We start from the raw sequence: 453747 nt of genomic DNA, 5'->3' as shown, positions 1-453747 counted from the left end.
CAACGTGATCGCCGCGCCCGCGCGCAGCCCGATCAGCATCACGGTGCCCTCGGCGACCAGCTCGTGGGCCCACAGGCCGCCGCCGAGGACCGCCCCGCTCGCCGCGATCGCCGTGCCGCCCGGCTCCGGCGCGTGCGCGGTGCACTGGGCGAGGTTGAGGTCGCCCGCGATGCGCGCGCCGTCGAGGCGGACGCCGCACGCGTACGACGATCCGTGCCCGAGCCGGGCGTCGCCCTCGACCACGGCCCGCTGCAGGTTGACCGCCCCGCCGAAGGACGTGCCGGACAGGTCCAGCGCCCCGTCGACGCGCACGTGGTGCAGCCAGGCCTCGCCCGCCACGGTCGCGCCGCGCATCCCGAACCAGCGCCGCACCCGCAGCGACTCGGCGTCGAGCGACGGCAGCGTCCCGCCGTCGAGGTTCACCGAGCCCAGCTCGGCGTGATCGAGCACGATCGGCTGCTCGAACGTGCAGTCGCGCAGCCGCAGCGGCGCGCCGACACGCGCCCCGGTCAGATCCAGCCGTCCGGTGACGCGCGCGCCGGACAGGTCGACCCGGGCCGTGCGCCCGGCGCGGGCCGGCGGCCCGTCGAGCAGCAGCTCGGCGATGAGCGCGGCCGGCACCGCGGCGCCGCGGGCGTCGAAGGGCAGGCCGGCACGGAAGGCGGCGCGGACGAGGCGGCTCACTCTCACGAGGGAGCCGGACCGCTCTTGTCGGCGATGCGGCCACCCGGGCCGCGGCGACAGCATCGACGCATGTCCAAGACCATACTGGCGATCGCCGTCTGGGCCGTCGTCGTGGGGCTCGGCCCCGGCTTCGGCGGCCTCGCCGTGCCGGTGCTCGTCGCCGCGGGCTCGTCCCTCCACAGTGGACCGCGAGCCGCCGGTAGCATTGCCCGGGTGATCGACCTGGACCACGATGCGCCCCGAAGACCGGGGCAGCTGCGACGGCCTTTGCCGCGGCTGGCGATCGTGGTCGCGACGGCCCTGCTCGCGGCGTCGCCCGCGGCGCCGGCGCGCTCGCCGGCGTTCGCCCGCACCGTGCCGAACCGCTGCGCCGTCGACACCTATCACGTGTTCGGCACCTGCACATCGTGACATTTGCCGCGAACGTGGGCGAGACCGGACCCGGCGGCGGCCGGGCCCGCACGATGTCAGGCGGAGAGCAGGCCGCCGTCGACGATCACGGACTGTCCCGTCAGGTAGGCCGAGCCCGGACCGAGCAGGTACACGATGAGGGCGGCCACCTCCTCCGGATCGCCCTGCCGGCCCAGGGGCACGCGCGCGACGATGCCGTTCAGGGCGGCCTCGGTGTCGGCCTGCGCGTGCCAGTACGGATCGTTGAACGGGGTGTCGATCCACCCCGGGCACACGCTGTTGACGCGAATGCCGCGGCCCGCGAGCTCGACCGCCAGCGACCGGGTCAGGCTGACGAGGGCGCCCTTGGACGCGGCATAGGCGAACGTGCCGGGGCTGCCGCGGTGGGCCGCGGTCGAGCCCGTGAACACGATGCTGCCGCGGGTCTCCGCCAGCGCCCCCACGGCTGCCTGGGCCAGCAGGTACGGGGCCCGCACGTTCACCGCCATCGTCGCCTCCCACGCCTCGAACGCGAAGTCCTCCAAGGGGGCGACGACGTGCAGGCCGGCGGTCACGACCACGTGGTCGAGCCGCTCGAAGGCCGCCAGGGCGGCGTCCACGGCGGCCTTCGGCGCGTGCCGGTCGGTCAGGTCGTGGTGCCCCACGGCGATCCGCCCCGGGGCCTCCTGCGCCGCCACCTCCCGCGCCGCCGGGTCGTTGACGTCGGCCAGGTAGACGTCGGTCCCGGCGGCGCGCAGAGCCCGGACGGTCGCCCGTCCGATGCCGGTGGCGCCGCCGGCGACCAGCGCGACGGTCACTCGCCCGCCACCGCGTAGGCCCGGTAGTTGGCCGATCCCGGCCCCGCCGCCCGGTTCTTCACCACGGCCGCCGCGCGGTAGACCGCCGAGCTCGGCGTGGCGTCGCGGACGGCGGCCGGGACGTCGCCGCCCTTCGCGTCCGCGGCGGCCAGGGCGTCGAGGATCCGGGCGAGGAACTGGGGCAGGTCGTTGGGCAGCTGGGCGGTGATGAGGCTGCCGTCGACCACGACCGCCTCGTTGCGCCAGTCGCCGCCGGCGTGGATGACGTCGTCCTTGATGACGGGGACCGACGTGACGGCCCGCCCCCGCACGATGTCCGCCGTCGCCAGCAGCCAGCCCGCGTGGCAGATCGCCGCGACCGGGGCGGCCCGCTCGTGCAGGGCACGGACGAACGCGACGAACCTCGGCTCCCGGCGCAGGTACTCGGGGGAGAAGCCGCCGGGCACGATCACCGCGTCGAAGTCGTCGGGCGACACGTCCGCGATGCCGACCTCGGCCACCGCCGGGTAGCCCAGCTTGCTGGCGTACACCTCGCCGGCGCGGGCGCCGACGATCGTGACCCTCACGCCGGCCTCGCGCAGCCGCAGGACCGGGTACCACAGCTCCAGCTCCTGGTACAGGTTCTCGGCCAGGACGGCGACTCGAGCCTTCTGCAGTTCCATCCAGGTCCTCCGTCAGACCGCGATCGACAGGATGCGTCGGGGGTTGTGAATCATGATCTGGTCGAGCTGTTCGTCGGTGACGCCCTTGGACTTCAGGCGCGGGACCCAGCTGGTGAACATGTAGTTCAGGTTGACCTTTTCGTTCTCCAGCTGCGGGTCGGACTCGGTGACCGTCGCCCGGGGGTTGAAGAACCAGCGGTCGAACGACAGGACGATGCGATCCAGGTAGCCGTCCCCGATGAGCTCGACGAGGGCGTCGGCCATCGCCTCGTCCAGCTCCTCCGCGCTGCTGACGCGCCAGGGAATGCCGATGTGGTCCAGCTGGACGTTCGCGCCCATCTCGAGGATCTCGCGCATCATGGCGACCTGGGGCGGCACGAAGGCGTGGCCGATGATCACCTTGGACAGGTCCATGCCGACCTCGTCGAGGATCTCCAGCTGCTCGCGGCCGGGGTTCGTGACCTCGAAGTCCATGGGGTCGATGTGGGTGTTGATGCCGCAGCCGGTCGCCATGGCCGCCTTGCCGGCCGCCCGGATCACGCGGTCCTCCACCTCGTGGACGTGGCGGCCGTACGCGCCGACCGGGCTCGGCTTGGGAAAGACGCTCTCCTGGCCGGTGGCGATCTTGATGGCGCCGGCCTTGTAGGGCGTCTGCTGCCAGGCGAACACCATGCCCTCGGTGAGGTCGCGCACGAAGAACTCGGTGAGCTCCTCGACGGTCTGCCGGCGCCAGTAGTACGGCACGCCCATGCGCTCCGGGAAGAACCCGGTGATCGCCACGACGTTGATGCCGGTGCGCCGGGCGACGTCCACCATGAACTGCGGGTGGCGGCCGACCTCGGGCGGGGTCATGTCGATGAGCGTGCGGTACCCGTTGGGCAGCATGCCGTCGACGATCTGGCCGCTGACCCGCTCGACGGCGGCGGGGTGGTCGAACACGGTCCGGTGGTCAAGCTCGGCCCCGGGGTAGCCGTAGAGCAGGTGCTCGTGGGTGAGGATGCGGCCCGACTCCTCGGCCGGGACGTCACCGAGCACGGTACGGAAGATCTGCATGACGAACGCTCCTTCGACGTCGACGAGCGGCGGCTCAGCCGGCCAGCTCGGTCCGCAGCCGGGTGAACAGGGATGGAAGGGCGTCGGCGTCCGCCGCGACGCGGTCGGGATCGACGTCGAGGACGAGCTCCCGGACCAGGTGGGCGCCGGAGCCGCTCGCGAAGACGGGCACCTCCGCCGCGCGCAGCCGCCGCAGGAGCGCCACCTGCTCGTCGCTGACCGCGGGGCGGCCGGTCACGGTTCCCGGCACGACCAGGGCGTCCACGTCCCCGGCCACGACCTCGTCCGGGGCGGTGTCCCCGAGGACCGGGTAGCCCAGGTGGCTCTCGCACGGACCCGCTCCGGGACCGACGACCTTGACCTGCGCCCCCTCCTCCCGGGCGCGCAGGACCGGGTACCAGAACTCGAGCTCCTGGTAGTCGTCGAAGGCGAAGACGACGATCGAACGGTTGGACAACGTCATGAGGGAGTGACCTGGCCTCTCGAGAGAACTGGTCTACTAAAAGAACCAGTTGCAGTTTGCCACACGGTGGATCGGCGGGGAAGGTCGTCAGGAGTCCGGCCGCGCCCCGGTGAACCGGCCGAGTGCGTAGGACGCGGCTCCGAGCAGTGCCGCGTCCTCGTCGTCGCCGACGTGGTGCAGCTGCGTCCGGGCCCAGTGCGGCCGGGCGCGGTCCCAGTGCGTGCGCACCGCCCGGCCGAACCACGTGTCCGGGGCCAGGGGCGCGCCGGCCAGGACGATGTGGTGCGGATCATGCGTCGCGACGATCGTGCGCAGGCCGGCGGCCAGGGCGGCCGCGGAACGGTCGAGCACGCCGGCCGCCCGGTCGTCGCCGTGCTCGGCGGCGTCGCGCAGGTCCCCGGCGTGCAGCACGCGTCCGCCGCGGGCGCGGGCGGCGAGCAGGGGGCTCGACCCATGCTCCGCGAGCGCGTTCGCGGCCTCGGCCAGGACCCGCCCGGAGACCAGCGCCTCGAGGCAGCCCGTGCCGCCGCAGGGGCAGCGGGGGCCGCCGGCGTCGATCACCATGTGGCCGAAGTCGCCGGCTCCGCCGAGCCCGGTCTCCAGCGAGCCGTCCCTGATCACCGCGCCGCCGATGCCGGTGCCCATGGTCAGGACGCAGGTCGTCCCGTGCGGCCAGCGCGCGGCCACGCCCAGCGCCGTGGCCTGCGCGTCGTTGAGCAGGTAGGTGGGCAGCGGCAGGTGCGGGCGCAGGGCGGCCGCGACGTCGGTGCCGTCGGTGAAGCCGAGGTTGAGGGCGGTGCCGACGACGCCGTCCTGGACCACGCCCGCGAGGCCCACGCCCACCGCGGCCGGCGCCTGGGCGAGCCCCGAGGTGGTGCGCAGGACCATGCCGGCGACGGTGGTGTACTGCTCGGCCAGTCTCGGCGGCTTGGCGCGACGGTCCTTGCGCACGACGCGCCCGGCCGACACCGCCGCCACCCTGATCCAGGTCCCGCCCCAGTCGACGGCGGCCACGAGGGTGTCGCGGCCGCCGCCGGCCGCGGTGTCAGGCAACGCTGCCCGGCCGGTACTCGCCGGCCACCGAGAACAGGCACGAGGCCGGCTCGTGGCTCATGTTGTAGAACGAGTGCCGCGTGCCGGCCGGAATGCGCAGCCCGTCCCAGGGGTCCAGCTCGACCCACTTCTTCGTGCCGGTCAGCTCGACGTGCAGGTTGCCCGACTCGACGAAGATCACCTTGTCGGCGCCGTGGCTGTACACGTCGCTGCGCTGGCCGCCCAGGAACGACATCTTCCCGGCGGTGAGGTGCTCGGTGCTGGCCAGGATGCCCACGAGGATCTCGCGGCCCCGGGTGGAGCCCTCCATGCGCCAGAGGATGTCGGCCTCCCGGATCATCCAGGTCGTCCGCTCGCGCGGGGTGTCGCGGGCCATCGGCCAGTTGCCGAGCAGCTCGTCCTGGCCCTGCTTCGGCGGGCCGTCGAGCGGCGGCTGGGCCCGCGCGTAGGCGCCGCCCGTGCCCGCCTTGGGCGCCGGCTGGAAGAACTCGAGCATCCGCAGCTGCACGTCGCTGTGGTTCCACTGGTAGTGCCAGGTGTCCTTGCGGAAGAAGATGGCCTCGCCCGGATTGACGACGAAGACCTCGCCGGTGACCGGGTTGCTCTGGACCATGCGCCCCTCGAGCACGTAGAAGAGCTCGTCCGCGCCGAAGACGGTCGGGTGCTCGGGCGAGGAGATCGCGGAACCGTTCGGTGGCATGCCGACGATGTTGAGGTTCATCGTCGCGTCGTCGGCGTAGAACCAGTCGCACAGCCGTCCGGTGGTCTCATCGCCCCACGTGCGCCGCTCGAGGTCCCGGTACCGGAGGATCTGCGGCTCACGGATGCTCTCGTCTGTCATGTCGCCCTCTCGTGAGGCTAACTGGTCTATATTCTAGACCAGTTTGGAGGATCGGTCCGGACGTGTCAATCGATTCGGCCCGCGCGGCGAGGGCGTTAGGATGCAGCGCACACGAACGAACCAAGGAGTGGCTGCCGTGGTGAAGGCGCTCGACCTCAAGGTCTCCCCGGCCCGGGTGGAGGGCCGCAACAACGCGGTCGAGGCCTACCGGGTCCTCCAGGAAGCGCTGACCGTCGGGCAGTTCCCGGCCGGCACCCGGCTGCCCGGCGAACGCACCCTGGCCGCCGAGCTGGGGGTCAGCCGGGTGACGCTGCGGCAGGTGCTCAGCGCCCTGGCCGACGCCGGACGGATCGTGCCGTCGCCGCAGCGCGGCTGGTTCGTCGCCGAGAACCGGCTCGTGCACGAGCCCAACCGGCTGCGCGGGCTCAGCGAGGTCGCCCGCGAGCGCGGCATGGCCGTGTCGGCCCGGGTCCTGCGGGTCACGGTTCGCCCGGCCACCCTGGCCGAGGCGGAGGTCCTGGGCATCGGCTCCGCCCAGCCGGTGGTGGACCTGCGCCGGGTCAGGTTCCTGGACGGGTCGCCGCTCAGCGTCGACCACTCCTGCCTCGACGCCGCGAGGGTCCCCGGCCTCGAGGACGTCGACTTCACCGGCCAGTCGCTCTACGACGTGCTGCGCGACCGGTACGACATCACGGCCAGCCGGTGCGACTACGAGCTCGCGGCGGAGGCGGTCAAGGCGCGCGAGGCCAAGCTGCTCGGCCTCGCGCCCGGCGATCCGGTGCTGGTCGGCTACCAGAAGACCTTCGACCAGCACGACCGGTGCTTCGATGTGGGCCGCCAGCTGTACCGCGGGGACGCCTACCGGTTCCAGGCATCCCTGTTCCGCTTCTAGCCCGTCATCCTCTACCCCTTCATCGCGCCCGAGGCCATGCCCTGCATGAGCCGCTTCTGCACCACGAGGAAGAAGATCACCACGGGGATCGTGAAGATCACGCTCGCCGCCATCACGCCGCCCCAGTCGGTGTAGTAGCTGGAGAAGTACTGCTGCAGGGCGACCGGGAGCGTCTCGATCGCGGGCCGCTGCATGAACGTCGCCGAGAACATCAGCTCGTTCCACGACGTGATGAACGCGTAGACGGAGCTCGCGGCCAGCCCCGGCCACGCCAGCGGGAACACGATCGACCACACGGCGCGCAGCCGGCTCGCCCCATCGACCAGCGCGGCCTCCTCGAGCTCGAACGGGATCTCCACCACGAACGAGCGCAGCATGAAGGTGCACAGGCCCACGGTCAGGGCCAGGTGGCTCAGGGTCAGCCCCTGGAACGTGTTGAGCAGGCCGGCGTTGCGGAACAGCGTGAACAGCGGGATGACGAGGATCGTCTGCGGCAGCAGCTGCGTGACGAGGATGACGACGGTGAGGATGTGCCGGGTCCGCAGCCGGTAGCGGGCCAGCGCGTACCCCGCCAGCAGGGCGATCAGGCCGGTCAGCACCGTCGTGGCCACGGCGACGACGAGGGAGTTGCGGAACTGGGTCGGGATGTTGCCGTCGAGCAGGTGCGTGTACCGCTGCACGGTCGGTGACGTGACGATGAACCGGGGGCTGCGGGTGAACAGCTGGCTGTCGGGCTTGACCGACGTGACCAGCATCCAGAAGAACGGAAACAGGCTGCTCACCACGATCACCGCGACGAGCAGGAACAGCGCGCCGCGGCGCAGCAGAGACGTCATCGGGCGTCCTCCCGGTTGAGCCGGACGTACAGCACGCTCACCGCGGCCAGCATGAGGAACAGGACCACGGCCATGGCCGCGGCGGAACCCTGGTCGAGCTGGGCGAAGGCCTCGAGCCAGGTCAGCAGGGACAGCACCTCGGTCGAGTGGTCCGGGCCGCCGGGCGGTGTGGTCATCACCAGGAAGTGGTCGAAGGACTGGTACGCCCAGATGGTCGAGATCGTGGTCATCACGACGAGCAGGGGCCGGATCATCGGCAGCCGGATGCGGCGCAGGATCTGCCAGGCGCTGGCGCCGTCGACCCGGGCCGCCTCCACCACCTCGCCGTGGGTGCCGCGGAGCCCGGCGAACAGGGAGACCGCCACGAAGGGCACCGAGTGCCAGACCACGGCGACCGTGATGGCGACCATCGCCGGCGTGCCGGTGCTGAACCACGAGTAGCCGTCGAACGAGTCGAGGCCGAACCAGTGCACCAGCAGCCAGTTGACCACGCCGTACTGGTCGTCGAACATCCACTTCCAGACGATGCCCGACGCGACCCGCGGCATGGCCCACGGCAGCAGCACGATGACGCTGAGCACCCTGGCCGCGCGGGGTGCGGCGTCCAGGACCAGGGCGATGGCCAGGCTCAGCAGGATCGTGGTCGCGACCACCGCGACCGCGAACAGGGTGGTGCGCAGCAGGGCGGCCGTGTAGTTCGGGTCGGCGAAGATGTCGCGGTAGTTGCGCAGCCCGACGAACGGCCCGCTCTGCAGGTACTCGCCGTCGTGGAACGAGAGCCAGATCGTGCGGACGACCGGGTATCCGACCGCGCCGGCGATCACCGCCAGCAGCGGTGTCAGGAAACCCCACGGCAGGAATCGCCGCTCGAAGCCCCGCGGCCCGCGTGGTGAGCGCCGCTCGCGCGGCGCCCCCCGGGTGGCCGGGGACGCCGCGCGGCGGACTGTGGTCTTCACGTTCTCAGCCAATGGCCTGGTTCACCTGATTCGCGAGTTCCTGCATGGCGGCGTCGGCCGTCTTCTTGCCGCTCATGATCGATTGCATGGCGTTGACGATGGAGTTGGCCCCCTCGACCTTGCCCCAGCTGGCCACCGGCGGGATGGAGCGGGTGTGATCGGCCTGGTCGGCGTACGCCTTGAACAGCGGCGCGGAGAACGATCCGGTGGCCTTCTCCTGGGCCAGCGCGTCGTTCGTCGCCGGGAGCAGGCCCAGGTTCGAGGTGACCGGCACGAGGTTGTCCTTGCTCATCATGAACTTCACGAAGTCCTTCGCCACGGCCTTGTTGCCGCACTCGCGGAACACCGCGAGGTTGCTGCCGCCGGCGAACGTGTCGTTGTTGCCGCCCGGGCCCTTGGGCAGCACGGCCGTGCCCAGCTTGCCCTCCAGATCGGGGCTCTGCTTGAGGATGGTCCGCAGGTCCCACGAGCCGCCAACCATCATCGCCGTCTGGCCCAGCCCCATGGACTTGTCGACGTCGGCCGCGGTCCAGGCTGAGGCGCCGGCGGGCGACAGGTGATCCTTGGTCAGCAGGTCGGCGTAGAACTGGAACGCCTGGACGGACTGTGCCGATCCGGCCTCGGAGACCCATTTGTCACCGCTCTGCTTGGCGATCTCCCCGCCCCAGTTCCAGATCAGCGGCAGGTAGTACCAGTGCGCGCCGCCGATGATGCCGAACCCGTTGACGCCCTGCTGCTTCGCCTGGATGGCCAGGGCGTCCTCGCGCAGTTCGTCCCAGGTGGCGGGGGCCGAGGTCTTGCCGATCGCCTCGAGCATGTCCTTGCGGTAGATCAGGGCGCGCACGCCGGTGTCGTAGGGGACCGCGTAGGACTTGCCCTTGAAGATGGTCGACTCGATCATGCCGGGCACGTAGGTGCCCTGCAGCGTCTTGGGGTCGTCGGCGAACACGTCGAGGGCGTTGAGCGCCGCGAACTCGGGGGTCCAGGTGTTGCCGATCAGCGCGACGCAGGGAACGCTGCCGCCGGCGATCGAGGTGAGGTACGTCTGGTGTGCGTCCTTGCCGAGGAACCGGAGGTTCACCTTGGTCCCCGGATGGGCGGCGGCGTAGTCGTCCGCCAGCTTCTGCATGATCGGCTGCTGGGCGTCGCCGATGGGGTCGCCCATCCAGAAGTCGATGGTCCCCTTGATCTCGCCCGAGCTGTTCGCGCCCGAGTCGCTTGCCCCACCGCAGGCCGCGAGGGCGAGGGCCCCGGCCAGCCCGATGGCCACGGCGACACGGCCGCGCCAAACGTTCCTTGCACGCATCGCTGCTCTCCTCTGCTGGGGACCGAAGACCTGCCAGGCGCGAGGTACGCGGTGCCTCCGGACCTGTCGACCTGCCCGGCTGTCTGACAGCCCTATAGGTTGCCCCTCAGGGTGCACCGCGGTCGGGTGGATCGCAAGGGCCTCCGCTCGGTTCGTTACGAAGTCTCCTTGCGCCCGGGGCCCATGGTTTGGTACACACGCGGGAGTATTCGATCTCAGATTGTGCTGGTCAGCGGCTCGGAAGGGCAGAAGTTGTAGTAACACGACGCAGTATCTTGACCTTGTGCTGGAAGGTCAAGGATGGTTTGGTCTCACGCATGTTCCTGCGGTTCACGTCGCGGACCAACGCCGACGGCGCGGTGGTGCGCTATGTCGCCCTGGCCCACAACCGGCGGGTGGACGGGCGGGTCAAGCCGGACGTCCTGATGAGCCTGGGCCGGGTCGACCAGCTCGACGTGGCCGGGCTGCGGCGGCTGGCCGCGTCGATCGGCAAACACTTCGGCGTCGAGCAGCCGGCCGGCGCCGCGCCGGCCGAGGTCGTCGACGTCCGGACCGTCGGGACGACCTGGCTGCTCGACGGGGTGTGGCGCCGCCTCGACGTGGGCGCGGCCGTGCGCGCGGCCGTCGGCGCGCGGCGGTTCAGCACCGGCCTGGAACGGGTGCTGTTCGCGCTCGTCGCCCACCGGGCGGTGGTCCCGCCGGGCGGGCCCCCGGCCGCCGAATGGGTGCGCGAGGAGGCCGTCGTGCCCGGACTGTCCACGATGGACGATGGGCGGGTGCGCCGGGTGCTGGACCTGCTCGCCGACGCGGGCACGCTGGCGCGGGTGCAGGAGTCGCTACTGCCCGCCGTGGCCGAGCGGTCCGGCCCGTTGTTCGTCCACACCGTCCGGGCCGAGTGCGACGATGGGGAGCACGTCGTCATCGGCCTGGCCCTGACCCGGGACGGCATCCCGGTCCGCTGCTGGGGCCGCCCGGCCGGCGCCGGCGACGACACCGTGGCGGCCGCGGTCCGCGACGACCTGCTGCGCCGGCATCCGGGCCCGGTCGTCACCGTGGTCGAGCGCGCCTTCTCCGGCGCGGACGACCTGGCCGGACTGCGCCGCGACGGCGGACACTACATCGCCGGGATGCGGATGCGCGCCGGCGACCGCCTCGTCGAGGCGGCCTTGTCCCGCCCCGGCCGTCACCGGTCCGTCCGCGGCGACCTGCGCGTGCGGGAGATCCGCCTCGACAGTCAGGACGCCCGGTTCGTCGTCTGCCGCGACCCGGCGCAGGCCAGGGCCGAGGCCGGCGCCGGGTACCTCATCGCCACCTCCGACCCGCACCTCAGCGCCGAGGACGTCGCCCTGGGCTACCTGCACCTGCGCAACGGCCGGGACCCCGGGACCCGGCCGCTGCCCGGACCGGCCGCCCGCGCGCACGTGCCGGTCTGGTGGCTGGCCCTGCTCCTGACCCGGATCGCCGAGCACGCCAGCGGCCGGACCTGGCCAGCCATCGACCGGCAGCTCCGGCGGGTCGCCCAGGTGACCCTCGCCGGCCCGGGCGGCACCGTCACCCAGACCACGCCGCTGCGCCCCGAGCAGGCGGCCATCTACCAGGCGCTGTCCGTCCAGCCGCCGGCCCGGGTCACCGCGTCCGCTCCCGGTCCCCGAGCAGCTCGCGGGCGTTCCCGCTGAGCACGGCCGACCGCCGCGTGTCGCCGAGGTACTCGCCCAGGAGGGCGAAACGCCCGGCCACCTCGTCGAGCGACGAGAACGGGAAGTCGGTGCCGAGCACGATGCGCGTGTCGTCGATGAAGGACAGCAGTGCGCCGAGGTCGGCCGCGGTGTGGGACAGGGCGGTGTCGTAGCGGAACGCCGCCAGTGCGCCCAGGACACCCCGCCCGGCGACGGCCGCGAGCTCCGGCATGCCCTCGGCGAGCACCATGCGCGGGGCGACGGCCGGCATCGCGCCGCCGCAGTGCGAGAAGACCCACCGGATTCGCGGGAACCGGCGCGGCACGTCGGTGAGGAGCAGGTTCGTGATGAGGCGCGTCGAGTCGAAGAGGTACTCCAGGACCGACGGCCGGAGGGGGATCTCACCCTCCGGCCACCAGGCCGGCAGCACCGGATGGACGTGGACGAGCGCGCCGCGGTCGTCCAGGGCCTGCAGCAGGCCGTCGAACCTGGGATGGCCGACGTACGACCCGGCGTAGCTGGTGAGCAGGCCGACGCCGACGAACTCCGGCCGGTCGAACACCCGCTCGACCTCGGCGAGCGCCGCGTCGACCGAGGGCAGCGGCAGGCAGGCGACCGCCGCGAAGCGACCGCCGCCGTCGCGGACCACGTCGGTCAGCTCGTCGTTGGTGTCCCGGCACAGGGCCGTGGTGAACGGCTGGTCGCCGAAGTAGAAGCCGGGTGAGGCGACGGACAGCACGGCCAGGTCGATGCCCAGCCGATCCATCATCCGCACCGAGTCCGCCGGTTCCCACACCGGGAACGGGGCGCCCGGCTGCGCCTGGATGCCCAGCGCCGTCAACCGGCTGACGTAGGACGCCAGCGGCGCGTGATGGTGAAAGTCGACGATGGTCATGACACCAGCTCTCGGACGGCGCGAATGGTTCGCAGGAGGTCTTCGGGCCCGCCCGCCTCATGGCCGTTGAACTGCCACACGGTCATCTCCTTGGGCCCGGCAAAGGCATTGTATGCGGCGAAAACGGTGGAAGGCGGGCTCACCACGTCGTGCAGGGCGACGCAGAAGCGGCCCGGACAGGCGGCTCGCCGGGCGAAGGACACGGCGTCGAAGTAGGCGAGCGTCGCGAAGGCGCGCTCCTGCGAGCCGCGGTGGGTGGCCAGCCACTTGACGATCTCCCCGTGTGGGCTGTGGTCGGTCACCTCCACCGCGCGCCGGAAGGCCGACAGGAACGGCACGTGCGGCATCGCCAGGCGGACGTCGTCGCGCAGGCCGGCGGCCACGAGCGCGAGGGCGCCACCCTGGCTGCGCCCCGTCACGGCGATCCGGTCGCGGGCCACAGCCTCGTGGGTGGCCACGGCATCGACGAACCGGTACGCGTCGGTGAACAGGCGGCGGTAGTAGTACCGCTCGGGGTCGAGGATGTCCCGCGTCAGGAACCCGGGCGCGGACGGGCCCGCCCCGTGCGGGTCCGCGGTGTGGCCGGCCCGCACGGCGCTGCCCTGGCCGCGGGAGTCCATGACGGCGTGCGCGAAGCCGGCGCTGGCGTAGGCGAGCGACTCGACCGGGTGCCCGCGCCCGCTGCCGTAGCCCAGGTACTCCACCACCAGCGGCAGGGGGCCGGTGCGCTCGTGCGGCAGCAGCAGCCACCCGCGCACCTCGTCCCCGGCGTACCCGCGGAAGGTGACGTCGTGCACGTCGACGGTCCGAACCAGGGCGTCCACCGGCTCGAACCGCGGATCGAGGGGGTGGACGCCCTGTTCGCGCAGGGTCCGGCTCCAGAAGGCGTCGAAGTCCCCGGGCTCGGGGTGCGGGTACTCGTACCGCACCAGTTGATCGAGGGGTAGGTCAACCCGCATTGCGCGACTCCTGTCCGACAGCCTGACAGGAGTCTACGCGGGGACGCCCTGCCGGGGAAGGACAACCTGTCATGCAACCTGATAGCCTGCTGACCGGGCGAAGGCAGGACATCCAAGTGGAGGTGCGGGCATGGCGCGGACAGTCGCCTCCGGGTACGACATCGTGACCGTCACGGGCGACCCGGAAGCGCGGGGATACCAGTACGGGATCGCCGCCAGGACCCGGATCGAGCACGCGTTGCGGACCTACGCCGACGTGTTCCGGCATTACGCGTCGTGGGACTGGGCGACCGTGCGCCGGCACGGACTGCGGTTCGCCGGCCCCATCGAGGACTTCTCGCCGGCGTCCGCGCGCGAGATCCGGGGCATCGCGCGCGGGGCCGGTGTCGAGGTGGCCGACATCCTGGCCCTGAACACCCGTAGCGAGATCATGTTCGCCGCCCCCGGACGGGCCCGGGCCGTGGCGTCCACCGAGTGCACGTCGTTCGCGCTGACCCCCGCCCGCACGGTCTCCGGCACCGTGCTCATGGGCCAGAACTGGGACTGGATCGAGGGGGCCCGGCACACCGCGATCGTGCTCCGGGTGCTGCGCGACGACGGCCCCGGCTTCGTCACCGTCGTTGAGGCCGGGATGCTCGCGAAGGTCGGCGTCAACGCCAGCGGGGTCGGCCTGTGCACCAACACCCTCATCTCGGACGGCGACGAAGGCCGGTTCGGCGTCCCGTACCACGTGCTGCTGCGCTCGGTGCTCGACAGCGACAGCGGCGCGGAGGCCGCCCAGCGGGTCCAGTCCGCGTCGCGGGCGAACTCCGCGAACTACCTCATCGCCGACGCGGGCGGGTTCTGCGCGGACGTGGAGACCGGGCCGGGCGACGGCCCGTGCGGCGTGATCACGCCCGTCGACGGCGCGGTCACGCACGCCAACCACTTCCTGGTCGACGGCCTCACGGGGGTGGACCGCTACCTCGAACGCAAGGCCCACACGCGCAACCGGCTGCACCACCTGACCGAGCGCGTGCGGCAACACGAACGACACACGGTCGGGAGCCTGCAGGAGGCGCTGGCCGACCACGCGGACGCGCCGTACAGCGTGTGCCAGCACCCGGACGCGGCCCAGCCAACCGCCGAGCGCACCTGCACCATTGCCGGCATCGTGATGGATCTCGGCGCCCGCTCGCTGGTGTACGCCGCCGGCAACCCGTGCGAGTCGGCCTGGGCGCCGGTGCGTATCGATGCCTAGTTCTGACCGGCCGGCTGCCAGACAGGCTGTTAACCTGGCAGCCGTGAAGGTGATCCCCGTCGCGCAGCGCACCGCCGCGGACCACGTGCGATCGCAGCTCATCGAACTCATCGAGTCGGGTGAGTTCGCGGTGGGCCAGCGGCTGCCTTCCGAGGCCGAGCTGTCCAAGTCGTTCGCGGTCAGCCGTTCGGTGATCCGGGAGGCGCTGCACAGCGTGAACGCGCTCGGCCTCACCCGGTCCTACGCCGGCAAGGGCACCTTCGTCGACGCCCAGTTCGCGCCGTCGCAGCTGCTGACCGGCAAGTACCTTCCCCGCGACCTGCACGAGGTCCGCCGGACGCTGGAGGTGCCCCTGGCCGCCCTCGCGGCAGAGCGCCGCTCGCGGACCGACCTCAAGGCGATGACCGCGCTGCTCGTGCGCTTCCGGGAGGAGCAGGACCCCTCCATCCGGGTCGGCATCGACGCCGACTTCCACGTGGCCATCGCCACCGCGACCGCCAACCCGCTGTTCCCCCGGCTGGTCTCGGAGCTCCGCTCGGTGCTGCAGGAGCAGGCCATCGCCGCGGCCGCCGTGCCGGGCCGGGCGAGCCAGGCGGCCGATGAGCACGACGCGATCCTCGCCGCCATTTCCAAGCGCGACGCCACCGCGGCGGCCGACGCGATGAAGCTGCACCTGGCCGCCGTGGAGGACACCGTGACCGGGCCCGCCCGCCGCAGATAGCCGCCGCCGGCGGCCGGGAGACGCCGCGGGCGCGCCGCCCGCCGCGCGGCCGACCCCTACCACGTCCTCGGCGCCTGCCGGCACGGACCAGGATCGCGGTGCACGGGGAGTACGGCATCGGGATCCACGACGAGATCGAGCTGGCGGCGCCCGCGAGCATCCGCCCCGGCGCCATGCACGACATCCCGGCGGTGCAGGCCCTGCTCGACACGGCGACGGCGTGGCTGGTCGCGCGGGGCCGCACCGGCCAGTGGGGCACCGAGCCGCACTCGACGAACCCGCGCCGCCTGGCCTCGCTGGCGGCCTGGGTCCCGCAGGGCCAGCTGCACATCGCGGAGCTGGACGGCCGCCCGGTGGGCGCCCTGGCGGCCGGCGCCGCGCCGGACTCCGTGCCGGCGGCAGCGGGCCTCGAGCTGTACCCGGGCCCGGCCGGGGCGCTACATCAGGCCGTAGCGGCGGCCGATCGCCTCGACGTCGTCCTTGGCCTCCTTCAGGCCGACGCCGGTCGCCTCCCGGTACGCCTTGATCGCCTGGATCTTCCGCCCCTGCTGCAGTTCCTGCAGCACCATCGGGTTCACGTCCGGCACCGGCTCCTGAATGCCCAGGTTCTCCATGATCAGGTCCAGCTTGCGCTCGATCGCGGCCAGGCGCCGCTCCGTGGACGGGTCGGGGCCGCCGCGGCGCAGGGTCAGGGCGAGCAGCAGGACCACGAAGAAGCCCAGCGGCACTATCCACTCCATCCCGTCATTCAACCCCACCGCCGCTATTTCAGGCTTGACTTATATAAGCGGGCGGTGACACCCTTGGTCCGTGCACGCGTTCGACGTCCTGGGTGACCCGGTCCGCCGGCGGATTCTGGAGCTGCTCGCCGCCGGTGAACAGCCCGCCGGGGCGGTCAGCGAGACCGTCCGGGCCGAGTTCGGCATCTCCCAGCCGGCCGTCTCCCAGCACCTCAAGGTGCTGCGCGAGTCGGGCTTCGCCACCGTGCGCGCGGACGGCACCCGCCGCCTGTACGCCGTGGACGCCGCCCCGCTGCGGGAGGTCGACGCCTGGCTCGAGCAGTTCCGCGGCTTCTGGAGCCAGCGGCTCGACGCCCTGGCCACGGAGCTGGCCCGCGGCAGACGACAACGCGACCGAGACGAGGAGCATCCGTGATCGACCTTGTGCACCAGATCAACGCCACCCACCGCGAGCTCGGCACCGCCGGGCTGTCCGGCGGCGGCGCCGGGCGTTCGCTGCTGCTGCGCCGCACCTACGACGCGGCCGTCGAGGACGTCTGGGACGCCTGCACCGACCCGGCGCGCCTGGCCCGCTGGCTCGCGCCGGTGGAGGGCGACCTGCGCCTCGGCGGGAAGTACCAGCTGCGGGGCAACGCCGGCGGCGAGATCCTGCGCTGCGAGGCGCCGAGCCTGCTGCGCGTCACGTGGACGATGGGCGAGGGCATGGCGACCGAGGTGGAGCTGCGCCTGGGCCCGGCGGACGGCGACCGGACGCTGCTCGAGCTCGAGCACGCCTCGCCGGGCGAGATCGTCGACGAGCTGGTGCGCCAGTACGGGCCCGGCATGACCATCGGCATCGGCGAGGGCTGGGACCTGGCGCTCGTCGGGCTCCACCTGCACCTCACCGGCGCCGAGTACGACCCGGCGGCGTGGGCGGGCCGCCCCGAGGTGCAGGCGTTCGCGGCGCGCAGCTGCGAGGCGTGGGGCGCGGCGGTCCAGGCCGCGTGGGGGACGAGCGACGACGACCTGGCCGCGGCGGTGGCGTTCGCGAAGGGCACCCTCGCACCGCAGGGCTAGCCCGCCCAGGCGCGGATCGCCGCGAAGTCCGCCGGCGTCAGCCCCGACCGGCCGTCGACGCGGTGCAGCAGGGCCGGGCCCGCGTGGTGCCGGGCGACCCAGCGCCGGTCGGCGGCGGTGATCTCGGGTCGACGCGTTCGAGCAGCGGGTTGCCGAAGCGCCCGGCCGCGGCCCCGGCGGCCGGGTGCGGTGCGCGACCGCGCCGGGCGAGGGGGACGATCGGGCCGTCGACGTCGAGGAACACCAGCGGCCGGGCGCGCCCGGCCGCCGGGTCCTCGGTGCTGGCGGGGTTCAGGGCCGCTCGCGTTCCGCGGCGGCGCCGAGGGCGGCGAGGCGCATGGTCTCGTCGCGGCGGCGCGCCCACTGGGCGCCGAGGAGGAACGCGAGCAGCGGCAGCAGGACGAGCGCGGCCCACTGCCCGGTGACGAGCGGGATGTTGTGTCCCATGTGGACGGTGGAGACCGCCCAGCCGTTGAAGGTGAAGTTCACGAGCGCCGCCATGGTGAGGACCGGCGCGGCGGCCACGAGCAGGCGGCGCCGGATCGGCCCGGGCAGCCGCACGGCCGCGACGAGCCCGGCGAGCAGGGCGACCGCGACCGCGAGCAGCATGAGGTCCAGCTCGGCGGCGTTGGGCGCCTCGAGGCCGGTGTAGCTGGTCACGTACGTCTCGGGGCGGAACATGTCCTCGAGGTAGAACGCGCTGAAGCCGGCGTCCCCGGCGACGAGCATCCCGGAGCCGAGGACCCCGACCGCGCCGACGACGAGCGGCGCCGCCACGAGCACGGCGAACCGGCGCGTCCCGGCCACGGCCCACGGGCGGCGCGGCCCGGCGGCCGTGAGCGCCACGGCGGCGACGAGCGCGAGGACGGACCACCACAGGCCGTACACCACCGGGACCGGATCGGACGTGAACTGCCGCACGGGCGGCGCCACCTCGGCGAGCAGCGCGACCCAGCCGAGCGCGGCCGCGCCGCGGCGCAGTCCGGCGAACGCGGCCACGGCCACGAGCGCCCAGGCGGCCGTCTGCAGCAGCGGCGCGGAGCCGGGATGCGGCCCGCGCAGCACGGAGGTGAGCCGGAAGGTGAGCAGCGCGACCACGGCGAGCGGGCCGATCAGCGCGCACGCGTCGGCCCAGCCCCCGCCGAGCAGCCCGCCGCCGGAGCGCCGCGACAGCCGCAGCCGCAGGCCGTGCAGCACGATGTCGGCGGCGTCGCCGGGCCGCGGCCAGCGCTGCCCGTCCCCGGCGTCGGCGAGCATCGTGGTGAGCATGTCCTCGCCGTGTGCCCGGCGGAACGCGGCCGGGTACACCCGCAGCAGCCGCTCGTAGCGGCCCTCGAGCGGTGTCGTCATGCCGCACCTCCGCCGGCGAGCAGGCCACTGGTGCGCAGCCGGCGCCCCGCGGTGTCGGCCGCGGCGCGGCGCCGGTCGGCCTCGGTGGCGAGCTGTCGTGCCCCGGGCGCCGTGAGCCGGTAGTTGCGCCGCAGCCGCGACTGCACGACCTCCTCGCTGTCGACCTCGATGAGGCCGCCGTCGACCAGTTCGGCGAGGACCGCGTAGAGGGTGCCGGGGCGCAGCCGCACCGCCCCGGCGGACTGCTGCTCGACGTCTTTCATGATCCCGTAGCCGTGCGTGGGCTCGGCCGCGAGCGCCGAGAGGATGAGGAACGCCGACTCCTTGAGAGGCATGCCTCGAGCATATAACGGAATCCGGTATATAACTAGGTCAGCGGGAGCTGATCGGCTCCACGCGCGGGGCGGCGAGGCGGGTGTAGTCCTCGGTGTTCAGGGCGAGGGAGCGGTCGAGGCGGGCGGCGTTGAAGTACAGCTCCGGGTGTCGCAGCAGCTCCGGGTCGGCCACCAGGGTGAGGTCGGGGTGGAAGCTGAACGGCAGGATCGTCCCGCTCACGCTCCCCGCGAGCGCCTCCGCCCGGTCGGTGGACGCGAACGACACGTAGGTGCCGCCGGCGAGGGCCTTGAGCGCCTGCAGGTCGACCCGGGCGTCGCCGGGGACCACGGCCAGGAACCAGCGGGTCTCGCGCTTGCCGATCTTCACCATCACCACGAGGCACTTGGCGGCGCACGCGGGGGAGTGGCCCCGCAGGGCGCTCACCTCGTCGGTGCGGCCCTCCGGGGCGTGGTCGATGACGCGGTACCGCGCCCCGCCCTCGTCCAGCCGTGCCATGAGTGTCTCGTACACGCCGATCACCAGCCCTCGCCGAGCATGCGTTGGACCGCCGCGATGCGCTCCTCGTCGCGGCGGTAGAAGGTCCACTGCTTGATCCGCCTGGACCGCAGCAGGCCGGTCGCGGTCAGCAGTCGCAGGTGCTCGCTCGCGGTGGGCGCGCTCACGCCCAGCTTGTCCGCGATGAAGACGGAGCACACCCCGTCCTCGACGAGGTCGCCGTCGCGCTGCGGGGGGAAGTGGGCCCGCGGGTCCGCGAGCCACGCGAGCACGGCGAGCCGCTTCTCGTTCCCCAGCGCCTTGAGCACCTCGACGTCGAGCACGGTTAGGGAGTTTGCCAACTCCCTAACCGTGCTGTCAAAGCGTGGTCAGCGCGTGTCGCCGACCTTGTCCACGATGACGGCCTGGGTGTAGATCACCTGGCGGAAGACCGCCCCCGCCGGCGTGAAGTCGTCGTCGCCGTGCTCGTCGGTGTTGTGGTGGTCGGCGATGGCGACCTCGCGCTCGCCGATCAGCCGGTACGTGCCCGGGTCGAACAGCAGCTCCTGCGCGAGGTACCCCTCGATGACCCGCCCGAGCCCGATCGCCGGCCGCCCGTCGAGGTTCACCGCGTCCGGGTTGAGCCGCACGCCCTCGCCCCGCGCGAGCGCGCCGTAGAAGGCGGCCTCGACCCGCGGCGGGAGCACGTACTGCCCGATCAGCCGGTCCAGTTCGATGCCGAAGTTCTTCGGCGCCCGGTCCCAGGCGATCACCTTGTCGGGCGTGTCGAGCCGCTTGAGCTGGTCGTAGTCGAGCTGCCCCCAGGTGACCTGGCCGCCCTGCTCGTAGACCTCGAGCCGGCCGTCGCGCATGGTGCCCATCACCTTGCCGTCGATGCGCTTCCACTCCTGCACCGTGATGGTGCGGGTGTGGCCGGGCACGATCGGGTCGTTCGGGTGCTGCTGCTCGTAGGTGCGCTCGTTGCGCAGCTCGCGGCTCTCGTTGTACATGAACTGGTCCGGGCGCGGGTCGGTCCACGGCTTGCGGGTCGCGGCCCAGGCCGCGTTCGTGAGCACCTCGGCGGCGCTCGCGGGCCGGGGGAAGGGCAGGCCGGTGGTGCTGTAGCCCGTCCCGCTGTCGTCCACGGTGCCGATGTTCTCCACCGCCACGACGCCGATCACCGCCGCGGCCGCGGCCGCCGCCGTGAGCGCCACGCGCAGCGGCCACCGGCGCCTCGCGCGAGCCGCGGACGCAGCGGCCACCGGGGCCGGCTCCGGTGCGCGTTCCATGTGCCGCAGCAGGGCCGCGCGGGCCCGGTCACGCGTGTACGGGCCGGGCCGCGGGCCGGGCCCGAACGCCTCCCGCAGCGCGGTCATCTCATCCATCACGACGACTCCTCCGAATCGGTGTCCAGGGCCTTGCGCATCTCCTGCCGGGCCCGGTGCAGCCGGGAGCGCGCGGTGCCGGGCGGGATGCCCAGGGCCGCGGCCGCCTCCTGCTGGGTGAGCCCGGCCCACGCGACGAGCAGCAGCACGTCGCGGTCGGCCAGTGACAGCCGGTTGAGGGCGGCGGCGAGCCGGGGCCGGGCCCCGCCCGCGTCGACCCGGCCCGGCACCAGCTCCGCCTCGTCCGGCCCCGCGTCCGGCTCGGCGCTGCGGGCGAGGGCCTTGTAGCGGCGCGCCTCCGCCCGGGAGTGGCGCATGATCAGGTTGGATGCGATGCCGTACAGCCACGGGCGCACGTCGCCGCGCGCCGGATCGAACCCGGCCCGGCGGTCGTAGGCGACCAGGAACGTCTCCGACGCCACGTCCTCGGCGAGATCGGGGCCGAGACGGCGCGCGGCGTAGGCGTAGATGTGCTCGTAGTGGCGGTCGAAGACCTCCGCGAACCGGTCCTGGAGCAGGTCGGCGTCGGTCTCCGGCGGTGCCAAGTCCGTCTCCCTCACATCACTGGTTCGCCGGAGCCGGCAAAAGTGTTCGCGCGTGGCCCCGGCGGCAGTGGCACGTTTCCGGGATTCGACGGCCGCCGGGACTCCGTAACGTATTCCTCAACAGCGACAACGACTTCCAGGGGAGAGCACGATGAGCGACTACGACATGGGCGACACGGGTCACGGCGACGTCGACTACGGCCACTACGACGCCGGTCAGGAGCACGGCCAGCTGGACCAGCTGCACCAGGCGCAGGGTTCGGAGGCCGACTACAACAACCAGTACGGCGTGTACGAGCAGGACCACCACGACGCGGAGTCGACGGACTTCTCGCAGGGTCACCACGTCGAGTACGACGCGCCGGCGGCCGTGCACTACGAGTCGGACGACTACACGAACTACTCGCACGACGCGACCTCGGACGACCACGTCTTCGCCGCCGAGGGCAGCGAGAACGCCCACCAGGCCAGCTTCGGCGAGCTCGACCAGCTCGAGCAGAGCTTCGGCAAGTCGTTCGTCGACGGCACGGAGTTCCACGCCGGTGGCGGCCAGTTCGGCGTCGCGGCCAACTGAGCACGACAAGGGCTACCCCTGGCTCAAGGCCGGTCACCACTGGTGGCCGGCCTTCGCCGTGCCAGGAGCAGGAAGACCACCACGCCGGCGAGGGAGGCGGCGGCGATGAGCAGGCCCGTGGCCGTGGCGGCCGGGCTGACCTCGTTGACCGTCCCGCCGTTGCGCGTCGCGGGCACGGTGTCGCCGGGCGACCGCGCGAAACTCTCGGCGAACTCGGCCTCGTGGGGCGCGCCGCCGCCGGCCGCGGTGAACGTGCCCGTGCAGTCGTAGCTGACCTTCCGCGCGCCGTGGTCGGCGGTGCACGCCCGGACCGTGATCGTGCCGCGCTCGCCCGTCGCGTAGTGCACCAGGTCCGTCGCGGCCGCGCCGCCCGCGCACAGGGACAGGAGGGCCAGCAGGCCCGCCATCGTCAGCTGTGCCCGCCGCCGGGTCACTTCTTCATGCCCGCCACGGACTTCGTGAACGTCGCCCTCGCGGCGGAGATGACCCGGTCGCGCACGTCGTTCTTCTCCTTCTGCGTCCAGGCCGCCCCGTCGCCGCGGCTGCCGATGAAGTACACCTGGAGGCGCACGTTGCTGTCGCGCACGCCGAGCGTCATCGTCAACCGGCTCACCTGGTCGCCGGTGCCCGGGGTCTCGTAGAAGATCGCCTCCTCGCCGAGGTTCGGGACCTCCGAGTTCGGCCCGGCGAGCCGTGCCGTGGAGGCCTCCTGGTTCTGCATGTTCTGCGCCAGGGAGACGTCGTTGGCCGCGAAGACGGTGAACGAGATGCTCGCCGTGCGCTGCTGCTTGGAGTCGGTGAGGGCGTGCGCGCGGGTATAGCCGCAGGTGCTGGAGTTGATCGTCGCGTTCGGGTTGCGGTTCGGCATCGGCTTGGAGAGCTCGGTCTCGAACAGGTCGTTGAACATGCTCGCGTCCGACGCCTGGCACAAGTCCTCGGGCACGTTGTCGAGGTTGTACCGGCCGGGGCCGCTCGCGGCCTTGGCCGCGCCTGAAGTGGCGCCCGTGGCCGCCGGACCGTTGCCATTTGGCTTGTCTTTTGTGAGGTACATGGCGCCGGTGATGCCCCCGCCGACGAGCAGCACGGCGGCGAGCACGATCGCGACGAGGGCCGCGGGCGACAGGCCGCGCCGGGCCGGGGCCGGTGGCGGCTGGACCGGCGGGCCCATCCGGGGCGGCATCGGCACCGGCTGCTGGACCGCCGGCGACACGGGCGCGGGGGCGTAGGCCGGGGCCGAGACCTGGCCGGCCGCGAACGCGCCGGTCTGCTGCTGGTAGGGCATCCCGGACGACGGCACGGCCGAGACCGGGGCGGCCATGCTCGCCGTCGCGGGCGCCGAGTTGGGCATCCGGTTCCCGTACAGCGACCCCTCGGCGACCACCAGCTCCGGCTGCTCGGCGACGACGGGCGCGATGCCGAGGGTCTCGTGCAGCATCGTGGCGACGAGCGGGATGCGGCTGGAGCCGCCGACCAGGAACAGGCCCGCGATCGCGGCGGTGCCGACGCCGGCCTCGTGGACCAGCGCGCGGGTCATCGCGATCGTGGAGCGCAGCACCGGCCGGGCCAGCCCCTCCAGCTGCTCGCGGCCGAGCGGCACCTCGCGGCCCAGCGCGGGCACGCCGATGACGGTGCCGCTGGCGCGCGAGAGCATCTCCTTGGCCGAGCGCACGTCGTCCCACAGCTGCCGCCGCTGGGCCGGGTCCCTCCACAGCTCGCCGTAGGTCGCCTGGAGGAACGCGATGATCGCGGCGTCGACGTCGAGCCCGCCGACGTCGTTGAGCCCGTCGGAGGCGACCTGCTCGAAGCCGGTCTGGGTGCGCCGCAGGAGCGTGACGTCGCAGGTGCCGGCGCCGAGGTCGTACACGAGCACGCACGCGCCGAGCGGGAACGCCCCGCCACGGGTGTGCGCGAAGTACGTGGCCGCCGCGGTGGGCTCGCCGACCAGCTCGATGTTCACGAACCCGGCGTGCCGGGCGGCGTCGACCAGCATCGAGCGCCGGTTCTGCCCCCAGCTCGCCGGGTGGGTGAGCGCCACGTCCCGCACCGGCCCGGCGACCCGCGCGGCCTCCCGCGCCACCCGGCCGAGCACCGCGACGATCAGGTCGCGCACGCCCACCTCGCGGTCGCCGAGCAGCACCGCGGTGTCGTCGATGCGGCGCTTCGGGTTCGGCTCCAGCCGTTCGGGCGCGCTGCGGGCCAGGTGGGCGGCGTCGCGGCCGGTGTGCAGCTGGCCGTCGGGGCCGAGCAGGACGGCGGAGGACAGCAGCGGCGAACCGTCGAAGAGCAGCGGCTGCACGCGGGCGTCGGCCCGCTGGAGCATCGCGATGGTGGTGGAGGTGCCGAAGTCGACTCCGAGGCGCAGACGCGCAGCTGTCATGGTCGGCGAGGATAACAGTCCGTCACCTGGCTGATTGCCGGGAATCGGCCGCTGCCCTGGCCGAAGTGGAGCAACACCTCCGCTACCGGCCGCCGAGGACGGCCGGATCGATGGCGCCGCGAGCTAGCGTGGCCTGATGCGTGTCGTGTCGCTGCTGCCCTCGGCCACCGAGATCGTCTACGCCCTCGGCCTCGAGGCCCAGCTGGTCGGCGTCACCTTCGAGTGCGACGAGCCGCCCTCCGCCCGCGTCGACAAGACCGTCGTGGTGGGCGGGCGCGACACGTCGGACCTGACCCCGGGCGAGATCGACGCGTACGTGCGCGCCCAGTTCGCGGCCGGCGCCGACCTCTACACCCTGCACGCGGGCGCCCTCGCCGCGCTGGCCCCCGACCTGATCCTGACCCAGGACCTCTGCCGGGTCTGCGCCCTGCCGTCCGGCCACGTCGAGGACGCCCTGGACCACCTGGGCTGCCGCGCCGACGTGGTGTCGCTGGACCCGCACACGCTCGAGGACGTGCTCGCCACGATCCTCACGGTCGGCGACCGCGCCGGGGTGCCGTCCCGCGCCACCGCCCTCGTGGCCCGCCTGCGCTCGCGGCTCGGCGCCGTGGCGGAGCGGGTCGCCGGCCGTCCCCGCCTCCGGGTCGCCGTCGTCGAGTGGGTCGACCCGCCGTTCACGGCCGGCCACTGGGTGCCGGACCTCGTCACCGCGGCGGGCGGCGAACCGGTGGCCGCCCGGCCCGGCCTCCGCTCGGTCCAGGTCGGCTGGCCGGACCTGACCGCCGCCGAGCCGGACGTCGTGGTGGTCTCCCCGTGCGGCTACCATCTCGAGGGCGCCGCCGAGCAGGCGGCGCTGGTGGCCCCGAGGTTCCCGGACGCCGAGGTGTGGGCGATCGACGCCGACGGCATCGTGGTGCGCCCCGGCCCCCGCCTGGTCGACGGCGTCGAGGCCCTGGCCGCGATCCTCCACCCCGGCGCGGCCGCCCCGGCCCTGCCCGGCGCCGTCCGCCGGGTCGCCTGACCTACCCGCCAGCCCAGCCTCGCCTCGCTTGTCCGGCGGCGAAGACCACTACGGGTAAGGCCGCAGCACCGCCGCCCGGCTCCCGCGGACGGCAGTGTCGTGATCGGGCCGGCTCAGTCTCATCGCGCTGCGTCGTAGGCGTGACGGGCCTGCTCCACCGTTTCGAGGTGGTCGTCGGCCCAGGTGGCCAGGTGGGCGAAGATCGGACCGAGGCTGGCGCCCAGTTCGGTGATCTCGTATTCGACTCGGGGTGGCACCTCGGCGTGGTAGGTGCGGGCCACCAGCCCGTCGCGTTCGAGTTGGCGTAGCCGCTGGGTGAGCACCTTCGGCGTGATGCTGGTCAGCCGGCGCTCGAGCTCCACGAATCGCTGCCGGCCGTACTCGTGAAGAGCCCAGAGGATAGGCGTGGTCCATCGACTGAACACGACATCGACGACCGGCGCGACTGGACACGCCAGCTCGGGGTTCGCTGATCGCTCCACGTGTCCTCCGTCATAACTCCATTACTATCCCCTAGGTACCTACTATACCCACGCCACTAACGTCACCTTCAGCCGCGCGAGCGACGCGGCTGAACTGGAGAGACGAACATGTTTGTCGTGACAGGCGCCACCGGGAATGTCGGCCGGACGCTGGTGTCGGTCCTTGCGGCATCGGGCGCCGCGGTGACGGCGGTGTCCCGTGGACGACGCCACCACGTCGTGCCCGGCGGGGTTCGCCACCATCTCGCGGACCTTGCCCAGCCGGAGACCCTTCGTCCAGCGTTCGCTGGCGCAGAAGCGGTCTTCCTGCTGGTCGAGGGGGCCGGAGCGCACCTCGACATGCCCGAAGTCCTGCGGGTCGCCGCGGCCGCCGGTGTGAAACGCATCGTGCTGCAATCCTCGCAAGCGGTCGGCACAAGGCCGGGGGCGGCGTCACACGCGCCTCTGCACGCCATCGAGGATCTCGTGCGCCGGTCCGGTCTCGGCTGGACAATCCTGCGTCCCGGCGGCTTCGCCTCCAACTCCTTCGCGTGGGCCGAGCCGATCCGGGCCAGCCGGACGGTGACCGCACCATTCGGCGACGTCGGCCTGCCCGTGGTCGACCCGGACGACATCGCCGAGGTGGCCGCCGCCGCGCTCCGCGACAGCGCGCACGACGGACGCACGTACGAGCTGACCGGTCCGGTGCTGAGCACACCACGTGAGCGGGTTGCTGATCTCGCCGCCGCGCTCGGCGAGCCCATCCGCTTCATCGAGCAAACGCCCGACCAGGCTCGTGAACAGATGCTGCGGTACATGCCACCACCCGTTGTCGAGGGCACGCTCGCGATCCTCGGCACGCCGAGCGCACGAGAGCAGCGGATCAGCCCGGACGTGGCGGAGGTCCTTCGCCGACCAGCACGCCCCTTCACCGCATGGGCCGCACGCAATATCGACGCATTTAGTTAGATTTTATGGGCTGGGGGAACCGCCCTTTCGCCGGCATGTCGGCGAGCTGGGCGATCCTCAAGTCCTGACGTTGCGTAAGCGGATATCCGTTCAAGCGGTAGCCGGTGCTCCCTGCTGATCCAGCCGAGTCGTTGCGCCGATCGTGTTCAGGCGACTTGCGAGTCGGCGCATCTCGGCTGGTGTACCGCTGACACCCGAGCCGGTCAGGCGTGTGCAGGTCTCACTCGCCTCGCCGAGGGTGGCGCCGTATCGCCTCAGCACCTGCCTGACTCCGGGTCGACACGGAGCCGGGCAGTGCCGTCGCGGTCCAGCAACACCCGGCGCAGGTCGCCGGGCAGCTGATCCCACCCACAGCTCACCGACTGGAACTCGCACCCGGCTACAGGGCAGGAAGTCTGGCCTCGCAGTGCTGGTTGCTCACTGTGATGTGCGCCAGCCGGCCGCCGCGCACCAACGGCGGCATGAGCGTGCGCCGTACTCGGTTGGTTCTAGCGTGACCAAGCACCATATGAACGGCATGGAAGTCGTTTGAGCGGAGGCGATGATGGACGTGTTGCACTGGCCGGGTGGCCGGAACGTGCGCGACCTGGGTGGTCGAGCGTTGCGCGTCGGCGGCTGCACGCCGTTCGGGAAGGTGTTCCGTTCGGCGGCGCCAGAGCACCTGACCGATGAAGGGTGGGCTGCGGCGAAGGCGGCGGGTGTGCGCACGGTGGTAGATCTGCGCAACGCACCGGCCGAGACGCAGCGTCGAGCAGAACATCCGGTCATCAGCGCCGAGTCGCTGCAGGGCCTGGTCTTCGTGCCGGCGCCGACCGAAGACCCTGATGACACCGAGTTCCTCCGGGTCTGCGGGCCGTTCCTGGATCATCCGCGCTGCTGGGCCGACAATGCCCGGCTTGCCCCCGACCGCATCTCCGCCGCTCTGCGCGTGGTCGCCCGGGCAGACGGGGCAGTGCTCGTGCACTGCGCGGGAGGCCGGGACCGCACCGGCATGATCTCTGCGATGCTGTTGCACATCGCCGGCGCGACGGACCACGCCATCATCGATGACTACGCGGCCGGGTGGCGTGGCGCAGCGGCGTATGCCGGGCACGCCTGGGTCTATGACCCCGACCAGGGCAACTGGCGCGAGCACCAGCAGGAGCCGACAGTCGCGGAGGACGTGGAACGTCAGCTGGCGGACAGGACGCCCGCTCTCCGCGAGTGGATCGCAACGTTCGACGCGACCGACCTGCTGCCACCCGCCGACCTGCGCGCGATCAGAGCGCTGCTGACTCCTGCTGCTCCGTAGGCGTCGCACGGCATACAAGCAAGATTGCCACCCGTGTACCGTGCGATCGCCACGCGGCCAGCAACAGCGCACGAGTGCAAAGATCGGATGCCCGCTCATCGGCTACTTCGCTCGCCCGATCACGGTTACTCGGTCCCGGGTGGAGCATCCTTGAAGCCGATGCGGCGCGCGTCGAACGCGAATCAACTCGACCCCTTCAGCCGAATCTCGTTTCGCCCACGGATCGCGGCTCCGGGCGTGCACCTGCGAGGCGCGTCTCCGATACGGTTGCGGGATGCGGCGGGTCACCGATGAAGCGGTTCTGGCAGTCGGCAGGCTGACGTTGGCCGCGACAGAGCTCGAGTATGTCCTGGCGTGGATCGGAGCTGATCAGGCGGGCGGCGACCAGGCGGCGGTGTTCGCTGTTGCCGGGGAGCCGTTGCGAGCCGCGTGCGGGTCGGTCCAGTTCGCGCCACCGCAGAACAGGGACGAGTTCATCGGACTGGTCGACGCCGCGGGATCGTACTTGGCGCAGAGTCAGGCCGCGGTGCGCGCGATGTGGTTCGACAACAGCACGGTCAACGCGGCGACCTTCGATGAGATCGCCGGGCTGTTGCTGCGCTGCCGGGATCGGCTGCAGGTGCTCCTCGACGAAGCGGGGCGCGCGTCCACCGTGTAGGTCATGGCACGGAAACGCGGTCGGGCAGCCGCGCCTCGCAGACGCACGGACATCGGCAGGACAGGAAGTCCTGACCTCGCCGTGCTGGTTCCTCGCGGTGAGGTGCACGGGCTGGCCGCCGCGCACCAACGCGGCATGAGCGCGCACGGTTCGCGGCCGCCGCACTGCCTTATGACCGGCTGACTCAGGATTGCTCGGGAACCACGTAGGGAGCCGGTGGTCGATCGTATTCACCCAGGGCGTACCGCAGCCGGTGATTGAGATCGTTGATGGCTTGCCGGAGGTCTCGTTCGGTTCCACCGGGCGGCAACAATCGTGCGCGCTCGAGGCGCTCCCGAAGGTTACCGGCCAACTGCGAGCTGGCGTGGCCGGCCATGAGCTCGCCCTCAATGACGGCGAGAACTCCGATCAACGCCGACAGATCCTGAGCCTCGCAACTTCGCGGAGCTGGACACGCTGCCGAACCTGCACTCATACCCCGCACCCTAGCGAAGGGCGTGGCCAGTAGGAGCGAATCGCAAGCGCCTACGCGTCCCGACAGCGCCTGATCAGGACGTCGGGCGCTGAGCCGGCCACTCGTGCCAGCAGCGATCACAATCCGGCATAGTGCAGTGCATCCAGCCGCCGCAGATCTCATCCGGCCCCCACAGCACGTGCTCGCTGATCGGGTGCGGGCACTGGTCACACACCACCGGCGGCGGGAACCGCTCAGGTCCGCGATCGATCACCTCCACATTGTCACCCGCGAAGGCCATCAGCAGAGGTCGACCAACTCGGCCAATGCCGGACGCCCGAAGCGGCAGATCGCCGGGCCGGTCACCACGCACCAGCGGCGGCAAATCCGGACACGTGGTCAAGAGGTTCGGTCCCTCCTGGCGAGGTACGACTCGCTGAAAGCGTTCGTGACCTGGTGTAGGTCGGTTGGCGTCAGTTCTCCGCCTGGCCTGCGGTAGCTATGTGAGCCGAGACAGATCACGGTGTCGTCGACGGTGGTCCATGCACAGTCGCGGGTCCAGTATCGGGTGCTGCTGAGCAGTTCGTCGGCGGTTCTGTCGAGGTGAGCCGTGGCGCCGAGGGCGATGAGGGCATCCGCCACGGTTTGGGCGGCGTCGGCGGGACGGGCTCGGTCTGCGCAGGCCGGCAGCAGCAGGAGGAGCCGTTGCGCTGGTGTGTGCTCAGGGTCCGGTTGCCGAGCGGCGATGATCAGTTCGGGCCAGCTGAGGGCCGGCCCTCGGAAATGTCCTTCCATGGCGGCAAGCGGGATCGCGTCGCCGCCCGTCCCGGGTTCAAGAACGTAGTCGACGCCGCCTTCGTCCGGGAAGTTGCGCATGACGACGTAGAGGCGACTGACATCGGCGAGGCGCAGCGAGAACACCGGCCAAGCGTGTTCGTCCAGGAACGCGTCGATCACACCGCCGAGGTCGGCCGAATCAATATCGAAGGCGTGCGGCGCCGCCTCGGCCTCGCCAGCCAGTCGCGTTCCGCGACGATCAATGGCGAGCGGCCGCGCACCGTCTGCGGCTGATGTGCGTGCAGCTGGCGTTGGTTCTCGCAACCGCGCGAGCAGGTGATAGGTGATCCCGGCCGGGGTGCTTGTTCGGCTGTTGCTGGCTATGGGTGCGTTCGGCGTGGTCGTGTCGATGCGCGGTGTACGGCTGTCGCGGTGAGCAGGGCGGCGGCGGTGACGCCGAGCAGCCGGGCTGAGAGGACTGCCGGGCGGGGCAGCGGTGGTAGAAACGGCACGATCCGTTCGCGGGTGGCCGGGGCGAGCACCGCGGCGGCGGTACCGGTCACGGCGGCCGCGGCGGCCGTACCCCAGAATTGGGCCGGCCTCGGTGGGACCGTGGGCGCCGCGCCGTGCCAGGCGCGGATTCGCCGGCGTTGGCCGATTCGGGCCGACAGGGCCACCCAGCCCGCCGCGCCCGCGGCGCTGGAGGCCAGGTGCAGCGGCATCCACCACGGCACCCCGGGCAGGACCTCGCGGCGCAGCGCGGGCAGGCCGACCCGGGTGCCGGGCACGCTGGTGTGCGTGACATGGTCCCACGCGATGTGGCTGGCTGCCCCGAGCAGCGCCGATCCGGCGGTGACCCACCAGGGGTGGCGCGCACCGCCGAGTGCGCCGTAGTCGCGGGCGGCGAATGGGCCCAGGGCCGGTAGGTGCGCCGCGACGGTGGGCGCCGCCCAGCGTACGAGCCGGGTGGCCGCAACGGTGGCCGGTACGGAAAGGAGCGCGCCCCACCAGGTGTGTCCGTACGTGTACGGCGGCCGGCATCCGCCGGCGGCGTACGGCAGATCCGGTGCCGCGGCGCCGATCACCAGCGCGACGCCGTCGAACAGGTCCGGACGCCACAGTTTCAGCGGCAGTACGGCGGCGGCGTGCGACGGGAACGTGGCCGGCATGACGGCGACTGTAGCGGCAGGCCCGACAGGGGTCACACGTCGGCGCTGTTTGGTTTCGCATCGGCGCGCGATACCCGGGTGCTCTCACCTGGTGCGGCCGACGTCGGCCCAGCTTCTGGGGAACTTGACGATGCGTAGTGGCCGGACAGCGGCATGTCCGCGAGCTGGGCAACTCAACGTGCCGTGTCGTTCCGTAGCGAGCGATCGCAGCAGATCCGCGCAGCTGGTCATGGCTGGGCTGATCCCCTCGAGTCCGGTGCCGTCCAGTGCGTACATGGAGGCGTCGCGTGATCGGCCGGTACGCTTCTCACGGTGGGCGACTGGTTTCAGACGATCGCGGACCTCGACGCGACCGCCGAGGAGGCGCCCGGCCTGGCCGACGTTGTTGTGGCGGACTTGGTGGCTGACGGCATCGTGAGCGCCGAGCGCACCGACTGCTCACCCTGGGCTGGAACGGCCTGTTCGCGTGGTGGGGCCGCTCGGTAGTTGACACTGGCCAGGGAGGCGGCGAGGTCGGCTGCCCCACTGCGACGCCATCGAGTCCTACCACGAGCCGCTCGGCGCCGCGTTCATCGAGGCGATCGACGCCTGGTACGCCCAGCGGCCGAGCGACACAGTCTGCCGGCACTGCAGCCGGACCATTGGAATCAACGACTGGCGGTGGACAGACGGCGTCTGGGCCTTCGCCAATCTGGGCCTGACGTTCTGGAACTGGCCACCGCTGCGCAACGACTTCGTCGCCGGCATCGGCCGCCGGCTGGGCCACCGGGTGCGGCTCGTCGCCGGCAAACTCTGAGCGCGCACTCGATCGAGCGACGACCGGCCAGCATGCGCGATCGGCGGCAGATCCGCGTGGCTCACGAAGTCTTTCAACACGTGCCGTTTCCGTTCCCGGGCGGCAGGTTCCCGGCCGAACTCGGTGCCACGGTGCAGCGGACGGTAGCCGACGGTGAGCTGCCCGCGCTCACGGTGATTCACACCGCCGACAATTCGTGGATCGTCCTCGACGGGGTCAACGACCCGAATCTCGACGGGGCTTGCGTGATCGACGCGATGATCCACCTGGTGGAGGATGACCCATCCAGGCAACCGTCACCGTGATGCTCGCTCCCGCCAGGCAGACACCGAGGATCTCAGCGCTCGCCCAGCCGCCGAGCGCGACACGATCGCGGTCCCGCTCGACGTCGAGTCCTTCGAGGACGTCGATGCGGCATTGCGGTTGGAACGGGATGGAACACCTTCTGGGACATGAGCACCTTGCGCACGAGCGGCGCCGCCGCACTGACCGCCCTGACCACGATCGGCACCCTCCTGGTGAGCACCGGGCCGGCCCACGCCGACATCACCGTCGACTCAGCCGTCTGCCTGCAGAACGCGACCGGCGCCCTGACGTCGTCGAACCCGGTCGTCGCGGCGCCCGGGCATCCCACCTTCCAGTGGACCGCGTCGCTGCCGTACACGCAGTGCGCCCAGTCCAACGGCCACCTGTACCTGGTCGACAACGGCGTGGCGACGCTGTTGCCGGCCAACTCCGGCAACGGTGTCGAAGGCGGCCCCGGGCGGCACGTGCTGATCCTGCGCGTGAAGACGTCGCTGGGCCAGCGGGACCTGTCGTCGGTCACGTTGACCACGGTGTAGCGAATCGCGGCGGAGGGCGGCCGGTCAACGGGGCCGCCCTCCGCCAGTCCGTCGGTGGCGACACCGGTGCCCGGGCCGGCCTAGTGATCTTCCCAGCGTCAACTCCTCCGAGCTGGACGCGATGAGCTCGGCGTTCGCCGCGATCGCCTCGGCGAGCCGGCCGTGCTGCACGAGCTGTACGACCACGTTCCGCCAGGTCTCGGCGTCGACGGTGTCGTGTCCCGCGGTGCCACCGGCGCGTGCGGCGACACCGACGGCGGCCACCACGGCAACGAGTCGCGTCCGAGGACTCGCCGAGCGGCGTCCAAACTTTCTTGCTGTTCTCCCCAAATCCCGGCGACCGAACCGCACCGCGGTGACGCCACGAACACGAGCGTCGCAGGACGCCGACGCGGGCGCGGGCGGTCATACCCCGTGCCGCGCCGGGCTCACGGCAGGGCGCCGGCCAGCCGTCGGGCCTCCGTGACCAGGCGGGACGATCCCTTCCGGGCGGCCAGTTCGCGCAGGCCCTCGATCCGCGTCCCCGCCGGAGCCGCCGCGGCGGTCTCGGCGGCCAGGGTCAGCAGGTCCGGCGTGCCCCGCGGCGGCGGCTCGGTCGCCAGGAGCGCCGGCAGGGCCGTGGCCAGGAGCCGGAACACGGTGCGCGGGGCTCCCGCGGCGGCCGCGTCGCGCAGCGGCTGGACGGCCCGGTTCACGGTTATCGCGCCGCCCGCCGACAGCAGACCGAGGTGGTGCCCGGCCATCTCGGCGTCGAAGGCGTCGCCGGCGGCCAGGAGCAGCAGGGCGTCCACGGCGGCCAGGCGGTCGGACTCGTGCCGGGCGGCGAGGGCGTAGGCGACGGCGATCGCGAGCGCCGGGCCACCGTCGCCCTCGGTCTCGGCCAGCAGGGGCAGGGTCACGGCGCCGCCGCGCTCGTCCATGTCGGCGGCCGCGGCCGTGGCGGGCAGGGCGAAGACGGCGACCAGGCCCCGGTGGCGGGGCAGGACGCCGGGCCAGAGCACGTGCCAGCCCTGGCCGCCGGGCACGATCGGGGGCGGGGGCGCGCCGAGCAGGCCGAACGTCTCGCCGCCGCCCTCGGCCTCGGCCGGCGACGTCGTGACCTCGACGCGCAGGGCGGGGAAGCCGGCGTGCGAGTGGTCGTATTTGTGCTTCTGGGGCGGGCGGGGGCGCACGTCGACCCGCCACTGCGGTGCCGGCAGGCCGCCGCCGCGCAGCCACGCCGCGAGGCGGGCGCCGGCCGGGGTGCCGAGGGCCTCGGCCCGGGCGGCCGCGGCCGGGTCGGGGCCGGGCGGCAGGCGCAGCATCGCCTGGGCGAGGTCCCAGGGCCACGGGTCGCGGCCGGGGGACTCCCGGTCCGGCGGCTCGTGGGCGGCGCGGGCGGCGAGGCGGTCGAGGAGCACGGCGGTGTCCAGGGCGCCGCCGGCCCACCCCGGGGCGCTCAGCAGGCCGTTGCCCGGGAGGGTCTGCGCGTTGAGGTGCAGGCCGATCTCGGCCAGCCGGGCGCGCAGGAGGCGCTGCGGCGGCGGGATGCGGCGGTCCGGCGGCGCCTCGCCCAGCGACAGGAACCGGCGGGCGGCGGTCAGGATCGCGGCCCAGCCGGAGCGGGCCGTCGGCTCCGCGTGCGGGTCCACGGCGGCCTGGAGGACTCCGGTGAAGGCGCCGCACAGGCAGTTGGGGTCCCAGCGGTGCTCGCCCATGCCCTCGCGGTGGCGCTCCAGCACCGGCCGCAGGGCGGCGGCGAGGGCCGGGCGGTCGGCGGCGGCCAGGCGGACGGTGCCGTCGAGGATGCGCTCCATCGGCAGCAGCGCGCTGAAGGGGCGGCCGCTGTAGAAGGCGGCCACCTCCTCGGCCAGCTCGTCGGGGTCGGTGATGGGCGGCGGGGCGGGGACCGGCGGTGGCGGCGGCGGGAGGTCGTCGCCCCGGGCGGGCAGGGCGGCCGGGTGGGCGGGCGACGCGGCCGGGGCCGCCGCCGAGGCGTGCTTGGCCAGCAGCGCGGCGGCTCGCTCGCGCAGGTCGATGGCCGGGTGGTCCAGGGCCTCGGCCAGGGCCGCGGCGATGTCGGCCCCGCGGTCCGGGTGGCGGCGGATCAGCTGCTCCAGCCACGTCAGCTGGGTGCGGACCAGGGTCTTGTCGGGGCGGCGCAGGACGGCCCGGGAGGACTCCAGGACCGCGTCGAGGTCCAGGTCGCCGGCGGCGCGCAGGGACTTCTGGGCGGCCGTCGCCACCGGGACCGGGGCGTCGGACAGCAGGCGCAGGTAGTCGCCCGCGTGGCCGGTCACCTCCGGCGGGGTCGGGGCCAGCGCGGTCAGCAGGGCCAGGTAGGCGCGGGTGGCCGGGCGGCGGTCGGTGCCGCGCAGGAGCCGCGAGAGGGTCGCCGTCAGCAGGAGGGCGCGGTCCAGGCGGCCCTCCGACGCCAGTTCGGCCAGGGCCTCGACGAGCGCCAGGGCGCCGCCGGGCCGGCCCCGCACCTCCCACACCAGCAGGCGCTCGCCGGCGCCGTCGGCGGTGAACAGGCGCGGGACGACGTCGTCCAGGAAGGGGTCGGCGCGCAGGCGCTCGGCGATCGGGACCGAACGCAGGCGGCCCTCCCTCGGGTGGCCGACGTCCATCAGCCAGCCGAGCACGAACCAGTCGTCGGGCGGGGCGGGGGTGCCGGTGGCGGTCAGCAGCGCGGCGACGAAGTCCCACGTGTTGTCCCACAGGTTGTCGTCGGGGCGGTCGCTCAGGCGGACGGCGAGGTCGGGCAGCCAGGTGATGCCACGGTCCCGGGCCGTGGCCACGACCGCGGCGGCGGTCGTCGGGATGGGGAAGAAGTCGCGGCGGCGCAGGATGCGGGCGGCGGCCGCGGCCGACGGGGCGGTGCCGACCGCGGCCACGGCCACGGCGGTATACGCGGGGCCGCGCCAGGGGGCGCGGGAGCGGCTCTTGACGTGCGCCTCCAGGGCCTTGAAGGCGGCCGGGCGGCCGGACTCGTCGAGCGCCGCGACGGCCGCGGCCACGTCCTCGACCTTGCCGTCGGCGATCAGGTCGAGGTCGATCACGCCGTGCTCCCCGTGCTGCTCCCGGCGATGGTGACGGCGAGGGCGTGCTTGCAGGGGCCGCGGGTGCCGCGGTGCTTGCCCCACCAGGGGCAGGTGCAGGTCATGGTGCCGTCGCGCAGGACGCGGACGCGGTAGGTCTCGGCGCCGCTGCGCACCGTCGCGGCCGTGACGCCCTCGGCGGAAGCCGGGCCGTCGAAGGTGACGGCGCCGGACTCGGCCAGCGTGCGGGCGCCGACCAGGCGCGGGTTGTCGCGCTCGGCCCGGGCCGCGTCGTAGGGCATCACGCGGTGGAAATACGCGGCCTCGGTGACGTCGTAGCCGACCCGCCCCGCGGTGCCGAGCTGGGCCAGGGCGGCCCGGACGCGACCGGGGTCCAGGGCGGCGGCGTCGGCCAGGGCGGCCACGTCGATGGCCGGGTCCCAGGCGAGGAGGGCGCCGACCAGCTCGGCGTCGTCGGTGACCTCGTCCGCGGCCAGGGACGTCAGGGCGGCGCCCTCGCCGGAGAAGCCGCGGTGGACCTCCGGGGAGAGGGTGAGGGTCAGGCGCAGCGCGCTCGTGCACAGCTCCCAGGCGCTCGCCACCGGCGGGGAGCCGGCCGCGACCGGCGGGCCGTAGACGCGCAGGCTGTGGCCGTGGCGCAGCAGCGGCCGCAACGCGGCGAGCCGTCCGGCGCCGGCCAGGCAGACCGCGCCCGGGACCGGGCGGGAGGTCAGGCGCAGCGAGCGGCCGGCCGGGACCGCCCACAGCGCCGAGCGGTCACCGGCGGCGGGCAGGCGGCGCAGGAACGCGGCCGCCTCGGCCGCGGGCAGCTCCGCGCGCAGGTCGAAGCCGGCCGAGAGCACGTGGACCTCGGCGAAGCCGCGCAGCCAGCGGGCCGGGAGCGGCACCTTCTTCTCCACGACGGTGCCGTCGAGGGTCGAGGCGGTGAGGGAGTCGGGGCCGACGGACAGGTGCAGGGGGTCGAGGCCGGCGATGCGGGCGAGGGCCTCGCGCAGCGGCGGGTTGACGTCGACGTTGGTGGTGCCGTGGCCGAGGACCTCACCGTCGAGGCCGGGCGGGAGGATGTCGAGGCGGGCGTAGACGCCGCAGCAGCCGGAGAACGACTCGAAGCGCAGCCGGTCGTCGCTGCCGGTGACGACCGGGTCGAGGCTGGCCGGGTCGCGGGGCTGGTAGTAGCGGGTGCGGGCGACGTCGGCGACGGCGATCAGCCCGGCGGCGGCCGCGGGGGGCGTGGTCAGGAAGCCGGAGAAGAAGCGTGGGTTGGCCGCCGGGCCGCCGCTGGTCTGCAGGGCCACCCCATCGGCGCCCGCGGTCGAGGGGGCGAGATACCGGAACTGCTGCACGACGCTCACGTGGCCGACCCTAGCCGCCGGGTGTGACAATTTTTCCCGATGACCGACTTCGGATGCTTGCGTGACAGCCTGGACGGGCTGAGTGTGGGAGACGCCCTTGGGGCACAGTTCTTCGTTCCCGGTACGACCTTCGACGACCTCCTCGACGGCACGGCCCCCGCGGGATCGTGGCCGTGGACCGACGACACCGAGATGGCGAGCGTGCTCGCGGCGCAGCTGATCCAGGACGGCGCCGTCGACCAGGACCGCCTGGCGCGGGCCTTCGCGGACCGGTTCGAGCCCTACCGCGGCTACGGCGGCGGCGCCGTGGTGATCCTGCGCCGCATCCGCGAGGGCGAGCCGTGGCGGGACGTGGCCAGGGACGCGTTCGGCGGGCAGGGCTCGATGGGCAACGGGGCGGCGATGCGGGTCGCGCCGCTCGGGGCGTTGCACGCCGGGGACGCGCGCACGGCGGCGCTGGAGGCGATGCGCTCGGCCGAGGTCACGCACGCGCACGCCGAGGGGATACTCGGCGCGGTCGCCGTCGCCGTCGCGGCCGCCGAGGCGGGATGGGCCCGGCTCGTGCGCAACCGGCCCGAGCCGCGGGAGCTGCTCGACGCCGTGGCCGGGTACCTCGTCGACGGCGCCGTCCTCACCGGCGTGCGCCGGGCCCGGCGGCTGCTCGGGGCGAGCGTGGCCGAGGCGGCCTACGAGCTCGGCAACGGCTCGCAGGTGCTCGCGCAGGACACGGTGCCGTTCGCGCTGTGGGTGGCCGCGACCCGGCTCGACGACTACCCGGCGGCGATCCGGGCGTGCGTCGAGGCCGGCGGCGACGTCGACACCACGGGCGCGATCGTCGGCGGGATCGTGGCCGCGTACACGGGCCGGGCCGGGATTCCGCCGCTGTGGCTGGCCCAGCGCGAGCCGCTGCCGCACATCGAGAATGCGGCCTGACCGTCAGACCATCGACTCCATCTCCCGGGCGATCGCCGCGACGGTACCGGGTGCGAAACAGGCCGTGTCCACGTCGAAGAGCAGCCGCACGGCCCCGGGCACGCTGTCCACGTGCAGGAACAGGGGCTCGGTCGGGCCCGGAGGAGCCGCGGACGGCGGGTCGGTGAGCGCGAGCGCGCGACGGTCGTTGAAGCAGGGGGTCGGCGGGGACGGCACCCGGTCCGGGTCGTAGTAGGCGTACTTGCGGGCCGGGAGGGCGGCCCGGGCCACCGCGGCCACCGCGTCCGGGAACGACGGGGGCACCTCCAGCGCGTACAGGCCGAACTGGGTCAGCGGCGTGACCACATCGGACAGTCCACTGCGGAACCGGTTGGACACCACCTGCCGGACCGCGATCGTCGCGCGGCCCGTCACCCGGGCCAGGGCCGCGAAGTACGCCGCGAGCAGCACCGTCGACTCGTCGGTGCCCAGCCGGGCGGCGGCCCCGGGCAGGCGGGCCGACAGGCGGGCGGAGTCGTGCAGGCATCGCTGGTACCGCTGCAGCATCGCGCGGCTCGTGAACGGCACCAGGCCGTCGGCGTGGCGGTCCCAGTGGCGCCGGGCCGCCGCGTGCTGTCGTTCGCCCGGCGGCGACGCCTGCCAGGCCGCGATGTCCAGCGGCTGCGGGCCCGCCGGCGGCGACGCGACGCGGCGGGCCGACTCGCCGAGCATGACGGCCGCGCCCAGCCCGTCCGTGACCAGGTGCGGCATCACCGCGACCAGGTGCGCCGGCCGGCCCCGGTCGCAGATCACCGCCATGCGCAGGGGCCAGTCGGCGGCGAGGTCGGGCGCGGCCGCGCGGTACCCGGCCTCGACGGCCGCGGCGGCCTCCACTCCGCCGTCGGGGAAGACCTCGAGCACGGCGACCCCGTCCGCGGCGACCTGCTGGCGGCCGCCGTCGATGCGGGTGCGCATCGACGTCCAGCGTTCCATCGTGTACCGCAGCTGCGCCACCACGTCCGCGACGGTCGTACCGGCCGCGACGGGCCGGTGCCCGCCCATCGGCAGCCACGAGCGCTCCCGTGCCATGGCCTGCAGCATGGCCCGCTGCCCCCAGGTCAGGGCGGACGAACCGGATCCGGCGCCCGAGAACGGCACCGCGATGCGAGAAGACATCCGCACAGGGTCGGCACCGTGGACCCTCGCGACAAGCCTTGCGGCGAGCGAATTCGGTCGATACGTTCGAGGGTTCTCAGGTGGCCGGGCGCACCAGGCCGGACTCGTAGGCGAGGACCACGCCGCGGTGGAGCGCGCTCGGCTGACGGTTCGCCTTCGGCCCGACATGCACCGCCACGCCCGGTCAATGCGACAGGGTCGCCATAAGAGGCGGAACGCACGGCATCTGCGTTACCCGCCTGAGGCATTCTTCCGAGCCTGGCCACGCCGATTTTCGGCAAGTCGGACGAAATGCCGTGCGTGGACTCGCACCCTTTCTCGAAAAGCCGTGGCACCTGGCTTTTCGCCATCCGGCCATTTCCCAATGCTGGGTCCTGGAAACAATTCCGTGCCCTTCGGTAATCGTTCCGTAGCATCGGTGGCGGCATTCTGGAACACCGCATTCGTACGTTCCTCCGCGCACTGACGCATTTCAGTGCGTGAAGGAGAGCGCATATGTTTCGTTTCGCCCCGTCACCGGGTCGACGCCGACTGGCGGCCGCGGTCCCGGTCGCGATCCTCGCCGGCTGCATCGCCGCATCCGGTCTCATGGTCACGCCCGCCGGCGCCGAACCCGGCGACGAGACCGTGAACAGCAACGGCTTCACCGTCGAGAATCTCGCGGACGGCGGCGCACGGGTGTCGCTGCACCTCGCCGAGCCGCTGCCGGTCCGCGACGCGGTGCCGGAGCTCGCCGTCGACGGACGCGTCATCGGTGCCGCCAAGGAGTCCGCCGACGGTCTCACCATCACCGTGGAGACCACCGACAGCAGCGTGGCCGGCGCCAAGCGTGTCGACGTCGCCTGGAACGGCGTGGTGCCCGGCTCCCAGGCGGCGCCGCCGAAGTCCGCCGCCGCGCCCACCACCCCGAAGGGGCTGGCCCGCAAGCAGCTGTACACCGACCCCGCCCAGCCGGGGCCGTTCCAGGTAGAGCGGCTCGACTACGACCTCGGCGACACCGCCACGACCCTGTCCGGCCTCAGTGACCTGCCCGTCGAGCTCCGCGCCGCGGTCTACGCGCCGGCCGGGGCGAAGGGCGCCCGTCCGGTCGTGATCTTCCTGCACGGCCGGCACTCGGCGTGCTACAACCCGGCCACCCGGCAGACCAACAACACCAACTGGCCGTGCGCGACGGGCTTCCAGCCCATCGACAGTTACCTCGGCTACACGGAGACCGCGCAGGCCCTGGCGACGCACGGGTACGTCGTCGTGTCCGTCAGCGCAGACGGCATCAACGCCAAGGACGCGAGCTTCACCGACGACAACGGCGCCCTGGCCCGCGGTCAGCTGGTCATGGACCACCTCGACCTGCTCGCGAAATGGAACGCCGAAACCGGCCCGGCCAAGCACCCGCTGGCCGGTCGGCTGGACCTGACCAACGTCGGCCTGATGGGGCACTCGCGGGGCGGTGAGGGCGTGGTCGAGGCCGCGCTGCTCAACGCCGACCGGGCGCACCCCTACGGCATCCGCGCCGTCCTGCCGCTCGCCCCGGTCGACTTCGGCCGCCCGACGCTGCCCGACGTGCCGATGCTGGTGATGCTGCCGTACTGCGACGGCGACGTCTCCAACCAGCAGGGGCAGCACTTCTACGACGACACCCGCTACTCGGTGCGGGACGACGTGCTGCGCTCCTCCCTCATGGTCATGGGAGCCGACCACAACTTCTTCAACACCGAGTGGACGCCGGGCGTTTCCGTCGCGCCTTCGAGCGACGATTGGTCGGCCTCCGCCGACGGGGTCTGCGGCAGCAGCGCCCCGACCCGGCTGACGAGCGCCGAGCAGCGCGCCGTCGGCACCGCGTACATGGCCGGCTTCTTCCGGCTCGTGCAGGGCGGGGAGACGGCGTTCCTGCCGCTCTTCGACGGCACGAACGGCACCGTCCCCTCGACCGGTCGCGCCGTGGTGTACGCGCAGGCGCAGCAGCCCGGTTCGCGCCGGCTGGACCTCGCCCCGCTGGAGCGCGCGGCCGGCAACGTCTCGATCTCCGGCTTCGACCTGGGCGCGTACTGCTACAGCGTGGCGGCGCGCGTGCGGCCCGGCGACACGCCGTGCTCGTCGACCACCGCGACGTCCAAGGTCCCGCACTGGACGCCGGCGACGTTCGCCCCGTCGGTGCCGATCAGCCCGCTGCTGCGGCTGCAGTGGAGCGCGTCCTCGGTGAACCCCGAGGTGCGGGTGGCCCTCGGGCCGGCCGAGGCGAACATCACGAAGTACGACGCGCTGACCTTCCGGGTCGCCCGCGACGACTCGGCGGACGGCGACGTCGACCTCGACGTCACGCTGGTGGACCGCGACGGCGGCTCGGCGACCGTGCGCGTCGGGGACGTCAGCCCGGCGCTCACCCGCTTCCCGTCGTCGACGAACACCACGAACGGCATCAACCTGCTGGGCAAGACCTGGTTGCGTACCGTCCGGGTGCCGCTCGCCTCGCTGTCCGGCGTGAACCTGCGCAACGTCCGCTCCCTCAGCGTGCGCCCGGCCACCGCGACGGGTGGCGCGTACCTGTCCGACGTCGCGTTCGACACGCCCGGCGTCGGCGGCGGCGTCGCCACCCCGGCCGTGCAGGTCAGCATCGCCGACGCGACGGTACGGGAGGGCAACGGCCCGGGCGTCGCGACGATGCGGCTGACCCTGAGCGGCAAGCTCAAGCAGGACGCGACGATCCAGGTGCAGACGGCGGCGAGCGGGTCCGCCACGGCGGGGCAGGTGGCGCTCGGGTCGTTCCCGGTCACGCTGCCCAAGGGCGCGACCGCCGCGACGGTCGAGGTGCCGATCGTCGGCAACACGGTCGTCAACACCGCATCGCTGCGGTACAAGATCACCATCTCGGCACCCACCGGCGCCGTGATCGGTGACGGCTTCGCGTGGCTGACGGTGCTGGACGACGACACCGCCTGAACCACACGAGGGGGCGTGGCCGGCGACACCGCCGGTCGCGCCCCCGTCCGTGGCTGGCTCAGGCAACCACGCAGACGCGTGCGTGGTTTGACGATTCAGGGCTCGCGTTTTTCGAAGCGAGTCCACCCGGTCCAACCACGCTCGGCGATGAGTTCCCGCAGCCGCGCGACGACGGGGTGGGCACGATCGGCGAAGGAGTCCATCAGGCGGATGAACGCCTCGTCGAGCATGAGATCGCCCTGCCGATCGAGCTGCCCGCTGATCCTCGCCTTCTCGTTGAGCTCGCTCACAAGGTCGGCTGCTTCGCGCAGGAGTTCCTCGTCCTGCCAGTTCTCGGCGATGCGACCGATGAGCCGGTAGAGCCGGATGCTGTTCGGATCGGCAAGTTGGGCCACCTTGTGAGCCATGACCGCCGGGATCGTTTCGGGGTAGCGCGCCGCCATCAGGATCCAGGCGTCTCGCTCGCCGTCGATGGCCGCGTCCGGCGCTCCGATGGCACGCAGGCGGTCCAGGTAGTCGACCACCTCTTGCGGAACGGCCAACGAATCACCGGAGCCCAGCTGCGCGATTCGCCGGCGGTGCTCCCGCAGGGCGCGGATCTGCGCACGCAGCTGCCGGTCGATCTCGGTGATTGCGGCGGCGAATGTCTCCGGGTCGGCGTCGAGCAGTCCGCGGACCCGGGCCAGCGGGACGCCCGCCTGGGCCAGGGTGCGGATCCGGATGAGCCGCACGACCGCGGCAGCGTCGTACGTGCGGTACCCGGAGGGATCGCGGTCCGGTTCTGGGAGCAGTCCGATCTGGTGGTAGTGCCGCACCGCGCGGATGGTCACCCCGGCGTAGGCCGCCAGCTGTCCGATCGTCAGCATTGCTTCAGCCTGCCCGATGGTGACGCTCCCTCAACTGATCTTGCGGCGGTAGATGGCTATGGCGAGGGCGTACGCGACGCTGAGCAGGCCGACACACCAGGCGAGCGCCGTCCAGAGCTGGCCGCTGATCTGCTGTTGAGCGAACAGGTCGCGGATCGTGTTGACGATGGATGTCACCGGCTGGTGCTCGGCGAAGGCACGCACCGGGCCGGGCATGCTGTCGGTCGGTACGAAGGCGGAGCTGATGAACGGCAGGAAGACGAGCGGGTAGGAGAACGCGCTCGCGCCGTCCACGGAGTTCGCGGTCAGGCCGGGAATGACGGCGAGCCAGGTCAGGGCGAGCGTGAACAGCACCAGGATGCCGGCGACCGCGAGCCAGGCCAGCGCGCCGGCCGGTGAGCGGAAGCCGATGAGGAGGGCGACCAGCACAACGACTGCGAGCGAGACCACGTTGGCGACCAGTGAGGTCAGTACGTGCGCCCACAGCACGGACGAGCGTGCGATCGGCAGGGACTGGAACCGCTCGAAGATGCCGCCCTTCATGTCGAGGAAGAGCCGGAACGCGGTGTAGGAGACACCCGAGGCGACCGTGATGAGCAGGATGCCGGGCAGCAGGTAGTTCACGTACCTGCCCGATCCGGTCTGGATCGCGCCGCCGAACACGTAGACGAACAGCAGCATGAACGCGATCGGCATGAACGCGGTCGTGATGATGGTATCCGGGCTGCGGCTGATGTGGCGCAGGGACCGCCCCAGCAGGATGGCGGTGTCGCCGAACCAATGCTTGGTCATCGTGAGTCCTCAGCTGTTCGTGCCGGCCGCGCCGGCCTTGCTGCCGATGCCCTTGTCACCGACGATGGCGAGGAAGACGTCCTCGAGGCTCGGTTGTTGTTCGACGTACTCGACCTTGGCGGGCGGGAGCAGCCGCCTCAGCTCGACGAGGGTGCCGTTCGCGATGATGCGTCCCTTGTGGAGGATCGCGATCCGGTCGGCGAGCTGTTCGGCCTCATCCAGGTGCTGGGTGGTGAGTAGCACCGTCGTACCCTGTCCGGCGAGCGTCTTGACGCTGTTCCACACCTCGGCCCGACCTTGCGGGTCGAGCCCCGTGGTCGGTTCATCGAGGAAGATCACCGGCGGGTTCCCGATGAGGCTCATGGCGATGTCCAGGCGGCGACGCATGCCACCGGAGTAGGTCGACACCTTGCGCTCGGACGCGTCGGTCAGCCCGAAGCGGGCCAGCAGAGCATCCGCGATCCGAGCGGGGTCCTTCAGGTGCCGCAACCGGGCGATGAGCACCAGGTTCTCCCGCCCGGTGAGGATCTCGTCGACGGCCGCGAACTGCCCCGTCAGGCTCATGGACGCACGCACGTTCGCCGCTTGCGTGACGACATCGAAGCCGTTGACATTGGCCGTCCCCGCGTCTGCCTTCACCAACGTGGACAGGATCCTGACCACCGTGGTCTTACCCGCCCCGTTGGAGCCGAGCAGGGCGAAGATGTGACCCCGGGCCACGTCGAAGTCCACACCGCGCAGCACCTGCAGTTCCCTGTACGACTTCTCAAGACCCCGCACGTGGATCGCGGGTCCGCGGACCTGCTCGGTTGTCATCTGGGAATCTCTGGACATGGCGCCAGCATGCAGGGTTGACGCTGCGTCAAGGTCAAGCCCTCGGGAGTGGGCAGTCTGGTCACGCTCCCGGAGGCGGCGTCAATGTGCGGGGCTCGGCGTCAGCCTGGCCCTTCCTGCGCGCAGCTCAGCCGGCCGTGGGGCGGGGGAACAGGCGCAGGAAGGCCGCCGCCGTGGAGGGGTCGCCGCGCACCTCGTCGTCGTCGAGCGCGGCGCCGGTGAAGAGCGCCGCGCGCAGCCGCGAGGCCGTGCTGCTGATCGCCGCGTCGGCTTCCGCAGCGGTACGCCGAGCGATCGTCAGCCGCCCGCCGCGGACCTCGGCGGTGAGCTCGTCGCCGTCGATGGTGAGGACGATCGTGAGGTCGCCGTCGTGGCCGGCGAACGTGCTGCGCATCGCCATGACGAGTGCGTCGACGCTGAGCTCCTCGTCCGACGTCAGCGGGCGGCGGCTGCCCCAGCTCGACAGGGCGAGCAGGACCGGGTCCAGCGCCCGGCCCTGCTCGGTCAGCTCGTAGACGGCCGCGCCCACCGGCGGGCCGAGCCGCCGCCGGGTCAGCACGCCGGCCTCCTCGAGCTCGCCGAGCCGCTGCGTGAGCACGCTCTGGCTGGCCCCGGGCAGGCCACGGCGCAGGTCGGTGAAGCGCTTCGGGCCGAGCATCAGCTCTCGCACGACGAGCAGCGCCCAGCGTTCGCCGACCAGGTTGAGCGCGCGGGCGATGCCGCACGGATCGTCGTAGACGCGTCGCATGCCGACCATCATACGGTAGTAAAGCCGCACTACATGGTGCTAAATTCACACCATGAGCACTTACGCGCTGATCCCGGGGGCTGGCGGCGACGCCTGGTACTGGCATCGCGTCCAGCCCATCCTCGAGGCGGCCGGGCACCGGGCCGTCGCGGTCGAGATCCCCGGCGACGACCCGGCGGCCGGCTGGGAGGAGTACGCGAAGGCCGTCATCGACACGCTCCCGCCCGACCCCGGCGAGCTGGTGGTCGTCGGCCAGTCGATGGGCGGCTTCACCGCGCCGGTCGTGGCCCAGCGCCTCGGCGCCCGGCACATCGTCCTGGTCAACGCGATGGTCCCGCGGCCCGGCGAGACCGGCGGCGCCTGGTGGGACAACGTCGGCCAGGGCGACGCGGCCCGCGCCTACGCGATGGAGCAGGGCCGTGACCCCGACGCCGAGTTCGACCTGCGGGAGATCTTCTTGCACGACGTGCCCGCGGACGTCACCGAGCAGGCCATGAGCGGCGGCAAGGAGCAGGCCGACACCCCGTTCGGCCAGCCCTGGCTGCTGAACGCCTGGCCGGACGTCCCGACCACGGTGCTCGCCGGCGCCGACGACCGCCTGTTCCCCGCCGACCTGCAGGTGCGGGTGGCCCGCGAGCGGCTGGACCTGCCGGTGACCGTGCTGCCGGGCGGGCACCTGATCGCCCTGGCCCACCCCGAAACCGTGGCCGCCGCACTTCTCGCGGTCTAGCACGGGCAATTCGCGCCCGGGTAGCGCGGCCACGGAGGGGCTGCGGGAAGCAGCCCCTCCGTGTGTGTCAGTGCGGTGTCACCGGAGTTTGAACAGGGCGGTGATGCTCGACCCGTCCCGGGCCGTGGCGGTCACCGCGTAGCAGGCGCCGGGGGTGGCCGGGGTCTTCCAGTTGTACTGGAACTGGCCGTCGGCGTAGTGCAGCGTCGTGGCACCGGTGGCGAGCGTCTCGATCTCGGCCGTCGGCGCGCCGTCGTCGCAGGTCACCTTCCGGGCGCTCATCGTGACCATGGCCGGGTCGGTCAGCTCGGTGGTGCCGGAGTACACCTGGAACTTCATCGGCACCGTGCTGCCGCCCTTGACCGTGTTGGCCACGCCGCCCATCTCGACCGGGCGGTAGAAGCCCCGCACCGTCCACGGCAGCACCGTGTACGTGTGCTCGATCGCGGTCACGTTGCCCGCCAGGTCGGTCGCCGTCGCGGTCAGGGTGTGCGTGCCGACGGCGGTGCTGTAGCCGGTGACGGCGCAGCCGGCCGGGCCGGAGGCGCGGTCGATCGCGGTGCACACCGGGGCGGCCGGGACCGCGCCGAAGTACACCTCGCCGATGGTGGCGGAGAACATCACCGCCGGCGCGACCGTGTCGACCTTGACCGTGGCCGACTTCGTCGCCTCGACGTTGCCCGCGGTGTCGGTCGAGCGGTAGTCGACCTGATGGGTCCCCTGGACGTCGATCGTGACCGGCGAGCCCGGGTAGGCCGTCCAGTCGCCGCCGTCGATCCGGTACTGCGTGCCGGCCGTGGCGACGTCGTCCTTGGCGTCGAGCGTGAAGGACGGGGCCGTCGTGAACCAGCCGTCGTTGCCGTTCGGCTGCCCGGGCGACCAGGCCAGAGCGGTCGTCGGGGGCACCTCGTCCTTCGAGACCGGGGTCACCGTCCACCGATCGAAGTCGTAGACGACGCCTTCGCCGCCCACCGACGCGGTGAAGGTGGCGCCCAGCTTGTCCTGCTGCAGCCACGGAGTGTCGAACAGCTTGAACGAGTCGTAACCGATCGGGGTGCCGTTGATCAGGTGCGTGGCCCCCGGGGCCTGGGCGGGGCTGTCGTAAGTGATGTCGAGCGTGCCGCCGTGGATGCCGTGGTACACCAGGCGCGGATTTTCGTCGCCGACATGGCTGGTGTCCAGGCTCGTCTTCGTGGTGACCGCGGTCGCGAAGGCGTCGAGGTCGGCGTACTCGGACTTGTCCGCGGTATCCAGCACCCAGCCGTTGCGGTCGGCCTGGCTGCGCAGGATGTCGTAGCTGTAGGTGAGCGTCGCCGTCGGGTGGTTCTGCGCCGTCGTCTTCACCTTGTTCGACGGGTCGCTCGGCGTCTGGTGGTACCAGGTCCCGGGCTGCGCCATCTTGAAGGCGAAGTAGGAGGTCCCGGTGTTGACGATCGACCACCCGCCGATGTCGCGCCGCTCGACGATCGAGCCGGTGTCGGGGAACAGCGCGTTGAGGTAGTTCTCGGTCGGGTCCCCGGCCGACTTGAAGACGCCCACGGCCGCGGGACCGTCCTGCATCACCCGGTGCTGGGCCGGATCGTCGTAGGTCCCGATCGGGGCGTTGCCCACGTCGATCGACACGCGGAACACCGACTGCGGGGCGCCGGAGTGCCAGCGCAGCACCATCGGCATGTCTTCGAGCCAGTTGTCGACCCTGCGGTACTGCACCTCGGTGCCCAGCCCCCAGGTGGGGCGGACGTAGGTCGTCCGGTAGATGTCCATCGCGCGACCGCTCGAGTTCTGCAGGTTCGCCTTGTACGAGGTGTAGGACTTGCCGGTCGTCTGGCCGAGCTGCACGGCCAGCGGCGGCGGCGTGTACTTCATCCCCGGCCAGGCCACCAGGCCGGTGTACTCCAGATCCGGGCGGTAGGCCGACGGAGCCAGGTTGTCCGACTCGCCGACGCCCTGCTGCGCCCGGAAGGCGCCGAAGTACGTCCAGGCGAGGGTCGAATGGCTGGCGGCGCGCCAGGTCGGGTCGTCGGCGAGGGTCGAGTCGCCCTTGGCCCGGCTCTCCGTGGAGACCCGGTAGCCGTCGATCCAGTCGTTGGCCCACTCGAACCACATGACGTCCATGGCCATCTTGGCCTTCTGCACCAGCTCGGGGTCGTCGGCCCACTGGTAGACGGCGTTGAGCCCGAAGTACGTCATGAAGGTGTACTCGCTGCTCTCGTACTCTGCCCAGCCACGGTGCACGCCGGCGTCGATCATCGCGAGGATGGCGGCCTTGTTGATGGACTTCAGCTGGTCGCCGGAGTTGCCCTTGAGATCGGACACGTCGGGGAGGTACTGGCCGACGAGGTATCCGGTGACGTAGTTGCTCATCCGCAGGTTCTCGGTCTGCGGGAGCGGCCCGTAGGCGTACTGGGCGAAGTAGCTCCGTACATGGGTGACCATCGTCGGGCTGTACTGGTCGCCGACCATGAGATACCCGTACATCTTTGACAGGGTCTTGTACTGCTCGGCGTCGTAGAGCTGGTACAGCCTGTCGAGCTTGCCGAGGTTCGTGGCCACGTTCTCGTGGTCCCCGAGCTGCGCCACGTACGACGCGGTGTTGATGGCTCCTTCCTCCTCCAACATCGCCTTCGTCTTGTCCCACAGCCACTGCGACCGGCTCCGCTGGTCGCCGGGGTACGGTGCGGGCGCGGTGGGTACGTGCGGGCTGGTGGTCATGGCCAGCGGGGCGCTGGGCGCGCTGACATTCCCGCTGGCGTCCCTGGCCCGCACCGTGAACTGATAGGTCGTGGACGGCACGAGGTTGCCGACGACCGCCAGCGTGGTGGCACCTGTGGTGGACGTGACCAGGTAGCCGTCGCGGTAGACGTCGTAGCCCGTCACGCCGAAGTTGTCGGTTGACGGCGTCCACGTCAAGGAGGCGCTGGTTTCGGACACCTGCCCCTTGGCCAGCCCGGTCGGTACGGTCGGCGGCTGATCGTCGATGACCGGATCGGGCAGTTCGACGACCGAGGGGTTGTCGACCACGATCGCCTCGTCGGTGCCGGTGGTGTTGACCCGGACCTGCCAGCCGAGCTCGACCGTGGTGATGAGACGCTGCCCCCCGTTGGGCACAACGGTGAACGTGTACTGCGGGATGTCGGCGTCGCTGACCCGGGACAAGGCACCGGAGGTGTTCTTGTACGCGGCGGTGGTGGTGAGGGTCAGCTGCGGCGGCACCGGGAACCGGGGCACCAGCTTGTTGTCATAGTTGCCGAACGCGATCTGCGCGAAGATGTCCTTCGCGACCGGCTGGTCGCTTGCCGCACTGCGCTTGAGGTCGAACGACAGGCTGAACTGCCTGGCGGGACTGCCGACCGGCTGCTTGTACACGGCGTTGACCGCGTCGATGAGCGCACCGGTGGAGAAGCGGCGGTAGAAGTAGCTGGGGTTTGCCGCCCCCAGCGCTGAGTCACGCAGCTCGAGGGCGCTGTTGCCGTTGACGCTGACGATCTGCTGCCCGGCTCCGCTGGTCGCGCTGGCGATCGAGAGCGGGCTGGTCGGGCCGTTGAACTCGGTGTCCATGTCGCCCGCGAGGAGATTGGCGGGCTGGGCATCGATTGCGGGTGATGCGAACGCGACGCAGGCCGGTGCCGCGAGTACCAGCGCGGCGGCACACAGGGACGACACCATCCCTCTCAGGATGTTCATGGCTCATCCTTCTCTTTGGGGTGTGCGCATGTGCGGGGGAGTGCTACTTGACCGCCCCCGTGGCCAGTCCTTTGCTCCAGAACGACTGCAGCGACAGGAACATGGCGACGACCGGAATCACCGAGACGAGCGCGCCGGTGACGACGGTGGTGTAGCTGATCGGATAGCCCTGCAGTTCACGCCAGCTGACGAGCCCAACCGTCACCGGTTGCAGCGAGGTGTCGGCCAGCATGAGCGAGGGCAGCAGGAAGTTCGTCCAGATCGCGACGAACTGGAACAGGAAGATCGTGACCATCGCCGGTGCCATCAGCCGCACGCCGATCGTGAAGATGCGAAACTCGCCGGCGCCGTCGAGGCGGCCGGCCTCGATCAGCTGGTCGGGTACCGACGATGCGGCGTAGATCCGGCTGAGATACACGCCGAAGGGGCTGACGATGCTGGGGATGAAGACGGACCAGAAGGTGTTGACGGTTCCGGTGTAGCTGAATACGAGATACAGCGGGATGGCCAGGACGGGCGCGGGCAGCAGGACCGCGGCGAGCACGGTGCCGAAGACCGCCTCGCGCCCCGGGAACGAGAACTTGGCCAGCGCGTACCCGCACATGGACGCCAGCAGCGTGGAGACGATGCCACCGCCGACGGCGTACAGCAGCGAGTTGAGCAGCCAGCGCGAGTAGATGCCACCCTGGGCCCGGAACAGCGTCTGGACGTTGTCCACCAGCGCGAAGTGGCCGCCGAACCAGAAGCCGTTGCCGGAGAACAGTTCGCCCTGGCCCTTGGTGGCCGAGACGACCAGCCACCAGACGGGGACCAGGAAGTAGACGGCGAACAGCGACATGATCAGCAGCACCAGCAGGCGCGTGGCGGGGTTGACCGTCGTGAGTGGACTCGTCCGGGGCCGTCGCCGCCGCGTTGCTGTGACGACGGGCTCGGTGGGTGCCGGGGTCTGCAGGGTGGTGGTCATGAGTCGACGCTCCGGGCCGATGCGCGGAAGACGAGCACGGACAGCACGCAGATGACGGCGCCGAGCACCACGGACTGCGCGGCCGCGTAGTTGAAGTCGTTGGCCGACAGGGACCGCAGCGCGGCCATGATGGGGGTATAGGTGGACGGCAGGTTCGGCGCCACGGCCTTCATGGTCACCGGCTCGTTGTAGAGCTGGGCCGTGCCGATGATGGAGAAGACCAGTGTCAGCAGCAGGGCCGGCCGGATCAGCGGGACCTTGATCAGCAGCGCGGCCTTCCAGCCGGAGCAGCCGTCGAGGGCGGCGGCCTCCATCGTCTCCTCGGGGATGGCCTGCAGGGCAGAGAAGATCAGGATCGTGTTGTATCCGGTCCAGGCCCAGGTCAGGATGTTCGCGATCGAGAACGGCAGGGCGCCGTCGGTGACGAAGCTGACGTGGATGCCCATCGAGGCGAACAGCCGGGCGACGGGGCTCAGCGTGGGGGCGTACAGGAACGACCACACCAGGGCCGCGATCACGCCGGGCAGCCCGTACGGCAGGAAGTAGGCGACCCGGAAGAACTTGCGCCCCGTGGACACCGAGGAGTCGATGAGCAGGGCCAGGATGAGCGCGATGCCGAGCATCACGGGCACCTGGATGACGCCGATGAAGGCCACTCGCCCCAGGGAGCCGAGGAACTCCCCGTCGCCGAACACCCGCGTGTAGTTGTCGAGGCCCGCGAAGACGGTCTCGGCACCGCCGAGGCCGAGGCCCGAGCGTTTCACCGCGAAGAAGCTCTGCGCGATGGAGTAGCCGGCGGGTATCAGGTACACCACCACGAAGAGCACCAGGAACGGCAGGACGAACGGCGCGGCTCGCCGCAGCTCGCGCGCGCGGCCGCGCCGCCGAATCGTCACGTGGGACACGATCAGCCTATCTGTGAAGGACCGGAGATGCGGGTCGCGGGGACGCCGGGGCGGCGCCCCCGCGAGGCGCTACTTACTGACGGAGAACCCCTGCGCCTGCAGCGCGGAGAGCGTGGACTTCTGCGCCCCGCTCAGCGCGTCCTGGTAGGTGCCGCCCTTGGTGGGCACCTTGCCGAGACCGTCGCCCAGCGACGCCGCCGTGGCGCTCATGACCGGGCCCCACTGCCAGTTGGGATTCACCTTGGGGGCCTCGTCCCGGAACAGCTGGTAGATGGCCTGGCCGCCGTAGTAGCTCTCCGGCTTGTCGAGTGCGGCGTTGGCGAGGCCGGACTTCGAGGCCGGAAGGATGGCCGCGGAGGCGATCAGGTTGGACACGGACTGGTCGTTGGTCGACATCCACAGGGCGAACTCGGTGGCCTGCTTCGGATACTTGCAGCCCTTCATGACGGCCGTGGACGACCCGCCCGAGTTGCCGACGGCGTCGGTGGTGCCCCAGCGGGGCATGGGCGCGACGGCCCACTTGCCCGCGGAGTCGCCGGCGTTGTCGCGGATGAGCGAGGCCGACCAGACCGGGCCGACCTCGGACCAGACCTCGCCCTTGCTCCACGCGGAGTAGAGCGCCGCGTCGAAGGCCGGGTAGGAGGCGACGAGACCCTGGGTGAAGAGTCCCTGCCAGTACTGGCCGACCTCGGCGTTGGCCGCGCTGTCGATGGAGACGGTCCACGAGTCGCCCTTGACCCCGAACCAGGCGGCGCCGTGCTGCCAGGCGAATCCGGAGTACAGGTAGGGGTCGGTGGGCAGGTTCATGATGCGCGCCTGCGGGTTGGCGGCCTTCACCGCCGCGGCGGCGGTGGCGAACTCGTCCCAGGTCTTCGGGATCGCGATGTTCGCGTTCTTGAACAGGTCGGCCCGGTAGAACATGGCCATCGGCGCGGTGTCGACGGGCACGCCGTACGCGGCGCCGTTGACGCCGACGTTGTTCCACACCCAGTCGGGGAACTCGGCCCGCTGCGGCTTGACGTACTGGCTGACGTCCTGCAGCACGCCGGCGGCGAGGAAGGTCGAGAACGTCTCGTAGCCGACCTGGGCCAGGCACGGGGCCGTGCCCGCCTTCGCGGCCGTGAGCATCTTGTCGTAGCCGGTCTGCCCGCCGCTGGGCAGGGCCTCGTACTTCACGTGGATGTCGGGGTGGGACTCGTTCCACAGCGCGACGGACTTGTCGTATCCCGCGGCCCAGCCCCAGAAGGTGACGTCCACCGGGCCGCTGGCCTGCGTCCCTGTGTCGCCGCTGCCGCATCCAGCCAGGGCAACGCCGGCGGCGACCGCGGCCGCGATGAGTCTCGCCGTTCGCTTCACCATGTGTCTCTCGATTCCTATGTGGTCCTGTGTGGACAGTTGAGCGTCACGCCGGGCCGCCCGGGGGTGTCCGAAGGGGACGGCCTGCACGCGTGCACGGCTGTTCGCGCCGGATGCGCGTGCCCCCTGAGGCACGGCTTCCCGCGAGGCGTGGGATCTGCTGAGGGTCCGGGCGGCGCTCGGTGAACGTCCCGGGTGTCAGGTGGTTTCCAGGATCGGAGCCGACGCCGAACCGATGTGCGGGCCGGCGGGCACGTGTCGTTTCCCATCTACGTCGATCACGTTAACGTTCGGATACTTGCATACAAGTACACTGGCATGCAACGATCAATTTCATGAGCCCCCGACCCGCACTCGCCCCCGAGCCGGCACCCGCCCCGATCGGCCCGGCGTTGTCGCCGGTCGTCCGCGAGCGTGTGTCGGCCCGGACGTCCGATCGCGTCTACGACGAGTTGGTTTCCGCGATCCGTGAGCTCCGGCTCGCCCCGGGCACGTCGCTGTCCGAGACCGAGCTCGCCGAGCGGCTGCACGTCAGCCGCACGCCGGTGCGCGAGGCGATCGCCCGCCTGACCGACGCGGGGCTCGTGCGCGTCGTGCCGCAGGTCGGCACCCGGGTCGGACTGATCAGCCTGCGCGAGGTGGAAGAGGCGCGTTTCGTCCGCGAGAGCCTGGAGGTCTCGGCGTTCGAGGCCGCCTGCGCGGGCCTCGCGCCGGACGTCAGCGGGCTGCGCGAACTGCTGGAGCAGCAGGAGCGCAGCTACCGCGCCGAGGACTACAACGCGTTCTTCGCCGCAGATGAGGCGCTACATGCCGGGATCTTCGCGCTCAGTGGCTATCCCGGTGCCTGGCAGGTCGTGCAGCGCACGAAGCTCCAGCTGGACCGGCTGCGGCGGCTCACCCTGCCGGACAAGGCCGGCGTGCGGGTGCTGATCGATGAGCATCGCGCAATTGTGGACGTCCTGGAGAAGGCCGACGTCGCGGCCGGGCGGGCACTGATCAGCCGGCACGCCCGGCGCGCCATGGAGCTCGCCCCGTCGTTGCGCGACAAGCACCCGGACTACTTCACCGAGTGACCCGACGACCGCCGCCGGGCCGTGGCCGGCGCGCCACGGCCCGCGCTGGCGTGCGGCTTGAAAGGAATGCCGGCAACGTGATGCGATTCGATGGAAAGACGGTCCTGGTGACCGGGGCGGGCTCCGGGATCGGCCGCGAGATGGCGCGCCGTTTTCTCGCCGAAGGTGCGGCGGTGTACGCGGCGGACCTGGACCCCGCGGATGTGCCGCAGGGCGCCGTCCCGCTCGTGGTCGACGTGACCGATCACGGCTCGGTCGCCGCGGCGGTCTCCCGGGCGGTGGCCGAGACCGGCGCGCTGCATGTCCTGTGCAACAACGCGGGGGCGTCCTCGACCACCGACCCGGTCGCGTGCACCGTCGAGGACTGGGACCGTACCTTCGCGGTCAACAGCCGCGGCGTGTTCCTCGGCACCAAGTTCGCGCTGCCGCACATGCTCGCCCAGCGGTACGGTGCCATCGTCAACACCGCGTCCGTGGCCGGTCTGGTCGGGCTGCCCGACCGCGCCGCCTACTGTGCGAGCAAGGGTGCGGTCATCGCCTTCACCCGCCAGGTCGCGGTGCAGTACGCGGGGACCGGGGTCCGGTGCAACAGCATCTGCCCCGGCACGGTCGACTCACCGTGGGTGGGGCGGCTGCTCGCGGCGGCCGGCGATCCGGACCGCGCCCGCGACCAACTCGTCGCCCGGCAGCCGATGGGCCGGCTCGGCACGCCGGAGGAAGTCGCAGCGGCCGCGCTCTACCTCGCCTCCGACGATGCCGCGTTCGTTACCGGCACTGAACTTGTCCTCGACGGCGGGCTCCTCGCCGGCTGAAAACCGCTACCAACGAACGGAAACGGGCAGGATGGCCATCCGCATCAGCCTTGGTCACATCGACAAATACGACTCGAACATCGCGACATTCGCCCACCAGCTCGGGCTGAGCAGCATCCAGTTGCACACACCCGATCTGCTGCCCGGCGTCGACGGCCACTGGAGCCTGCCGGAGTTGCGGGCACTGCGGGACCGCTGCGACGCCGACGGGCTGGCGATCGACGGCCTGGAGAACGTCCCGCTGGAGCACTTCTGGAAGATCCAGCGCGGGCTGCCCGGCCGGGACGAGCAGATCGAGAACTACCACAAGACCATCCGCAACCTCGCCGCGGTCGGCATTGACCTGCTGGGCTACAACTTTCTCGGCACGTACGTCTGGCGCACCGACATGGCCGCGCGCGGACGCGGCGGCGCCAAGGTCACCGCGTTCGACCTGGCCGACGTGCCCGCCGGCAACGCCCTCGCCGGGCACCGGCTCACGCCTGACCGGCCCGTCGGCGAGCCGATCACTGCCGAGCAGATGTGGGCCAACCACCAGTACTTCCTCGATGCGGTGCTGCCGGTGGCCGAGGAGGTGGGGGTGCGGCTGGCCCTGCACCCCGACGACCCGCCCGTCGACGAGCCGCTGGGCGGCATAGCCCGGATCTTCACGTCCCCGGCCGCCCTCGGCAAGGCGCTCGAGCAGGCCGGCGGCAGCCCGTCATGGGGGCTGAACCTGTGCCTCGGGACGGTGTCGGAAATGGACGGCGAGCGCAGCGTCAACGAGGTCATCGACCTGCTGGGACCGGCCATCCTCTACGTGCATTTCCGGGACGTCCGCGGCACCGTGCCCCGCTTCACCGAGTGTTTCATCGGTGAGGGTAACTACAACCCGGCCCGCGTGCTGCGGCGCCTGCACGACGCCGGATTCGACGGGTTCCTCATCGACGACCACGTCCCGGCGATGATCGGCGACGTGGACACCTGGGGCGACATCTCGTCCGAGGCGTACTGCAGCCGGGGCCGGGCGCACGCGATCGGTTACCTGCAGGGCGTCCTGAACGGGATGGGGCTCGACGAGCGAGACGGCACACGCGCATGACGGCGCAATGGATTCGGTGGCCCGCCAACGTCGTCGCCCGGTTCGGCGGCCAGCCGGTGGCTTTCGGCGGCGACTACAACCCCGAGCAGTGGGACGACAGCGTGTGGCCGCAGGACGTGCGGCTGATGCGCGAGGCCGGCGTCAACCTCGTGACGGTCGGCGTCTTCTCCTGGTCGGTGCTGCAGCCGTCGCCCAGCCGCTGGAACTTCGGCTGGCTGGATCGGGTGCTCGATCTGCTGCACGCCGGCGACATCGCGGTCGATCTCGCCACTGCCACCGCGTCGCCGCCACCGTGGCTCACCACACGGTTTCCGGAGGTGCTGCCCGTCGACCGGCACGGCCGGGTGATGGCGCAGGGCGGCCGCCAGGCCTGGTCGCCGTCGTCGCCGGTCTACCGCGAACATTCGCTCGCGCTGGTGGAGAAGATGGCCGAGCGCTACGGCGCGCACCCGGCCCTTGCCCTGTGGCACGTCTCCAACGAACTCGGCGGCCACAACTCCCGGTCCTACGACGGTGCCACCGCCGTAGCGTTCCGGGCCTGGCTCAGGCACCGGTACGCGGACTCGCTCGACGAGCTCAACGCCGCATGGAGCACTGCCGCCTGGAGCCAGGCCTACTCGGCATGGGAGGAGGTCCAGCCGCCGCGGCTGACCTTCACCGACTCGAACCCGACGCAGCTGCTGGACTTCGACCGGTTCAGTTCGGACCAGCTGCGCGAGCAGTTGCGGGCGGAGCTCGCCGTGCTGCGGCGGGTCACCCCGGACATGCCGGTGACCACGAACCTGGTGCTGTTCGACGCCGGCAAGAACATGGACTACAGCTCGTGGACCGCCGACCTGGATCTCGTCGCGAGCGACCACTACCTGCGCCCGACGCCCGACGCCCAGTCCGAGCTGTCGTTCTCGGCCGACCGGGCCCGCGGCCTGGCGGCGGGCAAGCCGTGGCTGCTCATGGAGACGGCCACCGGAGCCACGAGCTGGCGTGCGGTCAATCCCGCGAAGCGCCCCGGGCAACTCCAGCGCGACGTGTTCGCGCACGTCGCGCGCGGAGCCGACGGCATCTGCTTCTTCCAGTGGCGCGCCGCCCAGGCCGGGGCCGAACGGTTCCACTCCGCGATGCTCCCGCACGCCGGGTCCGGCAGCCGCAAGTTCCGGGAGGTCGCGGCGCTCGGCGCGCAGCTGGCGGCCTGCGCCGAGGTGCTCGGCACCCGAGTGGTCGCGGACTGCGCGCTGGTGTTCTCGGAGGAGTCGTGGTGGGCCGCCGACCGCGAAGGGCACCCGCACAACGGTCTGTCCTACATGGAGAACGCGCTGCGGTGGTATCGGAGCCTGCGCGACGCGGGCATCACCGTCGACGTCGTGCCACCGTCGGCCGACCTGTCCGGCTACCGGCTGATCGTCGTACCCATGCTCTACCTGGTCTCGGACCGCGACGCGGCCGCCATCGCGGAAGCCGCGTACGCGGGCGCGACCGTGCTGGTCACCTACTTCTCGGGCATCGTCGACCCGCTCGACCGGGTGCGGCTCGGCGGCTACCCCGGGGCGTTCCGGGACCTGCTCGGCGTGCGCGTGGAGGAGTTCGCGCCGCTGCCGGAGGCGGACCGCGTGGACATCGACGGGGTCACCGGAGCCACCGCGGTCTCGACTTGGCACGAGGAGATCGACCTCACGGACGCGGTGGCCGAGGCGTGGTACGTCGGCGGCGACTTCGCGGGCGCGCCGGCGGTCACCCGCGCCGTCCGCGGAGCCGGGGAGGCATGGTACGCGGGAGTCGAGCTGGACGACGACGCCCGCGCCCGCCTGGTGGCGGCGCTCGCCGATCGCTCGGCCGTGACGTCGGCCGGCACGCCAGACGGGCTCGAGGTCGTCGTGCGCCGGTCCGCCGAGCACGAGTACACCTTCCTGATCAACCATGGCGTCACCGCGACGAGGGTGGCGGGGTCCGGAACCGACCTGCTGGACGGATCCGTCCACAGCGCAGAGATCATGGTGCCGGCGGGCCGGGTGCGGATCGTCAAGGCGGGACGGGCACCTCGTCAGGGAGGACATCGGGAGCCCACGGAAGCGATGCGAGCCCGATGAACCTTCGGGTCGACCACGCCCTCGGCCGGTCGGTGACCATCCGCACCGGCGGCGTCGCGCTGCTCAGCTACGTGTACCGCCCGGACACCCCGCGGCTGGAGTCGCCCAAGCCCTATCTGCATCCGATCCGGACGCTGGCCGGTGATCTGGTGTCCGTGTTCCGTCCGCACGACCACGTCTGGCACAAGGGTCTCGCCTGGTCGCTGCCGCACGTCGCGGAGCACAACTTCTGGGGCGGCCCTACGTACGTCCGCGGCAGCGGCTACGTCCAGCTGGACAACAACGGCAGCGCCGTGCACCGGTCCATGAACCACCTGTCCGCCGACGGCGACACCGCATCCCTGGCCCACGAGCTCGACTGGATCTCCCGGCCGGGCGACATGGTGCTCGACGAGCACCGGACGCTGACCGCCGCCCTGGTCGACGACCAGACCTGGACGCTGGTCTTCGACACAGCCACGACCAACGTCTCCGACGGCACCCTCACCTTCGGCTCGCCCGCCACCGAAGGCCGCGAGAACGCCGGCTACGGCGGTCTCTTCTGGCGCGGCCCCCGCTCGTTCACGGGCGGCATCGTCCAATCACCGGACGGCGTCGGCGGTGACGACCTTCGCGGGGCCCGTGCCGAGTGGTTCGCCTTCCGCGGCAGGCACGACGAAACCGGCCGCTCGTCGACGATCGTCATCGTCGACGACGCCGGAAACCCCCGGCACCCGCCGCAGTGGTTCGCCCGCAGCGAAGCGTTCGCCTGCCTCAACCCGGCGCCGTTCTTCAGTGCGGAACTCGAACTGGCCCCTGGTGCCACGGTCGGCTTCCGGTACGCCCTCGTCATCACCGCCGGCGATCACGGCGACGAGGGCACCGCCGCGCTCGCGGACCACGGCCGGGCCGCGCTGGCCCGGCCGGGGGTGGTCTAGGTGACCGACCAGGGCGGACGCCTCCCCGCGGTACGGCGCCGGGCCATCCTCGATCTGCTCGCCGAACAGGAGTTCGTCACGATCGAGCAAGTGCAGGCGGCCACGGGCACCTCCAGCTCCACCGTGCAGCGAGACCTCGGAGCGCTCGCCGCCGCGGGCGCCTTGTCGCGGATTCGGGGCGGAGCCAGGAGGCGATCGCCCGACATCGCCGCACTACGTTCGGCGCTCAACCAGTTACGTCGCACGCTCGACAGCGGCGACCTCCACGCGGTCGAACGCACGATGCGCTGGGCGCTCAGTCTCTGTGAGGGAGTTCGGTACCGCGAGCGCCGGCCGGACGTCGACAACGGGCCTGGCGCATGACGGCACCGTCGCCGGCGTCACAGCCACCTGGACGTGCCCGGACAGCTCCGCCGGCCATGGAGCGCCCGGATACCTGGCTGTCGGCGCCGGTCGAGCCAACTGTCCATAGTGGAACGCCGGGCGGGCGGCGCCACACGCTACTAGCGGCCGCAGACAACGTTGTCTAAACTCTGTTCCGCGCAGCTGATCAAGAACCGTCGTGGCACGACAGCTGCAGCGACAGTTCCCCAGCGCGGCTGGCCCCCGCGCCGCGCGCTGCGGGGCCCGCGAACGGCAGCAAGGAGTCCATTGTGGAGTTCGACGGCAAGGTCGCCATCGTCACCGGCGGACTGAGCGGCATCGGCCGCGCGACCGCCGAGGTGCTCTCGGCGCGCGGCGCGACCGTCGTCGCTGTCGGCCTGCCACCGGCGGCCGGGGTCGAGGCCGAGCTTCCCGGCGTTGAGTACGCCGAACTCTCCGTGACCGACGAGGCGGCCACGGCCCGGCTCATCGCTCGCGTCGCGGCCGACCACGGCGGACTGGACATCGTGGTCGCCGCGGCCGGGATCCAGCGCTACGGCACGGCGGCGGACACCACGGCCGACGCGTGGAACGAGGTGCTCGCCGTCAACGTGACCGGCGCGTTCCACACGGTCAAGCACGCGCTGCCGCACCTGCGCGCCCGCGGGTCGGGCTCGATCGTGCTCGTCTCCTCCGTCCAGTCCTTCATCACCCAGAGCGCGGTCGCGGCGTACACCACCAGCAAGGGCGCGCTCAACGCCTTCGCCCGGTCGCTCGCCATCGACGAGGCGAAGCACGGGATCAGGGCCAACACCGTCTGCCCCGCCTCGGTGGACACGCCGATGCTGCGCACCTCCGCGCGCATGTTCTCCGACGGCACCGACGAAGGCACCCAGGCCCTCGTCGAATCCTGGGGGCGCAGCCACCCACTGGGACGGGTGGCGCGGCCGGAGGAGGTCGCCGAGGCGATCGCCTTCCTCGCCGGCGACCGCGCCAGCTTCATCACCGGCGTCGCGCTGCCCGTCGACGGCGGACTGCTCGCCAACGCCGCCGTGGTGCTCCCCGAATGACGCCGGCGACAACGCCCGGGGTCGCGGTCGCCGGCCGGGCCCGGGTCGGCGAGGGTCCGGTATGGGATGCGCCCAGCGGCCGCCTGCACTGGGTGGACATCCCGGCCGGGCACATCCACACCAGCGACCCGACGACCGGGCAGACCAGCACGCTGACACTTCCGACGCAGGTCGGCGCGGCGGTACCCCGCCGCAGCGGGGGCTTCGTCGCCGCGGTGGCCGAGGGCTTCGCCAGCGTCGAGGCCGGCATGACCGTCCGGTGCGCGATCCTGCCGGAGGGGGAGCGCATGAACGACGCGAAGTGCGACCGGCACGGGCGGCTCTGGGCCGGCAGCACCACGATGGATTTCCAGCCGGGCCGGGGCGCCCTGCACGTGCTCAGCCCCGACTGGACGACTCGCGTGGTCCTGGAGGGACTGACGCTGCCCAACGGGCTCGACTGGAGTCCCGACGGGCGCACCTTCTACCTCGCCGACACCATGGCGGGCGAGATCTCGGCCTTCGACGCCGACCTGGAGCGTGCCACGATCGGCCGCCGGCGCACGTTCGCCCGGTTCCCCCAGGACAGGGGCATGCCGGACGGGCTCACCGTCGACGCCACCGGCTGTCTCTGGGTGGCGATGTGGGGCGGCGACCGGGTGGTGCGCCTCTCACCGGACGCCGACCTGCTCGGCGAGCTGCCCATGCCCGTGCACCAGCCCTCCTCCTGCGCCTTCGGCGGCCCCGCCCTCGACGTTCTGTACATCACGTCGGCCCGCGAGGGTCTGGACCTGGCCGACGACGACCCCACGGGATCGGTGTTCGCGGTCAACGGGCTGGGCGTGGCGGGAACGCCGGCCACGATGTTCGCGGGGTGAGCATGCCGATGAGCACCGAGAACCCCGCCGGCCCGCCCCGGCTCGCCCCCATCGACGACGAGTTGCTGGGCGCGCTGGAGCGGGCCGCACCCGGCGCGACCCGGGCCCGCGCCAGCGATCGGCTCGGCATGGCCCATGACGCCTCGCACTACCTGCTCACGCCCCAGGCGGTACTCGTACCACGCGACGCCGGGCAGGTGGCGGCGCTCATGCGCGCCGCCGCCGGGCTGCGACTTGGTGTCACGTTCCGCTCCGGTGGCACCAGCCTCAGCGGGCAGGCCGGCACCGAGCATCTGCTCGTCGACGTCCGCCGGCACTTCCGCACCGTCGAGGTCCTCGACGGCGGCGCCCGGGTCCGGGTGCAGCCCGGCGCGGTGCTGCGCCAGGTCAACGCCCGCCTCGCGCCGTACGGCCGCCGGCTCGGCCCGGACCCGGCCAGCGAGTCGGCGTGCACGATCGGCGGCGTCATCGCCAACAACTCCAGCGGCATGACCTGCGGAACGCACGCCAACACCTACCAGACCCTGGAGTCGATGACGCTAGTGCTGCCCAGCGGCACCGTCGTCGACACCGCCGCACCCGACGCCGACGCGCGGCTGCGCGCCCACGAGCCGGCCCTGACCGGCGCCATCGAGCGGCTGCGCGACCGGGTCCGCGGCAACCCGGACTCGGTGCGGCGCATCACGGCGCAGTTCGCGATGAAGAACACCATGGGCTACGGCCTCAACAGCTTCCTCGACCACACCACGCCCGCGCAGATCCTCGCCCACCTCGTCATCGGCAGCGAGGGCACCCTCGGCTTCGTCGCCGAGGCCGTCCTGCGGACCGTCCCGGTCCACCCCGCGGTCTCGACCGGGCTGGTGGTCTTTCCCACGCTGCGCGAGGCGATGGCGGTCATGCCGGAGCTGGTGGCGGCCGCACCCGCGGCGGTCGAACTGCTCGACGCCGAGTCCCTTCGGGTCGCCCGTGCGCAGGACGCCTCGGCCCTCGATCTGGTCGTCGACCGTCACGCCGCGCTGCTGGTCGAGTGGCAGGAGCCGGACGCCGAACGCCTCACCGAGCGCGAACGGCGGGCCGGACAGCTCTTCGCCGGATGGAACCTCGCCGTCCCGGCCAAGCTGAGCCGGGACGCGACCGCACGCGCCGGACTGTGGCACATCCGCAAGGGGCTGTACGCCGCGGTCGCCGGGGCCCGGCCGTCCGGCACCGTCGCGCTGCTGGAGGACGTGGCCGTCCCGGTGCCCGCCCTCGCCGACCTGTGCGACGACCTCGCCGGCCTGTTCGACCGGCACCGGTACGAGCGCAGCGTCATCTTCGGCCACGCCAAGGACGGCAACCTGCACTTCATGCTCAACGAGAAGTTCGGCGCCGGCGACGACGTGCAGCGCTACGCGGACTTCACCGAGGAGATGATCGACGCCGTCCTGGGCCGCGGCGGCACGCTCAAGGCCGAGCACGGCACCGGCCGGGTCATGGCCCCGTTCGTCGGGCGGCAGTACGGTGACGAGCTCTTCGACATCATGCTCGAGGTCAAGCGGCACTGCGACCCGGCCGGCACCCTGAACCCCGGGGTGCTGCTCACCGACGATCCGCGGGCGCACCTGCGTCACCTCAAGCCGGTCGTCACCGTCGAGCCCGAGGTCGACCGGTGCGTCGAGTGCGGCTACTGCGAGCCGGTGTGCCCCAGCCGCGACCTCACCACCACCCCGCGGCAGCGCATCGTCCTGCGCCGGGAGATCACCGCCGCCGTGGCCGGTGGCGACACCGCGCTCGCCCGGCAGCTGGAGCGGGAGTACCGCTACGACGCCGTCGACACCTGCGCCGTCGACGGCATGTGCGCCACCGCCTGCCCCGTGCTCATCAACACCGGCGATCTCACCAAGCGGCTGCGCGCCGGGCACCACGGCCGCGCTGCCCGGCAGGCGTGGAGCGCGGCCGCGAAGCACTGGGACACGGCGACCCGGGCCATGAACCTCGCCCTGGACCTGGCGGCGGCGGTGCCGCCCGGCGTCGCCGAGGCCACCACCCGGGCCGCCCGCCGCATCGGCAACCCCGATGTCGTGCCGGCCTGGAGCCGCGACCTGCCGCGCGGCGGCATCCGGCGCCGCGCGGCACCCGATCCGGCCGCCGGTGCCGTCTACCTGCCCTCGTGCCTGAACACCATGTTCGCCCCGGCCCGCGGCGGCGACGGCGTCATGGCCGCGGTGCGCAGGCTTGCCGACCGGGCCGGCGTCCGGCTGCACATCCCCGCGGGGGTGGGCGACCTGTGCTGCGGCACCCCATGGTCGTCCAAGGGCCTGACGGACGGGTACGAGATCATGCGGCACCGCGTCCGCGACGTCCTCGCCGCCGCGACGGACAACGGCCGGCTCCCGGTCGTCACCGACGCCGCCTCCTGCACGGAGGGTCTCCACCGCCTGCTCGCCGAGGTCACCCCGGCCGTCGAGGTCGTCGACGCCGTGACCTTCGTGGCCGAGCACGTGCTGCCACGGCTGCCCGCCGGCCGGCGCCTGCCCTCGCTGGCGCTGCATCCCACCTGCTCCTCCACCCGTCTCGGCCTCGACGCCGCGATCGCTCGCATCGCCGGCGCGGTGGCCGAGCGCGTCGTCGTCCCGGAGGACTGGCAGTGCTGCGCCTTCGCCGGGGACCGCGGCCTGCTGCACCCGCAGCTCACCGCCTCCGCCACCCGCGGCGAGGCGGAGGCCGTCGGGCGCGGCGGATGCGCCGCCCACGCCTCGGTCAACCGCACCTGCGAGATCGGGATGAGCCGGGCCACCGGCCACACGTACCACCATCTGCTGGAACTGCTCGACCGGATCACCGCATCCGACTGACGCGAAGGCTCGGTGCAATGCCGCTGCACATGATCGTCCTGCCCGGCGGCGGGTATGAGCACCACGCAACGCACGAGGCCGAACCCGTGGCCGAGTGGCTCGGGTCGCTTGGCCTCGAGGCCGGCGTGCTGCGCTACCCGGTGGCGACCCGCCACCCCGGACCGTTGCTGGCGGTGCGGGCGGAGATCGCCGGGCTGCGACGGCGCGGCGTGCGGCGGATCGGCGTGATCGGCTTCTCCGCCGGCGGCCACCTCGCCGGCCATGCGGCCCTGGCGCCGGACGTGCGGCCGGACGAGCGGCCGGACCTGGCGGTGCTGTGCTACCCGGTCGTCTCGATGCTCCCCGAGCACCACGCCGGCTCGCGGGAGCAGCTCCTCGGCGCGGACGCGACGGCGGCGCAGCGCCGGGAGGCGTCCCTGGAGGAGCTGGTGACACCGCAGGCGCCCCCGTTCTTCCTCTGGCACAGCTCGGACGACGCGGTCGTCCCGGTCGAGCACAGCTACCGGCTGGCTCGCGCGCTGGCAGCGCACGACGTGCCGCACGAGCTGCACGTCTTCCCGCACGGCCGGCACGGGCTCGGGCTGGCCGAGGACGACGAGCCGGCCGGGCAGTGGACGCGGCTGTGCGCGCGGTGGCTCGCCGGGGTGGGCGCCGCCGCGCCGGCCGCGCAGGGCACGGCCGGCGCTCGGTAGCCGGGTCACCCGAGCGGCATGGTGCAGAACCCGCCGCCGACCAGACGGTTGCGGGGCGCGGCGGGGTCGGCGTCGCCGCCGGCCAGCGCCTGGGCGGCGTACCGTTCGGCGTCGTCGCGCGGGTGGTACCCGATGGCCTCCGCCTCGGCCAGCGACCACCACCGGCGGGTGTTGGCCGAGATGCCCCACAGGACGCGGAATCCGGCCGGCTCGGCCCGCAGGCACGCCTCGACCAGCCGGACCGCGTCCCCGGGCGAGAGCCACCTGGCCAAGTCCTCGGGGACCGCCGGAAACGGCCGGAACGCGCCGATGCGCAGGCACGTCACGTCGATGCCGAACCGCGAGTGGTAGAGGCTGCCCAGCGCCTCGACCGCGGCCTTGCTCACCCCGTAGAAGGTGTCCGGACGGGCCGAGCTGTCCGCCGGCAGCGGGCCGTGCACCGCCTCGTCGCGGGTGCGGAACCCGGCGGCGTGAATGCTTCCGGCGAGGACCACCCGCCGTACCCCGGCCTCGACCGCCGCCGCCAGCACCTGTTGCGTGCCGTCGATGTTGACGGCACGGATCGTCTCCCAGGGCGCCTCGCCGGCGCACCCGCCGAGGTGGACCACCGTGTCGACGCCCTCGCAGGCGGCGCGGATCGCGTCCGGGCCGGTGAAGGACGCCGTGTGGATCTCCACCCGTTCGCCCGGGGCCGCCGGCGGCTGCGGTTGGACGTCCAGCACCCGCAGCACCCGGCCCGGGCGGGCGAGTCCGGGCCGCAGCACGGTGCCGATCCGCCCGGCGGCGCCGGTGAGCAGGATCCGCTCGGACATCTGTGAACCCCCTGCGGTTACGGGCCGGCGATGGCCGGCGGTTCGGACGGCGCGTGGTACTCCCGCGGAGCCGTCCCCGCGGGCAGGTAGGGCGGCTCGTGGTACGTGTGTGTCCGGCGGAAGGTCAGCGGGACCGGTGGGCGCCAGTGCCGCCAACCACCAGGATCGGCCGGCACCGGCGCACTCGGCGGGCCGACGCCGTTGCCGTTCTCCGCGGCCACCGCGTACTCGTCGCCGGCGGCCGGCGCACGGTCGACGTAGGAGAACGCGAGCCCGGCGAAGATCTCGCGGTACCCGGCCTCGCCGCGGCGGCGGCGCAGCAGCCGATAGCCGCTCGCGCCGAGCACCTCACCCCAGCTCAGCTCCACGCCGTCCGGGCCCGGCAGCGGAGCCAGCCCGTCCGGCGGGGCGGGCGGGGCGTCGGTGACGTACAGCGGGTAGTCCGCGCCCGGCGGGGCATGGTGCCGGGAGTTCGCGGCGACGACCCGAACGTGCAGCTTGCGGCCGTCGGCCAGGCCGGTCAGCCGGCACGGGCTGTTGCGGGCGGTCGCGGCGGTGCGCCACGTGTCGCCGCCGTCGTCGCTGAGCTGGACCAGGTACCGTTCGGCCGCCGGCACCGGCGCGAAGTGCACCTCGGCGGCGCCGGCGGCGGCCACGGTGCGGCGCACCTCGGCGGGCGCCGGTCGGGGTGCGTGTGCGGTCAGCTCCCACCGGTGCCGGCCCGCCGGCAGCGCCACGGTCACCTCGTCGGGGGTCTCGCGCAGTGGCCGCACGAGCGCGCCGTCGACGTGGAAGGCCGCGCCGCGCCGGCCGGCCGGCACGCGCAGGGTCAGCGAACTGCCGGCCGCGGCGCGGTACGTGCCGTGGCACTCGTGCGCGTCCGCCCGGTAGCGCAGACTGATGCCCAGGTCCCGGTCGTCGGTGGTGAGCACCACGTCGCCGGTGCCGATCGCGGTGCCGTGGAAGAGCACCAGCCGCCGCTCGCCGTCGCGCCGCAGCCGGATCACCCCGGCTGTGCCCCGGAAGCGCAGCCCGGCCGTTGCGGCGTCGGAGGTGCCGTCGAGCGTGACGTCGAGCGCCCCCGGTTCGTGATGGGCGGCCCGCTCGTGGCGGAACACGTAGTCCACGCTGTCCGGGCCGGTGATCCGGGCGCCCCAGGGCGTGCGGTGCTGCGGGTCGATCGTGAGGTCGTCGCGGTGGCTGACGATCGCCAGCGTGCTGCCGGTGGTGGCGTCGGGCGGACCCTCCAGGCGTACCCCCTGGGAGACCGGGGTGCGGAACTCGCCGCCGCCCGCGCCGTCGGTGCGCACGCCGCGCACCACGTGGATGAAGGGCATCCGGTCGGTGAGGTGGTCGATGCTGTTGGCGTCGTCCCCGGTGGGCCGGGTCAGCGTGGCCCACGTCCAGACCATCCGCTGGGTGGCCGCCACGGCGTCGTAGACGACGAGGTAGTCGCGGCCGACGAGGATGACGCTGCGGCCGAGATAGTGGCCGTGCACCGGGCTGCCGGGGGCGGGGGTGATCTCGGCGTACTGCGCGGTGTCCAGGTCGTAGTGCGGGCGGTCCAGCGTGTTGGGGCCGAGTGACCGGATCGCCCCGCCGCGCCAGATGCCGCACGAGCTGACGAAGGTGGCATCCGGCGCGCGCCGGTCTCCGGCGTCCTCCCGGCCGTGCCCGCTGTAGGCGCGCCCGCCGGCGTAGTAGTACAGGTGCCCGCTGCCGTTGTCGTCCGCGATGCCCCACCGGTAGTTGGGGCCGCGGTCGGTCTGCTGCAGGTGGACCGACACCTCGGTGGGCTCGCCGACGCCGGCGCGCAGCGTGATCCCGTACCCGGTGTACTTGGTGCTGCCCAGGCGAGGGTTGGTACCCCGGTCACCGGGCGGGGGATGCAGCACCCGCCACGGGTCGGCGGCGCCGCGCGGCTGGTCCAGGCGATGTCCCGCGGCGTCGCAGCCCCACAGCAGGTGTTCGGCGACGAGCGGACGGTAGCGGCGCAGTTGCTCGCCGAGCAGCCGCATCTCGATGGGTGGCCGGCGCGGCCAGCTTGCGTGCGCGCCCTGCGGCGGGTGCATGCGCAGCGCGCCGGGCGCGGTGGCCGAGACGTCCCGGTCCGGCGCGGCGGCGGTCATCACCGGGGCGCTCAGCGCGTCGACCAGCCAGTCGCCCAGGGCCGCGTACTGCGGCGTGCAGAGCCGGTTGCGGCCGTCGGCGCGGATGCCCAGCGCGTTGCCGAGCGTGGCCGGGCGCAGGAACGCCCACACGTACGTGGCGAGGCTCTCCGTCCATCGGCCGGGCCTGGCCTGCCGGTCGGGCAGTGCCGGCCGGGTGTTGAACGCCCCGGCCAGCCGCAGGAACGTCTCGAACTGGTCGAGCCAGTCGCCGGCCGCGGGATGCTCGGGGTACAACCAGGACAGGCAGGCCAGCGCCGCCTTGCCGTCGGACATGAAATTGGGGTGGCCGCCGAACATCCGCCGCATCGGCCCGATCTCCTCGCCGGCGCTGACGTAGGCGGTCAGCAGCAGCAGCGCGTCGACCCGGGCGGCGTCCTGCGGCGTCAGCTCGCCGCGCAGCCGGTCGTAGCCGTCCAGCAGCCGGTCGTACAGCGGCCGCTGGCCGATGTTGAGGTAGCCGGCGACCTCGTTCACGCCGTGCGCGATCAGCCGCGGGCCCTCGGCGCCGGCGAACAGCGCGGTGCGCAGTTCCCGCCCGGTGCGGATCTCGCCGGTGGCGCACAGCCGGCCCGGGCGCCGCCCGTCGTAGGTGAGCACCCAGTCCTTGACGCGGTCGAGGTCCAGGGTGCTGTGCCAGTGGTACAGCTGCCGGACGTGGGTGGACTGGTAGCAGGCGGCTCGCCGGGCCGCTTCGGCTTCGATGCCGTACCGCGCCGACAGCGCGTGCGCGTTCTCGTGCTGCGAGCGCAGTACGTCTCGGTCGCGTTCGTGGTCGTAGAAGGCGACCCCGGTGCGCCGGGTGCCGGTGCGCAGCGGCCACCGCCAGTGCAACTCCCCGTCGCGGTGCCGGAAATGGAGCTGCAGGTCCCGGGCCGAGGCCCAGGAGGCGTAGCGGCCGTCGTCCCACCGGCCCGGGTCGCGGACGAACACCCCGGCGGCGTCGCCGGTGCGCACGTTCCAGAACGTCGCATGTGGACGGATGTCCCAGGCGTACGCGGGCGCGTACGGTGCGACGGTGAAGGCCATGTCCGCCCGCGGATCCTCGGGCCGGCCCGGTCCGGAGAAGGCCGGATCCTCGCCGCTGTCGGCGACCAGCAGCGGCTCGTCGATGCCCGGCCACCGGTAGGTCTCCGGCGAGCCGGGGTCGAGGTGATCGGTGGCGTCCTGCGAGTACGGCCAGGTCGAGGAGAATCGGTGGGTGGGTGAGAAGCCGTCCCAGCGCAGCTCCCACCTGGGGGCGGGGCCGTCGATGCCGCGCATCCGCTCGCTCAGCTCCACGAAGTCGTATCCGTGCACGCAGCGCACGGTTGCGGTGTACCGGCCGCCGCCGGCGAGCCGGTACCCGACTTCGTAGGCGACGACCAGCGGCCCGGCCTGCGTCTCGCGCACGTCGATCCGCTCCACCTGGGCCCGCACACCCTCGAGTGCGGATCGGCCCACCCAGCCGTGCCCGCGGTCCAGCGCGAGGATCGGGCCGGGCACCGGCGGGGCCTCGGGTCCGGCGCCGGGCCGGTGGGATCGGGGCAGCCGCACCCGGATCGGTCCGGCGTCCACCACGATGCCGTCGTCGTCGTGCACGGCCGTCACCGGGTGGGCGACGCTCGCCAGCGGGATCGACTCGTCGGCACACAGCGTGTACTCGTGGGACTGCCCGGGCGCCAGGGCGGTGAGGAAGCCGACCACCGCGCTGCGCAGCCGTCCCTCGTCGTCGGTGCGCACCTCGGACAGCTGGAACGGCACCGGCGTGCCCGCGGTGTCGACCAGCCGCAGCCGCCGGGCCGGCAGGGCAGGCTCGGGCCAGCGCACCGGCCAGTGCAGCAGCGTCCGCGGCCACGCGAACTCGGGATGGTCGATCGGGTCGTGCAGCCGGAACGTGACGCTCGCCCGGCCCGGCTCCCACCGGGTGGTGTGCCGGTCGAGCCGGGCCGGGCCGCTCATTCGGTCCCGCCGGTCCGCTCGCCGGCCGCCGCCTGCGTCGGCGCGATGCCCTGGCTGCCCAGGCCCGCCCCGCCCGCTACGCCCTCGACGAGGTAGCGCTGCAGCAGGATGAACAGCACGAGGATCGGCGCCGCCACGATGAAGGTGGCCGCGGCCACGACCGGCCAGTTCTGGGTGTGCTCGCCGAAGAACGAGTAGAGGCCGCGGGTGACCGGCCACAGCGCGTCGTCGGAGAGCATGACCAGCGGCAGGATCAGGCTGTTCCAGGAGGCGACGAACCCGAAGATGCCGAAGGTGGCCAGCGCCGGCTTCATCTGCGGGATGATGAAGGTGAGGATGAACCGGATGTACCCGCAGCCGTCCAGCACGGCCGCCTCGTCGATCTCGCGGGGAATGCCCTTGATGTACCCGACGAAGAAGAAGAACCCGGCGCCGGACAGGCTGGTCATCACCAGATAGCCGGGCATGCTGTTGTACAGGTGCAGCGCACGGGCCTCGATGAACAGCGGGATCAGGCCGCCGGGCAGGAAGCCGGAGAAGATGAAGAACGTGTAGAGCGCGTTGGAGTGCTTGAAGTACCCGCGGGAAATGGGGAAGGCGAGGAAGACCCCGAGCACGAGGGTGATCGCCGTCGGGAACACCGAATAGACCAGGCTGTTGATCATCTGGCGGCCGAAGTCGCCCTCTTCCCACGCCTCGGCGAAGTTCTGCAGCGTCCATTCCCGCGGCAGGCCGGTCGGGTGCTGCAGGAATTCCGGGTAGGACTTGAACGCCTGCAGCAGCAGGTAGAACAGCGGCAGCGCGAACAGCAGTACCGAGATGAGCAAACACACCACGTTCGTGCGCGCGCCGCGAAGCAGCGCCCCGGTGCCGCGCCGGCGCCGGGGCGGCGTCGCGGCCTGGCTCCGGGTGCGCTCAGGCAGTACCGCCGAGGTCGTCACAGCGCCACCTCCCGCCGCCGCAGGGTCCACAGGATGCCGCCACCGACGAGCAAGGTGAGGAAGAACTGCAGCATCGCCAGCATCGAGCCGAACCCGAGCTGGCTGTTGCCGCTGAGGAACGCCGAGTTGAACATGTACATGCCCAGCGTCTTGGTGCCGAAGTTGCCCCCGGTGAGCACGAGGATGAGCGCGTACTCGCCGAGCGCGCCCACCACGGCCAGGAACATGTTCACCGTGAAGGCGGGCGCCAGCAGCGGGAAGGTCATGCTGCGGAACATGCGCCAACGCCCGGCGCCGTCCATCGACGCCGCCTCGTACACGTCCGACGGGATGTTGCGCAGCCCGGCGATGTAGATGAGCATCGAGTACCCGGAGAACATCCAGACGTTGACCAGCATCACGAGGGGCAGCGCCAGCTGGTTGGAGCCGAGGAAGGTGCTGGTGACCCCGAAGGCGCCCTGCAGGATCTTCTCGGCCGGGCCGGAGAACGGGTCGAAGATCAGCGAGAAGATCGCCCCCACGACTGCGACCGAGAAGATCTGCGGCATGAAGATGAGCGCCCGGTACACGGCGTAGGACCGGCCCCGCCGGTTGAGCAGCAGGGCCAGCCCGATGCCGATCGCGTTCTGCACGATCGCCACGCCCACCACGTAGATGAGCGTGACGCGCACCGCGCCCCACACCTCCGAGGAGAGCGCGGTGAACGCGCTGGAGTAGTTGCACAGGCCGCAGAGGTTGAGCGGCGTACCCGGCAGGCCGGAGTATTGCGTGAACGAGTACCCGATGGTCGCCAGCGACGGGTACAGCCCGAACACCAGCCACCCGAGTCCCGGTATCGCAATGCTCGCCCATGGAATGAACCGTCGGGTCCGTGGGGTGCCGAACAAGCAGCGTGACACGCCGCCCTCCCTTCTACCGTGGGGTACGGACTAGCCGAGGGCCTTCTGGTAGGCGCCGGCGGAGCGGGCGAGGATGGTGTCCACGCTGTCGTTGCCGATCGGCGCCATCTTGTACAGGTCGGGACCGGCCGCGTCCGTGGAGGCACCGGCGGGCGCCCACGGGACGGTCAGCGCCACGAACGAGTCGCTCATGTGCGAGTTCAGCCAGTCCATCCACGGCAGTCCGGTGTTCTGCAGCGCCGGCTGGGTGGAGATCGAGCCGGTCGCCTCCAGCCACTTCTTGTAGTTGTCCGGCTGGGAGAAGAACTCCAGCCACTGCATCGCGAGATCCTTGTGCGGCGCGCTGGTCGGCACCACCCAGGTCAGGTCCGGCTTGATGACCACCCGGTTGGCGGCGGGGTCGTTCGTGCCGGGCAGCATGAAGAAGCCCAGGTTCAGCTTCGGGCCGGCCTGCTGGATTGTCGCGCCGTCCCACGAGCCGTCCAGCAGGAACGGGAAGTCGTCCGGCTTGCTGGCCCACGCGCCCGGAGCGGTCTGCTGCGCGACGCCCGCCGCGGCCGGCTCGAGGTACACCATCGCCTTCTGGTACTGCTCGGAGATGTCTTTGTAGACCGGGTCGGCCCAGGACTGCGTCTTCTGCCAGAACGCGGTGGCCCGGTCGGTGGACACCTTCACCGAGTCCGCGCCGGGGTGGCCCGCCATCAGCGTCTGGTTCATGATGCCGTGCCAGACGCCGGCGTGCATGCCGTCCTTGCCCGCGGCGAAGATCGGGGTGATCCCCTTGGCCTTCAGCGCCGCGCAGTCGTCGAGGAACTCCTGGTACGTCTTCGGTACCTGCATGTTGTACTTGGCGAGCAGGTCCTTCTTGTACCAGACGGAGCCGGCGGAAACGTACTGCGCCGCCATCACGCCGTAGATCCCGCCGTTGTACCCGACGGCGGCCTGCTGCACGGTCGGGTCGTAGTTCTTCATGAACGGCTGGTCCTTGAGGTCGACCAGCTGGCCCGCGGCGACCAGTGCCGCCGCTCCGCCGGGCTTCAGGTTGGTGTAGGACGGCGCGAAGCCCTGCTGGGTGGGCGCGAACTGGGCGAGCACGTCCACCGACTTGGACTGCAGCATGCTGCTGGTCAGCTGCTGCCACGCCCCGTTGGCCGTCGGCGCCTGCTGCAGCTTGACCGTCACGCCGGGGTGCGCCTTCTCGAATGCGGCGTTGAGCTGTTTGGTGAACTCGATCGCCCCCGGGTTGGTCCACTGGCCGATGGTCAGGGTGACCTTCTCGGCGGAGCCGGAGTCCGAGCCGCCGCTGCAGGCGGTCAGGCCGGTGACGAGGCAGGCGCCGGCCGCGACGGCGGCGACCAGCGGCACCGCTGGGGTGCGCCGGCGGGCCGCGGCGGCCCGCGGGTTGGTTGGGGTGTCCACGGTGTTGCTCCTTCGAGGATCGGGGTGTCGGAACGGGTTACGGGCGTTGCAGGGCGCCGTCGGCCCGGCGGGGCGGCGCCCAGGCGTGGCCGAGGCGCCGAGGCGGGAATCGCATCGCCAGGTTCTCGTCGAAGTCGATGCCGAGGCCGGGCCGGTCGCTCGGCCACAGGTGGCCGTCGCGGATCTCGGGGCAGCCGGGGAACACCTCGCGCAGCTGCGGCGCGAACAGGTGCTGCTCCTGGATGCCGAAGTTGGGGCTCGCGAGGTCCAGTGCGAGGTTCGCCGCGTGCCCGATGGGCGAGACGTCGCCCGGCCCGTGCCAGGCGGTGCGGATCCCGTACACCTCGCAGGCATTGGCCAGCCGCCAGGCCGGCGTGATGCCGCCGATCGCCGAGACGTGCACGCGGATGAAGTCGCACAGCCCGTCGGCGAGCAGCGGGCGGTACTCGGCGGGGTTGGTGAACAGCTCGCCGATGGCGATCGGCGTGCTGCACTGGCCGCGCAGCCGGCGCAGCCAGTCGATGTCCTCCGGGGCCACCGGGTCCTCGAGGTAGAACAGGCGGAACGGTTCGAGGTCCTTGGCCAGCCCGACGGCGTCGGTCGGGTGGACCCGCTCGTGCACGTCGTGGATGAGTTCGATCTCCTCGCCCAGCTCGGCGCGCAGGTGCGCCAGGAGCGAGACGACGGTGCGCCGGTACGCCGGCGGATCCCAGGCGTTGGCGGTCAGCGGCGGGCGGCTGCCGGCCGGCGCCGCGGCACTGGGCGCCCCGTACGTGCCGGCTCCCGGCACGGCGACCTGGCACCGCACGTACCGGTAGCCCTCGGCCATCATCTGCCTGACCTCATCGGCGACCTCGTGCGCGTCCCGGCCGGAGGCGTGGCCGTACAGCGGCACTGCGGTGCGGCATCGCCCGCCGAGCAGCTGCCACACCGGCAGCCCGGCCTGCTTGCCCTTGATGTCCCACAGCGCCATGTCCACTCCGGACAGTGCGTTGTTGAGTACAGGGCCGGAGCGCCAGTAGCCGCTGACGTGCAGCGTGCCGGCGATGTCGGTGATGTCGGCCGGGTCCCGGCCGATCAGCTGAGGCGCCAGGTACTCGTTGACCGCGGTGGCCACCGCCGCCGCGCGCTGGGTGAACGTCGCGCAGCCCAGGCCGTACAGGCCCGGTTCGCTGGTGTCCACGCGGACCACCACGAGCGTGGTGCCGGCGGGGGCGGTCAGCACCGCCCTCACGCCGGTGATGCGGATGGCCGGCGAGTCCGCCCACGGGGGCGCGGAGGGGGTACCGTCGACGCTGGTCACGGCTGGGTTTCCTTCTCTGCTCGGGCTCTGGTCGGGCTAGGGCTGACGATGGGGGCCCGCCGCGGGTCGCTCACCCCGCGGCCGGGCGGTTGTGCGGCGCCGGTTCAGCGGCCGAGGCCCCAGCGCGTGTCGACGCGGCCGCCGCTGAACTGCGCGCCGGTGCCCCAGAACGCCGCGAAGTTGTAGCCGGACGACTGGGGCGCCCCGAACTGTGCGGTGGAGTAGGTCATGCCGTGCCCGCCGGTTCCCGCGTCGGCGACGGCGAACGCGAACGCCATCGTGGCGTGGCCGCCCGCCGCGCCGGGCAGCGTCGCCTTGAGCTCGGGCAGCTGGTTCCAGGCGATGGCCACCTCGTAGACGGTCACCTTGGCGACGGCGTCGCGGGTGATGAGGATCCGGCCCTCGCGCCCGCCGGTGGCCGTGGCGTCCATCGGGCCCAGCGGGGTCGGCAGGGCGGCGTTGGTGGGGTAGTAGGTCTGGTAGTTGGTGCCGGGCGCGCACTGGCGGTGCAGCTGGGCGAAGGCGTTCTGGCTGGCGTGGTCGGGGGTGGCGCTGGCCAGCGTGGCGACGTAGAGGTGGGAGAGCGAGACCAGGCACTTCTCGTAGTGCCGGTCGCCGGCCAGCAGGTCGTCCGGCTTGTTGCCGGTGTCGAAGCCGAGCTGGATGCTGTCGGCCTGGAACGGGAACAGGTACGGATTGGCCGCGAACGCCACGTTGAAGGACGCGATGCCGTCCTGGATCTCGGCGCGGAAGTACAGGTAGTCGTCGTCCCAGGCGCCGCGCATCGCGTACTTCTTGGTGTCGCCGGTCGCGCTGACGCTGGTGAGCGTCACCGGGATGACGTCGCTCCACTGGTCCGCGCCGCCGCCCACGGTCATCGACCGGCAGGGCAGATAGGCGACCCGCACGGTCTGCGACCCGCTCGGCGTGACGTCGTTGCGCCCGGGCAGCTTGATCGTCCAGTCCACGCGGTACTCGTTGTCCGGGCTCACCTGGTAGCCGGTGATCGGCAGGCTGACCACGTGCTGCTCGCCGGGCGCCAGCTCGTGCAGCGCGACGTTGGTGCGCTCCAGCGTCCATCCCGGCGGCGCGGCGACCCGCAGGATCGCCTTGAGCGCACCGGGCGACACGTTCTCCACCCGCACCTGCAGCTCGCTGCCCGCGCTCAGCGGCTTGACCAGCGCCAGCGGGGTGACCAGCAGTGGCGTGTCGTACTCGAAGGAGGCCCTGCTGGTCAGCACCTCGCGCAGTTCCTCGGCGCTGCGGTCGGTGTCGAAGTAAAGCACCTCCCACGGGTTCAGCGGCAGCTTCACCAGGTTCGACGACCCGTCGGCCAGCTGCCGGCCGAGGTAGTCGTAGACCCGCACGCCGTGGGCGTCGCGCAGTTGCAGGGTGCCGTGGTACCCGGCGGCGGGCGACTCGTCGCTGCCCTTGTAGATCTGGTCGGCGTAGATCGCGGCCCGGCCCTTGCCGTCCTCGGTGCGGAACAGGAAGCCCCAGGTGGACTTGGCGTCGGGGTACAGCTCGGTCTGCAGGGTCGCGTCCTCCAGGATGCTGGTCATCGTGGTGTAGGCGACCACCGCCGGCAGCGGCGTCTTCGTGCCGCTGTCGTAGATGTTGAACTCCTGGCCCGAGTAGGGCTTGTCGTAGCACAGCGAGAACCAGAAGATCCGGATCGGCGAGTCCGCCTCGGCCCCGGCGAGCATGTGCAACAGGTAGGTCGGGGCCAGGGTGCGGGCCACGCCGTAGATGGCCTGCTCGACGGGCAGGCTGGGGAAGGAGTTGACCACCGAGGTGCCGCACTCGGTCTGCCACTGCCCGCCCCGCCCGCCCGAACGCGACCAGCGCCTGTCCATCTCGACCTGCGTCTTGGCCATCGCGTACTGGGTGGCGTCGGGGTATCCGTAGGCGTGGTTCACCGAGCCGTCGATGTACCCGGTGTCGGTGGAGCCCTTGGCGTACACCGCGTCGCGGTTGTAGCTGACCGAGCCGCCGCCGACCAGGTTGACGTCGGGGAAGTCGGGCTTGACCCGGTCCCAGATCAGCTTGCTCATGTCGCGGTAGTCCTGCGAGTCGCCCGTGGACCAGTACCGGCCGTGCACCCACGGCTCGTTCCACAGCTCCCAGTTCTGCACCAGGTCCTGCAGCGGGGCGATGGCGTGGTACACCATGTCCGCGTGCGCCACCATGTCCTTGGGCCGGTTGCGGTACGTGGGCAGCGGCCGGCCGTTCGCGTCGGGCTGCACGTTCCAGGACATGTTGTAGTTGATGCCGCCCATCGGGGAGATGCCGTAGCTCAGCCACTCGGCCACCTCGGCCCGGGCCTTGTCGATATCGGCCTGGCCCCAGAACGTGTTCGGCGCCGGGCTGACCGTGTCCGGCTGCACCGAGGCGAGGCCCCGGGTCCACTTGACGCCCATCAGCTGCGCGATCCGCTTGGTGACGGCCGGGTTGCCCTCCGAGCGGATGCCCAGGCCGAACGCCGAGCCGGGGCGCACCCCGGACACGGTCGGGCGCAGCACGCCCAGCCCCAGTGTCTTCGCCAGCAGCTGCGCACCTCCCGCGTCGGTGACGGTGACCGAGACCCGGTAGTAGTCGGGATCCAGTGCGCCGAGCGGGATGGTGGTGGTCTGCGGCGTGCCCGCGCCGGCGGTGAAGCTCGCGGTTGCGGTGCGGACGGTCTGCGTGCTGCGGGCCTTGACCGCCCAGGCCACCGTGCCGCTCAGCGGGTCCTGGGCGGTGACCGTGACGAGCAGCTCGGGGGTGGCCCGGCCGGAGACGTCGATGGGGAACAGCGCGGTCGGGTCGTCGAAGCGCAGGTCGATCGACGGCGCGGTGGCCGCCTGCGCCGCCGGGCCCGTGCTCATGACGCCGGCCAGCGCAGCGCCGGCCGTGCCGGCGGCACCGTAGGCCAGGGCCCGGCGCCGGGTGATGCCCCGGGCGTCGGTGCCCGGGCTCGTGGTGCTGGGGTCAGGGGTGTCGGACATGCACAAACCTCCGAGGGTGTGTCGCGAGGACCGTCGGTGCGCAGTTGCGATGCGGGGGTCAGGCGGGGGAGAGCCGGCACAGGCCGGCCGGCGGCACCGGCAGGCGGTGCAGACCGGGGCCGAGCTCCCGGATGTGGACGCCGGCCGGTCGGCCGCAGGCGTCGGTGACCTCCAGGCGGACCCGGGCGATGTCGGCGAGGTCGAGCACGAGGTGGTCGGCGGTGGTCGAGTTGATCAGAGCGACGTCGGTGAACCGTCCTGGTTCCAGCGGCACCACCCGGTGCTCGCCGAACACCGTGATGACGGCCCGGTCGCCGTTCCAGGCGGTGACGGTGGCGTCGCGTTCGTCCGGCCGGCCGGCGCGGCGTTCGCCGTCGATCAGCACGTCGCGGTACCGCCGCCACAGCCCCAGCCACCACGCCGTCATCGCGCGGTGCTCGGCGGACAGCTCCGCGAGCCGCACCGAGACCTGCGGGACCGCGTAGAGGGCGGAGTGCAGCTGCCGGGCGGCCGCCTCGACGCCGGCGCGGGGGTCCCACATGAGCATGTCGCAGTGCACCGCCGCGCCTGGGGCGAGCCGGGCGATGTCCAGCGTGCGCACCCGGTTGGCGGTCGCGTCCGCCGGGCAGTCGCTGGCCCGCAGCAGGTTGCCGAAGCGGCGCATGCCCGGCCCGGCGTAGGGCTGGCGCAGCTCGATGAGCAGGTCCTCGCCGCGCAGCGCGCGCAGCCGGGTGAACAGCTCGTCGAGCAGGGTGCGCATCGCCTCGCTCACGTCGGCGGCCCGGTCATCGTCGCCGGTGCCGTAGACCATGGCCGTCTCCAGGAAGTCGAGCTTCAGCCCGTCGAGCCCGTAGCGCTCCACGAGCTCGGCACAGCGCTCGACGACGAAGGCGCGCACCTTGTCCTGCCGGGGGTCGAGCACCTGGCACGCCAGGCGCGGCACCCGGTGGGGGGCGAGGCCTTCGAGCGCGCCGTGGGCGAGGCTGCGCTCGCCGAGCAGCAGCGGCGCGATCCAGGCGACGTAGGAGAGCCCCATCTGCCGTACCCGGCGTACGTGCGCTGCGAAGTCCGGGAACTTCGCCGGATCGGGCGTCCAGTCGCCGCAGCCGGAGTACTTGCGGCTGCCGGCGTGTGCCTGCCAGCCGTCGTCGAGCAGTAGCAGCCCGCATCCGAGTTCGGCCGCGACGGCGGCCTCCGCCTCCACCGCGGCGGCGCTGACGTCGCGGTGCATCGAGTACCAGGTCGAGTACGCCGGGGTGCGGCCGGCCTCGGGAGTGCGCAGGGCGTCGCCGGTGCCTGGCATCCACCGGGCCAGGGCGCGCAAGGCGTCGTCGGCGGGGCGCCCCGGCGCCTCGATGCGTAACCGGCACTCCTCGCCGGCCCGCATCGGCATGGCAAGCCATACGCCGAAGCGGGCCGTGTCCTCCGAGACGCCGAACCGGATCAGGGTCGTCGCGTCGCTTCGGTCGCCGGCGAAGGCGAGCAGCGACCGGCCGGCGCCGTCGTACAGGCAGCCCGCGACGGCCGAGTCAATGAGCCCGACCCGCTGCCAGTCGCCCTCCCAGTCCGCCGGCAGCGGGCGCTTCCAGTCGGCCGCGGGGTGCCAGTAGCCGACTCCGTCGCCGAGTGGGACGTCGAGTCGTACCAACGTTGTCCCAGAGTTGGTGCTGAAGATCTGCACCACGGTGGCGTCGGCCCGTGCATCGGCCTGCACCCGCACGCCGTCCGTCAATGTGGTGACGGCAATGTTGCCTACATAAAGGACATTTCCATCGATCCAGAGGTGCGAGTTGTCCGTTACGTCCATCAAAGTTGCCCTTCCGGCCCTAGCGGGGGCTTAGCGCGGGGGAACCGTAACCCGCGTGAGACAACGTTGTCCAGACATCGGCCCGGGGCAACTCCGGAACCGGGGCGACTTCGAGGTGGCTGAGCACGGGCCGGCGGACCGGCCCCCGCCGAGGGCGAGGCTGCCGGGATGGGCTGATTTCCCTTGGTAAAGGTGCGTCCGCGGGCACTCGCCGGGCCCCGGTCGGCACGGGGCGGTGGGGGAGATCGCGGACCGGTGCGACGGCCGGCCCCGCCGGAGCGGGAGCGGCGGTGCGGTCGAACGTTGTCTCACACGGTTGCCGGGCGGCGTGACCCGGCCGGGCGCCGGTCAGCCCTTGCTGCGCTCCACCAGCGTGGTCGGGATGACGATCGTCTGGGGCCGTGAGCGGTCTCCCGCGATTCGCTGGAACAGCAGTTCCGCGGCGACGCGGCCCATCTCGCGGGCGTCGGTGGAGACGACCGTCAGCGGGTGCGGCACCAGCTCGGCGGCCTCGAAGTCGTCGAAGCCCACGATCGCCACGTCGCTGCGCTGGCGGCCCAGCACGCTGAGCGCGGCGAGGGTGAGCCGGTTGGTGAGCGTGAACAGGGCGGTGGGCGGCTCCGGCGACTCCAGCATCCGCTCCACCGCCGCCTGCGTGTCGGGGACCGAGTGCAGCCCGTCCCGGATCAGATCTGGCCGGTACGGCAGCCCCGCACGCTCCATCGCGGCCTCGGCCGCCGTCAGCCGCTCGCGCATCGTGTAGATCGTCAGCCGGTCCGCGAGCACCCCGATGCGTTCGTGGCCCAGCGCCACCAGGTATTCGATGGCGCTGCGCGCGCCCTGTTCGTTGTCGATGAGCACGGTGTCGGCCCGCACGCTGGTGGGCGGGCGGTCGAGGAAGACCACGGGCGTGCCCACCGCCATCTCGGCGCGCAGGTGGTTCTGGTCGCCCCCGGCCGGCACCACGAGCAGCCCGGCGACCCGCCGCTCACACATTTCCAGCACCAGGCCGCGTTCGCGCTCGCTGTCCTCCGCCGAGCTGGCCGTGATGAGCATGGCGTCGTGATCGAGCGCGCCTTGCGCGGCCCCGGCGGCCAGGCTGGAGTAGAACGGGTTGGCCAGGTCCTCGTCGATGACCAGCCCGATGGTGCCCGACGTGCTGCGCGAGCGGAGGCTGCGCGCCATGTCGTTGCGCCGGAACCCCAGCTCCGAGACCGCGGCCAGCACCCGCTCGGCCAGCGCGGGGTCGACCGTCGGCACCTGGTTGACCACCCGCGACACGGTCTTGAGACTGACCCCGGCCAGCCGGGCGACGTCGGCCATGGTCGGGCGGTAGGGGCCCGTACCGGTCATGGGCGGTGTGGTCATCGGACTCGTGGCTCCTGAGGCCTGCGCGGACGAGGATCTCACGGTACCGACGTTATCCCGCGCCACCAATCCGACCGGCTGGCGCGGACAAAGTCCGTGGCGGCCGATGGCGTCGCGCTCGACCAAATGCAACGAGATCCAACCAGAACCAACGGCACCCCGCATCCGATGGATCAGGCCGGGATTGCCTGGCCAGCGGCTTGGTGCCGGTCACAGCTCGACAGCACGTCTACCAAGCCGGGGGCCACCTCCGCGTCTCGAGAACAAAACCGCACACCACGATCCGACGAAATTCCAGAAGCGACGCTACTGTTCCAGCCGCAACGAGAAGGACAGCGCGAACGGTCCGGCCGCCAGCACGTCGCCAGGTCCCGGGCCGGGGCCGCAGGCCGCGCTGCCCAGGCCCTGCTGGGCGACGTCCAGGTTGACCACGACCCGCTCGCCCGGCACCAGGTCGGTGGTGTGCCGGGCCCGGTCCAGCTGCTCGCTGCTCCACCGCCGCGCGCTGAACTCCACCGTCGGATGACCGATGATCCGCAGGCCGGAGCCGTCCGGCGCGCGCAGCCGGGCCCAGCGCACCGCGGTCCGGTTGCCGTTCTCCTGCGGGTACACGTAGGGCGTCTGCAGCTCGTCGACGGTCGCGGTGAACCGGTCGACGCGGACGGCGGCGCGGGAGTCGGCGTACGCCTCGCCGGGTCCGCCGCCGAACCACTCGACCTCGCCCAACCGGCCCGGCACCGCCAGGCGCATTCCGGCCCGCGGCAGCGGCACGCTCCACTCGCCCTGCGGGACGACCGAGGCGGTCAGTCCCACCGTGTCGGAGTCGGCGGACCAGCGGCAGGTGACCAGCAGGGCCACGTCGGAGCCGGCCGGCGCGACCCGGGTCACGGTGACCAGCTCGTCGCCGTCGATGGCCAGCTCCCGCAGCCGATGGGTCATCCGGTCCAGCCCGAGTGCCCGCCAACGGCGCTCCAGCGGATCGGGACCGAGCCGGTCATTGTCGATCGGTGCCCGCCAGACGTCCAGCCGCGGGCCGGCCACCTCCAGCTCGCCGATCCGGACCAGCCGGCCGTACCGCGGCTCGAACACCGCCGGACCCAGGCGGAGCAGCCCGTCCGTTTCGCGGCGCACCCGCGCGCCGGCCGGCCGGGGCACCGGCAGCGCCGGCCGCAGCCGGGTCTGGGCCCGGCCCAGGACACTGCCGGCCGGCAGCCCCGGCCGGTCCGCCATCGTGGTCGCGGTGACGGTCAACCAGGTCTCCGCCGGCGGCAGTCCGGACAGCGGCGGCAACGGCACGCTCGTCGCCGTCCCGGCCACGAGCTCGGGCACCGCCAGGACGCCGTGCGCGACCGGCTCGCCCTCGGCCGCGCACTGCCAGGTGAAGCGCACCCCGGCCAGGTCGCGCAGCGCGTACCGGTTGCTCACGCGCAGCAGGCCGTCCCCGGTCAGCTCCAGGCGCACCGGCGCGTAGACCGCGGCGAGCTCGTCCAGCGCCGGCGACGGCGTGCGGTCGGGGAAGACCAGCCCGTCGATGACGAAGTTGCCGTCGTGCAGCGGCTCGCCGAAGTCGCCGCCGTAGGCGAAGTACTCCCGGCCGTCGGCCGTGCGCCGCCGGATGCCGTGATCGATCCACTCCCAGACGAAGCCGCCCTGGCAGCGCGGGTACGTGTCGAACAGCCGCTCGTACTCGGCCAGCCGGCCCGGCCCGTTGCCCATCGCGTGCGCGTACTCGCACAGGATGAACGGCAGCGCCCGCCGGGCCTGGTCGGGGTCCTCGCCGCGCCCGATCGCCTCGACCTCCTCCGGCGAGGCGTACATCCGGCTGTACACATCGACGTAGCGGCAGTCGCCGTCGCCCTCGTAGTGGATCGGGCGGCCCGGGTCGCGCGAGCGTGCCCAATCGGCCATCGCGGCGAGGTTGACCCCAGTGCCGGCCTCGTTGCCCAGCGACCACAGGATGACGCACGGGTGGTTCTTGTCGCGCTCCACCATGCGCCGCATCCGGTCCAGGCAGGCGTCGTGCCAGCGCGGGTCGTCCGTCGGGTTGCCGCGCCAGCCGACCTCCGAGAAGCCGTGGGTCTCCAGGTCGCACTCGTCGATCAGCCAGAATCCCAGCTCGTCCGCGAGCTCGAGCACCAGTGGGTGCGGCGGGTAATGGCTGGTGCGGATCGCGTTGACGTGGTGGCGTTTCATCAGCTCCAGTTCGGCGCGCACCACCTCGGCCGGCACGACCCGGCCCAGATCCGGGTGGAACTCGTGCCGGTTGACGCCGCGCAGCTGGATGCGCCGGCCGTTGACGGTGAGGATGCCGCCGACGATGGCCACGGTGCGGAAGCCGACCCGCAGCCGGGCGGTCTCCGTCGCCGTGCTGACCGCGAGGTCGTAGAGGGCGGGGCTCTCCGCGCTCCACGGTCGCACGCCCGGGATCGCGTGCGGGCGGTCCGCCGGCGCGTCGCGGAGGCCGAGCTCGGGCGCCGTGAGCCGGGCACCGGGCGGGGCCTGCACCCGCAGCGTCCCGGTGCCGGTGCGGTCGTCGAAGTCGGCGTGCACGAACACGTCGTCGATGCCACCGGCCGGGCGCAGCTGGAGGGTGACCGGCCGGAAGATCCCCGGCAGCCACCACATGTCCTGGTCCTCCAGGTAGCTGCCGGCCGACCACTGGTGCACGCGCACCGCGAGCACGTTGCGCTCGCCCGGGCGCAGTGCCGTGGTCGCGTCGAACTCCACCGGCAGCCGGCTGCCCTGGGTGACGCCGAGCTCGACGCCGTTGAGCCAGACCCGGCCGCACGAGTCGACGCCGTCGAAGCGCAGCACCGCCCGCCGGCCTGCCCACTGTGCCGGCACCTGGAAGGCGACGCGGTGGTCCCCGATCGGGTTTTCCGCCGGCGGGTACGGCGGGTCGACGGGGAACGGGTAGCGGATGTTGGTGTAGGCGGGGGCGCCGTGGCCGTGCATCGGCCAGCTCGACGGCACCGGCAGCCGCGCCCAGTGCCCGTCGTCGAAGTCCGGCGCCCAGAAGCCGTCCGGTGCCCGGGTGGGGTCCGGGGAGAGCAGGAAGCGCCAGGTGCCGGTCAGGTCGAGGGTCGGCGCGTCGGTGCGGACCGCGGCGCGCGGGGGCAGGGCACCCACGCAACGGCCGAAGTCCGTGAGGTAGGCGGGGGTGCCGTCCATCGGAGTCGTCATGCTCGGAGGTCCTTGTCGACTGGGCAGGCGGGGCGTACTACGGTGATCACCGTAGCGGGAAAGCGCTTGCCTGTACGAATCGCGGTGACTGGAGGATCGAGGACGTGATGGCTCGTCTGCCCGGATCGGGGCCGCCGCGGGTCGCGCTGGTGGGCACCGGTGGGTACGGGGCGGTGCACTTCGACAACATCGAGCGCCTCGCCGGCGCGGGGCGGCTGCGCTTCGCCGGCTGCACCGATCTGCGCCCGCCCGGGCCCGGCCTGCTCCAGCGGGTCGCCGGGCTGGGCGGCACCTTCTTTGCGGACTACGAGACCCTGCTCCGGGCGGGGCCCGACGTCGTCGTGGTTGCCACGCCGCCGCACCGGCATCGCGAGATGGTCTGCGCCGCGCTCGCCGCCGGCGCGCACGTGCTGGTTGAGAAGCCACCCGCGGTCGAGCTGGCAGATCTGGACGCCATGACCGCCGCCGCGACGGCCGCCGGCCGGCTCTGCCAGGTGGGCTTCCAGAGCCTCGGCTCGGCGGCGCCGGCCCGGCTGCGGGAGCTGATGGACGGCGGCGATCTCGGCGAGATCACGGGCATCGGCGCGACCGGCTGCTGGACCCGCGCCGACGGGTACTACGCGCGGGCGCCCTGGGCCGGGCGCCGGCGGCTCGACGGCGCCGCGGTCAACGACGGCGCCCTGTCCAACCCGTTCGCCCACGCCGTGATGAACTGCGTGGCGCTGGCCGGCCTCGGCGCGGCCGATCGGCCGCGGGCGGAGGCCGAGCTGTACCGGACCCGGCCGATCGAGGTTGAGGACACCGGCTGCCTGCGCCTGGCCGCCCCGGGCCGGCCCCCGATCACGATCGCCGTCACCCTGTGCGCCGAGCGCCCGCGTCCGCCCTACGTGCTGGTGCACGGTGAGCGGGGGAGCGCGCGGTGGTGGTACGAGACCGACGCGCTGGAGGTCGCGCCGGCCGACCGGCCCGCGATCACCGAGCGACACACCCGCGTCGACCTGCTCGAGGACCTGCTCCGGGAGGTACGCGACCCGGGCGCCGGACTGGCGTGCCCGATCGAGGACACCCGGCCGTTCGTCGGCGTCGTCGAGTGGCTGGCCGGCCGGCCCGTCCGGCTCGTACCGCCAGGGGCCCGCCGCCGCCACGACGACGAACTCGGGCCGAGAAACAGCATCGCCGGGGTCGAGGAGGACATTGAGCGCGCCGTCGCCCAGTCGCGGCTGTTCTCCGAGCTCCGTCCGCGGCCCGGCTGGCTGTAGCCCGAGACGGCTGCCGTCCGCTCGCCGCTTCCGGTGGGCCGCGGCGCCGTATTGCGCACGGCGGTCCGATGGCGCAGTGTTAGCAGCCGGACGGTACGGGAGGCCATGTGGAACCGGTGAGCCCCGCGACGTTGGCCGAGATGGCGAGGATGGCCGGCACGTCGGTCGCGACGACCTCGCGTGACTTCACCGGCGGCCCGGGACGCCCCGCACCGGAGCTGCTGCGAGGACTCTCCTACCTGCCCAACGCCGCGGCGCTGGCGGCCGGGCGTGGCCACACCAACGTCGTCGGCCTGATCGTCCACGACATCAACGACCCGTACTTCTCCTCGATCGCCGCCGGGGTCACGGGGGCGGCCGACGAGCAGGACATGATCGTCACCCTGGCCGACACCCGGCGCCGGCCGGAGCGGGAGTCGAAGTATTTGGCGTCGCTGAGGCAGCTGCGCTGCCGGGCGGTCATCCTCGCCGGCAGCCGCAGCGCCGACCAGGCCTCGGAGGCGCGGCTGCGGCGGGAGATCGACTCGTTCACCGGCGGCGGGGGCCGGGTGGCGATGATCAGCCAGCAGCTGCCCGGGGTGGACACGGTGCTGGTGGAGAACAGCGCGGGCGCCCGCGACCTCGCCCACGACCTGTTCGATCTGGGGCACCGGTCGTTCGTGGTCCTCGCCGGCCCGGCGTCGCTGCGCACGTCCCGCGACCGGGTCTCCGGGTTTCGCCAGGGGCTGGCCGACCGGGGACTGCGGCTGGACCCCGGGCACGTGATGCACGCCGACTTCACGCGCGAGGGCGGGTTCGCCGCCGCGATGCGCTGGCGCAGCTCCGGCATCGAGGCGACCTGCCTGTTCGCGGCGAACGACGTGATGGCGGTGGGCGCCATGGCCGCGCTCCGGCAGCTCGGCCTGTCGGTGCCGGAGGACATCTCGATCGCCGGGTTCGACGACATCCTCCCGCTCCGCGACATCTCGCCGGCGGTGACGACGGTCCACATCCCGCTGGAGACCCTGGGGAAAGAGGCGATGGGCCTGGTGCTCGCCCCGGACGGCGCCCTCGGGCCGCGGATCAGGCGCATCCGGTGCACCGTCCGGCTGCGGGAGAGCACCCGCCACGTCCCGTGAGGTCCGGCCGCGACCGGCCTGTGGCTGGATGGCTCCGCCTGGGACGAAGCCGCCGGTCGCCACGCGGAACCGCAGGCGGCTTGCGCACCGGCCATGTGTCAGCTGGCTGAGGTGCCGTATCCGCCGCCGCCGGGTGTCTCGACGACCAGCACGTCGCCTGGCTGGACGTCGACGCAGCCGCAGCCGGCGAGGGGGACGGAGCTGCCGTCGGCGCGCTCCACCCGGTTGGCCCCGAGCGCGCCGGGGGAGCCGCCGGCCAGGCCGTACGGCGGCACTCGCCGGTGGCCCGACAGGGTGCTGACGGTCATCGGCTCGCGGAACCGGATGCGGCGCACCGCGCCGTCGCCGCCCCGCCATCGGCCGGCGCCGCCGCTGCCGTGCCGGACGGCGAACTCGTCCAGGAGCACCGGGAAGCGCCATTCGAGGACTTCGGGGTCGGTCAGCCGGGAGTTCGTCATGTGGGTCTGCACCACCGAGGCTCCGTCGAACCCGTCGCCGGCGCCTGAACCGGAGGCGACGGTCTCGTAGTACTGGTGCCGGTCGTTGCCGAAGCTGACGTTGTTCATCGTCCCGGACCCTTCGGCCTGGACGCCGAGCGCGGCGTAGAGCGCGCCGACGATCGCCTGCGACGTCTCCACGTTTCCGGCGACAACGGCTGCGGGGTAGGTGGGTGCGAGCATCGAACCGGCGGGCACCACGATGCGCAGCGGGCGCAGGCAGCCGTCGTTGAGCGGGATCTCGTCGGTGACGAGCGTCCGGAAGACGTACAGCACCGCTGCGGTGACGACCGACGAGGGCGCGTTGAAGTTCGTTGCCAGCTGCGGCGACGTGCCGCTGAAGTCGATCGTCGCGGCGCGGCCGGCGCGGTCCACCGTGATCCGTACCGCGATCGTCGCCCCCGAGTCCATCTCGTAGCGGTACTCGCCGTCGCCGAGGGCGTCGATGACGCGCCGCACCGCCTCCTCGGCGTTGTCCTGGACGTGCCGCATGTACGCCTGCACCACGTCGAGGCCGAAATGGCCGATCATCCGTCCGACCTCTTCGACACCCTTGGCGTTCGCGGCGATCTGGGCGCGCAGGTCGGCGAGGTTGGTCGCCGGGTTCCGGGACGGGTACGGCGCCTCCGTGAGCAGCCGGAGCGTCTCCTCCTCGCGGAACCGGCCGTCCTCGACCAGCGGCCAGGTGTCGAACAGCACGCCCTCCTCGTGGACGTCGCGGCTGGTCGCGGGCATGGAACCGGGCGTGAGCCCGCCGATCTCCGCGTGGTGGCCCCGGGAGGCCACGTAGAACAGCACCTCGGACCGGTCGGCGCCGAAGACGGGGGTGACGACGGTGATGTCGGGCAGATGGGTGCCGCCGTGGTACGGGTCGTTGATCGCGTACACGTGGCCGGGCCGCATGCCGGGGCAGCGGCGGATGACCTCCTTGACGCTGGCGCCCATCGAGCCGAGGTGCACGGGGATGTGCGGCGCGTTGGCGATGAGATTGCCGTCCGGGTCGAACAGCGCGCACGAGAAGTCCAGCCGCTCCCGGATGTTCACCGACTGCGCGGTCGACTCCAGCCGGGCGCCCATCTGCTCGGCGATCGACATGAAGAGGTTGTTGAAGATCTCCAGCAGTACCGGGTCGACCCGGGTGGTCGCCCCGGATGCCCCGTCGCCTGGCCGCATCCGTTCCAGGAGCAGGTGGCCGAACTTCGTCACCGCCGCCCGCCAGCCGTCGTCGACCACCGTGGTCGCGTCCGCCTCGGCCACGATGGCCGGGCCGCCGACGGTGTCGCCGGGGCGCAGGCGTTCCCGTTCGTACAGCGGCACGTCTCGCCACGCTGCGCCGGTGTACAGGCGGGCGGTGGTGAGCGGTCGTGCGGCGGCGCGTGCCGGCGGGCCGGCGGGCTCACCCGTGCGGGAGAGGTCCGGGGGTTCGGTCAGCCCGACGGCCTCGAGCGAGACCGCCTCGACGATCAGCGGGCGGTCCATGAGGAACGCGTACATGCGCCGGTATGCGGTCCGGAAGGACGCCACCATCGCGTCGAGCCCGGCGAGCTCGACCGGCAGCGCGGTGTCGGTGCCCTCGAAGCGCAGGTGCACGCGCCGGTGCACCCGGATTCGCCGGGCCGGCACGTCCTCGTCCAGCAGCTGCGAGCGGGCCGCGGCCTCCAGCGCGTCCGCGACATCGGTCAGGCGTTGCATGACCGCGGGCTCCAGGCGGCTCTCCACCGACTGTTCGCGCATCGCGGTGGTGTCGGCGAGGCCGATGCCGAGCGCGGACAGCACGCCGGCCATCGGCGGCACGAGCACGGTGCGGATGCCCAGCGAATCGGCCACCGAGCACGCGTGCTGACCGCCGGCGCCGCCGAACGTCGTGAGCACATACCCGGTGACGTCGCGGCCCTGCTGTACCGAGATCCGTTTCACCGCGTTGGCCATGTTCGCGACCGCGATCTGCCGGTACCCCTCGGCGACCTGCTCCGGCGTGCGCTCGTCGCCGGTCTGCCTGGCGATGGCCGCGGTCAGGTCGGCGAAGCGCTGTCGGACCACGCCGGCATCCAGCGGCTGATCGCCGCCCGGGCCGAAGACCTGGGGAAACGTCGCGGGCTGGATGCGGCCGAGCATCACGTTGGCGTCGGTGATGGTGAGCGGGCCGCCGCCGCGGTAGCAGGCCGGTCCCGGGTCGGCACCCGCGGAGTCCGGGCCGACGCGGTAGCGGGCGCCGTCGAAGTGCAGGACCGACCCGCCTCCCGCCGCGACGGTGTGAATGTCGATCATGGGGGCGCGCAGCCGTACCCCCGCGATCCGGGTGTGGAAGACCCGCTCGTACTGGCCGGCGTAGTGCGACACGTCCGTGGAGGTGCCGCCCATGTCGAAGCCGATCACCTGGTCGAAGCCGGCTAGCTGCGACATGCGCGCCATGCCGACGATGCCGCCGGCCGGACCGGACAGGATCGCGTCCTTGCCGCGGAAGTGCCCCGCCTCGGCCAGGCCCCCGTTGGACTGCATGAACATCAGTCGTACGCCGTGCAGCTGCCTCGCCACCGCTTCGACGTACCGGCGCAGCACCGGCGACAGGTACGCATCGACGATCGTGGTGTCGCCCCGCGGCACCAGCTTCATCAACGGGCTCACTTCGCTGGAGCACGAGACCTGATCGAAGCCGATCCGCTCCGCCAGCATCCCGATGTTCCGTTCGTGGGCCGGGTACAGGTGGCTGTGCAGGCAGACCACCGCGGCCGCGCGGACGCCGCTGTCGTGCGCACGCCGCAGGTCGGCGGCCAGCCGGTCGACATCCGGCGAGCGCAGGACGGTGCCGTCGGCTGCCATCCGTTCGTCCACCTCGACCACGCGCTCGTACAGCATGTCCGGTGGCACGATGTGCCGGTCGAAGATGCGTGGCCGGTCCTGGTAGCCGATCCGCAGCGCGTCGCCGAAGCCTTCGGTGATGACGAGCACGGTGCGCTCGCCCCGGCGCTCCAGCAGTGCGTTCGTGGCGACCGTGGTTCCCATCCGCACCGCCTCGATCCGGTCGACCGGGATCGGCGCCGTATCGGCAACACCGAGCAGCGCCCGGATTCCGGCGACCGCCGCGTCCGCATAGTGTGCCGGATTGTCCGACAACAGCTTGCGTGTCACCAGCCGGTCGTCCGGCGTCCGGGCGACGATGTCGGTGAACGTGCCACCACGGTCGACCCAGAACTGCCACCGTCCACCTGCCACCGCGGATTCCCCCTCCCTCGGTGCCGGTGCCGCATCCCAGCGGGCCGCGGACGGGGTACCGTACCCCGTATCAGCGGGGAGGCGACATCCCGATGACACACGAAACGGCCGGTGTCCACAGCGAGACCGCACCCGGCGAACGGCGCGTGGCGGTCGTGCCCGCGGCCGTCCGACCCATTCGCGACCTCGGGCTCACGGTCGCCGTCGAAACCGGGGCCGGGCGCGAGGCCATCCTCGACCAGATCTCACCGGCGGGTCTGACCTGCGTCCGCGACCAGGATCACGTGCCGAGCCATGGACACCGCGAGCTCAGCACAGCGTGCGTAGTACCGGCACGCCAATGAGGTGTCCAGCGCGGCATCCACATCGACCGGAGCCGGGTCGTGCAGCAGCAGTCGGCAGAGCCGCTGTCGCAGCCGTCGCACCTCGGCGTCGGCCGCTTCGATCCGCGTCTCCGTATCGGCCCGCGGCAACCTCGCGGCGCTGCCCGCCGTGGCCATCATGTCGGTACAGAGCCGACCCATGCGGCACACGACGGCCCGCACGTCGCCCGGCACCGCCGGCCGCGCGGGCCGTGACCCGGCGATCTCAGCCAGCCGCCTCGCCAGTCCCTCGACGCACTCCGCGTCGGCGTTGACCTGCGCGGCGACGACGATCGTGCGCACAGTGGCCGCAGGCGATGCGACCCGGGTCTCATCGATCGCCAACGCGTGATCCTCGACGGCTTGGTGCAGCGCGTGCAGGGCCTTGTCGGCATCAGGCAGAGCGCCCGCGGCGGAAGGACCGGAGTCGCACAGAGCCCTGGTGACGTGTTCCAGCGCGATTCTTGAGCGCTCGATCACCCCGAGCAGGTGACCGCTCAGTTCGCCTGAACGCTGATGATTCCACACTCCAGCCTCCTGCTGGATGGTCGCGCCAAAGCGTATCGCGCTGACGCGGGCCCTGGACGTCATCGCGGTGAGGTACCACCTCGGGCGCCGGGGATGAATCACCCGCGGCCTGGCTCGACAGCGCTGCCGCGCAACGGCCCGGTCGTCGCCGGCGTCGACGGACCGTCCGCTTCCGCGCTCGCGCTGGCGTTCGAGGACCGTACCGGCGCATCGGTGTGGGTCGAGGTTTGTGACGTCTCGTCTGGCTGCGACCGACACCGCAACGGCAGTCACTCAGGGATGGATCCCCGTCCGCCGGGCCGCCGGCTCGACTCAGAAGCGGAACTGCGACACGAGCTGCTGCAGGTGGGCCGCCGTGCGGGCCAGTTCCTGGCTGGCGGCCTGGGTCTCGGTGATGCTGGCCGCGGCCGTCTGGGAGGCCTCGGCGACGCCGTTGATGTTGTCGGCGATCTCGTTGGTGCCGGTCGCGGCCAAGGTGACGTTCCGGCTCATCTCGCCCGTCGTGGCGGTCTGCTCCTCCACGGCGGCGGCGATGGTCGACTGGTACTGGTTGACCCGCTCGATGACCTCCGCGATCCCGTTGATGGACACCCTGGCGGCCTGCGCGTCGGTCTGGATCGCGGCGACCCGGGCCGAGATGTCCTCGGTCGCCTTCGCCGTCTCCTGGGCCAGGTCCTTGACCTCGCTGGCCACCACCGCGAAGCCCTTGCCCGCGTCGCCGGCCCGGGCCGCCTCGATGGTGGCGTTCAAGGCCAGCAGGTTGGTCTGCTCCGCGATCGAGGTGATCAGGTTCAGCACGTTGCCGATCTCCGTCGAGGAGGAGCCCAGCTTTCCCACGGTCTCGTTGGCGTTGCGGGCGTCGCGTACGGCCTGCCCGGCGACCGCGGCGGCCTCGGCGGCGCTGTGCGCGATCTCCTTGATGGAGGCGGCCATCTGCTCGGCGCCGGTCACCACGCTCTGCACGTTGCCGGACACATGCGTCGCCGACGCGGCCACCACGCCCGCCTGGGCGCTGGTCTCCTCCGCGGTCGCGGCGATCTGGTCGCTGGTGACCGACAGCTCCTCCGACGACGCGGCGACGCTGCCCGCCGTCTCGGCGACCCCCGCGATCACCTGCCGGGTGCGGCCGGTCGCGGCGTCGAGGGCCTTCGCCATCTGGCCCACCTCGTCGCCCGAGTCCACCTCGGCCACGCGGGTCAGATCGCCCGCGGCCACCGCCGACAGCACCTCGCTCACCCGCCGCAGCGGCCTGGTGATCATGCGGGTGACCCACCAGGCCAGCAGCACCGCGAGCACGATGCCGGCGCCCAGCACGGCGTACAGGACCGTCCGGCTCTGCTGGTAGGTGGAGCGGGCGGCAGCGACGGTGCCCTCGGCCTGGCTTGCCTCCGCCTTGGTCGCGGTGTCCAGCTCGGTCATGGCCTGCGCGGAAAGCGGCGACGTCACCTGCGAGCTGACCTTGACGAAGGTGACGAAGTCGTTCGCCCGGGCCGCCGGCAGCAGCTGATTGTTCAGGGCGTCGCGGTACTGTCTCCACACCTCGATGAACCGCCGAACGGCCGCCGGGTCGGCCGCGTACGGCAGGTACGCCTGGATGTTCGTGTCCACCGCGGCGTCGGCGGTGCGCATCCGCTGCTCGGCCGCGCTCACCGCCGCCGGGTCCGAGGTGAGCGCCACGTCGCGGACGGCGATGCGCACCGTGTTGGCCTGCACCCGGGCCTCGGCCAGGCGCATCGACGGGAGGAGGTTCTGCTCGTTGATGTCCTGCCCGCGCTGGTACGTGCGCGACAGGGCGACGGTGGCGACGACGCCGCCCGCCACCGCGGCGACGACGACGGCCGCGACGGCCGTGTAGATCTTCGTGCCGACCTTGCGGTCGGCGAACCACCGGACCGGCCCAGCGGAACCTGCCATGGACGTACCCTTCGCACGTGTGCCGGGGACGTCACGCTTGCCGCAGGGTGGGCCGTAACGCCTGTGCACCTAGCGGTCCCCGCCGGTGGGCGCCGGCGACGAACCGCGACATCGGAGAACCCCGCATCGACCGTTGCGTTGGGGGCGTGATCATGACGATACGACGGCGGGTGACCCGGCGGGGTCGATTCGCGCAAGGCCGATCCGCGGCTCGGGGCGTCACTGCACATTGGGGTACCGCCCACCGCCGCCCGGCCGACGCCAGGCGGTCAGCCCGTTGACGACGGACCGGGCCCGACCAACAAGCGACGCCGCCGCAGCGAGCCCGCGTTCCCGCACCGTGGCAACGGGTCGCTACGGTCGATGGCCGGTACTTCCCACGGAGAGGCGCAGACCGCATGAGCGATGGGCATCGAGAGCTGGCCGAACAGCTGAGCCAGGCCGCGCAGACCCGGTCGGTGACGTTGCGCGACGTCGGGCTGGAGCCCGACTCGTACGATCTGCTGCGCACCGACACCCGGTTCGCCGGCGTGGAGCGGCTCGCGCTGCACCACAACCGGCTCGGCGACAGCGGGACCGCGGCATTGGCGGCCAACCCCGCATTGACCGCCGTGACGCACCTGGAGCTGGTCGGCAACGCGGTCGGCCACGACGGCATCCGCGCACTCACCAACAGCCCGCTGCGCACCACCGTGACCCGGCTCGACCTCAGCGGCAACCCGGTGACGCCGGAAGGCTTCGACGCACTGGCCGACGCGTCGATGCCCGCCCTGCGGGAACTGGTACTGCGCAACGTACGCTGCGGCGGGCTGGGCGCACTGTTGCGCGCGGCGGCCCTCGACAGGCTCACCCTGCTCGACCTGTCCGAGAACGACATCGCCGACCACGACCGGGAGTACGCCGACTGGGGCGGCCCGGCGGTCTACACGATCCCGGCCGACGAGGTGTGCGTGGAACTGCGCCTGCGGCTGGGGTACCGCCTGGATCTGTGACGCCGGCGCCTACTCGGCGCAACCGGACGCCTCGGCAAGGACACGCAGCGCGTTGCGGCGCCCCAGGTCGGTGGGTTCGGCGGCGGCCCGCTCCCGCAGGAGGTCCACTGTGGATGGATCGGCGGGCCACCGGCGGACCAGTGCCTCCCACGCGCCGATCCGCACGGAACAGTCCGGGTCGGCGACGGCCCGCTCGCGCAGCATCGAGCGCACTCGCGGGTCGGCCGTCCAACCGGCGGCGAGGGTCTCCAGGCACGCGCGGCGCACCAGCGGCGACGGATCGTCGAGCGCGCGCTCGCGAAGCAGCGCCAGCACGCCGAGTTGGTCACGCCACAGGCCGGGACGGTACTCGTACGGCGGCGAATGCGGGGCCGACCCGGCAAGCACGTCGATCGCGCACCGGCGGACCTCCGCGGCCGGGTCCGCGACGGCGCACCGGCGCAGCACCGCTTCGGTGCCGGGCGCGTCGGGCCAGCCGTGGGCCAGCCAGTACGCCGCCTCGTACCGCACCGCGCCGTGCCCGTCCTCGCGCACGCGCCCGCGCACGTGCGCGCCCGCCCGCGGATGGCCCGGCCACAGCCGGGCCAGCGAGTTGACCACCTGCCGGCGCACGTTGTGGTCGGGGTCGGCCACGCCGCGCTCCAGCAGCCACGCAACGGTGCCCGGTTCGTCGCGCCAGCCGCTCGCGTACGCGGCGACGGCCTGGCGGCGAACGTAACCCTCCGGGTCGTCGACCGCCCGGACCCGCACCAGGGGCCGGACCCTCGGATCGGCGGGACGCAGCTGCGCGAGCTGGACGAGCGCGGTACGCCGGAGCCGCCGCTCATCGGCACCGGTCGCGAGCGCGAACAGCCACTCGACCGTCTCCGGCTCCGCACGACCGCGGTGGGCGATGGTTTCGAGCATCGCGTCGCGGACGTCCCCGTCCGGATCGCCAAGGGCGCACTCGCGCAGCAACTCGCGGACGTCGGGGTCGGCGAGCCAGTCGCGAGCCAGGATGCTCAGCGCCCGATGGCGATCCCACGGCTCCTCGGCCAGGAACGCCTCTTCGAGCAGGGCATCCCGCCGCGCGTGCGCGGCCTCGTCCGCATCGCCCACGTCCATGAGGGTAATGGCCGCGCCACAGCCGCGAACCGCTTGACCATTGGACGTCGAACCGACTTCGGCCACCGAAAGGACATGCCGCACAGCAACGCCCCGCAGGAGGCCCGCCGCCTCGGGATGACCGACGGGCTGTCACCCGGGCACGACGCCGGCGGCGACGGCGTGGAACGGGACCTTCGCGTCGACCGCGGGCCCGGGGTTGACGAGCCGTGCCAGCATGGCCCGGGTGCGAACCGAAGACGAGCTGATGACCATCGCCCGCGAGCACCTGCCCGCCGGCGTCGCCGAGGGGTGGCTGGCCCTGCGGCTCCCCGCCGTGCAGCTCGTGCCGGTACCGGTCGGTGACGTGCTCACACCGGTCGTCGGGCAGCTCGGCGGGGAGCCGGAGCTTCCGGACGACGTGCCGTGGCCGGTCGCTGGCGACGGCCGCCCGCTCTACCACGTCGCGACCGTCGACTGCGGTGCGCTGCCCGCGGCGGGCGCCGGGCTGCCGGACGGTGGGCGCTTGGTGTTCTTCGTCGACGAGGCGCTGTTCGAGGACGACGTCGACCCGGACGAGCCGCCCCCGTCCGGCGCGGCTCGCCTCGTGCACGTGCCGGCCGGGCAGGCGGTGCGGCGCCGCGCCACCCCGGCGCGCGGCAACGCCTACGACCGGACCCGCCTGGGCGCGCGTCCGTGCGTCACGGTCCCGGCCGGCGACGATCCGGCCGTGTCGCAGGCGCTCGGCGACGCGGTGACCGACCCCGGGCATCCGCTGCGAGCCCTGCGCCTCGCCGCGGCGCTCGCCGGCCAGGAGCCCGACCATCGCCTCGGCGGCCACCCGCGGTCGCTGCGCCACTGCGTGGAGCTCGACGCCGCGACCGCCGCGCTCGGCGGTGCCGCGAACCGGCGCGACCCGGCGGTGCGGAAGGAGGCGCTGCGGTGGCGCCTGCTGGCCCAGTTCGACCGCAGTGACCCGGACATCGCCTGGCACGGTGACGACGCGGTACTGCTGCACTGGCTCATCCGCGCCGACGACCTCGCCGCCGGCCGCCTCGACCGCGTGTTCTTCACCCTGAGCCGCCCATACGGCGACGGCGAATAGCGACGTTTGGCCCGCGTCACATGGACCCCGCCCGGCCGCTGGAATATCGTGGCCGAGCTCGCGCGGGGTCAGCGCGGCGAGGCGGCGATCCGGCTCGGCCGGGCCGCGGCGGCGCAGCACGTCGGCGATGAGGCGCCGGGTGACCGTCGGGGCCAGCAGCGACGCGCCGGACGCGACCGCGCGCACCGTGCAGCGCGTCGGACACGTACTCGTCCAGGTCGAACGTGGTGAGCACGAGCACCCGTCGCGGCCGCCACCGCCGCGGCGATGAGCAGGTCGATGGCCCGGACGCGCATGCCGTCATTGTGCCGTGGGGGTCCCTGGCGGAGCCTCCCTCGCAGGAGCCGGATCCGGGTACGGTCGGCTCATGGCACGCAAAATCGCGACGAACGACACCGTCGACCGGGCCGCGCTCGTCGAGTTCCTGAGCCCGCGCCACCACGCGGTCGTCATCACCACCCGCGCCGACGGCCGCCCGCAGGCCTCGCCGGTGACGTGCGGGGTGGACACGCAGGGGCGCATCGTCGTCTCGACGTATCCGGAGCGGGCCAAGGCGGCGAACCTGCGCCGCGACCCGCGGGTGTCGGTGCTGGTCCTGTCCGACGAGTGGAACGACGCCTGGGTCCAGGTCGACGGCACCGCCGAGGTCATCGACATGCCGGAGGCGCTGGAGCCGCTGGTCGACTACTTCCGCTGCATCTCCGGCGAGCACCCGGACTGGGACGAGTACCGCCAGGCCATGCGCGACCAGGGCAAGTCCCTCATCCGCATCACGGTCGACCGCTGGGGCCCGGTGGCCACCGGCGGGTTCCCGGCCCGCCTGGCCTGAGGTCGCGAGCCGGTGCCCTGGTACCGCGGCGACTGCCACGTCCACTCCGCGCGCAGCACCGGGGGCGAGCTGACGCCGGAGCAGGTGGTCGCCGAGGCGCGCGCCGCCGGGCTCGACTTCATCGCCGTCACCGAGCACAACACGAGCGACACGTACGAGCGGTTCCTGGCCGTCGCCGGGGACCTGCTCGTGCTGCGCGGCGTGGAGCACACCACCCCGGACGGGCACTGGCTGGAGATCGAGGGCGGGCTGCGCATCGCGGCGCACCCGTTCGCGCCGTACCCGACCGGCACCATGCGCCGGCCCTGGGAGGAGTTCGACTGCGTCGAGGTCTGGAACGGGCTGTGGGCCTCCGACCGGCCCTGGAACGCCGACAACGAGGCCGCCCTCGCCGAGTGGAAGCGGCGCCTCGACGCCGGGTGGCGCCAGCCCGCCATCGGCGGCAGCGACGCCCACCTCGCCGGGCAGCTCGGCACGCCGCACACCGTCGTGCGGGCCGAGGCGCTGACCTCCGCGGCGATCGTCGCCGGGCTGCGCGCCGGGCACAGCTGGATCGCCGGCGAACCCGGCCTGGAGCTGGACCCGTGTGGTTCGCCGCTCGAGGTGCGCCACCCCGACGGCTCCATGGCCGCGCTGCGCAATCCACTCAACCTTTCCTAGGTCCGGGCCCGGCGGCCGGGTGACGGCTACCGAGAGGACCATGGATGCGGGCGGACGCAGCGGGCCGGGATGCCGAGGGCCGGGTGGCCGGGGGCGAGGACGGGCTCGGTCGACGGCGACGCCCTCGTGGTCGGCAACACGCCGGGCGCGACCACGCGCCGGGTCGCCGCCAACGGCGCGGTCGACGAACTGCGCGGCCCCGGCGGCGAGGTCGCGTGGGCGTTCGCGATGAACGCGGACGGCCGGACGATCGCGGGGGTGATCGCGACCGATTCCGCGACCGCCGAGTTCAAGGTGGTGCGGTGCTGCTGACCGGCGCGGTGTCCCGGGCGCGACCGCCGCGCCCGGGACCGTTCTCCCAGGTTCAGGGGATCAGGACGACCTTGCCGGCGACGGTGCCGGACTCGGCCAGGCGCACCGCCTCGGCGGCCTCGCGCAGGGGGACGCGGGCGGCGACCTGGGCGGTCAGCGACCCCGCGGCGAGCAGGGCGAAGACGTTCGTGAGGTCCTCGCGCAGCCGCGCCTGGAACGCGGCCCGCCGGCGGCGGCCGGCCCACAGGTTGTAGAAGCCGGCCCGGCGCCCGTTCGGCGTGAGGTTCCACCACAGCAACCGCCCGAACAGGGCCAGGACGGGCAGCCTCGAGCTGCCGGCGACGTCGCGGGTGGCGGCCGTGCCGTAGGACACCAGCGCCCCGCCCCGCCGCACGAGCCGCCAGGACTCGAGGATCCCCGGCCCGCCCACGTGGTCGAAGACGCCGTCGTAGCCGTCCGGGGCCAGGGCGCGGGCCTTCGCGTAGAGCTGCGGGTCCCGGTAGTCGATCGGCTCGGCCCCGAGCGCGCGCACGGCGGCGTGGTGGCGCGGCGAGGCGGTGCCGATCACCCGGATCCCGGCGTGCCGGGCGAGCTGGACCAGGGTGGAGCCGACCCCGCCGTTGGCCCCGAGGACCAGGATCGTGCCGCCGCGGGGCACCCGGGCCATCCGGTGCAGCATCTGCCAGGCGGTGACCCCGTTGACCACGACCGTCTCGGCGTCGGCGGGGTCGACGCTGTCCGGCACCGGCACCAGGTCACCGGCGTCGACGAGCGCCGCGGTGGCCCAGCCGCCGGTCTTCGTGACGGCCGCGACCCGGGTGCCGGCGAGCGCGCCGTCGACGCCGGGCCCGACCCGCTCGACCCGGCCGACCAGGTCGTAGCCGGGCACGAAGGGGAACGTGGGCTGGTCGTAGTACTTGCCGCGGCGCATCTGCTGCTCGGCGAACGACACCCCGCTCGCCTCGACGCGGACGAGGGCCTGGCCGGCGCCCGGGGCGGGGAGCTGCCGGTCGCGGACCTGGAGGCCGGCGGGGTCGACGATGCCGGGCAGGACGATCTCGGTGGCGTGCATGGCGTTCCTCCGAAGTAAGTATGTGTGCACTGACTGACAAAAGCGGGCAGCAAAAGGCGCGCTACGGCACGTGCCGCATGCCGAACGTGAGGGCGTGCGCCCAGGACTCGTCCACGTCGTCGAGCCCGGTGGTGACGATGAGGTGGCACAGCTGGCCGTAGGCGACGAACTGCTGGATCTGCTGGTCGTCCGCGCCCTGGACGCGCAGGAAGTCGACCAGGCGCCGGTAGCCGGCCCGGACCGCGGCCCCGACCTCCGGCACGTCGCTGACGCTCTGCGCGTGGACCTGCAGCATGAGCAGGTCCTTGTCGGCGATGAGCTCGGCGTAGGTGTCGCCGAGGTATTCGAGCACCAGCGCGGGACTCTTGCCGGCCATCTCCTCGGCCGCCGTCTCCAGGGTGGCGAGGATGCGCTCGTAGCACGCCTCGACGGCGGCCACGAACAGCCCGAGCTTGCCGGAGAAGAGCCGCAGCGCGTAGGCCTCCGAGATCCCCGCCGCCGCCGCGACGGCCGTGACCGGCGTGGCGTGGTAGCCGTTGCGCGCGAAGACGGCAACGGCGCGGTCGAGGAGGACGGCCCGGCGGGCCTCGGCGGTGCTGCGCATGTAAGTCAGTACACACAAACAAACTTCACGTGTCAAGGCCGGACGGAGGTGCGGCCGTCACGGGGCAGCGTGGGGTCCAGCACCCAGTGCTCGTCGACGACCGCCCGGTACAACCGGAACGGCCCGCCCTCGGCGATCTTGTCGGACGTGAAGGCCTCCGCGCCCTTGGCCAGGCAGCCGCGGTTGTAGGCGTCGAGCCCGTCGGTCACGATCCCCGCCGTGCCGCTCATGTAGACGGCCTTGGCCCCGCCGATCGGCACCGTGGAGTCGTACACGACCAGGCTCAGCCGCGGGCGCACCAGCAGGTTCCGCGAATGTCTGGTCTGCGGGTCGGAGAGCCAATAGACGGTGTCGTACCCGTCCAGGGCGTAGAACACCGGCGACACCCACGGCTCCCCGCGCTCGTCCGCGGTGCCCAGCACCAGGTAGCGGTTCTCGTCGAGCATCTCCCGGGCGTAAGCCTCGAGATCCATCAGGGCTCCTCCGTGGCAGCGGCCCGGGCCGCGAGCAGCTCGGGCAGGTGGGCGTCGCTCCACGCGCGGAACGCCGCGATGACGGGCAGCAGGCTGGCGCCGAGCGGGGTCAGGGCGTACTCCACCCGCGGCGGGTTCTCGTCGTGCGCGGTCCGCGTGACGAGCCCGTCGCGGCCCATCGCGCGCAGGGTGGCCGCGAGGACCTTCGGCGTCACCGCCCGCAGCGGCACCCGCAGCTCGGTGAACCGGCGCGGCCCGCCGCTCAGGCACAGCAGGACCATCCCGGTCCACTTGTCCCCGACCTGGAACGGCAGCACGCCGGACGGGCACATCGGGTCGAACAGGTCCGGGTCCAGCGGCTCCCGGGGCTCGGCCATCGTCCGAGCGTAGCGCCCGTATCGTTGCGGAAACCGGCCGCCCCGGCCCTAGGTTCGCGGCCATGAGAATCGCTGTGTTCGGAGGAAGTGGTCGGGTCGGGCGGGCCGTCGTCGCGGAGGCGGCGCGCCGCGGGCATGCGCCCGTCGCGCTCGGGCGGCCCGTCGAGGTCACCGACGCGGAGCGGGTGCGCGGGGCCGTGGCCGGCTGCGACGCGGTCGTCAGCGCGGTCACGCCCGCGTCCGGGCCGGCTGAGCTGGCGCGGCTCGGCGACGCCTTCGACGGGCGGTTCTTCGCCCGCGCCGCCGACGCCCTGCTCGCCGCCCGCCCGCCCCGGCTCGTGGTCGTCGGGCTGTTCGCGACGCTGCGCACCGCGGCCGGCGGCCTGGTGCTCGACGACCCCGCGGCCTTCCCGGCCGCCCTGCGCCCGTTCGCGCTGGCCCACCTCGCGGGCCTCGGCCGGCTGCGCGCGGACGCCACCGGGGTCGACTGGGCCGTGCTCACCCCGACCGCCGGGCTCACCGCGGAGGGGCCGCGCACCGGGCGGTACACCCTGGGCGGCGAGACCGTCCCCGACCCGGACCCCACGCTGTCCCACGCCGACCTGGCGGTCGCGGTGCTCGACGAGATCGAAGATCCGGGTGTTCGCAGGGGCCGCGTCAGCGTCCACGGGAGATAGGCTGGTCTCGATCACGGGGAGGAATGCGCATGGGATACGTGGAAGTCGCGGCCAGGCTCCTGGTCGCGACCGTGTTCGTGGTGGCGCTCGCCGGGAAGGTCGGCTCCCGCAGGGCCTACACCGCGTTCGCGGACTCGCTGCGGCAGATGCGCGTCGTGCCCCCGCGGCTCGTCGCGCCGGCCGCCGCCGGGTCGGTCGCGGCCGAGGTCGCCGTCGTCGCGCTGCTGCTCGTGCCGGCCCGCTGGGCCGCCGTCGCCGGGTTCGTGATCGCCGCCGGGCTGCTCGCCGTGTTCGCCGGCGCCATCGCGCTCAGCCTCCGCACCGGCAGCCGGGCGCCCTGCCGGTGCTTCGGCGCCTCCACCACCCCGCTGGGCCGGGGGCACATCGTGCGCAACGCCGTGCTCGTCGCGATCGCCCTCGCCGGCCTCGCGGCCGCGGCCGGGGGCAGCGCCATCGCCGTGCCGGGCGCGATCGTCGCCGGCGGCGCCGGGCTGGTCGTCGGGATCGTGGTCACCGCCTACGACGACATCGCCGCGCTGTTCCGATAGCCGCCCCGCACCGCAAACCCGAAGCCGCCCGGCCGACGCGTCATGGCATCGACGGCTATCGTACGGCTACGAAGGGGCTACGACGCGCACACGGGGAGGTAGCGTGCGGTACCGGATGCTCGGCCCGCTGGAGATCGGCGAGGGCGACACGGTCTGGCGGCCGCGGGGCCGGCGCGAGCGGGCCATGCTCAGCGTCCTGCTCCTGCGCCCGGCCCGGCCCGTCGGGCTGGCCGAGCTCATCGACGCGACCTGGGACACCGCCCCGGCGACCGCCCGCCAGCAGGTGCACAGCACCGTCCACCGGCTGCGGACCATCCTCGGCGACGAGGCCGTGCGGACCGTCTCGTCCGGCTACCTGCTCGCCGCCGACCCCACCGAGATCGACCTCGGCGTGTTCACCGGCCTCGCCGCCGACGCCCGCCGGGCCGCCGCCGACGGGCGCGTCGAGGACGCCGTCGCGCTGTACCGCCGCGCCGCCGGCCTGTGGCGCGGCCCGGCCCTCGCCGACCTCGACACCCCGCCGCTGGCCGTCGAGGGGGCGCGCCTGGCCGAGCTGCGCCTGGCCGTGCTCGCCGAGCGCTTCGACGCCGAGCTCGCCGTCGGCGGGGACCCGCTGCCCGAGCTGGCCGCCCTGGTCGCCGAGCACCCCTACGCCGAGCGCCTCCGCGCCCAGCTCATGACCGCCCTGCACCGCACCGGCCGGCGGGCCGAGGCGCTCGCCGTCTACCGCGCCGGCCACCGCCGCCTCGTCGAGGACCTCGGCATCGAGCCCGGCCCGCAGCTGCGCGAGCTGCAGCAGAGCATCCTGCTCGACGCCGAGGCCGACACCGGCATCGGGCCCGAGCCGCCGCCGGAGCGGGACGCGCCCTGCCTGCTGCCGCCGCCCCCGCGCCTGCTCGTCGGCCGCGAGGACGCCGTCGACTGGCTGCTGCGCCGGCTCGACGGCGACGGCGAGGAGACCCGCATCCTGGCCGTGTGCGGCGCGGCCGGGATCGGCAAGAGCGCGCTCGTGGTCGCGGTCGCGCACCGCGTCCGGTCCCGCTTCCCCGGCGGCCAGCTGCACGTGCGCCTCGGCGTGCCCGGGGGCGCGTGGGAGGCGCTCGCCTCGGTCCTCATCGCGCTCGGCGTCCCGCCCGCGGCCATCCCGGCCGGCGCGGGGGAGCGGGAGGCCCTCTACCGCGCCCGCCTCGCCGGCCGTCGCGTGCTGCTGGTGCTGGACGACGCGCCGGACGCGGCGACGGTACGCGCCCTGAGCCCCGGCACCGGCGGCGTCGTGCTCGTGACGAGCCGCCCGCGCCTGCTCGGGCTCACCGAGGCCGAGCACCTGGAGCTGGGGCTGCTCGGGCCGGGGCCGAGCCGGGCCCTGCTCGACCAGATCGTGGGCGCGGGCCGCACCGGGGCGGAGCCGGCCGCGACCGGGGACGTCATCCGGTACTGCGGCGGCCTGCCCCTGGCCCTGTGCGTCGCCGGCGCCCGCCTCGCCGGCCGGGCCGAGCTGCCCGTGGCCGCCTACTCGCAGCGTCTCGCCGACGAGCGCCGCCGCCTCGCCGCGCTGTCCACGCCGGACGGAGGGGTCGGGGCGAGCCTGCTGGTGTCGTACGTCGGCCTCGGCGCCCCGGCCCGCACCGCCCTGCGCCGCCTGGGCGCCCTGGCCACCCGCCCCTTCCCGGCGTGGACGGTCGCCGCCGCGGTCGGCGACGAGCCGGGGCCCGTCGACGCGGACGAGGTCGTCGACGAGCTCGCCGACGCGCAGCTGGTGCAGAGCGTCGGCACCTCCCGCTACCACCTGCACGACCTGGTGCGCATCTTCGCCGCGCAGCGCTGCTCGGAGGAGGACGACCCGGCCGCGGTGCGCGCCGCGGCCACGCGCATCTTCACCGGCTGGCTGTCCGCGGCCCTGGCCGCGGTCGAGCGCTTCAGCGGCGACCGCCCGGCCCGGGCCTGGGGCGTGGCCGAGCTCGCCGACGTCACCGACTGGTCCGTGCTCACCGACCCCCTCGCCTGGCTGGATGCCGAGGTCGGCTCCGTCGCGGCGGCCGTGCACCAGGCCCACGCCCACGGCCTCGACCAGCTGTGCTGGCGCCTGGCCTGGGTGCTGCGCACCTACCTGGAGACCCGCGGCCACTGGCAGCTGTGGGAGCAGACCACGCGGGCCGGGCTGCACGCGGCCCGCCGCACCGGCGACCGGGTCGGCGAGGCCTGCATGCTCGTCTCCCTCGCCCAGCGGGTGGCGTCGGAGGGCGGCAGCGTCGACGACGGGGACGCCGTGGCCGCCTACGAGATCTTCGACGCGGCCGGGCACGCCGTCGGCCGTTCGGTGGCGCTGTTCGCGATGGCCGAGATCGCCGAGTGGCGCCACGACGGCGACGACGTGCGCCGCCACTTCCGGCGCGCGATCGCCGCGGCGCGGGAGGGCGGGGACGAGTACATGGCCGTCAACGCCGAGGCCAAGCTCGTGCGCTGGGAGCACGAGGACGATCCCGACGCCCCCGCGGTCGCCGACGCCTACCGCGACTGCCGCGACCGGCTGCGCGGCATCGGCGCCGTGCGGCAGGCGGCGATGATGGAGCGGCGGCTCGGCATGTGGTACGAGGCCCACGCCCGCCACCCCGAGGCCCTCGCATGCTTCCGGCGCAGCCTGCGCGACGCCCAGCAGCTGCGGGACGAGACGGGGGTGGCGTACCTGAGCCTCGACCTCGGCCGCCTCGACGCCGCCGACGGCCGCGGGCCGGCCGCCGCCGAGCGCTTCACCCAGGCGCTGAGCATGTTCGCCCGCCACGGCGACGAGACCGGCGCGGCCCGGGCCCGCCTCGAGCTCGGCCGGCTGCGGGTCGCCGAGGGCCGCGTCGAGGAGGCCCGCACCCTGCTGCGCACCGCCCACGACCGCTTCGCCGAGCTCGGCCACGCCCACTGGTGCGAACACGCCGCCCTCGCCCTGTCCACCCTCGGCCAGGCCGTGTCCTAGCCGGTCCTAGCCGGTCCTAGCCGGTCCTAGCCGAGGACCGGCAGCACGACCGCGACCGGCCACGCGACGGTCAGGGCGCCGGCCAGAACTGTCCGCCACCACGGCCGGCCGGCCCCCGCGCACACCGCGACGTGCAGCCCGATCAGCGCCATGACCAGCGGCGAGATGAGGGCCAGGAACCCCGGCGCGACGCCGGCCAGCGACGCCACCGGCATCGGCAGGCACAGGGCGACGACCGCGGCGTAGCTCCACGGCGTCCCGAGCAGCGCGTGCGCCCCGGCGAGCAGGGCCGCCACGGCCAGGGCGAGCAGCGCGACGACCCACCAGTCCGGCCCGTGCGGCGCGACGTCGGTCAGGCCGAGGTGCACCGGCACGACGACGGCGGCGAACGCGGCGGCCGCGAGCAGACCGGCCCGCGCGAGCGCCGCGGCGGACGGCCGCGCGGGCCGGGCAAGCCGGGCGGCAGGGCGGCGCAGGAGCAGCGCGGCGGCGACGAGCGCGGCCCCGCACCCCGCGAAGTAGCCGGTGAGGTAGCCGGTCACGGTGTTGGGCAGCGCGTGGGCCAGCGCCACCCCGGCCAGCTCGCCCGGGATCGGCGCCACCAGCACCGCCCCGATGCGCAGGCCGAGGCGCTCGCGGTCCGGCGGCGTCGCCGCGGCACCGGTCCGCCGCGACAGCAGCGCGCCGAGCAGGATCAGCAGCCCGCCGGCCAGGCTCAGGCCGCCCGGGACCAGCCGGCCCTTGGCGGCGATGACGGGCCGGTCCGGGTGGTGGCCCAGCGCCCGGTCGAGCCACCGGGCCGTCTCGTGGTGGGTGCGGTCGGCGAACAGGACGCCGATGTGCTCGACCAGCGGCACCCGCACCACCCGCTCGGCGCCGGTCGCGTCGGTGGTCGAGCCGATCCCGGACGGTTCGAACGCGCCGTACATCGCCAGCAGGTGCCGCGGCCCCGGCCGGATCGCCGCCGCCGCGTCGTCGCCGATCGAGATGGCCACGGTGGCCGCGATCGACCGGTCGGCGGCGCCGGCCCGCACCACGGCGGCCGCGCCCATCGAGTGCCCGACCAGCGCGACCCGGGCCGGGTCGGCGTCGGGCAGCCCGCGCACGTAGCGCACCACCGCGGCCAGGTCCCGGTCGAGCGCGGCCTCGGTGAGCCGCTCCGGGTTGGCGCCGTGGCCGGCCAGGTCGGGCAGGGCCACGACGTAGCCCCGCCGGGCGAGGGTGTCGGCGAACGGGCGCATGAGGCGGCCGGATCCGGCGTATCCGTGCACGACCACCACGACCGGCCGCGCCGCCCCGCCCGCCGCGGCGCCGCCGGAACGGACCAGTTCCACCGGCACCGCGCCGACGTGGACGGAGGTCGTGCGCAGCCCGCGGTCCGCGGTCGCGAACCCGGCGACGCCGGCGGCGAGGAGCACGAGTCCGAGCACCAGCGTCAGGCGCGCCCTAAGCATGCGCCCGTTGTATCAGCTCCTCGCCGAGCCCCGCGGGGTGACGGGGGTCACCCCGGCCGCCGGCCGCGCCGGTCACCTCCCCGGACCCGGTCCCGGCCCAGCGCCGCGGGTCCCGGGAATTGCGGGACCTCCGGCCCTGACGGGCGCGCTTCGTTACGGTCACCCTAGAAGTGGAGGCCGCGAGGGAAACGGGAGAGGTCATGACACAGCGCCTGCGTGCTGAGCTCGACGAGACCGAGATCGCACAGCTGGATGCGTGGTGGAGGGCGAACAACTACCTCACGATCGGGCAGATCTACCTGCAAGCCAATCCGCTGCTGCGACGGCCGCTGGAGGCCGCGGACATCAAGCCGCGGCTGCTCGGGCACTGGGGCACCAGCCCCGGGCTGTCGTTCATCTACGCGCACCTGTCCCGGCTCATCAAGCAGACCGGGCAGCACGCCATCTACCTCGCCGGTCCCGGGCACGGCGGGCCGGCGCTCGTCGCCGCCGGCTACCTCGAGGGCACCTACTCCGAGGTGTACCCGGCCGTGACCCAGGACGAGCCCGGGATGCTCCAGCTGTTCCGGCAGTTCTCGGCGCCGGGCGGCATCCCCAGCCACGTGTCGGTCACGACCCCCGGCTCCATCCACGAGGGCGGCGAGCTCGGCTACGTGCTCGTGCACGCCTTCGGTGCCGTCATGGACAACCCCGGGCTGCTCGCCGTCGCCGTCGTCGGCGACGGGGAGGCCGAGACCGGGCCGCTGGAGGGCTCCTGGAAGGGCGTCTCCTTCATCAACCCGGCCCGCGACGGGGCCGTGCTGCCGATCCTGCACCTCAACGGGGCCAAGATCGCCGGTCCGACGGTGCTCGGGCGCAAGGACCCCGCGGAGGTACGGTCGCTGCTCGAGGGCCACGGCTACGACGTCCTCGAGGTCGAGGGCGCCGACCTGCCCGGCATGCACCACCGCTTCGCCGCCGTGCTCGCCGACGCCTACGAGCGCATCACGGCCATCCAGGACGCCGCCCGCGACGGGAGCTGGGACGGCACCCGGCCGCGCTGGCCGCTCATCGTGCTCCGCTCGCCCAAGGGCTGGACCGGGCCCGAGGAGGTCGACGGCGTCCAGGTCACCGGGACGTGGCGCTCGCACCAGGTACCGCTGTCCGGCGTCAAGGAGAACCCCGAGCACCTGCGGCTGCTCGAGGAGTGGCTGAAGTCCTACCGGCCGGAGGAGCTGTTCGAGGCCGACGGCTCGCCCGTCGCCGCCGTGCGGGCCCTCGCGCCCGACGGTGCCCTGCGGATGAGCGCCAGCCCGCACGCGAACGGCGGCGTGCTCACCGAGGACCTCGACCTGCCCGACTTCCGCAAGTACGCGATCGACGTCGACCGGCCCGGCACCGGCCACGCCGAGTCCACCCGGCGCCTCGGCGAGCTGCTGCGCGACGTGTACCGCGACAACCCCGACCGCTTCCGGCTCTTCTGCCCCGACGAGACCAACAGCAACCGGCTCGGCGCCGTGTTCGACGTGTCCGACCGGGCGTTCATGGAGCACGTCACCGACGCGGACGTGGCCATCGGCCGCGACGGGCGGGTCATGGAGGTGCTCTCGGAGCACAACTGTCACGGCTGGCTCGAGGGCTACAACCTCACCGGGCGCCACGGCATGTTCGCCACCTACGAGGCGTTCGCGATGGTGTCGGCGTCGCAGACGGTACAGCACGGAAAATGGCTCCAGGAGGCCAAACGGCTGCCGTGGCGGGCGAAGGTGCCCAGCCTCAACGTGCTGCTCACCTCGACCGCGTGGCGCAACGACCACAACGGCTTCAGCCACCAGGGCCCCGGGCTCATCCAGGTCGTGCTGACCCAGCGCGGCGACGTGGCCCGCGTCTACCTGCCGCCGGACGCGAACTGCCTGCTCTCCGTGGCCGACCACTGCCTGCGGTCCCGCTCCTACATCAACCTCATCGTCATCGACAAGCAGCCGCAGCTGCAGTGGCTGCCGATGGAGGCCGCGGCCGAGCACTGCGCCCGCGGCGCCGGGATCTGGGACTGGGCCGGCACCGACGACGCCACCATGGACCCCGACATCGTGCTCGCCTGCGCCGGTGACGTGGTCACCATGGAGACCGTCGCGGCCGCGCAGATCCTGCGCGAGAGGCTGCCGAAGTTCCGCGTCCGGGTCGTCAACGTCGTGGACCTCATGACCCTGCCGCGGCCGAAGGACCACCCGCACGGGATGAGCCAGACCCAGTTCACGGAGCTGTTCACCGACACCGTCGACGTGGTCTTCGCCTTCCACGGCTACCCGGGCGCCATCCATCAGCTGGTGCACGGCCGCCCCGACGCCGACCGGTTCCGGGTCCGCGGCTTCGTGGAGGAGGGCACCACCACGACCCCGTTCGACATGACGGTGCGCAACCGCGTGTCGCGGTACCACCTCGTCATGGACGCCATCAACAACGCCAAGCGGCTCCCGCCCGGCGCCACCGAGCTCAAGGCGTGGTGCGAGCGGAAGCTGTCCGAGCACGGGACGTACGTCGTCGAGCACCTCGAGGACATGCCCGACGTGCGGGACTGGAGCCTGTCATGACCACCGCATCCGACGCGCTGGCCGCGGCGGCGGACGCCGCCCGGCTCGCGCCCTCCGTGCACAACACCCAGCCGTGGCGCTGGGTGGTGCGCGGCGACACACTGGACCTGCACGCCGTGCCCGAGCGGCAGCTGCGCGAGCAGGACGCCGAGGGCCGGCTCATGGTGCTCAGCTGCGGCGCGGCGCTGCACCACGCGCTCGTGGCGCTGGCGGCCGAGGGCTGGCGGTGCGAGGTCGAACGCCCGGCCGGCGACCCGCTCGCCGTCGTCCGGGCCGTCGAGCACACGCCCGCCGACCCGCACGACATGCACCGGCTGCAGCTGCTGCGGGTGCGGCGCACCGACCGGCGCGCGGTCACCGAGGAGCCGGTGACGCCCGAGGTCCTGGAGGCCCTCGCGGCCGGCGCCCGCCGCGGCGGGGCCCGCCTGCACGTGCTCGACCGCGACCAGGTGCTCCAGCTCGCGGTGATGATCGAGCACTCCGGCGAGGCCCAGCGCCGCGACGAGCGGATGCGGGCCGAGACCGCGGGCTGGGTCGGCGGGGAGCGTCCCGGCGGCACCGGCGTCCCGGCCAGCGCCCTGCCGGTGGAGAACCCGCGCACCACGGTCGCCGAGCGCGACTTCGGCGTGGCGGGCACCCTCGCCGCCGGCGAGGGGCACGACAACGCGGCGAACTACGCGATCCTGTACGGCGACGGCGACGAGCGCCCCGACTGGCTGGCCGCCGGCGAGGCCCTCGGCGAGCTGTGGCTGACCGCGACCGGGCGCGGCGCCGCCGTCCTGCCGCTGAGCAGCCCGGTCGAGCTCGACTTCACCCGTGCGGCGCTGCGGCGGATGCTCGGCGACGTCGGCTGGCCCTACCTCGTGCTGCGCCTCGGCGTCGCCGACCCGGAGCACGCGGGCCCGCCGCACACCCCGCGGCTCACCTCCGAGGAAGTGATCACCGTCGAGGAGTAGCGGGCGCGTCGAGTGGCAGGTGCTCCGTGGGGCCCGGATTCGTCCGGGCCCCACCGGCGTCCTCAGTGGACGATCAGCACCGGGCAGTCGGCGTGGTGCATGAGCTGCTGGCCGACCGAGCCGAGCAGCAGGCCCGAGAAGCCGCCGTGGCCGCGGCTGCCGACCACCACCAGGGTCGCGGTGCGCGAGGCGTCCACCAGGACCTCGGCGGGGCGCCCGGCGGCGACCAGCTTGGCCACGGGCACGTCCGGGAACTTGGCGGACCAGGTGGCCAGCGACTCCTCCAGCCCGGCCCGCTCGTGGGAGTCGTCGCCGATGCCGGGGGCGTAGGCGCGCACCGCGACGAGGGCCCGGCCGCGGGCCTGGGCCGCCTCGAAGGCGAAGCCGAGGGCGTGGTCGCCGGACACGGAGCCGTCCACGCCGACGACCACCGGGCCGAAGGACGGGTCCGACCGGCCGCGCACCACGGCCACCGGCACCTTCGCGTGGGTCGCCACCTGCTGGCTCACCGAGCCGAGCAGGAGGTTGGCCAGCCCGCCGGCGCCGCGGTTGCCCACGACGAGCATGCGGGCGCCGGCGTCGCCCAGGCCGAGCAGCGTCGCCGCGGCCGAGGACGGCGCGCACACGCCGAACACGTCGACCGTGGTCGAGCGCTCGCGCATCTCGGCGGTGATGTCGGCGAGGATCGACTCGGCCGCCTGGCGGGCCGCGTCGACCTGCTCGGCGATGGCGGCGTAGTAGGCGCCGGGCCAGGCGATCTCGTACGTGGTGACGATTTGCAGGCGGCTGCCGGTCCGCCCGGCCTCGGCCGCGGCCCACTCGACGGCGCGCCGCGCCTCGGGCGAGCCGTCGTAGCCGACCACGATCCCCTGCGGGTCCGCGTGTGTGCTCATCGGTTCCTCCTCACGCTGGTTTCCCGCCTTCCAGCGTGCGCCCGCGGCGGCGCCGTGCGCAGGGCCGGAGGGCCCGGTCGGCGCGGGTATTGTCGCGGGCGTGGCCCGCGCCCGGCTCATCCGCCCGATCGCCCTCGGCATCGCGCTGCTGGTCGGCGGATCGCTCGTGGTCGCCGGCCCGCCCGGCCCGTCGGTGCCGGCCGTCTCCGCCCCGCCGCAGCGCACCCTGCGCCAGGCCTGGCCCGCGGCCGTCGTCGCCGAGGCGGACGGCACGCTGGCCGACGGCACGCGCTACGCGCCGGGGATCTACCTCGACGCGACCACCTCGGTCGGCGTCGCCCCGACCCCCGACGGCACGGCCCAGCGCGTCCTGCTGCGCACCGGGGCCGGGGTCCGCGAGCTGGCCCGCGTCGCGCGGGACCGATACCCGCGGTTCACGAGCTTCACCGCCGACGCCGGGGCCGTCTACTGGGTCGAGTCGACGGCCACCACCACCCAGCCGCTGCGGCACCGCATCTGGCGCGCCCCGGTGGACGGCGACGCGGAAGGTGTACCGCTGACCGCCGACACCGGCGACGGCGAGTTCCCCGGCGGCGAGCACGACCTCGTGGTCCGCGACGGCCGGGTGTCCTGGGCCGCGGCGCAGGGCCCGGACACCGCGATCCGCTCGGTCCCGGTCACCGGCGGCGCGGTGAGCGCGACGACGGTCGACGGCGCCTACGAGCTGTCGGCCTGGCCGTGGCTGCAGACCGCGACGGCCGCGCGGCAGAGCGGCCGGCAGGAGCTGCGCAACCTGGAGACCGGCGCGCGCGTCACGATCGTGCGATCCGCGGCGGAGACGGTGGACTGCGGGCCGGTCTGGTGCCGCTCGATCGTGTCCGCGGGCTCCGGCGGGGACACGAGCTACGCCGTGCTGCACCCTGACGGCACCGGCCGCCGTCGCGTCGGCGGCGTCGACACGTTCCCGGCCACCGGCGCGGTCGCCCTGCTCGACCGCTTCGAGCCGGTGCTGCAGACCGGCACGCGCAGCGCGTACGACTCCTCGCACCGGCTCTCGCTGTACGACCTGCGCCACGATCGGCTCGTGACCCTCGCGGACGACGCCGACGAGGTGCTCGCCCGCGGCCACGTCGTCTGGTGGCGGCAGGGCACCACGTGGCGCGCCCTCGACCTCGGCCGGTTGCCGTAGGCGGGCCGGTAAGGTCGGCGGCATGAGGCTGCGCGAGGACGAGGTCGTGGTGCCGGGGCCGGGCGGTGCGATCCGCACCCGGATCGTGGCGCCGGTGGGGGACGGGCCCCGGTGGCCGGGTCTGCTGCTGTACACCGACATCTTCCAGCTCACCGAGTCGACCCTGCGCACCGCCCGGCGCCTCGCGGCCGAGGGGTTCCTCGTGGCCGTGCCCGAGATCTACCCGCACGGCGACCTGGCCGGGGTGGCGCTGGAGTTCGACGACGCCGGCAAGGCCCGCGGGCTGGCCGGCGCCGCGGCGACCACGACCGCCGGGTTCGACGCCGACCGGGCCGCGGTCCTGGACCACCTGGCGGCCCGGCCCGACGTGACGACGCTGTCCGCGGCCGGCTTCTGCATCGGCGGCCACCTCGCCTTCCGGGCCGCGCTGGACCCGCGGGTGGCCGCGACCGTCTGCTTCTACCCGACCGGCCTGCACGACGGGAAGCTCGGCGCCGACGAGGCCGACTCGCTCGCGCGGGCCGCGGAGATCCGGGGCCGGCTGATGGTCGTCTTCGGCGCGCGGGACCCGCACGTCCCGGCCGCCGCGCGGGTGCGGATCCTGGCCGAGCTGTACGCCGCCGGCCACGACGACCTCGAGCTGCACGTGTACGCGGGCGGCGAGCACGCGTTCATGCGCGACGTGGGCGCGCGCTACGACCCCAGGCTCACGGACCTGGGGCTGGCCGAGGCCGTCTCCTTCCTGCGCGGCCGCTGACCGTCGAGGCCGAGCACGCGCACGAGGTCGTCCGCGGGCATGGGGCGGTGGAAGTGGTACCCCTGCGCGTAGCGGTAGCCCAGGGAGTACAGCTGCCGCGCCTGTTCCGGGGTCTCGACCCCCTCGGCGACCGCCCGCAGGCGCAGCCCGTCCGCGATCTGCAGCAGCGCCGTGGCGATGACGGCCGGTGAGCCGCCCGCGCCGATCTCGTCGACGAAGCTCTTGTCGACCTTGAGGACGTCGACCGGGCAGATCTGCAGCAGCCCCAGCGACGAGTGCCCGGTGCCGAAGTCGTCCAGGGCGATGCGCAGCCCCATCTCGCGCAGGGTGCGCACGGAGGCGAGGGCCAGTTCGTCGTCGAACACGGCGGTCTCGGTGACCTCGACGGTGAGGCGGTCCGGGTCGGCGCCGGTCTCGCCCATGATGCGCCGGACGGTGGCCGGGAAGTCGGGGTCGCGCAGCTGCCGGGCGGAGACGTTCACCGTGATGCGGACCGGGCCCTCGGGCCGGTCGTCCATCCCGAGGTCGCGCAGGCGCACGGCCTGGGCGCACGCCTCGGCGAGGATCCACTCGCCGAGCGGCGCGATGAGACCGGTGCGCTCCGCGACCGGGATGAACACCGACGGCGGCACGAACCCCCGCTCCGGGTGCGTCCAGCGGATGAGCGACTCGGCCGCCTCGATGACGCCGTCCGGGAGCCGCACGATGGGTTGGTACACCATGTGCAGTTCCCCGGCGTCGATGGCCCGGCGCAGCTCGGCGGCGATCCGCGCGTCCTCGGTCGCCACGGCGTCCAGGTCGCGGGTGTAGCGGGCGATGCGGTGCTTGCCGCGGTCCTTGGCGGCGTACATGGCGACGTCCGCGCGGCGCAGCAGCTCGCGCGAGTCGGCCGAGCCCTCGGAGCCCTCGGAGCCCTCGGCGTCGGTCAGGCCGATGCTCGCGCGCACCATGAGCTCGACGGTCCCGGCCGTGAGCGGCTGCTGCAGCGCGTCGGCGAGCCGGGCCGCGAGGGCGTCGGCCGCGAGCGGCTCCGCGTCGGCGAGGATCGCGAACTCGTCGCCGCCGAGGCGGACCACGGTTCCCGCGGCCCCGACGACGCCCGTGAGCCGTACCGCCACCGCCCGCAGCAGCTCGTCCCCGATGTTGTGCCCGAGCCGGTCGTTGACCTGCTTGAAGTCGTCGAGGTCGATGATCGCCAGGTGCAGGCGGTGCGGGGGCGTGCCGCTCATCTCCCCCATCCGCCGGGCCAGCAGGCGGCGGTTGCCCAGGCCGGTGAGCGCGTCCTGCGCGGCCTGGCTGGCGAGCTGGTCGCGGGCCTCGCGCAGCTGGGCGACGGTGCGGTCGACGGTCGCGAGCAGCCGCGCGTTGTCCCGGAACGCGTGGATCTGGCGGGCCACGACGACGAGCGTGAGCAGCACGGCGCCGGCGGTGAGCACCCGGCCGTCGGGGCCCTGGCCGGCGACGAGCAGCAGCCCGTTGGCCGCGGCCACGGCGAGGTACGGCAGGACGCTCCAGCGCCGGGCGGGCAGCGGCGGGGGCGGCGGCAGGTCGGCGGCGCGGCGCTGGCGGTCGGCCGCGAAGGCGATGAAGACGGACGCGAGCGCGGTCGTGACGTGCCCGTCGCTGATCGCGGGGAACGCGGCGTAGGCGGGCGCCATGGCCCCGGCGGCGGCCGCGACCCCGGTGGCGACGGCGAGGATGCGCAGCGCACCGCGCTCGATCGCGCCGATGCCGGTCGAGGCCAGCTTCACGAAGACGGCGATCGAGGCGCAGCCGGCCACGACGGCGACGACGGCCGGCCACACCGACCCGGACACCTTGGCCCACGCCTCGCCGTGGCGGAACGAGAAGTGCCAGGCCACCAGCGCGACGGTGATCATCACGGTGCCGCTGTCGAGCAGGAGCTGCAGGGAGCCGCCGCGCTGGGCCCGCGCGCCGGGCAGCCGCAGCAGGCCGAACTGGGTGATCACGGAGGCGCCGATGAACAGGCCCAGCGTCAGGGGGCTCAGCTTCTGCGAGGGCGCGCCGGGGCCGTGCAGGGCGTCGTAGGCGTTGCTGATCGCGCCGAGGCCGAGCATCGCCGAGGAGATGGCGACGTACCGCCAGAAGTTCCGCGCCGGGATCGTCAGCCCGCGCGCGCCGGAGGCCCGCCACGACTCGGCGGCCGCGACCGCCGCGAGCACCGGCAGCATCGCCCAGCCGGCCAGGGGCGCCTCCCAGGCCCGCGCGAAGACGCCCGTCAGCCACGTCGCCAGCACGACCGCGGCGACCGCCAGGACCAGCAGCCCCGTGGTGAGCCGGAACGGCCGGACCACGCGGTCGTCACCACCCACCGGACCCATCCTCCCGTCGACCGTGCGCCCTGGTCATCGGCGACCGGCCCGGCAAGCTGAGCGGTTAGCGGATCCCGCCGGACGGGTAATCATCGGACATGGCACTCAGCGATGACGACATCACCACCACCAGCTCCCACACCTCGCACTCGGAGCACCACTCCCACTCGGAGCACACGTCGGTGGTCAACGGCGTGGCCTCGCACGAGGAGCACGACGAGCACCACGTGTCCGGCGAAGGGCCGAACGACGGCGGCGCCGACCCCCACGGCACCGACGGCGGCGCGGATGGTGGCGCACAGCTCTGACCTTCGCAAACGTGAGGCCGGCCCCGGAACGGGGTCGGCCTTTTTGCGGTTAGACGTTGACGAATGGATGGTTGTCTGCAACCTTTAAGGCCCCGTCCGCAAGAAGTTGGCAACGATCTGCAACTTCACGGCAATTCCCACACCCCAACACCGGCCCGGACCTGGGCGGGCATCCGCCGATGTGCTCGTTCCGTGAGTACGGCTCGCCAGGTCCCCGGGCCGCGCTGTCGTCTGAACGGAGCAGAGGACAACCATGCCCAGAAGAAGACTCACCGCCGGTGCCCTGACGGTCCTGCTGGCCGTCGCCGGCGCCGTCGGGCTCACCGCGGCCCAGCCCGCCGTCGCCGCCGGCGGGCCGAACCTCGCCCAGGGCAAGACCGCCACCGCCAGCAGCTTCACCGACGTCTACGGGGCCGGCAACGTCACCGACGGCAACCAGGGCAGCTACTGGGAGAGCGCCAACAACGCGTTCCCGCAGTGGATCCAGGTCGACCTCGGCTCCGCGGTCAGCATCGACCAGGTCAAGCTCAAGCTGCCCACCGGCAGCTGGGGCGCCCGCACCCAGACCCTGGCCCTGACCGGCAGCACCGACGGCCAGAACTTCGGCACGACCCTGTCCGCGTCGGCCGGCCGCGTCTTCGACCCGGCGAGCGCGAACACGGTGACCATCGGGTTCACCGCGGCCACGGTCCGCTACGTGCGCGCCACCATCACGGCGAACACCGGCTGGCCGGCCGGGCAGCTGTCCGAGTTCGAGGTCTACGGCTCGGCCGTGCAGCCGCCGAACCCGCCGACCGCGCCCGGGAACCTCGCGTTCACCGAGCCCGGCTCCGGGCAGATCAAGCTGACCTGGACCGCGTCCACGTCGTCGCTGGGCATCGGCGGGTACACCGTCTACGCCAACGGCACCGCGCGCGCCACGGTCGGCTCGGGCGTGCTCACGTACACCGACACCCAGCCCGCCGGCACGACGGTGACGTACTGGGTCCGCGCCCGCGACACCGCCGGCACCGAGAGCGCCGACAGCAACCACGTCACCCGCAACGGCAGCACCCCGCCGCCGGGCGGCACCAACCTCTCGCAGGGCAAGCCGGTCGACGCGAACTCGTCGGTCTTCTCGTTCGTCGCGGCCAACGCGGTCGACGGCAACGTGGGCACCTACTGGGAGTCCAGCGGCTACCCGGGCACGCTCACCGTGCACCTGGGCGCCAACGCCGACGTCACCTCGCTCGTCGTCAAGCTCAACCCCGACACGGCGTGGGGCCCGCGCACCCAGAGCCTGGCCGTGCTCGGCCGCGAGCAGTCCGCGACCGGCTTCACCACGCTCGTCCCGCGCGCCGACTACGCGTTCGCGCCGGGCGGCACCCAGAACAGCATCACCATCCCGGTCACGGCCCGGGTCGCGGACGTGCAGCTGCAGTTCTTCGCCAACACCGGTGCGCCCGGCGGCCAGGTCGCCGAGTTCCAGGTGTTCGGCACGATGGCGCCCAACCCGGACCTCGTGGTCACCGCCGCGTCCTGGTCCCCGACGGCGGTGAACGAGACGACCGCGATCACCCTGTCGGCCACGGTGCGCAACAGCGGTACCGCCGCCGCCCCCGCCACCACCGTCAACTTCTCGCTCGGCGGGTCGGTCGCGGGCTCCGCGAACGTCCCCGCGCTGGCCGCCGGCGCGTCGGCCACCGTCACCTTCAACGCCGGCACCCGCCCGATCGGCAGCTACCCGCTGACCGCGACGGTCGACCCGGCCAACACGGTCGTGGAGCAGAACGACACCAACAACAGCTTCACCACCGCGAGCCCGCTCGTGGTGACCCAGGCGCCCGGCCCGGACCTGCAGGTGACCGCGGTCGCCTCGAACCCGGCCAGCCCGGCGGCCGGCGCGGCCGTCTCCTTCACGGTGTCGGTCGCCAACACCGGTACCACCGCCGTCACCGCGACGACGGTGACCCGGGTGGTCGTGGGCACCACGACGCTCAACGCGAACACCGGCACCATCAACGCCGGCCAGACGGTCACCGTGGCCGTCCCCGGCACCTGGACCGCGGTCACGGGCGGGGCGACGATCACCGCCACGGCCGACGCGACGAACGTGGTCGCGGAGACCCGCGAGGACAACAACTCGCTGTCGCGCTCCATCGTGGTCGGGCGCGGCGCCGCGGTGCCGTACACCGAGTACGAGGCCGAGGCCGCGAACTACACCGGCACCCTGGTGACCGCCGACTCGCTGCGCACGTTCGGGCACACGAACTTCGGCACCGAGAGCTCGGGCCGGGCGTCGGTGAAGCTGTCCAGCCAGGGGCAGTACGTCGAGTTCACCTCCACCAACCAGGCGAACTCGATCGTGGTGCGCAACTCGGTGCCGGACTCGCCCTCCGGCGGCGGCCAGGACTACACGCTCAGCCTCTACGCCAACAACGTCTTCGTGCAGAAGCTGACCCTCTCGTCGCACTTCAGCTGGCTGTACGGCACCAGTGACGACACCGAGTCGCTGTCCAACAGCCCCGGGGGCGACGCGCGCCGGCTCTTCGACGAGTCCCACGCGCTGCTGTCGTCGAGCTACCCCGCGGGCACCAAGTTCAAGCTCCAGCGCGACAGCGGCGACAACGCGTCGTTCTACTACATCGACCTCGTCGACCTCGAGCAGGTCGCCCCGGCGCTGTCGCAGCCGGCGGGGTGCACGTCGATCACGCAGTACGGCGCCGTGCCCAACGACGGCATCGACGACACGGCCGCCATCCAGCGCGCCGTGATGGACGACCAGAACGGCGTCATCAGCTGCGTGTGGATTCCGGCCGGGCAGTGGCGGCAGGAGCAGAAGATCCTGACCCCGGACCCGACGCGGGGCCAGTGGAACCAGAAGGGCATCCGCAACGTCGTCATCAAGGGCGCCGGGATGTGGTACTCCCAGCTCTACACCACCACCGAGCCGCAGAACGTGACCGGCAACATCAACCACCCGCACGAGGGCAACGTCGGCTTCGACATCGACGACAACGTCCAGCTCTCCGACATCGCCATCTTCGGCGGCACGACCAACCGCAAGGACCGCGGCCACGGGCTCAACGGCCGCTTCGGCAAGAACACGAAGATCGCCAACGTGTGGATCGAGCACACCAACGTCGGCGCCTGGGTCGGCCGCGACTACAGCGACACCCCGGCGTACTGGAACCCGGGCGACGGCCTCGAGTTCTCCGGCATGCGCATCCGCGACACCTACGCCGACGGCATCAACTTCTCCAACGGCACGCGCAACTCCAAGGTGTTCAACTCCTCGTTCCGCACCACCGGCGACGACTCGCTCGCGGTCTGGTCCAGCACCTACGTCAAGGACCAGTCGGTCGACGTCGGCCACGACAACCACTTCACGAACAACACCATCCAGCTGCCGTGGCGGGCCAACGGCATCGCGATCTACGGCGGCTACGGCAACGCGATCGAGAACAACCTCATCTCCGACACGATGAACTACCCGGGCATCATGCTGGCGACGGACCACTCGCCGATCGCGTTCTCGGGCACGACGACGATCGCCAACAACGGGCTCTACCGCTGTGGCGGCGTGTTCTGGGGTGAGCAGCAGAAGTTCGGCGCCATCACCCTGTTCGCCCCGTCGAGCGACATCCCCGGCGTCACCATCCGCGACACCGACGTCATCGACTCCACCTACGACGGCATCCAGTTCAAGGCGGGCAGCGGCCAGTACCCGAACGTGGCCATCACCAACGTCCGCATCGACAAGTCCAACAACGGCGCGGGCATCCTGGCCATGGGCAGCGCCCGCGGCAGCGCGACGCTGACCAACGTGACCATCACCAACTCGGCCACGGGCAGCGTCGTGAAGGAGCCGGGCTCGCAGTTCGTCTTCAACGGCACGCCCAACTAGTTGCCTTGAACGCTATTGGTTGAGAGGCAGGCTTTCGACGAGCCGTCGGAGGCCTGCCTCGAACGCCTCGCCGTCGCGGCCCAGTGCGCACCCGCGCACGAAGGCCGCGGCGGTGAGCGCGACCTGCGGCGCCGCGACCGCGGTGTGCGCGGCCACGTGCGGGCTGATCTGGGGCTGCTTGAAGGAGACGGTCACCGCGAGCCAGGGATGGCGGCGGTACATCTCCCACTGCAGCCGGCACAACGCCTCCAGCCGCTCCCGGTCGCTGCCGCCCGACGCCGGCGGCGGATACCCGGCGAAGATCGCGTCGGACATGAGCACCTGCAGTTGCGCCTTGTCCCGCAGATACGTCAGCAGCCACACGTTGGCCTGATCGAAGCGCTGCGCGAGCCGCCGCATGGACAGCGCGCCCAGCCCCTCGGCGTCGGCGATCTCGATCGCGGCCCGCACCAGCTCGGCCCGCGTCCCGGCCTCCTCGGCCGGCAGCCGCGGCAGCTGCGGCGGCTCGGCGACGGCGTCGGCGGCCCGCGCGGCGACGACGGCCCCCCGCCCGCTGGGCGCCGCCTCGGCGAGCCCGTCCTGGCGCAGGATGGTGAGCGCCCGGTACGCCGGACCCATCGAGACGCCCCACTCCGCCATGATCGCTTTCGCGGCCGGCAGCGGGGCGCCCGGAGCGAGCTCACCCGCGACGATCCGCCGACGCAGCTCCGCGACGATCGCTTCCGCCTTGCGCGCCACGCGGCCTCCCCCTGGCAGTACCGGAAAGCCGAATTCTAGTGCCCGCCCCCGCGCCCAACTCGGTCCGCTCCGCACGGCGGTCGGTTGCGGCGTTCGCGGCGTTCGCCCGGTCGACGTCGGCCGGCGATCGCGTTCACCGGCTCGCCCAGGGCGGCGCGGTGCCCGTGCAGTTCGCTGTCGGCCTCGTTGACGTGCTCGTGGGGCGGCTGCGCGGCGGTGAGCCGGCTACGGCCGCCGGAGCACACCATCCGGCGGCCTTGTTGACGTGCTTGTGGGTCGATTGCGTGGTCGTGCGCGGCTATTGCCGCTGGAGCGCGTCACCCGGCGGCGTCGCCAGGGTGAAGATGGTGCCGATGTCGCCCTCGTAGCCGAAGTCGACGCTGCGGAGTCGGACCTGCTCGGGACTGGCCTCGACGATCTCCACCGCGACCGGCTCGGCGCGGCCGGGGATGGTGAGCAGCCAGCGGTCGGCGAGGTAGCTGAGCCCGATCGCGTCGAGCACGCGTTCGGCGTCGAACTCGTCGCCGGCCTCCCCGAGCGGGTGCCCGAACACGGTCACCGGCACGAACCGGTCCGGCTCGCCCGGCACGGGCCGCAGGTAGCCGAGCAGCTCGTCGTCCTCGTCACGGCGGTACTCCCGCCAGGCCCCGTCGATCACGATCATCGACCCTATGCGATCGCGCCGCCTCGCGTCGCACCGTTTTCGCCCGGCCGCCGCCTCGCGTCGCACCGTTTCGCCCGGCGCCGCCTCGCGTCGCACCGTTTCGCCCGGGCGCCGGCCTGCGTCGCACCGTTTCGCCCGGCCGCTGGCCTGCGTCGCACCGTTTCGCCCGGGCGCCGGCCCGCGTCGCACCGATATCGCCCCGGGCGCCGCACTGATGGCGCCGCTCTTGCCGCCATGGTGTCGCCATGCGTCGCACCGGTGTGTCGCTTTGTGTCGCAATGGCGTCGGACCGTCTCGTCGCGTCGCCCCGGTGTCGTTTCGTGTCGCCTCGCGTTCTCTTGTGTCGCGCCGCGTCGGCATCGTTCGGTCGCGGCGGTTGCGTCACCCGGGTTCGGTGGTCGCGTCGGCCGAATCCGGGGCCGGCTCGGGCAGCGCCGGAGCGTCGGTGGGGTAGAGGCCGGCGGCGAACCCGTAGACCTGGTCGCCGGCCCGCGGAATCTGCGCGAACCGCTGCGCGAGTGCCTGCACTTCGGCCCAGAAGTTGCGCACTTCGTCACGCGGAATGCGCGCATGCACAAGCGTGCAGCGCAGGTCGTCGACGGCGTGCGCGGCGGCGGACTCGGCGGCCGCGGTCGCCAGGCCGTTGATGCCCGCCGCGATGCGCTGCTCCTCCGGGCTCGAGAGCACGCCGACGTACAGCGTGCGCGCGACCCGCCCGTAGTAGCGCTCCTCGATCGCGCGGACCCGGCGGGTGCGCACGACCTTGAACAGCCCGATGGCGAGGAGGTGGCTCACGTGGTAGGCGACCGTGCCCTTCGGCCGCCCGACCGCCTCGGCCAGCTCGGACACGGTCGCGGCGCGCTCCAGCACCAGCTCCAGCAGCGTCGATCGCAGCGGGTCGGCGAGCGCGCGCAGCTGCTCGGGGGCGGTCACCACGAGCATGTCGCCGAGCTCGTAGTCGGGGATGGAGTGATTGACCGGCATAGTCCGATCATTCTAGGGTGTTCAAACGTCCGAAATTTTTCGACCAATGATCGGGGGCCCGGCGATGGCCGAGGTTGTGCTCTTCCACCACCTGCTTGGGCTGACCGACGGAGTGCGCGCGTTCGCTGACGTTTTGCGCGCGAATGGACACACGGTGCACACGCCCGACCTGTTCGGCGGCGTGCGACCGGCCACGCTGGAGGAGGGCGCGGCCCTGGCGGCGACGCTGGAGCAGGGTCCGGCCACGCCCACGACCAAGGCCACGCCGCAGGACGGTGCTACGCCCACGACCACGACCGCGCCGCAGGACGGTGCTACGGCCACGCCCACGACCACGACCGCGCCGCAGGACGGTGCTACGCCCACGACCACGACCGCGCCGCAGGACGGTGCTACGGCCACGCCCGCGACCAAGGCCACGCCGCAGGACGGTGGCTCGGTCCCGGCCGTGCCGCTGGGGGAGCGGACCTGGGAGGAGTACGACGGCATGGTGTTCGCCGGCATCTCCTGGGGCGTGATGACCGCTCAGCGACTGGCCCAGACGCGCCCGGGTGCGAGGGGCGCGCTGCTGTTCGAGGCCTGCCTGCCCGTGACCGGCGACTGGGCGATCGGCCCCTGGCCGGACGGCGTCCCGGTGCAGATCCACGGCATGAACGCCGACCCCTTCTTCGCCGGCGAGGGCGACATCGACGCCGCGCGCGAGCTGGTCGAACGCGCCGGCGACAAACTCGCGCACCTCTACTTGTACGAAGGCGGCAACCACCTCTTCACGGACTCCTCCCTCCCGTCGTACGACGCCGCCGCGACCGACCTGGTGCTCGAACGCGCACTGATCTTCCTGGCCGACCTCTGACCCCGGGCCCCACCGCGATCAGATCGACAGCACGCCTCAGCAGACAGCGAATCCAAGCTGCTCGCCTCCAAGCGCTTCATGGGCACGCAGGCTCCACGCACCCGCATAGAGCTTGCCCGCCGGATGAAGTCCCAACGACTTCGCGAATGAGCGTTCTGCGTTGACTCGCCAGGTGGCAGGACGGGCACCCAGCTCGTGGTGCAGGGCTGCAATGGCGGCGAATGCCAGAAAATCACCTACAGCATCGGCCGGGACCTGCGGCGTGACGGTTCAGCACGTGTCGGTGGTGCAGCGAATGCGATGTTCGTGGCCGTGCCTGCTGGTTCTCGACCGGCATGGGCCGTTGTGGACGGTCGACTCCCGGAATGGGTAAGCCGTTCGGCTCCGGTGCTTCGCGCTCTGGTTACTGCGGGCGATGGAACGGCTGGGCTGACGTGTACGGCAACCACCGCGGACAAGCCGTGGCGGTTACGGCAGGCGCAATTGTGGGTCGGCGCAGAACGCCGACGGGGAGGCCGCAACGTGCGGTCGTCGACGGCGTTGGCAGGCCGACGGCGTCGTCGATACGGGAGCTCCCGATCGGGTGGTGCCGAGGCTCATGTGGCGGGAAGCGTTGGCGGTAGCCGCGTCGTGTTAACGCTAACGTGTCGAAGCTGGCTGAAGTGCGCGACGTGCAAATTCGCTGTTAGGGTCAGGCGAGAAATGGTTGTCCGGCGGGCTTGGTCGCGGCCGGGAAACGGCTTGCGCCGGCAGCGCCGACCGACTGGAGGTCTTGACAACGCGTTGTCCATATGCCGAGATTGATACCGGCGCCCTCGACGCCGGCGGCCCCGCCGGTCGTCGTGCAAACCCGGGAGCTGATCAACGGGCCGGGTGATAGTACGTGCGAACGACGAAGAATGACCAGGCGTCGCTGGTCGCGGCGGCAAAGGCTGGAGACGAACGAGCGCTGGGCGAACTCGCCGCGGCACACCTGCCGCTGGTGTATACGATCGTGCGCCGTGCCCTCGCTGGATATCCCGGCTCGGTCGACGACGTCGTCCAGGACACGATGCTGCGCGCATTGCGGCGGCTGTCGTCGTTGCGGGAACCGGAAAGCTTCCGCGTGTGGCTGGCCGCGATCGCCGTGCGTCAGGCCGGCACCTACCTGCAGCGTCAACAGCTCACCACCGGGCGGACGGCGTCGCTGGATGCGCTGGTCGACGCGCCGGACGCCGCCGACTTCGAAAGTCTCACGATGCTGCGGGTGGAGCTGTCCGGGCAGCGCCGCGAGGTCGGGCGCGCGGTCGGCTGGCTGGACCGCGAGGACCGATTGCTGTGGTCCTTGTGGTGGCTGGAGATCAGCGAGGAACTGACGCGCGCCGAGCTTGCCGCCGCCCTCGGGGTGAGCGTGGCGCACGCCGGGGTCCGGGTGCAACGGATGCGCCATCATCTCGAGCAGGCCCGCTTGCTGGTCGCCGCGCTGGACGCCCGGCCACGCTGCCCTTGGTTGGACGACGTTGTCGCAGAGTGGGATGGCATCCCCGGCCCGCTGTGGCGCAAGAGAATCGGCCGGCACACGCGAACGTGTGTGTCGTGCGCCCGCGCCGCCGAAGGTGTGATCGACACTGAGCGGTTGCTGACCGGGTTCGCGCTGCTTCCGGTGCCGGCGGTCCTCATCACCGCCTTCGCCGCCCATGAGCCGGTAACGTCCGCCGCCATCGGCGTCAGCGGCGCATCCTCTGTGCCCGGCGCCGGCGGCGCATCCACTGCGCCCGGCGTCAGCGGCGCATCCTCTGTGGCCTGTGCTGGCGGCGCATCCACTGCGCCCGGCGCCGGCGGCGCATCCTCTGTGGCCGGTGCCGGCGTCGGTGGCGCCGCGAAGGCCGGCTGGCTGGCCGGGCTGCCGGTGGCGAAGCTCGCCGTCGGTACGCTCGTGCTCGGCGTTGCCGCCACCGCGCTGGCCTGGCCGAGCGGCGGGCGAGCGCCGAAGACCTCGTCGGCGCCCGCAGTGCCCGCCGCGTCGGCATCGCCTCCCGCGACCGGGCCCTCTCCCGCGGCGCCGTTGATACGGCCCGGGCGGCTGTCTCTTGAGTTCGGTGCCGTCCCCGGCCGTTACCTGGGCACGGACACCGACGGTCCGGTCGGTGTCGTCGTTGCGGGTGACACCCCGCAGTCCCGCCAGCGCGCGACGTTCGAGGCGGTGCCGGGGCTGGCCGACTCGGCCTGCTACTCGTTGCGAGCGCCCGACGGGCAGTACCTTCGCCACGCGTCCTGGCGGCTTCGCCTGAGCCGTGACGAGGGGACCCGGCTGTTCCGCAGTGACGCCACCTTCTGCCCTGTCGACGCGGGTGCCGGGATGGTGCTGCTGGAGTCGTCGAACTACCGCGGGTACTTCATCCACCCGGAGGACGGCAAAATCTGGGTCCAGCAGTCGGATGGCTCCACGGCATTTCGCATCGACAGTGCGTTTTATGTACGGCCGCCGTTGTTGTGACCGACGACCACTGCGGCGGGCGTGACCGTCCGGCCGGTGAGTTCATAGCCAAATTCGGATAGCGAGCCAATCGAAATTGCTGGCTCGAATAAATGGCCTCCGCTCCTGTGCCGATGCGGCAATCTGGCAACCTCGTCCAAATATGCGTCTTGATGGCGCGGTGCATGTCGTCGACCGTTAGCGCTCACATTCCGCACCGGCGCCCTCCTTGACGAGCGTGCTCGCGTAGCCACCTGTTGGTCGGACGACCCGACGCCTACCTACCGCCCGCGTAATCTTCACCGCGTCGATGCTGAGTTTCCGAGGCGGCGTCACGGTGCCCGGTTTCGTCGCCGCCAGGTCCGGCATCGCCGGACTGACCAGAGCCCTGACCAACGAGTGGGCAGGCCGCGGCGTGAACGTCAACGCCATCGCCCCCGGCTGCATTGCTACCGACAACACCGAGGCGCTGCGGGAGGACTGCCCTCGACGAGGCGCCGTCCACAAAGGACGTTGGCCTTCGTTGAGCATGTTGCCAGGGACTCGAAGAGACGCTGCCCGCGGCTATGTGCGGGGGGCCGTGCTGTTCCGAACGATCAGGGTCGGCGCCACGGCTGGTGCCGGACCGGGACGGTGCGGTCGCTCGGGCGAACCCGCATCGATGATTCGCAACAAGGTGGCGATACACCGCCGGCCAATCTCGTCGAAGTCCTGCCGGACCGTCGTGAGTGGCGGGCAGAGGTACATCGCCTCGGGGATGTCGTCGAATCCTACGACACTGACGTCGTCCGGAACCCGGATGCCCCGCTCGTTGAAGGCGCGCAGCACGCCGAGCGCCATCTGGTCGTTACCTGCAAACACCGCGGTCGCGTCTTCCCGCGCTGCGAGTTCGAGCCCGGCGGTATAGCCAGAACGTGCGCTCCAGTCACCGGTCATCACCTCGGGTGCCCGAAGACCCGCGCTTTCCAGTGCTGCGCGCCAGCCTTGGATGCGCCCCTGGGTCTCCAGCCAATCGGGCGGACCGGCCAGATGCCACACCGTGCGATGGCCGAGCTGAATCAAATGCTCCACGGCCATTCGGGCACCGGCCGCCTGGTCGACCGAGACAGTCGGAATCGCGCCGTCCATGTCGGCCTCCACGGCCACGGCCGGCATCCCTGACGGCAGGCTGTGCAATGCCCGGGCGACGGCGCCCTGCGGCGCGATGACGACGACGCCGGCGACCGACTGATCCACCAGCGCCCCCAGCGCCGAAAGAACGCCGCTGTGGTCGATTCGCTCCAGTGTCGAGATGCTGACGCCGTAGCCTTCGGCGAGCGCAGCCCGCTCGATACCCCGCAACGTCGCGGCTGGGCCGTGCAGAATGGTCGCCAGCGTGACTACCCCGACCACGTGCGACCGCCGGCCGGCCAAGCCGCGAGCCATGGCGTTGCGGCGGTAGTCGAGCTGGCGAACGGCATCGAGAACCCGATCCCGGGTGACATTGCTGACGTTGGGGTGGTCATTCAGCACTCGCGACACCGTCTGGTGGGAGACCCCCGCGAGCCGCGCGACATCCGTGATCACCGCTGCGCGGCCACGCATCATCAGCCGCATCTCCTTCATGTCGCCGATGTCGGCAGTGCGAAAGCTGTTGCCGCCGTGCCGTTCGCCCGGCCTGCGAGATTTGGAATCGGTACTGTATCAGTCGGAAATGAGTCCGTGAGCAGTGGCGTGCGACCTCGGCGGCGCATCACCCGTAACCATTATTGCGGGGAATTCGCAGCCGCCGTCGGCAGTTGTCATTGCCGATCGACCGCATTCCATGAATGGCTATTCGGTGGGGCTCGCCGTCATCGCCGGCGTGCCGGCGGAGCTGGGTTCTGGTGCCCGCCGTCCACGGCGGGCACCAGAATCCCGGGTCGATCAGATCACTTGATGTTGGCCGCGCCCGGCGTGGGCACGGTGGTGGTGACGAAATCGTGGCAGAGGCTGTCGGCATCGCTGCCGTTTGGCCAGCGAGCGTTGCTCCTGCCCGCGCCGGCGCCCGAGCCGGCCACTACCGCGATGCAGCCGCCGCCGCCCTGATCGGCCTCCATGACGGCGATTTCAGGGCTTGTGATGGTTCCGTTGCCGCTCGAACTGCTCTGCTGGGAGCCGTAGACGATCGCATCGACAACGACTGCCCCGGTGGCGTCACGCAGCGCGATGGATCCGGCGCTGGTGGAGAGGGCGCCGCCGAACCACTGGTCGGGTGCCGGTGCGCCCTGGTAGCCCGCGGTCGTGACGAGGGGGTTGACCACGGCTGCGCCGGTCGGGTGGCCGTGAGCCAGGGGGCTGTCGAGCGCGATGCCGCTGCCCAGGGCCTGCACCGAGGCGCCGCTCACGTGCGGCAGGCTCGTCGCCGGCGAGAAACTGATCCCGGTGCCCGGATCGGACACGTCGACGCCCGAAGCGTGAGCGAAGCGCAGCGGGGCGGCCAGGTCGACTCCCGTGCCGTTCGCGCCGGCGGTGCCGACCGCGGTGACCGTGACGACCTCCTTGCTCGCTCCGGTGTCCACCGTCAGACTGTCGCCGACGGTCATGTTGGAGTCGGCCGCGACCTTGATGTTGGTCGCGCCGGCGGGCGCCGCTGCCGACAGGACCGTCTGCGTGGCCGCCGTGCCGACCTTGGTGACCGTGGCCTGTTCGTAGCTGCTACCGGCGTCGACGCCGATCTGCTGGCCCACCGCGAAGCCGGTGGTGCTGGTGACGGGCACGTTGGTCGAGCCGGCCGGGATCGTGATCCACGGCCCGGTGGAGACGGGTATGAACAGCGTCGTCGCCGTGCTGGCCGCTGTCCCGACGCCGACGATTGTGCGAGTCTCCGCGGCGGAGCCGGTGTTGATGGACACCTGCTGGCCGACCCCGAAGCCGGTGGTGCTCCGTACATTGATGTTGGCCGCGCCGGGGGTCGCCGGGGCCGCCAGCCCCGAGCTGGAGAGGCCGAGCAGGTAGTAGGCGCCGCCGGCGAGCCTCGTACCTGCCGGGATTGTCGCGAGCGTGACGGGGGCCGACTGGCTCGGGGTGTTGGTCAGGGTCCAGCTGGACAGGTCGACCTCACTGGCGGAGGCGTTGTAGAGCTCGATGAACTGGTCGGTGGCGTTGCTGCTGGTGCGATAGCGGACCTCATTGATCTTGATCGGGAGGACGTCCCGTACCGCCTGGGTGGTTGCTGTCGACTGTCTTCCGCCGAACGTGGGGTTGGTCCATTCCGCCTTACCGGACACGAAGCCGGCTCCGGTGGTCGCCGCCGCGGTGACCGTGAACGTGGCGCTCACGCTCTCGCCGGGTGCGACCGGCTGCTCGAACGTCGTGGACTTATCGGCGGTGCCCTTGACCAACGCGGTCCACCCCGCGGGCGCGGACAGGCTCAACTTGACGCCCACCGCTGCCGATCCGGTGGTATTCGTGAACGTCTCGGTTACGTCCTGCGTCGAGCCGGGCGTAAATGTCGTGAGACGCGACAATCTGAGCCGCTGCACGTCGTACTTGGCAGCTACGACATTGGCCTGCACCGCGTCGGTGGTGGCCTCCGAGGGGTACCCGGACGTCATCACGCCTTCATAGAAGGTACCGGACGAGCCGTTTCCGTTGTCGCCGCCGGTGCCCAGGAGGATGGCTCCCTTTTTGTGCATGGGGTAGTAGTTGCTGTTGGTCAGTGAGCCGGGTCGGATTCCACTGTAGAAGGTCGTCAGAGGGCCGTGCTGCGCGTTGCCGCCGCGCAGATCCCACTTGTTCCCGCCGCCGCCGTCGACGACTGCGGTCAGGAACCGCCACGAGTCGACGGTCGGGTCGGCGTCGTTCTGCTTCGGGTCGTACCCGGAGAACAGGCCGGCCTCCATGTCGGACATGATCCACGGGCCGGGGCCGCTGCCCCGACCCCAGGCGGTGGCGGTGCCGAAGTACGTGGTTTCCATGGTGCCGGTACCCACTGCACGGCCGTTCGTCGAGGAGTTGCCGTAGTCGAAGCAGCAGCCGCTGTCATAGTGCGTGCCGTCGATGACGTAGTAGATGCCTTCCGGCTCGTCGTCCTTGGCCAGGCCGGTGGCGTTGTTGTTGCGGAACCCCATGCCCGGCATGATGTAGGCGCCGTAGGCCTTGTGGCCGCTGATCGTGATCGGCGCCATGTCCGCGATCGGGAGTGTGTCGAACCCGCCCACCGCTGGGCCCCGGAAGGTTCCGGGGGGCGCCTGGTAGAGGTGGTTGCCCTTGCCGGACTGGTCGTAGAGGGTGGTGATCAAGCAGATGGTGTTGGCGCAGAACTCATCCTGCGCGGCGGCGTCGGCGTACCCGCCGGCGTCGGCGAACGGCTTGGCGACGGGCTGCACGACGCCGATGTCCTTGACGGCGTTGTCCGACACACGCCTTACCTGGTACAGCGGGCCGTTGTAGGTGGCGTACAGCGCCCGAGTGGTGCTGTGCGCGGCCACGCAGGGGGTGCCACCGGCGGCGTAGATGTCGCACGCGCCCTGCGGTCTGGCCGGCGCCGCGGGCGGAGCCGCCTGCGCTGACGGTGCGATCGTGAGCGTGGCGCCGATCAGCGTGAGGGCAACGGCCGTACGAGCGGCGGGGCTCCTCCGGCGTCTGCGCCGGACGGGATGCATGAGCATGGTTTCTTCAACTCCTATGCGTGTCCGGCTCGACTGCGTCGAGCGCTCAGCATGCGCGAGCGCGCCGCGGTCGTATCCGGCTGCTGAACATATCGGCCGTCGCTTCCGGTGCCCACGCCCACAGCTCGGGCACCGGAAGCAACGAACCGAAGGCGGCGCCGAAAGCGTGCTCTGCGCCGTGTTGTCGGGGCCGGCGGGCGCTGTGGGTCAGCGCCCGCCGGCTGGTTGCCTTACGGTGCCGGGGTCCAGGGCGTCGCCGCCGACCAGCTCGAGTCGGCCGCCCACGAGGTGGTGGTGTCGAAGGCGTTGGTGCCGCCGTTGCTGGCGATGTAGATGCCGTTGTTGTAGGTGCGCAGGTATCGGGTCGGGTAGTTCACGGACTGGAAGGAGACGCCCTGTCCGCTGTTGCTAGTGGTCTGGCAGAACGTGGCGTCCTGGGCGAACAGTGAGCTGCCGTCGTTGGCCTGCAGGTGGAGCTGGAAGCTCTGGTGGCGCAGGAAGAGACCCGGCCGGTTGACCGACTCGAACGAGGAGCAGCTGGGGTTGGCCAGGCCGGCCGTCTGCACCCACGTCGCGTCGCCCTTGACGGTCGACGAGCTGCCCGCCGTGACCGGTGCGAGAACGACGCCGTCGTCGGTGTCGTTGTGCTTGATGTAGTTGCCGGTGGTGCCGTTCGTGGCCTGCAGCGAGACCCGCGGGCCGGGGGAGAGCGTTGCGTTGCCGTTGGGTGCGCCCGGCGTGGGGGTGGTCGACCTGATGAAGTCGGCGCAGTTGCTGTCGGTGTCGTAGCCGTCGGGCACGCGGCCCGCGCTGGCGCCGGCGCCGGCGGCCGAACCGGGCGCGGTCACCCGGCAGCCGCTCTGTCCCGATCCGGAGGTGGCCTGGTAGCCCTCGGCGAGCCACGGGTCGACGAGGAGTCCGTAGTTGAGGCTGTCGACCACCAGGTTCTTGGGGTCCCGCAGCGCGATGCTGCCGGCGCTGGAGGACGGGGCCGGGCCGCCGAACCACTGGTTGGGGGCCGGCGCGGGCTGGTAGCCGGCGTTCGTGACCTGGGCGTCCCGGACGACGGCGTTGATCGGGTGGCCGTTGTCGAGGGGCTTGTCCAGGGTGATACCGGTGCCCAGCGGCTGCACGGGCTCGTTGCTGGAGTGCGCGGAGCTCGTCGCGGGGGTGAAGCTGATCCCGGTGCCCCGGACGCTGTAGGGCATGTTGTTGGCGTGCTCGAACCGCAGCGGGGCGGCGATGGTGATGCCCGTGCCGTTCGCGCCGGTGGTGCCGACGGCGGTGACCGTGACGTTCTCGATGCCGTGGCCGGGGCTGTCGATGTCCAGCCGGATCACGTCACCGACCGAGATGTTGGTGGTCGAGGACATCTTGATGGTGGTGTCGCCTGCGTGCGCGGTGGCCGACAGGCGGCCCTGCGTCCCCGGCTTGCCGACCGCGGTGACGGTGGCCACGTCGTAGTTGGCGCCGTAGCCCAGGCTGAGCTTCTGGCCGACCGCGAAGCCGGTGGTGCTGGTGACGGGCACGTTGGTCGAGCCGGCCGGGATCGTGATCGGGCCGTCGGGCTGGGGCTGCCACAGGGTCGTGTTGGCGGTGGCCGCCGTCCCGACGCCGGTGATGGTGCGGGTCTCCACGCCGGAGCCGGTGTCGATGTCGATCTGGTGGCCGGTGACCATCCCGGTGGTGCTTCTGACGTAGACGGTGGAGTCGCCCTTGCCGGCGGGAGCCGCCAGCCCCGAGTTGGACAGCCCGAGCAGGTAGAAGCCGTGGCCCGGGATCGTCGTGCCGGGCGGGACGGTCACCGTGGAGAAGACGGCTTGCTGGGTCGGGTGCTCCGTGACGGTCCAGTTGGAGATGTCGACGTCGGCCGCGCCGGCGTTGTACAGCTCGATGTAGGCGTTGGTCGAGTTGGTGCTCGTGCCGGTGCGGAACTCGTTGACCTTGATCGGGCTGACGTTGCGGACCTTCTCGGCCGTCGTCTCGGACTGCCGGCCACCGAAGGTCGGGTTGGTCCACGACGCGTTGCCGACCAGGTCGCCGTTGAACGGCGCTGGCCCGGCGGTCACCTTGAAGGTTGCGCTGACGCTTTGGCCGGGGGCGACCGAGTCGAACGTCACCGACGTGTCCGTGCTGCCCGGCACGACCGAGGTCCACTGCTTGTCCGGCGGGGTGATGTTCAGCTTCACGCCCACCGCGCGCGAGCCCGTGGTGTTCGTGAACGTCACGGTGGTGTCCTGCGACGTCCCAGGCGCGAACGTCTGCAGCCCGGGCGGCGCGTCGGTCGCCGAGGCCGGGGCCAGGCTCAGCCGCTGCACGTCGTACTTGGCCGCCACGACGTTGGCCTGGATCTGCTGGTCCGCGTCGTTGGACGGGTACCCGGTCGTCATGACGCCCTCGTAGAACGTGCCCTGCGAACCGACGCTGTTGTCGCCGCCGTTGCCCAGCAGGATGGCGCCCTGCTTGCGCATCGGGTCGTAGCTGGCGTCGATGCGCGGCCCGTCGAACATCGTCTTGAGCTGGCCCGTCTGCGCGTCGCCGCCCATCGAGGCCCAGTGGTGCGGCTCGCCCTTGGCCATCGCGGTCACAAACCGCCAGTCGATGCTCGGCAGGTCGTTGCAGACCTTGGAGGTGCTGCCCTGGTTGACGCAGCCAACCAGGTTGTTCTCCTGGTCCGTCATGATCCATGGACCGGGGCCGCTGCCGCGGTACCAGGCGGTGGCGTTGCCGTAGTACGTGGTCTCCATGGTGCCGTTGCCGTCGTCGCGGCTGTCCGTCTCGGCGTTGCCGTAGTCGAAGCAGCAACCGCTGTTGTAGTGCCGGCCGTTGATGACCCAGTACTGCCCCTCCGGCTGGTCGTCGACCGCGGTACCCGAGGGGTTGTTGTTGCGCAGGCCCATGCCCGGCTCGATGAAGACGCCGTACGCCTTGTGGCCGCTGATCGTGATCGGCGCCATGTCGGCGATCGGGTAGTTGTTGAACCCGCCCATGGCCGGGCCGCTGAAGCCGCCGCGTGGCGCCTGGGTGAGGTCGTTGTGCTTCGGCGACTGGTCGTACAGCACGGTGATCAGGCACGTCGTATCGGCGCAGAACGCGTCCTGCGCGGCGGCATCGGCGTACCCGCCGGCATCGGCGAACGGCTTGGCGACGGGCTGCACGACGCCGATGTCCTTGACCGCGTTGTCCGACAGGCGCTGGACCCGGTAAAGCGGGCCGTCGTAGCCGGCGTACAGCGCCCGCGTGGTGCTGTGCGCCGCCACACACGGGGTGCCGGTGGCGGCGTAGATGTCACACGGGCCCTGCGGCCTGGCCGGTGCTGTCGGCGGTGCGGCCAGCGCCGAAGGCGCCAGCGCAAACGACGCGCCGATCAGCATGAGGGCGCCCGCAGTGCGAGCCGCGAAGGTGCTCCGGCCTATGGGCCGGACCGGGGATCTGAACATATCTGGATGAGCTCCGATCGTTCGTCTGCTGACGAGCTCGGCTGAGCCGAGAAGCTGGTGGACGACGTTGGCCGGCGCCGGTGGATGCGGGGTTCGCCGCCGGCGTCGTTGACCGCGCTGAGCGGCCTGACCACGGAATTGGTCGACGGGGTGCAAGAGGGACCGGCGTGGGCTGACGCCGGCCGGCGACTGACGGCGGTCCGCGGGTTGCGGGTCTGCCCCGGGGGCGGCGGTGCGCGTGTCCGCTGCGTTGTCGCCGGATGCCGCGCCAGCGCAGGTTCGCGCAGGTCGCTCCGCTTCCGTGGACCCGATGATGACTGCCGGGCTGCTCGGCGACAGCGTGCGTGGTTGAGCTGGGTCATTCCTGGACCACTCTCCTCGATGGCGGGCAAGCGAGAGTCCGGGTGTTAGCGCTAACATTCGAGGGGTGAGTCTGCGCCGAGCGCGCAGGCAATGGCTCGCAGTGTCATCCGTCTCGCACGTGTGGCGTGCGGCTGAGGGCCCTCTGGCGGTCGGAGCGGCCGCGGATGTTAACGATAACAACTGGCAACGCGATCAATGAAACACCGCGGACACATCACTGTCAACGGTTGATGCCGCTCGAATGGTGGCCCTGCCGCATGCGACCGCAAGAATCCAATGCGCGCAGCTGCGGCCGTGTATGCGTCGATTTCGGGCGGAACGCGAAAGGGCGGCGTTGGAAACGCTCCCAACGTTACGCCACGGGTCGATGTGAAGGCGAACGTGGCGATTTCCCCAGTAGGGGCCGCACTTCCCGCACGGCCGACCGGCGATGGGAGCCCTCCCATAGGGCTGCCCGGCGCCGGCCGAGAACATGAAAGCAATTCATCGCAGTGAGGCCGAATGACGAAATAGGCATCTGCCGATCCGGCCGACCGAGGCGAGTCGGCCAGATGGCGATCTGCCGTACGGCGGCGACCGATCCGGCCGGGCGTCGATGCCGACGACGCGGCGCGACGTGCCGACCATGTGGTGCGCTCCGCGATAACACTTCTGCGCTGTGATTTTTGCGATTCACCCGGGTAGTTTCGCAATCATCGATGTAGCGATCATCAAATGTGACGGCAGGTGACTGTCACAATCGTTCGGTCGTCACGTCCCGCAGTCTTCCCCGTAGTGCGCGCCACGCGTGCTCAGGCGTTACCGGGCGGCGTCGAATAGCCAGGCCGAATGGACGCAATGGGAGCGCTTCCAGGGAAGTGTAACTGCTTTATGACGGTTTTAACTGGCCCTGAACACAGTCTTGACACGAGATGTTAGCGGTCACACGATGGGCCTCCCCGTCACTTTTGCGTCTGGAGCTCGCCATGCACGCGTCCGCCAGCCCCCACGATTCTGTGCCCCCGCATAGGTCTATGCGCGCCCGCATTGCTGCCGTTTCGCTGATCGTCGCCGCACTACCGAAACGCGTCGCAGCGGCGCTGCTGCCCGCCGCGCCGCGGGGATCACGGAAGGTCTCGCTCGTCATGGCCGGCGTGCTCGTCTGTGCCGGCCTCGTGTCCTCGGGCGCTGCGGCGCACGCCGCGGAGGGCTGGTCGCCCCGGTCGTCCTACACGTCGACTGACAAGGGCGACGGCCGGTACTCCGTGCCGCTGCTCAATGCCGACGTACCGGACATCAGCGTGGAGCGCGTCCCGGCCGCCCAGAACCGCGAGGGCCGGGACGTTTACTACATGATCAGCACGACGATGCATCTGAGCCCGGGTGCGCCGATCATGAAGTCCTACGACCTCGTCAACTGGGAGATCGTCAACTACGTCTTCGACCGGGCGAGCATCGACGACGGCTTCTCGCTGCGCAACGGCCAGAACTCCTACGGCCAGGGTCAGTGGGCGTCGTCGCTGCGCTACCACGACGGCACGTTCTACGTCGTGTTCAACACGAACAACCTGGGCGGCGCGTACCTCTACCGCACCAACGACATCGAGAACGGCACGTGGCAGCGCACGCCGCTCGGCCGTGCCCTGCACGACCCGTCGCTGTTCTTCGACGTCGACGGCACGCCGTACATCTTCTACGGCTCCGGCGGCACAAGCGCTGTGCGCCTCAATGCCGACCTGACCGCCATCGCGCAGGACTACCCGAGCATCTTCACGGCGAGCAACTACGCCGGCCAGTCGTTCATCGGCGGGCTGTTCGAGGGCGCCCAGATGTATTACATCGACGGCTACTACTACGCGGTCATCATCACGTGGCCGTCCGGGCAGGGCCGCCAGGTCGCCATGTTCCGCTCGCGGCAACTGCTCGGGCGCTACACCGCGCCGGGCGGCGCGAACACCTACGAGGCCCTAGGGGTACTCAACTCCAACGGCTTCGCCCAGGGCAGCCTGGTGCCGATCTCACGCCCGGGTGGCGCCACCGACTGGTACGGCATGTTCTTCCGGGACAACTTCCCGATCGGGCGCACCCCCGCGCTCATCCCCGCCACCTGGCAGGACGGGTGGCCGACCTTCGGCAACAACGGCGTCGTTCCCGTCGACGGCCTGTTCAACAAGCCGATCACGCTCGACCCGGCTCAGGAGACGTTCGAGCGGCAGAAGGCTCTCGTCGCCTCCGACGATTTCAGCAACGACGCTCCTCGCAAGGGCTACACGGACGAGCAGTGGACGATCCCGCAGCCGCCCCAGTACGACTCGTCACTCATCGGCGTCGAGCTCCTGCAGAACCCCGGTTTCGAGTCCGGGTCGGTCTCGCCGTGGGCCGCGCAGTTCGGCGCGACGCTCGCCCTGGACACGAGCGGCCCGGCCGCGGGCTCGGCGGCGCTGAAGGTGAGCAACCGCACGCTCAACGGCTCCGGCCCGAACCAGTATCTCAACGGCAAGATGCAGGCCGGTGTGACCTACAAGGTGACGGCGAAGATCAAGTACGCGTCCGGACCGGCCACCATCACATTCAACCTCGCCGCGGACTGGGGCTCGGGCGTGCAGGTGATGGCATCCGGCAGCGTGCCGGCCGGCCAGTGGACGACGGTGTCGGGCCAGTACACCGTCCCGTCGACGGCCAACCTGAACAACTTCAAGTTCGCGGTGGAGACGCCGTGGGCCAACCCGCAGCCGGCGTCGTCGAGCGTGGAGTACCTCATCGACGACGTCTCGATCGTCGGGCAGCCGGTGACGACCGAGTACCCGACGGCGGCGGAGATCGCGCCCAACGGGTCGCGGCTGGACATGGCGTGGGAGTGGAACCACGCACCCGACAACCGGTACTGGTCGCTCACCGACCGCGACGGCTGGCTGCGGCTGACCAACGGCAAGGTGGTCACCGGTAGATACGTCTACACGAAGCTGTCCAACCGGCCCGAGCTCGCCTGGTTCGAAGAGGCCCGCAACACGCTCTCGCAGCGCACGTTCGGGCCACGGCAGTCGGTCGAGACCAAGATGGACATCTCCGGCATGAAGGACGGCGACGTCGCAGGCCTCGCCGCCTACAACCGCGGCTTCTCGTACGTGGCGGTCAAGCGCACCGGCGGCCAGAACACGCTGGGCGTGGTCAACCGGGGCCAGCCGTTCGCGGTGGACCTCGACCAGGCCACGCTGGAGAACTTCGTGCCGGGCAGCACGGTCGCGCTGGGCAGTGCGACCCAGGTGTACGTGAAGGCAGACCTGGACCTCGCCTCGCCCGCCGGGCAACTGTGGACGACGTTCTACTACAGCCTCGACGGCCGGCAGTGGAGCAAGCTGGGCGACCGTGTCGGCCCGCAGACGCTGGACGGCACCCTCGCGCACTTCATGGGGCACCGGGTCGGCCTGTTCAACTACGCCACGCAGGCCACGGGCGGGCACGTCGACTTCGACTCCTTCCTGCTCAGCGACACGCTGACCGCGCAGGGCCGGCCACTGGACACGAGCGCCCTCGACGCGGCCATCGCCTACGCGGCGACGCTCGACCAGCGCTTCTACCCGCAGGACGCGTGGGCGGCGACGCAGGCCGCGCTGGCCGCGGCGAAGCAGGCCCGGGCCGGCACCTTCGGCACCCAGAACCAGATCGACGCGCCGGAACGGGCGCTCAGCTACCAACTGGCCCGCCTCGGCGTGCTCAAGACCGATCCGAAGCTGCCGGTCACGGTCACCGCGCAGGTGAAGTGCCTGGCGGGCAAGGGGTACGTGGCTGTGCAGGCGCGTAACGACCACGACGCGCCGGTGAGCATCGCTCTGGAGACCGTGTACGGCGAGCGTTCCTTCGCCGGTGTGGCGCCGGGGGCGAACGCCTACCAGTCCTTCACCACGCGGGTGAGTGCGGTCCCGGCCGGTACGGCGACGGTCCGGGTCACGGGCACGGTCGGCGGCAAGGACGTCACGACCGCCGTCACCGCCCAGTACTCCGCCGCCAGCTGCGCCTGACCCAGACCCTCTCCAGGAATCCGACCCGCCCCCGGGGCCGGCTGCCGCTGACCCCGGGGGTGCCTGAAAACACCCCACATCGAAGGAGCATGCTTGTGCAAGACCGCTTGCGAAGAGCGGCCCGCCGTCGGATCGCCGCGATCGCGGCCGTCGGCGCCATGCTGGCCGCTGGAATCGTCGCCCCGGCCTCGCCCGCTGGGGCCGCGGACCCGAACAACATCATCGTCAACGGTGGGTTCGAGGACGGCCTCGCCGGCTGGTTCGTGAACAACGGCAACGCGTCCGACAGCGCCACGCTGTCGCTCACCCCGGACGCCTACGCCGGCTCCAGCGCCGTGCTCGTCACCAACCGGACGACGACCGGCGCCGGCCCGATGCAGGACCTCTCCGGCAAGGTGCAGGCCGGCAAGGCCTACACGGTCACGGCCCGGGTGAAGTACGAGAACCCGAGCAGCCCGGCGACCAAGCAGTTCTTCGTCACCATGCACTACGGCGGCTCGACCTACACCAACCTCGGCACGGTGACCGTGCCGCGCGGGCAGTGGGGGCTCATCCAGAGCACGTTCACCATCCCCTCGACGCAGAGCGTCACGACCGCGCGGCTGTTCCTCGAGACGCCGTGGACGTCGAACCCGCAGAGCGCGCCGGATACCCACCTGATGGACTTCAAGGTGGACGACGTGACCCTGCAGGAGGGCGCGCCGACGACCACCCATCCGCCGGGAAACGCCCAGCCGGCCAAGACGGTCGGCAACGCCAACCCGCTGATGGACTACCAGTACGGCGCCGACCCGTGGGCGATGGTCTACAACGGGCGCGTCTACGAGTACATGACCTCGGACGGGGAGCAGTACGACGCCGGCGGCAACGTCGTGCAGACCTATGAGTACGACGGCAGCGGCAACATCAAGGACAACTCCTACGGCCAGATCAAGACGCTCACCGTCATCTCCTCCGCGGACCTGGCGAACTGGACCAACGAGGGCCAGGTCAAGGTTGCCGGGTCGTTCGGCGCCGCGAAGTGGGCGTCCAACTCGTGGGCGCCGGCGGCCACCCACCGCACGATCGGCGGCAAGGAGAAGTTCTTCCTGTACTTCGCCAACAGCGCCGGTGGCATCGGCGTGCTGACGTCCGACTCGCCGGTCGGGCCTTGGGTCGACCCGCTCGGCAAGGCCCTGATCACCAACTCGACGCCCGGTGTCGCCGGCGTGGTGTGGCTGTTCGACCCGGCGGTCCTGATCGACGACGACGGCGTGGCGTACCTCTACTTCGGCGGCGGGTTGCCCAGCGGGCAGAACGACCACCCGAAGACCGCTCGCGTCATCAAGCTCGGCGACGACATGATCAGCACCGTCGGCACGGCCGCGACGATCGACGCGCCGGCGCTGTTCGAGGACTCCGGCATCAACAAGATCAACGGCAAGTACTACTACAGCTACTGCACGAACTTCAGCCACTCCAGCGTGATCGACGGCAACACCATCGGCTCCGGAAACATCGCCTACATGGTGTCGGACAATCCGATGGGGCCCTTCACCTACCAGGGCCAGATCCTGAACAACCCGGGCACGTTCTTCGGCGTGGGCGGCAACAACCACCACGCGATGTTCGAGTTCAAGAACCAGATGTACATCACCTACCACGCCCAGACGGTCCAGTCGGCGCTCGTCGCCGGCGGATCCCTCACCGCCGCTCGCGGCTACCGTTCCACCCACATCGACAAGGTGACGGTCGACCCCGACGGCCGGATCGCGCCGATCACCGCCACCTACAAGGGTGTCGCCCAGCAGGGCACGCTCGATCCGCGTCAGCGGATCGAGGCCGAGACGATCGCCTGGGACTCCGGTATCCAGGACGCCTACGTCGACTCGTCCGGCGTGCGCGTGCTGCCGGTGGGGACGGACAGCACCGGAGAGCAGAAGCTCACCAACATCAACAACGGTGAGTGGACAGCGCTGGCGAATGTCGACTTCGGCAGCGGGGCCACCGGGCTCACCGCCGATGTACTGCCGAAGGCCGGCGGCCAGGTCGAGATCCGTCTCGACAGCCCGAACACGGCAAGCGCCGCCAACCTGGTCGGCACGCTGACGATCCCCGCATCGACGGCCGGTACCTGGACGACGGTCAGCACCGATCTGACCACGAAGGTGACCGGCGTCCACAACGTCTTCTTCGTCTTCAAGGGCGCCGGCAGCGGTGAGCTCTTCGACGTCGACGACTGGCGGTTCACGTTCGACCCTGACCTGCCGGTCACGGTCACCGCGCAGGTGAAGTGCCTGGCGGGCAAGGGGTACGTGGCTGTGCAGGCGCGTAACGACCACGACGCGCCGGTGAGCATCGCTCTGGAGACCGTGTACGGCGAGCGTTCCTTCGCCGGTGTGGCGCCGGGGGCGAACGCCTACCAGTCCTTCACCACGCGGGTGAGTGCGGTCCCGGCCGGTACGGCGACGGTCCGGGTCACGGGCACGGTCGGCGGCAAGGACGTCACGACCGCCGTCACCGCGCAGTACTCCGCCCTCGCCTGCGCCTGACCTTTCGACACCCCCTCGTAACGACAACGGAGCTTCGCATGAACGCATGGAATCGCAAGCAGTTGTTCGCGGCCGGAGCCGCCGGCGCCGTGCTGGCCGGGGCGATGGCGCTGCCCGCACCGGCCGTGGCCGGTGACGGTGACGGCGCCGACGTGCACGTGACGGTCGACATCCAGAAGATCAAGGAACCCGGTGTGCTGGCCTTGTCGGTCGCCGGTAACTCGGTCGTGCTGGCCGAGGACGGTTCGACCCTGCTGGTCCGGCAGTTCGTCGGCACGCTGCCGACGGTGACCGTCACCGACACCCGCACCACGGACGAGGTGCCCGCCGGTGCCGCGTGGGCCGTGCTGGGCAGCGCCAGCGACTTCGTCGGCAACGCCGGCCAGGCGCCGATCAGCGCCGGGCACCTCGGCTGGAAGCCGCGCCTGCTCAACGGCGGCAGCACCGGCCTGGTCAGCGAGGGCGAGGAGGTCGTGACCGTCCTGGACGACCCGACCCAGCCCGGCAACAACGTCGGCCTGGTCGACCAGGAGCTGCTGGTCTCCACCTATGACTCGGCGGCCGTCACCGGCAACGCGTACTCCGTCAACGCCGACCTGTACCTGCGCACCCCGGCCGACGTCGCCGCCGGCTCGTACGCATCGACCCTGACCCTGTCCCTCTTCGAATAGTGCACGGGTGGGGGTCGCTGCGCAGCGGCCCCCACCACACCCCTCCGCCAGAAGGACTCTCGTCATGATCCGACTCTTGCCGCGGTTCCTCGCGGTCCTGGCCGCGGTGCTGCTGGCCGTGCCGATCTCGCCCGCAGGTTCCTGGGCGGATCCTGGCGCCCCGACGCTGACCTGGGCGGTCCAGCCGGCCAACCAGCAGGGCCCGGACGGCCGCCGGTGGATCGAGGTCACCCTCGATCCGGGTCAGGTCATGACCGAGCACTTGGCGGTGCGGAACTTCAGCGATACCGCTGTGGTCTTCTCGCTGAAGGCCGCTGACGGCTACCTCACCGACAAGGGCCGCTTCAACATGCTCGCGTCCGGAAGTCCGTCGGTGGACGGCGGCCGGTGGATCGAGGTGCAGGAGAAGGTCAGCGTCGGGGCCAAGGAGACCAAGGTGGTCCCGTTCACCATCAACGCGCCCCGGGACGCCGCCCCGGGCGACCACCCGGCCGGTATCGCGGCGACACTCATGACCGCCGGTGGCACGGTCAACGTCGAGAGCCGGGTCGGATTCCGGGTCATGATGCGGGCCACCGGAACGCTCACCGCGGCACTGGCGGTCAGCGATCTGACCGCCAGGTACAAGCGCTCGTGGAACCCGTTGTCGGCCGGTGCCGTCCAGGTCAGCTACACGGTCAAGAACGCCGGCAACGTCACGGTCACCGGCACCGGCCATGTCACGGTCGACGAGTTGTTCGGCCTGGCCGGGCACGATGCCTCGGGCGGGGTTGAGGAGATCCTTCCAGGCGGCAGCCGACCTGCCGAGGCCCGCGTCGGCGGCGTGTGGGGGCTGGGAGCGTTACGCACGACTGTCCGTGTGACGCCGGCCGTCCAGGGCGGCGACTCGAGCGGCGCTGAGATCCGGTCGGCGTCGGCCAGCGTGACGGTCTGGACGCTGCCCTGGCCCCAACTGGCTCTTGTGGTCGCCCTCGCCGTGCTCCTCCTCGCGGCTCGGACTGCTGTCCGGCGCCGCCGGCGACGGCTTGCGCAATTGCTCGCCCGTGCCCGGGCGGAGGGTCGCGCCGAGGGGCAGTCGGGGGGCCGGGAATCCACCCTTACCGGCAGTGCGCAGCCGGTTCGGACGCCCGGCGGATCGGAACGCTCGTGAGCGTTGCCGGTTTCCGTGATGAGCACGCGCGTGTGTGTACGGCGATGCCCATTTACGAGATTATCAGGGTGTCTGGGGATGGAATTCTGCCTGATGCGATTTCCTGGACGACGGTTCGGGGCGGCGGTTCATAACGCTTTTTTTCAGAGAACTTTCGCGCATTTTCTGCCGGGCCGACTAGGGCAGGAGTGCTGGTCGCGGCGCTGCAGGGTTGCGCCGGAAGGCTGCTTGAGCCGTGCCGTGACGGATCGCGGTTTGCGTGATCAAATTGCGAGGATTGCGATTCCATCTCGGCTCGATATGCAGACTTGACGCGACAATTGAGAACGGTAACATTTGCGAACGCCGCGCACTGCCGTCCGCGATCGTGAGCAATTCACCGGACATTGGCGCAGCGCCTCGCACTCGCATCGCGATGCAACGCGGACGGGCTCCTGCTCGTCCCCCGCACGTTTCGCATCACACCCCAACGTTCGTGGAGGAAACACAATGTTGAAGAGATGGACCGCCGCTGTGCTCGGTGGCGTGCTCCTTGTCGGCGCGCTCGGTGCGTGCGGCGGGGAGAAGAGCGACGATGCCGGCAGCGGCAGCGCGCCCAAGGGCGACAAGAAGATCGTGATGGGCTTCGCGCAGGTCGGCGCCGAGAGTGGGTGGCGCACGGCGAACACCAAGTCGATCCAGGAAGCCGCCGCGGCCGCGGGCATCGATCTGAAGTTCTCCGACGCGCAGCAGAAGCAGGAGAACCAGATCAAGGCCATCCGCAGCTACATCGCGCAGAAGGTCGACGTCATCGCGTTCTCGCCGGTCGTGGAGTCCGGCTGGGACACGGTGCTCAAGGAGGCCAAGGACGCGAAGATCCCGGTCATCCTGACCGACCGCGCGGTGGACTCCAAGGACACCTCGCTGTACAAGACGTTCCTGGGCTCGGACTTCGTCGTCGAGGGCAAGAAGGCCGGCGACTGGCTGGTCAAGGAGTACCAGGGCAAGACCGACCCGGTGAACATCGTCGAGCTGCAGGGCACGACGGGCTCGGCCCCGGCCAACGACCGCAAGGCGGGCTTCGCCGACGCGATCAAGGCGGCGCCGAACATGAAGATCATCGCGTCGCAGACCGGTGACTTCACCCGGGCCAAGGGCAAGGAGGTCATGGAGGCCTTCCTGAAGGCCAACCCGAAGATCGACGTGCTGTACGCCCACAACGACGACATGGCCCTGGGTGCCATCGAGGCGATCGAGGCGGCCGGCAAGAAGCCCGGCACCGACATCAAGATCATCTCGGTCGACGCGGTGAAGGACGGCATGACCGCCCTGGCCGCCGGGAAGATCAACCACATCGTCGAGTGCTCCCCGCTGCTCGGCCCTCAGCTCATGGACCTCGCCAAGAAGGTCGTCAACGGCGAGACCGTCGAGCCGCGCATCCTCACGGTGGAGACCGAGTTCACGCCCGAGCAGGCCAAGGCCGCTCTCCCCGACCGCAAGTACTGAGCAAAAGAGCGCTGACTGAACCATGCTGACCATGACCGGCATCACCAAGCAGTTCCCGGGTGTCATGGCCCTACAGGACGTGGACTTCCGCCTGTTGCCAGGCGAGGTCCACGCCCTCATGGGCGAGAACGGCGCCGGGAAGTCCACCCTGATCAAGGTGCTCACGGGCGGGCCCTGCAGGCCGCGCGTGGCTGGTCCCGTCCGCTGTCCCGGCAGCGCCAGGATGAGCTGGTCGACGAGAAGGTGCAGGTCAGCGCATGACCACAGTGGACACCCCGGACGCTCGATCGGCCGGGTCGCGGGGAACTGGCTGCGCAAACCGGTGATGGCCACCGGAATCCTGCTGGTGCTGATGTACAGCGTGGGTGTGGTGCGCTACGACGGGTTCGACGACACCCAGATCGTGCTCAACGTCTTCATCGACAACGCGTTCCTGCTCGTCGTCGCGGTCGGCATGACGTTCGTGATCCTCACCGGCGGCATCGACCTGTCCGTCGGCGCCGTCGTCGCCCTCACCACGATGATCGCCGCGTCGATCGTCATCGGCGCGCTGCTCTTCGTCTTCATCGTGCTGCAGCGGACGGTGACCAGGAAACAGAGCGCGCGGAGAACCACATGACCCAATACGTAGTCGGCGTCGACTTCGGCACCCTGTCCGGACGCGCCGTCGTCGTGCGGGCCGAGGACGCGGCGGAGCTCGGCACGGCCGTCCACGAATAGGCCCACGGCTCCGTCGAGCGCACCCTGCCGGGGCCGGCCCTGCCGTCGGTCGTCGGCGGCCCCCGGAGGCGGACTCGGACCGGCGATGCCGGCCGGTGCCTCCCGCAGCGTCGGCCTCACCGGCGCCCGGCGTTGTCGAGCTGACCCTCCCGCCGGACGGACGCCGCTGTGAGCAGCGGATTCAAGCTTCCTGCAAGATTCGCGCAGGGCCCGAGGGACACCCTTGGCCGGGCATCGGCGCTCATCCGGCCACCGCGGACGGGGCTGGACGGGCGACCGGTGTCATGGTCCGGCCAACGTCTGGAGGCGCCTGTGTCGGTCGATGCGAGCGCGGCCGGGCAGCGTCTTGCCGGTGCGCCGTGACGGGGGAACGGTACGACGTCGTGGTCGTCGGGGCTCGCTGCGCCGGGGCTTCGACCGCCCTGCTGCTGGCCCGTCGCGGCTATCGTGTGCTGCTGCTGGACCGGGCGAGCCTGCCGAGCGACACGTTGTCGACGCACTACATCCACCCGGGCGGGCTGGCGCTGCTGGCCCGGTGGGGGCTCCTGGACGCGTTGACGGCCACCGGCTGTCCCCCGATCCAGCGGATCTCGCACCAGGTCGGCGACGTGCGGCTCGAGGCGATGGCGCCGGCGGTGGACGGGGTCGGCTTCAGCTGCGCGCCGCGCCGCCAGGTGCTCGACGCGGTACTGGCGGATGCCGCGGTCGCCGCGGGCGCCCAACTGCGCGACGGGTGCGAGGTGCTCGACGTGACCTTCGACCGAGGACGGGCGACCGGCGTCACCTACCGCACCCGCGCCGGCGCCCGGGACACGGTCGCCGCCGGGCTCGTCGTCGGCGCGGACGGCATGCGCTCGACCGTGGCGGACCTGGTCGGCGCACCCGCCGAGTCCGAGGACGCGCGGCTGACCTGCATCTACTACACGTACTGGACGGGTATCGAAGCGGACTTCGAGCTCTATGAGCAGCCGCGCCGGCTCGTCGGCGCGATGCCCACGCACGGCGACCAGACACTGGTCTGCACCTACTTCCCCAGCGCCGAGTTCGCACACGTCCGCGGGCGCGCCTGGGACTCCTACCTGAACAACATCCGCGCCACCGCGCCCGGCCTGTTCGAACGGGTTGCCGCCGGTACCCGTACCGAACGGTTGCGCGGGACCAACGACCAGCGGAACTTCTTTCGTCAGGCCTGTGGACCGGGCTGGGTTCTCGTCGGCGACGCCAGCCACCACAAGGACTCCATCACCGCACGCGGTATCACCGACGCGTTCGAACAGGCCGCGATGCTCGCCGACTGCGTGGCTGACGGTCTGCACGACGAGGTGCGGTTACGTGCCGGGCTGCACCGGTTCGCCGAGCAACGCAGGGCCCGCTTCACCCCGCTGTACAAGATGGCGCTGCTCGCCGGATCGCTGGACGTGTCGCCGTACCGGCTGGAGGTGCTGCGGTTCCTGAGCACCCGGCCGGAACTCGTCGAACGCTACTTCGCGGTGGGCGCCGGCATCATCGAGTCCGAGCAACTGTTCAACCGGCAGCTGTTCGCGGAGATGTCGGCCTTCCGGGCGGGTGCACCGGGGTGAGTCAGGCCGTCCCCCCGTGCGCCCGGCCGGCCCGCGCGCCGAGGAGCCTGTCCGCCACGTTCGCGGCCTGGCGGGCGCGGTGCTGCAGGTCGTAGAGAGCCAGCGCCTCCTGCCAGGCGCCCACGGCGTCGGCGGTGCGGCCGACGGCACGGTACACGTCGCCGAGGTGGACCAGGGTATCCGCCTCCTCGTACGTGTCGCCCAGTTCGCGGCGCAGCGCCAGGGCACGCAGATAGTGCCGCAGTGCGGGCGCATGCCGCCCGCTGTGGTGGGCGATGTAGCCGAGGCTGTCGGAGGTATAGGCCTCGCCCTCGCGGAACCCCTGCTCGCGGCAGAGGGCGAGAGCCCGGTGGCAGTAGCGGGCGGCCTCTTCGTAGTCCTGGACGCGGGCGTGGTACCAGCCGAGCGCGTTGAGTGCCTCGGCCTCGCGGGCGGGGTTGCCGAGGGTGGACCGGATGCGCAGGTTCGCGGCCGCATGGACGAGGGCCTGCTGGTAGTCGCCGACGTGTTCGCATGCGAGGGCGAGGTTCAGTTGGGTCTGTGCCTGGCCGTCGGCATCGCCGGCCTCCTCGTATCCGGCCGCCGCCTGCCGGAGATGGTGCAGCGCGCGTGCGTGCCGGCCGAGTGGGACGTAGGCGCGACCCAGCAGCCGGTGGTTGAGGGCGAGGTCCGTCGGGTTTGCGAGCGTCTGGGTGGTGGCGATCGTGGCCTGGAGCATGGCGACGCGGACGTGGAGGTACCCGCGCCGCCACTGGAACGTGTCGAGTGCCCAGGCCAGCTGCCACGCCTGGGCGTGCCAGCCGTGCTCCACGGCGTCCTGGTGCACGGCCAGCAGGCACTCGTGTTCCGCCTCGAACCAGGCCATCGCCGTGGCGGCGTCGGCGAGCGGGCCGAACGGCGGTGCCGGCGCGAGGGCCGGCGCGATCGGTGTCCGCCGCGGCGACAACAGCCGGTCGGCGGCGAGGGCGGTGCTGGTGTAGAACGACGTCAGCCGCTGTCGCGCGGCTTCCGCGGCGGCGGCCTGATCGGATGCGCAACGCTCGGCGGCGTACAGATGCACGAGGTCGTGCATCCGGTAGCGGCCCGCGGTGTGCTCCTGCAGCAGATACGCCGCCGCCAGCCTGCGCAGCGCAACCCGCGTCCGGGCGGCGGACCGGCCCGTCAGGGCCGCGGCGGCGCAGAGGCTGATGTCCGGTCCCGGCGCGGCGCCGAGCAGCCCGAACGTTCGCGCCAGGTCGGGATCGAGAGCCTGGTACGAGGCGGAGAACACCGCCCGCAGGTCTGCGTTGAGGTCGTCGGCGTCCAGGGCGTCGAGCCGCGCCGAGCGGTCGGCGAGCTCCTCGGCCAGCGCGGCCAGCGGGAGGCCGGATTGGATGCGCGCCCGGGCCGCCACGATGCTCGTGGCCAGCGGCAGCCCCGCGCAGTGCGCCACGAGCGCAGCGACAGCCTGGGGCTCGCGCGTCGCCCGATGCCGGCCGAGGTGGTGCACGAGCAGTTGCTGCCCCTCGTGCCTGGGCAGCGTGTCCAGGGCCAGCGGCCGGGCGCCGTACGCGGTGACCAGCCCGGCGAACTGCCGGCGCCCGGTGACCAGGACCATGCAGGCCGGGCTGCCGGGCAGCAGCGGCTCGACCTGCGCCGTGCTGTGGGCGTTGTCGAGCAGGATCAGCATCCGCTGATCCACGACGAGGCTGCGGTACAGCGCTGTCCGGCTCGGCAGGTCCGCCGGGATCTCGGCCGGCGCGATCCCCAGCGCCTCGAGGAAGCCGTGGAGGGCGACCGGCGCGGGCACCGGGTTCCCGGCCGGATCGAAGCCGCGGAGGTCGACGTACAGCTGCCCGGCAGGGAAGCGGTCGATGTTGCGGTGCGCCCAGTGCAGCGCGAGCGACGTCTTGCCGATCCCGCCGGTGCCGCCGATGACCGCGATTCCCATGACGTCACCGGTGCCGGCGACCCGGTCCAGCTCGGCGATCTCCCCGGCCCGGCCGACGAAGACGGCGGGTGGCGCCGGCAGCTGACGCGGGGTCTGCACCTGGCGCCGGGCCTGCGCCGCCGGCGCGTTCGCCGCATCGAGCGCCGGGTCGGCGGCGATGATCCGCTCGTGCAGCTGCTGCAGTGCCGTGCCCGGGTCGCTGCCCAGCTCCTCCTGCAGCCGCTGCCGAGTCAGCCGGTAGTGGGCCAGCGCGTCGGCGACGCGGCCGCTGCGGAACAACGCGAGCATGAACTGGCCGGCCGCTCGCTCGTCCAACGGGTACGCCTCGGTCTTGGTGAACAGCTCGGCCAGCAGCTCACCGTGGTGCCCCAGCCGCAGCCGGATGTCGCAACGGTCCAGTTCGGCGGCGAGCCGCTCCTGGTCGGTGGCGTCGCGCTGCAGGTTGAAGTACGGGGTGTCGAGGCCGGCGAAGGCGTCGCCGCGCCAGAGGCCGAGCGCCTCGCCGAGCAGGGCCGAGGCCGTATCGTCGTCGGGCGCGGAGCGGGCCTGCGTGCACAGGTGCCGGAACAGATGCAGGTCAACGGTCAGCCGGTCGATCTCGAGCAGGTAACCGCCGGAGCGGCGGTGCAGCAACGGCCGGCCGGACGCTGCGGTCAGGGTACGGCGCAGACGCGACAGGTAGCTGTACAGCGTGGGCTGCGCCCGCTGCGGCGGCCGGGCCCCCCACACCCGCTCGACGAGCTGGTCGGCCCGCACGATCTCGCCGGCGTCGACCAGCAGCGCCGCCAGCACCCCGCGCTGCCGGGCATGTCCAACCTCGATCGGCGTTGCGCCCCTGTGTGCCTCGATACTGCCGAGCAACCGGAACTCCAACGTCTCGTCGATCCTCCTTCGTCCGTTGCTGCCGGTGCGGGTGCCGCACCGGCTGCATCCCTGCTGCCGTACAGCTCGAACCGGGGTTGACTCCCAAGAGCGTAGGCCCGAGCCCGTCATGGCCGCCGCCCCTTGCCTGCCCACCTGCGGCAACACACGGGGTGAGAGCAACAGCGACGGCGCGACCAGGCTTCAGGCCGGACGCGATCCGCAGCGGCTACCAGCCTCCGCAACACGTCACCATCGACAGCGAAACCAGCGCCACCCGCCCGAAAGACGGCCGGCAAGCGATCGTCACCGTCTCCCACGACCTCGCCACCACCCGGACCGCCGACCACATCACCCTGGGTGACCTTGGCCCGGCGGGACCCCGGATGGCGGGCGGGTGTCGAGAACGGCCGGCCGGCTCCGTCCCCGGGGTACGAGCCGCCGACGAAGGAGCGACCACCATGCAACCGTCCGAGATCACCGAGGTCCTGAACCGGCCGATCAGCCGCGAGCTGCTGGCCCGCGACCTGACCCGCCTGGCCTACGTCGCCAAGGACGGCACGCCGCGCAGCATCCCGATCGCCTTCACCTGGAACGGCTCGCAGATCGTCATGTGCACCACGAAGAACGCCCCGAAACTGCCGTCCCTGCGCGCGAACCCGGTGGTCGCCCTGACCATCGACACCGAGGTCCACCCGCCGCGGATCCTGCTCATCCGCGGCCGCGCCGAGCTCGATGTCGTCGACGGCATCCCGGAGGAGTACCTGCGGATGAACGGCACCTACGAGATGACGCCCGAGCAGCGCGTCGCGTGGGAGGCCGAGATCCGCTCGCTCTACGACGGCATGGTCCGCATCGTCGTCACCCCGACCTGGGCGAAGCTCATCGACTTCGAGACCACGCTGCCCACCGCGATCGAGGAGCTGGCCCGGCAGCGCGCCGAACGGCAGGCCGCCTGAGATCGGTTAATCGCTGGACGGACGGCGGGCGGCGGCGGTAGCGTGCCGTCGACCGTGGTCCGGCCCGAGGAGGTGAGCACTGTGCGCGTTGTAGCGATGTGGGTGCTCCCCATTCCCGTCACGGTCGGGCGACTGCGGTAGGTGCCGCCCGGGAGCGTCCCCTTGGGATCTCCCGAAAGGTGACACCGATGAACACACTCGTCATCACGCGCCTCGCCGAGCGGCAGTGGCATGCCCTCGACGACGACCTCGTGGTCGGCCGCGGCGACGTTTCGCCCCGCCCGGACGGCCGCCTCTTCCTCAGCGTCGACGCCTGGCACGACGACGTCTTCGCCCGGCTCGCCGAGGCCATGCTGGCCGCCCTGCCGCGGCCGCTCTACACCGTCGTGGACGAGGCCGACGCCGACCTGCGAACCCGGTGGGTGCAGGCCGGCCTGACCACCCGCCGCCGCGAGTGGGAGTACGTCATGCCGAGCGGCGGCCGCGGTGCGGTACCGCCGCCGGGTCTGACGCTTCTGCCCGTCGGCACCGCCGAACTGGACCCGCTGCGCCGCCTGGACCGCGCGGTCCGCGCCGAGATCGAGGCCACGATCGGCTGGGATCACATGCCGGCGGCGGTACTGTCCCGGCCGCTCGACCCCGCCCACTACGCGGTCGCCGCCGAGCTCGGCGGCTACGTGGGCCTGGCCCGCCTGGCGCTGCTGCCGAGGCACACCAGGATCGGCCTCATCGCGGTGCGCTCCGGCCATCGCCGCCGCGGCATCGCCTCCGCCCTGCTCGCGCGGATCCTCGCGGCCACCGCGGCCCGCGGCGTCGCGACGGTCTCCGCGGACGTGCACGAGGCCAACACCGCGGCCATCGCCCTCTTCGAGGCCGCCGGCGCGCGCCGCACCGGCAGCAACCTCGAGCTGGTGATCCGCTGATGCCCAGGGCAACCGACGGCATCCAGCTCGAGGGCACCGTGCTGGAGTGCCTGCGCGACGCCAAGTTCCGCGTCGAGCTCGCGAACGGCCACATCGTCCTGGCCCACATCAGCGGCAAGATCCGCAAGAACTACATCAAGATCCTGCCGTTCGACCGCGTGCTGGTCGAGCTCAGCCAGTACGACCTCACGAGGGGCCGGATCCTGTTCCGGTACCGCAACTAAGCGGACACGACGGGGTGGCCGTACTCGGCGGCGAGACGGCTCAGGTCCGGCTCGCCGTACTCGGCGACCATCGCCTTGAACGCCGCGGCCTTGTCCTCGCCGAAGCGGGCGACGGCCACCGTGTACGCCGCGGCCGACACGAAATGCGGGGGCGTGGACTTGCTGTGGAACTTGTCGGCGTACATCACCAGCCGCTCCTCGCCCGTCTCCGCCACGTAGTCGTCGACCGGCAGGGGAAGGCCCTGCCGGTCGACGTCCTCGCGGGTCAGGCCGACGCCGGTGTGGTGCGAGCAGAACCGGCTCAGGGTCTCGGGGAACCCGAGCCCGGCCAGCGCCTCGTGGCCGAGCACGCCGTGGCGGATGTACGCCTCGCCCGCGCCGAGCCGGTACACGCCGATGTCGTGCAGCAGGCACCCGGCGCGCACGAGGGCCGGGTCCACGCCGGGGGCGGCGAGCTGCGAGGCGATCCGGGCGACGATCTCGCAGTGGGTGTACACCAGCGCGAAGGCCTGCGGGGTCGGCGCGAGGCGTTCGTGCAGCGCACGGATCTCGGCGTCGTCGGGGATCCTCATGAGGAGCAATACTGCCCCACAGCCCGGTGCGGCGGCGCGCTAGAGGCCGAAGGCACCGCCGTCGACGAGGATGAGCACGCCGATGCCGACGAGCACGACGGGCAGCAGGACGTGCCCCCAGCGGCTGAGCGCCCGGGCGATGACCGGGCGGGTGGCGAAGTACCGGCCGGCGGCGATCCAGACGGCGAGCAGGACGAGGAACACGACGACGGAGACGGTCATGCCACCGGGCCCGGCGGTGGCGAAGACGGGAACGTAGACGCCGATGTTGTCGCCGCCGTTGGCGAACGTCACCGCGGCGACCTCGAGCATCCGCGGGCCGCCCGGCCCGCTCTCGGGGTCCTGCTCCTCGTCGCCGCCGCGGCCACGGTGCCGCCACGCCTGGACGGCGGCCTTGAGGCCGAGGCCGAGCGGGAGGAGGCCGAGGTACGGTATGGCCGCCTCGGGCAGGAAGGTGGCGCCGAACGCGGCGGCCACGGCGACGGCGAGGATCGCGGCGAAGCCGAGGTACTGGCCGGCGGCGATGGTCCGGCCCGCGTGCCGGTGGCCGGCCCCCTGGGCGAAGAACAAGGCGAGGACGACGATGTCGTCGATGTTGGTGACGGCGAACAGGCCGGCCGCCTGGCCGATGATGCCGGGGTTCACCGCCGAGCCGCCGCAGCGCCTCGGACCGGCGCGGCATCGGCGCCGGGTCCGTTCGCGGGGGCGGTCACGCGGGCAGGTACTGCCGCACGGCCGAGCGCACCGACGTGCGGTTCGCGCCGAGGGTGCGCAGGTCCGCGACCTTCAGCGCCGCCCCGCCGAGCACGACCCGGTGGCGCCAGTCGGGATGGGCGGCCAGGGCGTTGCCAGGCCGGGGCACGATGAGCAGGTTCGGCCGCAGGAAGAAGCCGCGCGTGCGCACCTCGGCCCGCTCCAGCTCGCCCCACGGCACGTGCACCGGGCGGCCGCGCACCGTGATCGTCAGGCCGTGCTCGTCGACGAGCAGGCGCTGGGGCTCGCCCGGGGCCCGGACCATGCGGGCGATCGAGCTGCCGAGCCAGATCAGGATGTACACCCAGATCAGCAGGGCCGCGATGACCGCCAGATCGTCGTTGTTGGTCGGCTCGTAGATGGCGCCGAAGGCCAGGATGCTGCCGAGGAAGAACGGCAGGGTCCACAGCATGCGGGCCGCCGCCCGGCCGACGATCGCGCCGGTGCTGGTGCGGAACTCGGCCGGCATCCGGCCCCCGGCGGGGAAGAACGGGCGCAGCGGCTCCGGCTGCGGCGGCACGGGCCGCACGGGCGGCGCCGAGACGGCCTGCTGGGCGATGATCGGGCGCTGGGGCACGATCGGGCCCGTCGCGGCGAACGGCGGCGACACGGGCCGGGGCGAGATCGGCATCGCGGACACGGGCATCGGCGGTGGCGGGGACGAGACCGGTGCCGGGGCCGGGATCGGGGACTGGACCGGGATCGGGGCCGGGATCGGGGCCGGTTGCGCCGGCACGTCGGTGACCAGCGCGCCCTCGGCGACCACGAGCTCGGGCTGGTCCAGGACCGTCGGGGCGATGCCCAGCGCCCGGTGCAGCTCGGTCGCGACCAGCGGCATCCGGGTCGAGCCGCCGACCAGGAACAGGCCCGCGACCTGCTCGCGCGGCACCCCGGACGCGGTGAGCGTCGCCGCCGTCACCGCGACCGTCTGGGCGATGAGCGGCCGGGCCCGCTGCTCCAGCTCCCCGCGGGTCACGTGCAGGTCGCGGTCGAGAATCGGCACGAGCAGGCCGGCCGAGGACTCGCGGGAGAGGCGCTCCTTGAGCATCCGGGCGTCCTCGCGCAGGGTCCGGGCGGCGCGGCGGTCCGGGGCGGTCCGCGGGTGGGACAGCCGTGCCCACGCCCCGGGATCGCTCGCGCCGGCGACGGCCCCGATCTCCTGCACGACGAGCTCGTCGAGGTCGACGCCGCCGACGTCGTCGAGGCCGCGGTACGCCAGCGTCTCGAACCCGTTCGCCGTGCGCCGGACCACGGAGGCGTCGAACGTGCCCGCGCCCAGGTCGTAGACGAGGACGCTCGACCCGGGCGGGACCCGCTGGCCGAGCACGGCGGTGAAGTAGAGCCCGGCCGCGACCGGCTCCGGCACCAGCCGCGGCGGCGGGAAGCCGGCCCGGCTCGCGGCCTGCGTCAGCACCGCCCGGCGCGCCGACCCCCACTCGGCCGGATAGGTCATGACGAGATCGTCGACCGGCCGCCCGGCCACCTGCCGCGCCTCGTCCGCGACCCTGGCGAGCGTGGCGGCGACGGCGGCGATCAGCGGTACCGTCGCATCGCCCAGCAGCAGGTCCGGCTCGTCGACGTGGCGCTTCGGATTCGGCTCGAACCGCACCGGGTCGAGCTTCGCGCTGTTGATCGCGTCGCGGCCGGTCGCGAGGTGCCCGTCGGTCATCGCGTACACGGCGGAGGGCAGCAGCGGGGAGCCGTCGAACAGCAGCGGCCGCGTCTTGCCGTCGGGCCAGCGCAGGATGGCCACGGTGTTGGACGTGCCATAGTCGACCGCCAGCGCGAACAGGCTCACCACGGTGACCCTACGCGACGCCGTCCAGACCGGCCGCTGGCGAGGTCGGGTCGGCGGCCCGGCCGGTCGGCACGGTACGGTGTTGCGCGTGCGAGTCGTGGTGGCCGAGGACCTTGCCCTGCTGCGCGACGGGCTGATCCGGCTGCTGGAGGCGCACGGCTTCGAGGTCGTGTCCGCCGTCGACAACGGGCCCGACCTGCAGCGGGCCCTCATCGAGCAGCGCCCCGACGTGGCCGTGGTCGACGTGCGGCTCCCGCCGACGCTCACCGACGAGGGCCTGCGCGCCGCCCTCGCCGCCCGCGCCGAGGTGCCCGGGCTGCCGGTGCTCGTGCTGTCGCAGTACGTCGAGCGCCTCTACGCCCGCGAGCTGCTCGCCGACGGCCGGGGCGGCATCGGGTACCTGCTGAAGGACCGCGTCTCCGACGTCGACGAGTTCGTGGCCTCGGTCCGGCGGGTCGCGGCCGGCGGCACCGCGCTGGACCCGACCGTGGTCGCCCGGCTCCTCGACAGCCGCGAGCGCACCCTCCCGCTGGACCGGCTCACCGCCCGCGAGCGCGAGGTCCTCGCGCACATGGCCCAGGGCCGCTCCAACGCCGCGATCGGCGCCGCGCTGTTCATCACCGAGAAGGCCGTCGCGAAGCACACGAACAACATCTTCGCCAAGCTGGACCTGCAGGCGTCGGAGGACGACAACCGCCGGGTGCTCGCCGTGCTGGCCTACCTGGAACAGGGGTAGCAGTACCCCCACCGGTCGGGGTCGCACTGTCCTCGATACCGGGCCGCGCGAGGACGAGGCTCATGGGCATGACACAGACAGTCCTCGAACCCGGGCCCGTCAAGCGGTCCGAGCGGGCCCTCGCCCCCGACCTCGCCCGCGGCGCCATGCTGCTGTTCATCGCCCTCGCCAACGCGGCCAACTTCGCGTTCGCCGGGCAGCCCGGCCTCGACCCGCACCCGAGCGGCCCGGCCCGGGTCGTCAACTTCGTCATGGCCACCTTCGTCGACAGCCGCGCGTACCCGGTCTTCGCCGTCATGTTCGGCTACGGCCTCGTCCAGCTGGCCCGGCGCAACGCCGACCGGGTGCTGCTGCGCCGCAACGCGCTGCTGCTGGGCTTCGGGGCCGTGCACGCGACGCTGCTGTACTTCGGCGACTTCCTCGGCGCCTACGGCATCGTCGGCATCGTGGCGACCCTGCTGCTGGTGCGCCGCGGCGACCGCTTCCACCGGGCGATCCTCTGGCTCTGGGGACTCCAGACGGTGTACGCGCTCGTCTCCTCGGTCATCGCGCTCGCCGGCGCCCACGGCGGGACGGCCGGCATCACGAACACCCCGAACCCGTCGCTCGCGGCCCCGACCTACCTGCGGTCGATGGCCGACCGGCTCGCCGAGTGGCCCGTGCACACCTCCACCGTGCTGCCCTTCATCGTCATCGTCTGGCTCGGCATCTGGGCCGCGCGCAAGCGGGTGCTCGAGGACCCGGCGGCGCACCGCACCCTGCTGCGCCGCACCGCGGTCGTGTCGCTGGGCATCTCGACGCTGGGCGCGCTGCCCTACGCGCTCATGTGCGCCGGCGTGCTGCACGCCGCACCCGGTACCGTCGAGGCCATGGCCCGCATGCACGCGATCACCGGCGAGTACGGCGGCCCCGGCTACGTGGCCCTCTTCGGCCTCGTCGCGCTGCGGCTGGCCGGCCGCACCCCGCGCGCCCTGGAGCCCGTGGTGGCGCTCGGGCAGCGGTCGCTGAGCGGGTACCTCCTGCAGTCGCTGTGCTGGGTCGCGTTGTTCAGTCCCTTCGCCCTGCACCTCGGGGGAACCTGGGCCGCCGCCGGGTGCGCGGTCGCGGTGTGGGCGGTGTCGTGCCTGGGCGCGAAGGCCCTCGCCGACCGCGGCCACCGCGGCCCGGCCGAGACCCTGCTGCGCAAGTTCGCCTACCGATGACCCGGACCGTCGCCTGGACGCGCCTGGCCGCCGACCTGCGGGTCGCGGCCGGGCGCCGGCCGTTGCGGACCGCCGCGACGGCCGGTGTCGTGATGGCGGTCGTGGACCTGACGGTGTGGGTGTCCACGGGTGGCGGGTACTTCTGGCCGGCCTGGACGATGCTCGGCCTGGCCCTGCTGTTCGGCGCCGTCGCCTGGGTGCAGCGGCGGGAGTCGGCGCTGGCCGGGCGGGTGAGCGCCCTGACCCGCTCCCGCCGCGGCGCGGTGGACCGGCAGGCGGCCGAGCTCAAGCGCGTCGAGCGCGACCTGCACGACGGCGCCCAGGCCCGGCTCGTCTCCCTGTCGCTGACCCTGGGCCTGGCCGGCAGCCTGGTCCGCCTCGACCCGGACGGCGCCGCCAAGCTCATGGAGGAGGCCCGCACGACCGCGGTCGCGGCCCTGGACGACCTGCGCGCGGTGATGCACAGCATCCACCCGGCGGTGCTGGCCGACCGCGGCCTGCTCGACGCGGCCAGGGCCCTGGCCCTGAACCTGGCCGTGCCGGTCACGGTGACCGGCGACGTCCCGGGGGAGCTGTCCGCGGCGGCGGAGACGGCCGCCTACTTCGCCGTGTCGGAGTGCCTGGCGAACGTGGTGAAGCACAGCGACGCGACGGCCGCGACCGTGACCTTCGCGGCGACCCCGGCGGCCCTGCGCATCACCGTGCGGGACGACGGCCGCGGCGGCGCCGACCTGGCGGCCGGCACGGGCCTGCGCGGCATCGCGGACCGCCTGGACGCGGTGGACGGCACCCTGCGCCTGCACAGCCCGCCGGGCGGCCCGACCACGGCCACGATCACCATCCTACTCGACCGCTGAGCCCGACCCGCTGAGCCCGGCTCAGGCCGGGGCCGTCTCGTCGGCGCGGGCGCTCAGGGCCTCGGGGACGGTCGCGGCGCGGCGCAGCCGGGTGGCGCCGTTGCCCTCGTCGTGCAGGCGCGCGAGGCCCGCGTGCACGAGGTCCAGGTCGCCGTGGGCGTCCAGGGCCGGCGTGATCTCGTCCAGCAGATCGCCGACCAGGTCCCACGCGGGGCGCGCGGCGCCGTGGCGCAGGTCGGTCAGCGTGTGGCGCAGGCCCGAACGGCAGGCGTTCCAGTGCGCGGCCCGCAGCAGGTGCTCCGGCACCACCGGCAGCGGCGCACCCGCGGCGAGCGCGGCGGCCAGGGTGGCGACCAGGCCGCGGACCAGGGCCGCGAGGAGCACCGCATCGGTGGCCGTCGGGGCCACGTCGGCGATGCGGACCTCGACCGTCGGGTAGTGCAGCGACGGGCGGGCGTGCCACCAGACCAGCTCGGGCTCGTACATGGAGCCGGACGCGACCAGCTGCGCCACCGCGCGCTCGTAGTCGGCGAAGGACTCCAGCGGCGGCGTCGGGCCGAGGCCCGGCCAGCGTTCGACGGCGATGCCGCGCCAGCTGTCGTGGCCGGTGTCCCCGCCCTCGTGGAACGGGGAGTTCGCGAACATCGCCTGCAGCACCGGCAGCCACGGGCGCAGGGCGGTGCACACGCGCACGGCCAGGTCGCGGTCGGCGACGCCGACGTGCACGTGGCAGCCGCACAGGGCCGGGTCGCGGGCGATCGGGCCGTAGTGCCGCGCGATCGCGCGGTACCGCGGCGAGTGGGCCACGCTGCGGTCCGGCTCGGCGACCGGCGTGGCCGCGACGGCGACGAGCCGCACCCCGGCCCGCGCGGCGGCCCCGGCGGCGGCGCGGCGGTTCGCGGCCAGGTGCTCGTGCAGCTCGGGCAGCGTCGTGCAGACCGGCGTGACCATCTCCAGGGTGCTGCGCCGGAACTCGTGCCGGCTGCGCTCGCGGGCCTCCGGCGCCAGCGCGGCCCGCGCCGCGGCCACGAGCGGGAGGCTGTGCCACGAGTCGGGGTCGAGCAGCAGGAACTCCTCCTCGACCCCGACCGTCATCGACACGCGTCCAACCTAGCTCAGGCCGGCACCCGGGCCTCGGGGGCGGCGAGCGCTTCGGCCTTGCGGGCGGTCTTGATGCGGTACATCTCCGCGTCGGCGTCCCGCAGGAGCGCGTCGAGCCCGGCCGGGGTGCCGGTGGCCACGCCGACGCTGGCGCCGACGCGAGCCTCGGTGCCGCTGAGCGCGTACGGCTCGCTGAGCGCCTCGGTCAGGGCCCGCGCCAGGCGCCGGGCCACGTCCGCGTCCGTGTCCGGCAGGACCACCGCGAACTCGTCGCCGCCGAGCCGGACGGCGAGATCGTCGGCGCGCACGCGCGCGGTCAGCCGGCGGGCCGCGGCCACCAGCAGCTCGTCGCCGGTGTGGTGGCCGTGGCGGTCGTTGACCTGCTTGAAGCCGTCGAGGTCGAGCACCAGGATGCTCAGGCTCGCGGCCGGCGCCAGCGCGGCCAGGCGCTCGGCCAGCAGCGCCCGGTTGGCCAGGCCGGTCAGCGCGTCGTGGGTCGCCCGGTGGCGCAGCTCCCCGTGCAGCTGCCGCAGCTCGAGCATGCTGCGGTCGAGGTCGGTGAGCAGCCGGTCGTTGTCGTGGAAGGCGACGACCTGGCGGCTGAGCACCAGGCCGGTGATGACCAGCACCCCGGCGGCCACGCCCCACAGCCGCGGGTCGGCGCCCCGGCCGGCCAGCGCGAACACGAGCAGCAGCTCGGTCACGCCGACGGCGACGTACGGCATGAGGCTGAACCGCCGCCGGCGCACCCGGGCGTCCTCGCGCGGGTTGCGGGTCTGCACCTCCTGCATGCGCACGCTGGCCACCGTCAGGATGCACGACAGCAGCGACGCGACGGCCTCCACGCGCGGGTCCGGCCCGCCGGTGACGATGATGCCCGCGGCCGAGCCGAGCGCGGAACCGGCCACCCCGGCGCACCCGGCCACGCCGGCGAGGCGGGTGAACGGCGCCGTGCCGCTCAGGATGAGCTTGAGCGCGCCGAGCACGATGACGAGCATGACGACCGAGGACGCCGCCGAGGCGAGCCGGTCGGCCAGGCGCGGGTTGCCGAGCTGGGCGCCGATGGAGAAGTACCACAGCAGCACGGCGACCCCGGCGAGCACGGTGGCCGCGTCCAGCCACAGGCGCAGCCGCAGCCGCCCGGTGTCCCCGAGCGGGTGGCGCAGCATCAGCACCACCATCTCGGACATCGCGAGCACGACGCACAACGACTGCACGATGCTGGTCGGGGTGCCGGGCCCGCCCGCGATCACGAGGGCGGTCTGCAGCCCGTCGCCCAGCGCGCACAGCAGCCCGGCGGCCGCGAGCCCGAGCCAGAACCGGCGGGCGGGGCGGTCGCCGGCGGTGAGCCGGGCCAGGCGCCACGAGAAGAACAGGATGCCGAGGTCGAGGCCGGTCTGGATGCCCCAGGACAGCGCGGGCCCGCCGGGCCCGGCGAGGAACCAGATCGGCACGGCGAGCGCGAGGGCGCCCATGCCGAGCAGCACGGGGTCACGCGCGAGCCCGCCGCTCGGCGACCGTGGCGCCATGACACCTCCCCGAATCCGCTCTTCGGGGAAAGCGTTCGGCCGCCGCGGGGGACACCTGAGCGGGCCGGGCGGATGCAACCGCCCGGCAACCACAGTGCTCGGCTGCGGATCGGGTCAGCTCGCGGCGATGTGGCCGATCCGCACGCGCTGGGGGTGGTCGCCGACGGGGACGCTGACGACCTTCTGCCCGGTGGCGAAGCTGATCGCGGTCACCTGGTCGGCGCCGGACTCGGAGATGACGCAGTCGCGGCCGTCGCCGCTGACCGTGGCCCAGTAGGGCTTGCTCGCCGGGATCAGCGCGCCCTCCCGCAGCGTGGCCCGGTCCACCACGGTCGCGTAGTCGTCCATGGTGCCCGCCACGCACAGGTGCGCGCCGTCCGGGCTCATCGACAGGCCGTGGTGGCGGGAGTCGTTGACCCAGGTGGTGCGGTCCGGGCTGGTCGCCGGGTTCTCGGGCAGCTCCCGGATGCGGGTGATCCGGTCGGAGGCGACGTCGTACTCCACGAAGCCGTTGAAGAAGGAGAGCTGGAAGTACAGCGTCCGCTCGTCCGGGGTGAAGACGGCCGGGCGGACGGCGTCGGAGAGGTCGCCGCGGCCGAACGCGTCCAGCCGCTGCCGCATGTCGATGGTCCGGACCACCTGGAACGTGCGCGTGTCGGCGATCGTGATGTGCCGGTCGCCCTTGGTCCAGTCCAGCCACGGGTCGTCCAGGTCGGTGTTGACCTCGCCGATGGACATGTTCCACAGGTAGCGGCCGCCGTCGGTGTAGATGTTCTCGTGCGGCTTGTCGCCGGCGGTGAACGAGCCCAGCTGCCGACCGGTGGTGATGTCGAGCACGTGCACGGTGTTCGACGTGGAGGCGGAGACGGCGACCCGGGTGCCGTCGGGGGAGACGGCCATGTGGTCGGCCCGGAAGCCCGAGACCGGGAAGCGCCAGCGCAGCGCGCCCGTGCGCAGGTCGATGGCGACGACGTCGGCGAAGCTGGGCCGGGACACGACCAGGGCGCTGCCGTCCGGGGTCGTGTACATGTCGTCGACGAGCTGGTCGTGGCCCTCGCCCGGCCCCTGCTGGACGCCGAGGTAGAAGGCGAGCCGGACCGGGTTGAGGTAGATCTCCCAGAGCCGCCGGTCGCGGTCGGGCACGACGTTGATCCGGCGGAGCTTCTCGTAGGTGCCGCTGGAGCCGATCACGTCGACCGTGCCGTCCCAGTTGTTGCCGACGAACATCACCTCCCGCAGCGCGGGCGCCGCGGCGGCGGGCGCTGACGCGGACGCGAGGGGCACGAGCGCGCTCGCGAGCAGGGCGAGACCGGCGAGCACGGCGCGACGGCGGGGAACGGGACTGGCGGACACGCGGCCTCCCTGGGCTTTGTCGTTACTGTGCGGTAACGTCCAGGAAATCGCCGATCGGTGGCGGTCGATAGGTCTCGGCGCACAACGCCGCGCCCGGCGATTGTGCCGAACGCACAACGCGAACCCACGACAGCGAGGCCGATGTGTCCACCCCGCTCGCGCCGCTGCTGGCCGCCCTGGCCGGCGACGAGGGGCTGGTCGACGAGCTCGTCGCCGCCGCCCGGTCCGCCTCGCCGGACGTGGCGCGGCTGCCCGCGCACGAGAGCCGGCGGCACGTGGCCCTGCTCCTCGCGGCCGGCCTCGCCGCGTTCCAGGGCGGGGAGCCGGAGTTCGACGAGGCCGCGCGGCTGGGGGCCGACCGGGCCGCGCAGGGCGTGCCGTGTGCCGGGTTGTTGTGTGCGGTACGGGCGGCCCGGACCCGGGTCCTGGAGGTCGCCGTCGTGCGCGGGCGGGCCGCGGGGATCCCGGACGAGGTGCTGCTGAGCGCGGCGCTGGACTTCGACCGGTACGTCGGCGCGCTCGAGGGCCACGTCGTCGAGGGCTATCGCGAGGCCGAGCGGGCCCGGGCCCGGGGCCGGCGGGACCAGCGCGACGCGGTGCTGCGGGCGCTGCTGCTCGGCGGCCGGGCGGACGATGCCGCGGCGGTGGGGCTTCGGGGCGGCGTGCGGTACCGCTGCGTCGTGCTGAACGTGACCGACCCGGCCCGGGCGGAGGCGCTGGAGCCGCGGCTCGCCGCGTGCGGCGGGGTCTTCGGCACCGTGGAGGGCCGCCTCGCCGGGCTGACCCCGCGCTCCCCGGCGGCCGCCGGCCCGGACGTCACGGCGGTCGTCGGGCCGCCGCTGCCGCTCGAGCGGGCGGCCGAGGGCTACCGGCTGTGCCTCGCCGCGCTGACGGGGGCCGTGCGCTTCGCCCGCACCGGCGTGCACCGGGTGGTCGACCTCGCCGCGGAGACGGCCCTGGCCGCCCAGCCGGAGCTCGGCACGGCGCTGGGCGAGGCGCTGCTCGCGCGGCTCGACCCGGCCGACGCGTTCCACCGCGAGCTGGTCGGGACCGCCCTGGCGTACCTCGACCACGGCCGCCGTCTCGACCGCACCGCCGCGGCGCTGCACGTGCACCCGAACACGGTCCGGTACCGGCTGCGCGCCCTGCACGAGCGCACCGGCCTGCCCGTCGACGACGACGGCGCCCCGGTGCTCACGACCCTGCGCTGCTGGTGGGCGTTCGAGACGTGGCAACGCGGCCGGTGCGGCCCACGAGCGGCGCCGTGACGCAGCCGCGTCAGCCCGAGGCCGCGCCGCGGTTCGTGTGGATCTCGATGACCGCGGCCGGGCACCGGGTCGCCGCCTCGTACGCCGCCTCCCGCAGCCCGGCCGGCGGGTACTCGTCGAGCAGGATCACCACCCCGTCGTCGTCGCGCTGGTCGAACAGGTCCGGGGCGACGAGCGCGCACACGCCCGAGCCGATGCACTTGTCCCGGTGGACCTGGACCCACATCAGTCGCCGTCCTCGTCCCCGGCGGGGAACGCCGGCAGCACCTCGTCCCAGAGCACCGGCACCGCGACCGGCCCGCCCACCGCGGTCCGCGTCTTGAAGCGGATGTCCTCGACCGGCACCGCCAGCCGCAGCGACGGGATCCGCCGGGGCAGCGTCGCCAGCACGGCGGTCAGCTCGAGCCGGGCCAGCTGCTGCCCGACGCACTGGTGCGGCCCGTGCCCGAAGCCGACGTGCGGGCCGGGCGCGCGGCCGACGTCGAACCGGTCGGCGTCGGCGAAGAGCGCGGTGTCGCGGTTGGCGGACTGGATCGCCAGCACGATGAGGTCGCCCGCCCGCATCGGCTGCCCGCCGACCTCGCAGTCCTCGAGGACCTCGCGCATGAGGCCGGTGCCGACGCCGAGGTACCGCACCAGCTCCTCGGCCCCGCCGGCCGCGAGCCCGGGACGCTCCCGCAGCCGGGCCAGCTCCGCGGGGTGCTCCAGCAGTGCCAGCATCCCGTGGGCGATCACGCTCGCGGTGGTGTCGTAGCCGGCCATGAGCAGGCCCGCGGCCATCGACACCAGCTCGGTGTCGGTGAACGGCCGGTCGGTCTGGTCGCTGCGCACGATCATGCGGCTGAGCACGTCGTCGCCCGGGTTCGCGCGGCGGGCGAGGACGGTGCCGAAGAGGTACTCCAGCAGCGGGCGCATCGCCGCCCCGTAGTCCTCGGCGCTGGAGCCGCCCGAGAACAGCGCGTCGGCCGCCCGCTGGAACAGCGCCCGGTCGGACTCCGGCACGCTGAGCAGCTCGGCGATGACGGCGGTGGTCACCGGCTTGGCGAAGGCCGCGTAGAGGTCCGCCGGCGGGGCGGTGCCGGCCAAGACGTCCAGGTGCTCGTCGACGATGCGCCGCACGAGCGGGCGCAGCTGCGCGATCCGCTTCATGTTCGACACCTCGGGCGCCATGTGCCGGCGGAAGCGCAGGTGCTCCGGGCCGTCCATGCGGGCGAAGTCGCCCTCGCCGGGCGGCTCGCTGTTGTAGCCGGCGAGGATGTGCGCGGCCGTGCCCGGGCGGGTGGTGAAGCGCCGCGGGTCGCTCAGCACCTCGCGCACGTCGGCGTAGCGCGTCACGAGCCACGCGTCGATCCCCGTCGGGCAGGCCACGCGGATGACCGGGCTGGTCGCGCGGAGCTCGGCGTACTCGGGCGGCGGGCCGAACGGGCAGCCCTTCTCGGCGGGCAGCGGAAGCTCACGCACAGCAGTCATGGGTACCCCCGATTGCGACAGTGCGTTCATCTTGGTCGATGAATGCCCGACACGCCAGGACTAATCCCCAACATGTCCGCTCCAAGTGCTCAACCCGTCTTATGCAGCTATTTCGCGACATAAACCCCCGGGCAAGATGGATCATGTAAAGAGCTGGTAACAGGTGAAAGTCGGTTGTCGACAATCAGCCGTCGACCGTTAAGGTTCTCGCATGCCCCAGCCCGCGGTGCTCATCGCCACCTACCTGGAGCCCGAGCACGTCGGCCGCATCGCGGCGGCGGCCCCGGGCGTCGAGGTCCTGTACGAGCCGGAACTCCTGCCGATCCCGCGGTACCGCTGCGACCACACCGGCACCCCGCGCACCCTCGGCGCGGCCGGGAACGCCCGCTGGGAGCGGATGCTGGCGGGGGCCGACATCGCCTTCGACTTCGACTGGCAGGACCCGGCCCGGCTGGCGCAGCGCGCGCCGAAGCTGCGCTGGGTGCAGGCCACCAGCGCCGGCATCGGCGGCTTCGTGCAGCGCACCGGCCTGGAGCGGACCGGCATCACGTTCACGACCGCGGCCGGCATCCACGCCGTGCCGCTGGCCGAGTTCGCGGTCACCGGCGCGCTGTACTTCGTCAAGGGCGTCCCCGAGCTGCGCCGCCGCCAGGCCGCCCACCGCTGGGAGCGCTACACCACCGCCCAGCTCGCCGGCCGCACGGTCACCGTCGTCGGCCTCGGCGGCATGGGGCGGCAGGTCGCCCGCTCCTTCGAGGCCCTCGGCTGCACCGTCGTCGGCCTCGGCCGCGACCGCATCGCCGAGCTGGACGAGGTGCTGCCCTCCACCGACGTCCTGGTGCTGTGCTGCCCGCTCACCCCGCAGACCGAGGGGCTGATCGGCGCGAAGCAGCTCGAGCGGCTGCCCGAGGGCGCGATCCTCGTGAACATCTCGCGCGGCCCGGTCCTCGACGAGCCCGCGCTGATCGAGGCGCTGGCCGGCGACCGGCTCGCCGGGGCCGCGCTGGACGTGTTCGCGACCGAGCCGCTGCCGGCCGAGTCGCCGCTGTGGGGCCTGGACAACGTGCTCGTCTCCCCGCACTCCGCGTCCACGGTCGCGACCGAGAACGCGGCCATCACCGACCTGTTCTGCGACAACCTGCGCCGTTACCTGGCCGGGGAGCCGCTGCGCAACCTCTACCACCGCGACCGCGGCTACTGAAGGAGCGGCATGCTCAGGGGAACCTGGTACATCAGCCCGACGCCGTTCACCGGGGCGGGCGACGTCGACACCGAGAGCCTCGGGCGGATCGTCGCCGCCGCGGCGAGCTGGGGCGTCGACGGCATCACGATCCTCGGCGTCATGGGCGAGGCGGCCGACCTCACCGCCGCCGAGCGCGAGACCGTGCTGAGCACCGTCGCCGAGGCGGCCCGGGGCACGGTGCCGTTCGCCGTCGGCTGCTCGGCGCCGTCCGCGGCCGTCGTCGCGGGCAACGCGCGGCGCGCGGTCGCGGCGGGCGCGGCCGCGGTGATGATCTCCGCGCCGCCGCTGCTCAAGGACACCGACCAGATCGCCGCCTTCTACAAGGCCGCCACCGCGAACCTGACCGTGCCGGTGATCGTGCAGGACGAGCCGGCCGCGACCGGCGTGACGCTGCCCGTCTCCGCGCTGCTGGCCGCGCTGGACGCGAGCGGCAGCACCGTGGTGAAGCTCGAGGACCCGCCGACCCCGCCGAAGATCGGCCGGCTGCTGGCCCAGCGGCCCGGGCTCACCGTGTTCGGCGGGCTCGGGGGCGTCAGCGCGTACTCCGAGCTGCGCCGCGGCGCCGCCGGCACGATGACCGGATTCGCGTACCCCGAGATCCTGCGCGCGATCCGGCTCGCCTTCGAGGCCGGGGACACCGCGGCCGCGGCCCGGATCAACGACCGGTTCCTGCCGTACCTCGTCTTCGAGGGCCAGGTCCGCGTCGGCCTCGCCATCCGCAAGGAGGTGCTGCGCCGCCGGGGCGTCCTCGCGACCGCCCGCACCCGCGCGCTGAACCCGCTGCCGGACGAGGCCACCCTGGCCGAGCTCGACGACGTCCTCGCCCGCGTCGGCCTGACGCCCTCGATCGACCCGTTCGAGGTGACCGCGTGACGGCCGTCGTCGGCGGGGCGAGCTCCGGCCTCGGCGCGGCCATCGCCCACGAGCTCGCCCGGCGCGGCCACGACCTGCTGCTGTGGTCCCGCGGCAAGGAGCGCCTCGACCTCGTCGCCGCCGAGCTGCGCGCCCGGCACGGCGTCGCCGCGCACACGCTCAGCGCCGACGCCGGCGACCCGGCCGCCGCGCAGGCCGTCGCCGCGGCCGCCCTCGACCGGCTCGGCCACGTCGACGTGCTCGTGCTCAACGCCGGCGGCCCGCCGCCCGCGCCCGCCGACGCCACCGACGCCGACGGCTGGCGGGCCGCGCTGCAGCTGCTCACCGTGACGCCGATCGACCTCGCCACCCGGCTCCTGCCCGGCATGCGCGAGCGCGGGTCCGGGCGCGTCGTCGCCGTGCTGTCGTCAGGGGTCCGGGAGCCGCTGCCCGACCTGTCCTACTCCAACGGCGGCCGGGCCGCGCTGACGGCCTGGCTCAAGACCGTCGGGCGGCTCGTGGCCGGCGACGGCGTCACCGTCAACGGGGTCGTCCCCGGCCGCATCGACACCGAGCGGGTCGCGGCCATCGACGCGGCCCGGGCGAGGCGCACCGGCGCCGACGCCGCCGACGTGCGGGCGGCGGCGATGGCCGACATCCCGGCCAGGCGCTACGGGCGGCCGGAGGAGTTCGCGGCCGTCGTCGGCTTCCTGTCGTCCCCGGAGGCGTCGTACGTCACCGCGAGCCTGCTGTCCTGCGACGGCGGGCTGATGCGGAGCCTGACGTGATCGCGGCGGAGGTCGCGGGCACCGCGGCGTCGGGCATCCGGGCCATCGCGAACGCCGCCTGGGCCGTCCCCGGCGCGATCCGCCTCGAGCTCGGCGAGCCCGACTTCGCCACCCCGGAGCACATCGTCGCGGCCGCGCACGCCGCCGCGCTCGCCGGGCACGCCCGCTACGGCCCGAGCGCCGGGCTGCCCGTGCTGCGCGAGGCGGTCGTGGCCAAGCTCGCCCGGGACAACGCCCTCGACGGCGTGACCCCGGACCGGGTCGTGGTCGGCGCGGGCGGCGTGGGCGCACTCTTCGCCGCCTACCGCACCCTGCTCGGCGCCGGCGACGAGATCCTGGTGCCGGACCCGGGCTGGACCAACTTCTCGACCCTGGCCACCATGCTCGGCGCGGTCCCGCGCGGCTACCGGCTCGACCCGGCGGCCGGGCACACGCCCGACTACGAGCACCTCGACGCCCTGTGCGGGCCGCGCACCCGCGCGATCCTCGTCAACTCCCCGTCCAACCCGGTCGGCTACCAGTGGGACGCGCAGCAGCTGGCGGCGGTGGGGCAGTGGGCCGCGCGGCGCGGGCTGGTCGTCGTCTCCGACGAGTGCTACGACCAGCTGTGGCTGGACCGGCCGGCGGTCACCTTCGCCGCGGCCGCGCCCGAGGTGCCCTCCATCACCGTGTACTCGCTGTCGAAGAGCTACGCGATGACCGGGTGGCGGGTCGGGTACGCGGTCACCACGCCCGAGCTCGCGGCCGGCCTGGCCCGGGTGCAGGAGGCGACCGCGTCCTGCGTCAACACCGTGGCCCAGCACGCGGCGGTGGCCGCCCTGACCGGCGACCAGACGCCGGTGGCGGCCATGCGCAACGCCTACCGCGAACGCCGCGACACCGCGCTGCGCACCGCACAGGACCTGGGGCTGTCCGCCACCCGCCCGGCGGGCGCCTTCTACCTGTGGCTCAAGACCGACGTCTCCCCAGTGGACCTCCTGCACCGGACCGGCACCGCGGTTGCGCCCGGCACCGCGTTCGGCGCGCAGGGAGCCGGCCACGTCCGGCTCTCCCTCGCGGCGGCTCCGGACGACATCGTCCGTGGCCTGACGAACATCGCAGCATCCCCATCCCCCCAGAAATCCCCCCAGAAGTAGACGAAGGAGGCTCGGATGCCTTCCACACGGAGAATCGTCCTGGCGGCGCTCACGGCCGGCGCGGTCGCGCTGACCGCGGCCTGCGGCGGCGACGCCGCCACGAACGCCACCCCCGGCGCCGGCGGCAGCGAGCAGGCCCGCTACGGCGGCACCATGACCGTGGCCTACCAGAGCGACCCCAAGACCTTCGACCCGGCGGTGTGCTACGACGCCACCTGCTGGAACAACATGCGCATGCTGTACGACCGGCTCTACGACTACGTCGGCGACACCATGAACATCGAGCCGCAGGCCGCGACCGCGCTGCCCGAGGTGAGCGCGGACGGGCTGACGTACAGCATCAAGATCCGTCCCGGCATGACCTTCAGCGACGGCAAGCCGGTCACGGCCAAGGACTTCGCCTACTCCTTCACCCGGATCCTCGACCCGGCCACCAAGTCGCCGGTGCAGAGCTTCTGGACCGGGGTCGCCGGCGCCGCGGACTACGCGAAGAACCCCAGCGGCACGTTCGCGGGCATCACCGCGACCGACGACACCACGCTGCAGATCAAGCTCACCGCGCCGAACAGCTCGTTCAAGTACGTCCTGGCGATGCCGCACGCGTCGGTCATCGAGACCGGCAGCGCGGGCAAGCCGGTCGGCTCCGGCCCGTTCGTGATGGACCACTTCACGCCCGGCCAGGAGATCGTGGTCAACCGCAACCCGAAGTACTGGGACGCGCCGAAGCCCTACGTCGACAAGGTCGTGGAGAAGCTCGGCGTCGACCCGCACGTGCAGCTGCTGTCGCTGCAGAAGGGCTCCATCGACCTGATGGGCGACCCGATCCCGGCCGCGGACTACCTGAGCGTCTCCAACGACGCCGCGCTCAAGCCGCAGATCAAGACGATCGTGAAGCCCTCGACGTACTACGTCACCATGAACACGCAGATGGCGCCGTTCGACAACCCGAAGGTGCGCGAGGCGGTCTCCTACGCCTTCGACCGCAGCTTCCTGCTCAAGCTCGTCGCCGGCCAGGGCACCGTGGCCAACGAGTACCTGCCGCCGGGCATCACCGGCTACACCAAGGAGAAGCTCGTCCACGACCAGGACATCGCCAAGGCCAAGCAGCTGCTGGCCGAGGCCGGGTTCCCAAACGGCTTCTCGACCACGATGTACTCCTGGAACACCTCGCCCTGGACCGCGCTGCTGCCCCAGCTGCAGCAGGACCTCGGCAAGATCGGCATCACCGTCGACGCCAAGCCGATCCAGCAGAGCGCCTTCTTCGACCTCGCCGGCACGCCGGGCAAGGCGCCGATGACGCTCACCTTCTGGGTCGCCGACTACCCCGACGCCAGCGACTTCTACCAGGCGCTGCTGTCCTGCGCGGCGGCGATCCCGAACGGGCAGAACTACCCGTTCTACTGCAACAAGAACGTCGACGACCTGGTCAACCAGGCGCTCGCGGCCAAGGACACCGACTCGGCCAACGCGATCTACGCCCAGGCCACCAAGGCGATGCTCGCCGACAACCCGGTCGTGCCGCTCTACTACGGCTCCAAGACCGAGGTCTTCGGCAAGACCGTGGGCGGCTACCACTCGCAGCCGATCTGGGGCTGGGACATGACCAACTACTGGAAGACGACGGGCACGGCCAGCCGCTGACGCGGTGCTCCCGCCCGGGGGCTCGCACGAGCCGCCGGGCGGGACCTAGCTGAGGACATTGATGTGACGACACTGCTTGAGGTCGACGACCTGACCGTCGACTTCGAACGCGACGGGGAGCGCTCCGCCGCCGTGCGCGGCGTCTCGTTCGCCGTGGAAGCGGGCGAGCGGGTCGGCATCGTCGGCGAGTCCGGCTCCGGCAAGTCCGTGACCGCGCAGGCGGTGATGCGGCTGCTGCCCCAGACCGCCGGCGTCGGCGGGCGGATCGCCTTCGACGGCCACGACGTGCTCGCCTTCGACGCCAAGCGGCTCGCGAGCTGGCGCGGGGCCGACATCGCCATGGTCTTCCAGGACCCGATGTCGAGCCTCAACCCGCTGCTGCGGGTCGGCACCCAGCTCGCCGAGGGGCTGCGTCACCACCGGGGGCTGGGCAAGGCGGCCGCGCGGGACGAGGCGGCCCGGCTGCTGCGCACCGTGGGCATCGGCGACGCCGAGCGGCGGCTGCGGGAGTACCCGCACGCGTTCAGCGGCGGCATGCGCCAGCGCGTGTGCATCGCCATCGCGGCCGCGTGCACGCCGCGGCTGATCGTCGCCGACGAGCCGACCACCGCGCTCGACGTCACCGTGCAGGCCCAGGTGCTCGACCTGCTCGACGAGCTCACCGACCGCCACGGCACGGCGACCATCCTCATCAGCCACGACCTCGGCGTCGTGTCGGGCTTCTGCGACCGGATCCTCATCATGTACGCCGGGCGCGTCGTCGAGTCCGGCCCGACCGACGAGATCGTGGCCCGCCCGACCCACCCCTACACGCGGGCGCTGCTGGAGTCCATCCCGCGGCTGCGCGGCCCGCTGCCCCGGCGGCTGCCCACGATTCCCGGCGCCCCGCCGTTCGGCGACGTGCCGGCCGGGTCGTGCGCGTTCGCCGACCGCTGCCCGCGCGTGCAGGACCTGTGCCGCACCACGGATCCCGCCCTGCGGCCGACCGGCCCGGGCGTCACCGCCGCGTGTCACTTTCCGCTGGAGGGTGAGCATGTCTGAACCCGCCGTGGACGTCCGCGACCTGACCGTCGCCTATCGCAAGCGGGGAACCGGCTGGCGCCCGGAGCACCTGCTCGCGGTCGACGCCGTCAGCTTCGCCATCGCACCGGGGCGCACCCTCGGCCTGGCCGGGGAGTCCGGCTCCGGCAAGAGCAGCGTCGCCCGGGCCCTCATGCGGGTCGTCGAGCCGAGCGCCGGCTCGGTGCGCATCGGCGGCCAGGAGGTCACCAAGCTGCGCGGCACCGCGCTGCGCCGGTTCCGCCGGCACATGCAGATGGTGTTCCAGGACCCCTACGACTCGCTCAACCCGCGGCTCACCGTCGGCGAGAACGTCGCCGAGGCCCTGACCGCCGCGGGCGTCGCCCGCCCCGACCACACCGCCCGCGTCCGCGAGCTGTTCGGGCGGGTCGGGCTGCCGTCCGGGTTCACCGGCCGCTACCCGCACCAGCTCTCCGGCGGTCAGCGGCAGCGGGTCTCCATCGCCCGCGCGCTCGCGGTCGGCCCGCAGGTGCTGGTCTGCGACGAGGCGGTGTCGGCCCTGGACGTCTCGGTCCGGGCCCAGATCCTCAACCTGCTCAAGGACCTGCAGGAGGCCGACGGGCTGGCCTACCTGTTCATCTCGCACGACATGTCGACGCTGCGGTTCATGGCCGACGACATCGCGATCATGCGGGGCGGCCGGATCGTGGAGACCGGCGCGAGCGAGGCCGTCTTCGCCGATCCGTCGCACGAGTACACCCGCGCGCTGATCGCCGCGATCCCCGAGCCCGGCTCCGGAAGGAGGCAACGCCGTGACCGTACCCGTTGAAGTCGGCACCGAGGTCGCCGCGCCCGGGTTCTGGCGGCGGGCCCGGCGCAGCCTGCGCCACGACTGGCCGGCGCTGGTCTCGATCACGCTGCTCGTCCTGCTCGCCCTGGCCGCGATCCTGGCGCCGCTGCTGGCCCCGCACCCGCCGCTGGCCACCTACCCGGAGGGGCTCGAGGTCACCGGCGCGCCGGTCGGCCCCGGCGGCGGCTTCCCGCTCGGCGCCGACCCCAACGGCCGCGACGTGCTGTCCCGGCTGCTCTACGGCGCCCGGGTCTCGCTCGTCATCGGCATCCTCGCCAATGGCCTCGCGACCGTCCTCGGTGTGCTCGTCGGGCTGATCGCCGGCTACCTCGGCGGCTGGGCCGAGACCGTGCTCATGCGGATCACCGACGTCGTGATGTCGTTCCCGATCCTGCTGTTCTGCATCGCGCTGATCTCGGTGACGGGCCCCAGCGCCCGCAACGTCGTCGTGGTCATCGCGCTCATCTACTGGACCGCGCTGGCCCGCATCATCCGCAGCCTCGTGCTGTCGCTCAAGGAACGCGAGTTCGTCGTGGCCGCGCGGACCCTGGGCCTGTCGCACTGGAGGATCATGCGCAAGCACCTCTTCCCGCACCTCGTGCCGACGATCATCGTCTACGCCACCCTCGGCGTGGCCTCGTCGATCCTCATCGAGGCGTCGCTGTCGTTCCTCGGCGTCGGCGTGCCCGTGCCCGACCCCTCCTGGGGCCAGATGATCGAGCAGGGCAAGGAGTACTTCCAGATCGCGCCCTGGCTGCTCTTCGCCCCCGGCGTGTGCCTGCTGCTGACCGTCCTGTCGTTCAACCTCGCCGGCGACTGGCTGCGCGACCTGCTCGACCCGACCGCACCGGAGCGTCGCTGACATGAGTGGTTCGAAGCGAAGCGGAGAGGCCGCTCATCAATGTTGCGGCGTGGGGCTCAGGCCGGCGCCGGAGCCTGCGGAGGTGCCGGCATGAGCCGCTTCCTGCTGCGCCGCCTGCCCCAGGCGATCGTCGTGCTCTTCGGCGTCGTCACCCTGGCCTTCTTCATGACCCACGTGGTGCCCGGCGACCCGGCCCGGCTCATCGCCGGCCCCAACGCCAGCCCCGCCACCGTCGCCTCCATCCACGCCCAGCTCGGCCTGGACCGCGGCCTCGGCTACCAGTACTGGACGTATCTGCGCCAGGTGCTGCACGGCGACCTCGGCGTCAGCTACGCCCTGCAGGGCACGTCCGTCGGCGACGCCATCTGGCGGGCGCTGCCGGTCAGCGCGGCCGTGGCCCTGCTCGGCGTGCTGTTCGAGGTGCTGCTCGGCGTCCCCGCCGGGATCGTGGCCGCCTACCGGCCCAAGGGCCTGCTGGACCGCGCGGTGACGCTCGCGTCGCTGGTCGGGCTGTCCGCCCCGCCGTTCTGGCTCGGGCTGCTGCTGCTCTACGCCCTCGCCTACAAGTCCAGCGTCTTCCCGCTGAGCGGGTACGAGTCGCCGTACCTCAACTACCTGATCCTGCCCGCCTTCACCCTCGGGCTCGGCGGCGCGGCCTGGTACGCCCGCCTCACCCGCACCAACATGCTGGAGGCGCTGCGCAGCCCCTACGTGCAGACGGCCCGGGCCAAGGGCATGCCGGAGCGGGTCGTGCTGCTGCGCCACTGCCTGCGCAACGTCCTCAGCCCGCTGCTGACCATGCTCGGCATGGACCTCGGCTACTTCCTCGGCGGCGTCGTCGTCATCGAGTCCGTCTTCGGCCTGCCGGGCATCGGCAAGCTCACCTTCGACGCCATCGGCACCCTCGACATCCCGATGATCACCGGCGCGGTCCTCTTCGCCGCGTTCTTCATCGTCGTCATGAACCTGCTCGTCGACCTCGCCTACGCCGCCATCGACCCCCGCGTCCGGCGCTAGTACAACCCCCTGGAAAGGACCACCCCATGAGCGACAAGCTCCGCGTCGCCGTCGTCGGCTCGGGCCGCTGGGCCCAGCGCGCGCACATCCCCGGCTGGCAGCGCGACCCGCGCGCCGAGGTCGTCGCGATCGCCGACACCGACCCGGCGACCGTGGCCGAGGCCGGCGAGAGGTTCGGCGTGGCCAAGCGCGTCACCGACTACCGCGAGCTGCTCGACGACCCGGGCATCGACGTGATCGACGTGGCCACCGCCAACCGGGCCCACTTCGAGATCTCCGCCGCGGCGCTGGACGCCGGCAAGCACGTGCTGTGCGAGAAGCCGGTGCACCACGACTACCGCCAGACCCGGGCGCTGTCGGAGCTGGCCCGCGCCAAGGGGCTCAAGACCAAGCTGGGCTTCACGTTCCGCTACGCGCCGGCGATCCAGTACGCCAAGCACCTCATCGACACCGGCTTCGTCGGGCAGCCGTACGTCTTCAACGGCTACGAGCAGAACAGCCAGTGGATCGACCCGGCCACCCCGATGCGCCAGGTCGACCCCGACGCCGACCCGGCCGTCATCGCCACCTCGTCGATCGAGGGCTACGGCGCCCCGATCATCGACATCATGCACTGGTGGGCCGGCACCGACCTGCAGTCGGTCGTCGGCACCATGCGCAACTTCGTGCCCGAGCGCATGGTCCGCGACACCGGCCTCATGCAGCGGCTCAACATCGACGACGGCGACATGTGGATCGCCGAGTTCGGGGGCGGGCTGCTCGCCTCGATCCAGTCCTCGTACGTGACCGTCGGCAACTTCCCCGGCATCGAGGCGCGCATCTACGGCTCCGAGGGCGCCATCATCGTGCGGCTGGTCGAGGAGTTCGGCATCTGCCAGACCATCAAGACCGCGACCCGGCACGAGGTCGAGTTCGTCGAGCGGGAGATCCCGCAGGAGTTCTTCCCCGAGGGCGGGCACTCCCGCGAGGACTGGGACTTCCTGTTCTACTCGAACCTCTGCGCCGACTTCACCACCGAGATCCTCTCCGGCGGCCCGCGCAACCAGGGCGACTTCGGCCAGGGCGCGCTCGTGCAGGAGACCATCAACGCGTTCGAGCGCTCCTTCCGCACCCGCTCCTGGGTGAACCTGCCGCTGACTGAGGACGCGGCATGAGCTGGGGTTCCCTCGGCGACGACGCCGTCGCCGCCCGCGTGCTCGACTCGGCCCTGGCCGCCGTGTCCGGCCGCGTCCAGTTCGCCGACGCCCGCCTCATCGAGGCCGAGGAGCTGCGGTCGTACGTCCAGAAGGGCTCCGACCCCGACGAGCGGATCGAGCAGAACATCGGCATCGGGGTCCGCGTGCTCGTGGACGGGCAGTGGGGGTTCGCCGCCCGTCCCCTCGCCGAGGAGTCCGACGCGGCCGCGGCCGCGGCCCAGGCCCACCGGGTCGCCGTCGCCCTGGCCGGCAGCGGCAAGCCGACCGACCTGCCGCCGCGGGAGCCGGCCGGCGGCCGCTACGAGACCGTCGTCGAGCAGGACCCGTTCGCGGTCTCGTCCGCCCAGCGCCAGGAGCTCCTCGCCGCCTGGCTGGCCGCCGCGACGGCGCCCGCCGAGGTGGCCGCGGCCCAGGCCGGGATCAACGCCAAGCGGCAGCACCGGCACTACGCCGACACCGAGGGCTCCCGCCAGCACCAGCACTTCACCGAGACCGGCGCGATGCTCATGGTCACCGCGAGCGGCCACGGCGACGTGCAGCGGCGCAGCTACCCGAACTCGTTCCACGGCAACACCGCGGCGGGCGGGTGGGAGTACCTCGCCTCGCTGCGCATGCTCGACAACGCCGCCCGGGTCGGGGAGGAGGCCGTCGCCCTGCTCACCGCGCCGGTCGCCCCCGCCGGGCACGCCGACGTCGTCATCGGCGCCCAGCAGGTCTCGCTGCAGATCCACGAGTCGTGCGGGCACGCGCTCGAGCTCGACCGGATGCTCGGCGACGAGGCCAACTACGCCGGCACCTCGTTCATCAAGCCGGGCGACGTGGGCTCGCTGCGGTACGGCTCCCCGGCCGTCACCATCACGTCCGACCCGACGGTGCCGGGCACCCGCGGCAGCTTCGCCTTCGACGACGAGGGCACCCCGGCCCGGGCCAGCCACCTGATCGAGGCCGGCATCGTGCGCAACACGCTGTCGAACCGCGACTCGGCCGCCCGCGCCGGGCTCGCCCTCACCGGCGCCGCCCGCTCCGACGGCTGGGCCTACCTGCCGGTCTGCTTCGCCACCCACGTGTTCCTGCAGCCCGGCGACGGCGGCAGCCTCGACGAGCTGCTGGCGCGCATGGGCGACGGCTACTACATCGACGACAACCGCAGCTGGTCGATCGACAACCAGCGGCTCAACTTCCAGTTCGGCACCGAGGTCGCCTACGAGGTCAAGGGCGGGCGGCGTGGCCGGCTGCTGAAGAACTTCTCCTACGGCGGCGTCACCCCGCGGTTCTGGGGCTCGGTCGAGGCGGTGGCCGGCCCGTCGGAGTTCCGCGCGTTCGGCTACCCGTGCGGCAAGGGCGAGCCGAAGCAGTGGGGCTTCCTCAGCCACGGCGCCGCGCCGATGCTCGTGCGCAACCTGCAGATCGGAGTGGCGTGATGACCGCGATCGTCGACCCGGACCGGCTCCTGGCCGCGCTGGAAACAGCATCCCGCGGCGCCGATGCCGACGCCGTGGAGATCGCGCTGCTGGGCAAGGCGGGGGAGTACACCCGCTTCGCCGGCGGCCGCGTGCACCAGCCGCAGGACATCACCGAGACGCAGTTCACGGTCCGGGCCCTGGTGGACGGGCACGCCGCGCGCGCCGCGACCGGGGTGCTCGGCGGCCTCGAGACCGCCGTGGCCCGCGCCGCCGAGCTGGCCCGCGCCATCGCCGAGAGCGCCGGGCGGCCGGGTGTCGCGACCGTCGCCGAGCCCGCCGAGGCCCCGAAGCTGCAGCTGTGGCACGAGGACACCGCCGCGTTCGACGCCGGGGCGCGGGCCGGTCTGGCCGCGTTCACGATGGGCGAGGCGGAGCGGGCCGGCGGGCACGCGGCCGGGATGTTCGGCCGGGCCGTCACCCAGCTCGCCGTCGTCAACAGCGCCGGCGTCGCCCACCACACCCTCGCCACCGAGGCGATCGGGAGCCTGACCGCCACCGTCGAGGAGGGCACCTCGCACTGGATCGACCTGCACCGCTCGGCCGCCGCCCTGGCCGCCGAGGAGTCGGTGCGGCGCACGGTCCGCGAGGCGGTCGCCGGGCGCGGCCGGGGCCCGCTGCCCGACGGGCACCACACCGTCGTGCTCGGCCCGCAGGCCGCCGGTGAGCTGCTGGGCTTCCTGGAGGCGTTCGGCTTCTCCGGCGAGCTGGCCGCGGCCGGGGTCGGGCTCGTCGCGAACCGGGCCGGGGAGAAGGTGGCGTCCGCGCTGGTGACCGTCGCCGACGACGCCACCGCGCCCTACGGGCTGCCGATCGGCTTCGACCTGGAGGGCACCCCGAAGTCGCGGGTGCCGCTGCTGACCGGCGGGGTCGTCGGCGCCGCCGTCACCGACCTGGCCAGCGCGCGGGCGCTCGGCTCGGCCCCGACCGGGCACGCGCACGTGGCCCGCGAGGAGCCGCCGAGCCCGGTCGCCGCGAACATCGTGCTGAGCCCGGGCGAGCACACCGACGAGGAGCTGATCGCCGGCGTCGAGCGCGGCGTGTACGTGCAGCGCTTCTGGTACACCCGGCTCGTCGACCGGGTGGCGGGCACGATCACCGGGGTCAGCCGCGACGGCTGCTTCCTGATCGAGAACGGGCGCCTCGCCGCGCCCGTCGCCGGGGCCCGGTTCACCCACTCGGTCCTCGACCTGCTCGCGACCGTCGACGGCGTCGGCCGTACCGTGCGATCGCAACCGGTCATGAACGTGTGGAACGGTGCCGTGAGCGCACCGGCGCTGCGCGGCCACGGGTTCCGCTTCGGAGCGGCCAAGTGAGCGGCGTCCGGACGAACCGCGAGCGGCTCGTCACGCAGATCCTCGCCGGGGAGGTCTGGCCGGCCCTCGCCGACCGGCACGGCTACCGCGTCGACGCCGACGGCACCCCGTTCCTGCTGCCCGGCATGGGCGGGGTCACCCTGGGCGCGCACGTCGGCGACCCCGCGACCGGCTACGCCGCCGACCACCTGGAGCCGGGCCTGTCGGTGCGGGCCGCCGACCCCGGCGCCAACATGGCCCTGCAGTTCCTCTCCTGCGTCGGCAACACGGTCACGGTGCGCAGCGGCCCGGCGGCCGGGGCCACGGGACGGGTGATCGGGCAGCACGCCTACGTCCTGGTCGACATGCCGGAGGCGGCGCTGGAACAGGTCAGCTCCGGCGACCGGGTCAGCGTCGCCGCCACCGGCCAGGGCCTGAAGCTCGCCGACCACCCGGCGATCGTGGCCAAGAACCTCGACCCGGCCCTGCTCGACGCCCTGCCGATCGCCACCCGCGCCGACGGGCGGCTCGAGGTCGGGGTCGCCGCCCGGGTGCCCGCCGCCGCGGTCGGGGCCGGCGCCGGCATGGTGTCGGAGTTCGCCAACACCGATCTGATGGGCGCCTACGCCGGGCAGGGCGAGGACCTCTCGCTGGGGCTGGAGTCGCTGCGCATCGGCGACCTCGTCGTGCTGGCCGACCAGGACCACCGCTTCGGGCGCGGGTTCCGGCCGGGGTACCTCACCATCGGCGTCATCAGCACGGGCCACTGCCGCCTCTTCGGCCACGGCCCCGGGCCCAGCACCATCCTCAGCGGGCCCGCGGAGGCGTTCGCGATCGTCGACGACGCGGACGCGAACCTTTCACTGTTGGGAGTTTGACTGTGAGCACGGTCGCCATGAACCTGACGGGGGCGGTGGAGACCCCGACGATGGGGTCCTCGCCCTACCTCGTCGACGCCGACGGCGCCCCGTACGTGCCGATCGGCTCCTCGGGCGTGGTGCTCGGGGTCCGCCTCGGCGACGGGGTCTTCGACCACGACGCCGACCACGCGGCCCCGGGCGTCACCCTCGAGCACCGCGACCAGGCCGCCCGGCACGCGCTGACCGCGTTCGCGTGCCTGGGCAACGAGGCCGTCGTGCGCACCGGCGCCGCCGCCGGCGCCCGCGGGACGGTGCTCGGCAAGCGCGGCGAGGAGGGCCGGGTCATCGTGCTCTTCCCCGACGAGGTCCTGGCGCAGCTGCTGCCCGGGGACGCCGTCGCGGTGCGCGCCCACGGGCAGGGCGCGACGCTGCCGGGGCTCACGGTGCTCAACACCGACCCGCGGATGCTGCCCCGGCTCGCGCTCCCGCTCGGCGTGCGCGGGATCGTCCCCTCGTCCGTCGTCGGCAACGGCATCGGCCGCCCGGCCCAGATGTGGGACCTCGACCTGCAGGAGGTGCCGCCCGGGCTGCGGCTCGGCGACTTCGTGGCCGTGGACGACCTCGACGTGCGCCACAACGCCGGCTACCGGCGGGGCTGGCGCACGGTGGGCGTGATCGTGCACGGCGGCAGCCCGCTGCCCGGCCACGGCCCCGGCCTGATGCCGCTGCTCTGCGGCCCGGCGGCGGATCTGCCCGTGCACGCCGACGGCGACCAGCACCTCGGCCTGCGGGCCGACGACCTAGACTTCCGGCCATGACCGACCCCGGATCGTTCCTGCACCGGTCGCTGCCCGAGGCGGTGTACCTGGTCCTGCGGCGCAAGATCCTCAACAACGAGTACGCCGCCGGGCAGCGCCTCGTCGAGGCCCCGCTGGCCGAGGAGCTCGGGGTCAGCCGCTCGACCGTCCGCGAGGCGCTGCGCCAGCTCAGCGTCGACGGCCTCGTGGACATCTCGCCGCGGCGGCACAGCGTCGTGACGCGGATGTCCTACGAGGACATTCGCGACGCCTGCTATGCCCGCTTCGTCCTGGAGGCCGGCGCGGTGCGCTGCATCACCGGCAACCGGGACGACGTCCTCGGCCGCATGCAGCAGGTGGTGGACAGGATGGCGGACACCGCCGCCGACGGCGACGTCGCCACCATGATCGACCTCGACACCGAGTTCCACGGCTGCATCATCGACGCCGCGGGCAAGCAGCGCCTCGCCGTGCTGTGGCGCACCCTGGACGCCCAGATGGGCGCCCTCATGCGCTCGTCGATCGACCGGCAGCACATCGGCCTGGACGAGGCCGTGCGCCGCCACCAGTACGTGATCGACGTGTTCCGGGTCGGCTCGGGCGACGAGATCGTGGCGATGCTGGAGGACCACTACCTCGGCGCCGTGGACAGCATGGCCGAGGCGGGCGTCCTGGAGGGGAAGGCCACCGGCACCTAGGCCGCCGCGCGGTCGCCCGACGCGCGGCGGCGCAGCGCAGTCTGCTGCATCTGCGGCGGGTTGTAGGCCATGTCGAGGCGGCCCACGTCGGTGCCGGGCGCGACGACGGCGTCGATCTCGTCCAGGATCGCGTCGTCGAGGGCGACCTCGGCCCCGGCGAGCAGGTCGTCGAGCTGCTCCATGGTGCGCGGGCCGATGATGGCCGAGGTGACGCCGGGGTGGGCGACGGCGAAGGCCATGGCGAGGTGGGTCAGCGACAGCCCGGCCCGCTCGGCGAGCGGGACGAGCCGCTCGACGGCGTCGAGGCGGCGCTCGTCGCGGTAGTGCTGGAACGGCAGGTTGCTGCGGTGGGTGCCGGCCTGCTGTCCCTTGCGGAACCGGCCGGTGAGCATGCCCTGGGCCAGGGGGCTCCAGACCAGCGTGCCCATGCCGTAGCGCTGGGCGACGGGCAGGATCTCGCGCTCGATGCCGCGGTCGAGGATGGAGTACGGCGGCTGCTCGGTGCGGTACCGCTCCAGCCCCCGCCGCTCGGCCGCCCACTGCGCCTCGACGATCGCGGAGGCCGGGAACGTCGACGAGCCGATCGCCCGGACCTTGCCGCTGCGCACGAGGTCGGTGAGCGCGGACAGCGTCTCCTCGATGTCGACGGTCGGGTCGAGGCGGTGCACCTGGTAGAGGTCGATGTAGTCGGTCCGCAGCCGCCGCAGCGAGTGCTCGACCTCGGCCATGATCCAGCGGCGCGAGGTGCCGCGCCGGTTCGGGTCGTCGCCCATGGCCCCGTTGACCTTCGTGGCGAGCACGACGTCCTCGCGCCGGCCCCGCAGCGCCTTGCCCACGATCTGCTCGGACTCGCCGCGGGAGTACACGTCCGCGGTGTCGATGAAGTTGATGCCCGCGTCCAGCGCCCTGTGGATGATCCGGATCGAGTCCTCGTGGTCGGGGTTGCCGATGGCGCCGAACATCATGGCGCCCAGGCAGTAGGGGCTGACCTGGATGCCGGTGCGGCCGAGCGTGCGGTAGCGCATGCTGCGCCTCCTTGCGTACGATGAGCAAAGCGGAACGCTTTATCAGTTACTACGATACGGAACGTCTTCTCACTTATGCAACCGACACCCGGCAAGCGCGTGCGCGCCGACGCCCAGCGCAACTTCGACGCGCTGGTCGAGGCGGCCCGCGAGGTCTTCAAGTCCTCCGGCGTCGACGCCCCGGTGCGCGAGATCGCGACCCGGGCCGGGGTCGGCCTGGCCACCTTCTACCGCCACTTCCCGGAGCGCTCCGACCTGGTGACGGCGGTCTTCCGGCACGAGGTCGACGCGTGCGCCGACACCGCGGCCGTGCTCGCCGCCGAGCACCCGCCGCTTCCGGCCCTCGTGCGGTGGCTGCACCGCTACACCGGGTTCGTGAGCGCGAAGCGCGGCCTCTACGCGGCCCTGCACTCCGGCGACCCGGCGTTCGAGCCGCTGCCGCTGTACTTCCGCGAGCGCTTCGAGCCGGCCCTCACCGGGCTGCTGGCCGCCGCGGCCGAGGCGGGCGAGATCCGGGCCGACGCCGAGCCCATGCACATCCTGCACGCCATCTCGCGCCTGTGCACCGGCGTGCACCCGGACGCCGACCGGTACATGGTCGACCTGCTTATCGACGGCCTGCGCTTCGGGGCCGGGTCCAGGGACTGACGAACTCGCGCACGATCCGGTTCCAGGTGCGCCAGTGCCGCAGCATCGCGTGACCCCCGCCGGGGACCGGGACGAACCGGGCGCCGTGCGCGACCACGAACCGGCGCGACGCCGCCGGGTCGGTGATCCGGTCGCGGTCGCCGTGCGCGACGAGCAGCGGCAAATCCGCCGGCACGGGCAGGTCCTGGTCGGGCGGCTCGATCCAGGGCGCGAGCGCGCAGACGCCGCCGACGCCCGGCTCGGTCGCCGCGTGCAGGGCCACCCGGCCGCCCATCGAGTGCCCGACCAGGACCACCGGCACCCCCGGGTGACGCCGGGCGGCCTCGGCCAGGGCCCAGCGGGCGTCGGCGACCGGGTGCCGCTCGGGCTCGTTCCAGCCCCGCAGCCGGTACCGCAGCCGCCACACGGCCACGCCCGGCCCCGCCACCGCCCGGCCGAACGGGAGCATCCGCAGGTAGGCGACCCCGTAGCGCCGGGCCGCGGCCGTGCTGTCCGCGTTGCCCCCGGGCAGGAGCAGGACCAGCACGCGGGGTTCGGCGGCGCCGCGGACGCTCAGGTGGGGCTCGCTGCTCATGCCGCTGATTCGACACCATGCGACCCCCGGCCGGGCAGGACTCGGGTCACATCCCCATCCGGCGGGTGGCGGGGCGGAGCCGGCTCCTTCCCCTACCTCCCGGATAGAGTTTGCCGCTGTGCAAGGGGTCCGCGTTTGCCGTACAGTTCGGCCGACCCCCGCTCGGTGAAAGGACCGCCGCCATGCCGAACGCCGACCGCGCCGCGACCATCCTCCTCGTCGAGGACGATCCGGGCGACGAGCTCATGGCGCGCGAGGCCTTCGAGGACGACGCGCTCTCCAGCGACCTGCACGTGGCGCGGGACGGGCAGGAGGCGCTCGACTTCCTCTACCGGCGCGGCCGCCACGCATCGGCGCCGCGCCCCGACTTCATCCTGCTCGACCTGAACCTGCCCCGCGTGGACGGCCGGCAGGTGCTGCGGCAGGTCAAGTCGGACGCGGCGGTGGCGAGCATCCCCGTGGTGGTGCTGACGACCTCGAGCGCGGTCGAGGACGTGGTCGCCTGCTACGGTTCGCACTCGAACGCGTACATCACGAAGCCGTCCGGCTACGACGAGTTCGTGGACGTGGTGCGCCAGATCAACCAGTTCTGGATGGACACCGCGCGCCTGCCGTCCTGACGGCCTCAGCTCTCGATGGTCAGGATCGCGTCGAGGCCGGTCAGGGCGAAGACGCGGGAGAGGGTCGTGTTCGGGGCGCGGACCACGAAGCGGCGGCCCTCGCGCCCCGCGTGCTTGTGCGCGCGGACCAGGGCCGCCACGCCGGAGGAGTCGCAGTAGGCCAGGCCGCTCAGGTCGGCGACCAGGGTGGCCGCGCCCGACTCGAACGCGCCGGTCACGGCCTCGCCGAAGCGCTCGATCGAGGTGTAGTCGAGGGCACCCGCCACCGACAGCACGACACCGTCGGGCCCCGTGCCGGCCGTGATCGTCAGCCCCGAACCGGAACGCCTGTCACCATTCATGAGGAGGGCAGCGTAACCCGGGCCGGGGCGTCCCGCAGCTTGGGCGGTTGCGTGCCGGTTTGTGCCCCCGAATCCCCGGGAACGCCGGTCAGTCCGTCAGCCCCAGACCCCGACGGCCGGTGGCGTTGAGCTGCTGCGGCGAAAAGCGGTCCGGCCAGGCGCGCTCGTAGTGCTCCTCGGGGAAGTCGCCCGGGCTGGAGCCGGTCGCGAAGGCGTCGCGGACGCTCGCCGCGTAGCGCTCGTTGCGGCCGCACCAGGGGGCCGCGGGGATGTACATGACGTTGCCCCAGCCGCGCTGGTGCCGCACCGGCGCCACGCTGTGGATCATGTCGCAGTGCCACCACACCGAGTCGCCGGCCCGGACGTCGGGGATGCCGGCCTGGGCGCGCAGGAGCAGCGCGTGCCAGCGCTCGGACGCCGGGAACACCTGGTTGACGGTGACCCCGCACATGTCGTCCTCGGGGACGTCGCCGAGCACGGGGCGCAGCATGAGGTACGCCATCGCCGCTGGGATCGGCACCGTGTGCAGCACGCCCTGGTCGTGGTCCATGTCGGACAGCGCCGTCCAGCCCTGGAACGTGCGGAAGGCCGAGCACATCGTCGAGCCCGGGTACTGCGGGCCGTCCGTGCGGTAGGCCGCGTCCCACGGGTCGTACCGCTCGACGCTGCCGTCGAAGAGGTGCCGGAACGCGCGCTGGTACGCCTCGGTCATCCACAGGTCGAGCGTGCCCGGGTCGAGGTGCGTGCCGAGCCCGCCCGAGTCCGCGCCCTCGGGCCGCCGCCGGATCCGGTCGGGGTAGAGCGAGTCGCGGTCGGGGTCGAACCAGACCTGCCCCTCCGAGTCGTACTTCCACTGCCGGTTGAGCAGCGCCTGCACGGTCGCCATCCGCTCGCTCTGCCGCGCCTCCATCTGCGCCGGCGACCAGTAGATCGGGTAGATCTCGGGCCGCGACCCGACGGTGCCGAAGAAGTCGTCCCCGGGCCCGCGGTAGTGCTCGAAGAACGCGTTGCGCTCGACGTACTCGACGATGCCGCGGTCCCACCCGAGTGCCTGCTCCCGCTCGAAGTGCCCCCGCACGACGAGGCACCCGCGCCGCTTGAGCAGGTCGAGCTGCTCCGGCGGCACGGTGCCGGCGGCGATGTCCGCGTAGTCGATCACGGGCCACACCTGCTCGCCGTTCTTGAGCGCGGCCTCGATCTGCTCGACCTCGGCCTCGATGCGCCGCTCGAGGACGGCGAACACCTCCTCGACCGTGCGCCCGGAGGCCGCGATGCGGGCGCGGATGGCCCGCTTGATCTCGCGGATCGCGCCCGGCAGGTCGGCCGGGGTCTCCTCCCAGTGCGGCAGCGCGGGTGCGGACACGGCGGGCTCCTTCTAGTCAGGTCTCCTTATTTGTAAAGCCGACGGTACGCGCCCCGCGGCGTTCTAGGCAAGGCTCCTGCCTAGCATTGGCACATGGACCCCGCGCCGTCGTCGTCACCGTCCCTGGACCTGGTGCGCTCGCTGACCGACGAGCGGGTGCTGCGGGCCCTCATGCGGCACCGGCGGCTGACGCGGGCCGAGCTGGCCGCCGAGACGGGCATCTCGAAGCCCACGGCGGGGGAGAGCGTGCGCCGGCTGGAGGAGCGCGGCCTCGTCGCCGACACCGGCGAGCGCACCCTCGGCGGCCGGGGCCGGGGCCGGGTCGGCTCCTACTACGCCCTGTCGCCCGCGGCCGGCGCGGCGCTCGCGGTCGCGATCGCCCCGTCGGGCATCACGGGGGAGCTGCTCGACGCCTACGGCGAGACGATCGCCCGGACCTCGCACCCGCTCGGCCGCCCGGCGTCCCCGTCCTCGGTCGCCGCCGCGCTGGCGGCCGCCGCCTCCTCGCTGGGCGCCGCTTCACCGCCGGGCGCCCCTTCACTGCCGGGCGCCCCTTCGCCGCCGGGCGCTGCCTCATCGCCGGGTGGGGCCCGCCCGCGCCTGGCCGTCGTCAGCGCGGCCGACCCCGTCGACCGGGCGAGCGGCCGGCTCGTGCACCTGCCGGACTCGCCCTTCCTGGTGGGCGAGCTGGACCCGGTGGGGGTGCTCGCCGGGCACGTCGCCGGCCCCGTGACGGTCGACAACGACGTGAACTGGGCCGCGCGGGCCGAGCGGGCGCACGCCGGGGACGACTTCGCGTACCTGTACCTGGGTGAGGGCCTGGGCTGCGCGACCGTCGGCGGCGGCGCGGTGACCCGCGGCCGCGGCGGGCTGGCGGGGGAGATCGCGCACCTGCTCACCGCCGGCCCCGGCGGCCGCGCGGTGCCGTTCATCGAGGTGTTCGGCGCGATGGGGGTGCGCCGGCCCGGCTCCACCGCGATCGACCCCGACGCCCTGCTGGCCGCGATCGCGGCTCGTGCGTCCGACCGTCTCCTGGTGGCCCGGGCGGTCGCGGGGGGTGGTGGCCGCGATCGTCGCCCTGGCCGATCCCGGCCTGATCGTGCTGGGCGGCCCGTGGGGCCCGGCCGTGCTCGGCCCGGTGCGGGAGGCGGTGGGCGGGCTGCCGCGCACGGTCCCGGTGGAGGCGGCCGTGCTGCGGCGGGAGCCCGCCCTGGCCGGGGCCCGCCAGGACGCCCTGGACCGCCTGCGCGGCGCCATCGTCGCCGACGCGGCCGGCTAGCTCAGGACAGGAGCAGGTCCTCGAGGCTCGACAGCAGCGTGCGGGCCGAGTACGGCTTCGTCAGGTAGGCGTCGGCGCCCGCCATGCGGCCCTCGGTCTCGAAGTTCACCTGGGTGCGGGCGGTGAGCATGATGATCGGCACCGCCATCGTCGTGGAGAGCATGCGCAGCGTGCGGCACACCTCGACGCCCGACATGCCGGGCATGGACACGTCCAGCACGACGGCGTCCGGCGGGCGCCGCTGGATCAGGGCGATCGCCGACGGCCCGTCCGCCGCGGTCGCGACCTCGTAGCCGCCGCTGCGCAGCTGCGTGGCCATGAGCTCGCGCAGGTCCTCGTCGTCGTCGACCGCCACGACATATCCGTTGTGCCCGCCGGCCGGCTCGAACATGCCGTACCCCCTCGTGAGACGTCCCTGCCCGCGATCCTCCGCCGGCCGGGGAGCACGGGGCGCCCGTGCGGGGTGCAAGGCGGTTGCAGAAGCCTCCCGGCCTCAAGCCTCGGGCAGGGCCTCGCGCTCGGCCTGGGCGACGAGCTCCAGGGAGTCCTCGGGGCCGAGGCGCCGCTCGCACAGGTAGCCCAGCATCGACCACGTCGCGTCGGAGACGTCCTGCTCCGAGTACGGCTCCAGCAGCCCCTCCTCGCCGAGCTGGGTGCGCAGCAGGGCCTCGCCCACCGCGGGGTCGACCTCCACGTCCTGCGCCATCGTGGCCACGAACTCCGCCACCGAGTCGCGCGGCGTGTCCTCGTCGAAGAGGCTGCGCACGGCGAGGCGGATCGCGGCCCGCAGCACCGGCGCGTCGTGCTCGTCCGGCGGCTGCTCCGCCGCCCGCGCCGCCGCGTCCTCGTCGCCGGCCAGCAGCGCGACGAACACGGCCCCCACGCGGGACCGTGGCGTGTATCCGTCCTCCTGCTCACTCCCCATGCGACCGAGCGTAGCCAAACAATGCCGCCGCCGAGGACCGCGCCGATCGCCCCCGGCCGTGGGCAGCGTCACCCTGGAGGGGATCGGGCGGGCGGCTTGAACAAAGATGCACAAGGGGTGCAGGATGTGTGCCATGTGGGTGTTCGGGGTCGATCGGCAGCAGTTCGGCGTCACCACCGTCGAGGAGGTCGCCGCGCCCCGGGCCGGGGACGGGGAGGCCGTGCTGCGCGTCGACCGGGTCGGGGTCACCGCGAACAACGTGACCTACGCGGTGCTCGGCGACGCCATGCGCTACTGGGAGTTCTTCCCGCCCGCCGCGTTCGGGCTGCCGCCGCGGTGGGGCCTGGTGCCGCTGTGGGGTTTCGCCGAGGTGGTCGAGTCGGGTGTACCGCACGTGCACCCCGGATCGCGCGTCTACGGCTACCTCCCGCCCGCCGGGCACCTCGTCGTGCGGCCGGGCCGGATCGACGAGACCGGGTTCCGGGACACCAGCGAGCACCGGGCGGAGCTCCCCTCGCCGTACAACGCCTACCGGCTCACCACCGGCGACGCCGCCTACCGGGCCGATCGCGAGGACCTGCTGGTGCTCTTCCGGCCGCTGTTCTTCACCTCGTTCATGCTCGCCGACCAGGTGCTCGACCACGACGCCTACGGGGCCGAGCGCGTCGTGCTGTCCTCGGCCTCGAGCAAGACGGCGTACGCGGCCGCCTTCGAGCTGCGCGGGCGCGGCCCCCGCGTCGCGGGGCTCACCTCGCCCGGGAACGTCGCGTTCACCGAGGCGCTCGGCTGCTACGACGAGGTGCTGTCCTACGACGAGGTCGGGGCGCTGCCGGCCGTACCGACGGCGTATCTGGACCTGTCCGGCGCGGCGGCGACGCGGGAGGCGCTGCGGGCGCACCTCGGCGAGCGGCTCGTGCGCGACATCGCGGTCGGGCTCACCACCCAGTCCCCGAACGCGCTCGCGGCCGGCGAGGTGTTCTTCGCCCCGGCCCGGATGCGCAAGCGCTCCGCCGACTGGGGCCGCGAGGGGCTCGACGCGCGCTTCGCCGAGGCCTGGGAGCGCTTCGCCGCCGCGGCCGCGGGCTGGGTCGACGTCCGGACGGGGCACGGGCCGGAGGCGCTGCGGGAGGCCTGGCTCGAGGTCGCCGCCGGGCGCACGCCGCCCCGGGCCGGGCACGTCATCCGGGCGTGAGCGGCATGACGTACTGGATGAAGCCCCGATGCTCGGCCACCCGGTCGTAGAGCCGCCGCGCGGTCGCGTTGTCCTCGCGGGTGTGCCAGTAGACGCGCTCGCACCCGCGTTCGCGTGACACCTCGGCGACGGCGGCGATGAGCGCCCGGGCGGCACCGCGGCCCCGCACCTCGGCCGCGGTGAAGAGGTCCTGCAGGTAGCAGGCGTCGCCGGAGGTCGTGCTGGGGTGGAACAGGAAGTGCGTGAGCCCGACGGCGCGCCCGTCGAGCCGCGCCACCAGCGCGTGGACTCGGTCGCCGCGCCGGAAGTCGGCCCAGGCCCGCTCGTAGCGCTCGTCGGGCCAGGTGCGGCCGTAGAACGCGTTGTACCCGGCGAAGAGCTCCTGCCACGCGGCCCGGTCGCCGTCGCCGAGCCTGCCAACCTCGATCATGGTGACACCCTAAGCCGCCGCGGTCGCGGCACGGGGCTAGCGGATCGAGGTCCAGCGGACCACGGCCTCGGTGCGGCTGCGCACCTGCAGCTTGGCGAAGACGTGGTTCAGGTGGTTTTTCACGGTCTTCTCGGTCAGCCGCAGGCGGTGCGCGATCGAGGCGTTGGACAGGCCCTCGCAGAGCAGGTGCATCACGTCCTCCTCGCGCTCGGTCAGGCCGAAGTGGCGGCGGGCCGCGGCGCGGCGCTCGGTCTGCTGGTGCCGGCTGCGCTCGCGGGCCTGCTGGTCGCGGACCATCGACGCGGCGACGGAGGCGGCGACCGGCGACAGCCAGCCGCGGCCGCCGGCGACCTCACGGACCGCGCGCTGCAGCTCGGCCGGGTCGAACTCGCCGTGCACGAGATAGCCCCGGGCGCCCTGGTGCAGCATGCCCGCGATGAGCTCGGCGTCGTCGTCGCTGGTGAGCACGAGGACGCTGCTGTACTGCGCGATCGTGGCGATGACCGACAGCCCGTCCGCGATCGGCATGCGGTGGTCGAGCAGCGTGACGGTCGGCCGCAGGCGCCGGGCCGCGGCGATCCCCTCGCGCCCGTTGGCCGCCTCGCCGAGCACCCGCACCCCGTCGCCGCCGTCGAGGATGCCCCGCAGCGCGCCGCGCACGATCGGGTTGTCGTCCACGATCAGCACGCCGATGTGGGGCGCGCCCGGCCACGTCACGCGGCACCGACCGGGGCGCCGAGGGCGACGCGGACGGTGATCGTGGTGCCGGCCCCGGGCGCCGAGTCCACGTGCAGGTCGCCGCCGGCGTTGCGGGCCCGCTCGGTCATGCCCACGATGCCGAAGTGCCCGGCGCTCTGCAGGCGGCTGAGGTCCCGCGGCACGGCGAAGCCCTGGCCGTCGTCGGAGATCTCCAGGAGCACCCCGCGCCGGGTCGGGGCCAGCCGGACGACCACCCGGCGGGCGAGGGCGTGGTTCGCGATGTTCGCGAGGGCCTCGCGCAGGATGCGGCTGAGCTCGTACGACACCGGAATCGGCGGATCGACGGGCTCCAGGATGGTGCGCACCGGCACCCCGGCGGCCGCGCTCCAGGCGTCGCACAGCTCGCGCACGCTGGTGGCGAAGTCGCGGTCGGGCACGTCCAGGCGCATCTCCTCGAGCAGCTCGCGGGCCTGCCGGGCGGCGGCGGTCGCGCCCGCGGCGACGGTGCCGGCGAGCTGCTCGGCCAGGGCCGGCTGGCGGCGCAGCGAGGTGGGCAGCGCGAGGGCGGCCAGGGACACGCCCCGCAGCGTCTTGCTCACCGAGTCGTGCAGCTCGCGGGCGAGGCGGGCCCGCTCGGACGCGGCCGCGGAGCGCTGGGCGGCGTCGACGAGGCTGCGCGACAGCTCCAGGTAGCGGGCCAGCGCCGAGGTCAGCACCGACGTGCCCAGGCCCGCGAGCGCGCCGGCGACCGGCAGGGCGACGACGAACGCGGCCATCTCGGCGGGCGGGTCGAGGCGGTGCAGCACGCGGCCGATGACGGCGAAGCCCAGCGCCCCGTGCAGGATCCACACCGGCACCGCCCGCAGCCCGAGCAGCACCCCGGCCAGGGCGCCGGCGCCGGCGGCGAAGCAGAAGTACGCGATGCCGCCCCGGCTCAGGGCCAGCACGGCGAGCACGAGGACCGCGTCGGCGGCGACGGCGGTGACCGGCAGCGCGGCGAGGCGGGGCCAGCGGGCGAGCAGGCCGAGCTGGACGCCCGTGCCCACGGCCACCAGCGCCAGCACCTCGACCAGCCGCCACCGGTCGCTCACCAGGAGCAACCCGGCCGCGGCCGCGATCACCGTCGCGAGCGCGCGGCCGACGAGCACGGCCCGGGCCAGCGCCGCCGCGGCCACCGCACGGTCGGTGTTCACCACGGCAGGGACGCTACTGGGCGCCTGCCCGCGCGCGCAGCGGGGGCTCGGGATTTGCGCCGCAGTTAAGCGAAACCTAAGTCAGGCGATCACGATCTCGTCGAGGTCGGGCGCCGGTGACTCGTCGTTGAACAGCGTCAGCCGGACCTCCCCGGCGGGCAGGTTCGCCGTGAACCGGAACGACTGCGGGACCGTCCAGTCCGGGCCGGTCACCGGGAACACGCGCGGGGCGGCGGTGCCGATGCGGACCTTCAGCGTCCGGTTCCCGTCGGCCTCGTAGTACACGGTCACGGTCCGGGTGCCCGCGCTCGGCAGCGTGACGCGCACGACGAGGGTGCATTCGGCGCACATGTACCGCACCCGCTTCCCGCCCCGGCAGGTGCCGCACGCGGTCGCGGAGGCGCCGCCGGTGAGCGTGTTCGCGGGGTCCTCGGCCTGGATGCTGATCGGCGCGAACCCCGGCGGCGGCGAGGCGCTCAGGCCGAGACCCAGGCCGGGACTCGGGCTCGCGCTCGGGCTCAGGCCGGGCTGGAACGCGCTGGCGACCGTCTGCGGCGTCCGGCTCGGCCGGGGCTCGGCCCGGTCGTGGTCCGGGGCGATCAGCGGCGGGACCGCGACGGCCGCGCCCGCGATGCCGACGGCCACGGCCGTGACGCCGATCCACTGCCGCGGTCGGCGCGTCGGCAAGCCGCCGTCAGTCACGCGTGCTCCTCGTCCCTCCGGCGACCCGCGCCCGACAATACGCCACGGCGCCGCCGCCCCCTGCGGGACGACGGCGCCGGGTCTTACCGGTGGGGTGTACTTTCCGGTGGAGTGTTACGGCAGAACGTAGTTGTTGTTCAGGACGTACGGCGCGGGCTGCTGGTCGTCGCGCCCGTCGTGGCCCTGGGCGTCGCACTGCCGGGCCGCCACGATGCACCCGTCGATCATCGCCTTGAGGGTCCGGTCGTCCCACGCGTTGACGAAGTCGTAGTGGAACGTCGGGCCGGCGCCGCTGGCGAAGTGCACCTTCGACATGTCCCCGTTGACCGGCCAGGCCATCTTGAACTCGAGCTTCGGCACCGCGACCGGGTGGTCGTCGGGGCAGACCACGCCCGCGGCCGAGTGCGTGTCGATCGGGTAGGCCATGTGCGACTGGTGGTCCGGCGAGTCCAGGTGCAGCCCGTCCCAGCAGCTCGGGGCCTGGTAGCGGATGTTGAGCTTCACGCTGCGGTCCGTCGGGCAGCTCAGCGGGATGTTCTTGTTCTCGTAGCTGTCGCCGCACTCGAAGCCCTTCTCGGTCGCGGCGAGGAACTTGTCGGCGTCGGTGTTCTTGGCGTTGCCCACGACGAAGCGCAGGCCCTTCGGGAACGGCCGGATGGTGCGGTAGTCCTGCACGCCGGTCTTGTAGTAGATGGTCTGCAGGCCCTCGGGGTTGACCGCGACGTCACCGTTGTAGAGCGTCGGCATCCAGTACGCGGACAGGTCGCCCTTGGCCTTGCAGGTGGTCGAGCCCGCGACGAGCGAGTCGACGGTCGTGTTCGCGTTCGTCGTGGTGTTGCCCATGAAGGTGTGCATGTGCGACGCGCCCGCGAGCCCGGGGAACACGATCGGGTCGTCCTGCAGGTTGCCGCGGCTGACCGAGCAGTTCGCCTGGAACTCGTGGAAGCCGCCCTTGTTCGGCGGCACCTCGTGCGACGGCTTCACGTTCGTGACGGGGTTCGGCGCCATGATCCAGCCGGCCTGGGCGGTCGCGGTGGACGTCGGCGTGGCGCCGCCGGTCGGGACCGGCCCGGCGCTGGACGGGCCGCCGGTGACCGGGCCGACCGTCGCGGTGGCCGGGGCGCCGGAGGTGCCGAAGACCTGGAGCTCCCACAGCGAGAAGCCGTAGCCCGAGGAGCGCGCGGTGCCGTAGAGCCGGACGTAGCGGCCCATGCCGTTGACCGTCAGCGTCTCCTTGCCGCCCTTCGACGTCGTCGTGGAGTACACCGTGAGCCAGCCGGTGCCGTCGGAGGACGTCTGGATCTGGTAGGCGGTGCCGTAGGCGCGCTCCCACTGCAGCACGACCTTGCCGATCGCGGTGGGGGCGCCGAGGTCGACCTGCAGCCACTGCGGATCGCTGAAGGCGCTGGACCACCGGGTGCCGGTGTCGCCGTCGACGGCGGCCGAGGCGGGGTAGGCGCGCCCCTCGCTGGAGGAGGCGGTCGCCGGCTTGCCCTGGGACACGGGCGTGGCGTCGGCGCTGGCGGAGCGCAGCGGCCCGGTGGCGAACCAGCCGAGCAGGCCGACGAGCGCCACCGCGATGCCGGCCAGCACGAACAGCCGCGATCGGGGCTGGTGCCGGAGGGACAGGGTCATCGATTCTCCCGTGGGGGTTGGATCACCACTTGCGTCAGGAACGCTAGTGATCGCCGCCCCCGCGATCCTGGGCCCAAAGGCCCAGACCGGGTCCCAATCGACGGGCTCCCGCGCGCAGCGTCCTCGGCCTCCGCCGGCCGGGGTCAGGTGTCGGGGTCAGGTGTCCAAGGGCTGCCAGAGGCCCGCGGCCACGCCGAAGGCGCCCGCCGACAGCACGGCGAGCGTGGTGTCGTGGGCCATGAGGCTGGCCGGGAGCGCGCAGCCGGCCGAGAGCAGCGCGCCGGTCGCGAGGCGGGTGCGCCAGCGGCGCACCGGGCGCAGGGCGGTCAGCGCCCGCGCCAGCTCCGGGTCCTCGCCGGACAGCGACTGCTCCAGCTGCCGCAGCCGCCAGTGATCATCGGACACCCCGTGATTCTCGGGGCGAAGTACGACGAACGTGCGGAGACGGTATGACGAACACGCGACGGGGGCCCGGGCGAACCCGGACCCCGTCGGTGCACGTGCTGCTAGCCGAGGTACTTCTCCCACGGGCCGGTGATCGCGAGCGTGATGCCCGGCGCCTGGATGTTCACGAACAGGATCTTGCCGTCCGGCGAGAACGTCGGGCCGGTGAACTCCGAGTAGGTCGGGGAGCCGTTCGAGGTGCCGTTGCTGAGCATGTTGCGGGCGATCGCGTAGGTCGGGCCGCCCGGGATCGAGCTCAGCACGTGCGAGGCCTTCACGCCGTCCTCGGCCAGCACCAGCGAGCCCCACGGGGTCACGGTGACGTTGTCCGGGCCGTCGAAGACCATGTCGGCGTACTTCGGGTTCGGGCCCTCACCCTCCGACTCCGGGTTGTGCGGGAAGTACGTCACCAGCGTGATGGTCTCGTCGCTGTAGTCGTAGAACCACACCATGCCGTCGTGCTTGGTCGCGCCGGCCGGCAGGTCGTTGGCGCCGAAGGCGAAGCTGTTGACGATGTAGCAGCCCTTGTTCGTGCTCCACACGCCCTCGAACTTCTTGCCCCGGGTGACCTGGCCGTCGGCGAACTGGGTGCGGACGGTCTTCGTGCGCGCGTCGCGGTCGGGGACCTCGACCCAGCTCACCTTGAACGGGCGGCCCAGCTGCGCCGAGGTGAGGAACGCGACGTCGGGCAGGATGCTGCCGTCGTCGAGGCGGATCTGCATCGCCTCGAGCTTGCCGGCGTCGTCGGCGAGCGTGGTGGCCAGGCCCGCGTGCAGGCGGGCGCCGCGCGGGGCGCTCCAGCGGTAGAACAGGCCGTTGGGGCCGGAGGCGTCCTCGGAGAGGTACACGTGCTTGAGGTTCGGCTCGACCGCGAGGGCCTCGTGCTCGAAGCGGCCGAACGCCTTGATCGGCTTCGGCAGCTGGTGCTTCGAGTCGCTGGTCAGCACCTCGAAGACGTAGCCGTGGTCCTTCTCGTAGGTGCCCGTCTGGCCCGCCGCCGACCACGTGGCGCCGGCGTTGATGAAGGTCTCCTCGCAGGTCAGCCAGGTGCCCCACGGCGTGACGCCGCCGGCGCAGTTGCGCACGGTGCCGGAGATGCCGACCCACTCCGCCCGCTTGCGGCCGTTGCGGTCGGTGGTGATGACCGTGCAGCCGCTGGCGTTCTTCGCGCCCGGGTCGTAGACGGTGCCCTCGATGTGCGGCACGCCGTAGGCGGACATGTACGGCGTCATCTCGTGGTTCTGGATGATGGTCAGGCCGTTGCGGTCCGCGCCCACGACCCCGGTGCCGTCGTGGTAGGCGGGCGTCTTGCCCTGGCCGAAGGACATGTCGGTCTCACCCTCACGGGTGACGATCGCGTATGAGAAGCCCGCGGGCAGCGCCAGGATGCCCTTCGGGTCGTCCTGCAGCGGCGGGAAGGGGCGGCCATTGCCGTTCGGCCGGCCCCCGTCGTTGCCGCCGTTGTGGGCGGCGGCGGGCTCGGCCAGGGTCGGGAGCGCACCCGCAACGGTCAGCCCGACACCCGCGGCGGCCGTGCCGGACAGCACTTGACGACGAGAAATGGTCATGAGGGCACTCTGCTACGCCACAGCCGAATGCAGATGCGTGAGTGTGTGAGTGGCGGGTGGACGGGCGATGAACGGCCCGTGAATCCGCTGCTAGGTAAGGCTAACCAACCCTGAGGTGGACGGTCACGACATCGCCGACGTCGATGCCCTCGCTGCGGCGCACGGCCGCCCGCAGGGGGACAATGTACCCGCCGTCCTTGGCGAACATCGACGTGGTCCACTGCGAGCCGCCGACGCGGACCGCGACCGGGATCATGCCCCAGCCGTAGCTCACCATCCGCGCCAGATCGGCGATCGCCGCGCACTCGGCGGCGGGCACGGTCACGAAGTGGTGCGGGGCGGGGCCGCGCCAGAACCACACCTCGCCGTCGAACGCGATGTCCATGACTCCAGTTCTACCGCCTCGCCATCGGTCCCGGTCGTTTTGCGCGGCCGATCGAACCTTCGGCGGTCCGCGTCCGTAGTCGCCGGTAGATGGCCGACTCCCGGGCGGTGGTGGACGAATGACGGCTTCGCGCTACGACGTGCCGGTGACCGCGGTGCCGGTCACCTCGGTTATCGGGGCGGAGCGGGGCTGGGACGGCTGGGGCGACGGTCCGGTGCCGCCGCCCCGCCCGCCCGAGTGGAACCGCCCGTCGCGCGCCTACGACCGGTGGCCCGATCCCGGCTGGGGCCCTCCGCCCGAGCCGCGGCGGGCGCTGCGGCGCGGGGGAGCGGTGCTGCGGTGGGCCGTCGGGGTCGTCATGCTCGTCGGGCTCGCCGCGCTGGTCAGCGTCGCCGGGCTGGTGGCCACGCTGGAGGCGCGCTCGGACAGCCCCCGGCCGCGCCCCACACCGACCGCCGCGCGGCCCGGCGCGGTGGTCCCGGCCCCGCCCGGCGACGCGCTGTCCGCCACCCCGGAGGCGTCGCCGGCCACCTCGGCCCCGGCCGCGCCGCTGGACACGGCGACGATCGTGGCGACGGTCAACCGCAGCGTCGTGAACATCACCAGCACCCTCGGGCTGCGCAACGCCCGCGCGGCCGGGACCGGGGTCGTGATCGGCTCCACCGGGCTCGTGCTCACCAACAACCACGTCATCGCGGGCGCGACGGCGATCAGCGCCGTGACCGTCGCCAACGGCCGCTCGTTCGCCGCGACGGTCGTCGGCTACGACCGCACCCACGACATCGCCGTCATCCAGCTCGCCGGCGTCTCCGGCCTGACCCGCCTCGGCGTCGCCGACTCGGCCCGCGTCCAGGTCGGCGACGAGATCGTGGCGGTCGGCAACGCCGGCGGCAACGGCGGGGAGTCGGTCACCGGCTCGGTCACCGGCCTCAACCGCACCATCACCGCCCAGGACCCCGACGGCGGCGGCTCCCAGCGGCTGTCCGGCCTCATCCAGGTCGCGGCGGACATCAAGCCGGGCGACTCCGGCGGCCCGCTCGTCGACCGCAGCGGCCGGCTCATCGGCATCAACACGGCCGCGTCGACCGACACCGGCCAGGGCGTCGGGTTCGCCATCCCGAGCAACGCGGCCCTCGCCATCGCCCAGCGCATCACGAACGGCGAGTCGTCGGACACCGTCCACATCGGCCCGACCGCCCTGCTCGGCGTCACGGCGTCCGACGCCGGCGGCAAGGCGGGCGGCGCCGAGGTCTCGGGCGTCCTGGCCGGCAGCCCGGCCGAGCGCGCGGGCATCGGCGCGGGCGACGTGATCCGCACCGTGGACGACGAGGACGTGGCCGGCGCGTCGTCGCTGACCGCCCTCATCGACGCCCACCAGCCGGGCGACACCGTGCGGGTGACGTGGATGGACCGCGGCGGGCGCACCCACACGGCGAACATCCGCCTCGCGACCGGCCCGGCCGGCTAGGCCCTGTCCTGCGCCGTGGCGGGCGCACCCCGGCGGCACCGCGCCGGGAACCCGGGGGCTCCGGGCGCTGCCGAGCATCATGGCAACGCCATCCGCCGACCTCGGAGGTACGCCATGGGGATCGTCCGACCGTTCACCACCGGGATCGTCGCCGTCGCGGCGTTCCTGGCCCTGCTCCCCGCCTCGGCCGAGGCGGCCCCGCCCGGCAAGGGGCAGGTGCTGCAGTCCGCCGCGTGCAAGTTCCGCTCCCCGGCCTGCCGCTGGAACTGAACCCACAGAGCAACTCGTCGAACGGAGCAAGTCGTCAAGACTTTGTCATGAACCGGCGGTAGCGTCGTCGTACTCCGGGTCCACAATGGCCCGCGATGCCTGCCGCGAACCGGACTCACCTCGCCGGCGCGCTCCGTGTGCGGACCGCGCCGGGCGTGCGGGCCGGGCGGGTGCTGCAGCTGGCCTCCGTCCTGCCCGTGCTCGCCGTCACCGGCTGGCTGCTCGTGGCCGTCCCGCTGGCCGCGCTCGGCGCCTTCCACGCGTGGACGGTGCTGCCCGCGGCCGCGGCGGCCGCGGTGCTGCTCGTCCGGCTGGCCCGGCCCGCCCTGGCGGCCGCCCGGACCCGGCCCGCGCCGTGGTGGGCGGTCGCGTCGACGCTCGCGGTCGCCGCGGCGTTCGCGGCGCTGGCCATGGCCACGCACAGCGAGCAGGCGGTGCTGCACCGCGACGCGGGCACGTACGCGCAGATCGGCCTCTGGCTCAGCGGCCACCCCGGGCTCACCGCGCCGGTGCCGGCCGAGGCCTTCGGGGGCGCCGCCGACGAGGTCACCTTCGCTCATCCCGGGTTCTACGAGCAGGACGGGATGATCGTCCCGCAGTTCATGACCGGCTGGCCGACGCTGCTGGCCGCCGCGCACTGGGCCGGCGGCTGGACCGGCATGTTCGTGCTGCCCGGCCTCGTCGGCGGCCTCGCCGTCCTCGCCGTCGCCGGGCTCGCCGCGCGGATCGCCGGGCCGCGCTGGGCCCCCCTCGCCGCGCTGCTGCTCGCCGCCGCCTGGCCGATGCTGCGGGTGAGCCAGACCACCTACTCCGAGCCGCTGGCCGCGCTCATGCTCGCCGGCGGGCTGGCCCTGCTGCTGGACGCGTGGCAGAGCCGCCGGGCACCGCTGTTCGCCCTGGCCGGGCTGGTGCTGGGCGGGGGCGAGCTCGTCCGGCTCGACATGGCCGTCGACTTCGCGCTCGTGCTGCCCGCGATCGGGTGGTGGTGGGTGCGCCGGCAGCCGGGGGCCCTGGCCTTCGCGTCGGGGGCGCTGGTGGGCGGCGGGCTGGGGGTACCTCGACGCCCGGTACGTGACGTGGCCGTACGTCCAGGTGAACTGGTCCTCGGTCCGGCCGATGGCGCTGCTGCTGGTCGCGGCCGTCGTCGGGACCGTGGCCGGGGCGATCCTCCTGCGCCGCCGGCCGCTGCGGCTGAACCCCAGGCTCGCCGTCGCGCTGGTCGTGGCCGGCGGGATCGCCCTCGCCGCGCGGCCCTGGTACTGGACGGACCACTCGGTCACCGCCGCGTCGACGATGGACTACGTGGCCTCGCACCAGCGGCGGCTCGGGCTGCCCGTCGACGGCACCCGCGGGTACGCCGAGCAGAGCCTGTCCTGGGTCTCGTGGTACTTCGGCTGGCCCCTGCTCGTGCTGGCCTGGGGCGGGCTGATGGCGGCCGCCGCCGGCGTGGCCCGCGGGCGGCAGTGGCGGCTGCTGCCGATCCTGCTCGTCTACGCCGGTTCGGCCGCGGCGACGCTGCTGCGCCCGGCCATCACGCCGGACCACCCGTGGGCCGACCGGCGGCTCGTCGTCGAGGTGCTGCCGGCCGTCGTGCTGCTCGCCGTCGTCGCGCTCGCCGGGCTGGCCCGGATGCGGCTGCGGGTGCCGTGGATGGCGGCCCTGCTCGCGCTGGCGATCGGCCCCGCGCTGTGGGTGACGGTGCCGCTCGCGCCGCTGCGCACCGAGGTCGGCGAGCCGGAGGCCGCGGCGCGGCTGTGCCGGGCCCTGCGCCCGGACGACACGGTGATCATGATCGACACGCAGTGGGCCCCGACCGTGCGCAACCAGTGCGGGCTGCCGGTCGCGCAGCTGCCGGACCCGACCGTCGACCGGCTGCGGATGGTGGCCGCGGCGGTGCGGGCGGCCGGGCGCGACCCGGTGCTGATGTCCACGTCGACGTTGCCGCTGCTGCCGTACGGCCTGCCCCTCGAACGCGTCGTGTACCAGGACGAGCGCGAGGACCAGCATCAGCTCGCGCGGCGCCCCGACGGCACCGACCCGCGGCTGCTGGAGTGCTGGCTGGTCCGGGCGTAGGCGAGGCCGGCGAGCATCAGGTCGGCCGCGGTCATCACGGCCCGGGACAGCAGCGCGACGGCGGCCGCCGCCCCGCCGCCCGCCACGGTGGCGAGCAGCCCGACGAGCACCAGGTCCCGGGCGCCCGCGCCGGCCGGGGCGATGACGACCAGGAACCCCAGGCACCAGGCGAGCGCGAACCCGCCCACGCACACGACCAGGGCCGGGCCCGCGTGCTCGCCCAGGGGCCGCAGGGGCCGCAGCAGCAGCCACACGTGCGCGCCGAACAGCAGCCACGTCACGACGGCCCACCCGGCCGCGGCGAGCACCGCCCGGCCCGGCAGGGGCCGCTCGAGCGGGGGCCGGCGGGTCAGCCGCAGCGCGCGGGCGATGACGCGGTTGAGCACGGCCGGGTGCAGGGCGGCCGCGGCCACCGGGGCGGCGACGAGGAGCCAGCGCAGCCGGCCGTCGGATCCGGCGAGCGCGAGCGGGAGGGTCGCGGCCGCGGTGAGCAGGCCGGCGACGAGGGAGACGCCCATGGTGAGCAGGCCGGCCGCGGCGGTCCGCGAGCGGGGCACCCCGTGCGCCCGGGCGAGCTCCATCTGGGCGACGATCGGCCAGACGGAGCCCGGGAGGTACTTGCCGAGCTGCCCGGCGAAGAAGACCCTCGCGGCCGGGAGTGCCGGCAGCGGGGAGCCGAGCCCGTCCAGCACCGCCCGCCACGACTGGAGGGTGGCCAGCAGCCCGGCGACCGCGGCGCCCGCGCCGAGCCCGACGGCCGCGACCCCGACGTCCCGCGCGGCGGCGGCGACGGCGGCGCGGTGCGGCCAGATCGCGGCCGCGCACCCGGCGAGCGCCGCGGCGAGGAACCCCCAGCGCAGCCAGCGGCTGCCGAGGACCTGCCGCGCGAGTCGGAGCATCGGCCGAGCCTAACGGGTGGGCCGCGGCGGCCGGCGGCCGCTCACGCGTCCGGGCGCGAGCGCACGACGAGGTCGGCCAGCAGGGCCACGGAGGCGATGATGAGCCCGGTCAGGAACACCAGCACCGTGTTGGTGGCCAGGCGCACCGGGTGCACGACGACGTCGACGACGCTCTTGACCGTCCCGGCGCCGATGAGCACCAGGGCCGGCGGCATCAGGGCCTTGAGCGGGTTGAAGTACATCACCATGCGCAGCACCTGCAGCAGGTACCGGTAGGCGTCGCGCACGAACCGGAACTTCGATCGCCCGGCCCGCTTGCCGTAGTCGATCGGCACGTAGGCGACCCCGTGCCCGTTGGACAGGAACGCCAGCGTGATCGTGGTGACGCAGGAGAACCCGGGCGGGAGCAGCCGCAGGTAGGGCGCGGCGACCGAGCGGCGGAACGCGCGCAGCCCCGAGTTGAGGTCCGGGATGTCCTGCCCGGCCAGCCACTCGGCGATCTTGCGGATGGTCCACTTGGCCGGGATCCGCAGCAGCCGGTGGCTGCCCTGCTCGGAGGTGCGCGCCCCGACGACCTGGTCCACCGTGCCGTCCTCGCGCAGGCGCCGCACCAGCTCGGGGATGCGCTCGTTCGGGTACGTCAGATCCGCGTCGGTCCACACGACGATCTCGCCCCGGGCCATCCGCGACCCGAGCCGGCGCACCGTGCCCGCCCCGCCGTTGCGGCCCATCTGGACCACCTGCACCGCGGGCAGCACGGCCGCGGCCCGGCGCAGCTCGTCGAGGGTCGTGTCGGTCGAGGCGTCGTCGACGGCGAGCACCTCGTAGCGGTAGCCGGAGGCGTCGAGGGCCGCGCAGATGCGGTCGAGCTCCTGACGCACGTGCGCCGCCTCGTTGTAGCACGGCAGCACGACCGACACGTCCATCACGTGGTCTCCGGTGCGGGCACGGTCTCCGGCGCGGGCACCGGCAGGCCGCGCTTGCGCGCGATGCGCCGGCTCAGCGGCTCCAGCGAGCGGGCCAGGATCGGGCCGAGGACCGCGAGCACGAGCACGTACGCGGCGGCCAGCGGGCCGATGCTCTCGTTGAGCCCGGCGGAGACGGCAAGGCCCGCGATGACGATGTTGAACTCGCCGCGCGGGCTCAGCGCCACCCCGGCCCGGGCCCGGCCGAGCGGGCTGATCCCGGCCCGGCGCGCGGCCCACCAGCCGGTCGCGAACTTCGTGGCCACGCCCACGACCGCCAGCAGCACCGCGATGCCGAGCATCGGCGGCAGCGCGGCCGGGTCCGTGTGCAGGCCGAAGAAGACGAAGAACACCGCGGCGAACAGGTCCCGCAGCGGGCTGAGCAGCTCCCGGGCGGTGTGCGCGAGCGGGCCGGACAGCGCGATGCCGACGAGGAACGCGCCGACGGCGGCCGAGACCTGCAGCAGCTGGGCGACGCCGGCCACGAGCACGGTCAGGCCGAGCGCCTTGAGCAGCAGCACCTCCTCGTTGGGGGAGGCGACGAACATCTCGACGTACCGGCCGAACCTGAGCGCGATGACGAGGATGACGGTGATCGTCCCGGCCGCGATGGCCAGGGTCGTCAGGCCGGCCACGAGCCCGACCCCGGCCAGCAGGGCGGTCAGGATCGGCAGGTACACGGCCATCGTGAGGTCCTCGAAGACCAGCAGCGACAGCACGATCGGCACCTCGCGGTTACCGAGCCAGTTGAGGTCCTTGAGCACCTTGGCGGTGATGCCGGAGGAGGTCACGTACGTCACGCCGCCCAGCGCCACCGCGGCCACCGGCCCCCAGCCGAGGATGAGCGCGGTCGCGACGCCGGGCGCCGCGTTGAGCACGAGGTCCACGACACCGGCCAGGGCGTTGTGCCGCAGGGTGCCGACGAGCTCCGGCGCGGTGTACTCCAGGCCGAGCGTGAACAGCAGCAGGATGACGCCGATCTCGGCGCCGGTCGCGGTGAACTCCTCGCTCGTGGCCAGGGGCAGGATGCCACCCTGGCCGAACGCGAGCCCGGCGATGAGGTAGAGCGGGATGGGGGAGATCGCGAACTTCGCCGAGACGGCTCCGAGCAGCCCGAGGCCGAGGATGACCGCGCCGATCTCGATCAGGGCAGCAGCACCGTGCATGCGCGGTCAGCCGTTGGCGAGGATGTTGATGACAGCGTCCGTTCCGTCGGCCGTGCCGACGACCACGACGAGGTCACCAGGGTCGAACACGAAGTCGGGCCGCGGGCTGGCGAGGATCTGGCCCGCGCGGATCACGGCCACGATCGACGCGCCCGTGCGCGTGCGGGCCTGGGTGGCGCCGAGGGAGCGGCCGTCGTACGGCGAGCCCGCCGTGATCGGCACCTGGACCGTCTTGAGCCCGGTGACCTGCCGCTGCAGGTCGGCGAGGCGCTCGACGATGCGGGCGGTGCCGAGCAGTTCGGCCACGCCGTTGGCCTCGTCGGTGCTCAGCGCGAGGGTGGCCACCACGGTGTCGGGGTCCTCGCTGCTGTAGAGGACGACGTCGCGGCGGCCGGAGACGTGCGACAGGACCGCCGCGTGCTGGCCCTTGGCGGTCACGAACTCGTGCCGAAGGCCGATTCCGGGCAGGGCGGTGCGTTCGACGTCCATCGTGCGTGCTCCCAGCTGACTTGCCTGCTTGAGGAGGCGGGCGGGCAGCCGTGTCCGCTGCCCGCCCGCCGGTGCCGCAGCAACCCTGGCGAATCGATATGACCGTGGTCCCGCGGCGCTATGACAGTCTTGTGACGAACTGCCCCGAACCGTTCAGTGGCACTGGACGGTTGTCGTGGCACGGGATGGTTGTCAGGCGAAGTAGCGCAGCCAGACGTACCCCCAGGCGATGACGGTCGTCACGATCGTGGTGATGATGCCGTACCGCGTGAACTGCCAGAAGCTGATCGGCTCCCCGGATCGGGCGGCGATGCCCAGGACCACGACGTTGGCGCTGGCCGCGACCGCGGTGCCGTTGCCGCCGAAGTCCGCCCCGAGCGCGAACGCCCACCACAGCGACCGGCCCGTCTCCGGGTCCGGCGTGGTGGCCACGATGTCCTCGACGATCGGGGCCATCGTGGCGACGTAGGGGATGTTGTCGAAGAACGCGCCCAGGATCGCCGAGCCGAACAGCAGCCCCGTCGCGGCCGCGAAGTAGTCGTCGCCGACCTGGCCGGTCGCCCAGGTGCCGATGCGGTGGATGACGCCGGTCTCCACCAGGCCGCCGACCATGACGAACAGTCCCATGAAGAACACGAGCGTCGACCACTCGACCTCCTCGAGGTACTTCTCCGTCGACACCCGCGAGACGAGCACCATGAGGCCGGCGCCGAGCAGCGCGATGATCGCGGGCTCGACATGGATGACGGCGTGCAGCGCGAAGCCGGTCACGACCAGCGACAGCACCGCGAGGCAGCGCCACAGCAGCCGCCGGTCGGTGATCTCGGCCCGCGGGTCGAGCGCCATGATCTCGGCGACGCGCTCGGGGTGGTACTCGAAGCGCTTGCGGAACATTACCCACGCCAGCAGCACGAAGAGCGCGAACAGCACCGCCACGATCGGCGCCATGTGGATGACGAAGTCGTTGAACGTGAGCCCGGCCCGGCTGCCGATGATGATGTTCGGCGGGTCGCCGATGAGCGTCGCCGCGCCGCCGATGTTGGACGCGAGCGCCTCGGCGATGAGGTACGGCGCGGCGGGAATGCCCAGCTTGCGGCAGACCAGCACGGTCACCGGCGCCACGAGCATGATGGTGGTGACGTTGTCCAGGAACGGCGAGGCCACCGCGGTGATGACCATGAGCATCACGAGCAGCTTGTACGGCCGGCCGCGCGAGCGTTTCGCGGCCCAGATGGCCAGGAACTCGAACAGGCCGGTCTGCTTGATGACCCCGACGATGATCATCATGCCGAGCAGCAGGAAGATGACGTTCCAGTCGATGCCGGCGTGCTCGGAGAAGAAGACGTCCTGGCCGGGCACGAGCCCGAGCAGGGCCATGGCCCCGGCCGCGCCGAGCGCGACGGCCACGCGGTGCACTTTCTCGGTGGCGATGAGGGCGAAGGCCACGGTGAAGATGGCGATCGCCAGGACGGCACTCATATGGGCGTACCTCCTGAAGGCAAAACGGGTCTATGCCGTCGACCCGGACGGGCCACGGCTGATGCGTTTCGGTGTGCCTTCAGGAGCTGGGAGGACCCCGGCAGCCGGCGGGCTCGCCGGACCACCCGATGCTGAGCTTCGTCGTGGACTGTTCCGCGGGGCCGCCGGTGAAACGCGGTTGCGCCTCGCCCTCGGCCGCGACCGGCGTCGCGGACACCGCGTCGCGCACGTCGGCGGCGAGCATGGCGTGCGCGGGCGCGGCACGCTGCACCTGGAACGTGTCGCCGGGCACCGCGTGGTGCGCGAGGCTGAGCCCGAGCAGCAGCGCGCAGACCGCAAGGGCCAGTCCGGCCACGGCCGCGCGTGCTCGCATGCTCACCCCCTGCTAAAACGCCGAGAATACCAGGGGGTGTGAGTCCACTGTGGACGTCCGGCGGCCGGTCAGGCCGACGGCCGCGCCGCGGTCGCCGTGCAGTTGCGGCTGGTGCGGACCTGGTCCGGGGAGTGCTCGTCGCTGGTGATCCCGGAGGGCACCCCGTCGAACACGGCCTCCACCTTGTCCCCGTTGCCGCGGGTCCGCTTCGGGTCGAGCCGATCGTTGAGCTGCTCGTAGTGCAGGTGGTCGACGGTCGTGGACCCGGTGTGCCCGACGACCCCGATCGGCTGCCCGGGCGTGACGGCGTCGCCGGTGCGCACCCGCGGGACGGCTCCGAAGTGCCCGTACTCGGTGAACCAGCCGCCGCCGTGGTCGATGATCACGCCGTACCCGAGCCCGCCGCGGGTCCCGGACGCCCCCGCCGGGGCCGGCTTGCCGTCGCCGAGCGTCGCGCTCCACCCCGCCCAGGTCACGGTCCCGCCGGCCGAGGCGAGCACGGTCCGGCCGCCGGTCGACCCCGACGTGGCGAAGAAGTCGATGTCGAAGTCGTCGTGCCCCGGGTACGTCGTGAGCGTCCAGACCTCACCGCAGGGGAACGGCATCTGGAAGGCGGGCCGCGGCCCCGGCGGCGGGGGCGGTGCCGGCGGCTCCCCGGCCCGCTGCCGGATCGCGACGTACGACACCGCGACGCACCCGGCGATGACCGCGAGGGCCACGAGCCGGTACACGCCGCGCGGCGTCACCCGGCCCGTCCGTACCGCACCATGGCCCCAACTGTGCCACGGGCGCGCTGTGGTGATCCTGGCCACACGCAAGCCCCCGCGAGGGGGATTCGGACGCCCCGTGGGTACTCGGAAGACCTGTGGATGCCCCGCGGATGGCCCGGGACCAGCCAAATCGACACCTAACCGTCACGTGGCGGGCAGGCGGCGGACGGTAGGGTAGCAGTGCGGCAAGGGTGGGGCATCCGGGCAGAGCTGGGGGGCGTTGCAGGAGACCATGGAGCTTGATGGGCGGTATCGCCTGGACCGGGTGACCGGGACCGGGGGGACCGCGGAGATCTGGCATGGCGCCGACCGGCTGCTGCATCGGCCGGTCGCGGTTCGCATTCCGCATCTGAGCGCGGCCGACGTCACCGACCGGTTCCTCACCGGCGGGCGCATCGCCGCGCGGCTCGTGCACGCCAACATCGCCGCCGTCTATGACGTGGGCGTCGCCGACCTGCCGGAGCGGGGCTCCACGCCCTACGTCGTCATGGAGCTCGCCGAAGGGCCGTCGCTCGCCGTCCTGCTCGGCGAGGGGGCACTGTCGTGGCGGGAGGCCGCCCGGATCGGGGCCCAGGTCGCGGCCGCGCTCGCCCACGCGCACGGGCAGTGGGTCACGCACGGTGGCCTGACGGCCGCCAAGATCCTGCTCGGCGAGCTCGGGGCCAAGGTCGTCGGGTTCGCCGGGGACGGCGAGTTCGAGCCCGCCGCGGCCGCCGCCGACGTGCGGGCCCTCGGCGGGGTCCTCGCCGGCTGCGTCGGAGGCCAGGTCGGCGACGGCGCCCCGGCCGAGCTGTTCGAGCTGGTCGACCGCTGCCTGCGCGTCGACGCCGCCGAGCGGCCCTCCAGCGACGAGGTCGCGCTCATCCTCGCCGAGCTGTCCGGCACCACCGTCGACCTGCCGGCCTGGCTGAGCGAGGCGGCCGAGTCGCGCCGCACGGCGGTGCTGGCCAACCTGCGCCCCGACGCGCAGCACGCCGACCGCCGGTCCCGCGCCGCCCGCCTGAGCCGCTCCCTGCGCTCCGGGGGCTCCGCCCTGGCCGACCGCTTCGGCAACGCCGCCCGCGCCATGCGTTCGGAGCGCGCCGCCCGGGCCATGGGCCCGCAGCGCGCCGGCACCGCCGAGGACCTGATCCGCCCCGCCGGCGAACTCGCCTGGGCCACCGACCCCGGGCGCCCGGTCGCCGGCCGCCTCGACCTCGACCTCGCGCACACCAACGCCGACGACGCCATCGTCATCCGCACGGCCGTGGACCCCGCGCACCCGGCCCCCGCCGAGGACCAGACCTATCCGGTCCGACCGGCCGTCCGCCGCCCGGACTTCGTGCGCTCGGCCGCCGACCGCTCCGACCTCGCCCGGCTGGTCGCGGAGCGGTCCGGGTCTGACCGTCAGCCCCGCCACGCGGCCGGCGAGGAGACCCGCCCCCTGTCCGTCGCGCCCCGGCCGCCGGTCGGCGCGCGGGCCGCGCGGAGCGGGGCCGGAGCCGCGATCCTGGCGCGGACCGGGCTGGCCGGCGACGGCGGGCTCAACGGGAGCCTCCGGGCGTTCGGGGAGTGGATGCACGAGCAGGCCGGGCGGTTCCGGTCGCGGCGCTGGGCGCTGCGCACCGGGGCGGTGACCGCCGGGGTCGTGGTCGTGCTCGCCGGTGCGGTCGGGGCCCTCGGGTCCTCCGGGACCGGGATGGTGCCGTGGCTCGGGCGGTCGCCCGAGGTCGTCGCGGTGCCGCCGGTCGACCTGCCGCCGACCGGCCAGGACGTCGCGCCACCGGCCACCGCCGCGCCCACCGCGAATGCGCCCCGGCCCACGCCCACCACCGCGACGACGGGCAAGAACCGGCCGGTCACCAGCACGACCGGGGCCGTGAATCCGGCCCCGCCCCCGCCGTCGGTGCCGCCGGTCGAGAGCTCGGCGTCGCCGAGCGCCTCGGCCTCGCCGTCCGCGTCCGCCTCGCCCACGGTGTCGGTCTCGCCGAGCGGGACGCCGGAGCCGACCGGCTCGGCCGAGCCGAGCGCGTCGAGCCCGGGCGATCTGGTCAGCGCCCCGCCGGCCGGGGCCGACCCGAACGCGGCCTCGGGGCCGCCGCCCGGGTTCGTGGAGACGTCCGGCTGAGGCCTGCCGCATCGCCCGGGGCCGGGCCCGCACTCAGGGAACGTCCAGGTTGGGCCCGTATGCTCGGCCGTTGAGGGGAGTACCTCGCAAGGTCGTTCCGGTCAGTACGAGCCGCCGATGCGGTTCCCGGGCGGCCACCCGCCGGGCGGGTGAGGGAGACCTCGAACGTGTGACGCTGCGTTCGAGGAGACCCGCATGCCCGCCGAGTCCATCGCGTCCCCCCAGCTCTGGGCGGCGACCATCGCCGTCCTGCTCGGACTGCTCACCCTCGACTTCATCCTGACCCGCAAGCCCCACGACGTGCCGATGCGCGAGGCCGTGGCCTGGTCCGTGTTCTACCTCGCGCTCCCGGCCGTCTTCGGCGTCTACGTGTGGCTCGCCCACGGCAGCGAGCCCGGCGTCGAGTTCTTCACCGGCTACGTGGTCGAGAAGTCGCTCTCCGTCGACAATCTGTTCGTCTTCATGCTGCTGCTCGGCGCGTTCGCGGTACCGGCGAAACTGACCCAGCGCGTCCTGCTCTACGGCATCGTCGGCGCGCTCGTGCTGCGGGGCGTGTTCATCGCCGCCGGGGCCGCGCTGCTCAGCGCGGGGACGTGGGCGTTCCTGCTGTTCGGGGTCGTGCTCATCGTGACCGCGGCCAAGGTCCTGCGCGACGCGCTGCGGCACGACGAGCACACGGTCGACCCGGGGAACATGCGCGCCACGCGGCTGCTGCGCCGGCTCATGCCGGTCACGGACGAGTACCACGGCGCCCGGCTCACCATCCGCCAGGCCGGGCGGCGCGCGCTCACCCCGATGGCCCTGGTCGTGGCCGCGGTGTTCCTGACCGACGTGGTGTTCGCGGTCGACTCGGTGCCGGCGGTGTACGGCGTGACCAGCGACCCGTACCTCGTCTTCGCCACCAACGCGTTCGCCCTGCTCGGCCTCCGGGCGCTGTACTTCGTGCTGCGCAACGCCCTGTCGAAGCTGCGCCACCTCAACCACGGCCTCGCGATCATCCTCGCGTTCATCGGCGCCAAGCTCGTGCTGCACTGGGCGCACACGGTGTGGTCGTGGGTGCCGGACGTGCCGACCCCGCTCTCGCTGGTCGTGATCATCGCGACCCTGGGCGCGGTGACCGCGACGAGCATCATGGCCAACCGCCGGGAGGCGCTCGCCCGCGCACGGCCATGACCGTCGCGCGAAGCGCCGCGCGGGCAGGGACGGGCACCCGCGCGGCGATATTGACCGGCGCCGAGACGCCCCAGGCGGTAAGAACGGATGCGGGTGCACGAACGGGTGCGCCGGGAAAGGGTCGGCGAGCTCAGCCCGCAGTCCGGACGCTGGGACGGCCTGTCCGACGAGGCGAGCGGCACGGACGGGCCGATGCGGTACGTCGTGTGCCGTGGCGAACACGGCGTGACCGACGGCATCGCGCAGTACCGGCTGCCCTGGTCGAACCGCGTCGAGCACGCCGGTACGCTCGTGGTCGAGGCCCTCGAGGCGGCCACGCCGGAGGCCTACCGGGCCCTGTGGGCGCTGCTCACCGACTTCGACCTGACCCGCACGGTGGTGGCCCCGAGCCGTCCGGCCGACGAGCCGCTGCGCTGGATGCTGGCCAACCCGCGGGCCATGCGCGTCACCCGCCAGTCCGACTGCCTCTGGCTGCGCATCCTCGACCTGCCCGCCGCGATCGAGGCGCGCGCCTACGAGGCCGCCGCGGCCCTGACGGTCGAGGTCGAGCCCGACCCGATGTGCCCGGGCAACGCCGGCACCTGGCGCCTGGAGCTCTCGCCGGACGGGGCTTCCTGCTGGCGTACCGGCGGCCGGCCCGACCTCACCCTGCAGATCCAGGCGCTCGGGTCGCTGTACCTGGGCGGGATGTCCGCGGCGCTGCTCACCGCGGCCGGGCGCATCCGGGAGCACCGGGCGGGCGCGGCGGCCGAGCTCGGGCGGGCCTTGCGCACCGATCCGGAGCCGTTCAACGCGTTCGCGTTCTAACGGCACGAATCCGGGAGGGGCCGGGTGCGCACCGGCGGTACCGTCGCCGCATGGACGACCTCGACACCTTCGATCCCTATGCGGGGGCCGCCGACTACGACGGCGCCGACCTGCTCGACGACGACCTCGCGCCCGAGGACCCGTCGGCGTCGGCCTAGGAGCGTTCGTCCGGGCGATGTGGGCCGCCCGCCGGGAGCTGGAGACCGAGCCCGGCGGGCGGCCGCCCCCCTCGGTGCCGGGCAACGTCGTCGCGCCTGCACAGCCAACCGTCCGGCGGCGTCCGGCGTCCAGCACTCCGGACGGGTCCGGACGGCTCAGCAGGGCTGGGTGAAGGGCGCCGCCGGCACGTACTGCTCCCACTCCGCCCGGCTGATCGCGGCCCCCGCCCCCGAGCAGATGCCGGCGCCCGCGCGCCGCGGGTCGGTGTCCCACCGGCGGGTCGTGCCGTCGTCGCCACCCGCGGCCAGGGTGTGCCCGTCGGGGCTGAACGCGACCACGTAGTACGCGTCGTCGGTGCGGCCCAGCGTGGCCAGGGCCGCGGGGCGGGACGGCTCGCGCACGTCCCAGAGCCACACGGTGCCGTCGGTCGACGCGGCGGCGAGGCGGTCGCCGCCGGGGGCGAACGCGACCCAGTCCACGTAGCTCGCGGGGCCGGTGAGGCGGCGGGGGAGCGGTACCGGATGCGCGGGGTCGGCGAGGGTCCACAGCTGGATGCTCTTGTCGGCGCTGCCGGCCGCGAGCAGGCGCCCGTCGGGGCTGAAGGCGGCGCTGTACGCGTAGCCGGTGAACCCGCCGAGCGTGGTGAGCAGCCGGGGCCGGGCCGGGTCGGCGACGTCGAACAGGCGCACGCCGCCGTCGGTGTCGGTCGCGGCCAGCAGCGGGCGGCCCGGGTCGAAGGCGACGGAGAGCACGATCGCCTTGGAGCCCGGGATTGTGGCGAGCGGGCGAGCGCCGGGCACGTCCCAGAGGTACACGTTCCCGTCGTCGCCGGCCGCGGCCAGCACGGTGCCGCCGGGGCCGAACGCGAGCGACTCGACGAGGTCCTTCCCGGCGCTCAGGGGCGCCCCGGCGCGGCTCGGGCGGGACGGGTCCGCGACGTTCCACAGGTCGATCTCGCCGGTGCGGGTGGCGGCGGCGAGCAGGCGTCCGCCGGGCGCGTAGGCGGCGGTGCCCGCGTACCCGCCGGCGCCGGGCGGGCGGCTCAGCGGCGCGGTCCACAGGACCGGGCCGGCCGGGTCGGTGAGGTGCCAGAGCCGGACGGTCTGGTCCCTGCCCGCGACCGCGAGGGTGGTGCCGTCGGGGCTGTAGGCGGTGGCGAACACCCCGCCGGACGGGCCGGTGAGCAGCGGCCCGGGCAGCGTCCAGGTGCGGACGTACCCGTCGGTGCTCGCGCTGGCCAGCCCGTGCCCGTCGGGGGTGAGGGCGACGGCGGTGACCGGGGCGGGGTGCGGCAGGCGCTGCCGGCGGCGGCCGGTGGCGACCTCGAACACGGTGACGCTCTTGTCGCTGGAGCCGGCCAGGAGCGTCTCGCCGCCGGGCGCGAACGCGAGCGCGTTGACCCAGCTCGCCGGGCCGGTGATGGGCGGGCCGTGCGCGGCCGCGCGGGCGGGGTCGGCGACGTCCCAGAGCCGGACGGTGGCGTCGCCGCTGCCGCTGGCCAGGAGCCGGCCGTCGGGGCTGAACGCGACGGCGAGGACCTTGCCGGTGTGCCCGGGCAGGGCGGCGAGGTGGGCGGGGGCGGCCGGGCCGGCGACGCTCCACAGGTGCACGAGCCGGTCGGCGGTGCCGGCGGCGAGGGTCCGCCCGTCGGGGCTGTAGGCGAGGGACTGCACGACGTCGGCCGCCTCGGGCAGGGGCGGCGCGGGCAGGACCCCGGCCGCACCGACCTGCCAGCGGTGCACGGCGTGATCGGCGCCGCCCGCGGCCAGGGTGTGCCCGTCGGGGCTGAAGGCCAGGGCGTAGACGGTGCCGGCGGGCCCGTCGAGCGGCGGCAGGGCCTGCGGGTGCGCCAGGTCGTCGAGGCGCCACACGAAGACCTTCCCCTCCGCGCCGGCCGCGGCCAGCAGGTTCCCGTCGGGGCTGGCGGCGACCGCGTACAGGGCCTCGGCCGGGCCGGGCAGGGGCGCGCCGGCGAGGACGGGCGTGGCCGAGGTCCGCCAGAGCCGGACCGTGTGGTCGGCCCCGGCCGCCGCGAGCAGCCCGCGCCCGGGCAGCAGCACGACCGCCTGGGCCGCGCGGTCGAACGGGCCGAGCCGGGCCGGGGTGGGCGTGGCGGTCGCGTCGAGCAGGGCGGAGCGCGCCTCGAGCGTCGGGGCGGTGCGGTAGGCGGCCAGCGCCACCTGCCCGGCCAGGGTGGGGTCGCGCTCGCGCAGCCAGTCGGCGCGCCCGGCGATCATCCGCGAGAGGGCCTCGTTGCGCTGGTCGACGGCCGAGTGCCGCTGCTGGAACGCGTACCCGGCCAGCAGCAGCGTGCTGAGCGCGAGCGCGGACAGGGCGGCGATCGTGCGGTACAGCCGCCGGGTCGTCCGCCGCGCGTGCCGGGCGCTGGCCCGCAGGAACTCGGCCAGCGGCGGGGAGACCTCGGCCGGGTGCTCGCGGGCCCAGTCCTGCGCCGCGGCCAGCCTCGTGCCGCCGACGAGCGCCGCCGGGTCCCGCCGCTCCCGCTGCCAGCCGGCGGCGGCCGCGGCGAGCTGCTGGCGCACGACGAGCCCGGACCGCCCGTCCCGCAGCCACCCGTGCAGCCGGGGCCAGGCGGTGAGCAGGGCCTCGTGGCTGAGCCGGACGGTGCCGTCCTCGGCGGTGACGAGCCGGTGGCGCACGAAGCGCTCGAGGGTGGCCTCGGCCTCGGCGGCGTCGGCGGTGTCGAGGGCGAGTTCGGCGAGCAGGCCGGCGGCCGGGACCACGCGCCGGGTGTCGACGGTGTCGACGCCGACGTGCACGAGCGCGGTGAGCAGGCGCCGGGCCGGCTCGCGGGCGGACTCCGGCAGCCCGGCCCAGACCTCCTCGGCGGTGGCCGCGACGGCGCCGCTGATCCCGCCGGCCCGCCGGTACCCGGCCAGGGTGAGCCGCCGGTCGGCCCGCCACATGGTGAACAGCACGTGCGCCAGCAGCGGCAGCGTCGCGTGCCCGGAGCCGGCCTCGGCCAGCAGCAGCTCGACGAGCCCGTGCTCGACGTCGACGCCGGCCCGCCGGGCGGGCTCGGTGATCACGGCGCGCAGCTCGTCGCGGGTCATCTCCCCGACGGTGAACTGGTGCTGCTGGGCCGCCTCCAGCAGCGCCGGATACGCCAGCGCCGGGGCGTAGAAGTCGGCCCGCAGCGCGAGCACGACGACCGCGCCGGGCGGCGGGGCGAGGCCGGCGACGAAGGCGATGGGGTCGGTACCGCCCGCCAGCAGCTCCTCCGCCTGGTCCACGACGAGCAGCGCCTTGCGGGCCACGACGGAGGGGAAGGCGGGGCCGGCGGCGCCGGGCGTGACGATCTCGGCCGTCCAGCCCTCGGCCCGGAGCGCCGCGACGAGCCCGGCCCGCAGCAGCGAGGACTTGCCGGAGCCGGACGCGCCCACGACGAGCATCAGCCCGCCCCCGCCGGCGTGCCGGGCCGCGACCCGCTCGCGCAGCGCGGCCGTCATCCGCTCGCGGCCGAAGAACCAGGCGGCGTCGGACGGCTGGAAGCTCGCCAGGCCCCGGTACGGCTCCCCGGGGGCGGCGCGGCTCACGGGCCGGTGCCGGATGCGGTGCCAGGCGGCGAGCCAGTCCGCGACCGCCCCGGGCGGGACCGCGCACGCCTCCAGCACCCGCACGAACAGCGGCTGGGAGCTCAGCGACGGCAGCCCCTTGCCGGAGAACCAGTCGCCGAGGGTGCTCAGCGAGTTGCGGGCGCCGGCCTTCGTGGCGACCTGGCGCACCGAGAGCCCCGCCCGTTCGCGCAGCGCGGTGAGAGCCTCGGCGAAGGCGGCGCGGTCGTCGATGCGCCCGGGGTCCGGAGTACTCATTGCGCAGCAGAAGGTACCGAACGCGACGTTTCGGGGGAATAGGACCTAGGATCCTAGGATGCGAGAGCGGGTGTGATCCCGACTCGCAACCGCCGCTCCGGTCAACGTAGGCCCCACGGTGCCGACGATCCGGGTAGTGCGGCCCGCGGATGGCACGGGCGCGGACGGGAGCAGCCGTGTCACGATCGCAAGCCAGGCGCCGGGTCGCGTTCATCGGGCTGGCCCTGGTGCTGCTGGGGCTGACGGGCGTGAGCGTGGTCGGCACGGTGGCGACCCGGCACGTGGCGACGTCGGCGCGCACGGCGGCCTGGCTGGCCGAGGTGTACCACCACGCGCACGAGGCGACCGCGAGCGAGGAGATCTTCAAGCTGCAGTACCGCATCGAGCCCGAGCGCCACGCCCGCGTCGACCACGCCGACGCGGCGGCCTCGCTGGAGGCGTCGCTGCGCGACATCGACGCGCACGGCTCCGCGCACGACCGGGCCGTCGTCGCCGAGCTGCGCAGCCTGCACAAGCAGTACCTCGCCGCGGCCGAGCGGTTCTTCTCCGCCGTCGACCGCGCCGACCCGGTGCAGATCCGCCGCGTCGCCGCCGACGACATCGACCCCCTCGAGTCGCAGCTCGGCTCGATGCTGCACGACGCCGAGGAGGAGCAGGACGCGGCGGCCGGCGCGGCCAGCGACCGGCTCGACCGGGTGGAGCGGCTCGTGTTCGTGGCGACGCTGTCGTCCTTCGCCGTCGGGCTGGGCATGATCGTGGTCTTCACGCTCGTCGCGACCGGCTACCAGCGGCGCCTGGTGCGCCAGGCGATGCACGACGAGCTCACCGGCCTGCCGAACCGCGGCGTGTTCCTCGCCCGCACCGCCGAGGCCCTCGACGGCGCCCCGTCGGTGCTCATGCTCGACCTGGACCGGTTCAAGGAGGTCAACGACACCCTCGGCCACCAGTACGGCGACGAGCTGCTGCGGCAGGTCTCGGCCCGCACGACGGCGGCGGTGCGCGCCGCGGACACGGTGGCGCGGCTGGCCGGCGACGAGTTCGCGATCCTGCTGCCGGCGACCGGTGCGGCGGACGCGGCCCGGCTCGCCGAGCGAATCCAGGCGGAGCTGCACCGCAGTTTCGACCTCGGCGACGTGACGGTGGACATCGAGGTGTCGATCGGGGTGGCGTCGGCGCCGCAGGACTCGGGCTCGGCGGACGAGCTGGTGCGGTGCGCGGACATCGCGATGTACACGGCGAAGGACACGAAGGCCGGGGTGCTGGCCTACCAGCCGGAGATGCGCACGGAGGACTCGAGCCGGCTGCTGCTGCTCGGGGACCTGCGCCGGGCGCTGGAGGCCGAGGACCAGATCTCGCTGCACTACCAGCCGAAGGTGTCGCTGGCCGACGGGGCCGTGTGCGGGCTGGAGGCGCTGGTGCGGTGGCGGCACCCGGTGCGCGGCCCGATCGCCCCGGCGGACTTCATCCCGGTGGCGGAGACGACGGGCCTGATCAACCGCCTGACGCTGTACGTCCTGCGCCACGCCCTCGCCCAGTCGCGCGCGTGGCTCGACGCGGGCCGCGAGCTGCCGGTGGCGGTGAACCTGTCCCCGCGCTGCCTGCTGGACCCGGGGCTGGTCGACGACGTGACGCGGCTGCTGGCCGAGCACCGGGTGCCGGCTGGGCGGCTGCGGCTGGAGGTGACGGAGTCGGCGGTGATGGCGAATCCGGCGCAGGCCACGGCGACGCTGCGGCAGCTGCACGATCTCGGGGTGCGGCTGTCGATCGACGACTACGGCACCGGCTACTCGTCGATGGCGTACCTCAAGCAGCTGCCGGTCGACGAGCTGAAGATCGATCGGACGTTCGTGCTGCACATGGACACCGACCACGACGACGCCGTGCTGGTGCGCGGGGCGGTGGAGCTGGGCCACAACCTGGGGATGACGGTGGTCGCCGAGGGCGTGGAGGCCGCGGCGCACGCGGACGCGCTGCGGGCGCTCGGGTGCGACATCGCGCAGGGGTACCACTACGCCAGGCCGATGGCGGCTGCGGATCTGGAGCACTGGCTGCAGGCGAAGGTCCTAAGCTTTCTGTAGCTCGCCCTGCTCGTCGACCAGCCGCGTCGCGATGTTCGTCAGCGCCTTGTCGAGCAGGGCGTGGTCCTCGGGCTCGGCGAGGGTGATGTCCTCGAGGTGCGCGTCGAGCCACTGCTTCCAGGCGGTGCGGACCCGGTCGAGCTGGGCCTCGCCGGCCGGGGTGAGCTGGACGGCGTCGCCGTCGAGGCGGGCGAGGCCCGCACCCTGCAGCTCGCTGAACGCGGGCGCGATGACGTCGCGGGGCATGCGGTGCCGGTCGGCGATCGCCGTGACGGTGGCCTCGCCGCGCACGGTGGTGTGCAGGTGGGTCTGGCCGACGGCCCAGGCCTGGGCGGGGCTGAGGCCGCCGCCGGCCGCGGTGAGGATGCGGTTGACGAAGCCGGGGTCGGTGCCGCGGGTGTGACGGATGGTGTCGCTGATGGCACGTTCGAGCTGGCCGATCCGGTCGGCGGGCGGGGCGGAGAACGCGTCGCCGACGTCGGTGGCGGCGGCGCGGGCGCTGTCGCGCAGCGGGACCTCGCGCAGGAACCAGGCGATGAGGAAGCCCAGCAGCGCGACGGGCACGACCCAGCGGAACACGTCGGTGATGCTGGAGGCGTAGGCGTCGATGATCGGGGCGGCCTGCGCGTGGGGCAGCTTGGCCAGCAGTTCGGGGTTCTGGGCGGCGACCGGCGCGACGCCGGGGTCGCCGGCGAGGGCCTTGGCCAGGGCGGGGCCGAAGTGGTTGGAGAACAGGGTGCCGAAGATGGCGGTGCCGAAGCTGCTGCCGAGGGTGCGGAAGAACGTGACGCCGGACGTGGCGGTGCCGAGGTCGGCGTAGGGGACGGTGTTCTGCACGGCGATGGTGAGCACCTGCATGGACAGGCCGATGCCGAGGCCGAGGACGAACATGTGCAGCGACTCGAGCCAGACGCTGGTGCCGGGCTTCATGGTCGACATGAGGTAGAGGCCGGCCGCCATGACGGCGCCGCCGGCGATCGGGAACGCCTTGTAGCGGCCGGTGCGGCTGATGATGGTGCCGGACGCGATGGAGGTGGTGAACAGGCCGAGCACCATGGGCAGGGTGCGCACGCCGGAGTCGGTGGCGGTGACCCCGTCGACGTACTGCAGGTAGGTCGGCAGGAAGGTCATGGCGCCGAGCATCGCGAAGCCGACGATGAAGCTCAGCGCCGAGCAGACGGTGAAGACGGAGTTGCGGAACAGCCGCATGGGCAGCATCGGCTCGTCGGCGCGGACCTCGACGGCGACGAACGCGGCGAGGAGCACGACGGCGGCGGCGAAGAGCCCGATGATGACGGGGGAGCTCCAGGCGTACTCGTTGCCGCCCCACGACAGCGCCAGGATCATGCTGGACGCGCCGGCGGCGACGAGGGCGATGCCGAGGTAGTCGATGACGGGCTTGATCGCCGCGCGGATCGACGGCAGCGCGCGGGCGGACATGGCGAGCACGACGACGGCGACGGGGACGTTGACGTAGAACGCCCAGCGCCAGCTCAGGTGGTCGGTGAACAGCCCGCCGAGGGTGGGCCCAACGACGGTGGTGACGCCGAAGACGGCCCCGAGGGCGCCCTGGTAGCGGCCGCGGTCGCGCAGCGGGATGACGTCGGCGATGAGGGCCATCGCGGTGACCATGAGCCCGCCGGCGCCGATGCCCTGCACGGCCCGGGCGGCGATGAGCGTGACCATGCCCGGGGCGAGGCCGCACAGCGCGGATCCGGCGACGAACACGACCGTGCTGACCTGGAAGACGAGCTTGCGGCCGAACAGGTCGCCGAACTTGCCGGCCAGGACGGTGGCGACGGTCTCGGCGAGCAGGTACGAGGTGACGACCCACGACATGTGCCCGGCCCCGCCGAGATCGGCGACGATCGTGGGTAGTGCGGTGGAGACGATCGTCTGGTCGAGCGCGGCGAGCAGCATGCCGAGGAGGATCGCGGTGAACACGACGTTGATCTGGCGCCGGCTCAGCATCGCCGGTGCGTGCTGGGTGTCTTCGGCGAGCGCTTGGCTGCTCATGTCTGCCAGTTTCCGCCGGTTCACCCGTTCGGGTGGTCCGTTTTGGCCGATTTCGCCGGCCCGTTTCGTTGGCCGGGTTCGTTTTGGTGCCGATAAGTCGGGCGCTCCGCGCCGCGACTTATCGGATTTTTCGCCTGACGGGGTATCTGCCCGAATTCCCGGCCGCCGGCTTCGTCAGGTGCGCAGGGTACGGCTCGGCAGGTGGCCGTAGACCGCGCGGTAGTCGGCGGTGAACCGGCCCGGGTTGGCGAATCCCCAGCGGCGGGCGATCGCCTTCACCGTCACGCCCGCGCCGGGCTCGGCCACCTGCAGCTCGCGGTGCACGCGTTCGAGGCGGACCCGGCGCAGGTACTCCAGGGGGGTCTGGTCCAGGTGCCGGCGGAACGCGACCTGGAGCCCGCGTACCCCGATCCCGGCGGCGGCGGCGATCGTGGCGGCGGTGAGGGGCTCGGCGGCGTGGGCGTCCATGTAGGCCACCGCCCGGCGGACCGCGGCCGGCGGGATGCGCCCCGGCTCGGGCAGGCGCGCCGCTGTCATCGTGGTGTTCGGGAACACCGTGAGCAGCGACGCGGCGGCTAATCGGCGCAGCTGGTCCAGCAGCAGCGGTGGCAGGTCGGCGTCGGGCACGGCGAGGTGGCGGGTCAGGTGCACGGCGGTCGCGGCCCAGTAGCGGCGCATCGCCTCCGACACCGGCGTCACCGCCTCGAAGCGCAGGTCGGCGGCGGGCATCCCGGTCGCGGCCTCCGCCACGGGGGCGATGACATCCATCGGTACCCGCACGGTGGCCAGGGACGCGTCGTCGTACTCCGCCGCGAACTCGATGCCGAGCGGGTACAGAAACCCGCCGTGGCGCGGCACCTCGGTGCTGTCCTCGCGCCCGTGCACGATCCCGCGGCCGTCGGCGACGAACCCGGCGAGCAGGAAGTCGACGGGTTCGACGGCGGCCGCGTAGTGCATGCCGCCGAGGCGCATCAGGTCGGCGCCGAGCCCGTCGTAGTTCGCGGTCCGCAGCGACACGCCGCCCGTTTCGCTGTCGTCGAAGCGCATCCGGGGCCGGTGCACGGCGACCCGGTTGAGCGACTCCGCGGCCTCGTCCCGGTCGCGGGTGCGGATCTCGAAGTATCTGGAACTCCCCACGACGACCTCCAGTCACAGCAGCACCGTGGGCATCATCGTGCCGTAATCGACGCCCGTGTGGGTGCGGTCCGCCAGGTTGGCTGTCCCGCGCCGAGCGCTACGGAATGCGCGGCGGGGCCGGCGCGGACGGCGGCGGGCACAGTGACCAGCGCGAACGTCCATTCGCACGGCAGCGGTCGCACGAGCCGGTCCATGCCGGTGGCGGTCGCGATATTTGGGATCCGAACGATCTGCCGTCCACCACCTGGGCGACAGCGATTTCGGTTTCCGGCCAACCCGTTCGCCGCGGCGCGATGCCCGGCCGCGCCTCGGATTCGTGCGCAGTCCTCGGCGCCCCCTCGGCGGCCGCGTCATCGCCACGGCCATCGAGATTGGCTGCTGTTGCATCGTCGGCGTCGGCGTCGGCGTCGGTGGGTGCGGGGCACGCGGCACGCCCACGCGCACGCGGCACGCCCACGCGCACGCCGCACGCGGCACGCCCACGCGCACGCCGCACGCGGCACGCCCACGCGCACGCGGCACGCCCACGCGCACGCCGCACGCCCACGCGCACGCGGCATGCGGCACGCGCACGCGGCATGCGGCACGCGCACGCGGCACGCGCACGCGGCACGCGCACGCGGCACGCGGCATGCGGCATGCGGCACGCGCACGCGGCATGCGGCACGCGCACGCGGCATGCGGCACGCGCACGCGGCATGCGGCACGCGCACGCGGCATGCGGCACGCGCACGCGGCATGCGGCACGCGGCACGCGCACGCGGCACGCGGCATGCGGCACGCGCACGCGGCATGCGGCACGCGGCACGCGGCACGCGCACGCGGCATGCGGCACGCGGCACGCGGCACGCGGCACGCCGGATCGTGGACGGCCGCCGCATCCTCGCCGCCGGTCCATAGTGGACCGATCGCAAAGCAGCGTCGGGCTGTGCCCGCCACGCGCAATGTGCGAACGCGCACCGCGTGCCGCGACCAAGACGAACTGCGCGAGTGGACGATGTGGGCCGCGCGAACCCGCATTGTGCGTTGCGTGCGGTGCGGGCTGCGCGAGTGGACGATGTGGGCCGTGCGAACGCGCATTGTGCGTTGCGTGCGGTGCGGGCTGCGCGAGTGGACGATGTGGGCCGTGCGAACGCGCATTGTGCGTTGCGTGCGGTGCGGGCTGCGCGAGTGGACGATGTGGGCCGCGCGAACGCGCACTGTGCGATGCGTGCAATGCGGATTGTGCGAGTCGTGCTGAGTTGGCTGTCCGAGCGGTCGACGTCGCCTCGGGCGAGGTTATCCGTGTCAGCACGCTGGAAGGCACGCCCGCCGGAACCGCGCCGAGGCGGAGGGGTGGCTAGGTGAGATCGAGGGCATCGACCTGACCCTGCGTTCTTGGCCGACAAGCGGCAGCAGACCACCCGGGTCAGTCAGGTCAACGGGGTCGTCGGGATCTGCTTACCCACCATCACGCCTCCCGCGCTGTAGTTGAGCTGACCCGGCTGGCCGGAGGGCAGGATCGCCTTCGGCCAGCCCAGGGCCGAGAGTTACACCGCGCGGCGCCGCAGTCGCCCCTCACCCGGGAAGGTGGCTGTGGACCTTGTCCGGGTGGATTCGGATGACTTCGGGACTGAAGTGGGATCCGAGGTCGTGGGGGCCTTCGAGCAGTTCGGCGGTGCCGCGGATCTCGACCATGCGGGGCCGCCACGGGCGCACGCTGGCGAGGTCGTCGACGACGAAGGCGATCTTGGGGTTGGCTCGCAGGTTGCGCCATTTCTTACTGGCGCCCATGTTGAGGCCGCCGATGAGGATGGTGTCGTCGTCCTGCAGGCGGTAGACCACGGGGTTGGCCTGGGGCTGGCCGGACGGGTCGACGGTCGCCATCCGGCCGAGGATCTGGCTGCGCAGGTAGGCGCGTTCGGCGGGGGTGAAGCCGGTCATGACGACACCTGCCAGACCCGGACCCCGGTGCGGGCGACGAGGTCGGCCGAGGCTTTCGTGAAACCGCGGATGTGCTGGTCGGTGAGCCCGGGTGTGGGGTAAATGACCCGGCCCTTGTTGTCGAACATCAGGCCGCTGTCCCCGCGCAGATCGGGTGTGACCAGCAGCGGGGTGATCCGGGCAGCGTAGGTGTCGGCGCTGGCGGTAATCAGGCCGACGGTACCTTCGAGTAGCTTCTGGCGCCAGCTGCCCTCGCCGAGCATGTTGCCGCGGATGCCGGACTTGACGAAGCCGGGGTTGAGGCCGAAGACGCGAAGGTGCGGGTAACGGTTCGCGGCGTCGAGGACCAGCATCTCGTTGCCGGCGACGGTGTTCATGTGCACGGCCATGCTCTTGTAGGAGCGTTCGGCGTTGAGGTCGTCGTAGGTGCCGGGTTTGCCGGAGCCGGGGTAGCCCATGACGAAAACCCGGGATGTGGCGGGCAGGCGTTCGGCGATTCGGTGCAGGATGACCAGGCGGCTCAGGTAGCTGACGGCCAGGTCGCGTTCGATGCCTTCGGCGGTTTCCTGTCGCTGGGGTGCGGCCATGATGCCGGTGGTGAACACGACCAGGTCAAGGGTTTCGGCGGGCAGTTCCGTGGCGACCCGTTCCGCTTCGCGCATCAGGTTCAGGTCGGCCTGCAGGAAGCGGATGCCGGGCACGTCGCTGTCGCGGAAGGTACGGCCGACGACCAGTACCTCGGCGCCGCGGGAGGCGAGGGTCCGTGCGATGGCGCGGCCGATCCCGCCGGTGCCGCCGACGACGGCAGCTCGGGTGCCCTTCAGGTCGAGGCCGGCCACGGCGGGAAGGTTGACGACGACGTTCTTGTTCCGTTTCACGATCATCCTCTGAGGGGTCGGGCCCGCCGGGACGCACCGGCGGGCCGCTGCGGGAAGTGGGTCAGCCGGCGAGAGCGGGGTAATCGGTGTGGCCGGTGTGATCCCTGCCGAATGACGTGCGGGTCTCGATCATGTGCAGAGTCGAACCCGTCAGCCATGATCTTTTCCTTCGTGGGGAATGTCGTTGCCGGGGATGGGGATGACGGCGCTTGATGCGCCGAGCGACTCACCTATCAGTAGTTCTTGCCGAGAACCAAAGTAGTTCTCGTCGGGAACTTTCGCAATGTATGCTGCTTCACGCAGGTCGGCGGGAAGAGAAGGGCACGGCGGTGACGCAGAGCGAAGGATTCGGAGCCAGGCTGGTCGGCCTGTCCGTGCTGATTCAGCGCCGGTATGCACAGATCTGCGCCGACCACGACCTCACCCCGGCCCAGGCGCAGCTGCTCTGCATGATCAAGGACGAGCCGCTCGGCATGTCGCAACTCGCCAAGATCATGGGGCTGGCCAAGAACGGCCTCAGCGGCCTGGTCGACCGCGCCGAGAAACGCGGCCTCGTCCACCGCGAGACACCCGACCACGACCGTCGAGCCGTAACCCTCAGCGTCACCCCACTGGGCCAGGAAACCGTCGACGCTCTCTTCGCCGACGTCAACAAGCATCTCCCGGACATCCTCGACAAGCTCTCTGTTGAGGATCGGCGAACTGCCGACCAAATGCTCATCGCGATCGCCACCGCCGCCGGCGCTCCCCTGCTCTTCGGCGGGGCAGGAGCATCACCGACAACGCCGTGTACGGCGTGTTGACCGTTTGGCACCGGATGAGCATCTGATCTCGCCCACATCCACGGAGCCCTCGCGCTTCCAGTCCAGACCGGTGCAGATAAGCGCTTCCAGTCCAGACCCGGTGCAGATAAGCAAGGTCCGACGCAAACGAACACGGCGGCGCGGACAGCCCGGGGGAGAGGTCAGGCCAGGTAGCCCGCGGCCTGGAGGCGGAACAGCTCGCTGTAGCGACCGCCGGCGTCGATCAGCTCGTCGTGGGTGCCCTGTTCGACGACGCGGCCGTGGTGCAGGACGTAGATGCGGTCCGCGTGCCGAACGTTGGCCAGGCGGTGCGTGATGAGCACCGTCGTCAGCCGCCCCTGCCGGTCGCGGATCGCCTGGAACAGAGCGTCCTCCGCGCGCGGGTCCAGCGCCGACGACGGCTCGTCCATGATGAGCAGGTCCGCGGTGCGCAGGAACCCCCGCGCCGCCGTGATGCGCTGCCACTGCCCGCCCGAGAGGTCCTGGCCGTTGGCGAAGGTACGGTCCAGGAGCGTCTCATAGCCGTGCGGCAACTCGGCGATCATCTCGTGCGCGGCGGCCCGCACCGCGGCGGCCTCGATCCGCGGCTGCGACGGCTCGGCCGCGGCGTCACCGATGGCGATGTTCGTCGCCGCGGTGAACGGCCACTTGTGGTACTCCTGCGTCACCACGGCGATGCGCGCCTGCAGCGCCTCGGTGTCCCAGGCGGAAAGCGCGCGGCCGTTCCACTCGATCGCGCCCGTGTCGGGCGTGCGCAGCCCCGCGATCATCGACGCCAGCGTGGTCTTGCCCGAGCCGTTCTCGCCCACGAACGCGACGGTCTGCCCGGCGTACACCGTGAGCGACACGTCATCGACGGCCGGCGTGTCGCGGTCCGGGTAGGCCAGGCTCACCCCGCGCACGTCGAGGCGTCGCAATGCGTCCGGTTCGGCGCGGTTCTCGGCACCGTCGTGCGGCAGATACTGTTCCGCCCGCGCCATGAACCCGGTGTAGTCGCCGAAGTGGCGGCCGTCGGTGTAGATCCGGTCGATCTGCAGCGTCACGGTCGTGAGCGAACGCTGCGCGGTCTGCACGGCGATGACGCACGTGGCCGCGGCCGCGATCGGGATCTGCCCGCGCATGAGCAGCACCCCGAGCAGCGTGTAGACGCCGACGGTGGCGATGCCGCCGATGACCGATCCGACGCTCGTGGTCGTCGTGACCCGCCGGGCCAGGGCGAGCTGGATGTCGGTCTCGGCGCCCATCACGCGGTCGTACTGGTCGAGCAGGAACCGCCGCAGCCCGTAGGAGCGCAGCTCGGTCGCCGAGTCGCGCTCGGCCATGAGCCGGTGCAGCAGCCACAGCCGCCGGCGGCGCACCGAGCCCGCGATGAAGGTCTGGTACCGCTGATGCCCCGCCCGCAGCGACGCCCACGCGTTCGGCACGGTCGCCACGAGCAGCGCGAGCAGTAGCAGCGGATGGATGACGATCACGGCGGCGGCCACGGCGAGCAGCCCCGCCAGCCCGGCGAGCAGGTTCATGGCGCCCTGCACGAGCCCGACCGCCGAGTCGGTGCCGCGCGAGGCGCGTTCCATGTCGTCGGCGAACGCGTCGGCGTCGAACGCGTCCAGCCGCACGGCGGTGGTCACCTCGAACAGTGAGCGTTCGACCTCCCGGTCGACCCGCGGGGTGAGCCCGTTCTGCGCGTACCCGGACGCGATCCCGAGCGCCGCCCGCAGCCCGGTCACGGCGGCCAGCGCGGCGAGCGCGGGCAGCGCCGCGGAGACCCGCTGCGGCGTCGGCCCGCCCGCGAACAGCTCCACCAGCACCTGCCGGGTCGCGAGCAGCCCGAACGACGCGAACACGCCGGAGCCGACGGTCGCGATGCCGACGAGCAGGGTCCGGGCCCGGTCGGCGCGCCAGCTGAGCCGGACGGCGGCGGCGAGCAGGCGGGGCAGCTCGGCGAAGACGGTCCAGGTGCCGGCCTCGGCCCGGGCCCGCGCCCCGCTCTCCCACCACATCGCCCGCAGTTCGGGCAGCACCGAGTCGGCGGGTCCGGCCTGGCGCGGCACGGTCCGGTCCCGGGTGTCGGTCGAGTCCTCGGCGCTGGGTGCGACCACGGCGAGCCTCCGTCCGTCGACATCCGACGATGCCTGACGGCGGGGGCGGGGTACAAGGCGACTCCACCGGAAGGGTGCCGTTGTTCATGTGTTCATTCATGAGTGGCACGCTGCGATGCAGTGCGCTGTCTCACGCACCTGATTCGCTATTGCAAACTACTTGCGATAGCGGAAGACTGCTCATCGTGCACATTCCCGATGGGTACCTGAGCCCGCAGACCAGCCTGGTGTTCGGCGTGGCGATGCTGCCGCTGTGGTGGCAGTCGGCCGCGCGCGTCAAGAAGGTCGTCAAGAGCCGGTACGTGCCGCTGGTCGCGCTCGGCGCCGCGTTCTCGTTCGTGGTGATGATGTTCAACATCCCCATCCCCGACGGCACGACCGCGCACGCCGTCGGCGGCGGGCTCATCGCGATCCTGCTGGGACCGTGGGCCGCGTGCATCGCCGTGTCCATAGCCCTGCTGATCCAGGCGCTCTTCTTCGGAGACGGCGGCATCCTCGCGTTCCCCGCGAACGCCTTCAACATGGCGATCGTTCTGCCGTTCGTCAGCTATGGGGTGTACCGCCTGCTGACCCGCAACGCCGCACTGACCGCCCGCCGCCGGATGTGGGCCGCGGTCGCCGGAGCCTACGTCGGGCTCAACGCATCCGCCCTGGCCACCGCGGTCGAGTTCGGCATCCAGCCCGACCTGTTCCACAAGGCCGACGGCACCCCGCTCTACGCGCCGTTCCACCTCTCGCAGGCGATCCCCGCGATGATGCTCGCGCACCTGGTCATCGCCGGCTTCGTCGAGGGTGTGCTCACCGGAGGCGTGGTCGCCTACCTGCAGCGCGCCAACGTCCCCCTGCTGCGCATCAACGCCCCCGAGGTGCCGCTCACCGAGGCCGAGGTGCGGCGCAAGCCCGTCTCCCCGGTGCGCGCCGCGCTCGTCACGCTCGGCATCATGGCGCTGATCAGCCCGCTCGGCCTGCTCGCGCCCGGCGGGGCGTTCGGCGAGGACGCGCCCGAGGACCTCGACCTGGGCAAGTACGGGCTCAGCGCCGTGCCGTCGGGACTCGCCAAGTACACCGACTTCTGGGGCAGCACGATCCTGCCCGACTACGGGGGCGGGAGCTGGTGGCAGTACATCCTCAGCGCTTTGATCGGCGTGGCTGTCGTCGCCGCCCTGGTCTTCGGCGTCACCTGGCTCATCGGGCGGCTGCGCGGCGGTGAGCGGGAGGCGGCCGACCTGGACACGCCGCCGGTGCGGCCATGACCGCCCCGGCCTCGACCTCGGCGCCCGCCTGGCTGCTGCAACCCGAGGTCGGTCTGTGCCCGTGCGGCTGCATCGGCCGGCGGCGCAAGGGCAGCTTCGTCGGCAAGACCCTCGCCGGCGCGTCCGGCGTGCTGCGGCAGGCGATCTACTCCGAGGACGTCGCCGCCGCCAAGGGCCTGCTGCAGCGCCTCGACCCGCGGGTCAAGCTGCTGTCGATGCTCGGGCTGCTCATCGCCGTCGCCCTCGTGCACTCGCTGCCCGTCCTCGCCGGCGCCTACGTGGCGACCGTGGCGCTCGCGGTCGCCTCCGGCCTCTCGCTCGGGTACTTCATCAAGCGCGTCTGGCTGTTCATCCCGATCTTCACCGGCATCGTGGTGCTGCCCGCGACCCTCTCCGTCGTCACCCCCGGTGACGTACTGCTGCCGCTGTGGCACTGGCACGGGCACACCCACGGCGTCACGGAGCAGGGCCTACACGGCGCCGGGATCATCATCGCCCGCGTCGCGACCTCGATCTCCCTCGTCGTGCTGCTCACCCTGACCACGCCGTGGGCCCGGCTCCTGGCCGCCCTGCGCGCCCTCGGCGTCCCGAAGATCTTCGTGCTCATCATCGGGATGGCGTACCGCTACCTCTTCCTCCTGCTCGACGCGGTCGACGACATGTACACCGCCCGCAAGGCCCGCACCCTCGTCCCCGACGGCGGCCGCCACCAGACGAAGACCGGCCGCGCGTTCGTGGCGGCCGGCGCCGGTACGCTCTTCGGCAAGGCTCACCAGCTCTCCGAGGAGGTGCACCAGGCGATGACCGCCCGCGGCTACACCGGCGACGCCCGCACCCTGCACGGCTTCCGGCTCTCGCCCCTCGACGGCTGGTTCGTGGCCGGCGCCGCGCTCTTCGCCACGGCGCTGCTGGTGGCCGGCCGATGAGCGTGGTGTTCGACTGCCGCGAGATCCGTTATCGGTACCTCGAGCGCTTCCCCGCCCTCGACGGCGTGAGCCTGCAGGTCAACGCGGGCGAGACCGTGGCCCTGTTGGGCGCCAACGGCTGCGGCAAGTCGACGCTGCTCAAGCTCCTCGACGGCCTGCTGTTCGCCGAGAGCGGCACGTTCACCGCCTTCGGCGAGCAGGTCACCGAGGACAAACTCGAGGACGAGCAGTTCAACCACGGCTTCCGCGCCCGCGTCGGCTTCGTGTTCCAGAACTCCGACGCGCAGGTCTTCTCCCCGTCGGTACGGGAGGAGGTCGCCTTCGGCTGCCTGCAGCTGGGCCTGGACCGAGCGACGGCCGCCCAGCGCGTCGACGACGTCCTGGCCATGCTCGACATCACCGACCTCGCCGACCGTGCCCCGTTCCAGCTGTCGGGCGGCCAGAAGAAGCGCGTCGCGATCGCCTCGGTGCTCGTCATGAACCCCGAGGTCCTGCTGTTCGACGAGCCGACCGCGGCCCTGGACCCGCGCACCCAGTTCTGGCTGATCGAGCTCCTGGAGCAACTCCGGTCGGCCGGCAAGACCATCGTCCTGGCGACGCACGACCTGGACTCCCTGCCGTCGCTGGCCGACCGCTGCGTAGTCTTCGGCGAACACCACCAGGTCCTCGCCGACGCCCCGACCTCGACGATCCTGGACGACCGCGACCTGCTGCTGGCGGCGAACCTGATCCACGCCCGCTCGAAGTCCCGCGCGTAGCCCGCACACGGCCCGACCCGATGCGGCGCAGCCCGCGTCCTTCTGCTTACGGCCCGCGCGCAGGCTTGCACGACCCGACCCGACCCGACGCGGCGCAGCCCGCGTCCTTCTGCTGGCGGCGAAGCTGATCGACGCCTGCTCGACGTCCCGTGCGTAGCCCGCACACGGCCCGACCCGATGCGGCGCAGCCCGCGTCCTTCTGCTTGCGGCCCGCACGCAGGCTTGCACGGCCCGCCCCGACGCGCCGCAGCGCGTCCTTCTGCTCCTTCTACGGCGCAGAGTTTCCGCCCACCACCCGCATCGCTGCCGCGCTCCGGCTGCTGTGGCATCCGGGCCGTCGACGCGGCCGTGCGCGGCACCGACCCGGTACGGGCGGCGATCACGGCCTCGAGGGTCCCGCACCCGTGGTGGACGTCGACGCCCTAACGGCGGCGGACGCACTCAACGCGATCATGCCCTGGCATCGTTTACCACGAAAAAGTCACATTTTTACGCTCATTTCGCGAAATATGCCGCTTCTGTGACCCACTTAGACCAGCCGAGGCCGCCGCTCCGCCTCGGCGTCCGGCCAAAGCCGCATTCGGGCAGACTGTCGCACCATGAGCATCGAGGTCCACGACTACGACCCCGCCTGGCCGCACCTCGCCGCAGCCGCGATCGCCGAACTGCAGGCCACACACCCAGGCGTGTTCACCGTGATCGAGCACCTGGGCAGCACCGCGGTACCCGGCCTGCCGGCCAAACCGGTGATCGACCTCATGGCGGCCGTCGACACCCTGGCCGCGGTACCCGACCTCGGCCTCGGCTACAAGCTGATCGAAACCGGCATGCCCGAGCGCCTCTTCTACCGCCGCGAGCCGAGCCCCGCACCCGGGCGTGTCGAACCCGAAGCCAGGCCCACGCCAACGCCCACGCCAACGCCCACGCCAACGCCCACGCCCACGACGGCGCCCGTGCGCGCATCCGTGCCGGCGTCCGCGCGCGCATCCGTGCCGGTGCCGACGTCCGTGCCCACGACGGCGCCCACGCCCGTGCCGCCGTCCGCGCTCGTGCCGACGCCCGTGACGGCCGCCGCTGATCCCAACGCCCGGCCCGCGACGACCCCTGCGCTAGGTGACCACCGCGACGACCGACCCCCGAACGCCGAACCCGACCCCCAGCCGACGGACAAGCCGACCGGCGAACCGACCGGCCAGCCCGCAACCGCCGCAGTCCCCACCCAGCCCGCGGCCGCCGAGCGAAACAACGCCCGGCGAAACAACGCCCGGCGAAACAACGCCGAGCCCGACAACGCCGAGCCCGACAACGCCGAACCCGCACAGCCACAGGACCGCGATCCGGCCGAACGCCCCGCGGTCCACCTGCACATCGTGACCCTCGACTCCTGGCCGACCCGCAACGAGCGCCTCCTCCGCGACCACCTCCGGCGCCACCCCGCCGCCCGCGACGACTACGGCCGCCTCAAGCAGGCCCTGGCCGCCACGAACCCCGACGGCGACACCTACACGCGCGCGAAGACCGACCTCATCCAGCGCCTCGTCGACGCGGCCCGAGCCGAACGCGGCCTGCCGCTCGAACCCGTCTGGGAAGAGTGACGGCGGGTACCTCGGTCGGCGCCGTTCCGTTCCAATCAACCGTAACCTACTGAGACAAGTTCACGTTTCGCTCGTCACGCACCGCGAGGCGTGGCAACGCACGGTAGTGGGCCGCCGCCGCGCCGAGCGCCACGGTCAGCACCGCGACCGTGGCGAGGAAGGCCCGGTCCAGGGCGCCGTCCGCCTGTCCCAGCAGGCCGAACACCGTGTGCGCGGCGAGCGCCCCGGTGCACGCCGCGATCAGGTGCGCCCGCGTCCAGTCCGGCGCGGCGCTCCACCGGCGCATGCGGTACACCAGCAGCACCACGACCGCCGTCGCGCCCGCCATCGGCAGCAGCGCCCATGTGCCGTGGGTGAACATCGGCTGCCTCGCGCCGCCGAAGGGCCAGGCGAGGCCGAAAAAGACCAGCGCGGCGCCGCCGGTGGTCAGGCCCACGGCCAGGGGGCGCGGCGGTCGCAGCGCATCCGCCGGTCGCAGGTGTACCCGCAGTGCCACCACGCCCACCCCCAGCGCGACGGCCGCGAAGACGAGCACCGCGCCCAGCGGCATCGTGTAGCCCGGGTCCTCCGCGGGCGGCACCGCCAGCCGCACGAGCCCGGCCCCGGCCAGCGCGATCAGCCCGGTCGCGATCAGCCCGCCGCGGCGCAGGTAGGGCCGGGTGCCGTGGCCGGGGAAGCACAGCTCGACGAGCACGACCGGGATCGTGACGCTGAAGACCGCGTGGTAGACGAGGTTCAGCAGCGTGTAGTCCGTGTTGAGCCCGAACAGCCGGGGCGCCCAGTCCGCCGCGTGGTAGAGGTGCGGGCTGGTCAGGCTCTGCAGCACCAGGCCCTCCTCGACCACCCCGTAGGCGACGCCCATCAGCAGCAGGTTCGCGTAGCCGCCGCCGGTGCGCCGCACGATCTCGCGGATGAAGAGCGCGCCGCCGCCGTACATCGGCGAGAACACGAGCAGGACCCACGCCATGCGCAGCGGGATCGTGCCCAGGGTGAGCTCGGCGACGAGCGGCGCGACGAGCACGAGCAGCCACGCGGCCCGGCGGTTGCGGGGGCGCTCGTCCGGCACCGCCGGGAACGCCGAGCGCACCACGGGCCGGTTGACCGCCACGATCAACGATGCCAGCAGCAGCAGTTGTACCGCCTGCACGCCCCGCATCCACGCCGGATACTCGCCGCTCAGCAACAGGTACGCCGCCGCCACGAACCCCGCCGCCGACACGATCCGCACCCGCCGGTACGCCCGTGAGACCCCGGCGAGCAGCTGCCGCGTCACCCACACGTACAGCACCGCGACCGCCAGGACCGGGATCGGCCGTGTCCACAATGTACGGTCGAGCGCGGCCGGGTCGGCGCCGGGGTGCCGCGCCTGCTGGTAGGTCAGGACGTCGTGGCGGAAGACGAGGGTGAGCAGGGCGAAGACGGCGCTCATCGACAGGCTGGCGATGAGCAGGCCCACGACGATGCGGATCGCGTTGCGCTGCTTGGGATCCATGCCGTCGACGCTAGGCTGGACGGCGCTGGTTGGCGTCGGACCACGGGCTGGTCTTCGGCCTCAGTCTTCAGGATGAGGGGCGCGGCTTGACCAGCCCGAGGTCGTAGGCGAGCACCACCGCCTGCACCCGGTCACGGACCCCGAGCTTGCGCAGGATCGCCGACACGTGCGTCTTCACCGTAGCCTCCGTCACGACCAGCCGCGACGCGATCTCCGCGTTCGCCGAACCGCGCGCCAGCAGCCCCAGCACCTCCCGCTCCCGCTCGGTCAGCTGGGCGAGGGCCCCGACCGGCGCCGGCGGCGTCGTGTCCGTGGCCACGAACCGGTCCAGCAGCCGCCGCGTCGCCGTCGGCGCCAGCAGCGCCTCCCCGCGCGCCACGACCCGGATCGCCTCCACCAGCTCCGCCGGCCGGACGTCCTTGAGCAGGAACCCGCTCGCCCCCGCGCGCAGCGCCGCATAGAGCGTCTCGTCGAGGTCGTACGTCGTGAGTATGATGACCCGCGGCGCCGGCCCGGCCGCCGTCAGCCGCCCGGTCGCCGTGACCCCGTCCATGCCCGGCATCCGCACGTCCATGAGCACCACGTCCGGCGCCGTCTGCGCCGCGAGCCGCACCGCCTCCGCGCCGTCGCCGGCCTCCCCGACGACCTCGAGGTCGTCGCGCGCCTCGATGATCATCCGGAATCCGGAGCGGACGAGCGCCTGGTCGTCCGCGATGAGCACCCTGATCGTCACGCCGCTCCTCCCGATGCCTCGCCGAGCGGCAGCCGCGCCTCCACCCGGAACCCGCCGTCCGGATGCGGCCCCGCGCTGAACGTCCCCCCGAGCAGGCCCGCCCGCTCCCGCATGCCCGCCAGCCCCTGCCCGCTGCCCCGGTTCGCGGACGGGGAGGCTCCCGCGTTGCCGTCATCCCGCACGTGTACCACCAGTGCCTCCCCATCGATCCGAACCCGGACGATCGCCTTGGAACCCTGCGCGTGGCGCAGCGCGTTCGTGAGCGCCTCCTGCACGATGCGGTACGCCCCGAGCTGCACCGCCGTGGGCACCGGGCCCGAGCCCTCCCGCACCACCTCGACGGCCAGCCCCGCCCCGCGCACCGACTCGGCCAGCCGCTCCAGGTCGTCCAGCGACGGCTGCGGCGAGCCTTCGGCGCCGTCGTCCTCGCGCACGGTACGCAGGAACCATCGCAGCTCCGCGAGGGCCTGCCGCCCGGCCTCCTCGGTGCGCCGCACCGCCTCCCGCGCCTTGGCCGGGTTCACCTCGAAGATGTCGTCGGCCGCGGCCGCCTGCACCACCATCACCGACACCGTGTGCGAGAGCACGTCGTGCAGCTCCCGCGCGATCCGCGCCCGCTCCTCCAGCGCCGCCTGCCGCCGCTCCGCCACCCGCCGCGCCCCGCGGGACCGCGCCTGCGCGCCCCAGCTCCACGCCAGCAGGCACGCCACGAGCCACAGGCCGGCCGGCAGCCACCGCTGCTGCACCAGCGCCGGCCCGCACACGGCCACCACGGCGAGCCCGAGCAGCCACAGCGACTCCGCCGCCGGGCGCATCCACGCGCAGGTGCACAGCACGACGAACGCGACCCCCGGCCCGAACGCCGGAAAGAGCACCTGAAACCCGGCGCCGGCCGCGAGCACGATCGCCGCCGCACCGCGCGGCCGCGCATCGAGCCAGAACAGAGCCGCCGCCTGTACCGCCATCAGCACGACGGCCACGACGCGCGCCACGACCGCCCCGAGCACCGCCGGCTCGAACGACAGCATCGGCGCCGACACGGCCACCGAGCCGATCACGAGCAGGCGGCGCCACTTCGGTGCCAGCCGCGCCGTGTACCCGTCGCCCCCCATGCCCAGCACCTTACGCAGATATTGCGTTGCCCGCCTTCGGCCCCGCTGCGTATCGTCGTCCATGTAAGCGAACGAGGCACCCACCGAGAGGCCGCAGCGATGACGACGTGGACGGGAACCGAGACCGAGCAGCGGCAGCTGCTGGGTGCCGGCCTGCTCACGGGCGCCGGGTGGCCGGGACGATGGCGAGGGTAGAGCTCGAACGAGAGCCGCTCTCAGCCGCCCGCCCCGCACAGGGACCGGGCGGCTTTTCCGTACCGCAGAGGGGCGTAGCTCAACTGGCTGAGCATCGGTCTCCAAAACCGACGGTTGCAGGTTCGAATCCTGTCGCCCCTGCGCATCGCTGTTCGTTGACAACTCCACAGCGGATGGATCTCGTGCCCTCCCGGCGCTTCGGCTGCTGGGCAGGACGCGGGTTTTGCTTGGCGGGTTCGGCCAGCGGTCAGGCCGCCGCGTTCTCAGCGCGGAAACAGGGGTTCGACTCCCCTACTCGCTACCAGGCCATCGGGGTGTCCACGGTGACATGCTTGGCTTCCACCCAAGAGTAGCGGGTTCGACTCCCGCCGATGGTTCGAGGAGCGCGGGACGCTCCTGTGTGGACGTGGCGCAGCGGTAGCGCATCGCCTTGCCAAGGCGAAGGCCGCGGGTTCGAATCCCGTCGTCCACTCGTCGTGCGCGGCACCGTTGGGGGTTGGTGTAACCGGCAGCATGGCTGGCTCTGAACCAGCCGGTCCAGGTTCGAATCCTGGGTCCCCAGCAGACGTGACGACAACGAGGACTTCAGCGTGATGCCAGCGCAGCACGACCGGTGGTGCACCGGATTCGTAACCCGGAGGAGGGAGTTCGAGTCTCCCCGCTGGCTCTCCCCGTCGTCCACGCGGCACAGCACACCCGCCCGGGTAGCCCAAAGGTAGAGGCCGTCGGCTCAGACCCGACGTGTTGGGGGTTCGAATCCCTCCCCGGGTACCGAGAAATCCATCCACTGTGGAGCGTCGCCGGAGAAGGGGTACCCATGCACAAGCTACGCACGCTGCACCTCGGCCCGCGGGACTTCCTGTGGCGCGCCGCGGTCTGGTACGTCCCGGTCGCCGGCGGCGGCCTGCACCGCACGGTTCGCGTCCGCGTGTGGGGCGGCGGCAAGAACGGCCGCGTGCTGCAGGCGCACCTGCAGCCGGCGGAGCCGGACGAGTCGTGCTTCGCGACGCCGAAGGACGTGCGCGCGATCGTCGAGTACGCGCTCGATCACGGCTGGCGTCCCGAGGCGCGCGGCGGCATGTTCGTCGTGCGCGGAACGCTCGCGCCCCGCGGCACGCCGTTCCCGGCCGAGGTCGTGGCGGCCGGGACGGAAGCGGTCGCCGTGAGCTGAGCGCGCGGCTGGCCGGTCGGGTCCGCACGGTCGTCGGGGGGTGTTGCGTGCGGCGAGGCGGAGCGCGCTCGGCCTGGTCGGGTTCGTGCGGTCGTCGGGGGGTGTTGCGTGCGGCGAGGCGGAGCGCGCTCGGCCTGGTCGGGTTCGTGCGGTCATCGGAGGCGTTGCGCGCGGCGAGGTAGTGCGCGGCCGGGTCGTGTGCGGTCGGGGGACCGCCACACGACCCGGCCGCGGTCGCGGTGGGGTTGGGCGGCGGTCACTGACCGGTGATGTGCTCCGGCTCGATGGTGACCAGGAGGCGGACCTGGTCTCGGCCGCCGAACCACGGGTACGGCCCGCCGAGGTAGCGCTGGGCCAGCACGTCGATGTGCTCGGTCGCCCCTTCCTCGGTGACGGCGATGACGCGCCCACGGACCTGGAAGTAGCGCCGCGACTCGTCCGGGTCGCCGATCGCCACGGCGACGCGCGCGTCGCGCTCGATGTTGCGCACCTTCTGGTGCCCGCGGACGGTGTTGATCAGCACATGCTTGCCGTCGGTGTCGGCCCAGGTCTGAGTGATCTGCGGCGAGCCGTCGGGCATGAGCGTGGTCAGGTAGCAGAGACTGTTGCGCTCCAGCAGGTCGCGCAGCCCATCGGGAAGATCCACGCGGCCAAGGCTACCCGCCGCCCACGCACTCGGCGTCCGGCGGATCGGTTCATGCCACGCGCAGCACGCGCAGTAACGCCGCTCATCGGGCGCGCAGCACGCGCACCAGGCGCGCACCAGGCGCGCAGGAGGCGCGCAGGAGGGGCGCGGCACGCGCAGGAGACGCGCGGCACGCGCAGCAGCGCCGCTCATCCCGCGCGCAGCACGCGCACCCCGCGGTTCATCCCGCGCGCAGCACGTGCAGCAGGCGCGCAGCAGCGCCGCTCATCTCGCGCGCAGCACGCGCAGGAGCGCCAGGGCGTACGTGTCCTCGGGCGAGGCGCCGAACGAGTCCGGCCGGTCCGACACGGTCACGCGCCAGCCGTCGCCGGAGCGCTCCAGGGCACGGAAGCCGGGACCGAGCAGCTCGCGCAGCTGGTGCTCGTGCGGCAGCCAGACGGCCTCGTCCCGCTCGACGTCGTCCAGCGCCCACTCGGTGGTGCCGTTGAAGCCGATGACCGCCTCGCCGCCTGGCAGGTCGTGCAGCTGGATGATCATGTCGCTGAGGACGAAGGCCTGGTCGTCCAGGCCCCGGTCCGGGATGGCGAAACGGTCACCCGGGGCGGGGTGCCACCGCAGGCAGGCCTCGCGCAGCTCGATGGCCAGTTCGACGCTGATCACGGTTCCATGGTGCCGCAGCCACCGCGATGCCGGGCGGGCCGGGGTCCCGTAGGGTCGGGGCATGATCGTGATCACCGGGGCGGCCGGGGGAGTCGCGGGGCGGCTGCGGCTCGACGGGGACGTCCGGCGGACCGACCTCGCGGCACGGACCGACCTCGCGGCACGGGACGGGAGCGCGGCACGGGCACAGGACGGGAGCGCGGCAGGAGACGGGAGCGCGGCACAGGGCGGGATCGTCACCGGGGACCTGGCCGACGCCGGGTTCGCCCGTGACGTCATCGCCGGGGCCGACGCGGTCGTGCATCTCGCCGGCAACGCCGATCCGAACACGCCGTGGGCGGGGCTGCGCGTGCCGAACGCCGACATCGTTGCGAATGTGCTCGATGCCGCCGTGGCCCACGGGGTGCGGCGGGTCGTGCTGGCGTCCTCGCTGCACGCGATGGCCGGGCACGTCGACGCCGGGAGGACGTTCGTGCCGGAGGATCTGCCGCCGTACGCCTGCTGCCCCTATGGCGCCGGCAAGGTCCTCGGCGAGCAGCTGGCCCGGTGCTACGCCGACGTGTGGGGTCTTTCGACGGTGTGCCTGCGGCTGGGCGGCGTGGCCGAGCGGCCGCTCGCGGCGAGCTGGCGCGGCGGCTGGCTGAGCCCGGGCGACCTGAACCGCCTGGTCGCGGCGGCGCTCGCGGTGGACGTGGGCTTCGGGGTGTACCACGGCGTCTCCGCGAACACCCCGCGCGTGTACGGCTGCACCCTGCCGGGCTACGCCCCGGTGGACGACTCCGCCGCGTTCGGCGACCTCCCCGACGACCTGACCCCGCCGTCGCAGGACCATCCCCGCTGGGGCATCGCGCACCGGAGCTGAGACGCCCCGCCACTGAGACGCACTGGAGCTGAGACGCCCACCGCTGAATCGCACCGGAGCTGAAACGCACCGGAGGAGAGACGCGCCGGAGCTGGAACGCCCCCGGGTGTGCAGGTGTCGGGGAGGTTCGGTGCACGGACGCGGATCCGGGCGCCCCGCGGCCTAGCGTCAGGGACGTGCGGAGCATCGATGTGCTGGTGGTAGGGGCGGGGCTCGCGGGGCTGCACGTCGCGCGGCTGCTCGCGCGGCAGGGGCTTGATGTCGTGGTCGTCGACAAGCGCCGGTCCCTCGCGGCCGGGGTTCGCACGACCGGGATCTTCGTGCGGCGCACGCTCGAGGACTTCGCGCTGCCCGAGCACCTGCTCGGTCCCGGGGTGCGCGACGTGGTGCTCTATCCGCCGTCCCGCCGGCGGCCCGTCCGGCTCACCAGCGACCGGGACGAGTACCGGGTGGCCGACATGCCCGGCGTGTACGAGTACGCGCGGCGGGAGGCGGAGTCGGCGGGCGCCTCGGTCTGGCTCGGGACGCGGTACGACGGGTCCGTGAACGGCCTGGTCCGGCTGCACGGGCGGGAGCCGGTGCTCGCGCGGTTCCTCGTGGGCGCGGACGGGGCCCGTTCCCGGGTCGCGCGGGACCTCGGGCTCGACGTCAACCGGCGGATGCTGGTGGGTGCCGAGATCGTCCATCCGGTCGCCGGGCTCGGGCAGACGCCGACGTTCCACTGCGTGCTCGATCCGCGGGTCGCGCCCGGGTACCTCGGGTGGGTCATCGACGACGGGCGGCACGCGCACGTCGGCGTGGCGGGATATGCGCGCCTGATGGGCAAGGGCGTCCGGCACCTGCTCGACGAGTTCGCGGGCGACGCGCCAGGGCGGGCGGAGGCGGCGGGGCCGGTCGAGCGGCGGGGCGGGCCGATTCCCGTCGGCGGGGTGCTGCGGCGGCTGGCGTGCCCGGGCGGGCTGCTCGTCGGCGACGCCGCCGGGGCCGTGTCGCCGCTGACCGCGGGCGGGCTCGATCCCTGCCTGCGGCTGTCGGAGCTGGCCGCGGCGGTCGCCGGGGCGTATGTGCGCAGCGGGGACGAGGGGGAGCTGCGGCGGTACGACGGCGGCCTGCTGCGATCCCGGTTCCGGGGGCGGCTGCTGCTGCGGCGGGCGTTCGGCGGGCTGCGTTCGGCGGCGCTGGTGGAGGCGGCGGTCGCGGGGATGCGGGGCCGGGCCGGGCGGGCGGCGGCGGCCCGGGTGCTGTTCGGGGACGGGTCGTTCCCGGACGTCGGGCCGCTGCCGCGAGGGGAGAGGGCGCGGCTGGCGGAGGGGTGAAGGCCGCCGGGCGGGGTCGGGACGTGGGGGTCAGGCGCTGCTCGAAGCGGGGGGGTGAACGCCGCCGGGCGGGGTCAGGACGTGGCGGCCAGGCGCTGCTCGAAGTACGACATCCGGGCCCCGGCCTCGAGGACCCGGGCGAGCTCGGCGGCCTCCTGCCACTGCCGGCGCGCGCGGCCCCGGTGGCCGGCCGCCTCGTCCAGCGCGGCGATGCGCGCGTGGACCTCGGCCTGGGCCAGGCGCGACGCGGTGTCCTCGGGGTCGAGGACCGCGCGGCGGCGCCGGCTGGCGAGGGCGAGGCGGTAGAGGGCGCGCGCGAGCACGGGGTCGCCGGTGTCGCGCAGCCAGTCGCCGAGGCGCTCGCGGGACTCGGCGAGGTCGCGGTGCAGGGCGCCGGTGCGCGGGAAGCGGTGCACGAGCGCCTCGGTGACCTCGGTCGACCGTTCGAGGTGCCCGCGGACCTCCTCCGGCCGGGAGTTCGCGAGCGCGTAGTCGGCCTGCCGCCGGAACGCGGTGGCCAGGTCCCGCTGCGCGTCGACGCTGCCGGTGTCGTCGCCGGCGAGCCGCTGCGCGAGGGTCATCGCGCCCGCGAAGTGCCCCGCGGCGCAGGCCAGGTCGCCGGCGCGCAGGTCCATGTCGCCGAGGCGCCAGTACGACCGCAGCAGCTTGCGCTGGAAGCCGGTGTTGCCGGAGTCCGCGTCGGTGAGCCGGTCCGCGATCGCCGCCGCCTCCATCGTGAGGTCGCGGAAGTGCTCGGCGTCCAGGTCCGCGAGCGCGTACAGACAGTCGAACAGGTTCGACTGCAGCGAACCGTTGTCCGGATCGCCGGAGGCGAGCTGCCGCCAGATGCCGAGCGCCTCCTCCAGCAACGGCCGGGCCTGTTCGGGTCCGGTCGTTTCGGCGACGGTACCGAGGCAGACCGCCAGATCCCACTGCAACGACCCGTTCTGCGGGTCGGTCGCGGCCAGCTCGCGGCGGATGCGCAGCGACTCGGCGGCCGCCGCGCGGGCCCGGTCCGGGTCGGAGTCGTCCAGCGCGACGCGCACGAGCTTGAGCTGGCTCAGGCCGACGTTGCGCCGCAGCTGCAGGTCGTCGGGGTCGGCCGCGGCGAGCCGGGTGTCGATCTCCAGTGCGCGCTCGTAGGCGCGGCGGGCGTCGGCGAGGCGGCCGAGGCGGTGCAGCAGCCGGCCCTGGCTGTCGAGGGCGGCGCTGAGCGACACCTGCGCGCCGGCGTCGTCGGGCTCGGCCCTGGCCGCGCGGCCGGTGATCGCGACCGCCTCCTCGCCCTTCCCGGCGGCCGCGGCGGTGCTGCCCGTGGCCTCGAGGGCGTCGCGCTCGCGGGTGAGCAGCGACAGGTACGCCGGATGCCGGGCCGGCAACCGCTCGGTCACGTCGCCGAGCAGCGCCGCGACCGACACCTCGCCGGAGAGCTTCGGCAGCACCGCGCCGGCGAAGTCGGCGAGGTCGTCGCCGCTGAGGTGGTACACCCCCTCGAGCGCGGTCGCGAAGTCCGCGCGGCCCGCGTCGACGAGCCGTCGGCACGCGGCCGCCGCGCGTGCGTGGCGTTCGGCCAGCCGGTCGCCCTGCGCCTTCGTGAGCGCCTCGCGCAGCCACGGCTCGACGATCGCGCCGTCGTCGGACACGCGGACGAGGGTCAGGTCGCGGAGCCGGTCGAGGTGCGCGGCGATCGCCGCGGTGTCCTCTGTGGACGGTTCGCGGCCGAGCGCCGCGAACGCGAGGTCCTCGGTGCTCATCGCGATCCGGGACACCGCCACCTGCAGCAGCGTCTCGCGGGCGCCGGCGCCGGCGAGGTCGAGCAGCTCGGTCAGCAGCACGTCCTGCGCGCCGAGCGCGACCGCCTGGCGGGCCGCCTCGGACGCGCCCGCGCGTTCGAGCTGTTCGTTGCCGCTCAGCGCGCGCAGGCGCTCGGTCACCTCCGGCAGGCGCGCGCCGCCGTGCAGCAGCGCGTCGACGAACTCGACGAGCCGCGGGTGCCCGCCGACCGTCTGCATGATGAGCACCATGTCTTCGGTGGACAGCTCGCGCAGGCCGGGCAGGCGCAGCATGAGCCGGACCAGCTCGGCGTCGCCGAGCGGGCCGACGTCCACCCGGGACAGTGCGGGCACTCCCGGCACCGGATAGCGGCTCGTCACCAGGATCTTGCCGCGCTCGGCGGCCGCGGCGAGGGTCGCGAACACCTCGCCGAAGCCCGGGTCGGCGAACGCGTCACCGCCGACGGTCAGGTTCTGCTCGAAATCGTCGAAGACGAGCAGAATCCGCCGCGCGTGCAGCGCCTCGGCCAGCTCGTCCGGGTTGTTGGCGTCGACGCCGGCCGCGGCGAGGTCCTCGAACAGCCGCGGCGGGTTCCACGCGCCGGCGTGCACGACGATCGCCCACGGGTCGGCGTCGTCGCGCAGCCGGCCCGCCACCCGCCCCGCCAGCGCCGTCTTGCCGATCCCGGCCGGCCCGGTGAGCACGACGCCGTTGACCAGCGGCGCGGCGACGATCTCGTCGCGCAGCGTCTGGGTCACCACGCGCAGCAGCCCGCGCCGCCCGACCAGGTCCCCGAGCAGCAGCTCGCGCACGCCCGCGCCGGTCGGCAGATCCGTGGGATTTTCCAGGTGTACCGCCGGTGCCGCGCCGTCCCACAGGGGCCCGTCGGACGCGGCGAACAGCGCCGGCACCGCGTACTCGGGGCGCTTCGGCGGCTGCGCCCCGGCCGTGGCGTCGAACAGCTCGGCCCGCGCCCGCGCCACGGCCGCGGCGACGGTCGCGTTGTCCTCGGCGAGCGCGCGGTACACGCCGGTGAGCAGGCGCGTCGCGTACCAGTCGGTGATCGACGTCTGCATCGCCAGCACGCGATCGGCGCCGTGCCGCAGCAGGGTCACGGCCAGCCCGGCGTCGGCGTCGGCGGCCCCGCCGCAGCTGGACAGCACGATGAGCGGCAGCGGACGGCCGCCCCTGCGCAGCGCGCGCACAAGATCCTCGGCGCGCACGTCGACCGCGTTGCCGTCGCGGTCCTCGAGCTCCACGCCGTACGGCGAGCCGTGCGCGGACAGGTGCAGCACGTGGTAGGCGTCGCGGCGCAGCGCCTCGGCGATCTCCGCGACCCCGGCGACCTCGAGGATCGTGATCTCCGCGCGGCCGACCCCGCCGACGACGGACACGATCGCCTGCATCTCCGCCTCGACGTCCAGCGGCGGGTTGCCGGTGCGCTCGGGCGCCCCGACCGCCACGAGGATCTTCAGCGGCCCGGGTGACGCCGGATGCCGCGGTACCCGCACGCCGGTGACCATCCGCGTCAGCCGCACCCCGTCGACGGCGACGAGCACCCGCTGATCGGTGAGCCGCAGCAGCTCGAACGGCAGCTCGTGCGCGGGCCCGTCCGCCTCGACGACGACGTCGAGCACGGTGCCGCCGACGCCCGCGGTGAGCAGGACGGTCACGTAGTCCAGCGCGTCCGCGTCGAACAGCGCCCGGCTCAGCCGCTGCCCGAGCCGGGCGAGCCGCGCCTCGGCGTCGGGCAGGTCCAGCAGGTCCCACACCTCGTCCCGGCCGAACGGCAGCGGCTCGTCGCGCTCGCACACCAGCTCACCGGCGAGCGTGACGGCGCACCGGACCCGGCTGCCCTCCACCGCCACGGCGAGCCGCAGCTCGTGCCTGACCGTCTCGGCCGCGCGGCGCGCGCGCAGCCACGCGAGCTCCTCGTCGCCGACCTTCACGATCGCGCGCCGCTCGTCGCCCACCTCGAGCACCACGGCGTCGGCGTCGGCGCCGTCGCGGGCCTCGAGCCGCGCGTCGAAGCCGGCCGCCCGGACCAGAATCCAGAGGTCCCGCACCGCGTCGGCGTGCGCCGCGTCCCCGGGCGCGCAGACGATCGTGACCACAGCCGAGTCAGCCATGCGCGACATCATGACAGGAGCCGGACACGCCCCGGCGGGCACACCGGCCCGGCCGCGCGGCCGATCGCGCGCAATGCCGTTGCGCCTGCGGCGTGGGGTGCCACGATGCCAGGATGGATCTCGAGTCGCTGCTGCCCGCGCACGATCGGTCGCCGGCCGACTACGCGCGCCTGGCCCGGGACCCGGGCCTGCCCGCGCCGATCGTTCGCGAGCTCGCCGCCAGCGAGTACGTGTTCGTCCGCGCCGCCGTCGCCGCGCACCCCAACGCGGACCTGCCCGCCCTGCGGCTCGTGTGGGAAGCCGGCGGCTACGACGACTACGACAGCGCGACGGCGGCGCGCAGCAGGCGGACCCGCTCGCGGGCGTCGTCGGCCTCGGCGGTGGCGCGGATCAGGCGGTCGGCCCGGGCCACGTCGGTCGCGTCCCCGTCGCTGTCGCCGTCGACCCGCAGCACGTATCCGGGCGGGCGGCGATGGTGCCGCCCCCGGCGAGCGCGGCGCAGATGTGACACGTGCTGCTGGAGCGTGTTCAGCGCGGTCGCGGGCGGGCCGGTGCCGCACACGGCCTCGACGAGCCGGTCGGTGCCGACGACCTCGCCGTGCGCGAGGGCCAGCGCGGCGAGGACGGCCGTGCGGCGCTCCCCGGCGACGCCGCGGATCTCGCCGCCGGCCGCGATGCCGACCGTCCCCAGGAGCCTGATCTGCGTGCGAGCAACGTAGGCCCTGTCCCGTCCGGCGTACGGTGGCCGGGTGGAGTACCTGACCGGCTTCGGCCGCCCCATCGGCACCAGCGCGCCGCGCGCCGCGTTCGACACCGACGCGCCGCGCCTGAGCCTCAACGGGACCTGGCGGTTCCGGCTGGCGCCCAGCGTGGCCGAGGCCGCCGACGGGTTCTGGGCGCCAGGCTTCGACGACTCGGGCTGGTCGCCGCTGCCGGTGCCGTCGAGCTGGCCGATGCACGGCCACGGCCGCCCGGCGTACACGAACGTCGTCTACCCGTTCCCGGTCGACCCGCCGCACGTGCCCACCGACAACCCGACCGGCGACCACCGCCTGGTCTTCGAGGTGCCGGCCGCGTTCGAGGGGCTCGGCGCGCGGCTGCGCTTCGACGGCGTCGACTCCTGCGGGCGGGTGTGGCTCAACGGTGTCGAGCTGGGGGTGACCCAGGGCAGCCGCCTGCCCGCCGAGTTCGACGTGACCGCGGCGCTGCGGCCCGGCGCCACCAACGTCCTGGCCGTGCGCGTCCACCAGTGGTCGGCCGGCAGCTACCTCGAAGACCAGGACATGTGGTGGCTGCCCGGCATCTTCCGCGACGTCACCCTGCTCGCCCGGCCCGCCGGCGGCGTCGACGACGTGTTCGTCCACGCGACCTTCGAGCCCGGCGGCCACGGCCGGCTGCGCGTCGACGGCCCGCCCGACGCGACGGTGAGCATCCCCGCCCTCGGCCTGACCGGCCTGCCGACCGGGGCCGAGCACGACGCGGGGCCGGTCGAGCCGTGGACCGCCGAGACACCGCGGCTCTACGACCTCGTCGTCGCCACCGCCACCGAGACGGCGACCCTGCGCGTCGGGTTCCGCACCGTGGCGATGGCCGGCGGCATCCTCACCGTCAACGGCCGGCGGATCGTGCTGCGCGGCGTCAACCGGCACGAGTTCCACCCCGATCTCGGCCGGGTCGTGCCGCTGGAGTTGGTCCGCGCCGAGCTGGAGCTCATGCGGCGCCATCACGTCAACGCGATCCGCACCAGCCACTACCCGCCGCACCCGGACGTGCTCGACCTGTGCGACGAGCTCGGCTTCTGGGTCATCGACGAGTGCGACTACGAGACGCACGGCTTCGAAACGGTGGGCTGGCGCGGCAATCCCAGCGACGACCCGCGGTTCGCCGAGGCCTGCGTCGACCGCATGCGGCGGATGGTCGAGCGGGACAAGAACCACCCCTCTGTCATCATGTGGTCGCTGGGCAACGAGGCCGGCGTCGGCGCGAACCTCGGCCTGATGGCGGACTGGGCCCGCGAGCGCGACCCGGGCCGGCCGCTGCACTACGAGGGCGACCGCGGCTGCGCCCACGTGGACGTCTACAGCCGCATGTACGCGAGTCACGCCGAGGTGGACGCGATCGGCCGCGGCGAGGACCACGTGCCGCACCTGCCGTTCATCCTGTGCGAATACGCGCACGCGATGGGCAACGGGCCGGGCGGCCTCGCCGAGTACGACGAGCTGTTCGACCGCCATCCGCGCTGCCAGGGCGGCTTCGTGTGGGAGTGGCTCGACCACGGCATCCGCCGCCCCGGCGGCGACTTCGCCTACGGGGGCGACTTCGGCGAGCCCCTGCACGACGGCAACTTCGTGATCGACGGGCTCGTCTTCCCGGACCGCACACCGTCGCCGGGGCTCATCGAGCTGGCCGCCGTGTACGCGCCGGTCCGGCTCGCCGTCCGGCCCGGCGAGGTGACGGTGCGCAACCGGTACGCCTTCCGCTCCCTCGACGGCGCGGGCCTTCGCTGGTCGGTGACGGTCGACGGGGTGCCCTCGGCCGAGGGGGTGGTGCGGCTGCCGGCGGTCGCGGCGGGGGAGACCGAGGTGCTCGCGCTGCCGGTCGCGCCGGTGCCGCCGGGCACTGGCGAGGCCTGGCTGACGGTGCACGCCGTCGCCGCGGACGGCCTCGAGATCGGCGCCGGGCAGGTTCAGCTGCGCGCGGCTCCCGTCCCGGTCGCGGGCGGGGGACCGGCGCCCCGGCGGGAGGGCGGCGCGATCCGGTTCGGGGCGGCCGAGTTCGAGCCGGTGCACGGGCTTCTGACGCGGCTCGGGGACCTCGCGCTGCGCGGGCCGGTCCTGGACGTCTGGCGGGCGCCGATCGACAACGACCGCCTCGGGCCCGATCCGGTCGCCGCCCGCTGGCGCGCCGCGGGTCTGCACCGGATGACGCACCGGCTGCTCGGGATCGACCTCACGCCCGGCGCGGTGGTGGTGGCGACCCGGGTGGCGGCGGCGTCCTCGGATCGGGCGCTGCTGACGTGGTACACGTGGCGGCACGTCGAGCGGGGCGCCGAGCTGACCGTCCGCGTCGAGCCGACCGGCGAGTGGGACGTGCCGCTCCCACGTCTCGGGGTGCGGCTGGAGCTGCCGCCGGACCTCGGCGACGTCGGCTGGTTCGGGGCGGGGCCGGGGGAGGCCTACCCGGACTCGCGGACCGCGGCGCTGATCGGGCGCTATGTGTCCACAGTGGACGACCTGGCCACGCCGTACGTGTATCCGCAGGAGAACGGCAACCGGGCCGACGCCCGGTGGCTCACGCTCACCGGGCCGGACGGCACGGGGCTGCGCGTCGAGGGTGTGCCGCGCATCGACTTCACCGCGCGGCGCTGGTCGACACGGGACCTGGACGCGGCCCGGCACCGGGCGGACCTGGTGGCCACGGACCGCATCCATCTGCATCTCGACCACGCGCACCACGGACTCGGCAGCGCGGCCTGCGGGCCGGGGGTGCTGCCGGGGTATGTGCTGCGGGCGGAGCCCGCGACCTTCAGCGTGATCCTCCGGGCGTTGCCGTGACCCCACGCCGGGCCGTATGGGGGCGGCGACGACGGGCATAGGCGTAGGCGAGCACGAACATGATGGCGGCGAGGGCGATGAAGAGCCAGCCGTACCGGGTCGTGGGCCTTGTTGGGAAGGCGCCCGCGCCGATGAGGCCGACGGACCAGACGGCCACGAGCAGCGGGGCGGCGAGCGCGCCGGGGCCGGGGCGCAGGGCTCGGCGCAGCCCGAGGGCGAAGGCCAGGCCGAGGAGGCCGGTGACCACGAAGGCGGCCACCTGCACCCAGTCGCCCGCGGCGCGGAAGGTCCGTTCCGTCAGGAAGGCGGCGATGAACACGGGGCCGGCGACCAGGCCGGCGCGGAGCAGGCGGTTGGGGCGGTGGGGCGGCCGATCGGGTGTCGCCGCCGCCACGAGCGTGTGAGTCCCCGTCATGTGTCAACCGTAGTTGACGAGCCGGATGGCGTCAACCATGGTTGACGGCGCCCGGAGGGCCTACGGCACCAGCAGCGTGCCCGCGCCCTTCAGGCGGCGCACGACCGGGGACGTCTCGGCCGCGGTGACGCCGGGCAGGGCGCCGACCCGGTCGGCCAGGTAGTCGTACAGTTCGTCGAGGTCGCGGCAGAGCACGGTCGCCGAGATGTTGGCGGGGCCCGTGATCGCCGCGGCGTAGCCGATCTGCGGATGCGACGCGAGCGCCCGGGTGACCGGGGTCAGCGCGGAGGGGGCGACGGTCAGCCAGAGCATCGCCTCCGCGTGGTAGCCGAGGGAGGCGGGTTCGACGTCGACGTCGAAGTACAGCATCCGGCTCCTGCGCAGTTCCTCGAGGCGCCGGCGGACCGTCGTCTCCGACCACCCCGTCGCCCGCGCGAGGGCGGGGAAGTCCGCGCGGCCGTCCCGGGCGAGGGCGGCGAGCAGCGCATTGTCGGCGGGCGTTGGGGTGACGGGCCCGGGCGGCGCGGGCTCGGGGCTCAGCGCGGCGATCTCGTCGGCGGTGAGCGCGCTGGTGCGGCCGGGCCAGCCTTCGAGGCCGGCGACGCCGCGCAGCACGCAGTGGGCGGTCACCGCGGTGACCCTCGGCGAGCGGGGCAGCTTCTGCAGCAGCAGGTCGCCCTCCTCGGCCTGGCGGCGGGTCCGGGTCACGCACGAGATCTCGGTGCCGCCGGACATGATGTGCACCCACGAGGTGTCGGCGCGCCGGGCGAGGGCGGTGGCGACCGGGAGGGCGGCGTCGGGCGTGCAGCGCATCCGCACCAGCCAGTCGACGTGGCCGAGCGCGGCCGCGTGCGGGAGGCCGACCACGCGGAGCAGCCCGTTCGAGCGCATCCGACGGTACCGCCTGGCCACCGTCCGATCCGAGGCGCCCAGCACCTCGCCGATGCGGCTGAACGGCGCCCGGCCGTCGACCTGCAGCGCGTGCGCGATGCGGCGGTCGAGCTCGTCGAAGGTGAGTGGATCCACCGTCGCAGAGTATTGCCGTGCCGGATTCCGCCGAAAAGCGCCCCGGCCGAGTCGCCCGCCGGGAACCGCGCCAGGCTGCCGGTCATGCGCAAATGGCTGCCCCTGCTCGCGGTCTCGCTGAGCACCCTCATGCTGCTGATCGACATCACGATCGTCAGCGTCGCCGCCCCGGCCCTGGCCCGGGACCTGCACGCGTCGTTCGGGGCGCTGCAGTGGACCGTCGACCTGTACGTGCTCGTCCTCGCCGCCCTGCTCATGGCGGCCGGCTCGCTGTCCGACCGGCTCGGGCACCGGCGCGTCTTCGTCGCCGGGCTGGCCGTGTTCGCCGTCGCGTCGCTGGCCTGCGGCCTCGCCCCGGGCGTCGGCGCGCTCATCGCCGCGCGGGGCGTGCAGGGCCTCGGCGCGGCGGCCATGTACGCCACGAACGCCGCCCTGCTCGGCCTGGCCTACCGCGGCCGGGACCGCTCGGTCGCGTTCGGCATCTGGGGCGCGGCGAACGGCGCCGCGGCCGCGGCCGGGCCGATCCTCGGCGGGCTGCTCACCGAGCACGTCGGCTGGCGTGCGATCTTCCTGGTCAACCTGCCCGTGGCGGCCGCGGCGCTGCTGCTCGCCCGGCACGTCACCGGCGAGCGCAACCCCCGCGCGGCCGGCCGTCTCGACCTGCCCGGCGTCGTGAGCTTCACGGCGGCGGCGAGTCTGCTGGTGTACGGCCTGATCCGCGCCGGCGACGCGGGCTGGCGCGACCCTCTGAGCATCGGCGCGCTCGTCGCTGGGGCGCTCGCCGCGGCCGGGTTCGTGCTGCTGGAGCGGGGCCGCCGCGAGCCGATGCTCGACCTGTCGCTGCTGCGCCGCCCGGCGTTCTCGGTGCTCATGTTCGGCGCGGCGGCCCTGACCGCGTCGGCGTTCGCCGGGCTCGTGTTCGTGTCGGTGTGGGCGCAGGCGGTGCTGCACCTCGACGCGATGGACGCCGGGCTGGTGCTCGCCCCGATGGCGGTGGTCGCGTTCGTGGTCGCCGGGGCCGGCGGGCGGCTGCTGCATGCGGTGCCGGCGCGGTACAGCATCGGCATCGGCCTGCTCGTCGTCGCGGCCGGCGACGCCCTCGGCCTGCTGGTCGGGCCGGACTCGGGCTGGTCCGCGGTGGTGCCCGCGCTCGTGGTGATCGGCGTCGGGGTCGGGCTGAGCACGCCGGTCATCGCGTCGGCGACCCTGGCGACGGTACCCGCGTCCCGCGCCGGCATGGCCAACGGCGCGTCGAACACGTTCCGGCAGCTGGGGTACGCGCTCGCGCTGCCCGTCTACGCGGCCGTCCTCGCCTCCGGTGCCGGGGACGTGCTGCACGGGGGCGTGTCGGCGGCCGCGTTCACCGACGGGCTCGACCGCATCTTCGGCATCGGCGCGGGCATCGCACTCGCCGGCGGTCTGGCCGTGCTCGGGCTGCTGCGTACGACCAGGGGAGTACCCGAAAGTGACAACCCTGGTCCGACGACACCGCATCCCGCCGTTGCGAACATTGCCTCGTAACCAAGGAGGTCCGATGCCCTACCGGTTCGTCACCCCAGTCCCGAAGCGCGCCGCCACCGGCTCGGTAGCGGCGGTGTATGCGGCGTCCGCCCGCGAGCTCGGCGCGCTCTTCGCGCCGCACCTCTCACCCGCCCCGGACCTGCACGCGGCCCTCTGGGCGGTGCTGCGCGAGTCGATGCTCGCCGGCACCGTCCCGCGGGCCCGCAAGGAGGCGGTCGCGGCCGCGGTGGCGGTGGTGAACCGCTGCCCGTTCTGTATCGACGCGCACGCCGCGATGCTGCACGCGACCGGCTCCCACGACACCGCCGACGCGATCACCCGCGGCGAGGCGCCCGACCCGCTGGTCGCCTGGGCCCGCTCGACCCGCTCGGCGGCGCCCGACCCGTGGCCGTTCCCGGCCGCGCAAGCCCCCGAATACGTCGGCACGGCCCTGGCCAACCACTTCATCAACCGCATGGTCGACGCCCTGCGCCCCGGCTCCCTCCTGCCGGGCGGGGCGCTGCGCACGCCGTCCCGCCGCGCGGCCGGCCTCGCCCTGGCCCGCACCGTGCGGCGGACGATCGCGCCGGGCGAGAGCCTGGCGCTGCTGGATCCCGGCGCGGGCCCGGCGCCGGCGTGGGCCGGCGCCGGACCGGTCGCGGCCGCGTGGCCGGCGTTCGAGCGGGCCGCGCGCGCCGGCGGTGCGCTGCTCGGCGACACCGCCCGGGCCGTGGTGCTCGAGGCGGTCGCCGGGTGGCGGGGCGAGCATCCTGAACTCGGCGGCTGGCCGGGGAGCGCGCTCGGCGCGGTGCCGGAGGACGAGCGGCCGGGGGCGCGGCTGGCGCTGCTCGCGGCCCTCGCGCCCTATCGGCTGACCGAGTCCGCGGTGGCGGCTTGGCGGAGCTCGGTCGGGCCGCGGGGCGATGAGGAACTGGTGCGGGTGCTCGGATTCGGGGCGTTCGCCGCGGTCGATCGGCTCGCCGGCCGGGTGGCGGTCACCGCGTAGACCGCGCGCCGCCGCCGGTCGTGGTCGGTGACGACCAGGCGCGGAACCGACACGGCGCGTCGGCATGTCGAGTTTCGTTCGACGCACACCGGGAGGAAAGGAGGCTGGACCCGCGACCGTGGAAAACCGATCATGGATCGGTGCGGGTGTCCTGGACGGTTGCTGACGGCTACGTGCCGATGCCCGACCGGTCGCTGGTCGACGGGGCACGGCCGGCAGAGCGGGTGGAGTTGACCGCCCACTCGTTTGCCGGTCCACCGCATCGACACCGGGTGCGCCTGCCGATCGGGCCGGCTGACGCGGCGCGATTCCGGCGATTCGACCGGACCGTCCGGGCGCAGCGGATCGTGTACTTCGTGGTGATGGGCACCTGGGTATTGATGGTCCTCGCGGGCATCTTGCTGCCAGGATGGGTTTTCAAGGTGGGCGTCGTCGCCTTCTGCGCTGCGGCGCTGAGCAACGGCCTGTTCCAGCTCGTGTTGGTGGCGCTGCGGCCGCGGCAGTATCCGGTGCGGACCGGTCTCGTGCTCAGCCGAAACCCCCGGGTGGCGGTCCGCGGCGTACACCCCGACGCGGCGACCGAGTGGCGAACGATTGCCGGCGATTCGATCCGAATCGAGCCATAGCTTGGGTCTCACCGGCCGAGATGCGCCTACTCGCAAGTCGCATGAACACGATCGGCGCAACGACTCGGCTGGGTCAGTAGGAAGCACCTGCTACCGCTTGAACGGATATCCGCTTTCGCAAACGTCAGGACTTGAGGATCGCCCAGCTCGCTGACAAGCCGATGAGCGGATGGGCCGCGTGCCCTGCTGGGAAGATGAACCGTGGCCTCCGACCAGGACCAAGAACGCGAGTCTCAGTTGCTTTCAACCGAGATAGACCCGCTCGCTCAGGCGATCCTCGATTCCGTGCGGCCTTGGGATGCGTATGAGGCCGCCGTCGACATTCCAGGACGTTTCCTGGACGCGTTGGACTGGCTGCCGCACGGTGGCTTGCTCTACCAGGCCTGGGCGGAACTCGCGGACCTCTTCGAGACAGGCAAGACGCCGATCTCAGACGCACACGCCGCCCTTCGGCAGGCAGCGACCGACTGGCTTGCGAGACCCGAGGATTCCACCGGGGCGTCGGTCGAGATGTGGCTGGAACGAGCGGAGACCCTGACGCACCGGAACTTTGACCGAGACGGCGACTTCTGGCACGGCCCCAAGTAGGAAGTGCGCTCATGCCGCCGTCCGCGTGCGGAGGCACGTCGGAGTGTACGGCCGGCGGGTCGCCGGTACCGTCGGCCGTGTTTCCCGACGCCGAACGACACGACCGCCATCCTGATCCAAGCCCGACGCCAGTACACCAACACCCGACCCGCATGACCTACTCGACCGGCCCGCAGATATCCGCTCATGCCGCGTCCGGTGCGCGGTGGCTGGTCCAGGCCGTCACGATGCGTGTCGCTTGTGGGGTGCCAGTGTGCGCTCGCTGTTGGAGCTGGTTGATGCCGTCGATCCGGCCTGGCCTGAGGTCGAGGCGGCCGTGGCCGCCGCGCCGTACCCGGTCGTCGTCCTCGCCGTCGACCCGCGGCGCGCCGACGAGGAGCTCCGATTGTTGCAGGTGACGACGCGGTCGTGGTTGGGGGCGGTGGTCCACCGTAGCGGCGGCCTGGTGCTCGAGCATGGGTGGCTGCGCGTCTTCGGGTCGGGCAACGACGAACATCGCCTGGCCAGTCTGAGCCAGGTCAACGACAACGTTGCCGGCGGCATGATCGTGGCGCAGGACGTGCTGGGCGGTCAGTTCGCCTGGATATCGGACTCCGATGGCACGCCGACGATCTGGTATCTGGCGCCGGACACGTCGCGGTGGGAGAACTGCGAACGGGGATACGGTGCCTGGCTCGCGGCCATGATCGGTGGTGCGATGACCGGATTTTACGAGTCGCTGCGTTGGCCGGGCTGGGTCGAAGAGGTCGGCGCGTGCCGGCTCGACCAGGCCATCAACGTCTTCCCACCGCTGTTGAGTTCCCCCCGGTTTGGCGGAGCTTCTCAAACGTGATCGACTGATCATGGGGAGGAAGTTCTGTGGCCGCACCGAAGAAGTACCCCGACGAGTTGCGAGCGCGTGCCGTGCGCTTGTATCGCGAGTCGGACCCGAAGCCGACGATCCGGCGGCTGGCTGAGCAGCTGAACGTGCATCACGAGGCACTGCGGAACTGGATTCGTCAGGCTGAGGCAGACGCGGGCGAACGTCATGACCGGCCCACCACCGAGATGGCCGAGGAGAACCGCCGGCTGCGTGAAGAGGTTGCCGAACTGCGCCGGGTCAACGAGATCTTGCGTGCGGCGTCCAGCTATTTCGCGTCGGAGCTCGGCCCGGCCCGGCGACGGTCATGAGGTTCATCGACGAACACCGTGACCGCTTCGCGGTCGCGCTCCTGCTACGGGTTCTGAACATCGCCGAGTCGACCTACTACCAGTGGGTCAAGCAGGCCGAGCAGCCCTGTGACCGGGATCTGGTCGACCTCGGGCTGATCTCCAACATCTATGACATCTGGGAGGCCTCCGGGCGCACCTACGGCGCCGACCGCGTCCATCGGCAACTGCGCCGCGACGGCATCCAGATCGGCCGCAAACGCGTCGAGCGGCTCATGCAGCAGCAGGGCTGGCACGGGGCGTTCCTGCACCGCGGCTGGCGCGGCGGCTCAACGAAGCAGGACCCACGGCACACGCCGGCACCGGACCTGGTCAACCGGAACTTCACCGCAGCCGCCCCGAACCGGCTCTGGGTGGCCGACGCCACCCGGATCCCGTGCGGGGAGGGCGTGTTCTGGCTGGCGGCGGTCCGGGATGTGTTCTCCCGCCGGATCGTCGGGTGGAAGACCTCCGATAGGTGCGACACCGAGCTGATCCTCGCCGCGCTCGAGTACGGCATCTGGTCCCGCGACGTCCGCGACGGCCAGCTCATCCATCACAGCGATAGGGGCTCGAACGGCGAATTCAACCGATCGTCGCAACACCTTCATCGCGGAGGTGGGCGATGGGTAGGAACACGAAGCTGGAGCGGGTGCCGGAAGGGGCGCGGAGGCAGTGGGCGGCGGACCGGGCGTTGCGGGCGCCGATGCGGTCGCCGGGTCGGCCTGAGCCGTCACGCGCGGTGCAGCGGCAGTTCTGGCGGCTGATCGCGACGGGGGTCACGACGGTCGAGGCGGCGCTTGATGTTGGCGTGTCGTGGCCGGTGGGGGCGCGCTGGTTTCGGAACGCTGGAGGCATGCCGCCGATCAGCCTGGACGAGCCTTCGGGCCGCTATCTGTCCTTCGCCGAACGGGAGGAGATCGCGCTGCTGCGGGCGCAGGGCAAGGGCGTGCGGGAGATCGGCCGCAGGATCGGCCGCGACGCGGGGACGATCTCGCGTGAGTTGCGGCGCAACGCCGCAACACGCGGCGGCAAGCTGGAGTATCGGGCTGTGGTGGCGCAGTGGAAGGCACAGCAGGCGGCCAAGCGTCCGAAGACAGCCAAGCTGGTGTCGAATCCGCGGCTGCGCGAATACGTCCAAGAGCGCCTGAGCGGCAGCGTCCGCCAGCCTGGCGGCGAGCTCGTGACCGGGCCGAGGGCTCGGGCCTGGAAGGGACGCAACAAGCCCCGCCGGGAGGACCGCCGCTGGGCGACCGCGTGGAGCCCGGAACAGATCAGCAACCGGTTGCAGCTGGACTTCCCGGATGATGAGTCCATGCGCATCTCGCATGAGGCGATCTACCAATCGCTGTTCATTCAGGGCCGGGGCGCGCTCAAGCGTGAACTGGTCGCGTGTCTGCGCACCGGCCGGGCACTGCGGGTGCCGCGCGCCCGGGCCCGGCAACGCCGCGACGGCATGGTCACCCCCGAAGTGATGATCAGCCAACGGCCGGCCGAGGTCGAAGACCGGGCCGTGCCCGGACACTGGGAAGGTGACCTGATCATCGGGCTGGACAGGTCCGCGATCGGGACCCTCGTGGAACGAACCACCCGCTTCACCATGCTGCTGCACCTGCCCCGCATGGACGGTTGGGGCGTCGAAGCGCGGTCGAAGAACGGCCCGGCCCTGGCCGGACACGGCGCCGAAGCCGTCCGCGAAGCGATCGCCGCGACGATCACCGCCCTGCCCGAGCAGTTGCGCCGCACGCTCACCTGGGACCGCGGCAAAGAACTCGCCCAGCACGCGAAGCTGACGATCGACACCGGCGTGCAGGTCTACTTCGCCGACCCGCACAGTCCATGGCAGCGCGGCACGAACGAGAACACCAACGGGCTGCTCCGGCAGTACTTCCCCAAAGGCACAGACCTCGCCCGCTGGAACACCAGTGAACTCGAAGCGGTCGCCGCAACGCTGAACAGCCGGCCACGCAAAGCGCTCGAGTGGAAGACGCCTGGCGAAGCCTTCAACGAGCTGTTATCGTCCACTCAGGACAGTGGTGTTGCAACGACCGGTTGAAACCGGTAACTATACGAGCTTCCGCTTCTCGCAACGCTTGACCGACAACGGAATCCGGCCGTCCATGGGATCCGTCGGCGACTCGTTCGACAACGCCCTGATGGAGAACTTCTGGTCGACGCTCAAGATCGAATTGGTCTATCGCACGAGCTGGCGGACCCGTGACGAGGCCGAGAACGCGATCTTCACCTACATCGACACCTGGTACAACACCCGCCGCATCCAACGCGAGCTCGGCTACCTCAGCCCCGACGAATACGAGGACGCCTGGCACGCACAGCCTGAGCCAGATAACCTCAGCCCTGCCCCGACCGGAAGCAGGTAACCGCCGCTCCGTCGAAACGGGGGGAACTCATGTGGACCAAGGAGGGCAAGGATCCCGCGGCTGTATCGCGCCGTACGGTGCCGATGTCTGAGGCGATGTCCATGATCGGCTTGACGCAGGACAGCCAAAGTACCCCATAGAGACGCCGCCTCGCCTGCATTTGTCACCGCCGGGCCCAGTGATCACGTTCACGCTCATGCCGCCGCTGATGCGTGGTGACCGGCCCGGGGCTCGTGACTCGTAGTCATGAGCCTTGGCCTGGTCGAGACATCCTGCCGATGAGCGCGCATCCGAGCGATGTCTTTCCAGCGCAGCTCGACGAGTCATGCGGCAGTGATCTTGACGACCGTGGACCGGGAGTTCTCCAATGATCAGCTAAGGGTGGCGAATCATCGGCGTCAGTCCGGGCGGTGTGGGGGCGGGCGATCTTTGCGGCCATGCACGCAGGCTTGTTCCGGACGGCTGCCAGTTGCGTTACCGTGGGCGTGGCCGCGGCGATCTCGTCGTCGAACTGCAAGCCGTCGACCCGGCAGTGGAGCCGGCCACGACATTTGCCGGGGCCCGGCCCGTGGTTCGTGCTGGCTGCCCGCCTTAGCAGCACCCGGGCGGCCCACCTCAAGGAGGCCGGGCACCAGGACCAGGCGGCCCGGGACTCCTGGGGCGCCATGACTCCAGCGCAGTTGCCTGCGCGTGTGAGCCTTACGCCCCGCGCAGCAGCGCCGCGATCCGCTCGACGTCCTCCGCCGTGGCCCCGGCGGCCATCCGGTCCCGGGTCCCGCCGAAGTTGGTCCGCAGCATCATGCTCAACTCCTCCTCGCTCACCCCGCGGGCCAGCATGGTCTCGCGCACTGGCCAGTATTTGCGCACCCGCTCGGCGAGGACCCCGCGCTCCGAGCGGATCTCGTCGGCCGGGATCTCCCAGGGTTCCTGGCGGCTGCGGTCGTCGCCCCAGAACTCGAGCGTCCAACCGGGCCACAGCTGGGCCCACCGCTCCCGCAGTCCCCGCAGCGGCTCCACGCTCCACAGCCCGGCCCGCCGCGTCCCCGGGTCGAGGTCCAGGCCGGCGGTCACCATGTCCAGCGACTCGTACTCCATCACCTCCAGCAGTTCGGGCCCGGCGGTGACCCAGTCGATCAGGCCGGGCCCCATCCGCCAGCGCCGGTAGGCCGCATTCGCGTTCAGCCCGTACCGCCGTCCGCCGACGGTGACGATGGCCTTCGCCAGGTCGTACTCGAGGTCGAACTCGTTGCGTGGCGTCCGGTCCGGCCCCTCGTCGTTGTGCGCGGCGGCGGGATCCTGGCCGGCGTAGGCCATCAGGTCACCGATGCCGTCATAGGCCCAGCGGATCTCCCAGCCGGGCCAGGTCGCGGCGTAGCCCTGGAGCATCGCCGTGCGGTACGCCGGGTAGTTGAGCTGCGTGTTGAACAACAGCAGCACCCGGCGGTCGGCGTCGATCAGGACGGCGCCTTCGGAGCTGACGTCGTCGAACCAGGAGCCGTCCTCTGCGAAGTCGTCGCCGTCCAGGCGACGTAGCGCGATCTGCGGCCCGAGGGCGAAGTCCACGTCGATCTGCAGCCCGGAACCGCCGCCCAGCGCGTGCACCCGGCACACCCCGTCACGCACGACCACGTAGTTGACCCGGCTACCCACCGCCGTACCATATCCCGGCGAGCGCGGCGTCGGCGCCGACCGACCAAGCGATGGACTGCCGGAACTCATTCGCGGAGCCGGTCAGCCGCGCTCCTCCTCACCCGAGGCTCGGGCGTGGCCTTCCTTGCCATGCTGATCCTCCCGGCCGCCTGCGAGGCGACCTACCGGCCACCTTCAGCCCGCTGGTGTTCAGCAACGACCCCTCCGGCAAGCTTTCCTGGCTTCATCCGTAAGAAAGGGGGCCCAGATGTGCGCACTTTCCGGTCCGGACGAGCCTGTCTCCCTCGATCAATAGCCGCGACTTTCGGACCCACTCTGCGGCGGCACGCATCGGTCAAAATGGCGGGTGGGGATTTGGTCTTCTGGCCAGCCACCAGTAGTTACGCTAAGCAATGGCTGCCCGCTCTTGGCGGCTACCGGATCTGGTTCCCCTCTAGGTCAAGGGGTCTTCGCAAGATTCTTCCTTGATTTTGGCGTCGATGGTGGTCAGCTCGTCGATGAGCTCGCGGGCCAGGTCGTGGCGGGTCTGGGCGACGATGCCCGCCGGTGGCGGCGCGGTGCGCAGCAGGTAGCTGGCCTGGCCGCGGGTGAGGAACTTCTTGGCCCCGCCGGGGACCAGCTCGAGCAGCAGGTGGTGGATGCGGCTGACGACCTCAGTGCGGGCCCGGCCGAGTTCGTCACGCCGGTCGACGAGCTGCCGCAGCACGACGGTGTGGTCGTCGGCGGCCACCGTGCGCAGGCCCGGGGTGCGCAGGCCGGCCACGGCCACGCTGTGCGCGTCAACCGGGTCGGTCTTGCGGCCCTGACCGGTGTCGAACACCCGGACCCGGGCGGACAGTTTCGCGGGCACGTCGATGACCGTTTCACCGTCGGCGACCAGCCGCTGGGCGATGTGCCGGCCGATCCCGGCGCAGCCCTCCACTGCCCACACCCGCTCGGGGAACGTGCGGCCGGTCGTGAGCATTCGTTGGTATCCGCCGGCCTCGGTGCCGTACCGGCCGCGGGCCAGGACCTGTTCCCGCTCGTCGATGACCTCGATCGCGGCCGACCGCTTGTGCGGATCCATGCCGATCACCACACGGCTCATGGCGTTGTCTCCTCGTGTCGTACACAGTGGACGATCGCCGTGGAGGGCAATGCTCATTTGAGCTGGGCACACCCCTGACTTGAGCCATTCCCGGCAGCGGTGGCCGGCGGGCGCACGCCAAATGAGAGTCACACCCTGATGCCGTGGACAGCCGATGATGAGAGCGATCCCGTCGGCCACCTCGACCCAACCTGGCCGGGTTGAGGTCGTAGATCAACTTCTATAAGTAGCCGATGTGCGCGCTTCTCATGGCACCATACGGGTGATCGAAGGCGACTTCTCAGCCCGCGAGCGCCTAATCGGCTTGTAGCCCTGGCGGCAAATGGTGCCACCAATGCGAGCAGCCGTCAGCGCAAAAGAGGGCCCGCCGCCGCTGGTCGGCGATGCCGAGGGTCAGCACGAGTAGTCGAAAGGCCCTTTCCAATTCCGCCTCCGGGAGACCACTCAGCTTGCTCAGTGACGCGCTGAGTTCACTCCTCACGAGGAGCACCGCTGGAGTGACCGTCGGCCGTACTCCGGACCGGATAACGGCGAGCCTGCCGTCCTCGACGGTCGCCCGTGCTTGCGAGACAAAATTTCCTAGCTTCCGCAGGACCATCCTGCGATCGTCAACTGCCATCCCGTTGAACCAGGAGACTCCGCCCTCCACGGGATCAAGTCCCTGTGCCAGCCGGTTCAGCGCCAGCTCCAACGAAACCTCCAACGAAATCTCCAACCGTGCGGTCATATCGATGCTCTGCTTCACCAGTCTGTGACGCGCTCCTCGCTGGTTCACGGGCCGGCCGACGAAGTATTTCGCGACGAGAGTCCGCACAAGTATCGACGACACTTCCCCGCGCGCGAAGGCGATCGCCGCCTCGCGAAGCAGGACATCCTCCCGTCGTCCAATGATCGCGTTTACGGACATGCCGCTGACCGCGCGCCGGCCGGACGGACGCACTGACAGTCTGTGACGGGGGAGCTGACATGCCCACCGCCAAGGTGAGTCTTTGCGCGGAGATCCGATGATTACGCGAGGTCCAGCAACTGCATGTCCCCGGTACGTACCATCCAGTCGACCCAGTAGCCGAGCCGTCCGCACGCGATGCACCGGCTCGTAACGGCTATCGCGCGGATGCCCGCTCGGCCTGCACTCCGCACGCTTGATCGGCTGCGCGCACATGCCGCTGTCGTCTCGGCGTGGACGTCCACCTGCGGGCCTCAACGTGTCGGTGGCATGAGCGGTCGACATGCGGAATTCATGGCGCTGCCGGCGCTTCCCTGGTAGGTATGGCGAGGCACGCGATGTGACTCCGCGCTACCGTCGACGCCGATGATGGACGATGAGCGCAGCACCGACTTCTCGCGCAGGTGCGTCCAGCGTGCATACCTGTATCTGGCACGGAACGTCGATGTGACCGGACCGCCGTTCACCTCCAGCGATCTAGCTCTGATGTCGTTCGACCCCGATGAGGTTACGAGGCTGGTAGGGCTTCAGCCGACCACGACATGGCGCTCCGGCGACCCACATCCGGTATCGGGAACCTCGAGACCGCGTCGATTCAGCAGCTGGAAGTACGAGCAGCCAGAGGCGCACAACTACATCACCGAAGACATCGTTGTTCCTCTGCTGGACGCCATCGAGCCATACACCGACGGCATCCACACGGCCTGCTGCACCCTGGGCATGCGCGCCGGCATCATGGTGGTCGTCACCATGCACGGCGACCGCGACGCCGTCGATGGTGAACCTCATGTGTCCACCGCCGCCATCACGTACACATCGGAGACCCTACGGCGGCTGGTGCAGCTGGATCTGTCATTGGCACACGACCAGTACGTTCTCGTACCCGACTAGCGAATTCTGCGCCGCCGTATCCAGTCCTCAACGTTGCCGGCCCGGGGTGAATGGCCCACCGTCTCGTTGACGTCAGTGTTGAATGAGTGCCTCGTCGACGCGGACCTCTCCGGCCACGATCATCATGGCGACCGTTCCGGATGCGGTCTCTGCGTCCCAGGTGAAGACCTGGTAGCTGTCGTCGTTGATCACCGCTCGGGCGAAAGCCTGCTCGTCGGCGGTCGGGGACCGGAAGACTGGGTGGTGAAATGTCGCAGTGCTGGCGACCCAGACGACGTCGCTCAGCACGAACGTCCGCACGAACAGCCCGTACGAGCCCGGATGATTCACGTACGGGCGTTGCAGGATCAACGACCCGACACTCCCGCCGGGCAGTGCATCGGAGGAATCCGCGACCAAGCAAGGCCAGTCCTAGTCCAACTCCCGATGCTCGGGCAGTGCAGCGGAGAGCCCGAGATGGAACCGCAACTCGGTCAGGAAAGTCGCCGGCACGTCGGGACGGAGGCGCAGCGTCAACATCCACTCGTAGTGCAAACTCACGGCTTCTCCTGCACGATCACGGTAGCCGCTGCCGACGTCCGCTGTACTGTCGTGGGACTGCTCGTCGGGCGAGGAGTCGACTACGGGCTTGCCGAGAGCAGAAGGTCGAGCGCGTTCACGGACGGTCGTGCAGGAACCACGCGTCGCTGCGGGTCACGGCGAGCGCGAGCGCCCACGGCGGCATCTGGAGACTGCCGCCGACCGCCTTGAGCTGCTTGGCAAGCCGCCATGCGTCTGGACCGAGCGTCGGCGGCCGGGCGACGACGAACTGCAACATCGTCGTCCAGCAGGCCACCAACTCGGCACCGCAGTGTCGCTCCCACTGCCGGATCGCCGCCGCCAGCCCCGCCGGCCCGTCGGGCCGGGCAGCGGCGTAGTAGCTGACCCAGAGCGGTGCCAGCCACTGATCCGGTGTCGGCAGGAGGACGAGCTGCACGTCCCGCGGCGTGTACCAGGTCCGCGTGCCGACGTAGTGCGCCGCGACGCCATGCCCCAGCTCGATGAGATCCGGATCGGCGACAATCGTCTCCCAGAGCCATCGCTCGACGGCCAGCCGGGTCGTGGGCAACGGCAACTCCCGCTCGGCCCGCGCGGCGAGGTTGACGTAGCCGAGGCTGCCCACGTGCAGGTACAGGTCGTTCGGACCGACCGGGTCATCGTCGCCCCAGTTGCGGTAGATCGACCAGGGGTCGACGGCGCGAGCTGCCCGCTCCAGCACGGCGATCTCGTGCGGCTCCGGCTCGTGATACAACTCCCCGACACCCGTCAGCACCGGCCACCGGCCAGTCAGCGCCACCACCGATCGGGCCGCCCGCCAGGACTCCAGGACCCGCGCCGGCACAACGCCCTCCACCAGCATCGTGTCGCCCAGTCCCCGCTCCACCGGATGCCCGTCGAGTGCCGGTCCCCGCAGTGCCACGGCAACCTCGCCCGGATCGTCCATCACCCGCACCACGCCGACGACCGTACCGTGACGAGCGGACACGTCGGTGCCCCGCTTCGCTGGATCGACCGCGTCCGCGCCGAAGGCCGGCCCGCCGCACATCTCAGCGAGTGACCAGCACTGCGGGGCCAGGACTTCCTGTCCTGCCGGTGAAAGGACATGGTGTCGGCCGCGTGGTGGGGTTGACTCTCCTATTGTGGGAGACCCGATGGTTGGCGGCATGCCCGACGAAGACGCCGTCTTGTTGAGTATCGGCGAGTTGGCGGAGCGGACCGGTCTGTCGGTGAAGGTGATCCGTCACTGGTCCGACATCGGCGTCGTACCGCCGACCGGCCGCAGCTCGGCCGGTTACCGGCGCTATGACGCACGAGCGGTGGCCCGCCTCGAACTCGCCCGGACCCTGCGTGATCTCGGGCTGGGCATGGCGTCGATACGCGGTGTCCTCGACGGCGAGCGCAGCATGGCCGATGTCGCCGCTCTGCACGCCAGCGCGTTGGAGGTGCAGATACGCACCCTGCGCGTGCAGCGTGCGGTGCTGCGTTCGGTCGCCAACCGTGGTGGCACAACCGAGGAGCTTGCTGTCATGACAAAGCTGGCACGGCTGTCCGCCGCGCAGCGCAACGCGATCGTGCACCGGTTCATCCGCGACGTGCTGGGCGACCTGGACGTTCCCGGGTACCGGGAGGGCCTGCTGGCCGCCACCCCGGATCTGCCCGACGAGCCCACCGACGAGCAGGTCGACGCGTGGATCGAACTGGCCGACATGCTCGACGATCCGCAGCTGCGCACCGCGATGCGCAGGATGGCCGAGTACGCCGCGCGACACGCCCCCGGCCGGCTGGGCGAACACGAGGTGCGCGCGGTCGAGCAGGTGACGGACTTCTGGGTGCGGCGAGCCACCGCGGCGATCGACGCGGGCATCCCGGTGGACTCGCCGGTGGCCGACTCGATCGTGGCCGATGTCGTCGATGCCTGGCTGCCCACACAAGAGGGCAGCGACCTGCGATCGGGCGGTGACGGCGAGCACGCGCGGAGCCTGCTGCTCGAACAGCTGGAGATCGCCGCGGACCCGCGCGCCGAACGGTACTGGCAGCTGCTGTGCATCATCAACGGCTGGCCGGTGCGACCGAGCCTGGCCGCGGCCGGGCAGTGGCTGATGACCGCACTGCGCGCCAACCCCGCACCAGGCGTCCGCGCCGCGAGCATCGCCGCCGCGCTCGAGCACGCCGCCCCGCCCAAGCCGGCGGAAGTGCTGGATGCCTACGTCCGGGTCCTGGCCGAGGTGGACACGATCGTGTCCACCGTGACCGCCGACCGCTTCGATGACCCCACGCCCTGCGCCGACTGGAACGTACGCACTCTGCTGAACCACCTGGTCTACGAGAACCTGATGTGGACCAGCCTGGCCAACGGCGACCCCCGAAGCGACTTCACCGCCGACCACCTCGGCGCGGACCACGTGGCCGCGTTCCGCGCCTCGGCCCAAGCGGCGCTGACCGCCTTCCGCCGGCCCGGCATGCTGACGCAGCGGTACGGGCCGGCCCCGGGCTGGCGACTCGTCGAGCAGGTCAGCATAGAGATGCTCGCCCATGGCTGGGATCTGGCCAAGGCAACCGGTCAGCCCACCGACCTCGCCCCCGACCTCGCCGAGACAGCCCTCGCCACCGTCCACGAGATCTACGGAGAGCTGCCCCGAACGCCTGGCGGCTCGTTCGCCCCCGCCCGGCCGGTTCCCGTCGAGGCCGGCGCCGCCGATCACCTCGCCGCGTACCTGGGCCGAGACGTCAGCTGGACTCCCCACGACTGATGCCGGGACGTTCCCCTCCGCCCCCGTAGACAGCGCACAAGATGAGCAACCCGGGAGCGGGTGCGCCGCTGTGCCAAGATGGATCGCATGGCAGACGAGGTCGTCGATGTGGTGATCCGGCCCGACGGCAAGGTCGAGATGCACGTCTCCGGCGTCGACGGGATGGTCTGTGTCGAGCACACCGACCAGCTCGTCAGCCTGCTCGGCGGCGACGTCGAGGCGCAGGAGCTGACCGCCGAGGCCTACGTGCAGGCCGAGGCCGAGGCCGAGATCGACCGGCAGAACCGGCTCTGGCATTGACCGGGTCGCTGCTGGTCCACGCGATCGTCCCGCGCAGCCGTGCCAACGGGCCCGGTGAGCGGATGACCGTCTGGGTTCAGGGGTGCACGCTGGCGTGCGCGGGCTGCTTCAACCCGGGTACGCACCCGGGCGGGGAGGCGGCCACGAGCGTCGCGGAGCTGCTCGCGATGGCCGAGGCGCTGCCGATCGAGGGCGTCACGCTCACCGGCGGGGAGCCGCTGCAGCAGGCCGGGGGCGTGGCCGCGTTCGGGGCCGGGCTCAAGGCGCGGACCGGGCTCGGGCTGATCATCCTGACGGGGTACTCGCGGCGCGAGATCGAGGACGACCCGGCGCGGCGCGCGGCCGTCGCGCACGCGGACCTCGTCGTGGCCGGGCGGTATCAGCGCCGGGCGCACCTCGGCGGCGGGCTGCGCGGCTCGTCCAACAAGGCGTACTGGTGGCTGACCGGACGGTACCGGGGCGTGGAGCTCGAAGCCCTGCCCGACCTCGAGGTGCTCGTCGGCGCCGACGGCACGCTGACGATCACGGGCATGGCGGCACCGACCATCGGATAGGCGGGGGAACGGACATGGCTGGCGTCGGGGACGAGATCCGGCTGTACCTGCGGGCCCGGGTCGCGCTCATCGTGCTCGTCACGATCGAGGAGCAGCGGGCCGTCGACATCCTCGACGACGTGCGCCGGGAGCGGGACCCCGGCGCGGACCTCATCGTGTGGGACGTCGCCGACCACTTCACGTCCGCGGCCAAGCCGCCGGCGGGGCAGCGGCCGCTGCCGGAGACCGGCGACCCGGGCACCGCGCTGGACAAGATCAAGGAGCTGGCGAACAAGACGCCGGAGCGCCGCGACATCTATCTGCTCAAGGACTTCCACGAGTTCTGGGGCCGCGACCCGCGCATCCGCCGCAAGCTCAAGAATCTGGCGCAGCAGCTGGTGTACACCGGCAGCTCGCTCGTCGTGATCGCGCCGACCCGGGCGGTGCCGGTCGAGCTGCGCAACGACGCCGTGGTCGTCGAGCTGCCGCTGCCGACCGCCCCGCAGCTGCGCCACGAGCTCGACGGGCTCATCGAGGGCACCGCGGGTGTGCGGGCCGCGCTGAGCGGCGCGGGGCGGGCGAAGCTGTCGCAGGCGGCCCTGGGGCTGACCGTGGCCCAGGCCAAGCGGGCGTTCGCGAAGGCGATCGTGCGCGACGGGGCCCTCGACGACCGGGGCATCGACACGGTCCTGCAGGAGAAGAAGGCCGTCGTCCGCGAGAGCGGCGCCCTGGAGTTCTACCCCGTCGAGGAGACCAGCGACGACGTCGGCGGCCTCGACGCGCTCAAGCGGTGGCTCACGCTGCGCGAGCGGGCGTTCTCGGAGGAGGCGACGAGATACGGGCTGCCCGCGCCGAAGGGCATCGCGCTGATCGGCATCCCGGGCACCGGCAAGAGCCTGACCGCGAAGATGATCGGCGGGCTGTGGCGGCTGCCGCTGCTGCGCCTCGACGTCGGCGCGCTGTTCGGCTCGCTCGTCGGGGAGAGCGAGGAGCGGGTGCGCCTGGCGATGCAGCTCGCCGAGACCGTCGCCCCGTGCGTGCTGTGGATCGACGAGATCGAGAAGGCCCTCGCGGCGGGCGGGCTCGACGGCGGGACCTCGCAGCGGGTCTTCGGCACGATCCTGACCTGGATGCAGGAGAAGACCGCGCCCGTGTTCGTGGTGGCCACCGCGAACGACGTCACCGCGCTGCCGCCCGAGACGCTGCGCCGCGGCCGGTTCGACGAGGTGTTCTTCCTCGACCTGCCGACCGAGCGGGAGCGGCGGGAGATCATCGCGGTGCACCTGCGCAAGCGCCGCCGCGACCCCGAGGCCTTCGACGTGCACCACCTGGCCCAGATCTCCGACGGCTTCGTCGGCGCCGAGCTGGAGCAGGCCGTCATCGACGCCATGTACCACGCCTTCGCCGAGAACCGCGACCTGCGCACCGCCGACATCACCGAGGCCCTGCTGCGCACGGTGCCGCTGAGCCGCTCCCAGCGCGAGGTCATCGAGCACCTGCGCGCCTGGCTGCGCCAGGGCCGCGCCCAGCCCGCCTCGGCCGCCCCCGACCGCCGCGACCCCGCCGCCGAGCGCGGCCCCGGCCTGGAGCTGGACCTCCCGCACGACTCGGGCGACTCGGGCTACCCGGACGGCTGGGACGGGTGAACGCGGCCTGGCGGCGCACGGTGGAACGGGCCGCGGCCGGGGACGGCACCGCGATCGTGGCCCTGCGATGGTTGCTGGAGCGGGAGGGCGGCGCGGAGCTGACGGAGGCGGTGTGGCGGGCGCTGCTGGCGGTACCGTCGCCGGATCCCGGCCTCTGGGCGGCCGTGCGGGCCGACTGCCTCGCGGCGCTCGACGACGGCGAGCTGCTCACGGCGGCCGCCCGCGACGACGGGCACCCGGTCGCGCAGACCGCCCGGGAACGCATCCGGCTGCGCGGCGGGACCGAGCTGGAGGCGCTGTGCCTGCTCGCGCCCGGGCGGCCCGGGCTCGCGGCCTGGTGCGCGCAGCACGCGTCCGACCTGGTGAGCCCGCCCGTGGCCGCGATGCTGCTGCTGGTGACGGGGCAGGCGCAGCAGTACCACGCGATCGACCCCGACGGCGGCGCGCTGCGGGCGGTGCTGGCGATGCCGGGGCTGGCGGAGCGCGGGCCGCTCCTCGCCGCCATGGCCGCCGCGGGGGTCGAACCGGCGCTCGTGGCGGGTGGCGCCGGCCCCGAGGCGCTCGTCCTGGGGCTGCCGGTCGCGCGGGCGGCCGAGGCGGCGCGCGGCCTCGCCGGCGGCCCGGCCGGGGCGGCGCTGCTGGAGCTGCTCGCCGCCGCCGACGCCGACCGGCTCGACCGGGCCACGTTCGCCCTCATCCGCCTCGCCCCGCCCGTCGCCGTGGTGGCGTGGCCGGACGGGCCGCCGCGGGTCGTCGACCTGTGCGAACTGCCCGAACGGCCCCTCGGCGAGCTGCTGCCGTTCGAGCTGGGGGTGCTGGAGGAGTACCTCACCGCGAGCCGCCCGCCGCCCGACGTGCGGGAGCTGCTGGAGCTGCTGCGCGACTGCCTGCGCCTGCGCTACGGCGACGGCATCGAGCTCGGTGGCCGGCGATGATGAGCGCGCTCGTCCGCTGGTATCTCGGCGACGCGTTGCTGCAGCGGGCGGCCGGCGGCAACCGGGCGCTGAACCGGGCGGCGCGCAAGGCCGTGCTCGAGGCGGGCGACCCGCAGGCCCTGGAGGAGCTCGCCCGGCGTGCCCTGGACCGCCCGGATCTGCAGATCTGGTGCGCGCGCAACGACATCGTCCCCGCCGACGCCGTCACGGCCGCCGCGCTGTTCCTCCTGACCGGGCAGCTGCGGCGGTACCGTGCGATCGACCCCGACACCGCCCTGCTCGCCGAGGCCCTGTCCGCCGCGGACCCGTCCCGGCGCGGCCGACTCCTGGCCGCCCTCGCCCGGGCCGGCGACATCGAGCCGGTGGTGGCCGCGGCCCGGCAGCGCAGCAGCCGGATGGTCTGGGACCTGCCGCTGGCCGAGGCGGCCGCCGCGGTCGCCGGTTTCGGCTCCTGGCGCCCGGCGGTGCGGACCGACGCGGCCCTCTTCGACCGTCTCGCCGCCGAGCAGCCCTGGCGGGTTGCCTCGGCCGTGGCCGCGCTGCCCGGACCGTCCCGCATCGACGTGCGCGGCCAGGTCGCCGACCTCGCCTTCGGCCCCCAGGCGGCCCGCCTCGCGATCCTCCACCGCCTCGGCACCGACCGCTACCGGCTGGTCGACGCGATGCGGGGCGGCCTCGGGCGCTACGAGTACGACCTCGACCTCGGCGTGCGCACCCTGACCGAGGCGCTCGCCGTCGGCGTCACCCGGCGCGTGATGGTGCACCTCGGCGACGCCGTGCTCGCCCTCGACGGCCAGGGCATCGTGCTGTTCTCGCGCGGGCGCCGGCAGGAGGTGTACCCGGGGCGCCTGTTCCACACCCTCGCACCCCTCGGCACCGCCGGCGGCTGGGTCGCGCTCGGCGGGGACGGCCGGCTCGTCCTCGGCGCCCGGGGCGGGAGCGTGCGGGCCGGCGAGGACCGGATCGTCGACGTGGGGCCCGGCACCCGCCTGGCCGCCGCGCCCGACGGGCGGCACATCGCCGTCGCGACCGAGGACCGGATCGTGCTGCTCGACGCCGACGGCCGCGAGCCGCGGGCGGTGCCGTGGCCGTCGGGGCGGCTGGAGGGCGTCGCCTTCACCGGCGACGGGCGGCTCGTCGCGCTCGACCAGCCCGGCGGGCCGGGCGGGCCCGGGAGCCGCCTGCACCGGTGGCGGATCGCGGGCGGCGAGCTCGTCGAGGAGGCCGTCGCCGCCGTGCCCGTCGCGCGCAACCTCGAGGCGCTCGACGGGCGCACGCTGGTGCTGGACACCGGCGAGGAGCTGCTGCACCTGCGCGACGCCGAGACGTTCGAGCCGCGGCCGCCGATCGAGGGGTCGACGGCGCGGATACCGTACCCGCGCGCCGCCGCCGGATTCGTCGCCGTCACCCGGCACTGGCTGCGGCCCGAGCACGCGATCGACGTGGACCCGCCCGCCGCCTACCGCCTCGCCGGGCGCCCGCTGTCGGGGCCGGCCCCGGGCGACCTCGAGACCCTCGACCGGCACACGGAGCCCGATCGGGGCCGGGCGTGGGTGCTGGGGCTGCTGCGCGACTGCCTGGCCATCCGGTTCGAGGCCGACGTCGCCCTGGGCCGGCGCGCCGATCTCGCCGAGGACGACATCGCCCTCGGCGTCAGGCCTCCCGGCCCGGCGTGAGCAGCCGGCCGGCCCGCGCGATCGTCTCGCGCAGGTTGGGCTCGGTGGCGAGGTCGAGCGCCTCGGCCACGGTGAGCCAGCGCAGGGGTGCGTCGGGCTTCTCCGGCCGGGCCGCTGCGGGGCTGCCGGTGGCCAGCACGAACCGCACATCGGCGTGCTCGTGCGCCGGCTCGTCGCCCTTCGCGTTCACCGGCACCACGACGACGTGCACGATCTCGGCGCGGGCGGGATCGGGGTAGGGGACGAGGTCGGCGAGGCCGGTCTCCTCCTCGCCCTCGCGCAGCGCGACGGCGACCGGGTCGGTCTCGCCGGGGTCGCCGTGCCCGCCGACCTGCAGCCACGCCTCCTGCCGCGCGTGCCAGCGCAGCAGCACCCGCCCCGAGGCCGGGTCCACGATCAGCGCGGACGCGGTGACGTGCAGCGGGGTCGCCCGCGACCAGACGTCGCCGCCCCCGTCGAGCAACGCCCGCACCCGCGCGACGTCACCCGCCTCGTCGGCGTCGGCGGGACGGTAGTCGGCGATCAGCTCAAGCAGCACGGTCAATCACCCTAGCGCCCGGGTGTCATGCTGGTGACAGGCGCCGGCACGGGGAGGGATGCGTCGATGCAGCGGTGGCCGCGAGCGGAGGCACGGGCGTGACCACGCGCATCGGGATCGACTTCGGCACCGCGAACACCGTGGTCGCCGGGTGGGACGCGGCCGGGCAGCGGGCCGAGCCCATCGCGCTGCCCGGCTACGACGTCGTCCGCGAGCCGGTGCCGGGGCTTCCGCAGCGGGTCGTGCCGTCGATCGTGGGGTACCGGATCGGCTCGGAGGGGCGCGTCACCACGGCGATCGGCGCCGGAGGGCTCGCCGACCCCGGCCCCGGCGGGACGGTCTTCCGGTCGATGAAGTCCAACCTGTCCGGGCGGGTCGCCGACGTGCCGCGGACCGTGGGCGGGCGGCAGGTCACCGGGCGGCAGGCCGCGACCGACTTCCTGCGCGGCGTCACCGCGCTCGCGGTCCTGGCCGTCGGCGCCGACGACCTCGAGATCGTGGCCACCGCGCCGGTCGAGACGTTCGACGCCTACCGCGACTGGCTCGTCACCGAGGTCGGGCGGGACCTGCCGCAGGCCCGGCTGCGGGTCGTGGACGAGGCGACGGCGGCCGCGGTGGGCTACGGCGGGCGCATGAGCCCCGGCGACGCGTTCTGCGTCTTCGACTTCGGCGCCGGCACCCTGGACGTGTCCGTGGTCGTGGTCCGCGACCCCGACGAGTCGGGCCGCGGCGCCGGCGTGCGGGTCGTCGCGAAGGCGGGCGCGGACGTGGGCGGCAACCACGTCGACGCGCTGCTGGCCCGCTGGGCGCTGGAGCGCTCGGGCGGCGCGCCCCGCGACCCCGTGCGGCACAACCAGGTGTTCGCCGCCGTGCTGGCCGAGGCCGAGGCGGCCAAGGTGACGCTGAGCCACCGCGACTCGGCCCGCATCGCGGTGCCCGGCGCGGCCCGGCCGGTCGAGGTGACCCGGGCCGGCCTGGAGCGGCTGCTGCGCGACGAGGACCTGCTCGGCCGGGTCAACCGGACGCTGCGGCGGGTGCTCGACGCGGCCGCCGCGCGCGGCTACCCGGCGGGCGAGCTGGCCAGGGTGTTCCTCGTCGGCGGCACGAGCCTGATCCCGGCCGTGCAGGAGCTGCTGCGGATGCAGTTCGAGCCGGGCGTGCTGCACCTCGACCGGCCCCTGGAGGCGGTCGCGGTCGGCGCGGCGGGCATCGCCGGCGGCCGCGAGCTGCACGACCACATCCAGCACGACTACGCGATCCGGCACGTCGACCAGCGCTCCGGCGGCTACGAGTTCGAGCCGCTGGTCGCCGCGGGCACGGCGTACCCGACCGAGGAGCCGGTCAAGTCGCTCACGATCCGCGGCGTGCGCGACGGCCAGCGCCGCCTCGGGCTGGCCGTCTACGAGCTGGCGCACGCCACCTACCGCGACGCGAGCGCCGACCTCGAGATCGTGTTCGACCGCGACGGCGGCGCCCGGGCCGCCCCGGTCAGCGCGCAGCAGCGGCAGGAGCGCAGCTCGCTGTGGCTCAACGAGGACAGCCCGACGTTCCTGGAGGCCGACCCGCCCGCGACGGCCGGCGCGGACCGGTTCCTGCTGGAGTTCCGCATCGACTCGCAGAAGCGCCTGACCGTGTCCGCCTTCGACCTCGACCGCAAGATCTGGCTGCTGGACCGCCGCCCGGTGGTCCGCCTCGCGTAAGGGGAGCCCATGTCGCACTTCACCCGCGTCCGCACCGCGCTGCGCGACCCCGCGCTGCTGGCCAAGGCCCTGGCCGCCGTCGGCCTGGAGCAGGCCGAGGTGCACGACGTCGCGCAGACGCTGTACGGCTACCAGGGCGACGCCCGCCCCGAGCGCGCCGAGGTGATCGTGCGCCGCGCGCGGCTGGGCCGGATGAGCAACGACCTCGGCTTCCGGCGCACCGTCGACGGCACGTTCGAGGCGATCGTCAGCGAGTTCGACCGCGCGCAGTACGGCGATCCGTGGCTGCAGCGGGTGACCCAGGAGTACGGGCGGGCCGCGACCCTCGAATACGCCGAGCACAACGGCTTCGAGGTGGCCGGCGAGGAGCGGCAGTCCGACGGCTCGATCCGCCTGCTGCTGCGCCGCTCCTAGCCCCAGCCGCGGCTAGCCCCAGCCGCTCCTAGTCCCACCAGAACGACCACATGGGCACGCCGACGAGCTCCTCGGCGAGGGCGGCGACGGTCTGCGGGTGCTCGCGCTGCCAGACGTCGTCCGGGCAGAACGCGAAGTGCTCGGCCGCGACCGGCAGCGCCTCCTCGACGGTGGCCGGCGGGGCGGCGACGCTGAGGTGGAGGGTGTCGAACCCGACCCCGACGACGTACGCCCCGAAGCGCTCCTCCCACGAGCGCAGCACGGCGGACAGCGGGGCCATGTCGTTGCTGTAGTTGAGCGGCCCGGCCCACGCGAAGGCGGTGATCGCGTCGGCCGGGCGAGCCGTCTCCACCAGGCCGAGCCGCAGGTGCGGCTGGGCCGCCAGGATCTCGGCGGCGCAGGCCGCGGCGTGCCCCAGCGGGTCCTGGGGCCGCCCGGTGGGCGCGAGGCCGGGCCAGGCGGTGAACGGCTCGGTGACCGGGGGCTTGGCGTAGCGCGCCCACTCGCCGGCGAGGTAGGCCTCCGGATCGTGCCCGGCCGGGTCGGTCATCTCGCAGAGCCCGATCTCGCCGTCGTCCCAGGGCCGGCCGGGCTCGTTGTAGCGGTGGTCGAGCAGCAGCGGCCACTGCCCGGCGTGCGGGTGGGCCCGGCGCAGCTCGTCGAAGAGCGCGGCGGTGGCCGGGCCGGTGCTGACCCAGAGGCGCCGCTGTTCGCCGACGAGCCGCCCGGGAGGCAGGGAGTCGCTGATCCTCATGCGCGGCAGCCTAGCGCTGGGCGGGCTCCGGGAAGGCCGCGCGGACCGAGCCGCCCGCGAACCAGACGCCGATCGCCAGAGCCGCGGTCGCCTCCAGGTACGGCGCCCGGTCGAGGCCGCCGCAGTCGGCCGCCGTGCACCCCATGGAGGCGATCAGCGCGGCGACGCGCTCGCCCGCCGGCCGGGTCGCGGCGCAGTAGGGCACGGTCAGCGGGACGCCCTCGAACACCGGCGGGTCGAGCGTCCAGATGCTCGCGTGGCACACGTTGAACGCCTTCACCACCGCGGCCTCCGGCGCCGCCTCGGCGATCCGCGCCGGGACCGAGCCGGTGAGCATCGGGCCCTCGGGGCCGGGCTCGACCGGGTTGGTGCAGTCGAGCACGATCCGGCGGGCCAGGGTGCCGGCCAGGTCGGCGGCGACGAGCGGGGCGGCCGGGGCCGGGACCGCCAGGAGCACGAGCTCGCCGTGCGCGGCGGCCGCCCGCAGGGTGCCGTCGCGCCGGCCGCCGATGCGCACGTCGTGGCCGGCACGGGTCCAGGCGCCGCCGAGGGACTGGGACATGGAGCCGGTACCGATGATGCCGATCTTCATGCCGGGCAACGCTAGGTGCGCCGATGCACACCGGGCGGTGTGCGTCGGGCGGGGCACAATCGCGGGGTGGACGACGAGTACACCGCGGACTGCCAGGCCCGCATCGCGTTCGAGGTGCTGGCGAACCGCTGGGACAGCGTGGTGGTGTTCACCCTGGGCGCCTACGGGCCGATGCGCCCGCGGGCGCTGGTGGGGCGCATCGGCGGAATCGGGCCGAAGGTGCTCAACGACGCGCTGCGGCGGCTGGAGCACAACGGCCTCGTGTTCCGGCAGGTGTACGGGGAGGCGCCGCCCCGGGTCGACTACGCGCTCACGGTCGCGGGGGAGGCCCTGCTCGAGCCGATGCGCGCGATGGGCCAGTGGGCGCTGCGCTACGGCGACGACGTCCTCGCCGCCCAGGAGCGCTGGTCGGGGGAGCGCTCTCCCCAAGCGTCCTGATTGAGAGTCTTGGGAGAGCGCTCTCCGATTTCCTGAACCGGGTGCCAGGCCATTGACATGCGTCAAGTGCGGGGTTCACAGTGGGAACCTCACAGAGAGCGCTCTCTGGCAAGATCGGCCGGACTCCGCCCCCGGCCGACCCGCCGACCCCGGAGGATGCTTCATGACCACCCGACCCGCACGCGCGGGCCGATCCCGGCTGCGCACGATCACGTTCGGCGCCGCCGCCACCGCGCTCGTCGCCACCTTCATCACCGGTCTCGCGCTGCGCTCCGCCGACGCCGCCGAGACCCCTATCTCCCAGGGCAAGCCCGCCACCGCCTCGTCGGCGGAGAACGCGGGCACGCCCGCCTCCGCCGCGGTGGACGGCAACGCCGGCACCCGCTGGTCCAGCGCCTTCGGCGACCCGCAGTGGCTGCAGGTCGACCTGGGCGCCAGCGCCACCATCACCAAGGTGGTGCTCAGCTGGGAGACCGCCTACGCCAAGGACTTCACCATCCAGACCTCGGCCGACGGCGCCGCCTGGACCACGATCAACACCACGGTGAACGGCACCGGCGGCACCCAGACGCTGACCGTGAGCGGCTCGGGCCGCTACGTGAAGCTCACCACGACCAAGCGGGCGACGCAGTACGGCGTGTCCCTGTGGGAGTTCCAGGTCTTCGGCACCGGCGGCAGCACGACCCCGCCGAGCAGCGGGGCCGGCTGGGTGAACATGGACCAGAACAAGTGGCAGGCCCAGGTGGCCGCGTTCAACGCGCTGCCGACGCACCCGGCGCCGGCCGACGCGGTGCGCGTCTCGGAGTTCAACGCGGCGTGCACGTACAGCCACTCGTTCAAGGACGACCCGATCGTCTTCCCCGGGCTGGCCGGTGCCTCGCACATGCACAGCTTCCTGGGCAACCGCAGCACCAACGCGAACACGACGACCGAAACCCTGCTCAACAACAGCGCGTCGTCCTGCTCGCCGGCGGGTGACCTGTCGGCGTACTGGATCCCGACGCTGTACGAGAACGGCGTGGCCGTCGAGCCCAGCGGCGTGACCGTGTACTACGGCTCGCGGCTGCCGGACCCGAGTGCGACGATGCCGTTCCCGCAGGGCTTCCGGATGATCTCGGGTGACGCCAAGCTCCAGGTGGCCACCCCGGCCGGCTCGCCCAACCAGTTCTGGTGCGCCGGGGCCGGCGGCGAGATCGGCCGCAGCACGGACGGCAACTGGCCGCGCTGCGCCCAGACCGCGTACCTCAACTACCAGCTCGTCTTCCCCGACTGCTGGGACGGCGTCCACCTGGACAGCCCGGACCACAAGTCGCACGTGGGCGGGGCGGTCAACGGCAAGTGCCAGGGCCAGTTCCCGGTCGCGATCCCGAACATCTCGTTCGTGATCGCGTACCCGACCCACGGCAGCGCCGCCGGCTTCACGCTGGCGTCGGGCATGGCGTCGTCGATCCACGGCGACTCGTTCCTCGCCTGGGACAACACGGCCATGGGCCAGCGGGTGAAGGACTGCGTCCGGCAGAAGGCCAAGTGCAACACGGCCGGCAACTTCTAAACGAGCACTGAAGGACGATGTGCCGCCGGCCCGGACGCCGGCGGCACATCGCGCCCGTGAGCCCAGGTGCCCGCCGGCCGCGAGATTGCCCGGGAGCTTCGCGGGTAGCTCGCCCCGGTGGGAGCATCGCCGCGCCGGCTCGCCCGCTGGCGGCCCGCGTACTCGCCATTGGTGCTGTCGTACCTCATCATCGTGCTCAGCGAGACCTGGCTCACCCAGCCCCATCCCGGCGTGCTCGGCTGGCCGCTGACCGTGCTCTGGACGTGGCCGATCTTCACCACCCTGACCGGCATCGTCGGGCTGCGCCGCACCCGCAAGGCGCTGCGGGCCTCCGCCGCGCGGTGGTCCGGCCGCGGCTCGCCCACCAGCGACGGGCTGCTCGTCGTGGTGGTGCCGACGATCGGGCGGCACGACACCCACCCGGCGCTCGAGCGCTCCATCCACTCGTACATCACCTGGCTCCCGCCGTGCTTCCCGCGCCTGCGCATCGACGTGCTCGTCGACGAGGGCAGCGAGGGCCTCGAGCGGATCGAGGCCCTGGCCGCGCGCAGCGACCTGGTCCGGCTCGTCACCGTGCCGGCCGGCTACCGCACGCCCAACGGCACCCGGTTCAAGGCCCGCGCCGCGCACTACGCGCACGAGCTGCGCATCCGCGAGGGCGAGGCCCGCGACGACGTGTGGGTGCTGCACATGGACGACGACACCGGTGTCGGGCCGGACACGGCGGTGGCGATGGCGCGGTTCATCGCGGAGCAGGACGAGGCCGGACCCGCCGCGAAGCACCTGGCCCAGGGCATTTTGACGTATCCGCGCGAGTACGCGGTCAACCGGCTCACCTGGCTCGCGGACTCGGCCCGCCCGGCCGAGGACGTCGGGCGCTTCTCGGCCTGGACCGGCAGCGGCACCCCGCGGGTGGGGGTGCACGGCGAGCTGCTGCTGGTGCGGGCCTCCGTCGAGGCCGCCATCGGCTGGGACTTCGGCCCGCGCAGCCTGGTCGAGGACGCGCAGTTCGCGCTCATCTTCAGCGACCAGTACGAGGGCCGCAGCGCCTGGTTCGCCGGCCGTTGCTACGGCGCGTCGCCGGCCAGCATGCGGGACTTCTTCCGGCAGCGGGAGCGCTGGTCGTGGGGGCTGGCCGGGCTGGTCTTCAACCCGACGCTGCGGCTGCGCAACCGGCTGCTGCTGGGCTACTCCGTGATGTCGTGGGTGATCGGGCCGATCCAGAACGTCGCCGTCGTCATGCTGGTCGCCCTGCTGATCGCCGACCCGAACACGTCGCCGACCACGGTGCTCATCATCCCGCTGTGGGCGGTGAACATGGCCTACGTGGTCTGGATGTACTGGGAGGGCCTGCGGGTCAACGCGGGCGTCTCCGGCGACGGCCGGCGCCGCTGGTGGGAGCCGGTCGCCGTGGTCGCGCTGATCCCCCTGTTCGGGCTCATGGAGGGCCTGCCGGGGCTGCGCGGCTTCATGAAGTTCGCGCGCCGGACCGAGAACCGGTTCCTGGTCATCGCGAAGCCTTCGTGAACACCGTCGCCTCGCGCGCGGTGGCCCTGATGCCGTCGAAGAGGCGGCGGCCCCAGTCCGTCAGGCGGTCCGGGTCGAAGCCCTCGGCCGCGTCGAGATAGTCCACCCCGCCCCCGTTGCCGCTCCACGACCAGCCGAGGTAGCCGATGCCGCGGGCGTCGGACTCGCGCATGACCGCGTCCGCGGCCACCGGGCCGTCGGTGTGCCGCCAGCCGAACTCGCCGACGACGAGCGGGAGCCCGGTGCGGCCGAACGCGTCGAGGTACTCGGTCACCTTCGCGGCCGTGCCGTACACGCCGTACATGTGCACCGAGAACGCCGTGTTGCGCTGCGGGTCGCGGGCGAACACCGCCGGGGCGGAGTCGCGCATGGTGCCGGACCAGTCCTGGCCCCAGTTCGGCGCGTCCACCATGAGCAGGTGGCGCAGGCCCGCCGCGCGCACCTTCGCGACCGCGGCCCCGGTGGCCTCGGCCCAGCCCGAGGTGTCGCCGTTGCCGTAGGGCTCGTTGCCGATGTTCACGACGACGTACTCCTCCGAGCCCCGCAACACCGAGGAGAGCCCGGCCCAGTAGTCCGCCGCGCGGTCGAGGGTGACGGCCCCCTCGCGCTCGCCGTAGCCCGTCGTGTCGTGGTCCTCCAGCACGCACACGAGCCGGTTCTCCTTGCACCGCGCGACGATCCCGGCCACGTCGCGGCCCGGCACGTCGCCGGTGAGCACCACCCGCACCGTGTTCGCGCCGAGGCGCTTGATGTCGGCGAGCGCGGCGGTGTGCTGGGGGAACCAGGCGTACGGATGGCTGATCCCGCGCATCAGGAACGGCTCGCCGCCGGCCTGCACGATCTCGGAGCCGCGCACGTGCAGCCCGCTCGCGGGCGGGTTCGCGGGCCCGGCCGCGACCCGGGCCGCCGACCGGTCGTGCCGCCAGAATCCGAAGACGGCGAGGAGCACTGCCACGATCGCGAGGATAGGAATGGCTCGGCGCATCCGCACGAGGCTGCCAGCCGGATCACCCGGACCACCACCCCGCTGGCCGGAATCAGTGCCGGTCGCAATGCTCGGCGGCCGGGGCTGGGTGTGGCCCGGATCACAGGCGGGTGAGAACCTGGGCCGCGGCCCCGGTCGTCAGGAGAGGTGTGGGACGAGGTCTGGACGCGCTCGACGAGGCGGAGCTGCTGCGGCGCACCGCCCGCGGGGACCGGCGCGCGTTCGACGAGCTCTACCGGCGCACGGCCCCGTGGCTGACCGTGCGGCTGCGGCAGCGCTGCGCGGACGAGGACGTCGTCGCGGACGTGCTGCAGGAGACGTACCTGGCCGTGTGGCGCTGCGCCGGCAGCCAGGCCCGCGCCGGGCTCGGCGGCAACGCGCCCGGGTGGCTGTGGACGATCGCGGCCAACCGGCTCGTCGACGCCTTCCGGCGGCGGGCGCGGGCGGAGCGCCTGCCTCCGCCGATGCCGGCCGTGGCGCCGGCCGCGGAGGAGCAGGCGCTCGCCGGCGATCTCGACGGGGACCTCGGGCGGGCGCTGCTCGCACTGCCGCCGGAGCTGCGCGACGTCCTGCGCGCCCTGGTGCTCGACGGGCTCAGCGTCCGGGAGACCTCGGCGCTGCTCGGCATGCCCGAGGGCACCGTGAAGACCCGGGCCCGGCGCGCCCGGCTCGCACTGCGAAAGGCGCTGTCATGAACGCCGACGACGACGACATCCGGGCGCTGGTCGAGCGGGCCGCGGCGGGCATCGCGGCCGGGATCGAGGAAGGGCCCGGGCCGGTGCGCGGGCGCCGGTTCCGCCCGGCCGGGCTCGCCGGGCGGGTCGCGCCCTGGCTCGCGGCCTCGGGCGCGCTGATGCTCGCGGCGGTCGCGCTGGAGCAGACGTTCACCAGCCTGCCCTCGCTCGTGCTGCTGCTCGCCCCGGTCGCGCCGCTGCTGCCGGTCGCCGCCGCGTGGAGCCGCCGCACCGACCCGGCCTGGGAGCTGCTCGCCTCCGTGCCGCGGTTCGGGCTGGGGCTGCTGCTGCGCCGTACCCTGGCCGCCCTCGCCGCCGTCATCCCGCTGCTGGCCCTCGCCGGGTGGGCGACCGGGCACGCGCCCGCGCTCTGGCTGCTGCCGGGCCTCGCGTTCACCGCGGCCAGCCTCGCGCTCGGCGGGCTGACCGGCGTGGACCGGGCCGCGCTCGGGCTCGCCGCGGCCTGGGCCGGGTTCGTGATCGTCCCGAGCCTCGCCACCGCCCGCCTGCCCGCAGTCCTCGCGGCCGGGGCCTGGCCGGGCTGGGCCGCCGCCGTGGTCGCACTCGTCGCCGTCGCCGTCGTCCGTACGGCCTTCAACCGGGAGACAACGTGATGTGGAAGGTCCACGCCGAGGCCCTGCGCGTGCGGGCCGGCCGCCGCCTCGCCGTCGACGGGCTCGACCTCGCCCTCGGCCCCGGCGTCCACGGGCTGCTCGGCCCCAACGGCGCCGGCAAGACCACGCTCATGCGCGCCCTCGCCACGGTCCTGCGGCCCGAGGGCGGCCGGCTCGCCCTGCTCGGCACCGCCGTCACCGGCCGGGCCGACCTGCGGGCCGTGCGCCGCGCGCTGGGCTACCTGCCGCAGCACTTCGGCTACTACCCGCGGTTCACGGTGCGGGAGTTCGTGGAGTACATGGCCTGGCTCAAGGAGATGCCCCGCCGCGACATCCCCGGCGCCGTCCAGCGGGCCGTGGACCGGGTCGGGCTCACCGCCCGCGCCGACGCCCGGATGAAGACGCTCTCCGGTGGCATGCTACGCCGCGCGGGCATCGCCCAGGCGATCGTCAACGACCCCGAGCTGCTGCTGCTCGACGAGCCGACGGTCGGCCTCGACGTCGAGCAGCGCATCGAGTTCCGTGCCCTGCTGCGCGACGTGGGCGCCGACAGCTGCGTGCTCGTCTCCACCCACCTGGTCGAGGACGTCGCCGCCGCCTGCACCGGCGTGGTGCTGCTGGACGAGGGCCGGCTCGTGTGGCGGGGCCCTGCCGCCGGCCTGGCCGAGCGGGGCGCGTCCGGCGACGCCGGCGACAGCGCCACCGAGCGCGGCTACTCCGCGCTGCTGCGCGCCCACCGCGGGGAGGTGCCGGCGTGAGCGGTCCATCCACCGGTCGCGTCATCCGGCTGGAGCTGCGCCGCTCGGCCGCCGCCGTCGTCGCGGTGCTGGCCTTCGCCGTCGGCACCGCGCTGCTGCTCACGTTCCCGCAGGGCTTCGCGGGCCGCTGGCTGCAGCTCGCGGTCGCGCTGCGCCTGCTGCTGATGTTCCTGTTCCCCGTCGCGCTGGCCGGGGGCGCCGCGCTGGGCCGCCGCGAGGCCGCCGCCGGGGTCGGCGAGCTGTTCGCCAGCACGCCCCGGCCGCGCCGCCAGCGCATGCTCGTCACCGCGGGCGCCCTGGCCGCGGCCCTCGTCGCCGCGTACGCGCTCACGTTCCTCGTGGCCCTGGCGTGGGTGCTGCCCCGGGCCGGGTACTTCCCGCTCGCCGCGCTGGGCGTGACCGCCGTCGGGGCCCTCGCGCTGGTCGCCGGCGGCTGGATCGGGCTCGCCGCCGGCCGGGCCGTGCCCCGCTTCGTCACCGCGCCGGTACTGGCCGTGCTCGGCGTCGCCGTGGCCGGGATGGTGCCGCAGTGGGTGATGGTGACGCGCCGGAGTCCCGCGGCTCTGTTGCTGTCCCCGGTGTACAGCGGCAGCCTCGACGACTTCCAGACCGTCTCGGCGCGGGTCAGCCTGGCGCAGGCGCTGTGGCTCGCCGCGCTGGCCGCCACCGGCCTGCTGCTCGCGACCGCCCGCCGCCGCGCCGTCGCCCCGGCGCTGCTCCCGGCGGTGCTCGGGGCGGCCGTGGCGGTGCCGCTGCTGCCGCCGGGCGGCTACGCGGCCGCGGCCGCCTACGACCCCCGCGCCGTCGAGCTGGTCTGCGACGACGCGGGCCCGCAGGTCTGCGTCACCCGGGTCCACGCCGCCCTGCTGCCCGACATCGCCGGCCCCGTCCGCGCGGCGCTGGCCACCCTCGCGGCGACGATGCCGGACGCCCCGGCGCGCGCGGTCGAGACCCGCCGGCCCGCCTACGGCACCGGCCCCGCGGACCCGCCCCACGACGCCGCCACGCTCGTGTTCCCCGCCCCGCCCATCGGCGCCGACGGCCGGGCCGACCTGCGCGACGGCTCGTTCCCCGGGCTCGTGCTCGGCGCCGCGTGGGAGCAGAGCTGCGACCCGGCCCCCGCCGACGCCTTCGACGGCCGCGAGCTCGCGGTCGCCTGGCTCACCGGCGCCGCCCCGCCCGACACCCGGCTCGCCGGGGCCTACGCGGCGCTGCGGGCGCGGCCCGAGGACGAGCAGCGCCGCCTGGTGCTGGCGGCCCGCGACGGGGTGCTGGCGTGCCGGCCGGACGCGTTCGCCGGGCTGACGGCATGAGGTGGCTGCGGCTGTACCTGCGCGCGCGCCGCGTCCCCCAGGCGCTCGCGGTCGCCGTGTCCGTCGCCGGGCTCGCCGTCCTGCTCCCCGCGAACGTGCGCGTGGCGGCGCTGGCGGCGATGCTCGCGGTAGCCGCGTTCGGCCCCACCCTGGGCGCCGCGGACGAGGCGCTGGAGCGCACCGGTGCCGTGCCCTGGCCGCCCCGCCGGGCGCTGCACCTCGGCGCGGTGGCGCTGCTCGTCGCCGGCCTGCTCGTCGCCGTCCCGGTCCTGGTTCCGGCCGCCGCCCCGGACTCGGCCCGGTTCGAGCCGCTCGTCGTGGCGCTGCGCGACGCCGCCGGGCTGCTCGGGCTGGCCGCGCTCGGCGCCGCGGTGCTCGGGGCGGCGCACGCCTGGGTCGCCCCGCTGCTGTGGACCCTCGTCGCCGTCCTGCCGCTGCTGGGGCCGAGCGCCGACGTGCGGGTCCAGGTCGCCGCGTGGCCCGTGCAGCCCGCCGCGACCACGTCCGCCCTGGTGTGCGCGCTGGCCCTGGCCGCGGCCGGGCTCGTCGCCTACTCGGTGCGGGGTGCGCGCGCGTAGGTCTGGATCGCGGCGCCGCTCGCGAACGTGGTGTGCCCGGTCAGCGTCCAGGGCACGGGCGCGTACGGGCCTGAGAACAGGGGGATGCCCGCGCCCGCGACCACCGGGTAGCGCTTCACGACCAGCTCGTCGATCTCGGGCAGCACCGCGCCCGCGACCCGGGCGCCGCCGCACAGCCAGATGCCGAGCCCGTCCTGGGCCTTGAGCTCGCGGACCAGCCGGAGCGGGTCGGGCTCGGCGCCGGCGAGGGTCGTGGAGACGATGTGCTGGCGCAGGTGCGCGTACGGCTCCGCGATGCCCGCGTCGACCGCCGGCTGGTAGGTGGCCCGGCCCATCACCACGGTGTCGAAGCGCCGGTTGGGCGCGTCCACGCCGAAGTGGGCCCGCGCCGCGGTGGGCAGCGTCTCCGGATACTCCGCGGCGATGTGCCCGAGCACGTCCTCGGCCAGCGGGAAGCAGTCGGTCTCGCCGCCGGGGCCGGCGATGTACCCGTCGATCGTGGCCGACCTGGCGGCCAACGTCGGCTTGCACCGCGAGTCCGGCCAGCCCGGCGACGAGACCACGGTCCGGCTGCTGTACCTGGCGCTCAACTGGCTCATCCTCGAGCGGCTCACGCTGCCCGGCGTGTTCACCGAGGCCGAGGCCGGCGCCCTCGTCGACGCCGCCGTGGACCGGCTCGTGGCCACCGGCGCCGCCGAGCGCTGACGGCCGCAACCGCGTCGCAACCGGGTTCGCCCGGACCGCGCTACCGGACCGGCCCAGCCTGGGAGGACATCGTTGGCGGCGTTCTGACAGGGCGGAACATGCTAGAGCAGCAGCACACCGAGCCGGCCTCGCCCGACGTCGTCGTCGGCCGCCAGGCGATCTACGACGCCGCCGGCGCCGTCGCCGGCTATGAGCTGCTCTTCCGGTCCGGCCCGGACGCGCTCGGGGCCGACCGCAGCGGCGCCGCCGCCACCAGCCAGGTCATCGTCTCCGCGTTCACCGCGTTCGACTTCGACGAGCTGACCGGCGGCCTGCCCGGGTTCGTCAACCTCACCGACGACTTCCTGCGCGGTGACTTGCCCGTGCCGCTGGTGCCGGGCCGGGTCGTGCTCGAGGTGCTGGAGACGGTGCGGGTCGACGACCGCGTGGTGGAGGGGGTCGCGGCCCTGGCCGCGGCCGGCTACGCCATCGCGCTCGACGACTTCGTCCCCGGCTCCGAGCACGAGCGCCTGCTGCCCGTCGCGACCTACGTGAAGATCGACTTTCTCGGGCTCGACGCGGCCGGGCGGTCCGTCATCCGCAGCCTCCGCGGGCGCCACCCGCACCTGCGCTTCGTCGCGGAGCGGCTCGAGACGCCGGCCGACATCGCCGCGGCCCGGGATCTCGGCTACGAGCTCTTCCAGGGGTACGCCCTCGACCGCCCGGTCGTCGCGAGCACCCGCACCCTGAGCGCCTCCCGCATGCGCTGCATCCAGCTGCTGGGCGAGTTCATGGAGGCCGAGAGCGACGTGCCGGCCATCGTCGCCCACGTCTCGGCCGACCCGGCGCTGAGCTACCGGCTGCTGCGCGCGGCGAACTGCGCCTGGAACGGCTCGGCCCGGCGGGTCTCCACCGTGCACGGCGCCGTGATGCTGCTCGGCATCGCCCAGGTCCGCGACTGGGTCATGCTCATGCTCGTCGGCGACCTGACCCTCGCCGGCGACGAGCGCATGGCCGACGCGCTCATCCGGGCCCAGCTGTGCCGGCTCGTGGCCGAGCAGGCGGGCCAGTCCGGCGAGGAGGCGTTCGTGGTCGGGCTGCTCTCCAGCGTCGCGGAGCTGATCGGGCAGCCGGCGAAGGTCCTCTCCGAGCAGTTGCCGCTCGGCGACGCCACCCGCTCGGCCCTCGTCGACGGCTCCGGGCCGCTGGGCGCGACCTTCTCGGCGGTGCAGGCCTACCTGCACGGGACCCCGCCCCCGGCGGAGGCGGGCGACCTGGTGACCCCCTATCTGCAGGCCGTGCGATGGGCGACGGAGACGGTCCGCCGCGTCGGCGACTAGTAGTCGATCTTGAGCCGGCCGTCGTCGAACGACACGCCCCGGACCTGGGTGCCCGGCGGCAGCGCCCGCAGCTGGTCGTGCAGCTGGCCGGCGATGTTCACGCCGACCGCGAGTCGACGACGTCCACGTTGTCCGGGTCGATCGCGCCGCCCAGCGCCGGCGGGTGGCCGAAGTCGTAGACCTGCTCGTCCTGCGGGGTCAGGCCGCGGCGCGCCATCTCCACGGCGAGGCCGGCGAACAGGTACCGCTCCTGCCCCTCGGCCGTGTTGAGCTCGGCCGAGAGCGCCTCCATGCTGGGCCAGCGCCGCTCGAGCGTGCCGCCGATCGTGTCCAGCCACCAGATCCCGTCCGCCCCGCGCAGGAACACGTCGCCGAAGAGCGAGGCGAACGCGGGCGTCTTGCCCTCGACCCCGGCCCACTGCCACGACTCGAGGGCAGCGGCGAACCGTTCCGGCAGGAAGGTCTTGATCAGCTGCATCCATCATGTGTACCGCACCACCGGGATCCCAGCTCAGGGCGGTCGGACGTTAACGGTTCTGTTACGCGCAGGTGTCCGGCGTGTCCTTGACACGCTCGGCAGCCCTCGCCAAGATGTAAAAACCAAGCGCTTGTTAGGTTTTGAATCGAGCGAACAATCCACCCGAGGCTGACGATTCGTATAATTCCGACAGGGGTAGACATGGGCGTTTTAGCGACGAGGTCTCGTCGTATCGTCGTCGGCCTGGCGCTCACGGCGCTCGCGCTGGCGGGCTGTGGCGACAAGGCGGGTGACGAGAAGCCGAGCAACGGCACCGCGACCGGCGAGCCGATCATCATCGGCATGGACGAGGACAGCACCGGCTCCGGCGCGGCGTACAGCGTCATCGCCGGCAAGACGATCCGCCTCGCGATCCAGGAGATCAACAACAAGGGCGGCGTCCTCGGCCGGCCCCTGAAGCTCGTCGTCGAGAACGACGAGTCCGACCCGACCAAGGTGCCGGCGACGCTGCAGAAGCTGGCCAGCCAGGGCGCCAAGGCGCTGTTCCTGCAGAGCGGCAGTGCCGCGATCCTCCAGGCCAAGTCGACGCTCACGCAGCTCGGCCTGCCCGCGATCGCCCCGACCGGCGTGACCGCCACACTCGTCACGCCGCCGGACAACGAGCTCATCTACATGCTGGCCAACACGACCAACGACTGGGCCCAGGTCTACTGCGGCGCGTTCGCGGCGGCCGGCATCACCAAGATCGGCGTCCTCACCGACGACACCACGACGATCGCGGCCCTCGACAAGGCCCTGTTCGCGCAGATGACCTGCGTGCAGTTCGTGGCCACGGAGAAGGGCGCGGCCAACGCCAGCGACCTGTCGGCGCAGGTGGCGCGGCTCAAGAACGCCAAGCCGGATGCCGTACTCGTGACGAGCGTCGGCGGCGCCTTCGAGGTGCTCGCGCAGAACACCCTCGGCACGCAGATGGCCGGCGTCAAGCGCTTCTCGCTCGCCTCCATCGGCAACCAGCCGTCCTCGTGGAAGCTGGCCTCGCCGGGTGCGCTCAACGGGCTCATCTTCATGGGCTCCATCAACACCGAGAACCCGCGCACCAAGGAGCTCATCAAGCTCCTGCAGGAGAAGAACGGCAAGGACTACGACATCACCGCGTACGACGCCCAGGCATGGGACGCCGTGCACGTGCTGAAGCAGGCCATCGAGAAGGCCGGCGGGGTGGACGACTCGAAGAAGCTCAACGAGGCCATCCAGAGCGTCCAGGCCTACCCGGCCACGTTCGGCCAGGCCAACTTCACGCTCAGTTTCAGCGCCAGCAAGCACCTGGGCGCGGATGGGCCGTGCGGCCTGTCTCTGGTCGAGTTCGGCTCGGACAACAAGCCGAAAGGCCCCTGGGCCACCTTCCAGCCCCCGTGTAACAAGTAACCCCACCCGCTAGAAAGGCAACGTCGTGGGCCAGTTGCAGCTGTGGTTGTCCGCGCTGGAGATGGGATGCTTCTTCGGCCTGCTAGCGCTGGCCTACTACCTGGTGCTGGTCGGGGCGGGGTTCTTCAACTTCGCCATCGGCCCGTACGCGATGGTCGGCGGCCTGTGCACGTCCTACCTCGTGCTCTACGAGGACATGAACGTCTGGGCCGCCGCCCTGATCGCGGTGCTCGTCTCCGCCGCGCTGGCGGTGGTCACCGAGCTCGCGGTGGTCCGGCAGGTGCAGCGGCGCGCCGGGCGCGGTGAGCTGCCGGCGCTGGTCGCGGTCGCCGCGGTCCTGTTCGCCATCCAGCAGCTCGGCGGCTACCTCTTCGGCTACACCACCCTCCCGGGCCAGGCCCTGCTGACGTTCGACCCGGTGCCCCTCGGCGACACCGTGGCGCAGCCCAGCACCGTGCTGCTGCTCGGCTTCACCGTCGTCGCGTTCGCGGCGGCCGCCCTGTGGATCCGGTACACCCGGACGGGGCGGCTGCTGCGGGCGGTCGGCGACAGCACCCACGCCGCGGGCCTGCTGGGCCTGCCGGTGAACCGGGTGCGGCTCATCGCCTTCCTCGTCTCCGGGCTGCTGGCCGGCATCACCGGCCTGCTGTTCGCCCCGAAGGCGGGCGTGAGCTCCCTGTCCGGGCTGAGCTGGGCACTGTCGGGCTTCCTGGCGATGGTGGTCGGCGGCACCGGCTCGGTCTGGGCCCCGCTCGTCGGCGGCCTGCTGCTCGGGCTGGTCGAGGTGTTCGTCCCGTACTACTTCGGCGGCCAGTCCCACGTCTACGGGCTGCTGCTCGTCGCCCTGCTGTTCTTCGCCTTCAAGCCGAGTGGCCTGTTCGTACGGAGGATTCGAGCATGAAGCGGGTTCCCGGGTCCTTCGGTCTCCTGCTGGGCCTGGTCGGCGCGGCCCTGATCCTGCTGTGGGTCGGCGCCGACGGCTACAAGCAGACCCTGATCACCACCACGGCCACCTACGCGCTCATCGCGCTCGGGATGTACGTGCCCTACCTCATGGCCGGCTCACTGTCGATGGCGTACGGCGCGTACGCGGGCATCGGCGGCTACGCGGTCGGCCTGCTGTCCTCGCGCACCGGCCTGCCGCTGATCCTCGCCTGGATCGCCGGCCCGGTCGTCGCCGCCGCCGTCGCGGTGCTGCTCGGCCTGGCCACCCGCCGGCTGTCCGGGTTCTTCCTGGCCGCCGTCACGCTGCTGTTCGGCATGGCCTTCACCGCGCTGCTCGTCGACGCCGAAAGCCTCTCCGGCGGCTCCGGCGGCCTCGGCTCGCTGCGCAAGCTCAACATCCTGGGCTGGGTGCCCTCGCACTACCAGGTCGTCGTGGGCTCGCTGGTCGTCGTGTGCGTCATCGCGTTCCTGCTCGACCGGCTGCGGATGTCGCCGTGGGGCGTGATCGTGCGGACCATGCGCGACGCGCCGCGCGCCGTGGAGGCGGCCGGGGTGCGGGTGTCGGTGATGAACCTCGTGTCGCTGGCCATCGGCGCCGCGATCGCGGCCGTCGGCGGCGGGCTGTTCACCTACTCGGCCGGCAGCGTCACGCCCGACACGTTCACGCTGAACCTGGTGTTCCTGGCCATCTTCATGCCCCTCATCGGCGGCTCCGCGACCCCGTGGGGCGCCGTGCTCGGCGCGGTCATCGCCGTCGAGCTGACGCTGAACTTCCCGGCGGTGCAGACCAGCGGCACGCTGATCCTCGCGCTGGGTGTGCTCGTGATCCTGCTGCTCGCGCCGCAGGGCGTGATCGGCTACGCCAGCCGGCTGGCGCGACTCGTGGGGGGAAGACGTGGCTGAGACCTTGCTGGTCGGCTCCGGGCTGACCAAGCGGTACGGCGGGGTCACCGCCCTGCAGGACGTCTCGTTCGAGCTGCGGTCGGGCGAGATCCTGGGCCTGGTCGGGCCCAACGGCGCCGGCAAGACCACGCTGGTCGACCTCATCTCCGGGGCCCAGCCGGCCACGGAGGGCGAGCTGACCCTGCGCGGGCAGCGGCTCTCCGGGCCGGCCGCCAAGCGCGCCAAGGCCGGCCTCGCGCGCACGTTCCAGTACCCGCAGCTGGCCCTCGACCTCACCGTGGCCGAGAACCTGCTGCTGGGCCGGGCCGCGCGCCGCCACGGCACCGTGTGGCAGATGGTCGCCGGCAGCTTCGCCGGCGCCCTGCGCCCGCACCTGGCGTCGGACACGCAGGCCGTGGCGAAGCTGGCCGAGGAGCTCGGGATCGACCGCCTCGACCGCTCGGCCGGCGACCTGTCCCTCGGCGAGCAGCGCCTCGTCGAGGTCGGCCGCGCGCTGGGCCAGGACCCGCTCGTGCTGCTGCTCGACGAGCCCTTCGCCGGCTCCGACGCGAGCGGTGTGCACGGCATCGTCGAGGTCGTCCGCACGGTGCAGCGCCGCGGCCACGCGGTGATCCTGGTCGACCACAACGTCGATCTGGTCGCCGGGCTGGTCGACCGGATCATGCTGCTCGACCGCGGCCGCGCCGTGTTCGACGGGAATCCGCAGGAGTGCCTCGCCAGCCCCGAGATGCAGCAGGTGTACTTCGGTGTCGCCGCTGCCGAAGACGATCAGGAGGATGCTTCCCATGTCGTCTCATGAGCTGCGGCTCGAGGGCCTGACGGTCCGCTACGGCCACGCCAGCGCCGTGACCGGCCTGGACCTGACCGCGCCCGGCGGCCAGATCACCGCGCTGGTCGGCCCCAACGGCGCCGGCAAGAGCAGTGCCCTGCTCGCCGCCTACGGCTCCGTGGCCGCCACCGGCAAGGTGTTCCTCGACGGCGAGGACGTGAGCCGGCTCAAGCCCGCCGCCCGCGCCCGGGCCGGGATCGCCGTCGTGCCCCAGGGCCGCCAGCTGTTCCCGAAGCTCAACGTCGCCGACAACCTGCAGGTGATGGCGGAGCTGCTGCGGCTGCCCCGCTCGGCCGTGGACACCGCGATCGACCGCTTCCCGATCCTGCGCACCCGGCTGAGGAGCCTCGTCGGCGTGCTCTCCGGCGGCGAGCAGCAGATGCTCGTCGTCTCCCGGGCACTGATGGGCTCGCCGCGCGTGCTCCTGCTCGACGAGATGATGACCGGGCTCGCCCCGCTCATCGTCCAGGAGTTGCTGCGCACGGTGACGCAGCTGGCGCGTGACGGCGTCGCGGTGCTCATGGCCGAGCCGGCCCTCGGCGCCGTTCGGGGCGCCGTGGACCGCGGCTACGTGCTGGTGCGAGGCGAGACGGTGGCCGCGAGCGAGGCCGGTGGGAAGGCGCTCGACGCGGTGTACCAGGCGAAGATGGGTGTCCTCAAGAGCGCCGTCTGACGGTGCTCTTGAGGGCCCGGCTAGGAGGCGTTGGACCGCTGCCGACGGCGTCCGGCCCGGACCAGCAGACCGCCGACCCCGGTGACGGCGACACCGGCGACGACGAGCCCGGTGAGCGTGCCGCTCGTCGCGCCGCCGGTGACGGGCAGCTGGGTCGGCGTCGCGGTGACGGTGTGCGACGGCGACTGGGTCGGTGACTTGGACGGCGACATCGACGGCGACTTGCTGGGCGACTTCGACGGCGACCGGCTCGGCCTGGGCGTCGGCGACTTGGTCTCGTGGGTGCGGGACGGGAACGGCGTCGGCCACCAGTCCCCGGTGGCCGGGGCCGGGGCCTGCGCCACATGGGACCAGCTCGGCAGGACTCCTGGCCCGGCGACGAGCAGGACGATGCCGGCTCCGGCAAGCAGCATGATACGAACGAATACACGTGACATGCCGGGTAGCTAACCGGCAGGTCTGGTGAGCAGGTCCTCACATTGGGGGGCGGTATCCCGGCGGCCCCCGCATCACCCACGCCCGATGGCCGTGCCGGACTCCGGCACGGCCATCGCCGGTGGGCCCGGCCGCGAGCACCGTCACACCGTTGCCGCCCCGAATCCGGGCATCCCCATGCGTCGATCGTGGTCTACTGGAAGGAAGTTGAACGCGTTCAAAATCGGGGAGGACGCCATGGGGCTGACCGAGTGGGCGCGCGTGCTCGTCGCCGCGCTGGTCGGGCTGGGCATGCTGGTCGTGGTACCGCTGGGGCTGCGCCTGATCCCCGGGGCCTGGCCCGCCGACCGGCTCCGGTGGTGGTTCGCGGGGGCCGTGCCGGGCGCCGTCTCGCTCTGGCTGCCGCGCGGTCCGGTGGCGGCCGGGCTCGCCGCGCTCTACCTCCTCGTCGCGCTCGCGCTGCTCGCGCGCGCCCGGCCGCGGCTCGGCGTCGCGGCGTGCACGGCGCTCGCCGCGCCGGCGGTGGCGGCGAGCGCGCTGGTGGCGGAGCGCGCGGGCTTCCGGCTGATGGGCTTCCGCCTCGACGTGCTGGCGCTGACCGAGGCGCACTTCCACTACGCCGGGTTCGCGGCGGCGCTCGTGGCCGGGCTCGTCAGCGCGTACGACGGCGGAAACCGGGCCGGGCGAACCGCCGCGCTCGCCGTGCCCGCGGGCACCGGGCTGGTGCTCGCCGGCTTCTTCGTGGGGGAGTGGGTCGAGCTCGCCGGGGCCGCCGTGCTGACGGCCGGGATGTGGCTCGCCGCGTGGACCACGCTGCGCGCGGTGCGGCCCGCCACCGCGGACCCGGTCGCGCGGGCGCTGCTCGCCGTGTCGGCCGCGGTGCTCGCCGTGACCATGGTGCTCGCGCTCGACTGGGCGCTGGGCCACGTGACGGCCGTGCCCCGCCTGCCGTTGTCGTGGATGGTCGCGACCCACGGCGTTGCCAACGCGCTCGGGTTCGCGTTGTGCTCGGTGCTGGCCTGGCGGCGGGTCGGCGCGTTTTCTTGACTCATTCCAGAAAACGCGAAAGACTACCGAGCGTCCTCGTACTGCCTATCACGCGACTTTCGCGCCGGATTCCGAGCCCCAGGAGAACAACGTGGGAAGTGACAGCAACGGTCTCATCTCGGGCGAGGCGCCCGTCCGCCCGCCGAAGGCCCGGTCCAACAAGGACTGGTGGCCCAACCAGCTCGATGTGAGCGTGCTGCACCAGAACTCGCCGGCCGCCGACCCCATGGGCGGCGGCTTCGACTACGCGGCCGAGTTCACCAGCCTCGACCTCGCCGCCGTGAAGGCGGACATCACCGAGGTCATGACGACCTCGCAGGAGTGGTGGCCGGCCGACTACGGCCACTACGGCCCGCTGTTCATCCGGATGGCCTGGCACAGCGCGGGCACCTACCGCATCACCGACGGCCGCGGCGGCGCCGGCGCGGGCGAGCAGCGCTTCGCCCCGCTCAACAGCTGGCCCGACAACGCCAGCCTGGACAAGGCGCGCCGGCTGCTGTGGCCGGTGAAGAAGAAGTACGGCAAGAAGCTCTCCTGGGCCGACCTCATGGTGCTGGCCGGCAACTGCGCGCTGGAGTCGATGGGCTTCGAGACCTACGGCTTCGGCGGCGGCCGCGCCGACGTGTGGGAGCCGGAGCAGATCAACTGGGGCACCGAGGAGACCTGGCTCGGCGACCAGCGCTACCACGGCGAGCGCCAGCTCGAGAAGCCGCTCGCCGCGGTGCAGATGGGCCTCATCTACGTCAACCCCGAGGGCCCCAACGGCAACCCCGACGCGCTCGCCGCGGCCCGGGACATCCGCGAGACGTTCCGCCGCATGGCGATGAACGACGAGGAGACGGTCGCGCTCATCGCCGGCGGCCACACGTTCGGCAAGGCCCACGGCGCCGCGTCGCCGGACGACAACGTCGGGCCCGAGCCCGAGGCCGCTCCGCTGCAGGAGATGGGCATGGGCTGGAAGAACGGCTACGGCTCCGGCAAGGGCGGCGACACCATCACCAGCGGCCTCGAGGGTGCCTGGACGCCGACGCCGACCAAGTGGGACAACAGCTTCTTCGAGACGCTGTTCAGCTTCGAGTGGGAGCAGACCACCAGCCCGGCCGGCGCCAAGCAGTGGAAGCCGACCGACCCGGCCGCCGGTGACCTGGTGCCCGACGCGCACGACGCCGCCAAGCGCCACGCGCCGATGATGCTCACCACCGACCTGGCCCTGCGCGTCGACCCGGTGTACGAGGAGATCTCGCGCCGCTTCTACGAGAACCCGCAGGAGTTCGCGGCCGCCTTCGCCAAGGCGTGGTTCAAGCTGACCCACCGCGACATGGGCCCGCTGCGCAACTACCTCGGCCCGCTGGTGCCGGCCGAGCCGCTGATCTGGCAGGACCCGGTGCCGGCGGTCGACCACGAGCTGGTCGGCGCGGCCGACATCGCCGCGCTCAAGGCGAGCATCCTCGGCTCCGGCCTGTCCGTGGCCGAGCTCGTCGCCACCGCGTGGGCGTCGGCCTCGACGTTCCGCGGCACCGACAAGCGCGGCGGCGCCAACGGCGCCCGGGTGCGCCTGGCCCCGCAGAACGCGTGGGAGGTCAACGACCCCGACCAGCTGGCCCGCGTCCTGCGCACGCTCGAGGGCATCCAGCAGGAGTTCAACGCCAGTGGCAAGCGCGTCTCGCTCGCCGACCTCATCGTGCTCGGCGGCGCCGCGGCGCTCGAGCAGGCCGCGAAGGCCGCCGGGGTCGAGGTCGAGGTGCCGTTCACGCCCGGCCGCACCGACGCGACCGCCGAGCAGACGGACGTCGAGTCCTTCGCGGTGCTGGAGCCGACGCACGACGGCTTCCGCAACTTCCTGGGCAAGGGCCACAGCCGCCCGGCCGAGCAGCTGCTGATCGACCGCGCCCAGCTCCTGCGCCTCACCGCGCCGGAGATGACCGTGCTCGTCGGCGGCCTGCGCGTCCTCGGCGCCAACACGGCCGGCTCGGCCCAGGGCGTCCTCACCGACCGCCCCGGCGTGCTGTCGAACGACTTCTTCGTGAACCTGCTCGAGTTCGGCACCACCTGGGCGCCGACCTCGGACACCGAGGAGTCCTTCGAGGGCCGCTCCGGCGACGGCGCCGTGCGCTGGACCGCGAGCCGCGTCGACCTGGTGTTCGGCTCGAACTCGGTGCTGCGCGCCCTGGCCGAGGTCTACGCGAGCGACGACGCCGCGGAGAAGTTCGTCGCGGACTTCGTGGCCGCGTGGAACAAGGTCATGACGGCCGACCTGGCGTAGTCACAGCCTGGTCATCGCGAGGGGGCGCCGGGCACTTCGCCCGGCGCCCCTTTTCAGGCGACCGCGGCGGCACGGTGCCCGAGCAGGCCGCTCCGGTGGCAGGCTGGCGATCGTGCTGGAGTACTTCGAGGACTACGAGCCGGGCACCGTCGTCGAGGGCGGCGCCGAGGTGGCCGACGAGGCGGAGATGCTGGCGTTCGCGCGGCGGTTCGACCCGCAGCCGATCCACGTCGACGCCGCGTTCGCCGCTACCGGGCCGTTCGGCGGGCTGATCGCGAGCGGGTGGTACACGGCCGGGCTCTTCATGCGGCTGTACGCCGAGCGGTACCTCTCCCGCGTGGCCAGCCTCGCCTCGCCGGGCGTCGACGAGCTGCGGTGGCCGGTGCCGGTGCGGCCGGGGGATCGGCTGCGCCTGCGCGCGACCGTGCTGTCGGCGCGCCCGTCGGGCTCGAAGCCGGACCGGGGCGTCGTGCGAACCCGCGGCGAGCTGCTCAACCAGGACGACCAGGTGGTGCTGAGCCTGCTCGCCGTGAACCTGCTGCGTAAACGGCCCGCCTCGAACACCTAGGTCAGGGACGCGTCGTGGGCGAGCAGGGCAACCTGGGTGCGGTTGTTCAGCGATGCGGGCCCGCTCCAGCCGGCGCGCCCGGGCGACCCGCAGCCCCTGCTCGGCCTCGGCGCGCTCGACGGGAGCACGCCGCGGGGCGGATCGGCGAGCCCCGTGGTCATGGCCGCAGCGACAGGGCGAGGACTCCGGTACTCCGCGAAACTTTCAGATACGACCAGCGCCGATGTCCGGGCCCGGCCCCGGGCGTTGACGGCCGGTCCGGGCGCGGCGGGACACTCGCCCGCGTGGAGATCGTGGTGGCGTTCGCGGGCGACGACGGCGGGGTCGAGGAGCTGACCTGGGGGCAGCGCGACGTCTGGGACCTCATGCGGCGCACCGGCCGGACGATGAACATCGGCGGCACGGTGCCGGCCGCCCCGGGCGAGACCGTCGAGCACCTCGCCGGCCTGCTGCGTTTCATCGTGAGCCGGCACCAGGCCCTGCGCACCCGGCTCGTGGCCACCGGGGCGCACACGCCGCCGCGGCAGGAGGTGCACCGGTCCGGCGAGATCGCGATGGAGCTCGTCGCCGCCGGGCCGGACGCGGAGGTCACGGCGGAGGCGCTGCGCGTGCGCTACCAGACCACGCACTTCGACCCGTTCGGCGAGTGGCCGGTGCGGATGGGCGTCGTGGTCGACGGCGAGCGCCCGACGCACGTGGTGCTCATGTACTACCACGTCCTCGTCGACGGCTTCGGCATCGACGCGATCGTGCGCGACCTCGCGAACCTCGGCGACCCGTCGGCGCCGGTGCTGGGGGTCCGGCCGCTGGAGCTCGCCGCGCGGCAGCGCGAGCCCGCCGCGCTGCGCCAGAGCGAGCAGGCGCTGCGGCACTGGGAGCGCCAGCTCGACCGCGTCCCGCCCCGACCGCACCCGGAGCCGGCCGACCCGGGCCTCGGCGCGCCGCGCCACTGGGAGGTCGTGTGCTCCTCGCCGGCCCTGGCCCTCGCCGTGCGCGCCGTCGCCGCCCGCACCGGCCTCGCCTCCGGCCCGATCCTGCTCGCCGCGTACGCGACCGCCCTGGCCCGCGCCACCGGCATCGCGACCGCCGCGGTGCAGATCGTGGTCAGCAACCGGTTCCGGCCCGGCTTCGCGGAGGCGGTCACGAGCCTGCGCCAGTTCGGCCTCTGCGTGCTCGGCACCGACGCCCCCTTCGACGAGATCGTCGCGCGGTCCTGGGCGGCGATGCTCGCGGCCTTCAAGCACGGCTACTTCGACGGCGCCGCCGCGGGCCGCGACCTGGAGGCCTGGTCGTGCTACCTCAACGACCGCCGCCGCGGCACCGACGACCCCGCCGGCGAGCCGCCGACGGCCGGGGCGATCCGCGCCGCCCAGGCCGAGGGCAGCGTGCGCTGGGGCGTGCGCGAGGAGACCTACGACGGCACGTTCTACCTGCACGTGGAGGACGAGCCGGGGCGCATCGCGTACAGCCTGTGGGGCGACACCCACCGCTATGCCCCCGCCGTCATCGAGCGGTGCGCGCGTGACCTGGAGGCGGTCGTGATCGAGGCCGCCCTGACCCCGGCTACCGTGGGGGCGTGAGCGACGACGACACCGGGTGCACGCTGACCGTCTGCCGCGACTGCTGCTGCGGCAGCGCGGCCAAGCACCCGGGGGTCGACCACACCGCCCAGCTCGACGGCCTGCGGGCCGCGCTCGCGCCGCGCCACCGGGTCCGCACGAGCCTCTGCCTGGACGTGTGCGAGCAGTCCAACGTGCTCGTCGTGCACCCGGCCCCGGCCGCCCGCCGCGCGGGCGCCCGCCCGGTCTGGTTCGGCCTGGTGCTGGCCGAGGAGATCGTGGCGGACGTGGTGCGGTGGGTGGACGCCGGCGGCCCCGGCGTCGCCGAGCTGCCCGCGACCCTGGAGCTGTCGGTGATCCCGGGCCGGGCCGTCGGATCGGCCGCGATCGGATAGATTGCCGTCATGGCGGCGCGTTGGACGGTCCCGGCCGGGCTCGGGGTGCTCTGGCTGGCGGCGGTCGCGCTGCTGACCCGGGACGTCCTGGCCCGCGTGGTCGAGATCGCCGGGCCGGACCCGGTCACCGGCCGCCTCGAGTTCGTCCTCGCGGGGGTGCTCATCGCCGGGCCGCTCGTCGTGGCCGGGGCCGCGGCCGGGCTGCGCGTCCCCCGGCTGCCGCAGATCGCGCTCGTCGTCGCCGGGGTGACCGTGCTGCCCGCGATCATCCTGAGCCTCAACGGCTCCCGGCAGCTGGCGACCCCCGAGCCGGAGCCGACCCGCGGGCGGCAGTGCGTCGTGTTCAGCGGCGGCACCAACACCTGCCCCGGCGGCTGAGTGGCGGGAACGGCGCGGCGACGGTAGAAGATGTCATGGACTGGACCGTCATCCCGCCGCTGCTGCTCGCCCTGCTCCTCGGCGCCGTCGTCGGCCTGGAGCGCGAGATCGGCGCCCAGCCCGCGGGCCTGCGCACCCACATGCTCGTCGCGGTCGGTGCGGCGCTGTTCACCGTGGCCGGCTTCGAGCTCGGCGCCGACCGGACCCGGATCGCCGCCCAGGTCGTGACCGGCATCGGGTTCCTGGGCGCGGGCGCCATCTTCAAGGAGGGCGTGAACATCAGCGGGCTGACCACGGCCGCCTCCCTGTGGGTCACCGCCGCGATCGGCCTGGCCAGCGGGCTGCGGCTCTACTGGGCCGCGGTCCTCGTCACCGTCGTCGCGCTCGCCGCCCTGTGGCTGTTCAAGGTGGCCGAGGCCAACTGGCTGCCGGACCGGCACCGCATCCAGATCACGCTGACGCTGGCGCCCGACTACGCGCTGGACGAGGTCGAGCGGGCCGCGGCCGAGACGCTGCCGACCGCGCACGTGCTGCGCATCGACTATGCCGGGCACGATCAGTCCATCGTGCTCACCGCCCGCGGGGACAACGACACCTCGCTGCCCGCGATCGCCGAGGCGCTGCGGCGGCTCGACGGGGTGCAAGGGGTCGAGATCTCTCGCTGAATGCTTTCGCGCGTATACGTACCGTCGCTAAAGAAGATTTAAGAACGGACTTTCCAAAAAATGTAATCGAGTCGGGTCACGGGTCCTGACAACGATCTTCCGGAGAGCGCTCTCTAAGTTTTCCTTTGGTCTCTTGAACCCGCATGCGAGCCCTTTGAATACTGGCCGCGGCACCCGAGCCGGCAGAGAAGGATCGACATGCCCAACCAGAGAATCCGCCTGAGAACCCGTGTCCTCATCGCGGCCGCCGCGGTCGCCGTTGCCGGTGGCGCCGGCGGCGTCTACATGGCGACCGCGAGCGCGGACGAGAACACGGCGCCCAAGCTCGAGGCCGAGAGCTTCTCGGCCCAGTCCGGCGCGCAGACCGAGAACACCGCGGACACCGGCGGCGGCAAGAACGTCGGCTGGCTCGCCAACGGCGACTGGCTGCAGTACGACAACGTGACCCTCGGCGGCGCCGACCTCAGCGTCCGCATCGCCGCCCAGAACAAGGCCGGCGGCTCCATCGAGCTGCACCTCGGCTCGCCCACCGGCCAGCTGCTGGCCACGTTCCCGGTCGCGTACACGGGCAACTGGCAGTCGTGGAAGACCGTCACCGCGACGGCCATCTCGGTGCCGGCCGGCAAGCAGACCGTCGTCGCGGTCATGAAGAGCGCCCAGCAGTGGGACTTCGTCAACATCAACTGGTTCACGCTCGGCAGCGGCGGCCGCCCGCCGGCCACGGCCACGGTCGCGCCGCCCACCACCGCCGCGCCGTCGCCGACCAAGGGCAACCCGACGTCGACGCCCACCGGCGGCACGGGCGCCGGCACCGCCGGCTGGGTGGACGTCGACCAGGCCGCCTGGCAGCAGCAGGTCGCGGCGTTCAACAAGCTCCAGCAGCTCCCGGTCCCGGCCGGCACGACCCGCGTCTCGGAGTTCCACACCGACTGCTCGGTGTCGGGCGAGGCGCCGGACGACCCGATCGTGTTCCCGGGCCTGGCGGGCGCCTCGCACATGCACACGTTCTTCGGCCCGAAGGTCACCGCGACCAGCAAGCCGGCCGACCTGTTCGGCGAGACCACCAACTGCAACGCCCCGGGCGACAACAGCGCCTACTGGGTGCCGCAGCTGCAGAAAAACGGCCAGCCGGTCAAGATGAAGAGCTTCCGGGTGTACTACGGATCGCGCCTGCCCGACCCGTCGGTCACGATGCCGTTCCCGCCCGGGCTGGTCATGATCTCCGGTGACGCCAAGCGCCAGGTCGCCACGCCGAAGGGCGCGAACGGGCAGTTCTGGTGCGCGGGCAGCGCCGAGGTCGGCCGCAGCGCCGACGGCAACTGGCCGGTCTGCGCGGCCGGCGGCAACCTCATCTTCCAGCTGACCTTCGCCGACTGCTGGGACGGCAAGCACATCGACTCGCCGGACCACAAGTCGCACATGGGCAACGCGGTCAACGGCAAGTGCCAGGGCGACTACCCGGTCGCGATCCCCAACCTGTCCTTCATGGTCAACTACGACTCGCTGGGCGGCGACGGGCTGGCGCTCTCCTCCGGCATGGCCTCCTCGATGCACGGCGACTTCATGAACGCGTGGAAGCCCGAGAACCTCGGCCCGCTCGTGAAGGTGTGCCTCGACGCCCACGCCAAGTGCGGCACCACCCCGTCGTTCACCGGCGGCTGATCCTCGGCCCGCTCCACGCCGCCGCGGGCTGAAGTTTCATCTCCATGAAACCCAGCTCGCGGCGGCGGGGGGTAATGTCCCGTCATCTTCGACGACATTGATCCCTTCATCGGCACCGCCGCGACCGACCTGCCTCCCGCCCGGGGCCTGGCCGGCACCTGGTGGTGGCCGAAGCCGCAGGTCGGCAACACGCACCCCGGCGCCACCTCGCCCCTGGGCATGGTCTCCGCCTGTGCGTACTCCGGGGCATACCCCACCGGCTACGGCCGGTACGCCAAGAACACCGAGGGGGTGCCGGAGCTGCTCTTCGACCGGCTCCAGGCCTCCGGGTTCACCCACTTCCAGCAGTCCGGCACCGGCGCGATCCGCAAGTACTACAACTACGTGCGCGTGACCCCGATGGTGCAGCAGCTCGACGCGCTCGGCGAGTCCTGGCCGCTGCGCGAGGAGGTGGCCGAGGCCGGGTACTACGCCGCTACCCTCGGCACCGGCGTGCGCTGCGAGATCACCGTCGGCGAGAAGGTCGCCGTGCACCGGTACACCTTCCCGGAGAGCAGCAGCGCCCGGATCGTCATCGACCTGTCCTGCGGCGGCCTCGCCATCGACCTGGGCCGCACGGTGCCGCTGCGCGCGCAGGCCGAGAGCCTCGGGCACGGCCGGGTGCAGGGCACGGTCGACATGGAGGGGGTGCCCCTCTCCGTGCACGCCGAGGTGGTGAGCCGCGGCTGGCGGCAGATGCTGTGGTACGACCGCCGCCTCATCGACGGCGGCACACGTCTCGATTTCGACAGCATCCGCCACACCACCCTGCGGCCGTTCGGCATGCTGTTCATGGGCCCCACGCGGGCCGGCCAGACGGTGGAGATCCGCCTCGGCTTCTCCCTGCGCGGCTGCGACCAGGCGGCCCGCAACCTGGAGCGGGAGTGCGGGCCGGCCGGCGACGCGTTCGACCGCGTGCGCGACGCGACCCAGGACCGCTGGCGCGAGCACCTCGGGCGGGTGCGGGTCGACGGCGGCAGCCCGGCCCGGCGCACGGTGTTCGCCACCGCGATGTACCACTCCCTGATCAAGCCGTGCTTCGCCGACGACGAGAGCCCGTTCTGGCCGAACTCCGGCCCGTTCGCGTTCGACGTCTGCACCATGTGGGACATCTACAAGACCCAGCTGCCGCTGCTGGCCGCGGTCGCCCCCGAGCGCTCGGCCGACCTGCTCGAGTCGCTGATCCGGGTCTGCGAGGAGGAGGGCAACTTCCCGATCGGCTACCGCATGGCCCGCGGCGCCGACCGCTTCTTCCGCCAGGCCAGCGCGCTCGCCCACACCGTGCTCGCCGACGCCCACGCGCTCGGCACGGCCCCGCTGGACTGGAACTGGGCGCTCGTGCACATGGTCGACGACCTGCGCCGGATGTACGGCGAGGACTTCTTCGAGCACGGCATCGTCCACCCGATCAGCCACACCCTCGACCTCGCCTACGCCCACCACTGCACCGCCAAGGTGGCCCGCGCCCTCAACGACGTGCACCTCGCCGAGGACCTCGAGCGGCGCAGCCGGCACTGGATCAACGCCTTCGACCCGGTCACCGGCCTGCTGCGCGACTCGGAGTTCTACGAGGGCGGCAAGTGGAACTACTCGTTCCGGCTGCTGCACGACATGGCCGCCCGGATCGCTCTCGGCGGCGGCGACGAGGAGTTCATCGGCAACCTCGACAAGTTCTTCGGCTTCGGCGCCCCGCCGGTCACCCAGCCGGGCCGCCGCCCGCAGCCCGCGGAGATGCTGGCCGGCTACGCGCTGAACCGGTTCGAGGGCCTCAACAACGAGCCCGACATGGAGGCGCCGTGGGCGTACCACTACGCCGGGCGCCCCGACCGGACCGCCGAGATCGTGCAGGCCGCGCTCACCTGGCAGTTCGGCACCGGGCCGGGCGGGCTGCCGGGCAACGACGACTCGGGCGGGCTCAGCTCCTGGTACGTCTGGGCGTCGCTCGGGCTCTTCCCGGTGGCCGGGCAGAACCTCTTCCTGATCAACGCGCCCGCTTTCGAGCGCTCCGCCGTGCGGGTCGGCGACCGGGAGTTCATCGTGGAGACCAGCGGCCACCGATCGACGCCCATCGGCGCGGACGGGCTCGACGGTGACCCGGCCCCGCAGTACGTCCAGTCGGTGAGCCTCAACGGCAAGCCGCTGGACGCCACCCACATCAGCGCCGCCGAGATCCACCGGGGCGGCCGGCTGCACGTGCGCCTCGGCCCGGAGCCCTCCGGGTGGGGCCACGACCGCCGGCACCGGCCCCCGTCGGCGTCCGACCGCGTGCTCGCAGCGAAGGAGACCAGGTGACGTACATCAACCGCCGCCTCGTCATCGTGGTCCGGGCGGACCCGGTCATCTGCGGCCACTCCGGCGAGGCGCGCAACCTCGCCGAGGTCGCCCTCCAGCGCGGCTTCGACGACGTCCGGCTGCTCACCTGGCCGATCGGCGCGCTGCAGGCCGCCGGGCTGCCGCTCAAGCCGCTCGACCGGCTGCTGCCCTACAGCCCCGGGATCACCGTCGAGCGGCCGGAGCCGGTCGGCGACTACCGGGTCCCCGACGGCCGGCACCTCGCCGGGCTCACCGGGCGGCTGACCGAGCTGCTGCTGGAGCCGGTGCCGACCACCTGCCTGTCCATGTACCTCGTCCCGCACGCCACCGTCGTGGCCGACGCGGTCGCGGCCGTGCGCGCCGCCGGCTTCAACCCGGACGTGCGCACCGTCGCCAAGGCCGTCGGCTCCGACGTGACCAACGTGATCCGCTCCTGCCTGCGCGACGGGCGGATGGGCGCGGCGATCGCCCTGTTCACCACGTTCCTGGGCAACGACGAGCTGGTGGCGGTGTCGGAGTACACCCGCGACGAGATCATCGCCGCGGCCGAGCAGGTCGACGCCCGCTGCGGCACCCGCTTCGCCGAGCAGTGCCGGCTGCGGGTCACCATCGGCTACCCGCCGATCGACGCCTCGGCCTACCTCGACCTCGATCCCGCCGCCGTCGACCACGCGCTGGCCCGGCGCGGGCTGGAGCGGGACGGGTACATCCTCTTCCTGTCCCGGGTCGCGCGGGCCAAGGGCATCCACGACCTCGTGGAGGCGTACCGGCGGATGCGCTGCCGCCCCGCCGTGAAGCTCGTCGTCGCCGGCACCGGCCCGGCCCTGGAGGAGATCCGGGCCCTGGCCGCGGGCGACGAGCGGATCGTGTTCCTCACCGACGTCGACGACGCCGAGAAGCCGCTGCTCATGCGGGGCTGCGCCGCGTACGCGCTGCCGACCCGGCCCGAGCCCGACTTCGTCGAGACGTTCGGCATCGCGCTGACCGAGAAGATGCTGGCCGGCGGCGGACCCGTGGTCACCACGCTCACCGGCGGCACCGGCGAGGCGGTCGGCGACACCGCCGTGATCGTCGAGCCCTTCGACGCGGACGGGCTCGCCGCGGCGCTCGACCGGGTGGTGCTGGAGATGCCGCCGGCCGAGCGGGCGGAGCGGGAGACGCGGGCGCGGGCCTACGCGATGGCCTTCGAGCGGACCGCGGTCTTCGATCGCCTGTTTCCGGATGCGGTACCGTCCGTCCGGTGAGCGATTACCGTGCGCTGGGCGAGGCCGCGTGGGCGTGGGTGCTGGAGCAGGTGCGTTTCTCCGACGGGCCGTGGCTGCCCGTCTCCGTGCCCGGCGACATGGCCGGCGACCGGGACTCGCTCTATGCCGGGATTGCCGGGATCGCGCCGGTGCTGGCCGAGATCCGGCAGTATCGCGCGCTCACGGCGGCCGAGGAGGAGCTGGCCGCCGGCATCGTCGCGCGGCTCTCCCGGGAGGTTCCGTCGCGCACGGACGTGTCGCTCTACGACGGGCTGGCGGGGGACGTGACGGCGCTGCGGCTCCTGGCGCCCGGCTCGGAGGCGGCCGCCGTCGCGCGTATCGTGTCGTTGCCGCTGCCGGAGTACCACGACATCATCTCCGGCACCGCGGGCGTGCTGCTCACCCTGTCCTGGCTGGGGGTCAGCCTCCCGTCGGCCGCCGCGGCCCTGGCCGAGGCCGGTGACGAGGCCGAGGGCGGGCTCGACTGGCGGATGAAGCCCGACTACCCGTCGAGCAACCCGAACTACTCGCACGGCACCGCGGGGGTCGCCGCCGCGCTGGCCCTGGCCGGCCGTACCGACGCCGCCCGGCGCGGGGCCGAGCACCTCCTCGCGATCGCCGACCTGTCCGGCGGCGGGTTCGTCCTGGAGCACACCATTCCGCGCTCGAAGCGGGAGGTGGAGCCGGTGACCTTCACCTGGTGCCACGGGCCCGCCGGCACGTCGCACGTCTTCGCCGCCCTCGGCCGCGCCGGCGTGCCGTCGATCGGCGAGCACACGGTGGCCGACCTGCGGCGGCGCTGCCTGCACTCGACGCTCACCTCGGGCATCCCGCAGCGGCTGCGGCCGGGCTTCTGGGACAACGACGGGCGCTGCTGCGGCACCGCGGGCGTCGGCGACATCCTGCTGGACGCGGCGCAGTCCCTGGGCGACGGCGAGTACCTCGACGGCGCCCGCACGATGGGCGACGCCCTGGTGTCGCGCGCCGTCGACGGGCGCTACTGGCGCTTCATCGAGTACCGCATCGAGGAGCCGCTGCTGCCGCCGGGCACGACCTGGATGCAGGGCGCGGCCGGGATCGCGGCGTTCCTGCTGCGCCTGGCCCGCGTCTCGGAAGCCGGGCTCTCGGCCCCGATCGTCGATCGCCCCGACCAGTTCTTCGCCGTGCCGGACGCGCTGCGCGTATCGCTCAGGGGCCTTCCCGGCCCGACAGCGCCAGCCGGGCCAGCTCGGACCGGGTGACCTGGACCCGCCTCGTGTCGCGGCCGCCGGCCGCGGCGATCTGGTCGGCGAGGTCATGGGCGGCCGCGAGGCGGTGCCGCCGGCGCCGGCGGTCACGCAGGCCGCCCGCGGCCCGGTAGCGGCGGCGCTGCCTCCAGCCGCCGGCCAGCGCGTCGAGCTCGACGGGGGTCAGCACGCCGGTGTCCACCTCGGGCTGCATGACCGCCCGCATGGCGTCGCGCTCCGGGCGCACCGTGATGCGGAAGACGGTGATGACGATCGCGATCGCGACCAGGGAGATGACCACCATCAGCACGATGACGACCAGCCCGTCGCCGCCGCTGAGCACGGTGGTGGAGTCCCACAGGAAGTGCAGCACCATGGCGGTCAGCATGAGGACGGGCCCGAGCACCGGGCGCCGCCGCTGCCCGGGCGTCCCGAGCAGGTAGACGAGGCCGGCGCAGAAGACGGCGCTGTAGAGGATGTGCGACGAGAAGCCGGTCAGCAGCCGCAGGACGTCGGTCTGCAGGCTGGTGGCGAGCTGATGGCTGCCGAACTGGTCGGGCGCGGACCGCAGCGCGTAGAGCACGTCCTCGACGATCTCGAAGCCCAGGCCGGTGAACGCGCCGAGGATGAACCCGTCGTAGGCGGTGCGCACCACGCGCGGGGCCAGGAACATCAGCAGGAGCACGCCGCTGCCCTTGCCGAGCTCCTCGAAGACCGGCGCGGTCAGCCCGGCGCCCCAGTCGAGGGAGAACTCCGGGCCGACCAGTTTCTGGTACAGGTGCAGCATGCTGGTGTTGGCGTGGACGGCGATGGTCCAGGTGGCGCCGAGACCGCCCCACACGAAGCCCGCGACCACGAGGCCGCGCGGTTGCCGGGAGTAGCGGTCGATGCGGGCGGTGAACCACCAGAGCAGCAGCCCGTAGACCGCGAAGATCAGGGCGCTGGTGCCCAAGGCCGGCCCGTACACGCGCACCTGGGAGTTGACCAGGTCGTACGCGAACCAGACACCGTAGCCGACCACGCCGGCGTAGACCCAGAAGCAGGCGTTGCGGGGCTGCCACAGGCTGAACCTGTTGCCCCACCCGGTCCGCTCGATCGCCGCCTGCCGCGCCGCGGTGGTCATGCGCCCCCTCCCTCCTGCGTCGGCCGCCCTTCACGTGCCGGCCGCCCTTCACGTGCCGGCTGCCCTTCACGTGCCGGTCGCCCTTCACGCGCCGGTCGCCCTTTCACGCGTCGGCTGCCCTTTCACGCGTTGGCTGCACCGAGCGGATCATGCCCGTGATCGCCGGTGCGGAGCTGACGTCCGCCGTCGCCGGGCCCAGCACCTCGATCTCCACCCCGGTCCGGCCGAACACGAACGCGGCCACCAGCCCCCTGGTGTGCGCCCCGTCGACGTGCGCCGTCACCCCGCGCTGGCCCGAGCCGTTGAGGATCGCCACCGGTTTGCCGGTCACCCGCGGGTCGCCGTTGCCCCGCAGGCCCGCGTCGGTCTTGCGGATCTGTGCCAGCAGCTGTTCCGGCGTGCCGTCGTACCTGTCGGCGGTCACCGTGAACCGGGCGCCCTCGTAGGTCACCGAGGCCCGGTTCGGATAGCCCCCGCCGCCGGTGGAGCGGCGCAGCCCGCTGACCAGGTTCGCGCCGGCCGCCGGGCTGAACTGCACGTCCGCGCCGACCTGCACGACGTCTCCGGCCCGCACCGGGTCGTGCAGTGGCACGGCGGCGTCGACGGCCGGCAGGATCCCCAGCGCGACCGCCACCAGCAGCGCGACCAGCCCGGCCGGCACCAGCGTGCGGCGGTCCAGCCCGAGGAGCCGGCGCTCGACCGGCACCCAGTGCTCGCGCCGGCGGTGCCGGCCTGGGCCTGGTGCCGCGCTGTGCGTCATGGGTCCTCCCAACCGGGCCGCCCCTCCGGGGCCGCCGGGCGACGATCACGACGCTACCAGCCGAATTGTCGGTTTCGCGGCTTCGGTGGCCGGGGCTCGGGCCGCCTGGCCGTGGCCGCCGTCGGCGTCGGGCTTCTCGCCGGTTTCCGGTTCTGGCCTTCTGACCGGTGCCCGGTTCGGTGGCCGGGGCTCGGGCTGCGCGGCCGCCGTCGGCATTTGGGCTGCCGGCCGGTTTCCGGGTTTGGCCTTCTGACCGGTTTCCGGCGGCCGGGGCTCAGGCCGCGTAGCCGCCGTCGACGTCGAGCTTCTGGCCGGAGATGAACTTCGCCCGGTCGCTGGCCAGGAAGCACACGGCCTCGGCGATGTCGGCCGCGGTGCCGAAGGTGTGCAGCGGGATGTTCGAGCGGGTCACCGCCAGGGCGTGCTCGTTCAGGTCGCCGCCGGCCATCAGGCGGGCCGCCATGCCGTCGGTGAGCATGCCGGGCCCGACGCAGTTGGCGCGGACGCCGAAGCGGCCTTCCTCGGCGGCGACGCCCCGCATCAGCGACTCGACCGCTCCCTTCGGCACCGCCGACAGCCCGTCCCGCACCGGGAAGCGCCGCGTCGCCGCGGTGGTCACCGCGACGATGCTGCCGCGGCTCGCGCGCAGCGCGGGCAGGGCCGCGCGCACGATGTTGAACGTGGCGAGCACGTCCTGGGCGACCTGCTCGGCGAACCGCTCCGGCGCGATCGTGCTCAGGTGCATCATCGGCACGTGGGGACCGGCCGCGTGCACGAGCGTGTGCACCTCGCCCGCGCCGCCGATCAGCGCGGCGCAGGCCGCCGGGTCGGTGAGGTCCGCGCACACGGCGATCGCCCGCCGCTCGGTGGCCGCGCCCGCTTCGAGCACCCGCCCGTCTGCCGTTTTCGCGCCGGTGTGGGCCGCGCCAGTGTGGGCCGCGCCAGTGTGGGCCGTGTCGGTCTGGGCTGTGCCGGTCTGGGCCGCGCGGGCTTGGGCCGCGCCGGTGTGGGCCGCGCCGGGCTGAGTCGCGTCGGGCTGAGTCGCGTCGGGCTGAGTCGCGCCGGTGTGGGCCGCGCCAGTCTGAGTTGCGTCTGGCTGAGTTGCGCCGGGCTGAGTCGCGTCGGGCTGAGTTGCGCCGCGGTGAGTCACGCGGGCCCGGGTCGTGTCGGTGTCGGCGGGGCTGATGCCGTTGAGCTCGGCGGCCAGGGCCGCGGCCGCGGCGGCGTCCGAGCGGTACGCGAGCACGACCGCGCACCCGCGCGCGACGAGCATCCGGGCGACCGCGGACCCGATGCCGCCCGTCGCCCCCGTGACGACCGCGACCCCCGGGCGGGCGGCGAAATCCTGCTCCATGACGGCTACGCTACCAAGCAAGCGTTTGTTAGAGTATCGGCCGTGGAGCTGAAACTCGGGGTCATGCCCGCGCACGGTGGTGCGGACCCGGCCACCGTCGCGCGGTTCGTGCGGCTGCTGGAGGAACTCGGCTGCGAGTCGGTGTGGGCGGTCGAGCACGTGATCGTGCCGGACGACTACGACAGCTCGTATCCGTACGACTCGAGCGGCCGCATGCCCCTGCGCGGGGACGACGACATCCCGGACCCGCTGCACTGGCTCACGTTCGCCGCCGCGCACACCACGACGCTCAAGCTCGGCACCGCGATGCTCATCCTGCCCGAGCACAACCCGGTCGACCTGGCCAAGCGCCTCGCCACCGTGGACGTGCTCAGCGGCGGGCGGCTGCTGGCCGGGATCGGCGTCGGTTGGCTGCGCGAGGAGTACGACGCGCTCGGGGTGCCCTTCGCCGGGCGCGGGGCGCGCGCCGACGAATACCTCGAGGCCATGCGCGCGCTGTGGACGCAGTCGCCGGCGCGGTACGACGGCCGCCTGGTCTCCTTCGGACCCGTGCACTCCCGGCCCCGGCCCACCCGCGGGACCGTGCCGATCGTCGTCGGCGGGCACAGCCTGGCCGCGGTGCGCCGCGCGGCCCGGTTCGGCGACGGGTGGTATCCGCTGGGCGTGCGCGGCGACGAGTTCGCGCGGCTCCGGCAGGCGCTGCGGGACGAGTGCGCGGCGCTGGGCCGCGACCCCGACGAGGTCGAGGTGACCGCCCGCGGCCCGGGCGACCGGGGCGAGGTCGAGCGGCTGCGCTCGCTCGGCGTGGCCCGGGTCGTCATCCGTGCGGACCCGAACGATCTCGTCGGCGTACGGGACAAGGTTCGTCGCTACCAGCGGGAGGTTCTCGGGGCATGAGAACGGTCATCATCACCGGCGCCGGGCAGGGGCTCGGCCGCGCGCACGCGCTCGCGTTCGCCGCGGCCGGGTATCACCTGGTGCTCAACGACCTCGGCGCGGATCGGCTGCAAACCGTCGCCGCCGAGTGCGCGTTCGGACAGGGCACCGTGACCTCCGTGCCGGGGGACATCGCCGACTGGGACTTCGCGGCCGCGCTGATCGAACGCGCAGTGGCGGTGAACGGACGTGTCGACGCGCTCGTGAACAACGCCGGGCTCGCTCGCGACCGGATGACCACCAACGTCACCGAGGACGAGTGGGACTCCGTCATCCGGGTCAACCTCAAGGGCCACTTCGCCCCGCTGCGGCACGCGTCCGCGCACTGGAAGGCGCTGGCCAAGGCCGGGGAGCCCGTGGCCGCGCGGGTCGTGAACACCACCTCCGGCGCGGGGCTCATGGGCAGCGTCGGGCAGGTCAGCTACAGCGCCGCGAAGGCCGCCGTGGCCGCGGTGACGCAGGTGGCGGCGGTGGAGCTGCGGCGCTACGGGATCACCGTCAACGCGATCGCGCCCAGCGCCCGCACGCCGATGACCGAGGATGTCTTCGCCGACGCCATGCGCGCGCCCGAGTCTGGGTTCGACGCGATGGCGCCGGAGAACGTCTCGCCGCTGGTGGTGTGGCTCGCCTCGGAGGAGGCCGGCTTCGTGACCGGCCGCGTGTTCGAGGTCTCCGGCGGCAGCGTGGGTCTCGCCGACGGCTGGCAGCACGGCCCGGCGACGGACGTGGGCCGTCGCTGGGACGCGGACGAGCTCGGGCCGATCGTGCGCGGGCTGCTGTCCCGCGCGCCCGAACCGGCGGCCGTGTATGGCGCCTGACGTCCACCCGTCCGACACGCCGGACGGCTCCCGCACTTCCGGCACGCCGAGCAACGCGCGCGCTTCCGGCGTGCCGGACGGCTCCCGCTCGTCCGGCGCGCCGAGCAACGCGCGTGTTCTTGACGCGCAGGGCGACACGCGCGTTTCTGACGCGCAGGGCGACACGCGCGTTTCTGACGCGCAGGGCGACACGCGCGTTTCTGACGCGCAGGGCGACACGCGCGTTTCTGACGCGCAGGGCGACACGCGCGTTTCTGACGCGCAGGGCGACACGCGCGTTTCTGACGCGCCGGACGGCGCGCGCGTTTCTGACGCGCAGGGCGACACGCGCGTTTCTGACGCGCCGGACGGCGCGCGCGCTTCCGGCGCGCCGAGCAACACGCGCGCTTCCGGTGCGCCGGACGACTTCCGCAAAGTCGTGCGGGCCTGGCTCGCCGAGCACCTCACCGGAAGGTTCGCGCCGCTCGTCGGCTCCGGCGGGCCCGGCCGCGAGCACGAGCACCTGGAGCTGCGCGCCGAGTGGGAGCGCGAGCTGGGGGCCGGGGGCTGGATCGGGCTCGGCTGGCCGGAACCGTACGGCCGCGGCGCGAGCATCGCCGAGCAGGTCGTGTTCTTCGAGGAGTACGCCCGCGCGGGCGGGCCGGGGCGGCTGTCGCACATCGGGGAGTACCTGCTCGCGCCCACGCTCATCGCCCACGGCACCGAGGAGCAGCGGGCCCGGTTCCTGCCGCCGATCGCCCGCGCCGAGGAGCTGTGGTGCCAGGGGTACTCCGAGCCCGGCGCCGGCTCCGACCTCGCCGGGGTGCAGACCCGCGCCGAGCTCGCCGGCGACCGCTGGCGCATCACCGGCCAGAAGGTGTGGACGTCGCTGGCGCACATCGCGGACTGGTGTTTCGTGCTCGCGCGCACCGGTGCGCAAACGCGCAAGAACGGACTGTCGTACCTGCTCGTGCCGATGCGTCAGCCCGGCGTCGACGTGCGCCCGATCGTGCAGCTGACCGGCACCTCCGAGTTCAACGAGGTCTTCTTCGACGGCGCCGAGACCGACGCCGGACTGGTCGTGGGGGAGCCCGGCGACGGCTGGCGGGTCGCGACGAGCACCCTCGCCTTCGAGCGCGGCGTCGCGACCCTGGGCCAGCAGCTCGGGTTCGCCCGGGAGTTGGAGTCCATTGTGGACAGGGCGCGATCCACCGGTACCATGGAAGATCCGATCATCGCCGACCGCATCGCGAGCGCCTGGGCGGGACTGCAGGGCCTGCGCCACCACGCGCTGCGCACCCTCTCCGCGACCGAGCCCGACCCCACCGCCGCGTCCGTCGCCAAGCTGCTGTGGGCCAACTGGCACCGCGACCTCGGCGAGCTGGCCCTGGCCGTGGAGGGTCCGGGCGCGACGGTCGCCCGGGCCGCGCCCTACGACCTGACCGACGCCCAGCGCCTGTTCCTGTTCACCCGCGCCGACACCATCTACGGCGGCTCGAACGAGATCCAGCGCAACATCATCGCCGACCGGCTCCTCGGCCGCGTCCCCCGAGCCTAGGAGTGTCCACAGTGGAGTCCTTTGCCGGCGAGTTCACGGCGGAGCAGACGGCGCTGCGCGAGTCGGTCCGCGACTTCTTCGCCTCGCCGGGGTACAGCTGGGGCCGCCTCACCGGCGAGCTCGGCCTCACCGCGCTCGCCGTCGCCGAGGAGCACGGCGGCTTCGGCGCCACCGCGGTCGAGGCCGGCATCGTGCTGGAGGAGGCCGGGGCCGCGCTGCTGTCCGCGCCGCTGCTGTCGACCACGGCCGCGATCCTGGCCCTGAACCCCGCGTCCGGCCTGCCGGAGTCGCCGGCCGCCGGGGCGACGACCGGCGCCCTGGATTCCGCGTCCGGCCTGCTGGAGTCGCTGGCCGCCGGCACGACGATCGGCGCCCTGGCCCTCGGCGACGGCGTCGAGGCCCGGCCGACCGCGGACGGCATGGTCCTGGACGGCCGGGTCGAGCACGTCCTGGACGGCGACGCCGCCGACCTGTTCCTGGTCGAGGCGGGCGGCGACCTCTACGCGACCGACGCCGCCGTCGTCCAGCCCGTGCCCACGCTGGACGCCACGCGCGGCCAGGCGACCCTGATCCTCACCGCCGCCCCGGCCCGCCTGGTCGCCCCGGCCGGCGCCGCGCACGCCCTCGCCGGCGTGCGGGCACTGCTGGCCGCCGAGTCCGTCGGCGTGGCCCGGGCCGCGCTGCGGTCCACTGTGGAGCACCTGCGCACCCGCCACCAGTTCGGCGTGCCGCTGGCGACGTTCCAGGCGCTGCGGCACCGGGTCGCGGACCTCTACGTGCTGCTCGAGCAGGCGACCTCGACGGCCCGCTACGCCCTGCGCTGTTACGGCACTGCCGAGTTCGCGGTCGCCGCGCCGCTGGCGAAGCTGTCGGCCTGCGACGCCGCGTGGACCATCACCCGCGAGTCGATCCAGCTGCTCGGCGGGATCGGGTTCACGTGGGAGCATCCGGCGCACCGGTACCTCAAGCGCGCCACCGCCGGCCACCTGCTCTTCGGCGACCCGCCCACGCTGCGGCGACTGCTGCTCACGTTCGTGTGACAATCGACAACTGTCGATTGTGTCACATAGACTGCGTGGCATGAGACGAACCCTCGTCATCGCCGCGGCGGTCGTGCTCGCCGCCGTCTCCTCCGCCGTCGCCCCGCCCGCCTCCGCCGCCACGGTCCGCCCCTTCGGCTCGGTCGTCGAGGCCGAGTCCTACGACGCCCAGCACGGCGTGCGCGTCTTCGCCGACCCGGCGGCCTCCGGCGGCCACGCGGTCGCGTTCTCCGACGGCGACCGCCTGCGCCTCGACGCGGTCGACTTCGGCGTGCCCGGCCAGGCCAGCGGCTTCGCCACCTGGCGCTCCTGCGCGACCGGCACGGGCACGGTCGAGCTGCGGCTCGACTCGCCCGCGGCCACCCCGTTCCTGACCTTCCAGCCCGCGGGTGGCACGTGCGCCCAGTGGTTCCAGTCGAGCACGCGCATGGGCGTGGCCACGACCCCGACCGGCGTCCACGACCTGTACCTGTCGTTCACCTCGGCCTCGCGGTGCGAGTTCTACCGCCTCGACAGCTTTCAGCTGATCAAGCAGACCGGCCCGCCGATCCCGTAAGTTCCACCCCGCACCCGGTCACATGCTTCGGTCCGAGCGGCGATGCGCCGGTCCGGGGCCGCGCATGCGGCGGGTGGAGGAGGACCTGGCCGCCGATCACCGCCGGTGCCGCCGACGCCGGCGGGGCCGCTACTCGGGCGCGGCGCCTCCCGTGGCGTCCAGGAAGCGGGGGACCTGGCCGCCGCCGTCGACGAGCAGGGACGTGCCCGTGATGTACCCGGCCAGCGGGGAGGCGAGCAGCAGCACCGCGTCCGCGATGTCGTCCGGGGTCGCCATGCGTCCCAGCGGTACCGTCGCCGCCACCGCCGCCAGCGCGGCCTCGTCGCCGTAGTGGACCTCGTTGTCCGACGTGCGCACCACGCCCGCCGTCACCGTGTTGACCCGCACCTTCGGGGCCCACTCGAGGGCCAGCGCCCGGGTGAGGACCTCGAGGCCGCCCTTCGCCGCCGCGTACACCGCGGTCCCGGGCGCCGGGCGCAGGGCCGACACCGAGCCGATGTTCACGATCAGGCCGCCCGCGTCCTGGTCCTGCATGACCGCGTTGGCCGCCTGGGCGACGAAGAACGGGGCCAGGAGGTTGAGCCTGACCACGGCGGTCACGAGGTTCGCCGAGGCGGTGGCGGCCGGCACCGGCGGGCCTCCACCGGCGTTGTTCACCACGAGGTCGAGCCGGCCGAAGGCGTCCACGGCGGCGGCCACGAGCGCCGCGGCCTCCTCCGGCTCGCGCACGTCCGCGCGGTGGAACTCGACGCCCTCGGGCAGGTCGCCGGGGTCCTTGCGGCCGCAGGTGAGCACGCGGTAGCCGCCGAGCGCCAGCCGCGCCGCGATGGTGCGGCCGATGCCGCGGGTGCCGCCGGTGACCAGCGCCGCCGGACTAGAGCCGCTCGATGATGGTGACATTGGCCGTACCCCCGCCCTCGCACATCGTCTGCAGACCGTACCGGCCGCCGCGCGCCTCCAGCTCGTGCAGCAGCGTCGTCATGAGCCGGGCGCCGGTCGCGCCGAGCGGGTGGCCCAGCGCGACGGCGCCGCCGAGGGGGTTGACGCGTTCGAGGTCGGCGCCGGTCTCGTGCTGCCAGGCGAGCACGACCGGTACAAATGCCTCATTGATCTCGACGAGGTCGATGTCGTCGATCGTCAGGCCGGCCTTGCGCAGGGCGTGCGCGGTCGCCGGGATGGGGCCGGTGAGCATGTAGACGGGGTCGTCGGCGAGCACGCTGAGGTGGTGGATGCGGGCGCGGGGGCGCAGCCCGTGCTCGGCGACCGCGCGCTCGGAGGCGACGAGCAGGGCCGCGGCGCCATCGGAGATCTGGCTGGCGAGGGCCGCGGTGACGACCCCGCCGGGCTTGAGGGTGGGCAGGGTCGCCATCTTCTCGAGGGTGGTGTCGCGGCGCGGGCCCTCGTCGACCGAGACCCCGGCGATCGGCTCGATCTCGCGCGCGAACCGGCCGGCGTCGATCGCGGCGGCGGCGCGGCGGTGGCTCTCGAGGGCGTACCGCTCCATCTCCTCGCGCGTGAGGGCCCACTCGGCGGCGATGAGCTCGGCGGCGCGGAACTGGCTGATCTCCTGGGTGCCGTACCGCGCGTGCCAGCCGGACGAGCCGCGGAACGGGTCCTCGAAGCCGTACTGCTGCCCGGCCAGCATCGCCGCCGAGATCGGGATGGCGCTCATGTTCTGCACGCCCCCGGCCACGACCAGGTCGGCGGTGCCGGACATGACCGCCTGCGCGGCGAAGTGCAGGGCCTGCTGCGAGGAGCCGCACTGCCGGTCCACGGTGACCCCGGGCACGTGCTCGGGCAGCCCGGCCGCGAGCCAGCTGGTGCGGGCGATGTTCCCGGCCTGCGGGCCGAGCGCGTCGACGCAGCCGAAGATCACGTCGTCGACCGCGGCCGGGTCGACGCCGCTGCGCTTGACCAGCGCGGTGAGCACGTGTGCGCCCAGGTCGGCGGGGTGGATGGCGGCCAGTCCGCCGCCGCGCCGGCCGACCGGGGTGCGGACCGCCTCGACCAGATATGCCTCCGTCATGCCCAAGACCTTACCAAGCGAGCGCTTGGTTGGTAAGGTGCCTCGCATGGAACCGTTGGACGCCCGCACGATCCCCGATCTGGTGCGGGCCGGCGCGGCGCACTACCGAGGGCGCGAGGCGGTCGTCGACGGCGACGTCCGGCTCACCTACGCCGACCTCGCCGCCGAGGTGACCCGCTGTGCCGAGGCGCTCGCCGCGCGCGGGATCGCCAAGGGCGACCGGGTGGCGCTGTGGGCGCCGAACGGGTGGCGGTGGATCGTGGCCGCCCTCGGCATCGTCTCCGCCGGCGGGGTCCTCGTGCCGCTGAACACGCGGTTCAAGGGGGCCGAGGCCGCGTACATCCTGGCCCGCAGCGGGGCCCGGCTGCTGCTCGTCGACGACGGCTTCCTCGGCAACCGCTACATCGACTCGCTCGCCGAGGCTGCGGCCGAGACGCCCACCCCGGCGCTCACCGACATCGTCTCCTTCGCCGACTGGGACGAGTTCGTGGCGGTCGGCAAGGGCGTCGACGCGGTGGTGCACCCCGAGGACCTCTCCGACCTCTTCTTCACCAGCGGCACCACCGGCCGGCCCAAGGGCGCCATGCTCACCCATCGGCAGAGCACCGAGCTCTACGTCGCGTGGAGCGCGCTCGCGGGGCTGCGGGAGGGGGACCGGTACCTCCTGGTGAACCCCTGCTTCCACACCTTCGGCTACAAGGCCGGCGTCATCGCCTGCCTGCTGCGGGGCGCCACGCTCGTGCCGCAGGCGGTCTTCGACGTGCCGGTCAGCCTCGAGCTGGTGCAGCGGGAGCGGATCACGGTGCTGCCCGGGCCGCCGACGCTCTACACCTCGATGCTCGACCACCCCGGCCGCTCCGGCTACGACCTGTCCAGCCTGCGGGTCGCCGTCACCGGCGCGACGACCGTCCCGGTGGTGATGATCGAGCGGCTGCGGGCCGAGATGGCCCTGGAGACCGTGCTCACCGCCTACGGGCTCACCGAGTCGTGCGGGACGGCCACCATGTGCCGCCCCGACGACGACCCGCAGACCGTCGCGACCACCTGCGGCCCCGCGGTCCCGGGCGTGGAGGTCCGCGTCGACGAGTCCTCCGGCGAGGTGCTGATCCGCGGCTACAACGTCATGCAGGGGTACTTCCAGGATCCCGCCGCCACCGCCGAGGCGATCGACGCCGAGGGCTGGCTGCACACCGGCGACGTCGGCGTGCTGGACGAGCGCGGCTACCTGCGCATCACCGACCGGCTCAAGGACATGTTCATCGTCGGCGGCTTCAACGCCTACCCGGTCGAGATCGAGCAGGTCATCGCCCGCCACCCGGCCGTCGCCGAGGTCGCCGTCGTCGGGGTGCCCGACGCCCGGCTCGGCGAGGTGGCCCGCGCCTTCGTCGTGCCCCGGCCGGGCCTGCGGGTCGACGAGCTCGCGGCCTACTGCCGGGATCGCCTCGCCAACTACAAGCAGCCCCGCTCGTTCGTACTCCTCGACGCCCTGCCGCGAAACGCCAGCGGCAAGGTGCTCAAAACGACCCTCCGGAGTGCCTGAATGGACACCGTCATCGTCACGGGGGGTGGCAGCGGCATCGGCGCCGCCATCGCCCGCCTCGCCGCCGAGCAGGGCCTGCGCCCCGTCGTGTGGGACCTGCGCGGCGGCGACCTGGAGGTGGACGTCCGCGACCGGGCCGCGGTGGAGGCCGCCCTGGCCGAGACCGGGTCGGCGCGCTACCTCGTCAACAACGCGGGCCCGGCCAGTGGCGGCCCCGCCCTCGCGTTCGACGACGGGCTCGTGGCCACCGCCGGCAGCATGGAGCTCGTCACCTCCGCCTGGCTGGCGACCGGCCCGCCCGAGGGCTCGGCCGTGGTCAACGTGGCCTCCGTCGCGGGCAATTTCGTCGGTACCGACAGCGCCTGGTACTCCGCCGGGAAGGCCGCGATCGCCGGCTACACCCGGCACCTGGCCACGAGAGTGGCGCCCCGGGTGCGGGCCAACGCGGTCGCGCCCGGCTTCATCGACACGCCCCGCATGGCCGGCTTCGCCGACACCCCGCTCGGGCGCTCGCTCATCGAGCGCAACCCCATGGGCCGCGCCGGGCGCCCCGAGGACGTCGCCGCGGCCGTGCTCTTCCTGCTCTCGCCGGCCGCCGCCTACGTCAACGGCGTCCTGCTCCCCGTGGACGGGGGATGGACCGTCACCCAATAGCAACTCGGAAGGGAGTCCACTGTGGACGCCGTCATCGTCTCCGCCGCGCGCTCGCCCATCGGCCGCGCCTACAAGGGCTCGCTCGCCGGTGTGCGCGCCGACGACCTCGCCGCCCAGATCGTCGGCAAGGCCCTGGCCAAGGTGCCCGCGCTCGACCCGGCCACGCTCGACGACCTGATCCTCGGGTGCGCGCAGCCGGCCGGTGAGCAGGGGTACAACCTCGGCCGCCAGGTCGCGATGCACCTCGGGCTCGACATGGTGCCCGGCACCACCGTCAACCGGTACTGCGCCTCCTCGCTGCAGGCGATCCGGATGGCCTTCCACGCCATCAAGGCGGGGGAGGGCCACGCGTTCGTCGCGGCCGGGGCCGAGGTCGTCTCGCACTACCCGGCCGGGAAGGCCGACGGCATGCCGGACACCCGCAACCCCCGCTGGCCCGAGCGCACGTCCACGCTGCCCTGGACCGATCCGCGCGAGAGCGGGGGGCTGCCGGACGTGTACATCGCGATGGGCGAGACCGCCGAGAACGTCGCGTCGCTGTGCGGCATCACCCGCCGTGAGCAGGACGAGTTCGGCGTGCGCAGCCAGAACAACGCCGAGAAGGCCCAGGCCGACGGGTTCTGGGAGCTCGACATCACGCCCGTCACCCTGCCCGACGGCACCGAACTGGCCCGCGACGACGGCCCCCGCGCGGGGGTGACGCTGGAGAAGGTGAGCACGCTGCAGCCGGTGTTCCGGCCCGACGGCACCGTCACCGCCGGCAACTGCTGCCCCCTCAACGACGGCGCGGCGGCCGTGATCGTCATGAGCGCCTCCCGGGCCCGCGAGCTCGGCCTCACCCCGCTGGCGCGGATCGTGGCGACGGGCGTGTCCGCGCTGAGCCCCGAGATCATGGGCCTCGGCCCGGTCGAGGCGAGCCGGCGGGCGCTGCGCAACGCCGGCATGTCCATCTCGGACATCGACCTCATCGAGATCAACGAGGCCTTCGCGGCGCAGGTGATTCCGTCGTACCGCCAGCTGGGCGCCGACCCCGACAAGGTCAACGTCCACGGCGGCGCGATCGCGGTCGGCCACCCCTTCGGCATGACGGGCGCGCGGATGGCCACGACCCTGCTCAACGGGCTGTCCTTCCGCGACCGGAGCATCGGCCTGGAGACCATGTGCACCGCGGGCGGGCAGGGCATGGCAATGATCCTGGAGCGGCTGTCGTGACCGGTCACCTGGCGGGCAAGGCCGTCGTCGTCACCGGGGCGGGCCGCGGGCTGGGCGCCGCGTACGCGCGCCTGGCCGCGGCCGAGGGCGCCGCCGTCGTCGTCAACGACGTCGACGCGGACCTGGCCGGCGCGGTCGTCGAGGAGATCCGCGGCGCGGGCGGCCGGGCGGCGCCGTTCGTGGGCTCGGTCGCCGACTGGGACCGGGCGGGCGAGCTGGTGACAGCGTGCGTCGAGGAGTTCGGCGCGATCGACGGCCTGGTCAACAACGCCGGCATCTTCCGCCTGGCCGACCCGCGGGAGCAGGACCCGGCCGAGTTCCGCGCCGTGCTGGAGGTGAACGTCCTCGGCACCGCGTACTGCGGCCTGCACGCCATCCGCGCCATGCTCCAGCGCGGCACCGGCTCGATCGTCAACGTGACGTCGGGCTCGCACGCGGGCTCGGCCGCGATGGGCGCCTACGGGGCCAGCAAGGGGGCGGTGGCGTCGCTGACGTACTGCTGGGCCACCGACCTCGCCGGCACCGGCGTGCGCGTGAACGCCGTGTCCCCGAACGCGCACACCCGGATGGCGGACGCGTACGAGGCGTACCTGGGCGCGGCCGCCCAGGGCCAGAACGTGGCCAAGTCCCCGGCCCTGAACGCCCCGGCGGTGGTGTACCTGCTCGCGGACGCGTCCTCGGCCCTGCACGGCCAGGTCGTGCGCATCGACGGGGACGAGCTGTCGATGGTCGCCCACCCGGCCGTCCAGGGCCACGGCGCCCTGAACCCGGCCTGGACGGTGTCGGCGGTGGCGGCCGCCTTCGCCGCGGGCGAGGTCGGCCCCCTGAGCCCGCTCGGCCTGCACCGCGTCTGACCCGCCGGGTGCTCCCGGGACGGTTCAGCGGGCCTCGGTGCCGGCCAGCCGGTCCAGCTCCACGCCGGCGATGCCGCGCACCTGTCCGTCGGGGTCGTTCGCGTACTGCCGGAGGACTTCCGGCGCGAGGCCGGGGGCGACGCGGCGGATGGTCACCGCGACGCGCCGGCGGACCTCCGGATCGCGGTCGTCGGCCAGACCGGCCAGCAGCGACGCCTGCCACTCGTCCCGGCCGGCGGAGACGGCAAGGCCGCTGACGAGGGCCGCCCGCACCGACGCCTCGGTGTCGCGCGCCAGCGATGCGAGGTGCCGCGGACCGCCGGGGGTCCGAGCCGCCCGCCCGGGCCAGCGCGCGGGCGGCCTGGGCCCGGGTCTCCGGGTCGGGATCCGCGGCGAGCGCGAGCAGGGCGTCGACCGCCGCGGGGCCGCCGACCGTGCCGAGGGCCTCCCGGGCGTGTTCGCGGACGTGCGGGTCGGCGTCGCCGTTGAGCCTCAGCAGCGTCGGCATCACGGGGCCGCCGCCGCCCAGGCGCCCCAGGGCGTAGGCGACCATGGACCGCACCCGCGGAGCCGGATCGTCGGCCAGCGCGGCGATCGGCGCGGCCGCGTCGGCGCGGCCGGTGCCGCCGAGTCGGCTGACGACCGCCGCCCGCGCCTGCACGTCCGGCTCGCGCAGCGCCATGATGAGCAGGCGGAAGTCCCGGTCGTCGCCGGCGGGGTCGCCGATCGAGCCGATCGCCGTGGACCTGATCCGCGGATCGGGATCGGTGACGGCCGCGGCGAGCAGGTCGTGGTCCTCGGCCTCGGCCACGAACCCGAGCGCCCAGAGCCCGGCCCGGCGCTCGTCGGGCGCCTCGCTCGTGGCGAAGCGCAGCACGGCCCGCCGCGCGGCCGCCCCGTCCGCCTGCAGCAGCTCGATGATCTCGGTGTCCAGGCCGTCCTGGTCGTCGCCGAGGTCGCGGGCCGCGGCGCGCAGCAGCGTCGGGAGCGCCGTCACGCCCTGGATGCCGGCCAGGATGCCGGCGATCAGGTCGCGGCCGTAGAAGTTCCCGTCGTCGAGAAACGTGTCGAGCGCCCGCTTCAGGCGCGGCACGAGCGTGGTGTCACCGCCGGCCGCGAGCGCCGCGAGGAGCGGGGCGATGTCCTCGTAGTCGTCCTCGAGCTCCGTGGCATGCCGAACCACGGTCTCCACCGCCGAGATGCCGCCGATCATCGGGTCAGTATGGCCCGCCCCACCTGGTGCTCCGGGCGGGGTCGCTGTTAGCCTCCCGCCGTGCGCGTGATGGCGGGAGTTCTGGCGGTCGGCGTGATGGCGCTGGCCGGCTGCGGCGATGCGCCCGCGGCCCCCTCGGCGGCGGCGTCGGCGGCGGCCTCGGCGACGTCCGCGGCGGCCCCCACGTCGGCGGCCGCCCCGCCCCCGTCGGCGTCCGCGGCGCCGGTCGCCACCCCGGCCGCGGCGGACACGATCGCCTACACCGTCGTGCAGCCCAAGACGCTGCTCGGCCGGGCGCCCGCCACCGAGGCCGGCATCAAGGCGCAGGGCGTCAAGGTGAGCGACGGGTGGGGCGTGCGCTCCGGCGGGACGAAGGTGGCCGGCGCCTACGGCACCACCGGCAAGGAGAACGTGCTGCTCTTCGCCGCGTCGACCGCCGACATCACCGACCCGGCCGCGTTCGTGGAGCAGGTGGCGACGCAGGGCTTCGGCAAGTACAGCTTCCGGCCCGTCGACGGTGGTCCGATGCGGGGCGCGGTCCGGTGCGCCGACGCCTCCACCGCGGCGACCCCGGCGACCGTCTGCCTGTGGGCCGACGCGTACGACACCGGCGTCATCTACTTCTTCTTCGGCGCCGCGCGCGACGCGGAGCGCCTGCTGCCGCAGGCGCGGGCCCAGATCGAGGTCGACAAGAACAAGTAGGGCGCGCGGCCCGACTCATCAACCCGGGGGATCTCGTGTCGGACACCGATGTGGCACGGTTCGTGCTGGTTCGTTCGCGCTGGCAGGCGGCCGTCCCGGTGGGGGTCACGGTCGTGTTCCGGGCGCTGATCGCCGCCTATGCCCTGGCGCTCGGCGCCCGGGGGCCCATGCTGTTCGCCGTGCTGGTGGTGTTCGGGGTGACCGGGGCCATCGGCCTGCTCGCGTTCGTGGCCACCCTGACGACGCCGCCGGCCGAGGTGACCGCCGACGGGCTCCGGCTGCGCGAGCTGGCCATCTCGACCGGTCTGACCGGCATCGCCTGGTCCGAGGTGCGGGCCGCGTGGATCGCCTACCTCGGCAGCCAGCGGTGCCTGTTCGTGCTCGCCGGCGAGCGGGACCGGCCGTACTTCTCGCCGGTTCCCGACGGGCCGGGGGCCGCGGCCGCGGTGCGGGACCTGAGCGGTGGGACGGTCACCGTCGCGGACGAGCCGCCGCCCCGGCCGCGGACCGGCTCGCCGGTGTTCCGGCTGGCCGGGTTCGGGCGGGTGCGCCGGACGCCGTTGGCCGTGGCGGTCCTGCCGTGGGTGGCGATCCTGGTCCTGCTGCCGTGGCTGACCCATACGACGCCGGCGTGGGACCAGCCGTGGTGGCCCGGCAACCACTGAGCTGACCACTGGGCTGACCACTGAGATCGGCCCGCATTTGCGTGCATGGATCACCATCGGAAGGGTGATGGGATCTTCACACGCCGTGTCGGGGGCCGCCGGGTGGCTGGCGGGCTGTGCGGGGCTCGCGGCCCTGGGCGTGCCGGTCGCGCCGCCCGTGGTGATCGTCGGGACGGTCGTCGCGGCCGGGGCGGCGCTGCTGCCCGACTGCGACCACCCCAGCTCCTGCGTCGCGCACACGTTCGGCCCGGTGACGAAGTTCCTGTGCCGGCGCATCGGGCGGGCCTGTGCCGTGCTGCACGCCCGCACGCGCACGCCGCTCGACGTCCGTGACCTCGACGGGCACCGCACGCTCACGCACACCGTGCTCTGGGCGCTCGTCACCGGCCTGGTCGCGGCCGTGGGCGGGTGGCTCGGGGGCATCGCGGCCGCCGCGGTCGTGACGTTCGCCACGACCGGGCTCGCCGTGCGGGCGCTGTGGCCGAAGCGCAAGCGGGGCACGCTCGGGGCGACCCTCGGCGGGGCCGTCACCGCCGCGGCGCTCGTCACGTTCGGGCCGGCGGGCGGCTGGTGGTGGCTCGGGCTGCCGGTCGCGTTCGGGTGCCTCGCGCACATCGCCGGGGACGCGCTCACCAACACGGGGGTGCCCGCGCTGTTTCCGCTCAAGCTCGGCGGGCGGCGCTGGCGGCGGCTGCGGGCCCCGCGCGGGCTGCGCTTCGGGACCGGGGGCCGCGCCGAGCACCTCGTCCGCTGGGCGATGGTGGCGGGCGCGATCGGAGCGGGCTGGCTCCTGGCCGCCTAGCCCGCGCTCACGTCACCTGCGGGACAAGCCGTCGCACTTGCGGGACTGGCCGTCTCACTTGCGCGCGAGGCCGTCCAGGAACAGCGAGGTGCAGTCCTCGGCCAGGCGCGAGATCGGGTACTCCTTGGTCGGCTTGAACCAGCGCACCGACAACCACACCGCGTCACGCATCAGGCGGTACAGAATCTTCGGGTCGAGGTCCGAGCGGATCACGCCCTGGCCGATCCCGGCCTCGATGACCTGCAGCCAGGCGGCCTGGACCTCCTTGCCGGCGTTGCGCAGGTATCCGAACCGCTCGATCTGGATCAGGTAGTTGACGTCGTTCTGGTAGATCTCGGTGGCGTGCGGGTGTGCCTCCACCACCTCGAGCGACGCCACGATCAGGTCGTGCAGGCGGGTGCGCGGGTCCGTGTCGGCGGCCAGCACCCGCTTGTAGCGGGTCCGCAGGTCCTCGAGGTAGGAGGTGACGATCTCGTCGACCATCGCCTCCTTGGACTCGAAGTGGTGGTAGAGGCTCCCGGACAGGATGCCGACCTCGTCGGCGATCTCACGCACTGTGGTCGCCGCCACGCCCTTGTTGGCGAACAGCGCCGCGGCGCTGGCGAGAATCCGCTCGCGTCGTTCTCCAGACTCCCGCGCCATGCCGTGTCCTTTGCAGAGAAGGTGATGTATCCCGCCGGAGTGTACCGACCCCGTGAGAAAACGAGTGTAGCGTAATCAAGCAAGCGCTTGGTACGGTCGTGTGGCAAGTCAGCCTGCGGGAGTAAGGCGGCCAAACACAGCGATGGCGAACAAGCAGATGTCCCCCGACGAGGTCGTGTCCCGGTTACGCTCCGGCATGACCATCGGGATCGGCGGCTGGGGGTCGCGGCGCAAGCCCATGGCCCTGGTGCGCGCGATCCTGCGCTCCGACCTCACCGACCTCACGATCGTGAGCTACGGCGGCCCCGACGTGGGCCTGCTGCTGGCGGCGAAGAAGGTCCGGCATTTGATCTACGGGTTCGTGTCGCTCGACTCGATCCCGCTCGAGCCGCATTTCCGTGCGGCCCGGGAGAGCGGCGCGGTCGAGGTGACCGAGTACGACGAGGGCATGCTGCGCTGGGGGCTCTACGCGGCCACCTGCCGCCTGCCGTTCCTGCCCAGCCGCGTCGGGCTCGGCTCCGACGTGCTCACCGTGAACCCGTCCCTGCGGATGGTCGCCTCGCCCTACGGCGGCGAGGAGTTCGTCGCGATGCCGGCCCTGCAGCTCGACGCGGCCCTGGTGCACCTGAACCGGGCCGACGTGCACGGCAACGCGCAGTACCTCGGCATGGACCCGTACTTCGACGACCTCTTCTGCACCGCGGCCGAGCAGGCCTACGTGTCCGTCGAGCGGATCGTCCCCACGGCCGAGCTGACGCGGGACGCGCCCGTGCAGAGCCTGCTGCTGCAGCGCTGGATGGTGCACGGCGTGGTCGAGGCCCCCGGCGGCGCGCACTTCACCTCCTGCGACCCAGACTACGGGCGCGACGAGGCGTTCCAGCGCGAGTACGCCGACGCCGCCGCCGATCCCGAGCGCTGGCGGCAGTTCTACGAGCGGTACCTGGACGGCGACGAGGCCGCTTACCGTGCCGCCGTCGAGACCAGGAGCGTGGCCGCATGAGCGGTCCGGAGCGAAGCGGAGGGGCCGCTCATCATGAACACAGTTTCCTCGTGCCGGCGCCGGAGCTTGCGGAGGTGACGGCATGAGCGACGTCACCCGCGCGGAATATTGTGCGATCGCGTGCGCCGAGGCCTGGCGCGGCGACGGGGAGATCCTGGCGAGCCCGGTCGGCGTGGTGCCGAGCATCGCCGCCCGCCTGGCCCGCGCCACGTTCGCGCCCGACCTGCTGCTCTCCGACGGCGAGGCGATGCTCGGCGTGGGCACCTGGGCGCTCGGGCAGGCCCCGGCCGAGGTCGAGGGCTGGGTGCCGTTCCGGGCCGTGTTCGACCTGCTCTACACCGGGCACCGGCACGTCATGATGATGCCGAGCCAGATCGACCGGTACGGCAACGCCAACATCTCCGCGATCGGCGACTTCGCGCGCCCGACCCGCCAGCTGCTCGGCGTGCGCGGCGCGCCCGGCAACACGGTGAGCCACCCGACGAGCTACTGGGTGCCGCGGCACGGCAAGCGCGCGTTCGTGGCGGCCGTCGACATGGTCAGCGGCGTCGGTTACGACCGCGCCGCCGCCGACCCGGCCGCGGGCAAGTACCACGAGCTGCGGCGGGTGGTCAGCAACCTCGGTGTCTTCGACTTCGACACCGAGGACCACCGCATGCGCCTGGCGTCGGTGCACCCGGGCGTGACGGTCGACGAGGTCCTCGCCGCGACCGCCTTTGATTTAGTTGTACCGGCTGAGGTCCCGCAAACCCGCGAGCCCACCGAGGACGAGTTGCGGCTCATCCGCGAGGTGATCGACCCCAAGGGCGCCCGCTCGCGCGAGGTGTCGTCGTGAGCGGTCCGGAGCGCAGCGGAGGGGCCGCCCACCATCGGCTCAGGGTTTCCGCCCCGGCGCCGGAGCTTGCGGAGGTGACGGGGTGAGCACTGGGGCGCTGCGGACGCCGATCTGCGAGCTGTTCGGGGTGAAGTACCCCATCGTGCAGACCGGCATGGGCTGGGTCTCCGACGCCGGGCTCACCGCGGCCACCGCCAACGCCGGCGGCCTGGGCGTCCTCGCCAGTGCCACCCTGTCCTACGACGAGCTCGTCACCGCGATCGCCGACGTCAAGGCCCGCACCGACAAGCCCTTCGGGGTCAACCTGCGCGCCGACGCGCCCGACGCCGGCCGCCGGGCCGACCTGCTCATCCGCGAGGGGGTCCGGGTCGCCTCCTTCGCCCTGGCCCCCAAGCCGGAGCTGATCGACAAGCTGAAGTCGGCCGGCGTGGTGGTGGTGCCCTCCGTCGGCGCGCGCCGGCACGCCGAGAAGGTCGCGGCCTGGGGCGCCGACGCCGTCGTGGTGCAGGGCGGCGAGGGCGGCGGGCACACCGGCCCCGTGCCGATCTCCCTGCTGCTGCCCCAGGTCGTCGACGCCGTCGACATCCCGGTGGTCGCGGCCGGCGGCTACCACGACGGGCGCGGGCTCGTCGCCGCGCTCGCCTACGGCGCGGCCGGGATCGCCATGGGCACCCGGTTCCTGCTCACCACCGACAGCCCGATCGCCGAGGACGTCAAGCGGCGCTACCTCGCCGCGACCGTCACCGACACCGTGGTCACCGACGCGCTCGACGGGGTGCCGCAGCGCGTGCTGCGCACCGGGTTCGTCGACGCCCTCGCGAAACCGTCGGTCCCCGGGCGGCGGCTCGCCCGCGCGTTCGGCAGCGCCCGGGCGTTCCGGAAGCTCTCGGGGCGCTCGTGGGTGTCGCTGCTGCGCGAGGGGCGGGCGATGCGCGGGCACGGGCTGCGGTACGACCAGGTGCTCCTGGCCGCGAACACCCCCATGCTCATCCGCAACGCGATGGTCGAGGGGCGGCCCGACGCCGGCGTCATGGCCAGCGGGCAGGTTGCGGGGCTCATCGACGACCTGCCCAGCGTCGCCGAGCTGGTCGAGCGGATCATGGCCGAGGCCGAGACCGCGCTGAAGCGGCTGGCCTGATGCCCGCGTACGCGATCGACGGCGTCGTCCCGGTCGTGGACCCGGACGCCTACGTCCACCCGACCGCGGTGCTCATCGGCGACGTCCACGTCGGCCCCGGCTGCTACGTGGGGCCCCTCGCCAGCCTGCGCGGGGACTTCGGCCGGATCGTCATGCTGGACGGCTCGAACCTGCAGGACTCCTGCGTCTTCCACACGTTCCCGGGCACCGAGGCGGTGCTCGGCCGGCACGGCCACGTCGGGCACGGCGCGGTGCTGCACGGCTGCGTCATCGGCGACGGGGTGCTCGTGGGCATGAACGCGGTCGTGATGGACGGCGCCGACGTCGGGGCGGAGGCGTTCGTCGGCGCGCACGCGTTCGTCAAGGCCGGCTTCGTGGTGCCGCCGCGCACCCTCGCGGCCGGGTCGCCGGCTCGCGTCGTGCGCGACCTGACGCCCGCGGAGCTCGCCTGGAAGGCCAACGGCACGCGGGTGTACCAGGAGCTGGCCGCCCGCAGCCGGGCCTCCCTCCGCGAGGTCGAGCCGCTGCCGGCGCCCGAGCCCGACCGGCCCGAGCTGCCGACCGGCCCCGAAACCGCGGTCCCGCTCGGCGTCGCCCGGGCTAGTGAACCAAACAAGCGCTTGGTAGAGTGATCGCATGCTGGAGAAGACCGCAGGTCACGGCCTGCTCGCCGGCCGCACGGTGCTCGTCACCGCCGCCGCCGGCACGGGCATCGGGTTCGCGACCGCCGAGCGCTGCCTGGAGGAGGGCGCCACCGTCGCGATCAGCGACCGGCACGAGCGCCGGCTCGCCGAGACCGCCGAGCGCCTCGGCGTGCTCGGGGTGCCCTGCGACGTCACCGACGAGGCCCAGGTCCAGCGGCTCTTCGACACCGTGACCGAGCGGCTCGGCGGGCTGGACGTGCTCGTGAACAACGCCGGGCTCGGCGGCACGGCGAACATCGTGGACATGACCGACGAGCAGTGGTCCACGGTCCTCGACGTGACGCTCACCGGCACCTTCCGCTGCACCCGGGCGGCGCTGCGGCACATGATGCCGCGCGGCCGGGGCGTGGTGGTCAACAACGCCTCGGTCATCGGCTGGCGGGCGCAGGAGGGGCAGGCGCACTACGCCGCGGCCAAGGCCGGGGTCATGGCGCTCACCCGCGTGTCCGCCGTCGAGGCGGCCAGGGCCGGGGTGCGGGTCAACGCGGTGGCGCCCAGCCTCGCGATGCACCCGCACCTGGCCAAGGTCACCACCGAGGAACTGCTCGCGGAGCTGTCCCAGCGCGAGGCGTTCGGGCGGCCGGCCGAGCCGTGGGAGGTGGCCAATGTGATCGTCTTCCTGGCCAGTGACTACAGCACGTACATGACCGGCGAGGTCGTGTCGGTCAGCAGTCAGCATCCGTAGGGGTTCACATGGTCGACGACAGTGCCGCCGGACGCATCGGCGAGCCGTTCACCCTCGACGTCGAGCGCGGCAAGATCCGCGAGTTCGCCCGGGCCACGCACTCGGCCAACCCGGCCTATCTGGACACCGAGGACCCGGTCGTGCCGGCGACGTTCCTCACCACCGCGTTCTTCTGGCAGTCCGGCGCCGCCGACCCGTGGGAGGCGGTGGCGATGGACCAGCACAAGGGGCTGCACGCCGAGCAGGAGTTCGTGTTCCACGGCCCGCCGCCGCGCGCCGGGGCCCGGCTCACCGGGGTGTCCCGGATCGAGTCGGTGACCCGCAAGGAGGGCCGCTCCGGGCCGCTCGCGTTCGCCGTCATGGTGACCGAGTTCCGCGACGAGACCGGCCGGCTCGTCGCCACCGCGAAGCTGACGGGGGTCGAGGCAGGATGAGCCCGCTCGTTGTCGGACCGCTGACGCGCACGGATCTGGTGAAGTACCAGGGCGCTTCGGGCGACTTCAACCCGATCCACCACGACGAGACCTTCGCCCGCGAGTCCGGCCTGCCGGCCCCGCTCGCGCTGGGCATGCTGCAGGCCGGGTTCCTGGCCACCTGGGCCACCGACGCGTTCGGCGCCGAGAACGTCCGCGCGTTCCGGGTCCGCTTCGCCGCCCGGGTCTTCCCCGGCGACACGGTCACCTGCGACGGCACCGTCACCGCCCGCCGCCCCGGCGAGCTCGACGTCGAGATGACCTGCACCAAACAGGACGGCACCGTCGCCGTGTACGGCTGGGCGACCTTCGCGACCGAAGAGGACCAATGATCACCTCGACTGTGGACGACCGCGGCATCGCCGAGATCGTCATGGACAACCCGCCCGTGAACGCGCTGCCGGTCAAGGGCTGGTTCGACCTCGCCGGCGCGCTGGACGCGGCCGGGGCCGACCCGGCGGTGCGGGCGGTGGTGCTGCGGGCCGAGGGCCGCGGCTTCAACGCCGGCGTCGACATCAAGGAGCTGCAGGCCGCCAAGGACTTCAGCGCGATCGTCGGGGTGAACAAGGGCTGCGCGGCCGCGTTCGCCGCCGTCTACGACTGCCCCGTGCCCGTCGTCGCGGCCGTGCAGGGCTTCTGCCTCGGCGGCGGCATCGGGCTGTGCGGCAACGCCGACATCATCGTCGCCGCCGACGACGCGACCTTCGGGCTGCCCGAGGTCGACCGGGGCGCGCTCGGCGCCGCGACCCACCTCGCGCGGCTGGTGCCCCAGCACAAGATGCGCGCGATGATGTACACCTCGGCCACCGCGACCGCCGCCGAGCTGCACGCGTTCGGGTCGGTGCTGCGGGTCGTGCCGCGCGAGGAGCTGCGGGCGGCGGCGTTCGAGGTCGCGGCGAACATCGCGGCCAAGAACCCCACCGTGATCCGGGCCGCCAAGGAGTCGCTCAACGGGATCGACCCCTGGGAGCCGAAGCGCAGCTACCGGTACGAGCAGGGCTTCACCTACGAGCTGAACCTCACGGGCGTCGCCGACCGCGTGCGGGACGAGTTCGGCCGATGACGGTCGACCTGTCCGACACGCCCGCCGAGGCCGCGTTCCGGGCCGAGGCGCGCGACTGGCTGCGGGCGAACGTGCCCGCCGAGCCGCTGCCGTCCGGCGACACCCGCGATGGCTTCGCCGCGCACCTGGACTGGGAGCGGCGGCTGTTCGACGCGCGCTGGGCGGTGGTGTCGTGGCCGTCCGCGTACGGCGGCCGGGACGCGTCGCTGTGGGAGTGGCTGATCTTCGAGGAGGAGTACTACGCCGCCGGGGCCCCGCAGCGGGTCACCCAGAACGGCATCTTCCTGCTCGCCCCGACGCTGTTCGAGTTCGGCTCCGACGAGCAGCGCGACACCCTGCTGCCGCGGATGGCCGCGGCCCAGGACCTGTGGTGCCAGGGCTGGTCCGAGCCCGGCGCCGGCAGCGACCTCGCCGCGATCGCGAGCCGCGCGGTGCGGGCCGAGGGCGGCTGGCGGCTGAGCGGGCAGAAGACGTGGACGACCCGGGGCGCGTTCTGCACCCACCTGTTCGGGCTCTTCCGCACCGACCCGGACGCGCCCCGCCACCGCGGCCTCACATACTTCCTCGTCCCCCTCGACACCGAGGGCGTGACCGTGCGCGGCTTCGGCCGCCTCGACGGCGACGAGGGCTTCGCCGAGGTCTTCTTCGACGACGTCTTCGTCCCCGACACGGCCGTGCTCGGCGGCCTGCACCAGGGCTGGAAGGTGGCGATGGCGACCACCGGCTCCGAGCGCGGCCTGACCCTGCGCTCCCCGGGCCGGTTCCTGCACGCCGCCGAGCGCCTCATCGCGCTCGCGATCGCGCACCGGGACCGGCTGCGGCCGGCCACCCGGGAGCGGGTCACCCGCGCCTGGCTGCGCGCCCGCGCGTACCGCCACTTCACCCTGCACCAGGTCACCGGCCTGGTCGAGGGCCGCCCGCCCGGCGCCCGCTCGAGTCTCAACAAGCTCTACTGGTCGCAGCTGGACATCGACCTGCACGAGGTGGCGCTGGAGCTGCTGGGCGCGCAGGCGCTGCTCGACGGCCCGTGGACGCGGGGCTACCAGTTCTCCCTCGCCGGCCCCATCTACGCGGGGACCAACGAGATCCAGCGCAACATCGTCGCCGAGCGGGTGCTCGGCCTGCCCCGATAGGTTCGCCGATGCGCTTCGCCCCCACTGACGAGCAACTCGCCTTCGCCGACGCGGTCCGGGCGCCCCTGGCGGCCGGCGACTGGGACGCCCTCGCCGCGATGGACGTCTTCGCCGACCTCGGGCTCACGGCGACCGACTTCGTGGGGGTGCTGGAGGCGGCCGGGTACGCCGCGATCGACGAGCCCTTCTCCGCCACCGCGTTCGTCGCGGGGCCGCTGCTGGCCGCGCTCGGCGATCCGCGGGGCACCGACGGCTCCCGCATCGCCCTGGCCGGGGCGGGCGGCCTGACCCCGTTCGGCGCCAAGGCCGACTGGATCCTGCACCTCGACGCCGATGTGGCCCGGATCGGCGCCGCCGCCGGAGCCCCGGTGTCCACCGTGGACCCGTTCCTCAGCGCGACCGTCTCCACCGGCGCCGACGTCCTCACGGATGACCCGGCCCTGGTGCGCCCGGCGCGGCTGCGGGCCGGGCTGGCGCTGGCCGCCGAGCTCGTCGGGCTCGGGCGGCGGATGCTCGACCTCACCGTGGCCTACGTCAAGCAGCGCCACCAGTTCGGCGCGCCCGTCGGCAGCTTCCAGGCCGTCAAGCACCACCTCGCCGACGCCCTGCTCGGCCTCGAGTTCGCCGCCCCCGAGGTGCTCGCCGCCGCCTGGGCCGTCGAGCACGACGTGGACGCCGAGCGGGCCGTGGACGCCGCGGTCGTGCTCGCCGCCGAGGCCGCCCACGAGGCCGGGCGCGCCGCGATCCAGTGCCACGGCGCGATCGGCTACACGGTGGAGTACGAGCTGCACCGGTACGTCAAACGGGCCTGGGCCCTGGAATCCCTGGCGGAGACCGGCGCCCGGCTGGACCGCATCGCCACATCCCTCGCCCTCCCGGAGGCAACCTTATGAGTGACGACGTCGTCCTCTACCGCACCGAAGGCCCCGTCGCCGTCGTGACGATGCACCGGCCGCAGTACCGCAACGCCCAGAACTCCAAGATGACCTACGCGCTCGACGACGCCTTCGGCCGGGCCGCCGCCGACGACGACGTCAAGGTGATCGTGCTGGCCGGCTCGGGCGAGCACTTCTCCGCCGGCCACGACATCGGCACCCCCGGCCGCGACATCGACCAGAGCTTCGAGCGCCGCGCCGGGCTGTGGTGGGACCACGTCGGCAAGGAGGGCGCCGAGAGCCGCTTCGCCCGCGAGTCGGAGGTCTACCTCGGCATGTGCCGGCGCTGGCGGGAGCTGCCGAAGCCGACGATCGCCATGGTGCAGGGCGCCTGCATCGCGGGCGGGCTCATGCTCGCCTGGTGCTGCGACCTCATCGTCGCCGCCGACGACGCGTTCTTCGCCGACCCGGTGGTGCGGATGGGCATCCCCGGCGTCGAGTACTTCGCACACCCGTGGGTCATGGGTCCCCGCTACGCCAAGGAGTTCCTGTTCCTCGGCGAGCGCGTGCCGGCCGAGCGGGCCCTGGCGCTGGGCATGGTGAACCGGGTCGTGCCCCGGGACGGCCTGGAGTCGTCCACGATGGACATCGCGAACCGGATCGCGGCCATGCCGCGGCTGGGGCTGGCGCTGACGAAGAAGGCGGTCAACCAGGCCGAGGACCTGATGGGCCTGCGGGCCGGGATGGACTCCGTCTTCGGCCTGCACCACGTGGCCCACGCGCACAACGCCGAGGTGGGCAAGGACGCCCTGGCCGGGCACGACGCGCGCTCGATGCGTTCCTCATGAGCGCCCAGCGATACTCCGGCAGCGTTGCCCTCGTCACCGGGGCCGCCTCCGGCATCGGGGCGGCCACCGTCCGCCGGCTGCTGCGCGAGGGCGCCCGGGTCGCGGCCCTGGACGTGGCGCCCATGGAGGAGTCGGGCGACGACGTGCTGGCGCTGCACTGCGACGTGCGCGACGAGGCCGAGGTCGCCGCGGCGGTGGCGCGCGCGGCGGACTGGGGCGGCCGGCTCGACCTGGTCGCCAACGTCGCCGGGGTCGCCTCCTACCAGCACACCTCCGAGGTGACGCTCGCCGAGTGGGAGCGCATCATCGGCATCAACCTCACCGGCACGTTCCTGGTCGCGCGGGCCGCGCTGGAGCCGCTCGTGGCCGCCCGCGGGGCGATCGTGAACGTGGCCTCCCTCGCCGGGGTGCGCGGGTGGCGGTACAGCGCCGCCTATTCGGCCGCGAAGGGCGGCGTGGTCGCGCTGACCCGCTCGCTGGCCGTGGAGCTGGCGCCCTCGGGAGTCCGGGTCACGTGCGTGTGCCCCGGCTCCGTGGACACGCCGCTGCGGGCCGGGCTGGCGCCGGTGCCGAATCCGCATCCCCGGCTGGCGGGCATCGGCGGGGCGCTGGTCGACCCGCCCGTGGCCGATCCGGCGGAGGTCGCGGCGGCCATCGCGTACCTGGGCTCGGCCGAGGCCCGCTTCGCCGCCGGTGCGGTGCTGCGCCTGGACGGGGGAGCGGGTGTCTGAGTTCCCGGCGTCCAGAGTGGACGCGTTCTACGCCGACGGCTCCTGGAGCGCCGACACGATCGCGGACTACGTGGCCCGCAACGATCCCTCCGGCATCGCGTTCCACGCGCCGGAGGGGACGTTCACCTGGCGGGAGTACGACGAGCTGTCCTCGCGCCTCGCGATGTCCTATGTGGACCAGGGCTTCGCGCCGGGGGACCGGCTCGCGGTGCTGCTCACCGGCGGCGCGCTGACCCACATCGCGTACCTGGCCGCGCAGAAAGCCGGCCTGGTCACGGTCGGCATCGGCCCGCGGGCCGGGGACGCCGAGATCGCGCACCTGCTGCGCAAGACCGGCGCCGCCCTGGCCACCCGGGCCGAGCACCGGGGCCGCCCGGGCGCCGCCATCGCCGCCGCGTGCGGCGCGCACCGCCACGTGCTGCTGGACCTCGAGACCCTGCCCGCGCAGGGGCTGGCCGAGGCCCGGATGGGCCCGGACGACCTGTTCTTCCTCAACTCCACCTCGGGCACGACCGGCCTGCCGAAGGTGGTGCGCCAGACGCTGAACAACCGCAAGTACTTCGGCCCCCTGGCCCACGCCGCGGGCCGCTTCGGCCCGGACGAGGTCGTCGCCAGCGTGCTGCCCGCCCCCTACGGCTTCGGCCTGTGGAGCGCGCACGTCGTCCCGGCGATGTACGGCTACCCGGCCGTGCTCACCGCCGAGTTCGACGCCGCCGAGACCCTGCGGCTGATCGAGCGGCACCGGGTGACCGTCCTGTGCGCGGTGACGGCCCAGTTCATCATGATGCTCAACAGCCCCGGCTTCGCCTCGGCCGACCTGTCCTCGCTGCGTGTCATGTTCACCGGCGGGGAGCGGGTGCCGCTGGCCCGGGCGCGCGAGTTCGAGGAGCGCACGGGCTGCTCGGTGCTGCAGTTCTACGGCTCCAACGAGGCCGGCCCGATCTCGGTGACCACGGTGGACGATCCGCCGCAGCGCCGCCTGACGACCGCGGGGCGCCCGATCCCGGCGATGCGGCTGCGCCTGGTCGGCGAGGGCCAGATCTCCGTCGACGGCCCCGGCTGCACCCCCGGGTACCTCGACGACGACGCGGCCAACGCGGCCCTCTTCCGCCCCGACGGCCGGCTGCTGACCGGCGACGTCGGCGCGATCGACGCCGACGGGTACCTCGCGATCACCGGCCGCATCGCCGACTTCATCATCCGCGGCGGGCACAACGTCAGCGCCCTCGTCGTGGAGGAGGCCGTCGCCGGGCACCCGGCGGTGGCGGCGGTCGCGGTGGTCGCCGCGCCCGACCCGGTGCTCGGCGAGCGGGCCTGCGCCTACGTGGTGACCCGCGCCCCGCTCACGCTGGACGACCTGCGCACCCACCTCGACGCGGGCGGGGTCGGCAAGCAGAACTGGCCCGAGCACCTGGTCGAGCTGCCGGCGCTGCCGCTCGGCACCGGCGGCAAGGTGGACAAGGCCGCCCTGCGCGCCGATGCCGCGAGGCGCTTCGCCCAGGCCTAGCCGGTCCGAACGGGCCGGCCGGCGATGCGCCGACCGGCCCGCGTTTCAGCGCGTCATCCCGTCCCGCCGGCCCGGGGGCGGATCTGCAGGACGTGCACGCCCGCCTCGCCGCTGTTGGTCGACGTCCGCGTCAGCCCGGTGGCCGCGGTGTCGAGCAGCTGGCCCGGCTGGCGCGAGCCCGGCAGCTCAGCGAAGGTGCCGGCGTCGCCGGAGCCGTTGGCGTACCCGGCCGCCGCCGAGGTGCCGCCCAGGCCACCGGTGCCGCCGCTGGCGTCGCCGGTCTCCCACTGCAGCTGCTGGTAGCTGAGCACGATGTCGAAGGCGCCCGGGGCCACGTCGGCCCGGTCCACCAGGTAGAGCTGGAACGAGTTCAGCTTGTCGTCGTGGCCGTTGAAGTAGCCGACCTGGTGGTAGTCGACGCAGAACGCGCGCCGGCCGTTCACCGTGCCCGTGCCGTACTTCACCGGCTGCGAACTCGCGCCGCGGGTGTCCACGTCGGCCCACCACGCCGCCACCATCGGCGAGCGGAGGTCGGCCATGGCGCCCGGCGTGTAGTCGGAGCGAGGTCCGTCGAAGGTCACGTTGCCGTTGTTGTTGACCCAGACCGAGGTGTACTGGCGGCCCAGGAAGTCGATGCTGAACGGCAGCACGATCTCGGGGCTGGAGCCGTCGTCGTTGGGCGTGACCGAGTTGGCCTGGCAGGTCAGGCCGAGCTGCTGGCCGTCGACCTGGAAGCCGTACCCGCCGGTGCGCCCGCCCGCGTCGAACACCCGCAGCTGGTACTGCCCGGACTCGCGCAGCGCGGTCGCGCCCAGCGAGCCGCAGTCCGGCCCGCGGGTGCGCCCGATCGGCCGGCCGCTCGGCGACACGAGGGTGATGGAGAACGTGTCGAGGCTGGTGCACGCCGCCGGGGTACTGATGAGGATGGTGTCCCCGGCCTGCAGGTCGATGAGGTAGACGTCCACGCCCAGCGGCGCCGAGATGGTCCCGGTGACCCGCTGCCCGAGCGTGATGTGCGCGGTGTCCTCGGCGGGCGTGCCGACCGCGCCGAGGTCCACGGTGGACCGCATGCGCTGGGCGACCACGGCCGCGTCGTCGGCGAGGCGCGCGTCGCCGGTCAGGCCCACGTCGAGGATGCACTGTTCGAGCCCGGCGCCGGGCTGCAGGCCGCGGCCGCGGCAGACCTGCTCGGCCGCGGCGCGAGCGGCGTCCGACAGGTCCGCGATGGACGCGGTGGTCGGCGGCACGATCGGCAGCGCCCCGTCCGGCGGCACGGTGCTGCGGAAGAACGAGGCCGCACCGCTCACCCGCCAGCTCTCGCCGAACACGCCGTACAGCTGGTCGCGGTTGTGCGTTTCGTGCACGACGGTGCCGTCCCGCGCGGTCAGGTCGTTGGCCGGGTCGCGGTCGGCGTTGCCGAGGATGCCGCGGACCTTGCCCCAGCGGCTCGGCGCGAGCGTGAGGAAGGCGTTGTCGCCGGTCCACCGGCCGGCGGCCAGCTCGGTGCCGTCGGGCCACCGCACGACCGCACCGCTGACGCCGGAGAAGCGCAGCAGGGCGCCGCCGGGCAGGCTGGTGGTGCCCGGCCGCACCTCGAACGGCTGGCCGTCCAGGGTCGCCACCAGCGGGGAGCCGGGGGCCGAGGTGGTGTTGTCGCCGAAGGCGAGGATCGAGCCGCCGACCCGGGCCGCGACGCCACGGTTGAAGGCCACGCTCGGGGAGGTGCTGGGCAGCCTGGTGTACCGCACCTGCACGGCGAAGTCGTCGGTGCTCGACTCCGCCATCACGAAGTCACCGGCGGCCTGGAAGTCGTAGGTGCCGTTGTCGAAGGTCACCATGTGCGGGTCGCCGTAGCCGCCGCCCGGACCCGGGTCGTGCGGCCCCGCGTCGGCCGTGGTCCCGCCGTCCGGCGGCAGCCCGTCGCCGGGCACGCCACCCGGCGGCAGATCGTCAGGCGTGTCACAGGCGTTGCCGACGTGGTCGCCGTCGTCGTCGGCCTGGCCGGGGTTGGCCACCTGCGGGCAGTTGTCGAGGGAGAAGCCGGCGCCGGTCCACGGCTGCGTCTCCGGCACGCCGTCGCCGTCCGCGTCGTTGCGGTACAGCCGGGTCACCTCGACCGGGTCGGCATCCACCGGCGTGGTCACCTGGAACAGGATCGGCTTGGCGTAGAAGCCGCCGCCGGGCTTCGGCGTCACCTCCAGCCGGCTGAGCGCGATCGTGGCCAGCTCCTCGATACCCGCGCCGAGCTGACCGTCGCACAGGTCGATGGAGTCCTTCACGGTCAGCGTCAGCGTGGGCACGACCTCCACCTTGGTCAGCACGCCCCTGGGGCTGGCCGTGGGAACGAGCTTCACCGGCCCGGTGAAGGTCCGCTCGTCGTCGAAGTGGGCGCCGTTGATGGTCACCCCGCTGAGGCCACCCGCGATGTTGCCCGGCACGTCGAACGGCCACGCGTAGTCGATGTTCTCCTTGCTGCCGACCGTCTTGCCGTTGTAGCTCAGGGTGGTGATGTCCACCGTGGTCGGTTGCTCCGGCGCGGACAGTGCGGGGGGTGTCCGCTCGCCCAGCGCGGCCGCGACGTTGTTCACCACCCGTCTCGTGCCGATGTTCGTTTCGTCCACCGTGCGGAACTGGCGCAGTGCGTCGGCGTCGGTCACCGCCACCCGGCCGGTGGAGGGCACGCCGCCGTCGAGGTACTGGCCCCAGAGGTCGGCGGAAGCTTTGCCCATGGCCACCCTCAGGAACGGCAGCAGTACCTTCTGCATGAAGCCCCGCGCGTAGTCGGCGTCGAACGTGGACGTGAACGGCGTGCACTTCGACGCGGAGCCGCCCCACCGGTTGTTGAAGCGGGGCCGGTCGCGCAGCACCATGCCGTCGAACTCGGTCAGCTGGACCTCCAGCCGCCCGCCGACGATCCGCGACGGCAGCACGGAGCCGGCGAAGGTGTCCGGGTTGATGCCGACGATCTCGGCGTCGCCGGGCTCCAGGCCGGTGGCGCGGGTGTCGATGGAGACCGTCACCGGCCGCAGGAACCGCGTCCCGCTCGGCGACAGGTCGACGATCGGCACGCCCGCGGTGTCGGCCGCGCCGGTGAAGACGAGCTGGGTGAGGTTGAGCTCGACGGTGTTGCGGACCGCGTTCGGCGGTACCGTCAGCCGCCACCCCGGCCCGGAGAACGTACCGCCCCGGTTGGTGACGCGGACGGGCGCGGCCATGTCCTGCAGCAGCGCGTCGCCGACCTGGCCGGCGCCGCCGCCGGCGACCCGCCCGATGGCCAGGCCGCTGATCCGCCCGGGCGCCCGCACCGACAGGCCGACCATGCCGTCGGGCAGGCCGGTGAGGGTGTACCGGCCGTTCGCGTCGGTCTGCGCCCGCCTGGGCCCGTAGCTGACCCATGCGCCGGCGATCGCCGAACCGGTGGCCACGTTGACGACCCGGCCCCGCAGCGTCCCGCTCGACGCGGCCGTCCGCTGGCGCACCTCGACCCTTTGCGCCGCCCGCTGGTTGCCGTAGAGCGCGGTCACCTCGAGGCGGTTCTCCCGGTCCGGGCGCAGCACCACCTCGACGGAGAACGCCCCGTCCGCGCCGCCGGCGGTCGACGCCGGGATCAACCCGCCGGCCACCGTGACCGTGCTGCGCGGGATCGTCCGCCCGGTCAGCACGACGCTGCCGAGGGTCGTGCTCCGCGGCGCGTGCACACTCAACCGGGGACCACCGGGCCCGTGCTCGAGCGGGCCGCCGCCGGCCGCGGCCGGGGCGGCACCGGCAATGACCGCCACGACCTGCACCAGCAGAACAGACAACACCGCGACGCCCGCGGCCAGCCGCCGCGACGTCGCGCCATGAACGTGCCGAATGGACCGCACTAAGCCGTGCACAATCACTCCCTGATTGCGACATTCCTTGAAGTGCAGGACAACGTTCCGCGCGCGGTACGGCGCCATTCGATGGTTTCGGAAAAGAAAAGATCACTCAACGACTAAAAGGACGACGCATTCCGGCAGTGCCGCAACACGCCGATCGTGAAAAATCGACTATTGCCACCATCCGCTACTTGTTATGCGTTGATGTCGGCTCGCGCTTTCCCGGCTGCTTGCACGGGATGCGCGGTCGTCGCGGAAGGCCGCGGCAAGCGGCGCCTTCGGCGGCATGACGCTGCTCGGTGGCCGGATCGGCGACATCCCCGGCCGTCGCGACACCTTCGTCCTCGGCGTCGCCGGGGCATTCACCGCCGGCGCGATCTACGTGGCCTGTGCGCTGCTCATCGGCATCGTCTTCATCGGCACGGAGAAGCCGACGCCCTGACCGACTCGAGCCGCGCCGATGTGTCGCGAACCGCCGCCGGGAAACCGCGGCGAGCCACCCGCGCGGCGCACCGGTGGCCCATTCCCGGCCGCGCTCAGCCGGCGAGGCTGATCAGGGTCTGGGCCACCTGGCCGTCGCCGATCTCCCGGCCGTCCACTGTGGCCACGACGTCGAAGAGGTACCGCCGGCCGCGCACCTCGGCCAGCACCGCGGTCACGGTCACCGCCTGGCCGATGCCGGCCGGGCCCGAGTGCCGCACGCCGATCCAGGTGCCCAGCGACGCCGCCGCCGGGGTGAACTGGGCGCGCAGGATGTCGGCCGCGGTGTCCTCCATGAACGCGATCAGCGACGGGGTGCTCAGCACCGGCTCGGCGCCCGGCACGTGGTCCGTCGTCACGTCCTTCGTCACCGGGAACAGCCGGGTGTACGCCGCGCCCGGGCCCAGGTCCGTGCGCAGCAGCGCGTGGGGTCTGGCCGTGCGGCCCGGGCCGCGGCGGATGCGCACGTCGGCGACGATCCGGTCGCCGGCCGCGATGCGGACGGTGGCCGTGCTCGCGCTCCGCGCCGCGACGTGCGCCCGCAGCGGGCCGGTGAGCGGGTCACCGTGCCAGATCAGCTGCTCCACATGGCATTGTTCCGGCAGCGGTACCGGGGGCAGCCCCGCCGTCACCGCCAGGTCCAGGGGTTCGCCGATCGGCGCCAGCCAGATGTCGTCCACGCACGCGCTCCCGCCTTGACACGGTCTCTCCGACCGACACAGAATGGCACAACCAAGCGCTTGTTTGGTAGATGCGAGAGGGGTCGGCTCGTGCACTTCCCACCCGGAACGGCTCCGGCCGCCGGCAGCGTTCACGAACGGTACGTCGCGGACCGGCTCGCCGACGTCGGCCGCTGGGGCGACGAGACCCTGCCCGGCGTGGTGCGCCGGCACGCGGCCGAGGACCCGGACGGGCTCGCGTTCATCGCCGGGGACGACCGCATGACCTGGCGCGAGTTCGACGCGTGGTCGACGGGCTTCGCGCACCGGCTGGTCGCGGCGGGGCTGGAGCCGGGGGCGCGGGTCGGGGTGCTGCTGCCCGACGGGGTCGAGGTGCACGTGGTGTACCTGGCCGCGATGAAGGCCGGGGTGGTCGTGGTCGCGATCGGGCCGCGGGCGGCGCGGCTGGAGGTGCGGCACCTGCTCACCGTGGGCGGCGCGACGGCCCTGGTGAGCTTCGCGGAGCACCGCGGCGAGCCGGTCGCCGGGATCGTGGCGGGGCTCGGCATCGATACGCACCTGGTGATCGCCGACCTGTCGGCGCCCGCCGAGCCGGCCGGCTCGACGGACGGCTCGCTGGACGGCCGGGAGGCCGGGCTCGGGGACATCTCGGCGGCCGTCGAGCCGGTCGGCTCGCCGGAAGGCCGGGAGCTCGGGCTCGGGGACATCTCGGCGGCCGCCGAGCCGGCCGGCTCGCTGGAGGGCCGGGAGCTCGGGCTCGGGGACATCCACCTGCTCAACTCGACGTCCGGGACGACCGGGATGCCGAAGTGCGTGGTGCACAACCAGAACCGCTGGTTCTACTATCACGAGCTCGCCGTCGAGTGCGGCGACCTGCGCACCGACGACGTGTTCCTGACGCTCATCCCGGCGCCCTACGGCTTCGCGCAGTGGACGGCCAACTTCACCCCGACGCTGCTGGGCGCCCCGACGGTCGTGATGCCCCGGTTCAGCGCCGACGAGGCCCTGCGGCTCATCGAGCGCGAGCGGGTGACCGTGGTCTGCTGTGTCAGCACCCAGTTCATCATGATGCTCAACTCGCCGGTGTTGGAGGAGGTCGACCTGTCGTCGCTGCGGTGCATGTTCACCGGCGGCGAGGCGGTGCCGTTCGAGCGGGCGGCGGAGTTCGAGCGGCGGACCGGCGCCCGGGTGCTGCAGTTCTTCGGCTCCAACGAGACCGGCGCGCTGTCGCGGACCTCCGTCACCGACACCGTCGAGCAGCGGCTGCGCACCGCCGGGAAGGTCATCGACGAGATGCGGGTCCGGCTCTTCGCCGAGGACGGCACCGACGTCACCGCCGTGGGCGGCCCGGGCCAGGCGGCGTGCGCGGGCCCGGCGACCTGTCTCGGGTACTTCGCCGACCCCGAGGCCAACGAGAAGCTCTTCACCGCGGACGGCTGGATGCTGACCGGCGACATCTGCACCATCGACGCCGACGGGTACCTGCGGGTGGTCGACCGCAAGTCCGACTTCATCATCCGCGGCGGCAAGAACATCTCCGCCGCCGCCGTGGAGGACCAGGTCGGCACCCACCCCGCGGTGGCGATGGTGGCCGCGGTCGCGGTGCCCGACCCGACCTTCGGCGAGCGCGTGTGCGCGTTCGTCGTGCTGCGCGAGGCCGCGACCCTGGACCTCGACGCCCTGCGCGCCCACCTGGACGCCCGCGGCGTGTCCCGCGAGAACTGGCCCGAGCGCCTCGAGCTCGTCGAGGACCTCCCGCGCGGCTCCGGCGGCAAGGTGGCCAAGGCGCAGCTGCGCGCCCGTCTCCGCGGACCGCAACCGGCCGCGTAGCGTCGCGGCTGCGGCGGCAGGGTGGCGGAGGCGCAGCTGCGCGCCCGTGTCCGCGGACCGCGACCGGCCGCGTACCGTCGGCCGCCGCGACCGGCCGCGTAGCGTCGCGGCTGCGGCGGCAAGGTGGCGGAGGCGCAGCTGCGCGCCCGTCTTCGCGGACCGCGACCGGCCGCGTAGCGTCGGCCGCCGCGACCAACGGCGGAGGGTGAGGCCACGGGAGTAACGGTCCGCACCACGACGGACATCGCGGTAGCTCGCTGCTGCTGTTGCTTTTTGCTGTTACCGCGAGCGGGCCTGGAGCGCCTCGAGAGCCTTGTCGGCGTGGACGTCCATGCGGATCTCGCTCTTGACGACGGCGAGCACGCGGCGGTCGGTGTCGATGACGAACGTCGCGCGCTTCGTCGGGATGAGGCCGCCGCCCAGCCCGCGCTTCACGCCGAACTGCTCGCGGACGGTGCCCACGGGGTCGGACAGCAGCGGGTAGCCGAGGCTGTGCTTGGTCGCGAACTCGGCCTGCTTCGCGACCTCGTCGCCGCTGATGCCGACCGGCTGCCCGCCGGCCTCACGCAGCTCGCCGGCCATGTCGCGGAAGTGGCAGGCCTCGCGGGTGCAGCCGGCGGTGAGCGCGGCCGGGTAGAAGAACAGGACGACCGGGCCACCCTCCAGCAGCGTGCTGAGCCTGCGCGGGGTGCCGGTCTCATCGGGCAGTTCGAAGTCCTCGACCACGTCGCCGACCTGCATTGGGGCTCCTTCCCGGGAACGTCTCGCGGTCAATCCTGCCCCGCGCGCCGGCGCCGGAGAAGACCGGGGTGACGGCGCCTAGGATGACGCGGTGACGATCGGACTCGAGGCGGTGCGCGCGGCGCTGCTGGAGGCCTGCCCGGGCCTCGGGGTCGGCGACATCCGGCCGCTGGAAGCCGGCTACACCAGCCGCCAGTGGGTCGCCGACACCGACGAGGGCCCGCTGCTGGCCAAGACCCCGATCCGCAACCCTGACCCCGCGCACCTGCGCCGCCTCATCGCCGCGACCCGCCGCGCCGCCGACGGGGGCGTGCCGGTGGTACGGTTCCGGGCCCTGCTGCCACACTCGACGGACGTGGGCGGCCCGCTGCTCGTGCAGGAGTACCAGGACGGCACCCCCGCCGACGGCGCCTGGTCCACCATGGACGCCGCGTCCCGCCTCGCGTTCGCCGCCGACCTCGGCACCGTGGTCGGCCGCATCCACGCCTGCACCGGCCCCTGGTTCGGCGACGTGCTGGGCCGCTCCCAACACCCGGACGCGCGCACGTTCCTGCACACTCGGGTCGGCGAGCAGCTGTCCAAGGCCCCGGGCGTACTGTCGCCGGAGCTGATCGACCGCGCGGGCGCGGCGCTGCACCGGGCCATCGACGACGTACCGCCCGACGCCCCGCCATCCCTGGTCCACGGCGACCTGTGGCGCCCGAACCTGCTGCTGCGCGCCGGTCGCATCACGTGCGTTCTAGACTTCGAGCACGGGCGCTGGGCCGACCGGTTCCTCGACTTCGGCAAGCTGGACGAGCACATCTTCGCGACCTGGCCGGAGGGCCGCGAAGCGTTCCTGACCGCGTACGACGCGGTGCTTCCGCTCCCGGAAGACTGGCAAACCCGGGTCCGGCTGGGCAACGCCGTCCACGCCTTGTCGACGGCGGTATATTTCGCCCGCTGGAATCCGGAGTTCGTGCCGGAGTACGTTGCGTCATTGTCCGCGTGGCTGCACGGCGAGGAATCGTAGTTCGCCGCGTCTTCGCCGGGACGTTCGCGGTGCACCCGGTCGGCGTCGCGCTCGCCGACGTCACCGACGCCTGGATGAGGTGGGTCCGCGGCGGCCGGGGAACCGCGCCACTTCGGCGGGCGCCGTTGCCGGCCGGCGCCGGGCAGCGCGGCGCACTCCCGCACCCGTGACTTCGGCAGCGAGGTGCCGCGGAAACGCACGCACAGAGCAAGCGGTGGCCGCTGCCGTGCCGCCCAGCACCATCAATGCGTATTCTTCGCTGGGATTGTCTGGCCGGGGCCGGCGGTCGTGCTGCGTCGGGGGAGATCGGTGCGCCGGATTTGGTGCCGACGCGGGCGTCGCTTTCCTTCGCTGGCGGCGTGCTCGCTGGCTCTCCTGGCCCGTGGAGGCGGCGCAGCTTCTCCGCATGCCGTCTCTGCAAGCCGAAGTCACGCCGCCGCTGCTGTTCCTTCCGGAACTCGTCCTTCCCCGGCCACCAATTTTTAGCCCTCGTCCGGTCCCGCATGGAAGCCAATTCCCGCGAGCTGAACAATTGCATCTGCCCCACGCAAAGAATTATCCCGGCATGCGGCGCAGAATCGCGATCCCCGACCCCGCAGTCGCGCACATGGTGAACATCTTCTTCGCTTTCTGCGGCCTGGCACACCACTAAAGCGTTGACGATGTCGGACCAGCACGCGCGGCGCCTGCGCCTCAGACCCTCGCAGCCGATCTCTCGAGTCGCTGCACGCTCAAGTCGTGTCCGCGCAATCGTGTGGACATCCGAACTCGCGCCGGGCAGACTCCGCGGGTGAGTGTGACGGATGCCGACCTGGCCTTGCGATACCTGGCCGACGTCGGGTTCACGCCGATCGGACCCAACCGGTGGAGGTGGGACGGCACGCCCCCGGAGGAGATGTCGGACGAGGACGTGGCCTTCCACACCGCGTTCGAGATCACCACCGGCGAGGGCCTGGACGGCGTGCAGCGCGTGCACACGGCGCTCGGCCTGCTCGATCTGACCGGCGCCTTCGAGGTGCTGACTCATCTGAACGCCTACGTCCTCAACAATCCCGACCCGGCAGTCGCCGACGCGTTCTGGGCCGGCTTCCGCGACCGGATGGCGATCCCGGAGCCGATGGAACACCTGCGGCTGCAGTTGAGGACCTACTGGTTCCGGGGACACACCACCGCCAAGACCGCCTTCGACGCGCTGCTCGGCGACGATGTGCGCCACCTCGCAGCGGATTGCCGCCTGCCCGAGCTGGCCGCCGGTCCGCTGCACCTGCGCGCCCGGCACGTACTGGAAGACTCGGGCTCGGTCGACTGGGACGACAAGCGCGACGTCTATCAGGCCGCCGCCACCGTCGCCGAGCTTGGTCCGGCGGTCTTCCGCGCCCTGCTCGGCAGCTATCACAAGGACCCCACCGCCTGGCGGTCGTGATGTGAAGCCTCGCGCTGTCAGGAGACGGCCGACCTCTCCAACGCCAAGCGCTGCCGACCGGCAATGCACAACACCGTCGGGAACCGGCAGTGCGGACATGCACAGACGCCGACCCGCCTCCGCGAGCGGCTCCCAGCCCGTCCTTGTGGCACACCCGAGGGGCAACATGGCGTCGCTGCTGTCGACGCTCACGATCGGCAGCGTGGCCCGGCCGCTGCGCTGGGCCGGCGCGGCGCTGAAGACTCCCTTCGACCTGGTGGCCAGGATCACGCTGATCGGCAGGTTGTTCCACGTGCGCTACACGCTGCGGGGTACCCGCCGTAACCAGCCACACGCCTGTTCAGCTACCCGCCGCCGCGAAGCCGGGCGCGAACCGGGCCGAGGGACCCCCGCGCTCGGCCCACCACCGCCCGCGGCGCACCTCCACACCCGGTACGTCGGCCAGCATCCGCTCTGGATCGACCACGCTGGCCAACGCCTCCGCCAAGTCCCCGCGCAGCTCGGCCGCGGCGTCCTCAACCGTGTCCTGCTCACGCGACCAGTCGATGCCCGCATCCCGCAGCCGCCGCGCAGCCAGCTCGGCGACCGCGACCGGGTCATCGACCACGACCTCAACGCGGCAGTACACCTGCATCACGACCGGCTCGCCTACCGTCATGACGCGCAGCATGGCACGAAGGCGCAACCTCGGACCAACGCAAATCTCAGCGGTTCGACCTCTGTTATGGGCGGACGCGGGCATCGCCTCGGTCCTACGGTGCGTCAGTCGCCCTCGACCAGCTTGCGCAGGCGGGTGCGCTGGATCTGGCCGGTCGCCGGGGTTCGCGGGATGGCGTCCACGACGTGGACCCGGCGCGGCTGCTTGAACGACGCCAAGCGGCCGGCGACATGGGCGCGGACCTCGGCGACCGTGGGCGGCTCGGCGCCGGGTGGCACCACGAGCACCGCGCAGACCACCTCGCCCCAGCGCGGGTCGGGAACGCCGACGACGGCCAGGTCCAGTGTGCCCGGCAGGTCGCGCAGCGCGTGCTCGACCTCGGCCGGGCCGACCGACTCGCCGCCGGTGCGGATCACCTCGCGGGTGCGGCCGGTCAGGTAGAGGTACCCGTCGGCGTCGAGGCGGCCGACGTCGCCGGAGCGGTACACGCCGCCGTCGAGGGGGTCGGCGCCGAGGTAGCCGTTCATGAGCGCCGGGCCGCTCGTGCACACCTCGGCGTCCGCGTCCAGCCACAGGGCGTTCGGGGTCGCGGGGCGTCCGACGCTGCCGGGGTGGGTCGCGAGCTCCCAGTCGTGCAGGGCGGCCATGCGGCCGGCCTCCGTCGAACCGTACAGGATTGTCGTCGTCGTGCCCGGCAGCCGCGACTTGATGCGCTCGACGAGGTCGGCGGCGACGGCGGACGTGCCGGTGTCGGCGTGCAGCAGGGAGCGCAGGTCGGCGCGGCGGTGCTCGGGGTCGAGCAGGCGCTCCCACACGGCCGGGATGCAGTACAGCGCGGAGGGCCGGCGGCGCTCCACGACGTCGATCATGTCGGCGGCGTCGGCGCGGCGGACCAGGTGCACGGCGGTGCGGTGCTGCCACGCCTCCATGACGTAGTGCCAGCCGCCGTAGTGGTACAGCGGGAAGGTGCACACCACGCCGCCGTCGCCGCGCAGGCCGCTGGTGAACGTGCCGCCGCCCGGGGCCGCGCGCAGCCAGCTCGCCCGGTGGCTGACCAGGGCGCCCTTCGGGGTGCCGGTGCTGCCGCTGGTGAGGTACAGGATGTGCGGCTCGCGATCGTCGACGGGCACCCGCGCGAATCCGGGGGCGCCGCCGTCCAGGGTGGACGGTGGGAGTACCGATGCGGAGAAGTCCACGTCGGACAGCACGACCTTCGGGTCCACATAGGAGCGGATGCGGTCGCGCTCCTCGCCGGGCAGGGCGGGGTTCACGGGCGCGAACAGCGCGCCGAGCCGGGCGCACGCGACGAACACCTCGACCGAGCGCAGCGTCGGCGTCACGCACCACAGCACCGTGTCGCCCCGGCCCACGCCCAGCCCGGCCAGCGCGTTGGCGGTGCGGTCGGCCCGCGCGTCGAGCTCGCGGAACGTCAGCTGCTCGGGCCCGAGGGTGGCGGCGAGCCGGTCCGGCACGGTCAGCGCCGCCGAGGTGACGATGTCGCCGATGAGCAGGCTCACGCGCGGGTCTCCCAGTCGAAGAGGTCCACCTGGGCCGGGCCGAGCGCGGCGTGCTTCGACTTGTACCGCGTGATCTCCAACGCCTCCGGCAACGCCTCGACCCCGTCCAGCCGATGGCTGATCAATCCTTGCACGTCCACGTCGCCGCGGTGCACCAGGCGCAGCGCGTGCTCGAAGACGCTGCTGCCGGGCGCGTAGCCGCCGGCCCCGGAGCGCGGGTGCAGCACCGACACCGACCGCTCGCGCAGCAGGGCGAGCGGGGCGGGGGCGTGGCTGGGCAGTACCGACACCATGACGATTGTGCCGCCGCGCCGGACGCACCGGGCCGCCTGCTCGAATTCGCCCGCGCACTCGAAGACGACGTCGGCGCCGATGCCCTCGGTGGCCTCCAGGACCCGGGCGACCACGTCCTCGCGGGTGGCGTCGATGACCAGGCCGGCCCCGGAGCGCTCGGCGAGCGCGCGCTTGGCCTCGCTGCGGCCGGTCGCGATGACCAGCCCCGCGTTGCCGCGCCGCGCGACCTGGGTGTGCAGCACGCCCATGACGCCGGCGCCGATCGCGAGCACGGTGTCGCCGGGCCGTACGGCGGCGATCGCATGCCCGTGGATCGCGCCCGCCAGGGGCTGCACGGCCGCGGCGTGGGCCGCGGGGACTCCGTCGGGCACGTGCACGACGGTCTGCGCCGGGACGAGCACCCGCTCGGCGAACGCGCCCGGTCCCGTGAAGCCGAGCACGGCGGGGGAGGGGCAGGCGTCCGGCCGGTTGCGGCGGCACGCGGCGCACCGGCCGCAGGTGGCGGTCTCCACGGCCGTGACCCGGTCCCCGATCGCCAGGCCCGCCGGCGCGCCGGGGCCGATGGCGCTGATCACGCCGGCGAACTCGTGGCCGCCGAAGCGGGTCGGGCCGGCCGCGAGGCGCTCGGCGAGGACGGTGTGCATGGCGATCGGCTCCCCGGCCAGCAGCATGCATTCGGTGACGCTCGGCTGGACGCAGGCCACGTCGATGACGACCTCGCCCGGGCCGGGCACGGGGTCGGGGACGTCCTCGACGGCCACGTCGCCGAAGCCGCGCATTACCAGTGCCCGCATTTCGCGACCTCCCTTGACGCTCGAATCAGATTTTGTATTCAATATTCAAACCACGTCAAGGCCCGGCGAGCCGGGTCGAGGCTCGGGGAACGGGGTCGAGGCCCGGAGGACGGGGTCGAGGCCCGGCGAACCGAGTCAAGGCCGGAGCACCAAAAGGCCCAGAGCACCGCAAAGACGCCCGTAGAACCGCAAAGAGGTCCGGGGAGACAGTGAAGGAGGCGCGCGTGGAGCGTGAGGTGCTCGTCACCGGCACCGGCGGCCAGGGCATCCAGCTGCTGGCCAAGACCCTGGCCCTCGCCGCCACCCACGAGGGCCGGTACGCGATGCTGGCCGCGGACTACGGCGGCGAGATGCGCGGCGGCCCGTCGAAGGCCGGCGTGGTCATCGGCGACGCCCCGCTCAAGGCCCTGCCGATCCTGCCGTCGGCCTGGTCGGCGATCTTCGCCCACCATCGTCACAGCGAGGGCGTCGAGGAGCGGCTGCGCACCGGCGCCCTGGTGCTGGCGAACACGCCGCTGGTCGACCCGGAGGTGTTCCGCGACGACCTGCGGGTGTTCGCGGTCGACGCCGGGGCCGTCGCCAAGAGTGTCGAGGCGCCGAACGCGTCCGGGTTCGTGCTGCTGGGCGCGTACAACGCCCTGACCGGCATGGTCGGCGCCGGGGCGCTCGTGTCGGCGATGGAGGAACTGCTGCCCCCGTACCGCCGCCAGCACGCCGCCGCCAACGCCCGCGCGCTCGAAGCGGGCGCCCAAGCCCTGGAGGGGGCTGCCGTATGACGCTCGAACTGCTGGAGGGCTCCGCGGCCATCGCCGAGGCCGCCATCGCCGCCGGGTGCCGGTTCTTCGCCGGCTACCCCATGTCGCCCTTCACCGGACTGCTGGAGCAGATGTCCCGGCGCCTGCCCGCGGCCGGGGGCGTGTGCCTCAACGCCGAGAGCGAGATCGAGGGCGTCAACATGACCCTCGGCGCCGCCGCGGCCGGGGCCCGGGCCGCCACCGGCTCCTGCGGGCAGGGCATCGCGCTCATGCAGGAGGCGATCGCCGAGGCCGCGCTCAACGAGACCCCGTTCGTCGTGTTCAACATGGCGCGCAACCAGCAGGATTACTTCCAGGCCACCCGGGGCGGCGGCTGGGGCGACTATCGCACGATCACCCTGGCCCCCAAGGACATCCCCGAGGCCGTCGAGCACACCCAGCTGCTGTTCCACCTGGCCGACAAGCATCGGGCGCCGGTCGTACTGTACGGAGACCCCCTCATCGCCCAGACGCGCGTCGGCGTCGAGGTCGGGCGCCGGGACTTCGGCGAGCTGCCCCCCAAGGACTGGGCGCTGGACGGCACCGGCGGCGGCACCGGGCAGAGCCGGCAGGTGTGGACGTGGGCGATGGGCAAGGCGACCGCGCCCGGCCTCGGCCCCGACGGGCACTGGCGGGCCATCGCCGAGAAGTTCGACCGGATCAACGGCGAAGAGGCGCGTCACGAGCAGGACGGCTGCGACGGCGCCGAGACCGTCGTGGTCGCGTTCGGCTCGGCCGCCAAGTTCGTCGAGCACGTCGTGGGGGAGCTGCGCTCGGAGGGGTACGACATCGGGTGGTTCCGCCCGATCACGCTGTGGCCCTTCCCCGGCGACGCGCTCGCCGCGGCGACCCGGACCGCGAAGAACGTCCTCGTGTTCGAGCTCAACGGCGGGCAGATGGTCGACGACGTGCGCATCCACGCCCACGACCGCCGGGCCGTGCGGTTCATCGGGGGCGTGAGCATCGCCGAGTCGGGGCTGTCGTACGGCCCGCTGCTCGACGCCCCCGTGCTCAAGCGCCGCATCCTGGAGGCACTGTGACCATCGACACCACCCAGCCGCCCAGCCGCGGCGCCAAGCAGGTCGCCGACTTCAAGCCCAGCCTCATCCTCGGCGAGCACTCGCTGTGCCCCGGCTGCGGCGAGCCCGTCGCCCTGCGCATCCTGCTGGAGGTGCTGCAGGAGCTCGACATCGTGCAGAAGACCATCGGCGTCGTCGGCCACGGCTGCTACGGCAGCTTCGTGCGGATCATGGACGTCGACGTGCTGCAGTGCCTGCACGGCCGCGCCCCCGCCTGCGCCACCGGCATCAAGCGCGTGCGCCCCGGCGTCGCGGTGTTCACACTGCAGGGCGACGGCGACATGGCCAACGAGGGCCTGCAGGAGGTCCTGCACGCGGCCGCCCGCGGCGAGAACATCACCTGCGTCATGCTCAACAACGGCGTGTTCGGCGACACCGGCGGCCAGCAGACCGCCACCACGGTGCTCGGCCAGCGCACGAAGACCAGCATCGACGGCCGCGACCCGGAGACCCACGGCTACCCGATCCCGGTCGCGGATCTCGTCGCGGGGCTGCACGGCGTCGGCTACGTGGCCCGGGGCGCGGTCTCCACGGCCGGAGCGGTACTGCAGACGAAGCGCATGATCAAACGAGCCTTCGAGACCCAGCTGGCCGGCGGCGGCTTCTCGCTCGTGGAGATCCTCACCATGTGCCCGACCGGCTGGTTCGTGCCCACCGCCGAGGGACCCACGTATCAGCAGGGCACGATGGAGCAGACCTATCCGCTCGGTGAAATCATCAAGCCGTGAAACTCGAACGGGCCAACACCAGCGAGGCCGTCGCCGCCTACGTGCTCGGCCGCCTCTTCGCGGGCGAGCTGACCAGCGGCCAGCGGCTCGACCTCGACGCCATCGCCGGGGAGCTGGGCGTGAGCCGCGTGCCGGTCCGGGAGGGGCTCATCCAGCTCGAGCGCGACGGGCTCGTCGAGCGCGCCCACTACAAGCGCGCGTTCGTCGCCGAGTTCGACGACTCGACGGTCCGGGAGGCCTTCGAGCTGTACGGCATGCTGAGCGCCCTGACCAACCGGAGGGTGGCTCGCCGGGGTGACCCGGGCGTGCTGGAGGAGCTCGCGAAGCTCGACGAGGCCCTGGCCGGCTGCGACGACCCGGACACGTTCGAGGCCCTCGCCCGCGAGTTCCGCCGCGTCGTCAACGTCGCCGGCGCCGGCAACCACCTGCGGGCGCTGCTGCGCTCGTTCTCCGGGCTCGTGCCGGTCGCGGCCCGCTTCGCCATCGACGACGCCCTCGCCGACGAGCGGGCCGCCCTGCACGCCGAGTTCGTGGCGCTGCGCGGCGGCCGCCCGGCCGCGGCGGGGGAGGCGGCCCTGGCCCACATCCGGCTCACGGCCGCCAACGCAATCGCCGCCCTGCGCCGCCGCGGTGTGTTCGGCGCACCCAGCACGTCAGACACGTCAGAAGAGGGCTGGGACGACGTCACCAGCGTGGTCGAAGGGAGCCAAGCGTGAGCCGGACCACTCGCGGCACGCTCGTCATCGCCGCCGACAAGTGCAAGGGCTGCGAGCTGTGCGTGGCCGCCTGCCCCCCGCAGGTGCTCGCCATGTCGGCCGAGGTCAACGAGCTGGGATACCGTTTCCCTGTCCTGCACGATGGGTGCACCGGCTGCACGGCCTGTCAGGTCGTGTGCCCGGACTACGTGTTCTCGGTCTACCGGTACACGAGCCCTTGATCGACCGGGCCGCCGTCTACCATGTCGGGGACCGAGTCCGAGCAGGTGTACGAGCGGCAAGAGGGACATGAGCGACGAACTGATCGACCGTCTCGCCCGGGCGGGTGTGGTGGATGTGCTCACCGACGACGCCCACCGCTCCGCGTACGCCAGCGACGCCTCGCTGTACCGGGTCGTCCCGCGCGCCGTCGTGCGGCCCCGCGGCGACGAGGACGTCGCGGCGACGCTCGACGTGTGCCGGGCGCTCGGGGTGCCGATCACCGCCCGCGGCGCGGGCACCTCCGTGGCCGGCAACGCGATCGGCCGCGGCGTCGTGCTCGACTTCAGCCGCCACATGGACAAGGTCCTGGAGGTGGACCCGGGCACCCGCACCGCCCGGGTGCAGGCGGGCGCCGTGCACGCCACCCTGCAGGCCGCCGCCCGGCCGCACGCCCTGCGCTTCGGCCCCGATCCCTCGACGCACACGCGGTGCACGATCGGCGGGATGATCGGGAACAACTCGTGCGGGTCGCGCACCCTCGGGTACGGCCGGACCTCGGACAACGTCGTCGGGCTGGACGCGCTCACGATCGACGGCGAGCGGTTCTCCACCGGGCGCGACGAGCGCGGGCGGCCCACCCTGGAGGGGGCCAAGGCGATCGCGGACACCCTCCAGGCCGTCGTGGGCGGCCACCTCGCCGTCGCCCGCACCGAGTTCGCGACGTTCCCCCGGCAGGTCTCGGGCTACGCCGTCGAGCACCTGCTGCCCGAGCGCGGCCTCGACCTGACCGGCCTGCTCGTCGGCAGCGAGGGCACCCTGGCGGTGGTGACCGAGGCGACGGTACGGCTGGTGGTCGACCCCAAGTATCGCCTGCTGGTCGTGCTCGGGTACCCCGACTTCGGCACCGCCGGCGACGTGGTGCCCACGATCCTCGGCTTCGACCCGACCGCCTGCGAGGGCATCGACTCGCGCATCGTCGAGGTCGTGCGCAGCCGCCGCGGCCCCGACGCCGTGCCGCCGCTGCCGGGCGGCACCGCGTGGCTGTTCGTCGAGATCGCCGGCGACGACCTCGACGAGTGCCGCGAGCGCGCCGGGCGCCTCGCCGCGCAGGCCGGGGCCGTCGACACGCTCGTGGTCGAGGACACCGCGAAGGCCGCCCCGCTCTGGCGCATCCGCGAGGACGGCGCGGGCCTGGCCGGAAGGGCGCCGTCCGGGCGGCCCGCGCACGCCGGCTGGGAGGACGCGGCCGTCCCGCCCGCCCGCATCGGCGACTACCTGCGTGACTTCGACGCGCTCGTCGAGCGGCACGGGCTCAGCGCGATGCCGTACGGCCACCTCGGCGACGGCTGCGTCCACGTCCGGCTCGACTACCCGCTCGACCGGCCGGGCGGCACCGCGAAGTTCCGCGCGTTCCTGGAGGACGCGGCCGATCTCGTGGTCGGCTACGGCGGCTCGCTGTCCGGCGAGCACGGCGACGGCCGGGCCCGCAGCGAGCTGCTGCCGCGGATGTACTCCGCCGAGGCGATGGACCTCTTCCGCGCCGTCAAGCAGGCCTTCGACCCCGGCAACCTGCTCAACCCGGGCGTGCTCGTCGACCCCGACCCGGTCGACGCCGACGTGCGGGTGGCCTCGGGCCGCCCGGTCAAGCAGCCGCTCGCGTTCGGCTACCACGCCGATCACGGCGACTTCAACCAGGCCGTGCACCGCTGCACCGGCGTGGGCAAGTGCCGCGCCGACACCACCGTGCTCGGCGGCGTCATGTGCCCGTCGTTCCTGGCCACCCGCAACGAGAAGGACTCGACCCGCGGCCGGGCCCGGGTGCTGCAGGAGATGCTCGACGGCGACCTCGCCCCCGACTGGCGCGCGCCCGCCCTGCACGACGCCCTCGACCTGTGCCTGTCCTGCAAGGGCTGCGCGTCGGACTGCCCGACCGGCATCGACATGGCCGCCTACAAGGCCGAGGTCCTGCACCAGGGCTACAAGGGCCGGGTCCGCCCGCGCTCGCACTACTCGCTGGGCCGGCTGCCGATGTGGTCGCGGCTGGCGTCGCGGCTGCCCCGCCTGGCCAACGCGATGACCTCGGCGCCCGGCCTGCGCAACCTCGCGCTCTTCGCCGCCGGCGTCGACTCCCGCCGCTCGATCCCGAAGTTCGCCCCCAAGACGTTCCGCCGCTGGTTCCGGGGCCGCGCGGTCGCCCCGGGAACGCCCGTCCTGCTGTTCGTGGACAGCTTCACCGACCACTTCGCCCCCGGCATCGCCCAGGCCGCCGTCGAGGTGCTCACCGCGGCCGGCTACGCGCCCGAGCTGACCAGCGAGTCCGCCTGCTGCGGCCTGACCTGGATCACCACCGGCCAGCTCGACGCGGCCAAGCGCATCCTCGGCTCGACGGTGGAGAAGCTCACCGACGCCGTCGAGCGCGGCGTGCCGATCGTCGGCCTCGAGCCCTCCTGCACCGGCGTGCTGCGCAGCGACCTGGTCGAGCTGCTCGACACCGACGCCGCCCGCAAGGTCAGCGCGGCCACGGTCACCGTCGCCGAGCTGCTGGCCCGCACGCCGGGCTGGACCCCGCCGTCGCTGGAGGGGGTCACGGTCGTGGCCCAGCCGCACTGCCACCACCACGCGGTCATGGGCTGGGAGGCCGATGCGAAGCTGCTCAAGCAGACCGGCGCGACGGTGCGGCGGCTCGGCGGCTGCTGCGGCCTGGCCGGCAACTTCGGCGTCGAGCGCGGCCACTACGAGGTGTCCGTCGCCGTCGCCGAGCAGCAGCTCCTGCCCGCGCTGGAGCAGGCCGGGCCCGACGACGTCTTCCTCGCCGACGGGTTCTCCTGCCGCACCCAGGCCGCCGACCTCGCCGACCGGCCGGGCAAGCACCTCGTGGAGCTGCTCGCCGACGCGCTGCGCCGGAAGGCTTGACGGCCCGCCCAGTCCACTAGTTCTGAGCCGGCCCTGATCGCCGAGGCGGTCACCCACGCCTTCGGCGGCCGGCCCGCCCTGGCGGACTGCTCGTTCGCCGTGCCCGCGGGCTCGGTGACCGCCCTGGTCGGCCGCAACGGCGCCGGCAAGACGACCCTGCTGCGCGCGGCGGCCGGCCTGCTGCACCCGGACCGCGGCACCATCACCGTCCGCGCCGGTGCGCGGATCGGGTTGCTCGCGCAGGACGCGCCGCTGTACCGGCAGCTGACCGTCGCCGAGACCCTGCGCCTCGGGGCGCGGCTCAACCCGTCGTGGGACGCGCCGTTCGCCGAGTCGGTCGCGGCCGGCATTGCGGTCTCCGCGCGCGTCGGCCGCCTGGCCCCGGGGCTTCGGGCCCGGCTCGGGCTCGCCATGGCGCTCGGCCGGCGCCCGGACCTGCTGCTGCTCGACGAGCCGCTGGCCGCCCTCGACCCCGTCGCCCGGGCCGAGGCCATCGCGGTGCTGATGGGGGAGGCGGCGGGGCGCGGTACGACCATCGTGCTCTCCACGCACGCCGTGGCGGACCTGGCCGGCGTGTGCGACCACGTGGTGGTGCTGGACCGGGGGCACATCCGCGCCGCCGTGGAGGTCGACACCGCCCTGGCGACCCACCGCCTCGTCAACGGCGCCGGCCCGGACTACCCGGCCCTGGACGGCGCCGACGTGGTGGAGCTGCACCGCGACGAGACCGGCTTCACCGCCCTGGTCCGGCTCGGCGAGACCGTCCCCGCGGGCACCCTGGCCTGGCACACACCCTCCCTGGAGGACCTGGTGCTCGGCTACCTGCGAGCGTCGGCATGACGTGGCTGGCCTGGCGGACCTCGCGGCCGTACGTGCTGATCGGCGCCGGCGTCGTCGCACTGTCCACTGTGGTCCTGTTCCTCGCCGCGGCCACGGTGCAGGCCCAGCTGAACGCGGACGGCCGGCCGGGCTGCGTCAACCCCAACCACTGCTACCCGCACGGCGGCGCGCTCGACGCCGTCCTCGCGATGCAGCTCGTCGCCGCGTTCGTGCCCACGCTGCTCGGCCTGCTGCTGGGCGTCCCCCTGTTCGCGCCGGAGCGGGCCGACGACACGGTGGCGTTCGCCCTGACCCAGTCGGTTTCGCGCGGGCGCTGGGCCCTGACGAAGTTCGCGGTCGCGGTGTCCGCCGGGGCGCTCAGCACCCTGCGCACGGCGGTGCTGTCGGTGGTCCTGTGGCCGTTCGGGCTGATCGCGAGCTACGGGGGGCCGGCCCTGCTGCCGTTCGCGCGGGGCGGCGGCCCGGGCCCGGACCTCTCCCCGGACGACGACCGCTCCTGGCTGCGGGACATCGGCTTCGCCGACCCCTTCGCCTGGACCTCGGCCGCGATGACCGTCGTGTACGTGGTGCTGCTGATGCTCCTGGCCCGCACCGCGATCCGCAGGGTGCTCCACTGAACGCCACGCCGATCCACCGGATCGGCGGGTGATCGGCCCGGGCGGCGATCACTACAGTGCTCCCATGCGCTTGGCGGCCGTCCGGTTCGTGCTCGCCGCGGGGCTCGGTGTGCTGGCCGTGTTCGCGGTGCCCGGCGCCGCGCTCGGCAGCCCCCAGATCGGACCCGACCGGCTCGCGGGCGGCCAGCGCGACGTCGTGCTCACCATCGACGTGGACGACGCGGGCAACAGCAGCGGCACGACCAGGGTGACCGTGAAGGTACCCCGGGACCTCGCGACCGTCGACACCGTCAACTACGTGGACTCGCCGTCGGCGTACTGGAACTTCAACCGCGATCCCGCGCTCAACGCCTTCTTCTTCAAGGGGCCGGCCACGACCGGGCGGATGCGGTTCAAGGTCCGCCTGGGCACCGTGCCGGCCGGCGGCGGCCGGTTCGTGCTCGCCGTGACGCAGAACGCCGCCGACGGCGGGATCATCAACTTCTCGGCGGACCCGGACCGGATGGAATCGGCCGGCGTGCTGGAACGTCCGGCGCCCGTGCTGGTCGTGACGCCGGGTGCCGCCCCGGTGACGAGCGCGGCCACGAGCCCGACACCGGTGATCACCGCGTCTCAGCCGACCGGTCCGGCCCGCTCCGGCGATGCGCCGGCCGGGGGTGCGACGACGGCCGTGGCGGTGGGGCTCGCCGCGGCCGGCGTGGCCGGAGCCGCGGTCTGGCTCGTGATGCGCCGGCGCCGCTCGTCGGAGGCCGCCGGTCCGTCCGAGGCCGCCGGTCCGTCCGAGGCCGCCGGTCCGCCGGAGCCCGTGGCGGCTTCCGCGGCCCGGCCGATCCTCGCCGTGGACTACGGGACCTCCAACACCGTCGCGCTGCTGCGCCGTCCGGACGGGCGGGTGCAGCCGCTGCTGTTCGACTCCTCGCCCCTGCTGTCCTCCGCCGTCCAGGGCACCGACGGCGGGCTGCTCACCGGCCGCGACGCGGTCAACGCCGGACGGCTCGACCCGGGCCGGCACGAGCCGAGCCCGAAGCGGCGCATCGACGACGGCCGCGTGCTGCTGGGGGACCGGGAGCACCCGGTCGCCGACCTGATCGCCGCGACGCTGCGCCGGGTGCTGGACGAGGCGCGGCGGGTCTGCGGCGACGACGGGATCGGCGCCACGGTGCTGACCCATCCCGCGGCGTGGGGCGCGATCCGCCGGTCGGTGCTGCTCGACGCCGCGGCGCGGGCCGGGCTCGGTCCGGTGCACCTGGTGCCGGAGCCGGTCGCCGCGGCCACCTACTTCGTGACCGTCCTCGGCCACGAGCTGGAGCCGGGCCGCGACCTCGTGGTCTACGACCTGGGCGCCGGCACGTTCGACGCGAGCGTGGTCCGCCGGGGCCCTGACGGCTCTGAGGGGCTGGAGGTGCTCGCCGCGGACGGGCTCGGCGACGTCGGGGGGCTGGACCTCGACGCGGTCGTCGTCGGCCTCGCCGGGGCCGGTCACGACGGCGAGGCCTGGCGGCGGCTGCTCGACCCGCGCTCGAGCGCCGACCGGCGCCTCGCCCGGCTGCTGTGGGACGACGCCCGCGCGGCCAAGGAGACGCTGTCCCGGCAGCCCATGGCGAGCCTGACGCTGCCCAGCATCGGCGCCGACACGCACGTCACCCGCGAGGAGTTCGAGGGCGCGGCCCGGCCGCTGATCGAGCGGACCGTGCGCGCCACGACCGCCGTGCTGCGCGCGGCGGGCGTCACGGCCGCCGGGGCCGCCGGCATTTTCCTCGTCGGAGGGTCGACGCGGGTGCCGCTCGTGGCCACCCTCCTGCTGCGCGAGACCGGCATCCGGCCGGTCGTGCTCGAGCAGCCCGAGACCGTCGTGGCCGAGGGCGCGCTGCTGGTGGAACTCCCGAAGTCCTGACCGCGCCACCGGGCCGGCGACCTCGATCACGCCGACGCGGGCTGTACGCCGGACTAGCTGCGCTTGTCTTCGACGTGGACGGCTGTCAGGTCGTGGCCGTCCCGGTTCCGCTTGCCTCGGCCGTGCAGGCCGATCGTCAGGTCGTCGTCGCCCGGGACCTCATCCGGCGCCACGTAGGTCAGGACGTCGTTGTGATGGCCGTACACCACCCAGCCCGGCCCCGGTTCCGGCGTGATCGTGCCGAAGTCGCCCGCCGCCGATCCGGCGTGCACCGGCCCGTACTGGCGCAGGATCTCCACGGCCGCCTCGGTCAGGTCGTCGTCCTCGGCGGGTGAGGGCAGCACGACGACCGTGCCGTGGGCGAACGCCACCCACGACTTGCCTTCGCCCTGGATGATGCGCCGCCACACCGATGCCAGCTCGTGCTCCGTCACGGCCCACGATCCTCGCACACCGCGGCCGGAAGGCGCCACCGGGTTATGGGTCTGCGAGGATCGGGGCATGGCGAACGTCTGGTCCGGGGTCACGATCGACTGCGTCGATCCCGAGCGGGTGGCGCGGTTCTGGAGCGCGCTGCTGCGCCGCGAGCCCGGCCCCGCGCAGGACGGCTGGGTGTACCTCGGCGAGCGCGGCGACCCCCAGCCACGGCTGGTGTTCCAGCCGGTGCCCGAGCCGGCGCGGGGCAAGGTGCGCATCCATCTCGACATCGCGTGCGACGACATCGAGACCGGGATGGCGCAGGTTGCCGGGCTCGGCGGGCGGTTCACGGGCGAGCGGCACGACTACGACGCCGGGGTGGTCGCCGTCATGGCCGATCCCGAGGGGCACGAGTTCTGCCTGGTGCAGTACTACGGCTGACCGGCGGCGCGCGTCGAGGGCGCGCCGCCGGGCGGCCGTCAGCCCTTGACGCCCGAGGCGGCCACGCCCCGCACGAAGAAGCGCTGGAACACGATGAACACGACGGCGACCGGGACGATGGTCAGGATCGAGCCGGCCATCATCACCGGATAGTCGAAGCTCTGCCCGCCCGCCCCGCCGCGGCCCAGCGTCGACAGGCCGAACGGCAGCGTCCACAGCGACGGGCTCGCCCGCACCACGATCAGCGGCAGCAGGAACTCGTTCCACACGCCCTGGAACGACAGGATCGTCAGGGTCAGCAGCGCCGGGCGGGCCAGCGGCAGCACGATGTGCCAGTAGGCGCCGAAGATCGAGGCGCCGTCGATGCGGGCCGCCTCCTCCAGCTCGCGCGGCAGCTCGACGAAGAACTGGCGCATGAGGAAGATGCCCATGGCGTCCACGGCCAGGGGCAGGATCAGCCCGGTGTACGAGTTGAGCAGCGTCAGCTCCTTGAGCACCAGGAAGCGGGGCACGGTGAGCACGATCGGCGGCACCGCGAGGACCGCCACGACGCCGGCGAAGACGATCCCGCGCCCGCGCCACTCCAGCCGGGCGAGCGCGTAGCCGGCCAGCGAGTCCAGGAACACGCGCAGCAGCGTGGCCACGACCGTGACGAGCAGCGAGTTGAACGTCCACAGTGGAAAGTCGCTGTGCACGAGCACGTCGGTCCAGGCTCGCAGGTCCGGGCTGGCCGGCCAGGGGGTGACCGGGTGGGCCGCGACCTCGGGGCGGGACTTGAACGAGGTCGCCAGCGACAGCACGAACGGGTAGATGAAGATGACCGCGAACAGGGTCAGCAGGGCTCGGCGGATCATCAGCGCTCCCGGCGCAGGACCAGCCGCTGCAGGCCGGTGAAGACGAGGATGATGACGAACACGATGAAGGCGATCGCGGCCGCCCGGCCCATCGCGGAGTTCTGGAAGCCCTCGCGGTAGACGAGGTACGCCGGCGTCAGGGTGGTCTTCTGGGGGCCGCCGGAGGTCATGGCGTACACCTGGTCGAACACCTGCCACGTGCCGATCAGCCCCAACGTGACCACGAGGAAGAGCGTGGGCTTGAGCATCGGCAGCGTCACGCGCCAGAACACCTGGAACCGGGAGGCGCCGTCGACCTCGGCGGCCTCCTCGACCTCGACCGGGATGTTCTGCAGCCCGGCCAGGAACATGAGCATGAAGGTGCCGGTCGTCGTCCACGTCGCCAGGATCATGATGGAGCTCAGCGCCACGCTCGGGCCGGACAGCCAGTCCCACCACGACAGGTCGAGGAACTCGTGCCGCAGCGGGCCGGGCGGCGAGCCGGCGCCGACGGCGCGCAGCAGCAGGTGGATGAGCCCGTCGGAGTCGTCGAGCCAGACCAGCCCGATCTTGCCCGGCAGCAGCGCGGACAGCACCGTGTTGACCACGCCGTTGGGGCTGAACAGGAACACGAAGATGAACGCGACCGCGATCGAGCTGGTGACCGACGGGAAGTAGAACGCGGCCCGGAAGAAGGTGCGGCCCTTGAGTAGCTTGGCGTTGACGATGACGGCCAGCACCAGCGCCAGGAGCGTCTGCGCGGGCACGACGCCGAGCACGTAGTACACGTTGTTGCGCAGGCTCTTGGCGAAGTCGCCGCGCACGACGCCCGTGTGGGTGAGCAGGTCCTGGTAGTTGTCGGTCCCGGCCGGGGTCGAGGCGGACAGCGGGGCCAGGCCGCTCCAGTCGCGGAAGCTCACCCACAGGGCCAGCAGGATCGGCGCGACCATGAACACGCCGAGCAGGACGAGCGCGGGCGACACGAACAGCCAGCCGGCCAGTCCCTGCCGCCCGCGGATCCCGCCCCGGCCGCGCTCGCGCGCGACCGGGGCGGCAGGTTCCACACTCATTAGCCCAGCACCGATCCGCCGGCCTTCTGGGTGCTGGAGACCACGTCGTCGACGGACTTGTTGCCCTTCGCCAGGCCCTGAATGCCGTCGTTGAAGGTGTCGATGACGGTGCTGAAGCCGGGCACGAACACCGACTTCTTCGCGTAGTCGCCGCCGGCGACGAACGCCTTGAGCTCGGGCTTGTCCGTCAGCCACTTGTCGGCCAGGGACTTGCGCGACGGCATCACCGGGAACTCCTTGGTGATGGTGAGCTGCTCGTCGGGCGAGGTCAGGAACTTCACGAGGTCGACCGCGGCGGCCTTGCTCTTGGATGCCTTGGCCACGCCGTAGCAGACCGAGAACGACATCGTGCCCTTGCCCTTGGGACCCGCGGGGAGCTCGGCGACGCCGTACTTGACGCTCGGGAAGTCGTTCTTCATCGCCCCGACGATCCAGTTGCCCTCGATGGTCATCGAGGTCAGGCCCTTGCCGAAGGCCTCGCCGCCCCAGCCGGCGCCGACCGCCGCCGGGGTGCCGAACGAGCCGGCCTTGTGGTTGTCGGTGAGGTACTGCAGCGCCTGGCGCATCGGCTGGGTGTCCATCGTCATCTTCGTGATGCCGTCGTCGGTCGGCCACGCTCCGGCCTGGGCGAAGAACGCGCCCCACCGGTAGAACTCGGGCGCGAGGACCAGGCCCGGGTGCCCGGGCTTGGTGAGCGCCTTCGCGGTCGTGGCGAGCTCCTCCCACGTCGTGGGCGGCTTGAGCCCCGCGGCCTCGAAGTCGGCGGTGTTGTAGACCAGCTGCAGCGTCGAGAAGTCCTTGGGCGCGCAGTAGTACGTGCCCTGGTAGGTGAACGACTGCTTCAGCGTGTCGTAGAAGTCGCCGGGGTTGTCGACCTGGTCGCCGGTGGGCTCGAGGGCGCCGCTCTTGCCGAGGTCCGGCAGCTTGTTGTCGTTGAGGTAGAACACGTCCGGCGGCTGGCCACCGGCCAGGGCGGTCGTGAGCGCGGTGTCGTACTCGGGCAGCACCTTCAGGTCGACGGTGTTGCGGCCCTGCTTGTTGTAGTCGTCGATGGCCTTGCGCAGCACGGCGTCCTCGGCCGGCGAGGACGAGAACGCAAACATGGTGAGCTTCGCGCCGGTGGTGTCGCCCTGCTTGCCGCTGCCGTCGTCACCGCAGGCGGCGGTGGCCGACAGCACGCCGGCGAGCACTAACGCGAGGGCGGGTCTCATGAATCTCATCGGTTGCTCCTTGGGGGTGTCAGGGCGAGGTGCTGGACCCTCGGACGATCAGCTCGGGGGGCAGCAGGCGGGCGGGTGTCGGGTCTCCCGCCGCCGGGGGCTTGAGCAGGGCGGCGATCATCGCGTGGCCGGCCGCCTCGATCGGTTGCCGGACGCTGGACAGGTCGAGGGCGGAGGCGGTGGGGGTGTCGTCGAAGCCGACGACGGCGAGCCGGGCGCCGCGGCCGTGCACGGTGCGCAGCATTCCGGCGGCGAGGGTGTCGGTGGCCGTGACGACCGCGGTGGGCGGGTCGGGGTCGTCGAGGAGCCGGGCCGCGAGCGCGGCGCCGACCGCGAGGGAGTCCTCGCCGCGCAGGTCCGGCCCGGGCGGCAGGCCGAGCTCGGCGCAGGTGTCCCGCCAGCCCTCGGCGCGCCGGTCGCCGACACCGCCGTCGGGCGGCCATCCGGCGAAGGCGATCCGCCGGTGCCCGGCCTCGGCGAGGTGGCGGGTCGCGGCCGCGGTGCCGGCGGCGTTGTCGACGTCGACCCACGGGTGGCCGCCGTCGTCGCCGGTGCGGCCGAACGCCGCGAACGGCACCCGGCCCGCGCGCAGCGCCGCCGGGCGCGGGTCGCCCACGTGCAGGCCGTAGAGAACGAGGGCGTCGATCGCGCCGGCCTTGTGCAGGGCGACGGCCCCGGCGACCTCGCCCTCGGCGTCGTCGGCGGTGTAGAGCAGCAGGTGGTGGTCCTCGGCGCGGCCGGCGTCGGCGAGGGCGTGCAGGAAGCGGTCGTGGATGCTGCCGAGGGCGTGCGGGTGCACGGGCTCCAGGCGGTAGCCGATCATCCGCGACGACGAGGCGCGCAGGCCCTGGGCGAGGCGGTTCGGGCGGTACCCGAGCCGGTCGATGGCGGCTTCCACCCGCTCGCGGGTCTCCGGCCGGACCCGCTCGGGTGCGTTGAGCACGTTGGACACGGTCTGCCGGGAAACACCGGCGGCCTTCGCCACGTCCTCAACAGTGGGCTGCACAATCGCTCCCGGATGTCGTATGGTGCGTCGTGTTGAACGTTCAAAACGGCAATCGAGGAGCGTTTGAACGTTCAACACCGGATGCCGGGACGTTCCCACTCGATCGTCGGCTTGTCAAGAGGTACCGATATGCGCCAGCCCTACCTGCACGAGCACGTCACCTGCGTGGCCGCGCCCGCGACCTGGCTCTCCGGCCCGTCCGGCGACCTGCGCGCCGACCCCGACGGCCTGTTCGTCGAGGACCGCCGCGTCCTCGCCCGGCTGACCGTCACCGTGGCCGGGCACGACCCCGTGCCCATCGGTGCCCGGCGGATCGGCGCGGCCGCGGCCGAGTTCGCCGCCGTGGTGCGCGAGCTGGGCGACGACGGCCCCGACCCGACCGTCACGCTGACCCGCCGCCGCGAGGCCGGGCCGCGCGGCGGCACCGAGACCCTGGTGCTCGCGAACGCGTCCCACGCGACGCTGCGCGCGACCGTCGCCGTGTCGGCGGCCACCGACTTCGCCACCATGGGCGTGGTCAAGGACGGCCTGACATCGAATTTGTCCACTGTGGACTTCGCGGAGTCGGCCTCCGCGCCGGACGGCATGACCGTGACGGTCGCCGCCGAGCCGGCCCCGTCCGGCCCGGGGCTGCGCTGGGACGTGACCCTGCCGCCGGGGCGGTCGTGGACCGCGCGCCTGACGTTCACGCGCGGCGACGTGGAGCCGGCGGTCGCGGCCGGCGACCCGCCCCCGCTCGCGGTCGCGGCCGACGACCGGCGGCTCGACGCGCTCGTGCGCACCGGGATCGAGGACCTCCAGGCGCTGCGCCGCGCCGACGGCCCCGACGTGTACTACACCGCGGGCAGCCCCTGGTACCTGACGCTCTTCGGCCGCGACTCGCTGTGGGCCGCGCGCCTCGCGCTGCCGATGGGCACCGAGGTCGCGGCCGGCACCCTGCGCGCCCTCGCCCGCCGCCAGGGCACGCGGCACGACCCGGACACCGACGAGGAGCCGGGCAAGATCCTGCACGAGGTCCGGCCGGCCGACGCGTCGTACCATCTCCCGCCCGTCTACTACGGCACCGTCGACGCGACCGCGCTGTGGATCAGCACCCTCGCCGACGCGTGGCGCTGGGGCCTGCCGCCCGCCGAGGTCGAAGCGCTGCTGCCGAACGTCGAGCGCGCCCTGGCCTGGCTCGGCGGGCACGACGGCTTCATCGCGTACCGGGCGAACGGCAAGGGCCTGGTGAACCACGGCTGGAAGGACTCGGGCGACGGCGTCCAGCACGCGGACGGCCGCATCGCCGAGGGGCCCCTGGCGCTGAGTGAGGTCCAGGCGTACGCCTTCCGGGCCGCCCTCGACGGTGCCGCCCTGCTCGACGCGTTCGCCCGCCCCGGCGCCGAGACCTGGCGCGCGTGGGCCGCGGACCTCGCCGAGCGCTTCCGCAAGGCGTTCTGGTGCCCCGGCGGCTACCCGGCGATCGCCCTGGACGGCTCCGGCGAACAGGTCGACAGCATCGCGTCGAACATGGGGCACCTGCTCGGCACCGGGCTGCTCAACGTCGACGAGAGCCGCGCGGTCGCCGGCCACGTCGCGGCCCTCGCCTCGCCGTTCGGGCTCCGCACGGTGTCGCCGGCCTCGGCGGGGTACAACATCCTGTCCTATCATCTCGGCTCCGTCTGGCCGCACGACACCGCGATCACCCTGCTGGGCCTGGCCCGCGACGGCCACCACGCGCAGGCCGCGGCGCTGGTGCGGGCGCTGCTGGCGGCCGGGGAGCGCTTCGGGTTCCGGCTGCCGGAGCTGTACGGCGGGGACGACGCCGCCACCGCGTACCCGGCGTCCTGCCGCCCGCAGGCCTGGGCGGCGGCCGCGGGCCCGGCGCTGCTGACGGCGCTGCTCGGCCTCGACCCGGACGTCCCGGCGGGCCGGGTCACGATCAGTCCCCTGGCCCCGTCCCCGGCCGGCGCCTTCCGAGTGTGGGGCCTGCGCGTGGCGGGGGCGCACCTCGACGTCTCCGTCGCGGCCGACGGCACCCCGACGGTCCACAGTGGACCGCCCGGCCTTCAGGTGGCGAGGAAGTCCAGCAGCGCCGGGATGTAGGCGGGGGAGCGCAGGGCCGTCAGGTGGTCGCCGCTCACCACGCGCCAGCGCGCGCCCGGGATCGCGGCGGCCAGGTCCTGCGGGCGGGTCGCGAGCGGGTCCTCGGCGCCGGCGAGGACCAGGGTCGGGGCGGTGATCCGCTCCAGCGCGATCGGGGTCCGGTTCGCGGCGTTGACCTGCGCCGCGAGGGCCACCCGGTCCGCCCCCACCGCGTCGGCGAGGGTGCGGAAGCCGGCCGCGGGCGAGGCCTCCACCGCGGTGCGCGACTCCGTGAGCAGGACGGCGGCCACCTCCGACGGCGGCATCGCGCGGGTGTCGAGGCCGCCGAGCTCGGCGAGGGCCGCGCCGACGCCCGACAGGACCAGGCGGCGCACGCGGCGGTCCCGCGCCGCGAGGATGGCCGCGACGACGGCGCCCATCGAGTAGCCGAGCAGGTCGGCCTCCCCGACGCCGAGGTGGGTCAGGAGCTGGGCGAGGTCGCGGGCCATGCGCTCCTCGCCGTACGCGGCGGTGCCGTGCGGCTTGCCCGAGGCGCCGTGGCCGCGCGCGTCCGGGGCGATCACGTGCCGGCCCGTGCCGACCAGGGCCGCGACCACGCCCGGGGCCTCGAAGTTCGCCGCCGCGTCGACGATGAACCCGTGGTGCAGCACGACGGGCGGGCGCTCGCCGGGGGAGCCCCAGCGGCGGTACGCGATGCTGATCCCATCCGTGGTCCGGAACCGCTCCATGCCGACGGAGATTAATGCAGTACCCGTGCAAATTGAAGCTGGCGGCGAAAAACTTCCAGCGTTAGTTTGGACCGCATGAGCGCGACCCTGTCCCTCGCCGCCGTGCTGGCCGAGTCGGCCCGCAAGTATCCGCAGCACATCGCCGTCGTGGACGGGGAGCAGCGGGTCACGTACGAAACCCTCTGGCGGGAGGCGCTGTCCTGCGCCGCCGCGCTGCGCGATCTCGGCGTGGGCCCGGGCGACCGGGTCGCGCTGCAGATCCCGAACGTGGTGGACTTCCCCCGGGTGTACTTCGGGGCGCTCGCCCTGGGCGCGGTCGTCGTCCCCGTGCACCTGCTGCTGACGGCGCCGGAGGCCGCGTACACGCTGCGGGACAGCGGCGCCCGCCTGCTCGTGTGCCATCCGGGCCTGGCCGCGATGGGCTCGGAGGCGGCCGCGGCGGCCGGCGTCCCCCTCGTCGCGCCCGCGGACCTGCTCGGCGCCGCGCCGCTGCGGTCCTACGTCTCGCGGGCGCCCGAGGACCCGGCCGTCGTGCTCTACACCAGCGGCACCACCGGCGAGCCGAAGGGCGCCGTGCTCACCCACCTCAACCTGGTCATGAACGCGATGGTCAACGTGTTCGACGCCAACGACGCCCGCCCGTCCGACGTGGTACTCGGCTGCCTGCCGCTGTTCCACACCTTCGGGCAGACCGTGGGCATGAACGGCACCTTCCGCCTCGGCGCCACCCTCGTGATGCTGGCCCGCTTCTCCGGCGAGGCGGCGCTGGAGCTCATGGTGCGCGAGAACGTCACCGTCTTCCACGGGGTGCCGACCATGTACGTCGCGCTGCTCGCCGCGGCCGAGGGCCGCTCGGACCTGCCGCAACTGCGCCTGTGCGTCTCCGGCGGGGCGCCGCTGCCGGTCGCCGTGCTCGAGAAGTTCGGCGAGACCTTCTCGACGGGCATCTTCGAGGGGTACGGCCTGTCGGAGACCTCCCCGACCGCGACGACGAACCAGCCGCACTTCGGCACCCGCGCCGGCACCGTGGGCCACCCGATCTGGGGCGTGGAGGTGGAGATCGCCCGCCCCGAGATCGAGGAGCGCGTCGAGCTGCTGCCGGCCGGCTCGCTCGGCGAGATCGTGGTCCGCGGCCACAACGTCTTCGCCGGCTACCTGAACCGCCCCGCCGACACCGCCGCCGCGATCGTGGACGGGTGGTTCCGCACGGGCGATCTCGGCACGAAGGACGAGTCCGGCTTCGTGACCATCGTGGACCGCAAGAAGGACCTCGTGATCCGGGGCGGGTTCAACGTGTACCCGCGCGAGGTCGAGGAGGTCCTGGCCCGGCACCCGGCGGTCATGCAGGCGGCCGTGATCGGCGTGCCGCACGAGGTGCACGGCGAGGAGATCTGCGCGGTCGTCGTCCGGGATCCGGCGGTGCCGGTCACGGCCCCGGAGCTGGTCGACTGGGCGCGGGAACGGCTGGGGCGGCACAAGTATCCGCGCGAGATCCGCTTCGTGGAGACCCTGCCGCTGGGCCCGAGCCACAAGGTCCTCAAGCGTGAGCTCCGGCGCACGTTCGACCTGCTGTAACTTGGGGCGATGGCAAAGGGCAGGGCGAGGGCGATCGCGCTCTACGGCGAGCCGGTGCTGCACGCCCCGTGCGCGCCGGTGACCGACTTCGACCGCGACCTGGCCCGGCTGGTGGCCGACATGGTCGCCTCGATGAAGGCCGCCGACGGGGTGGGCCTGGCGGCGAACCAGATCGGCGTGCCGCTGCGCGTCTTCGTCTACGACTGCCCGGACGCCGGCGGCACCCGCCAGGCCGGGCACGTCGTGAATCCCGTGCTGTCGCCGTTCTCGCGGCGGGAGGCCACGACGAGGGACACCGAGGGCTGCCTGTCGGTGCCGGGCCCGCACACGGAACTGCGGCGCGCGGCGGTGGCGACGGTGACCGGCGTGGACCTGGAGGGCCGCCCGGTGACGGTGACGGGCAGCGGCTACCTGGCGCGCTGCCTGCAACACGAGTGCGACCACCTCGACGGCACCGTGTACGTCGACCTGCTCTCGTCGCGCCGCCGCCGGAAGATCCTGACCGAGGCGGGCCTGGGCCAGCACGCGGGCTGACCGGGCGCGGCGGCCCCCGACTGTCGGGCATCGTGCAGTTCGGTGCGGGCCGAGAACCGATAGATTCACGTCATGGACGACGGCGCGCGGTTCGAGCTCGAGTCCGGGTGGTTGCCGCCCGGTGAGTTCGACCGGCTGACGGCACATGCGGCCCGTGACCTCGATGGCGTGACCGTCACGCGCGACCGGGGCGCGGGGGAGCGCGGCACCGACCCGACGGTGGTCGTGGCGGTGGTCGCCGCGGCGGCGACGCTGCTGCTGCCGTTCGTGAACAAGCTGGCCGAGCGGCTGTTCCGGGCCGAGCCCACCGCGACCCTCACCATCGAGGTCAGCGGGGGCGGTCAGGTCGTCGTCGACGCCGGGCAGCCGGCCGAGGAACGGGCCGGACAGCTCGAGCAGGCCGTCGGGGCGGGACTGACCCGCATCCGCATCGGGCGGTGACCGTGATCGCGGCCGCGCTCGAACGCGTCCGCGACACCGACCCCGCCGACCAAGAGGCCGTGATCGACGTGTGCGTCGAGGTCGTCGGCCTGGCCGGCACGCTGCCGCCGGACGAGGCGCGGCCACTGCTCATCGCCCTGGCCGGCCTCGCGCTGCGGTCGTTCCTCGAGCTGGGCGACGAGCCGCTGGTGGCCGGGCTGGCCCGCAACCTGTGGCGGCTGGGGGCCACCGACCTGAGCGTGCTGCTGCTCGAACGGGCCGAGGCGATCGCCGCCGACGTCGGCGAACCGCTGCCGACGATCCTGGTCAACCTGCGCGGCGACCGGCTGTGGCAGCTCGGCGACCTCGACGGCGCCGAGGTGTGCTTCCAACGCGTGCTGGCCGTGCTGGAGCACGATTCGGCCAGGCGCGCGGCCGTGCTGAGCAACCTCGGCAACGTGTACCAGGACAAGGGTGACCCGGCGCGGGCGAAGTCGTTGTTCGCCGAGTCGCTGCGCCTGGGCGACCCGTCCGGGCGGGCGATCACGCTCGACAACCTCGCCCTGGCCGAGCTCTCGCTGGCCGACCGCGCCGGTCCACTGTGGACAGGGCCGGACGCCGCGTACGTCAACGTCGAGACCGCCGAGCATCTCGACGAGGCCGCCGGGCACTTCCGGCAGGCCCGTGAGCTGTTCGAGGCCGGCCTGCCCGACTCGGCCGACGATCTCGTGCTCTGCCTGCACAACAGCGCGCGGGTCGCCCAGCAGTGGCGCGATCTCGACGGGCTGGACGAGCTCAGCGCCACCGCCGCCGCCCTGGTCGAGCGGCACCAGGTCACCGCCGAGTCGGTGTGGCTGGCCGCCGGGTTGCGGGGCGGCTATCTGCTCGATGCCGGGCGGCCCGGCGAGGCCGTCGAGGCGATGCTGGTCTTCGGCGAGCTGTGGGCCCGGGGGGTACACCACGCGAGCAAGGCCGACAACCTCATGACGCTGCTGCGCGCCGCGGCGATGAGCGGGCACGACGATGTGGCGCAATGGGCGGCGCGGGCCACGGCCGCGACGGACGACCGGCTGGTCGAGGCGCTGCTCGGCGCCGCCTCCGACGCGGAGGCCCGGCACCGGTTCCGCGGCATCGCGCGGCGCACCGAACAGCTGCTCGGTGCGTGCGCGCCCGGCGACTGGCCGGCCGAGCTGGTGGTGAACCGCAAGGGCGTGCTCGCCGAGCGGCAGGGCGCGGCCTGGCTGCGGGCGTTCGACGCGCCCGGCCTGGTCGACGACGTGCGGCGGCTGCGGGCGCGGGCGGCCGCCCTCGACCTCGACGGCACCGGCAGCGACGCGATCCGCGCCGCCCGGCAGCGCCACGACGAGGCGATGCGCGCGCTGGGCGATGCGCAGGCGCGGCTGCACCGGGCCGTCGGCGAGGACTGGCCGCCGTTCGAGCGGCTCACGCTCGACGACGTGCGTGCCGTCCTCGACGCCTCGACCCTGCTGCTGGAGTTCGCGGTCGCCGAGCGGCCCGACGGGACCCGCCACCACCTCGCGCTGTTCATCCGCGCCGAGGGCCCGGTGGAGCACCGTGACCTGGGCCCGGTCGGCGCCGGCGAGCGGCCGCCGCTGTTCACCGCCGACGACCGCCTGCCGGCGCGGATCGTCATCGCCCCGACCGGCACCTGGGGCGTCGTGCCGTTCGCGAGCCTGCCCGGCCCCGGCGGCCGCCCGCTCATCGACGACCACGTCGTGCAGGTCGTGCCCTCGGCGCGCTGGCTCGTGCTCGCCGGCCGGCGCCCGCCGCCCGCACCGGCGAGCCCGCCGCTGGTCCTCGGCGACGCCGACTTCGATCTTGACTTCGACACCGAGTTCTTCCTGACCCGCTCGTTCGAGCGCCTGGTGCACACCGCGGCCGAGGCGTCCGACAGCGCCGCGCGGCTCGGTGTGGAGCCGGTGCTCGGCCGCGACGTGACCCGGCAGCGGCTGCTCGACGCGCACGGCCCGCGCGTGCTGCACATCGCCTCGCACGGCACGTTCGTCGATGCGATCGGGCATGCCTCCGAGCGGATGGAGCCGCGCGCGTACAACATCACCAATGTCGGCGGCACCGCGGTGAGCGGGTCCTCCGACTGGTCGATCGCGAGCCGCCCGCCGCCCGGCGACGCCCGGGAGCGCCACGTGCAGCGCGTCAAGTGGCTCGACGAGATCGGCCCGGCCGATCCGTTGTCGCGGTCGGTGCTGGTGCTGGCCGGGGTCAACGCCTGGCTGGCCGGTGTCGTCACCCCGGACGCCGTCGGCACCGGCCTGCTCACGGCGGGGGAGTTCGCGCTGCTCGACCTCGCCGGCACCGAGCTGGTGGTGCTGTCGGCGTGCGAGAGCGGGGCGGGTGCGGTCGACTATGCCGACGGCAGCCTGATGGGCCTGCGCACGGCGGCACTGCTGGCCGGCGCCCGCTGCTGCGTGTCGAGCCTGTGGACCGTGCGCGACGACGTGGCGGCCGCGCTGGTGGCCGCGTTCTATCGCCATCTCATCGGGACCGGGCCGCTGGGCGGGTCGGTGGGGGAGGCGCTGCGGGCGGCGCAGCTGGAGATCCGGGCGGTGCATGCGGACCCGCGGCACTGGGCCGGGTGGGTGGTCGAGGGCCTGGCCTGAAACACCCCGCGGCGGACCCCGATGCCTGACTACGCAACGTGAGAGGCGTCAAAGCATCACCTGCTTATTCATGAGCGTTGCTGCGCAATATCGCGCACATACGCGCAATCGGACGATCGCCAGCACTCACGATGAGTTCGGACCTTTGCGTAGTTTGTCGCGGTGTGCAAATGGCGAAACTCGCAGCCATCACGCTGGGTAGTAGCCGCTGATCCGGAAGACGGTCGATCGGCAGCACGCCGGGACGCACCTGATACGCGCCTGTGAATGTCACGCGATCGTCATGGACCGGCGAGCGTGGCGCTGCGTACGTTCTCGCTCACTGTTGTGATCCGACCATCGGGGAGGCCGGTCCATGCGCGCTGCGCCATGGCGTCATAGAGGCACATTCATCGCTTTATCTGCATGGCTGAGTGAATGGTGGGGGCGGGCGCTGACGCTCGGGCTCGCACTGGCGCTCGTTGTCACGCTCACCGCGGCGGTCGCCGCGCCGGAGCCCGTCCAGGCCGCGCCGCCGGCCAAGCCCGCGTGCCCGGCCGATCGTCCGGACCGCACCGCGGCCGTGCTGGCGGCGCGCTGGTGCGGCGGCAAGGTCGAGGTCGCCGATGCGCGGTCCGAGACCGAGCGGCTGTGGGCCGAGGCCGACGGATCGATGACCATCGAGCAGCACGCCGGTCCGGTCCGGATGCGCGACGGCAAGGGCGGCTGGAAGCCGGTCGACGCGACGCTGCAGGCCGACGCCGACGGTGGCGTCTCGGCCAAGGCACACCCGCGCGGGCTCAAGCTGGCCGGCCAGTCCGGCGAGGGCGAGCGCGACGTGGTGCGGCTCGGCAACGGCGCCGACGCGGTCGCGCTGCGCTGGGCGGGCCGGCTGCCGAAGCCGGCGCTCGACGGCACCCGCGCCACCTACAGCGACGTGCAGCCCGGTGTCGACCTGGTGATCGAGTCGACCCGCAGCGGGTACGAGCAGTTCTTCGTGGTGAAGACCCAGGAGGCGCTGGCCAAGTCGGGACGGCTGTCCCTGCGCCTGAAGTCCGACGGGCTCAAGGCGGCCTCGGACGGTGCCGGTGGCCTGGTGTTCACCGACCGGTCGGGGGCCGAGGCCGGGCGGATGCCGCAGCCGTCGATGTGGGACGCGGTGATCGGTGAGCGCTCGCTCGATCACCTGCACGTCGGCGAGGTGGGCCTGTCGGCGGCCCAGCGCGGATCGAACATCGACCTCGAGCTGGTGCCCGACGCGGCGTTCCTCGCGCGCAAGGACCTGACCTACCCGGTCACGATCGACCCGTCGGTGACGCTGCTGTTCGACACCTTCGTGCAGACCGGGTACACGGCCGACCAGTCGGGCGGCACCGAGCTGAAGCTCGGGTACTCCGACGACGGCGGGGCGTGGACGGCCCGCTCCTACCTGACCTGGGACACGGCGTTCCTGTCCGGGGCGCGCGTCAACTCGGCGTCGCTGTACCTGTGGGAGCGCCACTCGTGGTCGTGCACGCCCGCGCAGTGGAACGTCTACACCTCGTGGACGCCGTCGTCGGCGACCCGGTGGACCGCGCAGCCGCAGCTCATCGCGCTGCGCGGATCGTCGAGCGAGACCAAGGGCTACAGCGCCTCGTGTGCCGCCGGCTGGGTGTCGGCGAGCATCCCGGGGTTCTTCCAGGATGCGGCCGACAACGCCTGGTCGACGACCGGCATGGGCCTGCTGGCCGCCAGCGAGACCAACCACAACGGCTGGAAGCGGTTCAGCTCGTCGGAGGGCACCAACCCGCCGTACGCCGTGGTCAACTTCAACGCCGTCCCGCAGGTCACCGCCCGCTCGAGCGACCCGTCGACCGAGTGCCTGACCGGCAGCGGCCGGCCGTTCATCAACAAGACCCAGCCGGACCTGCGCGCGCAGGTGACCGACCCCGAGGGATCGCCGGTGTCGGCGACGTTCGAGTGGTGGACGACCGGCGGGTCGATCATCGGCTCGGCCACGGTCGGCCCGCAGGCGTCCGGCTCGACGCTGCAGGCGACGGTCCCGGCCGGCGCGTTCAGCAACGGCGGCACGTACAGCTGGCGCGTGCGGGGCGTCGACGGCGCCACGACCGGTGCCTACACGAGCTTCTGCGAGTTCACGGTCGACACCAGCGAGCCGACCGCCCAGCCGGGCGTGTCCTCGGCGACGTTCCCGGAGAACGGCTGGACCGGCGGCCTCACCGGCTACACGACCAGCACGGTGCCCAACACGCCGTTCGTGAACGGCACCACGGTGCTGACGCTCACCGGTGACGACGCCGTGCAGCAGGTCACGCTGCCGTTCCCGGTCACCTACTACGGCCAGTCGTACTCCTCGGCGTGGATCGACACCAACGGCATGCTGTCGTTCGTCGACCCGCAGGGCCCGCACCCCGACGACGTCGTGCCGATCCCGAACGCGGCCCGGCCGAACGGCACGGTCTACGTGTTCGGCCAGGACCTCATCGTCGACGCCAACGCGAGCATCCGCACGCTGACGAGCGGCACCGCGCCGAACCGCACGTTCCTCGTCGAGTGGAACAACCCCAGCCAGTACGGCAACCAGACCCGGCGGCAGAACGCCGAGGTGCTGTTCACCGAGAACTCCAGCACGATCAAGCTGAACTACTCGGGCCTCGACAACGCCTACGAGCAGGGATCGCAGGCGCTCATCGGCGTGGAGAACGCCGACGGCACGGCCGCCACGCAGTACTCGTACCTGACCCCGAGCCTGAACAACAACACCCAGGTCGTGTTCACGTACAACGCGGGCACCCCGCCGGTGTCGGCCGGCACGGCCGCGAGCTTCACGTTCACGCCGTCCGGGATCACCGACGTGGCCTCGTACCAGTACGGCGTGGACACCAACCCGCCGTCCACCGTGGTCAACGCGGCGGCCCTCGGCGGCAACGCCACCGTGTCGATCACCCCGGACTCCGACGGCCCGCACACGCTGTACGTACGCTCGCAGGACCGGGCCGGCAACCAGTCGCCGATCAAGGCCTACCCGTTCAACGTCGGCTACGGCGGCGTCACCGCGCCGAAGGCCGGTGACGTGAGCGCCGGCAAGACCGCGCTGACCGTCACGGCCGGTCCCACCGTCTCCGGCGTGACCTATCAGTGGCGGCGCGCCGACACCGACGCGTGGCAGACCATCCCGGCCGCCGACGTCACCGTCGCCGCCGGCGGCGGTGCGGTCACCTGGCCGCTGGCCCGGGTCTCCGGTCAGTTCCCGAAGCTGAACTGGAACCTCGACGTCACCGTCAACAGCGCCGAGGCCGGGCCCGACCCGCTCAACGGACCGCTGCAGGTCCGCGCCTCCTTCAACGGCGGCGCGTCGGTGCCGGTCAAGTTCACCTTCGACCGCAACCAGGCCTCGGCCGCCACGCAGGACGTCGGGCCGGGCTCGGTCAACCTGCTGACGGGCAACTACAGCCTCGGCAACACCGACGTCTCGGTCGCGTCGTACGGTTCCGACCTGACCGTGACCCGGACCTTCAACACCCGCCGGGCCACGGCCACCGACAAGGCCGGCATGTTCGGCCCCGGCTGGGTCTCCGGCGTCGCCGTCGACGCGGCCGAGGCCCCGTACACCGACCTCACGGTCACCGGATCGCTGGTGCAGGTGGGGCTGCCCGACGGGGACACGCTCGGGTTCACCGAGACCGCCGTCGACGGCGCGGGCAAGAAGTACGAGGCCGAGAACGGGTTCCAGCAGCTGCGCCTGACCTACACCACGGCGGGTGACAGCTACACGCTGGTCGACATCGACGGCAACTCCGTGCTGTTCACCCGGATCGCCGGCGCCGCCGCCGGGGTCTACAACCCGACCGCGGTGACCACACCCGGTGTGAACCAGACGACGTCGATCAGCTGGCAGAAGGTCACGGTCGGCGGCACCGACGTGGTCCGGCCGACGCGGATGCTGGCGCCCGTGCCCAGCGGGGTCACCTGCACCACGCTGGCGAAGGGCTGCCGGGCGCTGGACTTCACCTATGCCGCCACCACCACGGCCACCGGCACCGGCGCCACGCAGTGGGGCGACTACACCGGCCGGATCACCCAGGTGACGTTCACCGCCTGGGACCCGGACGCCTCGCCGGCGGCGATGCGCACGGTCGCCGTCGCCAAGTACAGCTACGACAGCAACGGACGGCTCCGCGCGGCCTGGGACCCGCGGCTCGACTGGACCGACACCTCGACCATGCCGCCGACCACCCGGCGGGTCGCCACCACCTACGACTACAACGCCGGCGGCATCGTCTCCACCATCACGCCGCCGGCCCAGCAGCCGTGGCAGTTCACCTACACGACCATCCCCGGCGACCCCGGCGACGGACGGCTGGCGCAGGTGAGCCGGTCGGCGCTGAGCGCCGGTACCGCGCGGCAGACCATCGTGTACAAGGTTCCGGTGTCCGGCACCGGAGCGCCGTACAACCTGTCCGCGGCCCAGACCACCCGGTGGGGCCAGGCCGAGCAGCCGGTCGACGTCACCGCGGTCTTCGACCCCGGGCAGGTGCCGGCCGCCGACCAGAGCACCGGCGCCAAGCCGGCCACCTACGACCGGGCCATGGTCACCTATCTGGACCCGAACGGCCGGCCGGTCAACACCGTGATGCCCGGTGGACACACCACCACGACCTGGTACGACAGCTACGGCAACACCGTGCGCGAGCTCACCGCGGACAACCGGGCCCGCGCGCTCGACCGGTCGACGACCGACACGGCCGCGCAGGAGGCGGCGATCGCCGGGACGCTGTCGACGCAGAGCGTCTACTCGGCCGACGGCCGGCGGCTCCTCGAGGTGTACGGCCCGGAGCACGAGGTCGCCCTGCCCAACGGGTCGACGGTGCGCGGCCGGGCCCGCACGGTCAACGCCTACGACCAGGGTGCCCCGTCGACGGGCGCGCCGTTCGATCTCGTGACCACCGAGACGACCTCGGTGTGCTACGGGGCGGGCACCTGCGCCCAGGTCGACCCGAGAACGACCACCACCGGATACGACTGGACGCTGCGCCGCCCGACCATCTCCACGGTCGACCCGGGCGGTCTGGCCCTGAGCAGCCGCACCGCCTATGACGCGAACACCGGGCTGATCACCTCGGAGACGCGGCCGGCGGGCGGCGCGACGACCAACAGCCCGGCCACCCGGACGACCGTCTACTACCGCAGCGGCACCGGGTCCGGCTACACCGAGTGAGTGCGACAGCCGTCCCGAATGGGCCGGCCTGACCTGCCGGGTCCAGCCGGGCGGGCAGGCGGCGAGCGGGCCGGAACTGCCGGTCACGGTCACCACCTACGACATCTACGGCCAGCCGCGGGTCGTCACCGAGAAGACCAGCACCGGCACCAAGCGGACCTCGACCACCACCTATGACGGCGCCGGCCGGACCTCGACGGTCTCGATCACCGGCGCGGCCGGCACGGGCCAGGCGCTGCCGACCACCCGCACCGTGTACGACAGCGCCGGCGGCCAGGCGATCCGCACGGAGTCGCTCGACGCCGGCAACACCGTCACGGCCACGATCGTGCGGGCGTACGACACGCTCGGCCGGATCACCTCGTACACCGACGCCGACAACACCCAGTCGACGACGGCCTACGACGTGTACTCCCGCATCTCCTCGTCCAGCGACGGGCAGGCCACCCGCGCCTACACCTTCGACGGCGGCACCGAGCGGCGCGGCCTGCCCACCCAGGTCACCGACGGCCAGGCCGGCAACCTGACCGCCGCCTACGACCCCGACGGCCGGCCGGTGACCGAGACCTGGCCCAACGGGGTCGTCGTGACCAGGACGTACCGCGAGGACGGGGCCGTCTCGGGCATCGCGTACAACCAGCCCGGCTGCGGCCAGAGCAACTGCACGCTGTTCACCGAGACGATCCGGTCGTCGGTGCACGGCGAGACCCGCGACCGCACGTCGTCGCTGTCGGCGCAGCGGTTCACGTACGACAACGGCGGCCGGATCACGACCGCGAACGACATCATCGACGGCTCCTGCACGACGCGGGTCAGCGGATACAACACCGCGTCCGACCGCACCACGCTCACCAGCTACGGACCCGCCGCCGGCGGCGCGTGCCAGACCAGCACGGCGCTCACGACGACGACCTGGACGTACGACACCGCGAGCCGGGTCAACACCGGCGGCTACACGTACGACGTGCTCGGCCGCACCTCGGCCGTGCCCGGCGCGGACACCCTGACCGCGGGGGCCGGCAGCACGTCGCTGACGTACCACGTCAACGACATGGTGCGCACCCAGACGCAGGACACCAGGACCATGACCTACACGCTCGACGTGGTGGCCAACCGGTTCCGCGGCTGGACCGACAGCGACGGGGCCAGCACGCTCACCCGCACCAGCCACTACGCGGGTGACGGCGACAGCCCGTCGTGGCTGGTGACCGGGGCGAACGAGGTCACTCGCCCGATCGCCGGTGCCGGTGGGGTCGCGGCGATCTACACCACCACGGCCGGACTGAGCTGGCAGATCACCAACCTGCACGGCGACTTCGTCGCGGGGATGGCGTCGAGCGGCTTCGGCCTGGTCTACACGGGCGACTTCACCGAGAGCGGCCGCCCGCACAACCCGGCCACCCAGCAGCGAGGATACGGCTGGCACGGTGCCGACCAGCGGTGGTCGGACACCCCCGGCGGCATGACGCTGATGGGTGCCCGGCTCTACGCGCCGGCCACCGGCAGGTTCCTCAGCGTCGACCCGGTGTACGGCGGCAACGCCAACGCCTACGACTACTGCTCCGGCGACGCGATCAACTGCGCGGACACCAGCGGCCTGTTCGGCAACTACAGCATGAGCTGCCGGCGGACCTCCCAGCGGCGCATCAGCGGCGTGTGGGTCAGCGGCGTCGACATCGGGCTGCGGTGCGACATCGGCCACGGCTGGGCGGTCTGGGGCGGCTTCGCCCTGGCCGTGCTCGGCGCCGCGATCGGTGCGGCGATCGGCAACGTCCCGGGCGCGATCATCGGGGCTGTGCTCGGCGGTGTCGCCAGCGCCTGGTACTGGGCCAACTGCACCAGGAGCGCCGGCGTCTACGTCACGACGACCGTGCACCTGCGCTGGACGAACGCGTTCGGCCAGCGCTGGTGGAACACGTGGGGCTGGCCGAGCCCGGCCCGCGCCCGCTGCCGCTAGCGCGGCACCGGCCCTAGATTCGACACACCACCGAAGTACACGACGGCACACTGGAGCAGCGATGCGGGTTGTAGAGGGTTTGTTGTACCTGGCGTTGGCGAGCGTCGGCGCCGCGCTGCTCGGCAACGCCGTGGTGTCGGCCGGGTTGTTGCGCCGGCCGACGACGCAGCGGATGTGGGGCACGCTCGGCGCGCTGCCGAGGGCCCGGTTCGTGGCGTACTTCGGAGGGCTCGGCCTCGCGTGGTTCATCGCCGTCTGGCTGGTGTGGTTCTGGCGGGACGAGCCGTACGCGGTGCCGGTCGCCGGTGCTCTCGCCGTGATCGCGCTCGTGCTCGTCGCCGGCTGGGTCGTCGCGGTCCGGCGCGACCGGAGGACCCGCTGACGGAGTGATCGGCGGGCCGGAGGCGGTGTGTGACCGCCTCCGGCCCACGCCGGGTCACCCGCTCGGCGACGCCAGGTGGGTTACGTTGGGGTCATGGTGACCCTGGACGAGGTGGCGGCGCTGGCCATGCGCCTGCCCGAGGTGGTTGAGGGTGTGCGGTACGGCAACCGCAGCTGGGGCGTCGGCGGCAAGGTGTTCGCGTGGGAGCGGCCGTTCAGCAAGGCCGACATCAAGCGGTTCGGCCGCGAGGAGCCGCCGGCCGGGCCGATCGTCGCGATCAGTGTCGGCGATCTCGGGGAGAAGGAGGCCGTGCTCGCCGAGGGCCGGCCGGGGTTCTTCACGATTCCGCATTTCGACGGGTACTCGGCGGTGCTGGTCGCGTTGCCGGCGGTACAGCTGCCGCATGTTGAGGAGTCGCTTGTGGACGGTTGGCTCTCGTGCGCGCCGCGCGGGCTCGTCGAGGACTACCTGGCCGGGCACTGACGGTCCGGGAAAAGCGTTTCCGCACGCGCCGGGCGGGTAGCGGGACGGGTATGGCGGACATCGATTCCCGGGCCGGTCGTCAGTACGCGCGCAAGGCGCCCGATGAGCGGCCGCTGCGGGGGTACGCCGCGGTGCTCGGGGTCTTCGCGGCGGCCGCCGGTGCCGTGGCCGGCGCGGCCCGGCTCACCGGGCGGGAGCTGCCCGAGCGGCCCGCGGCCTCTGACATCGCCCTGCTCGCCGTGGCCACGCACAAGCTCTCACGGCTCATCACCAAGGACGCGATCACCAGCCCGATCCGGGCGCCGTTCACCGCGTTCGAGGAGCCCGCGGGGGAGGCGGAGCTCAACGAGAGCCCGCGCGGGCACGGGGCCCGGCACGCCGTCGGGGAGCTGCTGACGTGCCCGTTCTGCACCGGGGTCTGGGTGGCCGGGGGACTGGCGGCGGGGCTCGTGTTCGCGCCGCGGCTGACCCGGTTCGGGATGAGCGTGGCCGCCGCCGTCGCCGGGTCGGACTTCCTGCACCTGGCGTACGACGCGGCCAAGCGGAAGGTCGCTTGACAGATCTATTCATTCGATGAATAGTCTCGTGCGTGACCGCGTCGTACGTGCTGCTCGGCCTGCTCGGTGCGGGGCCGCGCCACGGCTACGACCTGAAGCACGCGTATGACCGCACGCTGCCCAAGGCCAAGCCGCTCGGCTTCGGCCAGGTGTACGCGACCCTCGGCCGGCTCGAGCGCGACGGGCTCGTCACCCAGGCCGGGCAGGACCGCGCCGGCGGGCCCGACCGGACCGCGTTCGCCATCACGGGCGCCGGCCGGGCCGAGCTCGAGCGCTGGGTCGCCACCGTCGAGCCGCCCGCCCCGCACATCGGGGCCGCGCTGCTGACGAAGGTGATGGTCGCGCTCCTGTGGCCGGACACCGGGCGGGCCGTCGCCTATCTCTCCGCCCAGCGCAAGGCCCACGCCGACCGCCTGCGCGAGCTCACCGCGGCGAAGGCCGCGCCGGGGGCCGGGCTCGGGGACGTCATCGCGGCCGACTACGCCATCGCCCACCTCGACGCCGACCTGGACTGGCTGCGCACCACGCTGGCCCGGGTCGCCGACCTGTCCCGGGGAGTACCGACATGACCGACATCCTGCGGGCCCGGGCGGTGGTGCGCTCCTACGGGGCGACGCCCGCCCTGCGCGGCGTCACGCTCGACGTCGCCGAGGGCGAGATCCTCGCCGTGACCGGGTCCAGCGGGTGCGGGAAGTCGACGCTGCTGCACTGCCTCGCCGGGATCATGCGGCCGGACTCGGGCGAGGTGACGTACCGCGGCAACCGCATCGACACGATGAGCGAGTCGGCCCGGTCGCGCCTGCGGCGCACCGAGTTCGGGGTGCTGTTCCAGTTCGGCCAGCTCGTCGCCGACCTGACCGCGGCCCAGAACGTCGCCCTGCCGCTGCTGCTCGCGGGGGCCGGGCGGCGGGAGGCGCGCACCGCGGCGCTGGGCTGGCTGGAGCGGGTCGGGGTCGCCGACGTCGCCGACAGCCGGCCGGGGGAGATGTCCGGCGGGCAGCAGCAGCGGTGCGCGATGGCCCGGGCACTGGTGACCGGGCCGCGGGTGGTCTTCGCCGACGAGCCCACCGGGGCGCTCGACACGCTCACCGGGGAGCAGGTGCTCGGCCAGCTCGTGCGGGTCGCGCACGAGCAGCACACCACCGTCGTGCTCGTCACCCACGAGGCCCGCGTCGCCGGCTATGCGGACCGCGAGATCGTGCTCCGCGACGGTGAGGTCGACGCCACCGGTCTGGGGATCGCGGTACCGACCGGCAGGCACGGGCGATGAGGGCGGGCACCCTGCTGCGGCTGGGTCTGGCGGGCTCGCGGGCCGACGCCGTGCGAGTGCTGCTCACCGCGCTGAGCTCCGCCCTGGCCACCCTCGCCGTGCTCACCGCAGCCAACGTCGTGGCCATCGGGCGCTTCTCGTTCGGCGGCACCGGCTCGGACGAGTGGGCGGAGCAGTACAGCAACGCGCTGTTGAAGGAGCCCGGCCTGCGCCCCGGCACCACGCTCACCCTGCTGCTCATGACCATCCCCGTGTTCGCCCTCGCGGGGCAGTGCAGCCGGCTCGGCGCGCCCGAGCGCGACCGGCGCCTCGCCGCGTTCCGGATGGCCGGCGCCACGCCCGCGCAGACCGTCGCGATCTCCAGCGCCGAGACCGGGTTCGCCGCGCTCGTCGGCTCCGTCTCCGGGCTCGGGATCTTCGCGGCCGGGCATCGCCTGCTGGACCGGCCCGGGCCCGACGGGCTGCTGCCGCTGCCGACCGACGTCTGGCCGGCCGCGTGGTTCCTGGCCGTGGCCGTCGCTGGGATTCCGGTGCTGGCGGCGCTGGCCGCCGCGATCGTCATGCGGCGGGTGACGGTGAGCCCGTTCGGGGTCGTGCGCCGGGTCCGCCGCACGCGGGGGCCGCGGCCGTGGGCGGGCGTCTTCATCCTGCTCGGCGCCGGCATGCTGGTCCTGGTGGCGTCGATGCCGAAGCTGCACTGGCACCCGCCCGGCTGGCTCGTCGCGATGCTGCTGCTCACGGGCGTCGCCTCGGCGGGGCTCGGGGTCGTCCTCGGCACCGGGTGGCTGACCTGGTCGGTCGGTCGCGTGCTGGCCCGCTTCGCCCGGCGGCCTTCGACGGTACTGGCCTCGGCCCGGCTGGTCGCGGATCCGTGGAGCGGCAGCCGTACCCTCGCGGTCCTGCTGATCTGCGTGCTCTTCGGCGCCGGCGCGGCCGGGATCCGGGCCCAGTTCACGGCCATCGGCGAGGCGCGGCGCGCCTACCACGCGCTCACCAGCCCGGGCGACCCGCGGCTGCAGCAGGACGCGCAGGACCCCTTCTACCTGCGCACCATGGACCTGGTCGACCTCGCGGTCTACGTCGCCATCGGGCTCACCGCGGCCGCCATGCTTGTGATCGTGGCTGAGGGGATCGTGTCGCGGCGGCGCGAGTATGCCGGGCTCGTCGCGGCCGGCGTGCCCCGCGGCACCCTCGGCCGCGCGATCCTCTGGCAGGGCCTGCTGCCCGCGATCCCGGCCGTGCTCCTCGCGCTCGTCGTCGGCGTCGGGCTGGCGCGCACGCTCGGCACCGAGGCGCGCTACGGCGGCTTCGAGTCGGCGCAGTGCCTCGCGCCCGACGAGGAGGCGTGCCGCACCGGCGACCCGCGGACGCACCCGGAGCAGTGGCGCGTCGAGCGCGATCCGGAGGTCGTGCGGGCGGTGGACGTACCGTGGCGGGAGCTCGCGCGGGACGGCGGGGTGGCGCTGCTGGCGGTCCTGGCCACGACCGGCGCCGGCCTGATCTTCCTGCGCCGCAGCACCGACCTGTCGGAGCTGCGCACCACATAGGGTCCGGTGATGCGACGGCGCCACGTCACCGTCGCCTGTTCGCATCCGTACACCTTCGCGACCTTCTGGAGCCGCCTGACCGGCTGGCCGTCTCGGCGATCGACGAGCCCGGCGACGACGAGGTGCTCGTCGAGGCCCCGCCGCCGGTCCCGGGCCTGCTGTTCGTCCGCGTCGCCGAGCCGCGGGCCGGGAAGAACCGCGTCCACCTCGACTGGGTGCCGCTCGAGCGTACCCGCGACGAGGAGGTCGAGCGGGCGCTGGCGCTCGGCGCCACCGTGCACGAGGACCACCGCGGGCCCGAGGACCGCGGCTGGGTGACGATGCGCGATCCGGAGGGCAACGAGTTCTGCGTCGAGCGGGGTTGACAGACGTGCGAGAGTGACGACAGCGACGAGAGAGCGCTCTCTCGCAAGATCGATTCGGGAGTCACCGCCATGACGTCTCGCCTGCGCCTGCTCTGGGGCGCCCTCGTGCTCGTGCTCGCCGCCGCCCTCGCCTGGGTGCTCGTCCCGCCGGCCCAGGCCGCGGAGGTCGTGCTCTCGCAGAACAAGCCCGTCACCGCCTCCTCGCAGGAGAGCGCCGGCACCCCGGCCGCCGCCGCCGTCGACGGCAACACCGGCACCCGCTGGTCCAGCGCGTTCGCCGCCGGCCAGTGGTTCCAGGTCGACCTCGGCGCGGCCGCGTCCGTCAGCCGCATCGACATCACGTGGGAGAACGCGTACGCGAAGGCGTTCACGATCCAGTTCTCGTCCGACGGCAGCGCGTACACCCAGGCCTACTCGACCACGACGGGCCCCGGCGGCAAGCAGAGCATCGCGGCCGCCGGCACCGCGCGGTACGTGCGCATCAACCTGACCACGCGGGCGCTGGCGGCCTACGGCTACTCGTTCTGGGAGTTCCAGGTCTTCGGTACCGCGACCGGCAACCCCGGCACCACGCGCGCGATCAACGGCCTGTCCCTGGTCAACGACGTGTCCCGCAAGCCGATCCTCGGCCTGAGCCCGCTGGTCGACAACGCGGTCGTGGACCTGACCCGCCTGGCCAACCGCAACCTCAGCCTGCGCGCCGACCTCGCCGCCGGGGTGAGCCCGGGCAGCGTCACGTTCACCATGACCGGCGCCAAGGGCAGCAGCTACACCCGTACCGAGTCGCAGGCGCCCTACTTCCTGTGCAACGACTACGTCGACTGCCCGCTGCTGTCCACGCCGGACACGTACACCCTGACCGTGCAGGCGCTGTCGTCGTCGGGCGCGGCCCTCGGCTCCGCGTACACGATCCACTTCACGGTGACGTCGACGGCCACGGCCCCGGCCGCGCTGGACGTGCTGTTCGTGGGCAACAGCCTGCTCGGCACCGCGACCGGGGCCTCCGGTGAGGACACCCCCGCCCTGGTCAAGCACCTGGCGTCGGCGGCCGGGCGCACGGTGAACGTCACCGAGGTCATCCACTTCGGCAACACCCTGCAGCAGACCTGGGACGGCGGCGAGGTCGCGACCGCCCTGAGCGGGGCGAAGCAATACGACTACATCGTGCTGCAGGAGTACTCCACGCTGGTCGCGACGAACCCCGCCCAGGCGACGAACACGCTGCTCAACACCTACGCGCCCACGTTCGCGCGCTCGCTCAAGCCGGGCGGGCGGATCGTGCTGTTCAAGAACTGGGCGCTGGTCGACCCGGCCCCGTTCGCGACCCGGGCGGCGGAGACGGCGGCGATCGACACGAACTACGCGGCCCTGTCGGCGTCGCTGGGCACCCCGAACCTGGTCGCCCCGATCAGCGACGAGTTCGAGACGATCATCGCGGCCAACGGCACGTCGTACCTCATCGTCGCCGACGGCAAGCACCCCAACGACACCGCGATCTACCTGGACGCCGCGACCCTCTACGGCATCCTGTTCCGCGAGTCGCCGCGCACGCTGTCCAACCAGTACCTGACGGCGGCGGTGGCGACGAACATGCGCAACGTCGCCGCGGCGGCGATCGGCTACTGACTCCGTCCGTTCCGCCGAGGCGTTCTGCTTGCCGGGCTGCAACTATCTTGACCGTGCGTGCTGCTGGTTTCGCCACGGTCCTGGTCGCGATCCTGCTCTCGGGGGCGTGCGGCTCCTCCGGCTCGTCCGAGCCCCAGGGCGCGCCGCCGCCCCCGACCACGGTCCCGGCCGGGCCGCCGCCCACCACGGCGGCGGGAGGGCCGGGGGCCGCGTCCGCGGCCGGCGTGGGCGAGCAGGTGCTCAAGACGGTCACGGTGAGCGAGCCGAATCCGTACGGCAACTTCGAGTACGGCGACAACTCGCCCGACTACCAGCCCGGCAACGCCGGCAACGGGGTCCGGTTCAAGTACTGGGACTGCCAGAAGGCGCCCGCGGACGTGTTCAACAACGTCGTCTTCCGCATCGAGGTCGGCACGAACGGCGACAACGGCTACCTCGACGGGCACGACCAGAGCGACCGCAACCCGGTCGAGGGGACCACGCCCACCGGCCAGGGGCTCATCCACATCTGGGGCACCGGGCCGGAGGGCAGGAACCACTACCCGATCGACGTCGTCAGCGAGGGCCGCTGCAAGTTCCAGCTCGACTTCGTGACGCAGGGCGCCGGCGGGGCGAACGCGCGGCAGCCGATCTGGAAGCAGGACGGCCACGGCAACGACAACCTCGACACGCCGGCGCTGAAGACCCCGTGGCAGCTCGCGTGGACATTCACCTGCCCGACGCCGCAGCGCTTCGAGATCGCCGACGACAAGCTCGGCGGCCGTGACATCGTGTCGAAGTCCGGCACCGGCGAGAGCGGCGTCTTCGAGCAGGGCGGCAGCGCCGGTGCGCGCACGCTCATGGTCGTCACGCCGGACGCGTGCACCTGGAGCCTGGCGATCTACCAGTAGCTTGCGCGCCACCGGTGGCCGCGGCTACCGGTGGCGCAGCGTGTCCGACGGCAGCTGGCCGTAGACCTCGTGGTAGTGGGCGGTGAACCGGCTGTGGCTGGCGAACCCCCAGCGGGCCGCGACCGCCCCGACGGTCGTCGTGGCCGGGTCCGCGTCGAGCAGGTCGCGGTGGGCGTGCTCGAGGCGGACCCGCCGCAGGTAGGCGCCCGGCGTGGTGTCCAGGTGGCGGCGGAACGCGAGCTGCAGCGTGCGGATCGTGACGTGCGCGGCCGAGGCCACGTCGGCCGGGCTGATGTCGCGGTGCGCGTTGGCGTCGATGAACGCGACGGCGCGGCGCAGCGTGACCGGGTGGGCATCGCGGCGGTCCTCGATCGTCGGCTCGTGGCTGACGTTGCTCGGGAAGGTGGCCAGCGCGGTCGCGAGCAGCAGCCGGGCGGCGTTGCCGGCCAGCAGCGGCTCCAGCGCGGCCGGGGTGTCGGCGACGTTGTCGCGCACGAAGTCGAAGGCGGTGCTCCACAGCCGCGCGGTCTGGGCCGAGAGCGGGTGGTAGCCGGTGAACCGGAACGGCTCCGCGCCGCGGCCCCGGTCGGTGTCGGCGACCTGGGCCAGCAGCGCCGGGTCGATGACCGCGAACTCCAGGTCCACGTCGATGTTGATCGACTGGTAGGGTGCGTTCGGGTGGGCGAGCATGAAGATGTCGCCGGGCTCGTTGTCGCACTGCTCGGCGCCGCGGCGGTAGGAGAAGGAGCCCCCGAGCACGCGTCCCATCGTCACCCGGCGGAACGGGTCGGCGTCGACCTGGAAGTGCATCGTGAACGTGTTGTGGTGCAGCTCGATCGGCCCCACCACGTGCCGGGCCACCCGCGCCCGGCGCCGCTCGCCGGTGCAGCTGAAGCGCATCGGGCCGTAGATCGACACGAGCATCTGGTGCGCGGCCTCGGCATCCGTCGTCTCGAACAGCGTCGCCACGTCTATACCCGCAGGGTCCGGCTGGGCGGCTGGCCGTAGACGGCCCGGTACTCAGCGGCGAAGCGGCCCGGGTTGGCGAAGCCCCAGCGCCGTGCGGTCTCGCGCACCGTGACGCCGTCGCCGGGCCCGGCCGCCCGCAGCTCGCGGTGGACGCGCTCGAGGCGGACGCGGCGCAGATATTCCATCGGCGTGATCCCGAGGTGCCGCCGGAACGCGACCTGCAGCCCCCGCGCGCCGACCCCGGCCGCGGCGGCGACCTCGGCGACGGTGAGCGGGCGCTCCGGGTTCTCCTCCATGAACGCCTTCGCGCGGCGGACCACGGCCGGGGCCACGCGGCCGTCGGCGGGGGCGCGCGCGGCGGTCATCGTCGTGTTCGGGAACACACTGAGCATCGTGACCGCGCCGAGGCGCCGCAGGTGCTCGGCGAGCAGCGGCGGGAGATCCAGGCCCGGCGTGGTGAGCTGGCGGGACAGGTAGGCGGCGGTGCCGGCCCAATATCGCCGCATCGCCTCCGACACCGGTAACGCCCCCTCGAATCGCAGGTCGGCCGCGGGCAGCCCGGTCTCGGCCTCGGCCAGGTCCGCCGCATACGGCAGCGGGAGGCTCACCGCGCCCATCGCCGAGCGTCCGTACTCACCGACGAACGGATGGCTCACCGGGAACAGCATGCCGTCCTCGGGGCCCAGCTGGATATCCCGTCCCCGGACACGGACCGTGATTTCACCACTTTCGACGATGCCCGCCAGGAGGTACCCGACCGGCTCCGACGCCGCCGAATACCCCACGCCGCCGAGCCGCACCCGCAGCCCTCCGAGCTCGCCGTCCTCGCGCGAGCGCATCGACAGGTCGACCTCGGCCGGATCCGTGAACGTGATCCGGGCGCGATGCGTGACGATGTGGTTCAGCGCATCCGCGATCACGTCCCGGTCCCGGGTGCGGATCTCCACCAGACCAGACTGACCTGCGGTCGACTTCACGAACCACCTCCAGTTTCCGGCACGTTACCCGCTCAGTGACGTTCCTGTCCGGATAACGCACCTTCGCTTTTGAGCTAACCACACGGTGATCGTTCGCTTTGCGCGGTAGTGACCACCCTTTGCTCACCGTCACGCTGGGCACACTCGCAGTGGGCGCCGCGGCCCTCACCGGCGCGGCATGCGTCCGCGTAGTCATGCCCGGGCCCCGCCGGCGTGGCCCGCACCGGGCGTCCGCCGCCGGCCGGCGCACCGGCGCCCACGACGCCGGTGTCCTGCACGAGCGCACGACGAGACGGGAGCGACGATGGCCACGGGCGACGACCGAGCCGGCTGGATCACCACGCGGAACCGCCCGGAGTCGCGCACCGTCCTCGTCGTGGCCGGCGGACGCCTCGAGCGCCTGAACCGCCCCCGGCTGGCCGCGGTCCTGCGCGCCGCCATCACGAGCGGCCCCGACGCCGTCGAGGTCGACATCGACCGGGCCACCCTGATCGACCCGGCCATCCTGCGCGCCCTGCTCGACGCCCGCGACCTGGCCGCCGAACACGGCTGCGGCTTCCGGGTCCTGGACCCGACCGGCCTGCCCGCCAGGATCCTGGAGGCGACGGGCACCCGCGCGGCGCTGTGCGACCCGTCCCCGTACCCGTCCCCATCGCGCCTGCGCCGCTGAGACGGACATGAAGGCGACCGCCGCGCGCGAGAGCCCGCCGTGGTGTCGCGACCGGTTCGGGCGATGGCGTTTCGCGCGACGGCCGCTTGAATGGGACGGTGAACGCCCCGCCGCCCCGCTCGCTCATCTTCCTGTTCGCCGTCGCCGGCGGTGCCGCGGTCGGCAACCTGTACTGGGCGCAGCCCCTGCTCGACCTCATCGCCGAGGACCTGCACGCCTCCAAGGCCGCCGCCGGCTGGCTCATCACCGCGACCCAGCTCGGCTACGCCGCGGGCATCCTGCTGATCGTCCCGCTCGGCGACGTGCTGAACCGCCGCCGCCTGATCCCGATCATGCTCCTGTGCTCGGCCGCCGCCCTCGGCCTGTGCGCGATCGCCCCGTCGATCGGCTCGCTGCTGCCGGCCATCACCGCGCTGGGCGTGACCACGGTGGCCGGCCAGATCCTGGCCCCCCTCGCCGGCGACCTGGCCCCCGAGGAGCAGCGCGGCCGGGTGGTCGGCACCGTCGCGTCGGGCATCCTGACCGGCATCCTGGCCTCGCGCACCATCAGCGGGCTCCTCGCGGGCGTGGCGGGCTGGCGGGCCGTCTACGCCGCCGCCGCGCTGGTGATGGTCGTCCTGGCCGTGGTCCTGGGGCGGGCCATCCCGGCGCTGCCGCCGAAGGACCGCCTGCGCTACCCGGCCCTCATCGCCTCGATCGCCACGATCGCCCTGCGCGAGCGGGCGGTCCGCTGGACGCTGGTCCTGGCGGCGACGGGCTTCGCCGCCTTCACCCTGTTCTGGACCGCCCTGACGTTCCTGCTCAGCGGGCCGCCGTTCGGCTACCCGGCGCCGGTCATCGGCCTCTTCGGCCTGGCCGGCCTGGCCGGCGCCGTGGCCGCCCAGCGCGCCGGCCGCCTGCACGACCGCGGCTGGTCCCTCCCGGCAACCGGCGCCGCCTGGGCCGCGATCCTCCTGTCGTTCGCCGTCGCCGCCTTCGCCCGGCACTCGGTCGTCCTGGTGATCCTGGCGATCGTCATCCTGGACGTCGCCATGCAGACCCAGGCCATCCTGAACCAGTCCCGCGTCTTCGCCGTCTCCCACCAGGCCCGCAGCCGCCTGAACACCGCGTATGTCACGGGCATCTTCGCCGGCGGCGCCCTGGGCTCGGCCGCGGCGGCCCTGTTGTGGTCGGCGGGCGGCTGGACGGCGATCACGACCGCCGGCCTGGTCCTGAGCGCCTTCGCCCTGCTGGTCTGGGCGCTGGGCCGGCGCGGCCCACTGATCCCCGCCGGTCCGGCCCCCGCCGCCGACGAGGCCGCGGTGCCCCGATAGCCGGTGACCGCGACGATCACGCCGCTGAGAAGACCCCGAAGGATTGCCCGCGCCTGACTGCCGCACCCGGGCCCAGAGCAGCACGGCAGCCTCGCCGGCTGCGGGCCTGGCGCTAACGCTGTTCAGTGAGGTGCGGCCGTGGATGGTCAAGGGTCTCGTCGTAACGCGCCGCGTCCAGCGGCGGGTCCGGCTGCTGCCGGCAGGTGTGGGCGGAACTCGTCGCCGGGCTGCGCCCATTGCCGGTGCGCGACCCGACCGGGAGTGTCCTGCGCCAGGCCCGCCAGCGCCTCGGGGTGGCTCGGATGCGGGCCTTGTTCGACCTGCTGCGCGGTCCGGCCGCGACCAGCGCGGCGCACGTGTGGTGGCGGGGCCTGCCTCGGCCGCTGCCACGACGGCTCGTGGCTCCCCCGGATCGGCACCCCTGCCGTCCGCGTCGTCGACGCCCAGATCGGTATCGCCACGACCCACGGCCGCAACACCGGCAATCCGGCTGGTCACCCCCCTGCTCGACGTCCGCCGCTACCCCGGCCGGTGACCGCCTCGAACTGAAATCCACGATCCTCGGCGGCCGTGTCTTGCGCGCCCGCACGCCTGACGGCATCGACCAGGAGATCCACGCCCTGCTCGTCCTCGATGCCCGGCATCGGGGTCAGGACCGCAGACCGCATCCTGCTCGAGGTCGGTGACGGCACCGGCTTCCCGACCTCCGGGCACCTGGCCGCCTACGCCGGGCTGGCGCCGGTCACCCGCCGTTGCGGCACCAGCATCCGCGGCGAGCACCCACCCAAGGGCGGCAACAAACAGCTCAAACGCGCGTTCTTCCTGTCCGCGTTCGCGGCCCTGTCCGACCCGGCCAGCCGGGCCTACCACGACCGCAAACGCAGCGAAGGCAAGCAACACAACGCCGCCCTCATCTGCCTCGCCCGACGCCGCATCGACGTCCTGCACGCCATGCTCCGCAACCAGATGCCCTACCAGCACAAACCAGTAGAAAAGCTCGCCGTCGCCGCTTGACAAAAACCATAGGGACACCCCGCTACCTTGTTCAGGTCCCCGATGGGACGCTCGGTCGCCTGGTCCGGTATGACTTCCTGCCCCTGTCGTTTGGATGATCCGGGGGGTGTTGTCGCCGGGCTGGGCGGCGCCGACGGACCGCTGATGGGGACACGACCACCCGGGAGTGTTGGGTAGGTCTCTTCGTAACGTGGCTGCCGGCAGTCGACGCCAGACGGGCGGCCAGGCTGAGGCTCGGTGCGGGGAGGCGATGTGCACGGCGACTACCAGGTGTTCCTCGGGCTCGACGTCGGCAAGGACGGCCATCACGCCGTGGCGCTGACCCGGGACGGCAAGCGGCTGCACGACGCGGCGCTGGTCAATACCGAGGCGAAGCTGCGGCAGGTGTTCGACCGGCTCACCCGCCACGGCCGGGTCTTGGTGGTGGTTGATCAGCCGGCCTCGATCGGTGCGCTGCCGGTCGCGGTCGCCCGTTCCTGCGGCCACCAGGTCGCGTACTTGCCGGGCCTGGCGATGCGCCGCATCGCGGACCTGCACCCCGGCGCGGCGAAGACCGACGCCCGGGACGCCTACGTCATCGCCGACGCCGCTCGCACGATGCCGCACACGCTGCGCCGCGTCGACTTCGGCGAGGAGGCCCTGGCCGAGCTGGAGGTCCTGGTCGGCTTCGATGACGACCTTGCCGGCGAAGCCACCCGGATCAGCAACCGCATCCGTGGGCTGCTGACCCAGATCCACCTCGCACTCGAGCGGGGTCCTCGGGCCGAAAGTCCAGCACAAAGCTGTTCTGGAACTCCTGTCGCGGTGCGGCGGCCCGGCCGGTCTGCGCAAGGCTGGCCGATCGAAACTCGCCGAGATCGTCCGTCCGCACGCGCCTCGCATGGGTGAACGACTGGTCGAACAGATCGTCGCCGCCCTGGGCGAGCAGACGGTGACCGTCCCGGGCACCGCGGCGGCAGAGAAGATTCTGCCGAAACTCGCCGAGAGCCTGCGCGAGGTGCTGCGCCAGCGTGACGAACTGGCCCGTGACGTCGAGGGGATGCTTGATGCACACCCTCTTGCCGAGGTCCTGACCTAATGCCCGGCATCGGGTCAGGACCGCAGCCCGCATCCTGCTCGAAGTCGGCGACGGCACCGCATTCCCAACACCCGGCCACCTGGCCGCCTACGCCGGGCTGGCGCCGGTCACCCGCCGTTCCGGCAGCAGCATCCGCGGTGAACACCCACCTAAAGGCGGCAACAAGCAGCTGAAACGCGCGTTCTTCCTCGCCGCGTTCGCCACCCCCGCCCACCCGCCCTCACGCGCCTACTACGACCGCAAACGAGCCGCCGGCAAACGTCACAACGCCGCCCTCATCTGCCTCGCCCGCCGACGAGTCGACGTCCTGTTCGCCATGCTCCGAGACAAGGTGCCCTACCAACCCCGCCCAGCTGCCGCTTGACGAAACCCATAGGGACACCCCCCGGCCGGCCGGGCTTGTCGGGAGGGTTGCAGGGGCGGGCAGAAGCGCTTGTCTGCCAGATCAATGAAGACCCGGAAGGCCGGATCGGTGAAGACTCGGAAGAACTGCCAGCGCTCGGCTGCCGCGCCGCGCCTGCGCGCGACCCGCTGATCCCCGCCGGTCCGGCCCCGCCGCCGACGAGACCCCGATGGCCCCGGTGACCGCGAACGATCACGCGGCCGGCCGGGCCGGGCTCGTCAGGAGGGCTGCACGGTCAGGCAGAAGGGCTTGCCCGCCGGATCGGTGAAGACCCGGAAGAACCGGCCCGCGCCCGGCTGCCGCACCGCGCCCAGCGCCAGCACCGCCGCCTCCCCGGTGTCGAGGTCGTCCACCTCGATGTCGAGGTGGACTTGCTGCGGGTGGGCCGGGTCCGGCCACCGGGGCGCGCTGTAGCCGGCGACCTGCTGGAACATGATCGGCTGGGCGCCGTCCTCGCCGATCATCGCGACCCCGTCCGCCTCGTAGGTCAGCGGCTTGCCGAGCACGTCGGAGTAGAAGCGGGCCAGCCGGTTGGCGTCGGGGCAGTCCAGCATCACGCCCATCAGGGCCACGCCGGTTACGTCCGCGGACAGGCACAGGTCGAAGGGGTGCCCGGCCGGGTCGGCCAGGGTGTGCCAGCCCTCGTTGCGCTGCCGGAGCGTCGCGCCCAGCGACACCGCGCGGGCCGAGCCGGCCTCGAGGTCGGGCACGCGCAGGTCGAGGTGGGCCTGCTGGGGCTGCGACTGGCCGGGCCACTGCGGCGCGCGGTGGTCGGGGGCCAGCTGGAAGGCGACCTGCCAGCCGTCGGGCGTGCCCAGCGTGATCCAGTCGTCCTCGACGCTGACCTCGGACCAGCCCGCCAGCGCCCGGTAGAACGCGGACAGCCCGGTGATGTCGGCCGCGTCGAGCACGACCATCTCCAGCTTGCCGATCATCTTGCCCCCACTCTGCGAAGTCACCGACATTGTGCCCGGGGGGTACGACAAAAAATCGGCGAGCGCGGCATCGCGGCGCCGGAGCTGGGGAAACTGAACTGCATGGCCCGTGACACCACCACCGACCAGCAGTACGAGCTCTCGGCCCTCGACGAGCTCATGGCCGAGCCCGTCGAGGCACCCGGCGACCCGCAGACGCCCGGACCGTCGGCGCCGAGCGTGAGCCTGGCCGTGCCGCCGCAGTGCCCGACGCGCACCAGGCTGTACCGCGACGGCGAGCTGCTCGACGAGGGCTTCCCGGCCGAGCAGCTCTCCGACCGCCTGGCCGCCGACGAGCGGGCCGTGGTGTGGCTGGACCTGTACGACCCGGACCAGCGGGACCTGCAGATCGTCGTCGACGAGTTCGGCCTGCACCCCCTCGCCGTCGAGGACGCCATCACCTCACACCAGCGCGCGAAGGTGGACCGCTACCGCAGTCATCTGTTCGCCAACATGTACGCCGTGAGCGTCGACGACACCGCGGTCACGCTCACCGCCGGCGAGATCGGCGTGTTCATCACGCCGCGGGCGCTGGTCACGGTGCGCAAGGACGACTTCGACATCGACACGCTCATCGCGCGCTGGGATCTCAACGCCGACCTCGTGGACGCCGGCAACCAGGTCAGCGCGCTGGTGTACGGCCTGATCGACGTCGTCGTCGACGGGCACTACCACGCCGTGGAGCAGCTCGACGACGCCGTCGACGAGCTGCAGACGCACCTGTTCCAGGCCCAGACCGACGTGGACGTGCGCCGCCGCGCCTACGAGCTCGGCGCCAGCCTGGCCGCGCTGCGGCGCGTCGTGGCCCCGATGCAGGAGGTGGTGAGCCGGCTCTCCCGCGCCGACAGCCACCTGCGCGACGAGGTCCTGACGCCGTACTACCAGGACGTCTACGACCACGCCCTGCGCACGGTGGAGTCCGTCGACGCCGCCCGCGACCGGGTCGACCGGATCGCCGACACCCAGCTCAACGAGCAGGCGGCCGAGCTCAACGAGATCACCAAGCGGCTGGCCGCCTGGGCCGCGATCATCGCCGTGCCGACCGCCGTGACCGGCTTCTACGGCCAGAACGTCCCCTACCCGGGCTTCGGCAAGATGGGCGGCTTCGTGGCCAGCTGCGCGATCATGCTCTCGCTGGGCTCGCTGCTGTACTGGTACCTGCGCCGCAACCGCTGGTTGTAACGGCCTGGGATGATCGCCGCCATGGACGATGTGGCACGGCTGCTGGACCGGTTCCGGACCGCCCCCGAAGACATCTACCTGGAGGACCATCTCGGCGATCCGCGCCTGTACCCGTTCCTCGCCGAGCTGGCCGCCGACGGGTCCGCCTACGACCTGGCGCGCATCGAGGCGATGAAGGTGCTGCGGCTCTGGCCGCCCGCCGATCGCGGCGCCGCCGGCCGGGCGCTCGTGGTGGCGCTGCGCGACGAGGACGAGCTGGTGCGGCAGTACGCGGCCATGGCGCTCGGCTCCTACACGGCCGACGCGCACGTGGCGGCGGCGCTGACCGCGGCGGCCCGCGACGACGAGGACGAGGACGTCCGGGGCAACGCGCGGGCCGCCCTGCGGGAGAACCCCACGGTTTGCGGCCCTTGACCCCCTCCTGGATCATGGAGGCCGGAAACGGCTGATGGGAGCGGGTGTGGGCTGGCTGATCGGGGCGATCGTGCTCGTGGTCGCCGGGTTCGCCGCCGCGTACGTCCCGCGGCTGCGCACCACCGCCCGGCGGCGCGCGGCCGCCTGGGCCGACGCCCGGGCCGCGATCGCCGTCGCCGGGGTGAGCCGGGACGCCGCCCGCGAGCGGGTCGCCGCGGCCGAGGAGCTGCTGGGCCGGGCCGAGTCCATCGCCGCCGGGCGGGGCGGGGCCGGTGCCGCCCGGGAGGCCGCCCGGTGTGCGCGAGCCGCCGACCGGCTCTGGCAGGACACCGGCCGTGCTTGAGGCGATCCGGGACCGCGTCCGCCGGCACTCGGGCGTCGTGCGCTGGACCCTGCTGGGCATCGCCGCGCTCAGCGTCACCGGGTTCCTCGTCGCGCAGCGGCAGAGCGCCGACGTCACCTACGGCCAGTCGCCGCCCACCGCCACGATCGCCGAGGGCTCGGCCGGCGAGCTCTCCGACGCCACCCTGCCCTCCGTCGAGGACATGCGAGCCCGGGTCGACGCCGACCCCGTGGTCCGGCTGCCGGGGTCGATCGCCACCTGGGACGAGCAGGCCGTGCGCGCCGCGATGGGGGCCAAGGAGGTGCGCATCATCGTCGCGCCGCCCGGGCTCAGCAAGGACCAGCAGAAGCAGGTGCGCGAGGTCGACAACGCCACCATCCGGGTCATGGGGACCGAGGTCACCGGCGGGCTGTACCAGTCCAGCAGCAGCCTGCTCACCGAGTGGCGGGCCCAGTTCGCCCGCAACGACGTCACGGCCCAGCTCATCGGGCTGATCAACGGGCTGAACAAGACCGAGGTCGCGGCCCCGCCCGCCGACGGGCTGTGGCGCGAGCCGACCGCCGCCGAGCTGGGCACGGTCACGGATGCCCTGCGCGCCGGCGGGCAGTACACCGACCCCGCCGCCGGCCTGCCCGCGGTCTCGCCGAAGCGGCTCACCGAGGCGTTCGGCACCGCCGACGCGCTCGTCGTCGCGCTGCCCGCCCAGCCCCGCGACACGCCCGCCCCCGACTACGGCCCGGCCCTGGCGAGGGCGTTCCCGGACAAGCCGCTGGTGCTCATGGTCGGCGACTGGATCGAGTACCACGGCCCGCACGAGGCCGAGTTCGCCGACATCGCCGCGGCCGGGTTCTACGCCCGCTTCGACGAGCGGCTCAGCACCTACGCCTACCCGGCCGAGAACGTCCTCGGGGCCTACCTGGGCTGGGTCGCCGACGTGCGCTACTCGGGCCTGTTCGACCGGCCGCTGCCGTACCGCCCCGCCGACCCCCTCCGCGTGGCGCTGCCGGTGCTGCCGTGGCTCTTCGCGGCCTGCGTCGTGGGCTTCCTGCTGCTGTCGGCGGCGAGCGCCGGCCCGGCCCGCGGCCGCGCCACCGCCCCCGGCCTGCCCGCCCGGCTGGCCGCGCTGAGCTCGCTCGCCGTCGAGGTCTCCGGCCTCACCGGCGCCGCGACCGACCCGGACCTGACCCGCGCCATCACGCGGCTCGGCGCCGCCCGCGCGGCCATCGGCGACGGGCTGCCCGACGCGCAGATCCGCGGCCTGCTCGACGACGCCGAGCGGGACCTGGACCGGGTCGGCCGCGCGGTGGGCGTGCGCGGCTACCGCCCGGCCGACTACCTGCGCGGGCCGCTCGCGTGAGGGCGGCCGTGCGGCGCTGGATCGCCACCCCGTTCGGGCTGGCCGTGCTCGCCTGTCTCGCGCTCGCGGGCTGGGCCGCGTGGAGCGGCGGCGCCCTCGACGGGCCGATCGCCCGGCAGGTGCGGACCCAGTCGGTCTACGCGGAGCCGGGCACCGGCCTCGACGTCGCCGCGGCCGAGCGGGTGATCGGCAACCGGCGCCTCGTCGTCATCCTGCTGCGCCCGGGCGCGGACCTGCGCGACGCGTGCCACGCGGTGCAGCACGCCGCCGACGGCACGCTCGTGCTCGTGATCAGCCGCAAGACCGACGGCTACGACCGGTACGGCTGCTCGCGGCTGCCCGGCAGCGGCGACGAGCACTTCGGCGACGCGTTCGTGGCCGAGTCGGTCATCGGCGAGGGCATCGGCCCGTTCGCCGACCGGCCCCTGGACGCGGTCAAGGTGATCGCGGTCAACTACGACAAGCTGGCCAAGGCCGACGTGGTGCCGGCCGACGCGCGGACCATCAGCCCGTCGCTGCCGCGCTACCTCGTGGCGGCGGCCGCCGTCGGGTCGGTGCTGGCCGGGTCGGCGGTGCTGTACTTCGGGGCCCGCCGTGCCGGCCGCCTCGCCGCCGCCCGCCGGGAGCGCCGCGAGCGGGCGACGGACGGCCGGACGGTGCTCAGCGCCGCGATGGCGGCGGTGGCCCAGCAGATCGTCGATCTCGACGGCGCGCCCAAGCAGACCAAGACCGCCCGCAAGCGCTTCCGCGCGGCCGCGGCCGACTACAGCGAGCTCCTCGAGGACATCGCCGCCGCCGACCGCCGCGGCGACGAGGACTTCACGCGCCTCACCGAGCGCGCCGAAGGCATCGGCGGGCGTCTCAAGACGCTGGCGTAGCCCCGCTGCCCGCCGCGGGCCCGGACGGCTGGGCTACAGTAGGCGGACGGCGGTGGGGCCCGCCGACTCCGGCACGATCCGGGGTGAACCGCGACGACGCCAACGGTCCCTGCCAGTGGAGCTGTGTCATGCCCTGGTGGGGAAGGAGCATCGTGACCGAGATCGACCCCGATGTCGATGTCCACATTCGCGCGCAGCGCCTCGAGCTGCGGCCGAGTCCGTGGCCGGTGCTGGGCGCGATCTCGGCCGGCGGGGTGTGCGGCGCCCTCGCGCGGTTCGGCCTGGCCCAGGCCTGGCCGCACGCCCGCGGCGGCTTCCCGTGGTCGACGCTGGTCGTCAACGTCACCGGGTGCCTGCTGATCGGCGCGCTGATGGTCATCGTCAACGAGGTGGCCACCGAGCGGCGCCTGCTCCGGCCGTTCGCCGGTGTCGGGGTGCTCGGGGGGTACACCACCTTCTCCACCTATGCCGTGGAGATCCACCAGACCGCCGCGGCCGGCTCGCCCTGGGCGGCGCTGGCGTACCTGGCCGTGACCGTCGTCGGCGCGCTCCTCGCGGTGTGGACCGGCAGCACGGCCACCCATGCGCTCGTGCGGCGCCTCGGGAGGAACCCATGACCGTCCTGCTGGTCGCGCTCGGCGCCGCGATCGGGGCGCCGATGCGCTATCTCACCGACCGTTTCGTGCAGTCCAGGCACGACTCGGTGTTCCCGTGGGGCACGCTTACCGTCAACGTCTTCGGGTCGATGCTGCTCGGCCTGCTCGCCGGCCTGCCCGCGAACGCAACCGTCACGGCGGTGCTGGGCACCGGCTTCTGCGGCGCGCTCACGACGTATTCGACGTTCAGCTACGAGACGCTGCGCCTGGCCCAGAACGGCGCCCGCTTCTACGCGGCGATGAACGTGCTCGCCTCGGTCGTGGCCGGCCTGGGCGCGGCCGCCGTCGGCCTGCTGCTCGCCCAGGCGTTCAGCTGAGCTCGCGCCGCATGACGTATTCGACGACCGAGGGGTCCGGCGGGTAGGGCTGCGACTCGCCGGTCGGGCGGAACCCGTGCCGCTCGTAGAGCCGCCGGGCGGCCGCGTTCTCGCCGACGACCCAGAGGTCCACGGCCTGGAGATCCTGCTCGCCGGCCCACCGCAGCGCCTCGGCCACCAGCAGGTCCCCGATCCCTGACCCCCGCCACGCCGGGTGCACCCACATGCTGAACAGCTCGCCCGCGCCGTCGCGGTCCTCGGGCACCCAGACGCCCACGATCCCGGCGCCGCCATCGGACTCGCGGGCCACGGCCTTGAGCCCCCTCGCCGGCTCCAGCCCCGCGCGCCAGCGGTCCTCGTCGAAGGCCTGCTCCCGCTCCAGCGTCGAGGCGAACGCCCGCGGCGAGTCGGCGAGCGCGGCAAGGCGGATATCGCGCCACAATCGCCAATCTTCGGGCCCAAGTCGTCGCACATCCACGCGCTCATCCTCGCAGCGCGGGCAACCTGGTTTTTGCTGTGTGCCACATGGTACTGTGTGGCGCATGGTAAGCGCGGACGTCTACGAGAAGCTCGAACAGGAGCTGCGCCGGGGTGTCGTCGTGCTCGCCGTGCTCTCCCAGCTCCGCTCGCTGCGATACGGCTACGAGCTGCGGCAGGCCCTCGTCGAGCGGGGGCTGCCGATCGAGGAGGGCACGCTCTACCCGCTCCTGCGCCGGCTCGAGGCCCAGGGCGTGCTGAGCAGCGAGTGGCAGACCGCGGAGGGCAAGCCGCGGCGGTATTACCGGCTCAGCGCCGAGGGACTGCGGCTCTACGAGCGGCTGACGTCCACCTGGCGCGGGCTCAATCAGGCGATGGAACCACTGCTGGAGAGCGGAGCGGCGCCATGAACACCGAGGACCTGATCGCACGCTATGTGGCCGACGTCGTCGTGCTCCTGCCGCGCCGGCAGCGCCACGACGTCGCCCTGGAACTGCGTGCCCTGCTGAGCGAGGAGGCGCTCGACGCGGACGATGTGCCGGAGCTGCTGCGGCGCTTCGGTCACCCGGCGGAGGTGGCGGCCCGATACGGCACGCCGGCCGCGCTGATCGACCCGGCGGACACCCGCCGCTTCCTGACGCTGGCCGCGGGCGGCACGGTCATCATCCAGTTCGGCGCGTTCCTGGGCGAGCTCATCGAGCCGGTGCGCGACCTCCGCGCCGCGTCGGACGCCGCCTGGCCGGTCGTCTTCGCGTGGCTGGGCCTGCTCTTCGCGGGCTTCGCGGCCGCGGCCTGGCTGCGTCGGCGCCGCCCGGCGCGCTGGCGCCCGCGCCCGCTGCCGACCGACCGCGTGAACCGCCCGGCCCGCATCCTCACCGTGGCCCTCGCCGTCCTCGGCACCGCGATCCTGCTGGACCCGCCGGCGGCCCTGCGGCTGGTCACGGGTGGGCGCGCGGCCCCGGCGGCCTACGACGCGCTCGCCTATGACGGGGCGTTCGTGCGGTACCGCGGCCCGATCGTCCTGGTCCTGCTGGTCCTCGCCATCGCGACGCAGGCGGTGCTCGCGGTGCTGGGCCGCTGGCGTTCCGGGCTGTGGACCGTGGACCTGGTCCACAGCCTGGTGCTGTGCGCGGTGATGACGTGGGTGATCGGCGCGGGGCCGGTCTTCGCCACCGGCCCGGCGGACGAGACGGCGAAGTCCCTCGGCGCGCTCCTCATCCTGGTGACGCTGATCGACGTGGCGGTGCGGATTCGCCGCCGGAGCGTGGCCCAAGCCCTGAACACCCGCGCCTGAACCCCGGCGCCTGAACCCTCTCGACCGAGCCCCGCGTGTCAACCGGCGTTGACGGCTCGGCGCCTGTCAACTACGGTTGACGCATGGGGATTCGGGGTGTCAACTACGACGTGGGGACGGTCACCGGGCCGTTCCACTCGCGGCCCGCGTTCGACGACGGGGAGGCTCGGCGCGATCTGACGGTCATCCGCGACGAGCTGCACTGCGACGCGGTCCGCGTGTCCGGGACCGATCGGGAGCGGCTGCTCGCGGCGACCGGGATCGCGCTCGAGCTCGGGCTCGAGGTCTGGCTCTCGCCGCACCTGCACGACGCCGGCGCCGCCGAGACCCTCGCCAACGCGCGGGAGCTGGCGGCGGCGGCGCAGCGGCTCGGGCCGGAGCGGATCGTCCTGCTCGCCGGGTGCGAGCTCACCCTGTTCATGCGCGGCATCCTCAAGGGCGACACGCTCGCCGAACGCCTCCGGCCGGGGCGGATGGCGCGCATGCGGCTGCTCGGGTCGCACAACAGACCGCTCAACGCGTTCCTCGCCGAGCTTTCGGGCGCGGTGCGCGCGGTGTTTCAAGGACGGGTGTCGTACGCCTCCGCGCCCATCGAACGCGTCGACTGGACGCCGTTCGACCTCGTGTGCGTCGACACCTACCGGGGCCGGCGCAACCGCGACGACTTCGGCGAGCGGTTCCGGCGGCATCTCGCGCACGGCAAGCCGGTCGTCGCGACCGAGGTGGGCTGCTGCGCGTACCGCGGCGCCGAGCAGAAGGGCGGGATGGCCTGGGCGATCGTCGACCGCGACGACCGCGACCGGCTCGCCGGGGACTTCGTGCGCGACGAGGAGCTGCAGGCCGCCGAGGTCATGGACCTGCTGCGCATCCTCGACGCGGAGGGCGCCGCGGGCGCGTTCGTGTTCACGTTCGCCGCGCCCGCACTGCCGCACCGCCAGGACCCCGCGCGCGACCTCGACATGGCCTCGTACGCCATCGTCCGCTCCTACGACGACGGGCACTGGGAGCCCAAGCGCCTCTTCCACGCCCTGGCCGCGCGCAACGCCCCGGCGTGAGCCGATGCTCGCGTTCGCCGTGGCCTGTGCGCGCTCAGCCGGCCGGCTGCAGGGCCGGGTCGACCATGCCGTCGGGGTTCCAGGTGGCGTCCTCGTCGCCGGCCCCCGCGGCGGCCAGGAACGCGGTCTCGACCGGGCGCAGGTGCTCGATCAGGGCCGGGAGCCGGTACCGGTCGGTGAAGCGCGCCCCGTCGGGGCCGGTGAGCAGGACGGCGATGGGCTCGTCGCCGCCGAGGGGCAGGTCGGGGTACACGTTGCCGCCCCAGTACATGACCGCCGACTCGGCCTCGGCGCGCCTCCCGGCCGCGGCGAGCAGGAGCAGCTCGGACTGGGCGACGCCGGGGCTGTAGTAGTAGTCGTACAGGTACAGCTCCAGCACCCCGTCGCGGTGGCGGGCCAGGGCGAAACCAGCGGCGCCGCGCACGGCCAGGCGCTCGCGGGCGGTCTCGGACGCGTACGCCGGCGTCCACTCGTCCCAGATCGCGCCGGGGTTGTCGATGGCCTCGACGCCCGGCGCGGCCTCGTCCAGCCAGGTCTCGAACGCCTCGCGTGACATCGGCATCCGGGCCGCCAGCATGTAGGAACGTCCGCTCACCCGGCGATCGTAGCCGGGCCCCGGCCCGTCGGGCTCGTCGTCCACAGTGGACCGGACCGCGGCGCCCGCCCGCCCCCTTCGCGCCGCCCGGCCGCCGCCGCCGGCGGCATCATCCCGCCGAGAACCGGAGCTGCGGTCAGGCCGGCGGCCCGCGTAGGCTAAATTCGGTCGGTGAGCACTTCCGAGGCCCCCGTACGCACCCGTATCGCCCCGTCGCCGACCGGCGACCCGCACGTCGGGACCGCGTATGCCGCCCTGTTCAACCTGGCGTTCGCGCGTAAGCACGGCGGTGAGTTCATCCTCCGCATCGAGGACACCGACCGCACGCGCTACGTGGAGGGCAGCGAGCAGCAGGTCTTCGACACCCTGCACTGGCTCGGCTTCAGCTGGGACCAGGGGCCGGACGTGGGCGGGCCCGCGGAGCCCTACCGGCAGTCCGAGCGGCTGCCCGTCTACCGTGAGGTCGCCGAGCGCCTGCTCGCCGACGGGCACGCCTACCAGTGCTGGTGCTCGTCCGAGCGGCTCACCCAGATGCGCACCCGCCAGCAGCAGCTGAAGATCCCCACCGGCTACGACCGGATGTGCTACGGCAAGACCCGCGAGGAGCGCGCCGAGCTGCCCGGGTTCACCGATGTGCCGGTGATCCGGATGCTCGTGCCCGCCGACGCCAAGATCTCGTTCACGGACCTGATCCGCGGCAAGATCACCCCGCCGGAGCCGGACGACCAGGTCATCCTGAAGGCGGACGGGTTCCCGACCTACCACCTCGCCGTCGTCGTGGACGACAACGCGATGGGCGTCACGCACGTCATCCGCGGCGAGGAGTGGATCAGCTCGACCGCCAAGCACATCCTGCTCTACGGCTGGCTCGGCTGGACCGCGCCGACCTACGCGCACATGCCGCTGCTGCGCAACGCCGACCGCTCGAAGATCAGCAAGCGCAAGAACCCGGCCGCGCGGCTCAAGTGGTTCCAGGAGGAGGGGTACCTCCCCGAGGCCCTCGTCAACTTCCTCGCGCTCATGGGCTACTCGATGCCCGACGGCCAGGAGATCTTCACGTTCGACGAGATGGTGGCGTCGTTCGACTTCGCCCGCGTCAACCCCGTCGGCCCGGTCTTCGACATCGACAAGCTGAACTGGCTCAACGGCCACTACCTGCGCACCCTGGACGACGAGGCGTTCCTGCGCGCGGCCGAGCCGTTCCTGCCCGAGGGCCTGACCGCGCAGGACGTGCGCTCGCTCGTGGTGCCGCTGCGGGAGCGCACCAAGAAGCTCGCCGAGATCCCCGAGCAGCTCGACTGGCTCGCCGCCGCCACCGTGACGGTCCAGCCCGCCGACCTGGCCAAGCACGGCCTGCCCGCGGCCGACGCGCGCGCGATCCTCGAGGCGTTCGCGAAGAACCTCGAGCAGCTCGACCCGTTCGGCAAGGAGCAGATCACCGCCACCCTCGACCGGGTCGTCGCCGAGGCCGGCACCAACCGCCGCCGCTCGTTCATGACCGCCCGGCTGGCCCTGGTCGGCAAGCCGGTCTCGCCGCCGCTGGACGACACCATGGTCGCCCTCGGCGCCGAGCGCACCGCCGCCCGCCTGCGCGAGGCCGCCGCCGCGATCGAGGGCTGAACGGGCCGGTTCCCGATTGGGACGATCGGACGTGGGTAACCCCGAGGTCACCCCCGTCCGATTCGTCCCAAGGGAGCCAGCGTGGCGCTGCGTCGGTGCGTCTCGGTTGCGAAGACGGAGTTCGCCGAGCGGTACTGGGACCGCACCCCGCTGCTCTCGCCCTCCCTCGGCAACTACCGGGACCTGCTCACCGTCGACGGCGTCGACGACCTCCTCGGCGCCCGGGCGCTGCGGACCCCCTTCGTGCGCATGGCCAAGGACGGGCGCGTCATCCCGGCCGCCCGCTACACCGGCGGCGGCGGGGCCGGGGCCGAGATCGGCGACCAGGTGCACGACGAGAAGGTCCTCGCGCTGCTCGCCGACGGGGCCACCCTCGTGCTGCAGGGCCTGCACCGCATGTGGCCGCCGCTCGTGGCGTTCGCGGCCACCCTGCGCCAGGAGCTCGGCACGCCCGTGCAGATCAACGCGTACCTCACCCCGCCGTCGAGCCGCGGCTTCGACCCGCACTACGACACCCACGGCGTGTTCGTCCTGCAGGTCAGCGGGTGCAAGCGGTGGCGCGTCCACCCGCCCGTGCTGGAGGCGCCGGTGCCGCGGCAGCCGTGGGGCGGCGCGGCCGACGAGGTCGCCGCGACCGCCGGCACCGATCCCGCGATCGACACGGTGCTGCGGGCCGGCGACGCGCTCTACCTGCCCCGAGGCTGGGTGCACGCGGCCACGACCGAGGGCGAGTGGTCGCTGCACCTCACGATCGGGCTGCACGCGCCGACCCGGCTCACCGTCCTCGACGCGCTTGCCCGGCTGGCCGTGTCCGAGCCGACGCTGCGCGCCGGGCTGCCGTTGGGCCTCGACCCCGCCGACGGCGACTCGGTCGCGCCCGCGCTCGCCGACACGGTCGCGGCCCTGCACGCCTGGCTCGACACCGTCACGCCCGAAGACCTCGCGTCCCAGCTGCGCGGGCCGGCGTGGACGTCGGGCCGCCCCGCCCCGCTGCGGGCCGTCGCCCAGGCCGCCGCGCTGCCCGGCATCGGCCCCGACGATCACGTCGCGGCCCGGCCCGGGCTGCCGTTCCGTCTCGAGGAGCCCACGGGCGGGCGGGTCGCCGTACACCTGCCGGACCGCACCCTGGCGATGCCCGACGCCTGCGCCGCGGCCCTGCGCACCGCCTTCGACGGCCGCCCGCACCGCATCGGCGACCTGCCCGGCCTCGACGACGCCGACCGGCTCGTCCTGGCCCGGCGCCTGCTGCGCGAGGCGGCCCTGGTCCTGACGTAGATCGCTGTCCTGACGTAGATCGCGGGTCCTGACGGAGATCACAGCGCCCGGCCTCACCTGCGTCGCCGAGGGGGCCGAGGACGCCGCGCAGGCCGATCGGCTCCGGGCCCCGCGCTGCGGGCAGGCCCAGGGTCACCTGTTCGCCCGGCCCCGGCCGGCGCTGCCCCGTTCCCGCCCGAGCGTCTGAGCGTCTGAGCGTCTGAGGACCGTATCCTGGGCCGCATGAAGGCGCACGCCGCCACCGCCGCCGACCTGGCCCCGGGCGATCATGTGTGCTGGCGGTTCGGCGACGACGACAGCCATCGCGAGGCGCTGACCGGCTTCATCGACGGCGGGCGGCGGGACAACTACAAGATCGTGCACTACCGGGCCGACCTCGATGAGCCCGATGTGCCCGGGTTCGGCCGGTTCGTCTCCACGCCCGTCGACGTCACGCGCCCGTTCGACGCCGACGCGTGGATCGCGATGCTGGGCGAGGTGGTCGAGCAGGCCCGGGCCGAGGGCTTCGCCGGCGTGCGGTTCGCGGGCGAGATGGCCTGGTCGCGCGGCCACCTGGCGGACGAGCGGCTGATCGCCTACGAGCGGCAGATCAACGCCTTCTACGCGCACTCGGGGGCGATCGGGTTGTGCCTGTACGACACCCGCCGCTTCGAGCCCGGCGTGCTCGCCGAGATCGGGCGCGTGCACCCCGACACGGCCACCGCGGACGGCGACGGCGACGCGCCCCTGGCCCGGCTGGCCGTCACCGGGGCGCCGCTCGGCGTGCGGCTCACCGGCGAGTTCGACGCGTCCAACGGTGGCTGCCTCGAGCCCGTGCTCGCGGACCTCGTCCCGCACGCCGACGGCCATCCGCTCGTCGTCGACGTGGCCGCCCTGCGCTTCGCGGACCTGACCGCAGTGACCGCCCTGCTGCGGGCCGCGCGGACGGTCCCCGGTGGCCTGCGGATCCTCGGTGCCGAGCCGACCCTCGAGCGGATCGTGCGCCTGTGCGGGCCGGCCCCGGTGGTGTTCGCATGACCGGCTCCGTCTTCACGCACACGGCGCTGCTGTACGCCACCGCGGCCGAGTACCTCGACGCGACCGTCACCTACGTGCGGGCGGCCCGCGAGGAGGACCGGCCGGTGCTCGTGGCCGTGCCCGGGGCCGACCTCGAGCGCATCCGGGCCGGCGTGGGCGGCGACGACGACGGCGTGACGTGGTGGGACGCCGAGGCCACCTCGCGCAACCCGGGCCGGATCATCCCGGCGCTGCTCGACTACTGCGCCCGGCACGCCGGGCGCCGCCCGGCGCTGCTCGGCCAGCCGATGTGGGTGGGGCGCACCGGCGCCGAGCGCGCCGCCGTCGCCGTGCACGAGGCCCTGGTCAACCGCGCCCTCGTGGGGGTGGACGCGACGGCGTTGTGCCCGTACGACACCGTGGGGCTGCACTCCTCCGACGTGGACGTGGCCCGGCGCGCCCACCCGAGCCTGGCCGGGATCGCGGGCCTCGCGGCGAGCGCCGACTACGCCCCGGACTCGGCCCTCGCCGAGCGCAACGCGCCGCTGGTCGCCCCGTCGGCGGCCACGGCGATGCCGTACGCCGCGATCGGCGCCCTGCGGCGGCTGCGCCGCGCGGTGGGGGAGCGGGCCGTGGCCGTGGGCCTGTCCGAGGACCGCGCGGCCGACCTCGAGTTCGTCGTCACCGAGCTGGCCACGAACACGCTGCGGCACAGCGGCGGCAGCGGGGTGCTGCACCTGTGGGCCGACGGCGACGCGCTGGTGTGCCAGGTCAGCGACGGCGGGTTCCTGCGCGACCCCCTGACCGGGCGCATCCCCGTCGAGCCGACCGCCGAGCACGGGCGGGGCCTGCTGCTGACGCACCAGATGTGTGACCTGGTGGAGGTGTTCACCGGCCCCGCCGGCACCGTGATCAGGGTTCGCATGGGTCGTTGATTTTTTAGCGGTACATCTAGATACTTCGATGCATGCTTCGACGTCTCGGTCGGGTGGCTGCCACCGCGCTGCTCGCCATCGCCACCACCGGCACGGTCCTGGCCGTGTCCGCGTCCCCCGCCCTCGCGGACGGCTGCTACACCTGGAGCGGCACCCTGGCCCAGGGCTCCTCCGGTGAGGCGGTCCGCCAGCTGCAGATCCGGGTCGCCGGCTACCCCGGCTCCGGCGGCGTGCTGGCCCTCGACGGGCAGTTCGGCCCCGGGACCAAGGCCGCCGTGCAGCGCTTCCAGAGCGCGTACGGCCTCGCCGCCGACGGCATCGCCGGCCCGCAGACGTTCGCCAAGATCTACGCGCTGCAGGACGACGACTGCACGCCGGTGAACTTCTCCTACGGCGAGCTCAACAGCTGCAACAGCACCTGGACCGGCGGCGCCGTCTCCGCCGCCACGGCCAAGGCGAACGCCCTCGTCACCATGTGGAAGCTGCAGGCGCTGCGGCACGCGCTCGGCGACGTGCCGATCACGGTCACGAGCGGGTTCCGCAGCACCTCGTGCAACAGCGCGGTCGGCGGCGCCGCGGGCAGCCGCCACCTCTACGGCGACGCCGCCGACCTGGTCTCGGGCTCCCGGACGCTGTGCCAGCTCGCCCAGGAGGCCCGCAACCACGGCTTCGCCGGCATCCTCGGCCCCGGCTACCCCGACCACAACGACCACACGCACGTCGACGGCCGCCCGTCGCGCTTCTGGTCGGCCCCGAACTGCGGCGTGGCGAGCCTGACCGGCGGCCTCGACCCGCTCGGCGACGACTGAGCCGTCAGACCCAGGTGGGCGTGCGCCCGCCGGCGTACCGCGCGCCGAAGCCGCCCGTGGGGAGGACCTCGCCGATCGTCTCGAGGTCCTCCGGGCTCAGCGTCAGGTCCGCGGCGGCCACGTTCTCCTCGACCCGGGCGACGCTGCGGGTGCCCGGGATCGGCACGACCTGCTCGCCCCGGGTCAGCAGCCAGGCCAGGGCCAGCTGGGAGAGCGTCGCGCCCTTGGCCTTCGCCAGCTCCCCGAGGCGCTCGGCGGCCGCGAGGTTGCGCTCGTAGTTGCCGGGCTGCCAGCGCGGGTCGGTCCGGCGCATGTCGGTCGGGTCGTACTCGTCCGCCGGCTTCGCGGTGCCGGTGAGGAACCCGCGGCCGAGCGGGGAGTAGGCCACGAAGCCGATGCCGAGCTCGTCCAGGGTCGCGAACAGCTCCTCGGCGTCGCGCTCGAAGAGGGAGTACTCCGTCTGCAGCACCGACACCGGCTGCACCGCGTGCGCTCGGCGGATCGTCTGCGCACCGGCCTCGCTCAGCCCGAAGTACTGCACCTTGCCCGCGTCGATGAGCTCCTTCACCGTGCCGGCCACGTCCTCGATCGGCACGGCCGGGTCGACCCGGTGCTGGTACAGCACGTCGATCCGGTCCACGCCGAGGTTGCGCAGGCTGTTGTCGACGACCTCGCGGATGTGGCCGGGCCGGCTGTCGAACCCGAAGTCGCGGGTGAATCCGAACTTGGTCGCGATGACGATCTCGTCGCGGAAGTCCTTGACCGCGCGGCCGACGGTCTTCTCGTTCTCGCCCCAGCCGTAGAGCTCGGCGGTGTCGAAGAACGTGACCCCGAGCTCGTGGGCGCGCCGGATGGTGGCGATGCCCTCCTGCTCGTCCCCGGGGCCGTAGGCGAGGTGGATGCCCATCGCGCCGTAGCCGATCTCGGAGACGGTGAGACCCTGCCGCCCGAGTGTGCGCTGTCGCATGTTCCGTACCCCTCTGCAGTCCGTGCTGTTGCTGTCAGCCTACGACGAATTTGTCAGGGGCTGACAAGTTTGGCGGCGGGTTACCCTGATCACGTGGGATTGCGGGAACAGACCCGGGAGGCGGTGCGCGCGGCGATCGCCGAGCGCGCCCTCCAGCTGTTCGACGAGCGCGGCTTCGACGCGACGAGCGTGGAGGACGTGGCCGCCGCGGCCGGCATCTCGGGGCGCAGCTTCCACCGGTACTTCCCGGCCAAGGAGGACGCCGTCATCGGCGACGCGACGGCGGCCGGGCACCTGGTCGCCGAGACCCTCGCGGCCCGGCCGGCGGGGGAGTCCCCGTGGCGGGCGATGCGGGCGGCCCTGGAGCCGATCGCCGCGCTGTCCGACGCGAACGCCGAGCGCACGCTGCGGGTGATGCGGGTGGTGAACGGCTCCGCCTCGCTGCGCGCCCGGCACCTGGAGAAGCACCTGCTGTGGTCGCGCATCCTGACCCCGATCATGCGCGAGCGCCTCGGCGAGCGCCCCGGCGGCGACGTGCCCGCCCAGGCGATCGTCTTCGCCGCGCTGTCCTGCCTCGACGTCGCCTACGCGGGCTGGATCGCCGCCGGGGGCGCGGGGCGGTTCGCGCAGGTGCTGGACCTAGCCTTCGCGAGCGTCGGCGCCGAAGAGCCCGGCCAGTAGCGGGCGGTACACGCGCGCCGAGTCCCCGAGCGGGCTGAAGTGCGACGCGGCGTTGTCGTCGAGGTAGGTGGTCGCCACGTCCACCGTTTCGATCGGGTGGCCGGCGCGCGCGGCGGCGAGCAGGACGCGCATCTCGTAGTCGAAGCCGTCGCCGGGGATGCCGAGCAGCCAGGGCAGGTGCCCGGCCGGGTAGGCCCGCAGGCCCGTCTGGGTGTCGCGGACGCGCCGCCCGGTCGCGGCGCGGAACAGGACCGCGGTGAGCCCGTTGCCGATGCGGCTGCGCAGCGGCACGCCGGCGCCGAACTCGCGCACGCCGAGCGCGATGCGGCCGGTGACCTCGGTGTGCCGGGCGACCCGCCGCACGTCCTCGGCGCGGTGCTGGCCGTCGGCGTCGGCGCACACCACGCCGCGGCCGGGCCACGCCTCGGCGATGTGGGCGAGGCCGGTGCGCAGAGCGGCGCCCTTGCCGCGGTTGGCCGGGTGGTGCAGCACGGTCGCGCCGAGCGCCCGCGCCGCGTCCAGCACCGCGGCCGCCCCGGGGCCGCCGCCGTCGTCGACCACCACCGCCGGTGCGTCGTTCCCGAGCGCGGTGAGCAGCTGGGGGAGGTGGAAGCTCGGGCGGTACACCGGCAGCAGCGCGATCATCCAAGGTCGATACCCCGCCGGGGGCGAGATCACTCAGCGGCCGCAGCGACGGGCCAGGGCCACCGCGAGGCGCTCGCGGCGGCGCAGGGCCGCCGGGCTGGACGCGCCCAGGAAGCACAGCCGGGAGCCGAGGCGCAGCAGCCGCTCGGGCTGCCACGGACCCGCGGCCGGGATGTCGAGCAGCGCGGCGCCCCGCAGCCGGAGGATCTTGCCGGCCAGGTAGCGCACCCGCGGCAGGTGCCAGGCGTGGGAGACCAGGCCGAGCGGCTCGGCGGGGCTGTACGGGCCGCCGACGAGCCCGTCCTCGACCAGGTTGAGCAGGTTCTCGAGGGTGCTGCGCGAGCGCGTCTCGGCGAGGAGGCGGCTCGCCCGGCCCAGGCCCGCCTCCCGCGCGGCGCGCAGCATCAGGTCGCCCTCGCGGTGGCCCGGGGGCGGCTCCGGCGCGCCCAGCGAGGCGCCGGCCCAGCCGCCGGTGAAGACGATCCGCGCGGGCGCGCCGGCCCGCTCGACGTGCTCGGCGGCGGCGCGGACGCGGGCCAGGCTGTCGTCGGTGAGCGCCCAGCCGGCCTCGTCCCGCATCACGCCGCGGCCGAAGACCAGCAGCGTGGCGGCGTTCGGGGGCATGACGCGACCGTAACCCGGTCGATATGCTGCCCGGCATGAGGGGGCGCGGGGCGCGGCGCATCGCGGCGGTGCTCGCCTGTGTCGCGGCCGCCGTGCTCGGGGCCACGCCCGCGCCCGGCGAGGCGGCCCGCCCGCCGCTGCGGGTGCTGCAGCTCAACCTGTGCGACAGCGGGTTCGCGAGCTGCTTCACGGGCCGGGCGGTCGCGGTGGCCGCGGGTGAGCTGCGCGCGCACCGGCCCGACGTGGTCACGCTCAACGAGATCTGCGCCGGGGACGTCGAGGCCCTCGGCGCGGTGCTCGCGTGGGTGTTCCCGGGCGACACGATCGTGCGCGCGTTCGAGCCGGCCGGGGACCGTCGTAGCGGGGGGCCGTTCGCGTGCGTGAACGGGGAGGAGTACGGCATCGGGCTCCTGGCCCGCGTCACCGGCCCGCGCCGCGCGACCGTGATCGACGGCGGGCTCTACCCGGACCAGGACACCGGCGACCCCGAGGAGCGCGCCTGGGTCTGCGTACACGCGCGCGGGGCCTACCAGGCGTGCACGACGCACCTGGCCAACACCGTGCCGGCGGTGGCGTTCGCGCAGTGCCGGTACCTCTTCGGCACCGCGATCCCCGGGCTGCACGCGCGCGCCGGCTACGAGCCGACCGTGGCCGCGGGCGACTTCAACCTCGCCGACCACGCGCAGGGGTGCGTGCCCGGCAACGGGTACGTGCGCGCCGACGACGGGTCGGTGCAGTACGTGATCGCCACCGCCGACCACGCGCTCACGGGCACCGACGCGCTGGACCTGCGGCAGGCGACCGATCACCCCGGCCTGCTGGTGTCGCTCGCCCCGCTCTGAGCCCGCGGTGCGGCGCCCAGATCTTGCCCGTAGGCTGCCGCCGTGCTGGTCGTTGCCGTGCTGCTGCTGGTCGCCGTCCTCGGGTTCGCCGTGGCGCGACCGTTCGGGCTGCCCGAGGCCGTGGCCGCGGTCCCGGCGGCGGTCCTGGCGGTGCTGTTCGGCCTGGTCACGTGGCCCGAGGCCGGGGCCGAGGTGCGCGAGCTGGGCCCCACCGTGGGCTTCCTCGCGGCCGTGCTGCTGCTGTCGTACCTCGCGGAGGTGCACGGCGTCTTCGCGTACATCGGCGACCTGGCCGCCCGCCACTCCCAGGGCCGCCCGAAGCGCCTGCTGGGGGCGGTCTTCGCCGCGGCCGCCCTGGTCACCGCGGTCCTCAGCCTCGACGCGACGGTGGTGCTGCTGACCCCGGTGGTCTTCGCCGCCGCCCTGCGCATCCGCGCCCGCCCCGACCCGCACGTCTACGCCTGCACCCACCTGGCGAACTCGGCCTCGCTGCTGCTGCCCGTGTCCAACCTCACCAACCTGCTCGCGTTCGCCGCGAGCGGCCTGAGCTTCGCCGCCTTCGCCGGCCTGATGGCCGCCCCGTGGCTGGCGGTGGTCGCGGTCGAGTACGTCATCCTGCGCCGCTTCTTCGCCTCCGACCTGGCCGTGGCGTCCACCCCGCCCGCCGCCGAGCCGGCGAAGCCCCCGCGCTACGCCCTGGTCGTCCTCGTCCTCACCCTGGCCGGCTTCGCCGCGGGCCAGCCCGTCGGCGTCCACCCCGCCTTCGCGGCCGCGGCCGGCGCCCTGGCCCTGGCCGTCCCGCTGATCCGCGCCGGAAAACTGGGGTTCCGGGCCGCGATCAAGGCCGCGAACCCGGCCTTCTGCGCCTTCGTCCTCGGCCTGGGCGTCGTGGTCCTGGCCGTGCGCGAGCACGGCCTGGGCCGGCTGGTCGACACCCTCACCCCGGGCGACGCGTCCTTCCTGGGCCTGCTGGCGACGGCGGCCCTCGCGGCGCTGCTGGCGAACCTGCTGAACAACCTGCCGGCGACCCTCGTCCTGGTGCCCGCGGTGCAGCACTCGCCGGGCCTGCTGCTGGCGGTGCTCATCGGGGTGAACGTGGGCCCGAACCTCACGTACGTCGGCTCCCTCGCCACGCTCCTGTGGCGCCAGATCCTCCACGCGCGCGACGCCGCTCCCTCGGCCGGGCGGTTCCTGCGCCTGGGCGCCTTGACGGTGCCGGCGGCGCTGCTGGCGGCGGTGGCGGCGCTGTGGGCCGGTCTGTGGGTCGCCGGGGTGTGACGCGGCGCCCTCGGCCGGCGGGTTCCTGCGCCTGGGGCGGCGACGGCGGGCCCGGTCTGTTGGTCTGAGGAGCGGCGATATGTGATCGTGTCCGCGCTGGTGGTGCAGCGCGGCGCCGATCGCGCTGACGAGGCCGCGGCGTGCGTCGGAGACCACGAGCCGGACGCCGGTCAGGCCGCGGGCCGTCAAGCTGCGCAGGAACGCCAGCCGGCCGGCGCCGTCCTCGTCGGAGGTGGCCTCCAGGCCGGGACTTCCCGCTGCCCGTCGGCGTTGACGCCGGTGGCGCCGGCAATCCGGCCGCGTTCACGGACCTTCACCACGAGCGCGTCCGGGGCGAGGAACGTGTAGGGGCCGGTTCCGCAACGCCTCGACCTGCGCGTCCATCCCCGACACCTGACTTTTGGACAGCCCGGCGATGCCCAGCTGCTCGACGAGCTTCTCCGCCCGCCGCGTGCAGACCCCGAGCAGATAGGCGGTGGCCACCACGGACACGGGAGCCTGTTCGGCGCGCCGGCGGTGCTTCCTCACGCAGGAACCGGCCGACGTCCACACACTTGGGTACTTTCGTCAGTTCGAAGGATCAAGCGGTGACCGTCTCCGCATCCTCAACCACCACAAAGGTCGGCGATTCGTACACCACGCCGGTTGAGCTGGGCGGCGACTGCGGCGAGGTCGGTGCCTCTGGGGAAGGGCTGTGCGGGCCGCAGCGGAGACGGGCATGTCGGCGGCGATATGTCGGGCGCTTCGCGCCGCGACATATCGGACTTATACCCCGTCAGGGTATTTGCCCGATTCGGCGCCAGCGGTGGCGACATGCGTGGATCATCTGCGAACCTCGGTACATGCATGTGCTCGTCTGGCTAGCCGAGGGCACCTGGGCCGCCGCCGCCGAGGCCGCCGCACGCCACGCGCCTTCCGATGCGCGCGTCACCCTCCTGCACGTCGTGGACCCGGCCACGGCCGGCGAGGTGAGCGGCGCCTGGAGCGGATTGCTCGGCCGCGGGCACCGCGACCCGGGCCCGGCCATGGCCGCGGCGGCCGAGGCCGCCGAGCGGGACCTTCTGGCCGCGGCCGCCGCGTCGCTGGACCGGCCCTGCGAGACGGCCGTGCGCCGTGGCCGCACCGAGCACGAGGTCATCGCCGCGTGTAATGATCTCGGTGCAGACTTGCTGGTGGTGGCGCGGGACGGGGACCGGACGCGGGTGGGGCCGCGGAGCCTGGGCCGCTTCACGCGCTTCGTCGTGGACCATGCGCCTTGCCCGGTGCTGCTCGTATGGCCGGAGCAGCCTCTGGTCACGACCCCGCCGCCCCCAGGTGCCGAGCCGCCTCCGCCGCCGCATCACCATGGCCCGCCGCTGCACGGGGCCCCGCCTCCGCGCCGCTAGAGTTCGCCGGGGCCGCTGCGGGGTGACGATCCGCCTCCGCCTCCGCGCCGCTAGAGTCCGCGCGGTGTCTGATTCGCCATGTGCCGGCGCGGCGGTGGAATTGCACGGCGCTGGCCGCTGAATTGTCGCGTCGGCGGATTGGTGGGGGTCGGGCGACGATTGTGCCGGGGCATTTTCTGTGAAACCGTGGATGCGGCGCAGCTTCTCCGCATGCCACCTCACCAGGCCAAAATCACGCCGTCGCTGTGCTTCGCGGCGGAACTCATCCTTCCCGGACACCAATTTCGAGCCTTCGTCCGATCCCGCATAGCAGCCAATTCCCGAGAACTGAACAACTGCATCTGCCCCATGTCGACAATGATCCCAGAATGCGACCGAAACCACGATCCAGGACCGCGCCGAGGCGCAAATAGCGAACATCTCGGAACCGGGACGAAGACCGTGGTCCGCAAGACCCGCTGGCTGCTCGGTGACGACACCGGCGCGCAGACGCCGGGGCCGCCCGCGACGAGGAAGCCGAGCGGCTTACGGCCTGGTCGGCGGGGTTTCGTGTCCCCACGGCCTACCACTCGCCGGCCATGCGGGCGGGTAGATTCCCAGCGTGAAGACTCCCTGGTACGCGCTGCGCCGCGCCGACCTCGACGGCGGGACGATGCCGGTGCCGCCGGAGTGTGCCGAAGCCGAGACCGTCGTGCTCGACCATCGCGCCCACGGGGTCACCCCCGGCCGGCTGGTCTTCGACGCCGTGGCCGAGGAGGACGAGGACGGCCTGCGGATCGGGGTCGCGTGGCCGCCCGACGCGCATGTCGGCGTGCTCGTGGGGCTGACCTGGCAGCCGGCCCGCCGTCAGGTGCAGCTGCGCACGAAGCCGCTCGGCGAGCCGCTGAAGGTCGACGGGATCGCGTACTTCCATGAGTACGACCCCCTGATCGTGACCCACGAGTTCCGTCCCGCCAACTCCAACCGCGGGAAGGTGCTGGACGCGGTGCGGCGCCACGGGCGGGTGTTCGAGGACGGCAGCGCGGTGTTTCCCGAGGCCGACCTCGTCAAGCGCGCCGGGCTCGGGCGCGGGACCCGCGGGACCTTCCTGCTGCGCAACGCGATCGACCAGCTCATCCGCGAGGGGTACGTCACCCGCGTGGCCGGCAGCCTCGACGCCGAGGGGCGGCCGTCGTTCCCGCCCGCCGACGGGGCCGAGGGGGTGCCGATGCTGTTCTACGCGCCGCTGCTCGAGCCCGGCGCGCGGCCCGACGAGCCTGCCGAGACCGACCCCTCCAACCGGCACGAGCACTGGGTCGCCGGCTTCATCCGCAAGCTGCAGCCCGGCACCCGCCCGTCCCCGCGGGCCCTCGCGCTGCACCGCCAGGCGATCGACAGCGGCCAGTTCCCCGACGAGCCGCTGGCGCCCGGGTACACGTTCGTGAAGAAGCACCACCGCAACGGCTGAGGCCTCACAGCGGCTTGGTGCAGAGCACGTCGGGCGCCGGCAGGTACCCGAGCGCCTGCCAGAACCGCAGCCCCGACGCGTTCTGCGGCAGCACGAGCAGGTTGACGCGCGGGCAGCCGAGCGCCTTCAGGCGCTCCTCCAGCTCGGCGACGAGCCGGGTCGCGATGCCCTGGCGCCGCCGGGACGCGGCGACGGCGAGCCGGAGGATGAAGCCGCGCCGCCCGTCGTAGGTGCCCAGCACCACGCCCGCCAGCGCGCCGTCGCCGGCCTCGGCGACCAGGAACAGCTCCGGGTCCCGGGTCAGTTTCGCCTCCAGCTCGGCCCACGGCAGGACGTCGTTGCCCGCGGCCTCCCACAGCGCCACCGCACCCTCGTAGTCGGCCCAGCGGAACGTGCGGATGTGCACAGCGGCTCCCTCGGTCAGGCGGCGAAGGCGTCGAGGAGGTACGCCACCAGGCGCCCGGAGTCCGTGACGCCGCAGTTGGCCTGCAGGATCAGCAGCAGGTCGCCGGGTTCGAAGTCGGCGCGCAGCCGGCCGGCGGCCTGGGCGCGGGCGACGAGCCCGGCGAACGCCTCCACGCCCCGGGCGCGCTCGTGCTCGAGGTCGATCAGGTGCGGGAACGCGGCGAGCACCGCGGCGCTGAACCCCCGGTCGGCGGCCTGCATCGCGCAGACCCGTTCGACCACGGTGCGGAAGCCGCGCCACGGGTCCGGGTCCTCGAGCGCGTCGTAGAGCACCGCGGAGCACGCGGCGAACTGCTCGGCGAACACCTCGGCGACGAGCGCCTCGCGGGTGGGGAAGCGGCGGTACAGCGTGGCCACCCCGACCCCGGCGTGCCGTGCGACCGCGGCCATCGGCACGTCGATCCCGCGCTCGGCGAACAGCTCGGCGGCGACATCGAGGATGCGATCGCGGTTCTGCCTGGCGTCGGCGCGCAATCGAGAGGCCGCGGTGCGCATGCTTCTCACTTTACCGGCAACTGGACGAGGGTCTCCAGTTAGCCGGTACCGTGATCGTCGTGGAACTGCCCAAGGAAACCGTGCGCCGCGTCAACGCCTGTGTGCTGCGGCTGCGCGACTCGCCGCGCCTCGGCCGCGTGGTGCGCCGCCGCCTGACCGTCGTCACCTACACCGGCCGCCGCTCGGGGAAGACCTTCAGCACCCCGGTCGCCTACCGCCGCTCCGGCGACACCGTCACCATCGGCGTGCAGTTCCCCGACGCCAAGGCGTGGTGGCGCAACTTCCTCGGCGCGGGCGGCCCGATCCTGCTGCACCTCGACGGCGAGGACCGGCCCGGCCACGCGGTGTCCCGCCGCGACGACAAGGGCCGCGTCACGGTCACCGTCACCCTGGAACATCCGCCGGCGCGCTGAGCATGCCGGCCGAGTAGCCGGCCGCCTGCAGCTCGAACAGCCGCGCGTACGCGCCGCCGGCGGCCATGAGCGCCGCGTGCGTGCCCTGCTCCACGATCCGGCCCTCGGCGAGCACCACGATGCGGTCGGCGGTGCGGACCGCGCTGAGCCGGTGCGAGATCAGCAGGTTCGTGCGCCCGGCCCGGTGGCGGCGCAGGTCGCGGTGCAGGTCGTGCTCGGCCTCGGCGTCCAGCCCGGCGCTGGGCTCGTCGAGGATCGCCAGGTCGCGGTCGTCGCGCAGGTACGCCCGGGCGAGCGCGACCCGCTGCCACTGCCCGCCGGAGAGCAGCACCCCGGCCTCCGGGTCGTCGCCGTCGGCGGCGTCGAAGAAGGTGCGGCTGAGCATGGTGTCGTAGCCGCGCGGCAGCCCCGACAGCGTCCCGTCGATCCCGGCGAGGGTCGCGGCCGCCCGCAGCCGGTCCCGGTCGTCGAGCGCGCCGAGGTCGCCCAGCCCGACGTTCTCCGCGGCCGTGAGGTCGAAGGCGACGTAGTCCTGGAACACCGCGGCGAGCCGCCGGCGCAGGCTCGCCGGGTCGAACGTGCGGATGTCGGCGCCGTCCCACAGCACGGCGCCGCGCTGCGGGTCGTAGAACCGGCACAACAGCTTCACGAGCGTCGACTTGCCGGAGCCGTTCAGCCCCACGAGGGCCACGGCCTGCCCGCGCGGCAGGAACAGGTCGACGCCGCGCAGCACCCACGGGTGGGCGTCGTCGTAGCGGAACCACACGTCGCGCAGCTCGATGCCGTCGCGCAGCGCGGGCACGGGTGGGGCGGCGGGCGCCACGGGCAGGTCCGGCCTCGCGCGCAGCACCGCGCGGTAGTGGCCGAAGTGCAGCAGTGCCTCGTACGCGCCGCCGAGCTGGCCGACGAGCCCAATCAGTCCACTTTGGACACCGGCGACGGCGGCGACGAACACGGCGATGTCGCCGACGGAGAGCCGGCCGCCGGCCGCGTCCGCGACCACCCAGACGAGCCCGGCGCCGGCCGCGATGCCGCCGAGCGCGCTGAGCCCGGCCTGCACGAGCACCTCGCGCCGGTCCAGGGTCTGCTCGCCGTCGTTGGCCGCGCCGACCTCGCGCAGCAGCCGCCCGCGCAGGAAGTCGCCGAGGCCGAACAGCCGCACCTCCTTGGCCGCGCGCAAATCGGTCAGCAGGTCGGCGTAGAACAGCTGGCGGCGGGCCCGCGGGCTCATCCGCCAGGCCATCGCCGCCCGCGCCCGGCCCAGCAGCACCTCGGCCGCGACCGCCGGGGCGGCGGAGTGCTGCACCGGCGCATCTTCTCCGAGCGGCCTCCCGTCCAGATGTAGCAGTAGATCTCGCAGCTGCCGCTCTGGCCGACGATCTGGCCGCGGCACGTGATCGCGTGCGCGGTCGTCTTCGGCAGCAGCGCGCCGAGCATCCGGTCGCCGAGGGCGTTGAGCACTCTGGACATGCAGGAACCTCCTGTATTGGCGTCCTTGCGGGCACGGCGGCGATGACCGCCGGATTGACGCTCGCAAATTCTGCTACGGGAGTCCTACCGCGTTGCTACCGAGTGGCCAGCCGGCGCCGCAGCACGCCGAGGATCCGGTCGGCGGGCAGCAGGCCCCACTCGCGCGAGTCGTAGCTGACCGCGCCGTCGCCGATGACGACGTACCGCCCGGCGGGCACCGGCGCCCCGGCGTCCAGCCCGCACGCCTTGGCGGCGCTGTCGGGCACCGGGTCGCCGGGTCCGGCCGCGATGCGCTTGATGTTCCACGGGCCGCGGGTCCCGGTGCGCCGGGCGAGGGCGTCCCAGTCCAGGTCGTCGGGCGGCGGCTGCAGCACCACGATGTCGCCGAGCCGCGGCGGCCGGGCCGGGCGGCGCCGCACCAGCAACCGGTCGCCGTGCGCGAGGGTGGGCTCCATGCTCGGCCCGCTGACGGTGACGACGACGAATCGGCGGCGCAGGAACACGAAGGCGCCGGCGCCTCCGAGGAGGACGCCGGCGCCGATCAAGAGGGGCCTCATGGGCCCGAAGGGTATCGGGTCAGGAGACGGTGTAGGGGATCGTGAGGGTGGACTGGTTGCCGTTGGCGGCGGTCGCGTCCACGCGCACGGTGGTGTTCGCGTTGCCGATGGCGTTCCACAGCTCCAGCTTCACGCAGCCGCGGTTCATCGCCGACAGGGTGCCGGACGAGGACGCGAGGCCGGCGGACTGCGTGTACTGCTCGGTGCCCGCGACCGGGTCGGTGGCGAAGTAGCGGTACGTCTCGACCCGGCCGTAGGTGCCGCCGCCGGTGAAGTCGTACGAGACCCGGGCCTGGATGCCCTGCCCGACCGCGGTACCGGCGTCGACGTGGAACGCGAACTGGGTCGCCGCGCCGTTGGTCGAGCCGGTGATGCCGCACGCCGTGTAGGTCACCGGGTTGTGCGGGGTGCCGTCGTAGTTGCCGTTGGCCGCGGTGATCGTCTGCGTGCCCGCCCCGCCGCCGGCCGTGGTGTTCAGCGCCGGACCGCTGCGCAGGTAGAACTTGCTGGACCCGACCGGCGGCTGCGATGCGGACGGCGAGGGCGACGCCGAGCGCGACGGCGACGGGGACGTGGAGGTGGGCGGCGGCGACGACGGCGGGTTGCTGGTCCCGTTGCCGCCGCTCCAGGTGAAGGCCCCGTTGGTCGCGGTCTTCCCGGCCCCGACGCTCAGCGTGTGCCCGTCGGAGAACGTGACCGTGAGCGCCGTCGAGCCGAGGTTCGTCGCGGCGTACGTGCGCTGGCCGTTCTTCGTGAACACCGCGTACAGCGGCGTGTTCGCGGTCACCGAGGCGTCCACGGTGCCCAGCGCGGCGAGGTTGCGGATCCAGTGGAAGGTGTGCGCCTTGCTCTCGCCTTCCTCCGGGGTGTACCCGGGGTTCGCCCGCAGGTTCGCGAGCGCCTGGTCGCCGTTGCCCAGCGCCTGGAACGACCACAGCACGTCCTGCCACACCGTGGGCGGGCCGCCGTTGTTGGTCGTCATCTCGTTGTAGTTGGTGGCGATGTACGAGGGCTTGTACCCCATGTAGAGGGAGCCGCCGGTCACCGGGAGCATGTTGATGCCCTGGATCATCTCCGGCTCGGCGCTGAACCAGGTCGCGTAGGCCCCGCCGTCGCCCCAGACCATGCCGACCGTGTTGTGCGCGAACGTGGACGGGAAGTTCTGGTTGGACGAGTCGAACCAGTACTCCTGGATCGCCTGCGCCTGCGTGGAGTAGATGTACAGCCCGGCGTCGCGGACCGCGGTGTTGCCGGTCGCGATGCCCCACTGGATGAGCGCGTTGGCGAAGTTCATGCCCTCCGACGAGGACTCCTGGTTGTTGCCGGCCCCGAACGACCCGTGCCCGGACGCCCAGTCGTGCCCGGCGTAGATGTCGAAGTCGCGCAGGAACGGGAACATGGTGTCGTTGCGGTCCGGGTTGTTGGCGTCCCGGATGAGCAGGTTGACCATTCCGCCGTACGCGCTCGTGGCCGCCCACGCCTTGTCGAACTTGGCGAGGGTCGCGGCCGCGGCGATGTAGTACCCGTAGTGGAAGTGGTGGTCGTTGAGCTCCTGGTCGGAGCCGTACGAGGCCGGGTAGCCGATGAGCGTGCCCCACGCCTGGTTGTAGACGAACAGGCGCTCCGCCTCGCCCGAGCCCGCGGTGAACCAGTCGGTCAGGCGGGTGCGGATGGCGCCCAGCAGCGCGTCGCGCTGGGCGGTGCGGCCGAGCTGGTCGGCGAGCTCGGCGGCCCGGGCGGCGCGGCCGAGGCCCTTGCCGGTCCAGTAGGTGTCGTTGCCGAACGCGGCCAGCGGGTCGCCGGTGGCCACCTGGTCGAGGTAGGCGCCGACCGTGGTCAGGTCGGCCCCGGCCGAGTCGGCGACCGCGGGGATCTCCGGCAGCACGCCCTGGTAGCGCGTGGCCGTCGTGAACGCGCCGGTGCCCGTGAGCACCTTCATCGTCCCGCGCGGGGAGACGTAGGTCTGCGCGATCGGGGTGCTGCCCGAGAGGCTCTTCCACTGGTGCGGGTAGAGCGCGAGCACCGTGCCCGAGCCGGTGCCCTCGCGGGCGGTGGTGGTCACGGTGTAGGTGGCGTTGACGTTGCTCGCCGACTGGTCGTAGCTCCACGCGACGCGGGTGCCGGTGACGTGGTTGTGGGCGTACGTGCCGTACGTGTTCGCAAGCGCGGTGCGGTCCGCGGCCGAGGTCGAGGTGGTGGTCGGCAGCAGCGCGACGGAGAAGTAGTCCTTGCCGGCCAGCGTCGAGGTGATGGTCGAGCCGCTGACCGTCCACGTCGCCCCGGTGGGCGCGTAGGCCATGTAGTCGTGGCCGCGCACGGTGAACCCGACGCGGGCGCCGCTGTTGGACCACACGGTGGGCGCGCCGCCGAAGGTCAGCTGCGCGTTGCCGCCGGAGGTGCGGGCGTACACGAACGGGATCCCGTGGCCGATGGTCGTCTTCAGCGTGCGGGCGCCGTCGGACCACGAGGGGGTGACGGTCCAGTCGGTCCAGCCGTCCACCAGGGTGTTCGGCGCGTTCAGGCCGGCCACGCCGAGGGTGAACTCGGTGGTGTACGGGAAGTGGTACTCCCCGACGCCGGTCGCGGTGCCGGAGATGGCGGCCTCGGTGGTGTACGAGACGCCGAGGCCGTTGGCGGCGGGCTTGAAGGCCATCGGGTGGGCCTCGAGCGGCAGGGAGTAGTTGCAGTCGGTCCGCTTGAACAGCAGCGACGACCACCAGTCGTTCGTGGGCACGGCTCCGGCGGGGGCGTTCGCGGTGACGTACTGCCGCGGGTTGGTGGCGATGCTGCCGCAGCCGGTCGGGCCGGTGGCACCGGTCGGCGTGGTGGTGGCGTAGCTGCCGGAGCCGAGCGTGGCGGCTTCGGCGCTGGGGAGGGCGAGGAAGGTCAGCGCGGTGGCGACCACGGCAACGGCGATCGCACCGGCCGCGAGGGGCCGGCCTTTTCTCAGGCGCATGGGGTGGACTCCGTGGGTTCGAAGTGGCGGGCTTCCGGGGTCCTTGCGAATTCTGCGCACCAAATGCGACCAGTGTCAATGACCGGTTTTCGGAGAGCGCTCTCTATCTTCGCTGTGAGCTGCTCATATGTGTTGAGAGCGCTCTCGCCCAAAGTCGGACCCATCCGGCGCGATCCCGGCCGCGAATCATCGGTGAACGTACCGATTGAAGGGGATTGCTCATGGTTCGCACCAAGTTCGCCGCCGTGGCCGCCGCCACCGCCCTCGCCCTGTCCCTCGCCGCGTGCGGGGGCTCCTCGGACGACACGGCCGCACCATCGGCGCCGATGACGACCGCCGCCGCCCCTTCCAGTGCCGCGCCGATGGCGGGCACGGGGACGCAGTTCGGTCCGGGCTGTGCGGCGGTGCCGACGGACCCGGCCAACCCGGGCAGCTTCGACGCGATGGCCAAGGTCCCGGTCGCCTCCGCGGCCGCCGGCAACCCGCTGCTGTCCACATTGGTCGGTGCGGTGAAGCAGGCCAACCTGGTCGACTCGCTCAACAACACCAAGGACGTCACCGTCTTCGCGCCGACGAACGACGCGTTCGGGAAGATCCCGAAGGCCGACCTGGACAAGGTGCTGGCCGACCCGAAGACCCTCGCCGCCGTGCTGACCTACCACGTGGTGCCCGGCAAGCTGAGCCCGTCCGAGCTGGCCGGCACCCACACGACACAGCAGGGCTCCGACCTCATGGTGGCCGGCTCCGGCACCAGCTTCACCGTCAACGGCAACGCGATGGTCGTGTGCGGCAACGTGCAGACGGCCAACGCGACCGTCTACATCGTCGACACCGTCCTCATGCCCAAGAGCTGATGTCCACTGTGGAGAGCCGTCGCCGGGCGGGCCTGTCGGGCCTGCTGACGGCGGCGGCCGGGATCGCCGTGGCCGAACTGCTCGCGGCGCTCACCGACCCGGCGGCCGGCCCGGCCGTCGCGGTCGGCGGGGTGCTCGTCGACGCGGCCCCGACGCCCGTGAAGGAGTTCGCGGTGCGCACGTTCGGCACCGCGGACAAGCCGGTCCTGCTCGGCGGCATCGCCGTCGCGCTCGCGGCCGTCGCCGTGCTCGCCGGGCTGCTCGCGGCCCGCCGGCGCTGGTTCGGCCCGGGCGGCGCGGCGCTCTTCGCGATCGCCGGCGCGGCCGCGGCCGTGAGCCGGCCGGCCGCCGGGCCGGCCGCGGCGCTGCCGTCGCTGCTCGGCGGGGCCGTCACCGGGATCGTGCTGTGGACGCTGCACCGGCCGGCGCCGCGGCCCGAGGGCTTCGACCGGCGCGCGTTCCTGCGGGCCGCCGCCCTCGTGGCGGTCGCGGGCGGGGCCGCGGTCGTGGCCCGGCGGGTGCGCGGCGGCGCCGCGGCCCGGGACCGCGAGGCGGTGCGGCTGCCCGCGCCCGCGGACCCGGCCCCGCCCCTGCCGGCCGGACAGGACCCCGGGTTCGTGACCGCGAACCGGGACTTCTACCGGGTCGACACCGCGCTGACGGTGCCCCGGGTCGACCTCGGCGCCTGGCGGCTGCACATCCACGGCCGGGTCGAGCGGCCGCGCACGTTCACCTTCGCCGAGCTGCTCCGGCGGCCCCTGGTCGAGCGGCACATCACGCTCAACTGCGTGTCGAACGAGGTCGGCGGCCCGTACATCGGCACCGCCCGCTGGCTCGGGGTGCCGCTCGCCCCGCTGCTGCGCGAGGCCGGGATCGACCCCGGCGCCGACCAGGTGCTCGCGCGCTCGGTCGACGGGATGAGCATCGGCACCCCGCTCGGCACCGTGCTCGACACCCCGGACGTGCTGCTGTGCGTCGGCATGAACGGGGAGCCGCTGCCGCTCGAGCACGGGTTCCCGGTGCGGATGCTGACGCCGGGCGTGTACGGCTACGCGGGCGCGTGCAAGTGGCTCACCGAGCTCGAGCTGACCACGTTCGGCGCCGTCGACGCGTACTGGGTCGCGCGCGGCTGGGCGCCCCGCGGCCCGGTCAAGACGGCGTCGCGCATCGACCGGCCCGGCGCGTTCGGGCGTGTGCGGGCCGGCTCGGTGCCGGTCGCCGGGGTCGCCTGGGCCCAGGGCCGGGGGATCGCCGCGGTCGAGGTGCAGGTCGACGCGGAGCCGTGGCGGCGGGCCGAGCTGCTGCCGGTGCCCTCGGACGTCACCTGGGTGCAGTGGCGGCTGACGTGGTCCGCGACGCCCGGCCCGCACACGCTGCGGGTCCGGGCCACCGACGGGACCGGCGCGGTCCAGCCGGAGCGGCGGGCCACCCCGTTCCCCGACGGCGCCACCGGCTGGCACACCGTGACGGTCACCGTCGACGGCTGATGCGCGCCCGCGTACGGTGTGATCATGTTCAGCGTATCCCTCGGGGGCGGGGCCGAGCTGCGCCCGCTGGAGCCGTGGCAGGCCGCGGAGTTCCTCGCACACATGGACCGGGCCCGGGAGGTGGTCGACCCCTGGATCCCGTGGGCGTCGGTCAGCACCGACCTCGACTCGGCCCGGGCGACCCTGCAGCGCTACGCCGACCTGCAGGCCCGCGACGCCGGGCGGTTGTTCGGCATCTGGCTGGACGGCACCCTCGTCGGCGGGACCATGTTCGTGCACTTCAGCGCCGAGGCCGGGGCCTGCGAGCTGGGCGTCTGGCTCGAACCCGCCGGGCAGGGCCGCGGCCTGGTGACCGCGGCGGCGCGGGTGCTCATCGACTGGGCCATCAACACCCGGGGCCTGCACCGGGTCGAGTGGAAGTGCAGGCCCGACAACGCCGCGAGCTCCGCCGTGGCGCGCCGGCTCGGGATGCGCCTCGACGGCGTCCTTCGGGAGTCGTACCCGTACCACGGCGTCCGGCACGACACGGAGATCTGGTCAATCCTGGCGAGCGACGCCCTCGAGGTGGCGGGCTGACGGCTCGGGCGCCTCGTGCCGGCCCTTGATGGAGGCCGGCCACCAGAACCGCTCGCCCAGCAGCAGGGCCAGGGCCGGCACGACGATCGTGCGCACGATGAGGGTGTCGACCACCACGCCGATGCCGACGATGACGCCGATCTGGGTCAGCACGATCACCGGGAGCACGCCGAGCACCGCGAACACCGCGGCGAGCAGGATGCCGGCCGAGGTGATCACGCCGCCGGTCGTGGCCAGGGCCCGGACCATGCCCGCGCGGGTGCCCAGGTGCGGCGCCTCCTCGCGGGCCCGGGTGGCCAGGAAGATGTTGTAGTCGACGCCGAGCGCCACCAGGAACAGGAACGCCAGCAGCGGCACGGCGGTGCCCAGCGCCGGGATGTCCAGCACGTGGCGCAGCACGAGACTCGCGGCGCCGAGGCTGGCCGCGAAGCTCACGACGACCGTGAACAGCAACAGCAGCGGCGCGACCAGCGAGCGCAGCAAGAGCACGAGGACGAGCAGGACGACGGCGAGCACCAGCGGTACGACCACGTAATCATCGCGAAGGTTGGCGTCGCGCTCGTCGAGGTCCGCCGCGGGGTCCCCGCCCACGAGCGCGCCCGCGCCCGGGATCCCGGTCAGGGCCGCGCGCAGGTCCTGGACCGTGCGGTCCGCCGCGGCCGTGCCGGAGCCGCTGGTCAGGTCCACGGTGAAGGTGACGAGCGCGCCGTCGTCGGAGCGCTCGGGCTCGCCGACCTCGGCGACGCCCTTGACCCCGTTCGCGGCGGCCCGGGCAGGGTCGGCGGCGGGCGCGTGCACGATGACCGCGACCGGCTGGGCGGCGCCGGCCGGGTAGTGCCGCGCGAGGGCCTCGGCGCCGGTGACGGACTCGACCTCGGTGCGGAACTGCTCGGTCTGCGACAGCCCGATCTTCGTGCCGATGAGCCCCGCGGTCAGGGCCGCGAGGAGCACGACGGCGGCGGCGAGCACGACGCGGGGGCGCCGCTGGACCCCGGCGGCGACGCGTGACCAGAAGCCGGCGTGGGCCGGGTCCTCGGAGCCGACCCGCGGCACGAACGGCCAGAACACGCCCCGGGGCAGGCACACGAGCGCGGCCGGGAGCACGACGAGGCCGAAGACGAGCGCGACGATCACGCCGAGCGCGGCGGCCACGCCCAGGGTGCGGTTGGTGGTCAGCACCGCGAAGAGCAGCGTGAGCAGGGCGAGGACCACGGTGGTGGCGCTGCCGATGACGGCCGGGGCGGCCCCGCGCAGGGCGGCGGCCATGGCCTCGCGGCGGTTTTCGGTGTGGCGGAGCTCTTCGCGGTACCGCGCGATGAGCAGCAGCGCGTAGTCCGTCCCGGCCCCGAAGACCAGCACGGACACGATGCCGCTGACCTGGCCCTGCGTGGGCTGGCCGGCCACCTTCGCGACCCAGGGCAGCAGCTTCGCGACCACCTGGTCGGCGGTGCCGATGACGGCGAGCGGGACGAGCCACAGGATCGGGCTACGGTACGTCACCAGCAGCAGCACCGCCACGACGATCGCGGTCGCGGCCAGCAGCGTGAAGTCGGCGCCGTCGAACGCGGCCGAGATGTCCCGGGCGAACGCGGGACCGCCGGTGACGAGCACCCGCAGCCCGTCGGGCGGCTGGACCCCCGCCACCGCGGCGCGCAGCCGCTCCACCTCGCCGGCCACCTGCTCGGTCCCGCCGGCCCGCAGCGGCACCGCGACGAGCATCGCCTGCCCGTCGTCGGACGGCGCCGCGGGCGCGACCCGGCCGCCGAGCGCGATGGGCCCGGCGGCGGCCCGGGCCCGGTCGACCGCCTGCCGGTCGGCCTCGGTCAGCGGCCCGCCCGCCCGCTCGAAGATCACCAGCGCGGTCTGCGTGCGGCCGCTCGGGAAGCGATCCTGCAGCTCGGTGACCCGCGTCGACTGCTTGCCGGCGGGGAGCCCGTCGGTGGCCCGGGCGGCCGGCTGCTCCGGCGAGGTGACGAACGCCAGCGCCGTCAGCCCGATCGCGACCAGGAGGACGACGATCGCTCCAAGCCGTCCGGTGATCGCCGTCGCAATCCGCATCGCATACCCTTCGGGGGAGATCTTTCGATGATGGAAAGGTTCCCCGAGTGATACCCCGCAAACTCGGCCGACGCAAGAATCGACGCAACACCCGTTATGTCATCACCGGCTCGGCGCCCGCGTCGCGCCAGGCGGTCCCTCGCCGCTCGTACTCGAACAGCTCCTGCACCGCCAGGGCGACCCTCGGCCCGTACTCGCGCCCGACCAGGTGCAGCCCCAGGTCCAGCCCGGAGGTGACCCCGCCCGCGGTGACCAGGTCGCCGTCGTCGACCACGCGGGCGCGCACCGGCCGCGCACCGGTCGCCGCGAGCGCGTCCATCCCGAGCCCGTGGGTGACCGCTGGCCGCCCCTGGAGCAGCCCGGCCAGCGCAAGGGCGAGCGAGCCGCCGCAGACGGTCGCGACCGTGACGCCGGGCGCGTCCAGGGCCGCGCGGACCTGCGGTATCAGGGCCGACTGGGCGACCCGGCCGAGGATCGCCGGGATCTCCCCGACCGCCCCGCCAGCCCCCGGCACGATCACGTAGCCCGGCGCCGCGGGGTCCAGGGCGGCCGTCGCGCGCAGGCTCAGCCCGCGGGTGGCCCCGGTGACCTCGCGCGGGCCGTCCGCGGCCACGAGCCGCACCTCGTCCTGCGGCCGCCCGGCGAGGTCGGCCCCGGCGGCGAGGACCTCGAACGGGGCGACGACGTCGAGCGGGTCGAACCCGTCGAACAACACGATCTGGATCAGCATGTCCTCGATGCTCGCGGTGGGCCGGCCGGGCGCCCAGTGGCAAGATTGCCGTTGTCCGGCAGTTTCGTGCCAAGGGGGTCGCGTGCACACCGTGGTCGTCCTCGCCCTGCCCGACACGATCGCGTTCGACCTCGCGACGCCGATCGAGACGCTCGGGCGGATGCCCGGGTACCGCGTCGAGGTCTGCGCCGCGACCGGTGCCGTCGACGCCGGCCCGATGCGCCTCGCGGTGCGGCACGGGCTCGAGGCGCTCGCCACGGCCGACACGATCGTCGTGCCCGGCCGCAGCGTCGACGCCCCCGCCGACCCCGGGACGCTCGACGCGCTGCGGGCGGCCGCGGCGGCCGGCACCCGCATCGCGTCCATCTGCGTCGGCGCGTTCACGCTCGCCGAGGCCGGGCTTCTCGACGGGCGGCGCGCGACCACGCACTGGGCCGCGGCGGAGGAGTTCCGGCGGCGGTACCCCCGCGTCGACCTGGACCCGGACGTGCTCTACGTCGACAGCGGGCAGTTCGTCACCTCGGCCGGGGCCACCGCCGGCGTGGACATGTGCCTGCACCTGGTCCGCCGCGACCACGGCGCCGCGGCGGCCGCGCACGCGTCGCGGCTCGCGGTCGCGCCGCTGCACCGGGACGGGGGACAGGCGCAGTACATCGCCCGCCCCGCCGCCCCGCCCGACGACGCCGGGCTCGGGCCGGTGCTCGCCTGGCTGGAGGAGCACGCGCACCGGGACCTGAGCCTGGCCGGGATCGCCGCGCACGCGGGGCTGAGCGTGCGCACCCTGAACCGCCGCTTCCACGAGGAGACCGGCAGCAGCCCGATGCGGTGGCTGGCCGCGGCGCGGGTGCGGCGGGCGCAGGAGCTGTTGGAGACGACCGGGCACGGGGTCGAGCGGATCGCGCACCTGGCCGGATTCGTGTCGCCGACGAACTTCCGGGCGCAGTTCAAGCGCGCGACCGGGGTGACGCCGCAGGCGTACCGCACCACGTTCCGGTGAGACGGCTCGCGGGGGCGGGTGCGAAGATTGGTCTGTGGTCGATCAAACAGCCAAGCAGGCCTTTGTCCACGCGGCCGGGGCCGGCGGGGCCTGGGCGGCGGTCCTGACGTACGGGCGGCACCGCCGCGAGGTCCAGGGCACCGAGCCGGGCGCGCCCGCCGACCGGATGGCGCTGACCGCAGTCGTCGCGGGCCTGGAGTGCCTGACCCGGCCGACGGCGGTCGAGGTGCGGGTGCACAGCGACTACGTGCGCGGGGGCGGGGAGGGCGGGCTGTGGGAGCGGCTGCGGGCCGCGACCCGGACGCACAAGGTCACCTGGGCCTGGTCGGGCGACTACCCGGAGCTGGCGCAGGCCCAGGAGATGGTCGGCTCGGCGGCCGGTGCTGTTCTTGATACGGCCGACCCTCTTGATTCGGCCGACCCTCTTGATACGGCCTCCACTGCTGTAGATATGGCCGACGACGCCTCCGAGACGGCGGGTGATGGTGCCGAGATGGCCGGCGACGCCTCCGATACGGCCGGCGATGGTGCCGAGACGGGTGGCGATGCCGCCGGGAGCGGTGCGGCGCTGGAGGAGTTCGCCGAGGCGCTCGGGGAGCACGTCGCCAACGACCCCGACGGCCCCGACCCGGCCGAGCTCGTCGAGCTCGCGGACACGATGATCGAGGACGAGCACCGGGCCATCGTCGCCGTCGGCCCGCGCGCGATCACGTTCGAGGAGATCGGGGCGGTCGCGGTGCCGCCGGAGATCGCCGCGCAGGCGCGGGTGGGCTGGCGGATCCTGCTCTCCGCCGCACACGTGGAGGGCAACTGGTATCTGCTCGACGTAGCCGGCTGATGCGGCCCGAGCCCGGCGAGGTGCTGCACTTCTCCGAGGACCCGGCGATCGAGCGGTTCGCCCCGCACGTCGCCGCGACCGCGCAGCAGCCGGAGGCCTACGTCTGGGCGGTGGATGCCGCCCGCGCGCCCGACTACTGGTTCCCACGCCAGTGCCCGCGCGCGATGGCATGGGCGATCCCGGCGACGACGGACGCCGATCGCGACCGCATCGCCGGCGCCGGCTGCGGCCCGCGGGTGCACGCCATCGAGTTCGCCTGGCTGGACGCGATGCGCACGACGCGACTGTACGCGTATCGATTCGCGGCCGCCCCCTTCCGCCCGTTCGGCGACGACGGGCACGCCCAGGTGGCGGAGGAGCCCGTGGTCCCGCTGGGCCCCGCGGAGCCGGTCGGCAACCTACTGGACCTGCACGCCGAGGCCGGGATTCAGCTGCGCGTGCTCGACAATCTCTGGCCCTTCTGGGACGCGGTGATTGCGAGCACCATGGCGTTCAGCGGCATCCGGCTGCGCAACGCCCAACCGCGCCGCCGCACGTCCTGAGCACGCTCTGCCGCACGCGTTGAACCCGTGTCGCCGTGCGCGTTGAACCCGCGCCGCCGTGCGCGCTGAGCCCGTGTCGCCGTGCGCGCTGAGGCCGCGTCGCCGTGCGCGCTGAGGCCGCGTCGCCGTGCGCGCTGGACCCGTGTCGCCGTGCGCGTTGGGCACCCGTTGGGCACGTGCCGCCGGATGCGTGGCGCACGCCTTGAACACGCGCCGCCGCACGCGCTGGCACGCGCCGCGAACGCGTTTGTGCACGGGCCGCCTCTCGCGCTGAGCGCACGTGCCGGCGGACGCGCCGTGCACGCCTTGAACACCCACCGCCGTCCGCATTGGGCACGCGTCGTCGGATGTGCCGCGCATGTGCCGCCGGACGCGTTGCGCACGGGCCGCCCTCCGCGCCGCCGGACGTGTTGCGCGCGTTGAGCACGTGCCGGCGTAGGCGTTTGTGTGCGCGGAGCTGCTCGTTCGAGTAGTGGGCGGTGTCCCGGCCGGGACCTACCGTCGGGATCGTGTACGACTACGTTATCGCGGACGTTTTCACCGATACCGCGCTCGAAGGTAACCCGCTCGCCGTCCTTCCCGACGCGGCCGGGCTCTCCGCCGAGTGTATGCAGCGCATCGCGCGCGAGATGAACCTCTCCGAGACCACGTTCGTGTTCCCGCCGATCGAGGGCGGAGACGTGCGCGTGCGTATTTTCACGCCCGTCGGTGAGCTGCCGTTCGCCGGGCATCCGACGTTCGGCACCGCGGTGGTCCTCGCCGCGATCGGGCATCCCAGCGTGCGCGACGGCGGGCTGCGCATGGAGACCGGCATGGGTGTCGTGCCGTTCCGCTTCACCGGGCGGGAACCCCGCGACGACGGCGGGCTGCGCGAACGCGCACAGCGCGGCGACGGAACGTGCGCGGCGGGGTGCGACGGCGGGCTGCGCGAACGCGCACAGCGCGGCGACGGAACGTGCGCGGCGGGGTGCGACGACGGCAGCATGGGTGTCGTGCCGTTCCGCTTCACCGGGCGGGAACCCCACGACGCGGGCGGGCTGCGCGAGTGCGCACAGCGCGGCGACGGAATGTGTGCGGCGGGTCGCGACGGCGGGCTGCGCGAACGCGCACAGCGCGGCGACGGAACGCGCGCGGCGGGATGCGACGACGGCGGGCTGGGCGTGGCGAGCGGCATGGGTGTCGTGCCGTTCCGCCTCACCGGGCGAGAACACCGTGCCCGGCGGGCCATCACCGCGCGCATGCGGCAGCCGATCCCGGTGTGGGAGCCGTACGCGCGCGCCGGCGAGCTGCTCGCGGCGCTCGGGGTCCGCGAGTCCACGCTCCCGGTCGAGGTGTACCGCAACGGCCCCCGGCACGCGTTCGTCGGCCTGGACAGCGTCGAAGCGCTCTCGGCGCTGCGCGTCGACCTGCGGGCCCTCGCCGCGCACGAGGATCTCGCGGCGAACTGCTTCGCGCCCACCGACGACCCGCTCGTGTGGCGTGCGCGGATGTTCTCGCCGGCCTACGGGGTGACCGAGGACGCCGGGACCGGCTCGGCCGCCGGCCCCCTCGCGCTGCACCTCGGCCGGCACGGGCTGGTGCCGCTCGGCGGGGCGATCACCGTCCGGCAGGGCGTGGAGATGGGCCGCCCGTCCACGATCCGCGCGCAGGTCTCGATGCTCGGCGGCCGGGTCGATCGGGTCGAGATCGCGGGCAGTGCGGTGGTCGTGGCGGACGGCCGCCTGCACATCTGAGCGGCACAGCAAAAAGCTGCAGAAAGCTGCAATGAGAAAGCTGCAACAAACCTGCAAACGCTTCGCCTTGCGACCTAGGAAAACGCTTTCCTAGCATTGGGAGCCGTCGATCCCGCACCCCGCCCTCTCGGAGGTCGCCTTGATTCCACACAAGCGCCGGTGGCTGGCCGCCGCCACCGCGGTCGCCGGTGTCCTGTTCGCCACCCAGGTCGCGTTCGCCGACACCGCGTTCAGCGCGACCTTCGAGGACGGCTCGACCAGCGGCTGGTCGAAGTCGGGCGGCACCTGGAGCGTCGTCACCGACGGCAGCAAGGTGCTGCAGCAGTCCAGCACCGGCAGCGAGAACGCCCGCGAGTTCGCCGGCGACAGCGGCTGGACGAACTACACCGTGCAGGCCGCCGTGAAGCCGCTCGCGCTGGGCTCGGGCGGGTTCGCCGCGCTGCTGGCCCGCTCCACCAGCGCCACCACGTTCTACCGGCTGGCGCTGCTGCCCGGCAACTCGGTGCAGCTGCAGGCCGTGAACAGCGGCTCGGTCACCGTGCTGGGCAGCGCGTCGCGGACCGTGTCCAGCGGCACCTGGTACACCCTCGGGATCACTGTGAACGGGAGCTCCATCAGCGCGTCCGTCGACGGCGCCACGATCGCGAACGTGAGCAACACCGCGATCGCCAAGGGTCGTATCGGGCTGCAGACCGCCTACTCCAGCGCGAACTTCGACAACGTGACGGTCACGACGGGCGGCACGAGCCCGACGACGCCGCCGCCGACGACGACGACCGGATCCCCCACCGCGAGCCCGAGCCCCAGCCCGACGCAGAGTCAGAGTCCGGGTGCGAGCACGCTGTACGTCGCCCCGACCGGCGCCGCGGGCAACCCCGGCACCCAGGCCAGCCCGACGACGCTCGCCTCGGCGATCACCCGGGTGACGGCCGGCGGGACGATCTACGTGCGCGGCGGCACCTACAGTCTCTCCTCGACCGTCGTGATCGCGCCCGGCAACAACGGCAGCGCGAGCGCCCTGAAGAACATCACGGCGTACCCCGGCGAGACCCCGGTGCTGAACTTCTCCGCGATGCCCGAGGCCGACGCCAACCGGGGCCTGGCCGTGAACGGCAACTACTGGCACATCACCGGCATCATCGTCGAGCGCGCGGGCGACAACGGCATCTTCGTGGGCGGCAGCAACAACATCATCGAGCGCGTGGTGACCCGGTTCAACCACGACAGCGGCCTGCAGATCTCGCGCATCGCCTCCGACACGCCCAAGGCCAACTGGCCGGCCGGCAATCTCATCCTCAGCAGCGAGTCCCACGACAACGCCGACTCCGACGGTGAGGACGCCGACGGCTTCGCGGCCAAGCTGACCATCGGCACCGGCAACGTCTTCCGCTACGACGTGTCGCACAACAACATCGACGACGGCTGGGACCTCTACACGAAGACCGACACGGGCGCGATCGGCCCGGTCACCATCCAGGACTCGCTGTCGTACAACAACGGCACCCTGAGCAACGGCCAGGTCAACGCCAACGGCGACCGCAACGGCTACAAGCTCGGCGGCGACGACATCGCCGTGAACCACGTCGTGCAGCGCAGCATCGCCTACAAGAACGGTCACCACGGGTTCACCTACAACAGCAACCCGGGCTCGATGACCATCTCCAACAACCTCTCCATCGACAACGCCGAGCGCAACTACTCGTTCGACGCGGGCACCTCGACGTTCCGCGGCAACACGTCGTGCCGGTTCGCCGGTGGCGGGTCGAACGACAAGACGATCGGCAACGCCGACAGCTCCAACCAGTTCTGGACGGGCACCAACGGCTCCCGCTGCACCGGCTACAGCGGCGCGCTCGCCTGGTCTTTCGCCTCCGACGGTCACCTCGTGGTCACCCTCGGCGGCCGGGCCGTCAGCCTCTGACCCCCGAACGCGTCGCGCCCCGCCTCACATAAGCGCCCGTGAGGCGGGGTAGTGCCGGGCGATGACGGATTGCACGATCGGTGAGTACCTCCTCCTGCGCCTGCGGGAGACCGGCGTCCGGCACGTGTTCGGCGTGCCCGGCGACTATCAGCTCGAGTTCCTCGACCAGATCGAGGCGGCCGACGGCATCGACTGGGTCGGCAACTGCAACGAGCTCAACGCGGCCTACGCCGCCGACGGCTACGCCCGGCTCAACGGAATCGGCGCGGTCGTCACCACCTTCAGCGTCGGCGAGCTCAGCGCGCTCAACGGCATCGGCGGTGCCTTCGCCGAGCGCGTCCCGGTGGTGTCCATCGTGGGCACGCCGGCCACGTTCGTGATGCGGGAGCGGCAGCTCGTGCACCACACCACCGGCGACGGCGACTTCACCCGGGCCGCGCAGTGCGCCGCGCAGTACACGGCCGGCCAGGCGCTGCTCGGCCGCGACAACGCCGCCGAGGAGATCGACCGGCTGCTGCGCCTGTGCTGGCTGGAGAAGCGGCCGGTGTACCTCATGCTGCCCGCGGATGTCGCCGGCCAGCGCGTCGCCGCCCCGAAGGCCCCGCTCGCCCTGCCGGAGCCGTCCAGCGACCCGGCGATGCTGGCCCGGTTCGCCGCCGACGTGCGCGAGCGCCTCCGCGCCGCGACCTCGGTCGCGATCCTCGCCGGGCCCGAGGTGGACCGCTACCGGCTCGGCCCGCGGCTGCTGACCCTGGCCGAGGCGCTCGGCTGCCCGGTCGCGACGCTGAGCAGCGCCAAGGGCGTCTTCCCGGAGACCCACGACCAGTTCGCCGGCGGCTACGCGGGCGCGCTCGGGCCACCGGAGGCGCGGGCGGCCGTGGAGGACGCCGAGTGCCTGCTCGCGGTCGGGTGCCAGTTCACCGACGCGGTCACCGGCGGCTTCACCCAGCGCATCGAGCCGGCCCGCATGGTCGAGCTGCACCCGTCGGCGGCCTCGGTGGGCGGCACGCCGTACGCCCACGTCGCCCTGAAGGACGCCCTGACCGCGCTCGCGGAGTCCCCCGAGCCGGCGACCGGCCGCGAGCCCGCCACGCACCGGCGCATCCCGTCCAGCCCCGAGCCGAGGCCGGGCGCGCCGCTGCTCCAGGAGCGCTTCTGGCCGCTGATCGCGGGGTTCCTGCGCCCCGGGGACGTCGTCGTGGCCGAGCAGGGCACGTCGTACTTCGGCAGCGCCGCCCAGCCCCTGCCGCGCGACTGCGCCTTCGTCGGGCAGCCGCTGTGGGGCTCGATCGGCTACACGCTCCCGGCGCTGCTCGGCACCATGCTCGCCGCGCCCGATCGCCGCCACGTGCTGTGCATCGGCGACGGCTCGTTCCAGCTCACCGCGCAGGAGCTCGCCACGGTGCTGCGGCTCGGGCTCAATCCGGTCATCGTGCTCGTGAACAACGACGGGTACACCGTGGAGCGCTGCATCCTCGGCGAGTACGCCGCCTACAACACGATCGGGGCGTGGCGGTACGACCGGCTGGTCCAGGCCTTCGACCCGCACGACCGGGCCGTCACCGCCGCGGTGGCCACCGAGGACCAGCTCGCCGCGGCGCTGGACAAGGCGGCGGCGACCCGCGACCGGCCGGTCTTCATCGAGGCGCGGATGGGCCGGCTGGACGCGCCCGAGTCCGTCGTGCGCATCGGCAAGGCGTTCGCGGGCGCCGACTACCATCACGCGCCGGTGTAGGCCCGGTAGCCACCGCAGGTGAGGCATCCGGCGGCGCGGCGGTCCACCGTTGAGTCCATGGAGCAGGTCGCCGTCGCGGATCCGCCGGTACCACACCGAAAACCCCGCCTCACGCCGCTCGTCGGGCCGGCCGTCGTCGCCGCCGTCGCGTACGTCGACCCCGGCAACGTGGCCACGAACCTGACCGCCGGGGCCACGAGCGGGTACCTGCTCGTCTGGGTCGTCGTCGCGGCGAGCCTCGTCGCGCTGCTCGTGCAGTTCCAGGCCGCGAAGCTCGGCGTGGCGACCGGCCGGAGCCTGCCGGAGCTGTGCCGGGAGCGGCTGCCCCGCTGGGCGAGCCGGCTGCTGTGGGCCCAGGCCGAGCTCGTGGTGCTCGCGACCGACCTGGCCGAGTTCGTCGGGGCGGCGATCGGACTGCGGCTGCTGTTCGGCCTGCCCGTCGCCCCGGCGGCGCTCGTCACGGCGGTGGTCTCGCTGGTCCTGCTGGAGCTGCGCCGCCGCGGCCGCCGCCGGTTCGAGCTGTTCACGGCCGCGGCCCTGCTGCTCGTCGGGGCCGGCATCCTCTACGACGTCGCCGCCGTCGGGCACCAGTCGGCCGCCGGGCTCGCGGGCGGTCTCGTGCCCCGGCTCGACGGCCCGCGCGGCGCCCTGCTCGCCATGGGCATCGTCGGCGCGACCGTCATGCCGCACGCGATCTACCTGCACTCGGCCCTCGCGGTGCGCCCCGAGTTCCGCGTCGCCGAGGCGATCGGCGGCCGGACCCCGGGCGTGGTGCGCCGGGCCCTGCGGCTGGACTGCGGGATCGCGCTGGGCGGCGCGGCCGTGGTCAACGTCGCGATGATCGCGCTCGGGGCCGGCCTCGGGGCGCTCACCGCCGGCGGCTGGACGGGCGACATCATCGCCGCGCACGAGCAGATCGCGGCGCGGGCCGGCGGGGCGGCGGCGCTGGCGTTCGCCGTCGCGCTGCTCGCCTCCGGGGTCTCCTCGTCCGGGATCGGCACGCTCGCCGGGGACTTCGTGATGGGCGGGTTCCTCGGATGGCGGATCCCGAGCCTGCTGCGCCGCGGGCTGACGATGCTGCCGGCGGTCGCCGCGCTGCTGCTGGGGGCGCCGCTGACCGCGCTGCTGGTGCTCAGCCAGGTCGTGATCTCACTGGGCGTACCGGTGGCGCTGTTTTTGCTGGTGCACTTCTGCCGGGACCGGTCGCTCATGGGCGGGCTCGTGAACGCCGCGGCCACGACCCGGGTGGCCGCGAGCGCCGGCTTCGTGGTCGCCGCCGCGGGCCTGTCCCTGCCGGTCCTGCTCGTCGTCTGAGGGCCGGATGCCGACGCTCCCTCGGCTGCGGTCGCGCATGCTGGCCTTCGCCGCTGCCGCCGCGCTCGCCCTCGTCCTCGGGGCCGGCCCGGTCGCGGTGCTGGCCCTCGTCTTCTGCGCCGTGGCGATTCCCGCCGCCGTGCTGATGTCCGGAGGTGTACCGCAGGTGCGCGCGCTGTGCCGCCCGCGGTCCGCCGAATCCCCGAAGGAGCGCACATGAGTCCCGAAAGCATCCCCCAGCCCGAGCGCGGGCTCGAGGGCGGCCCCGACACCGGGCCGCGCAACGTGGAGCTGGACCGGCAGAACCCCGATCTGCTCGCGCCGCCGGAGACCGATGCCGGCACGCTGCCGAACCTGAAGTTCTCGATGTCGATGGCCCACACGCGCATCGAGGACGGCGGCTGGACCCGCGAGGTGACCCAGCGCGAGCTGCCGATCGCCACCGAGCTCGCCGGCGTCGACATGAAGCTCGACCCGGGCGCCTACCGGGAGCTGCACTGGCACAAGCAGTCCGAGTGGGCGTACGTGCTCGAGGGCAGCTGCCGCATCGGCGCCGTGGACCAGGAGGGCCGCAACTTCCTGGAGGACGTGACGAAGGGCGACCTCTGGTTCTTCCCGCACGGGGTGCCGCACCACATCCAGGCCCTCGACGACGGCGTGGAGTTCCTGCTGGTCTTCGACGACGGCGAGTTCTCGGAGAACTCGACGTTCATGATCAGCGACTTCTTCGCCCACACCCCGAAGAGCGTCATCGCCAAGAACTTCGGCTGGTCGCCCGAGCACCTGGACCGGCTGCCGGAGCGCGAGAAGTACATCTTCGCCGGCCAGGTCCCCCCGCCGCTGGAGCGCGACCAGGTGGTCAGCCCGACCGGCGACGTGCCCCGCAGCTTCAAGCACCGCCTGCTGGCCCAGGAGCCGGAGTACTTCGACGGCGGCCGGGCCCGGGTCGCGGACTCGACGAACTTCGCCGCCTCGGACACCATCAGCGCGGCCCTGGTCGAGATCGAGCCGGGCGGCCTGCGCGAGCTGCACTGGCACCCGACGGACGACGAGTGGCAGTACTACATCTCCGGCCGCGGCCGCATGGGCGTCTTCGCGAGCTCGGGGCAGAACCGCACCTTCGACTATCAGGCGGGCGACGTCGGGTACGTGCCGTTCGCCTTCGGCCACTACGTCGAGAACACCGGCAGCGAGCCGCTGGTGTTCCTGGAGATGTTCCGCAACCCGAAGTTCGAGGACATCTCGCTGAGCCAGTGGATGGCGAACACGCCGCCGCAGGTGGCCGCCGACACGCTGAACCTCCCGCGCCGGGTCGTCGAGTCCATCCCGAAGACGAAGACCCGCATCACGGCCTGAGCCCGTCAGCCGCGCCCGGCGTAGAGGTAGACGGTGACGGCGTCCGGCGCGTCGAGGCCGAACAGCACCGACCGGTACGTGCCGTCCGCCGTCGGCTGCTCCTCCTTGATGCCGGACACGGACACCGCGGTGCCGGGGTCCCAGAGGTTGCCCCCGCCGACGTTGTGCTCCGCCGTGACGGCCCGCAGCCCCGGCGTCGGCGGGGCGGTGAACTTCCCGGCGGCGACGAACGCGTCGAGCCCGGTGCGCGGGATGCGGAACTTCGCCGAGAGACGGGTTTCCAGGCCGTTGGTGTAGGCGGCGGCGAGCAGCACCGTCCCGGGCGGAAGGGTCACGTGCGCCACCGCCTCGACCTGGGCCGCGCTCGCCTCCACCGGCTTGGACTGCACCGGCAGCAGGTCGATGCCGGCGGTGCTCGCGACGAGAGCCGTCACGCCGCACGAGATCAGGGAGAGCACCAGGCTGACGCTCGCGAGCACGAGCGCGGTCTTGCCCTGGCGGACGCGAGGCGCGGGGGCGGGGGCGTCGATCACCGTCGTACTGTAGCCACCCCACTCCATGCCCCAGACCCGCGGCGGCTGCCGGGCTCGCGGGGCCGGTCACCGCCGTCAGGCCCGCGCCGCGATCCGGACGAACGAGCGCGCCAGCGGCGTCAGGCGGGCCGGTCGCCAGGCCAGCACCAGGCGGCTCGGCGGGCGGTCGTCGACGGCCACCGTGACCAGGCCCGGCGGCAGCGGCTGGCCGAGCGGCGCGAGCGCCGAGGTGCCGTTCCAGAGCACGGACTGCAGGCACTCCTGGATCGTGCGCATGACCGGCGCGTCCGGGGCGGCGGGGCCGGTCCAGTAGGCGGCCCAGAGCGGGTCGGTGCCGTCCGGCAGCCGGATCCAGCGGCGGGCGGCGAGCGCGGCGACGGACACCGGCCCGGCGCCGGCCAACGGGTCGTCGGCGCGGACCACGACGCCGATCGGGTCGGCGCTCAGGACGCGGGTGCGCAGGCCGGCGCCGTCGAACGGGGTCCGGGTGAGCGCGACGTCGACGAGCCCGGCCCGAAGCCCCGCGGTCGGGTCGCCGAGGCCGGACTCGTGCACGGTGACGGAGGCGTGCGGGTGCTCGCGGCGGAAGTCGGCGACGAGCCGGCCGCTCACCCATCCGGCGGTGTCGGCGAGCGTGCCGATGGTCAGCGTCTCGGCGCCGGCCTCGGCCCGCACCCGGGCCCGGAGCCGGTCGGCCTGATCGAGCAGCGTCGTCGCCTCCTCGTACAGGGCCTCGCCCGCGGCAGTCGGGGTCACGCCGTGCGGGGTGCGCTCCAGCAGGGTCGCGCCGAGGTCGGCCTCGAGCTGCCGCAGCGCCCGGCTCAGCGGCGGCTGGGTGATGTGCAGCCGCGCGGCCGCCCGCCCGACGTGCCGCTCCTCGGCCACGGCGACGAAGTACCGCAGCAACCGCAGGTCCACGTGCGCACCATACCCAGACGGTATGCGGCGGACACGGAAGGTCTTGGACGCGAGCGCCGCGGCGGGGCAACGCTGAAGGCATGGAGAACCTGCGCGTGGCCATCGGCCGCAACGACACCACGGAGGCGCTGTTCGAGCGCGGCACCGTGCGGACGGCACCGACGCTGGTGGACGTCTTCCGGCTCCTCGTCGACGGCGAGGCCGACGTGGCCGAGTTCGGCCTCACGTTCTACCTGCGCTCGCTGGACAACGGGGCGCCGTTCCTCGCCGTCCCGGCGTTCCCCACCCGGGTGTTCCGGCACTCGTGCGTCTTCGTGCACGCGGACAGCGGCATCACGCGCCCGGAGGACCTCACCGGCCGGACCATCGGGGAGTTCGGGGTGTACGGCCAGGACTCCGGCGTATGGGCGAAGGGTGTGCTGATGGACGAGTACGGCTTCCGGCCCGAGGACAACCGCTGGGTGATCGGCGGCCTCGACCGGCCGATGCCGCCGTTCGGCTTCACGACGCACCCGCACCCGGCCGGCGTCGAGGTGGCCGCGGCGCCGGAGGGGGCGACGCTCAGCGGGATGCTCGAGCGCGGCGAGATCGACGCCCTCTTCACCGCGAACGTCCCGCAGCCGGTGCTCGACGGCTCGCCCGCGATCCGGCGGCTGTTCGGCGACTACGAGACGGTCGAGCGGGACTGGTACCGCCGGACCGGCATCTTCCCGATCATGCACACGATCGCGGCGCCCCGCGGGCTGCTCGCGTCCCGCCCGGGTCTGGCGCGCGAGATCTACGACGCCTTCCTGGCCGCGAAGGAGACCGGCGCCGACCGGTACCGGGCGCGGCGCCGCCTGTTCCAGGCGCCGACGATGCTGCCGTGGGCGAACGCGCTGGACGAGCGCAACGAGGCGCTGTTCGGGCCCGACTGGTGGCCCTACGGCATCGCCGCGAACCGGACGGCGCTGGACACGTTTCTGCGGTACCACCACGAGCAGGGGCTGTCGAGCCGCCGGTGGAGCGTCGGGGAGATCTTCAGCGCCGAGCTGCTGGACACCTAGTCCGGCGTCATCCGGCCCGGGAGCCGGCCCCGCGAGGTTCGGCCGCGGGGGGCGCCGTCACGGGCGGTTCGAGCGGCACCGGGCGCCGGGGCTCACCGCGCCGGCCCAGCCCGGCGAGGATGATCGCGAGGGCCGCGGCCTCGGCGACGGCCGTCGCGCCCGCGGTGCCGAGCGGGCCCCAGAGCGGCACGCCCACGGCGACGGAGACCGTGAGCACGGCGGCGACGATGGTCATCGCCTTCGTGGCCCGGCCGTAGTGCCCGTCGCCGATCCAGTTGAACAGCAGCGCCCGCGTCACCGCCAGGCACGGCAGCGCGAGCATGAACACGGCGAGCCAGGTGGCCGCGTCGGGGTGCGGCAGGGACAGCACCGTGCGCGTGAGGAACGGGGCCAGGACGGCGACGATCGCCGCCCCGGGGATCGCGCAGGCGAGGGCCACGCCGATCGAGAAGCCGGCCGGGTGCGCCGAGTGCTCGATGCCGAGCCGGCTGCGCGCCCGCGCCACCATCGGCACCTGCAGCGCGGACTGCACCACGCCGCCGATGGCCTGGTACGCGGTCACGATCGCGCCGAAGCTGCCCATCACGGCCGGGGTCGCGACCAGGGACAGCACGAGCGTGCCGAAGCGGGCGACGTACAGGTCGGCGAGGGAGAAGCCGAAGAGGTGGCGGCTGGAGCGGTACCCCTGGATCGCCTTGCGCACCGAGAGCCCGTGCAGCAGGTTCGCCCGCAGCGACCCGTGCTTGCCCAGCACCAGCTCGCCGGCGAGCAGCTGGGCCAGGCCGGCGCCGGCCAGGGCGACGGTGAGCGGGACGCCGAGCAGGACCATCACCAGCGAGGCCGCCTTGCTGGTGCACATGAGCACGGCGCTGGCCAGGAAGCGCATCCGGCGGCTGAAGTCGGACAGCTGCAGCGTGGCGAGCCCGTTGCCGAGCGCGACCACGCCCGCGGCGGCGAGGGCGGCCAGGCCGTACCCCTTCGTGGCGTAGAACGCGCCGACCGCCACGGTGCCCAGCAGCAGGCCGGGCACCACGACGAGCATCCACTGGCTGCGCACGAGGGCGCGCTGCTCCTCGGTGCCGTTGAGGTACAGCAGCGTCGAGCCGCCGCTGAGGAAGATGAGCACGAACGCGAGCGCGGACGTCATGACCGTGTAGGCGCCGATCTCGGCGGTCTGCCCCAGTTTCGCGCACAGGGCGAGGATCACCGCGCTCAGCAGGCCGTTGGCGACGACCGCGCCCGCCGCGATGGCCGAGTTGCGCGCGAGCGCGCGAACCTCAGCCATGTGCCCCACTCATGCGCCGAACGTAGCAGGCGCCCTCAGTCCGCCTCGCCTGCCTCGCCCGGCGGCAGCATCAGCTCACGCAGGAGGGTGAGGTCGATCGCGAGCGAGCCGACCGGCTGCGGGTTGCGCTGCGCCGAGGCGAGGTGGGCCGCGACGAGCTGGTGCACCGCCTCGGACTCGCCCGCCTCGATCAGTTCCAGAATCCTCCCGTGTACCGCTCCGGACTCCTCGCGCTGGCTGAGCGGGACCCCTCGCGGCTCCGTGCGGCTCGCCCAGCCCTCCTCGTGGCTGGACCAGAGCGCCTCCAGCGCCCCGGCCAGCACGATCAGCGGCGGGTTCCCGCACAGGCTCACCAGCGCCTCGTGGAAGCGCCGGGACACGCCCACCACCGTGGGCAGGTCGCCGATGCTCGCCAGGTACTCCTCGTGCAGCTCACGCAGGCGCGGTACCACCGTGTGCGCCCGGTCACCGCGGGCCGCGCAGAGCGCCGCGCACGCCGGCTCGACGTGACGCAGGGCGGCCGCCACGTCACCGATGCCGGAGCGCTGGGCGGCGAGCACGAGACCGAGGTTGTACCCGAGGTTGGCCGGGGACGGCCGGTGCACGACGGCACCGCCCAGCCGTCCCCGGCGCACCGTGATGAGGCCCTCCGCCTCCAGGATGCGCATCGCCTCGCGCAGGGTCGGCGCGCTGACCTGATAGCGCCGGATCAGCTCGTCGGCCTTGGGCAGAGGGTCGCCGTCGGCCAGCTCGCCGCTGATGATCTGCGCCCGGATGCGGTCGGCGACCTGCTCGGCGAGCCGATGGACGCGTACCCGGGGCTCCACGGCCGTGAGCTTAGTAGGCGTCCGGGTCCAGCTGCACGGCCTCCGGAACCGGGTGCCGGTACAGCCTGGACGCGTTCTCCCACGTCATCTTGCGCACGTCGGCCTCGGGCAGGCCGCCGATCTCCTCCTCGATCGTGCGCTGGGTGTGCGGCCAGGTCGAGTCGCAGTGCGGGTAGTCCTGCTCCAGCAGGATGTGGTCGACGCCGATGACGTCGCGCAGCGGGAACGTCGACGGGTCCTCGACCGCACAGAAGTAGAAGTTGCGCAGCAGCACCTCGGCCGGGGTGAGCTCGATGCCCTTCCAGGTGCCGTACATCTCGTGGTAGCTCAGCATGTGGTTGAGCCGGTCGACCAGGCCCGGCACCCACCCGATCCCGCCCTCGGAGAGCACGATCTTGATGTCGGGGAAGCGGACCGGGATGCGGGAGTACAGCCAGTCGACGGCCGAGAACATGGAGTACCCGAAGAACAGCACGCCGACCACGTCCGGCGGCGCGTCCTCGGCGGTCGACGGCGAGCTGCTCGACGAGCCGATGTGCAGGTTCACCACCGTGCCGGTCTCGGCGCAGGCGCGCATGATCGGGTCCCAGTGGCCGGTGTGCAGCGACGGCATCCCGAGCATATGCGGGGCCTCGGTGAACGTCACCGCCTTGAAGCCGCGCTCGGCGTTGCGGTAGATCTCCTTCGCGCCGACCTCGGGGTCGAGGAAGTACGGCAGCTGGCACGGGATCATGCGGTCCGGGTACGCGCCCGACCACGCCTCGATGTTCCAGTCGTTCCACGCCCGGGTGGCCGCGAGCGCCAGCTCGGGGTCCTGGGTCGACAGCTGCAGGCGCTGGCCCGCGAAGCCGGGCAGGAACGACGGGAAGCACAGCGAGGCGTAGACGCCCGACAGGTCCATGTCCTTGATGCGCTCGTGGATGTCCCAGGAGCCGCGGCGCATGTCGTCGAAGCGGCTCGGCTCCATGCTGTACTCGTCGACGGGCCGGCCGACGACGGCGTTGAACCCGACGTTCGGGAACTCCTTGCCGTCGTACATCCAGACGTGGCTGCCGCCCTTGTCGACGACGCGCGGGGTCTGCTCGGCGTACTTGGCCGGCATCCGGCCCTCGAAGGCGTCCGGCGGCTCGACGATGTGGTCGTCGACGGAGATGAAGGTGTACTTGCGCGGCTGCCGCGGCGGGTCGGGCAGGAACGTCACCTTGTCGCGGGCGGCGGTGGTGAAGCTCGTATTGGTCAGGAGTTCGTCGATCGAAGCCATGGGGTGTCTCCTAATCGAGGACGTCGGGTTCGTGGCGGAGGAGCTTGCGGACCGCGCCGGCCCAGAAGTAGTCGGATCCCCGCTCCAGCAGGGACTTCTTCATGCCGTGGCGCAGCCCGGGGGCGATGGCGAGGGGATCGCGGCCCAGGAGCATGACGTCGTAGGCGAGCTTGCAGGCGCGGTCGATGCTCGCGGAGCGGTACGTGGCCTCCTGGATCGTCGGCGCGGTGACGATGATCCCGTGGCTGGCGAGGATGACGACGGACTTGTCGCCGATGCGCCGGGCGAGATCGGCCCCGAGCTCGGCGTCGTCGACCTCGCCGGTGTACTCGTGCACGAACGCCAGATCGCCGTCGAACATCGACCCCGTCTGGTGCACGATCTCGGGCAGCACGCCGATCGCGGCCAGCACGGTCACGTAGTACGGGTGGTTGTGCACCACGACGCGGGCGTCGGGCCGCGCGCGGTGCAGCTCGGTGTGGATGTGGAACGCCGGGGTGACGTCCCACTTGCCGTCCTTGACGGCGCCGTCACGGTCGACGACGCACAGGTCCGAGGCGGAGACCTCGTCCCACCACAACCCCCACGGGTTGATCCACATGTCGCCGTCGTCGTTCTTGACCATGGTGATGTGCCCGGCGATGTTCTCGCTGAAGCCGGCGTTCGCCAGGATGCGGAACGCGCAGGCCAGGGCCTGTGCGTCGGTGAGGTCGACACCGATGGGCGGGGTGATTTTCGGAGCCCAGACGGCGGTCCCGCCGGGCTTCTCGGTCACGGTTGTCACTGACCACCTCCGTGTAAATCTTTTAAAAGATTTAGCAATCGGAAGGGCTGGAGTCAAGCAATCGCTTGGTTGGCCTGGTTCACCGCGGCCTTTGCGGCGTTTTGCGGGCCCCGAGCTTTCGTGTCGCCGGGCTGGGCCGCACCATGGATCCATCGACCACGAGCTACGGAAGGCGACATGTTCATCGGGTATCTCGTCGCAAGTGTCCTGCTGGCCCTGATCCTGATCGGCTCGGCGATCGGCAAGCTGCGCCGCGCCGATGCCGTCGTGCAGAACCTGGACCGCGCCGCCGTCCCGCACGGCTGGTACCCGTGGCTGGCCACGGCCGAACTGGCGGGCGCCCTGGGCCTGCTCGTCGGCCTGGCGTACCGGCCCCTGGGAACCGCCGCCGCGGCCGGCCTGACCCTGTACTTCATCGGCGCCGTGGCCGCGCACCTCAAGGCGGGCGACCGCAGCGGCCTCGGCCCGGCCTCGTTCCTGCTGTTCCTGTCGATCGCCGCCGGCGTGCTCTCGATCCTGTAGAGCATTGCGGCCCCCGCCCGCGGAGGGCTCCTGACCTGAGCCCTCCGCGCGCGGCTCTCTTGCGCTGTCGACTGCCCTGGACGTCGGCGACAAGGCCGGCGGGATCATCGCCGCGGCCATCGCGGTGCTGTCCGCCGTGCGACCGCAACGGGCGGCAGCGACCGGAGCCGGGCCGTGGCCGGTCACCGTCCTGCGGGACCTCGGCGCCGAGGGCGAGCCGCCGGCCAGTCCCGTTCCACCGTTCGACGAATCTCTGCTTGGCCGGTTGGAGACGGCGGTCACCCGGTTCCGGCGACAACGCGCGGTCATCGTCATCGACAACGCCGAGCGCCTGCTCAACCAGGACCGACGGATGACGGATCTCGCGCTCGACGAGTCGCTGGAGGCGCTCGCGACCAGGAGGCACCGGATCAAGGTCGTCCTCATCACCAACGCGATTCCCAAGCCGTCCAGCGCGCTGGAGACCTGGTTGCCGGGCAGTCTCATCGAGGTCCACGGCCTGCCGTCCAAGTACTTCAACAGGGTCGTTCGCGAGCGGTCCGGCGCGAAGCAGGACTCGTCCGCCCGACTGGCTGACGGTCGGCTGAGGACGTTGTGCCAGAACCTGGGAGGTCGGCCGCGGCTCGCGGAGATCTTCGACGCCATCATTGACAGCGACGACGGCGACACGGCGGAATCGCTGGCGCTCGAGGTGCGGGCCTGGGTCGAGCAGGACGGCGGCGCCGAACACGTCGACAAACGCCTCCTCGATCGGCTGCGCCGGACGTTCCGGCCCGCAAGGGCACGGGTCTACGACGCCCTTGCGGCCTTTGCCACCCCAGTGAGCAGCGACGACGTGGCCTGCGTCGTCAACTCGGAGGAACCGGAGCTCGACTCGCGCCGCATCGGCTACGAGCTCGAGAGGCTCAGCCGCCACGTCGTGCGCGAGGTCGACGGCCGTTACTTTCTTCCCGGCGACGAGGCTCAGGGCGCCTTGGACTGGACGGCGGCCGACAGCGCCGCCGGGGAGGAAGACATTCGGTGGCTGTTGGCGGCCGCGGCCGTGCGTCTGGCGGCCGTGCGCGCCTCGAAGGCCCCGGCCGAGCGCGTCATCACGGACACGGATCTCGCCGAGCTCGACGCCTGGCTCCGAGCGAAGTTGACTATGGACGCCTACCACGCGATCGAGGCCATCGATATCGAGGCCGACCAGGGCTGGCCGAGCCCCCGCCTCCGCAGCCGGCGAGAGGCGGTCGCCGACGAGATCGCGGAGTACCGGGCACGACAGGTTCATCAGTTTCCTGGTGCGGGAGACGGCCACCCCGGCCGAACGGCAGCGGCTCGACCCGCTGCTGGCTTGGCTCAACGCCGGTGCCGTTCGGCAGTCGCCGAGCTGACTGCGGCCGCGCTGCTGGCGACGGGCCGGTGCAACAGCAATCCCCGCTCCTGGGCACGAACGATCGCCTCGAGGCGATTGCGGGCACCAAGGCGTCGATACAGCTCCTGTAACAACCGGAACATGGCCCGCTCCGAATAGCCGGCCTGCTCCGCCAGGCGCGCGACGGTCACGCCGGCGACGAGTTGTCGTAACCAGCTCTGTTGTTCGGGAGTCAGCAGCGCTTGGACGCTGTCCGGCGATTCGCCGCCCTCAGCGAGGACCGACGCCACCGCGGCGGGCAGGACGGCCTGGCCGCCGATCGTCGCCTCGACCGTGCGGGTCAGCACCGCCGCGGTGACCTCCCGCGCGAGCACCGACCGGGCGCCCGACCGCACAGCTCTGGCTCCCATGATCGCCGAGTCCTGGGCCAGGATCGCGATGATCGGGTAGGCGTCCGGCCCCATCCGGAGCTGTTCGAGGAGCGTCCAGTGCGACTCGGCCTCCAGCGTCAGGAGCACCAAACCGTCGCGCCCACGGCGGACCCACGCCAGCGGATCGTCCGGAGCCTCCACGGTGTGCCCGGCGCCCGACAGGACGGTGACCAGACCCTGGCGGTACATCGGCAGAGGATCGACGACCGCGAGGCGCATGGCGAAGAGCGTGCCGGAGCGTTTCGCCGCGATCGGCAGGGCCGCGGCCGTGGTGTCCGATCGGGTAGCGGGCGGCCGCCCGCTACCCGTCTTGTGCCGAACTACTCGAAGTCGCCGAAGTCCTCGCCGCCGCCGTCGTCGTCGAACACCTCGTCGATGATCTCGCCGGCCACCAGGCCGCCGACGATGCCCGCGGCGCCCGCGGCCACGACGGTGCCCATGCCCATGCCGCGGCGGCCGTGGCCCTGCTGGCCCGGGTGGCCGTAGCCGCCGGGGCCGCCGTGGCCGTAGCCGCCGGGGCCGTAGCCGTGGGCGGACTGCATCGCCGTGAAGTGGCGGTCGGTGGCCTGGCGCACCCAGCTGTCCACCAGCGCGGTCCAGTTGGTGCCCTCGACGCCGTCGTGGCCGATGCTGAAGCGGCTGACCATGTCCTGCGAGGGCCGGAACATCCCGCCGCGCTTGTCGAACTCCAGGATGACCTCCACGCCGGCGGGGTTGGTCGCGAAGGTCAGCTCGACCTCGTTGACGCGGCCCGCGTACTGCTGCGGCGGCCAGAACTCGATCTCCTGATAGATCGGCAGCTGCTGCGGCACGCCGTGGAGGCGGCCGTGCTCGACGTCGGCGTGCTTGAAGCGGAAGCCGAGCTCGGCGAACGCGTCCAGCACGGCCTGGTGGGCGGGGAGCGGCGTGATCGACACCGGGTCGAGGTCGCCCTTGTCGCGGCCGCCCGCGATCTCGAGCTCGGTGCGCACGCCCATCACCATGCCGCGCAGGTGCTGGCCGTACACGTTCGTGATCGGCGCCTCCCACGGCACCGCCAGGCGGAACGGGATCGACTCCGTGGTGCCGCCGCGCACGGTGAAGTGGTCGGCGACCGAGGTGCGGGTCAGCTCGAGGCCGGCCTCGCGGTCGAAGCCGGCGCGCTCCACCTCGACGCGCGTGACGAGCGAGAGCACGACGTGCTCGATGCGGGCGTCGCGATCGCCGCCCTGGACGTGGACGTGGCCGTCGATGAAGCCGCCCGGCTGGACGGCGGGGGTGTCGAGCACCGTGTCGACGCTCGGTCCGCCAACCCCGAAGGCGGCGAGCATCTTCTTGAACACCATGGCAATTGACACTAGCACGTGGCACTGTACGGTCTCCGCAAACAGTGATCCCCGTGCGGGTGAGGGACGGTCGCGGGTCAGACGGTGCCGATGGTGTACGCGACCTCGTCCAGCAGCTCCCGCGCCAGGTAGCCGGTGCGGCCGAAGCGGGGGGCGAGGCGCTGGCCGGCCACGGCGTGCGCGTACGTGGCCCAGCACCCGGCCTGGGCGGGCTCGGCGCCGCGCGCGAGCAGGCCGGCGACCAGGCCCGCGAGCACGTCCCCGCTGCCCGAGGTGCCCAGGCCGGCGGCGCCGCTCTCCTCGCGCCAGACCGTGCCGTCCGGGTCGGCGACGTAGCCGTGCAGGCACACCGTCGCCGCGTACCGGCCGGCCAGGGCGGCGGCCTCGGCGGCCAGGTCGTCGCCGGGCTCGCGGCCGAGCAGGTGCCGCGCCTCGGTGCGGTTCGGGGTGAGCACGGCCCCGCACTTGGCGTGCTCGAGCGTCTCCGGGCGGCGGCTCAGCGCGCCCAGGGCGTAGGCGTCGAGCACGACCGCGGATTCCGGGGCGGCCTCGGCCAGTACCGTTGCCAGGATCTTCTGCGTTTCCTCGATGTTGTCCAGGCCCGGCCCGAGCGCGACCGCGTCGGCCTCGGCCACCTGATCGAGCAGCGCTCGCGGCAGCTCGGCCGAGACGCTGCCCTCCGGGGTCTCGGGCAGCCCGAGCACCTTCGCCTCCGGCACCGCGATCGACAGGGCCGCGGCCGTGCTGCCGGTCACCGCCAGCTGCAGCCGCCCGGCGCCGGCCCGCAACGCGGCCACGCCGGCCAGCAGCACGCCGCCGGGGGTGGTGCGCGAGCCGCCGATGACGAGCACGGTTCCGCGGTCGTGCTTGTCGCCGCCGGGCTCGGGCAGCGGCCAGTCGCGCAGCACGCGGGGCGTGATCACCTCAGTCGTCGGCACCGACGAACTCCTGGGTCGTCGTCGCGGCCGTGCGCAGGTGGCCGACCTCGTTGAACAGCTCGGGGCGCAGCACCCCGCCCGCGTTGACCCAGCTGCTCACCGAGCAGTTGGCCATGGCCGTCGAGCGGGACAGGGCCATGAGCGTCTCCTCGTCGAGGCCCTCCACGAGGTACCGCACCAGCATCACGATCGCCTCGTGCCCCACGAGCAGGACGCGCCCGCCGGGATGGTCGGCGCGCACGTCGCGCATCAGGCTGCGCAGGCGCAACAGCACGTCGGACCAGGACTCGCCGCCGGGCGGCCGGTAGTACATCTTGCCGAGCCGCTGCCGCCGCGCCGCCTCCTGCGGAAGGCGCGCGGCCACGCCCCGGTTCGTGAGCAGGTCGAGCACGCCGAGCTCGCGGTCGCGCAGGCGCTCGTCGTACCGCATCGCGATCCCGGTCCCGCCCAGCGCGATCGCCGCCGTCTCCCGCGTGCGCAGGTAGGGCGAGACGACGGCGAACTCGGGCGTCTCGCCCGCGGGCAGCCCGCGGACCCACTGCCCGACGGCGGCGGCCTGCTCGCGGCCCAGCCCGGTCAGCGGCACGTCGGCGTCGCGCTCGGCGAGGTCGATGACCTCGAGCCCGCCGCGCTCGGCCGCCTCGGCCCGCACGTTGCCGACGCTCTGCCCGTGCCGCACCACGCCCAGCCAGCTCAGTTCCGCCATGCGTGCCGGGGTACCCAGCGCCGGGCTACTTGAAGCCGTCCCGGGTCAGGTAAAGATCGCGGCCCTGCTCGCGGGCGGCCGCCACCCACTGCGGCAGCTTCTCGCCGACGAGCCAGGCGGCCTCCTCGACGTCGTCGTCGCCGTCGGGCAGGTGCTGGTACTCCTCGTAGATCCGCCCGGTGTCGAAGGCCTCGAGCTCGGCGGCGAGGCCGTCCAGCGCGGCGGCCGGGGCGTGCATCGGGAACGGCCACGGGTCGTTGCCGACCGGCTGCTCGGCCCACGGCGCCTGGTACGGCTGCTTCCACACCGCGGCGACGCCCGGCAGCCCCCAGTGGCGCAGCGCCTTGGCGAGCCTGTGCCAGCCGCGGCCGGGCAGGATGGCCCGGCCGATCTCGTGCATCTCGGGCGGGTTGCCGGCGGTGGCGGCGGCGAGCTCGGCGGGGTCGATCGCGAACGCGGACACGTACTGTTCGGCCATGGGGACAGTATCGTGGTCCGCGCTGCCGGAGCCGGTGCGCGGTGGCGTGCGGGAGCGCCTGGGAAGCCCGGTCGCCGACGCCGTCGACCTTGCGGGCGGGCACTCGGAGGGGGCGGCGGCCCGGCTGCGGCTCGCCGACGGGCGGGACGTGTTCGTGAAGGCGGCCGCCGACCCGGCGGTGCGCGACTTCCACCGGCGCGAGGCGGTCGTCGCGGCCGCGCTTCCGGCATCGGTACCGTCGCCGAAGCTGCTCTTCGCCTTCGACGACGGCCCGTGGGCGGTGCTCGGGTTCGAGTTCGTCGCGGCCTCGTTGCCGGGCCCGGCGGACCTGCCGCGCGTCCTGGACACCGTGACGGCCATGGCGGGCGCGCTGACGCCGGCCCCCATCCGCCCGCCGACCCGGCCGCGCCTGGCCGGGCTCGAGTCGCTGGACCTGGCCGGCGACACGCTCCTGCACGGGGACCTCTACCTGTTCAACGCGCTGGTGTCGCCGGAGCGCGTCTTCATCGTCGACTGGGCGCACGCGTGGGTCGGCCCGGCGTACTGCGACGCGCTCATGCTCATGGCCGGTTCGCCCGACGCGGAGGCGTTGTGCGCCGCGAACCCGCTCACCCGCGACCTCCCGCCGCGCGTGATCGACGCGTTCCTGGCCGCACACGCGGGCTTCCTGCTGGACCTGGCGGCGCGTGCCGCGGATCATCCCCGGCTGGCGAGCACGGCCGCGGCCCTCGGCGGGGCGTCACGGGACTGGCTGGCCCGGAGAGCAACCGGCTGAGCACCGGGGCCGCACCCGGCGGCGGGAACAGTTGAGGGCATGCGGGCATGGATGTGGTACGTCGTCGGCGGGCTGCCCGTCGTCCTGGCCGCTCCGCTGCTGCCCGTGTTCGAACGCCAGCTCGTCTACGCGCTCGGCAGCGCCGTCGCCATCACCGTCATCGTCCGCCGCCTGCGCGCGGGCCGGGTCGCCCGCCGGCGGGCCTGGTGGATCGCGGTCGCCGCGATGGGCTGCGCCCTGACCGCGAACCTGTGCTGGGCGGCCGACCTCGGCCTCGGCGGCACCGGCGGCGACCTGCCGCTCGTCGACGGCATCTACTTCGCGATGTACCCGCTGATCGGCGCGGCGCTGCTCGGGCAGCCGGCGGTGCACCGGTACGGCTCCGCGCTCGCCGGGTTCACCGAGGCCGGAGTCGCGCTCTGCACGGCCGTCGTGGTCACCTGGGTGGCGCTGTACGACCCGTTCGTGCGCGACCGGCCCGAGCACTCGGTCAGTCTCAGCGTCGCCCTGTTCCCGGCGCTCGACCTGCTCATCCTCGCCACCGCGGTGCGGATGGTGGTCGCGGCCGGGGCGCTGCGGGCCACCCACCTGCTGCTGCTCGGCGGGGCCGCGTGCCTGCTCACGTCCGACATCCTGTACTTCGTCTCGGCCTCCGGCGGCGGCGCCTGGGCCGGCTCGGGGATCACGTCCGCCGGCTGGGCCGCGACCTACCTGTTCCTCGGCGCGTCCGTGCTGCACCCGACGGCCGCGCTGCCCCCGGCGCCGGAGCGCCCGTCGTCGGCCACGTGGGGCACCGTGGTAGTCGCCGTCGTCGTGCTCGTCGGGCCGGCGGCCACGGCCTGGTCGCTGCTGCGCGAGCTGCGCGAGCCCAGCCTCGACGTGCCCGACGTCGTGGTACCGCTCGTGCCGACCGCCGTCACCGCCCTGCTGCTGGTGATCCGGCTCGGGCACGCCGGGCGGGTCGAGCGGCGCCGGGCCCTCGACCTGCAGGACGCTCTGCGGCAGCAGTCGCAGATGCAGGCCCTGCTGCGCCACCACGCGCTGCACGACGCGCTCACCGGGCTGCCGAACCGGCGGCTGCTCGACGACCGGCTCACCGAGCTGCTCGCGGCCGGTGGCCGGGGCGGGCTGATCCTGTTCGACCTCGACGGGTTCAAGGACGTCAACGACCGCTTCGGGCACCCGACCGGCGACGCGCTGCTCGTCGAGGTGGCCCGCCGGCTCGAGGCGCTGCTGAGCCCGGGCGACACCCTGGCCCGGCTCGGCGGGGACGAGTTCGCGCTGCTGTGCCCGGGCGTGGGGGAGCCGGACCTGCTGGAGCGGGGAGAGCGGCTGCTCGCGGCGCTGCGCCGGCCCGTCGACGTGAACGGCTCCGAGCTGTTCGTCTCCGGCACGGCGGGGGCGCGCGGGTTCAGCGCCGGCTACAGCGCGACGATCGTGCTCGCGGACGCCGACGTGGCCCTGTACGCGGCGAAGGCGGCCGGCAAGGACCGCGTCGTCGCCTTCGACGAGCCGCTGCGCGACCGGCAGCTGCAGCGCAGCCAGACCGCGCAGCGGCTGCGGGCCGCGCTCGCGGCCGACGAGCTCGCCGTGCACTACCAGCCGATCGTCGCGCTCGGCGGGGACCGCACCGTCGGCTTCGAGGCGCTCGTGCGCTGGTGCCCGCCGGGCGCGGCGCCGATCGGGCCGGACCGGTTCGTCCCGGCCGCGGAGGCGAGCGGGCTCATCGTGGCGCTCGGCGACTGGGTGCTCAACCGCGCCTGCCGGGACGCCGCCCCGTGGCACGCGGCCACCGGGGCGGGCGTGAGCGTGAACGTCTCGCCGCGGCAGCTGGCCGAGCCGGACTTCGTGGCCCGGGTGCACGCGGCCCTGTCCGCCTCGGGGCTGCCGGGTCACGCACTCACCCTGGAGATCACCGAGGGGGTGCTCGTCGGCGCCGGGCCGCAGGCGGAGCAGACCATCGCGCACCTGACGGCGCTGCGCGCGATCGGCGTGAAGGTCGCCATCGACGACTTCGGCACCGGGTACTCGTCCCTGGCCTACCTGCGGGACCTGCCGATCGACATCCTCAAGATCGACCGCTCGTTCCTGCCGCACAGCCGCGACGACGTGGCCGGGCAGACCGCGCTGGTGCGGGCGATCGTGGACCTGGCGCGCAGTCTCGGGCTGGTGACGGTCGCGGAGGGCGTGGAGACCGAGGAGCACTACGACCTGCTGTGCGGCCTCGGCTGCGACCGGGTGCAGGGGTATCTGCTCGGCCACCCGGTCCCCGCGGACGCGGTCCTCGAACCCGTCGGCTGACGGCCTTCCTCGCTTTTGCTCGTATTGACAGCCGTGACCTTCCGGCTCTACTGTCGGGGCGCTTACTCGGTTCAGTAAAGGTACTGAACCGATGGGTCCGGGCGCCGCCTCGCCCGGTCCCGGAAGGAGTCCTCGTGCGCAAGGCTCTCGCCGCGGCGGCGATCCTGCTCGCCGCGCTCATCGCCAACCCCGCGCCCGCCCAGGCGTTCCCCGCGTCGACGCGGGCGGCGCTGGTCAACTACCTGTCGGGCATCTCCGGGCAGTACACGATCACCGGGCAGCACAACCGCGAACCCAACTCGGACCCGACCAAGTGGACGCGGGTCGCCCAGGGCATCACCGGCCAGACGCCCGGCCTGTGGGGCGGCGACTTCCTGTTCGCCTCCTCCGACGTCAACGCGCGCCAGACGATGGTCAGCGAGGCCATCCGGCAGTGGCAGGGCGGCTCGCTCGTCGCGCTGACCTGGCACATGTGCCCGCCCACGGTCGGCTCCACGTGCGGCTGGGACTCGGCCGGCGTGCTCAGCCACCTCTCCGACAGTCAGTGGAGCCAGCTCGTCACCGACGGCAGCGCGCTCAACACGGCGTTCAAGAACCGGCTCGGCGAGGCCGTGCCCTACCTGCGGCAGCTGCAGAACGCGGGCGTGCCGGTGCTGTTCCGCCCGGTCCACGAGATGAACGAGGGCTGGTCGTGGTGGGGCGGGCGCCCCGGCGCCAACGGCAGCCGCAAGCTGTTCCAGATCGTGCACGACTACTACGTGGGCCAGGGCCTGTCCAACCTCGTGTGGGTGTGGAACGTCAAGGACACCAACATGGGCTCGATCGGCGACTACTGGCCGGGAGCGTCCTATGTGGACGTCGCCACGCTCGACATGTGGGTGAAGCTCGCCCCGAGCACGTCCGACTACCAGGCGATGCTGAACGTGGCCGGCGGCAAGCCGATCGCCCTGGCCGAGGTCGGGCAGGTGCCGAGCGTGGCCCTGCTCAACGCCCAGCCGCGCTGGACGTACTTCATGGTGTGGGCCGAGTACCTGCAGGACCCGGCGTACAACACCAACGCGAACGTGCAGAACACCTACTTCAACAGCCGGGTCCTGGTGCGCGGCGAGTTCACCGTGCCCGGCGGCACCTCCTCCCCGGGCGGCGGGCCGGTCACGGGGCTGGCGGGCAAGTGCCTCGACGTGGCCGCGTCGGGGACGGCGAACGGGACGAAGATCCAGCTGTACACCTGTAACGGCACCGGCGCGCAGACCTGGACGGTGGGCTCGGACGGCACGCTGCGCGCGCTCGGCAAGTGCCTCGACGTGGCCGGCGGGGTGAACGCGGACGGCACGAAGGTGCAGCTGTGGGACTGCAACGGCAACACGCACCAGCAGTGGGCGCGCAACGGCCAGACGCTGCGCAACCCCGAGACCGGCAAGTGCCTCGACGTCACCGGGCAGAACAGCGCCGACGGCACGCAGATCCAGATCTGGACCTGCAACGGGCAGACGAACCAGAACTGGACCGTTCCCGCATAGGCGAATCCCTGCTCGGGTCCGCGTCACCTGCGGACCGTCGCTCCCGCCAGGGACCGCGCCGGGGCCCAGCATCCGCTGGCCCTGGCGCGGCGACGTCCGCGGTGGCAAGACCTACGCTGACGCTGTGACCACCGACTTCCCCAGTTTCGAGATCCCCGGCCGGATCGCCCTCGTGACCGGGGCCGCCCGCGGCCTCGGCCGGGCCATCGCGCTCACCCTCGCCAACGCGGGCGCCGACGTGGCCCTGGGCCTGCGCGACGTGAACGCCGACGCCGGCCTGGCCGCGCGGATCGAGGCCCTGGGCCGCCGGGCGCTCCCGCTGCCGATGGACGTCGCCGACCCGGCCCAGGTCCGCGCGGCCGTCGACGCCACGGTGGAGCACTTCGGCCGGCTCGACATCCTCGTGAACAACGCCGGCATCGCCCCCGAGAACCGGGCCGAGGACGTGACCGAGGCCGACTTCGACGCCACCCTCGCGGTCAACCTCAAGGGCACCTTCTTCGCGAGCCAGGCCGCCGGCCGGGTGATGATCCGCCAGGGCTACGGCCGGATCGTGAACGTCGGCTCCCAGGCCGGCGCGGTGGCCCTGCCGGGCGAGTCGGTCTACTGCATGACGAAGGCGGCGATCGCCCACCTGACCCGGTGCCTGGCCGTGGAATGGGGCCCGCACGGCGTGACGGTCAACGCGGTCGCCCCGACCTTCGTGCACACGCCGGGCACCGCGGACTACCTCGCCGACCCGGCCCACCGCGCCGACGTGGTCGAGCGGATCGCGGCCCTGCACCGCATCGGCGAGCCGATGGAGGTCGCCGGGGCGGTGCTGTTCCTGGTCTCCCCGGCCGCGTCGCTCATCACCGGCGAGGTGATGCTCATCGACGGTGGCTGGACCGCCCGGTAGGGGCCGGGCCGGTGGAGTCGCGGACGACCAGGACGGCGTTGCCGTAGCGCACGCTGCGCGGCGGGCCGCCGTCCAGCAGCTCGAACAGCAGCCGGGCGGTGCGCATCCCGTAGTCGGTGACGTTGCGCTGCAACACCGTGAGCGCCGGGTGCACGAGCTGGCACAGCGGGGAGTCCTCCCACGCCAGGATGGACACCTCGGCCGGGACGGACACGTGCATCTCGGCGGCCACGCCGAGCCCGGCGAGGGCCATGAGATCGTTGTCGTAGACGATCGCCGTCGGACGGTCGCGCCCGCTGAGCAGGCGCCGCGTCGCCGTCGCCGCCGCCTCCCCGGTGTAGTCCGCGGCCGTCGTCGCGATCGGGCCGAACGGTGCCGCCGCGTCGAGGGCCGCCGTGCGGGCCGCGGTGTGCGCCAGGTCCGCCGGGCCGCTCACCCGGGCCACGCGCCGGTGCCCCAGGGCCGCCAGCAGCCCCGCGACCTTCGCCGCGCCCGCGTGCTCGTCGGTCGACAGGTTCGCCAGGCCCGGGAGCTGACCCGAGCCGCCGGCGACGACCGCCGGCAGGCCCAGCTCCCGCACCGCCGGCAGCCGGGGGTCGTCCACCCGCAGGTCGCACAGGATCACGCCGTCGACCCGGCGCTCGGCGTGCCAGCGGCGGTAGACGGCGATCTCCTCGCCGGCGTCCTCGACGAACTGCAGGGCGAGGCCGAAGCCGCGCGCGGACAGCTCCATCTGCATCCCGGCGATGAACTGGCGGCGGAAGACCTCGCTGCGCAGGGCCGCGGACGTGCGGCGCAGGACCAGCCCCACCACGTCGGCGGCCGCGCCGTGCAGCGCGACGGCGGCCCGGTGCGCGGTGAAGCCCAGCTCCTCGGCCACCTCGCGGACCCGCTCGCGCAGGTCCTCGGAGACGCCGGGGCGGCCGTTGAGCGCATAGGACACGGCGACCCGGGACACGCCGACGCGCCGGGCGATGTCGCTCATCGTCGGTCGCCGTCCCGCCATGGGACGAAGCCTAACCGCCTCAGCGCGGCGGCGGCGCGATGCTGTCCCGCAGGAGCAGGCGGGGCGTGGCGTCCTGGTAGTCCGACGGGGGACCGCCGGCCAGGAACGCCAGCAGCACGCGGGCGGCGTTGGCGCCGTAGGCGTGCACGTCCCGGGCCAGGGCGCTCAGGGCCGGGAAGGCCATCTCGCACAGCTGGGAGTCGTCGCCGGCCACGATCGAGAGCCGCCCCGGCACGTCGAGGCCCAGCTTGCGGGCCACGTGCAGGCCCGCCGTCGCCATGATGTCGTTGTCGAACATGATGGCCGTCGGCGGCTCGGCCGCGGTCAGCAGCCGCTCGGTCGCCCAGGCGCCCGCCTCCCAGGTGTAGTCGGTGTCGACCACCTCGGCGGCGACGAGCTCGTGGCGGCGCGCCGCGGCCCGGAACGCGGCGGTGCGGATGCGGGTGTGTGAAAGCGACACGAGGCCGCCGACCCGGGCGATGCGCCGGTGCCCGATGCCGGCCAGGTAGCCGACCGCCTCGGTGAGCGCGGCCGCGTCGTCGCTCCACACCGCCGGGGTGCCGGCGCCGGGCGGGCGGACCGACGGGTGGCCGACGAGGATGCCCGGCAGGCCGAGCCGGTCCAGGGCCGCGACCCGCTCGTCGTTCACCCACAGGTCGGTGAGGATCGTCGCGTCGATGCGCCGCGCCGCCCACAGCCCGCGCAGCGCCTCGATCGCCTTCCCGTGGTCGCCGACCACCTGCAGCACCAGGGCCGTGCCGGTCGCCGACAGCTCCGTCTCCAGCCCGGCGATGAACTTCATGTAGAACGGCTCCACCCCCAGCGTCGCCGCGTCGCGGGCGATCACGAGCCCGATCGCCTCGGCCCGGGCCGCGGACAGGTTGCGCGCGGCGGCGCTGGGCTGCCAGCCCATCTCGGCCGCGATGGCCCGGATGCGCTCGCGGGTCTGCGCGGAGACGCCGGGCCGGTCGTTGAGCGCGAACGACACGGCGCCGATCGAGACGCCGGCGGCCTCGGCGATGTCGCTGATGGTGGGGCGTCTCACGGCGTTCCCTGGATCGTCACTTGGTGGCCCCGGACGTGAAGCCGTTGTAGATGAACCGTTGCAGCAGCAGGAACAGGATAAGGGTCGGCAGGATGACCAGGACCGCCCCGGCCGAGATGGTCTCCCAGTGGGCGCCGAACGGGCCCTTGAAGCGGAACAGCGACGTGGAGATGGTGCCGAGCTCCTCCGAGGGCATGTAGAGGAACGGGATGTAGAAGTCGTTGTAGACGAAGATGCCCTTGATGATGACGACCGTGGCGATCGCGGGCTTGAGCAGCGGCAGGATGACCGACCGGTAGATCTTGAACGTCGAGGCCCCGTCGAGCCGGGCGGCCTCGTCCAGCGAGACCGGGATCCCGCGCATGAACTGCATGAAGATGTAGATGGCGACGATGTCGGTGCCCATGTAGAGCAGGATCGGCGCCCACCGCGAGTCGAACAGCCCCAGCGTGTCGATCACCCGGAACGTCGCCACCTGCGTGGTCACCCCGGGCACCAGGGTGGCGACGAGGAACGCCCCGACGACCAGGCGCTTGAACCGGAAGTGGAACCGGTCGAGGGCGTAGGCCGCGAGCGTCCCGGCCAGCACCGTGCCGGCCACCGACACGAGCAGGATGATCGCGGTGTTCGCGAACCCGGTCAGCATGCGGCCGGAGCTGAACGCGGTGGCGTAGTTGCTGAAGTTCAGCCAGTCGTGCGGCAGCGCGAGGGTGTCGCCCGTGGCCATCTCCTCCGGCGTCTTCAGCGACGTCAGGAACACGGTCACCAGCGGCAGGAGCACAACGACGGAAGCCAGGACCAGCATGGTGTACCGCATGAGGTTCGCTCTCACGTCAGGTCGGTCCTCTCGTCGGGGACGAGGCGCCGCTGGAGCCAGGTGACCAGCAGCACGATGAGCAGCAGCACGACGGCCGCGGCCGAGGCGAGCCCCGTCTTGTTGAACTGGAAGGCGAGCTTGATGGTCTGGATCACGAACGTCTTGGACTCGCCCGCGCCGCCGGTCATCACGAACGGGATCTCGAACACCGACAGCGACCCGGACACGGCGAGGATGACGCTCAGGCTGATGATGGGGCGGATGCCGGGCGCGACGATGTGCCGGAAGATCTGCCAGCGGCTCGCCCCGTCGAGCTCGGCGGCCTCGTACAGCTCGCCCGGGATCGCCTGGATCGCGCCGAGGAACAGCACGAAGGTGAGCCCGGTGAAGCGCCACACCGAGACGCCCGACAGCGACACGTTCACGAGGTCCGGGTCGCCGAGCCAGAGCTTGTCCGGGTGGGCGCCGAACAGCGCCAGCACCGAGTCGAGGGTGCCGTGGGGGCGGAAGAAGTACAGGAAGACGAACGACACCGCGACGCCGTTGATGAGGTACGGGAAGAACAGGATGCCCTTGAACAGGTTCCGCAGCCGCAGCTTGAAGCTGAGGATGAACGCGAAGTAGAGGGCGAGCGCGATCTGGACCGCGGAGGCGGCCACGTAGTAGAGGCTGACAAAGAACACCTGGAACAGTTCCGGGCGGGTGAACAGCTCCACGTAGTTCTCGGCCCCGACGAACGCGGGGTCGTCGCCCAGGCCGTCCCAGTCCGTGAAGCTGTACCCCACCATGCTGCCGACGGGGATGTACGTGAACACGACCAGCAGCGCCAGCGCCGGTAGCAGGTAGATCCAGGGGGTGAACCTTTTCACGGGCTTCCTTTCGCCGGGAGGCGGGCCGGCGAGGCCGGCCCGCCCCCTGGATCAGCCGACGGTCTTGGCCGCTTCCGTCCAGCGCTTGGACAGGTCGGTGAAGATGCCCTTGAGATCGCCGGGCGCGGCGCCGCGGGCGGTGTCGACGATCTTCTGGCGGTAGTCGGGCTTGCTGATGCCGACCTCGGAGGCGTTGTCGATCTTCGTGAGCTTCGCCGACTCGGCCTGCGACAGCTCGATGAACCGCACGCCCGCCGCGGTGAACGGCTGCAGCGCCGGCGGCATCGGGGCGCCCTTGACCGCGGAGACGGCCTGGTTCACCGCGGCCGAGTCGGACTTGTCGATGAACCAGTCGAACCAGGCGCGGGCGGCCGCCTTGTGCTTCGAGTGGCTGTTGATGGCGTACTGGTAGTCCGGCGCCACGACCGAGCAGAACTTCCCGCCGACCTGCTTCGGGAAGGGCATGTAGCCGATGCTGTTCGGGTCCTTGCCGGCCTTCTTCGCCGCGTCCTGCATCTGCACGATGGCCCACGACCCGAGCCACATCGTCGCGATCTTGCCGGTGGCGATCGCGCCCTTCGAGTCCTCCCAGTTGGTGGTGGTCGGGTCGGCCTCGGAGAGCTTGTTCTTCACGATGTCGTAGAGCAGCGTGTCGCCGGTGCTGAGGTCGGCGCCGGGCGCCCACGGGTCGGTGGTGGGCAGCTTGTCGTTCGCCTTCGGGTCGCAGCTGACCGAGCCGACGACGCTGGACCAGGAGCTCAGCGGCCAGCCGTCGTGGTAGTTGGTGTAGTACGGCGTGGCGCTCGTCTTCGACTTGATCGCCTGCAGGTCGGCCACGAACTCCTCGGGCGTGGCCGGCCATGTCGTGACGCCCGCCTGGCTCCAGACGTCCTTGTTGTAGACGAAGCCGTTGACGTACGCGAAGCCGGCCACCCCGTACACCTTGTCGCCGACCTTCGCCTTGTCGGTGAAGCTGTACTTGCTCTGCAGGTCGGCCGCGCCGCCGAGCGAGGCGAAGTACTTCGGATAGTCCTCTGTGGACACCGTGCTCGGGATCAGCAGGACGTCACCGTAGTTCTCGGTGTTCATCCGGATCTTGACTTCGCCCTCGTAGTCGGTGACGCCCTCGAACTTGACGTTCACCTTCGGGTAGAGCTGCTTGAACTGGTCGGCGTACTTCTGCATCGTGCCGTCGGTCACCAGGTCGGTGCGGTTGGTCAGCACGGTGATGTCGCCGGACACGGCGCCGGCGTCGGTGGGGGACAGGGCCTCGTCCGAGGTGCCGGACTTGCCGCTCGAGCCGCCGCAGGCGGCCGCCGTGAGGGCGGTGGCGGCGAGTATGGCGACGAACGCTCGTCTGAACATGGGGTGCGCTCCGTTCGGGCCTAAAGCGTTTTAGTAGAGCGGACGCAATATGGCACCGCGCCTCAGCCGCGGTAAAGCCCCTTGACCGATTCGTTATAACCGGACAAATGGTGCGTTTCGGGCATGCGAAAGGACCCGCGGAGCTGCGGGTTTTCCAGGGCGTGTCGGGTCGAGACGGCGGGTGTGGGGGCGGGCGGGGGTGTCGTCAGACGGGGTGCGGGGTCAGGCGGGGGTGTGGGGTCAGGCGGGGTGGGTCAGGCGGGCGGTGCTGCCTCGGGGGCTGAGGTGGGCGGGGGTGCCGTGGGTGCTGGTCACCGGGTCGCCGTCGATCGCGGCCAGGAGCAGGTGGGCGGCCCGGACGCCGTAGGCCCCGATGTCGCGGGTCAGGGCGGTCAGGGGCGGGTGCAGCAGGCGGCAGACGGGGGAGTCGTCCCAGGCGATGATGGACAGCTGCGACGGCACGGCGACGCCCATCTCGTGGGCGACCGTCAGGCCCGCCACCGCCATGATGTCGTTGTCGTAGATGATCGCGGTCGGGCGGTCCTGGCCGCTGAGCAGCCGCCGGGTCGCCCGGGCGCCCGACTCGCCGGTGTAGTCGGCCGCGACCGTCACGGCGTCGGGCAGGCCCAGCCGCGCGCAGACCGCGGTGAACGCGTCGGTGCGGATCGCGGTGTGCGCGAACTCGGCGATGCCCCCGACGCGGGCGACGCGGCGATGGCCGAGCGCGGCGAGATACTCCACCGCCTCCACCATCGACTGCGCGTCGTCCGACCACACGCTCGGCAGCGACCCGCTCGCGTCCGGCGGCCCGATGACGATCGCGGGCAGGCCGAGCTCCTCCAGCGCCGGGACGCGGGGGTCGCCGGTGCGCACGTCGCAGACGAGGACGCCGTCGACGCGGCCCTCGCTGTGCCAGCGGCGGTAGAACGCGAGCTCCTCGTCGCGCCCGGCCGCCATCTGCAGCAGCAAGGCGTAGGAGCGGCGGGAGAGCTCCAGCTCCAGGCCGCTGATCAGCTCCATGAAGAACGGCTCGACGCCCAGCGTGCTCGGCGGCCGCTGCAGGGTCAGGCCCACGACCCGGGCCTTGGCCCCGGCCAGCGCGCGGGCGTTGCTGTCGGCGTGGAAGTTCAGCCGGCCGGCCACCTCGAGGATGCGCTCCCGGGTGGCGGGGGAGACGCCCGGGCGGCCGTTGAGCGCGTAGGACACCGCGCCCTTCGACACCCCGGCCTCGCGGGCGATGTCGGCGATGGTCGGTCGCTTCACCTCGGCTCCCTCGGCGTCTTTCTCGGTTCAGGCGATGCTAGCTCCACAACGCACTCCTGTCGCTACCCGAGCCATTGACACCCCGCGTGGCCCTGGCTACGTTGAGCGCGCTTACTCGGTTCAGAACCAGGTTTCGGGCCGAGGCTACACCACACGACACAGGGGCCGCGCATGTACCGCTCGCTGCACGAAGGCTGGACCGTCACCGCCATCGGCACCGCCGCCAGCACCGAGGAGGACCCGCGCTGGAGACGCCCCGCGAACCTGGCGGGCGTCCCGG

General features: G+C 73.1%; 412 protein-coding genes, 7 tRNA genes and 8 pseudogenes (2 of these 427 cut by a window edge). 249 read left to right on the top strand and 178 right to left on the bottom strand.

Features of this window, described 5'->3' with window-relative positions; translation table 11 throughout:
• Positions 1-684, bottom strand: partial view of a hypothetical protein gene (locus tag AC6JBM_RS27475; RefSeq protein WP_497976946.1) — the beginning only. 729 nt of this gene lie to the left of the window's left edge; the window shows 684 of its 1413 coding nt (coding positions 1-684); the start codon lies at positions 682-684; its stop codon lies beyond the left edge, outside the window.
• A 69-nt stretch (positions 685-753) separates the two neighbouring features.
• On the opposite strand from AC6JBM_RS27475, the gene AC6JBM_RS27470 reads away from it, so the two are divergent.
• Positions 754-1095, top strand: a complete 342-nt coding sequence (locus AC6JBM_RS27470) for a hypothetical protein (protein WP_497976945.1) — start codon at positions 754-756, stop codon at positions 1093-1095.
• Positions 1096-1151: 56 nt separating this feature from the next.
• Here AC6JBM_RS27470 and AC6JBM_RS27465 read toward each other — a convergent pair whose 3' ends face one another.
• The 6 genes from AC6JBM_RS27465 to AC6JBM_RS27440 form a co-directional block, all read right to left on the bottom strand.
• Positions 1152-1892: an SDR family NAD(P)-dependent oxidoreductase gene (locus tag AC6JBM_RS27465; protein WP_497976944.1), complete on the bottom strand. Its 741-nt coding sequence runs from the start codon at positions 1890-1892 to the stop codon at positions 1152-1154.
• Complete coding sequence (locus AC6JBM_RS27460; RefSeq protein WP_350615733.1) at positions 1889-2554, bottom strand: type 1 glutamine amidotransferase domain-containing protein; 666 nt, start codon at positions 2552-2554, stop codon at positions 1889-1891. Before AC6JBM_RS27460 ends, AC6JBM_RS27465 begins: the two co-directional genes overlap by 4 nt.
• 12 nt (positions 2555-2566) lie before the next feature.
• Positions 2567-3607: a phosphotriesterase family protein gene (locus tag AC6JBM_RS27455; protein WP_497976943.1), complete on the bottom strand. Its 1041-nt coding sequence runs from the start codon at positions 3605-3607 to the stop codon at positions 2567-2569.
• 34 nt (positions 3608-3641) lie between these two features.
• Positions 3642-4070 carry a DJ-1/PfpI family protein gene (locus AC6JBM_RS27450; protein WP_497976942.1) on the bottom strand — a complete coding sequence of 143 codons (429 nt, stop codon included), beginning with the start codon at positions 4068-4070 and terminating at the stop codon, positions 3642-3644.
• Positions 4071-4157: 87 nt separating this feature from the next.
• Positions 4158-5123 carry an ROK family protein gene (locus AC6JBM_RS27445; RefSeq protein WP_497976941.1) on the bottom strand — a complete coding sequence of 322 codons (966 nt, stop codon included), beginning with the start codon at positions 5121-5123 and terminating at the stop codon, positions 4158-4160.
• A complete protein-coding gene (locus tag AC6JBM_RS27440) occupies positions 5116-5964 on the bottom strand; it encodes a cupin domain-containing protein (RefSeq protein ID WP_350615739.1) in 849 nt (282 codons plus the stop codon). Before AC6JBM_RS27440 ends, AC6JBM_RS27445 begins: the two co-directional genes overlap by 8 nt.
• A gap of 136 nt (positions 5965-6100) precedes the next feature.
• Between AC6JBM_RS27440 and AC6JBM_RS27435 the strand changes: the two genes are divergently transcribed.
• Positions 6101-6856 (top strand): GntR family transcriptional regulator, encoded by a 756-nt coding sequence (locus AC6JBM_RS27435; protein WP_497976940.1) that lies wholly within the window; start codon positions 6101-6103, stop codon positions 6854-6856.
• An 11-nt stretch (positions 6857-6867) separates the two neighbouring features.
• On the opposite strand, the gene AC6JBM_RS27430 is transcribed toward AC6JBM_RS27435, so the two are convergent.
• The 3 genes from AC6JBM_RS27430 to AC6JBM_RS27420 are packed head-to-tail and all read right to left on the bottom strand — an operon-like array spanning position 6868 to position 9918.
• Positions 6868-7692: a carbohydrate ABC transporter permease gene (locus tag AC6JBM_RS27430; protein ID WP_497976939.1), complete on the bottom strand. Its 825-nt coding sequence runs from the start codon at positions 7690-7692 to the stop codon at positions 6868-6870.
• A complete protein-coding gene (locus AC6JBM_RS27425; RefSeq protein WP_497976938.1) occupies positions 7689-8648 on the bottom strand; it encodes a carbohydrate ABC transporter permease in 960 nt (319 codons plus the stop codon). Before AC6JBM_RS27425 ends, AC6JBM_RS27430 begins: the two co-directional genes overlap by 4 nt.
• A gap of 4 nt (positions 8649-8652) precedes the next feature.
• Positions 8653-9918, bottom strand: coding sequence for an extracellular solute-binding protein (locus AC6JBM_RS27420; protein WP_497976937.1), 1266 nt, complete (start codon positions 9916-9918; stop codon positions 8653-8655).
• A gap of 353 nt (positions 9919-10271) precedes the next feature.
• Between AC6JBM_RS27420 and AC6JBM_RS27415 the strand changes: the two genes are divergently transcribed.
• Positions 10272-11630, top strand: coding sequence for an IS1634 family transposase N-terminal domain-related protein (locus tag AC6JBM_RS27415; RefSeq protein WP_497976936.1), 1359 nt, complete (start codon positions 10272-10274; stop codon positions 11628-11630).
• On the opposite strand, the gene AC6JBM_RS27410 is transcribed toward AC6JBM_RS27415, so the two are convergent.
• Together AC6JBM_RS27410 and AC6JBM_RS27405 are read right to left on the bottom strand one after the other, a co-directional pair.
• Positions 11581-12525 carry an amidohydrolase family protein gene (locus AC6JBM_RS27410; protein WP_497976935.1) on the bottom strand — a complete coding sequence of 315 codons (945 nt, stop codon included), beginning with the start codon at positions 12523-12525 and terminating at the stop codon, positions 11581-11583. The two genes, AC6JBM_RS27415 and AC6JBM_RS27410, sit on opposite strands and share 50 nt — an antisense overlap.
• Positions 12522-13484, bottom strand: coding sequence for an acetylxylan esterase (locus tag AC6JBM_RS27405; RefSeq protein ID WP_497976934.1), 963 nt, complete (start codon positions 13482-13484; stop codon positions 12522-12524). The genes AC6JBM_RS27410 and AC6JBM_RS27405 overlap by 4 nt, the downstream gene beginning before the upstream one ends.
• A 130-nt stretch (positions 13485-13614) precedes the next feature.
• Between AC6JBM_RS27405 and AC6JBM_RS27400 the strand changes: the two genes are divergently transcribed.
• Both AC6JBM_RS27400 and AC6JBM_RS27395 read left to right on the top strand, forming a co-directional pair.
• Complete coding sequence (locus tag AC6JBM_RS27400; RefSeq protein ID WP_497976933.1) at positions 13615-14724, top strand: C45 family autoproteolytic acyltransferase/hydrolase; 1110 nt, start codon at positions 13615-13617, stop codon at positions 14722-14724.
• A gap of 43 nt (positions 14725-14767) precedes the next feature.
• Entirely contained in the window at positions 14768-15445 is a 678-nt protein-coding gene (locus AC6JBM_RS27395; protein WP_350615756.1) for a FadR/GntR family transcriptional regulator, read from the top strand.
• A gap of 437 nt (positions 15446-15882) precedes the next feature.
• Here the strand turns inward: AC6JBM_RS27395 and AC6JBM_RS27390 are convergent, their stop codons facing one another.
• Positions 15883-16185, bottom strand: coding sequence for a ribosomal protein L7/L12 (locus AC6JBM_RS27390; RefSeq protein ID WP_497976932.1), 303 nt, complete (start codon positions 16183-16185; stop codon positions 15883-15885).
• A 70-nt stretch (positions 16186-16255) separates the two neighbouring features.
• On the opposite strand from AC6JBM_RS27390, the gene AC6JBM_RS27385 reads away from it, so the two are divergent.
• Both AC6JBM_RS27385 and AC6JBM_RS27380 read left to right on the top strand, forming a co-directional pair.
• Positions 16256-16600, top strand: a complete 345-nt coding sequence (locus AC6JBM_RS27385; protein WP_497976931.1) for an ArsR/SmtB family transcription factor — start codon at positions 16256-16258, stop codon at positions 16598-16600.
• Positions 16597-17241 carry an SRPBCC family protein gene (locus AC6JBM_RS27380; RefSeq protein ID WP_497976930.1) on the top strand — a complete coding sequence of 215 codons (645 nt, stop codon included), beginning with the start codon at positions 16597-16599 and terminating at the stop codon, positions 17239-17241. The genes AC6JBM_RS27385 and AC6JBM_RS27380 overlap by 4 nt, the downstream gene beginning before the upstream one ends.
• 291 nt (positions 17242-17532) lie before the next feature.
• Here the strand turns inward: AC6JBM_RS27380 and AC6JBM_RS27375 are convergent, their stop codons facing one another.
• From AC6JBM_RS27375 to AC6JBM_RS27350, 6 genes are read right to left on the bottom strand one after another with little or no spacing between them, the layout of a single operon-like run.
• A complete protein-coding gene (locus AC6JBM_RS27375; RefSeq protein WP_497976929.1) occupies positions 17533-18591 on the bottom strand; it encodes a hypothetical protein in 1059 nt (352 codons plus the stop codon).
• Positions 18588-18926, bottom strand: coding sequence for a PadR family transcriptional regulator (locus tag AC6JBM_RS27370; RefSeq protein ID WP_497976928.1), 339 nt, complete (start codon positions 18924-18926; stop codon positions 18588-18590). Before AC6JBM_RS27370 ends, AC6JBM_RS27375 begins: the two co-directional genes overlap by 4 nt.
• Before the next feature lie 37 nt (positions 18927-18963).
• Positions 18964-19437, bottom strand: coding sequence for a YbaK/EbsC family protein (locus tag AC6JBM_RS27365; protein WP_497976927.1), 474 nt, complete (start codon positions 19435-19437; stop codon positions 18964-18966).
• Between the two features lie 5 nt (positions 19438-19442).
• Positions 19443-19763 (bottom strand): ArsR/SmtB family transcription factor, encoded by a 321-nt coding sequence (locus tag AC6JBM_RS27360; protein WP_497976926.1) that lies wholly within the window; start codon positions 19761-19763, stop codon positions 19443-19445.
• Positions 19764-19790: 27 nt separating this feature from the next.
• On the bottom strand, positions 19791-20789 hold the full coding sequence (locus AC6JBM_RS27355) for a hypothetical protein (RefSeq protein WP_497976925.1): 999 nt from the start codon (positions 20787-20789) through the stop codon (positions 19791-19793).
• Entirely contained in the window at positions 20786-21331 is a 546-nt protein-coding gene (locus AC6JBM_RS27350) for an RNA polymerase sigma factor (protein ID WP_497976924.1), read from the bottom strand. Before AC6JBM_RS27350 ends, AC6JBM_RS27355 begins: the two co-directional genes overlap by 4 nt.
• 151 nt (positions 21332-21482) lie before the next feature.
• Between AC6JBM_RS27350 and AC6JBM_RS27345 the strand changes: the two genes are divergently transcribed.
• Complete coding sequence (locus tag AC6JBM_RS27345; RefSeq protein WP_497976923.1) at positions 21483-21905, top strand: hypothetical protein; 423 nt, start codon at positions 21483-21485, stop codon at positions 21903-21905.
• 23 nt (positions 21906-21928) lie between these two features.
• On the opposite strand, the gene AC6JBM_RS27340 is transcribed toward AC6JBM_RS27345, so the two are convergent.
• Both AC6JBM_RS27340 and AC6JBM_RS27335 read right to left on the bottom strand, forming a co-directional pair.
• Positions 21929-22339, bottom strand: coding sequence for a hypothetical protein (locus AC6JBM_RS27340; RefSeq protein ID WP_497976922.1), 411 nt, complete (start codon positions 22337-22339; stop codon positions 21929-21931).
• Positions 22336-24282: an Hsp70 family protein gene (locus tag AC6JBM_RS27335; protein ID WP_497976921.1), complete on the bottom strand. Its 1947-nt coding sequence runs from the start codon at positions 24280-24282 to the stop codon at positions 22336-22338. The genes AC6JBM_RS27340 and AC6JBM_RS27335 overlap by 4 nt, the downstream gene beginning before the upstream one ends.
• A 136-nt stretch (positions 24283-24418) precedes the next feature.
• Here AC6JBM_RS27335 and AC6JBM_RS27330 point away from each other — a divergent pair, with 136 nt between their 5' ends.
• Entirely contained in the window at positions 24419-25303 is an 885-nt protein-coding gene (locus AC6JBM_RS27330) for an ABC transporter substrate-binding protein (protein ID WP_497976920.1), read from the top strand.
• Positions 25304-25422: 119 nt separating this feature from the next.
• Here the strand turns inward: AC6JBM_RS27330 and AC6JBM_RS27325 are convergent, their stop codons facing one another.
• On the bottom strand, positions 25423-25785 hold the full coding sequence (locus AC6JBM_RS27325; protein WP_497976919.1) for a winged helix-turn-helix transcriptional regulator: 363 nt from the start codon (positions 25783-25785) through the stop codon (positions 25423-25425).
• A 108-nt stretch (positions 25786-25893) separates the two neighbouring features.
• On the opposite strand from AC6JBM_RS27325, the gene AC6JBM_RS27320 reads away from it, so the two are divergent.
• The 3 genes from AC6JBM_RS27320 to AC6JBM_RS27310 all read left to right on the top strand — a co-directional run bounded on the left by AC6JBM_RS27320 (position 25894) and on the right by AC6JBM_RS27310 (position 28682).
• Complete coding sequence (locus AC6JBM_RS27320) at positions 25894-26733, top strand: NAD(P)H-binding protein (protein ID WP_497976918.1); 840 nt, start codon at positions 25894-25896, stop codon at positions 26731-26733.
• Between the two features lie 541 nt (positions 26734-27274).
• Positions 27275-28024, top strand: coding sequence for a tyrosine-protein phosphatase (locus tag AC6JBM_RS27315; RefSeq protein WP_497976917.1), 750 nt, complete (start codon positions 27275-27277; stop codon positions 28022-28024).
• Between the two features lie 274 nt (positions 28025-28298).
• Complete coding sequence (locus AC6JBM_RS27310; protein ID WP_497976916.1) at positions 28299-28682, top strand: hypothetical protein; 384 nt, start codon at positions 28299-28301, stop codon at positions 28680-28682.
• 853 nt (positions 28683-29535) lie between these two features.
• Here the strand turns inward: AC6JBM_RS27310 and AC6JBM_RS27305 are convergent.
• Complete coding sequence (locus tag AC6JBM_RS27305) at positions 29536-30057, bottom strand: hypothetical protein (protein WP_497976915.1); 522 nt, start codon at positions 30055-30057, stop codon at positions 29536-29538.
• 9 nt (positions 30058-30066) lie between these two features.
• On the opposite strand from AC6JBM_RS27305, the gene AC6JBM_RS27300 reads away from it, so the two are divergent.
• Entirely contained in the window at positions 30067-30207 is a 141-nt protein-coding gene (locus tag AC6JBM_RS27300; RefSeq protein WP_497976914.1) for a hypothetical protein, read from the top strand.
• A gap of 86 nt (positions 30208-30293) precedes the next feature.
• Here AC6JBM_RS27300 and AC6JBM_RS27295 read toward each other — a convergent pair whose 3' ends face one another.
• Complete coding sequence (locus AC6JBM_RS27295; RefSeq protein ID WP_497976913.1) at positions 30294-31082, bottom strand: DUF4184 family protein; 789 nt, start codon at positions 31080-31082, stop codon at positions 30294-30296.
• Between the two features lie 312 nt (positions 31083-31394).
• Here AC6JBM_RS27295 and AC6JBM_RS27290 point away from each other — a divergent pair, with 312 nt between their 5' ends.
• Complete coding sequence (locus AC6JBM_RS27290; RefSeq protein ID WP_497976912.1) at positions 31395-31568, top strand: hypothetical protein; 174 nt, start codon at positions 31395-31397, stop codon at positions 31566-31568.
• A gap of 57 nt (positions 31569-31625) precedes the next feature.
• Here the strand turns inward: AC6JBM_RS27290 and AC6JBM_RS27285 are convergent, their stop codons facing one another.
• Positions 31626-32144: a hypothetical protein gene (locus AC6JBM_RS27285; protein WP_497976911.1), complete on the bottom strand. Its 519-nt coding sequence runs from the start codon at positions 32142-32144 to the stop codon at positions 31626-31628.
• Between the two features lie 186 nt (positions 32145-32330).
• Between AC6JBM_RS27285 and AC6JBM_RS27280 the strand changes: the two genes are divergently transcribed.
• Complete coding sequence (locus tag AC6JBM_RS27280; RefSeq protein ID WP_497976910.1) at positions 32331-32720, top strand: hypothetical protein; 390 nt, start codon at positions 32331-32333, stop codon at positions 32718-32720.
• Positions 32721-33148: 428 nt separating this feature from the next.
• On the opposite strand, the gene AC6JBM_RS27275 is transcribed toward AC6JBM_RS27280, so the two are convergent.
• Positions 33149-35761: a hypothetical protein gene (locus AC6JBM_RS27275; RefSeq protein ID WP_497976909.1), complete on the bottom strand. Its 2613-nt coding sequence runs from the start codon at positions 35759-35761 to the stop codon at positions 33149-33151.
• Entirely contained in the window at positions 35758-37113 is a 1356-nt protein-coding gene (locus tag AC6JBM_RS27270; RefSeq protein WP_497976908.1) for an SWIM zinc finger family protein, read from the bottom strand. Before AC6JBM_RS27270 ends, AC6JBM_RS27275 begins: the two co-directional genes overlap by 4 nt.
• Before the next feature lie 39 nt (positions 37114-37152).
• On the opposite strand from AC6JBM_RS27270, the gene AC6JBM_RS27265 reads away from it, so the two are divergent.
• Positions 37153-38046 (top strand): ADP-ribosylglycohydrolase family protein, encoded by an 894-nt coding sequence (locus AC6JBM_RS27265; RefSeq protein ID WP_350612869.1) that lies wholly within the window; start codon positions 37153-37155, stop codon positions 38044-38046.
• Between the two features lie 3 nt (positions 38047-38049).
• Here the strand turns inward: AC6JBM_RS27265 and AC6JBM_RS27260 are convergent, their stop codons facing one another.
• On the bottom strand, positions 38050-39201 hold the full coding sequence (locus tag AC6JBM_RS27260; protein ID WP_497976907.1) for a condensation domain-containing protein: 1152 nt from the start codon (positions 39199-39201) through the stop codon (positions 38050-38052).
• Positions 39202-39696: 495 nt separating this feature from the next.
• Here AC6JBM_RS27260 and AC6JBM_RS27255 point away from each other — a divergent pair, with 495 nt between their 5' ends.
• Positions 39697-42138 (top strand): alpha/beta hydrolase family protein, encoded by a 2442-nt coding sequence (locus AC6JBM_RS27255; RefSeq protein ID WP_497976906.1) that lies wholly within the window; start codon positions 39697-39699, stop codon positions 42136-42138.
• A 95-nt stretch (positions 42139-42233) separates the two neighbouring features.
• Here the strand turns inward: AC6JBM_RS27255 and AC6JBM_RS27250 are convergent, their stop codons facing one another.
• The 4 genes and pseudogenes from AC6JBM_RS27250 to AC6JBM_RS27235 all read right to left on the bottom strand — a co-directional run bounded on the left by AC6JBM_RS27250 (position 42234) and on the right by AC6JBM_RS27235 (position 45378).
• Positions 42234-43004: a MerR family transcriptional regulator gene (locus AC6JBM_RS27250; RefSeq protein ID WP_497976905.1), complete on the bottom strand. Its 771-nt coding sequence runs from the start codon at positions 43002-43004 to the stop codon at positions 42234-42236.
• A gap of 30 nt (positions 43005-43034) precedes the next feature.
• On the bottom strand, positions 43035-43796 hold the full coding sequence (locus AC6JBM_RS27245) for an ABC transporter permease (RefSeq protein ID WP_497976904.1): 762 nt from the start codon (positions 43794-43796) through the stop codon (positions 43035-43037).
• Positions 43793-44630: pseudogene (locus AC6JBM_RS27240) on the bottom strand (ABC transporter ATP-binding protein). The gene AC6JBM_RS27245 and the pseudogene AC6JBM_RS27240 overlap by 4 nt, the downstream one beginning before the upstream one ends.
• A gap of 127 nt (positions 44631-44757) precedes the next feature.
• Complete coding sequence (locus AC6JBM_RS27235; RefSeq protein ID WP_497976903.1) at positions 44758-45378, bottom strand: winged helix-turn-helix transcriptional regulator; 621 nt, start codon at positions 45376-45378, stop codon at positions 44758-44760.
• A gap of 52 nt (positions 45379-45430) precedes the next feature.
• Between AC6JBM_RS27235 and AC6JBM_RS27230 the strand changes: the two genes are divergently transcribed.
• Positions 45431-46108: an alpha/beta fold hydrolase gene (locus tag AC6JBM_RS27230; protein ID WP_497976902.1), complete on the top strand. Its 678-nt coding sequence runs from the start codon at positions 45431-45433 to the stop codon at positions 46106-46108.
• Between the two features lie 78 nt (positions 46109-46186).
• Here AC6JBM_RS27230 and AC6JBM_RS27225 read toward each other — a convergent pair whose 3' ends face one another.
• From AC6JBM_RS27225 to AC6JBM_RS27210, 4 genes are all read right to left on the bottom strand, one after another.
• Complete coding sequence (locus AC6JBM_RS27225) at positions 46187-49792, bottom strand: PxKF domain-containing protein (protein ID WP_497976901.1); 3606 nt, start codon at positions 49790-49792, stop codon at positions 46187-46189.
• A gap of 43 nt (positions 49793-49835) precedes the next feature.
• Positions 49836-50756 (bottom strand): carbohydrate ABC transporter permease, encoded by a 921-nt coding sequence (locus AC6JBM_RS27220; RefSeq protein ID WP_497976900.1) that lies wholly within the window; start codon positions 50754-50756, stop codon positions 49836-49838.
• Positions 50753-51652, bottom strand: coding sequence for a carbohydrate ABC transporter permease (locus tag AC6JBM_RS27215; RefSeq protein ID WP_497976899.1), 900 nt, complete (start codon positions 51650-51652; stop codon positions 50753-50755). The genes AC6JBM_RS27220 and AC6JBM_RS27215 overlap by 4 nt, the downstream gene beginning before the upstream one ends.
• Before the next feature lie 78 nt (positions 51653-51730).
• A complete protein-coding gene (locus AC6JBM_RS27210; RefSeq protein WP_497976898.1) occupies positions 51731-53020 on the bottom strand; it encodes an ABC transporter substrate-binding protein in 1290 nt (429 codons plus the stop codon).
• A gap of 332 nt (positions 53021-53352) precedes the next feature.
• Here AC6JBM_RS27210 and AC6JBM_RS27205 point away from each other — a divergent pair, with 332 nt between their 5' ends.
• The 10 genes from AC6JBM_RS27205 (at position 53353) to AC6JBM_RS27160 (ending at position 64797) form a co-directional block, all read left to right on the top strand.
• Positions 53353-54090 carry a GntR family transcriptional regulator gene (locus AC6JBM_RS27205; RefSeq protein ID WP_497976897.1) on the top strand — a complete coding sequence of 246 codons (738 nt, stop codon included), beginning with the start codon at positions 53353-53355 and terminating at the stop codon, positions 54088-54090.
• 80 nt (positions 54091-54170) lie between these two features.
• Complete coding sequence (locus AC6JBM_RS27200; RefSeq protein WP_497976896.1) at positions 54171-54902, top strand: SDR family NAD(P)-dependent oxidoreductase; 732 nt, start codon at positions 54171-54173, stop codon at positions 54900-54902.
• A 31-nt stretch (positions 54903-54933) separates the two neighbouring features.
• A complete protein-coding gene (locus tag AC6JBM_RS27195; protein WP_497976895.1) occupies positions 54934-55983 on the top strand; it encodes a mannonate dehydratase in 1050 nt (349 codons plus the stop codon).
• Complete coding sequence (locus AC6JBM_RS27190; protein WP_497976894.1) at positions 55980-58064, top strand: beta-galactosidase; 2085 nt, start codon at positions 55980-55982, stop codon at positions 58062-58064. Before AC6JBM_RS27195 ends, AC6JBM_RS27190 begins: the two co-directional genes overlap by 4 nt.
• A complete protein-coding gene (locus tag AC6JBM_RS27185; RefSeq protein WP_497986393.1) occupies positions 58061-58981 on the top strand; it encodes a DUF6807 domain-containing protein in 921 nt (306 codons plus the stop codon). The genes AC6JBM_RS27190 and AC6JBM_RS27185 overlap by 4 nt, the downstream gene beginning before the upstream one ends.
• Positions 58982-59344: a DeoR family transcriptional regulator gene (locus AC6JBM_RS27180; RefSeq protein ID WP_497986392.1), complete on the top strand. Its 363-nt coding sequence runs from the start codon at positions 58982-58984 to the stop codon at positions 59342-59344.
• 290 nt (positions 59345-59634) lie between these two features.
• The gene (locus AC6JBM_RS27175) at positions 59635-60414 is read left to right on the top strand and encodes an SDR family NAD(P)-dependent oxidoreductase (RefSeq protein ID WP_497986391.1); all 780 of its coding nucleotides are present in this window, start codon (positions 59635-59637) and stop codon (positions 60412-60414) included.
• Complete coding sequence (locus AC6JBM_RS27170; protein ID WP_497986390.1) at positions 60411-61271, top strand: SMP-30/gluconolactonase/LRE family protein; 861 nt, start codon at positions 60411-60413, stop codon at positions 61269-61271. The genes AC6JBM_RS27175 and AC6JBM_RS27170 overlap by 4 nt, the downstream gene beginning before the upstream one ends.
• Positions 61272-61279: 8 nt before the next feature.
• Positions 61280-64105 carry an FAD-binding and (Fe-S)-binding domain-containing protein gene (locus AC6JBM_RS27165; protein WP_497986389.1) on the top strand — a complete coding sequence of 942 codons (2826 nt, stop codon included), beginning with the start codon at positions 61280-61282 and terminating at the stop codon, positions 64103-64105.
• A 17-nt stretch (positions 64106-64122) separates the two neighbouring features.
• Entirely contained in the window at positions 64123-64797 is a 675-nt protein-coding gene (locus AC6JBM_RS27160; RefSeq protein WP_497986388.1) for an alpha/beta hydrolase, read from the top strand.
• Between the two features lie 5 nt (positions 64798-64802).
• Here the strand turns inward: AC6JBM_RS27160 and AC6JBM_RS27155 are convergent, their stop codons facing one another.
• The 10 genes from AC6JBM_RS27155 to AC6JBM_RS27110 all read right to left on the bottom strand — a co-directional run bounded on the left by AC6JBM_RS27155 (position 64803) and on the right by AC6JBM_RS27110 (position 83625).
• Entirely contained in the window at positions 64803-65609 is an 807-nt protein-coding gene (locus tag AC6JBM_RS27155) for an NAD-dependent epimerase/dehydratase family protein (protein WP_497986387.1), read from the bottom strand.
• A 17-nt stretch (positions 65610-65626) separates the two neighbouring features.
• Positions 65627-69718: a hypothetical protein gene (locus tag AC6JBM_RS27150; protein ID WP_497986386.1), complete on the bottom strand. Its 4092-nt coding sequence runs from the start codon at positions 69716-69718 to the stop codon at positions 65627-65629.
• The gene (locus AC6JBM_RS27145) at positions 69715-70659 is read right to left on the bottom strand and encodes a carbohydrate ABC transporter permease (RefSeq protein WP_497986385.1); all 945 of its coding nucleotides are present in this window, start codon (positions 70657-70659) and stop codon (positions 69715-69717) included. Before AC6JBM_RS27145 ends, AC6JBM_RS27150 begins: the two co-directional genes overlap by 4 nt.
• The gene (locus AC6JBM_RS27140) at positions 70656-71474 is read right to left on the bottom strand and encodes a carbohydrate ABC transporter permease (protein ID WP_497986384.1); all 819 of its coding nucleotides are present in this window, start codon (positions 71472-71474) and stop codon (positions 70656-70658) included. Before AC6JBM_RS27140 ends, AC6JBM_RS27145 begins: the two co-directional genes overlap by 4 nt.
• A gap of 114 nt (positions 71475-71588) precedes the next feature.
• Positions 71589-72977: an ABC transporter substrate-binding protein gene (locus AC6JBM_RS27135; protein WP_497986383.1), complete on the bottom strand. Its 1389-nt coding sequence runs from the start codon at positions 72975-72977 to the stop codon at positions 71589-71591.
• A gap of 37 nt (positions 72978-73014) precedes the next feature.
• Positions 73015-74280 (bottom strand): enolase C-terminal domain-like protein, encoded by a 1266-nt coding sequence (locus tag AC6JBM_RS27130; RefSeq protein ID WP_497986382.1) that lies wholly within the window; start codon positions 74278-74280, stop codon positions 73015-73017.
• Between the two features lie 104 nt (positions 74281-74384).
• Positions 74385-77267 (bottom strand): DOMON domain-containing protein, encoded by a 2883-nt coding sequence (locus tag AC6JBM_RS27125; protein WP_497986381.1) that lies wholly within the window; start codon positions 77265-77267, stop codon positions 74385-74387.
• Between the two features lie 58 nt (positions 77268-77325).
• Positions 77326-78999 carry an alpha-galactosidase gene (locus tag AC6JBM_RS27120; protein ID WP_497986380.1) on the bottom strand — a complete coding sequence of 558 codons (1674 nt, stop codon included), beginning with the start codon at positions 78997-78999 and terminating at the stop codon, positions 77326-77328.
• 423 nt (positions 79000-79422) lie between these two features.
• On the bottom strand, positions 79423-80442 hold the full coding sequence (locus AC6JBM_RS27115) for a LacI family DNA-binding transcriptional regulator (RefSeq protein ID WP_497986379.1): 1020 nt from the start codon (positions 80440-80442) through the stop codon (positions 79423-79425).
• Positions 80443-80748: 306 nt separating this feature from the next.
• On the bottom strand, positions 80749-83625 hold the full coding sequence (locus AC6JBM_RS27110) for a glycoside hydrolase family 2 TIM barrel-domain containing protein (RefSeq protein ID WP_497986378.1): 2877 nt from the start codon (positions 83623-83625) through the stop codon (positions 80749-80751).
• Between the two features lie 107 nt (positions 83626-83732).
• On the opposite strand from AC6JBM_RS27110, the gene AC6JBM_RS27105 reads away from it, so the two are divergent.
• Together AC6JBM_RS27105 and AC6JBM_RS27100 are read left to right on the top strand one after the other, a co-directional pair.
• Positions 83733-84884: a Gfo/Idh/MocA family protein gene (locus AC6JBM_RS27105; RefSeq protein WP_497986536.1), complete on the top strand. Its 1152-nt coding sequence runs from the start codon at positions 83733-83735 to the stop codon at positions 84882-84884.
• A 149-nt stretch (positions 84885-85033) separates the two neighbouring features.
• Positions 85034-86002, top strand: a complete 969-nt coding sequence (locus AC6JBM_RS27100) for a LacI family DNA-binding transcriptional regulator (protein ID WP_497986377.1) — start codon at positions 85034-85036, stop codon at positions 86000-86002.
• Positions 86003-86100: 98 nt separating this feature from the next.
• Here AC6JBM_RS27100 and AC6JBM_RS27095 read toward each other — a convergent pair whose 3' ends face one another.
• Positions 86101-89712, bottom strand: coding sequence for a hydantoinase B/oxoprolinase family protein (locus AC6JBM_RS27095; RefSeq protein ID WP_497986376.1), 3612 nt, complete (start codon positions 89710-89712; stop codon positions 86101-86103).
• A 92-nt stretch (positions 89713-89804) separates the two neighbouring features.
• On the opposite strand from AC6JBM_RS27095, the gene AC6JBM_RS27090 reads away from it, so the two are divergent.
• Positions 89805-90056, top strand: a complete 252-nt coding sequence (locus AC6JBM_RS27090; RefSeq protein ID WP_497986535.1) for a hypothetical protein — start codon at positions 89805-89807, stop codon at positions 90054-90056.
• Here AC6JBM_RS27090 and AC6JBM_RS27085 read toward each other — a convergent pair.
• Both AC6JBM_RS27085 and AC6JBM_RS27080 read right to left on the bottom strand, forming a co-directional pair.
• The gene (locus AC6JBM_RS27085) at positions 89958-90665 is read right to left on the bottom strand and encodes a PhoU domain-containing protein (RefSeq protein ID WP_497986375.1); all 708 of its coding nucleotides are present in this window, start codon (positions 90663-90665) and stop codon (positions 89958-89960) included. The genes AC6JBM_RS27090 and AC6JBM_RS27085 overlap by 99 nt on opposite strands.
• Before the next feature lie 249 nt (positions 90666-90914).
• A complete protein-coding gene (locus tag AC6JBM_RS27080) occupies positions 90915-92516 on the bottom strand; it encodes a methyl-accepting chemotaxis protein (protein ID WP_497986374.1) in 1602 nt (533 codons plus the stop codon).
• Positions 92517-92914: 398 nt separating this feature from the next.
• Here AC6JBM_RS27080 and AC6JBM_RS27075 point away from each other — a divergent pair, with 398 nt between their 5' ends.
• The gene (locus AC6JBM_RS27075) at positions 92915-93508 is read left to right on the top strand and encodes a leucine-rich repeat domain-containing protein (RefSeq protein ID WP_497986373.1); all 594 of its coding nucleotides are present in this window, start codon (positions 92915-92917) and stop codon (positions 93506-93508) included.
• A 9-nt stretch (positions 93509-93517) separates the two neighbouring features.
• On the opposite strand, the gene AC6JBM_RS27070 is transcribed toward AC6JBM_RS27075, so the two are convergent.
• Positions 93518-94606, bottom strand: a complete 1089-nt coding sequence (locus AC6JBM_RS27070) for a HEAT repeat domain-containing protein (RefSeq protein WP_497986372.1) — start codon at positions 94604-94606, stop codon at positions 93518-93520.
• A 232-nt stretch (positions 94607-94838) separates the two neighbouring features.
• On the opposite strand from AC6JBM_RS27070, the gene AC6JBM_RS27065 reads away from it, so the two are divergent.
• The gene (locus tag AC6JBM_RS27065; RefSeq protein ID WP_497986371.1) at positions 94839-95696 is read left to right on the top strand and encodes a DUF1963 domain-containing protein; all 858 of its coding nucleotides are present in this window, start codon (positions 94839-94841) and stop codon (positions 95694-95696) included.
• Between the two features lie 57 nt (positions 95697-95753).
• Here the strand turns inward: AC6JBM_RS27065 and AC6JBM_RS27060 are convergent.
• A pseudogene (locus tag AC6JBM_RS27060) lies at positions 95754-96000 on the bottom strand (DNA-binding response regulator); the annotation flags it as partial.
• Positions 96001-96063: 63 nt separating this feature from the next.
• Here AC6JBM_RS27060 and AC6JBM_RS27055 point away from each other — a divergent pair.
• The 3 genes from AC6JBM_RS27055 (at position 96064) to AC6JBM_RS27045 (ending at position 97497) form a co-directional block, all read left to right on the top strand.
• Positions 96064-96525 carry a PPOX class F420-dependent oxidoreductase gene (locus AC6JBM_RS27055; protein ID WP_497986370.1) on the top strand — a complete coding sequence of 154 codons (462 nt, stop codon included), beginning with the start codon at positions 96064-96066 and terminating at the stop codon, positions 96523-96525.
• 12 nt (positions 96526-96537) lie between these two features.
• Positions 96538-97185: a PHP-associated domain-containing protein gene (locus AC6JBM_RS27050; protein ID WP_497986369.1), complete on the top strand. Its 648-nt coding sequence runs from the start codon at positions 96538-96540 to the stop codon at positions 97183-97185.
• Between the two features lie 69 nt (positions 97186-97254).
• The gene (locus AC6JBM_RS27045) at positions 97255-97497 is read left to right on the top strand and encodes a hypothetical protein (RefSeq protein WP_497986368.1); all 243 of its coding nucleotides are present in this window, start codon (positions 97255-97257) and stop codon (positions 97495-97497) included.
• Between the two features lie 52 nt (positions 97498-97549).
• Here the strand turns inward: AC6JBM_RS27045 and AC6JBM_RS27040 are convergent, their stop codons facing one another.
• The 4 genes from AC6JBM_RS27040 to AC6JBM_RS27025 form a co-directional block, all read right to left on the bottom strand.
• Positions 97550-98569, bottom strand: a complete 1020-nt coding sequence (locus tag AC6JBM_RS27040) for a medium chain dehydrogenase/reductase family protein (RefSeq protein WP_497986367.1) — start codon at positions 98567-98569, stop codon at positions 97550-97552.
• Between the two features lie 61 nt (positions 98570-98630).
• Positions 98631-99173, bottom strand: a complete 543-nt coding sequence (locus tag AC6JBM_RS27035) for a TetR/AcrR family transcriptional regulator (RefSeq protein ID WP_497986366.1) — start codon at positions 99171-99173, stop codon at positions 98631-98633.
• Between the two features lie 32 nt (positions 99174-99205).
• Positions 99206-99646 (bottom strand): pyridoxamine 5'-phosphate oxidase family protein, encoded by a 441-nt coding sequence (locus AC6JBM_RS27030; RefSeq protein WP_497986365.1) that lies wholly within the window; start codon positions 99644-99646, stop codon positions 99206-99208.
• Positions 99646-100023, bottom strand: a complete 378-nt coding sequence (locus AC6JBM_RS27025) for a winged helix-turn-helix transcriptional regulator (protein WP_497986364.1) — start codon at positions 100021-100023, stop codon at positions 99646-99648. The genes AC6JBM_RS27030 and AC6JBM_RS27025 overlap by 1 nt, the downstream gene beginning before the upstream one ends.
• 62 nt (positions 100024-100085) lie before the next feature.
• On the opposite strand from AC6JBM_RS27025, the gene AC6JBM_RS27020 reads away from it, so the two are divergent.
• The 3 genes from AC6JBM_RS27020 to AC6JBM_RS27010 all read left to right on the top strand — a co-directional run bounded on the left by AC6JBM_RS27020 (position 100086) and on the right by AC6JBM_RS27010 (position 104213).
• Positions 100086-100700, top strand: coding sequence for an NAD(P)-dependent oxidoreductase (locus AC6JBM_RS27020; protein ID WP_497986363.1), 615 nt, complete (start codon positions 100086-100088; stop codon positions 100698-100700).
• A 29-nt stretch (positions 100701-100729) separates the two neighbouring features.
• Complete coding sequence (locus tag AC6JBM_RS27015) at positions 100730-101248, top strand: MauE/DoxX family redox-associated membrane protein (RefSeq protein WP_497986362.1); 519 nt, start codon at positions 100730-100732, stop codon at positions 101246-101248.
• A 103-nt stretch (positions 101249-101351) separates the two neighbouring features.
• Entirely contained in the window at positions 101352-104213 is a 2862-nt protein-coding gene (locus AC6JBM_RS27010) for an AfsR/SARP family transcriptional regulator (protein WP_497986361.1), read from the top strand.
• Between the two features lie 26 nt (positions 104214-104239).
• Here the strand turns inward: AC6JBM_RS27010 and AC6JBM_RS27005 are convergent, their stop codons facing one another.
• Entirely contained in the window at positions 104240-105667 is a 1428-nt protein-coding gene (locus AC6JBM_RS27005) for an alpha/beta hydrolase (RefSeq protein WP_497986360.1), read from the bottom strand.
• 200 nt (positions 105668-105867) lie between these two features.
• Here AC6JBM_RS27005 and AC6JBM_RS27000 point away from each other — a divergent pair, with 200 nt between their 5' ends.
• Both AC6JBM_RS27000 and AC6JBM_RS26995 read left to right on the top strand, forming a co-directional pair.
• Positions 105868-108237, top strand: coding sequence for a phosphoketolase family protein (locus tag AC6JBM_RS27000; RefSeq protein ID WP_497986359.1), 2370 nt, complete (start codon positions 105868-105870; stop codon positions 108235-108237).
• Positions 108234-109193, top strand: a complete 960-nt coding sequence (locus AC6JBM_RS26995; RefSeq protein ID WP_497986358.1) for an Acg family FMN-binding oxidoreductase — start codon at positions 108234-108236, stop codon at positions 109191-109193. The genes AC6JBM_RS27000 and AC6JBM_RS26995 overlap by 4 nt, the downstream gene beginning before the upstream one ends.
• A 62-nt stretch (positions 109194-109255) precedes the next feature.
• Here the strand turns inward: AC6JBM_RS26995 and AC6JBM_RS26990 are convergent, their stop codons facing one another.
• Positions 109256-110086: a universal stress protein gene (locus AC6JBM_RS26990; protein WP_497986357.1), complete on the bottom strand. Its 831-nt coding sequence runs from the start codon at positions 110084-110086 to the stop codon at positions 109256-109258.
• 100 nt (positions 110087-110186) lie between these two features.
• Here AC6JBM_RS26990 and AC6JBM_RS26985 point away from each other — a divergent pair, with 100 nt between their 5' ends.
• Both AC6JBM_RS26985 and AC6JBM_RS26980 read left to right on the top strand, forming a co-directional pair.
• Complete coding sequence (locus tag AC6JBM_RS26985; protein WP_497986356.1) at positions 110187-111275, top strand: hypothetical protein; 1089 nt, start codon at positions 110187-110189, stop codon at positions 111273-111275.
• Positions 111276-111297: 22 nt separating this feature from the next.
• Positions 111298-112032 carry a dienelactone hydrolase family protein gene (locus AC6JBM_RS26980; RefSeq protein ID WP_497986355.1) on the top strand — a complete coding sequence of 245 codons (735 nt, stop codon included), beginning with the start codon at positions 111298-111300 and terminating at the stop codon, positions 112030-112032.
• Here the strand turns inward: AC6JBM_RS26980 and AC6JBM_RS26975 are convergent.
• A complete protein-coding gene (locus AC6JBM_RS26975) occupies positions 111969-114365 on the bottom strand; it encodes a putative bifunctional diguanylate cyclase/phosphodiesterase (protein WP_497986354.1) in 2397 nt (798 codons plus the stop codon). The two genes, AC6JBM_RS26980 and AC6JBM_RS26975, sit on opposite strands and share 64 nt — an antisense overlap.
• A 98-nt stretch (positions 114366-114463) precedes the next feature.
• On the opposite strand from AC6JBM_RS26975, the gene AC6JBM_RS26970 reads away from it, so the two are divergent.
• Positions 114464-114673: a hypothetical protein gene (locus AC6JBM_RS26970; RefSeq protein WP_350612956.1), complete on the top strand. Its 210-nt coding sequence runs from the start codon at positions 114464-114466 to the stop codon at positions 114671-114673.
• A 253-nt stretch (positions 114674-114926) separates the two neighbouring features.
• Positions 114927-118559, top strand: a complete 3633-nt coding sequence (locus AC6JBM_RS26965; protein ID WP_497986353.1) for a CARDB domain-containing protein — start codon at positions 114927-114929, stop codon at positions 118557-118559.
• 12 nt (positions 118560-118571) lie between these two features.
• On the opposite strand, the gene AC6JBM_RS26960 is transcribed toward AC6JBM_RS26965, so the two are convergent.
• The 3 genes from AC6JBM_RS26960 to AC6JBM_RS26950 form a co-directional block, all read right to left on the bottom strand.
• Positions 118572-119297, bottom strand: coding sequence for a GntR family transcriptional regulator (locus AC6JBM_RS26960; RefSeq protein ID WP_497986352.1), 726 nt, complete (start codon positions 119295-119297; stop codon positions 118572-118574).
• A gap of 298 nt (positions 119298-119595) precedes the next feature.
• Positions 119596-119961 carry a hypothetical protein gene (locus AC6JBM_RS26955; protein ID WP_497986351.1) on the bottom strand — a complete coding sequence of 122 codons (366 nt, stop codon included), beginning with the start codon at positions 119959-119961 and terminating at the stop codon, positions 119596-119598.
• A gap of 381 nt (positions 119962-120342) precedes the next feature.
• Positions 120343-120945, bottom strand: coding sequence for an ArsR/SmtB family transcription factor (locus AC6JBM_RS26950; protein ID WP_497986350.1), 603 nt, complete (start codon positions 120943-120945; stop codon positions 120343-120345).
• A gap of 154 nt (positions 120946-121099) precedes the next feature.
• Between AC6JBM_RS26950 and AC6JBM_RS26945 the strand changes: the two genes are divergently transcribed.
• The 3 genes and pseudogenes from AC6JBM_RS26945 to AC6JBM_RS26935 form a co-directional block, all read left to right on the top strand.
• Complete coding sequence (locus AC6JBM_RS26945; protein ID WP_497986349.1) at positions 121100-121798, top strand: dienelactone hydrolase family protein; 699 nt, start codon at positions 121100-121102, stop codon at positions 121796-121798.
• A gap of 883 nt (positions 121799-122681) precedes the next feature.
• Positions 122682-124274, top strand: a complete 1593-nt coding sequence (locus AC6JBM_RS26940) for a sigma-70 family RNA polymerase sigma factor (RefSeq protein WP_497986348.1) — start codon at positions 122682-122684, stop codon at positions 124272-124274.
• A gap of 289 nt (positions 124275-124563) precedes the next feature.
• A pseudogene (locus AC6JBM_RS26935) lies at positions 124564-124674 on the top strand (2-deoxy-D-gluconate 3-dehydrogenase); the annotation flags it as partial.
• A gap of 143 nt (positions 124675-124817) precedes the next feature.
• Here AC6JBM_RS26935 and AC6JBM_RS26930 read toward each other — a convergent pair.
• The 3 genes from AC6JBM_RS26930 to AC6JBM_RS26920 all read right to left on the bottom strand — a co-directional run bounded on the left by AC6JBM_RS26930 (position 124818) and on the right by AC6JBM_RS26920 (position 132258).
• The gene (locus AC6JBM_RS26930; protein ID WP_497986347.1) at positions 124818-125858 is read right to left on the bottom strand and encodes a LacI family DNA-binding transcriptional regulator; all 1041 of its coding nucleotides are present in this window, start codon (positions 125856-125858) and stop codon (positions 124818-124820) included.
• A gap of 305 nt (positions 125859-126163) precedes the next feature.
• Positions 126164-128884 carry an arabinofuranosidase catalytic domain-containing protein gene (locus AC6JBM_RS26925; RefSeq protein WP_497986346.1) on the bottom strand — a complete coding sequence of 907 codons (2721 nt, stop codon included), beginning with the start codon at positions 128882-128884 and terminating at the stop codon, positions 126164-126166.
• 230 nt (positions 128885-129114) lie between these two features.
• Positions 129115-132258 (bottom strand): arabinofuranosidase catalytic domain-containing protein, encoded by a 3144-nt coding sequence (locus tag AC6JBM_RS26920; protein ID WP_497986345.1) that lies wholly within the window; start codon positions 132256-132258, stop codon positions 129115-129117.
• Between the two features lie 1442 nt (positions 132259-133700).
• Here AC6JBM_RS26920 and AC6JBM_RS26915 point away from each other — a divergent pair.
• From AC6JBM_RS26915 to AC6JBM_RS26885, 7 genes and pseudogenes are all read left to right on the top strand, one after another.
• Entirely contained in the window at positions 133701-136685 is a 2985-nt protein-coding gene (locus tag AC6JBM_RS26915; protein ID WP_497986344.1) for a beta-xylosidase family glycoside hydrolase, read from the top strand.
• A 95-nt stretch (positions 136686-136780) separates the two neighbouring features.
• Positions 136781-139216, top strand: coding sequence for a family 43 glycosylhydrolase (locus AC6JBM_RS26910; RefSeq protein ID WP_497986343.1), 2436 nt, complete (start codon positions 136781-136783; stop codon positions 139214-139216).
• Positions 139217-139254: 38 nt separating this feature from the next.
• Complete coding sequence (locus AC6JBM_RS26905) at positions 139255-139887, top strand: hypothetical protein (RefSeq protein WP_497986342.1); 633 nt, start codon at positions 139255-139257, stop codon at positions 139885-139887.
• A 106-nt stretch (positions 139888-139993) separates the two neighbouring features.
• Positions 139994-141037: a hypothetical protein gene (locus AC6JBM_RS26900; RefSeq protein ID WP_497986341.1), complete on the top strand. Its 1044-nt coding sequence runs from the start codon at positions 139994-139996 to the stop codon at positions 141035-141037.
• Between the two features lie 489 nt (positions 141038-141526).
• Positions 141527-142522, top strand: a complete 996-nt coding sequence (locus AC6JBM_RS26895; RefSeq protein WP_497986340.1) for an ABC transporter substrate-binding protein — start codon at positions 141527-141529, stop codon at positions 142520-142522.
• A 22-nt stretch (positions 142523-142544) separates the two neighbouring features.
• Positions 142545-142691: pseudogene (locus tag AC6JBM_RS26890) on the top strand (ATP-binding cassette domain-containing protein); the annotation flags it as partial.
• A 910-nt stretch (positions 142692-143601) separates the two neighbouring features.
• A complete protein-coding gene (locus AC6JBM_RS26885; RefSeq protein ID WP_497986339.1) occupies positions 143602-144822 on the top strand; it encodes an FAD-dependent oxidoreductase in 1221 nt (406 codons plus the stop codon).
• Between the two features lies 1 nt (position 144823).
• Here the strand turns inward: AC6JBM_RS26885 and AC6JBM_RS26880 are convergent, their stop codons facing one another.
• Positions 144824-147544: an AfsR/SARP family transcriptional regulator gene (locus AC6JBM_RS26880; protein WP_497986338.1), complete on the bottom strand. Its 2721-nt coding sequence runs from the start codon at positions 147542-147544 to the stop codon at positions 144824-144826.
• A gap of 530 nt (positions 147545-148074) precedes the next feature.
• On the opposite strand from AC6JBM_RS26880, the gene AC6JBM_RS26875 reads away from it, so the two are divergent.
• The 3 genes from AC6JBM_RS26875 (at position 148075) to infA (ending at position 149719) form a co-directional block, all read left to right on the top strand.
• Positions 148075-148572, top strand: coding sequence for a pyridoxamine 5'-phosphate oxidase family protein (locus tag AC6JBM_RS26875; protein WP_497986337.1), 498 nt, complete (start codon positions 148075-148077; stop codon positions 148570-148572).
• Positions 148573-148760: 188 nt separating this feature from the next.
• Entirely contained in the window at positions 148761-149495 is a 735-nt protein-coding gene (locus tag AC6JBM_RS26870) for a GNAT family N-acetyltransferase (RefSeq protein WP_497986336.1), read from the top strand.
• Positions 149495-149719, top strand: coding sequence for a translation initiation factor IF-1 (infA, locus tag AC6JBM_RS26865; protein WP_344619086.1), 225 nt, complete (start codon positions 149495-149497; stop codon positions 149717-149719). The genes AC6JBM_RS26870 and infA overlap by 1 nt, the downstream gene beginning before the upstream one ends.
• Here the strand turns inward: infA and AC6JBM_RS26860 are convergent.
• From AC6JBM_RS26860 to AC6JBM_RS26850, 3 genes are all read right to left on the bottom strand, one after another.
• Positions 149716-150291 (bottom strand): HD domain-containing protein, encoded by a 576-nt coding sequence (locus tag AC6JBM_RS26860; RefSeq protein ID WP_497986335.1) that lies wholly within the window; start codon positions 150289-150291, stop codon positions 149716-149718. The two genes, infA and AC6JBM_RS26860, sit on opposite strands and share 4 nt — an antisense overlap.
• Positions 150292-150330: 39 nt before the next feature.
• The gene (locus AC6JBM_RS26855; protein ID WP_497986334.1) at positions 150331-150936 is read right to left on the bottom strand and encodes a cadmium resistance transporter; all 606 of its coding nucleotides are present in this window, start codon (positions 150934-150936) and stop codon (positions 150331-150333) included.
• Between the two features lie 64 nt (positions 150937-151000).
• On the bottom strand, positions 151001-152842 hold the full coding sequence (locus AC6JBM_RS26850; protein ID WP_497986333.1) for an Hsp70 family protein: 1842 nt from the start codon (positions 152840-152842) through the stop codon (positions 151001-151003).
• Between the two features lie 88 nt (positions 152843-152930).
• On the opposite strand from AC6JBM_RS26850, the gene AC6JBM_RS26845 reads away from it, so the two are divergent.
• The 3 genes from AC6JBM_RS26845 to AC6JBM_RS26835 all read left to right on the top strand — a co-directional run bounded on the left by AC6JBM_RS26845 (position 152931) and on the right by AC6JBM_RS26835 (position 155637).
• Positions 152931-153578 carry a LuxR C-terminal-related transcriptional regulator gene (locus AC6JBM_RS26845; protein WP_497986332.1) on the top strand — a complete coding sequence of 216 codons (648 nt, stop codon included), beginning with the start codon at positions 152931-152933 and terminating at the stop codon, positions 153576-153578.
• A 68-nt stretch (positions 153579-153646) separates the two neighbouring features.
• Complete coding sequence (locus AC6JBM_RS26840; protein ID WP_497986331.1) at positions 153647-154780, top strand: DUF418 domain-containing protein; 1134 nt, start codon at positions 153647-153649, stop codon at positions 154778-154780.
• Complete coding sequence (locus tag AC6JBM_RS26835) at positions 154777-155637, top strand: sensor histidine kinase (protein ID WP_497986330.1); 861 nt, start codon at positions 154777-154779, stop codon at positions 155635-155637. Before AC6JBM_RS26840 ends, AC6JBM_RS26835 begins: the two co-directional genes overlap by 4 nt.
• A 21-nt stretch (positions 155638-155658) precedes the next feature.
• Here AC6JBM_RS26835 and AC6JBM_RS26830 read toward each other — a convergent pair whose 3' ends face one another.
• The 3 genes from AC6JBM_RS26830 to AC6JBM_RS26820 all read right to left on the bottom strand — a co-directional run bounded on the left by AC6JBM_RS26830 (position 155659) and on the right by AC6JBM_RS26820 (position 159620).
• Entirely contained in the window at positions 155659-156732 is a 1074-nt protein-coding gene (locus AC6JBM_RS26830) for a carboxylate-amine ligase (protein WP_497986534.1), read from the bottom strand.
• A gap of 20 nt (positions 156733-156752) precedes the next feature.
• Positions 156753-158267, bottom strand: a complete 1515-nt coding sequence (locus AC6JBM_RS26825; protein ID WP_497986329.1) for a diguanylate cyclase domain-containing protein — start codon at positions 158265-158267, stop codon at positions 156753-156755.
• Between the two features lie 114 nt (positions 158268-158381).
• Positions 158382-159620 carry a YncE family protein gene (locus AC6JBM_RS26820; RefSeq protein WP_497986328.1) on the bottom strand — a complete coding sequence of 413 codons (1239 nt, stop codon included), beginning with the start codon at positions 159618-159620 and terminating at the stop codon, positions 158382-158384.
• A 143-nt stretch (positions 159621-159763) separates the two neighbouring features.
• On the opposite strand from AC6JBM_RS26820, the gene AC6JBM_RS26815 reads away from it, so the two are divergent.
• Positions 159764-160888 carry a PucR family transcriptional regulator gene (locus AC6JBM_RS26815; RefSeq protein ID WP_497986327.1) on the top strand — a complete coding sequence of 375 codons (1125 nt, stop codon included), beginning with the start codon at positions 159764-159766 and terminating at the stop codon, positions 160886-160888.
• A 10-nt stretch (positions 160889-160898) separates the two neighbouring features.
• Here the strand turns inward: AC6JBM_RS26815 and AC6JBM_RS26810 are convergent, their stop codons facing one another.
• A complete protein-coding gene (locus AC6JBM_RS26810) occupies positions 160899-161114 on the bottom strand; it encodes a ferredoxin (protein ID WP_497986326.1) in 216 nt (71 codons plus the stop codon).
• Entirely contained in the window at positions 161114-162358 is a 1245-nt protein-coding gene (locus AC6JBM_RS26805) for a cytochrome P450 (protein ID WP_497986325.1), read from the bottom strand. Before AC6JBM_RS26805 ends, AC6JBM_RS26810 begins: the two co-directional genes overlap by 1 nt.
• Before the next feature lie 211 nt (positions 162359-162569).
• Between AC6JBM_RS26805 and AC6JBM_RS26800 the strand changes: the two genes are divergently transcribed.
• The 15 genes from AC6JBM_RS26800 (at position 162570) to AC6JBM_RS26730 (ending at position 178073) form a co-directional block, all read left to right on the top strand.
• Positions 162570-163559, top strand: coding sequence for a D-2-hydroxyacid dehydrogenase (locus AC6JBM_RS26800; RefSeq protein ID WP_497986324.1), 990 nt, complete (start codon positions 162570-162572; stop codon positions 163557-163559).
• Between the two features lie 9 nt (positions 163560-163568).
• Positions 163569-164474, top strand: coding sequence for a dihydrodipicolinate synthase family protein (locus tag AC6JBM_RS26795; protein ID WP_497986323.1), 906 nt, complete (start codon positions 163569-163571; stop codon positions 164472-164474).
• Positions 164471-165241 carry an SDR family oxidoreductase gene (locus AC6JBM_RS26790; RefSeq protein ID WP_497986322.1) on the top strand — a complete coding sequence of 257 codons (771 nt, stop codon included), beginning with the start codon at positions 164471-164473 and terminating at the stop codon, positions 165239-165241. Before AC6JBM_RS26795 ends, AC6JBM_RS26790 begins: the two co-directional genes overlap by 4 nt.
• Positions 165238-166377 carry a pyridoxal phosphate-dependent aminotransferase gene (locus AC6JBM_RS26785; RefSeq protein ID WP_497986321.1) on the top strand — a complete coding sequence of 380 codons (1140 nt, stop codon included), beginning with the start codon at positions 165238-165240 and terminating at the stop codon, positions 166375-166377. Before AC6JBM_RS26790 ends, AC6JBM_RS26785 begins: the two co-directional genes overlap by 4 nt.
• Positions 166378-166392: 15 nt before the next feature.
• A complete protein-coding gene (locus tag AC6JBM_RS26780; RefSeq protein WP_497986320.1) occupies positions 166393-168018 on the top strand; it encodes an ABC transporter substrate-binding protein in 1626 nt (541 codons plus the stop codon).
• 63 nt (positions 168019-168081) lie between these two features.
• Complete coding sequence (locus tag AC6JBM_RS26775; RefSeq protein WP_497986319.1) at positions 168082-169059, top strand: ABC transporter ATP-binding protein; 978 nt, start codon at positions 168082-168084, stop codon at positions 169057-169059.
• Positions 169052-169867 carry an ATP-binding cassette domain-containing protein gene (locus AC6JBM_RS26770; protein ID WP_497986318.1) on the top strand — a complete coding sequence of 272 codons (816 nt, stop codon included), beginning with the start codon at positions 169052-169054 and terminating at the stop codon, positions 169865-169867. The genes AC6JBM_RS26775 and AC6JBM_RS26770 overlap by 8 nt, the downstream gene beginning before the upstream one ends.
• Positions 169851-170750, top strand: a complete 900-nt coding sequence (locus AC6JBM_RS26765; protein ID WP_497986317.1) for an ABC transporter permease — start codon at positions 169851-169853, stop codon at positions 170748-170750. Before AC6JBM_RS26770 ends, AC6JBM_RS26765 begins: the two co-directional genes overlap by 17 nt.
• A gap of 90 nt (positions 170751-170840) precedes the next feature.
• The gene (locus AC6JBM_RS26760) at positions 170841-171767 is read left to right on the top strand and encodes an ABC transporter permease (RefSeq protein ID WP_497986316.1); all 927 of its coding nucleotides are present in this window, start codon (positions 170841-170843) and stop codon (positions 171765-171767) included.
• 26 nt (positions 171768-171793) lie between these two features.
• Positions 171794-172921, top strand: coding sequence for a Gfo/Idh/MocA family protein (locus tag AC6JBM_RS26755; RefSeq protein WP_497986315.1), 1128 nt, complete (start codon positions 171794-171796; stop codon positions 172919-172921).
• A complete protein-coding gene (locus AC6JBM_RS26750; RefSeq protein ID WP_497986314.1) occupies positions 172918-174384 on the top strand; it encodes a TldD/PmbA family protein in 1467 nt (488 codons plus the stop codon). Before AC6JBM_RS26755 ends, AC6JBM_RS26750 begins: the two co-directional genes overlap by 4 nt.
• A complete protein-coding gene (locus AC6JBM_RS26745; protein ID WP_497986313.1) occupies positions 174384-175739 on the top strand; it encodes a TldD/PmbA family protein in 1356 nt (451 codons plus the stop codon). Before AC6JBM_RS26750 ends, AC6JBM_RS26745 begins: the two co-directional genes overlap by 1 nt.
• The gene (locus tag AC6JBM_RS26740; RefSeq protein WP_497986312.1) at positions 175736-176596 is read left to right on the top strand and encodes a DUF4438 family protein; all 861 of its coding nucleotides are present in this window, start codon (positions 175736-175738) and stop codon (positions 176594-176596) included. The genes AC6JBM_RS26745 and AC6JBM_RS26740 overlap by 4 nt, the downstream gene beginning before the upstream one ends.
• Before the next feature lie 2 nt (positions 176597-176598).
• Complete coding sequence (locus AC6JBM_RS26735) at positions 176599-177396, top strand: DUF4438 family protein (protein WP_497986311.1); 798 nt, start codon at positions 176599-176601, stop codon at positions 177394-177396.
• Positions 177393-178073 (top strand): GntR family transcriptional regulator, encoded by a 681-nt coding sequence (locus tag AC6JBM_RS26730; protein ID WP_350613020.1) that lies wholly within the window; start codon positions 177393-177395, stop codon positions 178071-178073. The genes AC6JBM_RS26735 and AC6JBM_RS26730 overlap by 4 nt, the downstream gene beginning before the upstream one ends.
• Here the strand turns inward: AC6JBM_RS26730 and AC6JBM_RS26725 are convergent.
• Positions 178070-179098: an aldo/keto reductase gene (locus tag AC6JBM_RS26725; protein WP_497986310.1), complete on the bottom strand. Its 1029-nt coding sequence runs from the start codon at positions 179096-179098 to the stop codon at positions 178070-178072. The two genes, AC6JBM_RS26730 and AC6JBM_RS26725, sit on opposite strands and share 4 nt — an antisense overlap.
• A gap of 75 nt (positions 179099-179173) precedes the next feature.
• Between AC6JBM_RS26725 and AC6JBM_RS26720 the strand changes: the two genes are divergently transcribed.
• The gene (locus AC6JBM_RS26720; protein ID WP_497986309.1) at positions 179174-179746 is read left to right on the top strand and encodes a TetR/AcrR family transcriptional regulator; all 573 of its coding nucleotides are present in this window, start codon (positions 179174-179176) and stop codon (positions 179744-179746) included.
• Here AC6JBM_RS26720 and AC6JBM_RS26715 read toward each other — a convergent pair.
• Entirely contained in the window at positions 179706-180320 is a 615-nt protein-coding gene (locus AC6JBM_RS26715; protein WP_497986308.1) for an alpha/beta hydrolase, read from the bottom strand. The genes AC6JBM_RS26720 and AC6JBM_RS26715 overlap by 41 nt on opposite strands.
• Positions 180321-180502: 182 nt before the next feature.
• On the opposite strand from AC6JBM_RS26715, the gene AC6JBM_RS26710 reads away from it, so the two are divergent.
• Positions 180503-180940 carry a response regulator gene (locus tag AC6JBM_RS26710; RefSeq protein WP_497986307.1) on the top strand — a complete coding sequence of 146 codons (438 nt, stop codon included), beginning with the start codon at positions 180503-180505 and terminating at the stop codon, positions 180938-180940.
• 5 nt (positions 180941-180945) lie between these two features.
• On the opposite strand, the gene AC6JBM_RS26705 is transcribed toward AC6JBM_RS26710, so the two are convergent.
• Together AC6JBM_RS26705 and AC6JBM_RS26700 are read right to left on the bottom strand one after the other, a co-directional pair.
• Positions 180946-181281 (bottom strand): STAS domain-containing protein, encoded by a 336-nt coding sequence (locus tag AC6JBM_RS26705; protein WP_497986306.1) that lies wholly within the window; start codon positions 181279-181281, stop codon positions 180946-180948.
• A gap of 88 nt (positions 181282-181369) precedes the next feature.
• Complete coding sequence (locus AC6JBM_RS26700; protein WP_497986305.1) at positions 181370-182644, bottom strand: YbiU family protein; 1275 nt, start codon at positions 182642-182644, stop codon at positions 181370-181372.
• Positions 182645-182737: 93 nt separating this feature from the next.
• On the opposite strand from AC6JBM_RS26700, the gene AC6JBM_RS26695 reads away from it, so the two are divergent.
• Positions 182738-183991 (top strand): winged helix-turn-helix domain-containing protein, encoded by a 1254-nt coding sequence (locus AC6JBM_RS26695; protein WP_497986304.1) that lies wholly within the window; start codon positions 182738-182740, stop codon positions 183989-183991.
• Here AC6JBM_RS26695 and AC6JBM_RS26690 read toward each other — a convergent pair.
• Positions 183925-184314 carry a response regulator transcription factor gene (locus tag AC6JBM_RS26690; RefSeq protein WP_497986303.1) on the bottom strand — a complete coding sequence of 130 codons (390 nt, stop codon included), beginning with the start codon at positions 184312-184314 and terminating at the stop codon, positions 183925-183927. The genes AC6JBM_RS26695 and AC6JBM_RS26690 overlap by 67 nt on opposite strands.
• A 102-nt stretch (positions 184315-184416) precedes the next feature.
• A complete protein-coding gene (locus AC6JBM_RS26685; protein ID WP_497986302.1) occupies positions 184417-184848 on the bottom strand; it encodes a hypothetical protein in 432 nt (143 codons plus the stop codon).
• Between the two features lie 133 nt (positions 184849-184981).
• Here AC6JBM_RS26685 and AC6JBM_RS26680 point away from each other — a divergent pair, with 133 nt between their 5' ends.
• Positions 184982-186040 carry a DUF2855 family protein gene (locus AC6JBM_RS26680; RefSeq protein WP_497986301.1) on the top strand — a complete coding sequence of 353 codons (1059 nt, stop codon included), beginning with the start codon at positions 184982-184984 and terminating at the stop codon, positions 186038-186040.
• Here AC6JBM_RS26680 and AC6JBM_RS26675 read toward each other — a convergent pair.
• From AC6JBM_RS26675 to AC6JBM_RS26640, 8 genes are all read right to left on the bottom strand, one after another.
• Positions 186027-186470, bottom strand: a complete 444-nt coding sequence (locus tag AC6JBM_RS26675; protein WP_497986300.1) for a GNAT family N-acetyltransferase — start codon at positions 186468-186470, stop codon at positions 186027-186029. The genes AC6JBM_RS26680 and AC6JBM_RS26675 overlap by 14 nt on opposite strands.
• Positions 186471-186506: 36 nt before the next feature.
• Positions 186507-187187: a LuxR C-terminal-related transcriptional regulator gene (locus AC6JBM_RS26670; protein ID WP_497986299.1), complete on the bottom strand. Its 681-nt coding sequence runs from the start codon at positions 187185-187187 to the stop codon at positions 186507-186509.
• Positions 187184-188365, bottom strand: coding sequence for a sensor histidine kinase (locus AC6JBM_RS26665; protein WP_497986298.1), 1182 nt, complete (start codon positions 188363-188365; stop codon positions 187184-187186). Before AC6JBM_RS26665 ends, AC6JBM_RS26670 begins: the two co-directional genes overlap by 4 nt.
• 78 nt (positions 188366-188443) lie before the next feature.
• Positions 188444-189064, bottom strand: a complete 621-nt coding sequence (locus tag AC6JBM_RS26660) for a carbohydrate-binding protein (RefSeq protein ID WP_497986297.1) — start codon at positions 189062-189064, stop codon at positions 188444-188446.
• A 114-nt stretch (positions 189065-189178) separates the two neighbouring features.
• Positions 189179-190699 carry a DUF1996 domain-containing protein gene (locus AC6JBM_RS26655; protein WP_497986296.1) on the bottom strand — a complete coding sequence of 507 codons (1521 nt, stop codon included), beginning with the start codon at positions 190697-190699 and terminating at the stop codon, positions 189179-189181.
• Positions 190700-190855: 156 nt separating this feature from the next.
• Positions 190856-191104, bottom strand: a complete 249-nt coding sequence (locus tag AC6JBM_RS26650; protein ID WP_497986295.1) for a DUF3040 domain-containing protein — start codon at positions 191102-191104, stop codon at positions 190856-190858.
• A gap of 101 nt (positions 191105-191205) precedes the next feature.
• Positions 191206-192711: an alkaline phosphatase PhoX gene (locus AC6JBM_RS26645; RefSeq protein WP_497986294.1), complete on the bottom strand. Its 1506-nt coding sequence runs from the start codon at positions 192709-192711 to the stop codon at positions 191206-191208.
• A gap of 100 nt (positions 192712-192811) precedes the next feature.
• Positions 192812-193096 carry a DUF1905 domain-containing protein gene (locus AC6JBM_RS26640; RefSeq protein ID WP_497986293.1) on the bottom strand — a complete coding sequence of 95 codons (285 nt, stop codon included), beginning with the start codon at positions 193094-193096 and terminating at the stop codon, positions 192812-192814.
• Positions 193097-193214: 118 nt separating this feature from the next.
• Here AC6JBM_RS26640 and AC6JBM_RS26635 point away from each other — a divergent pair, with 118 nt between their 5' ends.
• Positions 193215-194564: a S1C family serine protease gene (locus AC6JBM_RS26635; RefSeq protein WP_497986292.1), complete on the top strand. Its 1350-nt coding sequence runs from the start codon at positions 193215-193217 to the stop codon at positions 194562-194564.
• A gap of 114 nt (positions 194565-194678) precedes the next feature.
• Positions 194679-194834: a hypothetical protein gene (locus tag AC6JBM_RS26630; RefSeq protein WP_497986291.1), complete on the top strand. Its 156-nt coding sequence runs from the start codon at positions 194679-194681 to the stop codon at positions 194832-194834.
• A gap of 115 nt (positions 194835-194949) precedes the next feature.
• Here the strand turns inward: AC6JBM_RS26630 and AC6JBM_RS26625 are convergent, their stop codons facing one another.
• Positions 194950-195384 (bottom strand): hypothetical protein, encoded by a 435-nt coding sequence (locus AC6JBM_RS26625; RefSeq protein WP_497986290.1) that lies wholly within the window; start codon positions 195382-195384, stop codon positions 194950-194952.
• An 18-nt stretch (positions 195385-195402) separates the two neighbouring features.
• Positions 195403-195639, bottom strand: coding sequence for a hypothetical protein (locus AC6JBM_RS26620; protein ID WP_497986289.1), 237 nt, complete (start codon positions 195637-195639; stop codon positions 195403-195405).
• Positions 195640-195905: 266 nt separating this feature from the next.
• On the opposite strand from AC6JBM_RS26620, the gene AC6JBM_RS26615 reads away from it, so the two are divergent.
• Entirely contained in the window at positions 195906-196907 is a 1002-nt protein-coding gene (locus tag AC6JBM_RS26615) for a hypothetical protein (RefSeq protein ID WP_497986288.1), read from the top strand.
• Here AC6JBM_RS26615 and AC6JBM_RS26610 read toward each other — a convergent pair.
• The 7 genes from AC6JBM_RS26610 to AC6JBM_RS26580 form a co-directional block, all read right to left on the bottom strand.
• Positions 196841-197806: a lysylphosphatidylglycerol synthase domain-containing protein gene (locus AC6JBM_RS26610; protein WP_497986287.1), complete on the bottom strand. Its 966-nt coding sequence runs from the start codon at positions 197804-197806 to the stop codon at positions 196841-196843. The two genes, AC6JBM_RS26615 and AC6JBM_RS26610, sit on opposite strands and share 67 nt — an antisense overlap.
• Before the next feature lie 41 nt (positions 197807-197847).
• Positions 197848-198732 (bottom strand): glycosyltransferase family 2 protein, encoded by an 885-nt coding sequence (locus tag AC6JBM_RS26605; protein WP_497986533.1) that lies wholly within the window; start codon positions 198730-198732, stop codon positions 197848-197850.
• A complete protein-coding gene (locus AC6JBM_RS26600; RefSeq protein ID WP_497986286.1) occupies positions 198732-199937 on the bottom strand; it encodes a cation:proton antiporter in 1206 nt (401 codons plus the stop codon). Before AC6JBM_RS26600 ends, AC6JBM_RS26605 begins: the two co-directional genes overlap by 1 nt.
• 6 nt (positions 199938-199943) lie before the next feature.
• On the bottom strand, positions 199944-200426 hold the full coding sequence (locus AC6JBM_RS26595; RefSeq protein WP_350613064.1) for a cation:proton antiporter regulatory subunit: 483 nt from the start codon (positions 200424-200426) through the stop codon (positions 199944-199946).
• Positions 200427-200618: 192 nt separating this feature from the next.
• A complete protein-coding gene (locus AC6JBM_RS26590; RefSeq protein ID WP_497986285.1) occupies positions 200619-201905 on the bottom strand; it encodes an ArsB/NhaD family transporter in 1287 nt (428 codons plus the stop codon).
• Positions 201906-201984: 79 nt separating this feature from the next.
• Positions 201985-202278 carry a hypothetical protein gene (locus AC6JBM_RS26585; RefSeq protein ID WP_497986284.1) on the bottom strand — a complete coding sequence of 98 codons (294 nt, stop codon included), beginning with the start codon at positions 202276-202278 and terminating at the stop codon, positions 201985-201987.
• A 68-nt stretch (positions 202279-202346) separates the two neighbouring features.
• Positions 202347-203024: a M23 family metallopeptidase gene (locus AC6JBM_RS26580; protein ID WP_497986283.1), complete on the bottom strand. Its 678-nt coding sequence runs from the start codon at positions 203022-203024 to the stop codon at positions 202347-202349.
• 256 nt (positions 203025-203280) lie between these two features.
• Between AC6JBM_RS26580 and AC6JBM_RS26575 the strand changes: the two genes are divergently transcribed.
• The 3 genes from AC6JBM_RS26575 (at position 203281) to AC6JBM_RS26565 (ending at position 207135) form a co-directional block, all read left to right on the top strand.
• Complete coding sequence (locus AC6JBM_RS26575; RefSeq protein ID WP_497986282.1) at positions 203281-205155, top strand: protein kinase; 1875 nt, start codon at positions 203281-203283, stop codon at positions 205153-205155.
• Between the two features lie 195 nt (positions 205156-205350).
• Complete coding sequence (locus AC6JBM_RS26570; RefSeq protein WP_497986281.1) at positions 205351-206328, top strand: TerC/Alx family metal homeostasis membrane protein; 978 nt, start codon at positions 205351-205353, stop codon at positions 206326-206328.
• 87 nt (positions 206329-206415) lie between these two features.
• Entirely contained in the window at positions 206416-207135 is a 720-nt protein-coding gene (locus AC6JBM_RS26565) for a sterol carrier protein domain-containing protein (RefSeq protein ID WP_497986280.1), read from the top strand.
• 314 nt (positions 207136-207449) lie between these two features.
• Here AC6JBM_RS26565 and AC6JBM_RS26560 read toward each other — a convergent pair whose 3' ends face one another.
• Positions 207450-211127 carry an nSTAND1 domain-containing NTPase gene (locus AC6JBM_RS26560; protein WP_497986279.1) on the bottom strand — a complete coding sequence of 1226 codons (3678 nt, stop codon included), beginning with the start codon at positions 211125-211127 and terminating at the stop codon, positions 207450-207452.
• Between the two features lie 176 nt (positions 211128-211303).
• Here AC6JBM_RS26560 and AC6JBM_RS26555 point away from each other — a divergent pair, with 176 nt between their 5' ends.
• Complete coding sequence (locus tag AC6JBM_RS26555; protein ID WP_497986278.1) at positions 211304-213205, top strand: putative bifunctional diguanylate cyclase/phosphodiesterase; 1902 nt, start codon at positions 211304-211306, stop codon at positions 213203-213205.
• On the opposite strand, the gene AC6JBM_RS26550 is transcribed toward AC6JBM_RS26555, so the two are convergent.
• The 4 genes from AC6JBM_RS26550 to AC6JBM_RS26535 form a co-directional block, all read right to left on the bottom strand.
• The gene (locus AC6JBM_RS26550; RefSeq protein WP_497986277.1) at positions 213191-215221 is read right to left on the bottom strand and encodes an MDR family MFS transporter; all 2031 of its coding nucleotides are present in this window, start codon (positions 215219-215221) and stop codon (positions 213191-213193) included. The two genes, AC6JBM_RS26555 and AC6JBM_RS26550, sit on opposite strands and share 15 nt — an antisense overlap.
• A gap of 174 nt (positions 215222-215395) precedes the next feature.
• Entirely contained in the window at positions 215396-216358 is a 963-nt protein-coding gene (locus AC6JBM_RS26545; protein ID WP_497986276.1) for a helix-turn-helix domain-containing protein, read from the bottom strand.
• Between the two features lie 1557 nt (positions 216359-217915).
• Positions 217916-218281, bottom strand: coding sequence for a PPOX class F420-dependent oxidoreductase (locus tag AC6JBM_RS26540; protein WP_497986275.1), 366 nt, complete (start codon positions 218279-218281; stop codon positions 217916-217918).
• The gene (locus tag AC6JBM_RS26535; protein WP_497986274.1) at positions 218278-219120 is read right to left on the bottom strand and encodes an SDR family NAD(P)-dependent oxidoreductase; all 843 of its coding nucleotides are present in this window, start codon (positions 219118-219120) and stop codon (positions 218278-218280) included. The genes AC6JBM_RS26540 and AC6JBM_RS26535 overlap by 4 nt, the downstream gene beginning before the upstream one ends.
• Before the next feature lie 326 nt (positions 219121-219446).
• On the opposite strand from AC6JBM_RS26535, the gene AC6JBM_RS26530 reads away from it, so the two are divergent.
• On the top strand, positions 219447-219962 hold the full coding sequence (locus tag AC6JBM_RS26530) for a MarR family winged helix-turn-helix transcriptional regulator (protein ID WP_497986273.1): 516 nt from the start codon (positions 219447-219449) through the stop codon (positions 219960-219962).
• Between the two features lie 161 nt (positions 219963-220123).
• On the opposite strand, the gene AC6JBM_RS26525 is transcribed toward AC6JBM_RS26530, so the two are convergent.
• The gene (locus AC6JBM_RS26525) at positions 220124-222013 is read right to left on the bottom strand and encodes an ABC transporter ATP-binding protein (protein WP_497986532.1); all 1890 of its coding nucleotides are present in this window, start codon (positions 222011-222013) and stop codon (positions 220124-220126) included.
• A gap of 233 nt (positions 222014-222246) precedes the next feature.
• Between AC6JBM_RS26525 and cbiM the strand changes: the two genes are divergently transcribed.
• The 4 genes from cbiM (at position 222247) to AC6JBM_RS26505 (ending at position 226593) form a co-directional block, all read left to right on the top strand.
• Positions 222247-223314, top strand: coding sequence for a cobalt transporter CbiM (gene cbiM / locus AC6JBM_RS26520; RefSeq protein ID WP_497986272.1), 1068 nt, complete (start codon positions 222247-222249; stop codon positions 223312-223314).
• Positions 223311-224240 (top strand): cobalt ECF transporter T component CbiQ, encoded by a 930-nt coding sequence (gene cbiQ / locus AC6JBM_RS26515; RefSeq protein WP_497986271.1) that lies wholly within the window; start codon positions 223311-223313, stop codon positions 224238-224240. The genes cbiM and cbiQ overlap by 4 nt, the downstream gene beginning before the upstream one ends.
• On the top strand, positions 224237-224998 hold the full coding sequence (locus AC6JBM_RS26510) for an energy-coupling factor ABC transporter ATP-binding protein (protein ID WP_497986270.1): 762 nt from the start codon (positions 224237-224239) through the stop codon (positions 224996-224998). The genes cbiQ and AC6JBM_RS26510 overlap by 4 nt, the downstream gene beginning before the upstream one ends.
• Before the next feature lie 599 nt (positions 224999-225597).
• On the top strand, positions 225598-226593 hold the full coding sequence (locus AC6JBM_RS26505; protein ID WP_497986269.1) for a GrpB family protein: 996 nt from the start codon (positions 225598-225600) through the stop codon (positions 226591-226593).
• Between the two features lie 46 nt (positions 226594-226639).
• Here AC6JBM_RS26505 and AC6JBM_RS26500 read toward each other — a convergent pair whose 3' ends face one another.
• From AC6JBM_RS26500 to AC6JBM_RS26490, 3 genes are all read right to left on the bottom strand, one after another.
• Positions 226640-228085 (bottom strand): AF_0692 family protein, encoded by a 1446-nt coding sequence (locus AC6JBM_RS26500; protein ID WP_497986268.1) that lies wholly within the window; start codon positions 228083-228085, stop codon positions 226640-226642.
• A 67-nt stretch (positions 228086-228152) separates the two neighbouring features.
• Positions 228153-228818, bottom strand: a complete 666-nt coding sequence (locus AC6JBM_RS26495) for a response regulator (RefSeq protein WP_497986267.1) — start codon at positions 228816-228818, stop codon at positions 228153-228155.
• Positions 228815-229930 carry a sensor histidine kinase gene (locus AC6JBM_RS26490; protein ID WP_497986266.1) on the bottom strand — a complete coding sequence of 372 codons (1116 nt, stop codon included), beginning with the start codon at positions 229928-229930 and terminating at the stop codon, positions 228815-228817. The genes AC6JBM_RS26495 and AC6JBM_RS26490 overlap by 4 nt, the downstream gene beginning before the upstream one ends.
• 263 nt (positions 229931-230193) lie before the next feature.
• On the opposite strand from AC6JBM_RS26490, the gene AC6JBM_RS26485 reads away from it, so the two are divergent.
• The 8 genes from AC6JBM_RS26485 (at position 230194) to AC6JBM_RS26450 (ending at position 231296) form a co-directional block, all read left to right on the top strand.
• Positions 230194-230266 (top strand) — tRNA-Trp (locus AC6JBM_RS26485).
• A gap of 88 nt (positions 230267-230354) precedes the next feature.
• Positions 230355-230429, top strand: a tRNA-Glu gene (locus tag AC6JBM_RS26480).
• A gap of 1 nt (position 230430) precedes the next feature.
• Positions 230431-230502, top strand: a tRNA-Gly gene (locus AC6JBM_RS26475).
• Positions 230503-230525: 23 nt separating this feature from the next.
• Positions 230526-230597 (top strand) — tRNA-Gly (locus AC6JBM_RS26470).
• An 18-nt stretch (positions 230598-230615) separates the two neighbouring features.
• A tRNA-Gln gene (locus AC6JBM_RS26465) sits at positions 230616-230687 on the top strand.
• Positions 230688-230720: 33 nt separating this feature from the next.
• Positions 230721-230792, top strand: a tRNA-Thr gene (locus AC6JBM_RS26460).
• 31 nt (positions 230793-230823) lie between these two features.
• Positions 230824-230896 (top strand) — tRNA-Leu (locus AC6JBM_RS26455).
• Positions 230897-230942: 46 nt separating this feature from the next.
• On the top strand, positions 230943-231296 hold the full coding sequence (locus AC6JBM_RS26450) for a hypothetical protein (RefSeq protein ID WP_497986265.1): 354 nt from the start codon (positions 230943-230945) through the stop codon (positions 231294-231296).
• Positions 231297-231552: 256 nt separating this feature from the next.
• On the opposite strand, the gene AC6JBM_RS26445 is transcribed toward AC6JBM_RS26450, so the two are convergent.
• The gene (locus AC6JBM_RS26445; protein WP_497986264.1) at positions 231553-231942 is read right to left on the bottom strand and encodes a PPOX class F420-dependent oxidoreductase; all 390 of its coding nucleotides are present in this window, start codon (positions 231940-231942) and stop codon (positions 231553-231555) included.
• Positions 231943-232206: 264 nt separating this feature from the next.
• Positions 232207-232602 carry a pilus assembly protein CpaE gene (locus AC6JBM_RS26440; protein WP_497986263.1) on the bottom strand — a complete coding sequence of 132 codons (396 nt, stop codon included), beginning with the start codon at positions 232600-232602 and terminating at the stop codon, positions 232207-232209.
• Between the two features lie 61 nt (positions 232603-232663).
• On the opposite strand from AC6JBM_RS26440, the gene AC6JBM_RS26435 reads away from it, so the two are divergent.
• Positions 232664-233464, top strand: a complete 801-nt coding sequence (locus AC6JBM_RS26435) for an NAD-dependent epimerase/dehydratase family protein (RefSeq protein WP_497986262.1) — start codon at positions 232664-232666, stop codon at positions 233462-233464.
• A 176-nt stretch (positions 233465-233640) separates the two neighbouring features.
• Complete coding sequence (locus AC6JBM_RS26430) at positions 233641-234780, top strand: FAD-dependent oxidoreductase (protein ID WP_497986261.1); 1140 nt, start codon at positions 233641-233643, stop codon at positions 234778-234780.
• Between the two features lie 74 nt (positions 234781-234854).
• Here the strand turns inward: AC6JBM_RS26430 and AC6JBM_RS26425 are convergent, their stop codons facing one another.
• Together AC6JBM_RS26425 and AC6JBM_RS26420 are read right to left on the bottom strand one after the other, a co-directional pair.
• Positions 234855-238682 (bottom strand): CHAT domain-containing protein, encoded by a 3828-nt coding sequence (locus AC6JBM_RS26425; RefSeq protein ID WP_497986260.1) that lies wholly within the window; start codon positions 238680-238682, stop codon positions 234855-234857.
• A 316-nt stretch (positions 238683-238998) separates the two neighbouring features.
• Positions 238999-239463, bottom strand: coding sequence for an AfsR/SARP family transcriptional regulator (locus AC6JBM_RS26420; protein WP_497986259.1), 465 nt, complete (start codon positions 239461-239463; stop codon positions 238999-239001).
• Between AC6JBM_RS26420 and AC6JBM_RS26415 the strand changes: the two genes are divergently transcribed.
• Entirely contained in the window at positions 239432-242236 is a 2805-nt protein-coding gene (locus AC6JBM_RS26415) for a glycoside hydrolase family 2 TIM barrel-domain containing protein (protein ID WP_497986258.1), read from the top strand. The genes AC6JBM_RS26420 and AC6JBM_RS26415 overlap by 32 nt on opposite strands.
• Here the strand turns inward: AC6JBM_RS26415 and AC6JBM_RS26410 are convergent.
• Together AC6JBM_RS26410 and AC6JBM_RS26405 are read right to left on the bottom strand one after the other, a co-directional pair.
• Entirely contained in the window at positions 242208-242651 is a 444-nt protein-coding gene (locus AC6JBM_RS26410; protein WP_497986257.1) for a DUF998 domain-containing protein, read from the bottom strand. The two genes, AC6JBM_RS26415 and AC6JBM_RS26410, sit on opposite strands and share 29 nt — an antisense overlap.
• A gap of 60 nt (positions 242652-242711) precedes the next feature.
• Entirely contained in the window at positions 242712-243677 is a 966-nt protein-coding gene (locus AC6JBM_RS26405) for an Lrp/AsnC family transcriptional regulator (RefSeq protein WP_497986256.1), read from the bottom strand.
• 84 nt (positions 243678-243761) lie between these two features.
• On the opposite strand from AC6JBM_RS26405, the gene AC6JBM_RS26400 reads away from it, so the two are divergent.
• From AC6JBM_RS26400 to AC6JBM_RS26360, 9 genes are all read left to right on the top strand, one after another.
• On the top strand, positions 243762-245198 hold the full coding sequence (locus tag AC6JBM_RS26400) for an MFS transporter (protein WP_497986255.1): 1437 nt from the start codon (positions 243762-243764) through the stop codon (positions 245196-245198).
• 13 nt (positions 245199-245211) lie between these two features.
• Positions 245212-246183 (top strand): carboxymuconolactone decarboxylase family protein, encoded by a 972-nt coding sequence (locus tag AC6JBM_RS26395; protein WP_497986254.1) that lies wholly within the window; start codon positions 245212-245214, stop codon positions 246181-246183.
• Between the two features lie 140 nt (positions 246184-246323).
• Positions 246324-246809 (top strand): hypothetical protein, encoded by a 486-nt coding sequence (locus tag AC6JBM_RS26390; protein WP_497986253.1) that lies wholly within the window; start codon positions 246324-246326, stop codon positions 246807-246809.
• A 201-nt stretch (positions 246810-247010) separates the two neighbouring features.
• Positions 247011-247397: a hypothetical protein gene (locus AC6JBM_RS26385; RefSeq protein ID WP_497986252.1), complete on the top strand. Its 387-nt coding sequence runs from the start codon at positions 247011-247013 to the stop codon at positions 247395-247397.
• Positions 247398-247650: 253 nt separating this feature from the next.
• Positions 247651-248229 carry a DUF2625 family protein gene (locus tag AC6JBM_RS26380; RefSeq protein ID WP_497986251.1) on the top strand — a complete coding sequence of 193 codons (579 nt, stop codon included), beginning with the start codon at positions 247651-247653 and terminating at the stop codon, positions 248227-248229.
• 26 nt (positions 248230-248255) lie between these two features.
• Positions 248256-248567 carry a transposase gene (locus AC6JBM_RS26375; protein WP_497986250.1) on the top strand — a complete coding sequence of 104 codons (312 nt, stop codon included), beginning with the start codon at positions 248256-248258 and terminating at the stop codon, positions 248565-248567.
• Complete coding sequence (locus AC6JBM_RS26370; RefSeq protein WP_497986249.1) at positions 248564-249352, top strand: IS3 family transposase; 789 nt, start codon at positions 248564-248566, stop codon at positions 249350-249352. The genes AC6JBM_RS26375 and AC6JBM_RS26370 overlap by 4 nt, the downstream gene beginning before the upstream one ends.
• Complete coding sequence (locus AC6JBM_RS26365; protein WP_497986495.1) at positions 249292-250641, top strand: IS30 family transposase; 1350 nt, start codon at positions 249292-249294, stop codon at positions 250639-250641. The genes AC6JBM_RS26370 and AC6JBM_RS26365 overlap by 61 nt, the downstream gene beginning before the upstream one ends.
• Entirely contained in the window at positions 250619-250966 is a 348-nt protein-coding gene (locus AC6JBM_RS26360) for a transposase (RefSeq protein ID WP_497986248.1), read from the top strand. The genes AC6JBM_RS26365 and AC6JBM_RS26360 overlap by 23 nt, the downstream gene beginning before the upstream one ends.
• 699 nt (positions 250967-251665) lie before the next feature.
• On the opposite strand, the gene AC6JBM_RS26355 is transcribed toward AC6JBM_RS26360, so the two are convergent.
• The 3 genes from AC6JBM_RS26355 to AC6JBM_RS26345 all read right to left on the bottom strand — a co-directional run bounded on the left by AC6JBM_RS26355 (position 251666) and on the right by AC6JBM_RS26345 (position 254610).
• On the bottom strand, positions 251666-252616 hold the full coding sequence (locus AC6JBM_RS26355; RefSeq protein ID WP_497986247.1) for a hypothetical protein: 951 nt from the start codon (positions 252614-252616) through the stop codon (positions 251666-251668).
• Positions 252617-253049: 433 nt separating this feature from the next.
• Entirely contained in the window at positions 253050-253703 is a 654-nt protein-coding gene (locus AC6JBM_RS26350; protein ID WP_497986246.1) for an IS110 family transposase, read from the bottom strand.
• A gap of 295 nt (positions 253704-253998) precedes the next feature.
• Positions 253999-254610 (bottom strand): DUF5958 family protein, encoded by a 612-nt coding sequence (locus AC6JBM_RS26345; RefSeq protein WP_497986245.1) that lies wholly within the window; start codon positions 254608-254610, stop codon positions 253999-254001.
• A gap of 405 nt (positions 254611-255015) precedes the next feature.
• Between AC6JBM_RS26345 and AC6JBM_RS26340 the strand changes: the two genes are divergently transcribed.
• Positions 255016-255540 carry a DUF4279 domain-containing protein gene (locus AC6JBM_RS26340; protein WP_497986244.1) on the top strand — a complete coding sequence of 175 codons (525 nt, stop codon included), beginning with the start codon at positions 255016-255018 and terminating at the stop codon, positions 255538-255540.
• A 72-nt stretch (positions 255541-255612) separates the two neighbouring features.
• Here AC6JBM_RS26340 and AC6JBM_RS26335 read toward each other — a convergent pair whose 3' ends face one another.
• From AC6JBM_RS26335 to AC6JBM_RS26325, 3 genes are all read right to left on the bottom strand, one after another.
• Positions 255613-255891 (bottom strand): hypothetical protein, encoded by a 279-nt coding sequence (locus AC6JBM_RS26335; protein ID WP_497986243.1) that lies wholly within the window; start codon positions 255889-255891, stop codon positions 255613-255615.
• A 60-nt stretch (positions 255892-255951) separates the two neighbouring features.
• Complete coding sequence (locus AC6JBM_RS26330) at positions 255952-256080, bottom strand: hypothetical protein (RefSeq protein ID WP_497986242.1); 129 nt, start codon at positions 256078-256080, stop codon at positions 255952-255954.
• A gap of 115 nt (positions 256081-256195) precedes the next feature.
• On the bottom strand, positions 256196-257035 hold the full coding sequence (locus AC6JBM_RS26325; RefSeq protein ID WP_497986241.1) for a DUF4253 domain-containing protein: 840 nt from the start codon (positions 257033-257035) through the stop codon (positions 256196-256198).
• A 196-nt stretch (positions 257036-257231) separates the two neighbouring features.
• Between AC6JBM_RS26325 and AC6JBM_RS26320 the strand changes: the two genes are divergently transcribed.
• From AC6JBM_RS26320 to AC6JBM_RS26295, 6 genes are all read left to right on the top strand, one after another.
• Positions 257232-258830 carry a TIGR03086 family metal-binding protein gene (locus AC6JBM_RS26320; protein ID WP_497986240.1) on the top strand — a complete coding sequence of 533 codons (1599 nt, stop codon included), beginning with the start codon at positions 257232-257234 and terminating at the stop codon, positions 258828-258830.
• Between the two features lie 87 nt (positions 258831-258917).
• A complete protein-coding gene (locus AC6JBM_RS26315) occupies positions 258918-259130 on the top strand; it encodes a DUF2997 domain-containing protein (protein ID WP_497986239.1) in 213 nt (70 codons plus the stop codon).
• Positions 259127-259684, top strand: a complete 558-nt coding sequence (locus tag AC6JBM_RS26310) for a 4Fe-4S single cluster domain-containing protein (RefSeq protein ID WP_497986238.1) — start codon at positions 259127-259129, stop codon at positions 259682-259684. The genes AC6JBM_RS26315 and AC6JBM_RS26310 overlap by 4 nt, the downstream gene beginning before the upstream one ends.
• A gap of 14 nt (positions 259685-259698) precedes the next feature.
• Positions 259699-261309 (top strand): Ycf46 family AAA ATPase, encoded by a 1611-nt coding sequence (locus tag AC6JBM_RS26305; protein WP_497986237.1) that lies wholly within the window; start codon positions 259699-259701, stop codon positions 261307-261309.
• On the top strand, positions 261306-262244 hold the full coding sequence (locus tag AC6JBM_RS26300) for a hypothetical protein (protein WP_497986236.1): 939 nt from the start codon (positions 261306-261308) through the stop codon (positions 262242-262244). Before AC6JBM_RS26305 ends, AC6JBM_RS26300 begins: the two co-directional genes overlap by 4 nt.
• Positions 262241-263920: a WD40 repeat domain-containing protein gene (locus AC6JBM_RS26295; RefSeq protein ID WP_497986235.1), complete on the top strand. Its 1680-nt coding sequence runs from the start codon at positions 262241-262243 to the stop codon at positions 263918-263920. Before AC6JBM_RS26300 ends, AC6JBM_RS26295 begins: the two co-directional genes overlap by 4 nt.
• Here AC6JBM_RS26295 and AC6JBM_RS26290 read toward each other — a convergent pair.
• Positions 263898-264458: an NUDIX hydrolase gene (locus AC6JBM_RS26290; RefSeq protein ID WP_497986234.1), complete on the bottom strand. Its 561-nt coding sequence runs from the start codon at positions 264456-264458 to the stop codon at positions 263898-263900. The genes AC6JBM_RS26295 and AC6JBM_RS26290 overlap by 23 nt on opposite strands.
• Before the next feature lie 98 nt (positions 264459-264556).
• On the opposite strand from AC6JBM_RS26290, the gene AC6JBM_RS26285 reads away from it, so the two are divergent.
• Together AC6JBM_RS26285 and AC6JBM_RS26280 are read left to right on the top strand one after the other, a co-directional pair.
• Positions 264557-266158, top strand: a complete 1602-nt coding sequence (locus AC6JBM_RS26285; RefSeq protein WP_497986233.1) for an Hsp70 family protein — start codon at positions 264557-264559, stop codon at positions 266156-266158.
• Between the two features lie 9 nt (positions 266159-266167).
• Positions 266168-266572 (top strand): DUF1257 domain-containing protein, encoded by a 405-nt coding sequence (locus AC6JBM_RS26280; RefSeq protein ID WP_497986232.1) that lies wholly within the window; start codon positions 266168-266170, stop codon positions 266570-266572.
• Between the two features lie 28 nt (positions 266573-266600).
• On the opposite strand, the gene AC6JBM_RS26275 is transcribed toward AC6JBM_RS26280, so the two are convergent.
• Positions 266601-267326 (bottom strand): DUF4253 domain-containing protein, encoded by a 726-nt coding sequence (locus AC6JBM_RS26275; RefSeq protein WP_497986231.1) that lies wholly within the window; start codon positions 267324-267326, stop codon positions 266601-266603.
• Between the two features lie 10 nt (positions 267327-267336).
• Positions 267337-267918, bottom strand: coding sequence for an NADPH-dependent F420 reductase (locus AC6JBM_RS26270; protein ID WP_497986230.1), 582 nt, complete (start codon positions 267916-267918; stop codon positions 267337-267339).
• Positions 267919-267984: 66 nt separating this feature from the next.
• Between AC6JBM_RS26270 and AC6JBM_RS26265 the strand changes: the two genes are divergently transcribed.
• From AC6JBM_RS26265 to AC6JBM_RS26255, 3 genes are all read left to right on the top strand, one after another.
• Positions 267985-268356 (top strand): winged helix-turn-helix transcriptional regulator, encoded by a 372-nt coding sequence (locus AC6JBM_RS26265; RefSeq protein WP_497986229.1) that lies wholly within the window; start codon positions 267985-267987, stop codon positions 268354-268356.
• A 163-nt stretch (positions 268357-268519) separates the two neighbouring features.
• Positions 268520-269908, top strand: coding sequence for a DUF1996 domain-containing protein (locus tag AC6JBM_RS26260; RefSeq protein WP_497986228.1), 1389 nt, complete (start codon positions 268520-268522; stop codon positions 269906-269908).
• A gap of 117 nt (positions 269909-270025) precedes the next feature.
• Positions 270026-271435, top strand: a complete 1410-nt coding sequence (locus AC6JBM_RS26255) for a glycosyltransferase family 2 protein (protein ID WP_497986227.1) — start codon at positions 270026-270028, stop codon at positions 271433-271435.
• Here AC6JBM_RS26255 and AC6JBM_RS26250 read toward each other — a convergent pair.
• The gene (locus AC6JBM_RS26250) at positions 271416-272390 is read right to left on the bottom strand and encodes a cellulase family glycosylhydrolase (protein ID WP_497986226.1); all 975 of its coding nucleotides are present in this window, start codon (positions 272388-272390) and stop codon (positions 271416-271418) included. The two genes, AC6JBM_RS26255 and AC6JBM_RS26250, sit on opposite strands and share 20 nt — an antisense overlap.
• A 179-nt stretch (positions 272391-272569) precedes the next feature.
• Between AC6JBM_RS26250 and AC6JBM_RS26245 the strand changes: the two genes are divergently transcribed.
• From AC6JBM_RS26245 to AC6JBM_RS26225, 5 genes are read left to right on the top strand one after another with little or no spacing between them, the layout of a single operon-like run.
• Entirely contained in the window at positions 272570-273115 is a 546-nt protein-coding gene (locus AC6JBM_RS26245; protein ID WP_350613161.1) for an RNA polymerase sigma factor, read from the top strand.
• Complete coding sequence (locus AC6JBM_RS26240; RefSeq protein ID WP_497986225.1) at positions 273112-273768, top strand: hypothetical protein; 657 nt, start codon at positions 273112-273114, stop codon at positions 273766-273768. Before AC6JBM_RS26245 ends, AC6JBM_RS26240 begins: the two co-directional genes overlap by 4 nt.
• Positions 273768-274526 carry an ABC transporter ATP-binding protein gene (locus tag AC6JBM_RS26235; protein WP_497986531.1) on the top strand — a complete coding sequence of 253 codons (759 nt, stop codon included), beginning with the start codon at positions 273768-273770 and terminating at the stop codon, positions 274524-274526. The genes AC6JBM_RS26240 and AC6JBM_RS26235 overlap by 1 nt, the downstream gene beginning before the upstream one ends.
• Positions 274523-275839: a hypothetical protein gene (locus AC6JBM_RS26230; RefSeq protein WP_497986224.1), complete on the top strand. Its 1317-nt coding sequence runs from the start codon at positions 274523-274525 to the stop codon at positions 275837-275839. Before AC6JBM_RS26235 ends, AC6JBM_RS26230 begins: the two co-directional genes overlap by 4 nt.
• Positions 275836-276417, top strand: a complete 582-nt coding sequence (locus tag AC6JBM_RS26225) for a hypothetical protein (RefSeq protein WP_497986223.1) — start codon at positions 275836-275838, stop codon at positions 276415-276417. The genes AC6JBM_RS26230 and AC6JBM_RS26225 overlap by 4 nt, the downstream gene beginning before the upstream one ends.
• Here AC6JBM_RS26225 and AC6JBM_RS26220 read toward each other — a convergent pair.
• Positions 276390-276935: a dihydrofolate reductase family protein gene (locus AC6JBM_RS26220; protein WP_497986222.1), complete on the bottom strand. Its 546-nt coding sequence runs from the start codon at positions 276933-276935 to the stop codon at positions 276390-276392. The two genes, AC6JBM_RS26225 and AC6JBM_RS26220, sit on opposite strands and share 28 nt — an antisense overlap.
• Between AC6JBM_RS26220 and AC6JBM_RS26215 the strand changes: the two genes are divergently transcribed.
• A complete protein-coding gene (locus AC6JBM_RS26215) occupies positions 276916-277122 on the top strand; it encodes a hypothetical protein (RefSeq protein WP_497986221.1) in 207 nt (68 codons plus the stop codon). The genes AC6JBM_RS26220 and AC6JBM_RS26215 overlap by 20 nt on opposite strands.
• Positions 277123-277220: 98 nt before the next feature.
• A complete protein-coding gene (locus AC6JBM_RS26210) occupies positions 277221-278441 on the top strand; it encodes an EAL and HDOD domain-containing protein (RefSeq protein ID WP_497986220.1) in 1221 nt (406 codons plus the stop codon).
• A gap of 97 nt (positions 278442-278538) precedes the next feature.
• Here the strand turns inward: AC6JBM_RS26210 and AC6JBM_RS26205 are convergent, their stop codons facing one another.
• Positions 278539-278919 carry a hypothetical protein gene (locus tag AC6JBM_RS26205; RefSeq protein WP_497986219.1) on the bottom strand — a complete coding sequence of 127 codons (381 nt, stop codon included), beginning with the start codon at positions 278917-278919 and terminating at the stop codon, positions 278539-278541.
• A gap of 201 nt (positions 278920-279120) precedes the next feature.
• Here AC6JBM_RS26205 and AC6JBM_RS26200 point away from each other — a divergent pair, with 201 nt between their 5' ends.
• Genes AC6JBM_RS26200 through AC6JBM_RS26180 form a run of 5 tightly spaced genes read left to right on the top strand, consistent with a single transcriptional unit; the run spans position 279121 to position 283694 of the window.
• Positions 279121-280344, top strand: a complete 1224-nt coding sequence (locus AC6JBM_RS26200; protein ID WP_497986218.1) for an ABC transporter substrate-binding protein — start codon at positions 279121-279123, stop codon at positions 280342-280344.
• Between the two features lie 25 nt (positions 280345-280369).
• On the top strand, positions 280370-281245 hold the full coding sequence (locus tag AC6JBM_RS26195; protein WP_497986217.1) for a branched-chain amino acid ABC transporter permease: 876 nt from the start codon (positions 280370-280372) through the stop codon (positions 281243-281245).
• A complete protein-coding gene (locus AC6JBM_RS26190; protein WP_497986216.1) occupies positions 281242-282192 on the top strand; it encodes a branched-chain amino acid ABC transporter permease in 951 nt (316 codons plus the stop codon). Before AC6JBM_RS26195 ends, AC6JBM_RS26190 begins: the two co-directional genes overlap by 4 nt.
• Positions 282185-282991: an ABC transporter ATP-binding protein gene (locus tag AC6JBM_RS26185; RefSeq protein ID WP_497986215.1), complete on the top strand. Its 807-nt coding sequence runs from the start codon at positions 282185-282187 to the stop codon at positions 282989-282991. The genes AC6JBM_RS26190 and AC6JBM_RS26185 overlap by 8 nt, the downstream gene beginning before the upstream one ends.
• Complete coding sequence (locus AC6JBM_RS26180; RefSeq protein ID WP_497986214.1) at positions 282978-283694, top strand: ABC transporter ATP-binding protein; 717 nt, start codon at positions 282978-282980, stop codon at positions 283692-283694. Before AC6JBM_RS26185 ends, AC6JBM_RS26180 begins: the two co-directional genes overlap by 14 nt.
• A gap of 20 nt (positions 283695-283714) precedes the next feature.
• Here AC6JBM_RS26180 and AC6JBM_RS26175 read toward each other — a convergent pair whose 3' ends face one another.
• Positions 283715-284107 (bottom strand): hypothetical protein, encoded by a 393-nt coding sequence (locus AC6JBM_RS26175; RefSeq protein ID WP_497986213.1) that lies wholly within the window; start codon positions 284105-284107, stop codon positions 283715-283717.
• Positions 284108-284366: 259 nt separating this feature from the next.
• Here AC6JBM_RS26175 and AC6JBM_RS26170 point away from each other — a divergent pair, with 259 nt between their 5' ends.
• The 3 genes from AC6JBM_RS26170 (at position 284367) to AC6JBM_RS26160 (ending at position 288007) form a co-directional block, all read left to right on the top strand.
• Positions 284367-285176: a YndJ family protein gene (locus AC6JBM_RS26170; protein WP_497986212.1), complete on the top strand. Its 810-nt coding sequence runs from the start codon at positions 284367-284369 to the stop codon at positions 285174-285176.
• 91 nt (positions 285177-285267) lie between these two features.
• A complete protein-coding gene (gene katG / locus AC6JBM_RS26165) occupies positions 285268-287439 on the top strand; it encodes a catalase/peroxidase HPI (protein WP_497986211.1) in 2172 nt (723 codons plus the stop codon).
• Between the two features lie 112 nt (positions 287440-287551).
• Positions 287552-288007: a MaoC family dehydratase gene (locus AC6JBM_RS26160; protein ID WP_497986210.1), complete on the top strand. Its 456-nt coding sequence runs from the start codon at positions 287552-287554 to the stop codon at positions 288005-288007.
• Here AC6JBM_RS26160 and AC6JBM_RS26155 read toward each other — a convergent pair.
• Positions 288004-288168 carry a hypothetical protein gene (locus tag AC6JBM_RS26155; RefSeq protein WP_497986209.1) on the bottom strand — a complete coding sequence of 55 codons (165 nt, stop codon included), beginning with the start codon at positions 288166-288168 and terminating at the stop codon, positions 288004-288006. The two genes, AC6JBM_RS26160 and AC6JBM_RS26155, sit on opposite strands and share 4 nt — an antisense overlap.
• 123 nt (positions 288169-288291) lie before the next feature.
• On the opposite strand from AC6JBM_RS26155, the gene AC6JBM_RS26150 reads away from it, so the two are divergent.
• The 8 genes from AC6JBM_RS26150 (at position 288292) to AC6JBM_RS26115 (ending at position 297503) form a co-directional block, all read left to right on the top strand.
• Positions 288292-289587 carry a condensation domain-containing protein gene (locus AC6JBM_RS26150; protein WP_497986208.1) on the top strand — a complete coding sequence of 432 codons (1296 nt, stop codon included), beginning with the start codon at positions 288292-288294 and terminating at the stop codon, positions 289585-289587.
• Between the two features lie 23 nt (positions 289588-289610).
• Entirely contained in the window at positions 289611-289961 is a 351-nt protein-coding gene (locus AC6JBM_RS26145; RefSeq protein ID WP_433619339.1) for a hypothetical protein, read from the top strand.
• A 9-nt stretch (positions 289962-289970) separates the two neighbouring features.
• Positions 289971-290339 (top strand): hypothetical protein, encoded by a 369-nt coding sequence (locus AC6JBM_RS26140; RefSeq protein ID WP_497986207.1) that lies wholly within the window; start codon positions 289971-289973, stop codon positions 290337-290339.
• Positions 290340-290374: 35 nt separating this feature from the next.
• Positions 290375-291004 carry an MgtC/SapB family protein gene (locus tag AC6JBM_RS26135; RefSeq protein WP_497986206.1) on the top strand — a complete coding sequence of 210 codons (630 nt, stop codon included), beginning with the start codon at positions 290375-290377 and terminating at the stop codon, positions 291002-291004.
• Between the two features lie 198 nt (positions 291005-291202).
• Positions 291203-292666 (top strand): DUF1996 domain-containing protein, encoded by a 1464-nt coding sequence (locus tag AC6JBM_RS26130; protein ID WP_497986205.1) that lies wholly within the window; start codon positions 291203-291205, stop codon positions 292664-292666.
• An 84-nt stretch (positions 292667-292750) separates the two neighbouring features.
• Positions 292751-294997: a glycoside hydrolase domain-containing protein gene (locus AC6JBM_RS26125; protein ID WP_497986530.1), complete on the top strand. Its 2247-nt coding sequence runs from the start codon at positions 292751-292753 to the stop codon at positions 294995-294997.
• On the top strand, positions 294994-296262 hold the full coding sequence (locus AC6JBM_RS26120) for a glycosyltransferase (RefSeq protein ID WP_497986204.1): 1269 nt from the start codon (positions 294994-294996) through the stop codon (positions 296260-296262). The genes AC6JBM_RS26125 and AC6JBM_RS26120 overlap by 4 nt, the downstream gene beginning before the upstream one ends.
• Positions 296259-297503, top strand: a complete 1245-nt coding sequence (locus AC6JBM_RS26115) for a lanthionine synthetase LanC family protein (RefSeq protein WP_497986203.1) — start codon at positions 296259-296261, stop codon at positions 297501-297503. The genes AC6JBM_RS26120 and AC6JBM_RS26115 overlap by 4 nt, the downstream gene beginning before the upstream one ends.
• On the opposite strand, the gene AC6JBM_RS26110 is transcribed toward AC6JBM_RS26115, so the two are convergent.
• The 3 genes from AC6JBM_RS26110 to AC6JBM_RS26100 form a co-directional block, all read right to left on the bottom strand.
• Complete coding sequence (locus tag AC6JBM_RS26110; RefSeq protein ID WP_497986202.1) at positions 297451-298611, bottom strand: PrsW family intramembrane metalloprotease; 1161 nt, start codon at positions 298609-298611, stop codon at positions 297451-297453. The genes AC6JBM_RS26115 and AC6JBM_RS26110 overlap by 53 nt on opposite strands.
• Positions 298612-298714: 103 nt before the next feature.
• The gene (locus tag AC6JBM_RS26105) at positions 298715-299371 is read right to left on the bottom strand and encodes a hypothetical protein (protein WP_497986201.1); all 657 of its coding nucleotides are present in this window, start codon (positions 299369-299371) and stop codon (positions 298715-298717) included.
• Positions 299372-299645: 274 nt separating this feature from the next.
• Positions 299646-300725 (bottom strand): SDR family NAD(P)-dependent oxidoreductase, encoded by a 1080-nt coding sequence (locus tag AC6JBM_RS26100; RefSeq protein WP_497986200.1) that lies wholly within the window; start codon positions 300723-300725, stop codon positions 299646-299648.
• Positions 300726-300767: 42 nt separating this feature from the next.
• Between AC6JBM_RS26100 and AC6JBM_RS26095 the strand changes: the two genes are divergently transcribed.
• The 5 genes from AC6JBM_RS26095 (at position 300768) to AC6JBM_RS26075 (ending at position 305612) form a co-directional block, all read left to right on the top strand.
• On the top strand, positions 300768-301622 hold the full coding sequence (locus AC6JBM_RS26095) for an LLM class F420-dependent oxidoreductase (RefSeq protein WP_497986199.1): 855 nt from the start codon (positions 300768-300770) through the stop codon (positions 301620-301622).
• Positions 301619-302479 (top strand): SDR family oxidoreductase, encoded by an 861-nt coding sequence (locus AC6JBM_RS26090; RefSeq protein WP_497986198.1) that lies wholly within the window; start codon positions 301619-301621, stop codon positions 302477-302479. Before AC6JBM_RS26095 ends, AC6JBM_RS26090 begins: the two co-directional genes overlap by 4 nt.
• 418 nt (positions 302480-302897) lie before the next feature.
• Positions 302898-304016, top strand: coding sequence for an acyl-CoA dehydrogenase family protein (locus tag AC6JBM_RS26085; protein ID WP_497986197.1), 1119 nt, complete (start codon positions 302898-302900; stop codon positions 304014-304016).
• Positions 304017-304027: 11 nt separating this feature from the next.
• Positions 304028-305056 carry an acyl-CoA dehydrogenase family protein gene (locus tag AC6JBM_RS26080; protein ID WP_497986196.1) on the top strand — a complete coding sequence of 343 codons (1029 nt, stop codon included), beginning with the start codon at positions 304028-304030 and terminating at the stop codon, positions 305054-305056.
• 40 nt (positions 305057-305096) lie between these two features.
• Entirely contained in the window at positions 305097-305612 is a 516-nt protein-coding gene (locus AC6JBM_RS26075; protein WP_497986195.1) for a carbohydrate-binding protein, read from the top strand.
• 129 nt (positions 305613-305741) lie between these two features.
• Here AC6JBM_RS26075 and AC6JBM_RS26070 read toward each other — a convergent pair whose 3' ends face one another.
• A complete protein-coding gene (locus AC6JBM_RS26070; RefSeq protein ID WP_497986194.1) occupies positions 305742-306512 on the bottom strand; it encodes an SDR family oxidoreductase in 771 nt (256 codons plus the stop codon).
• Complete coding sequence (locus tag AC6JBM_RS26065) at positions 306487-307638, bottom strand: acetyl-CoA C-acetyltransferase (protein WP_497986193.1); 1152 nt, start codon at positions 307636-307638, stop codon at positions 306487-306489. Before AC6JBM_RS26065 ends, AC6JBM_RS26070 begins: the two co-directional genes overlap by 26 nt.
• Before the next feature lie 46 nt (positions 307639-307684).
• On the opposite strand from AC6JBM_RS26065, the gene AC6JBM_RS26060 reads away from it, so the two are divergent.
• From AC6JBM_RS26060 to AC6JBM_RS26045, 4 genes are read left to right on the top strand one after another with little or no spacing between them, the layout of a single operon-like run.
• Positions 307685-309178: a FadD3 family acyl-CoA ligase gene (locus AC6JBM_RS26060; RefSeq protein WP_497986192.1), complete on the top strand. Its 1494-nt coding sequence runs from the start codon at positions 307685-307687 to the stop codon at positions 309176-309178.
• Positions 309179-309832: an SDR family NAD(P)-dependent oxidoreductase gene (locus AC6JBM_RS26055; protein WP_497986191.1), complete on the top strand. Its 654-nt coding sequence runs from the start codon at positions 309179-309181 to the stop codon at positions 309830-309832.
• 21 nt (positions 309833-309853) lie between these two features.
• The gene (locus AC6JBM_RS26050) at positions 309854-311044 is read left to right on the top strand and encodes an acetyl-CoA C-acetyltransferase (protein ID WP_497986190.1); all 1191 of its coding nucleotides are present in this window, start codon (positions 309854-309856) and stop codon (positions 311042-311044) included.
• A complete protein-coding gene (locus AC6JBM_RS26045) occupies positions 311041-311898 on the top strand; it encodes an SDR family NAD(P)-dependent oxidoreductase (protein WP_497986189.1) in 858 nt (285 codons plus the stop codon). Before AC6JBM_RS26050 ends, AC6JBM_RS26045 begins: the two co-directional genes overlap by 4 nt.
• 24 nt (positions 311899-311922) lie before the next feature.
• On the opposite strand, the gene AC6JBM_RS26040 is transcribed toward AC6JBM_RS26045, so the two are convergent.
• Both AC6JBM_RS26040 and AC6JBM_RS26035 read right to left on the bottom strand, forming a co-directional pair.
• Positions 311923-312195 carry a HEAT repeat domain-containing protein gene (locus AC6JBM_RS26040; RefSeq protein ID WP_497986529.1) on the bottom strand — a complete coding sequence of 91 codons (273 nt, stop codon included), beginning with the start codon at positions 312193-312195 and terminating at the stop codon, positions 311923-311925.
• Between the two features lie 97 nt (positions 312196-312292).
• A pseudogene (locus tag AC6JBM_RS26035) lies at positions 312293-313111 on the bottom strand (HEAT repeat domain-containing protein); the annotation flags it as partial.
• Positions 313112-313171: 60 nt separating this feature from the next.
• On the opposite strand from AC6JBM_RS26035, the gene AC6JBM_RS26030 reads away from it, so the two are divergent.
• From AC6JBM_RS26030 to AC6JBM_RS26020, 3 genes are all read left to right on the top strand, one after another.
• Positions 313172-313813: a hypothetical protein gene (locus AC6JBM_RS26030; protein ID WP_497986188.1), complete on the top strand. Its 642-nt coding sequence runs from the start codon at positions 313172-313174 to the stop codon at positions 313811-313813.
• Between the two features lie 35 nt (positions 313814-313848).
• Entirely contained in the window at positions 313849-314478 is a 630-nt protein-coding gene (locus AC6JBM_RS26025) for a hypothetical protein (RefSeq protein WP_497986187.1), read from the top strand.
• A 67-nt stretch (positions 314479-314545) separates the two neighbouring features.
• Positions 314546-315280, top strand: coding sequence for a metal-dependent hydrolase (locus AC6JBM_RS26020; RefSeq protein WP_497986528.1), 735 nt, complete (start codon positions 314546-314548; stop codon positions 315278-315280).
• A 54-nt stretch (positions 315281-315334) separates the two neighbouring features.
• Here the strand turns inward: AC6JBM_RS26020 and AC6JBM_RS26015 are convergent, their stop codons facing one another.
• Positions 315335-315922 (bottom strand): TetR/AcrR family transcriptional regulator, encoded by a 588-nt coding sequence (locus AC6JBM_RS26015; RefSeq protein ID WP_497986186.1) that lies wholly within the window; start codon positions 315920-315922, stop codon positions 315335-315337.
• Positions 315923-316064: 142 nt separating this feature from the next.
• Between AC6JBM_RS26015 and AC6JBM_RS26010 the strand changes: the two genes are divergently transcribed.
• From AC6JBM_RS26010 to AC6JBM_RS25950, 13 genes are all read left to right on the top strand, one after another.
• The gene (locus AC6JBM_RS26010) at positions 316065-316922 is read left to right on the top strand and encodes a CoA transferase subunit A (protein ID WP_497986185.1); all 858 of its coding nucleotides are present in this window, start codon (positions 316065-316067) and stop codon (positions 316920-316922) included.
• A gap of 82 nt (positions 316923-317004) precedes the next feature.
• The gene (locus tag AC6JBM_RS26005) at positions 317005-317757 is read left to right on the top strand and encodes a CoA-transferase subunit beta (protein WP_497986184.1); all 753 of its coding nucleotides are present in this window, start codon (positions 317005-317007) and stop codon (positions 317755-317757) included.
• A gap of 82 nt (positions 317758-317839) precedes the next feature.
• Complete coding sequence (locus AC6JBM_RS26000; RefSeq protein WP_497986183.1) at positions 317840-318895, top strand: NAD(P)H-dependent flavin oxidoreductase; 1056 nt, start codon at positions 317840-317842, stop codon at positions 318893-318895.
• Positions 318895-319527: an acyltransferase gene (locus tag AC6JBM_RS25995; protein WP_497986182.1), complete on the top strand. Its 633-nt coding sequence runs from the start codon at positions 318895-318897 to the stop codon at positions 319525-319527. Before AC6JBM_RS26000 ends, AC6JBM_RS25995 begins: the two co-directional genes overlap by 1 nt.
• Before the next feature lie 4 nt (positions 319528-319531).
• Positions 319532-320284, top strand: a complete 753-nt coding sequence (locus AC6JBM_RS25990; RefSeq protein WP_497986181.1) for an SDR family oxidoreductase — start codon at positions 319532-319534, stop codon at positions 320282-320284.
• A gap of 8 nt (positions 320285-320292) precedes the next feature.
• Positions 320293-320718 carry an FAS1-like dehydratase domain-containing protein gene (locus AC6JBM_RS25985; RefSeq protein ID WP_433087773.1) on the top strand — a complete coding sequence of 142 codons (426 nt, stop codon included), beginning with the start codon at positions 320293-320295 and terminating at the stop codon, positions 320716-320718.
• Positions 320715-321089: a MaoC family dehydratase gene (locus tag AC6JBM_RS25980; RefSeq protein WP_497986180.1), complete on the top strand. Its 375-nt coding sequence runs from the start codon at positions 320715-320717 to the stop codon at positions 321087-321089. Before AC6JBM_RS25985 ends, AC6JBM_RS25980 begins: the two co-directional genes overlap by 4 nt.
• The gene (locus AC6JBM_RS25975) at positions 321086-321820 is read left to right on the top strand and encodes an enoyl-CoA hydratase family protein (protein WP_497986179.1); all 735 of its coding nucleotides are present in this window, start codon (positions 321086-321088) and stop codon (positions 321818-321820) included. Before AC6JBM_RS25980 ends, AC6JBM_RS25975 begins: the two co-directional genes overlap by 4 nt.
• Entirely contained in the window at positions 321817-322953 is a 1137-nt protein-coding gene (locus tag AC6JBM_RS25970) for an acyl-CoA dehydrogenase family protein (protein WP_497986178.1), read from the top strand. Before AC6JBM_RS25975 ends, AC6JBM_RS25970 begins: the two co-directional genes overlap by 4 nt.
• An 8-nt stretch (positions 322954-322961) precedes the next feature.
• Positions 322962-323846 (top strand): acyl-CoA dehydrogenase family protein, encoded by an 885-nt coding sequence (locus tag AC6JBM_RS25965; protein WP_497986177.1) that lies wholly within the window; start codon positions 322962-322964, stop codon positions 323844-323846.
• Positions 323843-324676 (top strand): enoyl-CoA hydratase, encoded by an 834-nt coding sequence (locus tag AC6JBM_RS25960; RefSeq protein WP_497986176.1) that lies wholly within the window; start codon positions 323843-323845, stop codon positions 324674-324676. The genes AC6JBM_RS25965 and AC6JBM_RS25960 overlap by 4 nt, the downstream gene beginning before the upstream one ends.
• Positions 324673-325407, top strand: coding sequence for an SDR family NAD(P)-dependent oxidoreductase (locus AC6JBM_RS25955; RefSeq protein ID WP_497986175.1), 735 nt, complete (start codon positions 324673-324675; stop codon positions 325405-325407). Before AC6JBM_RS25960 ends, AC6JBM_RS25955 begins: the two co-directional genes overlap by 4 nt.
• Positions 325400-326914: a class I adenylate-forming enzyme family protein gene (locus AC6JBM_RS25950; RefSeq protein WP_497986174.1), complete on the top strand. Its 1515-nt coding sequence runs from the start codon at positions 325400-325402 to the stop codon at positions 326912-326914. The genes AC6JBM_RS25955 and AC6JBM_RS25950 overlap by 8 nt, the downstream gene beginning before the upstream one ends.
• Before the next feature lie 53 nt (positions 326915-326967).
• On the opposite strand, the gene AC6JBM_RS25945 is transcribed toward AC6JBM_RS25950, so the two are convergent.
• Entirely contained in the window at positions 326968-330717 is a 3750-nt protein-coding gene (locus tag AC6JBM_RS25945) for a nidogen-like domain-containing protein (RefSeq protein ID WP_497986173.1), read from the bottom strand.
• A gap of 346 nt (positions 330718-331063) precedes the next feature.
• Between AC6JBM_RS25945 and AC6JBM_RS25940 the strand changes: the two genes are divergently transcribed.
• Complete coding sequence (locus AC6JBM_RS25940; protein WP_497986172.1) at positions 331064-331219, top strand: hypothetical protein; 156 nt, start codon at positions 331064-331066, stop codon at positions 331217-331219.
• 94 nt (positions 331220-331313) lie between these two features.
• Here the strand turns inward: AC6JBM_RS25940 and AC6JBM_RS25935 are convergent, their stop codons facing one another.
• A complete protein-coding gene (locus AC6JBM_RS25935) occupies positions 331314-331937 on the bottom strand; it encodes a thioesterase family protein (RefSeq protein WP_497986171.1) in 624 nt (207 codons plus the stop codon).
• 90 nt (positions 331938-332027) lie between these two features.
• Between AC6JBM_RS25935 and AC6JBM_RS25930 the strand changes: the two genes are divergently transcribed.
• Entirely contained in the window at positions 332028-333767 is a 1740-nt protein-coding gene (locus tag AC6JBM_RS25930) for a class I adenylate-forming enzyme family protein (RefSeq protein ID WP_497986170.1), read from the top strand.
• Positions 333768-334046: 279 nt separating this feature from the next.
• Here the strand turns inward: AC6JBM_RS25930 and AC6JBM_RS25925 are convergent, their stop codons facing one another.
• Positions 334047-334508 carry a peroxiredoxin gene (locus AC6JBM_RS25925; protein ID WP_497986169.1) on the bottom strand — a complete coding sequence of 154 codons (462 nt, stop codon included), beginning with the start codon at positions 334506-334508 and terminating at the stop codon, positions 334047-334049.
• Positions 334509-334599: 91 nt separating this feature from the next.
• Here AC6JBM_RS25925 and AC6JBM_RS25920 point away from each other — a divergent pair, with 91 nt between their 5' ends.
• Complete coding sequence (locus tag AC6JBM_RS25920) at positions 334600-335520, top strand: phosphotransferase family protein (protein ID WP_497986168.1); 921 nt, start codon at positions 334600-334602, stop codon at positions 335518-335520.
• Positions 335521-336310: 790 nt separating this feature from the next.
• Positions 336311-336943 carry a hypothetical protein gene (locus AC6JBM_RS25915; protein ID WP_497986167.1) on the top strand — a complete coding sequence of 211 codons (633 nt, stop codon included), beginning with the start codon at positions 336311-336313 and terminating at the stop codon, positions 336941-336943.
• A 340-nt stretch (positions 336944-337283) separates the two neighbouring features.
• Here AC6JBM_RS25915 and AC6JBM_RS25910 read toward each other — a convergent pair whose 3' ends face one another.
• The 3 genes from AC6JBM_RS25910 to AC6JBM_RS25900 form a co-directional block, all read right to left on the bottom strand.
• Positions 337284-337601 carry a hypothetical protein gene (locus AC6JBM_RS25910; RefSeq protein ID WP_497986166.1) on the bottom strand — a complete coding sequence of 106 codons (318 nt, stop codon included), beginning with the start codon at positions 337599-337601 and terminating at the stop codon, positions 337284-337286.
• 104 nt (positions 337602-337705) lie between these two features.
• Positions 337706-339118 carry a class I adenylate-forming enzyme family protein gene (locus AC6JBM_RS25905; RefSeq protein ID WP_497986165.1) on the bottom strand — a complete coding sequence of 471 codons (1413 nt, stop codon included), beginning with the start codon at positions 339116-339118 and terminating at the stop codon, positions 337706-337708.
• Complete coding sequence (locus tag AC6JBM_RS25900) at positions 339115-340206, bottom strand: zinc-dependent alcohol dehydrogenase (protein WP_497986164.1); 1092 nt, start codon at positions 340204-340206, stop codon at positions 339115-339117. The genes AC6JBM_RS25905 and AC6JBM_RS25900 overlap by 4 nt, the downstream gene beginning before the upstream one ends.
• 224 nt (positions 340207-340430) lie before the next feature.
• Between AC6JBM_RS25900 and AC6JBM_RS25895 the strand changes: the two genes are divergently transcribed.
• From AC6JBM_RS25895 to AC6JBM_RS25855, 9 genes are all read left to right on the top strand, one after another.
• The gene (locus AC6JBM_RS25895; protein WP_497986163.1) at positions 340431-340982 is read left to right on the top strand and encodes a 2-oxoacid:ferredoxin oxidoreductase subunit gamma family protein; all 552 of its coding nucleotides are present in this window, start codon (positions 340431-340433) and stop codon (positions 340980-340982) included.
• Positions 340979-342040 carry a hypothetical protein gene (locus AC6JBM_RS25890; RefSeq protein WP_497986162.1) on the top strand — a complete coding sequence of 354 codons (1062 nt, stop codon included), beginning with the start codon at positions 340979-340981 and terminating at the stop codon, positions 342038-342040. Before AC6JBM_RS25895 ends, AC6JBM_RS25890 begins: the two co-directional genes overlap by 4 nt.
• On the top strand, positions 342037-342807 hold the full coding sequence (locus AC6JBM_RS25885; protein WP_497986161.1) for a thiamine pyrophosphate-dependent enzyme: 771 nt from the start codon (positions 342037-342039) through the stop codon (positions 342805-342807). Before AC6JBM_RS25890 ends, AC6JBM_RS25885 begins: the two co-directional genes overlap by 4 nt.
• Positions 342804-343523, top strand: coding sequence for a GntR family transcriptional regulator (locus tag AC6JBM_RS25880; protein WP_497986160.1), 720 nt, complete (start codon positions 342804-342806; stop codon positions 343521-343523). Before AC6JBM_RS25885 ends, AC6JBM_RS25880 begins: the two co-directional genes overlap by 4 nt.
• Positions 343520-343744 (top strand): 4Fe-4S dicluster domain-containing protein, encoded by a 225-nt coding sequence (locus tag AC6JBM_RS25875; protein ID WP_350614400.1) that lies wholly within the window; start codon positions 343520-343522, stop codon positions 343742-343744. Before AC6JBM_RS25880 ends, AC6JBM_RS25875 begins: the two co-directional genes overlap by 4 nt.
• A gap of 67 nt (positions 343745-343811) precedes the next feature.
• Complete coding sequence (locus AC6JBM_RS25870; protein ID WP_497986159.1) at positions 343812-346637, top strand: FAD-binding and (Fe-S)-binding domain-containing protein; 2826 nt, start codon at positions 343812-343814, stop codon at positions 346635-346637.
• 33 nt (positions 346638-346670) lie between these two features.
• Positions 346671-347477 carry an ATP-binding cassette domain-containing protein gene (locus AC6JBM_RS25865; protein ID WP_497986527.1) on the top strand — a complete coding sequence of 269 codons (807 nt, stop codon included), beginning with the start codon at positions 346671-346673 and terminating at the stop codon, positions 347475-347477.
• Positions 347474-348094: an ABC-2 membrane transporter-related protein gene (locus AC6JBM_RS25860; protein ID WP_497986158.1), complete on the top strand. Its 621-nt coding sequence runs from the start codon at positions 347474-347476 to the stop codon at positions 348092-348094. Before AC6JBM_RS25865 ends, AC6JBM_RS25860 begins: the two co-directional genes overlap by 4 nt.
• Positions 348095-348158: 64 nt before the next feature.
• Positions 348159-349988 carry an Hsp70 family protein gene (locus tag AC6JBM_RS25855; protein ID WP_497986157.1) on the top strand — a complete coding sequence of 610 codons (1830 nt, stop codon included), beginning with the start codon at positions 348159-348161 and terminating at the stop codon, positions 349986-349988.
• A gap of 53 nt (positions 349989-350041) precedes the next feature.
• Here AC6JBM_RS25855 and AC6JBM_RS25850 read toward each other — a convergent pair whose 3' ends face one another.
• Positions 350042-350515 carry a hypothetical protein gene (locus AC6JBM_RS25850; protein WP_497986156.1) on the bottom strand — a complete coding sequence of 158 codons (474 nt, stop codon included), beginning with the start codon at positions 350513-350515 and terminating at the stop codon, positions 350042-350044.
• Here AC6JBM_RS25850 and AC6JBM_RS25845 point away from each other — a divergent pair.
• Positions 350490-350846, top strand: coding sequence for a VOC family protein (locus tag AC6JBM_RS25845; RefSeq protein WP_497986155.1), 357 nt, complete (start codon positions 350490-350492; stop codon positions 350844-350846). The two genes, AC6JBM_RS25850 and AC6JBM_RS25845, sit on opposite strands and share 26 nt — an antisense overlap.
• A gap of 38 nt (positions 350847-350884) precedes the next feature.
• Here the strand turns inward: AC6JBM_RS25845 and AC6JBM_RS25840 are convergent, their stop codons facing one another.
• The 4 genes from AC6JBM_RS25840 to AC6JBM_RS25825 are packed head-to-tail and all read right to left on the bottom strand — an operon-like array spanning position 350885 to position 354975.
• Positions 350885-351700, bottom strand: a complete 816-nt coding sequence (locus AC6JBM_RS25840) for a carbohydrate ABC transporter permease (RefSeq protein ID WP_350614409.1) — start codon at positions 351698-351700, stop codon at positions 350885-350887.
• The gene (locus tag AC6JBM_RS25835; RefSeq protein WP_497986154.1) at positions 351700-352749 is read right to left on the bottom strand and encodes a carbohydrate ABC transporter permease; all 1050 of its coding nucleotides are present in this window, start codon (positions 352747-352749) and stop codon (positions 351700-351702) included. The genes AC6JBM_RS25840 and AC6JBM_RS25835 overlap by 1 nt, the downstream gene beginning before the upstream one ends.
• Positions 352749-353969, bottom strand: coding sequence for a sugar ABC transporter substrate-binding protein (locus tag AC6JBM_RS25830; RefSeq protein WP_497986153.1), 1221 nt, complete (start codon positions 353967-353969; stop codon positions 352749-352751). Before AC6JBM_RS25830 ends, AC6JBM_RS25835 begins: the two co-directional genes overlap by 1 nt.
• Positions 353970-353988: 19 nt before the next feature.
• Positions 353989-354975, bottom strand: a complete 987-nt coding sequence (locus AC6JBM_RS25825; RefSeq protein WP_497986152.1) for a LacI family DNA-binding transcriptional regulator — start codon at positions 354973-354975, stop codon at positions 353989-353991.
• 129 nt (positions 354976-355104) lie between these two features.
• Between AC6JBM_RS25825 and AC6JBM_RS25820 the strand changes: the two genes are divergently transcribed.
• Entirely contained in the window at positions 355105-357060 is a 1956-nt protein-coding gene (locus tag AC6JBM_RS25820; protein WP_497986151.1) for a glycogen debranching N-terminal domain-containing protein, read from the top strand.
• Here the strand turns inward: AC6JBM_RS25820 and AC6JBM_RS25815 are convergent.
• The gene (locus tag AC6JBM_RS25815; protein WP_497986150.1) at positions 357024-357788 is read right to left on the bottom strand and encodes an alpha/beta fold hydrolase; all 765 of its coding nucleotides are present in this window, start codon (positions 357786-357788) and stop codon (positions 357024-357026) included. The two genes, AC6JBM_RS25820 and AC6JBM_RS25815, sit on opposite strands and share 37 nt — an antisense overlap.
• A gap of 75 nt (positions 357789-357863) precedes the next feature.
• On the opposite strand from AC6JBM_RS25815, the gene AC6JBM_RS25810 reads away from it, so the two are divergent.
• From AC6JBM_RS25810 to AC6JBM_RS25740, 15 genes are all read left to right on the top strand, one after another.
• Positions 357864-359363 carry a long-chain-fatty-acid--CoA ligase gene (locus tag AC6JBM_RS25810; RefSeq protein ID WP_497986149.1) on the top strand — a complete coding sequence of 500 codons (1500 nt, stop codon included), beginning with the start codon at positions 357864-357866 and terminating at the stop codon, positions 359361-359363.
• A 9-nt stretch (positions 359364-359372) separates the two neighbouring features.
• The gene (gene def / locus AC6JBM_RS25805) at positions 359373-359897 is read left to right on the top strand and encodes a peptide deformylase (RefSeq protein ID WP_497986148.1); all 525 of its coding nucleotides are present in this window, start codon (positions 359373-359375) and stop codon (positions 359895-359897) included.
• 72 nt (positions 359898-359969) lie between these two features.
• Entirely contained in the window at positions 359970-360338 is a 369-nt protein-coding gene (locus AC6JBM_RS25800; RefSeq protein WP_497986147.1) for a hypothetical protein, read from the top strand.
• Complete coding sequence (locus tag AC6JBM_RS25795; RefSeq protein WP_497986146.1) at positions 360335-362956, top strand: CHAT domain-containing protein; 2622 nt, start codon at positions 360335-360337, stop codon at positions 362954-362956. The genes AC6JBM_RS25800 and AC6JBM_RS25795 overlap by 4 nt, the downstream gene beginning before the upstream one ends.
• Before the next feature lie 562 nt (positions 362957-363518).
• Positions 363519-368153 (top strand): NIDO-like domain-containing protein, encoded by a 4635-nt coding sequence (locus AC6JBM_RS25790; protein WP_497986145.1) that lies wholly within the window; start codon positions 363519-363521, stop codon positions 368151-368153.
• 253 nt (positions 368154-368406) lie between these two features.
• Positions 368407-370110, top strand: coding sequence for an RHS repeat-associated core domain-containing protein (locus AC6JBM_RS25785; RefSeq protein ID WP_497986144.1), 1704 nt, complete (start codon positions 368407-368409; stop codon positions 370108-370110).
• A gap of 61 nt (positions 370111-370171) precedes the next feature.
• A complete protein-coding gene (locus AC6JBM_RS25780; RefSeq protein ID WP_497986143.1) occupies positions 370172-370492 on the top strand; it encodes a hypothetical protein in 321 nt (106 codons plus the stop codon).
• Between the two features lie 93 nt (positions 370493-370585).
• Positions 370586-370975 (top strand): MmcQ/YjbR family DNA-binding protein, encoded by a 390-nt coding sequence (locus AC6JBM_RS25775; protein ID WP_497986142.1) that lies wholly within the window; start codon positions 370586-370588, stop codon positions 370973-370975.
• A 50-nt stretch (positions 370976-371025) separates the two neighbouring features.
• Entirely contained in the window at positions 371026-371532 is a 507-nt protein-coding gene (locus AC6JBM_RS25770) for a DUF1360 domain-containing protein (protein WP_497986141.1), read from the top strand.
• A gap of 32 nt (positions 371533-371564) precedes the next feature.
• On the top strand, positions 371565-372101 hold the full coding sequence (locus tag AC6JBM_RS25765; RefSeq protein ID WP_497986140.1) for a PadR family transcriptional regulator: 537 nt from the start codon (positions 371565-371567) through the stop codon (positions 372099-372101).
• Positions 372098-372802, top strand: coding sequence for an ABC transporter ATP-binding protein (locus AC6JBM_RS25760; RefSeq protein WP_497986139.1), 705 nt, complete (start codon positions 372098-372100; stop codon positions 372800-372802). Before AC6JBM_RS25765 ends, AC6JBM_RS25760 begins: the two co-directional genes overlap by 4 nt.
• A complete protein-coding gene (locus AC6JBM_RS25755) occupies positions 372799-374349 on the top strand; it encodes an FtsX-like permease family protein (protein ID WP_497986138.1) in 1551 nt (516 codons plus the stop codon). The genes AC6JBM_RS25760 and AC6JBM_RS25755 overlap by 4 nt, the downstream gene beginning before the upstream one ends.
• A gap of 122 nt (positions 374350-374471) precedes the next feature.
• Positions 374472-374714, top strand: coding sequence for a VOC family protein (locus tag AC6JBM_RS25750; protein WP_497986137.1), 243 nt, complete (start codon positions 374472-374474; stop codon positions 374712-374714).
• A 69-nt stretch (positions 374715-374783) separates the two neighbouring features.
• A complete protein-coding gene (locus AC6JBM_RS25745; RefSeq protein WP_497986136.1) occupies positions 374784-376340 on the top strand; it encodes a discoidin domain-containing protein in 1557 nt (518 codons plus the stop codon).
• Positions 376341-376393: 53 nt separating this feature from the next.
• The gene (locus tag AC6JBM_RS25740) at positions 376394-377230 is read left to right on the top strand and encodes a hypothetical protein (RefSeq protein WP_497986135.1); all 837 of its coding nucleotides are present in this window, start codon (positions 376394-376396) and stop codon (positions 377228-377230) included.
• 24 nt (positions 377231-377254) lie between these two features.
• Here AC6JBM_RS25740 and AC6JBM_RS25735 read toward each other — a convergent pair whose 3' ends face one another.
• Positions 377255-378199, bottom strand: a complete 945-nt coding sequence (locus AC6JBM_RS25735) for a helix-turn-helix transcriptional regulator (protein ID WP_497986134.1) — start codon at positions 378197-378199, stop codon at positions 377255-377257.
• A 2-nt stretch (positions 378200-378201) separates the two neighbouring features.
• On the bottom strand, positions 378202-379146 hold the full coding sequence (locus AC6JBM_RS25730) for an AraC family transcriptional regulator (protein WP_497986133.1): 945 nt from the start codon (positions 379144-379146) through the stop codon (positions 378202-378204).
• A gap of 334 nt (positions 379147-379480) precedes the next feature.
• Here AC6JBM_RS25730 and AC6JBM_RS25725 point away from each other — a divergent pair, with 334 nt between their 5' ends.
• The 5 genes and pseudogenes from AC6JBM_RS25725 (at position 379481) to AC6JBM_RS25705 (ending at position 383615) form a co-directional block, all read left to right on the top strand.
• The gene (locus tag AC6JBM_RS25725) at positions 379481-379846 is read left to right on the top strand and encodes an STAS domain-containing protein (RefSeq protein ID WP_497986132.1); all 366 of its coding nucleotides are present in this window, start codon (positions 379481-379483) and stop codon (positions 379844-379846) included.
• A 98-nt stretch (positions 379847-379944) separates the two neighbouring features.
• Positions 379945-381159: an MFS transporter gene (locus AC6JBM_RS25720; protein ID WP_497986131.1), complete on the top strand. Its 1215-nt coding sequence runs from the start codon at positions 379945-379947 to the stop codon at positions 381157-381159.
• Positions 381160-381362: 203 nt separating this feature from the next.
• The gene (locus tag AC6JBM_RS25715) at positions 381363-381845 is read left to right on the top strand and encodes a transposase domain-containing protein (RefSeq protein WP_497986130.1); all 483 of its coding nucleotides are present in this window, start codon (positions 381363-381365) and stop codon (positions 381843-381845) included.
• A pseudogene (locus AC6JBM_RS25710) lies at positions 381787-382173 on the top strand (transposase); the annotation flags it as partial. The gene AC6JBM_RS25715 and the pseudogene AC6JBM_RS25710, both read left to right, overlap by 59 nt.
• A 252-nt stretch (positions 382174-382425) precedes the next feature.
• Positions 382426-383615 (top strand): annotated as a pseudogene (locus tag AC6JBM_RS25705) (IS110 family RNA-guided transposase).
• Positions 383616-383872: 257 nt separating this feature from the next.
• Here the strand turns inward: AC6JBM_RS25705 and AC6JBM_RS25700 are convergent.
• Positions 383873-384613, bottom strand: a complete 741-nt coding sequence (locus AC6JBM_RS25700; protein ID WP_497986129.1) for a VOC family protein — start codon at positions 384611-384613, stop codon at positions 383873-383875.
• Positions 384614-384691: 78 nt separating this feature from the next.
• Between AC6JBM_RS25700 and AC6JBM_RS25695 the strand changes: the two genes are divergently transcribed.
• The 7 genes from AC6JBM_RS25695 (at position 384692) to crcB (ending at position 389775) form a co-directional block, all read left to right on the top strand.
• Positions 384692-385810 carry a magnesium transporter CorA family protein gene (locus AC6JBM_RS25695; protein WP_497986128.1) on the top strand — a complete coding sequence of 373 codons (1119 nt, stop codon included), beginning with the start codon at positions 384692-384694 and terminating at the stop codon, positions 385808-385810.
• Positions 385811-385831: 21 nt separating this feature from the next.
• Positions 385832-386224, top strand: coding sequence for a HEAT repeat domain-containing protein (locus tag AC6JBM_RS25690; RefSeq protein WP_497986127.1), 393 nt, complete (start codon positions 385832-385834; stop codon positions 386222-386224).
• A gap of 46 nt (positions 386225-386270) precedes the next feature.
• Complete coding sequence (locus tag AC6JBM_RS25685) at positions 386271-386567, top strand: DUF6403 family protein (protein WP_497986126.1); 297 nt, start codon at positions 386271-386273, stop codon at positions 386565-386567.
• Positions 386560-387924, top strand: coding sequence for a hypothetical protein (locus AC6JBM_RS25680; protein ID WP_497986125.1), 1365 nt, complete (start codon positions 386560-386562; stop codon positions 387922-387924). The genes AC6JBM_RS25685 and AC6JBM_RS25680 overlap by 8 nt, the downstream gene beginning before the upstream one ends.
• Positions 387925-387932: 8 nt before the next feature.
• Positions 387933-388802, top strand: a complete 870-nt coding sequence (locus AC6JBM_RS25675; protein WP_497986124.1) for a hypothetical protein — start codon at positions 387933-387935, stop codon at positions 388800-388802.
• 152 nt (positions 388803-388954) lie between these two features.
• On the top strand, positions 388955-389419 hold the full coding sequence (locus tag AC6JBM_RS25670) for a fluoride efflux transporter FluC (protein WP_497986123.1): 465 nt from the start codon (positions 388955-388957) through the stop codon (positions 389417-389419).
• A complete protein-coding gene (gene crcB, locus AC6JBM_RS25665) occupies positions 389416-389775 on the top strand; it encodes a fluoride efflux transporter CrcB (protein ID WP_350614445.1) in 360 nt (119 codons plus the stop codon). Before AC6JBM_RS25670 ends, crcB begins: the two co-directional genes overlap by 4 nt.
• Here crcB and AC6JBM_RS25660 read toward each other — a convergent pair.
• Positions 389768-390217 (bottom strand): GNAT family N-acetyltransferase, encoded by a 450-nt coding sequence (locus AC6JBM_RS25660; protein ID WP_497986122.1) that lies wholly within the window; start codon positions 390215-390217, stop codon positions 389768-389770. The two genes, crcB and AC6JBM_RS25660, sit on opposite strands and share 8 nt — an antisense overlap.
• Positions 390218-390317: 100 nt before the next feature.
• Here AC6JBM_RS25660 and AC6JBM_RS25655 point away from each other — a divergent pair, with 100 nt between their 5' ends.
• The 3 genes from AC6JBM_RS25655 to AC6JBM_RS25645 all read left to right on the top strand — a co-directional run bounded on the left by AC6JBM_RS25655 (position 390318) and on the right by AC6JBM_RS25645 (position 392601).
• Positions 390318-390662, top strand: a complete 345-nt coding sequence (locus tag AC6JBM_RS25655; RefSeq protein ID WP_497986121.1) for a PadR family transcriptional regulator — start codon at positions 390318-390320, stop codon at positions 390660-390662.
• Positions 390659-391546, top strand: a complete 888-nt coding sequence (locus tag AC6JBM_RS25650; RefSeq protein ID WP_497986120.1) for a hypothetical protein — start codon at positions 390659-390661, stop codon at positions 391544-391546. The genes AC6JBM_RS25655 and AC6JBM_RS25650 overlap by 4 nt, the downstream gene beginning before the upstream one ends.
• Positions 391547-391629: 83 nt before the next feature.
• Positions 391630-392601, top strand: a complete 972-nt coding sequence (locus AC6JBM_RS25645) for a hypothetical protein (RefSeq protein WP_497986119.1) — start codon at positions 391630-391632, stop codon at positions 392599-392601.
• A 34-nt stretch (positions 392602-392635) separates the two neighbouring features.
• On the opposite strand, the gene AC6JBM_RS25640 is transcribed toward AC6JBM_RS25645, so the two are convergent.
• Complete coding sequence (locus tag AC6JBM_RS25640; RefSeq protein ID WP_497986118.1) at positions 392636-393196, bottom strand: hypothetical protein; 561 nt, start codon at positions 393194-393196, stop codon at positions 392636-392638.
• 171 nt (positions 393197-393367) lie between these two features.
• Here AC6JBM_RS25640 and gltX point away from each other — a divergent pair, with 171 nt between their 5' ends.
• The 5 genes from gltX (at position 393368) to AC6JBM_RS25615 (ending at position 398831) form a co-directional block, all read left to right on the top strand.
• A complete protein-coding gene (gene gltX / locus AC6JBM_RS25635) occupies positions 393368-394816 on the top strand; it encodes a glutamate--tRNA ligase (protein ID WP_497986117.1) in 1449 nt (482 codons plus the stop codon).
• A gap of 81 nt (positions 394817-394897) precedes the next feature.
• Positions 394898-396091: a cupin domain-containing protein gene (locus tag AC6JBM_RS25630; RefSeq protein ID WP_497986116.1), complete on the top strand. Its 1194-nt coding sequence runs from the start codon at positions 394898-394900 to the stop codon at positions 396089-396091.
• Between the two features lie 222 nt (positions 396092-396313).
• Positions 396314-397108 (top strand): MEDS domain-containing protein, encoded by a 795-nt coding sequence (locus tag AC6JBM_RS25625; protein ID WP_497986115.1) that lies wholly within the window; start codon positions 396314-396316, stop codon positions 397106-397108.
• Positions 397105-398022, top strand: a complete 918-nt coding sequence (locus tag AC6JBM_RS25620) for an anti-sigma factor RsbA family regulatory protein (RefSeq protein ID WP_497986114.1) — start codon at positions 397105-397107, stop codon at positions 398020-398022. The genes AC6JBM_RS25625 and AC6JBM_RS25620 overlap by 4 nt, the downstream gene beginning before the upstream one ends.
• Before the next feature lie 32 nt (positions 398023-398054).
• A complete protein-coding gene (locus tag AC6JBM_RS25615) occupies positions 398055-398831 on the top strand; it encodes a D-Ala-D-Ala carboxypeptidase family metallohydrolase (RefSeq protein WP_497986113.1) in 777 nt (258 codons plus the stop codon).
• Positions 398832-398835: 4 nt separating this feature from the next.
• Here the strand turns inward: AC6JBM_RS25615 and AC6JBM_RS25610 are convergent, their stop codons facing one another.
• A complete protein-coding gene (locus tag AC6JBM_RS25610; RefSeq protein ID WP_497986112.1) occupies positions 398836-399798 on the bottom strand; it encodes an aldo/keto reductase in 963 nt (320 codons plus the stop codon).
• A 93-nt stretch (positions 399799-399891) separates the two neighbouring features.
• On the opposite strand from AC6JBM_RS25610, the gene AC6JBM_RS25605 reads away from it, so the two are divergent.
• The gene (locus AC6JBM_RS25605; protein ID WP_350614464.1) at positions 399892-400479 is read left to right on the top strand and encodes a TetR family transcriptional regulator; all 588 of its coding nucleotides are present in this window, start codon (positions 399892-399894) and stop codon (positions 400477-400479) included.
• On the opposite strand, the gene AC6JBM_RS25600 is transcribed toward AC6JBM_RS25605, so the two are convergent.
• Both AC6JBM_RS25600 and AC6JBM_RS25595 read right to left on the bottom strand, forming a co-directional pair.
• A complete protein-coding gene (locus AC6JBM_RS25600; protein ID WP_497986111.1) occupies positions 400438-401124 on the bottom strand; it encodes a glycosyltransferase family 2 protein in 687 nt (228 codons plus the stop codon). The two genes, AC6JBM_RS25605 and AC6JBM_RS25600, sit on opposite strands and share 42 nt — an antisense overlap.
• Positions 401125-401157: 33 nt before the next feature.
• A complete protein-coding gene (locus AC6JBM_RS25595) occupies positions 401158-401748 on the bottom strand; it encodes a YdcF family protein (RefSeq protein ID WP_497986110.1) in 591 nt (196 codons plus the stop codon).
• A 35-nt stretch (positions 401749-401783) separates the two neighbouring features.
• Here AC6JBM_RS25595 and AC6JBM_RS25590 point away from each other — a divergent pair, with 35 nt between their 5' ends.
• Complete coding sequence (locus AC6JBM_RS25590) at positions 401784-402590, top strand: endonuclease/exonuclease/phosphatase family protein (RefSeq protein ID WP_497986109.1); 807 nt, start codon at positions 401784-401786, stop codon at positions 402588-402590.
• Positions 402591-402632: 42 nt separating this feature from the next.
• Complete coding sequence (locus AC6JBM_RS25585) at positions 402633-403868, top strand: SLC13 family permease (RefSeq protein WP_497986108.1); 1236 nt, start codon at positions 402633-402635, stop codon at positions 403866-403868.
• A 111-nt stretch (positions 403869-403979) separates the two neighbouring features.
• On the opposite strand, the pseudogene AC6JBM_RS25580 reads toward AC6JBM_RS25585, so the two are convergent.
• Positions 403980-404396, bottom strand: a pseudogene (locus AC6JBM_RS25580) (transposase); the annotation flags it as partial.
• A 314-nt stretch (positions 404397-404710) separates the two neighbouring features.
• Between AC6JBM_RS25580 and AC6JBM_RS25575 the strand changes: the two are divergent.
• Positions 404711-405253, top strand: coding sequence for a universal stress protein (locus AC6JBM_RS25575; RefSeq protein WP_497986107.1), 543 nt, complete (start codon positions 404711-404713; stop codon positions 405251-405253).
• A gap of 601 nt (positions 405254-405854) precedes the next feature.
• The gene (locus tag AC6JBM_RS25570) at positions 405855-406700 is read left to right on the top strand and encodes a hypothetical protein (protein ID WP_497986106.1); all 846 of its coding nucleotides are present in this window, start codon (positions 405855-405857) and stop codon (positions 406698-406700) included.
• A 4-nt stretch (positions 406701-406704) separates the two neighbouring features.
• Here the strand turns inward: AC6JBM_RS25570 and AC6JBM_RS25565 are convergent, their stop codons facing one another.
• Both AC6JBM_RS25565 and AC6JBM_RS25560 read right to left on the bottom strand, forming a co-directional pair.
• Positions 406705-407106 carry a GNAT family N-acetyltransferase gene (locus tag AC6JBM_RS25565; protein ID WP_497986105.1) on the bottom strand — a complete coding sequence of 134 codons (402 nt, stop codon included), beginning with the start codon at positions 407104-407106 and terminating at the stop codon, positions 406705-406707.
• Positions 407107-407120: 14 nt separating this feature from the next.
• A complete protein-coding gene (locus AC6JBM_RS25560) occupies positions 407121-407660 on the bottom strand; it encodes a TetR/AcrR family transcriptional regulator (RefSeq protein WP_497986104.1) in 540 nt (179 codons plus the stop codon).
• A 59-nt stretch (positions 407661-407719) separates the two neighbouring features.
• Between AC6JBM_RS25560 and AC6JBM_RS25555 the strand changes: the two genes are divergently transcribed.
• Positions 407720-408073 carry a hypothetical protein gene (locus tag AC6JBM_RS25555; protein WP_497986103.1) on the top strand — a complete coding sequence of 118 codons (354 nt, stop codon included), beginning with the start codon at positions 407720-407722 and terminating at the stop codon, positions 408071-408073.
• On the opposite strand, the gene AC6JBM_RS25550 is transcribed toward AC6JBM_RS25555, so the two are convergent.
• From AC6JBM_RS25550 to AC6JBM_RS25535, 4 genes are all read right to left on the bottom strand, one after another.
• The gene (locus AC6JBM_RS25550) at positions 408045-409379 is read right to left on the bottom strand and encodes an ABC transporter ATP-binding protein (RefSeq protein WP_497986102.1); all 1335 of its coding nucleotides are present in this window, start codon (positions 409377-409379) and stop codon (positions 408045-408047) included. The two genes, AC6JBM_RS25555 and AC6JBM_RS25550, sit on opposite strands and share 29 nt — an antisense overlap.
• On the bottom strand, positions 409301-409543 hold the full coding sequence (locus AC6JBM_RS25545) for a hypothetical protein (protein WP_497986101.1): 243 nt from the start codon (positions 409541-409543) through the stop codon (positions 409301-409303). The genes AC6JBM_RS25550 and AC6JBM_RS25545 overlap by 79 nt, the downstream gene beginning before the upstream one ends.
• 95 nt (positions 409544-409638) lie before the next feature.
• Positions 409639-410100, bottom strand: coding sequence for a S26 family signal peptidase (locus AC6JBM_RS25540; protein WP_497986100.1), 462 nt, complete (start codon positions 410098-410100; stop codon positions 409639-409641).
• Positions 410101-410119: 19 nt separating this feature from the next.
• Complete coding sequence (locus tag AC6JBM_RS25535) at positions 410120-413056, bottom strand: glycosyl hydrolase (RefSeq protein ID WP_497986099.1); 2937 nt, start codon at positions 413054-413056, stop codon at positions 410120-410122.
• 221 nt (positions 413057-413277) lie between these two features.
• Here AC6JBM_RS25535 and AC6JBM_RS25530 point away from each other — a divergent pair, with 221 nt between their 5' ends.
• Genes AC6JBM_RS25530 through AC6JBM_RS25520 form a run of 3 tightly spaced genes read left to right on the top strand, consistent with a single transcriptional unit; the run spans position 413278 to position 415973 of the window.
• Positions 413278-413910: a fasciclin domain-containing protein gene (locus AC6JBM_RS25530; RefSeq protein ID WP_497986098.1), complete on the top strand. Its 633-nt coding sequence runs from the start codon at positions 413278-413280 to the stop codon at positions 413908-413910.
• Positions 413910-415397 carry a molybdopterin-dependent oxidoreductase gene (locus AC6JBM_RS25525; RefSeq protein WP_497986097.1) on the top strand — a complete coding sequence of 496 codons (1488 nt, stop codon included), beginning with the start codon at positions 413910-413912 and terminating at the stop codon, positions 415395-415397. Before AC6JBM_RS25530 ends, AC6JBM_RS25525 begins: the two co-directional genes overlap by 1 nt.
• Before the next feature lie 24 nt (positions 415398-415421).
• Positions 415422-415973: a GNAT family N-acetyltransferase gene (locus AC6JBM_RS25520; RefSeq protein ID WP_497986096.1), complete on the top strand. Its 552-nt coding sequence runs from the start codon at positions 415422-415424 to the stop codon at positions 415971-415973.
• On the opposite strand, the gene AC6JBM_RS25515 is transcribed toward AC6JBM_RS25520, so the two are convergent.
• Both AC6JBM_RS25515 and AC6JBM_RS25510 read right to left on the bottom strand, forming a co-directional pair.
• Positions 415935-418031, bottom strand: a complete 2097-nt coding sequence (locus AC6JBM_RS25515; protein ID WP_497986095.1) for an MMPL family transporter — start codon at positions 418029-418031, stop codon at positions 415935-415937. The two genes, AC6JBM_RS25520 and AC6JBM_RS25515, sit on opposite strands and share 39 nt — an antisense overlap.
• Positions 418032-418125: 94 nt before the next feature.
• A complete protein-coding gene (locus AC6JBM_RS25510; RefSeq protein ID WP_497986094.1) occupies positions 418126-418761 on the bottom strand; it encodes a DJ-1/PfpI family protein in 636 nt (211 codons plus the stop codon).
• An 82-nt stretch (positions 418762-418843) separates the two neighbouring features.
• Between AC6JBM_RS25510 and AC6JBM_RS25505 the strand changes: the two genes are divergently transcribed.
• The 9 genes from AC6JBM_RS25505 (at position 418844) to AC6JBM_RS25465 (ending at position 429197) form a co-directional block, all read left to right on the top strand.
• Positions 418844-419758, top strand: coding sequence for a GlxA family transcriptional regulator (locus AC6JBM_RS25505; protein WP_497986093.1), 915 nt, complete (start codon positions 418844-418846; stop codon positions 419756-419758).
• A gap of 34 nt (positions 419759-419792) precedes the next feature.
• Positions 419793-420596 carry a ribonuclease H family protein gene (locus tag AC6JBM_RS25500; protein WP_497986092.1) on the top strand — a complete coding sequence of 268 codons (804 nt, stop codon included), beginning with the start codon at positions 419793-419795 and terminating at the stop codon, positions 420594-420596.
• The gene (locus AC6JBM_RS25495; RefSeq protein WP_497986091.1) at positions 420596-421138 is read left to right on the top strand and encodes a DUF6886 family protein; all 543 of its coding nucleotides are present in this window, start codon (positions 420596-420598) and stop codon (positions 421136-421138) included. The genes AC6JBM_RS25500 and AC6JBM_RS25495 overlap by 1 nt, the downstream gene beginning before the upstream one ends.
• Positions 421139-421647: 509 nt before the next feature.
• Positions 421648-422871 (top strand): PhzF family phenazine biosynthesis protein, encoded by a 1224-nt coding sequence (locus AC6JBM_RS25490; RefSeq protein WP_497986090.1) that lies wholly within the window; start codon positions 421648-421650, stop codon positions 422869-422871.
• A 139-nt stretch (positions 422872-423010) separates the two neighbouring features.
• On the top strand, positions 423011-424792 hold the full coding sequence (locus AC6JBM_RS25485; protein WP_497986089.1) for a right-handed parallel beta-helix repeat-containing protein: 1782 nt from the start codon (positions 423011-423013) through the stop codon (positions 424790-424792).
• A gap of 61 nt (positions 424793-424853) precedes the next feature.
• Complete coding sequence (locus AC6JBM_RS25480) at positions 424854-426527, top strand: alpha-keto acid decarboxylase family protein (RefSeq protein WP_497986088.1); 1674 nt, start codon at positions 424854-424856, stop codon at positions 426525-426527.
• A 57-nt stretch (positions 426528-426584) separates the two neighbouring features.
• Positions 426585-427841, top strand: coding sequence for an Nramp family divalent metal transporter (locus tag AC6JBM_RS25475; RefSeq protein WP_497986087.1), 1257 nt, complete (start codon positions 426585-426587; stop codon positions 427839-427841).
• A 7-nt stretch (positions 427842-427848) separates the two neighbouring features.
• Positions 427849-428061, top strand: coding sequence for a hypothetical protein (locus tag AC6JBM_RS25470; protein ID WP_497986086.1), 213 nt, complete (start codon positions 427849-427851; stop codon positions 428059-428061).
• On the top strand, positions 428058-429197 hold the full coding sequence (locus AC6JBM_RS25465) for an oxalate decarboxylase family bicupin (RefSeq protein WP_497986085.1): 1140 nt from the start codon (positions 428058-428060) through the stop codon (positions 429195-429197). The genes AC6JBM_RS25470 and AC6JBM_RS25465 overlap by 4 nt, the downstream gene beginning before the upstream one ends.
• Before the next feature lie 5 nt (positions 429198-429202).
• On the opposite strand, the gene AC6JBM_RS25460 is transcribed toward AC6JBM_RS25465, so the two are convergent.
• Together AC6JBM_RS25460 and AC6JBM_RS25455 are read right to left on the bottom strand one after the other, a co-directional pair.
• Positions 429203-429730 carry a hypothetical protein gene (locus AC6JBM_RS25460; RefSeq protein WP_497986084.1) on the bottom strand — a complete coding sequence of 176 codons (528 nt, stop codon included), beginning with the start codon at positions 429728-429730 and terminating at the stop codon, positions 429203-429205.
• Positions 429731-429805: 75 nt separating this feature from the next.
• Positions 429806-430648, bottom strand: coding sequence for a LysR family transcriptional regulator (locus AC6JBM_RS25455; RefSeq protein WP_497986083.1), 843 nt, complete (start codon positions 430646-430648; stop codon positions 429806-429808).
• Between the two features lie 80 nt (positions 430649-430728).
• Between AC6JBM_RS25455 and AC6JBM_RS25450 the strand changes: the two genes are divergently transcribed.
• A complete protein-coding gene (locus tag AC6JBM_RS25450) occupies positions 430729-431694 on the top strand; it encodes an ABC transporter substrate-binding protein (RefSeq protein ID WP_497986082.1) in 966 nt (321 codons plus the stop codon).
• A gap of 7 nt (positions 431695-431701) precedes the next feature.
• Here AC6JBM_RS25450 and AC6JBM_RS25445 read toward each other — a convergent pair whose 3' ends face one another.
• Genes AC6JBM_RS25445 through AC6JBM_RS25430 form a run of 4 tightly spaced genes read right to left on the bottom strand, consistent with a single transcriptional unit; the run spans position 431702 to position 435851 of the window.
• A complete protein-coding gene (locus tag AC6JBM_RS25445; RefSeq protein WP_497986081.1) occupies positions 431702-432979 on the bottom strand; it encodes a lipopolysaccharide biosynthesis protein in 1278 nt (425 codons plus the stop codon).
• A gap of 35 nt (positions 432980-433014) precedes the next feature.
• A complete protein-coding gene (locus AC6JBM_RS25440) occupies positions 433015-433806 on the bottom strand; it encodes a FadR/GntR family transcriptional regulator (RefSeq protein WP_497986080.1) in 792 nt (263 codons plus the stop codon).
• Positions 433807-433816: 10 nt separating this feature from the next.
• Positions 433817-435067 carry an amidohydrolase family protein gene (locus AC6JBM_RS25435; RefSeq protein WP_350614515.1) on the bottom strand — a complete coding sequence of 417 codons (1251 nt, stop codon included), beginning with the start codon at positions 435065-435067 and terminating at the stop codon, positions 433817-433819.
• A gap of 10 nt (positions 435068-435077) precedes the next feature.
• Entirely contained in the window at positions 435078-435851 is a 774-nt protein-coding gene (locus tag AC6JBM_RS25430) for a class II aldolase/adducin family protein (protein WP_350614517.1), read from the bottom strand.
• A 177-nt stretch (positions 435852-436028) separates the two neighbouring features.
• Between AC6JBM_RS25430 and AC6JBM_RS25425 the strand changes: the two genes are divergently transcribed.
• On the top strand, positions 436029-436373 hold the full coding sequence (locus AC6JBM_RS25425) for a DoxX family protein (RefSeq protein WP_497986079.1): 345 nt from the start codon (positions 436029-436031) through the stop codon (positions 436371-436373).
• 136 nt (positions 436374-436509) lie between these two features.
• Entirely contained in the window at positions 436510-437889 is a 1380-nt protein-coding gene (locus tag AC6JBM_RS25420) for a hypothetical protein (RefSeq protein ID WP_497986078.1), read from the top strand.
• 592 nt (positions 437890-438481) lie between these two features.
• Here AC6JBM_RS25420 and AC6JBM_RS25415 read toward each other — a convergent pair.
• The 4 genes from AC6JBM_RS25415 to AC6JBM_RS25400 all read right to left on the bottom strand — a co-directional run bounded on the left by AC6JBM_RS25415 (position 438482) and on the right by AC6JBM_RS25400 (position 441608).
• Positions 438482-439486, bottom strand: a complete 1005-nt coding sequence (locus AC6JBM_RS25415; RefSeq protein ID WP_497986077.1) for a sporulation protein — start codon at positions 439484-439486, stop codon at positions 438482-438484.
• Between the two features lie 77 nt (positions 439487-439563).
• On the bottom strand, positions 439564-440424 hold the full coding sequence (locus AC6JBM_RS25410) for an NAD(P)H-hydrate dehydratase (RefSeq protein WP_497986076.1): 861 nt from the start codon (positions 440422-440424) through the stop codon (positions 439564-439566).
• On the bottom strand, positions 440411-441130 hold the full coding sequence (locus tag AC6JBM_RS25405) for a histidine phosphatase family protein (RefSeq protein WP_497986075.1): 720 nt from the start codon (positions 441128-441130) through the stop codon (positions 440411-440413). The genes AC6JBM_RS25410 and AC6JBM_RS25405 overlap by 14 nt, the downstream gene beginning before the upstream one ends.
• 25 nt (positions 441131-441155) lie before the next feature.
• Positions 441156-441608: a hypothetical protein gene (locus AC6JBM_RS25400; RefSeq protein ID WP_497986074.1), complete on the bottom strand. Its 453-nt coding sequence runs from the start codon at positions 441606-441608 to the stop codon at positions 441156-441158.
• On the opposite strand from AC6JBM_RS25400, the gene AC6JBM_RS25395 reads away from it, so the two are divergent.
• The 4 genes from AC6JBM_RS25395 (at position 441607) to AC6JBM_RS25380 (ending at position 447102) form a co-directional block, all read left to right on the top strand.
• Positions 441607-442383: a protein kinase family protein gene (locus AC6JBM_RS25395; protein ID WP_497986073.1), complete on the top strand. Its 777-nt coding sequence runs from the start codon at positions 441607-441609 to the stop codon at positions 442381-442383. The two genes, AC6JBM_RS25400 and AC6JBM_RS25395, sit on opposite strands and share 2 nt — an antisense overlap.
• A 39-nt stretch (positions 442384-442422) precedes the next feature.
• The gene (locus AC6JBM_RS25390) at positions 442423-444684 is read left to right on the top strand and encodes a putative bifunctional diguanylate cyclase/phosphodiesterase (RefSeq protein WP_497986072.1); all 2262 of its coding nucleotides are present in this window, start codon (positions 442423-442425) and stop codon (positions 444682-444684) included.
• A gap of 134 nt (positions 444685-444818) precedes the next feature.
• A complete protein-coding gene (locus AC6JBM_RS25385) occupies positions 444819-446204 on the top strand; it encodes a lectin (protein ID WP_497986071.1) in 1386 nt (461 codons plus the stop codon).
• 124 nt (positions 446205-446328) lie between these two features.
• Positions 446329-447102, top strand: a complete 774-nt coding sequence (locus tag AC6JBM_RS25380; RefSeq protein WP_497986070.1) for an SDR family NAD(P)-dependent oxidoreductase — start codon at positions 446329-446331, stop codon at positions 447100-447102.
• Here AC6JBM_RS25380 and AC6JBM_RS25375 read toward each other — a convergent pair.
• From AC6JBM_RS25375 to AC6JBM_RS25350, 6 genes are all read right to left on the bottom strand, one after another.
• Positions 447074-448108, bottom strand: a complete 1035-nt coding sequence (locus tag AC6JBM_RS25375; RefSeq protein WP_497986069.1) for a LacI family DNA-binding transcriptional regulator — start codon at positions 448106-448108, stop codon at positions 447074-447076. The genes AC6JBM_RS25380 and AC6JBM_RS25375 overlap by 29 nt on opposite strands.
• A 19-nt stretch (positions 448109-448127) precedes the next feature.
• Positions 448128-449153: a LacI family DNA-binding transcriptional regulator gene (locus AC6JBM_RS25370; protein WP_497986068.1), complete on the bottom strand. Its 1026-nt coding sequence runs from the start codon at positions 449151-449153 to the stop codon at positions 448128-448130.
• A gap of 16 nt (positions 449154-449169) precedes the next feature.
• Positions 449170-449985 carry a carbohydrate ABC transporter permease gene (locus tag AC6JBM_RS25365; protein ID WP_497986067.1) on the bottom strand — a complete coding sequence of 272 codons (816 nt, stop codon included), beginning with the start codon at positions 449983-449985 and terminating at the stop codon, positions 449170-449172.
• Positions 449982-450839, bottom strand: a complete 858-nt coding sequence (locus AC6JBM_RS25360) for a carbohydrate ABC transporter permease (protein ID WP_497986066.1) — start codon at positions 450837-450839, stop codon at positions 449982-449984. The genes AC6JBM_RS25365 and AC6JBM_RS25360 overlap by 4 nt, the downstream gene beginning before the upstream one ends.
• Positions 450840-450890: 51 nt before the next feature.
• The gene (locus AC6JBM_RS25355; protein ID WP_497986065.1) at positions 450891-452204 is read right to left on the bottom strand and encodes an ABC transporter substrate-binding protein; all 1314 of its coding nucleotides are present in this window, start codon (positions 452202-452204) and stop codon (positions 450891-450893) included.
• A gap of 240 nt (positions 452205-452444) precedes the next feature.
• Positions 452445-453467, bottom strand: coding sequence for a LacI family DNA-binding transcriptional regulator (locus AC6JBM_RS25350; protein WP_497986064.1), 1023 nt, complete (start codon positions 453465-453467; stop codon positions 452445-452447).
• A 171-nt stretch (positions 453468-453638) separates the two neighbouring features.
• On the opposite strand from AC6JBM_RS25350, the gene AC6JBM_RS25345 reads away from it, so the two are divergent.
• On the top strand, positions 453639-453747 hold the start of the coding sequence (locus tag AC6JBM_RS25345) for a glycoside hydrolase family 2 protein (RefSeq protein WP_497986063.1). The gene runs 2273 nt beyond the window's last position; the window shows 109 of its 2382 coding nt (coding positions 1-109); it begins with the start codon at positions 453639-453641; its stop codon lies beyond the right edge, outside the window.

The organism is Dactylosporangium thailandense, assembly GCF_059739745.1.
The sequence above is the reverse complement of the archived record's forward strand: the minus strand, read 5'-3'. Positions and strand labels throughout refer to the sequence as shown.

Coding starts and splice junctions, on each gene's coding strand:
- AC6JBM_RS26575 (WP_497986282.1), top strand. CDS start 203,281: ATGGAGCTTGATGGGCGGTATCGCCTGGACCGGGTGACCGGGACCGGG.
- AC6JBM_RS26950 (WP_497986350.1), bottom strand. CDS start 120,945: ATGCCGGTCAATCACTCCATCCCCGACTACGAGCTCGGCGACATGCTC.
- AC6JBM_RS25910 (WP_497986166.1), bottom strand. CDS start 337,601: ATGACGGTAGGCGAGCCGGTCGTGATGCAGGTGTACTGCCGCGTTGAG.
- AC6JBM_RS27405 (WP_497976934.1), bottom strand. CDS start 13,484: ATGCGGGTTGACCTACCCCTCGATCAACTGGTGCGGTACGAGTACCCG.
- AC6JBM_RS25755 (WP_497986138.1), top strand. CDS start 372,799: ATGAGGGCGGGCACCCTGCTGCGGCTGGGTCTGGCGGGCTCGCGGGCC.
- AC6JBM_RS26645 (WP_497986294.1), bottom strand. CDS start 192,711: ATGACCATTTCTCGTCGTCAAGTGCTGTCCGGCACGGCCGCCGCGGGT.
- AC6JBM_RS26990 (WP_497986357.1), bottom strand. CDS start 110,086: ATGAGCACACACGCGGACCCGCAGGGGATCGTGGTCGGCTACGACGGC.
- AC6JBM_RS27415 (WP_497976936.1), top strand. CDS start 10,272: ATGTTCCTGCGGTTCACGTCGCGGACCAACGCCGACGGCGCGGTGGTG.
- AC6JBM_RS25960 (WP_497986176.1), top strand. CDS start 323,843: ATGAGTGACGACGTCGTCCTCTACCGCACCGAAGGCCCCGTCGCCGTC.
- AC6JBM_RS27455 (WP_497976943.1), bottom strand. CDS start 3,607: ATGCAGATCTTCCGTACCGTGCTCGGTGACGTCCCGGCCGAGGAGTCG.
- AC6JBM_RS26705 (WP_497986306.1), bottom strand. CDS start 181,281: ATGAATGGTGACAGGCGTTCCGGTTCGGGGCTGACGATCACGGCCGGC.
- AC6JBM_RS27330 (WP_497976920.1), top strand. CDS start 24,419: ATGCGTGTCGTGTCGCTGCTGCCCTCGGCCACCGAGATCGTCTACGCC.
- AC6JBM_RS27205 (WP_497976897.1), top strand. CDS start 53,353: ATGAGCCCCCGACCCGCACTCGCCCCCGAGCCGGCACCCGCCCCGATC.
- AC6JBM_RS27195 (WP_497976895.1), top strand. CDS start 54,934: ATGGCCATCCGCATCAGCCTTGGTCACATCGACAAATACGACTCGAAC.
- AC6JBM_RS27105 (WP_497986536.1), top strand. CDS start 83,733: ATGGCTCGTCTGCCCGGATCGGGGCCGCCGCGGGTCGCGCTGGTGGGC.
- AC6JBM_RS27225 (WP_497976901.1), bottom strand. CDS start 49,792: ATGAACATCCTGAGAGGGATGGTGTCGTCCCTGTGTGCCGCCGCGCTG.
- AC6JBM_RS26920 (WP_497986345.1), bottom strand. CDS start 132,258: ATGCTGATCGGCGCGTCGTTTGCGCTGGCGCCTTCGGCGCTGGCCGCA.
- AC6JBM_RS25690 (WP_497986127.1), top strand. CDS start 385,832: ATGGACGATGTGGCACGGCTGCTGGACCGGTTCCGGACCGCCCCCGAA.
- AC6JBM_RS26590 (WP_497986285.1), bottom strand. CDS start 201,905: ATGAGTGCCGTCCTGGCGATCGCCATCTTCACCGTGGCCTTCGCCCTC.
- AC6JBM_RS25990 (WP_497986181.1), top strand. CDS start 319,532: ATGCTGGAGAAGACCGCAGGTCACGGCCTGCTCGCCGGCCGCACGGTG.
- AC6JBM_RS25985 (WP_433087773.1), top strand. CDS start 320,293: ATGGTCGACGACAGTGCCGCCGGACGCATCGGCGAGCCGTTCACCCTC.
- AC6JBM_RS25625 (WP_497986115.1), top strand. CDS start 396,314: ATGAAGGCGCACGCCGCCACCGCCGCCGACCTGGCCCCGGGCGATCAT.
- AC6JBM_RS25610 (WP_497986112.1), bottom strand. CDS start 399,798: ATGCGACAGCGCACACTCGGGCGGCAGGGTCTCACCGTCTCCGAGATC.
- AC6JBM_RS27250 (WP_497976905.1), bottom strand. CDS start 43,004: ATGCTGACGATCGGACAGCTGGCGGCCTACGCCGGGGTGACCATCCGC.
- AC6JBM_RS25415 (WP_497986077.1), bottom strand. CDS start 439,486: ATGGTGTTCAAGAAGATGCTCGCCGCCTTCGGGGTTGGCGGACCGAGC.
- AC6JBM_RS26955 (WP_497986351.1), bottom strand. CDS start 119,961: ATGATCGTGATCGACGGGGCCTGGCGGGAGTACCGCCGTGACGAGGAC.
- AC6JBM_RS26715 (WP_497986308.1), bottom strand. CDS start 180,320: ATGAGCAGCGAGCCCCACCTGAGCGTCCGCGGCGCCGCCGAACCCCGC.
- AC6JBM_RS27315 (WP_497976917.1), top strand. CDS start 27,275: ATGATGGACGTGTTGCACTGGCCGGGTGGCCGGAACGTGCGCGACCTG.
- AC6JBM_RS27230 (WP_497976902.1), top strand. CDS start 45,431: ATGAGCACTTACGCGCTGATCCCGGGGGCTGGCGGCGACGCCTGGTAC.
- AC6JBM_RS26110 (WP_497986202.1), bottom strand. CDS start 298,611: ATGACCACCGCGGCGCGGCAGGCGGCGATCGAGCGGACCGGGTGGGGC.
- AC6JBM_RS25560 (WP_497986104.1), bottom strand. CDS start 407,660: ATGCGCACCGCGGCCTCTCGATTGCGCGCCGACGCCAGGCAGAACCGC.
- AC6JBM_RS26205 (WP_497986219.1), bottom strand. CDS start 278,919: ATGCAGCTGATCAAGACCTTCCTGCCGGAACGGTTCGCCGCTGCCCTC.
- AC6JBM_RS25445 (WP_497986081.1), bottom strand. CDS start 432,979: ATGGCTGAGGTTCGCGCGCTCGCGCGCAACTCGGCCATCGCGGCGGGC.
- AC6JBM_RS25575 (WP_497986107.1), top strand. CDS start 404,711: ATGCATGTGCTCGTCTGGCTAGCCGAGGGCACCTGGGCCGCCGCCGCC.
- AC6JBM_RS27155 (WP_497986387.1), bottom strand. CDS start 65,609: ATGTCCGAGCGGATCCTGCTCACCGGCGCCGCCGGGCGGATCGGCACC.
- AC6JBM_RS27280 (WP_497976910.1), top strand. CDS start 32,331: ATGAGCACCTTGCGCACGAGCGGCGCCGCCGCACTGACCGCCCTGACC.
- infA (WP_344619086.1), top strand. CDS start 149,495: ATGCCCAGGGCAACCGACGGCATCCAGCTCGAGGGCACCGTGCTGGAG.
- AC6JBM_RS27045 (WP_497986368.1), top strand. CDS start 97,255: ATGCCGAGGGCCGGGTGGCCGGGGGCGAGGACGGGCTCGGTCGACGGC.
- AC6JBM_RS26295 (WP_497986235.1), top strand. CDS start 262,241: ATGATGAGCGCGCTCGTCCGCTGGTATCTCGGCGACGCGTTGCTGCAG.
- AC6JBM_RS26395 (WP_497986254.1), top strand. CDS start 245,212: ATGCCCTACCGGTTCGTCACCCCAGTCCCGAAGCGCGCCGCCACCGGC.
- AC6JBM_RS27185 (WP_497986393.1), top strand. CDS start 58,061: ATGAACCTTCGGGTCGACCACGCCCTCGGCCGGTCGGTGACCATCCGC.
- AC6JBM_RS25830 (WP_497986153.1), bottom strand. CDS start 353,969: ATGAGATTCATGAGACCCGCCCTCGCGTTAGTGCTCGCCGGCGTGCTG.
- AC6JBM_RS25465 (WP_497986085.1), top strand. CDS start 428,058: ATGAGTCCCGAAAGCATCCCCCAGCCCGAGCGCGGGCTCGAGGGCGGC.
- AC6JBM_RS25450 (WP_497986082.1), top strand. CDS start 430,729: ATGGAGAACCTGCGCGTGGCCATCGGCCGCAACGACACCACGGAGGCG.
- AC6JBM_RS25525 (WP_497986097.1), top strand. CDS start 413,910: ATGTCCACTGTGGAGAGCCGTCGCCGGGCGGGCCTGTCGGGCCTGCTG.
- AC6JBM_RS27020 (WP_497986363.1), top strand. CDS start 100,086: ATGAGAATCGCTGTGTTCGGAGGAAGTGGTCGGGTCGGGCGGGCCGTC.
- AC6JBM_RS26725 (WP_497986310.1), bottom strand. CDS start 179,098: ATGCGCTACCGCACGCTCGGCCGCACCGGCATCCAGGTCAGCCCCTAC.
- AC6JBM_RS26135 (WP_497986206.1), top strand. CDS start 290,375: ATGGACTGGACCGTCATCCCGCCGCTGCTGCTCGCCCTGCTCCTCGGC.
- AC6JBM_RS26155 (WP_497986209.1), bottom strand. CDS start 288,168: ATGACCACGGGGCTCGCCGATCCGCCCCGCGGCGTGCTCCCGTCGAGC.
- AC6JBM_RS25470 (WP_497986086.1), top strand. CDS start 427,849: ATGCCGACGCTCCCTCGGCTGCGGTCGCGCATGCTGGCCTTCGCCGCT.
- AC6JBM_RS26240 (WP_497986225.1), top strand. CDS start 273,112: ATGAACGCCGACGACGACGACATCCGGGCGCTGGTCGAGCGGGCCGCG.
- AC6JBM_RS26600 (WP_497986286.1), bottom strand. CDS start 199,937: ATGCACGGTGCTGCTGCCCTGATCGAGATCGGCGCGGTCATCCTCGGC.
- AC6JBM_RS25435 (WP_350614515.1), bottom strand. CDS start 435,067: ATGGCTTCGATCGACGAACTCCTGACCAATACGAGCTTCACCACCGCC.
- AC6JBM_RS26505 (WP_497986269.1), top strand. CDS start 225,598: ATGAGCATCGAGGTCCACGACTACGACCCCGCCTGGCCGCACCTCGCC.
- AC6JBM_RS26020 (WP_497986528.1), top strand. CDS start 314,546: ATGGGATCTTCACACGCCGTGTCGGGGGCCGCCGGGTGGCTGGCGGGC.
- AC6JBM_RS26065 (WP_497986193.1), bottom strand. CDS start 307,638: ATGACGGAGGCATATCTGGTCGAGGCGGTCCGCACCCCGGTCGGCCGG.
- AC6JBM_RS25995 (WP_497986182.1), top strand. CDS start 318,895: ATGCCCGCGTACGCGATCGACGGCGTCGTCCCGGTCGTGGACCCGGAC.
- AC6JBM_RS25780 (WP_497986143.1), top strand. CDS start 370,172: ATGCGGGTTGTAGAGGGTTTGTTGTACCTGGCGTTGGCGAGCGTCGGC.
- AC6JBM_RS27295 (WP_497976913.1), bottom strand. CDS start 31,082: ATGCCGGCCACGTTCCCGTCGCACGCCGCCGCCGTACTGCCGCTGAAA.
- AC6JBM_RS27335 (WP_497976921.1), bottom strand. CDS start 24,282: ATGACAGCTGCGCGTCTGCGCCTCGGAGTCGACTTCGGCACCTCCACC.
- AC6JBM_RS26595 (WP_350613064.1), bottom strand. CDS start 200,426: ATGGACGTCGAACGCACCGCCCTGCCCGGAATCGGCCTTCGGCACGAG.
- AC6JBM_RS25815 (WP_497986150.1), bottom strand. CDS start 357,788: ATGGAGCGGTTCCGGACCACGGATGGGATCAGCATCGCGTACCGCCGC.
- AC6JBM_RS26175 (WP_497986213.1), bottom strand. CDS start 284,107: ATGCTGCTTGCCGGAGCCGGCATCGTCCTGCTCGTCGCCGGGCCAGGA.
- AC6JBM_RS25980 (WP_497986180.1), top strand. CDS start 320,715: ATGAGCCCGCTCGTTGTCGGACCGCTGACGCGCACGGATCTGGTGAAG.
- AC6JBM_RS26225 (WP_497986223.1), top strand. CDS start 275,836: ATGAGGTGGCTGCGGCTGTACCTGCGCGCGCGCCGCGTCCCCCAGGCG.
- AC6JBM_RS26915 (WP_497986344.1), top strand. CDS start 133,701: ATGCGCGCCCGCATTGCTGCCGTTTCGCTGATCGTCGCCGCACTACCG.
- AC6JBM_RS27320 (WP_497976918.1), top strand. CDS start 25,894: ATGTTTGTCGTGACAGGCGCCACCGGGAATGTCGGCCGGACGCTGGTG.
- AC6JBM_RS27160 (WP_497986388.1), top strand. CDS start 64,123: ATGCCGCTGCACATGATCGTCCTGCCCGGCGGCGGGTATGAGCACCAC.
- AC6JBM_RS26345 (WP_497986245.1), bottom strand. CDS start 254,610: ATGTCCGTAAACGCGATCATTGGACGACGGGAGGATGTCCTGCTTCGC.
- AC6JBM_RS25760 (WP_497986139.1), top strand. CDS start 372,098: ATGACCGACATCCTGCGGGCCCGGGCGGTGGTGCGCTCCTACGGGGCG.
- AC6JBM_RS25390 (WP_497986072.1), top strand. CDS start 442,423: ATGCGGGCATGGATGTGGTACGTCGTCGGCGGGCTGCCCGTCGTCCTG.
- AC6JBM_RS25810 (WP_497986149.1), top strand. CDS start 357,864: ATGAGCGCGACCCTGTCCCTCGCCGCCGTGCTGGCCGAGTCGGCCCGC.
- AC6JBM_RS26675 (WP_497986300.1), bottom strand. CDS start 186,470: ATGATCGAGGTTGGCAGGCTCGGCGACGGCGACCGGGCCGCGTGGCAG.
- AC6JBM_RS27440 (WP_350615739.1), bottom strand. CDS start 5,964: ATGACAGACGAGAGCATCCGTGAGCCGCAGATCCTCCGGTACCGGGAC.
- AC6JBM_RS25855 (WP_497986157.1), top strand. CDS start 348,159: ATGCGCTTGGCGGCCGTCCGGTTCGTGCTCGCCGCGGGGCTCGGTGTG.
- AC6JBM_RS26690 (WP_497986303.1), bottom strand. CDS start 184,314: ATGTTCGAGCCGGCCGGCGGGCACAACGGATATGTCGTGGCGGTCGAC.
- AC6JBM_RS25770 (WP_497986141.1), top strand. CDS start 371,026: ATGGCGGACATCGATTCCCGGGCCGGTCGTCAGTACGCGCGCAAGGCG.
- cbiQ (WP_497986271.1), top strand. CDS start 223,311: ATGACCGCCCCGGCCTCGACCTCGGCGCCCGCCTGGCTGCTGCAACCC.
- AC6JBM_RS27430 (WP_497976939.1), bottom strand. CDS start 7,692: ATGACGTCTCTGCTGCGCCGCGGCGCGCTGTTCCTGCTCGTCGCGGTG.
- AC6JBM_RS25495 (WP_497986091.1), top strand. CDS start 420,596: ATGCGGCCCGAGCCCGGCGAGGTGCTGCACTTCTCCGAGGACCCGGCG.
- AC6JBM_RS27310 (WP_497976916.1), top strand. CDS start 28,299: ATGCGGCGGGTCACCGATGAAGCGGTTCTGGCAGTCGGCAGGCTGACG.
- AC6JBM_RS26860 (WP_497986335.1), bottom strand. CDS start 150,291: ATGAGGATCCCCGACGACGCCGAGATCCGTGCGCTGCACGAACGCCTC.
- AC6JBM_RS27375 (WP_497976929.1), bottom strand. CDS start 18,591: ATGACGACACCGCTCGAGGGCCGCTACGAGCGGCTGCTGCGGGTGTAC.
- AC6JBM_RS27150 (WP_497986386.1), bottom strand. CDS start 69,718: ATGAGCGGCCCGGCCCGGCTCGACCGGCACACCACCCGGTGGGAGCCG.
- AC6JBM_RS26315 (WP_497986239.1), top strand. CDS start 258,918: ATGGCAGACGAGGTCGTCGATGTGGTGATCCGGCCCGACGGCAAGGTC.
- AC6JBM_RS26270 (WP_497986230.1), bottom strand. CDS start 267,918: ATGAAGATCGGCATCATCGGTACCGGCTCCATGTCCCAGTCCCTCGGC.
- AC6JBM_RS27470 (WP_497976945.1), top strand. CDS start 754: ATGTCCAAGACCATACTGGCGATCGCCGTCTGGGCCGTCGTCGTGGGG.
- AC6JBM_RS26055 (WP_497986191.1), top strand. CDS start 309,179: ATGGACACCGTCATCGTCACGGGGGGTGGCAGCGGCATCGGCGCCGCC.
- AC6JBM_RS27400 (WP_497976933.1), top strand. CDS start 13,615: ATGGCGCGGACAGTCGCCTCCGGGTACGACATCGTGACCGTCACGGGC.
- AC6JBM_RS27090 (WP_497986535.1), top strand. CDS start 89,805: ATGACACACGAAACGGCCGGTGTCCACAGCGAGACCGCACCCGGCGAA.
- AC6JBM_RS27190 (WP_497976894.1), top strand. CDS start 55,980: ATGACGGCGCAATGGATTCGGTGGCCCGCCAACGTCGTCGCCCGGTTC.
- AC6JBM_RS26655 (WP_497986296.1), bottom strand. CDS start 190,699: ATGACCCTGTCCCTCCGGCACCAGCCCCGATCGCGGCTGTTCGTGCTG.
- AC6JBM_RS26800 (WP_497986324.1), top strand. CDS start 162,570: ATGCCCCAGCCCGCGGTGCTCATCGCCACCTACCTGGAGCCCGAGCAC.
- AC6JBM_RS27000 (WP_497986359.1), top strand. CDS start 105,868: ATGACACAGCGCCTGCGTGCTGAGCTCGACGAGACCGAGATCGCACAG.
- AC6JBM_RS26965 (WP_497986353.1), top strand. CDS start 114,927: ATGCCCAGAAGAAGACTCACCGCCGGTGCCCTGACGGTCCTGCTGGCC.
- AC6JBM_RS27200 (WP_497976896.1), top strand. CDS start 54,171: ATGCGATTCGATGGAAAGACGGTCCTGGTGACCGGGGCGGGCTCCGGG.
- AC6JBM_RS25515 (WP_497986095.1), bottom strand. CDS start 418,031: ATGCGGATTGCGACGGCGATCACCGGACGGCTTGGAGCGATCGTCGTC.
- AC6JBM_RS26410 (WP_497986257.1), bottom strand. CDS start 242,651: ATGACGGGGACTCACACGCTCGTGGCGGCGGCGACACCCGATCGGCCG.
- AC6JBM_RS26075 (WP_497986195.1), top strand. CDS start 305,097: ATGAGACGAACCCTCGTCATCGCCGCGGCGGTCGTGCTCGCCGCCGTC.
- AC6JBM_RS25590 (WP_497986109.1), top strand. CDS start 401,784: ATGAGGGGGCGCGGGGCGCGGCGCATCGCGGCGGTGCTCGCCTGTGTC.
- AC6JBM_RS26450 (WP_497986265.1), top strand. CDS start 230,943: ATGCACAAGCTACGCACGCTGCACCTCGGCCCGCGGGACTTCCTGTGG.
- AC6JBM_RS25940 (WP_497986172.1), top strand. CDS start 331,064: ATGACGCTGCTCGGTGGCCGGATCGGCGACATCCCCGGCCGTCGCGAC.
- AC6JBM_RS26780 (WP_497986320.1), top strand. CDS start 166,393: ATGCCTTCCACACGGAGAATCGTCCTGGCGGCGCTCACGGCCGGCGCG.
- AC6JBM_RS26275 (WP_497986231.1), bottom strand. CDS start 267,326: ATGAGGATCAGCGACTCCCTGCCTCCCGGGCGGCTCGTCGGCGAACAG.
- AC6JBM_RS26090 (WP_497986198.1), top strand. CDS start 301,619: ATGAGAACGGTCATCATCACCGGCGCCGGGCAGGGGCTCGGCCGCGCG.
- AC6JBM_RS27245 (WP_497976904.1), bottom strand. CDS start 43,796: ATGACCAAGCATTGGTTCGGCGACACCGCCATCCTGCTGGGGCGGTCC.
- AC6JBM_RS26190 (WP_497986216.1), top strand. CDS start 281,242: ATGAAGCGGGTTCCCGGGTCCTTCGGTCTCCTGCTGGGCCTGGTCGGC.
- AC6JBM_RS27390 (WP_497976932.1), bottom strand. CDS start 16,185: ATGGAGTGGATAGTGCCGCTGGGCTTCTTCGTGGTCCTGCTGCTCGCC.
- AC6JBM_RS27370 (WP_497976928.1), bottom strand. CDS start 18,926: ATGCCTCTCAAGGAGTCGGCGTTCCTCATCCTCTCGGCGCTCGCGGCC.
- AC6JBM_RS27035 (WP_497986366.1), bottom strand. CDS start 99,173: ATGCGCAGCACCGCCGAGGCCCGCCGGGCCGTCCTCCTCGACCGCGCC.
- AC6JBM_RS25545 (WP_497986101.1), bottom strand. CDS start 409,543: ATGTCCAGAGTGCTCAACGCCCTCGGCGACCGGATGCTCGGCGCGCTG.
- AC6JBM_RS26840 (WP_497986331.1), top strand. CDS start 153,647: ATGACACAGACAGTCCTCGAACCCGGGCCCGTCAAGCGGTCCGAGCGG.
- AC6JBM_RS25970 (WP_497986178.1), top strand. CDS start 321,817: ATGACGGTCGACCTGTCCGACACGCCCGCCGAGGCCGCGTTCCGGGCC.
- AC6JBM_RS25480 (WP_497986088.1), top strand. CDS start 424,854: ATGACGGATTGCACGATCGGTGAGTACCTCCTCCTGCGCCTGCGGGAG.
- AC6JBM_RS26905 (WP_497986342.1), top strand. CDS start 139,255: ATGAACGCATGGAATCGCAAGCAGTTGTTCGCGGCCGGAGCCGCCGGC.
- AC6JBM_RS26970 (WP_350612956.1), top strand. CDS start 114,464: ATGGCACTCAGCGATGACGACATCACCACCACCAGCTCCCACACCTCG.
- AC6JBM_RS25975 (WP_497986179.1), top strand. CDS start 321,086: ATGATCACCTCGACTGTGGACGACCGCGGCATCGCCGAGATCGTCATG.
- AC6JBM_RS27450 (WP_497976942.1), bottom strand. CDS start 4,070: ATGACGTTGTCCAACCGTTCGATCGTCGTCTTCGCCTTCGACGACTAC.
- AC6JBM_RS27170 (WP_497986390.1), top strand. CDS start 60,411: ATGACGCCGGCGACAACGCCCGGGGTCGCGGTCGCCGGCCGGGCCCGG.
- AC6JBM_RS26720 (WP_497986309.1), top strand. CDS start 179,174: ATGCAACCGACACCCGGCAAGCGCGTGCGCGCCGACGCCCAGCGCAAC.
- AC6JBM_RS25600 (WP_497986111.1), bottom strand. CDS start 401,124: ATGATCGCGCTGCTGCCGGTGTACCGCCCGAGCTTCCACCTCCCCCAG.
- AC6JBM_RS27255 (WP_497976906.1), top strand. CDS start 39,697: ATGTTTCGTTTCGCCCCGTCACCGGGTCGACGCCGACTGGCGGCCGCG.
- AC6JBM_RS26750 (WP_497986314.1), top strand. CDS start 172,918: ATGAGCTGGGGTTCCCTCGGCGACGACGCCGTCGCCGCCCGCGTGCTC.
- AC6JBM_RS25405 (WP_497986075.1), bottom strand. CDS start 441,130: ATGGCGGAACTGAGCTGGCTGGGCGTGGTGCGGCACGGGCAGAGCGTC.
- AC6JBM_RS26610 (WP_497986287.1), bottom strand. CDS start 197,806: ATGCTCCGACTCGCGCGGCAGGTCCTCGGCAGCCGCTGGCTGCGCTGG.
- AC6JBM_RS26140 (WP_497986207.1), top strand. CDS start 289,971: ATGGCGGCGCGTTGGACGGTCCCGGCCGGGCTCGGGGTGCTCTGGCTG.
- AC6JBM_RS25645 (WP_497986119.1), top strand. CDS start 391,630: ATGGGGATTCGGGGTGTCAACTACGACGTGGGGACGGTCACCGGGCCG.
- AC6JBM_RS25845 (WP_497986155.1), top strand. CDS start 350,490: ATGGCGAACGTCTGGTCCGGGGTCACGATCGACTGCGTCGATCCCGAG.
- AC6JBM_RS25835 (WP_497986154.1), bottom strand. CDS start 352,749: ATGAGTGTGGAACCTGCCGCCCCGGTCGCGCGCGAGCGCGGCCGGGGC.
- AC6JBM_RS27005 (WP_497986360.1), bottom strand. CDS start 105,667: ATGCTTAGGGCGCGCCTGACGCTGGTGCTCGGACTCGTGCTCCTCGCC.
- AC6JBM_RS25800 (WP_497986147.1), top strand. CDS start 359,970: ATGGACGACGGCGCGCGGTTCGAGCTCGAGTCCGGGTGGTTGCCGCCC.
- AC6JBM_RS27410 (WP_497976935.1), bottom strand. CDS start 12,525: ATGACCATCGTCGACTTTCACCATCACGCGCCGCTGGCGTCCTACGTC.
- AC6JBM_RS26200 (WP_497986218.1), top strand. CDS start 279,121: ATGGGCGTTTTAGCGACGAGGTCTCGTCGTATCGTCGTCGGCCTGGCG.
- AC6JBM_RS26605 (WP_497986533.1), bottom strand. CDS start 198,732: ATGGACGTGTCGGTCGTGCTGCCGTGCTACAACGAGGCGGCGCACGTG.
- AC6JBM_RS25870 (WP_497986159.1), top strand. CDS start 343,812: ATGAGCGACGAACTGATCGACCGTCTCGCCCGGGCGGGTGTGGTGGAT.
- AC6JBM_RS25530 (WP_497986098.1), top strand. CDS start 413,278: ATGGTTCGCACCAAGTTCGCCGCCGTGGCCGCCGCCACCGCCCTCGCC.
- AC6JBM_RS27265 (WP_350612869.1), top strand. CDS start 37,153: ATGACCGACTTCGGATGCTTGCGTGACAGCCTGGACGGGCTGAGTGTG.
- AC6JBM_RS26870 (WP_497986336.1), top strand. CDS start 148,761: ATGAACACACTCGTCATCACGCGCCTCGCCGAGCGGCAGTGGCATGCC.
- AC6JBM_RS26370 (WP_497986249.1), top strand. CDS start 248,564: ATGAGGTTCATCGACGAACACCGTGACCGCTTCGCGGTCGCGCTCCTG.
- AC6JBM_RS26170 (WP_497986212.1), top strand. CDS start 284,367: ATGGGGCTGACCGAGTGGGCGCGCGTGCTCGTCGCCGCGCTGGTCGGG.
- AC6JBM_RS27055 (WP_497986370.1), top strand. CDS start 96,064: ATGGCACGCAAAATCGCGACGAACGACACCGTCGACCGGGCCGCGCTC.
- AC6JBM_RS26710 (WP_497986307.1), top strand. CDS start 180,503: ATGCCGAACGCCGACCGCGCCGCGACCATCCTCCTCGTCGAGGACGAT.
- AC6JBM_RS26210 (WP_497986220.1), top strand. CDS start 277,221: ATGCTAGAGCAGCAGCACACCGAGCCGGCCTCGCCCGACGTCGTCGTC.
- AC6JBM_RS26685 (WP_497986302.1), bottom strand. CDS start 184,848: ATGGGGAGTGAGCAGGAGGACGGATACACGCCACGGTCCCGCGTGGGG.
- AC6JBM_RS26235 (WP_497986531.1), top strand. CDS start 273,768: ATGTGGAAGGTCCACGCCGAGGCCCTGCGCGTGCGGGCCGGCCGCCGC.
- AC6JBM_RS26560 (WP_497986279.1), bottom strand. CDS start 211,127: ATGAGTACTCCGGACCCCGGGCGCATCGACGACCGCGCCGCCTTCGCC.
- AC6JBM_RS25510 (WP_497986094.1), bottom strand. CDS start 418,761: ATGCTGATCCAGATCGTGTTGTTCGACGGGTTCGACCCGCTCGACGTC.
- AC6JBM_RS26530 (WP_497986273.1), top strand. CDS start 219,447: ATGCTGCTTCACGCAGGTCGGCGGGAAGAGAAGGGCACGGCGGTGACG.
- AC6JBM_RS26130 (WP_497986205.1), top strand. CDS start 291,203: ATGCCCAACCAGAGAATCCGCCTGAGAACCCGTGTCCTCATCGCGGCC.
- AC6JBM_RS26770 (WP_497986318.1), top strand. CDS start 169,052: ATGTCTGAACCCGCCGTGGACGTCCGCGACCTGACCGTCGCCTATCGC.
- AC6JBM_RS26105 (WP_497986201.1), bottom strand. CDS start 299,371: ATGACGCACAGCGCGGCACCAGGCCCAGGCCGGCACCGCCGGCGCGAG.
- AC6JBM_RS26895 (WP_497986340.1), top strand. CDS start 141,527: ATGTTGAAGAGATGGACCGCCGCTGTGCTCGGTGGCGTGCTCCTTGTC.
- AC6JBM_RS25620 (WP_497986114.1), top strand. CDS start 397,105: ATGACCGGCTCCGTCTTCACGCACACGGCGCTGCTGTACGCCACCGCG.
- AC6JBM_RS25595 (WP_497986110.1), bottom strand. CDS start 401,748: ATGCCCCCGAACGCCGCCACGCTGCTGGTCTTCGGCCGCGGCGTGATG.
- AC6JBM_RS27220 (WP_497976900.1), bottom strand. CDS start 50,756: ATGACCACCACCCTGCAGACCCCGGCACCCACCGAGCCCGTCGTCACA.
- AC6JBM_RS25615 (WP_497986113.1), top strand. CDS start 398,055: ATGCTTCGACGTCTCGGTCGGGTGGCTGCCACCGCGCTGCTCGCCATC.
- AC6JBM_RS25395 (WP_497986073.1), top strand. CDS start 441,607: ATGGGGACAGTATCGTGGTCCGCGCTGCCGGAGCCGGTGCGCGGTGGC.
- AC6JBM_RS26680 (WP_497986301.1), top strand. CDS start 184,982: ATGTGGGTGTTCGGGGTCGATCGGCAGCAGTTCGGCGTCACCACCGTC.
- AC6JBM_RS27100 (WP_497986377.1), top strand. CDS start 85,034: ATGGCCGGCACGTCGGTCGCGACGACCTCGCGTGACTTCACCGGCGGC.
- AC6JBM_RS25745 (WP_497986136.1), top strand. CDS start 374,784: ATGACGTCTCGCCTGCGCCTGCTCTGGGGCGCCCTCGTGCTCGTGCTC.
- AC6JBM_RS26745 (WP_497986313.1), top strand. CDS start 174,384: ATGACCGCGATCGTCGACCCGGACCGGCTCCTGGCCGCGCTGGAAACA.
- AC6JBM_RS25725 (WP_497986132.1), top strand. CDS start 379,481: ATGGCCACGGGCGACGACCGAGCCGGCTGGATCACCACGCGGAACCGC.
- AC6JBM_RS26435 (WP_497986262.1), top strand. CDS start 232,664: ATGATCGTGATCACCGGGGCGGCCGGGGGAGTCGCGGGGCGGCTGCGG.
- AC6JBM_RS26795 (WP_497986323.1), top strand. CDS start 163,569: ATGCTCAGGGGAACCTGGTACATCAGCCCGACGCCGTTCACCGGGGCG.
- AC6JBM_RS26640 (WP_497986293.1), bottom strand. CDS start 193,096: ATGGACATCGCGTTCGACGGCGAGGTGTGGTTCTGGCGCGGCCCCGCC.
- AC6JBM_RS26365 (WP_497986495.1), top strand. CDS start 249,292: ATGCGGTCGCCGGGTCGGCCTGAGCCGTCACGCGCGGTGCAGCGGCAG.
- AC6JBM_RS25840 (WP_350614409.1), bottom strand. CDS start 351,700: ATGATCCGCCGAGCCCTGCTGACCCTGTTCGCGGTCATCTTCATCTAC.
- AC6JBM_RS26400 (WP_497986255.1), top strand. CDS start 243,762: ATGCGCAAATGGCTGCCCCTGCTCGCGGTCTCGCTGAGCACCCTCATG.
- AC6JBM_RS26830 (WP_497986534.1), bottom strand. CDS start 156,732: ATGACGGTCGGGGTCGAGGAGGAGTTCCTGCTGCTCGACCCCGACTCG.
- AC6JBM_RS27110 (WP_497986378.1), bottom strand. CDS start 83,625: ATGACGACTCCGATGGACGGCACCCCCGCCTACCTCACGGACTTCGGC.
- AC6JBM_RS26930 (WP_497986347.1), bottom strand. CDS start 125,858: ATGAAGGAGATGCGGCTGATGATGCGTGGCCGCGCAGCGGTGATCACG.
- AC6JBM_RS26825 (WP_497986329.1), bottom strand. CDS start 158,267: ATGGCGCCACGGTCGCCGAGCGGCGGGCTCGCGCGTGACCCCGTGCTG.
- AC6JBM_RS26630 (WP_497986291.1), top strand. CDS start 194,679: ATGGGGATCGTCCGACCGTTCACCACCGGGATCGTCGCCGTCGCGGCG.
- AC6JBM_RS26995 (WP_497986358.1), top strand. CDS start 108,234: ATGACCACCGCATCCGACGCGCTGGCCGCGGCGGCGGACGCCGCCCGG.
- AC6JBM_RS26425 (WP_497986260.1), bottom strand. CDS start 238,682: ATGGCTGACTCGGCTGTGGTCACGATCGTCTGCGCGCCCGGGGACGCG.
- AC6JBM_RS25900 (WP_497986164.1), bottom strand. CDS start 340,206: ATGCGGGCACTGGTAATGCGCGGCTTCGGCGACGTGGCCGTCGAGGAC.
- AC6JBM_RS26340 (WP_497986244.1), top strand. CDS start 255,016: ATGATGGACGATGAGCGCAGCACCGACTTCTCGCGCAGGTGCGTCCAG.
- AC6JBM_RS26420 (WP_497986259.1), bottom strand. CDS start 239,463: ATGGGGCGGCCGAAGCCGGTCAGGTACTCCACCCGGCCACCGTACGCC.
- AC6JBM_RS27165 (WP_497986389.1), top strand. CDS start 61,280: ATGAGCACCGAGAACCCCGCCGGCCCGCCCCGGCTCGCCCCCATCGAC.
- AC6JBM_RS26280 (WP_497986232.1), top strand. CDS start 266,168: ATGTCGCACTTCACCCGCGTCCGCACCGCGCTGCGCGACCCCGCGCTG.
- AC6JBM_RS26305 (WP_497986237.1), top strand. CDS start 259,699: ATGGCTGGCGTCGGGGACGAGATCCGGCTGTACCTGCGGGCCCGGGTC.
- AC6JBM_RS26585 (WP_497986284.1), bottom strand. CDS start 202,278: ATGCGAGCACGCGCGGCCGTGGCCGGACTGGCCCTTGCGGTCTGCGCG.
- AC6JBM_RS25925 (WP_497986169.1), bottom strand. CDS start 334,508: ATGCAGGTCGGCGACGTGGTCGAGGACTTCGAACTGCCCGATGAGACC.
- AC6JBM_RS26755 (WP_497986315.1), top strand. CDS start 171,794: ATGAGCGACAAGCTCCGCGTCGCCGTCGTCGGCTCGGGCCGCTGGGCC.
- AC6JBM_RS27080 (WP_497986374.1), bottom strand. CDS start 92,516: ATGGCAGGTTCCGCTGGGCCGGTCCGGTGGTTCGCCGACCGCAAGGTC.
- AC6JBM_RS26500 (WP_497986268.1), bottom strand. CDS start 228,085: ATGGATCCCAAGCAGCGCAACGCGATCCGCATCGTCGTGGGCCTGCTC.
- AC6JBM_RS27460 (WP_350615733.1), bottom strand. CDS start 2,554: ATGGAACTGCAGAAGGCTCGAGTCGCCGTCCTGGCCGAGAACCTGTAC.
- AC6JBM_RS25425 (WP_497986079.1), top strand. CDS start 436,029: ATGTTCATCGGGTATCTCGTCGCAAGTGTCCTGCTGGCCCTGATCCTG.
- AC6JBM_RS27125 (WP_497986381.1), bottom strand. CDS start 77,267: ATGTCCGACACCCCTGACCCCAGCACCACGAGCCCGGGCACCGACGCC.
- AC6JBM_RS26565 (WP_497986280.1), top strand. CDS start 206,416: ATGCGGGTGCACGAACGGGTGCGCCGGGAAAGGGTCGGCGAGCTCAGC.
- AC6JBM_RS26060 (WP_497986192.1), top strand. CDS start 307,685: ATGGAACCGTTGGACGCCCGCACGATCCCCGATCTGGTGCGGGCCGGC.
- AC6JBM_RS25355 (WP_497986065.1), bottom strand. CDS start 452,204: ATGTTCAGACGAGCGTTCGTCGCCATACTCGCCGCCACCGCCCTCACG.
- AC6JBM_RS26760 (WP_497986316.1), top strand. CDS start 170,841: ATGAGCCGCTTCCTGCTGCGCCGCCTGCCCCAGGCGATCGTCGTGCTC.
- AC6JBM_RS26015 (WP_497986186.1), bottom strand. CDS start 315,922: ATGGCGCGGGAGTCTGGAGAACGACGCGAGCGGATTCTCGCCAGCGCC.
- AC6JBM_RS26510 (WP_497986270.1), top strand. CDS start 224,237: ATGAGCGTGGTGTTCGACTGCCGCGAGATCCGTTATCGGTACCTCGAG.
- AC6JBM_RS27115 (WP_497986379.1), bottom strand. CDS start 80,442: ATGACCACACCGCCCATGACCGGTACGGGCCCCTACCGCCCGACCATG.
- AC6JBM_RS25695 (WP_497986128.1), top strand. CDS start 384,692: ATGGCCCGTGACACCACCACCGACCAGCAGTACGAGCTCTCGGCCCTC.
- AC6JBM_RS26695 (WP_497986304.1), top strand. CDS start 182,738: ATGGACCCCGCGCCGTCGTCGTCACCGTCCCTGGACCTGGTGCGCTCG.
- AC6JBM_RS26980 (WP_497986355.1), top strand. CDS start 111,298: ATGAGGCTGCGCGAGGACGAGGTCGTGGTGCCGGGGCCGGGCGGTGCG.
- AC6JBM_RS27085 (WP_497986375.1), bottom strand. CDS start 90,665: ATGACGTCCAGGGCCCGCGTCAGCGCGATACGCTTTGGCGCGACCATC.
- AC6JBM_RS26010 (WP_497986185.1), top strand. CDS start 316,065: ATGGCGAACAAGCAGATGTCCCCCGACGAGGTCGTGTCCCGGTTACGC.
- AC6JBM_RS27235 (WP_497976903.1), bottom strand. CDS start 45,378: ATGCGACGCGTCTACGACGATCCGTGCGGCATCGCCCGCGCGCTCAAC.
- AC6JBM_RS25655 (WP_497986121.1), top strand. CDS start 390,318: ATGGTAAGCGCGGACGTCTACGAGAAGCTCGAACAGGAGCTGCGCCGG.
- AC6JBM_RS26350 (WP_497986246.1), bottom strand. CDS start 253,703: ATGAGCCGTGTGGTGATCGGCATGGATCCGCACAAGCGGTCGGCCGCG.
- AC6JBM_RS25535 (WP_497986099.1), bottom strand. CDS start 413,056: ATGCGCCTGAGAAAAGGCCGGCCCCTCGCGGCCGGTGCGATCGCCGTT.
- AC6JBM_RS25860 (WP_497986158.1), top strand. CDS start 347,474: ATGACGTGGCTGGCCTGGCGGACCTCGCGGCCGTACGTGCTGATCGGC.
- AC6JBM_RS26550 (WP_497986277.1), bottom strand. CDS start 215,221: ATGAGCAGCCAAGCGCTCGCCGAAGACACCCAGCACGCACCGGCGATG.
- AC6JBM_RS26070 (WP_497986194.1), bottom strand. CDS start 306,512: ATGTCACCATCATCGAGCGGCTCTAGTCCGGCGGCGCTGGTCACCGGC.
- AC6JBM_RS26100 (WP_497986200.1), bottom strand. CDS start 300,725: ATGGAGCAGGATTTCGCCGCCCGCCCGGGGGTCGCGGTCGTCACGGGG.
- crcB (WP_350614445.1), top strand. CDS start 389,416: ATGACCGTCCTGCTGGTCGCGCTCGGCGCCGCGATCGGGGCGCCGATG.
- AC6JBM_RS27260 (WP_497976907.1), bottom strand. CDS start 39,201: ATGTCTTCTCGCATCGCGGTGCCGTTCTCGGGCGCCGGATCCGGTTCG.
- AC6JBM_RS25540 (WP_497986100.1), bottom strand. CDS start 410,100: ATGAGGCCCCTCTTGATCGGCGCCGGCGTCCTCCTCGGAGGCGCCGGC.
- AC6JBM_RS26540 (WP_497986275.1), bottom strand. CDS start 218,281: ATGACCGGCTTCACCCCCGCCGAACGCGCCTACCTGCGCAGCCAGATC.
- AC6JBM_RS25400 (WP_497986074.1), bottom strand. CDS start 441,608: ATGGCCGAACAGTACGTGTCCGCGTTCGCGATCGACCCCGCCGAGCTC.
- AC6JBM_RS27040 (WP_497986367.1), bottom strand. CDS start 98,569: ATGCACGCCACCGAGATCGTCCTGCCCGGCATCGTCGACCCCGCCGGC.
- AC6JBM_RS26180 (WP_497986214.1), top strand. CDS start 282,978: ATGTCGTCTCATGAGCTGCGGCTCGAGGGCCTGACGGTCCGCTACGGC.
- AC6JBM_RS26260 (WP_497986228.1), top strand. CDS start 268,520: ATGACCACCCGACCCGCACGCGCGGGCCGATCCCGGCTGCGCACGATC.
- AC6JBM_RS25820 (WP_497986151.1), top strand. CDS start 355,105: ATGCGCCAGCCCTACCTGCACGAGCACGTCACCTGCGTGGCCGCGCCC.
- AC6JBM_RS27075 (WP_497986373.1), top strand. CDS start 92,915: ATGAGCGATGGGCATCGAGAGCTGGCCGAACAGCTGAGCCAGGCCGCG.
- AC6JBM_RS26835 (WP_497986330.1), top strand. CDS start 154,777: ATGACCCGGACCGTCGCCTGGACGCGCCTGGCCGCCGACCTGCGGGTC.
- AC6JBM_RS26925 (WP_497986346.1), bottom strand. CDS start 128,884: ATGCTCATGCATCCCGTCCGGCGCAGACGCCGGAGGAGCCCCGCCGCT.
- AC6JBM_RS26490 (WP_497986266.1), bottom strand. CDS start 229,930: ATGGGGGGCGACGGGTACACGGCGCGGCTGGCACCGAAGTGGCGCCGC.
- AC6JBM_RS25890 (WP_497986162.1), top strand. CDS start 340,979: ATGACGCTCGAACTGCTGGAGGGCTCCGCGGCCATCGCCGAGGCCGCC.
- AC6JBM_RS26730 (WP_350613020.1), top strand. CDS start 177,393: ATGACCGACCCCGGATCGTTCCTGCACCGGTCGCTGCCCGAGGCGGTG.
- AC6JBM_RS26810 (WP_497986326.1), bottom strand. CDS start 161,114: ATGTGGGTCCAGGTCCACCGGGACAAGTGCATCGGCTCGGGCGTGTGC.
- AC6JBM_RS25520 (WP_497986096.1), top strand. CDS start 415,422: ATGTTCAGCGTATCCCTCGGGGGCGGGGCCGAGCTGCGCCCGCTGGAG.
- AC6JBM_RS27015 (WP_497986362.1), top strand. CDS start 100,730: ATGGGATACGTGGAAGTCGCGGCCAGGCTCCTGGTCGCGACCGTGTTC.
- AC6JBM_RS26635 (WP_497986292.1), top strand. CDS start 193,215: ATGACGGCTTCGCGCTACGACGTGCCGGTGACCGCGGTGCCGGTCACC.
- AC6JBM_RS25375 (WP_497986069.1), bottom strand. CDS start 448,108: ATGGCGGGACGGCGACCGACGATGAGCGACATCGCCCGGCGCGTCGGC.
- AC6JBM_RS26805 (WP_497986325.1), bottom strand. CDS start 162,358: ATGACTGCTGTGCGTGAGCTTCCGCTGCCCGCCGAGAAGGGCTGCCCG.
- AC6JBM_RS26005 (WP_497986184.1), top strand. CDS start 317,005: ATGAGCGACGTCACCCGCGCGGAATATTGTGCGATCGCGTGCGCCGAG.
- AC6JBM_RS25965 (WP_497986177.1), top strand. CDS start 322,962: ATGCGCTTCGCCCCCACTGACGAGCAACTCGCCTTCGCCGACGCGGTC.
- AC6JBM_RS25775 (WP_497986142.1), top strand. CDS start 370,586: ATGGTGACCCTGGACGAGGTGGCGGCGCTGGCCATGCGCCTGCCCGAG.
- AC6JBM_RS25475 (WP_497986087.1), top strand. CDS start 426,585: ATGGAGCAGGTCGCCGTCGCGGATCCGCCGGTACCACACCGAAAACCC.
- AC6JBM_RS27345 (WP_497976923.1), top strand. CDS start 21,483: ATGAGCGACTACGACATGGGCGACACGGGTCACGGCGACGTCGACTAC.
- AC6JBM_RS26875 (WP_497986337.1), top strand. CDS start 148,075: ATGCAACCGTCCGAGATCACCGAGGTCCTGAACCGGCCGATCAGCCGC.
- def (WP_497986148.1), top strand. CDS start 359,373: ATGGCAAAGGGCAGGGCGAGGGCGATCGCGCTCTACGGCGAGCCGGTG.
- AC6JBM_RS25650 (WP_497986120.1), top strand. CDS start 390,659: ATGAACACCGAGGACCTGATCGCACGCTATGTGGCCGACGTCGTCGTG.
- AC6JBM_RS27210 (WP_497976898.1), bottom strand. CDS start 53,020: ATGGTGAAGCGAACGGCGAGACTCATCGCGGCCGCGGTCGCCGCCGGC.
- AC6JBM_RS26320 (WP_497986240.1), top strand. CDS start 257,232: ATGGTTGGCGGCATGCCCGACGAAGACGCCGTCTTGTTGAGTATCGGC.
- AC6JBM_RS26570 (WP_497986281.1), top strand. CDS start 205,351: ATGCCCGCCGAGTCCATCGCGTCCCCCCAGCTCTGGGCGGCGACCATC.
- AC6JBM_RS27025 (WP_497986364.1), bottom strand. CDS start 100,023: ATGGCCGAGCCCCGGGAGCCGCTGGACCCGGACCTGTTCGACCCGATG.
- AC6JBM_RS25955 (WP_497986175.1), top strand. CDS start 324,673: ATGAGCGCCCAGCGATACTCCGGCAGCGTTGCCCTCGTCACCGGGGCC.
- AC6JBM_RS27030 (WP_497986365.1), bottom strand. CDS start 99,646: ATGGATCTCGAGGCTTACGCCCGGGAGATGCTCGACGAGAACCGCTAC.